Source organism: Tateyamaria algicola, from assembly GCF_047715485.1.
Lineage (GTDB): Bacteria > Pseudomonadota > Alphaproteobacteria > Rhodobacterales > Rhodobacteraceae > Tateyamaria.
Map to the genome: position 1 here is coordinate 724025 of NZ_CP180422.1, position 456886 is coordinate 1180910.

Here is a 456886-nt window from a genome sequence, read left to right on the forward strand (position 1 = left end):
GTGGCATCGCGGTGGTGGGCCCGCTGGCAAACTGCCTACCCTGCGTCTGGCCAATCTGGTGGGGCTCAAACACCCGCTCTCGGTCGATACCTATGTCGAACAGACCCTTGCGGGGGCCAAAGGCATCCTGATCCGCCTGATCGGGGGGGTGCCTTACTGGTCCTACGGGTTGCAACAGGTGCTGGCGCTGGCGCAGGAAAAGGGCATCGCGCTGGCCGTCTTGCCTGCGGACGGGCGGGTCGATACCCGGCTGGACGAGATGTCGACCCTGCCCGTCTCGACCCTGCGCCGCCTCGCACATCTTTGTGACACGGGCGGCACTGTTGCGGCCCAGGCCGCGTTGGCGCAGATGGCACTGGCCTCGGGCCTCTATGCAGGGCCGGTGCGCGGGGCCAAGACGTTGCCAACGGTCGGCGCCTGGACGCCAGAGGACGGCGTGTGCTGCCCCCTGATCATGGGTGCCGATACCGCCCCGCTGGTGATCGTGACCTTCTACCGCGCCTACCTCTCCGCCGCCGACCTGTCGCCCATCGAGGCGCTGTTTGGCGCTCTGCGCGCGCGTGGGTTCCGCGTTCTGGGCCTCTTTGCCCCGTCGCTCAAGGCACCGGATGCAGCCCTTTGGATGGCACGCCAGATCGCGCACCTCGCGCCCGCCGCCATCGTCAACGCCACCGCCTTTTCCGGCAAGGGCAGTACAGGCACATCGCCGCTGGATGCGGGCAATGTGCCCGTATTTCAAGTCGCGCTGGCCACCTCGACCCGCGACGCATGGGCTGAGGCCGAACGCGGCCTGTCGCCCGCCGACCTCGCCATGCACGTGGTGCTGCCCGAGGTCGATGGCCGCCTGTTTGCCGGTGTGTCCTCGTTCAAAGAACCCCAGCCGCGCGATGAAAACCTGCAATTCGCACGCTACGCCCGCAGCGCCGATCTGGCGCGCACAAACGCCGTCGCGGACAAGGTGAAGGCCTGGGTCGACCTCGCCCATACCCCGGCACCGGACCGCACCCTCGCCCTCGTGCTCAGCACCTATCCGGGCAAGGATTGGAACATGGCCCATGCCGTCGGGCTGGATGCCATCGCCTCTGCCGAGGCCATCCTCGACGACCTCGCCCACGCAGACCATAGCGTCACGACCGACCCCGCCCCGCTGCAAGACGCACTTGCAACCCAGACGATCACCTGGCCACTCCAAGCCTACCAGGACGCGCTGGAAACCCTGCCGCAATCGCTGCGCGACGACCTCAGTGCCGCGTGGGGTGACCCGCGCGCAGACCTCCACTTTCCCGCCATTCGACGTGGCAATACCCTGATCGCCCTGCAACCCGAACGCGGCCACTTTGCCGCCCGCGATGACGACTATCACGACCTCAGCCGCACACCGCAACACGCCTATGTCGCCTTTTATCTCTGGCTCCGGACCCAGACACAGGCGCTGATCCATATCGGCGCGCATGGCACGCTGGAATGGCTGCCGGGCAAATCCGTGGCCCTGTCCGAAGACTGCTGGCCCGAGGCCCTGACGGGTGCGATGCCTGTCATCTACCCTTTCATCGTCAACGACCCGGGCGAGGCCGCGCAGGCCAAGCGGCGCATCGGGGCCGTGACCCTCGGCCACCTGCCGCCACCGATGAAGGCCAGTGACACGCCTGACCGTCTTGTGCGCCTCGAAACCCTGCTCGATGAATTCTCCAACGCCGACGGGCTTGATCCCAAACGCCGCGACCGCTTGCAGGACGATATCCGCGCCGAGGCGCAAGCGCTGGGGGTCGAGGACGATCTGGGCCTTGGCACCGCGACCTGCTCGGCCGAGGCGATCACCCGCATCGACCGCTTTGTTTGCGACATCAAGGAAAGCCAGTTCGGCGACGGCCTCCACATCTGGGGGCAGGATGCCGACAGCGAACGCACCGCGCTGATCGACGCGCTGGACGGCAAGCGCATCCCCGGCGGCCCCTCCGGCTCGCCCTATCGCGGGCGGCGCGACGTGCTGCCTACGGGCCGCAACTTGTTCACCACCGATCCGCGCTCAGTCCCCACCCGCGCGGCCTATGCGCAAGGCGTGAAGCTGGCCGAAGAACTCGTGCGCCGACACTTGCAAGACCACGGCGACTGGCCGCGTGGGTTGATCGTGGACCTCTGGGGCTCGGCCACCATGCGCACAGCGGGCGAGGAATTCGCCATGGCCCTGCACCTGCTGGGAGTAAAACCCGTCTGGGATCAGGGCTCCGAACGCGTGTCGGGCATCGAAGTGCTACCCATCACCGACCTCGACCGCCCGCGCATCGACGTGACCTTGCGCGTCTCGGGCCTGTTCCGCGACGTGTTCCCGACGCTCTCGGCCCTGTTCGGTCAAGCCGTCCGCGCGCTCGCAGCCCGCGACGAAGCCCCCGACTGGAACCCCTATGCAGGCCACGCCGCAACCGCGCGCGTCTATGGCCCCGCACCGGGCAGTTTCGGTGTCGGCATGGGTGCGGACCTTGAAACACTGACCGACGAAAGCCGCGCGGCGGCCGGTCAGGCCTGGCTCAGCGCCAGCGCCTATGCGCTCGACGGCACCACGGCGACACAGGACATGGATGGCATACGTGCCCGTGTGGCCGCAGCCGACAGCTTTGTGCACCTTCAGGACCTGCCAGAAACCGACATCCTGCTGGCCTCGGACTATGCCGCGCACGAGGCTGGTTTTGCTGCTGCGCAGGCGATCACGGGGGGCAGTGCCGCGCTCTATCATCTCGACGCCACGCAGCCCGACCGTCCCCGCGCACGGTCGCTGCCCGAGGAAATCGCCCGCGTCGTGCAAGCCCGCGCCGCCCAGCCGGACTGGCTGGCCGGCATGATGCGCCACGGGTTCCGGGGCGGGGCCGAGATTGCGGCGACCCTCGACCACATGGCCGCCTTCGCGCATCTCGCAGGCGTCGTCGGCCCGCATCTGTTTGACACCTATCACGAGGCCACATTGGGCGATCCGGAGGTCGCCGCCTTCCTTCAGGATGCCAATCCCGGGGCCTATCAAGCGATGCTGGACCAGTTTGCGGCACTGGATGCCGCCGGGCTTTGGCAAACGCGGCGCAATTCGATCCGTGCCGCCCTAGAGGCCGCGCAATGACCGGTCAGGTCAAGGGCTGGTGCCCCGGCGCCTACCGCCCGATGATGTCGGGCGACGGCCAGATCTTGCGGGTGCGGCCCCGGCTGGGGCGGCTGACGCGCGCGCAGATGCTGGGCCTGTGTGACATCTCGCAAACCCACGGCAACGGGATCATCGAACTCACAAGCCGCGCCAATCTGCAACTGCGCGGGATAAAAGAGGACCAGCACGAGGCCGTGCTCGCCGCCCTGCACACCCTCGACTTGCTCGATGAGACGCCCGACGCCGAGGCCAAGCGCAACATCGTCACGACCCCCATCTGGCAAGAAGGCGACCTCACCACACGGCTGCACGCAGTCATCCTCGCCGCCCTGCCAAACGTGCCCACACTGCCCGCCAAGATGGGCATCGTCATCGACACCGGGCCACGCCCGATCCTGACCGACACTTCCGCCGACTTCCGCTTTGAATGCAGCGACACGGGCGGATTGATACTGCGCGCCGACGGGGTGCGCGCTGGCAAAGACATCACCGAACAGGACGCCCCACAGGCCCTCATCGACCTTGCCAACTGGTTCATCGCCACGAACGGCCCCGCCGCCGGGCGTATGGCCAGGCACCTCAAAACCACGCCCCTGCCCGCCACGTGGCAGGACAGCCCCGCCGCCCCATCCGGGGATCGCATCAAACCGGGGCCTACAGTTGGTGGATACATCTACGGCGCGCCTTTCGGCAGCATCGAGGCCAAGGCGATGACCGCGCTTGTCCATGACAGCCAAGCCACGGCCTTGCGGGTCACCCCGTGGCGTACCTTCCTGCTGGAAGATGCCCAGCCCTGCGACGCGCACGGCTTTGTCACCGACGCGGACGATCCGCTCTTGCGCGTCCACGCCTGCCCCGGCGCGCCTGCCTGTGCGTCGGCAACCGTCGAAACCCGGCAAATCGCCCGCGATCTGGCGGCAAGATATCCCGGCACGCTCCACATCTCTGGATGCGCCAAAGGCTGCGCGCATCCGCGCGCTGCAGCCACCACGCTTGTGGGTCGCGACGGCACGTTCGACCTTGTGGAACAGGGCCATCCGTGGGATCAGCCGCGCCAGCGCGGGCTCTCCGCCCAAGACCTTTTGACGATCAAGGCCTGACCACATGCCCTATGAATACCAGACCGATGGCGCGGCCATTTACCTGCAATCCTTCGCCACCATCCGGGCCGAGGCGAACCTCTCCCGGTTCGATGCGGACGAAGAACAGGTGGCCGTGCGCATGATCCATGCGGCGGGCCTGGTCGGGCTTGAGGAAAACGTGCACTTTTCGCCCGGTTTTGTACAGATTGCCCGCACGGCATTGGAAAACGGCGCCCCCGTCCTGTGCGACGCGCGTATGGTCAGCGAGGGGATCACCCGGCACCGCATGCCTGCGGACAACGCTGTGATCTGCACCCTGCATGACGAGGGCGTGCGCGAGCTGGCGACCAAGATGGGCAACACCCGCTCTGCCGCTGCCCTCGAACTCTGGCGCCCCCACCTCGGAGGTGCGGTTGTCGCCATCGGGAACGCACCGACAGCACTGTTCCACCTGCTTAACATGCTCGAAGACCCCGACTGCCCCCGCCCCGCCGCCATCATCGGCTGCCCCGTCGGCTTTGTCGGCGCGGTCGAAAGCAAGGACGCCCTCTGGGCCGACCAGCCCGTGCCCTGCTGCATCGTGCAAGGCCGCCTTGGCGGCAGCGCCATCACCGTCGCCGCCGTCAACGCCATCGCGAGCCGGACAGAGTGAGCGCGGGCACGGTATACGGCGTCGGCCTTGGCCCCGGTGACCCCGACCTGCTGAGCGTGCGGGCCGACAGGCTGGTGCGCGGGGCCAAACATGTCGCGTTTTTCCGCAAGGCTGGGCGCGCAGGCCAGGCCCGCCAGATCGTAAACGGCATGCTGGCCGACAGCGCCATCGAATTCCCGATGGAATACCCCGTCACCACCGAAATCCCCCTCAGCGATCCGCGCTATAACGAGGTCCTCAGCAACTTTTACGCCGACTGCACCGACCATGTGCGTGACCTTGCAGAAGCGGGCGAAGACGTGATCGTGCTCTGCGAGGGTGATCCGTTCTTTTACGGGTCATTCATGCATCTCTACACGCGCCTCAAACCCCATGTCCCGGTCGAGGTCGTGCCCGCCATCACCGGCATGTCCGGCGCGTGGACGGCCACGGGGGCGCCGATCACATGGGGCGATGACATCCTGACCGTGCTGATGGGCACGCTGGATGAGGACACGCTGGCCGCCCGCATGAAAGACGCCGACGCGCTGGTGGTGATGAAGATCGGGCGCAATATCGACAAGGTCTGCCGCGCCCTGCACGCCGCGGGCAAATACGAAGACGCCTATTTGATCGAGTATGCCACCATGCCCAACCAGCAGGTGCAGAAACTCTGCGAGGCCGAGGGCAAGATCACCCCCTATTTCTCGATCATCGTGGTCCACGGACAGGGCCGCCGCCCATGACGGGTTGGGTGCGGATCGCGGGGCTTGGGCCCGGGGATGATGCGCTCATCACGCCCGAAGTGTCCGATGTGCTGGCCGAGGCCACGGATATCGTCGGCTACATTCCCTACGTCGCGCGCATCGCGGAACGGCCCGGCCTGACCCTGCATGCCAGCGATAACCGCGTCGAAATCGACCGCTCGCGCAATGCTTTGGAAATGGCCAGCGACGGGCGCAAGGTTGTCGTCGTCTCCTCCGGCGATCCCGGCGTGTTCGCCATGGCGGCGGCTGTGTTCGAGGCGGTGGAGGACGGGCCAGAGACATGGCGCAGCCTCGACATCTCGGTCCTGCCCGGTATCACCGCGATGCTCGCCGCCTCAGCCCGCTGCGGCGCGCCGCTGGGCCATGATTTCTGCGCCATCAACCTCTCCGACAACCTCAAACCGTGGGCCCTGATAGAAAAGCGCCTGCGCCTCGCGGCCGAGGGCGATTTTGCCATGGCCTTCTACAACCCCCGGTCCAAATCCCGGCCCGAAGGGTTCGTGCGCACGCTGAAGGTGTTGAAAGAGGCCTGCGGCGACAACCGCCCCGTCATCTTTGCCCGCAACGTCACCCGCCCGGATGAGGACATCCAGATCGTCCCGCTACAGGACACGACCCCCGACATGGCCGACATGCGCACCATGGTCATCGTCGGATCCTCCCGCACACGGATCATCCCACGCGACGGCGCACCCATCGTCTACACGCCAAGGTCGACCCCGGAATGACCCAGCCAGTCCATTACTTGCGCCGCGCCATGCGCCTCTTGCCGCTCCGGCAGGCTGGGCCGGTCGATCATCACGACCGGCAGGCCAAGGCTGCGCGCGGCGGCGATCTTGGCATAGGCCCCGGTGCCGCCTGCGTTCTTCGACACAACCAGATCAATGCGGTGGTCTTGCATCAGCGCACGGTCATCGGCCTCGGTGAACGGTCCACGCGATACCAGCACGTGGTGGTCAGGAAAGGGCGGCGGGTCTTTCGGCGGATCGACAAGGCGCAGCAGGTAGAAATGCTGCGGGTTCGGTGCGAATTCGGACAGATGCATGCGGCCCACGGCCAGCATGATGCGTTTAGCGGGTTGGTTCAGTGCCGCCACAGCACCGGCAATGTCGGGCACATGGGTCCAGTTGTCCCCTGCCTGTGCAGCCCAAGGCGCGCGGGTCAGCGCGACCAGCGGCACATCGGCCTCGGCACAGGCCGCGACCGCATTTCGGCTCATCTGCGCGGCAAAGGGGTGAGTAGCGTCGATCACATGGGTGATCTTCTCGGCCCTCAGATACGCAACGAGGCCCGCGATACCGCCAAAGCCTCCGATCCGCTGTGGCAAGGGCTGGCGCTTGGGCCGCTCGACCCGACCGGCAAAGCTGACAATACCTGCCAAACCGGCCTCGGCGGCAGCATTGGCAAAGGCCGTGGCCTCGGTCGTTCCGGCAAGGATCAGAAGGTTGGCGCGCATGTCTGACCCCTGGTTGACCATCATCGGCATCGGCGAAGACGGAGTTGCCGGGCTGAGCGCCGCAAGTCAAGCCGCACTCACTGAGGCGGAGGTCATCATGGGCCCCCAACGCCACCTCGATCTTGTGGTAAACACGGCATTAACCACAAGTGTCCCCGCGGGGACAGATCTCATCCCCTGGCCCGTGCCCTTCGCCGACGGCATCGCGATCCTTGCGTCGCTGCGGGGCAAACGGGTGGCCGTGCTGGCCTCGGGCGATCCGTTCTGGTTTGGCGCAGGCTCTGTCATTGCGCGCAGCTTTGGGCCAGGCGAATGGAGCGCGCTGCCCGGCCCCTCCTGCTTTTCTCTTGCAACGGCCCATCTCGGCTGGCCGATCGAGGACACTACCTGCCTTGCCCTGCACGCCGCCCCCATTGCGCGGCTGCGTGCCCACCTCGCCCCCGGCGCGCGGCTGATCACCACCCTGCGCGACGGCGCGGCGGTGCATGACCTGACCGCCTATCTGATCGCGCAAGGGTTCGGCGACAGCATGGTCACCGTTCTAGAACATCTCGGCGGCCCGCAAGAGCGGATCACGACCGCAGAGGCGAACGCCCACAGCGGCGCCTTTGACCATCCCGTCTGCGCCGCCCTTCACATCGCAGGCGACGGCCCTGTCCTCAGCGCCGCCTCTGGGCAGTCGGACGACACATTCGCCAGCGATGGGCAGATCACAAAACGCCCCATCCGCGCCATCACCCTGTCCACCCTCGCCCCCAAACCGGGCGAGCACCTGTGGGACGTGGGCGGGGGTTCCGGCTCCATCGCACTGGAATGGCTGTTGGCGCATCCCACCACCCGTGCCACCTGTATCGAGCCGCGCGCCGACCGTGCCGCGCGCATCCAATCCAACGCTGCCGCTTTGGGCGTCGAACACCGCGTGACCGTGATCGAAGGGGCCGCGCCCGACGCCCTGACGGGCCTGAAAATCCCCGACGCCATCTTTGTCGGCGGGGGCCTGAGCGACCCCGTTCTGACAGCCGTCACCGCCATCAACGCCCGCATCGTCGTGAACGCGGTCACGCTGGAGGGCGAGGCGCTACTGACCAAATTCTACGCCCAAATGGGGGGCGAGTTGATGCGTATCGCCCTGTCACAGGCCACCCCCCTTGGCCCCAAACGCGGCTGGACATCGGCCTATCCGGTTGTGCAATGGAGCCTCGCGCGATGATTGTTGCAGGCTTCGGCTTCACCACTGCCGCCAGTGCGGACAGCCTCACAAACGCGCTGGCCAAGACGGGCCATGCCGACCAGATCACGATGCTGGCCACCCCAGCAGACAAGGCCATGGCCGAGTGCATCCTGGCCCTGTCCAAAGACCACCGCCTCTTGATCAAGGCGATCTACCCGAGCAAATTGCAAGCCGCCCAGACCCAAACACACTCCGCCATCAGCCGCCTGCTGCGCCGCACCGGATCGGTGGCCGAAGCCGCCGCATTGGCCGCCGCAGGCCCCGGCGCCAAACTGATCGCGCCCCGCCACATCTCAGACGACCGCATGGCCACCTGCGCCATAGCACAAGGACCAGACACATGACCGTTCACTTCATCGGCGCAGGCCCCGGCGCGCCCGACCTGCTGACATTGCGCGGGCGCGACCTGATCGCCGCCTGCCCCGTCTGCCTCTATGCAGGCTCTCTGGTTCCCGAGGCGATCCTGGGCCACTGCCCACCCGATGCGCGGGTCGTGAACACGGCCGCCATGGACCTTGACGACATCATGGCCGAAATCACCGCCGCCCATGCCAAGGGGCACGACATCGCGCGCCTGCATTCGGGCGACCCGTCGGTCTGGTCTGCCATGGGTGAGCAGTTGCGCCGCCTCAAGCGCGAAAGCATCCCCTTTACCGTCACACCGGGCGTGCCGTCCTTTTCCGCCGCTGCGGCTGCCCTTGGCGCGGAACTGACCTTGCCGGGCATCGCCCAATCCGTGGTGCTGACCCGCACACCCGGACGCGCCTCTTCCATGCCCTCGTGCGAGACGCTGGCGAACTTTGCCGCCACGGGGGCCACGCTGGCCATCCACCTGAGCATCGGAAATTTGGACCAGGTGATCGCCGACCTGTCCCCCGCCTATGGGGCCGACTGCCCCGTCGCCGTGGTCTACCGCGCCAGCTGGCCCGATCAGCAGATCATTCACGCCACGCTCGACACGCTCAAGGACGCCATGCACGACGGCATCAGCCGCACCGCGCTGATCCTTGTCGGGCGCGCCATAGGGGCCGAGCATTTCGACGAAAGCTGCCTCTATTCAACGGATTACGACCGCCGTTACCGTCCCCAAACTGCAGACAGCCCCTGGGCAAGCTGGAGCCACGGCGATGATTAACCCCCCCGGCCTCCTCATCTCTGCCCCCGCCTCCGGAACAGGCAAGACCACGGTCATGCTAGGCCTTTTGCGCGCGCTGCGCGATGACGGGCTGGTGGTGCAGCCCTACAAATCCGGGCCCGACTACATCGACCCGGCCTTCCATCTGGCAGCTGCGGGCCGCCCCTCGTTCAACTTTGACACATGGGCGATGGATGGCGACCTGCTGGGCGGGATCGCGGCGCAACGCGACGGGGCCGACATCTGCGTGGCCGAAGGGTCCATGGGCCTGTTCGACGGGGTCGCAACACGCGGGCAGACGGGGTTCGGCTCCAGCGCGGAAACGGCGCAGAAAATGGGCTGGCCCGTCGTGCTGGTCATCGATGTGGGCGGACAGGCGCAATCGGCGGCGGCCACGGCACTGGGGTTCAAGTCTTACAACCCCGATCTGCCCTTTGCGGGCGTCATCCTGAACCGGGTGGCCAGCCCACGGCACGAGCGGCTCACACGGGTCGGCATGGACCAGGCGGGCATCAAGGTGCTCGGCTGCCTGCCCCGGCGCGGTGACCTGAAACTGCCCGAGCGGCATCTAGGCCTGATCCAGGCGGTCGAGCATACCGATCTGGAAGCGGCGATTGCGGGCTATGCCGCGTTCCTGCGCGAAAACGTCGATCTGGATGCACTGAAAGAGGCCGCGCGCGCAGGCGCACCCATGGCCGCGCACCCGCTGCCTACACCACCCGCCCAACGCATCGCGCTTGCCCGCGACGCGGCCTTTTCCTTTACCTATCCGCACCTTCTGACCGGCTGGCGGGCGGCGGGGGCGGACATCCTGCCCTTCTCGCCGCTGGCCGATGTGGCCCCATCGCCGGATGCCGATCTGGTCTGGTTGCCCGGCGGCTACCCCGAACTCCATGCGGGCGCATTGGCGGCAGCAACAACGTTCAAGACCGGTCTGCGCAAACACGCAGCCACCAAGCCAGTCCATGGCGAGTGCGGCGGCTATATGGCCCTGGGCGCAGGCCTGACGGACAAGGACGGGGTGCGTCACGAAATGGCGGGTCTGTTGGGCCTCGAAACCTCGTACGAAAAGCGCAAGTTCAACCTGGGTTACCGCCGGGCCGTACTTGCGCATCCGATGCCGGGCTTCGACTCAGGTGCCGCGCTGCGCGGGCACGAATTCCACTACTCCTCGATCCTCGCCCAACCGGACGCACCGCTGGCCGACGTGTTCGATGCGGACGGCAACCCGGCAGCCCAAAGCGGGTCGTGGCGCGGCAACGTGACGGGCACGTTCTTCCACCTCATCACCGGAGAGGTGGCATGACCGGTTTCGTCAGCTTTGTCGGCTCGGGCCCCGGCGATCCGGAACTGTTGACGCTGAAGGCGGTGGACCGGCTCAAGCGGGCGGATGCGGTACTGTTTGACGATCTGTCAGCGGGGCCAATCCTGACCCATGCGCGCAGCGGCGCAGACCTGGTGGGCGTGGGCAAACGCGCAGGCCGCCCATCGCCCAAACAGCACCATGTCAGCCAGTTGCTTGTGGATTATGCGCAAGAAGATCAACGGGTTGTGCGCCTGAAGTCCGGCGACGGCGGCACCTTTGGGCGGCTCGAGGAAGAGGTCGATGCGCTGAAAGCGGCGGGCATTTCTTACGAAATCATCCCGGGCGTCCCCTCGGCCTGCGCGGCGGCGGCGGCTGCAGGCATCCCGCTGACCCGACGCCTCACAGCGCGGCGGGTGCAATTCGTGACAGGTCATGACGTGCGCGGCGCCCTGCCCGAAGATCTGAACATGGCCGCCCTCGCCGATCCGCAGGCCACAACGGTCGTGTTCATGGGGCAGCGCACCTTTCCCGACATGGCCGCGATGCTGATTGAGGGCGGCCTGCCCCCCGACACGCCCGCGATGCTTGCCGAAGGGGTCAGCACACCGGCACAGGCCCTGCACCGGATGAGCATCGCAGACCTTGCCGCGAAACTTGCCGACTCCGTCAGTGATGCGCCCGCCCTGATCCTTTACGGTGCGCTGGCCGAGGGGTGACGCATGCATATTTGCCAGAACAATGAAGCACTGGCGCCCCGCTGACCTTCATTGTTCTTCAAATATGCAAAAACACATCCGCGCAAAGATCGCCCGTCGCGGTTCATCTGGCCTGTCAAATGCCGCATCCAGACTTGTCCGCCCGCAAAATCGGTGTAAACGTAACTGGACGATGGTGGCCCCGAGAGGGGTCTGAAAAGGGAACCGGGCGCAAATCCCGGACTGCCCCCGCAACTGTGACCGGAGAGCGGCCCGGCAATTACCACTGGCCTCATCAAGGCTGGGAAGGTTCGGCCCCGCAGCGACCCGCAAGTCAGGAGACCTGCCATCGCGAGTGAAACACGCCGGAGATCCGGCCAAAATGCCGCCGGGCGGGTGGCGAGGAGAGAAGAGACATGCATATCGAACCGGGCGTCGTGGATGGCGCGAAAATGGCCTTTGCTTACGGCACGGCCGCTGCTGCGGCGGGCTATTCGCTGAAACTGGCGGCGAATGATCTGAAATTCGCCAACATCCCGGCCTTTGCCGTGCGTGCCGTGCTGGCGACCCTTGGCACATTCGTGTTTTTCGAGGTCATGCCGCACTTCTCCGCCGGTATTTCCGAAGTGCACTTCATCCTCGGCACCACGCTTTTTCTGCTTCTGGGCGCGGGGGCTGCTGCCTTTGGACTGACCATGGGTCTGCTGCTTCAGGGCACGTTCTTTGCCCCGACCGATCTGCCCATGTTCGCCGTCAACATGACCACGCTGCTGTTCCCGCTGTTTGCGCTGCATGCGCTGGCCAAGCGGATCGTGCCGGATGCGCGTGCCTATGTGGACCTCGACTTTGCCCAGGTGCTGAAAATGTCCGCCGTCTACCAGGGGGGCATCATCGCCTGGGTCGCGTTCTGGGCCATCTATGGCCAGGGTGTCGGTGCGGAAAACATGCAGTCGGTGCTGGCCTTTGGCGGCGCTTACATGCTGGTCATCCTGATCGAGCCTGTCGCTGACCTGGCCGTGCTGGCCGCAGCCAAGGGCCTGCGCCGCTGGAAGGACAGCGACTTGTTCTCGCACCGTCTGTTCAACGCAGCCTGAGCGACATCGCATATCGACCCAAAGGGCTGCGCCACCGCGCGGCCCTTTTTCGTCAGAGGGCCCCATGATCCACCTGCACCTGATCGGCATCGGCACCGGCAACCCCGCGCACCTGACAGGTGAGGCGATTGCCGCGATCAAGGGGGCCGACCTGTTCCTGGTGCCCCACAAGGGGGCAGGCAAGTCAGACCTTGCAGATCTGCGCACGCAGATCATCGACACCGTGCGCGACGATGCACGCGTGGCCCTGTTCGACATGCCCGTGCGGGATGACAGCCTGCCTTATCTTGAACGGGTCGATGCCTGGCATGATGAGATCGCAGGCATCTGGGCGGCCACCATCGCGCAGCATCCCGAGGCACGACAGGTGGCGCTGCTGGTTTGGGGCGACCCGTCGCTTTATGACAGCACCTTGCGCATCGCTGCGCGCCTTGATCCTGCGCCGCGCCTGAGCGTCGTGGCGGGCATCACCTCCGTGCAGGCCCTGACTGCCGCCCATGCCATCCCGCTCAACACGCTGAACGCGCCCGTGACCATCTCGACCGGGCGGCGCCTGCGCGATCACGGCTGGCCTCTGGGATGCGAGACGCTGGTGGTCATGCTGGATGGCGACTGCACCTTTCGGGCGCTGGAGGGGGAGGCCTATGATATCTGGTGGGGCGCCTATCTGGGCATGCCCGAACAGATCCTCGCCTCTGGCCGGCTGTCAGAGGTCAGCGACCAAATCGTGGAACAGCGCGCCCGTGCCCGCGCGGCCCATGGCTGGATCATGGACACCTACCTGTTGCGGCGCATCGCGCGCTAGCATCCGCCTAAAAAACAGGCAGCGTGCGGACCCGCTCAGCGCCGTTTGAACGCAAGGCTGGCCCTTGGGCGCGCAGAATGCTCATATCAGCGCACCTGCTGCTGCCCTGGACGTCATGACTGCACATCTGCCCCTGACCACATTGCTGCCCGCGCAACCGCGTGCCATCGGCTCTGTTCGTGTGTCGACCAAGGCGCAGGGCACGCGCAGTGTCATTGACGGGCTTTACCAGAAGGGCGCGGCCAAGATCGTGTTTCCGCGCGCCGATATCGGGATGACGGGCGTGTTGCTGAACACCTCGGGCGGCGTTACGGGTGGCGATCGGTTCGACTACCGCGCCGAGGCCGGTCCGGGCACTCACCTGACCCTCACCACGCAAGCCTGCGAACGCGCCTATCGCGCGCAACCGGGTGAGGTGGGGCGGGTGTCGACCACGCTGTCGGTCGCCGAGGGTGCAACGCTGTGGTGGCTGCCGCAGGAAACGCTGATCTTTGATGGCTGCGCGCTGACCCGCAGTCTGACCTGCGATGTCGCGGACACGGCGCGCGCGCTGATCGTGGAGCCGATGTGCCTGGGCCGCATCGCCATGGGTGAGCGCGAGGTCACGGGCCATATGTCGGACCGGATCACCCTTACCCGCAACGGCGCGCCGCTGGTGCAGGATGCCTGGGCGCTGAGCGGTGACATGACGGCGCAGATGGGCCGTGCCGCGATCGGCGGCGGGGCCACGTCCATGGTCAGCCTGACCCTTGTTGATCCCGACGCCGAGGCGCATCTGGCCCCCATCCGCGCGTTGTTGCCTGACGCAGGCGGGGCAAGCCTGCTGGCACAGGACGTGCTGGTGCTGCGCCTGCTCGCCCCATCCGGCTATGGCTTGCGCCAACACCTTTTGCCCATTCTCGACCACCTGACAAACAGCCACCTGCCGCTGTGCTGGAGACTTTGACCCATGCAACTCACGCCCCGTGAAAAAGACAAATTGCTGATCTCGCTCGCCGCGGAGGTGGCGCGCAAGCGCCTTGCGCGGGGGTCAAGCTGAACCACCCAGAGGCGATTGCGCTGATCACCGACGCCGTGGTCGAAGGTGCGCGTGACGGCCATTCGGTGGCCCATATGATGGAGGCCGGTGCCCAGGTCATCACCCGCGATCAATGCATGGAGGGCGTGCCCGAGATGATCCACGACGTGCAGGTCGAGGCCACCTTTCCCGACGGGACCAAACTGGTCACCGTCCACAATCCCATCCGTTGAACATGCATATTTTTGGAACAATGAAGCAGGAGGGTGCGCAATGATCCCCGGAGAAATCATCACCGCCCCCGGCGACATCGAGTTGAACACCAACGCGACGGCGATCACGCTGCATGTGGCCAATACCGGCGACCGCCCTGTGCAGGTGGGCAGCCACTATCATTTCGGCGAAGCGAATAGCGCGCTGGACTTTGATCGCGACGCCGCGCGCGGCATGCGTCTGGACATCGCCGCCGGCACTGCCGTGCGGTTCGAGCCGGGACAGGAACGCGACGTGCAACTGATTCCCATGGGCGGCGCACGCCGCGTCTATGGGTTTAACCAGCAGGTGATGGGCGACCTTTGAGCAGGACAAACCGTCAACGGAGGAACTGACAATGTGTGATGCATGCGTGATGAACGCGGTGAAAGAGCGGATGCTCTCGCGCCGGGACTTTTTCAGGACAACAGCCGCGGTGGGCGCTGCGGCAACCGTGGGGATGACAGCCGCCCCGGCGGCGATGGCGGCAGGGCATGGCGGGGTCGTGGACATGACGCACAAGCTCAGCCCTGATTTCCCGACCTTCTTTGGCGTGCCCGGCATCTCGATGGAACAGCAGTTCAACTTTGCCGAACACGGGTTCAACCTGTTCAACCTTTCGATCAACGAACATACGGCCACCCATATCGACGCGCCGCTGCATTTTTCAGCCGATGGAACCTCGGTTGATGAGATCCCGGTCAGCGATCTGGTGATCCCGCTTTGTGTCGTGGATATCGCCGCGCGCGCGGCAGAGGATGCGGATGCGCAGGTGACGCCGGATGACCTGAAGGCGTGGATCGCCGCGAACGGAGAGATCCCGGACAAGGCCTGCATCGCCATGCATTCCGGCTGGGCGGCAAAATCCGGCGATGCGGGGGCCTATGTGGGCACGGACGCGGGGGACGTGAAACACTTCCCCGGCTTCCATATCGAGGCGACCCAGATGCTGCTGGAAGAGACCACCGCCGCCGCCATGGCCGTGGACACGCTGTCGCTGGATCACGGCCCCTCGCCCGATTTCGCCACGCATTACGCGTGGTTGCCTGCTGGACGTTACGGGATCGAGAACCTCGCCGGGCTTGATCAGGTGCCCGCATCCGGGGCCACGCTCGTCGTCGGCGCGCCCACCCATCCGGGCGGCACGGGCGGCCCGGCCCGCATCTTCGCGATGGTCTGATGGTGCGCATCTTGCCAATAAACACTGCGGTCAGCATGCCTGTGCTGGCCGTCGTCTGCGCTGTCGCGGTCCTTTGGCCACTGAGCGCACAAGCGCAGACACTCGATTGCACCAACCCCACGACGCAAGTGGAAATGACGGGCTGCGCCGCGCGCGCCTTTGAGGCCGCTGATGGCGATCTGAACCTCGCCTATGGCATTGCGATGGATCAGGCACGACGTCTTGACAGCTATAATGCCCAAGAGCCCTCGAACGAGGCACTGATGCGCGACGCGCAGCGCAAGTGGATCCCGTTTCGTGATGCCGCCTGTTCGGCTGAGTCCACGCTCGCCCGCGGCGGTTCCATGCAAAGCCAACTGTTTTTGATCTGTATGGAGCGTTTGACCCGCGCCCGTACAGAAGACCTGCGCCTTTACGGCGAAGTGAACTGACCGACAAGGATCACCTCATGCCCACATCCATCTCCCGCCGCGACTATGCTGCCATGTTCGGCCCCACCGTGGGCGACAAGGTGCGCCTGGCCGACACCGAACTGTTTGTCGAGGTCGAGCGTGACATGACCGCCGAAGCCGCAGGCCAGGCCTCGACCGGGGGAGTGGTGACAACGCCATGCTCTATGGCGAAGAGGTCAAGTTTGGCGGCGGCAAGGTGATCCGTGACGGCATGGGGCAAAGCCAGGTCACGCGGGCCGAGGGCGCGGTCGATACCGTCATCACCAACGCGCTGATTGTGGACTGGACGGGCATCTACAAGGCCGATGTGGGCCTGAAGGATGGGCGCATCGCCGCCGTGGGCAAGGCGGGCAACCCTGACACGCAACCGGGTGTGAACATCATCATCGGCCCCGGCACCGAGGCCATCGCGGGCGAGGGGCGTATTCTGACCGCTGGCGGGTTTGACAGCCACATCCATTTCATCTGCCCGCAACAGATCGAGGATGCGCTACATTCCGGCCTCACCACGATGCTGGGCGGCGGTACGGGCCCTGCGCACGGGACGCTCGCCACCACCGTGACGCCGGGGCCGTGGCACCTGGGGCGGATGTTGCAGGCGGCGGATGCGTTTCCCATGAACCTCGCCTTTGCGGGCAAAGGCAACGCGTCCTTGCCGGCCGCTTTGGAAGAGCAGGTCAAGGCGGGCGCTTGTGCGATGAAACTGCACGAGGATTGGGGCACCACGCCCGGTGCCATCGACTGCTGCCTGTCGGTAGCCGACGACATGGACGTGCAGGTGATGATCCACACCGACACGCTGAACGAATCCGGCTTTGTCGAGAACACCGTCGCCGCGATGAAGGGGCGGACCATCCACGCTTTCCACACCGAGGGCGCAGGCGGCGGGCATGCGCCGGACATCATAAAGATCTGCGGGGAAGAGCATGTGCTGCCCTCTTCCACCAACCCCACGCGGCCCTTTACGGTGAACACGCTCGAAGAGCACCTCGACATGCTCATGGTCTGCCACCACCTCGACAAGTCGATCCCGGAGGATGTGGCCTTTGCTGAGTCCAGAATTCGGCGCGAGACCATCGCCGCAGAGGACATCCTGCACGACATGGGCGCATTTTCGATCATCGCCTCCGACAGCCAGGCCATGGGCCGGGTGGGCGAGGTGCTGATCCGCACCTGGCAAACGGCGGACAAGATGAAGAAACAGCGCGGCGCGCTGTCGGAAGAAACCGGTGACAACGACAACGTGCGCGTGCGCCGCTATATCGCGAAATACACGATCAACCCCGCTATCGCGCACGGGATCGGGCACGAAATCGGGTCGATCAAGGTGGGCAAACGCGCCGACCTTGTGCTGTGGAACCCGGCCTTTTTCGGGGTAAAGCCGGAAATGGTCTTGCTGGGGGGCACCATCGCCTGTGCGCAGATGGGCGACCCCAACGCCTCGATCCCGACGCCGCAGCCGGTCTATTCGCGGCCCATGTTCGGGGCCTTTGGCCGCTCGGTCGAACGCTCTGCTGTCACCTTCGTCTCTGCCGCCGCGCAGGCCGAGGGGGTCGGTGCGTCCCTTGGCCTCGCCAAGGACACGCTGGCCGTGCAGAACACGCGCAACATCGGCAAGAAAGACCTCAAGCTGAACGACGCCACGCCGCATATCGAGGTTCATCCCGAAACCTATGAGGTGCGCGCGGACGGCGAATTGCTGACCTGCGAACCCGCCGAGGTGCTGCCGATGGCGCAGCGCTATTTCCTGTTTTGAAGGAGGTGCCTGTGGCGACTACCGCTCGATCACGTCGAAATCAACGCCGTCCGGCCCCGACCGCGCCGCGAGCGTTCGGCCAGAGGATGGCAGGATGCGCACATAAGTCGTCTCTTTCTGCACCTTGTACCGAGGGTCGCTGCGGATGTGATCCGGCAGGCGACTGGCATCAAAGCGTAGCGCCACTCGCGTCTCGATCCGCACTGCGGCGGTGGGTGCTGCGATCTGCACCATGCCCTGATCCGGCGCGACAAGAGACAACAGCGCGTTGCGCACCTCGGACTCGCGCGTCTTTAACCGGGCCTGCTGGGCGCGCAGATCAATCAGCTCTTCTGCAAGGGTTTCGGCGATCGAGGGGTAATGGTTCATACCCTCATCAGTGGTCACATATGGTGAACATCCGGTTAATGCAGGCTATGCGCCACGGGTATGCCAGCCTTGCGCAAATGGCCCTGCCGGGCGAGGCGTCACAGGCATACATGGGAGGTGAAACACAACCACAGGTGTCCCATGACCTTCCTCAAACGTATCGCTGCGTTTCTGAACCGCATCAGCATTCCGCACGGTGCCCTTGCCCAGACCCAGGCCGTCTATGCGCTGAGCGACGCAGAGCTGAAGGCGCGCGGCATGAAGCGGCGCGACGCGGCCCGGCAGATCATGACCAACAGCGACTGGTCCTGAGCGCGGGGGTGTCCCCATGCTGACGGCGCAACACTACCACGATCACACGCACGGCACCGCTGCCGATCACGTCTCACTGACCTACGAGGACCGCTTTCTGCGGCGCAAGGTGCTGACGCTTGCCTCGGGCGCGCAGCTGCTGGTGGACCTGCCGCAAACGACCTCGCTGGATCACGGCGGCGCGCTGATCACCACGGACAAGGCCGAGGTCAGGATCGAGGCCGCGCCTGAACCACTGCTGGAGGTCACAGGCAAGAGCCTGCACCGCATCGCCTGGCATATCGGCAACCGCCACACCCCCTGCCAGATCGAAGACACACGCCTGCTGATCCAGCGCGACCACGTGATGGCCGATATGCTGGCCAAGATCGGGGCAGAGGTGCGCGAGGTTACCGAGCCCTTCACCCCCGAAGGCGGTGCATATGGCCACGGGCGCACCCATGGGCACGACCACAGCCATTCCCACACATGAGCGCCGCACTGACCCTCATGCAATGGCTTTCGCCCGCCTTTCCGGTGGGCGCGTTTGCCTACAGCCACGGGCTGGAACAGGTGGTCGCCGATGGCACGGTGCATGACGCAGACAGCCTGCATGACTGGCTGGAGGCGCTGATCACGCATGGGTCGGGCCGCGCCGACGCGATCCTGCTGGCCGCCGCCCATGGCGCAGATGATCCGGCATTTGTGGACGCCACCGCGCGTGCCTTTGCCGCTGGCGCGGAACGGCTGAGGGAGACGGACCTGCAAGGGGGCGCATTTTGTGACACCGCCCGCGCGGTCTGGGGGCTGGACATCAACGGCCTCACCTACCCGGTCGCCGTAGGCACCGCTGCGCGCGCGATGGCGATACCCTTGCACGAGGCCCTGCCGCTCTACCTGCACGCCTTTGCCTCCAACCTCGTTTCGGTCGCGCAGCGCGCCCTGCCTCTGGGCCAGACTGATGGGCAAAGAGTTCTGGCACGGCTTGCCCTGACCCTGTCGGCCAGTGCAAAATCGGCGGCAAAGACCCCACTCGACGCCCTGACCTCCACCAGCTTTGCCGCAGACATTGCGGCCATGCGTCACGAAACCCTGCAACCAAGGATCTTTCGCACATGACCCAACTCAACGGCCCCCTGCGCATCGGAATCGGCGGACCTGTCGGCGCGGGCAAGACGACACTCACCGCCGCCTTGGCCGCCGCGCTCAAGGATCAGCACTCGATCGGCGTGATCACCAACGACATCTACACACAGGAAGACGCAGAAGAACTGATGCGCCGTCAAATCCTGCCCCAGGACCGGATCATTGGTGTGGAAACAGGCGGTTGCCCGCACACGGCGATCCGCGAGGATGCCTCGATCAACCTGGCGGCGGTGGCCGAGATGCGCGCGCGCCATCCAGATGTCGAGGCGATCCTGATCGAGAGCGGGGGCGACAACCTGTCGGCCACCTTCTCGCCCGAACTGGCTGACATCACGCTTTATGTCATCGACACGGCTGCGGGCGAGGAAATCCCGCGCAAGGGCGGGCCCGCAATCACCAAATCCGACCTGCTGATCATCAACAAGACCGATCTTGCCCCGCATGTGGGTGCCTCGCTGGAGGTGATGGAGCGGGACGCCAAGCGGATGCGCGGTACGCGCCCCTTTGTCTTTGCCGCGCTGCGCCATGGCAAGGGGGTTGATGACATCATCACCCACATCCGCGCGCTGTCGGGTCTGGGGCTGACCCCGGCCTGAACGCGCAACCCTCAAAGCGGGCGCTTGCGTCGCTCTGATGCAACTCGCTTCGCCCGGGGACATATGAACGGCGGCGCCGTAGTGTTCACTCTTCCTTGACGTAGGAGGAGGACAGCCATGAGCGCGACACGCACCGCCACCCGGGCCGGGGGACGCGCCAGCCGCCGTGCCGCGCGCGCAGCCCCCAATGTCGAGATGCTGCCGGGCCTCACCAACACCCTGCCCTGGTGCGAGATCATGGACGGCGCCCAGGTCGAACGGATCGACGCCGCCTCCATGGATATCTTGGAAAACGTGGGCGTGGTGTTTCGCGACGACATCGCGCTGGCCGACTGGAAAGTTGCCGGCGCGAAGGTCGTGGGCGACACGGTTTACCTCGACCGGGGTCTTGTGCGCGACCTGATTGCGACGATCCCCACCGATTTCACCTACCACGCGCGTGACCCGCTAAAGAACGTCCGGCTTGGCGGGCGGCACAGCATCTTTGTGCCCATGACCGGCGCGCCCTTCCTGCGCGATCTCGAGGACAAGCGGCGCAATCCGACGCTCGATGACCTCGCGATGTTCCACAAACTCAGCCACATGATGCCTGCCTTGCATTCCTCGGCCCATCACATCGTCGAACCCTACGATCATCCGATCAGCCACCGGCATCTGCGCATCACCTACAGTTCGATGAAACACTCGGACAAGACGTTCATGGGCATGACCACCAGCCCCAAGAACGCCGAAGACGTGATGGAGATGTGCGCCATTCTGTTTGGTGATGCGTTTATGGAGGAGCACCCGGTAACCACCGGCAATTGCAACGGAAATTCGCCCCTCGTATGGGATGAAACCATGCTGGGGGCGATGCGCGCCTTCTGTAGACGTAACCAGCCCGTGCTCTGCTCGCCCTTTGTACTCGGCGGGGCCAACACGCCTGCTTCGGTCGCCGCCTCCGTCGCGCAACTCAACGCCGAGGCGCTGAGCGCGCTCGCCTACACGCAAGTCATCCGGCGCGGCTGTCCGGCGATCTACGGGCACTACCTGTCGACCGTGTCGATGAAGTCGGGTGCGCCGATGGCGGGCACGCCCGAGATATCGATGATGAACTTCATGATCGGGCAAATGGCGCGGTTCTATGACGTGCCCTGGCGCACCTCGAACACGCTCGGTGGGGCCAAGACATTTGATGCCCAAGCCGGGTATGAGAGTGCGACGACCCTGTCCTCGGTCATGCATGCGGGGGCCAATTACATCTGGCATTCCGCAGGCTGGAACGAGGCGGGGATGCACTGTTCGGTCGCCAAATTCATCGTGGACGCAGAACAATGCGCGATGGGCTACCGCATGGCCGAAGGGGTGAAATGGGACGATTTCGACGCCGCCCTCGCCGCCGTCCCGGATGTTGGCCCGGGCGGGCACTACCTTGGCCATCAGCACACGCAGGACAACTTTCAGACTGCGTTTTTCATGCCCGAACTCTTCGACAACAACTCCATCGAGCAGTGGCAGGCCGAAGGATCGGTCGAGATCACCGAACGCGCTCTCGCGCACGCCGTTAAGCTGCTGCAAAGCTATGAAGAGCCAAAACTGGACGCGGCCAAAGATGAGGCCCTGCGCGACTACATCGCCCGGCGTGAAAAAGAGATCCCGGCAGCGGATGCGTTGAACCAGGATCACTGACCCTGTGGAGAAACCAGCGGTCTTGTGCAAAAGGCTGTCCAAAGGCCGCATATGCGCAAAGCTGTTAACCTTTCCTTAGGATAAGTTAACAGTCCATGACCGGAAATGGAGACTATTCGGCCCCTGCCCGCCACTCTTTCCAGCGCAGATAAGCATTGGCGCCCCATGTGGCAAAGGGCTGGGGCGGCAGGCGTTTCGGCGCGGCCTCGGCATCAAAATAGTCAGTGATATCAGATTGATGCCCGCAGGCCCGCTCTGCCGCGGCGATCCCCGTCAATGTCCCCCGCGCGGTGCCGAGGCCGTTCTGCACACAGGCGCTGAACAGCCCCGGCGCGACCTCGCGAGAGTGGGCCACACCGTTCAGGCTCAGACACAGATGACCGCCCCAGGCGAATTCCTGATCTACATTGCCAAGCTGCGGAAAACGCGCGCGGAACTTCTGGACGTGCAAACGCGCGGCACGGGTCAGATCACGCGCATGCGGTTTCATACCAGGCCGCACCACGGCCGCCGTGCGCGTGACGATCCGATTGCCCCCTTGAGCGGAGTCGATCCTGCGCATCGTGGTGCCCATCGGATCGGATGGCGTCACCCCCCAACGCGGCGCGCCGCCAAGTGCAGCCACCTGGTCACTGTCCAGTTCCGGCGTCATCGACGCAAAGAGGAACAGTTGCAGCAGCCGCCCCCTGGCGATGCCGAAACTCTCCAGATGTCCGTTCACCGCCGTGATTACCCGACCGGCTGTCACCTGCCCCTTGGGCGTACGTAACAGCCATCCCGTGCCAACAGATGCGAAAGACAGAACCGGCGAGTTTTCATAGACTTGTGCGCTGTGACTGATGCCCTTGGCCAGCCCACGAATGTACCCCGCGGGCTGCAACATCACCGTCCCCGGCGTGTAAAGGCCAGAGCGATAGTGCCGCGATCCGGTCAAATCCTGCATGTCCTGCGCATCGCGCCATTCGCAGGCTTCGCCCAGCGCATCGAGATGTTTGGCATAACTGCGATTGTGGGTATCCCCGGCCTCTGACGCTGCGCCGTTCACCTTGCCTGCACGATCAAAAAAGGCCGCTGGCACGCCGTAGTCCTCGACGGCTGTTCCCGCGAATTCAATGGCTTGGCGGTTCAGCCGGGTCAGGGTTCTGTCATCGCCCGCGCCTGCGTAATCCTCTGATGCCAGATCGTGCGGCAGATCGATCATGAAACCCGAATTGCGCCCCGCTGCCCCTTCGGCAATGCGCCCGGCCTCAAGCACCACAACACGCGCGCCGGGATCAAGTTGAAGCACCCGCCGCGCGGCCGAAAGGCCTGCGAACCCGGCTCCGATCACCGCCACATCGGCTGTGATTTTCTGTTCAAGCAGAGGATATTGCGGCGCGTTTCCGAGAATGCACGCCCAGGCCGCAGGCCCCCGATGCGAGGGCAAGGCCCGCGCGACGTATTTCACTCCACAGCCTCGTCCGCGTCATCGGCCAGGTCCAGCCAGATGGTCTTGAGCTGGGTGTACTGGTCATGCGCGTGCAGCCCATTGTCCCGCCCACCAAAACCCGACATTTTCATTCCGCCAAAGGGGGTTGCGATATCGCCCTCGCCGTAGCTGTTCACCGTCACCGTGCCCGCGCGCAACATCCGCGCACCGCGCAAGGCCCGTTTGGCATGCGCGGTGAAGATCGAGGCGCACAGGCCATAGGCCGTATCATTGGCGACACTGATCGCCTCGTCAAAGCTCGCCACCGGAATGACCGAAAGGATCGGGCCAAAAATTTCCTCTGTTGCCAGCGGGTTATCCGGCGTTGTTTCGATGACCGTAGGCTCCACAAAGGGGCCATTCGCCGTGCCCCCGATCAGGGCGGTCGCACCGTCGAGATAGCTGCACACTTTCGCAAGATGTGCCTCGCTCACCAGTGCGCCCTGGCGCGTTTCTGGGTCAAGCGGATCCCCGACAGGCAAGTGGCGCATGTGGTCCTTGATCCGGTCCAGCAGCGCGTCCTTTACGCCCTGATGCACGATCAACCGCGAAATCGCGGAACAGTTTTCGCCCATGTTCCAGAACGCGCCATTGACGATGTGTTGGGCCATACGGTCCAAATTCTCCGCATCGTCCATCACGATGCAAGGGTTCTTGCCACCCATCTCCAGCACGACTTCTTTGGCATTGGACTCAGCGGCATAGCCAAGGAACTTCATCCCCGTTTGGGTCGATCCGGTAAAGCTGACCATGTCGACATCCATGTGCCGCCCGATGGGCTCACCCACCTCGGGGCCGAGGCCGGTCACGATGTTCAACACTCCGCGCGGCACACCCGCCTCCATCGCCAATTCGCCCATGCGCAGGGCGGTCAGTGATGTTTCCTCCGCCGGTTTCAGTACCACGGAACAGCCCGCCGCCAGGGCCGGGCCGATCTTCCACGCGAGCATCAAGAGCGGGAAGTTCCAGGGCAGCACGAGGCCCACAACACCCACCGGTTCGCGCACCACAAGTGCCATGTGTTCATCCGAGGCGGGTGCAACGGAATCGTAAATTTTATCAATGGCTTCCGCGTGCCATTTGATGCATTGGATCGCTTCCGGGATGTCCACGGTTTCGCAGTCATAGATGGTCTTGCCGCTGTCGATACTCTCCAGCACAGCCAATTCGCGGGCGTCGCGCGTCATCAGCTTGCACAGGCGGATCAGCACATCCTTGCGCGCAGACGGGTGCAGGCGTGACCAGCGGCCATCATCGAACGCTTCGCGCGCCTTGCTTACCGCCACATCCACGTCTTCGGGGCCGCAGGCCGCAATCTGCGCGGTCACGTCTCCCGTCGCCGGGTTCACGCTGTCAAAGGTCTTGCCCGAGATCGCAGGGCGATAGCCGCCGTCGATAAAGGCGGTCGTGGCCGGGATCAGGTCAGCGGCAATGGCGCGATACTCTTGCGTGGTGAGCATGTCTTACCCCTCCTTTTCAATGGTTTGGATCGTGGTCTTCAACACCCGGATCACCTGTTCGAGGCCCCGTTTGTCATCCTTGTTCAGCGCCTTGAGCGGTGGGCGGATCGCCCCGGTGTCGATGCCCTGATGCGTCACCCCATACTTGATGCACTGCACGAACTTGCCCCCCTGTTCCAACACGCGCATCAGCGGCATCATCGCCGACATGATGCGCCGCCCCTTGTCAAAGTCACCCTCGACAACACAGGCGCGCCACAGCGCGATATGTTCCTCTGGCAGAAAGTTCGAGCCACCACAGACCCAGCTTTGCGCGCCCCAGGCAAAGAATTCGAGCGCCTGATCATCCATCCCGCAGGACATCTGGATATGCGGATAGTTGCGCGCCAATAGGTGTACACGGTTGATATCGCCCGAGCTTTCCTTGATCGCGCAGATGTTGCGCGACCGGCCCACCCGGTCGAGGAACTCTTCGCCCATGTTCACCCCCATGCGCCCCGGGTAGTTATAAAGTATCACCGGCAGATCGGCGGCGCGGTCGATGGCCAGGGTGTTCAGCGCATTCTCACGCTCTGTCGGCACCGCATAGGGCGGTGTGGCGATCAGCAGGGCGTCGGCGCCCATATCCTTGCCACCGGAGGCCAGCGCGAGGCTGTCGGCGGGCAACATTGCGCCCGTGCCCATGATCACGGGCACCCGGCCATTCACGATGCGCACTGTGTGGCGCGCCACCTCAAGCCGTTCCGCCACTGTCATGGCATAGTTCTCGCCGGTCGAGCCGCCCGAGATCACACCATATACGCCCGACGCGATCAGCCGCTCCAGAACAGCCTCCAGAGCCCCGAAATCGGGGCTGTAATCCGTGTTGAACGGGGTCACGACGGGGGTGTAAATCCCGCGAAAGGTCATTCTGGGCGTCATGCGCGCTGCTCCCTTGGTGTTGCGCCCAGCGGCACATCCAGCGCACCCGGCATCACGAATTTCTCGATCTCGTTGCGGGAAAGGTGCCAATGCGCGATGGCCAGCTCCCCGGCCTCTGTCGCATTGCGGGCCACAATTGCGTCGATGATCGCCTCGTGCTGATCCCGCGCCAGGGCAATGTTTTCCGCCTGCCCTGCGTCCTCGGGGGCATAGAACGTCATCGAGATGCGGGCATGATCCAGCAGCAACCGGTTGAAACTGGGGCTGAGGTAGAGATTGTCGGCCATGTCCCCCGTCACGCGGTGAAACTGGATGTTGGCCAGCGCGCGCTCTGCCGCGCTGTCCTGGCCCAGCGCAGCACAAAACGCGTCCTGGGCGGCGCGCAAAGCATTGATCTGATCGTCTGTGCGATGCGTGGCCGCCAGTTGCAGAACCGCGCTGTAGATCATGGGGGCGGCGATGAAAAAGGCGCGCAGCGACGTATGCGACATCTCGGATACCTGCGCACCACGGTTCTGGCGCAGGGTCACATAGCCCTCACCCGCAAGCTGGCGCAGCACCTCGCGCATGGGCGTGCGCGACAGTCCATATTCTGCGCCCAGACGCACCTCGTCCAGATCCGCGCCGGGCGTCAGCCGCAGGGTGAGGATGGCAGAGACCAAGGCAGAATAGGCGCTGTGTTTTGGTGACGATTCTGATTGCATACAAAATGTATACAAAAGGAGTGGACCTGCGTCTACAGTACTGGCAAAACAGTAAGGCGCACATTTCTGTGCGCCCTTTCTTTTTCTTTTCAGCGTGTTGTCAGAGGCGTTGCGTCGTAAGGCGCACCTTGGTGCGCCCCACCTTCAAACAAAATCGATGAACTTGTTCATTGGCATTTCCCGAATCCGCTGCCCCGTCGCGGCAAAGATCGCATTGGACAGCGCCGCCGCCGCTGGCGGCACCATGGGCTCACCCATGCCGCGCACATGCGGCCCGTTTTCAAGGCCCCGCACCTCGACCTCGGGGGTCTGATACATTCGCATCCCCTCGAAATCGTAGTAGTTCTGCTGATCCACCATGCCGTCCGAATAGGTGATTTCCGAATTCATCGCGTGCCCCAGCGCCCAGACAACGCCGCCCTGCACCATGTTCTCGAAATTGATGGGGTCGACCACCGTGCCGACCTCTGCCGCGACCCACACCTTGTCGATGCGGATGCCGCTGTCGGTGTTCGTCACCTCGATCACCTCTGCCGTGGGCACGCCGAAGGATAGGCAGAATCCGACGCCACGCCCCTTGTTCGCACCCAGCGGGCTGCCCCAGTTCGACATCTCGGCCACTGCCTCGAGCGTCTTGCGCGACGGGTCGTGCCAACACAGGCGCAGACGTTCTTCCATCGGGTCTGCCCCGGCGGCGTGGATCAACTCGTCGAGAAACACGTCGTGAAAGAACCCGTTGGTCGACGCCCCGACCGAGCGCCAGGACGAGATCGGGGCCAGCTCGGGCGCGCGGTAGCCTGACACGCGGTAGTGCGGGATCTGCATGGGCTGTTCCCACGCGCCCGCCACGATTTGCATGTCCGGCCCCGGCACTGGCAGGCCCTGCCGCCCCATTTGGCTGGCCACGACCGAGGGCATGGCAATACCCAGATCATAGGCCTCGACCTTGCCATCGCGCACCGTTCCACGCCCGCGCGCCATGGCGATCTGGCGGGTGTCGTTGTGGGTCGTGTCCTCTTCCCGGCTGTAGGTCAGCTTGACCGGTGTACCCTTGCGTTCCATTGCGATTTCAGTGGCTTCGCGCACAACCCGATCTTCGAGACGATGTCCGAAACTGCCCCCCATCATCAGCACGTGAACATGAACGTCCTCCGCATCCATGCCCGTGATCTTCGCCACATTGGTTTGGACAAAACGCGGGATTTGGGTGCCCGTCCATACGTCCACACGGTCGTCCGTCACGCGCACCGTAGTGCTGATTGGCTCGAGCGGCGCATGTGCGAGATAGGGCGCGCGATACTCCGCCTCGATCACCTTGCTGGCTGCATCGAGCACAGCCTCCACATCGCCGTCATCACGCCGTCGGCTGTCGCGCTGATCTGCGTTGAAACTGTCGGACAGGGTCTGCCAATGCGCCTCCATCTCGGGCGGATAGGGGGCAGGGCCCCAGTCGATCTCGATCGCATTGGCGGCCTGAATGGCGCGCCATGTGTTGTCGGCCACAACAGCAACGCCGTTGGTCACGGGCACAACCGCCTGCACGCCGCGCATCGTTTCCGCAGCGCTTGCGTCATAGCCGTTCATCCCCCCACCGCGCCGCGGGTTGGTGCGCACCGTCGCATGAACCATCCCCTCGATTTCAAAGTCGATGCCATAGCGCTGTGTACCCGTGGATTTTGGAACGATATCAACGCGTTCCATCGCCTTGCCGATCAGCCGCCAGGTGCCGGGATCGCGCAGCGTTACATCATTTACGGGCTCTATAGTCGCGGCAATCGGGGCCAATTCCATATAGCTGATCGTGCCGCCGCCGGGCAGCTCGACCCGTCCCTTCGCAGTGGTCAGGTCAGCCACATTCGCTCCGTTCTTTTGCGCGGCGGCCGCCTTCAGCGTCTCGCGCGCGACCGCCCCGGCAAGGCGCAGCTTTTCAAAGCTGTCGGGCACCGTTGTGGATCCGCCGGTGATCTGGAGGCCAAGGAATTTCAGCATCGCATCCATGACGCCGCGCGTGGATTGCGCAACAAAGCTGTCGTCGGTGGAGCGGAACGGCGCCGCCTCACTGCTCATCGCGGTATTGTAGTAGGCGGGGCTGGGCATGCCCGGATCGACCGTGATCTGGTCCAGGTCGACATCCAACTCCTCCGCAATCAGCGCAGCCTGCACCGAATAGGCCCCCTGCCCGCTGTCAGCCCTCGGCGTGATCAGGGTGATGCCGGTTGCGTCGATCTTGACATAGGGGGTCAGCGCCGCCTCGCCCTCACCCACCTGGTCCAGCAGCGGGTTCGAGACGGGGCGCTTGTACATGTAATAGCCAAAGGCGACGCCCCCGACCACGGCGGCAGAGCCAACCAGAAACGTGCGGCGGGCGATTTTTCCAATGCGGCTCATCGCTTACGCCTCCTGCAACTTGGTCGCGGCGGTTTTGACGGCCGCCCGGATGCGCGGGTAGGTGCCGCAACGGCAGAGGTTCCCGCTCATCGCGTCGTCAATATCGGTGTCGCTGGGATTGGGCGTGTCGGACAAGAGCGCGGCGGCCTGCATCATCTGCCCCGATTGGCAGTACCCGCACTGCGCGACCTGGTGTTCGATCCATGCCGCTTGCACCGCATGCAGGGTGTCAGGCGTGCCGAGCCCTTCGATCGTCGTCACTGGCCCGTCGACATCCGTGGCCAATATCTGGCAGGACCGCACCGCAACCCCGTCGATATGCACTGTGCAGGCCCCGCATTGCGCGACACCGCAGCCATACTTGACCCCCTTGATGTTCAACTCATCCCGAAGGATCCACAGCAGGGGCATGTCATCCTCGACATCCACCTCATGGTCCGTGCCGTTCACCGTCAGCTTCATGCCGTTCTCCGCCTCTCTTGGTCGCTTTCTAAAAAATAGGAGGAATGGCCGCAGTCTAAACCTGCAAATCACGCCAATGCGTAAACAGATCGCGCCAATTCCGCATTATGCCGGGCGCGCGTAGCGCACATAGGCAAAGCGACGTGCATCCGGCGCCCAGTTCGGGACGTTGATCGAGCCCTGGCCGCCGAAAAGGGTTGCAATGGTGCGGGCCGGGCCACCGGATTGCGGCATCAGCTTTAGCGCCACCTCTTCCCCGCGCGGATGGTCCAGAACGTGCGGGCCATAGGCGAGATAGAGAACATGTTGGCCGTCCGGCGAAGGATGCGGGAACCAGTTGACCTGACTGTCATCCGTCATCTGCTCCAGATCGGACCCATCGGGTCGAATGCGCCACAGATCCGGTGTGGTCCCGTGATGATCCGAGTTGAACCAGATCCACGCGCCATCGGGCGTGTAATCCGGCCCGTCCCGGTGTCCGGGTCCAAAGGTCAACTGCCGTTCGGTCCCGCCCGCAGCCGGAATGGTGAAAATCTGGAACACACCGTCCCGCATGGCAGTGTAGGCGAGCGTTGCCCCGTCGGGCGACCAGCCGTGCCAGTAGGACGGCACCTCGTCCGTGACCCGTATGGGCGCACCGCCCGTGATGGGCAGCGTGTAGATACAGGAAGTGCCACGCCCTGGGCTTTCGCTGACCACAAGCCTCGTGCCGTCCGGTGAAATCCCGTGATCGTTGTTCAGCGCCCTGAGTGGGCTGGTGTCTATCCAGGTGATCGCACCATCCGCCAGATCGAACCGAAACACCCGGCCACCGCCGTTCAACACCAGAAACGTGCCACAAGGCGACCAGTTCGGTGCCTCGATCAGATCGGGTGTTTCGTACACCACCTCTTCGGCGCCCGTTGCGATGTCATGCAGAACGATAAAGCTTTGTGCGCTCAAAACTCGACGACGGCCCGGATCGACTTGCCTTCGTGCATCAGATCAAAGCCGTGGTTAATCTCGTCCAACGTCAGCTTGTGGGTGATCATGGGGTCGATCTCGATCTTGCCGTCCATGTACCAGTCGACAATCTTGGGCACATCCGTGCGCCCCTTGGCCCCGCCAAAGGCCGTGCCGCGCCAGACCCGGCCCGTAACCAGCTGGAAGGGCCGCGTGGAAATCTCGGCCCCCGCAGGCGCCACGCCGATGATGATGGATTCACCCCAGCCCTTATGCGCCGCCTCAAGTGCCGTGCGCATCACATCCACATTGCCCGTGGCGTCAAAGGTGTAGTCGGCCCCGCCCCCGGTCAGTTCGACCAGATGGGCCACCATATCGCCCTCGACCTTGGAGGGGTTCACGAAATCGGTCATGCCGAAATGCTCGCCCATGGCGACCTTGTCGTCGTTGAGGTCCACACCCACGATCTGGTCACAGCCAGCCATCTTGAGGCCCTGAATAACATTGAGGCCAATGCCGCCCAGACCGAAAACGATACAGCGGCTGCCGATCTCGACCTTGGCGGTGTTGATGACCGCCCCGATGCCGGTGGTGACGCCGCAGCCGATATAGCAAATCTTGTCAAAGGGCGCGTCCTTGCGGACCTTGGCGAGCGCGATCTCGGGCACCACGGTGTGGTTGGCAAAGGTCGAACAGCCCATGTAGTGATGGATTGGTGTCCCATCGAGCATCGAAAACCGGGTAGAGCCATCCGGCAATAGCCCTTGCCCTTGGGTGCTGCGCACCTTCTGGCAAAGGTTGGTCTTGGGGTTGAGGCAGTATTCGCACTCTCGGCATTCCGGCGTGTAAAGCGGGATCACGTGATCGCCGACTTCCAGTGTGGTGACGCCCTCGCCCACTTCAATCACGACGCCCGCGCCTTCATGGCCCAGGATGGCCGGGAAAATCCCCTCGGGGTCCGCGCCGGAGCGGGTGAATTCATCCGTGTGGCACAGACCAGTCGCCTTGATCTCGACCAGAACCTCGCCCTTGCGCGGGCCATCAAGGTTGACCTCCATGATTTCCAGAGGTTTGCCAGCTTCGACAGCCACTGCGGCGCGTGTTTTCATCATGGTGCGATCTCCCTTTGAACTTGGCGCCATCAAGGCCAGCCAAGGGGCGTTCTGTCAATGGCAAGACACAGCGATTGCGGCAGACCGGCCCTCCGGGGGGATTTTTGGAACAGAGAAAGGGGTGAGTCCCGTCCTTCATTCTCTGTTCTTGGAAAATCCTCGGGGGGCGCCGAAGGCGTGGGGGCAGACAGCCCCCTCCCCGCGCGCCGCAGGCGTCGTCGGTCGCAGTGTCAGGCCCTTGCAAGGACAAAGTCGTGCACAACCTCAAAATAGGGACCGTCCATGCCCGCCTCGGCAATCCTGTCCGCATCTTCGATCAGGTCAAACTTGGCCATCAGGCTTTCCTTGACCCCGAACACGGCGTCCGAGTGGATGTATTCATCGTCCGGGTCAAAGATATGGGTGGTCAGCGTCTCGAACCCATCCGCCTCGAGGATGTAATGAAGATGTGCAGGCCGCCAGCAGTGCCGACCGAGTGCGTTCATCAACTGTCCGACGGGACCATCTTCGGGGATGGGATAGTTGCGCGGCTTGACCCCGCGAAAGAAATACGTGCCATCCGCGCCGGTGCGGAACACCCCGCGCAGGTTGAAATCAGGCTGGATGCCCTTTTGTTGCACGTCATAGAACCCTTCGTCATTGGCCTGCCACACGTCGATCTTGACCTGATCGATGGGCTCGCCATCGGTGTCGAGGATGCGCCCCTTGATCAACATCGGATCGCCCTTGCCGTCCAGGCAGATGTTCGACCCCATCGGCAGTTCGGGCGCATCCGGCAGGTGAAACGGACCCAGTACCGTCGACTCGGACGCGCCCGACGGTTTGCGATTGTTGATCGCATCGACCAGCATCGACACACCCAGCACATCCGAGAGAAGGATGAACTCTTGCCGCCAATCGGTGCAGGTGTGCCCGGTGCGGGTCAGGTACATGATGGTGTCGAACCACTCTTGCTGCGTCGGCTCGATCTCTTTGATGCAGGCGTGCATGTGGCGCACGATGGCCTCTATGCACTGTTCCAGCCGCGCGTTGTCGGTCTTGCTCCGCGCCGCGACCACTTGGGCCGAATTCTCTTCGGTGAAGTATCCGTCATGTATGGGGCTATGTGCAGTCATCGTGTATCCTCCTTGGCCAATATGGCCCTGAGCGCGGTGAGCAGGTCGGTGTGCGGATCGTCTGTCATCCCTTCGCTGCGCCAGGCGACGTGGTGATCGGGGCGCACGAGCACGCAGCCCGCATCGCCCACTTCGCGCGCGCGCGCCCAGTCGCCGGTGTGATCCACGAGGGGTTGGCGCGGGCCGATGACATGGGCCGACAGGGTGATCCCCAGCGACTTGGCGGCAGCTTCGGCGGCCTTTGCCCAGGCCCGCCCGCTCAGCCCCGTGATGAGGGCAAAGCCGCCTTTGGTCAGGTCGAGCGTGGAAAGTTTCGCACCGTGTCCGTCGAACAGCCAGACATGGGGCAGCCGGGCCCCCGGCCACGTGGTGGGTTGATAGTGCAACTCGTGATCGAGATCGAAGGCCGGTTCGATTTGCCCGTCCGTGACCACCGCATCCGAACAGTAGCGCTGGTTCATCTCGACCCCGTGGGCGTCAAATTCATACTTCTTGAAGGCAATCGCCTCGCGCAGGGCTGCGCGCTGCGCCTCGGCGTCCGGCGTGGCATCGCAGCGCTTGTCCATATTGGCCTGCATCACGTCCGGGTCCGTATGCCCGATCAGCCCGAGCGCTTCGAAGATCGGGCCGAATTCCCCAATGGACTGGTTCGCCCGTGTGACGATCTGTTTCGCAATCGGCGCCCTTTCCGCGTTGTAGGTGTCGAGCAGCCCCTCGCCCGCCTGCCCCTTCAGAACGGCGGCCAGTTTCCAGGCGAGGTTGAAGGCGTCCTGAATGGACGTGTTCGATCCCAGCCCGTTCGAGGGCGGGTGGCGGTGCGCGGCATCGCCCATGATGAACACGCGCCCCTTGGACATCTGGGTCGCGTAGGCGTCGTTCACCGTCCAATAGCTGATGCCCTGCATGTCGATCTCGAGGTCCGGATCGCCCACGAGGTCGCGGATGATCTTCTTGGCCTCGTCGTCATTCAGCTCTGGCCGCTCTCCTTCGATGTCGTAGCCCCAGATCGCCAGCCATTCGTTCCAGGGCCGTACCATGCGCACCACGCCCATGCCGATGCCGCCCACGTTCGAGCCCGGCTGCATCACCCAATAGAGCACTGAGGGGCGGTGCGCGACGTGCCGACTGAGGTCGGCCTTGAACAGCAGGTTGATCGACCCGGCCACGCCCATCTTGCCCTCGATGGGCAGACCGGTGTTTTCAGTCACAGCAGAATTGCCGCCATCCGCCCCCACCAGGTATTTCGAGCGGACGGTGAATGTCTTGTTTGTCAGCCGGTCGAGGACGGTCGTCGTGACGCCGTCGCCATCCGCCTCGTGGCTCTGGTATTCGCAGGACATGCGGGCTTGCGTGCCGCGCGCGCATGCCGTCTTGAACAGAAGCGGCTCCATGAAGGTCTGTGGCAGATCGTTCATCTTGCTGGGTGAACTGAGTTCATGTTCCGCCCGGCTGAGCGGATGTGTGCCCCAGGTCTGGATGCGGCCCAGTTCCTCGCCCGTCAGGCTTTCGCAGAACACGTTCGATCCCATCAGGTCCTGCTCGGTGGCGTGCATGTAGGCCTCGGCCTCGACCTCCGGCCCCAGATCGCGCAGCACTTCCATCGTGCGCTGATTGGTGATGTGGGCGCGTGGGCTGTTGGCCAGCCAGCGATAGCGGTTCACCGCCATGTTCTCGATCCCGTAGGTCGACAGCAGCGCGGCGGTGGCCGAACCTGCCGGGCCAGTCCCGATGATCAGGACGTCTGTTGTGATATCTGCCATGGTCTTCCTCCTCCAGGGATCGTGTCAGTGCTGCGGCGGGGCGCCCTCCCAAGCGGCCTGCAACAGGTGTCTTATGCCGTCCCGCGTGATGGGCGCGGGGTTGGGATAGGGGTTTTGCGTGGCCAGATCGGCGACATGGTCCAACTGGTCCGCAGTCACACCCAGATCGCTTAAGGCCAGCGGAGCATTCAGTGCGCGGGCAAAGCGGTGGAGCGCGGTGCCGGGGCTGTCGCCCCCAAAGATGTCGGTGACCTTGGCCAAGCGGTCAGGGACCGACGGAGCGTTGTAGCCAATCGCGTGGGGCAGGATGATCGCGTGGGTGTCAGCATGCGGCAGGTTCAGCGTGCCGCCCAGCGTGTGGCACAGCTTGTGATGCAGGGCCATGCCGACCATGCCCAGAACCGCGCCGCAAGCATAAGCCCCCCGCAGCGTGTCCTCGCGCGCCTGCACGTCCGTCGGTGTGGCAATGACGGCGGGCAGGCTGCGCGCAAAGGCCCCCATGCCGTCCACGGCCAGTGTGTCAGAGGCGGCACTGCGGTTCGTGGCATATAGCGCCTCGGCGGCATGCGCGATGGCGTTGAGGCCCGAGGTCACGGTCATCGCAAGCGGCAGGGATGTGACGAGTTCAGGATCATAGAGGATCACCTCGGGCAGCACGGCGGGATCGGTCAAAGTGGTTTTCACGCCATCCCTTGTCTCGCCAAGGATCGGCGTGGCCTCGGACCCCGCATAGGTGGTCGGTATCACGATCTGGGGCACGTCCGTACGCAGGGCGATTGCCTTGCCCAAACCCGTGGTCGACCCGCCACCGATCGCCACAACGCAGTCGGCGCGCACCTCGCGCAGATACGCCGTCGCCTCCTCGCTCACCTCGACAGGTGTGTGCATGGTGGCACGGGCAAAGACACCCGCCGCCGCATCGCCCAGCGCTTCGGCGAGCGCCATGGCGGCGTCTGACTGCTGCGGTGTGGACAGGATCAGCGCGCGGGTGCAGCCCAGGCGCGCGACCTCATCCCCCACCCTATTACGCATGCCCGCGCCAAACAGGACACGGACATCAGGCGCAGCGATGGAGGCAGAAGAGTTCATATTTGCGACCCTACTCTGCGCGTTTTCACAAGTTGATGTGAATTTTGGACATCTATATAGCTTGAGGTTATGCAAATTGATCCCAATCACCTGATCATATTGGCAGCCGTGGTGGATGCAGGCGGATTGACCCAAGGCGCGCGCGCCTTGGGCAAGTCGCAGCCTTCGCTGTCGCGCTCCCTTTCCGCGCTCGAGGCGCGGCTGGGCCTGCCGCTGTTTGAAAAGGGGCGGCGGCCACTGGTTGCCACCGAATTGGGCGCGTCCCTTGCCGCCCAAGGGCGCATCATCCGGGCGGCAGGGGCGGAGGCGGCAGCGCAGGCCGACCTCTACAAAGGGGGCAAGACAGGCGCTGTGCGTGTCGCAGGCACACCGGTTTTCATGGACGCCGTCATCGCTGCGATGATCGCCGGGTTCCAGCAAGCCAATCCCAACGTGCGCGTCGATCAAAGCTATGGCTACGCGGATGCGCTGATCCGCGATGTGCAATCGGGGGCGCTTGATCTGGCGCTGTGCCCGCTGCCGCCCAACGCGGTGCCCGAGGGGTTGGCGTTCGAGGAGATCCTGCAAGGGCGCAACGTGATCGCCTGCCGTATCGGTCACCCCCTTGTGCGAAAGAAGACGCTGCGCCTGAGTGACATTGCGCCCTACCCGTGGATCGCCCCGCCCAGCGACAGCCCACTCTATCACGACCTCAAGGCGATCCTGCGCGAGATCGAGGTGGACGATTTCAAGGTCAGCTTTTCTGGGGGCTCCATCAGCTCGGTCCGCACGGTGCTGGAGGGGTCGGACAGCCTGACCATTCTGCCCTATTCCGTCCTGTTCATGATGCGGCATCTGAAGTCTGTCACAGCCCTCGACATCCGCATCCGGCACGCGCCGCGCAACCTTGGTATCCTCAGCGCAACCGACCGGGAAAACCCACCGGCAGTGCGCCGGTTTCATCGACATCTTGGGGTTGAATTCAAGGCTTTGGCCCGCTCGATCACCCATGCGCAACAGGCTTCTGTCTGGCGCCATTGATTCGGTACGGGCCCGTTTCAGCGCGCCGGATTGTTCCGAAACCCAGTACAATTCCTGTCGGATGCACGCACCCGTTGCGCTCGGTGGGACAGTCACCCGGAGGTCAGGAAAATATGACTTGCCACAGCCCCATGCGGGGCAGACAGTCTATGCATTAACCAAGTAAGAATTTCGTCACGCCCAACCTGGGGGAAGTGTTTTGGGTGCTTTTGGACAGAAAATTTCTGCGCTTGTGCGTTTCACATGCGTGTTGGTGCTGAGCCTGAGCGCCACACAGACAGTAGCACAATCGCGCGATCTGGACGCCCCGCTCGAGACTGTTGTCTTTGGCGACAACGATACACTGCGCGGCATCGTCGGCCAGTACCTCGACGATCCCGATCTGTGGCCTTACGTGCTGGAACTGAACGCGATCAGCACCCCCGCCGCCGTTGTGCCGGGCACCGAATTGAAACTGCCGGTCAAACAGGTGCGCGCGGCCGATGCCGCGCTGGCCGAGTCGCTTGAGGCGATCCAGAAGGCCAACGCCGAAGGCGCGCAGGTCTTTGCCCCGCGCGAGATTGGAGAGGCCCTCGAAACCCGCGAAGCTGCTGTTGAGCGGCGCGAGGTCGGTGCCTGGGTCGAGGTCGTTGATCTGTCGGACATCGCCACGCTGCTTGCGCAAGAAGCGCTCGAAATCTCGATCGCGCAACGTGACCGCGCGGCCGAGGCGGTGGTGTCGGACGTACAGGGCAATGTCGAAGGCCGCGCGCCGGAAGAGCCGCGCTGGAGCGGGCGCGGGCTGAACGACATCCTTGTCGAGTTCGAGCGTGTGCGCACGCTGTCAGACAGCACCACGCAGGTGACGTTCCGCGATCTCAGCCGGTTGCGCCTGAACGCCAACTCGAACGCAACGATCCAGCGCATGCGATCCGATCCGCTGACCGGTACAGAGGTGACCAAGGTCAGCCTCGTGAACGGCGATTTCTATGCCCTGCTGAACCAGTTGTCCGAAAAGACTGCATTCGAAGTCGACGTGCCAGGGGTCGAGACGACGACCAATTCCGGTGATTTCTGGATCAAGAACGATGCCACCGGCGCGCGTTTCGTGAATTACGACACGCCCGCGCTCGAAATCACGGATGGTGGAGAGACCATCGAGGTGCGCGAAAACGAGGGCCTTGTCCTCACCTCCAGCGGGGCCGAGCGAGCCGAGGTGCTGGATGCACCCAGCCTTGTGTCACCGGGCCTTGGCGCGATCCTTTACGATGGATTTGCGCCGCTGGGCTGGAGCGCGTTTGACGGGGCCGAGGCCTATTGGGTCGAAGTCGCGATTGATCCCGGGTTCAACCAGATGCAGGTGTCGGAATGGGGCGTGCGCGGCACCGCCTTTGACACAGCGCCCCTGCCCCCGCGCACCTATCACTGGCGCGTGGCCGCGCTTGACCGGCTGGGTCTACCCGGACAGTGGAGCGTGCCGCAATCCTTCACCCTGCGCGTGGACAAAACCCCACCCTTCCTGACCCTGCTCGCCCCTGGTGATGGAGAGATCGTCACCCGCCCGCAGATCGAGGTTTTCGGCGCGTCCGAGCCCGAGGCCGACGTGCAGTTGAACGGCGAAGCGGTGCCGCTTGGATCGGACGGCAGCTTTATCCTCGAAACGACATTGCAGCCCGGCCCCAACATTCTGACCCTGCGCGCGGTGGACCGCGCGGGCAATGAAAGCCAGACGGCGCAAACCGTGATCTACCGCGCGGCGGCACAGGTGGATATCAGCCTCTCACCGTCCTTGCCCCGCGTCGGTGACGCGCTGGCCACTCGTTCGGATGAATTGTCGGTCTTTGCCGCCTCGACCGCCGCAGAAGGTGCCGATGTGCTGGTGCAAAGCGGTGGCACCGAAGTGCTGCGCACCCGTGTCGGCCCCGCCGGCGCCCTCAGTTTCTCCGTACCCGCAGAAGATACGCCCAAGGGCTATACAATTGCCGTGCTCGGCCCCACGGGGCTGATCGAGGGCCGTCTGGATTTCGACGCAGTGCGCGATCAGGTGGCCCCGGTGACCACGCTCGACTTGCCCCCGCCCAAGGCGACGGATCAGGACCAGATCACGCTGTCAGGGGATGCGGGCGATGCCGCGCAACTGACCATCAACGGGGCAGAGGTGTCTCTGGATAGTGGGCGGTTCACCATATCCCTCAGCCTTGTGCCGGGCCAGAACCTGTTTGACCTCGTGGCCACGGACGGGGTCGGCAATGTCGCCGCATCCCGCCTGCAAACGCTCTATGACATCGACCCGCCACAGGTGCAGTCGGTCGATGTGGGGCGGCCCAACGGGGCAAACGGGCCGATCGAAATCACCGTTGTGGCACAGGACGAAAGCGGGCTGCGGCAAGCGGCCTCCTACCTGCTGCAAGTAGGGGCAGAGGAACGCGAAGGGTTCCTGCGCTGTGATGCGGCCACGGGGGTGTGCCGCGCATCGCTACCGGCCGAGCCGGGTGCGCTGCAACTGATCGAAGTTGTGATCGAAGACTACGCCGGGAACGCTGCGTTCCGGTGACTGGGTGGGACGGTGTGCATCTACGCGCGCCGAACCTTGGAGGAAGACGAATGATGGGGACTGCCATGCCTGATCTGGGCCGTGTTTTGGGGCGTCTACTGGCGGTACTTAGTTTTGTCGTGGCGCTGCCCGCGGCGGCACAGTCCGTGGATGAGGGGCTGATCGTCGTCTACGGCGCGCAGGCCCCCACCCGCGAAGGTGACGTGGACCGACGCGAGCAGATCTTCTTTTCCATCCCCGCCGACACGCCCGGACGCGTCTTTGTTCGCCTCTATGACCCCGAGATTTTCGGGCAGGACGATTTCACCTATGGCGGCCCTGCAGACTCGGTCACAACATTCCGCGTTTACGGGTTCGAAGGGGCCTTTAGCGAGGTCGAGCGCCCCGTCATGGTCGAAGACCGCGCGCGCGCAGACCGTGCGCGCCCCGCGTTCCCGGCCACCGGTCCCGGTCGCGGCATTCTTGAGCGTACTTACGACAACGACCGCTCCAGCAATGGGCGCTGGGTGACGCTGGGTGCCGTGCGCGCGGCACAGGGCGAAATGATTGGGGACCGCGCCTATTTCCGCCTCGATGTCGAGGGCACACGCGGCAATGACGGCAACGGCTTTTCCGTCAATGTCAGCCGGGCAAGAGACCGCGACCGCGCGCCCGAAGGGCTAGAGGTGTTCTCGTATCAACCCACGATCCGCTGGACCTCTTCCGGTACGGCCACCCGTGTCCAGTTCCCGGGCACGCAAGGGCCCTACACGGTCCAGAGCTTTGATGCTGCGAACGGCGATATCGCCATTGTCACGGACTATGCAGACCTGCCGGTGCGCGTGTCGGGCCAGGATTTCTGGACAGTCGACAGCGCCGACACCGATGATACCAACCTCGCCCTCAGCCTCGCGCAAGGGTTCGAGACACCCAATGACGTGACCGTCGCCGTGTTTGACGGCAGTGGCGCGGCAATGCCGCTGAGCATGCCGCCCCGCCGCACGCTCGACCCGGCCCGCCCCACCGCCGTGGGCACCGGCCGTCCGCTGGCGAACTGCCAGTCGGTCGCCTTTGATGCGAGCCGGTCGCTGGGCCGCGAGCCACTGTCCTACATCTGGGAATTCGGTGACGGCAGCAGGTCGACCGAGCCGGTGATCGCGCATCTCTACAGCCAGCCCGGGCGCTACACCGCAATCCTGAAAGTGCTGGAAGACGGTGGCCGCCCCGGCGCCGGTGCGTCCGTCGAAGTGCCTGTGCATGTGCGCGCTGCGCCAGTGGCCAAGCCCGGTGATCCGATTGTCGTGGCCCCGGGCGAAGTGATCCCTTTTGACGGCACGGCGTCCGAACCCTCCGACAGCCCGATCACCCGCTATGTCTGGTCCTTCGGCGATGGCGAACAGGTCGAGGGGCCGCTGGCGCAAAAGGCCTATGACACGCCCGGCGCCTATCGCGTCGTGCTGCGCGCGAGCGACGACAGCCTGCATCCTTGCAACTTTGGTGTGGCCACCCGCGAGGTGACGGTCAACTTTTCCCCCGTGGCCGAGGCGGGCACAGACCAGACGGCCGAAGTCGGCCAGACCATCAGCCTGAATGGCAGCGCCAGCTATGACGTGGATGGCACCGTGTCGGCCTATGCCTGGGACATGGGCGACGGCACAGTGCTGGACGGCGCGAATGTGCAGCACGCCTATGCCGAGCCGGGCCGCTACACCGTCGCGCTGACCGTCACGGATGACAGCGGTGTTGTGAATGAACGGGCGACGGATACGCTTTCCATCGACATCAACGCGCCCCCAGAACCCGCCATCGCGATCCCCCCGCGCCCGGTGTCCGTCAGCGAGGCAGCCCAGCTTGATGGCTCGGGCTCGGTCGACCGGGACGGCGCGATCCTGTCCTATCTTTGGGAATTCGGCGACGGTGCCATGGGGGAGGGAGAGACCGTCAGCTATGCCTGGACCGCGCCCGGCGTCTACACTGTGGCGCTGACCGTGACGGATAACAGCGGCACCGCCTCTGCCGTACAGCGCATCACCCGCGAGATCGTGATCGATGCCGCCCCCATTGCCAATGCCGGGCCAGACCAGTTTGTCACCGCCTCGGACGTGCAGTTTGACGGCACGGGTTCCGTCGATCCCGATGGCTCGATTTCAAGCTATGAATGGAGCTTTGGCGACGGTGGCACGGCGACAGGTCCGCGCCCTGTGCACGCCTTTGCCCGTCCCGGCATCTACGAGGTTGCGCTTGTCGTGCGCGATGCCAGCGGTGCGCCGCTGAACACCAACCGCGACACCATGCTGGTGACGGTCAACGCCACCCCCATCGCCGATGCAGGCCCCCCGCAGGTCGTGGCACCGGGCGAGGAATTCGTGCTGAGCGCACGTGCATCCCTCGACCCGGACGGGTCCATCGGGGCCTATGAATGGGTTCTGCCCGGCGGCGACACCATGGCACAAGAGCGCATCGGCTATTCCATTGCCGAGCCTGGCACCTACCGCATCGCGCTGAGCGTGTTCGACAGCTTCCGTGGCGGCCCGGCACGTGACGACGACGACGTTCTGATCACCGTCAATGCCCAACCCGTGGCCGAGGCCGGAGCAGACCTGCTGGTCGCGCCCGGCGATCCGGTCGTGCTGGATGGCACCAAGAGCTATGACACGGACGGCCAGATCGTCAGCTACCTCTGGGATTTCGCCGATGGCTACGCGGCACAAACCACACCGCAGGTCACCCGCACCTACGACACGCCCGGCACATGGGCGGTGCAGCTCGTGGTGACGGACGAGGCTGGAGTGGCCAACTCCACCGCGACGGACGACATGAGTGTGCGCGTCAACGCAGCGCCCGTGGCCGAAGCAGGCCCAAACATTGAAACGGATGTGTTGCAGGTGACGTTGGATGCCTCGGCCTCGGCGGACGCAGATGGGGATGCGCTGGTCTATACGTGGGACATGGGCGACGGGTCGGCCATCCGCATGGGCCGGACAGTGACGCATGTCTATCCGCGCTCGGGCAAGTTCCCGGTCACGCTGCGGGTCGATGATGGAACGGGCCTGTCCAATGCAACGGCGATTGATGCCACCACCGTGGTGGTCAACGCCCGCCCCCTCGCGGATGCGGGCGGCAACCGCGATGTGTGCTCGGGCGAGTCGATCCTGTTTGACGCCTCCGACAGCGTGGACCCGGATGGCGGCCTGCTGCTTTACTCGTGGGATTTTGGCGATGGCACGGTATCTGATCTGATCAACCCGACCAAGATCTATGAGAACCCCGGCGCCTACCCCGTGACCCTGCGCGTGCGCAACGGCAAGGGGACCGAGTGGGGCAGCGATGTGGATCGCATCGCCGTGCTGGTGCGCGAAGGGCCGATTGCCGATGCAGGCGCCGACATGACGGTCTACACGAACCAGCCCGTGCGCTTTGACGGGTCGGGATCGACCGATGCGGACGGCGCGGTCAACGCGTTCAGCTGGACCATGGGCGATGGCGGAACCGCCAGTGGTGAGCGGCCTGAATACCGCTTCAAGACACCCGGCACCTACCCCGTCACCCTGACCATTCAGGGCGAAGCGGTGGGCGATTGCAGCCCGCTCGACACCGACACGGCCAGTATCGAAGTGCTGCCCGCGCCTGAACAGGTGATTGTCGCCGGCGACCGCGCTGCCGCCGGCCTGCCCGCCCCGTTCGAGGCGCAAGTCAACGATCTGGGCGACGCAACGGTGACTGGTCACACGTGGACCTTCTCGGATGGCGGCACGGCAACAGGTGACAAGGTCGAACATGTCTTTGCCGAACCGGGTGTGTATTTCGCCACTCTGGTGACGCGGCTTGAAGGACTGGCATCGGGCCTTGAGCAGGTCGAAACGCGGCGTAAGGTGATCGTGAACGAAGCGCCGATGGCGGGCCTTGCCGGACCTGACAAGGTCGCCGCTGGCGCCGCAGCCGTGTTTGATGCGTCTTCCTCGGTTGACGGAGACGGTGCCTTGACCGGCTTTGCCTGGGACTTTGGCGATGGCACGACCGCGACCGGCGTGGCCGTGGCACATACCTATAACGCGCCGGGCACTTACACACTACGTCTAACAGTGATGGACGATGCCGGTGTCGGCAACTCTGCCACCACGCTAGACCGCGAGATTACGGTCAACCCGGCCCCATCAGTGGGCCTGTCGGTGGCCAGCCAGATGTGCACCGGCGTTGCATCGCCATGGTCTGTCGACGTGGAAGAGAGCACCAGTGTGGAGTGGTCGTTTGGCGACGGCGCAACGGCAACGGGCGCGTCCGTCAGCCACGCCTTTGCCTCCCCCGGCCTCTACCCGGTGACGGTCGCCCTTGACGACGGCAAGGGGCTGCTCAACAGCCGCCGCAGCGAAGAAGTCTATGTGCGCGTCAACGCCACACCGACCGCCATCGCAGGCCCGGACAAGATCGTGAACCCCGGCGTGCCGGTTCTGTTTGACGGATCGGCCTCGGGCGATCTGGACGGGACGCTGACCAATTTCACGTGGACGTTCAGCGACGGTGTCACGTTGGAAGGCGCGCAGGTCGAACGCAGCTTTGACACCAGCGGCCCGGTAAGTGTGGAGTTGAGTGCGCGCGATGACAGCGGATCGGACTGTGCCGTGGGCACGGACACACTCGCGGTCTTGGTCAATTCAAGTCCGGTGATCGATGCAGGCCCTGATCTGGAAGTGCCCGTTGGCGCCGCCCATGACGTTGTCGTCTTTGACGCAAGTGGCGCGCGCGACGGCGATGGCCACGGCCTCGCGATCGAGTGGGACTTTGGCGACGGCGTGACGGCCTCGGGGGCCATTGTGCGCCATGCCTTCACCACGCCCGGCACCTATACGGTGACGGTCACTGCCCGAGACACCACCGGATTGGCCAGCGGGACAAGCACCGATACCGCCACGATTACGGCAGTGCCGCGCGGCAATTAACGCGCGGCATTACCGCCATATCACTAGGCAAATGAATCAGGTAGTGTGGGGCGTATGTGGTTCCCCTTGCGTCTCAAATTCTTTGTGTTTGCCACGCTTCTGGCGGTGGTCCCACTGGCTATCGTGGGCCAGAACCTCACGCGCCTCAGCCGGGACGAGTTGAAATCCGCGGCCAACGAGGATCTGACAACCGTTGCCGCACAGCTTCAGGGCCAGTTCGACACCACCTATCAAGGGCGCTGGCTGTCCCCCCTGATGGTGATACGCAATGGTATCGACAGTGATGAACTGGACGTGCCGCAAAAGGTGTCGCTGCTGACGCTGGGCCTGCAAGAGCTGCCGGACGTGCTGTCGCTGCAACTGGCGGTGCAGGGATCAAACCTGCCGATCATGGCAACGGATCAGGCATTTTCGCAGCGTCTCGACGGGCTTGGGATCGACCCGATCCAGATGCTGACCGTGCCTGCCGATCTGTTGGCCAATATCGAGGGCACCGGGCAATACGGCCGCCCCCTGATCTCTCGGCTGGAGGAGACCGGCAGCTGGATCGCAACGCTTGCCCTGCCGCTCAACACCAAGATCGCAGGGCGTCAGGTCACCCTCGCCGCGCGGATCGAACTGTCGAGCCTGTCGCGGCTTGTCCAGCGTCACCCGTTTTCGCAACGGGGCGACATCACGGTGATCGACCAGGCCGGGCGGACCGTGCTGGGCGACACCCAGGAATTGGTGACTGAACGCGACATCGTGCAATCCGCCTTGCCGCTCATCGTGGCCGGGGCGCGGGCCAATGCCCTGCAATCCTATACGCGACCCGACGGGACGGATGTGCTGGGCGCCTATGCCTTTCCAGACTGGTTCCCATGGGCCGTCGTGACCGAATTGACCGAGGAAAGCGCCTATGCGGTGGTGAATGCCATAACCCGCCAGATCCTGATCATCGGCGCCTTGGGCTTTGCACTGGCCAGCGTCGGTGCGCTGATCTTTGCGCGCCGCCTGACGCGCCCTATCCTCCAGATCGGAGAAGTGGTGGAACAGGTCGGCGCGGGGGACTTCGCAGCACGGGTCGAGGATGTGAAATCGCGCGACGAGTTGGGACAACTGTCCGTGCGCGTGAACAGGATGATCGCGGAACTGGGCGAGCGGCTGGAATTGATGAAATTCGTCAGCCACGGCACCATGTCGGCCATCCAAAGCGCGGATGAAGGCATGTCGCGCGGCGGCATCCGCAAGAAGGTGTCGGTGATCTTTACCGACATTCGCGGCTATACCGAGTTTTCCGAACGGGTCGCGCCAGAGGTCGTGATCGAGGCGCTGAACGAGTATTTCGAGGTGCAGAACCGCATCGTGGTCGAGCACAAGGGCGACGTGGACAAATTCATCGGTGACGCCCTTGTGGCCGTGTTCGAGGGCGACGAGATGGAGCGGCGCGCCGTCGCCTGTTCGGTCCAGATCATCGAAGCGATGCAGGAACTGCTCGAGAAGTTTCCCGACTACAACCTGCATGTGGGCATCGGGGTCGCCTCGGGCGAGGTGGTGATGGGCGCGATGGGGGCCGCGAGCCGGATGGACTACACCGTGTTGGGCTCGACCGTGAACCTGTCAGCGCGGCTGTGTTCCAAGGCCGATCCCGGCCAGGTCCTTATTGATGCCGCCACCCGCGAGGCGGGGGAAGGGATGGACGGCGTGGCCTTTGAAACGCTCGAGGCCATTGCGCTGAAAGGCTATGCTGACCCGGTGCCGACCTTTGGCGCCCTCAGCGCACGGCGTGCGGCAGCCGAATGATGCCTAGGGCAGAACCGCCCACACCATGACGAGATAGGTCCACTGGTGCAGCGCCTGATCGATCCCGAATGCGCGCCAATACCCGGCCTGATCCGGCCCGTGCCCGGTATGGTCCGACCACCGCCCCTTGCCCCAGTCGATGTGGAAATGCACCGCCCATTCAACCAGGGCGACAACACCTGCCAGCGCAACGGGAACCCCCACCAGCACCATGGCGATCAGGGATCCGACACTGTGCAGCCCGGCATGCTGCACCCGCCCCATGTGCAGATAGACCGACCGATCCCGTAGCATGCGCGGAGTCTGTAGGTAGAAATCCGCGAACAAGTGTTTGAACTGCAACAGGAACAGCAGCGTCAGAGCGAAGGTGACAGGATCAGCCAAGGGTGGTCCTTTGGTTTTGGTCTGGAACCATCCTAGGCGGCCAATTCGTTTGCTGCAATGCACGAGCGCACAGCCCTTGCGCCAACGCGCATCCCCCAACCCATTGATTTGTTGCGAATGCCCTTGCTAGATTGCCCACGGGCGGCTGCCCACCATTGAACCTGGACCATTCCCATAGAACGCTCCCTCTTTGCCTTTATCTGGAAATACTCCAAACGCGACCAGCTGATCCTGCTTGTGGTGACACTGTCGCTGTTTCCGTTGCTCTATCTGACGCTGGAACTGCCCAAGCAGATCATCAACGACGCCATCGGCTCGGGGTCGACCACGATCGAGGCTTACGGCTACGAATTCGACCAGATCACCTATCTGATGATGCTCTGTGGCGCCTTCCTGCTCGCGGTGCTGGCCCACGGCATCATGAAGATGCGGATCAACACGATGAAGGGTGTGCTGGCCGAACGCCTGCTGCGCCGTTTCCGCTATACGCTGATCGCGCGCATCCTGCGCTTTCCTCAACCCTATTTCGAACGGACGAGCCAGGGCGAGCTGGTCAGCATGGTAACCGCTGAAAGCGAACCCATGGGCGGGTTGATGGGCGACGCCGTGGCGCAGCCCGTGCTGCAAGCGGGCCAGATGCTGACGATCCTGGGGTTTCTGTTCTTCCAGTCCGTGGCCTTTGGCCTTGCCGCGATTGCACTGATCCCGCTGCAGGCCTGGCTGATCCCCAAACTGCAACGCCAGATCAACCAGTTGAACAAGAAACGCGTCGTGCAGGTGCGTGCATTGGCGGCCGAGATCGGCGAAGGCGCGGCAGGGGCAGGCACCTTGCGCGTCAATGGAGGCTGGCGGTACCGGATGGCGATGATCGGGGACAGGCTGGGGCAACTCTTTGCGATCCGCTTCCAGATCTACCAAAAAGTTCTTTATGAAGTTCCTCAACAACTTCATCACGCAACTGACCCCGTTCTTTTTCTTTTCCATTGGCGGCTATCTGGTGATCCAGGGCGATGTGACCATCGGCGCCCTGGTGGCCGCACTGGCCGCCTACAAGGACCTGTCGAGCCCGTGGAAAGAGCTGCTGGCCTACTACAATCAGACCGCCGACATGTCGCTGCGCTGGGACACGATCACCGAACGGTTCGCCCCCGATGGCATGATCGACGAAGACCTGTTTTACGGCCCCGCCCCCGACGCGCCGCGCCTGACCGGGGACATCGCGCTGGATCAGGTCACCGTGCGTGACGGCGACGGCAATCCAGTGCTCGAGGACATCACCGTCACCATCCCGGCGGGTTCCGTCGTGGGCATCACCGCTGGCAATGACGAAGACCGCCGCGCATTGGCCGAGGTGCTGACGCGCGAGACCCTTCCGACCAGCGGCACCGTCACCCTGTCTGGGCACGAGATCAAGGACTTGCACCAAACCACCATCGCCAAGCGCATTGGCCACGCCAATTCGCGCCCCATCCTGTTTCGTGGCAGTTACGGGCAGAACGTGATGATGCCGATGCGGCTGGCCCCCGTCGCACCGGGCGAAGAGACCGATTTTTTCCGCGAGGCCGTGCGCGCCGGGAACAGCCACGACATGATCAAGGCGCGCTGGCTGGACCCCTCTGTCGCAGGCGTCAGGGATCGCGATGAATTGCGCGCGTGGTGGTACACCCTGATCGAGGGCTCGGGCAGTGGCGAGGTGCTGACCCGGCGCACCATGGATCAAACCTATGACGCCGAGGCCCATCCCAAACTGACGGAAGCGCTGATCGCGCTGCGCCCCAAGATCGCCGAGGCGGTCGAACAGGCGGGGCTGTCGCGCTTTGTCCACCGCTTTGACCCCGAAGCATACAACCCGTCCCTGCCCATTGCGGAAAACCTGCTGTTCGCCACCCCGCGTGAAACCATCACGCCCGACATGATCGAGGCCAAGCTCGAGTTTCTGCGCCTGTTGCACGAATTGAAACTCGCCTCTGGGCTGGAGACGCTGGCGCGCAACATCATCGAAATGCTGCGCCAGATCTTTGGCGCGACGGGCACCGACCACCCCCTGTTCCGCAAGGTGGGGCTCGAGGTCGAAGTGTACGAGGCCGCGCTGGACCTGGTGACGCGCAAGCCTGCGGGCTCCGAGATCACGGATGGCGAATTGGCCCTGCTGCTCAGCGTGCCCGCCAGCGTCACCGCAGAACAAGTCGGCCCGTCCTTTCCCGATGCGGTCAAGGATCGCGTCCTCGAAATGCGCCGCGATCATGCGGTGATGCTGCGCGAGCAGATGGATGACCTGTTTGTCCCGATTACGCCGGACGGATATGTCTACGGCCTCAGCGTTCTGGAAAACGCGCTGTATGGCAAAGTGTCCGACAGCGCCGGGACGCGGGGCGAGGAATTGCGCCGCATCGTCGGGCAAGTGCTGGCGGAAGAAGGCATCAGCCCGCTGGTGCTGGAACTGGTCTTTGACGTGCCGATTGCGCTGGGTGGGGCGAACCTGCCAGCGCTTTTTGCCGAGCCGCTGTCGATCAGCCGGGCCACCATCAAGCGGCCCGATATCCTGATCCTCGACAAGGTCATGGCCAGCTATGACGCCGAGGTGCAAGAGGCGCTGCTGACCAATCTGCGCACGCTGCTGCCGGATGCCACGCTCATCTTCCTCAACGACGGGTTCGAAGATGAAGAGGCGTTCGATATGCATATCGAAGTACAGCAGGGCCGCCTTGTCGGTGCTGAAGGGGCGCGCGCCGAAGCAGACAGCGAAGTGGGCGCAGACCTCGCGCGCAAGGTCGATGCGCTCAGCCGCACGCCGCTGTTTTCCGGGCTCAAGCGCAAGCAGTTGCGCCTGCTGGCCTTTGGTGCGCGCTGGTACAAGGCGGCGCCGGGCGAATACGTGTTCCACAAGAATGACGACCCGACGGACGGGGCCTACATGATCATCGACGGCGAGGCGGACCTGCTGCTGCCGGTGGAAAGCGGTGATGACACCTTGATCGCGACCGTCGGTGCCGGTTCGCTGGTCGGTGAGTTGGGCTTGATCCGCAGCGAGCCGCGCGCGCTCGACATGCGGGCCAAATCGGATCTGTCCTGCCTGCGTATCGGCGAAGAAGAGTTCATGGCCGTTGTCGAAAACGACGCGGCCACGGCCTTCCGGCTGCTGCAGGTTGTTGCGGGTTACGTCAAAACCTGACCCATTTGTCGCGCAGATGGCGGATTTCGCGCATATCTGCTGGACCCTTCGGAGGAGTTTTGGCATTCCGGTTGAAAGGCCGTGCGCTGCGCGCGGCGGAGTGCTGCACGATGTTAAGAAACGCCTGTTGGGTACTGGCAGTCACACTGGCCGCAATATGCGGTGCAGGATCGGCCATGGCTCTGGAAGTTACCGTGCAGGCCCCCGACGCCCTGCGTGACGATCTGCGCAACGCCTCCCTGTCCGCAACCCTCGCCGACGCCGAGGATGAAACACCCCGACCTATCGACGTGCTCAGCGCCGCGCAGGCCGATTACGGGCGTCTGATCGCATTCCTTTACGATCAGGGCTATTTCGGGCCGTCCATCAGCATCCTTCTGGACGGGCGCGAGGCGGCGGCGATGTCGCCCATCGCAGCGCCGCAGGCCATTTCATCCGTCGTTCTGATCGTTGATCCGGGCCGCGTGTTCACCTTTGGCGATCTGTCCATCACACCGGGCGCGCCCGAGACCGAAGCCACACCCGGCTTCTCACGCGGGCAAACCGCGCGTGTCTCGACCTTGCGCGCGGCCACCGCTGCCGAGATCGAAGGTTGGCGGCAAGCAGGCCATGCCAAGGCGAACGTCTCGGGCCAAAGCATCACGGCCAACCACCCCGAGGCCACGCTCAACGCCGCCGTGTCCCTCGACCCCGGTCCGCGCCTGTCTCTTGGGCGTTTGACGATCAGCGGCGACAGCGCCGTGCGCGAAAAACGGATCCGCGAAATCGCGGGCTGGCCCAGTGGCGAGGTTTTTGACCCCGACACGCTGGACAAGGTACAAAACCGCCTGCGCCGCACCGGCACCTTTGCCGCAGCCACACTGACCGAGGCGGATACGGCCAATCCCGACGGCACGCTGGATGTGACTGCCACGATCAGCGACCAACTGCCTCGCCGCTACAGCTTTGGCGCGGAATACGGCACGCTGGACGGGCTGAGTGTCAGCGCCCTCTGGCTGCATCGCAACATCTTTGGCGGTGCCGAGCGCCTGCGCATCGAGGCCGAGATTTCCGGCGTGGGCGGCGATACGGACGGCGTTGATTTCCTGCTGGGTGCGCGCCTGTCCCGCCCGGCCACATGGCGCACCGATCTCGAGGCTTACCTGCTGGGCGAGATCGAGCAGCGCGACGACCCCAACCTGTTTTCGCGCACTGCGACACTGGAACTGGGCACCACCTATTTTGCCTCAGAAGACCGCGAGTATTCGTATGGTGTCGGCATCCAGACAGCCGAGACCCGCGACGATCTGGGCGAACGCGACTACACCATCCTCACGTTCCCTTTCACGGCCACCTTTGATCGCCGCGACGATCCACTGAACGCCACATCGGGCTATTATGCGCAGGCCGCGCTGACCCCGTTCGTGGCGATTGACGGCACCGACAGCGGCGTGGTCTCGACCCTCGATCTGCGCACCTACCGCCAATTGGGTGAGCGAGTCACACTGGCGTTTCGCGGTCTGCTGGGCTCGGTCGCGGGCCCCACACTTGAAAACGCACCCGCCGATTACCTGTTCTTTTCGGGCGGCAGCGGCACCGTGCGCGGGCAGGACTACCAATCCCTTGGCGTGGACCTCAGCCCGAGCGTCACCATTGGCGGGCGTTCATTCCTGGGACTGTCGAGCGAGGTGCGGGTCAAGACGGGCGAGCGGCTGTCTGTCGTCGCGTTCTACGATGCAGGCTATATCGGGCCAGAAAGCTTTATCGACGGTTCTGGCGAATGGCACACAGGCTACGGCGCGGGCATCCGCTATGACACCGGCATCGGCCCGATCCGCTTTGACATGGCGCTGCCCGGTTCCGGCCCCGGTGACAGTTCCGGGGTGGAAATCTACATCGGCATTGGGCAGGCGTTCTAGATGCGGTGTGTGCTCGCCCTCCTCTGCCTGATCTGGCCTTTCGCGCTTGCCGCGCAAGACGCGGACGAGGATCGCGGGTTCCTGATCGGCCTGCTGGAAAGCAGCCTGGGCGGTGAGGGCCGGACCGTGCGCATCGACGGCTTTGCCGGGGTACTGTCCAGCACCGCGACAATCGAGCAGATCACCGTGGCCGATACCGAAGGCGTGTGGCTGACGCTTGAGAACGTGGCCATCAACTGGAACCGCAGCGCCCTGTTTCGCGGCGCAATCGACATATCCGAACTGAGTGCGGCGCGGGTCGACCTGCCGCGCCTGCCCGTGGTCGCGCCCAACGCGGCGCCCGCGCCCGAGGCCACACCCTTTGCCCTGCCCGACCTGCCCGCATCCCTGCAAATCGGGCAGATGCGGATTGACCGCGTGTCCTTGGGCGCCCCTGTTCTGGGCGAGGCTGCGGCCTTTGCCTTGTCCGGCGCGGCGAGCCTTGCGGGGGGTGCGGGTGACGCAACCCTGCAGGCGCAGCGGCTGGATGGGCAAGCGGCCAGCTTTGACGTGCTTGCCCGCTATGCCAACGACACGCGTGCGCTGACGCTCGACCTCGATCTGCAAGAGGCGGCGGGCGGCCTGATCTCGGGCCTTTTGAATGTCCCCGACAGACCTAGCGTCGATCTCAAGATCACGGGCGACGGGGTGCTCAGCGATTTTGCCGCTCAGCTGGATTTACGCACCGATGACACCCCGCGCCTCGCAGGCGCCCTACAATTGCAAAGCGAGGCCGACGGGCCGATGGCCTTTGACGTGGACCTGGGCGGAGATGTGACTGCGCTGTTCCTACCGCAATATGCCGACTTTTTCGGACCGGATGTGCAGCTGACGGCGGCAGGCAACCAGGATGGCAACGGCGCGCTGACACTGGACACCTTTGATCTGCGCACCCGCGTTCTGCAACTGGCCGGTCAGGCCGCACTCAACCCTGATGGGTGGCCCACCCTGCTGGATGTGACCGGCGAGATTGAGGATCCCACGGGCACGTCCGTCCTTTTGCCCGTCAGCGGTGATGACACCCGGATCGACCGGGCTGATTTGTCGGTGCAATTTGATGCCAGCGACGGCGACGCCTTGACGGCACGTGTCGATGTCCGGGGACTGGACCGCGTGGATGCGCAGGCGGACGCCCTGGTGATGCAACTGAATGGCACGCTGTCGGGCGATGTGAATGCCATCGGGTCCGTGGAGACGCGCATCGCGCTGGCCGCCACCGGCCTTGGCCTGAGCGATCCGGCCCTTGCCCGCGCCGTCGGCACAGTCGTGCGGGGCAACCTGTCGGTGACCTATACCGAAGCCATGCCGCTGCGCCTTGGCGACATGGCTCTAACGGGTGCAGATTGGGCGGTGCGTGGCGATGCCACGATCGACAGCTTCTCCGACGCTTTCAGAACAGAGTTCGATGTCGCGCTGGACACGCCCGACCTTACCGCCTTTGCTGATCTTGCCGGTCTGGATTTGACGGGGGCCGGCACCCTGTCTGCAACGGGCAATGCGGCTCTGGGTGGGTTCTTTGACGTCGCCGTGGCGGGGGAAACCCGCGATCTTGCCATCGGCATTGCCCAGGCCGACGCGCTTCTTACCGGGGCGACGACCCTCGATATGGCCGCGCGCCGGGACGAGACGGGCACCTATCTCGACCGGCTGATGCTGGAAAACGAGGCCCTATCCGCAGATGTCACGGCCACGCTTCAAACCGGTGCAAGCACCGCGCGCTATGCGCTGCGGCTGGACGATGCGGGCCGGGTCACCGATGCAGTGTCCGGCCCCCTCACCATCGACGGCACGGCACAGCAATCAGGTGATGTGTGGGATGTCGCCGCCGCGCTTGCGGGCCCCTTGGCGGCTTCGGCGGATGTCGAGGCCACGATCGCACCCGCCCGGACCGAGATTGACCTGAAAGCGGCCCTGCCGGACATCGCCCAGCTTGTCCCGCAAGTGCAAGGCAGCGCGCTGGTGACGGCCAATGCGGTGCAACAGGACGGCGTGTGGGATTTCACCAGCGACACAAAAGGCCCCTATTCCAGCACGGCCACCATATCGGGACGTTTCGCGGACAACACGCTCAGCGCCGACTACTCCGTGGCCCTGCCCAACATCGCCCCGCTTGCGCCCGGGGTCAGCGGGCCCATCGCACTCGACGGCAATGTGCAACAAATGGCTGACGGGTGGGAGTTCGGCACGGAGTTCACCGGCCCCTATACCAGCGCAGGCACAGTGTCGGGGGCGTACAAGGCGGCCAAACTCACCGCCGCCTTTGACGTGGGTCTGCCCAATGTCGCACCGCTCGCCCCCGGTATCACCGGCCCGCTTGCGCTGAACGGCACGGTGCGCCAGACCGATGCGGGTTGGGCGGTCGATACGGATATCGAAGGGCCTTATCGCAGCACCGGCACCCTCAGCGGCACCTATGCACCCGACAATCTGTCGGCACGCTATGCGCTGCAACTGCCCAACGTGGGCGCGCTGGTGCCGCAACTGAACGGTGCAGCCTCGGTCACCGGCACGGCACAACAGGTGCCGCGCGGTTTCGACATCGCCGCTGACCTCACCGGCCCCGCCGGGACAACGGCGCGGGTCGCAGGCCTTGTTGGCAGTGACGGGCAGTTGGCACTGGACGCAAACGGTCAGGCGCAACTGGGCCTCGCCAACCCATTCATCGAGCCGCGCAATATCGCAGGCGTCGCCAATTTCGATCTGACGGTGGACGGGCCGCCCGCCCTGTCCTCGGTCAACGGGCAGATCACCACGCAAGGCACCCGGCTGGCCGCACCCAACCTGCCGCTGTCCTTCGACGACATCTCGGGCGCGGTCCGGCTGAACGGAGGGCAGGCGGTGATCGACATCACCGCAGGCGTGACCGAAGGCGGCGCAATCGACATCGATGGCCCCATCACGCTCAGCGGCGGGTATCCCGCCCAGATCGATGTGGGCCTGAACGCGGTGACAGTGACGGATGGCGCGATCTACACCAGCACGCTCGACGGGGATGTGTCCTTGCGCGGCGCACTGACCGGGGGCGCGCGGATCGCAGGCACGGTCAATGTGGGCGAGACCAATGTGCAGATCCCGGCCAGCGGCATATCGACCTTTGGCAGTATCCCCGACATCACTCATATCGGTGCCACCCGCCCCGTAATGCGCACACGCGACCGCGCAGGATTGACCGCAAGCACGGAAAGCACGGGCAACGGCGTGGCCTTCCCTCTCGACATCACGATCAACGCGCCCTCGCGCATCTTTGTGCGCGGCCGTGGCCTTGATGCCGAGCTGGGCGGATCGCTGCGCCTGACCGGTACGAGTGCCGACACGATCTCGACCGGGCAATTCGATCTGATCCGCGGGCGGCTCGACATCCTGGCCAAGCGGTTCGATCTGGACGAGGGGATTGTGCGGCTGCAGGGCCGCTTTGATCCCTATCTGCGCTTCGTCGTCGCCACGACCACGACAACCGGCACCGCACGGATCGTTGTGGACGGACCGGCAGATGACCCGCAAGTCACGTTCGAAGCCACTCCCGAAGCGCCCCAGGACCAGGTGTTGGCACAAATCTTCTTTGGGCGCGACATCTCGCAGCTGTCAGCCTTTCAGGCGCTGCAACTGGCCAGCGCAGTGGCCAGTCTGGCTGGTGCGGGCGGCGAAGGGATCGTGTCGCGCCTGCGCGGGTCCTTCAACCTCGACGATCTGGACGTGACCACGGATACCGACGGCAACACAGCGGTGCGCGCGGGCAAATACATCTCGGAAAACATCTATACCGACGTCACCGTCGGCGGCGCGGACGGACCCGAGGTGTCGCTGAACATTGACCTGACTCCGAATGTGACCGTGCGCGGCAGCGTGGGCGCGGACAGCAATACAGGCCTCGGCATCTTTATCGAGAAAGACTACTAGCCAGCAGCGCCCGCCCCGGCTTGCCGCCCGAAGACGGCACCCGAGGTCAGGCCTGACCCGCCGGGATAGCCGTTGTAGAACACACCGCCCACCAGCTCTCCGCATGCGTAAAGGCCGGGCATCTCGGCCCCGTTGGTATCCAGCACCGCCCCGTTGTCCGACACCTTCAACCCGCCATAGGTGAACGTGATGCCGCCCGTGACTGGATAGGCGCGAAACGGCCCCTGATCGAGGCGCTGCGCCCAGTTCGATTTGGCCAGCGGCAGGCCGCGGGTGCCCTTACCGTCCAACACAGTCGGATCAAAGGGCATCTCTGCATCCACGGCTGCATTGTAAACGGCCAACGTCTCGGCAGCCGCCGCCGCATCCACCCCATCCAGCATCGGTATCAACGCCTCCAGCGTCTCCGCCTCGACAAAATGCGCGTCGTGAAAATGGTACTCGCCATAGAGCAGATCAAACACCTTGGAATCAAAGACCTGCCAGGCAAAATGCCCGGGCTGTTCCAGCACCGCGCGCCCGAACTGGGCATAGGTGTAGTTGCGGAAATTGATCCCCTCGTCCACGAACCTCTCGCCCCGGGCATTGAGCATCACACCGAGGAAGTAACAGATCTTGCGGTAATTCTTGCGCTCGCCATGGGGGATGTCGAGGTTGCCGAAATTGGCCATGTGCAAATCCATCGGCGTGGCGTGGCACCCCTCGAACAGGCCATAGTCCTGTGCTCCCGCCTCGAGCGCCATGACCAGCCCGTCGCCGGTGTTCATGGGCGTGCCGCGCACCTTTGCCTTGACCCAATCGGGGCCGATGTAACGGGCGCGCAAGGCTTCGCTCGCCTCGAACCCTCCGCTGGCAAGGATGACCGCATCCGCCTCGTGAGGCACATCGCCGACCAGCACGCCTGTTACACGGTCCCCGTCGCGGATCAGCCCGGTCACGGCGCTGTTGTAGCGGATCGTGCCGCCCAGCCGTTTAAAGGCCGCCAATTCCATGTCGAACAGGCCCACGCCCTCATTCTCTGCCGCCAGCGTCAGCCCACCCCAAAACACGTGCCGCCCATCCTTTTCAAAGCTCTGGCGGCTGTAGATCGGCTCGAATTTCACGTCATGGCTGGCCAGCCATCGCATCGTTTCACCCGATCGGCCCACCAGCTTCACCTGCTCGGGCGACAGCGCCCGACCGTCGTTGAAGCCCAGCAGATCGTCGCTGAATTTCTGCGTGGTGTAGCTGCCGAAATCCGTGTTGGGCAGGCGCGCATCCGTCGGATCGCGCAGCAGCGGCATCAGGTCAGCACCCCCGTCATAGGCAAAGCGCATGGCCCCCGCGGTATACTTGGTGTTGCCGCCCGCAAGGCTCTCATCCCCTTTTTCGAGCATCAAGACCTGCGCGCCCGCCTCGAGCGCCGCAATGCCCGCGCAAAGTGCGGCATTTCCTGATCCAACTACGATAACGGTCTTTGACATGAGTACTCTCCTTGGGTACGGTCGCACTTGTATCCAAGCGGATACAAATTGCAAGAGGGCAGTATGACCACCCCAGACATGAGCCAAGGCGAAGCCGCCTATGCCCAACTGCTGAGCGCCATCCGCGCTGGTGAATTTTCCCCTGGCGACCGCCTGCGCGAAACGGATGTGGCCACACGGCTGAACCTCTCGCGCACGCCGGTGCGCGAGGCGCTGCGCAGGCTCGAGGCTGATGGCATCGTCGAACACCGCCCGCGTCTGGGCGCCGTGATCCGCCAGTTGAGCCATGGCGAGTTGGTCGAGCTCTACGAGATGCGGATTGTGCTGGAACGCACCGCCGCGCAGATGGCTGCAAAACACGCGGCCGCCGCCGAAGTGGACGCGCTACGCGATCTGAACGCGGCCATTGCGGCCAGCGCCTCGGCACAGGCCGCCGCCCTCAACCAGGACTTTCACCGGGGCATCTACCTGGCCACGCGCAACCGCTTCCTGCTCGATAGCGCGCGTGCACTCAACAATGCGCTGATGCTGATGGGGCCAACAACGCTGGACGATGCAGCCCGGATCGCAACGGTCACCGCACAGCACACCGATATCCTTGACGCGATCGAGGCAGGCGATGCTGACGCCGCAGGTGAGGCCGCAGAGGCGCATTTGCAAACCTCGCTGCGCCACCGCCTCAAGGTGCTGGGCCGGTGATGCGCATCCTGATGACCTTTGCCATCGCGGGGCTGGGCGTGGCACTGTTCCATCTGCTCGCCCTGCCCTTGCCCTGGCTACTTGGCCCCATCTTTGCCTGCCTCATCAGCGCTTTGGTCGGGGTGCGGATGCAAAGCATCAAGCTGGTGAACGAGGCGATGCGCACCGTGCTGGGCGTGGCCGTGGGTGCCACCTTCACACCCGTTTTGCTGATGTCGATGGTGGGGATGTGGCCCACGCTGCTGATGATCCCACTCATGATCGTGGTGATCGGCCTGATCGGGGTGCCCTATTTCCAGCGCATCTGGGGCTTTGATTTCGCAACCAGCTACTACTCCACCATGCCCGGCGGCTTGCAGGACATGCTGGTGTTCGGAGAGGAGGCAGGCGGCAACCCCCGCTCGCTGTCCCTGATCCACGCCACGCGCGTACTTGTGATCGTCGTCGCCCTGCCCTTCATCCTGCAAGGTCTGTGGGATGCTGACCTGTCCAACCCGCCCGGTGCGCCTGCCACCAGCATCCCGCCGCTGCAACTCGCGCTGATGGTCGTCTGCGCCATCGTCGGCTGGCAGGGGGCCAAGCGCATCGGCATGTTCGGCGCGTCGATCCTCGGCCCCCTGATCATCGCCGCCGCCTGCGCGCTGGGGGGCTGCTGCTGCACCGCCCCCCGGTCGAGGGGATCTGGGCGGCGCAGTTCTTTATTGGGATGACCGTGGGCACCAAGTACACCGGCATCACCATGACAGAAGTCCGCCGCGATCTGGCGGCGGGCCTTGGGTTCTGCGGTATCCTGATCGTGCTGACCCTGATCTTTGTCGAGGCGGTCTATATGATGGGCCTTGCCCCGGGGATGGAAGCACTTTTGGCCTTTGCCCCCGGCGGGCAGGCCGAACTGACCATCCTCGCGCTGATCGTCGGGGCCGACATGGCCTTTGTGATCGCGCATCATGTGTTGCGGATTTTCGTGGTGATACTCGGAGCGCCGCTGTTTGCGCGCCTGTTCAACGCACCTCGGGGTTGATCATGTGGATCGGATCGCCGCTGGCATAGGCGTTGATCTGGTCGAAGATGTCCGAGAATTGCAGATCGAACTCATCCTCGGTGACATAGCCGATATGGGGTGTAGCCAGCACATTGGGATGGGTCGCCAGAACGTGGCCGGTATCCACCATCGGTTCGGCGTCGAAGACATCAACAGCGGCATGGATGCGCCCGCGCGCAATCTCATCCTCCAGCACACCCGGCGCAATCAGGCCCGAGCGCGAGGTGTTGACCAGCAGACTGCGCGGTTGCATCGCGCCCAGATCATTCGGCGTGATGATGCCGCGCGTCTCGGGTTTCAGCCGAACATGCAGGCTGACAATGTCCGAGGTGGCAAAGAACGCGGCGCGGCTGTCCGCCACACGTGCGCCATCCGCCTTGGCCCGCGCCCGCCCTGCCTCGGACGCCCACCATTGCACATTCATGCCAATGGCTTGGGCATATTGGGCAACAGCACCCGCAATCCGGCCATAGCCATAGAGGCCCAGCGTGCGGCCCCGCAACGTGCGGCCCACACCCATCTGCCATTTGCCCGCCTTCAGCGATGCCGCCTGCTGCGGGATCTGGCGATAGTGCGCAAGGATCAGGGCCAGCGTCATCTCGGCGGCTGCATAGGACGGCGCGCCGCCGTGCATGTTCGAACAGAGCAGCACACCGTTGCGGGTGCAGGCCTCGACATCAATATGAGGATAGACGCTGCGCTGGCTGATCAGTTTCAGGCCCGGCAGGCGGTCCAGCAGGTCCGCGCCAATCCGGGTGCGCTCTCGAAACAGCACCAGACACTCGGCATCCGCCACGCGGGCCGCCAGCTTTGCCGGGTCGGGTTCGTGATCCGTCCACACCGTCACATCATGGCCCGCCAGTTTTGCAAAACAGGGCAGGCCGCGCAGCGTATCGAACCAGTCGTCGAGAATGTGTACCTTCACCGGCTTTCAATCCGGCTGTCTGGTGTGGGCATCCGCGGGGTCGGCACAAAGACGGACGCGTCAAGCTGGCCAAGCGCCTCGGTCACGCGCTGGCGTTCGGCCAGCAGATGGTTGAACTGCGCATCACAGCCCGAAATGGGGGTCGGATAGCTGCGGATTTCCTGCGCCAGCAACCATTGCGCCGAGGCCAATTCAGCCCGTGCCACGGTGATGCAGTCAGCATAGGTATCTTCCATATTGGCCTCCATACTCAATTGTATACCACGGTATACCAATTTGAGTGACTGGGATCAAGCCATGATGCGTTCCGCAATGTCCACCATCAGCGCATGTTCCTGCTCGGCCGTAAGGTCCAGATCGTTCTTGCCGTCGATCTCGAGGAAGGCGTGGCCATGCACGAACATGTGCAGCATGTGCGCACGGCGCGCGATCTCCATGTCTGGGGTGCCCTCTGGCATCACCAGCCTTACCTCGCGGCGCACGACATCCGCGCACGCGTCGCCCCGCGCCTTGATCTCGTCGTCCTTCTCATGCCCCTTGGTCAGGCCGAACATCAGCCGGAACACGCCGGGCTCTGCCCGCGCAAACTCGGAATACTGCGTGCCCAGCGCCACGATGGGCCCCAGACGCGTGCCCCGCGCGGCCAGCGCAACCTCGTCCATCTGGTCCCGCATCCGGTCGATTCCGGCCAGCGCCACGGCGCGCACAATTTCGTTGCGGTCGTGAAAATGCTTGTAGGGCGCGGCAGAACTCACGCCCGCGCGGCGCGCCGCTTCGGAAATCGAAAACCCGTCCGCGCCCTTCTCTTCCACAAGAATGCGAACAGTTTCAATAAGATGCGCCCTTAAATCACCGTGGTGATACTGCGCACGTGCAGCTGTCATGTCGTCCTGCTCCAACTTTTTTTGCTCTGCCACCTTGTCAAAGTAAGTGGCTATTACATATCACTCTCAACAAGTAAGCGCCACTCACTTAGAGTCAAGGAGCCGCACCATGGCACATGATCGATCCGAAGATACACCCAAAGCGCCGCTATGGAAGCGCGCGGTGCGCGGATTTGTGACCCTGACCGGAACTGCCTCGGTGATTGCGCTCGCTGCGGGGGCCATATGGCTGGGCAGTGCCACGCTGGCCACGCGCGCCGCCGCCGTGGATGCCCCGCCCGCAGCGCCGGTGGCCTCCATCGCCGCGCTGCGTGTTGCACCCACGGACACCATGACTGTCACCCGCCAGTTCCACGGCCAGGTCGAAGCGGCCCAGACCGTGTCCCTGAGTTTCGAGCAGGGTGGCCGCCTCAACATCCTTACAGTGGATGAAGGCGACCAGGTCGAGGCCGGGCAGGTCATTGCCCGCCTCGACACCCGTATCCTCACCGCAGACCGCGCCCGCCTCGTCGCCTCGCGCGACGCCCTTGTGGCCCAGGCCGAACTGTCGCGCCGCACCACCGTGCGCCAGACCGAATTGCGCGAACGTGGCTTTGCCTCGGATCAGGCGGTGGACAACACGGCCCTCGGCCTTGCCGCGCTCGAGGCGCAGATCGCCGAGGTGGACGCGGCCATCACCCAAGTCGACATTCGCCTCTCGCAAACCGAACTTGTCGCCCCCTTCACCGGCCGGATCGGCGCGCGCCATGTCGATCCGGGCGCGATCCTTGCCGTGGGCACCCCTGTACTCGACATCCGCGAAGACACAGCGCCCCTGTTCCGTGTCGGCATTGACCCGAAATTGGGCCGCTCCGTCGCCGACCAACCGGCCATCATTACCGTGGACGGCATCGCATATGACGCCCGCTTCGTCGGCTTCCGCCCCGATCTGGATGCACAGACCCGCACCCGCACCGCCCTGTTTGAAATCGACACGACCGATCCCGTCTACCTCGCCTCCGGCACGCTGACCCTGAACACCGCCCTTGACCAGCAAGGCTATGCCGTACCGCTGCGCGCACTGCGCGACGGGGTGCGCGGACTGTGGACAGTCATGGTGCTTGAACCGGACGAGGGTGACATACACACCGCCCGTGCCGCCGCTGTCGAAGTGTTGCAGATCGAAGGCAACACCGCCTTTGTGCGCGGCACCCTGCAAGGCGAAGCGATGATCGTGCCCGACGGCACCCATCGCCTTGTGCCCGGTGACCGTGTTCAGATCGCAGGGGACAAGTGATGGAAACCCTCACCTTCCGCCAGCCCCGCATCGTTGCGCTTGCCTTGCTGGTCATCATCGCCGCTGGCCTGTCCTCGCTCCTCGCCATCGGGCGGCAGGAAGACCCCACCATCACCAACCTTTTTGGCACTGTCACCACCGTCGTGCCCGGTGCAGACCCTGCAAGGGTCGAGGCACTGGTGACCCAACCGATCGAAGACATCCTGCGCGAAGTCGCAGAAGTCGACGTGATCGAAAGCACCTCGTCCACCGGCATTTCCATCGTGTCGGTCGAACTGGGTGTCACGGTCGCGGACACACGGATCGAAGAGGTCTGGGCCGAGATCCGCGATGACCTTGCCGAACTCGCCCCCACCCTGCCCGCCGATGCGCTGGAACCGGAATTCGACACCGATGGCGGCAGCGCCTTTGCCGCCATCGCGGCCTTTTCGGCGGAACCGGGCGTGCCCACCACGATCCTTGGCCGCTATGCTCGCGACCTGGCGCAGGACTTGCGCAATATCCCCGGCACCGAACTGGTCGAGGTCTTTGGCGCGCCCGAAGACGAAGTGCTGGTCACGCTCGATCCCGTGGCAACCGCCTCCCTGGGCCTGACCGCCTCCGACGTCTCGCGCGCCATCGCCGCTGCGGACGCCAAGGGGCCAGCGGGCCGCGTGCGCCCTGCGGGGTCTGATTTGTTGATCTCAGTCTCGGGCGAGGTCGAGGCACTGGATCGGCTGGGCGAAATCGTGATCCGGCGGTCTGACACCGGGGCTGTCACGTACCTGTCGCAAGTGGCCGAGATCACGCGTGGGCCGCAGATGCCACAATCCGAACTGGCGATCTACAACGGCAAGCCCAGCGTGCTGCTGGCGGCCAAGCTGGAATCCGGGCTGCAAGTCGATGTGTGGGCCGGTTTCGTGCGCGCCGAGATCGAGAGCTATCAGGACACGGTGCCCATGGGAGTCGCCCTAGACCTGACGTTTGATCAAAGCGGCTACACCGCCGACCGCCTCAAGGAAGTGGCGACCAACATGGCCATTGGTGTCAGCCTGGTCGTGGGCGTGCTGCTGCTCACGCTTGGCCTGCGCTCTGCCATGATCGTGGCGCTGATCCTGCCGGTGGTAACCCTCGCCACCCTGTTCACTATGAATTTCATCGGGCTCGCCATTCACCAGATGTCGGTGACTGGCCTGATCGTGGCCCTTGGCCTGCTGGTCGATGCGGGCATCGTGATGACGGACGAGGTCGGGCAACGGCTCGAAAAAGGGGTCAGCCGGATCAAGGCCGCTGGCCAGTCGGTGAAACGGCTCTTTGCGCCTCTGCTTGCCTCGACCGTCACAACCGCGCTGTCCTTCACACCGCTGATCCTGCTGCCCGGGCCTGCAGGCGACTTTGTCGGCTCAATTGCCATCGCCGTGGTGATCATGCTCGGCTGGTCCTTCGTCGTGGCCATCACGCTCACCCCGGCCATCGCGGGCCGCCTGCTGCCCGCCAACGGCACACGGGGCGGCATCAAGGGGGGCGCGTTGGGGCGTGCCTTCGCAGCCTCCCTGCGATGGTCGGTCAACAACCCGGTCCGCTCAATCGCCCTTGCGCTTGTCCTTCCCCTCATGGGGTTCCTGTCCATGCCAACACTCACGGCACAATTCTTTCCCGGCGTGGACCGCGACCAATTCTATATCGAGGTGGACCTCGCCCCCGGAGCCGGTATTGCCGATACAGCGGATGTGGTGGACAGGCTGAACGCACGACTGACGTCAGATGACCGGATCACGCAGGTGATGTGGACGGTGGGGCGCTCGGGCCCGGCCTTTTACTACAACATCGTCGGCGCGCGGGACAACGCGCCTGGTCACGCGCAGGCGCTGCTGACAACCACCTCACCGGAGGCGACCGAAGAGATCCTGCGCGATCTGCAACGCACGCTCGCCACGACAGCCCCCGAGGCGCAGATCCTCGTGCGCGGGCTGGTCCAGGGCCCGCCGGTCAACGCCCCGGTCGAGCTGCGCTTTGTCGGCAACGATCTGGAAAACCTGCGCGAGATCGGGGATGAGGCGCGCCGCATCGTGGCCGAGGTGGACAGCGTGTTGATTGCGCGCAGCACCATCGGCGGCGGCGCCCCCAAGGCCGTGGTCAGCGTGAACGAAGCACAGGCGCAACTGCTTGGCCTCGATCTCGGCCAGATCGCCGGGCAACTTCAGGCAGGGCTTGAGGGCGTCACGGGTGGTTCCATGGTCGAAGGGGACGAGGAACTGCCGATCCGTGTGCGCCTCGGCGATGCCACGCGCGGCTCGCTTCAGGCCATCCGCGACCTGCCGATCCTGCGCCCGGATGCCGAACAACTGACCGCCTCGGGGCGTTGGCCCGCCCTGCCCCTGTCAGCCGTGTCCACCATCGCGCTGGAACCGGCGGCATCCTCCATCACCCGGCGCAACGGTGAGCGGGTGAATACGGTGCAGGCCTTTATCCTGCGCGACGTGTTGCCCGAAGAGGCCCTGGTCGAGGTGCAAAGTGCGCTGGATGCGGCAGGCTTTGCCGTGCCCGAGGGTGTGAAACTGGAACTCGGTGGCGACAGCGATGCGCGCAACGACACGCTGTCGGACCTGCTTGCCTCGCTTGGTCTGATCGTCACCCTGTCGATTGCCGCCATCGCGCTGACCTTCAACTCCTTCCGCCTGACGGCTGTGGTACTGGTCGTTTCTGGCCTCTCCGCCGGGCTCAGCATTCTGGCGCTGGCGGTGTTCCAGTATCCGTTCGGGATCAATGCGATCATCGGTGTCATCGGTTCTATCGGGGTGTCGATCAACGCGGCGATCATCATCCTGACCGGCCTGCAAGAGGATGACCTGGCCGCCAGCGGCGACAAAGAGGCGATGGTCGATGTGGTCATGGGCTCCAGCCGTCACATCGTGTCGACGACGATCACGACCTTCGGAGGCTTCCTGCCGCTGATCCTCGCCGGGGGCGGGTTCTGGCCTCCCTTCGCGATGTCTGTCGCGGGCGGCGTGCTTCTGTCCACCGTGGTGTCGTTCTACTTCACCCCGCCGGTCTTTGCTCTGATCCACCGGGTGCGCCGTCGCACACCCGAAATGGTGGCGCAGGAGGACGCGGGTGATGCACCATTCGTGCTGCACCCGCCCTACCAGCAAGCCGCCGAATAGGCGCCTGCCACAAAATGTTGCGTCGCTGTGCCCTGTCACGGCGACGCCCTCTCCTACCTGCTTGCCAATTCGTCCGCAGTGCCCAACACTCGCCAGCAGAAAAACATAGGGGAGATTTCCATGAAACTCACGTCAGTCCTATCCGCCGCGCTGCTGCTGTCCAGCACCGCCATCGTCAGCGCCGAAACGCTGAAATGGGCCCGCGCGGGCGACGCGCTCACGCTCGACCCGCATTCCCAGAACGAAGGGCCCTCGCACACGATTCGCCACCAGATGTACGAGCCTTTGATCATCCGCGACACGACAGGCACGTTTGAACCGGCGCTTGCGACCGAATGGGCACCCAAAACAGATGACCCGAACGTCTGGGTCTTCAAACTGCGCGAAGGCGTCAAATTCCACGACGGTGCCGACTTCACGGCCGAAGACGTGGTGTTCAGCTTTGAGCGCGCCAAACAGCCCAATTCGGACATGAAAGAGCTGATCGGCTCGATCACCGAAGTGCGCGCGGTCGATGACTACACCATCGAAATGGTCACCGACGGCCCGAACCCGATCCTGCCCTCGAACCTCACCAACCTGTTCATCATGGACAAGGACTGGACCGAGGCGAACAACACCGTGAACGTGCAGGATTTCGAGGGCGGCGAGATCACATTCGCCACCACCAATGCCAACGGCACGGGCCCGTATGTTCTGCAAGTGCGCGAGCCTGACGTGAAAACCGTCATGGCGCGCAACGACAGCTACTGGGGCATCGATCAATTCCCGATGGAAGTGACCGAAATCGTCTACACCCCCATCCAGAACGCCGCCACGCGCGTTGCGGCCCTGTTGTCGGGTGAGGTGAATTTCCTTCAGGACATGCCGGTGCAAGACCTTGGCCGCGTGGACGCCGCTGACGGTCTGACCGTCAAGCAGGCGCCGCAAAACCGGGTCATCTTCTTCGGGATGAACCAGGGCGCCGATGACATCGAGGCGGACAATGTGGACGGCAAGAACCCCCTTGCCGATGTGCGCGTGCGTCAGGCAATGTCCAAGGCGATCAACCGCGACGCCATCCGCCAGGTTGTAATGCGCGGCCAGTCCGAACCGGCTGGCATGATCGCGCCGCCCTTCGTGAACGGCTGGACGGCCGAGATGGACGCCGAATCCTCCACCGATCTCGATGCCGCCAAGGCTCTGCTGGCCGAGGCAGGCTACGCCGATGGCTTCTCGATCCGTCTCGACTGCCCGAATGATCGCTACATCAACGACGAAGCCATCTGTCAGGCGGCCGTGGGTATGCTGGGCCAGATCGGCATCACCGTGAACCTTGACGCCAAGCCCAAGGCGCAGCACTTCCCGCTGATCACTGACGGCAAGACCGACTTCTACATGCTGGGCTGGGGTGTTCCGACCTACGATTCCGAATACATCTTCAACTTCCTCGTCCACGGGCGGGAAAGCGAGATCGGCACGTGGAACGGCACCGGTTTTGACAACGACGATCTGGACGCCAAGATCAAATCGCTGGCCTCCAACACAGATCTGGAGGTGCGTAACACCGACATCGCCGACATCTGGCGCGTGGTGCAGGACGAGGCGCTTTACATCCCCATCCACCACCAGGTGCTGAACTGGGGCATGGCCGAAGGTGTCGGGATCGAAGTCGACCCCGAGGACCAACCCAAGGTCAAATACATCACCATGAACTGATCCGGTCGGGGGCTGCTTACTTGCGGCCCCCTGCCCGTTTTCCCCGAATGCGCGCCGGGGTGTTGCCCGTTTTTCACCGCGTTTATTGAAACCGCATCAAGGACCAAACCATATGATCCGCGCTTTCCTTCTGGCCAGCACCTTGCTGGCAACCCCCGCCATCGCCAACGAATTCAAATGGGCCGAAACCACGGACCCGCAAACCATGGATCCGCACGCGGTCAACTCTGCGCCGGTGCTCGGCTTTCTCAACAACGTCTATGAGGGGCTTGTGCGCCGGGGCAAGGACATGGCCATCGAACCGGCCCTTGCCACCGCGTGGGAACCCATCGGTGCGGGCGAAGGCTGGCGGTTCACCTTGCGCCAGGGCGTGACGTTCCACGGCGGCGAAGCGTTCAACGCCGACGACGTGATCTTTTCCTATCAACGCGCCAGCGACGAGGCCTCTGACACCCGCAGCTGGTTCGCGCCCGTCTCGGATGTGATCAAGGTTGACGACTACACCGTCGACATCATGACATCCGCGCCCAACCCGATCTTTCCCGACAGCATCGCCAACTGGATGATCATGGACAGCGGCTGGGCCGAGGCTAACGGCACCGCCCTGCCCGATAAGGAAAGCGGCAACTACGCCACGCTGAACACCAATGGCACCGGCGCCTTCATGGTCACAACCCGCGAACCAGGTCTGCGTACCGTGCTGGAACCGTTCGAGGGCTGGTGGGACACGGCGACGCATAACATCACCAGCGCCGAACTGACGCCGATCCAGAACCCAGCTACAGCTGTTGCAGCGCTGTTGTCGGGCGATGTCGATCTGATTAACCCCGTCCCGATCCAGGACGCAGCGCGGCTGGCCGGCAATGACAGCGTCAAGGTGATCCAGGGGATCGAGGCGCGGGTGATCATGCTCGGCTTCCCGCATGAAGCCGACGCGCTGAAATACTCGAACGAGACCACGGACGCGAACCCGTTTGCCGACGCCCGTGTGCGCAAGGCTGTCGCCCACGCCGTCAACGTACCCGCGGTTCTGCAAACCATCATGCGCGGCAATGCCGAACCCGCGAGCCAGTTGGTCAGCCCCGCCATGCGCGGCTACTCCGCCGCGCTGGCCGACCGCCCGGCTTACGATCCTGAGGCCGCCAAGACTCTGTTGGCGGAGGCAGGGTACGGCGACGGGTTCTCCTTCGGCCTGAAATGCCCCAACGACCGCTACCTGAATGACGAAGCCGTCTGTCAGGCCGTCACGGGCATGCTGGCCCAGGTCGGGATCACCGCAGTACTCGACGCGATGCCGGTCCAGAACTACTGGCCCGAATTGCGCGCGGACAATTACGACATGTACCTGTTGGGTTGGTCGCCGGGCACGTTCGATGCCGAACATCCGATCCGCTTCCTCGCCTCGACCCCGAACGAGGAGAAAAAGCTGGGCAGTTGGAACTTTGGCGGCTTTTCGAATGCCCGCGTCGATGAACTCCTGCCCATGATCCAGTCCGAAATTGACGACACCAAGCGTCAGGCGATGCTGGATGAGGTCACAAAGATCCTGCAGGACGAGGTCGCCTACGTGCCCATGTACGTCCAGCCACTGGTTTGGGGGGCCAAGGCCAATGTGGACCTGACACAACGCCCCGACAACTTCTTCATCCTGCGCTGGGTGACAGTGAACTAGACCTGCGCAGCACAACAAAGCCGGGGCCGCTACTCATCAGGCGGCCCCGACCGCAGCGCGACCACTTGCACAGCAATCAAACAAAACGATTGATCACGTTTTCCAGACGTTCCTGCCTGCCGGACCTCGGGCGCGGATTGATAGCACGCTCCCGCGTCAGGGTTTCGATCGCAGACAAGTCCGAATTCAAAACCGTTTTGCCAAAGTCGGTGTCCCAACCCGCATATCGCGCGTCCCGCATCTCCTCCAACGTACCATTTTCCAGCAGGGCAGCGGCCGCTTTGAACCCCGCCGCACAGGTGTCCATCCCACCGATGTGGGCCAGGATCAGATCCTCGGGATCCAGCGATTGCCGCCGTAACTTTGCATCGAAATTCGTACCACCCGTGGTGAATCCACCAGCCTTCAGCACCTCGTAATAGGCCAGCGCCACCTCGGGCACGTTGTTGGGGAACTGATCGGTGTCCCAGCCCGACTGGTAGTCGTTGCGGTTCATGTCGATCGAGCCGAAAATGCCCAACGCGCGCGCCATGGCCAACTCGTGCTCGAAACTGTGCCCGGCCAGGATCGCATGGCCCTGCTCGATATTGACCTGCACTTCGCCTTCCAGACCGAATTCCTTGAGGAAACCATAGACCGTGGCGACGTCATAGTCGTATTGGTGCTTGGTCGGTTCCTGCGGCTTGGGCTCGATCAGGATCGCACCCTTGAAACCGGTCTTGTACTTATACTCGACAACCATCTGAAGCATCCGACCCGCCTGCTGGCGTTCACGCGCCAAGTCGGTGTTCAGAAGGGTTTCATAGCCCTCGCGCCCGCCCCAGAGCACATAGTTTTCACCGCCCAGTTTGATCGTGGCATCCATGCAGGTTTTGATCGTGGCCGCGGAAAAGGCAAATACCTCCGGGTCCGGGTTGGTCGCCGCCCCGGCCATGAACCGGCGGTGCGAAAACAGGTTGGCCGTGCCCCAAAGCAGTTTGACCCCGGTTGCCTCCATCTTTGCCGCGAAATAGTCGACCATTTCCTCAAGATTGCGGGTGTTTTCAGCAAAATCCCGGCCTTCCGGGCGCACATCCGCGTCGTGAAAGCAAAAGAACGGCATGCCAAGCCTTTGAAACATGTCAAAGGCGACGTCCGCCTTTTGCCTGGCCAGCGCCATCGTGTCCCCGAACCACGGGCGCTCAAAGGTTTGCCCGCCAAACGGATCACCGCCGGGCCAGGCAAAAGAGTGCCAGTAGGCCGCGGAAAAGCGCAGGTGATCCTTCAGCGTTTTGCCCATCACCACCAGATCCGGGTCATAATGGCGAAAGGCAAACTCGTTGTCTGTTTCCGGTCCTTCAAAGGCGATGGGCGGGATATCCTTGAAAAAGTCTGGCACGTACGGCTCCTTTTGTCTTTCTGACAGCGGCTCAGCGCTGCCTGAGCAGGGTTTTCAGGGGGGTATCCGGGTCAGCCAGCGCGGTGGGGTCGGTTGCGATCCCCGCTTGCATGAGCTTTTGGATGATCTTGATGTCGCGGCCCACCGCATTGCCGGGGGCAAAGCCCGCAGCGCACGTGATGTGCCCATCCGCCCCCGTTTCAATCGAAAGGATCCCGCCCTCCGGCAAGGGGCGCTGGATTCTGTTGCCCACCACCCGCCTGCAAGCCGACAACTTGTACAGAGTGGTCGAACTGATCGGACCAGAACCAGGGCGGCGCGGCCCCGTCAGGCGTCACACCCGCCATGGCCTGCCCCGCGCGACGCCCCTGATCACCCGCCACTTGCCAGGATTCAAACCGAACCCGCCGCCCTGCCGCAACAGGCACGCTGCAACAGTCACCGGCGGCAAAGATATCGGGGTCTTGCGTGGCAAAACGGTCGTTGACGGCGATGCCATTGTCCACATGCAGGCCAGCCCCTGCGGCGAGGTGGGTATTGGGCACCGACCCGATGCCAACGATCACATGTTCTGCCCGCACGCTGTGCCCATTGGACAGACGCGCAACAGTGTCCTCGATCGCCGTGATGGCAGTGGCCGTATGGATCGTGACGCCACATGCGCCGTGCAGATCATGCACCCGTTGCGAGATTTCCGGCGGCAGGGCACGGGCCAATATCCGGTCCTGCGCCTCGATCACATGGACAAAGGCCTTGCGCGCGGCAAGGGTCGCAGCAAGCTCGAGCCCGATGAAACCACCACCGACAATCAGCACATCCGCCCCGTCGCCTATCTGCCTTGCCAGAGCCTGCGCATCGGACAGGCTACGCAAATAGTGTGGAGTTACTGCGGCCAGCGCCCCGGGCGGCAAGTGTCGCGGGGCGGCTCCGGTGGCAAGCAGGAGTTTCGCGTAAGGCAAAGTTGCATCCGCACCAAACATCACTTTTCGTGCCGCGCGGTCGAGGGCGGTGACACGCGTGCCGCGCCGCAGGTCGACGTCATTGTCGCCGTACCAACCCTCCGGAAGTATCGGCTGCACACGCGGCTCCGCCCCCTCCCACTTGGACAAGGGCGGGCGTTCATAGGGCCATTCCGGGTCATCGCCAATCAAGGTGATCTGACCGTCATACCCTGCCTCACGCGCCGCATGGGCCGCGCTGACACCGCAATATCCGGCTCCGACAATGACGATCCCTGCCATCAGCTCCGGCCCGAAAGTGCCCGGAAATCACCAGACGGCACGGGAAAGGGCTCCTCAGGTTGCTTTTGCGTGGCCGCAATCGCGGCCTCACTGCGCGCGATGGCATCCGCGTCCGCCAGAACCTTGAACGTGACGCTGTAGGTGCGGCGGTCCCCATGGTCGAGCCAGATCATCTCGCCCCGCTCGCGGGCAAACCCGTTGCCCAGCACATGGTGGGTCGCGGGTTCGATGCCAAAGGCATAGCCGCCCGATTGCAGGTGCTGCCATTCATAGGTGCAGGGCAGTTCGGATTTGCGCGTTGTCACCTCCAGCCCCAGGGGCAAGGCGTCGTTGATCAGGGCGATGGCGACATTGCCCGCCGCATCGGCCTTCATCTCGTGCTGCCAGACCTGTTCGCGGAAGGTATCGGCGGGTCTTGATGGCCGGGCATAGCCGACCCCCTGATCCTGATAGGTGTCGACATGGGCAGCCCAGACAACATCCTCGATCGGGGCCACATAACGCGCGCCCTCGGCAAGAACCGGGTGGCCGACGTTGATGTGATAGCACAGCATATGCGGGGTGCGGTTGAACCCGCGATTGCGCACCTCGTCACTGAGGTGAATGTCGTTGGTGCCGACCTCGATTTCGATGCGGCGGGTCAGTTCCAGGTCTTCGGCAAAGACGGCGGATTGGCGGACAACCCCCTCGGCCCAGAGGAAACAGCGGTCACCCTCCCACCGCTCACCATAGCCAGTCAGGCGCGCGGGGAGCATGCCAACGCGCCCGTGGATGCCGTAAGACGCTGTGGGGCGTCCGGGATAGTTGTACTCCGGTACCTCTGCCTCGCATGCACCGAGGATATGATCCAGCCCGCAGGTCATCAGAAGGCCCGAGAACGAGCGCATGAAACCCAGACCGCCTTCGCCCTCGGCGTCGTGCAGGGCCGGGTTGCGGAACCCAGCAGCAGAATGCCAGCCAATCGCCATGCCATTATACTCGCAACTGCCAATGTCCATGCAGCGATCCACCATGAGGGTAAAGCGCAGGCCGGTGCCGGTTCGAAACTCCAGCACCCGTTGGCCTGCCTCTGCCCCATCACACAGTGTCATCTTCCGCACACCAGCAAATTGCGACAGATCGCCGGACAGGGCGGCAACCTCGCGTCGGGTCATGTCTTGGCCATAGAGCCTCACGAGGCGGCATCCAGTTGCGACATGAACTGGTCCAACTCGGCCGGGTCCATCTTCACGATGTGGCGGTCCTCCGGGTAGGCGAGGCTATCCACATCTGCCTTGAATTCGCCAAAGGCCGCGATCCGTTCGTCCTGAAGCCGTGCGTATTCGACGTTGAAGTCGCGATAGACCTTGCCATGGCGGGGCATTTTGCCCTGCGTCTGGCCCAGAATGTCATCGGCAAAAAGGTATTGCGCATCGCACCCCGTGCCCGCCCCCATGGAGATCAGGAACAACGAGGTGCGCTTGCAGATCTCTTCGGCAACTTCGACCGGGACAACCTCGATTTCGGCCCCAAAGGCACCGGCGGCTTCGTATTTGCGCACCGCCTCCATGATCTCCATCGCCGACTGGGCGGTCTTGCCCACGGCCTTGAAACCGCCGGTCCATGTGGCGCGCGAGGGGATCAGACCCACATGGCCAATCACCGGGATCGCCTCGTCCGCCATCTTCTTGACCGTGCCGAACCCCGCGCTGCAATAGACCGCGTCGGCGCCCGCGCGATACATCTGGAACGACCAGCGCAGAAAATCATCCGGGGCCCCGATCTCGTAAAAATTGTCACCCGGCATGGAAAACAGGCTGGGGGCGGCGTCGCGGTATTCGGGGTCCAGCATCAGATCCGGCGGGATCGAGACGATGTCGATGCCCGCTCGCTCTGCCGCCTCTGCCTCTTGCAGGGTCAGCACGCGCAGCATGGACAGTTGGCGCGTGCCACGGATCGCGCGCAGGTCGGCAATGGTGGGTCTGGTACGGGGCATCGGGGTCACTCGCTCAGTTGGATTTGGACCTGACCATCGACAACGCGCACCGGATAGATGCCCAGATGATCGCAGGCAGGCAGGCGCGTGGCCTTGCCGGTGGTGTAGTTGAACTGGCCATTGTGCTTGGGGCACTCGATCGTGTGATCCATCACAAGCCCATCGGCCAGATGGACCTGTTCGTGGGTGCATAGCCCGTCGGTGGCAAAGAACTCGCCCTTGGGGGAGTGGTAAATGGCAAAGCTGCGCGCACCGTGGTCAAAGCGGATAACATCCTCTTCCTCGATGTCATCGGTGGCGCATACATCAATCCAGTCAGACATCAGGGCCTCTCAAATCTCGTGAAGGTCTTCGCGGTAGGGTTTCGCGGTGGGCGGCAGTGCGCGGCGGACATAGTAATCCTCGTTGCGCAACTGGCGCAGAAAGGCGGGGATCATCTCGGCATAGCCGTGCCAGATAGATGGGTTGGCTGCGGGCAGATCGTGTTTGATCAGCTCGTGCAGTTGCGGCAATGCGTGGAACGGCACCATCGGGAACATGTGGTGTTCGACGTGGTAATTCATGTTCCAGTAGATGAAGCGGCTGACCGGGTTCATCAGCACGGTGCGCGAATTCAGGCGGTGGTCGGTGACGTTGTCTGCCAGCCCGCCATGCTGCAACAGCCCGGTCATCAGCATGTGCCAGCAGCCATACATGCGCGGTCCGCCAATCAGGACCAGGGGCAGCCAGGAGCCCATGCCGATGGCCACAACAATCGTCGCCGCATAGATCAGGATATGCACGCGAGCGGCGGCGACAGCCTTGCCATGCTCGGCCTCGGGCACAAAACTCAACTCGTGTTCCTGCAACACGCCGCCCGCATTCAGCAACAGCGCCTTTAGCGAATACCAGACGTCAAAGATGCCAACGAAATTCAGCACGACCTTGAGCAGATCCGGCGGGCGCATCACGGCAATCTCGGCATCCCGGCCCACGATCACCGTGTCGGTGTGGTGGCGTGCATGGCTCCACCGCCAGGTCACCGGATTACGCATCACAAGGAAGCTGGCGAACTGGTAGACGGCATCGTTCATCCACGCCGTCTTGAACGCGGTGCCATGGCCGCATTCGTGCCAGCGCGCGTCACAGGCCGATCCATAAAGCACGCCGTAGACCAGCACAAAGGGCAAGACCCACCAAGACCCCCACAGGGCGACAACAGCCAAACCCGACACCACCAACAGGCCAAGCCAGATCACCGTGTCGCGGATCGCGGGCCCATCGCTGCGCTTCATCAGCGCCTTCATCGCCTTGCGGTCCACATCCGTGTGATACCAGTCGGCCGAGGCAAGTCCGCGCGCAAAAGCCTCCTGCGCGTTCTCGTCAGACAGTCGGTAGTCGCGTGGCGGAATGTCGGTTGTCGCAGTGGTCACATTCGGCTCCCGTTCTGAAGGGGTGAAGGGTGCCCGGACCCGCCAAGGCCCGGGCGACAGGGGTTACAGGCCGTTCTCGGACAGTTTCTGATCCAGAAACGCCTTGGCGCGCGGCACGTCGCTTTCGTCCAGATGCTCGATGATCATCGAGATGTTGGGGTGTTTCTTGGCCAGCCGCTGCAGGTACAGATCGTAGTTCAGCACACCCAGACCGGGGGCAGGCAATTCGATGGCCCCCACACCGCGGAACGTGTGGCTTTCAGCCGCCTCATCGTCGCCGATATCGGCATGTTTTTCGGCACCATCATCTTCGGCGCGCGTCACGTCCTTGGCATGGGCCAGATAGATCTTGTCGGACAAGGCATCAAAGACGTGGTTCAGCGTGGCATCCATCTTGTCGATGTTGTGGTCCTCGAAATAGTTCGTGGGATCCATGATCAGACCCAGACCGGGGTGATCGACCTCTGCAAACATGCGCAGGGTTTCCTCGACCGATCCGACGACGTTGTTCACATAGGTTTCCAGCAGGAACACCGCCCCGTGATCATAGGCGTATTGCGCCAGTTCCGCGATGACGGTGCGGCAATCGTCCCAGCCTTCTTCAGTCTTGTTCTTGGGGTGGTGGACCCAGTCACTTTCGGTGTCGAACGTACCCGTTTCCGAACAGACAAAGGGTGATCCGAGGTACTGCGCATGGCGCAGGATTTCCTTGAAGCGGTCCAGCAGAACCTTGCGCTTGTCGAGGTCCGGATTGATGATGTTGGTATAGCAAGAGATGGCCGAGACCGGCAGGTGGTGGCGGCGAAACGTCTCGCGCACCTGAATACACTTGTCCTTGGTGATCTGGCCATCAGAGACGTCCAAGTCCTTGAAATGCATATCCAGCTGGACGCAGTTGAAGTCATGCGCCCGGATCACCCTGGCGGTTTCTTCCAGCGTGTAGGGGAAGTACCCCGAGAATATCCCTGTCTGCATCATTGGTCCGTTCCTCCCGTTCAGTGTTTGATGTCGTTCATGTGCACGGTTTTCCCGTGTTCGATGGATTGATAGGCGGCCTCGACCAGCGCCATGGTGCGCACGTTGTCGACCACGTTCAGGGCCGGTTCCGTCCCGGTCTCGACTGCGTATTGCAGCTGCTCCATCACGCCGATGAAAGCGTGTGGAAACCACATCGAGTCCCAGTCCGGCGTAACCCACTTGCCGCCCGTGTGGCTGGCGCTGGCATAACTGAGGGTGGACGGCGTGCCCGTCGGCCAGCCGATGCTGCCCTTGGCCACCCCCTTGGTGCCCTCCACGCGCCAAGTGATGGTCTGATCGTCCTCGAACCCCTCTTCGCGCGGCCCGGCCCAGACGTCCTCAAGCGACAGTGCCAGCACGCCAGAGGCGAAGCGCAACGTGGTGGCGACGATACCATCCTGATGCGCAAAGCTGGTGCGCGGGTCCTGTCGGGTGACAGAGGTGACTTCGGCCACCTCCCCGAACAGGAAGCGCAAGGCATCCAGATGGTGCACACTCATGTTGGCCAGTGTCAGGCGGTCATAGTCTTCCAGAAACCCCTGCCAATGGGGGATGGCGTTCATGTTGATCTGGGCAAAAACCGGATCGCCCAGCGCGCCCTGATCCAAAAGCTGCTTGAGCACCTGCATGGATTGGTCAAACCGCATGTTCTGATTGACCGACAGGATCTTGCCTGCGGCCGCCGCCTCATCGCGCAGGGCAATCGCCTCGTCCAGTGTGAGCGCCAGCGGCTTTTGCGCGAGGATCGCCTTGACGTTTGAGGCGGCAAGCGCGGCGCGGATCAGTGCAGGCTGCTGGTCCGGGGGATAGGCGATGTCGACGATCTCGACATCCGTGTCGGCAATGAGGGCTTCGGGCGTGTCATGCACCATCGGGATCGACCAGCGGGTCGCAACCTCTGCGGCGCGGGATTTGGTGCGCGACGCTATGGCCACAACCTCAAACCCGGCCTCGGCATAGGCCGCAAGGTGGCATTCGGCCATGATCATCCCGGCGCCGATGCAGCCGATCCTGAACTCTTTCACCCGGATGTCCGGGTCGGGCTTCAGCTCAAGTTGTGTCATCTTCACTCGCCTTTCTTCATGCCGCAGGCAGGGCATTGCCCTGCGCATCGAAACAGTGCAGCCCACCGGCATCGACGCTCAATTCCACGGGCGCGCCGATCTCGTGGTCGGGTTGACCGCGCAGCGCCGCTTTCCACGAAACCCCTGCGGCCTCCACAGATAGCACAGTCGTGGCGCCCAATGGCTCAATCGCCGTGACCCGTCCGGGCCCGTCCTTGCGCGCCACTTTCAGATTCTCGGGCCGGATGCCCACCGTCTTGGTGCCGCGCCCAATGCCCGGCGCTTTGGACAGCGCGCCGACCGCATCCGCAGTGTCGGCCATGTTCATCGCAGGCGCGCCCAGCATCGAGGCCACATAGGCGCTGTTGGGCGCGTCATAGAGGTCATGGGGCGCCCCGATCTGGCGCACACGGCCTGTCTCAAGGATCAGCATCTGATCCGAGACGGACATCGCCTCTTCCTGATCGTGGGTCACATAGATCAGCGTCTTGGCCATGTCCTGCTGCATCCGGCGCAATTCGACCCGCGTTTCCTCGCGCAGGCGTGCATCCAGCGCCGAAATGGGATCGTCCATCAGATAAGCGACGGGATCGCGCACCAGCGCGCGGGCAATCGCCACACGCTGCCGCTCGCCACCCGACAATTGGGCGGGCGGTTTGTGCAGGATGTGGGCCATGTGCAGCTTGTCCGTCACCTCGGCGACACGCGCCTTGATCGTGGCTTCGTCAATCTTGCGCTCCACCAGCGGAAACCGCACATTTTCCAGCGCTGTCATATGCGGGAACAGGGCGAGGTTCTGGAACACCATCGCCACATTCCGATCCGGCGGGCTGACATCGCGCATAGGCCGACCGTCAAAGAAAATCTCGCCGCTGTCTGGCGTCTCGAGCCCGAGGATCAGCTTCAGGATCGTGGATTTGCCGGACAGGGGCGGCCCAAAGAAGCAGAAGAACGCGTTGTCCGGCACTTCAAAGCTGACCTGATCGACCGCCAGCACATCGCCATAGGATTTCGACACGTTTTCAAAGCGGATAGAGGCCATCAGTGCGCCCTCGCCTTCAGCGCCTGCCCGGTCACCGGGTCAAACAAGCGCACGCCCTCTTCGGGCACGGCAAACGTCCATGCCTTGCGCGCCACCGGGGGCGCAACATCTGCGGGCAGGACAGCCTTGGCGGCGATCCCGTCATGTTCCAGATGTACGATGGTGCGCGCCCCGATCCGTTCCACCAGACCCACGCGCATGGTCAGCCCCGTGTTCGCAGCACTCACCTGCTCCGGGCGAAACCCGATCTGGACGTCCGGGCCGTTCAAATCGCACGCGGCGGCCTGCAATGCGGACGGCAATGCAACCGACCCGATACCCGGCACCTCGACAGACACCGCATCGCCCGTTTGAACCAAACGCCCACCAAGGATGTTCATCCCCGGCGCACCAATGAACCGGGCCACGAACGTGTCGGCAGGATTGTTGTAGATGTCGAGCGGCGTGCCGACCTGCAACAGCTTGCCATGATCCATTACTGCAATCCGATCGGCCATTGTCATGGCCTCCAACTGGTCATGGGTCACATAAACCATGGTCTGCCCAAACTGGCCTTGAAGGCTTTTCAACTCTGACCGCATGACGGCACGAAAGGCCGCATCGACATTGGACAACGGTTCATCCAGCAGAAAGATCGCGGGTTCCAGAATGGCGGAACGGCCAATGGCGAGGCGTTGCAGGATATTGACCGACAGGCCCGCCGCCGTGCGGTCCAGCATCGTCTCGAGTTGCAGCAACTCGGCAAAGGCCTTTACCCGCTTGGTGATCTCTGCCCCCGGAACACCCTGCGCGCGCAGACCGTAGGCGAGGTTCTCGCGCACCGACATATGGGTGAAGATCGCATAATTCTGAAAGACGAACCCGACGCCGCGCTTGGCCATGGGCACGTCGACCACATCATGCCCGTTGAACCGGATGGCACCAGAGGACGGGCTCAACATGCCTGCGATCATGTTCATCGTCGTGGATTTGCCACACCCCGACGGGCCCAGCAGCGCCATGAACTCACCATTTGCAATGGTCAGGTTCATGTCCGCAAGCGCAGTAAAATCGCCAAAGGTCTTGCCGAGGTTTTCCAGTGCAATCTCGCTCATGTCTTTTGCCCCCGCTGCATCCGCTTGATGGCAAAGACAGACACGACCGACAGCACGATCAGGATGGCCAGCGCGATGGCCGCGACATAGCTCCAGATCAGCTCCTGTTGTGTGACCTTGTAGATGTAGACAGAGATCGTTTCGGTGGCGACGCCGGGGCCGCCGCCGGTCATGATGAACAGCGTGTCGAATATCTTGAAAATCTCGATCACGCGGATCGCGAGCGCGATGATGATGATCGACTTCATCCGGGGCAGGACGATGGTAAAGAACCGCCGCCACCAGGATGCGCCCAGCAGGATCGCCGCCATCTGCTGATCCTGCGGCACACTGATCATGCCGGCCAGCAGGATCAGGAACATCAGGGGAGTCCACTGCCAGATGTCAGCCACCATGACAGCGATCAGGGCAAGGTCAGGATCAGACAGCCACGCAATGCGCACAGGGTCACTGGTGAACAGCGACAACAGGTCATTCACCGGGCCGCCCGACTGGAACAGCATGAAAAACATGTACCCAGCCACCGCAGGCACGACCATCATGGGCACCAGCAGCGTAGAATAAAGCACCCGCTTGCCACGAAAATCATCGACAAACAGAACCGCCAGACCCAGGCCCAACAGGAACTGAACAGGCACGCAGACCGCCATCACGAACAGCGTCCGCCACAAGGCACCCCAGAACCGGCTGTCCGCCATCAGGTCTGCATAGTTCAGCAGGCCAATCCACAGCTCATGCGCACGCCACCAGGGAATGCCATCCAGCGGTGACCAGTCGGTCAGCGAGATGTAGACCTGCATCAGGATGGGAAACAGCGCGATGAACAGCACCAGAAGCTGCGCAGGCAGCGTCAGCCACAGGCCAAGGCGCGCACCGGTCTTTGAGGTGGCCCGCGCCTCTTCGGCGACAGGTGCGATGGTCGAAACGTTGGTCATTCTTTCAACGCTCCGAATGTCAGGCCGCGCACCAAGTGTTTCTGGATCGCGATGCCCATGATGATCGGGGGAACGGCTGCAATCACGCCCAGTGCGGCCTTGGCCCCATAAAGCTGCCCGGTCATCGAAGAGGACAGCGAGGCCATGTAGACCGGGATCGTTGCCCAGTCGCGCGTCGTCAGCAGCAGCGCAATCAGGTAATCCGACCAATTCAGGATAAAGACAAAGAGCGCAGAAGACGCCAGCGCAGGGCGCATCATCGGCAGCGTGATCCGCACGAAAACGCGCCAGCGGGTGCAGCCCTCGACCAGAGCGGCATCCTCGATCTCGCGCGGCATATCATCGAAAAACGTCTTCATCAGCCAGAAGGCAAAGGGCAGCGTCACGATGCCATAGATCAGCGACAGCCCGAACCAGTTATCGATCAGACCCAAAAACGACCACATGATCATCACCGGGATCATCACCGCCATCGGCGGGAACAGCCGCAACTGGATCAGCGCCAAAGGCAGATTGCCGCCATGACCAAAGCGTGACAGGCCATAGGCCGCCGCCGTGCCCGCCGTCATTGCAATCAGCGTGCCAAACGTCGCCGTCAGCAACGATGCAAAGATCGGACGCCCCGCCGTGCGTTCCAGCGCCACAATCAGATCGGTCGAGGATTGGCCGAAAATGAACCGAAAGTTGTCCAGCGTCGGATTGCGCGGCCACCATGTCAGATCGGCACCGGCGGCGGACCACTCGGCAATCGGCTTGAACGCCATGGAGATCATCCAAAGCGTCGGCACGAGCGAAATCGCGACGATGCCCAGGATCACGGCATATCTGAAAATCTCGAAAGGGATCGCGCGTTGCATCAGTCATCCATCGGTAGAGAGGCAGGTGGGAAGAGGCTGTTGGGAGACTATGCCTCTTCCCTCAAGCAGGTGGTCAGACCGGATCAACCAGATCCGGCCAGGCCGCCTTGTTGGCGCGGACGGCTTCGACCAGCTTGTCTTCGCCAACACGCCGCGCGATGCGCTTCCATTGCCGTTCGGTGTTGGCCATGGCGTCCTCGGGCGACATCGAGCCGGTCAACGCTGCTGTCAGGTTTTCGTCCAGCGCGTTGTGGAAGGCCGTCGCACCCGGATAGTTGATGGTCGGCACTGTCCGGCGCACCGACTCCCGCACCACATCCATGTGGTAATCATGATAGGTCTGGCGCACCAAGGGGTCCGAGAAGTTGGCAAGCTGGAACGGGTCAAAGAAACCGCCCGGATTGGCCGTCATCCACGAATAGATGCGTGACGAGCCCAACCATTGCAGGAACAGGTAACACAGCTCTGGATGCTCAGACTGGGTCGAGACGGATGCCGACAGGTTGAACCACAACACGGTCCGGCTGATGCGCCCATCTGCATGGTCCCGTCCAGGCGGCAGGTGCGACCCGATCTTGCCGGTCACACTCGACCCGTCATTTCCCGGATTGTCGAGGAATTTCGGCAGGTTGGAAAACGCGCAGGTCATCGCGGCGCCACCCGTGGCGAAGTTGCCGTATTGCTCGGGCCACCCCCAGGAAATCGCATCAGCCGAGTGATGCGACAGCGATGCGACATATTCCATGGTCGCCTGCACCCCCTGCTCCGAATTGATCAGCGCGGTGCCGTCATCGGCAAACAGGAACTGGTTGGGCGAGGCCATGGTGACATAGCGCTGATACCAGTTGGTATATCCCCACCCCTGATTGCGCAGGTCAGTACAACCGATCAGCCCGTCATCAGGGCGGTGGAAAAAGGCCGCGATCTCATCATGCTCTTTCCACGTCTTGGGCGGGGCAAGGGCGTACCCGTGCTTGTCCGCAAAGGCCGCTTGTTCGGCCACGTCTCCAAACAGGTCCGTCCGGTGGTTCCATGTCTGGAAATCGCCATCCAGGCAGACCCCGTAGATCGACCCGCGATAGCCGTTCAGCAGGCTCACACCCTGTTCGCCGCCCACATAGCCACGCTCGGGCATGTCCCATTCGGGTTTATGGGTTTCGACGTATTCGTCCAGGTTGACGATTCCGCCGGACTCCGCCAGATCACCCAACCGGTTCCACTCGACGGCGTAGATATCGAACCCGCCACCCTTGGTGGAAATGTCCTGCATAACCTTGGTGAATTCCTGACCGTTGGGCACACCAACGATGTCCAGGGTGATGCCGGTCTCCTGCTCCCACAATTCCTTGATCGACGGCGCACCGGCCGGGAAGGGCTGCGTGATCTGACCGATGGAGCCGTCCGACAGGCCCAGAACGATACGCTCGGGCGCAGAGCCTGCGTCTTTCATCGCACGCACCGCGTCGATGGCGCGGCCTTCGGGGGTGTCTGGCCCATACTGATAGCGTTCCGCACCGTCAAAACCCGTGGGTCCCCCCATCATACCTTCGGCAAGGCCCGTGGCCGCCCGCGCACGCTCGGGCCGCAGATAAAGCGGCGTTGCAACCGCCAAGGCAGCAGCACCGGTTGATGACGCCAAAAACGACCGTCGTGACAGTTTGGATTGATGTGGCATTTTCCCTCCCAGGGGATCTGAATGTCCCCGCTGAGAGCAGACTTGATTGGAAATGATCCCATCGCAAACATCATTGACCATCATTTTCCACCATTTTCCTTCGCTTTGGCTGCAAGCGCTCTATTTTTGCGGGAAATATCTTTCCTTTCGCCAAAATGATGCTTTTTGATGGGGGAATGACGGACTAAGGCGAGGCACCTCGATGAAAGTCACTTTGGCAGAGATCGCACAAGAGGCCGGTGTATCAGTCACCACGGTCGACCGCGTCCTGAACGAGCGGACCGGCGTGCGCGCGCGCACCCGAAACATCGTGCTGGACATCGCGCGGCGGCGTGGCTGGTTTGGCCCGGTTGAGGACGAAGCGGCCATTCGCATGGATTTCGTTCTGCCTGCGGGCAGCAATTCGTTCATGGGCTTGCTGCATCAATACCTGCTCGAAGAGGCGCGCAACTACGGCGGCATCCAACCCATGGTGCATGTCGTTGACGGGCTGGACCCCGACCACATGGCCCTGCGCCTGAACTCACTGGCGGGCAAAACCGACGCGGTGGGGCTGGTGACCCTCGATCACCCCTCGGTGCGCGCAGCCATTGAAAACCTGTCGGACAACGGGGTGCCCGTGGCCTCGCTGGTGTCTGACCTGCCGTCCTTGCAAAAGGCGGGGTATATCGGGATCGACAACCGGTCTGCCGGTCGGCTGGCAGGGTTGCTGATGGGGCGGTTCCTGCACCCGGACAAGTCCCACAACGTGGTGATCGTGATCGGCTCGCTCAGCTATCGCGGACACGAGGAACGCGAGATGGGGTTCAAATCCATCCTCGCCCAGGACTTCCGCAACCTCACCATCTCGGAAATCGTCGAGGTCAGCGATGACCGCGACCGTGCCTATGCCGAAATGCGCCGCATCCTTGCCGCCAGTCCCCCATCTGCCATCTACAGCGTCGGCTCCGGCAACCAGGGGATCGGGCAAGCCCTGAACGAGGCAGGCATTCACCGCGATACAGTTTTTATCGCTCATGACCTGACGGGCGCGACAAAACGGATGCTGCTGGATGGAACAGTGGACGCGGTGATCGACCAGAACCCCAGGGTCGAAGCGCGCGAGGTGGTCAAACTGCTCGCCTCTGCGGTGCGCGGCGCGGCAGAGCCGCAATACCTGCCCCGTCTGCAAGTGGTCTTTGCCGAAAACATCCCGGCCCTGTAACTGCGCGTTCTGCACCACCAAACAGCATCCAGGGGCTGGCAGGCACGGGGGCGCCGCTGCGCATATCCGCAGCGCGCCCGGCAGCAAAACATCCTCCGCACTGCTTTCCGCTTGACGCTCCCGGCGCGACGTTATCTGCTTTGGCAATGCTCGCATACATCATCCAACGCGTCGGCCAGTCCGCCCTCGTCCTTCTGGTCGTGGGGCTGGTGGCATTTTCCATGTTCCGCTTTGTCGGTGACCCCATCGACAACATGCTGGGGCAGGAACGCACCCAGGCCGACATCGAACGGCTGCGCGAAGTCCTCGGCCTCGATCAGCCCTTTGTGGTGCAGTACTACAAGTTCCTGGGCGGCGCCGTGCAGGGCAATTTCGGCGTATCCTACCGGCAGGGGCGGCCCGTGTCGGACATCCTCCTCGAACGGGCTCCGGCGACTTTGGAACTGGCTGCGGTCAGCGGTTTTCTCGCCATCTCCATCGGGATCGGTCTGGGCGTGTTCACCGCGATCCGGCGCAACGGATTGGGGGCCAACGTGATCATGTCAGCCTCTTTGATCGGGGTATCATTACCCACCTTCCTGATCGGTATCCTGTTGATTTACCTATTTTCTGTGGAACTGGGCTGGCTGCCCAGTTTCGGACGGGGGAGACCGTCAAGATCGGCAACTGGTCCACCGGGTTCCTCACGGAATCCGGGCTCAAGGCGCTGATCCTGCCGTCGATCACGCTCGGTCTCTACCAGATGACGCTGATCATGCGGCTGGTGCGCTCCGAGATGCTCGAGGTGCTGCGGCAGGACTACATCCGCTTTGCCCGCGCCCGTGGCCTGCGCGAACGGGCCGTCAACTTTCGCCATGCGCTGAAAAATACGCTGGTCCCCGTGATCACCGTCACCGGGTTGCAGTTGGGAAGCATCATCGCCTTTGCCATCATCACGGAAACGGTGTTCCAGTGGCCGGGTGTGGGGTTGTTGTTCATCAACGCTATCCAATTTGTCGATATCCCGGTCATGGCCGCGTATCTCATGCTGATTTCGGTCATGTTCGTGGGCATCAACCTGATCGTTGACCTGCTCTATTTCGCCATCGACCCGCGCCTGCGCGCGGACCGGACCGGAGGGCACTGAGATGGTCGACACACCCCTACCCGACACACCCGTCAAAGACCCCTCGCGCCTCTCCCTCGCGCTGCAATCGGACTTCATCTACCAGTTCAAACGCTCACCCGTCGCGGTGGTCAGTTTCGCGGTCACGCTGGTCCTGGTCCTGTCGGCCATCTTTGCGCCGCTGATCGCGCCCTACAACCCGTTTGATCCCGCCTCGCTCAACCTGATGAACGGGTTTTCGGCACCCATGACGCCCAACGCGTTCACGGGTGACACGTTCTGGCTGGGCACCGACGATCAGGGGCGCGACGTGTTTTCCACGATCCTCTATGGCATGCGGATTTCGCTGTTCGTGGGGGCGGCTGCCGTGGCCTTTGCCATGGTGCTCGGCATCACGCTGGGCCTACTCGCGGGCTATGTGGGTGGCTGGACAGAGACAATCATCATGCGTATCGCCGACGTGCAACTGACCTTTCCCGCGATCCTCGTGGCCATGCTGATCTTTGGCGTGGCCAAGGGCATCACACCCGTCGAATATCGCGATCAGATGGCCATCTGGGTGCTGATCCTGGCCATTGGACTGTCCGATTGGGTGCAGTTCGCCCGTGTCGTGCGCGGGGCAACACTGGTGGAGAAGAACAAGGAATATGTCGCGGCCGCCAAGCTGATCGGGCGCACGGGCCCCGCCATCATGGTGCGTCACATCCTGCCCAACGTGCTGTCGCCCGTCCTCGTGATCGCCACGATCTCGCTCGCCCTCGCAATCATTGCCGAGGCGACACTGTCCTTCCTGGGCGTCGGCGCACCGCCCACCCAACCCTCGCTCGGCACCCTTATCCGCATCGGCCAGGGCTTCCTCTTTTCCGGCGAGTGGTGGATCCTGCTGTTCCCCGCCGTCACGCTGTTGACACTGGCGCTGAGTGTGAACCTGCTGGGCGACTGGCTGCGCGACGCACTGAACCCGAGGCTGCGGTGATGCAAACAGAATACTCTTACGAATTCATGGTTTCGCGAAACGACCCATTTGGTTTTGCTTTAAGAACTCGCAAGAACTTGGACGCAATTCTTCACGCGCACAAACGTGGCGAAGATGTTCACCCTGTGACGCAAGTAGTCAGTTCGCTGGTTGGCATAGTCGTTTTTCCATGGAACCACGACCCTATTGGGGAGCACATCAAAGATCGACGGCTTGCCGATGTTTTCCCTAATAGTGAATTTAAGCTAACAGTCGATTTGGGAAAGATTAACACCATAGGGCAGCTTTGGCGCACCATCAGAAACGCTGTGAGCCATCGTCGTGTTGTATTTAGCAATGACTCGCGAGAATTGAACGAGGTTGAGGTCACATTCTTTGATGGTCATTGGAATAGGCAGCAAAAAACGCTCGACGAGCGGGTTCGGATCCGGCTCACCGGGGATCAGTTGTTGATTTTTTGCTATGCGATCCTTGAACTAATCGACGAGTATAAGTAGTTGACCTCCCCCATCCTCTCCATCCAGAACCTCACCGTCGACATCCCCACCCGGCACGGCATCCTGCGGCCTGTCAACGGCGTCTCGTATGACATCGCTGCCGGTGAAATCCTCGGCGTTGTGGGCGAAAGCGGCGCGGGCAAGTCCATGGCCGGGAATGCCGTCATCGGCCTGCTGAACACGCCCGCCCATATCTCGGCCGGGGAAATCCATCTCAACGGCACGCGCATCGACCACCTCAAGGGCGACCAGATGCGCCGCCTGCGGGGCAAGGAGATCGGGATGGTCTTTCAGGACCCCCTCACCTCGCTCAACCCGTTGCTGAAGATCGGGGACCAGCTGACCGAGACGATGCTGGCGCATCTCGACATCTCGACATCCCAGGCCCGCAAACGCGCCATCGCCGCGCTGGAGGAAGTCGGCATTCCCGGGGCGTCCCAACGGGTCGACAGCTATCCGCACGAATTCTCGGGCGGCATGCGCCAGCGGGTCGTGATTGCGCTGGCGCTCTGCGCCGAACCCTCGCTGATCATCGCGGATGAACCGACCACTGCGCTGGATGTGTCGGTACAGGCGCAGATCATCGCACTGCTCAAGAAACTCTGCCGCGAACGGGGCACCGCCGTCATGCTGATCACCCACGACATGGGTGTGATTGCCGAGGCTGCGGACCGCGTCGCGGTGATGTATGCAGGCCAACTGGCCGAGCTAGGCCCCGTGCGCGAGGTGCTGGCCGCCCCCATTCATCCCTATACCGACGGGCTCATGGGCTCGACCCCACTTGCCTCGCGCGGCAAGGACCGGCTGCACCAGATCCCCGGCGCGATGCCCCGGCTTGACGCCCTGCCACATGGCTGCGCCTTTCACCCGCGCTGCCCCCACACCCAGGCGGATTGCAAACAGGATCCCGGCCCCCGGATCGAGGATGGCGCAGGGCGCGCCGCCTGTTTCCACCCGATCAAACGTGACGAGGTGGCCTGATGGCTCTGGTCTCCATCCGCAATCTCACCCGCATCTTCGACGTCTCCAAACCCTGGCTGAACCGGCTTGTCGAACGCAAACCGCGCGCGCTGCTTACGGCCGTCTCGGACGTGTCTTTCGAGATCGAGGAAAAGACGGTCTATGCGCTGGTGGGCGAATCCGGTTCGGGCAAATCCACCATCGGCAAGATGCTGGTGGGGTTGCTGACCCCAAGCGAGGGCGCCGTGGAAATCCGCGGCATTGATCTGGCCCGTGAAAAAGACGCCGACAAGATCGAAAGCATCCGCTCGGACATCCAGATGATCTTTCAGGACCCTTACGCCTCGCTCAACCCGCGCTGGCGGGTGCGCGACATCATCGCCGAACCCGTGGCCGCGCGCGGCGGCGACACCAAGGGGCTGGCCGAGAAACTACTGGAACAGGTTGGCCTGTCGGCCCGGGATGCAGGCAAGTTCCCGCACGAGTTTTCGGGCGGGCAGCGCCAGCGGATCTGCATCGCCCGCGCGCTCGCCTCCGAGCCAAAGCTGATCGTGTGCGACGAACCCACCAGCGCGCTCGATGTGTCGGTGCAGGCGCAGGTGCTGAACCTGATGAGCGACCTCAAGGACGATCTGGGCCTCACCTACCTCTTCATCAGCCACGATCTGACCGTGGTGCAGCACATGGCCGACCGGATCGGCGTGCTCTATCTCGGGCGGTTGGTGGAAGAGGCCGATCCAGACACCCTGTTTGACGATCCCAAACACCCCTACACGCAAATGCTGTTGGCCGCCGCACCCAAACTGGACGCCTTCGGGCGCGAGGTCGCCCCGCCCACCGGCGAAATCCCGGATCCGATCAACCCGCCGCCGGGCTGTGCCTACAATCCGCGCTGCCCGCTGGCGCAGGACATCTGCCGCACCCAGCGCCCAGAACTGCGCGCGTCCGGCAGCGCTCGGGTCGCATGCCATATGGTGGACTAGCGAGGCCGGGGCGCAGGCTCAGCGGGCCATTTTCAACGACAGAACCCAGGCCAGCAGCGTCAAGGCGATCAGCACCGCGACGGACAGCGCCCACCCCTGCGCCTGAAACACTTGGCCAATGACGTAGGCGCCTGACATCCCGCCGACATAGTAGCTCGCCAGATAGAGGCCATTGGCCGCCGCATGATCATGGGTCGCCGTGCGCCCCACATATCCCGTCGCTACCGACTGGGCAAAGAACAGGCCCGCCCCTACCATCGCCAGCCCTGCCAGGAACAGCACCAGCGACGGCGTGAGCAGCAGCAAAAGGCCCAGCACCGACACCGCAATCGCGCCGTGAAAACTGGCCCGCGCCCCATATCTTCTGACCGAGGCCGCGGCCATGGGTGTCGTCAGGATCGCAGGGACAAAGACGAAATAGACAAAACCGATATACATCTGTGGCAAGGCAAAGGGCGCCTCGGACAGAATGAAATTGGCATAGGTGAAGGTCGCGACGAAGACGAACAGCAGTATGAACCCGATCCCGATCATCGCCACCAGCCTGGGGTTGGTCAGATGGTCGCGCCACGCCTCCACCACCGATCCCGCTTCCTGTGTCGGGGCGTCGCGCAGCCGGTCCTGGCCTCCGATGTAAAGATAGGCGGCAAGGGCACCGGCGAGGTTCAGGATCGCAAAGCCGTAAAAGCTCTCTGCCAGTCCCAGATTGTCAGCCAGCCCCGAGGCCAGCAGCCGCCCGAACAGGTTCGAGGCGACGTTGCCCGTGATATAGGCCGCCATCGCGCCCGCCACAGCCGTCATCGAACACTCTTCGCTCAGATAGGTCAGCGTGAGGGTAAAGGCGGCGGACATGAACACCCCTTGCGCAATGCGCAGCAGGGTAAAGGTGGTCAGGTCGGGTTGTTGTGCCAGCAGCATCGTGGGGATGCTCAGCATCGCAAGGCACATCCAGATGCCCCGCTTGCGATCAATCCGGCGGGCAAAGATCGCCACGATCAGGCTGGCCAGCGCCATCCCGATGGTCGAGGCGTTGACGGCAAATCCCATGGCGGCGGGCGACACAGCGTAGGTCTGCACCAGCGTCGGCAACAGCGCCTGAGAACCGAAAAGGTCAATCAGCGTGAGAAAGGCGATCAGCGCGATCATGCTCGAGCGGCGGATCACCATCCGCCTGTCCTCGGGCGCCTTTTCCGCCAGTTCCGGGGCCATTCCCGTCATTGTGGCAGCCGGGTCAGCTATGGACGTCATTGCGTCACCTGCATTTTCCATAACCGGCCCGCCAACACAGATGGCACTGCAGCAGGTCTTGCCATCATGTTCCGCAGTGCCATGCGCCTAGCTCTCTCGGCTTTTCAGCTCGACGTCCTTGCCCTTGTGCGGCGCGCCGAAGTCGTCAAACATCGCACGCAGATCCAGCGTGCTTTCCACTTCGATCTTGTCAAAATTTGCGTCCAGCCAGCGGTCTGCATGTTCGCGCCCCAGGTCGCGCAGATGGATCAGGAACGCCCATTCCGAGTTCAACTTCGATGACGCGTCCATCGCCAGCATGTCGTCACAACCGTCGATCATGTGCATATTCATGGTGCGGTACTCGTTGTTGGACAGCGCCCCGTCCTCGATCAGGCGATGGACCAGATCAATGGTGCGCAGATCACGCAAGAGCGAGGCGTTGAACGTGATCTCGTTCACCCGGTTCTGGATGTCGCGCGCGCGGCGTGGCGTGCCGGGCCGCAAGAGCGGGTTGATCTGCACGATCACGATATCCGACGAGGGCGAGTGATCGATGAAGGGGAACAGCACCGGGTTTCCCATGTACCCACCATCCCAATAGGGCACGCCGTCGATCTCGACCGCCTTGAACATGTTTGGCAGGCAGGCCGAGGCCATGACCACATCCAGCGTCACCTCGTGGCGCTGAAACACGCGGGCGCGCCCCGTCTCGACATTGGTGGCCGAGATGAAGAGGCCCATGTCCGGGCAGTTCGCCACCTTGTCGAAGTCGATGAATTCTTCGACCACGTCGCGCAGCGGGTTGATGCCCAGCGGGTTCAGATCATAGGGCGAGGCCATGCGGCTCATCAGATCCATCATCGCGTAGCCCGGATTAAGGTCCAGCGACCAGGACCCCGTCAGCTTTTCATACGGCGTGCGTTTGATCGGGCTGCCCTGCCCCGCGATGCTGACGGCCTTCCAGAAATCCTCGAGCGCCTGACGCGCGCCTGCGGCACCGGCGTCATACATCCCTTGGGTCGCGACCACCGCGTTCATGGCCCCCGCCGAGGTGCCGCTGATCCCTTCGATCCACAGCCGGTCCTCTTCGAACATGCGATCCAGCACACCCCAGGTGAACGCACCGTGCGAACCGCCCCCCTGCAGGGCAAGGTTGATGGATTTCTCGTGCCGCTTGGCGCGGCCGTTATCTCTGGACATGTTTACGTCCTCCTGTTGAACCGTGCGGTCCGGTCATCACTGGGCAACCCAGCCGCCATCGACGGGCAGCGCCGTGCCCGTCATCGAGGCCGCGCCGTCCGAAGCAAGGAAGACGCAGAGCGCGCCCAACTGTTCCACCGTCACGAATTCCTTGGTCGGTTGGGCGGCCAGCAGCACGTCGCGCTTGACCTCTTCCTCGGTGATGCCGCGCGCCTTGGCAGTGTCGGGGATTTGCCCTTCGACCAAGGGCGTCAGCACATAACCGGGGCAGACCGCGTTGACGGTCACACCGTCCTCCGCCGCCTCGAGGGCAACAGTCTTGGTCAGCCCCACGATCCCGTGCTTGGCCGTCACATAGGCGGATTTAAAGGGCGATGCGACAAGCCCATGGGCCGAGGCCACGTTGATGATCCGCCCCCATTTGCGCGCCTTCATGCCCGGCAACGCCGCGCGGATGGTGTGAAAGGCCGAAGACATGTTGATCGCGATGATCGCGTCCCACTTGTCCAGCGGAAACTCTTCGACCGGGGCGACGTGTTGGATGCCTGCATTGTTGACGAGGACATCGACCGCGCCGAACTGGGCCTCGGTCTCGGCCACAAGGTCCGCGATCTGATCGGGCTTGGTCATGTCCGCGCCGTGATAGGCGACGCGGCCTGCGGCTTTTGCATCAAGTGTGGCGCGGGTCGCCTCGATCTCGTCCGCATCGCCAAAACCGTTCAGCATGATGTTGAAGCCCTCGGCGGCAAAGGCTTCGGCAATGCCGAGCCCGATGCCGCTGGTGGACCCTGTGATGATGGCGGTACGTGTCATGGTCTTGCCCTTTGTGAATGCTGCAGTGCGGAAACTGCCTGTTGACCATCACATAGGGGACAAATGAAACAGGACCAAATCACGTTTCAGCCCCATCGCCGCGACGTGAGAAAATGGGGCGCGTGTTACAGTCTGGCGGCCTCGAACCAGCCGATTGCCTGATTTTCAGGCAATCATCCGGTCATTTCAGGTCGCGGGCAGATCGTGGATCGGCCCCACATCGAGCCTGTGGATATGGCCCGCCATCGCGGGTTCGAAATACTGGCGCACCAGCGGGTCATGCCCCGGCACGATCAGCCTTGGCGCGCTGGCCAGCCTGCGCAGCGTGGTGAACCCATCCAGCATGTCCTGCAAATCCACGACGATGGGAAAGGGTTTGGCGGCCACGAAATTCTCGTAGAAATGCGCGGCATCCGAGGCCAGCACCATCCACCCCGCCTGTGTGCGCACCCGCACCGCCTGCAAGCCGCGCGAATGCCCCCCGATACAGTGCACGGTGATCCCATCGGCAATCTGGCCATCGCCGTCGTGAAAGATGACCTTGCCCGAGTACAGCCGTTTGATCGCCTCGCACACATGGCCCGCCGTGAAGGGCATGCGCAGCGTATCGTGGCACATGCAGGGGCCGGTGGCATAGGCCATCTCGGCCGCTTGGAGGTGCAGCGTGGCATTCGGAAACAGGTGCAACCCGCCCGCGTGATCATAGTGGAGATGGGTGACGATGATTTCGGTGATGTCGTCGGGCGTCAGATCAAAGGGCTTCAGCGCCTCGACCGGATCAAGCCGGATGGGGCGGTCGCGCGATGTGGCCTCGTCCATATCATAGCCGGTATCGACTAGGATGACCCGCCCCGCCCCCCGGATCAGCCACATGAAGTAGTCCATCGCGTGCGGCGCGTCGTGGTTGTCGTCAAAGATGAAGCTGTCAGCGCGTGTGCGTGCGTTCCGTTCGGCGTATTTGATCGCGTAGACTTCCCAGTCTGTGGAGGGCGTGCTCATCTGTGGACAGCCTCGAATGTGCGCAGCGTCTTGCTGGCGACCAGATCCGCGATTCTAGGGCCTGTTTCGAGGTAGTGCGGCGTCTGCTGATGCGCCTCGAATGCGGCGAGGTCGTCATAGAGTTCGTAGAGGAAGACGGTGTTCGGCTCACCCGGATCGGTGCACACGTCGAACTGTTGGCATCCCGGTTCGTCATAGAGAGAGCGGCGCGCATTTCGGATGATGTGGGACAGGAAGCGGTCCATGTGGCCCGGTTTGATGTCGAACACGACGGTGACGGCATATGGCATCTATCTGGTCTTTCCTTTGGCCCCGAGCGTATGCACAGGGGGAATTTACATGTGTATGCGTTAATGTATACATAAAGACATACGATAAGCGAGTCGCTTTCACGCATCCTAAGGCCAAAGGGGTCCAAGCCAATGAAAACAACCTTCGATATTGCCGTGTTTCAGGGCGACGGCATCGGGCCAGAGATCATGTCACCTACTGTTGGGTTGCTCGAGGTCTTGGCGGCGGGTGCGGATTACACGCTGAACTTTGTCGACGCCCCCGCGGGCGCAGCCCATTACGCCACAACCGGAGAGAGCTTCCCCCTGCCTCGATGGAGACGGCGCGGGCTGCGGATGCGATCCTGTTGTCGGCGATGGGCCTGCCGGATGTGCGTTACCCCGACGGGACCGAGATTTCGCCGCAGATCGATCTGCGCAAGGCCCTGACCCTGTTTGCAGGCGTGCGCCCTGTCACCATCCGTCCCGGTCAGCCGACACCGCTGGCGCTGAAAGGTGGCGAGACAGTCGATTTCGTGTTGATCCGGGAAAGCACCGAGGGGCTCTTTCACACGCAGGGGCGCGGTGAGGTCACGCGGGACGAGGCGCGCGAGACGCTGCTGATCACCCGCGCGATTTCCGAGCCACTGTTCAAGTTCGCCTTTGATCTGGCGCAGTCGCGCAAGGCGGCGGGGCGCGGTCCGGGCAAGGTGACCTGTGTCGACAAGGCCAACGTGTTCCGCGCCTTTGCCTTTTTCCGCGAGATGTTCGATGCCGAGGCGGCCAAGCATCCGGAGATCGAGGCCAACCACGCCTATGTCGACGCCACGGCTCTATGGATGGTGGAAAAGCCATGGGCATTCGACGTGATGGTGACCGAGAACATGTTCGGCGACATCCTGTCCGATCTGGGCGCGGGGTTGATGGGTGGTCTTGGCCTCGCCCCGTCGGCGGATATCGGGCAGGACCATGCGGTGTTTCAGCCCTGCCACGGGTCGGCCCCCGACATTGCAGGCCAAGGGGTGGCGAACCCCATGGCGATGATCCTGTCGGCGGCGATGATGCTGGAATGGCTGGGCGGGCGGCATGATGTGCCCGCGATGGTGGCCGATGGCGCGCGGCTGCGCGACGCGGTCGAGACCGTGGTGGCCGAGGCGCGCGTCGTGACCCGCGATCTGGGCGGCACGGCGGGCACGGCGGATGTGGCGACGGCGGTGCGCGAGGCGCTGGCATGACCATCCGCGTGGCATGTGTCGGAGCGGGCTATTTCAGCCAGTTCCACTATGGCAGCTGGGCCCGCATGGACGGTGTGCAGGTGGTGGGTGCCTGCGACCTTGATCGCGCCCGCGCCGAGGCGACAGGCGCCCCGGCCTTCGACGATCTGGCGGAACTGCTGATCGAGGCGCAGCCAGACCTGCTCGACATCATCCTGCCCCCGGCTGCCCACGCACCCACGATCCGCGCGGCCCTCACGGCAGGGATCAAGTGGATTATCTGCCAAAAGCCGTTTTGCACCGACATCGACGAGGCCCGCGCCATCGTGGCCGAGGCCGATGCGGCGGGTGCCCGGTTGATCGTACACGAGAATTTCCGCTTTCAGCCGTGGTATCGCGCGATCAAGGCCGAACTCGACGCTGGTACCATCGGCACGGTGCTGAACGCCACCTTTCGCCTGCGTCCCGGCGACGGGCAAGGGCCGCGCGCCTACCTGGATCGCCAACCCTATTTCCAGCAGATGGAGCGGTTTCTGATCCACGAGACGGCTGTGCATTGGGTGGACACGTTCCAGTTCCTCTTTGGTCCGGCCAGCGCGGTCTATGCCGATCTGCGCCGTATCAACCCGGCGATTGCGGGCGAGGATGCCGGGCATGTGATCTTTGATCACGGGCCGGTACGGGCGCTGTTTGACGGCAATCGCCATCTCGATCACGTGGCCGACAACCTGCGCCGCACCATGGGCGAGGCGCAGATCGAGGGAACCGCGGGCGTGTTGACCCTGCTGGGTGACGGATCGGTGTGGCGGCGCGCGTTTGGCGCAACGGACAGCCACGCGGTCTTGGCACCCGACACATGGGAGGGATTCGGCGGTGACTGCGTGCATGCCCTGCAATCCCACGTGATTGGCGCGATGCGCGAAGGCACCCCTTTGGAAAACGAAGCGCGTGATTACCTACAGGTGATTGCGGTGAAGGATGCCATTTACGCCTCGGCCGATACGGGGCGCAAAACATCGCTGGAAGGGGCGGAGTGATGGGGGCCATGACGAATGTGGAACGGGCGATGACCGCCCTGCGTCAAATGATCTTTTCGGGCGAACTGCCCCCCGGCTCGGACCATATGGAGACCGAACTGGCCGAAAAGCTGAACATGTCGCGCACGCCCCTGCGCGAGGCCGCGCTGATGTTGCAGGCCCAAGGGTTGGTCGAGTTGCGCCCCCGGCGCGGCATCCGCATCAGCCCCGTCTCTGCCCAGGACATGAGCGATATCTACGACATCCTGACCGAGTTGGAGAGCCTGGCGGCCGCCCGCGCGGCAGAGGCGGGGTATTCCGCCTCAGACCTCGAAACACTGGCCAAGGCCATCGCGGATATGGATGCCGCCCTCGCGGACGAGGATCTGCGCGCCTGGGCCGAGGCCGATGACAGGTTTCACCGCGAACTGGTGCGGCTGGGGCGCAATGCGCGCCTGTCGATGATCGTGTCGGTCATGCGGGATCAGGTGCGCCGCGCCCGCGCGACGACCCTATTCATGCGCCCGAAACCGGCGCAATCAAACGCGGATCACCGCACCGTTTATCAGGCGATTGCCGATGGCGATGCCAGAACCGCGCATGACACGCACCACACCCACCGGCGCGCGGCGCGCGACATGCTGGTGGCGTTGCTGGAAAAACATCAGTTTCACGGGTTGTGAGGGCGCCGCCTCAAGCGGAATGCAGCTCGGTCAGTTCCTGCGCGCCGCGACGCAAGGCGGGCAGGTAGTCCATCAATTGCGTCAGCGTGCGACGCTGCATGGGCGCGTGGGCCGACAGGGTGGCAAGCAGTTTTCCCTGCCCATCCCAGATTGGCACGGCAAGTGCGGTCATGCCGGCCATGAACTCTTCGTCATCGGTAGAATAGCCGCGCTGGCGGATCGCCTCGAGCTCTTGCTTGATGGTATCGATGTCGGTCAGCGTGGACTCGGTCGGCCTTTCCAGCGGGCGTGATGTCAACACGGCGCGCAGCACATGCGGGCGCAGGGTCGACAGGTACATCTTGCCCGAAGCGGTGCAGTGGAACGGCACCTGCGTGCCGATGGGCAGTTGGATGCGCAGCGGCCACTCGGTCTCGACCCGATCGAGATAGGTCATCCCTTCGCGGTCGGCCGTGGCAAGGTTGCAGGTCTCTCCGATCTCTTCGGCGACGCCGCGCAGGATGGTCAGGCGGGCCGTGCGCAAGTGTTCGGAGGACATGGTAGAGACAGCCAGGGCCCGCAGTCGCGGGCCCGGGCCATAGGATCGACCGTCAAGGTCGCGTTGCAAGAACCCCTCGGCCTCGGCTGTTTGCAGCAGCCGGTGGACCGTGGGTTTCGGCAGCCCAAGCGCGTCGATCAGATCGGTCGGCTTGACCGCCACCCCGCGCCGAGCCACTTCTTCCATCACGACCAGCAGGCGCAGGTTCGTGGGGATTTGGTGTTCCTTGCGAGGGCGGTGGTCGTCAGGCATTTTTCGCTTACTGGGTTGGTAACAGTGACAGAGCCAATTCAGGTGTGAGCGCCACAAGAATCCATACAGCGATCAGCGATCCCAAGTACATGGTGGAATAGCGCAACAGCCGGAAATATGGAACGCCCGTCACGCCAGACGCAACGTAAAGGTTAAGACCATAAGGCGGTGTGATGAAACCAATCGATGCACCAACCAGGAAGATCACCGCGAAATGGATCGGGTCAACGCCCACCGATGCAGCAATCGGGGCCAGGATCGGCGCCATGATGATTGTGACCGGAAGACTTTCGAGGATCATGCCCGCGACAAAGACCATGGCCATCGCCGTGAACAGAACGGGGTAGTAGCCCCCCATGCTGGTCACCAGACCACCAATCGTTTCTTGTGCGCCCAGCAGCGACAGGATCTGTTGCATCACCACCGACACCGCGATCAGCGGCGCGAGAATGCCGGTGATCTGGGCCGAGCGGACGACGATCGACGGGATTTCCTGAATGGTGAAGCCGTTGACCACGAACATGGACGATACAGGCTTTTCATCAATCGGCAGGTCTGCGTCTGATCCCATGATCTTGTTGATGGGGAAACAGATGACTCCGACGATGATGCCGAACCCGACGGTCACGCCCGCCGCTTCGGTGGGCGAGAACTTGCCCGTGTAGATGCCCCACAGCACGAGGCCAATGGCGAAGAAGCCGAGCCAGGCGCCGATAGCGGTCTTGATCACGCGGCTAATGCTGAGGTTGGTCAGGATGCCCCACTTGTTCACCGTGCAGACCACGAAACAGACCAGCATCATCGCGACAACCATCAGGACGCCGGGGATAATACCGGCGAGGAACAACTGCCCCACCTCGAGGTTCATCAGGAAGCCGTAGACAATGAAGATGATCGAGGGCGGGATGATGATCCCGACCGTACCGCCCGCAGCCGCAGTCGCAGCCGAGAAGCGTTCGTCATACCCACCTTTGACCATTTCAGGGTGCAGCATCGAACCGATCGTGGCCGTCGTGGCCGAGTTCGAGCCCGAGATCGCGGCAAACAGACCGCAAGCCCCGATGGAAGCCATGGCCAGACCACCGCGCAGCCAGCCCAGACAGGCATAGGCGTAATCCGACAGGCGTTTGGCAATCCCTGATTTGTTGATCAGGTCACCCGTGAGGATAAAGAGCGGCATGGCCAGCAGCGCAAAGCCGTCCTTGAACACGTTCAACATTTCGGAGCCGGTATTGTCCAGCGTGAGGTCGAGCACGAAGCTACAGCCGACCACCCAATAGAAGATGATCAGGATAACCGGCGTGCCCATCATGAACAGGAACGTCACGCCCAGAGAAATTATTGTAATCCACGAACCGTCAGACATTACACGTCCCCCCCGATCACGGCTTGTTTGATCAACGGCTCGCCGCTGCGGTAATTTGCGATGTCCTCAAGCGCGTTGCCGACGACGCGGCCGGCCAACATGATGAAGCACACGGGCATGGTTACGATGAACCACCAGCGCATCACGTTGTCGGTGCCCAGAACAATGGCGAAGTTGTCATAGGTGTTCACAGTCACCCGCGACGTCGTTGTGACGACGATGATCGCAAAGATCATCCAAAGCAGGTTGTCGAACATCAAAAGGAAGAACTGCCCCTTGGGGCCCATGTTGCTGCGGAATTCGGAAAAGCTGAGATGTGTGCGCAGCTTGACGTTAAAGGAGCAGCCGTACCACGCCATGATCATGAACAGGAGCGGCGGAATGGTCGTGGACCACGGCACCTGGTTGGAAAAGACAAAGCGCTGGATCACGCCGACAAAGATGATCGTTGCCATGATGATATAGGCATAGACCACGATCGAGCGTTCCAGGTTCCGGTCAATCCACGGCACGGCCTTGTAAAGGTAGTGCACCAGAAAAGCGCCGATGATCGTGATCGGTCCGAACACGAACCACGCGGCATCCGATCTGTAGGCTTGTACGACTTTAAAGTTGATGTCGCCGCTCAACGTCGATGTGACGATGGTCGACATATCCGCCCAGATAGACATCTGGCGCCCCTCCCTTTGATTCTAGTATTGCCAACTATGACGCAGTTGCGCGCTCTGTGACAAAAAAAGCCGACCCCGGAGTGCGGGGTCGGCTCTTGTCGTTCAGCCGGAAGTTAAGCTTTCCACCAGCGGCGGGGCTCAACGTTCTCAGGCAGCGTGTTGCCGTCGATTGTACGGACCTCGTCGTAGATTTCCTGGTACGTGTCGAGACCACCGGACCAGCCGTTGATGCGCTCGCGCCACTGTTCCCACAGCTGTGGTTGGAACTCGGGCGAACACATTTCCTCGGCCTTCTTGATCTCGGCGTCAGACAGGAACGCGTTGCGCACGTTGTTTTGCGCAAAGATCGTGCCAGGCAGCTGTGGGTCGGACAGACCAACGGTCTTGACCAGCGCGGCCTCGTTGGCGGCCTGCACGTGGGTTTGTGCCCAGTACGAGGATTCCATGACCGCGTCCTGCAGCTCGCCGCTCAGACCGTCGAACACCGAAGCGTTCATGGCCGTGTGCTCTGTGCCGCAGAAGAAGTTCAGGTGAACCGACTGGGACACAACGGGCGACATGTTGGCATATGCCACGGCCGAGGCCCATGTTTCTGCACCATCGATCAGGCCCTGCTTCAGACCGTCGAGGGTTTCTTCCCAAGCGACCGGAACCGGGTTCAGATTCAGGGCGGTCATTGCGATCCGGCCCAGCTGAGTGCCCGTGACGCGGTTTTTCGTGCCGAACAGTTGCTCGACCGATGTGACGGTTTCGCGATCTTCCCATGCCAGACCCAACTGGATCCCGCGCAGTTCAGCGTGGCTGAACAGGAATTTCAGGCCGTGACGCTTCTCATAGGGCTCGCGCAGCAGCGCTTGCGACTTGGGCGAGTAGAGGAAGTGGTACTGGTCGGCACGGTTACGGAACATGTAGGCATAGTCCAGAACGTTCAGGTAAGGCGCACCGCCCGCCGAGTTCTGTGTGGACGCCGCATAGATGTCGACGATGCCTTGCTGTGCTTTCTCGACGCAGGACACCTGGCCACAGATCTGGTTGTCGCCGATGAATTCGACGCGGATTTCGCCGTCTGTCCGGCTTTCCAGATCGCGGGCAAATTCCAGAGCGCCAGCGCGCTCGATCAACAGGTTACGTGCGTTGAAACCAGCCGCGCCGAACTTCAGCGTGTGCTTGGCTTCCTTGGCAAAGCGCTTTTCATAAGTCGACTCAGCTGCCGAGGCGAGGTTCGCAAGGCTCATGGCCCCACCGAAACCGCCAGCCGCCAGAAGCGTCGAGCTCATGCCGTAACGGCCTGCCACTTTGAACAAATCGCGGCGGGAAATGCCGTTGATCTTGTCACTAATTCCCATGCTATCCTCCCTGATGCATATTTATTGAGACGTTTTATCTCAGAAAAGGCTAGCGCAGGCTGAGCAATCTGCATAGTCTTTTTTTAAAGAAAAGCGAGGGAGGGTGTGCTTTTGGAAGCGGATTACATCATTGTAGGGGCCGGATCGTCCGGTTGCGTCATCGCGAATCGCCTCAGCGCCGACCCATCGAAAAAGGTGATTCTCTTGGAAGCGGGTGGTCGCGACCTTAACCCATGGATCCACATTCCGGTTGGATATTTCAAAACGATCCACAATCCGAAGGTCGATTGGTGTTACAAGACCGAGCCCGATCCGGGCCTGAATGGCCGCTCGATCGAATGGCCGCGCGGCAAGGTTTTGGGCGGCTCGTCCTCGCTGAACGGGTTGCTTTATGTTCGGGGCCAGCCGCAGGATTATGACCGCTGGGCCCAAATGGGCAATCGCGGGTGGGCCTGGGACGACGTGCTGCCCCTGTTCAAACGGTCCGAAAAGAATGAGCGCGGCGCGGATGAGTTTCACGGCGATCAGGGCAACCTGTCGGTGTCCAACATGCGCATCCAGCGCCCGATCACCGATGCCTGGGTGGCTGCCGCGCAGGCCGCAGGCTATCCGTTCAACCCCGATTACAACGGCGCCGAACAGGAAGGTGTCGGTTTCTTTCAGCTGACCGCGCGCAACGGGCGGCGCTGTTCGTCTGCCGTGGCCTTCCTGAACCCGGTCAAAAGCCGCGAGAACCTGCAGATCGTGACCCATGCGCAGGTCGACAAGGTCGAGATCACGGACAAGCGCGCCACCGGCGTCACCTATCGCGACCGCAATGGCACCGCGCACACGGTTACGGCCCGGCAGGAGGTCATCCTGTCTGGCGGTGCGATCAATTCGCCCCAATTGCTGATGCTGTCCGGCATCGGTGAGGCGGCACAGTTGCAGGAACACGGCATCGACGTGATTGCCGACCTGCCCGGCGTGGGCAAGAACATGCAGGACCACCTGCAGGCCCGCCTTGTCTACAAATGCAACGAGCCGACGCTGAATGACGAGGTCAGAAGCCTGTTTGGTCAGGCCAAGATCGGCCTCAAATACCTGATGTTCAGGGCCGGTCCGATGACCATGGCCGCCAGCCTCGCAACCGGGTTCATGAAGACCCGCGACGATCTGGAAACGCCCGACATCCAGTTCCACGTCCAACCGCTGTCGGCAGAGAACCCCGGCAAGGGGGCAGATCCGTTTTCCGCCTTTACCATGTCGGTGTGCCAGCTACGCCCTGAATCCAAAGGGGAAATTCGCCTGACAAGTGCGGATGGGCGCAAGTATCCCAAGATCATCCCGAACTATCTGAGCACCGAAACCGACTGCCGCACAGTGGTTGAAGGTGTGAAGATCGCGCGCAAGATCGCGCGTTGTGCGCCGCTGACCTCAAAAATTTCGGAGGAGTATCGCCCGCACGCCGACCTGCCGATGGATGACTATGATGCGACGCTGGACTGGGCGCGCAACAACACGGCCTCGATCTATCACCCCACGGGCACCTGCAAGATGGGTCAGGACAAGACGGCTGTGGTTGACGAAAACCTGCGGGTGCATGGCATCGCAGGGCTGCGTGTGGCGGACTGTTCCATCATGCCGGAAATCGTGAGCGGCAACACAAACGCGCCTGCGATCATGATCGGTGAAAAGGCATCTGACCTGATCCTGTCATCCGCCTAGCCACTGCGCCAACAGGGGGCAGGCTCGTGCAGGGTCTGAAGCTCTTGCACGGGCGTATCGCCCATCCGGGCGATCAAAAGCCGCGCCAGTTCGCTTCCCGTGGCCACAAGGTCTTCGCTGACCGTGTCGATATCCGGGTAAAGTGTTGGCAGGATCTGTGTGGTCTGCCGACAGATCAGGCTATAGTCGCGCCCCTGCACCATACCGGTGTCGGCCATGCCGCCCATCAAGGCCAGCGTCGCCAGTTCGTTGTTCGAAATGATGGCGTCGAACCGTTCGGGCCGAGCGGCAAGCGCCTGACCAAAGCTGCGGGCGGTGTCGGTCGAGATCAGGATGCCGGTTTCGGTCGCCACCTCGCCGGTCAGGCCATGGGCCGCCAAAGTACGGTGAAAGCCCCCCACGATCTTGGAGAAGTTGGTGGTCGCGTCATCCTCGGCCACCAGCACAAAGCGTTTGCGCCCCTTGGCCAGCAACCGTTCGACCGCCATTTCGACAAAGCGTTCGGCGTGAAAGTCGTGAAAGGCATGGTCGGCATAGAATTCTGTCCGCCCATGCGAGACGAACGGGAAATTCGCGTCGATCAGCATCTGCACACGCGGGTCGCGCGCGCTGGTGTGGGTCAGGATCACGCCATCCGCTGTCCGGTTCTGCAGCACGTAGCGCACCGATTCCTCGGGCGTGGCGCCCTGCAGATCGGGGATGACGTTCAGGTGGTACTTGGTGCCTGACAGGTGCACCCCGATCCCCTCGATCAGCTGGCGGGTATAGTCGATGGTGTTCTTGGCCGGGGACAGGACCAGGGTCAGCACATTGGTCTGCCCCGTACGTAGGCGTACGCCTGCACGATTGGGGACATAGCCCACCTGCTCGGCCGCACGCGCGATCTTGTCCCGCGTTTCCTTCTTCAGCCGACTGCCATCGCGCAGTGACAGCGACACCGTCGACAGGCTAAGCCCTGTCAGCTCGGCAATCGTCTTGAGCGTTGGCGGTTTGCGGTCTTGGTCGGCCATGGCGGCAACTCAGAACATCTGGGGCGGAAACTGTCAAAATATCTGATCAGGCTTTGGGGTATCAGGCAACTGCGAATCGCGTTGCATCGTTGCGATTTGTAAACTCGCAGCTTCGCCGCAACGCGGCAAAACCATGATATTTGTAGAGTTTTTCAGGAAATTTACCGTGAAAGAATTTTGTTGCATCGTTGCAATTACAGGCGCACGATAAAGATACATCCGGCAACACCCTACTGTGGCGACCGGACAAAAAGAGTTTCAAAGGGAGGAGAAACTTATGACCCCGACCCATGGCCTGACAGGCCGTCTGCTGCTTGGCTCCGCACTTGGTCTTGTGCTGGGCGCGAGCGCTGCCCTTGCCGATGACATCCGTTTCTGGACCACGGAAGAGCAGCCCGAGCGACTGGCGAAACAGCAGGAGCTGGCCGCAGAGTTTGCCAAAGCGACCGGCAACAACGTCGAAGTGATCCCCGTATCCGAGAACGATCTGGGCACCCGCACCACGGCGGCCTTTGCCGCGGGCGATCTGCCTGACGTGATCTATCACACGCTGCAATACGCCCTGCCCTGGGCCGAGGCCGGCATTCTGGACACAGAGGCCGCCACCGAAGTTGTCGAGAACCTGGGCCGCGACACGTTTGCAGCCGGTCCGCTGGCGATGGCGGATTACGAGGGCGATGTGGCCTCGGTTCCCGTCGATGGCTGGACACAGATGATCGTCTACCGCGCCGATCTGTTCGAGGAAAAGGGTCTGGCCGCGCCAAACACCTACGCCAACGTGCAAGCCGCACTGGACGCCCTGCACAACCCGCCGGAAATGTATGGCTTTGTTGCCGCGACCAAGGTGGACGAGAATTTCATGTCCCAGGTGCTGGAGCACGTGTTCCTATCCAACGGCGTCTCACCTGTTGGCCCGGACGGGTTCCAGCCGCTGGATGTCGCGGCCACGACCGAAGTGCTGGATTTCTACAAGGCCATCGCCAAGGCGTCGCCTCCGGGAGAGTTGTACTGGAAGCAATCGCGCGAAATCTATTTCGCGGGCGATGCGGCCATGATCATCTGGTCGCCCTTCATCCTGGATGAACTGGCCGGTTTGCGCGATAGTGCAGCACCGACCATCAATGATGACCCGACCACGAAGGAACTGGCGGCCAAGACAGGCATCGTGACCAACTTTGCTGGCCCCTCGAACCCCGGCGGCGCGGCATGGGGTGATGTCCGGTACTTTGGCATCACGTCGGACGCAGATACCGAAACGGCGCAGGCCTTTGTCGAGTATTCGATGAATGACGGCTACATGCAGACGCTGTCCATTGCGGCCGAGGGCAAGTTCCCCGTGCGCACGGGCACTGCGGATGAGCCCGGCAAATTCTCGGCCGCGTGGTCGGAAATCCCCGTGGGTGTGGACCGCAAGGCCCCGATGAAGGACCTCTATTCCGCAGAGATGCTGGACGAGATCGTCGGCGGCCTGAAAGTAGCCCAGCGTTGGGGCGTGGCCGAGGGGCAGCTGTCGCTCGCCTCGAAAATGATCAACAGCCAGGCGATCAACCGCATCGTGCGTCAGTACATCGATGATGAAATCGACGCCGCTGCTGCCGTGGCCGCGATGAACGACGAATTGTCGGCCATCAACTAAGAGCCTCCCAAAGGCACTTGGGGGGCGGGTTCGCCTGCCCCCTCACCTTTCCCCATTTTCTGAGCATCGGAACACCGCATGACGGCCCCGACACCTCCGACCACACGCGGCGCGCTTGAGCGACGCGAGGCGCGGCTCGCATGGAGCTTGCTTTTGCCCACGATTGCGATCGTGAGCCTCGTGATCATCCTGCCGCTTCTGTCGATCTTCTGGATCAGTTTCAAACCTGTGGGCCTGGCCGATCTGCGCCCCGTTGCCCCGGTGATCCGCGAAAGCCTGCGCAGCAGCGGGGACGATTTCCGCATCGAGTACCGCGTGCGCAATTCGTCCCAGCAAAAGGAAATTCGAGGGCTGAGCTTTTCCGACACGCTGCCTGCAGGCGTGACCCTGTCAGAAGTACCAGAGATGTGCACGCTAGTGGGCGCCGCGCTGTCCTGCGACTTTGGCGATGTGCCCGGCGGGTTCAACGAACGCTTGCGCATTCCGGTGGTGCTGGACGGCGATCCGGACGCGTTGGAGGAGATCGTCGAAGGATCAGAGCCCGCGGCCACGGGCAGCGGTGACAACATCCTGACCAATGCCGAATTCACGCTCGAAAACTTTGCCCGTATCTTTGACAGCAAGGAATTCCTGTCGGTGCTGTGGGCCACGTTGTTTTACACAGTGGTTGGTACGGTGGGCGCGCTGGTTGTAGGCCTGTTTGCCGCGCTGCTGCTGAACAAGGACTTCGCGGGCAAGGGTGTGTTGCGCGGCCTTTACCTGTTTCCTTACGTCTCGCCCATCATCGCAGTGGCCTTTACCTGGGTCACACTGCTTGATCCGTTTTCCGGCTCGCTCAACGCGCTGCTCATTCAGATGGGCGTGGTCGAGAGCCCGATCAATTTCTTTGGCCAACGCCCCCTGGCCCTGATCATGGTGACGGTGTTCGAGATCTGGCGCTATTTCCCCCTGTCCTTCCTGTTCATTCTGGCCCGCATGCAATCCATCGACACGGACATGTATGAAGCGGCGGATATGGATGGGGCCTCGCCCTTCCAGAAGTTCTGGTATCTGAGCCTTCCGATGCTGCTGGGCATCCTGTCGGTGCTGTTCCTGCTGCGGTTCATCTGGACGTTTAACAAGTTCGACGACATTTTCCTGCTGACCGGCGGCAATGCGGGCACGCGCACATTGACGGTGAACGTGTACGAACAGGCCTTTGCCATCTCGAACATCGGCGCTGGCGCGGCGGTGGCGGTGGTGATCTTTGCCACATTGCTCGTCTTCTCGGTGTTTTTCTTCAAATACATCAGCCAGGAGGAAGGGCTGTGAGGGAGGTCGCAAAACAAGTTTGTGTCGCGCCAGAGGCGCGCATGGGTCGTGCGCCTGCGGCGGGCGTCGTCAAGGGGCTCCGCCCCTCGGCCTGCGGCCTCACCCCGGCATATTGTCAGAACAATGAAGGGAGCGTGTCATGAGCATTCTGCGACAAGGCGCTGTGACAAGCGCGCTGATCGGCCTGTTCTGGGCGTTCATCATTGCGATCACGGTCTCGGTCACACTGTCTTTTGCCTCGGGCCTCGGGTTCCGCCCTGGCGCGCTCGGTTGCCTGATCCTTGGGATTGGGGGTGGGCTGGCGGTGGTCCATGTGCGCGATGCGCGGCTGGTGCTGGGTGGCTTTGTGCTGGCGGCCCTGATGTTGATGTTCACCCCGCTTGCCCCGCTGCAATTTGGTGAGGCAGTGCCGCTGAGGTGGCAGATGGCCGCGGCCGTCCTGTTCGGCGTCTTTACCGTGTGGCCACTGGTGCGGATGCTGGTCGAGGCCCATCCCGGTGCGCTGAGCCGTCATGCGTTCGAGGATGCGGTGATCAAGTTCCTGACCGGCTTTGGCTACATCGTGTTCACCGCCGCCGTGCTGATCCCGTTTTACGTGATGGTGATGACAAGCCTGAAATCGCAGCAGGCGCTGCTGAAGAACCCGCTGGATTTCTCGATCGAGTTGAGCCGGGGGTGGGACTTGTTCCGCAGCTATGTTGAGCTGTTCGGTCAGTTCAACTTTGGCAGCTATCTGTGGACCAGTTTCTACGTCTCGGTGCTGACCGTTTTCATCACCCTTTTGTTCAGCGTGCCGGGCGCCTATGCGGTGGCGCGCTTGCGGTTCAAGGGGCGGGCGGCGTTTTCGCGCTCGATCCTGTTGATCTACATGGTGCCGATGATCGTGCTGGCCCTACCGATCTACATCGCCTTTTCCATGACCGGCCTGCGCAACACCATTCCGGGTCTATTGATGATCTATCCGGTCACCACGATCCCCGTGGCCCTTTACATGTTGCAGGGTTACTTCCGAGGCCTGCCGGGTGAGGTCGAAGAGGCCGGGCTGATGGACGGGCTGACCCGGTTGCAGGTGATCTGGAAGATCACCCTGCCCCTGTCCCTGCCCGCGATGGTGTCGGTGTCGCTTTATGTCTTCATGATTGCCTGGAACGAGTTCCTGCTCGCCTTCATGCTGCTGGACGATCCATCGAAATTCACGCTGACGCGCGGCGTCGCGATGCTGAACTCCTCTGAAATTCCACGCCAGCACCTGATGGCGGGTGCCGTGATTGCCACTGTGCCGATTATGGCCCTGTTCCTCGGGCTTGAGCGTTTCATGACGAAAGGGCTGACCGCCGGGTCGGTAAAAGGATGATGCGAGATATGACATCCACAGACATGCGCGACGAAGAGGCGCGCGCCATTTTGCAGCGCAATGACAAGGGGGCCTACACCATCCCGACCTCGGGCCTTTATCCCTATCAGTGGAACTGGGACAGCGCCTTTGCGGCCCTTGGCTTTGCCGAGTTTGACCTCGACCGCGCCTGGCGCGAGATCGAGACGTTGATGTCGGGCCAGTGGGACAACGGTATGGTGCCCCACATTCTTTTCCATGCGCCGGATGAGGGGTATTTTCCGAACCATGACGTCTGGCAGGGCACAGGGCCAATCCCGTCCTCTGGCATCAGCCAACCGCCTGTGGCAGCGACAATGGCCCGTATGGTGCTGGCCAAAGACACCGATTTCGGGTCCAGCCGGATTGCCGCGCTCTACCCCGCACTTGTCGCCTGGCATCGCTGGTTCATGGACTGGCGGCTCGATCAGGGGGCGGTGTGCATCACCCACCCGTGGGAGGCCGGGCGTGACAATGCCCCGGATTGGGACGACGCCATGGCTGCCATCACGCCGGAGGGCGTGGGCGCGTACACACGCCGGGATACCACCCATGTGGACGGATCCATGCGCCCGACGAAATACGACTATGACCGCTACATCTGGCTGGTGCAGCGCGGCGCGCGTCTGGGTTGGGATGAGGCGGCGATGCTCAAGGACACGCCGTTCCGCGTGGCCGACCCCACGATGACCTTTACCCTGCTGCGAGCCACGCGTGACCTGATGGCAATGGGCCACACCCTGGGCGAGGATGTGAGTGAGTTGGTGGGCTGGATCAAGACCCTGGAGGCCGGGGCGCAGACCTTGTGGAACGCGGCCCTTGGCTGTTTTGACAGCCGCGACGTGGTCGGGAAAACCTGGGCCGGGGCGGTGTCGAACGCGTCGTTCCTATGCTGGTATGCGGGCATTGATCACCCCGACATGCGCACCCGTTTGGACGAGGTGATGGCACAGGCAAAATACGGTGTGCCCTCGCTTGCGCTCAGCGATCCGCGCTTTGACGGCAAGCGGTATTGGCGCGGGCCGGTCTGGGGCGTGATGAACCTGATGATCAGCACGGGCCTCAGCGAGATGGGCCTGCCCCAGGGCGCGGCGCTGCGCCAAACCACAGCGGACCTGATCGCCGATCACGGCTTTGCCGAGTATTTCGACCCGCGCGACGGGGCGCCTGCGGGCGGCAGTTCTTTCACCTGGACGGCGGCCATCTGGCTTGGCTGGGCGTCCCCGAATACCCGAGGAGCCTGATCATGGGCGCGATTACCCTCAACGCAGTCGAGAAATGGTACGGCGACGTGCAAGTCATCAAGGGCGTCGACCTCGAAATCAACAAGGGTGAATTCGTCGTCTTTGTCGGTCCGTCGGGCTGCGGCAAGTCCACGCTGTTGCGCATGATCGGCGGGTTGGAAGACATCAGTCGCGGATCGCTGGACATTGATGGCACGGACGTAACCGACCAGCCCCCCAGCAAGCGGGGCCTGTCCATGGTGTTCCAGTCCTACGCGCTTTATCCGCACATGTCGGTGCGCGACAACATGGGCTTTTCGCTCAAGACCGCAGGCGCGCCCGCGGCCGAGATCAAGACCAAGGTGGATGCCGCAGCGGACACGCTGAAGCTGGATCAATACCTCGAACGTCGCCCAAAGGACCTGTCGGGCGGGCAACGCCAGCGCGTCGCCATTGGCCGCTCGATCGTGCGCGATCCCACGGCGTTCCTGTTTGACGAGCCTCTGTCAAACCTCGACGCCGCCCTGCGGGTCGAAATGCGCTATGAGATTTCCAAGCTGCACCAGGCCCTGTCGGCCACGATGATCTACGTCACCCATGATCAGGTCGAGGCGATGACATTGGCCGATCGCATCGTGGTGCTGGATGCGGGCCGCATCATCCAGGTCGGCACGCCGCGCGAGCTATACAACAACCCGGGCAATGTGTTCGTAGCGCAGTTCATAGGCAGCCCCAAGATGAACGTTTTTGCCTGTTCGGCGGCGGGCGACACCTACACCGTCGCAGGCGCGCGCAGCGGACCTTACCGCGCCTCGGCCCAAGGTGCCGTGCAGATGGGCATCCGGCCCGAGCATATCGACACAGGTGCTGCGGGGGCTGGCCAGTGCGATGGCACGGTGGACGTGGTCGAATACCTCGGTGCGGACACGTTCGTGCTGTTTGATTGCGGGGATGCGGGCAAGATCAACGTGCGCATATCAGGCGATGCGCAATTGTCGGTTGGTGACGTTCTGGGCCTCAGCTTTGATCCCGAGCGCACGCATTTCTTTGATGCGGATGGGAATGCCATTCCGGCCTAGTCGTCCCACGTCACATCGAATGTGGTGACCACCGCCTGCACCTGCTCTGCGCTGAGGCCGCGGGGCGACATGCCCCGCGTCATCAGGGCCAGGCGCGCGGTGTCTTCCAGCTCTTCTATGGCGTTGCAGGCCGCCTCGACATCCTTGCCCGCCACGACAGGCCCGTGATTGGCCAGCATCACCGCAGACCGCTTGCCCGCGAGGCCCCGCACCGCCGCGCCCATCGCCGGATCGCCCGGCAGAAAGAAGGGCAGCAGCGTGACCTTGCCCAGTTTCATGATGCCATAGGGCGTGAGCGGCGGCAGGAAGTTGTCCGCATCCGCGCCGGGCAGCATCGACAGCGCCACGGAATGGCATGAGTGCAGATGCACGACCGCTCCGGCACTGCTGCGCGTGTCATAGAATGCGCTGTGCAGGGGCATTTCCTTGGTCGGTTTGTCGCCTGCAACGTGTTGGCCTTGCGCATCGAACAGGCTGAGGCGCTCCGGATCGAGACGCCCGAAACTGGTGCCTGTGGGCGAAACGAGCAGGCCGCCATCGTCCGTGCGGGCCGAGATGTTGCCGGTGCTTCCGTGGGTCAGGCCCCGGTCGAACAGGGACTTGGCCAGCAGGCATATCTGTTCGCGCAATGCGCTGTCGCTGCTCATGAACCTGCCAACACTCTGTTTGCCTTTTCAAAGAAGTCTTGTGCGCCGAAGTTCCCGGATTTCAGGGCGACGACCAGATCGTCACCGGCGCGCAATGCCGGCACACCCGGGTCAATCTCTGGCCCGATGTCGAGCGTGTCGAGGCCCAGCCCCTCGACAACCGCGCCCGACGTCTCGCCCCCTGCCGTGATGATCCGCGTCGCGCCGCCATCCCGCACGGCCCGCGCCACATCGGCAAAGAACCCCTCGAGCGCTGTGGCCGAGCGTTCGCGCCCAAAGGCGTCTTGCACCGCGCGTACATCATCTGGGTCGGCGGAGCTGTAGGCGAGCGGAATGCCGTCCTGCGCCAGCAGCCACGCAGCCAGTTCGCCCGCACTGAGCCGCCCCTCGATCACATCCGCCGCCACAATCTCACGCGCCGGATGGCGGGCGGCGTGATGCGTAACCTGCTGCCGCGTCGCGATGGAACAGGAGCCCGACAAAACCACGGCCTTGCCACCCTGCCCCCGCCACGGCACATCACCTGCAACGCAGCCGAAATTGGCGGGCAGACCCAGCGCCACACCGGACCCGCCAGTGATCAGGGGCAGGTTGTGCGCGGCCGCCCCGATGGCCGTCAAATCCGCATCACGGATTGCATCGACCACGATCAGACGATGGCCTGCTTCGTGCTCTGCCTCCAACGCCTGCGCAATCGCATCCGCACCGTCAAAGACGGCTGCTGCCCCCACATGACCCACCGCATGTCGCGTTTGCGGCGCGAGCCAGCGGCGCAGGTCCGGGTCGGTCATCGGTGTGAGCGGGTGGTTCTGCATGCCGCTCTCGCTCAGCAACGTGTCATTCACGAACAGATGGCCCTGGTAGACCGACCGCCCGGTGCCCGGAAACGCGGGGCAGACGATCACCTTGTGCGCATCCAGCGCCTCCGCCAATGCATCCGCAACCGGGCCGATGTTGCCCTCTGGCGTGCTGTCGAAGGTCGAGCAGTATTTGAAGAATATCTGAGTGCAGCCCTGCGCCTGCAACCACTCCAGCACCTCCAGCGATTTCGCCACGGCGTCGGCCACGGGGATCGAGCGGGATTTGAGCGCGACCACACCGGCCTCGACCGATGGATGGGCAGGGCCGTCCGGCACGCCTGTGTACTGCGTCGTGCGCATGCCGCCCTTGGCCAGCGTATTGGCCAGATCGCTGGAGCCTGTGAAATCGTCCCCGATACATCCCAGTTTCATTGTTGTGTTTCCGCCCTGTCCTGTCTTTTGCACACGAAATCACCGCGCCCCTGCACACGCAAGCCCGCAGCCGAATTTCGAGATTTCAGAGCAGGTTGCCCGGTGTCGCCACATCGTGGCGTGCCAGCCGCAGCATATGCCAGGCCAAAACGAGGTTGCTGGACAGAACGGGCACGCCGAGCGCGTCCTGCAAGGGTGCAATGACATCGAGCGTGCGCAGGTTGGTGCAGGACAGGAACAGCCCCTGCACATCCGCGCCCGCCATCACACCCATCGCCGCATCACGGATCGAGGCCGCGTGGATATGGGCCACTGCCGCCTCGCTCGCCTCGTCAAAGCTGCCGAAGGCAGGGGTCGCGATGCCTGCCGTGTCCAGCACCGCGCGCAGCCGGTCCGACACCGACGCCACATAGGGCGACAGGATGGCAATGCGCGACAGGCCCAATGCGGCGCAGGCCGCTGTCAGCGCGGATACAGGTTCTGTCACCGCTTTGGCCTCGGCACCGGCCTGCACTTGCGCCGCAATCGCTCCGGCCCCGATCTGCGCCGTACCCGAGGTGCAGCCATAGCCGATCACATCGAACCCGTGCCCAACCGGGAACAGGCGGGCCGCGTTGCTCAAATGCGCCTCCATCTCGGCCAGACTGTCCGAGGTGACGTCGAGGCCTGAGGGCACGCGCGACACAAGCAGGCTCACATCAACGGGCATGAGGCGGCGGAAATCGTCCTCGACCGTGCGGTCGGCCTGCAGGGCGATCAGCCCCAGCTTGGCGCGGGTATCTGTCAGGCGCGTGTAGGGATAAGCCATGTCAGATCACCGGAAATGTGCGTGGTGCAGGCGTGGATAGATAGGCCGCGCCGGTTTCAGTCACCACGATGTTTTCCTCATGCACCAGCGTGCGGCCCGGCCCCAGTTCCAAGCCGGGTTCAAGCGTCAACACCATGCCCGGTTCCAGCACGGTCTGGTCTGCGGGGATCAGAGAGGGCCATTCGGTCAACTGCATACCCAGCCCATGCCCATAACGCCCCGCATCTGACCCACCTGCCCCACCGGTTAACACGGCATCCATGGCGTGAAACAGATCGCAGGCTCGCGCGCCGGGGCGCACAGCCTCAAACCCCGCATTACAGGCCTCGATCACCCGCGCATAGGCATCTGCGACGTCAGCCGACGGCGCACCCACGGACCAGTTGCGATCAAAGTCGCTGAAATAGCCGTCGCGCACGACACCAGTGTCCAGCATCAGCACATCGCCCATCGCCAAAGGCGCATTCGTTGCGGGCGCGATGATATCGCCATATCCGCCCGGGCCTGCCCCACCGGCAAGGTAGGACACCCAGTCGGCCCCTTCCTCGAGGCACAGCATCTGGAACTTGCGGAACACGTCCGACAGCGGCGCACCGGCCCGCGCAATCTCGGGCACGCGGGCAAAGGCGGCATCGGCAATCGCGCAGGCCGCCCGGATCTTGGCAATCTCGGCCTCGGACTTGATCAGCCGCAATCGCCGCGTGATCCCGGCGTCCCCGACAAACTGCCGTTCTGCCAGCGCCGCGCCCAGAGCCTGCCAGCTGTCGCGCGGCATGTGCACATGGCTCTCCATCCCGCTGGGCACACCGATCCGGCCGCCCTTGGGCACCGTTTCGGCCAGCGCATCGGCCACGAGCGACACGCCGTCATCGGTGTAGTCCGGGCTGCGCCATGTGCGGATGTCGCGCAGCCATGTGGCTGACATCAGTGGCGCGCCGATAGAGGGAATCACGGCAATCGGGTCACCCGAGACAGGCACGATCAGGAACCACGGGCGCGTTGGGCTTTCCCAGAACCGGGTCAGAAAGCCGGTGAAGTAGCGCAGTTCGGCTTCGGTCGTCAGCAGAAGGGCATCAAGATCGGCCTGCGCCATCATCTCTTGGGCGCGATCCAGACGGGCGCGGTATTCGGCCTCTGGAAACCCTTCGCCCATCACTCCGGCCCTTCGGACAGAATGGCCAGCACACGCGCATCCGATCCAAGGCCCAACTGCCCCCGCGCTGCGATCAGCCCGGCAAGGCCCGCAGCCCCGGACGGGGTCGAGTACAGCCCATGCGCGGCGACTGTGTCGGCACCTGCTTGCCCTTCCTCCTCGGACACGGTGACAAAGTCATTCGCATCGCGTGCGAGGCCTTTGAGCGCGATCAGCGAGGGCACTTTGCAATCGAGCCGCCCCATGGCCGACACCGGGCCTGTGGTCTCTACTGGTCCACCCGCCTCGATCGAGGCGATCAGTGCGGGGGCCAGTTCAGGTTCAACCACGATGATGCGCAGGTCATCGCCCCAGTGGGCCCGCGCAATCGCGGCCGCCGCACCGGCAAGGCCACCGACACCGGCCTGCAGGAACAGATGTGTCGGGGGTGCGGGGATTTGATCGAACACCTCGGCCATCAGGGCCAGATACCCCTCCATCAGCCGATGCGGGCGCTCGGCGTAGCCCGCCCAGGAACTGTCCGACAGCAATTCTGCATTCTGTGCATCAGCATGGGCCATAGCGGCGGCCATGCTTGCCTCGTAATCGGCACCTGCGCGCATTACCTCTGCCCCGATGCCGCGCAGCCGTTCGGCAAAGGCTTCGGGCACCGTGTTTGCCAGAAAGATCACGGCGCGCGCGCCAAAGGCCGCAGCGCCTGCCGCCACGGACAGCCCGTGATTGCCCGCACTTGCGGTGACATAGGTGGTGCCGCGCGCTTTTCCCTGCTCAGCATCACAGGCGATCACATAGGCCGCGCCCAGCGCTTTGAAGCTGCCAAGCCCCATGCGCGCCCGCTCGTCCTTTATATGGAGCACCGCAATACCACAGTCCTCCGCCAAGGCAGACGCATCGACCAGCGGTGATACGCCCGCCGTCGGGCAGCGCGCAAGCAAGCCCAGTGGCGCCTGCGCATCCACGCTTGGAAATGGCATGTCATCCAGCGCGGCATGTGTCAGCCCCGTACCGCGATAGGGGTTTGCAACACACCTCAAAACACGATCTGCGCTTTGATCGCCTGGCTGCGGTCTGCCGCCATCTCGAAGGCCGCACCCGCCTGATCCAGCGCAAAGCTGTGCGTGACCAGCGGTGTCACGTCGATCTGGCCGCCCTGCATCATCGCCACGGCGGTAAAGAACTCCTCGTGAAAGCGGAACGATCCTTTGAAGCTGATCTCCTTGGCTGTCATGGCCTGCACGGGCAGCGTCATGTCACCGCCCAGCCCCAATTGGACCAGCGTCGCGCCGGGACGCAGGGCCGGAATGGCTGCGGCGAGGGCGGGCGCCGCGCCACTACATTCAAAATGTACGTCGAAATGCCCCTTGTCAGCGGCATATGCCTCGAGCCCATCCGGCGTTTCGGCCATATTGATTGTGCGGTCGGCCCCGACCTTGCGCGCCATGTCCAGCGTAAAGGGCGCGATGTCGGTCGCCACAACCTCAACCGCACCGGCGGCGCGCGCGACAAGCACGCAAAGCTGCCCGATGGGGCCGCATCCTGTTACCAGCACCCGCTTGCCCATCAGATCCCCGGCCTGACGCGCGGCGTGCAGGCAGACCGACAACGGCTCAGCCACGGCGGCCTCGGCTGCGCTCAGCCCATCAGCGGGGGCGCATTGGGCGGCGTCGGCCACGATGTATTCGCGAAAGGCGCCCTGAATATGCGGGAACGGCATGGCCGACCCGTAAAAGCGCATGTTGAGGCAGTGTTGCGGCGATCCCTCGTGACAGAACTTGCACGCATGGCAGGGGCGCGAGGGTGAAATGGCCACCAGCTGATCAACTGACAGGCCGTCAACACCCGCGCCGACCTCGACCACATGGCCCGCCACCTCGTGGCCCAGGATCATCGGTTCGCGCAGGCGCACCGTGCCGAACCCGCCGTGCTGGTAGTAATGCAGGTCGGAGCCGCAGATACCGCCCGCCGCCATTCTGACCAGAACCTGGCCCGGGCCCGGCACCGGCATCTCGCGTTCTTCGACCCGCAAATCCTTTGCGGCGTGGACAACGATGGCTTTCATTTGCGGACCCCTTCCCTAATGCTGATAGTGCCACCATGCGCCCCCAAACGGTGGGGCACAAGCCGTGTTGACCCCGCTTTGAGGCGGACTTACGTTACCGGTATCGTAAAATCGCTTTTGAAAGGCCCTCCACGACATGAGTACATCCCTTTTTTCGCTTGCAGGCACCCGCGCCCTGATCACCGGATCATCCCAAGGAATCGGTCTGGCCCTCGCCGCAGGCATGGGCGCCGCCGGGGCGGAGATTGTGCTCAATGGTCGGGATACCTCCAAACTCGAGGCGGCAGCGGCGGCGCTGACGGCCAAGGGGATCACAACCCATGCGCTGGCCTTTGACGCCACCGACCATGACGGCGTGCGCGCCGCCGTGGACGGGTTCGAGGCCAAGACCGGCCCCATCGACATTCTGATCAACAACGCCGGGATGCAGCACCGGACCGAGCTGGAAAATTTCCCCGCCGACGCGTTCGAGAGGCTGCTGCAAACCAACGTGGCCAGTGTGTTTCACGTCGGCCAGGCCTGCGCGCGCCACATGATCGGGCGCGGAGCGGGCAAGATCATCAACATTGCCTCGGTGCAGACCGCGCTGGCCCGTCCAGGCATCGCGCCCTACACCGCGACCAAGGGGGCCGTGGCGAACCTGACCAAAGGCATGGCCACTGACTGGGCCAAGCATGGGCTGCAATGCAACGCCATCGCGCCGGGTTACTTCGACACGCCGCTGAACGCGGCCCTTGTCGCCGATCCCGAGTTCTCCGCGTGGTTGGAAAAGCGGACGCCGGCAGGGCGCTGGGGTCAGGTCGAAGAGTTGGTGGGGGCGGCCGTCTTCCTGTCCTCTGCCGCGTCGAGCTTTGTAAACGGTCACACGCTTTATGTGGACGGCGGCATCACCGCGTCACTGTAATCTCACAGCCTGCGGCGCAGGAACGCATCAATGGCACGGCGCAGATGCAGCGGATTGTCCGTGTGCAGCATGTGCCCGCCTGACACTTGCACCAGTTCTGCATCCGGGATCCGCAAGGCTGCCAGTTGCGCGCCCCGGTGAGTGGCCCGGTTCTGGCGCCCGACAACGATCAGGGTCGGCACGCTAATGCCCTCAAGCAGCGGGCGCCCGTCATAGGTTGCCGCCGCCTCCATCGCTGCCATCAGGCCTGGTCGATCGTGTTGCGCCAACTGCCGTTGCAATTCGCACCGGGTCGCAGGGGACTGCCCCATCACCGACAGTTTCCTGAGCCATGCGAGGGGCGCCATGTGCATCATGGACCTGGCGATCACCGCCGACATGCGCCCCAAGCGGGTATCACGCACGGTCGGCACCGCTTCGACCAGGACGAGGGCCGCGACCCGCTCACGGGCCAGGTGGGCCAGTTCAAGCGCGACCATACCGCCGAGTGAATGCCCGATGAGCACGGCCTGATCCGGCACATGCGGCAACAGCGCGCGCGCGAACCCTTCGACACGCGGGGGGTCGATGGCCGGTGCGCGCCCATGTCCGGGCAGATCGGGGGTCTGCGCAAGGGGCAACTGTTGTGTCATGCCCCGCCATGTGGAGCCGGACAGTCCGGCCCCATGCAGCCACAGGCTGGGCCGTCGCTCAAGCGGGGAGGTCGGCTCGGACCGGCTGAGCGCGGCCACCGGGATGCCTTCGCATGGGACATGTTTCATTGTTCATCTTCTCAATGGTTACCACGATGGTGCTGGGCCACATGTTCAGGTTGCCACAGCACGTACATACTAGCGCGAAACGATCCCGATATCGTCCGACTGCACCCTCCATCTGTCCTGCCCTATCCGTCCAGACAGTTTCCCGCCTATGGCCGCGTTGAGACACCTGCGCTTTCGCATTATATCGCCGCTGTGGTCGCGATCCATTTTGATCGGCGTCGAAGCCGGCCGCAGAGAGGTGCGTTATGGTCATCGATCCCGATTTGTTTTTTGCAGCGACACAAGTGGCAGGTATTTCCATTGCCTGCTTGGCGGCCCTGTTGGCGCTGTCTCAACGGGGCGCGCGCCCGTTGAAGGCAACGCTGGTTCTGTTCTTTGTCGCTTTGGCGTTGAGCGAGGCGGAATCGGTGGCCGAGATCGTCATGCACGAGATGCCCCAGACCTTTGGCGACACGCTGCGCGCATTCAGTTTTGCCTGTAACTTCTTTGTTGCCCCGCTTTTTCTGTTTCACGTTCGTTTTCTCACCGGTGCCAGCCGCGCCTCGTCCCACCGGTACGGGCTGCATGCGCATTTTGCGCTGCCGATGCTCGCCATCGCGGTTTCGCTGTGGTTTCTCGCCCTGCCAGAGGATTTGCGCGCGCAGATGAATGAGGGTGTGCAATTCGAGGTGTTGCCGATTGGAGCACAGGCGGTTGTCCTGTCCCTGATCGCGCTCGAGTTCCTGATTTACATCCAATGGCTGGTCTACGTGGTCTGGGTCTTTCGCCAGCAAGTGCGCCACCTCGCCCGGCTCAAGCAGCATTTCGCCAGCACTGACGGGCTGGAGATGCGCTGGGTCACAGTGCTGAGTTCTGTTCTTGGACTGTACTCGCTCCTCAGCCTTGCGGGCTTCGTGCTCTCCATCATGGGGTTGGAAGATCCCATCGGGCGCGAGCTTGATAGTTCGCTTGTGCTGGTCCTGGTGATCCTGCTGGCATTGTGGGGTCTGCGCCCCTCGGTCGGATTCGAAGAGGCCTCGCGCACGATCGCCAATTCGGACGAGGGACGCGCATCGAAATATGAAAAAAGTGCCCTCGCCCTCGATCAGGCCGACCGCATTGCGCGCAAACTGGTCGCCGCGATGAGCCGGGATCGGCTCTACCGTGATCCGACCCTGACGCTGGCTTCGCTGTCCAAACATGTTGGTGTGTCGACAAACTATGTGTCCCAGACACTGAACGAGCATCTGGGCCAGTCGTTTTTTGATTTCGTCAATGGCTGGCGCGTGCAGGAAGCCATCCCGCTGGTCGAGCAAAGCGACCAGACCGTGCTGTCCATCGCATACGAGGTCGGGTTCAACTCGCGATCGTCTTTCTACACCGCGTTTCGCAAAAAGACCGGGCTGACCCCGTCCGCCTTCAAGGCCAAACAAGCCGTGTCGCGGTCGGTTCAATTGTGAGTGCGGTCAGCGGTCCGCCACGCGCCGCTTTCGCATCCATAATCCGTCCGTCCCGATAGGAACGGGCGACATCAGTGCCACGCCGCCGCATTCCGCCGCCAGTCTTTCGTTCGAAAAAGGGAGAGTCAGAGTGGTTTTTGAAAAAGGCATTATCGAAACGGCCATGCCAGCGGCACAGATCGGTGCCGCGCTGTTGGCGCTTGGCGGATGTGGTGAGACTACACCGCATCATTACAGGACCGACGCACCGATAGAATACCGCTATAGCCAGCCCGGCCAATACGCCGAACGGCGCATCGAGCTGTCAGCGCTGGAGGGGCAGACCCAGTACGCCGTGTACCTGCCCGACGATGCGGGCGGCCCGCATCCCGTCGTCATCTGGCAAAACGGGACCGGTGTGGACATCGATACATATGATGCCATCGCGCGGCATCTGGCGTCCTGGGGTGTCATTGTCCTTGGGCATTATGACGGGCAGATGGGATCGGGTCAGGCGGCGATCACCTCTTTGCGCCACGCGCAGCAATGGACGGATGCGCCGGGCCATCCGCTTCATGCGCGGCTGGATATGGACCGGGTGGCCATGGCCGGGTCGTCGCAAGGTGCTGTGGGCACGATCAACGCCCACACCCGCTTTGCCGCGGGGCGCGCGCTGCGCACAATTGCGATCCACGGCACACCGTCCAGACAGGCCATCGACTTTTTCCGGCTGGACCTCGATTATGATGCCAGTGCCATCACGGCGCCCGTCTTTATCATGACGGGCACCGAGGACAGCTTTATCTCGCCCGTCAGCCTGAACCGGGCGATCTATGACGGCCTGCCCAAAGCCACCCCCGGCGTGCTGGGCGTATCCACCAACGCCGACCACATCGAGTTTGCCAATGATGCGGGGCGGATGCGCGGTTACCTCACCGCATGGCTGGCCTTCCACCTGCTCGGGGATCACAGCGCCGCGCAGGCCTTTGTCGGGCCTGCTGAAATCACCACAAACCCGGATTGGAGCATGGCCCATGTTGCATATTGAACCCCGCAGACCGAAACAGCAGGCCCTTCTCGGCCAATACCGTCTGCGCCGCAAAATCCCGCCGCGGGTCTATGCGTTTCTGATCATCGGCATCGCCTTGATCATCATGGGTCGCTGGATGCAGGCCGCTGCCGACACGCCAGACCTGTCGGACATGGTGGCGCAATCGGGCATCGACCCGATGGCCTCGACCCTGCTGATCACGCGGCTGTCCGACGGACAGGTCTGGGCCAGCAACAAGCCCCGGTCGACGCAGCGCTTTTCCCCTGCGTCGACCTCAAAATCCCGCACACGCTGGTGGCATTGGAAACGGGCACTGCGCAGGCCGACACCCTGTTCAAATGGGAGGGGCAGCCGACATGGAACGAGGATTGGAAGCGCGATCACACATTGCAGAGTGCCTTTCGCAACTCGGTCGTGTGGATTTACCAGGACATCGTGCAGCAGGTCGGCGCACCCGGAATGGAGGCGTGGCTGCAACGCCTCGACTACGGCAATGCCACAACGGGTGGCCCGGACACTCTGACCACCTACTGGCTGAATGATACGCTGCAAATCTCGGCCGTGGAACAAGTCGACTTCCTGACGCGGCTGGTCGAGCAGCGCCTGCCGATATCGCCCGAAACCTATGCCGCTGCGGATGATATCATGCTTGCAGACACGGGCGAGGGCTGGGAATTGCGGGCCAAGACCGGGTGGCGCCACGGCAGGGACATCATGGATATCGGCTGGTATGTGGGCTGGGTCGCATGCGGCGATGATCACTACGTCTTTGCGCTGAACATGGACATGCCCGATTCCTCGTTTCGGGACTTTCGGCAATCGACGGCAATGTCCGTTCTGACCGACATTGGCGCATTCAATTGCAATTAGGCGCGCCCACACTGTCCTGACCTGATGGGCGAGACGACAGCGCACGCGCGAGGGGCCAGATCGAGGGAAACACACGGAGACCTCGCATGCACAAATGGCCCTTCCTCATCTGCTTCTGCCTCGGCGCCACACTGGCGCGCGCCGAGGATACCACACAGCTCGATGGCATCTGGATGACCGATGGATATGGCACATTGGCCGAGATCGCGGACGGGCACGTACAGCTTTATCAGATTGCAGGCGACATCTGCCTGCCCGAGCATGAAGCGCCCCAGCCGCTGGCCACCATGTTGCCCGGCATGACGTTTGATGTGGCCACTGACGGGCAGTCGCTGACCGCGCATTTCCCGATGGACCCTTACAGGATAAGGGCGACCCGGATTGCGGCCCTGCCCGATGCCTGTTTGCGCCCCCCGCCCGATACCCCCTCGGCAATTTCGAGGCCTTCGCCGCCTTCTTCGCGCATAACTATGCGTTCTTTCATCTCTATGATGTGGATTGGGCCAAGCGCGTGAATGACGCGCGCCAAGAGGTTCGTCCGGACATGGATGATGCCGACCTGTTTGCCCTCATGTCCCGGATGATCACCCCCCTGCGCGATGGGCATGTCGGGATGTTTGCCGAGATCGATGGCAACGACCGGTGGTTTGCTCCCCATCGCGGGCGCACGAACACGCATATCCGCGCTCAGGCCGAGGCGGCGGGCAAAGATCCCTTTGTCACGCTGGAAACCTTTCGCCAGGACCTTTGGTTCAACAGTATCGCGAACGGCATCCTGGGCGGAGAGGGGCACCTGGCTGGCAACCAGCGCGTCCAGTACGGCATGGCCGCCGATACTGTCGGATACCTCGCGCTTGCCACATTGGGCGGGTTCGGACCCCAAGACGCGAACCCCCATGAACAGCTTGCGGCCACCCAGGCCATTCTCGAAGAGGTCATGTGGTACTTCAAAACTGCCGGAGCCAAGACGCTTATCCTCGACCTGAGCCTGAATCTGGGCGGCAATGACTTCACTGCGCGCGAGGTTGCCAGTCGCTTTGCCGTCGGGCCGACCCACGGATACACGAAATTCGCATCCGACGCAGAAACGCCCAATGACGCGCATGTCGTCGTTTTGCCCAGCACCGGCAAACGGTTTTCCGGCGAGGTCTATGTGCTGACCAGCAACGTGACCATCAGCGCCGGAGAGATCCTGACATTGACCCTGCGCGCCATGCCGCAGGTCCGCCATGTCGGAGAACGGTCGCGCGGCGCATTTTCTTCGGTACTTGCCAAGACATTGCCGAACGGATGGCAACTGTTGCTGTCGAACGAGACCTACCTGGATGCGGATGGCACCCATTGGGAAGGGCGCGGCATCAAACCCCATCTGGAGATGCTGGTCTTTTCCGATCTCGCGCCCATCGAAAGCCATGCACAAACTGTCGAAGCGCTGATCAGCGCGTTGGACTAGCAGGGGCCATGACAGGCGCCTTTAGGATCATGTTTATCTGATGTGAGGTTCAAGAATGTGGAAATTGACTGAGTGGGTGCATCGCGCAGGCCGGTGCCTGATCCTTGGGGCCGCCGTGCTGGTCGCGAGTGATGCCACCGCCCAATCACAGGGCAGCGCTGGCACTGTGCGCCAGATCGCCTTCAGCTTTGATGATGCACCGCGCAAGGACGGCCCAGTCTTTGGCGGAATGACGCGCACCAACGTATTGATCGCGGCCCTTGCCAAAGCCAAGGTCGAGGGCGCCGCCTTTTACGTGCTGACGGGCAGTATCACCAAAACACCCTCCGGCGCGGACAGGCTGCGCGCCTATGTGGAGGCAGGGCATGTTCTGGCCAACCACTCCGACAGCCATCCCAGGCTGCGCGAGACCACTCCAGATGCCTACCTGCAAGACATCGACTTGGCGGCGACACGGCTTGGGGCCTTCGATGGTGTTCTGCCCCTCTTTCGCTATCCCTATCTGGATGAGGGCGACACGCCAGCCAAACGGCGCGCGGTCAAGGACGGGCTTGCCGCGCGCGGCCTCGCCAACGGGTACGTGACCATTGACACCTATGACTGGTACATGCAGGCCCTGCTGGACGAGGCGATCGCCGCCGGTCATCCCGTCGATTTCGAAGCGCTCGGCGCGGTCTATGTCGAGGTGATGATGGAAGGGATCGCATTCTATGACGCACTGGCCAGCGACACCCTGGGGCGAGCGCCGCGCCACGTTCTGTTGCTGCACGAAAACGATCTGGCGGCCCTCTACGTGGATGATCTGGCGGTGGCGTTGCGCGCCGAAGGTTGGGAGATCGTGCCGACACAAACCGCCTATGCCGACCCAATCGCGCAGGTCGTGCCCGAGACGGAATTCAATGGTCAGGGTCGCGTGGCCGCCATTGCTCATGCACGCGGCACCCCTCCGCGCCACCTCGTCTCGCGAGTCGAGGACGTCGACTATCTCAGAACCCTGTTCGAGGCACGCGGCTTGCTCCCCTCGACCAAACGCAAGGACGATCCCTGAGCTCGTTTCCAATCCGACATCACACCACCCATTCAAACGCGTACCCCGCCACAAGTGAGCCGAGCACGGCCAGCGCAAGGTAGAGCACGAAGGGGCGCGCCTTGAGCACCGGGGCAATCGCCAAGGCCCCCCAGATGCTGACAACACCGCCCGAAACCAGAAAGGCCATGGCTGCGCCCGCGGACATGCCATTGTCGATCAACCCCCGCGCCAAGGGCAGCGCAGCATAGCCGTCGATATAGGCAGGTGCCCCCACGAATACGGCTGCAGGAATGGCCCACCACTGGTCCTCGCCCACATAGGCGGCCAGCGAACCGGGCGTGAGCGTCGCATTCAGTGCGTATTCGGCGGCAAAGGCGGGGATCAGGCAGATCAGGATCAGGCGGGTGGTGGCGCGAAACTGTTTGGCAAAGGCGGCACGGCGCTCAGCAGTCCGCCACACCCAAGGGTCAAACGACCGCTCTGCCCCGCATCGTGCGGCGCTGAGTTGGCGGGCCAGCCGATTGTCCCGCAGCGCATTCAGCGCCCAGGGCCTGCGCGAGAACAGCGCCGTGATGGCCCCACCAAAGACGCCAAGGCCAAAGGCCGCCAGCGTCTTGCCGATTGCAAAGCTGACGCCAAGCGTCGCCGCGGTCGTGGCCAGCATCGCCGGATCGGTGATCGGAGAGGAGAGCCAGAACGCCATGATCGGCGCCAGGGGGACGCCCGCCGTCAACAGGCCCGCCATCAACGGCAATACCGTAACACCACAGACCGGCGTGACCGCCCCGATGAGGGATGCCACAAGCACCGTGCGCAGCGTGCGCCCCTCGAAGGCACCAGCAATGCGCGTGTCCGCCCCGCTCGCGATGATCCACGCGGCCAGAACGATTCCGGGAATGACGATGGGGGCAACCGTGACCAGACCCCGAGCCACAAATCCCGCTGCCTCAATGGCGTGCTGGGGCCACATCCACGCGATCCCTGCCAGGGCGGCGACCATGATCACCAGAAGGGGTTTCAGCCTCGATTTCTTTTCCATAAGTGCATGGTCTGTCATGGCGCGCTCCTTTGACCTTGCAATCTAGGGATCTGCAAAACATAAATGAAACGCATAGTTTTAATGTCTCGTATCGAAAAATCGAATGGATTATCTCGACAGCGACCTCCTGCGCACTTTCGTGGCCGTGGCCCAAGCGGGCAGCGTGACCGAGGGTGCGGCCCGCATCCATCGGTCACAATCTGCGGCCAGTATCCAGATCAAGCGGCTCGAAGCCACGCTTGGCCAGCCGGTCTTTGACAGGCACGGGCGCGGCGTGGTGCTGAGTGAGGCGGGGCGCAATTTGATGCCTGTCGCGCAAGAGGTCATCGCACGCCTTGATGCGGCTTTGCGGGATATCTCGCAAAACCCGGTCGAAGGGACGTTGCGGCTGGGCATCCCGGACGATCATGGCAGCGCAAAACTGGCCCAGATCACCGCCGCCTTTGCCCGTCAGCATCCGCAGGTGAACCTCGAGGTGACTTGCGCGCTCAGCGCCCGCTTTCCGGAGGACCTTGCCAAGGGGCATCTCGACCTCGCGGTCTATGAGGTGGACACGCCCAAACCGGATGAGGAGTTGCTGGCCGAAGATCCGACCTGCTGGGTGTCTTCCGCCCATCATGATTTCACAGACCGCACCCCGTTGCCCGTGGCCCTGTTCGATCACGCCTGCTGGTGGCGCGATGCCGCGCTGACATCGCTTGAGGCGCGCGCCAAACCCTACCGCGTGGTCTATTCCAGCCAGAGCGTGGCTGGTGTGCTTGCCGCTGTCGAGGCCGGGATCGCCATTGGCCTGCTGGGACGATCCTCGCTCCATCCGGGTCTGAGCGTGGCCGCAGCACAATACGGGCTGGGGCCAACACCCACATCCAAGCTGGTTATGGCCGGGCATGACGCCCAGGATGACAGACCGCGCGCCGCGATGAAGGCCGCCATTCGCACCGCGTTTCTGAACGAAGGCTAGACGGCGGAACAAGCCCCGTCGCTGCCAACCCGAACGGTGGCAATGCCGACAAAACCGGCCCCCATCGGCAAGAATTCGCAGAAAATTATTGACACAACCATAGGTTAGACGCGAGCGTCTGGGTGTGAACTGGGGCTGCCGCAACCCGCCCGATTTCGGGGTGAAGAGCGGCAGATACGACATTGTAAAAAATGCTTAGGGAGGCACATTTGAACCCGCAAGAAAACTGGCGCCACGTCTGTGAGGCGACCAAGGAATTCGATCTGAACCCGGCCGAAAGCCTCATGGTGTTTGCCATGAATGCAGGTGTCTACGGAAACCGCGAAAAGCTGCTGGAACGGCTCAAAGGGGATCTGCAAGCGGCCATTTCGGTCGAACTCGCAACGATCCCGATCTACCTCTACACCTACTACTCCATTGATCGCACAGTGAATTCCGGGCGGGACCTGACCGATACCTCGCGTTTTGCCAATGAGGCGGGCGCCGTGATCATGTCGGTCGCGGTCGAAGAGATGCTGCACATGTCGCTCTCCAGCAACATCTACTTTGCACTGACGGGCGCGCCGCCCCAGCTTTATATGGCTGCGCCGGCGACCTACCCGACCATGCTGCCCCACCACAATCCCGTCGGCCCGCCCGGCCCCAATGGCGGCGTCGATACGCATATCCCGCTCAAGGGTCTCAGCTTTGAACAGCTCTGGCATTTCCTCCAGATCGAATACCCACAGGGACCGATCAACCTGGCAATGGACGTGGTCGAAATGTTCGACCCCGATCTGCGCTGGATGGAAACGCTGCATCCCGAACAGGTGACCGAGGATCTGGGCCGCCTGTTGCACGGGCTAGGCTGGCCGTCGGATGAAAACTGGCACTCCATCGGCCAGTTCTATTCCTTTATCCGCTGCATGATCGCATGCGCCCATGTGCACGAGGAAGATTTCCAGACCGGTCTGGCTGCACGGCAAATCCAGCCCATGAACTATTCGCCCAACAACGTCGACACGATCTACCCCAAGGAAAAGTTCAACAAGAAGGCCCCTGCCCCCGCCGGTGACGGCACTGCGATCGAAACCAAGTCAAACCTGCCCCACGCGGCAGAGGTGACCGTCTACACCGATGAACCCGACAGCCACGCAGGCAGCCAGGAGGGCGACTGGGAAGAAGACAACGAATTGATCACGGTCGCCAGCAAGGCCCAGGCGATGATCGCGCTGCACACGATTTGCGAACAGGGCGAAGGGTACAAGGACGCCTTTGGCGCCGAAAGCAATATCGACGATCCAGACAAGGCTGAGGGCGGTGACGGCCCGGCAGGCACGCGCAATTACGAGCCCGAGGAAAGCCATTTCTTCAAGTTCCTGCGTCTGCAGGCCCAGTTTGTCGAATACGACCAGCACAAGGAACAGCTGCCCGCATGGATGGCCGATGAAGTCGCGAAGATGGAGCTGGAAGAGCGGCTGGGCGATCAATACGCCAAGCGCAGTGCCGACAGCCTGATCTCGGGCGGGATGATCTACGACTTTCCCACCAGCCCGGTCAGCGCGCAGTATCCGCCCGCCTATGCGGCCCTCAACGACTTCAACAGCGGGCTGTTCCAGTACATGCTGGTGCTGTCCGAAACGATCTATCTGGTCAAACCCGAGATGATCGGCCCCAACAACAAGGTCAGCAGCCAGCAGCAGTTCTTCAATATCGCTCTGCACCGTTCGATGATCTGGATCATGGACAAGTGGATCCAGTTGATGCGTGAACTCGACCCGGTGTCGAGCGGACCGCACGAGGGCAGGACGCTTGGGCCGACCTTCGAGAACCTGAGCCTTGGCACGCGCGAAGGCGCGTTCGAAGCCCTGGTTGCCCTTGGGGACCGCGCCATCGCAGCCTCCAAAGAGCTGGATGCAATCCATCAGGCCCGGGTGAAGGACCTGGTCACGAAGGCCGTCAGCCTGATGGGCACGGATGGCACCAGCCCGATGCACCTGCCGAACGTGAAAAACCACTGGAACGGCAACACACCCATCAACCCCAGCCCCGACGCGGGCAGCATGGCCGCGGAATGAGACAGGGAGAGAACAGATGAGACAAGCAAGACACAAGAACCGCAAACCCAAAGTCCCTGCATTCAACATCCCCGATTTCAAACGTGTGCCCGTGCCCGGAGAAGAGTTGCACGCCTGTATGGGGCTGAACAAATGTGCGGGTCAGGACCGCTATGGCATGGACGGCGCGCCGGGGTTCGAGGCGAATTCCTGCGCCGGTCAGGGCTATTGCGCGACAACGGCCATGCACAGCTGCCACACCAACAACGACTGCGCCAATCAGGGGGGCTGCGGGCTATATGGTTCGGAATCCGAACTGACGCGTCCGGGCCAGAACGACTGCCGCTCGATGGGCTCCTGTGCGACGCCGATCAACGCCGAACGGTTCATCACCACAGGCGGCCTGCGCGGCACCAGCGTGTGGGCGCGGGCGCGCAAGGTCTTTGCCGAAGCGTATGAGGCCGAGGGCGGCAAGACCGGGCCGCAACCCGAGACCTTCCCCCACGGCCCCACGGCCGAGTGGATCAACACGACCCCCGAGGGCGGCTCTTGCAGTTCCTATGCGGCCTGCGGGTCCAGTGGCATGTCGGGTGGCGGTAGCTGCGGATGACGCAGCCTGCCCCCGTCGAGGACATCGCGCATCTGCCCCGGCTCGGCCTTGGGCTGGGGCTGCGCAACGTGCATTTCGACCACATCCTGCGCCACAGGCCGGATGTCGACTGGTTCGAGGCGATCTCTGAAAACTTCATGGATTCCGGTGGGCGCCCGCGCCACGTGATCCGGAAAGTGGCCAAACACTACCCCATCGTGCTGCATGGTGTGTCACTGTCCATCGGCAGCACGGATCCGCTGAACATGGACTACCTCGCGCGGCTCAAGGCGCTGGCCGCCGAGGTGCAGCCGCAATGGGTCTCGGACCACCTGTGCTGGACGGGGGTGATGGGCCTGAACTCGCACGATCTGCTGCCTGTGCCGCTGAGCGAGGCGACGCTGGCCCATATCGTGCCCCGCATCCACAAGGTGCAAGAGGTGCTGGGGCGGCCCCTCATCCTCGAAAACCCGTCGACCTATGTAGGCTTCAAGGACAGCACGATATCCGAGCCCGAGTTTCTCCGCGCGCTGGCGGATCAGACCGGATGCGGCCTGCTGCTGGACGTCAACAACGTCTACGTGACGTGTTACAACGCCGACACCGACCCAAACGCCTATCTTGATGCGTTCCCCTGGGACAAGGTCGTGCAGATGCATCTGGCCGGGCACACCGATTGCGGCACGCATATCATCGACACGCACGACCAGCCTGTGCGCCCCGAAGTCTGGGCGCTATATGCGACCGCCTGGAAACGCAGCGGCGGGGCCTCGACCCTGCTGGAATGGGATGGCAACATCCCCAGCTTCGACGCCTGCCACGCCGAACTGCTCAAGGCGCGCAGCTATATGGGTGGCGGAGCCTTTCAGGCGGTACTGGCCGCGGCGCAGCCCGTGCAGGATGCCTCTGTCTCCAACCCGGTCAGCTTTCTCGTGCCGCAGGTCATGGAAACGACGACACCTCTCGATCAGGGTTGAACCATGTCCGAACCGCTGCCCGATCTGCAAAAGTGGATGTATGACGCTCTGTTGCACCCCGAACATGCGCAGCCCGACCAGGCCGATGCACGCCTGACGCCCAATCCGCGCCTGTCGGCTGCCGGGTCACTGGCGATCTATCAACAAAGCTACCGATTGCGCATTGCCGCCTGCATGCGCGAACAGTTCCCGGCCCTGTGTCACGCGCTTGGGGCCGAACTGTTCAACGACTTTGTTGCCGAGTATGTCCGCGAGGCGCCGCCGGAAAGCTATACGCTCTACGATCTCGGTCGGCGCTTTGCCGACTTTCTGGAGGCCAACCGCCCGGACCGCGACGGCGCACGGGAAAGCTGGATCGACTTTATCGTCGACCTCACCCGTTTCGAGCGCGCGGTGTTCGTCTCGTTTGATGGCCCCGGCGCAGAGGACATGCCGCGCGCGACCAAGGACACGCCAGACAGCGATTTGCGCGCAAACCCCAGCCTGTCGGTGGGCACATACCGCTTTCCGGTCGCGCCGTACTACCTGTCGGTGCGTGAAAACAAATCTCCCGGCCCACCACAGCCGTTGACGACCCATGTGGCCGTGTTGCGCAAGGACTTCAGCTCTTTGATTGTGCCGCTGGAAGGTGGCGAATGCAGCTTTCTGGCTGCGATGCTGGACACCGGCACCGTCGCAGGCACCGGCATGGACATGCCGTGGAAAGACACACCCGAAGTGAAAGACAAATGGCTGAGGGCCGGGTTTTTCGTTCCAGCCGACGCTTCATAACAGGGACGTAGAGGGCGCCCCCGTACGCGGGGGGAGGCACACGTGAAACGCCCTCAGATCAGGCGAATTCAGCGCCGGATCACAGTGGGAATGCCAAGGAAGCGGGACAGCGAAAACCCACCGCCCTCAGGCATCTGCACCTTCTTGGAATCCTTGAGCACCAGCGGCAGGATGAAATCCGCCATGCGGGCATGGCGCGGGAACATCGACCCTGTGTACGGCTTGCGACGGCTGATCAGCGAGATTGGAAAGTTCGCCATCCGCGCATGGCGCGGGAAGGCTGAGGCATCATAGGGCTTGCGATTGCTGAGCAGCGAAATCGGGAAATTCGCCATGCGCGGCCCGTCCGGGATGATCGAATTGTCGCTCTTGCCGTTGATGAGATGCGGGAACGGCCAGTTCGCCATGCGGGTGTGGCGCCCGATCACAGTGCCTGTATAGGGTTTGCGGCGGCTGATCAGCGGGATGGGGAAGTTCGCCATCCGGGCATGGGGTTTGATCGCGGACCCCGTATAGGGCTTGCGCCGACTGATCAGAGGAATGGGAAAATTCGCCATCCGCGCGTGAGGCTTGATGGCCGAGCCCGTGTAGGGCTTGCGCCAACTGATCAACGGGATGGGGAAATCCGCCATGCGCGCATGCGGGTCGAACAGCATCTCGGAAAATGGTTTGCGGCGGCTGATCAGCGGGATCGGCCAGTCGGCCATGTGGAAATTGGTGGCATAGGGATCACGGCGCCGGGTCATCATGTGCGGGTGATCGCGCATGACGCTCAGTGTCGGGCGCTTTTCATCCGGGACCGTGACCTCTTCGACCAGCCCGCCCATATCCACGGCACCCATTTCGGCGGTGACGTCGCGCGTGGTCTGGGCCACGCTCAGCGGTTTGTGGCCCGCCATCACCAGCAACACAGCACCGCCATCGGCCATGCGGGCCTCGTAGGCCTTGGCTGTGTCCGCCGCGACCTGCGCATCCAGTAGCGCGTCGAGCAAACCGTCAGCCGTGTCGTAAAACCGAATGATCCGCACGGAGAACCGTCTGCGGTACAAAAGCTCTTGTCTCACCGCAAGCGCCTGCTCTGCGCTGTCGAAATACCGCGTGATTACCTGTGTCATGGTGCCTCCACCGGATGGATTGCTGCACCGCCAGTCGTGGCGTGTACTGCTTTGGCTGCGGCGTGCCGCAATGGTCTGACCAAAGGATGGCCAGGACGAAAATTGCGCACATGTCTCCACAGCCCTGTCGATTCTTCGACCCGGCCGATGCCCTAGGGTGTCAATTTTGCCCTCTTGTTTCAAGTCAAAACCGCGCAGCACCTGCCGGGTCAGCCTGCCTACCCGTGCCATGACACCCACAAATGCATGCCCGCAGCCCTGATCCGCCGGCAGCGGGCAACGTGAATGACCCAACGCCAAACGGCCAAAGCCTTGTGACAGGCAGGCGGGCTATGTAAGTTCGCCCGAAATCAAAACACCCTCAAAGGGGCGCGCATCTTGCCATTCACTCCTGCCATCACCGGAACGGGCGTCTTCACACCCGAACTCTCCATCTCAAACGCCGAACTGGTTGTCGCCTTCAACGCCTATGCCGACCGTTATAATGCAGAACACGCCGAGGCGATTGCCGCAGGCGAGGTCGCAGCCAAGGCGCACTCGTCCGAAGAGTTCATCCTCAAGGCATCGGGCATCGAACGGCGCTACGTGATGGACAAGGACGGCGTGCTGGACCCGGCCGTCATGCACCCCCTGCTGCGTCAGCGCAGCGATGACGAGCCGTCGATCATGGCAGAGATGGCACTGGATGCCGCGCAAAAGGCGCTGACGGCGGCAGGCAAGACGGCAGCGGATGTGGGGGCGGTGATCTGTGCGGCTTCGAACCTCGAACGCGCCTATCCGGCTGTGGCCATCGAAATTCAGGACCTGTTGGGCGTGAACGGCTTTGCCTTTGACATGAATGTCGCCTGCTCGTCCGCCACGTTTGGCATTCAGGCAGCCGCCGACATGGTGCGCTCCGGCTCCATCACATCAGCGTTGGTCGTGAACCCGGAAATCTGTTCGGCCCACCTGGAATGGCGCGACCGCGACTGCCATTTCATCTTTGGCGATGTGGCCACGGCCACACTGATCGAACGGGCCGAGGATGCCACAGGCCCCTATTTCGAGATCAAATCGACCCGCTGCGCAACCGAGTTTTCCAACAACATCCGCAACAACAACGGCTTTCTGCGCCGCTCGCGCCCCGACGGCGTCAAGGACCGGCGCGACATGCAATTCATGCAAAACGGGCGCAAGGTGTTCAAGGAAGTGCTGCCCATGGTCAGCCAGCACATCGCCGGGCATATGGCGGATGAAGGGGTCGGTGCCGATCAGCTCAAGCGCCTTTGGCTGCATCAGGCGAACAAGTCGATGAACGATTTCATCGGGAAAAAGGTTCTGGGCCGCGACCCTGCGCCGGGCGAACAGCCCAACATCCTGCAGGACTATGCCAACACGTCTTCTGCCGGTTCGATCATCGCCTTTTCAAAGTATTCCAGCGATCTGGATGCGGGTGATCTGGGCATCATCTGCTCGTTCGGGGCAGGCTATTCCGTGGGTTCGGTGATCGTTGAACGCAAGGGCTGAGGCGGGGCCAGAGGCGTGTCGAGCCCGGCTGCGGCGTCGCTGTCGGCGTTGATGATCACGGACGCGGCGCGCATGTGGTCCAGTTTGCTCTGACCCTCCTGCGCGGTTTGCGTCAGCACCGCGTCCATCTGGGCATATGACGTTTCGAACAATTCGCGCCCGCGTTTCCAATTCATGAAGCTCATGCCGCGCAGCACCGAGATGTTCAGCAGAACGTCACTGCCCACGTCAATCTGGCGCAGCAGTTTGCGCGCATTCACCACCATCGCCCGCGCCAGCACTGCAAAGGCCGAAGGATAGCGCGGCACACCCTTCTTGGGCTTGCTCAGCAATGTGGCCACGGCCTGGGCACGGGTCGGCAGGTCTTCGTACTTGGCGCGCACGGTCCATGGCTTGCCCGGCATGAAGTTCAGCACGACGTTCGGCCCCGGCTTAGCATCGCGCATCGCCCCCAACGGCACGTTGTCGATCAACCCACCGTCGATCAGCACCTCGCCATCGTCTCGCACGAACGGGGGAAACACCCCCGGGATCGCGGTCGAGGCGCGAATGGCCTGCCACAGCGGACCGTGGCGGATCACCGTGACATCATTGTGGGTCAGGCTGGTCGACACGGCAAAGAAGTTGATCAGCAAATCTTCGGCGTCATAGGCGCCGTAGTGCTTCTTGAACGCGGCATCGAGGCGGTGATGATCCAGCAGCGAATGGCGGGGCACAGTGAGGCGCGACATGGCCTTGGAGCGGATGAAGATATCCTCGCACTGCTCCATGATATCATCGGGTTTCAATCCAATGGCGAGCGCTGCGGCCATGGCCGACCCAACACTGGTGCCGCCCACGAAATCGAAACTGTACCCACGGGCCTGCACGGCCTTGAGCACGCCCAGATGCGCCGTCCCGTATGATCCGCCCCCGCACAGAACCAGGCCTACGGCCTGCCCCCGGATAAAGCGGCCCAGCCGGGCGAAATCCTCGCCCCTGTCCAGTGCGAGATGGTGGTGCAGGCCCACGGGTCGGTCTGCAAGCCACCGGGCTGTGTCGCTGGTGGTGTCGGTGTAGTGCGGGCGGTGCAAGACCAGATGCAGATGCGCTGGCAGGGTCGCCGCATAGATGCGCTTTTCAAGGTCGGACGGAGCGTCCTCGGGGCTGAACGCATCACCACGGGGCACCACGACCATGACCGTATCACAGTTGTTGGCCGTAACGTCGCACCAGACCGGATGGGCTGCCGGGTCCGGGCAGATCAACACGAGGTTGCCGCGCGTGGCCTCCTGCCCGTCCAGCCAGCGTGCCAGGCTGCGCCGATCGGCATGAGCATCTGCGGGGCACGCATCAGGGTCGAGGACATGCCAGCCTTCCACATCGTCAAAGGCGGCGCGCAGACCCACCACGAACGCAGAGTCCAGCACGCGGCCTGCCCCCGGGAACACGCCACAGACCTGCCCGGCCGTGGGGCGCAGGCCCGGGCTGGCCGGGATGGTGCGGGCCAGACGCCGCGACACCGCCGCAAGAATACCATTGGCTAGCGCCGGGGTGCGGGCCGCCAGCGTATCGTAGGCCTCGCGGCTCAGACACATGACAGAACTGTCACGGGCGGCCACAACGGTCGCCGTGCGGGTGCCTCCGGCGAAAAAGGCCAGTTCGCCAATCGGCTCGCCCATGGAAATCTCGGCAATCGCGCGTCCTGCGGACAGGACCATGAACCGGCCCTTCAACACGATAAACAGGGTGTCAGCGGCCTCGCCTTCTGCGATCAGAACTTCGCCACGGGTCACATCGCGATAGGCCGCCACCTGGGCCATCTGATCCAAAATACCGGGGTCCAATTCACTGAACCCGTCAATGTCATGCAACAGCTCAACCAGCTCTGTGCGCCTCAAATCGTCTTTCACAAATACGGTCCTCTTAATGGGTCCAAGTTTGCAACGGCAGAGGCGGTCCAAGCAACCCATCGTGACGCAGGGTCAATAGCGTTTGGGCGGTGCAACGCGCCGTGGGCCGGCGGGTGGGCGCCTTTTTGCGCATGGCGCAAAAACAGACCCGCGCGGCGGCGCTAGCCGTCCTTTTTCGACACACGTTCGTGCACGGCATCCACACTCTCGTAGCGCTCCGAATACCGGTCGACGAGGTACGCGTTGCGGCCCCGCACCATCCAGGTGAACTTCACCAACTCTTCCATCACATCCACGACCCGGCGGTAGAACGGACCGTCCGGCAAACGACCATCCTGAAATTCCAGCCACGCCTTGGCGATGCTGGACTGGTTGGGGATGGTCACCATGCGCATCCAGCGGCCCAGAATACGCATCTGGTTGACCGCGTTGAAACTTTGCGAGCCGCCCGACACCTGCATGACGGCCAGGGTCTTGCCCTGGGTCGGGCGAATACCGCCTTTCAGCGACAGGGGCAGCCAGTCAATCTGGCTTTTCATCAGGCCGGTCATGGCGCCGTGGCGCTCGGGGCTGGACCAGACCATGCCTTCGGCCCAGACCGACATCTCGCGCAACTCGACCACCTTGGGGTGTTCGGCCTCGTCACCATCCACCTGCGGCAACCCGCGCGGATCGTAAATGCGCGGCTCGCAGCCCAGGTGAATGAGGATGCGCGCAGCCTCTTCGACAGCGCGGCGGGAATAGCTCGCCTCGCGCAGCGACCCGTAAAGCAGCAGGATGCGGGGGGATGGCCCGGATCATCCGGGGCACGCAAGGCATCAACATCGATCCGGGGCAAGGCCGCCTGCACAATGGCAGGCAGATCGTTCGGATCCGGAAGCGGTCTAGCCACTTTCTTCTTCCAGGTGCAGCTTCATGTCGATCAGGACCTGTTGCAGCATGCTGGTCTCGCGCAGCAGGCGCTTGGCCTCGTTCACGGTGATCACACCGTCTTCGATCGACTGCTGGTACTCGCTCATCAACATGGCAAAGCGCTGGCTCAGCGCGATCACATCGCTGTTGACCCCACCGGGCCGGTCCGCGTTCGGGCGACGGTCGTCGTGACTGAGGGTGATGCCCTGCAATTCGGCAAGCGCGCTTGTCACATGCGGGTAGCGCGCCTCTTTCTCGAGCGCCACAACCGCGTCAATCGGCATGAACCGGTCGCTATGCTCGTCATTGTCCGAATAGTACCGGCCCAGCGTCGCCTTGGACTTGCCCGTCAACGCACATGCTGGCTCGATACCGACATCCTTTACCAAAGCCTCTGTATGCTTCTTCAAATAGCTGCCCATTCCGGCCATGCGCTTTTTCCTCTTACTCGAACACGCCCGATTCAACTCCAAGTGAGGGGAACCGGCACCGCCTTTTCCCATTAATGGTCTGGAAACAAAATGTCATTTGTTAATCGTCCCATCGGTTTTCGGGACGTAACGAGTACCCGATGTCCCCAGCATCGGGTCCGGGTGGGGTCCACCTCGACACTTTCGCCGCTTGGGGAGCGGCGGGCCGGGCAACCGGCAGCAAGTGAGGTGGATCCGTCGGAGGTCACGAGTAAAGGGGCAGGCACCATCCCCAATGCGAGCCTCAGGGCTCAACTGCCTGCCCTCGTATTGCAGTACCGAAACGGTCCGGGGATCCAAAGATGCGCCATTGAAGCGCACAGGATCACCGGGCCCGCCCGCAATACCCCTCCGCTGCAAAGGTGCCGCAGCGATACCTTGCCCAGCGCGGGTGTGCGCAGTATTCAGCGCGCCATGGCCAAGCTCTACTTTCACTTTTCGACCATGAACGCGGGCAAGTCGACCGTGCTCTTGCAGGCGGCGCACAACTACCGCGAACGGGGGATGGAGCCCTATTTGCTGACTGCACGCCTAGATCATCGTGCGGGTGCAGGGCGTATCGCCTCTCGCATTGGCATCGGGGCCGAGGCGGACACATTCGAGCCGACCGACGATTTGTTCGCCAAGCTCTCGGCACGCAAAGCCGCAGGCCCAGTCGCCTGCGTGTTCGTGGACGAAGCGCAGTTTCTGTCCGAGGCGCAGGTCTGGGACCTTGCCCGCGCCGTGGATGACCTGGATCTGCCGGTCATGTGCTACGGGCTGCGCGTCGATTTCCGGGGCAAGCTGTTTCCCGGCTCTGCTGCCCTTTTGGCCCTTGCAGACGAAATGCGCGAAGTGCGCACGATCTGCCATTGCGGCAAGAAGGCAACGATGGTGATCCGCCAGGATGCGGACGGCCATGCCATGGCAGATGGGGCGCAAGTCCAGATCGGCGGAAACGAGACTTACGTGTCGCTCTGCCGCCGCCACTGGCGCGCGGCGATGGAGGCTGGCTAGGGCGCAGGACACCTGCGCCTTACGAGGCAAGCCACCGGTCCCGCATGCTCCACACCGCCGAGCAGCCCCGACAAGATAGGCGGATCGCCATCCGCCTTACCTCACACCGGGTTGGGCAAAGCCGCGCCGTCGCAAAAAGCGCGGATGTTGTCGACAGCCATCAGGCCCATATCGGTGCGCACTTCAAGCGCGGCGGTGCCCAGATGTGGCAGCAAGGTCACGGTGTCCAGAGCACTCAGCGCCGAAGGCACCAGCGGTTCGTGTTCGTAGACATCGAGCCCTGCCCCACCGATCTGCCGCCCCTCGAGCGCTTTGATCAGCGCGGCCTCGTCCACCACATCGCCGCGCGAGATATTGACCAGATGTGCGTGCGGCTGCATCGCGGCCAGGACATCTGCACCGATCAGGTGTCTGGTCTCTCCACCCCCAGGGACGGCGGCGACGAGGAAATCGACCTTGCTGGCGAGGCTGAGCAGATCAGGCGCGCGCGTGGCCGGAAAGGCCAGGTCCTTGGCTGAGCGGTTGAAATAGGACACTTCCATCCCGAAACCGAAATGGCAGCGTTGCGCGATGGCCTGACCGATACGCCCCATGCCCACGATGCCGACATGCTTGCCGCTCATGTGCAGGCCCAGCATCTGGGTCGGGTGCCAGCCAGGCCATGCGCCCGCGCGCACCATGCGTTCGCCTTCGGCGGCGCGGCGGGCCGACATCAGCATCAGCATCACACCGATATCCGCCGTCGCATCCGTCACGGCGCCGGGCGTGTTGGTGACGGCAATTCCCGCACCTTTGGCGGCAGCAACGTCGATGTGGTTGTACCCCACCCCGAAATTCGCAAGCAACGTGCAGCGCGGGGTCGGCACATCGGCAAAAACGGCAGACGAAAACTGATCGCCCAGCGTGGGCAGCACGATATCATAGTCGCGCAGCGCCGCGCGCAACTCGGCATCGGTGAGCGGCAGGGTTTCCTGGCGCACGACAACCTTGTCACAGATCGCACGCGCCGCATCAACCACCACATCAGGCAGCGGCCTGGTTATCCACACACGGGTCAATGCAGTCGCCCCCGTCCGGTACATCCTTGTCAGGGGTCGCAAGCACAATCGCGCCATCTGCATCCGGGAAACCCAGCACCAGCACCTCGGACATGAACGGCCCGATCTGGCGCGGGGGAAAGTTCACCACTGCCATGACCTGACGCCCGACAAGACTGTCGGGATCATAATGCACCGTTACCTGAGCCGAGGTCTTCTTCTCCCCCAGCTCGGGGCCGAAATCGACCCACATCTTGATAGCGGGTTTGCGCGCCTCGGGAAAGGGTTCGGCCCGCACCACGCGGCCCACGCGCACGTCGACCTTCAGAAAATCATCAAACTCGATCTCAGCCACCGGACAGCTCCTTTGATCGTTGGGTCGCCGCGGCGACGGCACGGGGCAGCAATGCGGGAAAACCGGAGGCCTCGTCCATCAAAACCTCAAGCGCGGCCTGTGTCGTGCCATTGGGGCTGGTCACGTTGACGCGCAGCTGGGCCGGGTCGTCCTCTGCCTCTAGGGCCAGCGCACCGGCGCCTGCCACCGTGGCCTTGGCCAATTGCAGGGCCAGCGCCTCGGGCAGGCCTTGGGCTAAACCGCCCGCTGCCAAAGTCTCGATCAGGTGGAACACATATGCCGGGCCAGAGCCACTGACGCCAGTCACCGCATCCATCTGCGCCTCGCTTTCCAAGCGGACGACATCACCGACCGCTGACAGCAAATCCTCTGCCTCGGCCAAGGCCGCCTGCCCTGCAGCGTTGGCGCAGATGGCGGTGATCCCCCGCCCGATGGCCGCAGGGGTGTTGGGCATGGCGCGGATGACGGGGCTATTCGCGCCAAACGCGTCCTCGAACGCGGAAATGGGGGTGCCCGCCGCAACGGAGACAAACACCGTATCGCCGCCCCCAAGTGCTGCAAGGCTAGGCAATGCCGCGCCCATCATCTGTGGCTTTACGGCAATCAGAACGATGGCGGGTGAGGCAGGCAAGTCCGCATTCACATGTACGCCCGTGCCTTGAACCCAGGGCGACGGATGCGGGTCCAGAACCCAGACCGCGCTTGCGGGCAACCCACGTTGCAACCAGCCGGCCAACATGGCGCTGCCCATTTTACCACAACCCAAAAGCACGAGGCCCCGGGCTGCGATCCGTGTGTCTTTCATAGTGTCCCCCTGATCTCTCAAGGGGCGAGGTTACGCGCGGCCATAGGCCTCTGCAATGGCGACCTGCAACGCTTCTTTCGGCGTGCGATCCCCCCAGACCAGAAGTTGCAGCGCGGGGTAGTACCGCTCGGCGCTCATCACCGCCGCACCGATCATCGTGTCGATCTGGTCCGGCGACGCCATCTGCCCGCCACTGAGGACGAGGCCATAGCGGTAGACCATCAGCTTTTGCTCTTCCCAATAGGTGAAGGACCCGGCCCAGCACTGATCGTTGACGTGGTTCAAAAGCTCATAGAGCTGGGGCAGTTTCTCTTCGGGGGGCTCCATCTCGAAGGTGCAGACCATGCGCAAGGTCTCGTCATAGCCGGACCATGCGAGGGTCAGCGAGTAGGTCCGCCACTGGCCTTCGACCGCCATTGCGATCTGATCATCAGCGATGCGGTCGAAGTCCCATTCGTGGTGTTCGGCCAGATGCTCAACGATATCAATGGGATGAATGTCTTCTTCCAGGTACTGCTCGGAAAGTGCCATGGTGCCACCTCTTATTCGCTTGTAGCGAAAGGGGCTGGCAGCGCCCCAAGCGCTAGGTGCCTGCTCTAGAAACCGGGGCTAACCCCCGTGCTTCTACAATATATGGTGACGGGGCATACCTCGTCTGGCAACCCTTTATTTGGGGATAACCTCAATAAGTTGGGGACAAGATCGCTGTAGACGCAAAATGCAGGCAGATCGGTATGGATGGTCTGCGGCGTTGAATGACTGACCAACCGGCGTTCTTTGCCCGCCCCTGTCAAGCGTCCACTGCACCATCGGTGCCCATGCTGAATGGGCGCGTTTCGTGCCCCGACGGGACATTGCGGGAGTATCCCGGCGAGTACATCAAGGGCGGCAATACAGGCGCAGACTCAAACGGGCATCCAGAAATCTAGATGCCCGTCGCGTCAGTTCTGCGTAAGCGTCGTCAGGCGAACACGCGCCCTACCCTATCCGCATTTCGAAAATCCACAGGACGCGCAGGTCATGCAGCCCTCGATCATCCGCATCTCGTAGCTGCCACAGGACGAACAGGCCTTGCCGCGCGGAGTATCCATGCCCACGACCTCGGCCTGCGGATCGGTCTTGAGCCCCATCCCCTCGCCCTCGATGAACCCGATGGCCACCATGTGCTGTTCAATCACGCCGCCGATGGCCGCAAGGATCGAGGGGATGTATTTGCCCCCCATCCAGGCACCGCCACGCGGGTCAAACACCGCCTTCAACTCTTCCACCACGAAAGACACATCACCCCCGCGCCGGAACACGGCCGAGATCATGCGCGTCAGCGCCACGGTCCAGGCGAAATGCTCCATGTTCTTGGAGTTGATAAACACCTCGAACGGGCGGCGATGCCCGCCGATCACCAGATCATTGATAGTGATGTAAAGCGCATGTTCACTGTCAGGCCACTTCACCTTGTAGGTGTTGCCATCTAGGGCCGAGGGGCGATCCAGCGGCTCGGCCATATAGATCACGTCGCCATGGGGCTGCATCGGTTCATCGTCACCGTCCGCCATCACGGGCGCTTCAGCGGGCTTGTCCTCGGCCACGGTCAGCACCGACCCGGTCACGGCATTAGGCCGATAGGTCGTGCAGCCTTTACAGCCTGTGTCCCACGCCTCCATGTACACGTCCTTGAAGTCATCAAAGCTGATATCTTCGGGGCAGTTGATGGTCTTGGAAATGGACGAATCCACCCACTTCTGTGCCGCCGCCTGCATCTTGACGTGATCCAGCGGGGCCAGCGTCTGGGCGTTCACGAAGTAGTCGGGCAGTTCCGCATCGCCCTTGAGATCGCGCCACATCTGCACGGCATAATCCACCACCTCTTCCTCAGTGCGCGAGCCGTCCTTTTGCAGCACCTTGCGGGTATAGGCGTAGGCGAACACAGGCTCGATGCCGCTCGACACGTTCCCGGCATATAGCGAAATCGTCCCGGTCGGTGCGATCGAGGTCAGCAAAGCGTTGCGGATGCCGTGTTCGGCAATGGCGTCGCGCACGTCTGCATCCATGGCCTGCATCGTGCCTGACTGCAGAAAAGCCTCCGCATCAAAGAGCGGAAATGCGCCCTTTTCGCGTGCCAATTGCACCGACGCCAGGTACGCGGCGCGGGCAATCGCTTTCAACCAGTGCTCCGTCTGACGCGCCGCTTCGTCCGAGCCATAGCGCAGGCCCAGCATCAACAGCGCATCCGCCAGCCCCGTGACCCCGAGGCCAATGCGCCGCTTGGCCGCCGCCTCGCGCGCCTGCGCCTCCAGCGGAAACTTCGACGCATCCACCACGTTGTCCATCATGCGCACAGCCGTCGCGACCAGCTCCGCCAGCGCGTCGCCATCCAGTTCCGCCGCCTCTTCAAACGGGGAGGTCACCAGCCGCGCGAGGTTGATCGAGCCCAGCAGACAGGCGCCGTAAGGCGGCAGGGGTTGCTCGCCACAGGGGTTGGTCGCGGCAATCGTCTCGCAGTAATTCAGGTTGTTGGCCGCATTGATCCGGTCGATGAAAATCACCCCCGGTTCGGCATAGTCATAGGTCGACTTCATGATGCCGTCCCACAACGCGCGGGCTTGCACGGTCTTGTAGACATGCCCGTCAAAAACCAGTTCCCACGGGCCGTCCGCCTTGACCGCTTCCATGAACGCGTCGGTGATCAGGACGGACACGTTGAACATCCGCAAGCGTGCCGCGTCCGACTTGGCGGTGATGAAATCCTCGATATCCGGATGATCGCAGCGCATCGTCGCCATCATCGCGCCCCGCCGCGAACCTGCGGACATGATCGTGCGGCACATCGCGTCCCACACGTCCATAAAGCTAAGCGGCCCGGAGGCATCGGCCGCCACACCCTTCACCCCTGCGCCCTTGGGCCGGATGGTCGAGAAATCATAGCCGATCCCGCCGCCCTGCTGCATGGTCAGCGCGGCCTCTTTCAGCATCTCGAAAATGCCGCCCATGCTGTCGGGGATCGTGCCCATGACAAAGCAGTTGAACAGCGTGACCGACCGCGCCGTACCCGCACCGGCCGTGATGCGGCCCGCAGGTAGGAATTTGAAATCCTCGAGGGCCGCGTAAAACGTGTCTTCCCAAGCGCTCGGGTCGTCTTCGACCTGCGCCAGATCGCGCGCAATCCGGCGCCAACTGTCCTCGACAGTGACGTCAATGGGCGTCCCGTCCGCTTCCTTGAAGCGGTACTTCATGTCCCAGATCTGTTCGGCAATCGGCGCGGCAAAGCGTGTCATCAAAGCATCCCCTCGGCGGGCCCCGATTCTGTCGGGTCCCTTGGCAGGCAACCAAGGTACCATTTCTGACGCAAACCACAACAGATAGATGAACTAATAACACCCACCACCAGATGTAGGGGATGCACAACCACAACAGGTTGCCCTCCTGCGGATTTAAGCTACAATATTTGGTAGTGGCAAAGGGTGAGTCTGTGGATAACTACATCAACCTGATCAAACTCTCGGTAGGCAGCGAAACCTATGACGACATCGTCGCATGGCAATCGACCAAACGTGCCCAGACACCGGATGGCCTGCCCCGGCACGTCACCCGCATGTGGCCCAAACGCGAGGCTGAAATCCTTAACGGCGGTTCCATCTATTGGGTGATCAAGGGCGTGCTGACCTGCCGCCAACGCATCCTGCGTCTCGACGAGTACATCGGCGACGACGGCATCCGCCGCTGCGCCATCGTGTCCGACCCCGATCTGATCCGGGTGCAGGGCGCACTCAAGCGCCCCTTCCAGGGTTGGCGCTACCTAAAACCCGAAGACGCACCGCCCGACCTGCCCAAAGGGCGCGAGCGCGAGGAACCGCTCCCGGTCGAGCTCAACCGCGCGCTTGCGGAAATCGGCGTGCTGTGACGCAACCTGCTCAGCGGCCTTCCACCTGGCGCGCATATTCCTCGACATCGAACCACCCGCGAGACGCCTGAACCTTGCCATCGGCGTTGAGATCCCACTCTTCCCAGCCCTTGACCTCGAGCCGACGGCCCGTGCCCGCATCATGGCCGGTAAACGTCCAGACATAGATGGCATGATCCCCCGCACCGCGAACGTGATCGCAGCGCAGCGACAAGTCCGGCACATCCGCATGGAACCCGGCCGCCATCTCGGCCACCTTTGCCCGGCCGGACCACGGTTCGCCACGGTTGATCACAATCTCGCCGTCCTCGGCAAAAAACGACGCCACGGCCTCCGGCGATTTCGAATTCCACGCCTCGGTGTAGTCCAAAGCCATTTTGACAAGCGTATCAGATGCTCGCATGAAAATTTCTCCGTTTAAAATGCACGGAGACGGTGCGGTATCCGCCCTGCGCTGTCCATGGCAAAACCGTGAATGCAAGGGCGTTGACACAATTTACATACGGTAGCGCCTGGAGAGCGTGCAGCGCGTCACCTTGGTGGTCCCATTCCGTACGGCGCCGACAAGGCGTGCGGGACCAGATTCACCTATCCCAGCTGGGCCAAAAGCGCGCGCAACACCACCCGATCATCGTCATCCAGCGCAGCCGCCCGGCTGCGCCACAGCGTCGCCTGAGAGGCCAGGATCAGTCCGTCCGACAGCACCTTGAGATGGTTGGCGCGCAGGGTCTCACCGCTTGACGTGATGTCGGCAATCGCCTCCGCCGTCTCGTTGGCCACAGTGCCCTCGGTCGCGCCCTGGCTGTCCACCAAGGCATAGTCCGCAACGCCCGCCTCGCGCAGGAACTCACGCACCAACCTATGATATTTCGTTGCAATCCGCAGCCGGAAGCCATGGCGCGCCCGGAACGCCGCCGCAGCCGCCTCCAGATCATCGGTCAAGTCCACATCGACCCAGCCCGCAGGCACGGCCAGCACCAGATCCGCGTGGCCAAAGCCCATCTCCTCGACCGGCTCCACCTGTTGTTCCCACAACGGCAGCTTGTCCTGCACAAGGTCCGTGCCCGTCACGCCCAAATGGATGCGTCCGGCGGCCAGTTCGCGCGGGATTTCCCCCGCCGACAGCAGCACCAGCGACACGCCTTCGATACCTTCGACGGCGCCCGCATATTCACGATCCGACCCCGTGCGCAGCAATGTCACGCCCCGTTTGGCGAACCAGTCGAATGTCTTTTCCATCAGCCGCCCCTTGGACGGCACACCCAGCTTGATGCTCATGTCGCGGCCTCCAGTTCGGCCATCAGGCCGGGGCGCAGGACCGCCCCGACCGCCGGGATTTCCGCACCCGCGCCCAGACGCCGGGTCAACGCATCATAGCGCCCGCCAGTCGCGACGGGCGGCAGGTCGGGGCGGGATTCTGCATAGAATCCAAAGACAAAGCCGTCGTAATACTCCATCGAGGTGCGCCCATAGCTCGCCTCGAATTCGAGTGCGTCGACATCCACATCGCGCGCTGCGAGGGCCTCGGCCCGCGCGCCAACACGTGCAACGGCCGATTTGATGGCTGGCAGATCAACTGACAGATCGCGGAGCTGTTGCAGTGCAAAAGGCAATGTCTCGCGTACCGCCAGCAGCGCGTCGAGCCCGTCCATCTCTGCCCCGCTGATCGGGGGTTCCTGTGCATCAGCGCGCAGGGCCGCGATGCGCGCCTCGATCTCGACCCGCGTGCGCAACCCGGTCAGCGGCACGTCCTGCGGTGGTACAGACGTCAGCAAAGCGGCACGGCTTTCGGGCACGGGTGTGCGCCCGGCAAACCGGTCGAGCAAGGCGCGAAACCGGCGCGGGCGCCAGATGTGACGGCGCAGGGCGGCCTTGCGCGCCTCACTTGTGCGCAACCCCTCGACAGCGGCCATCAAAACGCCAATGTCACCCGTCGCAGCGCGCAGATGCAGTGGTGCAACCGCCTGGGATATCAGGGAAAACACCTCGGCATCCGCCCCGGCGGGGTCGGCGCGGTCAAAGACTTCATAGCCGACCTGAATATACTCGTTGGCGCGATCCGGATTGTCGTCCTGACGGCGAAACACCTCGCCCGCATAGGTGTAACGCGCAGGCTCTGCCCCATCGGCCATGTGCATCTGCACCACCGGCACGGTGAAATCGGGGCGCAGCATCTGTTCGCCCAGCATGGCGTCATGGGTCACATAGGCGCGCCCGCGAATGTCCTCGCCGTACAGGTCCAGCAACAGCTCGGCCGATTGCAGGATCGGGGGTTCCACCACCCGCGCACCCGCAGCGGCAAACCGGTCGCGCAAGGCCAGCGCCCGGGTGCGTGTATCGGTCATTTTCCCAATATCTCCAGCACCTTGGCGAGCATCTGATCGCGAGGCACTTCGAACTGGCTGGGGCGGTCTTTCCACTCTTCGTGGGTGGCTGTTTCCGCGATCTTGGCCCCCAGAACGAGGTCCTTGATCTGCACCACGCCGCGCTCTTTTTCGTCCCCACCTTCGATGATGGCGACCGGGCTGCCGCGCTTGTCGGCGTATTTCAATTGGTTGCCGAAATTCTTTGGATTGCCCAGATACACCTCGGCCCGGATACCGGCCTCGCGCAGTTCGGCGACCATGGCCTGATAGTCGGCCATGCGGTCCCGATCCATGACGGTGACAACAACGGGGCCATCCGGTTCATCGCCCGTGCGCCCCGTGGCGCATAAGGCGGCCAGCAGTCGGTCCACACCGATAGAGACACCCGTTGCCGGCACTTCCTGCCCGGTAAAGCGCTTGACGAGATCGTCATAGCGCCCGCCCCCGGCAACCGAGCCAAACTGCACCGTCTGACCCTTGTCGTTCTGGACGTCAAAGGTCAGTTCAGCCTCGTAGACCGGACCGGTATAGTAGCCGAGGCCTCGGACAACGGACGGGTCAATCTCGATCCGGTCCGGGCCGTAGCCACTGGCACTCAGCAACGCCGCAATCTCTTCCAATTCGTCGACGCCCTTAGTCCCGATGTCCGAGCCGTCAACCAGGTCCCGCAAACGCGCTACGGTGGCACCGCCGGTGTCCCGCTTGGCTTCCATAAAACCCATGACGACATCAGCCTGAGCGTCGCCCAGACCGGCCCCCTTGGTAAAGTCACCACTTTCGTCCTTGCGCCCTTCGCCAAGCAGCGCGCGCACGCCCTCCGGCCCAAGCCGATCCAGCTTGTCGATGGCGCGCAGCACGATGCCGCGTTCGGCCTCCTTGTCGTCACCGGCAAGGCCCGCAACCTCCATCACCCCGTTCAGAACCTTGCGGTTGTTGATGCGGATCACATAGTCGCCGCGCGGGATGCCGACGGCCTCGAGCGTGTCGGACAGCATCGCACAAATTTCGGCATCCGCAGCCATGGAGGCCGTGCCAACCGTATCGGCATCGCACTGATAGAATTGGCGAAACCGGCCCGGTCCAGGCTTTTCATTGCGCCAGACGGGCCCCATCGTGTAACGGCGATAGGGGTTCGGCAGGTCGTTGCGGTGCTGTGCGTAGACGCGGGCCAAGGGCGCCGTCATGTCATAGCGCAGCGCCAGCCAGTCGCCGTCTTCCTCCTGCCAGGCAAACACACCCTCGTTCGGGCGGTCCACGTCCGGCAGGAACTTGCCCAGAGCCTCGACCGTCTCGACCGCGCTGCTTTCCAGCGGATCAAACCCGTAGCGATGATAGACCCCTGCAATCTGTTGCAGCATTGCTGTGCGTTCGGTCACATCCTTGCCGAAGTAGTCGGCAAAGCCCTTGGGCGTCTGGGCCTTGGGGCGGGGGGTCTTCTTGGGCTTGGCCATGGTGCCACTCCGGTTGGGGTCGCGGGCGCAATATCGCAGGCTGGGTAAGGGGGCAAGGTGCGGCTGCCTTGCACTGCGTGCTCATTTGCCCCACATGGACGTTATGAACACCCGGATCGAAACCCTGGAAGAACAAGTCGCGCATCTGACCCGCACGGTCGAGGACCTGTCCGATATCGTCGCGCGCCAGGAACGCGAGTTGGCCCTGCTGACCCGCCGTGCCCAGATGTTGATGGAGCGTGAGGCCGAACGCGAAAGCCAGGGCGGTGGAGTTGTGGTCGTGGGGGACGAACGGCCACCGCACTACTGATTTCAGAACCCTTGCCCGGCTGTACATTTGGGAGCCTCCGGCGGGGATTTTTTCCGAACAGAGAAGATGGGGAGGTCCGGCTCTTGACCCGCGCAGGACCAAGAGCCTTCTCCGTTCACGCCGGTTCGCATCCCTGCTCCCGGCGCAACCTCACTCAAGCGCATTAACCTTAATGCCGGGTAAACCGGTCCGACTTCTCTGTTCGGAAAAATCCCCGCCGGAGGCTCCTGCCATCGCAAGCAGACCAATCGGTCAGGGAGTTTTCAATGCCGCCGCCAATACAGCCCCGTCGTGCAACAAAAGATCCGCCCAGCGCGCGTTCTCACCAAAATTCTCGTAAACACTGACAAAGGCGGTCGTCTTTTCCAGCCGTGAAATCCGCGAGCCGCAAGGCTTGTTTCGCCCAACGTTGCAGACCTTGGTCTTCACCTTTTCGTAGGCCTTGTCGGTGGTGGAATAGGGGTATTCCGTTGCGGGCAGTCCATAACGCAACTGCTCGTGAAACTCAGGGGTACCGAACAGCGCGAGTGATGCGGTGAATTGGCGTGGGCACTTGTCGCTGAACCCGGTGACGTAAAACGTGCGCGGCGCGGCGCTGTCAGGGGCTGAATCGTACAAGTTGTATCCCGTCCCCTTGCGAGCTGCCCGTTCGACCAGCGTGGCCAACACCCGCGGGTTCGCATCGCAGACCCGCGCGATTTCGCCAAAGGGCAGGATGGTGCCTACAGCGACATCGCGCGCATCCGGCCCGTTGCGCGGTGCGGTGCGGTTGGTACCAAAAATGCCGCGGCGCTTGGTGGGTTCAACCAATGGCGTCGGGTCTTCGACGCCTGTGCCTTGCGGATCTAGTGACGTCACTTGATCATCTGCTGCGCCGTCTGCGGGCAAAGACGCAGGTGTGGCAACCGGTTCGGTTTCCAGCTTTTCCGACGCCGCTGCGCGACGCAGCCATCCGACCAGGCCACCGCGCGCGGGTGCCTCTGCTGGCACTGTTTCGACCGAGGCGGTGTCGACAGCCGGGGATACAGACGCATCGCCAGTTTCGACGGCATCCAAATCCTGTTGCGCGGCTGTGGCTTCTACGGTTGCAAGGTCTGTCGGCGCAATGAGGGGATCAACCGCATCCTCGGTCGCGTCTCGTCTACGAAACAGGCCGGACAGGATGCTATCCTGACGCGCCAGTTCTTCTTCGCTTGGCAAGGCCGCACTGGTCGCTGCATCGGGCAAAACCGCGCCTTCGGACACCCGTTCAACATCACCCAAGGGATCGCCGCAGCCCGCAAGCATCCCAACCAGCGCCAATGCTGTGGCCCAAGCCCGTGTCATATTGAAAACATCCTCCCGCGCACAGACCTAGCCCGTACACGCCCGCGCGTCCAGCCAACCGGCATGGGCACGCCTACATCTCCTGCACTTCGACGACACCCGACAGCGACTTGATCGCGCCCTTGATCTGCGGGGTCACGGGGAATTCCGCACCCAAATCCATCTCGACCTCGCCGGGCAGGCTGTCATCCATCAGGCACACGGTGATCGGCCCGCGCCCGGCCCCCTTGGCCGCCTGAACCGCGCCCTCAAGAACACTCGCGACCGAGGCCAGCGCGCTTGGGGCCTCGACAAAGATGCGCAGCCCCATGCCACCCACATCCGCCACGACTGTGTCGATGGGCGCAACTGACCGGCCGAGCAGTTTCAACTGTTCGGACTCCATCGTCGCCTCGACCGTCACGATGACCTTGGCGCCGACTTCCAGCGTATCTTGCGCCTTTTCAAGGCTTTCCGAGAACAGCGTGACCTCGTAAGCGCCACTCGTGTCTGACATCTGGCAAAATGCAAACCGGTTGCCGCGAGCGGATTTGCGGATTTGCAGGCCCGACACGACGCCTGCCAGTTTCGCGACAAGCGGTTGGCCCTCGGCCTTGGCTGTGACCTCGTCCAGCGTGATCACGCCCTTGCGTTTCAACGGCCCCATATAGTCATCCAGCGGGTGGCCAGAGAGGTAGAAGCCGACGGCCTTGTGCTCTTCGCCCAACCGCTCGGCGGGCAGCCAGTCATCGACGGGCATCATGCGCGGCTCGGGCAGGTCATCGCCCGCCTCGCCGAACAGAGACACCTGATTGCTGGCCTTCTGATCGAAAATCGCCGCCGAATAGGCCGACAGCGCGTCCAGCGCGTCAAACACACGGCGGCGGTTGGGATCAAGCTGATCAAAGGCCCCGGCCCGCGCAAGCATCTCCAACGGGCGTTTACCCACCCGTTTCAGGTCAACCCGGCGGGCAAAGTCGAACAGCGTGGAAAAGGGTTTGTCGCCCCGCCCCTCGACGACCAGCCGCATCGCCTCCACGCCGACATTCTTGAGCGCGCCCAGCGCATAGACGAGCGCTTGATCCACAACTTTGAACGTCGCATCCGACCGGTTCACGCAGGGCGGCACCCACGGCAGGTCCAGCGCCTTGCGCACTTCCTCGAAATAGACGCCCAGCTTGTCCGTGAGATGAATATCGCAGTTCATGACCCCGGCCATGAACTCCACCGGATGGTTCGCCTTCAGCCAGGCCGTCTGGTAGCTGACGACGGCATAGGCGGCGGCGTGGGATTTGTTGAAGCCGTAGTTGGCGAACTTGTCCAGCAGGTTCCAGACCTCGGTCGCCTTCTCCTTGTCCACGCCATTCTCAGCCGACCCTTTTAGGAACTTCGGTCGCTCGGCATCCATCGCCTCCTGAATCTTTTTACCCATCGCGCGGCGCAACAGGTCGGCGCCGCCAAGGCTATAGCCCGCCATCTCCTGCGCGATCTGCATCACCTGCTCCTGGTAGACGATGATGCCTTGGGTTTCGTCCAGGATATGGTCGATGGTCGGGTGCAACTGCTCGCGCTCGCTCAGCCCGTTCTTGACCTCGCAGAACTTGGGAATGTTCTCCATCGGGCCCGGACGGTAGAGCGCCACAAGGGCGATGATGTCCTCGATACAGTCCGGCTTCATCCGCTTGAGGGCGTCGATCATGCCCGAGCTTTCCACCTGGAACACCGCCACCGTCTTGCCCGCCGCATAAAGCTTGTAGGACGGCTCGTCATCCAGCGGGATGCCCCCGATGTCGTTCTCCATACCTTCGGCGGGCTGGTACAACTCGGTGCCATCGGCGGCGATATGCAAGGGGCGACCCGTACCCAAGATCTGATCCACAGCGTTCTGGATCACTGTCAGGGTTTTCAGGCCCAGAAAGTCGAACTTGACCAGCCCCGCCTGCTCCACCCATTTCATGTTGAACTGCGTGGCAGGCATGTCCGAACGCGGGTCTTGATAGAGCGGCACCAGCGCGTCCAGCGGTCGGTCACCGATCACCACACCGGCGGCGTGGGTCGAGGCATTCCTGAGCAGCCCCTCGACCTGCTGGCCGTATTCCAGCAGGCGCGCGACCACCTCTTCGTTGCGCGCCTCTTCGCGCAGGCGCGGCTCGTCTGCCAGCGCTTTTTCGATGGACACGGGCTTGACCCCCTCCACCGGGATCAGCTTGGACAGCCGGTCCACCTGCCCGTAAGGCATCTGCAAAACGCGCCCGATGTCACGCACGGCCGCCTTGGACAAAAGTGCGCCAAAGGTGATGATCTGCCCCACCTTGTCGCGCCCGTATTTCTGCTGCACATAGCGGATCACTTCCTCGCGCCGGTCCATGCAAAAGTCGATGTCGAAGTCCGGCATCGACACCCGTTCCGGGTTCAAAAACCGCTCGAACAGCAGGGCATAGCGCAGCGGGTCAAGGTCGGTCACCGTCAGCGCATAGGCCACCAGCGAACCCGCACCGGAGCCCCGACCGGGGCCCACGGGAATGCCCTCATCCTTGGCCCATTTGATGAAATCGGCAACGATGAGGAAATAGCCGGGAAAGCCCATGCCCTCGATGATATCCAGTTCGAAATCGAGGCGTTTCTGGTACTCCTCGACACTTGCCGCGTGGGGGATCACCTTGAGGCGCTCGACCAGACCCTCATTGGCCTGGCGGCGCAACTCCTCTACCTCATCGTCGGCAAATTTTGGCAGGATCGGGTCACGCCGATAGGCCATGAAGGCGCAGCGCCGCGCGATTTCTACCGTGTTTTCAATCGCCTCGGGCAGGTCGGCGAACAGGGTCACCATCTCGGCCTGCGATTTGAAGTAGTGCTGGGCGGTCAGACGGCGCCGCGGCTCCTGCTGGTCGACATAGGCACCGTCGGCGATGCAGATCAGCGCATCGTGGCTCTCGTACATCTCCGGCTTGGGAAAGTAGACATCGTTGGTTGCCACCAAGGGGAGATCCATCGCATAGGCCATCTCGACAAGACCACGCTCGGTCAGCCGCTCGGCTTCAGGCTGGCCGCCTTCGCCGGGGTGGCGCTGCAACTCGACATAAAGGCGATCGCCGAACATCTCGGCCAACTGCCCCATCAGCGCCTCGGCGGCAGGCCGTTGGGAGGCTTGCAACAACATGCCCACAGGCCCGTCGGGCCCGCCCGTCAGGCAGATCAGATCGCTCGAATGCCCCGCCAGTTCGGCCACCGTCACATGGGGCAGTTCCGACCCCTCGCGCAGGTAAAGGCACGAGTTCAGCTTCATTAGGTTCTCATAGCCCGCCTCGGACTGGGCCAGCAGCACCACAGGCGCCGGATCGCGGGGCCGCTCACCGGGTCGGGGCGTGATGTATTGCAGATCGACCTGGCAGCCGATAATGGGCTGCAGCCCCGCGCCCGCCATGCCCACGGAAAACTCGAGCGCGGCAAACATGTTGTTGGTGTCCGTCAGCGCAATCGCGGGCATGCCTGCCCCGCGCACCAGATCGGGCAGCTTTTTCAGGCGCATGGCCCCTTCCAGCAGCGAATATTCGGAGTGGGTGCGCAGGTGAATGAATCGGGGGGCGTCGGTCATGGCAGTCAGACTAGGGCCAGCCTGCCCCCATATCCAGTGGTGCCGCAAAGTTATGCACACAAAATCGGCACATATGCGCAGAGACCGATCGCCCTTGCCAACAGCACGCGACCCCGCATAGCCTATCCGCTGATCCGCCCAGGGCCCCCTCTACGCCGCATCGAGGGGGCACCGCACAAAAAGGGCTCTGGTACCGCGGCAGGTCACACCCATGCGCACGCGTTTTTTCCTGAACGGAAAGCCCGTCACCGCCGACACGTCCCCAACAACCACCCTGCTCGACTGGCTGCGCGACAGCCAACAGCTCACCGGCACCAAGGAAGGCTGCAACGAAGGCGATTGCGGCGCGTGCTCGGTCATGGTCACGGACGAAAGCGGGGCGCGCGCCCTCAACGCCTGCATCCTGTTCATGCCCCAGCTTGAGGGCAAGGCGATCCGCACCGTCGAAGGGATCGCCGCACCCGACGGCACCCTGCACCCGGTGCAGGAGGCAATGATCAAACATCACGGCTCGCAATGCGGGTTCTGCACGCCGGGCTTCATCACCACGATGGCAACGGCGCACCTTAACGGCGAGGCGGATCACGATACGCAACTGGCGGGCAACCTGTGCCGCTGCACCGGCTACGCGCCGATCATCCGCGCGGCTACCGAGGCCGAACGCGCGCCAGTGCCCGATCACATGCACGACGCACCGCTTCTTCTGACCGAAAACACCACGGGGAAGCCGCAGGCGGGGGCAGAGCCCCCAACCACGCCAGAAACCCTCGCCACATGGATGGATCAGAACCCGGGCGGCACCATGATCGCAGGGGCCACGGATGTGGGCCTCTGGGTGACCAAGGATTTCCGCGATCTCGGCCCCGTCGCCTTCCTCAACCGCATCCCCGATCTTGCGGGCGTTACAATCGGCGATGACGAAATCCGCGTCGGCGCCGCCACCACGCTCACCGATCTGCAAACGGCCATCGCGCCGCACCACCCAGCCTTTGCCGAACTGATCCGGCGCTACGGCTCGGTCCAGGTGCGCAACGCCGCCACCATCGGCGGCAACATCGCCAACGGCTCGCCCATCGGCGACGGATCCCCTGCGCTCATCGCCCTTGGCGCCACGCTGCACTTGCGCAGCGTGAACGGCCCGCGCAGCCTGCCCTTGCAGGACTTCTTCATCGACTACGGCAAGCAGGACCGCGCAGAGAATGAATTTGTCGAGGCGATCACCATCCCACGCCAGCCGGATCACCTGCGCTGTTACAAACTGTCCAAACGGTTTGATCAGGACATTTCCGCCGTGTGCGGCTGCCTCTGGATCGCAACCAAAGCTGGCAAAGTGACCGAGGCCCGCCTCGCCTTTGGCGGCATGGCCGGCACGCCCAAACGCGCAGGCTGGGCCGAGGCCGCCCTGCTGGGTGAAGCCTGGAGCGAAACGACCGTCGCCGCCGCCATGACAGCGCTTGCGCAGGATTTCACCCCGCTGTCTGACATGCGCGCCTCTGCCCGTTACCGGATGGAGGCGGCACAAAACATGTTGTTGCGCGCCTGGCTCGAGGATCAGGGACAGGACACAAATGTGCTGGAGGTGCGGGCATGAGCTTCTCGTCCCCCCTGCCCCACGACGCCGCGCACCTGCACGTCACAGGCGCTGCGCGTTACGTAGACGACATGCCGACACCCACTGGCACGCTGCATCTGGCCTTCGGGCTCAGCCCCAAGGCGTGTGGAGAGATCACCGACCTCGACCTGTCGGCTGTGCGCGCCGCTCCTGATGTGGTGGCTGTGCTGACGGCCGAAGATCTGCCCTTCGACAACGACGTTTCGCCCTCGGCCCATGACGAACCGCTGCTGGCCACGGGCACCGTGCACTATGTTGGCCAACCCATCTTTGCTGTGATCGCGCGCAGCCATCTGGCTGCCCGCCACGCCGCACGTCTGGCCGACATTACGATTGTCGAAACCACTCCGATTCTCACCATCGACGAGGCCTTGGCCGCTGATGCCAGGTTCGAGGACGGCCCGCGCATCTATGCCCGAGGCGATGCCGCCGAGGCGCTGACGCAAGCGCCGAAAACCCTCACCGGGTCGCTGCATATCGGCGGGCAGGAACACTTTTACCTCGAGGGGCAAGCCGCCCTGGCCCTACCGGGCGAAGATGGCGACATGCACGTCATCTCCTCGACCCAGCACCCGACCGAAATTCAGCACAAAGTGGCCGAGGCCATCGGCCTGCCCATGCACGCCGTCCGGGTCGAAACCCGACGCATGGGCGGCGGGTTCGGCGGCAAGGAAAGCCAGGGCAACGCGCTGGCCGTGGCCTGCGCCATCGCCGCGCGCCTCACCGGGCGCCCCTGCAAGATGCGCTATGACCGCGACGACGACATGACCGTCACGGGCAAGCGGCACGATTTTCGCATTGAATATGACGTCGGCTTTGACGATCTGGGCGTGATCACCGCGCTGGACGTGCGCCAGTACACCCGCTGCGGCTGGGCGATGGACCTGTCCCTGCCTGTGGCCGACCGCGCCATGCTGCATGCTGACAACGCCTATTGGCTGCCCAACATCCGTATCGAAAGCCACCGTTTGCGCACCAACACGCAATCCGCCACCGCCTTTCGCGGCTTTGGTGGCCCCCAGGGCATGTTGGGGATGGAGCGGATCGTGGATCACGTCGCTGCTCACCTTGGGCTGGATCCGCTGGTTGTGCGCCAAAGGAATTTTTATGCCTCCGGCGGGCATATTTCCGGAACAATGAAGCCGCAGACAACGCCCTATGGGCAGGAGGTGGATGATTTCATCGGCGACGCGCTTGTGGAACAGTTGCGTGCCACGTCTGACTATGACTCGCGGCGGGCGGCGGTGGCCGATTGGAATGCCGCAAACCCGGTGCTGAAGAAGGGGATCGCGCTGACGCCCGTGAAGTTTGGCATCTCATTTACCCTGACGCACCTCAATCAGGCGGGTGCACTGGTGCATGTCTATTCCGATGGTTCGATCCACCTTAACCACGGCGGCACCGAGATGGGGCAAGGGCTGTTCCAGAAGGTCGCGCAAGTGGCCGCCAGCCGCTTTGGCGTGCCCATGGGCGCGGTGCGCATCACCGCCACCGACACCGCCAAAGTGCCCAACACCTCCGCCACCGCTGCCTCGTCCGGCAGTGATCTGAATGGCATGGCGGTCAAGGCCGCTTGTGATGCCATTCGTGACCGGATGGCCGCGCATCTGGCCCAATTGCACCAATGCCGACCCGATGCAGTCGTGTTTGCCGATGGTCGCGTGCAGGCGGGAGAGGCCGAGTACAGCTTTGCCGAGGTCGCCGCCCTCACCCATCAGTCCCGCATCAGCCTGTCCGCGACCGGGTTCTACAAGACGCCCGACATCAAGTGGGATCGGATCAAGGGACAAGGCCGTCCGTTCTTTTACTTTGCCTATGGTGCAGCCGTGAGCGAGGTGGTGATCGACACGTTGACGGGGGAAAACCGCATCCTGCGCACGGATATCCTCCATGATGCAGGCGCCTCACTGAATCCGGCCATCGACATCGGGCAGGTCGAAGGGGGCTATGTGCAGGGCGCGGGCTGGCTCACGACCGAGGAACTGGTCTGGGACGACGCGGGCCGTTTGCGCACCCATGCGCCCTCGACCTACAAGATCCCCGCCTGCGCCGACCGGCCCGACATCTTCAACGTCGCCCTTTGGGAGGGCGAGAACCGGGCCGACACGATCTACAAGTCCAAAGCGGTGGGCGAGCCGCCCCTGATGCTGGGCATCTCGGCTTTCCTTGCGCTCAGCGATGCGGTGGCGGCTTGCGGGGCGCACTACCCCGACCTGCATGCGCCCGCCACGCCCGAACAGGTACTGGCGGCGATCCACAGGGCGCGCCGCGATGTTTGACCGGGACGCCCTGATCGCGGCCTGCACCGCCCATGGCCGCGTGGTGCGGGTGGTGGTGACGGCCGTCCATGGATCAGCCCCGCGCGAAGTCGGGGCCTCCATGTGCGTCTGGGCCGAGGGGCAATCGGGCACCATCGGTGGTGGCGCGCTGGAATATGAATTGAGCTTGCAGGCTCGCACCCTCACGCAAGACGGCCGCTCGCGTCATGCGCTTGGCCCCGATCTTGGCCAATGCTGCGGCGGCGCGGTCGAGGTGCTGAGCGAGGTCTATGACCTGCAACGCGCCACCGCCCTGCCCAAGGATGTGATCGCCCGTGGTCCCGGTTCGATGCCTCTGTCGGTCAAACGGTTAACGCAAGTGGCGCGCAGCCAGGGGCAAATGCCCGCACCCCAAATGCTGGATGGATGGATGATCGAGGCGGTCAACACCCCAGCCCGCAATCTGTGGATCTGGGGCGCGGGCCATGTAGGGCGCGCGCTGGTGGATGTACTGCACCCGATCCCGCACTTCCGATTGACCTGGATCGACACTGGCCCCGCGCGTTTTCCCGATACGGTGCCGGACGGCGTGACCGCCGTGCCTGCCGCTGATCCGGCCACGCTTGCCCCGCATGCGCCTCCGGATGCAGATCACCTGATCCTCACCTACTCCCATGCGCTCGACCTTGGGCTTTGCCACGCGCTGCTGTCGCGTGGCTTTGCCTCTTGCGGCTTGATCGGGTCGGCCACGAAATGGGCGCGGTTTCGCAAACGCCTGTCTATGTTGGGCCATTCGGACGCGCAAATTGCGCGCATCACCTGCCCGATTGGAGACCCCAGCCTTGGAAAACAGCCACATATGATTGCGATTGGGGTGGCGCATCGGCTAGCACTGTCAGCGCGACCCAACGACAGGCCACTGGAGAACCACGCGTGACGCCCCCCTGCTTGCCCTGCGCGGCCTGACCAAAGCCTATCCCGGTGTCGTCGCAAACGACTCCGTATCGTTGGAGATTGCGCCCGGCGAAATCCATGCACTGCTTGGCGAGAACGGCGCAGGGAAATCGACGCTGGTCAAGATGATCTATGGGCTCGTCAAACCGGATGCGGGGAGCATGCAGATGCACGGGGGCGATTTTGCGCCCACGGACCCGCGCGCTGCACGCAGCGCAGGTGTGGGCATGGTGTTCCAGCACTTTTCCCTGTTCGACGCGCTGAGTGTTGCCGAAAACATCGCGCTCGGCATGGAGACCCCGCCCCCCATGCGCACGCTCGCCGCGCGGATCCGCGAAGTTTCAGAAACATACGGCCTGCCCTTGTCGCCCGACCGTACTGTCGGGGACCTGTCGGCAGGCGAACGGCAACGGGTCGAGATCATCCGCTGCCTGTTGCAGGACCCCAAGCTGCTGATCATGGACGAACCGACCAGCGTGCTGACCCCGCAAGAGGTCGATATCCTGTTTCAGACCTTGCGCAAACTCAGCGCAGACGGGACCGCGATCCTTTACATCTCGCACAAGCTCGAGGAAATCCGCGCGCTTTGTGATGCCGCAACCATCCTGCGCGGTGGCAAGGTGGTGGGTGACTGTGTGCCCCGCGACACCTCGGCGCGCGAAATGGCCGAGATGATGGTGGGCAGCACGCTGACCTCGCCCAAGGCGACAAGCCACAACACGGGCGACGTGAAACTGGCGGTGACCGGTCTGTCGGCCGCCTCACCCTCGGCCTTCGGCATGGCGCTCAAGGACATCTCGTTCGAGGTGCAGGCGGGTGAAGTGCTGGGGATCGGTGGCGTCGCGGGCAACGGGCAAGACGAATTGCTGGCCGTGCTGTCGGGCGAATTGCCCTGCGCGCCTCGTATGGTGGCCTTTAACGGGCGCGATCTGTGCGGGGTCGGGCCAGAAGCGCGGCGGGGGTTCGGCGTGTTGTCGGCCCCGGAAGAACGGCTGGGCCACGCCGCCGCCCCCAACATGTCGCTGACCGAAAACGCCATGCTGACCGGCGCCGCGCGTGAAGGGCTGGTGACGCGCGGCATGCTCGACTGGACCAAAACGCGCAGCTTTGCCGAGCGGATCATCGAAGGGTTCGACGTGCGCACACCTGGCCCGGAGAACGCAGCACGGTCACTGTCGGGCGGCAACCTGCAGAAGTTCGTGATCGGGCGCGAGGTGTTGCAACGCCCCGAAGTACTGGTTGTGAACCAGCCCACTTGGGGCGTCGATGCCGCCGCTGCCGCCGCCATCCGGCAGGCGCTGTTGGATCTGGCCGCCCAAGGAACGGCGGTTGTGGTGATCAGCCAGGATCTGGACGAGTTGATGGAAATTTCCGACCGGTTTGCGGCGCTGAACGAAGGGCGGCTGAGCCCGCCGCGTCCCGCGCAAGGGTTGGACGTGGAACAGATCGGTTTGATGCTGGGGGGTGCCCATGGGATCGAGGTTGCGCATGTGTGAGATTGCGGGCGCCTCCGGCGGCGGTTTATCTGGCGAAATGAAGCAGGGTGGAGTGCAATGATCCGCATAGAGGCGCGTCCACAACCCTCGGCCGTGATGGCCTATGCCACGCCGGTGCTGGCTGTCGTGCTGACCATGATCTTTGGCGGCGTGCTGTTTGCCGTGCTGGGCAAAGACCCGTTTCAGGCGATTGCAACGATTTTCTGGGAGCCGATCTTTGGTGAGTTCGCCTTCTTTTATCGCCCGCAACTGCTGATCAAGGGCGCGCCGCTGGTGCTGATCGCCATTGGTCTGGCGCTTGGGTTCAAGGCGGGCATCTGGAACATCGGGGCCGAGGGGCAGTACATCGTCGGTGCGATCTGTGGCGCCGGTGCAGGGCTTGCGTTTTACCCGACTGAGAGTGTTTTGATCTTTCCGCTGATGGTGCTGGCGGGGGCCCTGGGCGGTTGGGCCTGGGCGATGATCCCAGCGGTTTTGAAAGTGAAGTTCGGGACCAACGAAATCCTTGTCAGCCTGATGCTGGTCTATGTGGCCGAACAGCTTCTGGCTTCCATGTCATTGGGATTGCTCAAGAACCCGGAAGGCTTTGGCTTTCCCGGCTCGCGCAACCTGCAACAGTACCCTTCGGCCCATAACGCCGAGATCATCGCAGGCACGGGCATGCATTGGGGGGTCGTCGCCGCCCTGATCGCGGTGATCTTTGCCTATGTGCTGCTGACGCGGCACCGGCTGGGCTTTGCCATTCGGGTGACAGGCGAGGCCCCGCGCGCCGCGCGCTTTGGCGGGGTCAATCCAGGGCGACTGGTGCTGTTCTGCCTTGGCGTGTCGGGCCTGCTGGCCGGGCTGGCAGGCATGTTCGAAGTGGCAGGCCCGGCGGGTCAGATCAGCATCGATTTCAACGTCGGCTACGGGTTTACTGCGATCATCGTCGCCTTTCTGGGCCGCCTGAACCCGCTGGGGATCGTGGCGGCGGGACTGCTGATGGCGCTGACCTATATCGGCGGGGACATTGCGCAATCCCAACTGGGTCTGCCCGCAGCGGCGATACAGGTGTTTCAGGGGATGCTGTTGTTCTTTCTGCTGGCGCTGGATGTGCTCACGAATTACCGCGTGCGGTTTGGTACGGCGGAGGTGGCGTGATGCGATGGGTGGTCCTGATCATCGCTCTTGCGGCACACCCTGCATTGGCGAGTTCATGGTCCTGTGATGGTGCTCTTTCGACCAAAGATCGCGTTCTGGGAGTGTCTGATACAGAGTTTGATCTGTTGTTGGCGCCGTCTGGACATTTCCGCGCAACCGGCCCCGGCAAGCACGGAGCATTTGGCGACTGGGGATGGACGGGTCATTGGACAAAAGATGACGGCCAGATCGCCATGATCGGCACGGTGCGATCGACTTACGATGATCCGATCCTTGTAAAACCAGGCCGGGTCCAGGACGAGGTGCGGGCCTTTTCTTCCATCTTCCAAGATGAAGTCATCCTTCTCAATTTGAAAAGGCGCACGTACCCGGACAAGCTCGTTCGATGCTTGCGCGGAAAACTGTAATGGACCTCTCTGCCATCAACCCCATCCTTCTGATCGCCGCCATGATCGCGGCGGCCACACCCATCCTGCTGGCCGCGATCGGAGAGCTTGTCGTCGAACGCGCGGGCGTACTGAACCTCGGGGTCGAGGGGATGATGATCACCGGCGCGGTCTGCGGCTTCATCATCACGGTCAATACCGGCTCGCCCACTGTCGGCTTTATCGCCGCTGCCGCCGGGGGTGCGGTGTTGAGCCTGCTGTTTGCCTTTCTCACGCAAGTGGCGCTGGCCAATCAGGTGGCATCGGGCCTGGCCCTGACGCTGTTTGGCTTGGGCCTATCAGCCCTCATGGGCCAAAGCTATGTCGGGATCAAACCGCCCCGGACCGAGGCGACACCGCTGGGGCCATTGGCGGACATTCCCGTCATCGGGCCCATTGTCTTTGGCCATGACCTGATCGTCTACCTGGGCCTCGCCATCGTGGCGGCAACATGGGCCACGCTGAAATTCACGCGCGCCGGGCTGGTCCTGCGCGCGGTGGGGGAAAACCACGATGCCGCCCACGCGCTCGGGTACAAGGTCAAGCGCATCCGCACCCTTGCCATCATGTTCGGTGGGGCCTGCGCCGGCCTTGGCGGGGCCTATATCAGCCTCGTGCGCGTGCCCCAATGGACCGAAGGGATGACAGCCGGTGTCGGCTGGATCGCCCTCGCCCTCGTGGTCTTTGCCAGCTGGAAGCCGTGGCGCGTGCTGCTGGGTGCCTATCTTTTTGGCGGGATCACCCAGCTGCAGTTGAACCTGCAAGGGGCAGGCGTTGCCATTCCTGTCGAGTATTTGGCAATGTCACCCTATATCGTGACAATCATCGTTCTGGTGATTCTGTCTGCGGACAAATCCCGCGCTCCCGGCTCACTGGGGCGCACATTCCACGCCTCGGGATAAGAGGCGCACCTAAATGGGGAGAAACCTGAAATGAAACTAACAACACTGCTGGCCAGTGCGGCGATGGTGCTGGGCCTGGGCGGCGCGGCGCTGGCCGATGGCCATGAAAAGACCAAGGTCGGCTTTGTCTATGTCGGACCCGTGGGCGACGGCGGCTGGACATACGAACACGACCAGGGCCGCCTCGCGGTCGAAGAAGAATTCGGCGATGCCGTCGAAACCGTCTTTGTCGAAAACGTGGCCGAAGGCCCGGACAGCGAACGCGTGATGACGCAGATGGCGCTGGACGGCGCGGACCTGATCTTTACCACCTCCTTTGGCTACATGGACCCGACTAACAATGTTGCGGCCAAGTTCCCGGATGTGAAATTCGAACACGCGACCGGCTACAAGCGCCTGCACCCCAACGTGTCTACCTATTCGGCCCGTTTTTACGAAGGGCGCGCTATCCAGGGCCACATCGCGGGCAAAATGACGGAATCCAACATCATCGGCTACATCGGGTCGTTCCCGATCCCCGAAGTGATCCGTGGCATCAACTCGGCCTATATCCACGCCTCGCGCGTGAACCCCGATGTCGAGTTCAAAGTGATCTGGGTCTACACTTGGTTTGATCCGGCCAAAGAGGCGGACGCAGCCAAGGTTCTGATCGAACAGGGCGCGGATGTCGTGCTGCAACACACCGATTCCACCGCACCGCAAGCGGCGGCACAGGAAGCGGGTGGCGTGATCACCTTCGGTCAGGCCTCCGACATGGGCCAGTACGCCCCCTTCCCGCGCGTCTCGTCCATCATTGACGACTGGGCGCCCTACTACATCGCGCGCACCAAGGCCGTCATGGACGGCACATGGGAGAGCAAGGACACGTGGGACGGCATCGGCGCTGGCATGGTCGGTATCGGTGAGATCTCCGACGCGGTTCCGGAAGACGTGAAAGCAGAGGCGCTGGCCATGAAAGCCGCCCTTGCTGATGGCTCCTATCACGCCTTCACCGGCCCGCTGAACAAGCAGGACGGAACGCCCTTCCTCGCCGAAGGTGAGACGGCAGATGACGGCACTCTGGCTGGCATGAACTTCTATGTCGAAGGGATTGAAGGCGAAATTCCGAACTGATCGGATCGCCTTGTTCACATGACCTCAAAGGCCCCGTCTCGGCGGGGCCTTTCCTATTCCGGGGGTGTGCCTTTCACGTGTCCCTTATGCGGGATAGGTCAGCGCCATGTGCATCTTTTGCCAGATCATCGCGGGCGAGGCCGAGGCGAGTTTTGTCCATCAGGACAAGCTCTGCGTCGCCTTCATGAACCTGCGCCCGATCAATCCGGGCGAGTTCATGGTGATTCCGCGCGCCCATATCGACCATTTCACCGACCTGTCCGATGACCTTGCCGCCCACATCATGCTGGTGGCGCAACGGTTGGGGCGGCACATGCAGGCCACCTTGTCACCCCGGCGGGTCGGTTATGTGGTTCACGGCTTTGGCGTACCCCACGCACATCTGAACGTCGTGCCGCTGATGCATTCCAACGACATCATCTCCGGCAAGCATGTCCAGGTCCACGACACAGGGTTCGAGGTGACGCTTGCTGGCCTGGCTGCGCCTAACCGGGCAGAGCTGGACGCAATGGCCGCGCGCCTGCGCCTGCCTTAGCCCGGAAATATCTGGGCCATCTGGCTGTCGAAGTGGGCCCAGGTCATTGTGGCCTTGTTGCCTGCATAGCCGTGATAGTGCGACTTGCCCGTGTCATTGGGTAGCCCAGCCCATATCTTGGCCAGGTTGTTCATGAACGTATGGCGCGGCATCTCGCCCGCGACAAAGCGATAAAGCCCAGCCTCGGCCAAAAGCACATCCGCCAGCCGATCCTGCAAGCGGGGCGTGAACCGCGCCGTCGGGGGCACGTCGAGCCGTGCGACCAGCCTGCGCAGCGTGGGCGGGATAAACTGGTAACGCCCGATGGCGTGGGGCTGTCCCGGAGTGTCGTCGATCCAGTCGTAGATCTCTTGCAAGGTAAGCGATGTAGGCGGACCATCCGGGAGGATATCGGCCCCGTATTGCACCGCATCATAGCCTTTGCTGCCAGCCTCTGCCTGCGCAATGAGGCTGCGCAAGGCAGCCACCGGACCAACACGCGGCCCCGCGATTGCGGAACGCGGGCTGGGCTGGGCAAACAGGCTCTTGCCGGACGTGCCGGAAAACAGGCTGGGTGAACTGCGAGCGACCAGCGGGGTTTGCGTGCCAGCCCCGCCCAACAGGCTGGCGCGCTTGAGCATCGGCAACGCCTCTGCCCAAAGGGGTGCCACCGCCCCGCCCCACATCATGACGCAGGCCAACAGGCCCCACATCCAGCGCATCGCAACCTCATTCTGAAATCATCGCGTGGCGGCAGGGATGCCCCATATGCGTTGACAGAAGGTTGCGACGACACGCCCTTCACAAGACGCTTTCGCTAAAATGCGATCTATTCCGACGCGGGCAAGGCCGCCCTTCGCGCCTTCAAAAAGGCAACCAGCGGCGGTTCGGCGGCCAGTGACATGGCCTTGTCATAGGCCGTGTGCGCATCCGCCGCCGCGCCCAGTTCCGACAACATCTCGGCCCGCGCCGCCCACAGGGCCTGCATCTGCACTCCGACATCCGGCTCAACCCGTTCGAGCGCGTCCAGTCCGGCCTGCGCCCCATGTACACGGGCGGTCACGACGGCCTGCGCCACCAACGCCCCGGCCGATGGGGCCGAACCGATCAGCGCATGATAGAGGCGGTTCAACGCATCCCAATCGGTCGCGCCCCTGTCCTTGCGCGCCATGTGCACTTGCTGGATCGCCGCCTCGATCTGGAACCGTCCCGGAGCGCCCATCGCATAGGCGCGGGCCAGTTGCCGGTCACCATAGGCGCGTAGATCGTCATCCCACAGCGTCACATCCTGCAGATAGGTCGGCACCAGGACATCATCGACGACCCGCGCAGCGCTGCGGGCATGACCAAAGGCAATCAGGGCGGCCAGCCCACGCGCCTCGGGCTCTTGCGGCAACAGGCGCACCAAGAGGTCGGCAAGGTACATTGCCTCATCCCCCACCCCATCCGATGGGGCGACCCAGTCTACCGTATGCGCGCCATAGATGGCCTCCATCATCGCAACTGACCGGTCTGCCAGTGCCTCGGGCCCCGGCAGGGCAAAGGGGATGCGCGCATCGCGTACCTTGGCCTTGGCGCGGCCCAGCCGCTTGATCAGGGCCGCGGGCGAGACCATGAACAGGCGTGCAATTTCGCGGGCCTCGATCCCCAAAACCGTCTGCAACATCAATGGCGTGTGCAGATCGCGCGCGATTGCCGGGTGGGCGCAAACCATCAACAATTCCAGTCGCTGGTCAGGCAATGCCGCCACGTCTTCCTTTGGGGCCGCCATGTCTGGCACCTCCTCATCCGTGTGAAAGCGCGCCACATGGCGCTGGCGGTCGGTCATGCGGTTGCGCGCGACCGTCAACAACCACGCATCCGGGTTGTCCGGCACACCGCGCGCGGGCCAGTCCGTAAGCGCCTTGGTAAAGGCGTCGGCCAGCGCGTCCTCGGCAAGGCCGATGTCGCCGGTCCGGGCCGCGAGAAAGGCCAGCAACCGGCCATAACTGTCCCGCGCGACCCTTTCGGCTGCGCGGGACGCCGCGCTCATTCCCCGCCCATGGCCGTGGGGCGGATTTCGACCTTGCCCGTCTTGGCCGCAGGACATTTTTCAGCCCAGGCCATGGCGGCATCCAGATCAGGCACATCAATCACGAAGTAGCCGCCAAGCGTCTCTTTCGTCTCGGCAAAGGGACCGTCCTGCACCTGCCGCGTGCCGCCCTTGAGGGTCAGCGTCGTGGCCGTCATCACAGGCTGCAACCAGTCGGTGTCGACAAATACCCCCGCCTCGTGCAGCGCGCCGATATAGGCGCCGTAAACCTCTTTCTCCGCCGCCCAGTCGTCCTCGGTCATATGGGCCAGATCCGCCGGATCGGTATAAAGCAAAAACGTATAACGCATTTCGAAATTCCTTTCTTCAAATCGCTGCGGCGAGGTTACCCAGGCCCTGTTCAAAAGTCTTGCCGATCATGCCGTCCATGAACAGCCCCATCACACGGCCCACGGGGTTGAATCCCATGTCCATATCCATGCTCCAGGTCACAACGACCCGGCCATCGCCTGGGATCACAGCAATGGTCTGCACCGGTTTGCCCATGGGGCCCATATCGATGTCATAGCGCACCGCCTGCGCGCTCACCTCGGCCACCACCTGCGTGCCCTTGCCGTCCTTGCCGTCAAAGGCAAAGCCCGAACCCACCCCGGCTTCGGGGCCAAAGGGGTCAATCTTGAGCGCTGGATCGGCACTCAGATAGGGGTTGAAGCGTTGGTAGCCGGTGTTGGATGCGGCCAGCGCAATCACCTGCTCCGCATCGCCGGGCAGCGTCGCCTGACGCTCTACATGCACGTGACGGGGCAACAGCAGGCTGCCTGCGGCCGCAAGGGCCAGGACGCCCGCGCCGCCGCCCAATATGGTCCAGATTGTCATGATCTTCTCTCCTCATAGTGACGAAAGCATCATCGCTTTCACCTCCATGACGAACGAGGACCGGGCCAATGGACATTTGAGTGAGATTTTTTTCGAAAAAAGTTCGCGGCAGTGAAAATCAAAGATGTTTGTCGAACATCTCCCACACTGGCAACAGCCCTTTGGCCTGATCCACGCTGGCTTTCAGAAGCCCCCGCTCACGCCAGTCGCCGGGCATCGGAGCACTCACCGCCAGTGCCTTGCGTTTCAGCAAATCGGCATGGGGATGGTCCGCATCGTAAGGCTTGGGTACCCGTTTTAACGGCTCAGGGCCCCAATCACTCAGATCTGCGCCAATGTCGCTTGCCGCCCCGTCCAGCGCCCCTTGCAGCCCATCGCCCCACTTGTCCACAAAGGCGCGATAACGCGTCAGGTTCTCGCCCTGCAGGCCCATGACCCCCATGCCCATGATGAAGTAATCCGGCGCCAGCCCCCAGAACCACGAGGGTGCGAGCGCATCCTTGTCCGCTGGCGACCACATCACGTGCAGATGGGTGTTCAGCGGCGTCTTGTCCTTGGAAAACCGCACATCGCGGTAGATGCGGAACACTTTGGGTGTGTGCGGTTTGCCGGTCAGGCGGGCCAAATCCTCGGCCATCAAATCGGCGAAGAAACCCGCAGGGGCGGCAATCGCTTGCTTGTAGTGAGCCTTGTGCGGTTCAAACCACTCTTTGGAATTGTTGGCCGCCAGTTTGATGAAAAAGGTCAGCGCCTCATCCACCATCTGCTCAAATCCATCCGCCATAACGCCACCCTTTCCGCCATACAGGAAGCAATCATATCATGGCCCCGGACCACGGCCAGAGGGCATTTGCCTGTCGGCAACAACCCCCAGCGTACGGGGGGCCATTAATCGTTGCGCGCACGCGCCCCTCATGGCACGACTTTGCCCATGATCACATCTCCAGACGGCACCCCGCTTTCGCCCCTGACCTTCGGCACCATGCAGTTCGGCGGTAACGCCGATGCGCAGGCCAGCCGCGCCATGTTCGACGCTGCACGCGGCGCCGGGATCACCCATTTCGACACGGCTTTCGTCTATACCGGCGGGGCCTCGGAAACCCTCCTGGGGCAAATGGTGCAGGCCGAGCGTGACAGCCTGATCATCGCGACCAAAGCCGCCTATGAGGGCGGATCGGGTCGCGACAACATCCTCACCGGCTTCGCCACCTCTCAACAGCGCCTGCAACTCGACATGGTCGACATCCTCTACCTGCACCGCTTTGACGACGACACGTCCTTGCAGGAAACCTTTGACGCGCTGGCCACCCTCAAACACGAGGGGCGGATCAAGCATATCGGCGTGTCCAACTTTGCCGCTTGGCAGGTCATGAAGGCGCAGGCCGTCGCTGCCAGTTTCGAGGTGCAGATCGACATCGTTCAGCCCATGCACAGCCTCGTCAAACGCCAATCCGAGGTCGAGATTTTCCCGATGTGTGTCGATCAGGGGATTGAAATCGCACCCTATTCCCCGCTCGGCGGCGGTCTGTTGACCGGTAAGTATGTGGATGGCGGCACAGGCCGGCTGGTCGATGACGAACGCTATGCAGCGCGCTACAATGTCAACTGGATGCACGCGGCGGCGGCAAAATTGTCTGCCTTGGCGGCTGATCTGAGCACCAATCCTGCAACACTTGCAGTGGCTTGGGCGATGGCGCACCCGGCCCGCCCCCGGCCCATCATCTCCGCCCGCTCGGCCGAACAACTCGCCCCCTCATTGGCTGCGCTGGACTTCAACATGACGGCGGACCTCTACGATCAGATCACTGCGTTCAGTGTAACACCGCCCCCTGCCACGGACCGGATCGAAGAGGCATGAGCGACATCATCGTGATCGGCGGGGGCATCGCAGGTGTCTCTGCCGCTGCACGGCTGTCCGCCCACGCCGACGTGACCCTGATCGAGGCCGAAGACAGCCTGGGCTATCATGCGTCGGGCCGTTCGGCTGCGCTGTTCGAGGAAAACTACGGCTGCGCGTCCGTCGTCGCCCTGAACCGCGCAAGCGCTGCGTTTCACCGCCCTTACCTGAGCCCGCGTGGTTTCCTGCTGGTGGGGCGTGCGGGCGAGGATGACGCGTTTGAGGCCGACCTTGCGGCCCTGAAAACCAGCGAGATTTCGGTGGAGGAGGCGCGCACCCACGTGCCGATCCTGAATGGTCGGATCACCCGCGCCGCCTATCATGACGGGGCGCGCGACATCGATACGGACCGCATGATCCAGGATTTCGCAAAGACCTTGCGCGCAAACGATGGCACGATCATCACTGGCGCAAAGGTCACGCAGATCACACCGGGACAGACCTGGACCGTGCATTGCGGCAATGATGTGCTAACCGCCACGACACTGATCAACGCCGCCGGGGCCTGGGCCGATCAAGTAGCTGAAATGGCGGGGATAAAACCTGTCGGGATCACCGCCTGCCGCCGCTCCATGGCCCGCATCCCCGCCCCCGGCGGCCACGATGTCAGCACCTGGCCGATCTTCTTCGGGGTCGGCGAAACGTGGTATGCCAAGCCGGATGCGGGCAAATTGCTGGTCTCTCCTGCGGACGAAGACCCGGTGCCGCCCCAGGACGCATGGGCCGACGACATGGTGCTGGCAGAAGGGATCGACCGCTACAGCCAGCACGTCACCGAACCGGTCACACGGGTCGAAGCCACCTGGGCGGGCCTGCGCAGCTTTTCCCCCGACCGCACGCTTGTCCTTGGGGCTGACCCGGCGAACGCCCAATTCATCTGGTGTGCGGGGCAAGGCGGCTATGGCTTTTCCACCGCGCCCGCCGCCAGTCAGCTCGTCGCCGATCTGACCCTCGGCCACGCTCCGGAAATCGACGCGTGCACCATCAAATCCCTGTCGCCAGCCCGCTTTTAAGGCGCTAGGCTGAGACCATGTTCAAACGTATTTTAGCCGCCTTTCTCCTCCTCGCTGCCTGTGGATCTGCCCCTGCCCCGTTCACCGGGCCCATGATCATCGGCGATACGGACCCGGTTCGATTTTCCGGCCGCCAGCCAAGCACATATCCGGTGCGCGGCATGGATGCGGCCCGTTTCCAGACCTCGGTCGATTGGGACCGCGCCAAAGCCGTCGGCATCGAATTCGCCTTCCTCAAGGCGACCGAGGGGGGCGATCTGCTCGACATCAAGTTCAAGGATCACTGGCGTGGCGCAGGCCGGGCAGGCATCAAACGCGGCGCCTACCATTTCTACTATTTCTGCACGACACCGGAGGTGCAGGCGCAGTTCTTCATCAACACTGTTCCACGTACCTCAGGCACCCTGCCCCCGGTCCTCGACATGGAATGGAACCCGTTCTCGCCCACCTGCCAGCGCCGCCCCGACGGTGCAACGGTGCGCGATGAAATGCGCCGCTGGATGGCGCTGGTCGAGGCGCATTTTGGCCAGCGCCCGATCATCTACACCACCCCGCGGTTTTACCGCGAAAACGGGCTAAGCGCTTTCAAAGGAGTGGATTTCTGGCTGCGCACCACGGCCAAGACCCCGGCAGAGGCTTTCCCCGGTCAACCCTGGCGCTTTTGGCAATACACCGCCACAGGCACGCTGCCCAACACGCCGGGCGCGGTGGACATCAACGCTTTCAACGGCTCGCGCGAGGCGTGGGACAGCTGGGTGGAACGGCGCCGCATCCGGTAGGGCGGGGTTTTACCCCGCCGCCGCCTTACCCATCTTTGCGAATGGTTTCGTTCCTCGGATCATAGGGGCTGTCCACGACAACCTCGCAGTCCCACAACTGGTCAAACATCTTGACCTTAAGCTTGGTCCCCGGCTCCGCAAGATCTGGCGTCACATACCCCATCCCAATGGACTTACCAAAGGCCACGGAATAGCCGCCCGAGGTCAGGCGCCCCACCCGCGTCTCGCCATCGTATAGCACCTCGCGCCCCCACGGATCTGCATCGTCCGGCCCGTCGATCAGCAGTGTCACGCATTTTGACCGCACGCCAATTGCCTCCATCGCCGCCTTGCCGTGGAAGTCCTTGGACAAGTCGACAAAGCGCGGCAAATCCGCTTCCAGCGGCGTCGCATCCCGGCCCAGTTCGGTGCCAAACGCGCGATAAGACTTCTCCTGCCGCAACCAGTTCTGCGCCCGTGCGCCAACCAGCTTCATCCCGTGCGGCTCGCCTGCCTTGACCAGCTGATCCCACAGGTAATTCTGCATCTCGATGGGGTGGTGCAGCTCCCAACCCAGTTCGCCCGTATAGGCCACGCGGATGGCTTTCACCGGGCACATCCCCAACTCGATATCGCGCGCACTCAACCAGGGGAAGCGCTTGTTCGACAGCGCCGTTTCCGGGTCCGCATCCTTGATCAACGTCTTCAGAACGTCGCGCGATTTCGGCCCGGCAATGGCAAAGACACCCCATTGGGTTGTCACCTCCTGTTCGTTGATACGGCCAAATTCCGGCTCCATATCCTCGATCGCCTTGTAGAGGTAATCCTGATCATAGGCCGTCCAAGCCCCTGCAGAGACAAGGTAATAGTCGTTTTCGCCATTGCGCACGATGGTGTATTCGGTGCGCGTCGTACCTGCTGCCGTCAGCGCATAGGTCAGGTTAATCCGACCCACTTTCGGCAACTTGTTGGTGGTGAACCAATCCAGAAACGCCGTCGCTCCGGGCCCGGTAATCCGATGCTTGGTAAAGGCTGTCGCATCGATCAGACCCACGCCCTCGCGGATCGCCTTGGCCTCATCACGCGCGTACTGCCACCACGCCCCGCGCCGGAACGACCGGCTGTCATGGTCGAAATTCTCAGGCGCATCCAAGGGCCCGTAGTAATTGGGCCGTTCCCACCCGTTCACGAACCCGAATTGCGCCCCCTTGGCCGCCTGCCGGTCATAGGCGGGCGAGGTGCGCAAGGGGCGGCAGGCGGGCCGCTCCTCGTCCGGGTGGTGCAGGATATAGACGTGGTCGTAGCATTCCTCGTTCTTGCGCGCCGCAAACTCGGTTGTCATCCAGGCCCCGTAGCGCTTGGGATCAAGCGAGGCCATGTCGATCTCGGCCTCTCCTTCCACCATCATCTGCGCAAGATAATAGCCCGTGCCGCCGGCGGCGGTGATGCCAAATGAAAAGCCCTCGGCCAGCCACATATTGCGCAAACCCGGCGCAGGCCCCACCAGCGGATTGCCATCGGGCGTGTAACAGATCGGCCCGTTGAAATCGTCCTTCAGGCCGCTTTCTTCACAGGACGGGACACGGTGGATCATCGCCATGTACTGCTCTTCGATCCGCTCAAGGTCCAGCTGAAACAGATCGGCCCGGAAACTGTCCGGCACCCCGTATTCAAAGCGCGCCGGCGCCCGTTTTTCATAGACACCCAAAATCCAGCCACCGCGTTCCTCACGCACATAGGATTGCGCATCGGCATCACGGATCACGGGATGTTCCACATTGCCCTCTTCCCGGAACTTCACCAGTTCCGGGTCCTGTTCCATGACGATGAACTGGTGCTCGACAGGAATGGCGGGCATCTTGATGCCCAGCATCTGGGCCGTGCGCTGCGCATGGTTGCCAGAGGCCGTCACCACATGTTCGGCAGTGATCACGATCTGCTCGTCCGAGGGCACCAGGTTGCCGCCTTTCTCGACCATCTTGGTGGCCGTGACCTCCCACGCGTCGCCATTCCAGTGAAATGCATCCGCCTGCCACTTGCGCTCGATCATCACGCCGCGCTGGCGCGCGCCCTTGGCCATCGCCATGGTGACGTCAGCCGGGTTAATGTAGCCATCAGTCTGGTGGTAAAGCGCGCCTTTCAGATCCTCGGTCCGGATCAGCGGCCACTTCGCCTTGATCTGCTCCGGTGTCATGAATTCGTAAGGCACGCCGCATGTCTCGGCGGTCGAGGCATATAGCATATACTCGTCCATGCGCGCGTCCGTCTGTGCCATGCGCAGGTTGCCGACCACGGCAAAGCCTGCATTCAGGCCAGTCTCTTCTTCAAGCGTCTTGTAGAACTTGATCGAGTAGTCGTGGATGTGGGTGGTGGCATAGGACATGTTGAAATAGGGCAGCAAACCCGCCGCATGCCAGGTCGAGCCTGAGGTCAACTCGTCCCGCTCCAGCAGCATCACATCGTCCCAGCCTGCCCGAGCCAGATGATAAGCAATCGAAGTGCCAACGGCACCGCCCCCGACAACCAAAGCTTTGACTTGCGTTTTCATGTCCCGACTCCCGATGGCATGGTCCCAGACGTTCTAGGAAAAGTGCGCGCCCCCCGCGCCAACAAGCCGACCGGTCACGGTGAAAAAACGACGCACGCCACCTGTCCCTTGTTCTCTGTTCCAAAAAATCCTGGGGGGAGGCGCAGCCGGGGGCAAGCCCCCTAAAAAATAGTGTCGCGCAAGCGGCCTTTGGATCACGGCAAACGGGTGAAGGTCGCCTGCCCGATGGGCGCCAAACCCTCCGGCGTCAGAAAATCGGGATGGGTCAGCAACCGCACGGATTCACGCGGCTGTGTGTCGATGTTTGCCCCTTGGTAATCCACGCCACTGTCCGCCCCCGCATCCCAGGGCCAAAGCGGCACGCGCACCTCGTCTCGCCATGTTTCACCCTCCTGCAACGCCACACCGCTAACCCCGGAAAACCAATCCGGGCTTGGGGCCAGCATGGTCGCGAACGACACGCGGCTCAGCTTTTCGTCCACGCTCAGATCAAAGGAAAAGGTGCCGACACCGTCCTCGATCCCCGGCAAGACAACTGGCGTGCCAGCACGGCCGCGCCGCCGGGCCTCGGCCAATTCGGCCTCCAGCACCGACACGCGCCCATTCGTCGCCACCAGCGCCAAGCCGCTGGAGGCGGTGGCCCCGTCAGCAAAAAGGTCGTAGCGGGATGAATGGGCAAAAGCGATCAACCGCGACCAATGCGGGTTCAGCGCCGGATCGTCAGCTTGCCACTCAAACGATATGTCCACGCGGTAACGCGCCTCGCTTTGCGCAGAGGCCACAGTCGCTGCCAACACGCCAAACAGCAGACTGATCACTAGCAGACGCATCAGATCAGCCTTTGCCGGGGCTGAAAATCTTGCCCGGATTCATGATGCCCAGCGGGTCCAGCGCACCCTTGATCGCAGCCATGTATTCGGTCGCCGCCCCCAGTTCCTTGATCAGATACGGCATCTTGCCCTGCCCGATCCCATGCTCACCCGTGCAGGTGCCATCCATGCGGATCGCCTCATCCGCGAGATAGGCAGTGAATTCTTCGGCCCGCGCGATCTCGTCCGCGTTATCCATGTCGATCAGCACCAGCGAATGGAAATTCCCATCCCCCACATGACCCACAATCGGGGCCAGCAGGTCCAGCTCTGCCGCCTTGGCCTGCGCGCCCGTCACCGCCTCGGCCAGCCGCGAGATGGGCACGCACACGTCCGTTGAAATCCCCTGCGCACCGGGGCGCAATTGCAGTGTCGCCCAATAGAGATCGTGGCGCGCCTTCCACAGCTTGTTGCGCTCTTCCGCCGTGGCGGTGGTGGCGAAGTCCGTGCCGCCCACATCCTCGGCAATCGCGCCGAACATCTCCGCTTGCTCGCGCACGCCGTTGTCCGAGCCGTGGAATTCCAACAGCAACAGCGGCGTCTCGGGCAGGTCCAGGCCTGCATAGTCGTTGGCCGCACGCACGTTCAGCTCGTCCATCAACTCGATCCGGGCGACAGGAATGCCGTACTGGATCGTCGTCATCACCGCCTGGCAGGCCGCGTCGATGGACGGGAAGGACATGCGCGCCGCCGAAATGGCCTCGGGAATGCCCTGCAGTTTCAACGTGATCTCGGTGATGAGGCCCAGCGTCCCTTCCGATCCGATCAACAGCCGAGTCAGATCGTAGCCGGCACTAGTCTTCTTGGCCCGTTGCGCCGTGCGGATCACGCGCCCATCCGGCATCACCGCCTCAAGCGCGAGCACGTTGTCCTTCATCGTGCCGTAGCGCACTGCGTTTGTGCCAGATGCGCGGGTCGAGGCCATGCCGCCCAACGACGCATTCGCACCGGGATCAATCGGGAAAAACAGGCCGCGGTCGCGCAGGTAGGTGTTCAATTGCTCGCGCGTGACACCCGGTTGTACCACGCAATCGAGGTCTTCAGCATTGACGGCGATGATCTGATCCATCTGGCTCAGATCGACCGAGATCCCACCCGCAGGCGCATTCACATGCCCCTCAAGCGAGGTGCCCGTGCCAAAGGGGATAACAGGCACGCAGTGTGTCGCGCACACTTTGACGATATCGGACACCTCTTGGGTCGAGGTTGGAAAGACAACCGCATCGGGCGCTTGCGCCTTGATCCAGGTGGTCGTGTGCGCATGCTGGTCGCGCATGGCCTGACCGGTGTGGAACCTGTCGCCAAACTGCTGTTTCAGCACGCCAAGCGCGGTGGCAATGCCATCCTCGTTGCGTGGCAGATCAATGGCTTGCGCCATGGCGGTCTCCTCCCTCTGTTGCGCCTGGGCCTAGTCGCCCAGCGCAATCCCTTCGCGGCGCGGGTCGGCCCCGCCTTGCAAGTCATCCCCGATGGCAATTGCGTGCAGGCCGGAATTCAGTCCGCGCACGTTCACCTCATATCCCATCCCCTCGAGTGCGGGCGCCAGGTCGGCGGCGGTTGTGCCCTCTTCAACATCGAATGAGCCGAACCGATTGACGGCATGAGGCAGGCTGACGGCCTGTTGCACGTCCATGCCCCAATCGAGATGGGCAATGATCGCCTTGGCCGTGTAGCCGATGATCCGGCTGCCACCGGGGCTGCCGATGGCCAGCACCGGCGCGCCGTCCTTCATCACGATGGTCGGCGACATGGAGGACCGGGGCCGTTTGCCCGGCGCGAGCGCATTCGCGATCGGCACCCCGTCGCTGTGCGTGCGGAAGCTGAAGTCGGTCAACTCGTTGTTCAGCAGGAACCCGTGTACCATCAGCCGCGAGCCAAAGGCGTTTTCGATGGTCGTCGTCATCGAGGCCACATTGCCATAGCTGTCCACGATCGAGATATGCGAGGTCGAGGGCAGTTCGAGGCTTTGATCATCCGCCCAGTTCAGGCTGTGATCGAATGCGGGCGTGCCCGGCCCGACCTCTTCAAGCGCTGCATCGCCATCCAGCAATTGCGCACGGTCCGCGAGGTAGGCGGGATCGACCAACCCCGCCGTGGGCATGGGGACATAGTCGCTGTCGGCCATGTAACGCCCGCGATCTGCAAAGGCGAGGCGCGAGGCATCGCCGATCAACCGCCAGCTTTCGGGGTTGTCGGCACCGAGCGCGCCCAGATCATAGCTGTCGAGCATGCCCAATATCTGCCCCACGGTCAGCGCACCGGACGAGGGTGGACCCATCCCGCAAACCTCATGCGCGCGGTAGGTGGCACAGACGGCTGGCCGTTCCTTTACATGGTACACCGCCAGGTCCAGTTGCGACAGCACGCCGGGATTGAAGGACAGCGCCTGCACCGTCGCCTGAATGTCCTGCGCAATCTTGCCGGTATAGAACACCTCTGATCCATCAGCCGCGATGGCGCGCAGCGTGTCTGCATAGGCCGGGTTCTTCAGCGTGGTGCCCGCCGCGAGCGGCGTGCCGCCCGGCATGAAGTAATCTGCCGTGATCGGGTAACTCGCCAGACGCTCGGTATCCCTTTCTACCAGCCCGGCCAGACGGGGCGACACGGCAAAGCCGTTATCCGCCAGATCAATGGCCGCATCGAACAGCCCGCCCCAGGGCTGGCGCCCCCAACGCTTGTGCGCCTCGTCGAGCAGTGCCGGTGTACCGGGTGTGCCTACAGATCGCCCGCCCACCACAGCATCGAAAAAGCCCATCGGCTCGCCATCTTCCTTCTGGAACAGCCGGGGCGTGGCATCCAGCGGCGCAGTCTCGCGACCATCCAGCGTTGTCAGCGACTGGCTTGCGGCATCGTACCAGACCAGAAAGGCACCACCGCCCAAGCCGGACGATTGCGGCTCGACCAGACCGAGCACGGTTTGCACGGCCACCAGCGCATCGGCCGCAGTGCCCCCCGCGGCCAGAACATCGACACCGGCCTGCACGGCCAGCGGGTTGGCTGCTGCAACCATGAAGGTTTGGGCGGAAACCGGCGTGCCTGCATCCTTGGACGCCTGGGCCGCCGCGACCCGTTCGGAGGTGGCAAAGGCCGCTCCCTCGGTCGCCCCCTCGGGTTGCACCGCGTCCGCGGTCTGCTGGGCCAGGGCGGCCCCCGCAATCAGAGAAAAGGCAACAGTCAGACAAAAGCGCATTGGTCTCTCCTTGTTGGGCAGTTCGGTTCAGAATGTGCGCGCATCACAGCATGGACGGCACCACTTGGTCGGGCGGGCGGTGCCCGTCATCGAAGGTCTTGATGTTGATAATGACTTTCTCGCCCATCTCGATCCGGCTTTCGCGGGTGGCCGAACCCATATGCGGCAGCAGCACAACATTGGACAATTCACGCAGACGAGGGTTCACCTCGGTTCCCTGCTCGTAGACATCGAGGCCCGCACCGGCGATGTCGCCTGCGCGCAGCATACGGGTCAGGGCATTTTCATCGATCACTTCGCCGCGGGACGTGTTCACGATCACCGCGTCGGGCTTCATCAGTTTGAGCCTGCGGGCGTTCATCAAGTGGAAGGTCGATGGCGTGTGGGGGCAGTTGATGCTCAGCACATCCATGCGCGCCACCATCTGATCCAGGCTTTCCCACCAGGTCGCTTCGAGGTCCTGTTCGATCTCGGGGCGCAAGCGGCGGCGATTGTGGTAGTGTACCTGCATGCCAAAGGCGGCCGCCCGGCGCGCCACGGCCTGCCCGATCCGGCCCATGCCCAGGATGCCCAGGCGTTTTCCCGCCACCCGGCCGCCCAGAAAGGCCGTAGGCGCCCATCCGTCCCAATTGCCTGACTGCATCGCGGCGAGACCTTCGGGGATGCGGCGCGTCACGGCCAGTATCAGCCCCATTGCCATATCGGCAGTGTCATCTGTCAGAACGCCGGGTGTATTGGACACCAGAATGCCCCGCTGGCGCGCTGTCGAGACGTCGATATTGTCAACGCCAGCACCGTAATTGGCGATCAGCTTCAGGCGGTCGCCCGCCTGCCCGATCATGGCCGCATCCACCGTATCCGTGATCGTCGGCACCAGCACATCGGCGGTTTTCATGGCCTCGACAATCTCGGTCCGGTCCATCGCCTCATCGCTGTCACGCAGGCGCACATCGAACAGCTCGCTCAGCCGTGTTTCAACCTCAGGGGGCAACCGTCGCGTAACAACAACACTTAAACGATCCTTTGGCATTTTTGCCCTCCCCGCGCTTGGCCTCTTCGCCATTTAAGGGCATGGTGGCGGATGTGAGCACGAGGCACAAGAACCTCGGCCATATCAAGAGGCGAGAGATGAGCAGAACGACCCCAATATCGGTGGCCCTGCGGCTGATGATGTCAGTATTTTTGGCGCTGAGCGTGGCGGCACCCGTTGTGGCGCGCGACACCGGCCCGGTCACCAATCTGCCCTTGCCCCGCTTCGTGTCGCTCAAGGCGGCAGAGGGGAACGTGCGGCGCGGCCCATCCCTCACGCATCGCATCGACTGGGTGTTCCAGCGCCGCGACATGCCGCTGCGCATCACCGCAGAACACGGGCACTGGCGCCGGGTCGAAGACCGCGATGGTCTGGGTGGCTGGGTGCATTATTCGCTGTTGTCTGGCACGCGCACCGTTCTGGTGGAACAGGACATGCTGACCCTGCGCACACGCCCCGAACCGGATGCGCCCGTCACCGCCGCTTTGGAAGTCGGCGTAATCGCGCGCCTCGGCAAATGCGAGCCGGAGTGGTGCCGCGTCAGCTCGGCCGGGTACAGGGGCTGGGCGCCCAAGGCACGCTTGTGGGGCGTCACCATGGACGAGACGCGCGACTAGTCCTGCGTCGCGATCACCCGGATTTCCACCACGGCACCGACCCGGCGCAAGCCTGCAACCTCCACCGCTGTCCATGCCGGGTAAGGATCGGACAGGCGCGCCAGCCTGACCGCATCGAACACGTCAAAGTGTCCGCGCAGACCAACGTGATAGCTGGTCATTTCTACGATGGAGTCGAGCCCCATCCCCGCTTCGGCCAGCACAGCAGCGATCTTGTCGAAACAGGCCTGAAACTGGGCCTCGTCCCCCACGGGCATAGCGCCATCGGCTGCCGACCCCGTGACACCCGTCAGAAAGACGTGTCCATCGGACAGAATGCCCGGCGACATGCCCGCGCGGGCGCAGGCGTCTTTCAGCGCGGGTGGGATCAGCGCGCGTTTGGGCATGGGCGTGTTTTCCGATGGCTGGGTGCGGTTCCAGCCTAGCATTTCCGGCAGCGCTGGCTAGTCTGGGCAGGTATTGAACGGATCTATTGGGCCAAAGTCATGCACGCCATCACCTATTCCGCCTTCGGCCCCGCCTCGGATGTCCTGAAACTGCAAGAGGTCACAACGCCAGAGCCAGCCGCCGGTGAGGTGCGCGTGCGCCTCGTCTATTCCGGCGTCAATCCATCCGACGTCAAGGCGCGCGCGGGCACCCGCCCCGGCGTGACCAAGCCGCCATTTGACCTGATCGTGCCCCATAGCGACGGCGCAGGCGTGATCGAGGCCGTGGGCACTGGTGTCACGACAGATCACATCGGCACACGGGTGTGGATCTGGAACGGTCAGTGGCAACGCCCCTTCGGCACGGCAGCCACGCATATCTGCCTGCCCGCGGACCAAGCCGTGCCATTGCCGGACGACGTGTCCTTTGAAACCGGGGCGATCCTGGGCATTCCGGGGCTGACAGCAGCGCACGCGGTGTTCGGTGGCGGGGATATTGCCGGCAAGAGCGTTCTGATCCAGGGCGGCGCAGGCACGGTCGGTTTGCTGGCCGTCCAATTGGCAAAGTGGGGCGGCGCCCATGTCATCGCAACCGCGCGCGGGGATGGCATCCTGGCTGCCAAGGAGGCAGGCGCCGACGTGGTTCTGGACTACACGCAAACCGATCTGCCCCAAGCCATCCTGAGCGCCAATTCCGGTGTACCCGTTGACCGCATTGTCGAGGTCGAATTTGGTGTGAACGTCGCAACGGACGCCGAAGTGATTGCGCCCAACGGCACAATCGCGGCCTATGGATCGGCCAAGGACATGGCCCCGACTCTGCCCTTTGGCCCCTTGCTGTTCAAAGCGGTGACCGTTGACATCGTGCTGATCTACCTTCTGCCTCCTTCCGAACGACAGGCCGCCATCGCGCGTTTGCACGCAGCCTTGGGCGAAGGCGCCTTGGCCTGCCCTGTTGCCGAAATCTATCCATTGGCCGACACGGCAAAGGCACAAGAAGCGGTCGAGGCCGGCAACCGCGCCGGTGCCATTCTGGTTGACGTGCAGGCATGATCCGCGCGGCCCTGATCCTGTTGCTGCTCAGCATTGCGCCACTGAGCGCGCAAACCACTGACCAGCCCCAAAGCACGATCGCGGTCGAAGACAGCGCAACTCAGGACGCGGCCATCGCCGTGCGCATCCGCGACATCCTGGGTGAACTGGAAGGGTTTGACGGCGTCACCGTCTCGGTCTCCTCCGGGATCGTGACACTGCGCGGCACCACCGTGGACGCGACAACCGCGACGCGGCTGAATGACCTTGTGGGCCGCATCGAAGGCGTCGTGGCCATCGAAAACAACGTGACCGAAACCACGGATGTGGTGGCCCGTTTGAACCCGGCGGTTGAACGGTTCCAGGCCCGCATTGCCCAAGGCATCGCCCTTTTGCCGCTGGTGGCTGTGGCCCTTGCCGTTTTTGCGCTGGTGCTGCTGATCGGTGTCCTGTTGGCGCGCCTGCGCTACCCATGGGACCGGATCGCGCCCAACGCCTTCATCGCCAATATCTACCGCCAGATCGTGCGCATGGTCTTTTTTGTCAGCGGGCTAGTCATTGCGCTCGACATTCTGGGGGCCACGGCGCTGCTGGGCACGATCCTCGGGGCGGCTGGCATCGTCGGTCTGGCCATCGGGTTCGCGGTCCGCGATACGGTCGAGAATTTCATCGCCTCGATCATGCTGTCCATTCGCCAACCCTTTCGCCCCAACGACATTGTCGAAATCGAGGGCGATGTGGGCCGTGTCATCCGCCTGACCAGCCGCGCGACCATCCTGCTGAGTTTTGATGGCAACCACATTCGCATTCCCAACGCGACCGTGTTCAAAAGCCGGATCGTGAACTTTTCGACCAATCACGAGCGGCGCTTTGACTTTGAAATCGGCGTGGCATCCGATGCCGAACTGGCCTCTGTCCGGCACCTGGCAGAAACGGCCGTCTCCGACCTTCCGTTCGTATTGCAGGAACCTGCGCCAATGACGTGGATCGAACGGATCGGCGACGGGGCCGTGTTCCTGACCGTGACCGGCTGGATCGATCAGCGCGAAACATCGTTGGTGCGCGCCAAGGGCGAAGCCTTGCGGCTGGTCAAAGCGTCCGTCGAAGCCGCGGGCATCGAAGTGCCAGACACCACCTACCGCATCCAGATGATCGGCGGCGCGCCTGTTGGGCCTGTCGCACCATCCGCAACGCCCGCGCCTGTGGAAAAACCGATCCCGGCACCGGTGCCTGCCATGGATGTCGAAGACACATCCGAAGCCGCGCTGGACAAGCTGGTCGAAGCCGAGCGCAACGATCCCGAAGCCCCTGATTTGCTCACCGACGATGCACCGAAGGAATGACAGGTTTTTGGAGCTAAGGGGCTTGCGTGTGCCGCGCGAGCAGATTAATTAGCGCGACACGTTGGGATGTAGCCAAGTGGTAAGGCAACTGTTTTTGGTACAGTGTACCGTAGGTTCGAATCCTACCATCCCAGCCAACCACTCCCCCTGTGACATCCGGCATGAATCGCGACTTGTCCGGCGAGATTTGCAACTTTTGTCGGGTAAGAACGCAACTTCCACCATATTTGCCGTTTTCAATGGTCGGCTGACAGCTTAGTTGGCTGGTTTGTTAGTATGCAAAAACTGCGGCGTTGCGCGAGCTCTGAAGGCATGGGATTCGGCATCCAAGGCGGATTGCCGACGTACGCTGCAGGTGCGAACAAAACGGTACTCGTTAAGCAAAGCGGGCATTCACGATCCGGATGTGCAATTGTAAAAGCTGATCAACGAAAAGAAATTGAATGCGCTCCCAAAGGAAAGTGCGAAAGGTACCGAAGTCACCTCATCAGCTATGACAATTTGAATGAGACTCTCGAAGAATAGCTAACGTCCAGCGCGGCGAACCCAATTGAGTGTGACCATGGCGCAGCACTTCTCCTTCAGTACTGAGCGAATGCAACACGCGGGTTCGGGGAGAGAAGCGAAACTCGCTTACCGGACCGCCGGAAAAGCAATTGAATCATACCTGTAGGAGTGCTCAAGCGTACAGGGTCAATTCAAGGCTTTAAGAGACCCCCGCAGCATCAGCGAGCTTTCCAACTGTGTGGACAGACCGTCGGAATTCTGTTCGACCATTCGTACGAGCTCAGCTGCAGCGCGGCGTCCCATCTCGCGGTGTGGGACGTGTACGGTGGTCAGTGCCGGTGTAAGAATGCGAGCCAATTCAATGTCATCGAACCCGGTTATTGAAATGTCGTCAGGAACCGACAAACCCCGTTCGCGTGCGCGGCGCATCGCACCTGCGGCCAGAACATCGTTTCCGCACATCACGACTGTTGGACGTGTCTGACCTTCCATCAAATGATCAAAGGCCAATGCCCCATTTTCGATGTCGTACGGCGTTTCGATGATGGGGATATTTTCCGGGTCCAGGCCGTTTTCCACTAAAGCATCGATGATCCCCTGTCGGCGGCCTTCGGCGCGGTCGTTCCCCTCGACGATGCCGGATATGACAGCGATGTTCCTGTGCCCCATTGAAATCACCTTTTCTGCCAGGGCTTGCATTGAGCGGCGATTGTCAAAACCAATACAGGCCGGCTTTGCACCGGGCAGGAACGCCCAGGCAAGCAAGGCTGGAATCGCACGTTGGCGCAGGTAGTCGTATATATCTGCATTGCGGGCGTATCCGATCAGCAACAATCCATCCGCGCCCCGCGCCACAAGTGCGCGCACTTGCTCGGCCTCGATCTCGGGTTTGTACGCTGTACTGGACACAAGCAGTGTGTAGCCACGTGCGTGTAACTCTTCCTGAAAGGCCTGCAATCCGCGTGCGAAAATTGCATTTTCCATGGTCGGGATAATTGCCCCAATCGTAAATGTACGCTTGGCGGCCATGACCCGCGCGCCGAAATTTGGCGTGTATCCAAGTTCTTCCACCGCACGCATCACCTTGGTGCGGGTCCGTTCTACAACCCGTTCGGGCGTGTTCAGACAACGCGATACCGTAGCCGTCGACACGCCCGATTTTTTGGCGACGTCGTCAAGTGTTGGAACGGTTCGAGTAGTGGGCATGATCCAGCCTGTCTGAGTTTCAGCTTTCTTGAACGCAATCTTTCGAAAAGTCAAAGCATTCGCCCAAAATGTAAGCGCTTGCACGAATCAAATGTAAGCGCTTACAATGGCGACCAGAACAATAATCATTTCGGACCCCCCTCATGTTCCTTATCGCCTCCCTGATCGTCTTTGTCGTGTACTTCGCCAACGTCGCTCTAGGAGCTTATGCCTCAAGTGCATTTCTGGGGGATGTCGGCGAAATGCTGGTTCTGTTTGCCGCGTCGATCCTATTCGTCGTCGCCATTCTTCAAAAAGAAGCTGACCGAAACAACAAAACCGGCAGTTAAGGGCTTTCTGGGAGGAAACCAAATGAACGAAGACCGCAAGGATATTGCGTCGGCTGAGCGCCGTAATTTTCTGAAATTGACAGCGACGGGCGGATTTACAGCTGCCATGGTCGCTGGGGCCGGTGGGGTGCTTTGGTCATCCGAAGCCGCTGCACAAAGCGCAAGTGAAGAACGTGCCCGTGAAGCCGCGGCCGAACACATCATGGTTTTGGCCACTGCCTACCCTGTCGGCGCGTCGCGCGGCTATCCGATCATGCAACTGGACCTCAAAGAGAACATCCAGAACGCGACCAATGGCAAAGTCTATGTCAAGCTCGCCCCCGGCGGCCAACTCGGCGCTGGTGGCGCACTTGTTCAGGCCGTTCAGGGCGGCACGATCCAGGCAGCGCAGCACTCTCTGTCCAACTTTGCACCCTTCGCGTCCACTGTTGACCTGATCAACATGCCTTACCTGTGCGGCTCGAACCAACGTTTCACCAACCTCGTAAATTCCGATTTCTGGAAAACAGCCGTGGAGCCCAAAGTCGAGGAAAACGGCTTCAAAGCGCTATTCTATGTCAACATCGACCCGCGCGTCGTCGCTGTGCGCAAAGGCGGCGCTGGCGCTGTGATCACACCGTCCGACCTGGAAGGCGTAAAGTTCCGTGTGCCCGGCTCCAAAATGCTGCAACAGTACTACCGCATGGTTGGTGCCAACCCAACGCCAGTAGCATGGGGCGAGACGCCTTCGGCCATCAAACAGGGGGTCGCAGATGCGCTTGACCCGTCCGTTGGCGCGCTCGAAGTCTTTGGCTTCAAGGATATCCTGAGCCACGTGACCTTCACGCAAGCGGTACCTGACAGCCAAGTCTATTCCTGCAACCTCGAATGGTTCAACTCGATGCCAGCCGACGTACAGGAAGGCATCATGTGGGGCTCGGAGATGACTGCGCACCAGAACCTGGCTAAAGTGCCTTCGGCCCGCGCCTATGCGATGGCTGAACTGGTCAAAGCAGGTGTAGAGTTCCACTCGCTGACCGAAGATCAGCTGGCCGAATGGAAAGCCGCGGGCGGCTACCAGCGTTCCGAATGGGACGAGTTCAAAGTGGAGCTCGCCGGTTCCATGGAGAACTTTGCCAAGATGGAAGAAGCCGCAGGCACACAAGGCAAGTACTACGTGCACGACGCGTAAGCTTCCCAGTCGGGCGCGCCACGCGCGCCCGACATTCCCTTTCCGCCACAGAATTAGAAAAACGCCGAGGCGTGGTTGTTCTGTTCGGCTAGTCAGCAGGTTCCGACATGCATTTATTGCGCCGAATTGATCGCGACGCCGAGCGCTGGTTGCTTTTGGTCTTTTACGTGATGCTGGTCATCACAATGGCCATCGAAGTGCTGCGCCGCGAAATATTCTCATTCTCCTCGATCTGGGGAGAAGAGATTGTCCGTTACTCATTCATCTATCTTGCATGGATAGGGGCCGCGGCCGCCGTCAAGGAACGGGCGCACATCCGCATCGACGTGATCATGCACTATCTCAGCCCCCGTCCCAAGGCGCTGCTCTATATCTTTGGCGATCTGGTGATGCTCGGCGTCGCCGTCATTGCGCTCTACTGGTCTTACGAGGCCGTTCACGTCTCTGCCAAGTTCGGCTCGGTCACGGACGGTCTGCGTGTTTCCAAGGTTTGGTTCCTGATGGCTGTGCCCATCGGCTTTGGCCTGATCGTCTTTCGACTGATCCAATCCATGATCCGCGATTTCCACAGTCTTCGGACGGGCAAGCCCGTGTTCGAAGGCGACACGCTGTTTGAAGAAGGTTGACTTTGATGCTTTGGCAAACCTTTGAACAAACGGTCGAGCTTGGCTGGGACTTCTACCTTCCGGTCATCATTTTTGTGGCCCTCATTGCGATGGCCGTGCCAGTCTGGGCAGCTATTGGCACATCCGCGATTTTGATGCTGGTCATGTCGGGTGATCTGCCTCTGAGCCTTGTGGGCGAAAAACTGTTTACCGGTATCGACGCCTTTGCGCTCACTGCCATCCCTCTCTTTATCCTGACGGGCGACGTACTGGTCCGCACCGGGCTCAGTCGAAAGTTTCTGGATGTGGCCGAAGCGCTGACGTGCTTTACCAAGGGTGGATTTGGTTCTGCCACAGTTCTTGTCTGCGGCATGTTCGCCGCGATCTCCGGCTCTGATGCTGCGGGTGCGGCTGCGGTCGGGCGCATGACTATCGCGCGTCTGGTCGAGTCGGGATATCCTCGGCCCTACGCTTGCGCATTGGTTGCCGCGGGTGCGTGTACCGGTATCCTAATCCCGCCCTCGATCGCCTACATCATCATCGGCCTTGTGCTGGGTATATCCGCCTCGACCTTGTTCCTGGCGGCGCTCATCCCCGGGCTTTGCATCCTGATCTCGATCCTGATCACCAACCTGATCGTGAACCGCATTTATTCCTATGAAGGGGGCGGTCAGATGACGTTCAGCGATTGGCTGGGCAATCTGGGTCGGTCGCTAAAGTCAGGTTGGTATGCGTTCATCGTGCCCGGTATCATCTTCTATGGTATCTTTTCAGGCCGTCTGACACCGACCGAAGCGGGTGCAACCGCCGTTGTGGTGACCATCCTGATGGGCTTTATTCTGCGCACACTTAGCTTTGCGGATTTTCCAGCGATGCTGGTCAGTTCGGCCAAAGTGAATGGGGTTATCCTCCCCATCATCGCCTTTTCAGCACCCTTGGCCGAAGCGCTGGCAATCATGGGCGTCCCGCAGGGATTTGTGACCGCTGTGACGGGTCTCACGGATGAACCGTGGCTTTTGATCCTGCTGATGATCGGAATCCTGATCGCGGCGGGCTGCGTGATGGAAACCACGCCGAACATCGTGATCCTGGCGCCGATCCTCAAGCCGCTGGCGGATAACATCGGCATGAACGAGATCCAGTTCTGCATCATGATGATCACCGCTTTGGGTGTTGGCTTTATTACGCCGCCCCTTGGGCTCAACCTTTTTGTGGTGTCGGGCATCACTGGAGAATCTATTCTCAAGATTGCTGTCCGCGCTGTTCCCTTCGTTCTGTGCATGTTCTTCGTCGTGCTGCTGATTGCCTATGTGCCAGCGCTGTCGACGACGTTCCTTCCTGAAATCTACCAGTAGGATCCCAAACGAATGACTCGCGAATACCTCAAGAAAGCGTCTCTGACGGCCAAATCCGATGCTTCGGAAGTCCATGAGACGGTCAAGACCATCCTTGCCGATATAGAGGCAGGTGGGGACGCAAAGGCCATGGAGTATGCCGCCAAGTTCGACCGCTACGAGGGCAATGTCATGTTGACGGCGGAAGAAATCGAAGCGGCTGCAGCACTTGTTCCAGACAAGCTGAAGGCCGACATTCAGTTCGCCCACGATAACGTCAAACGCTTTGCCGAGGCGCAAAAAGGCACGGTTTCCAACGTCGAAGTCGAGATCGTGCCCGGTATGGTCGCAGGCCAAAAGGCGATCCCGGTGGATGCTGCGGGCTGTTATGTGCCAGGCGGGCGCTACAGTCATATCGCTTCCGCCATCATGACGGTGACCACCGCCAAAGTGGCTGGGTGTGGTCACATCACCGCATGTTCGCCGCCCCGTCCCGGTGTCGGTGTGGCGCCTGCTATCATCTACGCGGCGAACTTGTGCGGCGCGGACAAGATCATGGCCTTGGGCGGTGTTCAGGGCGTTGCTGCGATGACCTTTGGTCTCTTCGGCTTGCCAAAGGCCAATATTCTTGTTGGCCCGGGCAACCAGTTCGTGGCCGAAGCCAAGCGCATCCTGTTTGGTCGCGTGGGCATCGACATGATTGCTGGCCCAACAGACAGTCTGGTTCTGGCAGACAAAACCGCGGACGCGCATATCGTTGCCACCGATTTGGTGAGCCAAGCCGAGCACGGCTATAACTCACCCGTTTGGTTGGTCACGGACGACCGCGCGCTTGCCGAAAAAGTGATGGATCTCGTCCCCGGCCTGATCGATGACCTGCCGGATGTGAACCGTGAAAATGCCTTTGCCGCGTGGCGCGACTATGCCGAGGTTATCCTGTGCGATGATCGGGAAGAAATGGCCGCCTGTTCAGATGACTATGCCCCCGAGCACCTGACGGTACAGGCTGAAGACCTCGATTGGTGGCTGGAACGGTTGACCTGCTATGGCTCGCTCTTCCTTGGGGAAGAAACGACCGTGTCTTACGGGGACAAAGCGACAGGAACCAACCACGTTTTGCCGACATCCGGAGCAGCCAATTACACCGGTGGGTTGTCTGTCCACAAATACATGAAGATCGTCACCTGGCAGCGCGCAACCCGTGACGGTGCAAAGCAAGTGGCAGAGGCCACCGCCCGTATCTCTCGCCTCGAAGGGATGGAAGGGCACGCCCGCGCCGCTGACGTGCGGCTGGCCAAGTACTTCCCGCATGAAGAGTTTGATCTGACGGCAAATGGCTGATCCACGCGATATCTTCGACCTAACGGGTCGGGTTGCTTGCGTGACCGGGGCCAGTTCTGGCCTCGGACGACGAGCGGCGATCACTCTGGCTGCAGCCGGCGCACGAGTCGTTGGCGTGGCTCGGCGTGCAGAGGCGCTCGCCAGTCTCAAGGAAGAAATCGGGGCACAAGCGGCAGCCGTTGTAATCGATGTTGCGGACCGCGATGCGATCCCAACGCTGGCTGAAGCTGTCGCAGCCCCGTTCGGCAGCCCTGATATCCTGATCCATGCCGCCGGGATCAACACACGCCAAGCGGCGGATGATGTCACGGTCGATGGCTGGGACAAGACCGTCGCTGTGAACATTTCTGCACCGTTTTTCCTGAGCCAAGCCCTTGTGCCTGCCATGAAGGCCAAAGGTTGGGGCCGGATCGTGAACTTTGCTTCGCTACAAACGACACGGGCTTTCCCGGGCGGCATCGCTTACGGCACCACAAAAGCAGGTATTGCGCAGTTGACCCGGGCCATGGCCGAGGCGTGGTCAGCCCACGGCATCACCGCCAATGCCATTGGCCCAGGTTTCTTCCCGACCGAGCTAACAGACGCTGTGTTTTCGGACCCTGAGCGTGCCAAACGCAACGCGGCGCAAACCTGCATTGGTCGCAACGGGCGGCTTGAGGATATGGATGGCCCAATTCTGTTCCTGTGCTCGGACGCATCTGCCTATGTCACGGGCCAGACTCTGATGGTCGACGGAGGGTTCACAGCAAAATGAAGGCCCTGGTGTATGAAGGCGTGGAAACGCTGGGTGTTCGAGATGTACCCGTGCCCGTAGTGCACGATGGCCAGTCACTGGTCCGCATCGCGGCCTCGGGCATTTGTGGCTCTGACATGCATGCCTATCTGGGTCATGATGCACGCAGGCCTGCGCCGCTGATCCTCGGCCATGAGGCTGCCGGCGTCATCGAAGGGGGTCCACGGCATGGAACCCGAGTAGCGATAAATCCGCTTGTCAGTTGTGGCACCTGTCCAGCCTGTAGCGCGAGGCGTGAAAATCTCTGCCCAGAGCGTATGATCATTTCCATGCCCCCACGCGAGGGGGCCTTTGCTCAATATGTGGCTATGCACGACGACAATCTGGTTACGGTGCCGGAACATGTCCCGCTTGAAAAAGCGGCATTGGCCGAGCCGTTGGCCGTCAGCTGGCATTCGGTGCGCTTGGGCCTCAAGGCGATGGATCTTGACCTTGGACAAACAGCGCTGGTGATCGGGGGTGGCGCAATTGGATTGGCAGCCGCTTTGGCGCTCAAGGCGCACGGTATCCACGACGTGACCATCGCCGAACCCAACGATACGCGGCGCGACTATTTGATCGAGCGCTGCGGACAATGTGCGGTGGCGTCAGGTACGGGTCGTCATGCCATTGTCGTCGATGCTGTTGGTTACGCCGCCACACGCGCCATCGCATCAGAGCGGTGCCGCCCCGGCGGCGTGATTGTCCACATCGGGCTGGGTGAAGACTTGGGTGGCCTCGATATCCGACGCATGACCTTGCAGGAAATCACCTTCATAGGCACCTACACCTATACACCCCAGGATTTTCGCGACACCTGCACTGCGATCTTTGACGGATCGCTTGGCCCCCTCGACTGGACTGAACAGCGCAGCCTAACGGACGGCCCTCAAGCCTTTGCAGCCCTGCGCGCTGGCACTGTGGCCGCACCCAAGATCATCCTGGACCCGTGGGCATAACAATGGAAACAACCCGTTTGGAGACGCGCAATGTACACTAAAATCCTCGTTCCGATGGCCCTGGATCACGGCGTTTCGACCCAGACGCTTGGGATTGCGAACGCCTTGCGTTCCACCGGTGGAGAGATCATTGCCTTGCATGTTCATGAAGCCCCACAAGGGTCCGTGAGCGCCTATCTCGATGAAGCAACTGTTGCTGCCGGTTTTGAAAGAGCCCGCGCCGCTCTGACGGAAAAGCTGTCAGGCCATACAGATGTGACACCCGTCATCGTGAAAGGGCATTCCTCTCGAACGATCATCGACTATGCCCTGTCCCATGGCATCGACTGCATCGTGATGGGATCGCACAAGCCGGACCTGTCAGACTATTTCCTTGGTTCAACCGCCTCACGCGTCGTGCGTCATGCTGGTTGCGCCGTTCACGTACATCGCGCGTCTTCCTGAGACGGCACACCTCCCAATCCGAGAAAGGTCCCCACACGACATGAACATAGACAAGAAGATCACGGATGATCTGGTCGCCAACGACATTTCGTTCGTGACCACCGTGCCCTGCAAACAGCTTGCCGGGGTCATTGACGAGATCGACGCGCGTGACGAGATTTTTCACATTCCTTCCAACAAGGAAGACGAAGGCATGGGCCTGTGTGCGGGCGCCCATATGGGCGGCAAACGCCCCGCCATCATCATGCAGAACACGGCCATTGGCGTTACCATCAACACGCTGGCCACGTTGATCCAGTATTACCGGATGCCGCTGCCCATGCTGATTTCCTACCGTGGAGAGTTGCGTGAACCCGTGGCCTGTCAGGTGGAAATGGCGGTGCACACCAAGGCGCTGCTGAACCAGATGAACATTCCCACCTACCACTTCCACAAACAGTCGGATGTGGAAGAGCTGGATATGATCCTGAAATACACCTTCATGTGCAACAAACCGGTCGCGATCCTGACCGATGCCAACTTTTGGGGAGGCTACGGCGACCAATGATCCGTTCTGAAATCCTGAGAGACATTGCACCGATCCTGCGGGATCAACTGGTTGTCTGTAACATCGGTCTGCCCAGCCAAGAGCTGCACATGATCGACGACCAGCCCACGAACTTCTACATGCTGGGCACGATGGGCCTGTCGTCTTCCATCGGCCTCGGTCTGGCGCTGGCGCAGGACAAGACTGTGATCTCCATTGATGGCGATGGGTCGGTTCTGACCAATCTCGGCACCTTGCCGACCATCGCCAACAACGTGGCCGACAACTACATCCTGATGATCATCGACAACGGATCGTACGGGTCGACCGGCGATCAGCCGACCTATGCGGGCAAGAAAACCGCGCTGGAAAAGGTCGCAGCGGCCTGTGGCTGCGAGAATGTTGTGACCTGCCAGGACGTCGACACCGGCAAGGTGCTGCAGGCGGCCATCGACAGCAAGCAGATGACGATCATCGTGGTGAAATGCGACAGCGGCAACATCAAGTTGCCGGTCATCACCATGGATCCGGTTGTGATCAAGGACAGGTTCATGAAAGCTGTCGCAAGCTGATGAGCCGCGCTGCGCGTATTCATTCCAGCGAAGATGCGCGGCGCCTGGCCAAGTCCCGTCTGCCGTGGATGGTGTTTGACTATATCGATGGGGCCGCCGGGCGCGAGATGGGGGCTGCACGCAATCGTGCGGCCCTTGATGGCATCTGCCTTGAGCCGCGCATTCTGCGGAATGTGAGTAATCGTACCTTGGATATGCCGCTGTTTGGCAAAACCGCCAAACGCCCCTTTGGGATCGCACCGATGGGCATGTGCAACCTATCCGGCCCGGGCGCAGACTTGATGCTGGCGCGATTGGCCGGACGCGACTGTGTGCCGGTTGGCGTGTCGACTGTCGCCTCAACTCCGCTGGAAAAGATGATTGAGGTCGCCGAAGGCAACGCGTGGTTCCAGCTTTACTTCAGCGGTGACGGGACCGGATCCTTCAAACTGGCCAAACGTGCGCAGCATGCGGGATACCAAACCCTTGTCCTGACTGTCGATGTGCCCGAAGTTGGCCGAAGACCACGAGAATTGCGCCATGGCTTCACGATGCCGTTCCGTATCGGGCCACGCCAGTTTCTGGATTTTGCGCTACATCCGCGCTGGTCCCTGACCTCTCTGGTTGCAGGGCGTCCGCAGATGGCCAATTTTGAGATGAACGGTTTTGACTTTGATCGAACCGAGAGCCGTGCCAAGGCGGATTGGGACACTCTCAAAGGCCTACGCGATCTGTGGCAGGGACAACTCGTCGTCAAAGGGGTCACCAACACCGATGACGCTCTACAACTCAAGGCCGAGGGTGTAGATGCCATTCAAGTCTCCAATCATGGCGCGCGTCAGCTTGAAAGCGCACCCGCGCCGATCCACGCGCTTGCGAGAATCCGGGCAGCCGTCGGTCCAGAGTATCCGCTGTTTTATGACAGCGGACTGCGTAATGGCGAAGATGCTTTGAAAGCTTTTGAACAGGGTGCAAACTTTGCCTTCTTTGGCCGTATTCTGCAATTTGCCATCGCCGCAGCTGGCGAAGAAGGTTTGCACAGACTGTGGGATATTCTCACTGCGGAGTTGTCGAGCGCCATGGCACAAACAGGGGGAGACAGTTTGGTTTGATAGCCTATAGAACGCCAGATTTGTCTCAGACTTGCGAGACCCAAAAGAAGAAACTTGGTTGTCTTCTCTATCGCTTAAGAAGACTATAACCGATCCAGACTGAATGAAGTGGACTGGCAATTCTGGTTCCCTCTTTCGATGCTTTTTCCTCAATAGATGGTTGGCAACCGCTTTATGACGCGCGCTTTGTCCCGCCGACTGCGAGTTAGGTCACCTCCAGATTTCGCATGCGCCGCGAATGGCCGGTATGCGGGCTGCGACCACAGAATCGCGAAGGTAAGACGAAGGTCGGCAAAGGGCCGCTTTCGAGCGACGTGAGGGGAGAGAAAGCACTAACATAGGTCGGTTCTTATGAAATATCGCATAAGGATAATTTTGTTAATTAGTTAAGTATAGCAGACGTTCTTAGGACAACATTTGAGGTCTTAAGTGTGGAGCTTTGCTGCCGTTCACCTGAGGCAACTCAATGACCGCTTTGTATTGGTCCATCCTAGCGAAAGCCATCTTTCATGAGGGCGTCCAGCATCGGACAGGCCGAAGTTCCGACATCGCAATTCGAGGACAGGCTAAGAAGCGCTTCTCGGAGGCGTGTTAAGTTGTCGATCTTGGCGTTGATGTCATCCAAATGACTTTCGGCCAAGGTCTTCACTTCACCGCAATTGCGATCATCCTGATCCGTCAGCGGCAGGAAGGTCTGGATGATGGAGATTGGGAAACCCAAGTCTCGACAGCGCCGCACAAACCTCAATTTCGCAATTTCGTCAGATGAATAGAGCCTACGCCCTCCTGCCGAGCGCTCTGGCTTTGGAACAATGGCTGCACGCTCATAATAGCGGATCGTTTCGATGTTCACGCCGCTTTGTTCTGATGCCTTGCCGATGGTGAACATTCTGCTTGCTTCTGTAGTCACTACAGGAAGTAAAACTGCGGAATGGACGTGAACGCAAATCAACAAACGGCGACTGAACCCAATGTGGCTACGCGGCTGGTTATGCCTCTCGTGGCACTACTCGCATTGCTGTCAGCCACATGCTGCGCGTTGCCAATGGGACTGTCTATCATCGGTCTTGGTGGCACATGGCTCACTGTGCTTGGGCCTTTCATAGCGTATCGGGGTTTCATCCTTGTCGTTGTCGGCATCGCGCTCGTATGGGCGTGGTATCGGGTGATCTGGCCCAGAGCATGCACTAGGCGTAGGCGATCCGCTATCGTCTGGGCATCCCTCGCCACCACAGCCTTCTTGGTTGCGCTGTCATCCCCATACTGGGAAGCCTCAGCGCAACGGTTCATGTGGGATTTGTGGAGATCGACCCGATGAAGAACAAACTACTCGCACTGGGAGTGGGCGGAACGATCCTCGCAATCCTTTGCTGTTTCACGCCGTTGCTGCCGATTGTGCTCACAGCACTGGGGCTGACTGGCCTGCTTGGCATTCTCTACAGCGACGCTGTTTTGCTGCCGATCCTGGCAGGTTTTCTCATACTGACAGGGTACGCACTATGGCGACAGAAGCAACAAAAGTAGTCTTGGAATCCACGCTGACCTGTCCGTCATGCGGGCATGTCGAGACGGAAACCATGCCCACCGACGCCTGCCAGTGGTTCTATGAATGCAAGTCCTGTCAAACGGTCCTGAAGCCGCTCGAAGGCGACTGTTGCGTGTACTGTTCATACGCAACGGTGCCTTGTCCCCCGATCCAAGAAGGCAATTCGTGCTGCGTATAGCGAGGTCTGGTTGTCTTTCGATTTGGGATGGCCAATGCCCGCTATGCGACTTCTAGTGTTCCCGTTTGCACAAGTTGTGGTCGGCCAATGATGCCAGCACATAGCAGTCTTCCGATACACCTTCACCGTCGCAGCCTTTCGATATTCGGCTAAGTTCCTTTTCTAACGTCTTGAGACGTTTGATTTTTGCGCGGACGTCTTCGAGTTGAGATGTGGCAATGTCCGTTGCAGCCTCGCACGACCGGTCCGGGTGCTCTTGCAGTTCGATCAATGACGAGATCGCTTCAATCGAGAACCCAAGGTCACGGGCGTGTCGGATAAAACTAAGCCGCTCCAAACCAGCTTTGTTGTAGCGCCTTTGATTGCCAGGCGTGCGCTCAGCCTCGGGCAGTAGCCCCATTTCCTCGTAATACCGGATGGTCGGAACCTTGACCTTTGTGCGCTTCGAAAGCTCGCCGATGGAAAACATAAAGATACCTCTTGAACCTCTAGTCACTAGAGACATTACACTATGAGCAAGCAAAGATGAAAGAGGATTCCCATGGCTGGTTGTTGCGGACATGACGCCAAGTTTGATGGCGTTTCAAATGATTACAAAAGGCGGCTATGGATCGTCATTGCGCTCAACGCAACAATGTTCGTTGTCGAGATGACAGCAGGGCATCTGGCCAAGTCTCAAGCACTGCAAGCCGACGCCCTCGACTTTGCGGGCGATGCGCTGACCTATGGCATTTCGCTTGTAGTCATCGGGGCCTCGCTCCGCGCGCGAACGAATGCGGCTCTGTTCAAAGGCATCAGCCTTCTTCTGATGGGTCTTTGGGTGTTCGGATCAACGGTCTATCGCGTCTTCTATGTTGGCGTCCCCACGGCTGAGATCATGGGTATCGTCGGCTTTCTTGCGCTGCTCACCAATCTGGCAAGCGTATTGCTGTTGGTTCGTTACAAAGACGGTGATGCCAATGTCCGGTCGGTCTGGTTGTGTTCGCGCAATGATGCGATTGGGAATGTGGCAGTGATGTTTGCAGCGCTTGGTGTGTGGGGCACCGCAACTGGTTGGCCTGATCTTTTTGTCGCAACCATCATGGCCGGATTATTCCTGTCCTCGGCCTTCCAGATCGTGCGCCAAGCTTTGGCGGAGCGGCAGGGCATCACCGACCATCAGCATGTGGAAGCATGATGCAGACGGTCTTGATCATCGTCGGCCTAGTGATCGCGGCAAGCACCCTAGCTGCGATCCTTTGGTCCATCGCACACCCTGAGCGCCGCCTTTGGCCGCCAAAGCGCTACACCAAGGCGACCCCCACCTTGGTTTGGATTCCGACATTCACGCTATTCGGTATCCTGATCGTCCTCGGGTTCATGGATTGGGGAGGCCTGCCAATTCCAACCTGGCTGCGGTTCGGAGTTGGCATTCCGCTGATCGTTGTGGGCAACGTCATCGTGTGGTCAGAAGTCGCGCAGTTCGGAATAGCCCAGACTGGCGGCGCGAAAAGGTCGCTTAGAACCGGCGGGATGTATCGCTATTCCCGCAATCCACAGTACGTTGCAGACATTGCGATGATTGTTGGCTGGATCGTGCTTTGTGCGTCGTCCGGAGCAGCGTTAGTCGGTTTCGCGGGAATAACCGTCCTGAAGGCCGCGCCATTCGCCGAGGAGCCATGGCTCAAGGAGCATTACGGTTCCGAATTTGAGGACTACAGGGCAACGGTCCGACGGTTCTTGTAGGCCAACGACCAAGTGCAAAGGCAGACCTTCGCCATGGTGCGGCATCTAGGACGGTCGGGCTAATTTTGTTGAAAAAGTCGATGTTTCCGGATCGCTGGAGCGGGCTACTGCATTGAATTATCTTAGATGTCTGATGCACGCCCGCCTAGTTAGCCGGTGGCAGGCACCTTCGGCTTGAGTTTGGCCAGTTTCCGGAGGTTTTGGGCGGTGGCTGCGAGGGTGAACTCGTCCTGAACGCCGCATGGCCCTCGCAATCGGAGCCGCCCCAAACTGAGAATGCGTTTGAGGTGGGCGAAGAGCATCTCGACTTTCTTGCGGCGCGCCTGTGCCTTTGGATTGAACTACGAGGCCGTGCATTGGCGGGCAAATTCCCGGACCTCTTCGAACCGCTCGCGGGTGACCGAACGTGCATCAACTTTCGGACAGCACTTCTTTTTCGCAGGGCAAATACTGCAAACCATTTTGCTGGCGCGGTATTTGCGACGCCCTGTTCGCGGCCGCTTGTTGCGTGGGTCCTTGTGGTATTGCCGGATGCGCTTCAGCTCCTTCCCTTCGGGACAAAGATACCTGTCATTTTGGGTATCCCAGGTGAAATCTGAGCGCGACCACGTTCCATCCTGACGTTTGGATTTGTCGAAGACAGGGATGAACGGCAGGATTTGTCGATCCAACGCGAGCCAGGCGAGGTTCTCTGCGGAGCCGTAGGCGGTGTCGGCAGCAACCCAGTCCGGCTTCAACCTGAACCGTTCGCTGGTCCGGTCTATCATGCGGCGTGATACGCCCACTTCCGCTGTTTTGACAGACCGGCTGGCCTCTACATCGACGATGATCCCGTGATCTGTGTCGATCAGGTATTTGTCCGAATGGGCAAAGAACGCAGCACCTTTCCGGGCTGCCGTCCATTGGCTTGCGGGGTCGACATGGGCTGTGAACTTTGGCTTCACCCCGCTGGCGGCCCCAAACGCGTCATCGTCGAGCACATCTAGATACTCGCACACTGCGCGGGGAGCATCTGCAGGATTAATCTCCCGAGCCTCCCGGTCTTCCGGATTGCTTAAGTTCTGCTTTTGAACGTCGGCACTGATCAAGCTGGCATCGACGGCGAAGCCATGACCACCAACCAACCCTTCCGCCATGCAACGCGCGACAGTCGACTCAAACACATGGCGAAACAAATCGCTCTCGCGGAAGCGACCGTGGCGATTCTTTGAAAATGTCGAATTGTCCGGGATGCGATCCGTCAGGTCGAGACGGCAAAACCAGCGGTATGCCAGATTGAGGTGCACCTCTTCACAGAGCCGCCGTTCCGACCGGATGCCGAAGCGATACCCGACCAGCAGCATTCGGATCAGCAGTTCAGGATCGACTGATGGGCGACCCGTGTGGCTGTAGAAATCCGAAAGGTGTGTCCGGATGCTGCTTGGGTCGACGAACCGATCAATCGACCGCAGTAGGTGGTCCTGCGGAACGTGCCCCTCCAGCGAGAACTCGTAGAACAAGGCCGCTTGCGTCTCTTGCCTCGGTCCCATCATCGCAAACCCTCCCGCTCGCTGAGAGAATTGAATCAGTCGATGGAGACCCAATCAAGGAAGAGTTTTTCAACGGAATCAGCTCTCTCGTTGAATCCGCCGCACTGTGCCGGAACGGCGGCTTTATCGAAAACGCTTAGCGTGTCATTTCGCCCCGTCCCGCAAAGGCCCCCTACACCTCAACCCAAATGTAGCGTTTAACCATCATGGCCTAACTCAGCTGTAAGTCCGCTCAGACTAACGTGCATAGCGTGTCAGACTGAAGTCGGAACAATCTTGCGACCAAGGCAAGTGTTGCATCTTCTTCTATTCCTTATGGTCATCTAAAGCTGAACAACGACAAGGGGACCCTCATGCGGTATAAACTCTTTTCCTTCATGATTGTTCTTTGTTTGATATCGACTTCTGCAAGCGCGAATTCGCAAGGCAACAGTGATGGAAAGCCCGCCGCCGTCATCTGCGTTGGAGTCACAGATCGCAAGAGTGAAGGCCAATTTGAATTGGTATGCCACATCCAAGAACAAGAATGGCACGACACACGAAGTGATGGTGACGATAAGGATCAAGTGCCTATCGCTACGTTGGACAAGACGTACAATTCCGAAGTTCTCGGATGCGATGAACCTGGAGACGTTATCGAACAAGGCTTCTGCCTTGATTAATGGGCATCGCCAAGTGCGAACGTGTGACAAAGTAAACCCACCATGTGTCTCTACTAGGAAGAACACTGATCGCAAACGGCAAGACGTGAAGTCCCCTCAAGCTCCTATTTCCCTACAAGCTTAGAGGCACGTCGAGATCTGCTGACGCGGTGACTTAGAATGCCATGAATTCTTACATCACGAGATTTTTCTTCGTTTGAACACGGTACAAACTCAGACGAAAGTCCCTTTCCGTCCTGACTGCGGCAGATAGAGTATCTTCATGAAGGCAAGCTCTGCGTCGCAAATTTGGAAACGTCTGTCGCTGCCTGGTCAATTCATATTGGCCGGGGGCGCTGTAATGTTGATTGCAATGATCGCCGTAGGGTCATGGGTGTCTCACAGAATTGAGCAGGCTGCAGTGCAGAACTTCGCGATTACTGCCGCAAACTATGTTGAGAGTTTTATTTCCCCTGTCACGCAAGACCTGGCAGATGGGACAGAACTCTCAGATCCCGCACAGCAAGCGATGATAGAGATCTTCTCCAGTACAGCCTTAAGCGATCGAATTGTATCCTACAAAATCTGGAAAAAGGGTGGCTTGATCGTCCATGCTTCGGATCCGTCGCTTGCGGGACAACAGTTTGAACCCTCCGATGACCTGCGTGCGGCATGGCAAGGTGAGGTTTCAGCGTCTTTCGAGGATCTGAATGATCCCGAAGACGAATCTGAAGCTTCCCTTGGGGTGCCATTGTTGGAGGTTTACAGCCCTATCCACGAGGTGTTTAGCGGCGAGATCATCGCCGTGGCCGAATTCTACGAACGCGCGGACGCCTTGCAGGTCGAACTGGCAAACGCTCAACGCACGACTTGGATGGTAGTAGGCTCGGCCTTTGCGCTTAGCGGACTGCTCCTGATTGGAATCGTCAGGGCGGGTGGGCGTACAATTGAGTTGCAGCGCACTGAGTTAAAGGCGCAGCTGGCAGCCTCTGAAAAACTTGCGGTGCAAAACGACACTCTGCGAAAGCGCGCCATTACAGCAAACCAGCGCGCAACGGCGCAGACCGAGCAGACGATCAGACGCGTTGGATCCGACCTGCATGATGGACCTGCGCAACATCTTTCCTTTGCCGCGCTGCGCTTGGATTCTGCTCTTGGAAAAGGGTCAGCACCTGACACCCGAAAAGAAATCCGTTCCTCTCTAGACAAAGCCTTGGAGGAAATCCGCGCCATATCGCGGGGCCTTGCCCTGCCCGAGCTTGAAGAGCTTGATGTGGCAGGGCTTGTCCGCCGTGCAGTGACAGAGCGCGAAACCCAATCAGGCCTGAGCGTCGACCTGAGGTTCGAAGGATCAGAACCCAAAACGCTGAGCTATGCTGAAAAACTCTGCATATACCGTTTTCTTCAGGAAGGGCTGTCCAACGCTTTAAGGCATGGGAAGGCCGAAACCGCTGTCGTCACCGTTATCGGCGCGCCTGAGTGTGTCAGGATCGTCATCCAAGACGCTGGCGAAGGGTTTGACGTCGATAATCCGGTCCCACTCGACGAAAGTGGGGGGCAGGGTCTGATTGGGTTGAAAGACCGGGCTGAGAGCATTGGCGGAACATTGAATATCGAAAGCAGCATCGGCAAAGGCACCGTCCTCGCCCTTGAGATAGCAACCGAGGAATTATCATGACCATCACAATGATCGTAGCGGATGACCATCCGATTTTTAGGGATGGGTTGGTTCAAAGCCTGTCGGAGACCGGAGAGTTTGATGTTGTCGGCACCGGCGCAACGGCCCAGGAAGCTGTTGCAATGGCTAGAAAGCACAAGCCGGATCTGGCGCTCTTGGATTTGTCGATGCCGGGGAACGGGATCACGGCAGCGAAAGAAATCGTCGCTGAGAAACTCGCAAGTCAAGTAGCGATGCTGACGGTGTCAGAAGATGATACTGATGTGACCAACGCCTTACAAGTGGGCGCGATTGGGTATGTTGTCAAAGGTGTTTCCGCAGAAGAGCTAAGGCGGGTTCTGAAAGGGATCGCAATAGGCGAAGCACATGTGTCCCCCGGTCTTGCAGCGCAGGTTCTGAAGATCATGCAGGCACCAAAAGCGAATACGCACAATCCGATTGACGATCTCACCAAGCGGGAAGAAGAAATTTTGCAATTGGTCGCTACGGGGCAAAGCAACCGAGAAGTAGCTGATGCGCTGAAGCTTCAGGAAAAGACGGTGAAACACTACATGACCGTTATCCTCAGCAAACTTCACGCCCGCAACAGGGTCGAGGCCGCCTTGATCGCCCATGACGCCTGGAACAAATGAGCTGCTGAATGAATCTGCTCTATTTGTTTCGGAACCTGTTCAGCCGGTTCCGATCTATTTGCGTTGCGCGACGTGACGTGACGGTCCTGCCATACTGATCAGTCAACTTGTATCGGCCAGAGGATATCTCCTCGCGCCAACCATTTGCATACAAGATCTGGACGTTGTTTCCACGATAAATGGCCTTGACCGCACGTGATTTCACGCCGGACGGTGCGGTCTCAACTTTCGCCCCTTGTCCACCGACTAGGGCACGCACGCGCGCCAGATCGCTGCTTTGCGCACGCCTTCGTTCCAGAACACGCCCGTTGCGGTCTGAACGCACATATTGGCCGTTTTGGATTTCTTCGCGGCTGCCGTCGCTATAAAAGATGCGCGCACCATTCCCAAGCTTCTGTGCTTTTACCGCCCGTGAAGCTTTACGTTCACCTTCGCCGTCGTCTCCATCATCTCCGCTCTCGCCATCATCCCCATCGTCCCCGCTCTCACCGTCGTCTCCATCATCCCCGCTCTCGCCGTCGTCCCCATCATCCCCGCTGTCTCCATCGTCACCGTCTCCGTCGCTGCCATCATCTCCGCCTTCGCCACCGCCGCCATCATCTCCGCCTTCGCCACCGCCGCCATCGTCACCGCCTTCACCATCATCCCCGCCGTCCCCATCACTTCCGGAACCGCTCTCGGCATGGGCGAGGGAGGCAACAAGTGTGAGCTTGCCCGCAAAATCAGTTTCCAAACGATATGGAAAGATCGCGAAGACCGATGTCATCAAAAGGATTTTTGTCGTCGCTAGCGGCTTCATCGCCTCACATCACTCAATTCGATTGACGTCGATTATAAGGCTGGAAAAACGTTTTCCAATGGACTTTGGTCCCAGCAAGATCACAACCAGTTGCAGGTCAGGCTCCGTCCGCCAAAGGCTCTGACGGACTCCCTATTTTCGGAAGGTTGCATTGAACGCAACCGTTACGCGATCTTCGTCCATTTCGTTGGGATAAACCCAGTGCAACAGATAAGATGGAAACAGGATAATCTCACCTGCCGCAGGCCTGATCCGGCGCTTTAGGCGAAACGCGCTGGTCTGCAGTATTTCCCAATGAGGCAGATCAACGCGCGGGGCGACAAATTCGATCATGCCAGAGTCCCCTTCATCCGTGTCGGGCTGAGAGACATAGTAGACCCCCGACCAATGCGCGCCTGGGTGCGTGTGTGGGGCGTTGTAGCCATTCAAAGGATTGACGTTCATCCAGCCGAACAACTTCAGCTTTAGCTCTTCAGGGTCAACTTTTTTGGTCATTTTCCGAGTGGCACTGAGCACAGCCATTTCGGCAGCCACGCGCAATTCAACGATGCAATCAGCGTCCCGCGAAAACAGGTTACCGGCGGAATGCCAACCACGCCTATTTGACTTCGTGACACCCTCATCTTCGCGCCGCATGGCTGCCCCTTCTTTCAGGAGTTCCGCGCTGAGCGCCTCGTGATTGGCCACGTCATATCGAAAAAGTGGAGAAGAGAAGAGTTTCTCAAATTTGGTTTCTGATATCATGTTGTTTCTTGATGCTTGGAGTTTTGCTGGGTTGCCTTAATGCTGATGTAAATGGGCAGGCAAACGCAAGCTTGGTCTGGCTGGCCTCTTGGTGAAACCAGCCAGCTCTTTTCACCTCGCACTGGCGCTTGTCGGTTCCGCGCTAGTCGTCACTCTCGCCCCCTTCACCACCGTCATCACCTTCGCCGCTTTCTCCATCATCATCGCTTTCGCCGGAGCCGTCACTCTCTCCGCCATCATCACTTTCGCCGGAGTCGTCGCTTTCGCCGCTGTCATCATCACTTTCGTTGTGACCGCCGCTGTTGCTTTCGCTGTCGTCACCTTCTTCGTCATCGCTTTCGTTGTAGCCGCCGCTGTTGGATTCGCCGTCATCGCGTTCGCCATCATCGCTTTCATTGCTATCGCGCGATGATCCTGCTTCGGCGAGGCTCACCCGGCCATCGTTGTTGCGGTCAGAACGGCCCAGAACGCTATCTGCACCACTTGCTCCGAATGCAGACGAGAGTTCATCACGGCTCAGCGAGCCGTCGTTGTTGGCGTCAATCTGTCCAAAGCTCTGTCCCGCACCGAAGGCTGGGGCAGAAAACACGAGGCAGAGAGACGTTGAGAGAAGTAATTTTGAGCGTGCCATGTTCATTCTCCTGAGTTGATTGGTGCTGCGACTATTGCGTTCAATCGCGCGCGTAACATCGGCTGATCGTCTAGGAGTTTTGGCTCAATGGTCTGACGGGATTTCAGACTAAGGTCTTTGGCCGTCCGCAGGTCCTTAAAAGGCAAGGGGATGGAAGGAAGCAGGATGTAGGATTGGCAACCCACATTGCCAATCCACATGTTGAGCCAACTATTCAGCTGCAAAGCAGTAAAACAGTCCTGCACCACCTGTCCCCGTCAGCGCCTCCTGACTGCACCCTCGGGAACCATGTGCTGAATTCCAAGATGTATTGCCGCCACCATGACGGTCATGATGCCCGACCTGCGCGCTCCCCTCGCCGGAGTTGGTCCAGTTGCTGCAGGTGTGATCACCCTCAGCCCAGGGAAAATACACCATGCCATCCGACATGGACCCAGTCAGGATGTCATGTTCATTCGGGCTGTCCCCGACACCGTTGATCTTATTCCCATTTTCATCGACGGCCATCCGTTTGATGATGTTCGGGCTCAAGTGCAATTCATCAAGATCGCTGGCCACCAGCTCCCCATTTGCGTTGTACCAGGGTCCCTTGCCAATGCGGTATCGGGCGGACACACCGCGTTTTCCTTCCTCTTCTGTACTGAGGTAGGCGCGCCAGGTCCGTCCGGTGTTGCCAGCTGCGGTCGCGAGTGCATCACAATGCGCATCCGCCCCATCAAGCCCCCCAAGGCCGGCCCCTTTGCCCAATCCCACGCTGGTTACAAAAAAACCCATCGCATGGTCCTGAGCCTGCGCCACACCAATGTGACTGGCAAAGGCCAAAGGTATCAAGACCGCAGTTCGTAATCCAATCATTGTGTCATCGTTCCGATTGCGCGTATCGACGCCGCCATAAGAACGCACTCAAGAACCGCATCGAAAAGCATGGGACGCCGATTGTACCAGCATACGCTTGCGATCCCATTGGGATTACCGACTTTGGTCCTTGAAAGCCGCGCATCCCCCAAAGAAACACTGTGGGACGCGCGGACTTGTAAGGCGCTCTCAGGCTGCAAGCTCACGCTTTGTTGGCTTGGCGACCAAGTTCGTCCCTTCCACCATGTGAAGTCGGCGCATGGTGGGCATGAACCTGTTCCAGCGGCTTACCTCTCCCAGGGCTGCCATTCCGATACAGTACTTTGAGCACTTCTTGGTTTGGCGGGCATGCATGCGACGCAGGGCCTTATCCGCGAACCCACGACCCAAGGCGGACTTTGTTTCAACGATAAAGACATCGCTTGTGGTATCAAGCGTTTGATCCGGCGTGGCAAAGTGCAGCTTGGCATCAATGGTCATGCGTTCGCCGCCGGACTTGGCAACCAATGTGATCCGCTGATACCGGACATCCAGCGCGGGGCCCAGATCATAGTCAAAGGGCTTGTCATACTGGCTGGTATATGTCTCGCGCGCAAATTCGAAAGCCTCCGGCGTCAGCATCTCCATCGCATCCGGATCATAAGGCAAGCGGTGCTTTTCCGTCATGCCACGTTTGCCTTTGACCTTCACCTCAAGAAAGCAGAGATCCGCATCCGCATACCGCCGTACCCGCACCTTGAACCCTTTGCGCAGCCCCTGATGGTGTTCGTAATACGCGCTCCGTTGAGGATCATCATAGTACCGGGTGTCATAGGTGAAGGCGCGCCGATGTTCGATTTCAAGGATGTCGAACTCTTCCAGAAGCTCTGGCAGGACCTTTTCCAGCATCCAACGGTCAATTACGTATTTGTTATCGATCCGCGACAGCATTTCCGCTTTCTGATTGAGCTGGTCCAGACTGATCGGGTCAAAGCCGTCGGTCAGCCATGCAAGGTCCATGTTTGGAATAGTATAGGTCATCAGGGTGCCTTTCAGTTGCGGTAAAAGATGTTGATACGGGCCATGTCGTTCACGTAGTTCAGTTCAATGATCTGAAAGGTCATCACGTCGACGCCCAGCCGTTTGCACAAAAGCCGGCGGGTTTTTTCGGTATCGGAAAGAATGTCGGGATCAATCGCATCCAGCGTCACTTTCGCGCCATGTGCGGACTTCATCATGTTCGGGTGATCAAGCGCCCAGGCTGCGGCAATCACAAAGCTCACGATGCAAAGCACAAACACCAGCCCGGTCCCCAGGACCGAACAGATCACGGCGATGGCAATGGCACCAAAGAAGTAGGCTATTTCGATCTTTTCGATCTGTTCAGATCTCAGACTGAACAAGGCCAGAATGGCAAACAGGCCGAAGCCTGCCGCAAGGGAGAACTGAACGCTGGACAGGATCGTCAGCACGGCGAATGCAAAAATGTTGAACATCGACGCCGTGGTCGCAAGTTCCCGGTCACGGTAGCGACGATAATACATCCCAAAGACAAGGAGCGACATCGCACCAGTATTGATCGCAAACCGCGCGATGAGTTCCCAGATGGGGTCAGAAAAATTCAGCATTCAGCATTCCAGTTATGATATGAAGTGACGCCATCAGTGGAGCGGCTGTCACAAAACTGAAATGAAACTGTCACATTGGGGGTGATGCTGCTTTGGGCCTCGGTCCCGTGTTGTGATGGACTTTGGTCAAGATGTCTTTTCGACCATAGTCTGATGGCAGCGCTCAATTTGGTCTGAGCACGATTGTCCTTGGACTATGCTGGAATGAAGTTGCCAATGACCTTTTTCGCAAACTGTAGCGAGACCTGCGTCAGCCATAATCACAAGCCGTTCGAATACGATCTGGGCCACAGTCTGAGGCAGCGTCACCACATGGATTGGCGGACCAGTTTCAATCACCCGTTCAATCGTCGGTCATCCTGTTGGGGACCGTCAATCTGGCTGACTCAATCGCTCAGCCATATCCAGATAGTGTCTTGCCGAACAGCGACGATCAACCAGATCCGCACCTTTCTTATGGAACAGGGCATCACCGCGCGCAAAGGTCTACGCGCACTGAAGAACTCGTTCGAGACGATCCTGGAAGAGCGCCAGGGCGAGATATCACCGCGGATGCGTTCGATCCTGATCGGCCTTTAAGGCGACTGGATGTGGATGGATGATCGGATCGACAAGGTGTCGCAGGAGATCGAAGAGATCAGTCGAACCGAAGAGAACTGCGTCAACGTCATGACGGTGCCAGGCATTGGCCCGATGATTTCTACGGCGATGGTTGCCGCAATCGGAGAAGGAAAGGCCTTTGATCGCGGCCGTGACTTCGCGGCATGGGTCGGCCAGGTGCCCCGGCAATTCAGCGCCGGGGGACGAACGGTCCTCGGGCGCATCTACAAGCGCGGCAGCAGGTATCTGAGGATGCTGTTCGTTCAGGCCGCCAAGATCATCATGATGCGACCGCTTCGTTGGCCGGATTTCAGCTTCGGTGATTGGCTGACGCGAGCTTCAGAGCGTATGCATCGAAACAAGGCCGCTGTCGCGCTGGCGAACAAGCTCGCACGCATGGCCCGGAGTACTCTGAGACACAAAACGGCGTTCGACGCCCCGAGAGATGAGGTTGCCATCGGCGTCTGAGCCGAAGCGACCCAAAGGAGTTCGCGACAGATCGAAAGCATGGAACGGAAAAACTACGCCCCCAGAATCTGACGGCCCAAATAGTCGACAATGACTTGTCCGGTAATGAGATCACGGAGCGAACGTAACCCCAACAAGGCCACGACCCGCGCGTCGATCAGTAGACCGTATACATATGAGCGACTTCCGAGAGCATGCGAAGAAACCAATTGCGAACAGCAGCCGGTACATGCATTCGGGCCGTTCGCGTCAGTCCAGATCGACATTGGCAGATTTCCAGAACTCCTTAGGAGGAGCCACCGGCCGCGCCTGCAAGCCTGCGGGCAGCTACGCGCAGCTTACCGGCTAACCGGCGGAAGACGATTTGATAAGGCATCAAATGACACCTATCATCACAGGCCATAACCTTGAGATCATGGCTCGCTGGAAAGCACGCGCACGACTATGACATTCAACGATCTGCTGATATCGGCGGGCATCAGACCAGCCGAGGTCTGCGTCATTCGCCACCGTACGTCGGATCGAGGTAAGGACTTCGCGACCCTGCATGATCTGTGGCGACACCACCCCAAAGGCTTTGAGCGATACTGGGCGACGCAGGAGGCCGGGCGGCCAATCTTCCGTAACGCAAAATCTGGGCTGCCTTTGTAAATCCAAAGCCGGACGAAACCGTGTTCGGCGGACTCTTTGATGCGACGCTTACAGAAACAAAAAGGGCAGACTGGCTTTGCGACTACCGGGGGGACGTCCCGGGTCAAGGCAAGCCAGTCGACATCTTCGCGACCAGGTTGCGCCCTGAGCTATCTGATCAGGTGGGGGTTCTGCGCGTGGACTGGCCGACAGAGAATGTACGAAGCTGGGCGCGCTATGCGGAAAAGATGGCGCTGCCAGTCTCGACCAGACAACCGGCCGCGAAGACCGGAATGTTGGCTGGAGAAGCGCTGATCGAAGGACTATCCGACCTAGGTTTCTCCAGAACGCACGAAACTAAGAAACTTTTGCAGCTGCGTCGCGGTGAACTCGTCGTTTATGTAAAGCGAGAGACCAGGACCCGGCCTCTGGTGATCCATCCGCACTACATTGAACTTGCCCCGGAGTTAAGCGCTCTTGGCGGCGTCGCATTACCCGATCCGGTAAGGACTTACATCAACAGTAACCTGCGCGCATTTCCGGCGTACAATGCCGATCAGCGCGCCAGCGAAGGGCGGCACGGCTTTGCCATTGGGATCGATGCAAGCTGCCTTGCAGAGCTGGTACACCTGCTGAAACAAGGGACGACGATCTCAGCTCCGGACGGGAACGTGCGTGTTGTGTCGCCAGAGGACGATCCGCTCACCGAGCGCGAGCGACTACAGGCCGCAAGGATCGGACAGGGTGAGTTTCGCGATGCGCTGTTGATTTCATGGCAGAATGCGTGTCCGGTTACAGGCGTCGATCATATCGCGCTGCTTCGAGCCTCACATATCAAGCCGTGGCGCGATGCGTCCAATGCGGAACGGCTTAATCCCTTTAACGGACTTCTGCTGTGCGCCCACATCGACGCACTGTTCGACCGCAATCTGATTGCATTCGACGACGATGGTCTGATCAGGATCTCGTCTTTAGTATCAACCGACAATCGTGCCAGGCTGGGGCTTGATCCGGGTTTCCGAATATCTGGTCTGGACGCGCGACACTTATTTTTTCTCGCACATCATCGCAGTCGGTTTCAGGAGTAGACCGAAACAAGGAGCCGCCTGAGACCGACACTCATCGCGTGCAAAGGATCATCAATCACCGAACCTTGCCAGCCGCAGAAACCCTGCGACGTCCAGAATCCAGTCGCGCTGCTTCTCGTGATATGTTTCGTGCAATGGCCTTGGCAGCACAAGACGGAGCTTCTGAGCCTGCATCTCGGCAGTCTGCGCGCGCGATATGGCCGGTTCGAGAGTGAGCAGGTGTTTTTCTCCGATACGGTCAGCCTTAGCCAGAACCTGACGCCAGCGGTCATTGCAGGTCGTTTTCACGGCCAGCATAACCAGCTGATCATCCGGCCATGACGGGTTGGCGTATTCGTCTTCACCGGGGAATAAGAAAGGGGTGCATCCCCTTGACGCAAGTTATTCAATTCTGCCGCTGTTGGACGGTGACGCGACACCGCACAGCCAACCGGAACGCAATCAGCCCCCAAGGCCAGTTGGGCCTTGGGGGCTGATGTGAGGGTGCGGTACCCGCCCGGATCTAGGGACGGGCGCCGGGGATGTTACAGGACGAAGTCATCGACCGTGATCCCTGTGCCGACAATGTAGACCTGCCCATCGGCAACGCCGTCGCCGTCCACATCCATCGAGGCGATTGTCACATCCACACCGAATTGGTTGATGTCGTTCAGGATCAATTCGCCCGCATTGCCGGTAAAGCTGGTGCCGACATGGGTGAAGGCCTGATTGCCGTCGGTGGTTGCATCCGCATCAATGAGGAACAGGTTGATCCGGTCGCCCTCGGCACCCGAGAAGTCGCGCACCTCGTCCCGGTTGAACCGGCCAACGCCCGTGTCGTCGATGCTGCTGAAGACAAAGTTGTCGGCACCTGCGCCACCGGTCAGGAAGTCTGTGCCGCCACCTCCGTCGATACGGTCGTCGCCTTCCTGTCCCAGCAGCTGGTCAACATCATCGCCCCCAAAGAGGCTGTCTTCGCCATCGCCGCCCAGCAGGGTGTCGCGCCCGTCAAGGCCATGCAGACGGTCATTGCCAAGCGATCCTTCGAGACGGTTGCCCTTGGCATTGGAGCCAAAGATGATGTCGTCATGGCCCGAGCCAAAGACGTTCTCGATGCTCACCAGCACGTCGTCACCCCCACCGCCAGAGGCGCTTTCGCTTTCCAGCGTGACAAAGACACCCGATGACAGACCGACATAAAGCGCCGTATCTGAGCCACCATTGCCGTTCAGTGTGTCATCGCCCAGCCCGCCAATCAGCGTGTCAGAGTTCGAACCACCATTTAGGATATCATTGCCGTCCTCGCCCTGCAGCCGGTCGGACCCCGACCCGCCAAAGAGAACGTCATCGCCATCATCGCCCAGCACCCGGTCGTTGCCGTCACCGCCATTGACCGTGTCGTTGCCCGCACCGCCATCGAGGGTATCGTTGCCGTCCCCACCGAACAGGTTGTTGTTCGCACCATCACCGGTCAGATCATCGTCAAAGTCCGAGCCTGTGACGGCCTCCACATCCGTGAAGGTCGATCCAGCCGCCAAACCGGTATTGTCAGTCGCGTCCGACAGGTTGACTGTCACGGCGTCGCTTGCCTCCGCAAAGGTGACCGTGTCAAAGCCAAGCCCACCGTTGATCTGCTGGCCCGCAGCTGACGCCTTGATCAGATCATCACCGGCAAAGCCGAAGATGCGCGTCGCATCCGCACCTGCAGAGATGGTTTCAGCCTTGTTCGTGCCCAGAATGGCAAGATTATCAATCACGGAACTGACGGCAACGGTCCCGTCGTCAAAGCCCAGCGATTCAACGCTGTTGGTGGTGTCTACCCCCTCCGACTCCGCGCCAGTCCGAAGATCGCCGATGCGCACCTGGCCCGTGTCCGAGCGGCCAACGACAAAGTTCGCGGCGTCACCCGCAAAGAATGCGGTATCACCCTGCGACCCACCGCTGATGGTGTCATCGCCTGCCCCCCAAACAAGTTGTCCGAGTTGAACCCACCGATGATCCTGTCATCGCCGCCCAGGCCACGGATTGTGACCTTGTTGTTGTTGGACGACAGGAAATCTCCGAATTCAGAGCCGGTGATGTGCTCAACCTGAGAGATAACATCCCCTTCGGCGTGGCCGCCCGAAACCGTCGCGGACGATCCTGCCAGCGAGACCGACACCGCAGCATCAGAGTCGCTGTAATCCAGCATGTCCTGATTGCCGCCGCCGCCAATGATGACATCTGCACCGGCGCCGCCCCGGAAGGTTTCATTTTTGGATGTTCCCGTCAGCGTGTCATTTCCCTCGCCGCCGTCCAGAATGTTCAACGCCCCACCACTGTTGATGCTGTCGTCGCCGATGCCGCCGCTCAGGGTATCGCCAGTGCCACGTCCGACAATCCGATCGTTACCCGCGCCACCTTCGATAAAGTTTTTGCTGCTGGATGTGCCGATCAGCGTGTCATCAAAGTCGCTGCCGGTGATGTTTTCAAAGTTCCTGAACTGGATTGTCCCGACCGCGTTTGTCTGCAAATCAACCGTGACAGCCGCGCCGGCTTGCGAAAAGTCCAACTCGTCAACGCCATCGCCCCCATTGAGGTCGAGGATGGCCTGATCGGCAACATCGCCAATGATGCGGGCGGTATCGTCGCCCCCGCCAAAGTTGACGTCGATCACTTCGGTTTCGCGGATATCCAGCGAAAACAGTCCGTTAACCGCCTGATCGTTCAGGCGAACGCGGGCGAAATCAACGCCGTTTGCACCGGTCTTGAACTCGGCCTCATCGTCGTTTTGCAGGTCATCATTTTCCAGATCGGTGTTGAAATTGATCTGCACCGTGTCGGTTCCGTCGCCGCCGTTAAACAGATCGGACCCGTCCCCGTTGTTCCAGACGATCAGATCTTCGCCCAAACCGCCAAAGACCTCGTCGTCGCCCTTGCCGCCGATCAACGTGTCGTTGCCGCCAAGACCGTTCAGCGTGTCGTTGCCGCCCAGCCCTTCGATCTGGTTGTCCTCGTCATCGCCGGTCAGGTCGTCATCGCTGGTGTCTGAGCCGATGACATTTTCGACATTCACGATGCTTTGGACACCTGCACCTCCGCCAACTGTGTACGTCTCGTTCAACAGGTTCACCGTGACGAAGTTGAAAAGATAGTCGCTCATATCCAGCGTATCGGTGTTATCGCCGCCATCTATCTCGTCGATGAAGTCGAAGCTACGCACGATGATCCGATCATCCCCGCTGCCACCTTTGATCGTATCTAAGCCGTTGCCCCCCAACAGCGTGTCATCGCCGCTGCCACCGTTTATCAGATCATCGCCTAAGCCACCGGAAAGTTCATCGAGTCCACTGCCACCGTTGATCGTATCATTTCCTGCGTCCCCGTCGATGATATCGCCTATCACCGTGCCATTGATGCTTTCGTCGGCACCCGTCAGAACGATATCAAGCCCTTGTGTGCCAATTATGGTCACATTGACCACGCCCGCATTGAGGAAGGACACCGCGACAAGGCCATCGCTCAGAATGGTTGCGGACGGAGAGCTGACGCTGATGCCGTTGGCCACTGAAGAGCTTTGCCCAATTGGGTCACCATTGGCGTCAAAGCGTTGCACGATGAGGGTGTTTCCACCTGTTTTCTCGTCAAAAAAGACAAGGAAACCACCGTCTTCCAAGGCGGCGATTTCCGGGGTTTCGTGCTGATTACTGCTGTTCGGAGCGGAGATCGCGCCCGTTCTTTCAGACCCGTCCGCATTGAAGACCTGAAACAGGACATCTGTGTCGGCGCCATCTGCTTCGTAGGCCACGACAAATCCGCCGTCGACCAGGCCGGTCACCCGCACCTCGGAGACTGCGCTGCCTGCAGGTGCGGTTGCGGTGGGCGATGCAACAACTGTGCCGTCCGGCGCCACGAGGAAGATACTCACGTCGCCATCGCCTGTCGCGCCAGCCCCGTTCGGATCAACAACGACAACCCGGTTTCCGTTTGCCAGGATGATCGAGTCGACCGCCGAGTCTGCCGTTGCCTCGATCGCGGTACTGGTGGTGGCGCTGAATTGGCCGCCCGAGATACTGCGATGTTCCTGAAGCGATGACACGCCGGATACGGTTTCGATGAAGTGGAGCGCCACATCGCTCGCGCTGTTACCGCTGAGCACTGGGTCAAATACTGAACCGGTCGAAGAAAAGGTTTCGGATACGGTGCCATTGGCCGTGGCCGTGCCGTTCGCCACGTCAAAAGACGACACTTCGATATCACCCGACGTGGTTTCGTGCGCCAGAACAAGTTGGCCATCCTCGATCGCAAGAACGTCGAAGTCTCCCCCTGCACTGCCTGCAACAAGCACGCCTTCGTCGCCGATGGAATTGCCTACTCTATCAAACTGTTGAAAGCGGATGTCACCGTTGGCGAGACGATAGACAACAACAAAGGAACCATCAGAAAGCTCAACCGTACGGTGATTGGTGTCGGGTGCATCGCCTGTGCTTGCTTGCTGTTGGGTGATGACGATGGTGGGTCGGTTAACAGTTGTCATTTCAATCTCTCCAGTTGCAAAATTTTTCCGCGTTTGTGCGGCTTTCACAGGGTTAGTCGCGGCAACCGGCTGGACGGTTAAATGTTTGTTAAAAAATCTTGTACTGGCTTGTTTTTATGTAGATAAATGACGTGACTTCACGGCAATGCGCGGCCAATCGCTCACGTTTGGCGCCGCCTTGCAACACCATTGGCACGGTGTCACAGTCTGGTCGTTTGGCGGACACACAACCAAGGATCCCAAGGGCAGTTTACATGAGCGACGACACCGACTTGCTCAAGCGCATTGCTACTGGCGACAAGGGCGCGATGCGTGTGTTTTTCGAACGCTACCAGGCGCCGCTTTTTGCGTTCCTGCGCAGTCGGGGTGCCGATGCCCAGGCGGCCGACGATGCCGTACAGGACGCGATGCTGGATGTGTGGCGCACGGCTGGTCAGTTTCGCGGCAATGCCAGCCTCAAGACGTGGCTGTTCACCATTGCCCGCAACAAGATGATTGACCGCCAGCGCAAATCGGCGCGGCTGAGCGTGGTCGAAGAAGTGCCCGAAACCGTTGACGATGCCCTGAATGCCGAGGCGCTGTTGATCGCATCTCAGGATGCCGAGCGCGTGCGCGCGTGTCTGGCCGGGCTGAAACCGAACCATCTGACCGCCATGCGCCTCGCCTTTTACGAAGAGCTGACCTATGCCGAGATCGGCGAGATCGAGGGCAGCCCGGAAGGCACGATCAAGGCGCGTGTCCACTATGCAAAGCGTTTGTTGCTGCGCTGCCTCAGTGGGCCCTGAGCGGGGTCAGTCGACCAGCACTTCGTCCACAAGGTCTGCCCGCGCACGAAGGGCGGCGAACGCCCGATCCCGTGCTGCCACGTCGGCAAAGGTCAATCGGAATATCCCCATGGCGCCCGGCCCGTCCGCGACAGAGGCGTCCACCTCGGCCAGAATGGCGGCGATATCCCCGATTGATGCCTCGGGCGCAAACACGATCTGCAACGCAGCGCTGTCCTGATCGGTGGACGCAGGAGTGTAGGACTCGGCGTCCTGTTGAAACAGGGCCGGTGCCGCAAACTGCCAGCCGATCACTGCGGCGATGGCCACGCAGGCCGCTTGCAGCAGCGACAGGCGCAGGGGCCGGTTGGTGTTGGCCGGGGGGTGCTCGCTTGCGGCGATTGCGCTGGACAGCCGCGCCCACCCCTCTGCGGGCATGTCCGATGCCCCCTCTGCCAGGACACCTTGTGCCGCGCGCAGGGCTGCAATTTCTGCCGCAAGTTCAGGCGATTTGGCGATCTCGTCCTCAAACGCGTCACGATCTGCGTCAGACATGCGGCCCTGAAGATAGGCAAGTACCTTGTCATCCTGATCCATTGTAATGTCTCCTCGTGATGCATGTCGCAAGCCGACCGTGCGGCCAACTTTTTTGGCTGTCAGGCCTTAGTCGGGTGCCACGCCAAGAAAGTTGAAAAAAGATTCAACCATTTCCGTGTGGTCGCGACTAAGGCAAGAGAGAGACAAGAGGTCAAGATGACGAAACCCTACTTCCCCCGTCGGACACGCCTTGCAAATGGCTGTCGTTCCATTGCCCTGGCCCTGTTCATCAGCGGATGCGGGGTGGCGCCAAACCTTGGCAATTCGCAGTCCGGCACAGCAGCCGACCTGGCCGAGATGGGGCGGGTCTATGCGTTGGTGCCCAATGAACGCGATGCCGATGCATTGCGCAGCGCGGCAATGGATTTGAATTATACGGTGACGGCAGAGGTGGACCTGCCCGCGCTTGATCTGATCATGGTGCCGATTGACCTGCCCGATGGCGTATCCGGGGCGCAAGCCATCGAAGCGTTGGAAGCGGACGTGCCTACCTCAACCGTCGGCGTGAACCACGCCTACCGTTTACAAAGCAGTGCCTCACCCGCTGCGCGGCGCAATTATGCAACGGCGATGCTGGATTGGCCGGCATCGGGATGTATGGCGAAGACCTCGTTGGGTCTGATTGACGGAGGCGTTGATACCCGCGCGCCTGCCCTGCGCGATGCGCGGGTTGTGCAACAGCAGTTCGGCAATGGCAGCCGGTCAGCGATGCGCCACGGGACAGAAGTGGCCAGCGTTCTGGCGGATCCTGCCCGCCTGCGCGGGGTCGAATTGTACAGCGCAAATGTCATCTCGTCCGGACCGGGCGGTGGGGATATGGCCGGTGCGGCCAGCATCGTGCAGGCGCTGGACTGGCTCGCCGGTCAGGACGTGCGTATCGTCAACATCTCGCTGGCTGGCCCTTTCAACAAGCTGCTGGCGCAAGCGGTCGAGGCCGCCTCTGACACGGGCATGGTCATGGTGGCAGCGGCAGGAAATGACAGGCGTATCGCACCCCTCCAGTATCCCGCTGCTCTGCCTTCGGTCGTAGCAGTGACCGCTGTCGATGCACAGGGCGAGGTGATGGAGACCGCGGTGCGCGGCAGCCATATCGACTTTGCCGCGCCGGGCGTGGACATTTTTGTCACCTCTTCGTTCGGTCAACGCTATGTCACCGGCACATCGATGGCGGCCCCCTTTGTCACTATGCGATTTGCGACGAACGGCGACATGCGCCGCGAGGCGTTGATTGCCGATGCCATCGACCTTGGCCCCTCCGGCAAAGATGAGGTGTTCGGCCATGGACTTGTTCAGGCCAGCGGTGCCTGCGCCAAACCCATCGCCGACATCCCAAGCAACTGAGCGTCAGCGGGCCCTAGAACTTGGTGATGGAGTTTCCGCCGTCAGCGATCATTGCCGTCCCCGTAACGAAGGAGGATGCGTCGGACAGAAGGAAGAGCGCAACCTGTGCAATCTCCTCAGGGATCGCCATCCGTTTGAGGGCGTGCAGGTTGCGCACAACCTCGTGGAACGCAGGATCCGTGCCCGCCATCGGGGTCAGTGTCCCGCCCGGCAACAGGGTGTTGGCGCGCAGCCCCTCCGCCCCATGTTCCGCCGCAAGCACCTGCGCCAGACCGACAAGGCCAGCCTTTGCCGCCGCGTAGGCCCCCATGCCCGGCAGGCCGACCGTGTGCCCGACAAAGGACGAGGTGAACAGGATTGATCCTCCGCCCCCCTCGATCAGTGCGGGAACCTGGTGTTTTGCGGCAAGGAAGGCCGAGGTCAGGTTGGTCGCCAGCACCTCTTGCCACGTCTCAGCCGTCATGTCGGGTATGGCGCTCATCGCGCCGGTGATCCCGGCATTGTTGAACGCGCCATGCAATCCACCAAACCGCTCCTGTGCCAAGGCGACGAGGGCCTGGGCATAGCCCTCGTCCGCGACGTCGCCTGCCAGCACCGCCGCTTGACCGCCCGCCTCTGCGATCTCGGCCGCGTGTCTTTCCAGCAGGTCGCCGCGACGCGCGCCCAGGATGACATTGGCGCCTTCGCGGGCAAACAGCCGCGCTGCCGCCTCGCCTATGCCGCTGCTGGCTCCGGTGATGATGATTGTTTTGTTCGTCAGGCGCATATGTCTCTCCTTGGCTGCGTTCCAAGGGCAGTTAGACACAGAGGTTTTGCCGCTCGACCCGGATGTTGCGCCTAGTTGGTCCCTGCCCTGTCATGCCGCCACAAAGCGCAAGAAACGGGTCTGGTGAGGGGCCGCAACAGTACGATTGCCAAGCCTACGTACGAAAATTCTGCCTTCTTGCGAACGTAGGCTTGCTGAATACGTTGCCGGTTGGGTCGTGGAAACGCTTGCATATGCGGGCGAAAAACTGCGGTCCCGCGCAATCAGCAGAAAAAGAGACCACTCATGTTACTTGAAGGAAAAACCGCGCTGGTGTTCGGCGCTGGTGGCTATCTTGGCCGCCGTGTCGTCGCCCGCTTTGAAGAGGAAGGGGCCAATGTCTTTGCCTCTTCAAAGCACGCACATGACGATATGGCCAACCTGGCCGTCATCGACGCAACCGATAGCGCCGCCGTTGACGCCTATGTGGACGAGGTCGCTGAAAAAGCCGGTTCAATCGACATCGTCGTCAACTTGTGCGGCGTCGCACCGGATCGCTGCAACCACGGCAAAGCGGCAAGCGAGGTGTCACTGGAGCAATTCCTTATGCCCTTCGCAGTGGACACCGCGGCGCAGTTCATTACCGCAAAGTCGGCGTTTCGCCACATGTCGAAACAGGCCAGCGGTGTCATCATCCTGAACACGTCCACATTGGCCAAGGTCGGCGCGCCGTGGTCGGCCGCGTTGACTGCATCCCACGCCGCGACCGAAGGGGTGATGCGATCCCTTGCCCATGAATACGGGCCCGCTGGCGTACGCGTCCTTGGGGTACGCTCCGAGGCGATGCCGGATTCGCCCACCATCGCCTACACGTTTTCGACCATGGGCGCGCAGATGGGGATGGGATTTGACGATATGAAAGAGTTCGTCGAACAGAACAAGACCGCGCTCAAAAAGCTGCCTCAGGCCAGGGACACGGCAGCAGTCATTGCTTTTGCGGCCTCGGACATGGCCGGGTTCATGGCCGGTACGATGCTGAACAATTCAGCGGGGCACATCGTGGACTAGACCATTTGGGCAGACGGTTTCAGTCGTCTGCCCGAAGCCACCAATTGTGCATTGCGTGGAACATCTCTTCGAGGTCGAGGGCCCTCTGGGTGGCCGTGTATTCCACCTTCGGCGGAACCTCGGCATAAATCTTGCGAGTGACCAGCCCGTCACTCTCCAGCGCGCGCAGCTGATTGGTCAGCATTGTCTGCGTCACACCGGGGATCATCCGCCGCAACTGGTTGAACCGCTTGGTGCCTTTGAAAATCAGGATCTGGAGAATAATCAGCTTCCACTTGCCGCCAATCAGTTTCGCGATGTCCGGCATCGGGCACAGATCGGCCAGTTCGGGGTGCTGTTCCAACGCCTCGGCTTCGGATGTCGTCGCCATGGTGCGCCTTTCGATTCCAGTATCATTTTTAGGACTATACACGAAAATTCTGCCTTCTTGCATGGAAATACCACTGCCGTATCTCTGATCACAGGCGCCACGGAATGCGCCCCACCACACCAGTTTTGCGGAGACATGACATGACCAAAATCCAGACACGCGCCTTTGCCGGGGCCTTTGTCATCACGGCTTGCATTGCTGTGCTTTGGCACGTCGTTCTGTTTCAACAGCAATTCCTGAACCTCGGTGTCTTCACCCGCATGGATGATCCGCTCTACCTCTATGGCGCGATGGCTTGGATGCTTGAGGCGCTGGCCATTGTCCTGATCTATTTCCGCACGGACTGGCAGAACGCATCCATGTTCGACGCACTAAAGGTGGCCTGGATCATGGGCCTGTTCGCGGCCGCATCCGCTCTGTTCGGGATTGCCGCCAAGGTCAGAATAGATGACCTGCCCCTGTGGTTCCTGCTGAGCGGTGGGTTCATCATTGTGCACACTACATTGCTGGGAATTTGGCTGGGTACGGTGACGCGCAACGCCTGAGGCGAAGCGCGTCGCCCTTCAGGCGCCCGCGATCAGGACCTTTTGCGCAGCACACGCCGCCGTGCGATGTGTGAATGCGGCGCGATAGGCGGCGTCGAGATAAAGATCGAGAAACGCCTGTTGGTTCGGATAGGCCCCGATCGCCACAAGGTCCCAGTCTTCTTGTGCACCGATCAACACAGCTTCGAACGGGGCGACCAGCAGGAAAGACCCGCCCACCCGCTCCATCGTCGGGATACTGACGGCGGCATAGGCGTCGAACGCCTCGCGCCCCGAACACGCAGGCCCCCCGGCCGCGTAATGGGCTGTTTCGCGAAACTTGAAAAAGTTGATCAGGGTGACAGGCTGATCCGGGTCGCGTGTAAAGATCTGCGTCCATTGGTCCGGACGCGGCGTGGCACCGTCTACTCCATCGCCGTAGAATGCGGTGAGTTGGTTTATTGCTGAATCTGACGTCATGGCACATCTCTTTCTTTGATTGTGTTGAGGTACGGACCGCATGTCATGGCCGGGCGTGCACTCTGCGGCACCCGGACAGGATCACACTCCGATAAAATGTCTGGATTACTTCAGGCGTGCGGCTTGCCCGTCCCGGTGTCGAGGTAGGTCTTGAGGCTGTCGACAAAGAACATGTCCCAGCCCGCCGCACAGATGTCGAAACACAGCAAGTCCTGCGTCAGCCCGTCATGCACAAAGTGGATGTTTGTTCCGGTATCCGTTTCCTGCATCGACCAGATCGCGCGGGTGCCCAGCCATTCCGTCTCGATCTCCCTTGGCATGCCTTCATGCAGGTGCAGGGCCTCGACACATTCCCATTCCACGCGGTCTTGGGCCAGCGCCGTGGCCTTGAATGTCCAATAACCTCGTCGCCCGGTAAAGCCGAACCTAGCCACGTCACCGACCTGTTCAAACTTGCCTGCATCACTGGTCCACCACTGGGCAACGCCCGTGGTCAGCGCAGCATAGACCTCTGCACCAGAGGCTGTTGTCTTGATCGTGCGTTCATAGCTGTCTTGTGTCATGTCGTTTCCTCTTTCGCGTCTTGGCGGTCCGGTGCGGTGGCGCGACCAACGCCAGTGGTTCAACTGATCACGCGGGCATTCGTGCTGTTCAGCTTTCTCATGTTGCTGGCACCTTTGATGTCGCATTCCGCGTGGTTCGAAATCGAAGTAGGACCATCCGAATTTTGGGACAAGAAGGCAGCTTTTTCGGCCATAGTACGGTTTCTGATACCGTCCCGGACCGCCAAGATCCGGTATCAATATGCGTACCTGGTTTTAGATTTCTGCCTTCTTGTACAATTATTTAGGCGCGTTAGCTCTCTTGCGACACAAGAGGGAGAAGCACATGAAACTCACACTTACGACCACCAGCGGCTCACCACGTGGATGGCGCATTTTGCTGGGTCTGGCCTTCAAGGGGCTGACCACAGATGTCGTCGAACTGAAGCTGTCCGAGAACGCGCATAAGACAGAACCGTTCATCTCGCTCAATCCGCGCGGCAAGATTCCTGTCCTGCAAGGCGATGGTGTAGTGATCCGGGATTCGATGGCCAGTCTGGCGTGGCTGGATCGGGCGTTTCCGGATGTCCCGCTGTTTGGGGCCAATGCAAATGAGGCCGCAATCATATGGCAAACCACGATGGAATGCCGAGAATACCTGCGGCAGGCCACGGCGGATTTCTTGGTACCGGTGTTCTTTGACGGCGCGTCGCTGGAAGACAAGGGCACACCCGCCTGGGACACGCTGACGGCCGCGGCCGAGACGATGCAAAAAGAGATGCGGTTTCTCGACACGCTACTGGGCGACGGGCGGGCGTTTCTTGCGGGCCAGACACCCAGCGCCGCGGATGCCGTTGCCTGGCCCGAAGTCCGGCTGGTACAGCGCGCCTGCGAAACCAGGCCCGCCCTGATGGCCGAGCTTGGCTTTGTCGAGCTGGCAAACGAGCTTGTTCGTCTTGAAGCGTGGAAGTCCCGCGTTTTTGCGCGCCCCGGTGTCGAGGCCACGATGCCGTCCCATTGGGCCAAACCCAGTTAGCCGCCACTTGATGCAAAATCCATCGCCTCCGGGTCTGGCTCAACGCGGTGACGACATTCCTGTTCGCCTCAGTCGCGCCAGACCGGGTTTGTCCATGCCCGCCGCCCGGCGGCATCAATCACCGTCAGGCGCATCCATTCACATTTGGCAAAGCGGTCCAGAGCCATTGATCCGCGCGTCATGCTTTGCCCGTGCACCGCGGCAGAGGCCGCCCCCTTGCCCTGCACGATGATTGTGACGATGGCAGAGCTTTCGACGCTCACCTTGTCATCGGACCACTCGACATTGTGGATAAGCGGCCCGGTTGTGGCATACATGTGGCCCGCTTTCAGGGCATCGAGCAGGGCTGTGGGCGTGTTCTCCTCGGCCTTGACCATGGTCCAACCGCCAAAGTGGTCCGGTTCGTAAAAATGGGCGTCATCCGTCGCACAAAGGGTCAGGCGCCGCCCCTCTTCGAGCAGGCGATCGAGGTGCCAGAACCCCTCGGCCCGATCCGCCGCGATCTGGCAGCCATGATTGTATATCTCGACCGCGTGCGCCGCATCGATGCTGCGCGCATCCGCGAGGCTGAGGCCACCCCATTCCGGATGCGCCACGGCCACAAAAGCCCCCGCATCCCGCGCGCGGCGCGCGATTTCCGGGCCTGTTTCTTGCCCATCCACAGGATGAAACTCCGGTGAATGAGACGGCGCAAAGTCAGGTGGCAGCCCCACCGCAAGAATATGCCACAACTCTCCATTCTCCATCGCACCGGAATGCAACTCGGCTCCGAGAATGGTGGTAAAGGCGTCATCGCGGTACGGGGTCGTATCGACGACGGGATAGTCAAACGGCCCCACAAAGTGATCCGTCAACGCGATGAAATCATAGCCTTCCGCCTTGTAGCGGCGGCAGACTTCGGCAGGGTCCAACACACCGTCAGACCGGGTGGAATGCGTGTGCAGATTGCCGCGCCAAAAGCGGCCAGGAGCGGAAAAGGCGGGATCGTGCATGGCATGCTCCATCAAGGATGTGGTTTGCAGTTCGTCGGGAAAAGCCTGCGAGGTTTCGCGTACGGCTTCAACCATTTCGGACAATCAAATCAGTGCAATGACACAAGAATTGCGGGCAACGATATTGAACTCCGTGTCAGCCACCGTGCTTTTCCAGAAACGCGACGGCGCTCAACTGCCGAAAATCCTCCAACCCGGTGCGCAGACGGGCATGGTCCCAATCCCACCAGGCCAACGCCATCAGCCGCTCCGCCACCTCGGGGGGCTGGCGGTCGCGCAATTTGACGGCAGGGGTGCCCGCGACAATTGTGTAGGGGGCGACATCCTTGGTCACGACGGCCCCTGCCGCGACCACGGCCCCATCGCCAACGCGCACCTCGGGTTTGATCATCGCGCCGTGCCCAATCCACGTGTCGTGCCCGATGCTGGCGCGGCGGGACAGCCGGTGGGCAAAGAACGCGGCATCGTTTTCCACATCGTCCCAATAGTCGCCTGAGCGATAGAGGAAGTGGTGGCAACTGGCGGTATCAAGGGGGTGATCCGTCGCGCCAATCCGCACGAAACTCGCGATGCTGGAGAATTTGCCGATGGTTGCATTGGCAATGTCCACGTAGCGGTCGCAATAGGCGTAATCGCCAAACACGGAGTGGGCGATCCGCGACCCCTTTCCAATTTCGACATAGCGCCCAAGGCGGACGTCGCTCAATTCGACATCCGGGTGCAGGAACGGCGTTTCGGACAGGCGCGCCATCAGTGTTTGTCTTCGCTGCGCCCGATCAGCTTGCCGCGCAGCCAACCCGAGAACCAGTCCATCGCCATGACCATGAGCACCACCAGCACGATGTAGTAAGCGACTTCTTCCCAGTCTTTCTGGGTCTGCATTGCTTGCGTCAGCAGCAGTCCGATCCCGCCCCCGGTGATAGCCCCGATAATGGTGGCCGAGCGGGTGTTGGATTCCAGGAAATAGAGGATTTGCGCCAGCAGCACGGGCACGATTTGCGGGATCACGCCAAAGCGATAGCGCTGCATCGGCTTCGCCCCTGTCGATGAGACACCTTCGATCTGCTTTTCATCCACGTTCTCCAGCGCTTCGGAGAATATCTTGCCAAACGTGCCCGTGTCGGTGATCAGGATCGCCAGCGCACCTGTCAGGGGCCCGGGTCCAAAGGCACGGGCCAGAACGATGGTCCAGATCAGCCCATCCACGCCGCGCACGAAATCGAACAGGCGGCGCATGGCAAAACGGATGGCGGCAAAGGGCGCAAAATTGCGCGCGGCCATGAAGGCCAGTGGCAAGGCGATGATCGCGCCGCCAAAGGTGCCGAGGAAGGCCATCAGGATCGTCTCGCCAATGGCCCAGATCACGTCGGCGTGGCGCCACATGCCATTGCCCCAAAAGTCTTCCCAGGCGCCGGTAAGGTTCGACCGTTCGGGATCGATCCGTTCGCCTATGAAAATCTCGGCCATGGACTTGCCGTGATAGGGCGAGGTCAGCGTGTAGAAGAACAATTCCCACCCGCCCTCATACCGGAACACTTCGGTCTTTGAGCGGGTCATCGTCACGCGGCCATTGTCGGTTGTGATAGTGACGCGGCGGGGGCTGGCGTTGATCCAATCGGGGGGTGTCACCCAGGTTGGTTTCGATCTTGCCGTCAACCAGCGCCGCCTCGATCACGCCGAAATCGGGCACGTCGATCAATGTCCGGTTGCCCGGCAACAGGGTCACCGTCGCACCGTCCCCCAGATCGACGCTCAAACCATCGTCGGGGCCAGTCACCCAGTCGGGCCGCGTGCCGTCCGGATAGCGCCCCTTGCGCTCGCCCTCGATGGCGTAATCCATCTCACCGCTGCTATGGGACCGCGTTACATGGGTCTTGTAGGACCAACTATCTGACGCAAGCGTCACCGCATTGTCCCACTTGGCCCGCTGCGCAAGCCCCATCACATCGAAGGCGAAGAACACGTAGACCAGATAGGCAAGGATCACCGCAGGCGCGGCAAAGCCGACCAGCTTCTTGCGGGCAAAGACCGCATCTGCATCAGACTTGAGTACCGCCAGATCGCTCATGCCCGCGCCCCCTTGGTCAGCCGGTCACGGTAGCGCGAGGACACCTGGTCAAAGATCACGATTGTGGCGAAGAGCAGGATGAAAATTGCCGCCGCCTCATCAAAACGGCCCGGCCCCCAGGCCATCGAATTGCGCAGCTCATACCCAATGCCGCCCGCGCCGACAAAGCCCAGGATGGCCGAGGCGCGAATGTTGATCTCGAACCGCAGCAACGTGTAGCTGAGGTAGTTGGGTGCAATCTGCGGGATCACCCCCAGAAACATCTGCTGCGACCAGGTCGCGCCGGTGGATTTCAACCCGTCCACGGGCTTGAGGTCAGCGTTCTCTGCCACCTCGGAAAACATCTTTCCCAGGGCACCGGCCGTGTGGATCGCGATGGCAATCATTGCAGGCACCGGTCCGCCCCCAAGGACAAAGATCAGCACAAGCGCGATCACAATCTCGGGCACGGCGCGCATGAAATCCATGAACCGGCGAAACAGGGGAATAGCGCGCGGCCACAGCGCCAGTCCGCGCGTGGACAAAAGCGACAGGATCAGTCCGGCCAAGGCCCCGATCAGGGTGGACACGGCCGCGATGTTGATCGTTTCGACCAGCGCGGGCAGGTATTTGACCAACAGCCCCGGCAGATCGGCGCGTTTCTCCCACGCCTCTGACAACACGTCGGCAGGGTAGTCGCCAATGTTGTGCAGCCCGTCCCAGAACCCACCGGCATTGCGGCCATCCGCGATGTTGAAACCGCTGACCATCAGCAGGATGAACACCGCAAGGGTCAACCCGCCGTAGAGGCGGCGACGGTTCACAAGGGCCATGTAATTGGCCTCAATTTGCGCAGTTGCGTCGCTCATCAGGAAGTCTCGATTCGTAAAAAGGGCCGCCCGAAGGCGACCCCGATAGTGCTGAAATCAGTTGCTGATCTTGGCCTTGCGGGCCTCGATCACAGACGTGTACGTGTCATGCGTTACCGGCTGGAAACCCAGCGTTTCGCCTGCGGCAACCGCATAGGCGCAGTCTGTGTCTTTCTCATGAAGGGTGTCGACCAGCGCGGTCATTTTCGCCTTCACCTCGTCCGGCAGCGCCTTGCGCAGCACGATGGGACCTTCGGGGATGACCTTGGATTTCCAGATCTGCGTCAGCTCGTTCATGTCGACCAGACCGGCATCCACAGCCTTGCGCAGCGCGCCCGAGTTATAGCCGTCTTCCCAATCGCCCTGCCCGTCAGCCCAGGTCACGCCCGCGTCGATGTCGCCGTTGAACACGGCGACAATCGTCTGTTCGTGACCGCCGGTGAATTTCACTTCACCAAAGTAGTCACCGGAGTCCATCGACGCGCCGGTCGCCTCTGGGATCTCGATGGATGGGATCAGGTAGCCCGATGTCGAGTTCGGATCACCAAAACCGAACACCTTGCCCTGCATGTCGTCCAGCGAGGTGATGCCGGATTCGGTGCGCGCAAAGCCGATGGAGTGGTAACCGATGGAGCCATCGAGGTTCACCTTGACCAGCACAGGCTCCACCGCTTCGGTGTCTTGCAGATACGTGGCCGCATAGGCAGAGGCCCCCAGCCACGCCATGTCGATGGTGCCGCCCAGCAGGCCCTGGATCACGCCGTTATAGTCTGCGGGCGCAAACAGCTTGACCTCAACGCCCAGCGCATCCTCGGTATAGCCTTGCAGGCAGGAATAGGAATTCAGGCGGTCCTGCGCGTTTTCGCCGCCAAGGATGCCGATGCGGAATTCCGTGATCTCCTGGGCAAATGCTGCGCCGCTCAGCGCTGTTGTGGTGGCCAGTGCCAGGGCAAAGGTCTTGTTCATGGGTCGTCTCCGTCTGTTGGACAAGGGTAGAAAATGCTCAGGCCGGAACGCGTGCTGCGGTTCCGGCCTGATTGAGGGTCTCGATTTCGGTGGACGTCGCCGCCTCCGAAAAATCTGCGCCTGCGCCATAGATGTCGCGCGCGACACCGGTGGTCAGTTGCTCGGGCGTGCCGTCAAATACGATGCGCCCGTCGCGCATCCCGATCACCCGGTCGCAATAGCGCCGCGCGGTATCGAGTGTGTGCAGGTTGCAGATCACGGTGCGCCCATCCTCGTCGTGGATGCGGCGCAAGGCCTCCATCACGATCTGGGCGTTCATGGGGTCGAGCGAGGCGATGGGTTCGTCCGCCAGAATGATATCAGGATCCTGCATCAGGCCACGGGCAATGGCGACGCGCTGTTGCTGGCCGCCCGACAGGGCCTCGGCCCGTTTGGCCGCCTGTTCCGCGATGCCCAGACGGTCCAGGATTTCGATGGCACGGTGGATGTCGGATTGCGGATAAAGGTTGAACATCGTGGCAAAGGTCGAGCGACGGTTGAGCGTGCCATGCAGCACGTTGCTGACCACATCCATGCGGGGCACCAGGTTGAATTGCTGAAAGATCATCGCGCACCGCGACTGCCATGCGCGGCGTTTGGCACCTTTCAGATGGGTCACATCCTCACCCTTGTAGGTGATGCTGCCATCGCTCGCTTCGGCCAGACGGTTCATCATGCGCAGCAGGGTGGATTTGCCCGCGCCAGACCGCCCGATGATGCCGATCATTGCAGGCTTGTCCGCGGTAAAGCTTGCGCGATCCACGGCGATCTTGTCGCCAAAGCGCTTCGTCAACTGCTCAATCGCCAGCATTATGTATCCCCAAGTTCACTTGGGAGCAGCTACCCCTCGGCCATGTCTGGAACGTGACGGTTTTGAAACGGGATGGTTACACGCGTGCAAAACTTTTGTGACGGCCTGTGGGCAATCTGCGGTCGTACAAACAAAAAAAACGGCACCCGAAGGTGCCGCCTTTGATCTCTTGAGTAGATTGAGGCGTTAGCCCTTGCCTTTCCATGGCACCAGCAGCCGTTCGGCCCACCGCATCAGCATGTCGATGCCGAAACCGATGATGCCGATCAGGATGATCCCCATGATCACGATGTCGGTGTTCTGGAACTTGGAGGCGACCATGATCATCATGCCGGCCCCCTGCTCGGCGGCGACCAGTTCGGCCGCAACAACCGTGCCCCAACACACACCCATCGCCACTCGCGCACCGGTAAAGATTTCCGGCAGCGAGTTGGGGACGATCACGTGGCGCATGATCTGCGCCTTGCTGGCGCCCAACGAATAGGCCGCGTGTACCTTGGAGATTTTCACGCCAGACACGCCCGAGCGGGCCGCAATCGCCATGATCCACAAGGCCGCGAGGAACAGCAGGATGATCTTGCCGGTCTCACCGATCCCCGCCCAGATGATCACCAGCGGGATCAGGGCCAGTGGTGGCACAGGGCGCATGAATTCCACGATCGGGTCAAACCAGCCACGGAACCAGTTGCTGAGGCCCATCGCATAGCCCAGCGGAATGCCCACCAGCGCACCAAAGAAGAACCCGACGACAACACGGAACAGCGAGTAACCAAGGTGTTCCCACAAGGTGGAGCCGCGGAAGCCCTCGCTCGCGATTTCGCCGACGCGCTTGACCACAGCCTCGGGTGAGGGCAGCCAAATCGGTTCCATCTGCCAGCCCTTGTCGGGTTGGATGTTGGGTGTGCCCTTGTCCGAGATGGTGACTGTGCCCCAGCCGATATCGACGGTATCGCCGGGCTGCACTTTGGACCCGTTGATCTCGATGATCTCGGCCCCGTCCGCCCGGCCCAACTCGTCATTACGATCCACACGCAACAGGCCAGACCGCCACATGCCGATGGCCACGCTGTCATCCTTGGCCCAACCGTCGCCTTCGGGAACCTCGGGCGCATCCATCGGCGTGCTGATCGGGTGCACCAGCACCGTCACTGTCGCGCTATCACGCTCGTTGCCCGCCTGTGCCGTGTACTCAAACGTGCCCTCGCCCTCGAACGGGCCTGGGGCGTGCAGAAAGCTCGGCAACAGGGACGAGCCTGTGAACATCCCCCAGAGCAGGAAAATGGTGAGGATCGAGATGACACTTGCGGCCCGGTTGGGCGTCACCGCGCTTTCATCACCGAATGTCACTGTCTTGAGCGAACCGTAATCGCTGCGTGCAGCACCCGCGGCGATGGCTCGGACGACAAAGAATGCAACCACGAAAATCGCGACGTAAATCAGAAACGGGATCATGTCGCGTCCTCCGTCCGGCCCATAATTTCTTCTTCCATATCCCAGATCATGCCCAGGATTTCCTCGCGCCGCTCAGCGAACTCGGGATGCTTTTTCACCTCGCGCAGGTCCTGCCCGACGCCCATCTCGGCGAATGGCAGGCGGTATTCCTTGTGAATGCGACCGGGGCGCGGGGCCATGACCAGCAAACGCTCGCCCAGCAACAAGGCCTCTTCAACCGAGTGGGTGATCAGGATGATCGTCTTGCCCGTCTCTTTCCACAGTTTCAGCACAAGGGACTGCATCTTTTCGCGGGTCAGCGCATCCAGCGCGCCCAGCGGTTCGTCCATGAGGATGACGTCGGGGTCGTTGGCAAGGCATCGGGCCAAGGCCACACGCTGCTGCATGCCGCCTGACAGCTCATACACCGCCTTTTCCTTGAAGTCCTGCAAGCCGACCACGTCCAGCAGGTGATCCACGATCTCTGCCTTGTCGGTCTTGGGCGTGCCCTTCATCGACGGGCCAAAGCCCACATTCTCGCGCACGCTCATCCACTCGAAAAGCGCACCTTGCTGGAACACCATCCCGCGTTCGGCATCGGGGCCGTTGATGTCGTGACCGTTGAGGATCATCTTGCCATCGGTCGGGGCCAGAAAGCCCGCAACGATATTCAGCAATGTTGTCTTGCCGCAGCCCGACGGGCCCAGCACACTCAGCAACTCACCTGCCTTGAGGTCGAGCGAGACGTCTTGCAACGCCTGTACTGCCCCCCGTCGGGCAGGTCAAAGCGCATAGAAATACTTTGAATTGAAAGTCCGGACATCGGTTCCCACCTGTCGCTTAGGTGCAAGTGCACTCTGTAGGGCGGGGTTCACCCCACCTCGGTATGAAAAAGGGCCCGTGCGCGATCAGCACACGAGCCCAATTCCGTTGGTCTTACTGGACCGCAGCCAGCGGTGCTGTGTTCACAGTACCTTCGTAGCTTTCCAGCGCGCTGTCGATCGAGCCCGCGTTCACGAACACATCGGCCACACCTTTCATAAAGGCAGGGGCCGTACCGCCCAGCCATGCTTCGCTCAGCTGCTCTTCAACCGTCGGGAACTTGAAGGTCGCCAGCGTGGCCGCTGTCGCATCTTCGTCCATACCCGCGTCCTTGGCGATAACAGGCAGCATTTTCGCCTGGTTGGCTTCGTCCGCCCACATCGCGTTTGCCGCCGCTGTCACGGACAGGAACTGGCTCAGCAACTCGCCTTCTTCGGCGATGAAGTTGGCAGGCGCCGTTGTGGCGTCAAACACCAGAATGCCCAGCGCTTCCTTTTCGGCGCCGGTCAGCAGCACGTTGCCGGATTCCTTCATGCGACGCAGCGCACCGCCCCAACCGCATGCCATGTCGACCGAACCCTGTGCCAGGGCGGCCGCACCTTCGGCGGGTGCCATGTCAACCACGTCCAGCGACGCAAGATCGACGCCAAAGTGGTTCATCTGGCTCAGGAAACCGTAGTGCGCGGCGGTGCCCAGTGGCACGGCCACTTTCTTGCCAGCCAGCTCGCCTGCGGACTCCTTGTCGATTTCCAGGCCCGAGGACACGACGCAGTTGTCGTTCTCGGAATAGGAGACGGCCACGTCAACGATCTGGATGTCCTGACCGGCAGAGGCGGCAACGACGAAAGGCGGAACACCCTGGCTGACCGAGATCTGAACGTCGCCCGACGCCATGGCTGCGGACATCGCCGTGCCTGTGTCAAAGCTCACCCAGTTGATCTTGGTGCCACCCATGGCTTCTTCGTACATGCCTGTTTCTTTGGCAAACTGGAACGGCATCGGCCATTCCAGGAAATAGGCAACCGTGATTTCGCCACCGTGGCCTGCCGCGACTGCGCCCTGCGCGCCTGCCAGCATTGCGGTGGCTGCAACGGCACCCATCAGCTTGGATTTAAAGGTCATCTTGTTACTCCCGTGTTTCATGCAGGCGTTTGTGCTGCACGTTTTGGATAGGTTCGGGCGGTGATCCGCCTCTCGTGGCTGCACAGTGCGCAGCGCTGGCGTGATCCGAGCCCATAATTTGCGCAGGATCAACGTTTAATCAGACAAACCGTCATAATACTGTCGTCCTGAACTGAAGCTTTGGAAAAGCCAAAACTGTGCCAGAGGCTTGAAAACAAGGCGATTTGCGCGAATTTCGCTCGGCAGCAGGCCGTCGCCTTGCAGCAACTGGCTTTACTTACGCCCCCAAACTGGCCCTACTGTTGTGACTAGATTCTCAGCGATTGTGCGCGGCAGCGGGCGAAGTACGCCTATATTTCATTGGCTATCCCACTCATCGAAAGGTTTTGAGACATGGACGGAACGTTCAACGAAAACGACATCAGCCGGGTGGTCGAAGCAGATCGCGCAAATGTTTGGCACCATCTTGTGCAACACCAGCCCTTTTTCACCGGCGCTGACCCGAAAATTATCGTCGAAGGCAAGGGCCTGCGCGTGTGGGACCAGAAAGGCATCGAACATATCGACGCCGTGTCCGGTGGCGTCTGGACAGTGAATGTCGGCTATGGCCGCGAAACCATGGGCGATGCGGTGCGCGACGCAATCGTGAAGATGAACTTTTTCGGCGGCACCGTCGGCTCCATTCCCGGCGCGCTCTTTGCTGAAAAGCTGCTGACAAAGATGCCCGGCCTCGACCGCATCTACTATGCCAACTCGGGCTCTGAGGCGAACGAGAAGGCCTTCAAGATGGTCCGCCAGATCGCGCACAAGCGCTACGGCGGCAAAAAGCACAAGATCCTCTATCGCGACCGCGACTATCACGGCACCACCATCGCCTGCCTGTCAGCGGGTGGCCAGGACGAGCGCAACGCGCAATACGGCCCCTACACGCCGGGCTTTGTCCGCGTCCCGCACTGCCTCGAGTACCGCAAGCACGAACAGGACGGTGCGCCCGATCAGAACTATGGCGAATGGGCGGCCAACCAGATCGAAGAGATCATTCTGCGCGAAGGCCCCGATACCGTTGGCGCGCTCTGCCTTGAGCCCGTGACTGCGGGTGGTGGTGTGATCGAAGCCCCCGATGGCTACTGGCCGCGCGTTGCCGAGATCTGCAAGAAATACGACATCCTGCTTCACATCGACGAGGTTGTCTGCGGTGTGGGCCGTACTGGAACATGGTTCGGCTATCAGCACTATGGCATCCAGCCCGACATGGTCACGATGGCCAAGGGTGTTGCGTCGGGCTACGCGGCCATCTCTTGCCTTGCGACCACAAACGAGGTCTTTGACATGTTCAAGGACGATACCAGCGATCACCTCAACTATTTCCGCGACATCTCGACCTTTGGCGGCTGCACGGCGGGCCCGGCGGCGGCGCTGGAAAACATGCGGATCATCGAGGACGAAGACCTGCTGGGCAACACGACAGCCATGGGCGACTACATGCTGGACCAACTGCGCGCCCTTCAGGACAAGCACGAAGTGATCGGCGATGTCCGCGGCAAGGGCCTGTTCCTCGGCGCCGAACTGGTCGCGGATCGCGACAGCCGCGACCCTGCTGACGAAAAGAAGGTGCAGGCGGTCGTGGGCCACAGCATGAAACAGGCCGTCATAATCGGTGCCACCAACCGGTCGCTGCCGGGCAAGAACAACACGTTGTGCTTCTCACCGGCCCTGATCGCGACCAAGGACGACATCAACCAGATCGTCCACGCCGTGGACGTGGCGTTGACGGACGTCTTCGGCTGATCAACGCAGCTTTGTTACTACCAAAAAGCCCCGGGCATCGCTCGGGGCTTTTTTCGTTGAAGAGTTGTGTGGGCCGGGATTCAGAACGCGACCTTCGGTGCGAAAGGCCATACCGCCTCAGTAAAACGTTGCTCTATGAAATGGTGCCCAGGGGCGGAATCGAACCACCGACACGAGGATTTTCAATCCTTTCCTGTAGAACTTCACAGTGGAACATAGACGCACACATATTATTGATTTATATTGAAAAATATCCAACCAGTTAAACATAGAGACTCATACAAGAACACCCAAACCCGTGCATTTTTTGAGCCTATACGGAGCCTAAGAGTGCCTAGAATAGCCCTCTCTGATCGCACCCTGAAGACGCTCACGCCACCGACCTCCGGCCAAACCACATACTGGGACGAAGGATTAGGCAATTTTGGCGTTCGCATCTCTCAAGGTGGAGCCAAAAGCTTTGTGGTCGTATACGGTCCGAACCGCACCCGCAAGACGCTGGGACGCTACCCCATCATCAGCCTCAAGCAAGCACGTGAGAAAGCAAAGGAACTGCTGGCCGAAGTAACCCTTGGTATCGACAAGCAGCGCTCCATCAGTTGGAAGCAAGCACGTGAACGGTTCCTGCTGGACTGTGAACGCAAGAACAAACGGAACACTGTTGCCTACTATCGCAAGCGGCTGGATACCCACTTCAAGTTCGGCCAACGAAACTTGTCAGACATCAGCAAGCAGGACGTGCTCCAGCGAATTCGTCGTATTAAGACGTCTGCCAGCGAACAGCATCATGCGTTCGTTGCTGCGCGCACGATTTTCAATTGGGCAATTCGCGAAGACCTCTTAGCGTCCAGTCCATTAAATGGAGTGAGAGGATTCAAACCGGCACAGGCACGTGAACGCGTGCTCAACGACAATGAGCTACTAGCCGTCTGGACCGAAGCGACGCAAGCCCCCTACCCGTACGGTGCTATCGTAATGGTATTGATCCTCACAGGACTGCGCCGGAACGAAGCTGCTCAATTGGAGTGGACGTTTATCAATGAGACTGCGGAAGCAATCACAATACCCGCTCACATAACCAAGAACGGACGTGTTCACACAATTCCTCTTGGCAAGACCTTGCTGCAGGTCATTTCCGATCTACCACGCATCAATCGGTTTCTCTTCCCCTCAGCCCATGAAAAAGGAACAGTTTTCAACGGTTGGGGGAAATCCAAGGCGAGACTTGATTCAACTTTAGAAAATGTCGAGCCATATACTCTTCATGACCTACGGCGCACATTTGCCACGACACACGCGAAAATTGGTACCCCCGTCCATGTCACTGAAAAACTACTCAATCACGTATCCGGAACGATCAGTGGCGTGGCAGCGATATACAATCGGCACACGTACCTAGAAGAGATGAAAGTCGCGGCGACCGCTTATGAAGAATATCTCAAGTGCCTATTTGACTCTTGACAGATTCTGTTTTGCGACTCGCGATTGGATTCGACAGATTGCGCTTTTCAGTTAGATTCCAAGTATATGAACAAAACAAACATCGTAGACGTTGTTATGAAAGAGTGGCTGATGGCGGAAGAAGCTCAGCCCGTCGTAGCTGAGGTTTTGCAGTACGACGACGAAGAAGAAAGCAGAAGCGCGCTCGATATTATTGCTGATGAGTGCTATTGGCGAGACCCGAACGACACCCGGTATGACGCAAACCGCTGTCGTTTTCCATTTGCGTCAGAAGAAGAGGTAGCACGCGTTCGCGCCTCCATATCTGCAGACTGCGAGATTGGTGATTTCTTGAAAGAAGAGGTCTAACCGCGTAGCCTGCACCCCTCTCGGGAGACTTGTCGAAACCTGAGGGCATCGCGTTGCTCTCCAATCATGGAGACTTCGTGATGAGGATACTTTCAAAACGTCAGGTGAAAGAGCTTGTTTTGTACTCACCCCAACACATAGCCCGGCTGGAGAAGGCAGGCCAGTTCCCCAAACGGGTAACGCTGGGCCCGAACCGGGTGGGTTGGGTTGAGAGTGAAGTGCTGGATTGGCTTGAAGATCGCCTGAAGCGTCGATGAAGACCTAAACGACACTCCTGGTTACAGGAGCTGGGTGGCCGGGGTTGCAAACCTGGCCACCCGACCCTTTGTCCGGCCGTTTCAGCCAGATGTTTCAAGTAGTCCCAATCGACGTTGACTTAGAACCTCCAGGAACTGGCCAAGGCCTTTCCTTCACCGCAGCAAACACTGAACGCCCAAGCAAAAGGGCGCTAGAACGCATTTCACACCTCACTTTCTGCACGCGCAACATATTGTTTTTCCACGGAAAAGGGCGGAAAGCAGAAGTTCGCTGCGGCCGTGAGATTTCCAGCGGGACCATCTATAGCGGACATTGGCTCCGTCTGAGCCAATACGCTAAGCTAAGCTAAGCTACTTAGATGGTCCGGGTGCGTCCTTCAAAGCGCGAGACGTGGGATCAACACTCATAGCTATTAACTATCATATTTGTCGTGCATCCGCCTGACATCACGCTCTATACAAGGGAAGAGCAGCAAAAAGCAGTTTTGAGGCAGATGGACTATAACGGTTACACAGAGCAAGATACGCTCGACACGCTCATTATGCCGTTTCTATCGAATAGCTACGGATTTCCAAAGCCCGATAGCTTAGATTATCAAGCGCAGCACACCCTACCAACATCAGAGGGGGCATTCGGAAGATATGATGGCCTGTATCTCTCTGAAGGTTACCCGTATGTGGTTCTTGAGGCAAAGCGCTACAGCCATGACTTGTTAGTTGAAGATCAAGCGCAAGCCATCGGGTATGCCACTTCCAAATTCTTCGACAAACCGGTGCCGTTTGTTGTTTTATCGAATGGTCGCGAACACCAGTTCTTCAAGAAAACTGACACGATTGATCCAAAAACGGGGAAGTCCAGCTATGTACCAATCCCACCGACCGATTGGGAAAAAATCCGCGAAGAAACACCCGGCGAAGTCCGGCAACTTCTAACAGAAAACCAGCTTCTCGAAACTTTGCGAACGTTCAAACAAAAGACCTACGATGATATTTCTGGCCTGTTTTTCGACCCAGCCAAAAACAAGCTTGATCCAGAGAGACACCCACTTGGAAAATCGCTTCTCAGCATCGTTAAACAGCGCCGTACCTTCATTGGGGACACCACTTCAAAAAGCGCCTCAAAGGACGCAAAGCTCCAACAATCGTTTCGACAGGCAATCCAAGGGATAGCGCTGCATTTTACGATCAAAATCCTGTTCATTAAGTTAATTGAGGACCTGTCGCGAGGCGCTGGAAGTCAACGGGTCATTCACACATTGTTCCCTCAAAAGTCGTATGACCAAGTTGGAGGGCTGTTTGGATACAAGGTACTGAACGCCTTGAACCATAGCGATCATAGCAAAGCCCTACGGCTCTATGTGACAGCAGAACACTATTACCGGAACATGGCACAAGACCTGGCCAAAGTGACGTGGCAGGACATCTTTCGTTACGGTTTCAACGTCCAGATGGGACAGTATGGCCAACTTTTCCGGGCAGAAGATTATGACCGCTTCCTCCCTGAGGAAGGCACGCTTGAGGAAATCCGCAATCGATTGATCGAGATCGATATTCGAACGGCGGTTATCTACGGCTCGAAAACCAAACGAAAAAACGTTGTGGGGGACATCTATGAACGACTGATCGATGATGAGCTTCGCTCTGGTCTGGGGGCTATTTACACCCCTGATGTGACGATGCTTTTCATGATCGATCTTGGTCAGAAATATCTCAAAACCATGCGCGGCAAGAAAATTGTCGAGCCAGCGTGCGGTTCCGGTCATTTTTATCGAGAACTTTATCGGCGCTACGTTGAAGAGGTTTATGCAGCTTCAGATGCGGCGAATGTGGCTCGCAATCCTGCCGACGCACACGCTGAGGCTCTACAACACATCTATGGTCGCGACATCGACCCATTTGCTGTTCAGCTAACGTTGCTCTCAACTTTCTTGGAGCAGCTTAAAGACAACGTTGGCGCAGGAACCAAAGACAAGAGATGGCTTGCTGACCAATCGGTTGATACTCAAAATTCGCTCGACCCAATCACCGTCGATCCAGACGCAGATTTTGGCATGGAACTGACAAGTGATCTGACCGCGCGCCGCAGTCTTAGAGCAAGCGCCAAACGCGCATTAGACCCTGACTTGGTAATCGGGAACCCGCCATATGGTGTTCAGGTCATCAAGGGCGCTCGCTATGACACGCTGTATGATCTTCGCAGCAAGGATTCCTATGGTTACTTCATAGTGAACGCGCTGGAGCGTCTGAAGCCCGGTAAACGGCTAATTTTCATTGTTAGTTCGTCATTCTTGACGATCGGAAGCCACCACAAACTGCGTCAAGCAATCCTCAAAGATGCCAAGATTATCCGCGTGATCAAACTCCATCGATCAACGTTCCCCGGAATCGATATTTTCCCGGCAATCATTGAACTGGAACGTTGCGTTGACGTGAAAGAACGGAACGACAACCACTACCAGTTTTATGATCTTTGGCGGCTTCATCCTGAAAAGAACAAGGAAGATCTGAAAGCCGCCTACTCGCATATTTTGGAAGACCTTTCCGCTGACAAGCCCTTCCCATTTGAGCCGGCAATCGCGAACCGATACACTGTTCGTCAGGGCATTCTGGGCAAGTACCATCACACACCCATATTCGAGGGTCTGGCGAGCTTCTATGAGTTCATGTCCCGTGATGTTGCAAAGGCGGTTGAAATTACCCTGACCGCTGAAGACGGCGCAAAGAAAAAAGTAGAGGCGCAAGTCGTGCGCGACAGGCATGTCGTCAAACTAGAGCAAATCGCTGAAATCAAAATTGGCCTTCAGTCCGGCAACAACCCGAAATTCTACCGAACTGCGCCGGGGGTACATGGCGGTGCAGCAAAGGGCGGCTATCAAGAGGTCGTGCCACATCAAATCGTGCAAGAAAGCGCTCTTCTTGCTCTGACACCGGGAGAAAAAGAAAACGGCCTGAGTGTAGATGACAAGTCAAACGATGCTTATTTCGTACCGCTCGACAAAGCGGGTGCTTCCGACATTGAAGGTGGTCTTTTACCGCTCTTTTGGAGGCCGCATGAGTTTTTTATCGATTGGTCTAGTAGCGCGGTTTCCGAGATGAAAGCCCTGCACGGTAAGGGCGGTGTCTTTAGGAACCCGCAGTTCTATTTCCAAAAAGGTATCAGCTACTCCACCACCGGGATATACAGCCCAACGTTTAGATTGGGTCATGGGGCTGTTTTTGATCAAAAAAGCTCCTGCATTTTCTGCGATTTATTAGACAGCAAAGTCTTGCTTGGAATTCTATGTTCAACGGTCATTCGTTATTTCGGAAAAAGCTTTATAAACCATGGTGTTGACGCCCAAGTCGGCGAGCTGCCTATAGTCCTTCCTACAAAGGAACAAGCTGGGGCGATTAGCAAGATCGTTGACGAAATCACCAAACATCAAATGGCGGATCACAGCTTCGACTATCGCCCGTTGCTGGCAAAGCTCGATGAGGTGGTCAACGACCTATATGGCCTGAAACCAAACGAACGAACAGAAATCCGGACTTGGTATCATCGGCACTACCCTAACCTGTTTGGGCAAGAGGTAGGCAGTTAAGCGGCAGATTTTGCGTTTTTTTGAATGGCCGTTTTGGTGTGCTGCGTTGCCGAATGATGGGATCGGCCAACGGCAGCAAAGGGCCGTCCGCGGAGTTCTGTCTTAGCCATTGGCTTCCAATGCTGCACAGCTTCCGATGGCAGCTCTGAGCGCCATGGCAATCATCCTCTCTATGCTGCGTGCGCGCAGCGCGACGCCGACCTCGATTGAATGGCTCCGAACATCGCTCGGCAGCGAGAACAGCGGCCATTTGTCCATGGCAAAGCTAGGAGTTAAATCGCCAAGTTTTTGTCGCGAGAAAACCGTGTGTGACGCGATCACCTTTCCTCCCTTGCAATCGTCTGTGCCGCCAAGGTGAGCTTGAACGCCCGCACACAGTTTCATCACAATGTCGTAGCTTTGGGAGATCATTTTGCGTGAGTGACGAAATTCAATCGAAACTTACATCAAGAGGTTCCCCGAATCAAAGGATTGCGTAACCTGTGGTGGTATCATTGTTTCAGAAAGGACTTTGCGATGCCGTTCGATCATACTGCTACTATAAACTTTTTGTGGCTGGAACTTACCAATACCTGCAATCTTGAGTGTACACACTGCTACGCTGGTTCTTCGCCGACTGAAGTTGATGATGCCCCTCTTTCATTTGTGGAGTATGAGAGAATCCTGGACGATGCCGCGGTTGGCGGATGCAACTCTGTTCAGTTTATAGGCGGCGAGCCAACACTGAACCGCCTCTTGCCCGATCTAATTGAAGCGGCCCGAATTAAAGGTTTCAATTTCATTGAAGTTTATACGAACCTAGTACGCTTAACGGACACACAGATTGAGCATTACAAGCGTAACGGTGTTCGGTTGGCCACGTCTGTGTATGGCAAAGATGCCCTAACTCACGATCTGGTGACAACGTATAGCGGAAGCTTTGTGCGCACAATCAGCAATATCAAGAAGGCTCTAAAAGCTGGTCTTGATGTGCGTGCGTCGGTGATTAGGATGGAGTCAAATTTTGATAAAGCGTCAGACACAGTAGAGTGGCTCAAGTCAATTGGCGTTGAAAATGTTGGATTGGACGATGCAAGAGCCTTTGGCCGAGCCCAGGCAAAAAAACCTTGCGATATGGGAGAGCTGTGTGGCGAATGCGCTGGAGGCACCATCTGCGTCGATCCAAATGGTAAAGTCTCTCCATGCATCATGTCCAAGGCCTGGTCCATCGGCAATGTTAGAGAAGACTCTTTTGCAAAGATAGCCGCATCCAAAGCTCTCAAGACACTTCGCGCTGAGATCAAACAGAGCGTTAAAATCCGGATGGGTGGGTGCCAACCGTCGAACAAAAATCCTTGTGGTCCGGATAGCGGCAACTGCAGTCCTTGCAGCCCCAACGGTAACTGCGGTCCGAATTCTTGCGCTCCAAAATAAAGGCAACCTAGTCGAGGGCAGGCACGCGCCGCGCGCCAGCCCGCACGGCGTTTCTAACGGTATCCTTGCTTCCATGGTACGCATGAAAAGTGAGCTTCTTTGCGCCTGCGTTAACGGCGGCTTCAAACGCCGCCATTTTGAGTACAGGCGTTGCCCAAGTGTTCCGCGAAGTCTTACGCACGATTAGGGCAAAAAGTAAAATACAGTCGGTGTCATCAGGCGGAAGGAAAATCGCGGTGCCTACCACATTCGAGTTATGGATCAAGACAATGGAAGTATCCAAACAGTATTTGATGCCACGAAAATCCCCGCTGCGAAGTCGCTCCCCAAATGTTTCGGCGGAATCGTCAAACATATCTGAATGTAGAGAATACACATCATGTTCAAGAACGAGCGATAGCCTGCGAGTGCAGAAGTCGTCAGGCAGTTTGTGGCGCTCCCGTAACTTGCGAACCACACGGACTGCGTCGTTGCATAGGGAACTCAGACTTGCTTCATATGCTTGACCCAAACGAGGTTCTCCGGATTGCAAAAGATGCGAAGGCAGCACTCGATACGCATGGTTTCTTTGAGTTGCCGCGCCAGTTGCGTCCGGATCAAGTAGCTTTCATCAACAGACGACTTAGTGCAATACACTGGCGGAGAACACCCCTTAGCGAAACAAACAAGAGCCAGTATTGGTTGGAAGCTGCCTTGCAAAGCGAGCAGGAGGTAAGGCAAACGATCCTATCGAGATCAGCTTCTGAGATCGTTGAGCACCTCAAAGCATCGCCAAGACATCTGGCTTTCTGGGCTAATTGCTATGGGGAAGGCAAGTTCATTCCTCGACACACAGACAATGACGGCGGAATTCAGATGTTGACCGGCATAGAGCTCACGCAGGACTGTGCCGGAGGGGAGATTATGTTTCACCACAAAGGCACCCATACTGTACTGGTTAGGCCGGGCCATCAAATTATTTTCGATGCTTGCAAATCAGCCCATGAAACAAGGCCCTTGGTTAGCCAGACTACCCAGACTTGCCGGAGAGTTGTTTGCCTGACTAGATTTTACTTTTTAATTTTGTCATAGTGACATGCATTAGCCAGTCATCGAGTAATACATGAGTAGAGCAAACGATTTTTGACCATGGGGATTCTCGTAGGCGGACATAACGATGCTTTCGTGAGCTACGCTCATGATGACAATACTTCAGCAAATAAAATTGTGGATCACTTTTGTATGCATCTTACAAGCCTCCTACGGGTTGAAGCAAGAAGACGCGGGTATGGTGATCACTCGGACGTTCGCATTTTCAAGATGTCACCGGCCTCGCAAGAAATGGTGGAATCTCGAATGAGCTTAGAAAAGAAGTATTACGCTCCGAATTTCTAATTATATTTGTCGGTCAGTCGTACCCAAGCTCTTATTGGTGCGGGCAAGAGTTGAAGGTGTTCACAGAAAGATTTGGCAACGACCGGACGGAATCGATCGAAAGGACCTTTATTGCCGTAATTGAGCCCGAGGCTGGAGCGATTTCTTAGAGTCACCAGATCCAGCCATTACTCGAGATTTCTTTGACAAGGATACCGGCGAAACGTTTGAGCACATTGTCGTGTTTCGCGGCAAGGGAGAGGTCGGACCGCTCTTCCACCGGGAAGTGAAAGAAATCGCAAAGGCAATTGTCGAAAGAGCGGGCGGCATCGTTTAGGGGATGAAGATGGTACTGCATGCATATCTGAGCTACGCCGTCGCAGATACAAATGCCGCGTCAGCATTGAAGCAATCAGCGGATTTGTTTAAAGACGATTTAGAATTCACCGACCATACGATGGTCACGTCGAGCTCACCAATCACAGAGACGGTCGTTGGCTTTATTGGGCGATTGTATATTTGACAAACCCGGCTGGCGCGAATTAGCCTAAAGGCGGTCTCACCACCACACATCCTATCTCGGTTCGTTCTCTGAAAAAGGGCGGATAACTATCCGGGAAAGTGAGGTGATTGCCTTATGGCTAAGAAGTGCGGTTGCAAAACCAAACCGACTGGTCGGAAGACGGTGAAAGTGTCTACACACAAACGCCGCCCTCCGCGCAAGAACTGCAAGTAGCAGTGATTGAGTAAGAAGGTGGTGAGGCCGCTATCGCTTAGCCGTCATCGCCATCTGTGCCTATAGATTCAGATGATGAATCCTCTGTCAACTTCGGCTTTGTGCCAGACTTCACCAGCTTGCCCAGCTTCTCGTCAAAGCGCGCCTCGTCGTCGTCCGCTTCTAGTTCGCGGGCGGCTTCTTTGAAGCGTTCAAGTTGGGTTTTGTCTTTGCTCATGGATCTTTCCCAAAGAGTGATGTTTGAGCAAGTTCGGGAGGCAAGTCTAAGTCCCATGTGTGCTTGACGGTAAGGCCAAGCATTTGAGCAAACGTGGATTGATTGTCATCGTCCGTGTAAAAAATTTCCGCTCCATTTACTTTTGCGATAACTGCAATCTGACGATCAAACTTCACCTCATTCCATCCAGCTTTTACGCCCGACTTCTTGTCGCCAGATGCGATTGCCTTTCTTGTTGCGTCAGCAAGGTCTACAGCGCAGCGCGCATCAAATGGTGCTAAATCAAATACAGCAGAACGGTTTATCTCACCTACTGTTCTTTCGATATCTGGAACGGCGCATAGCAGCTCTGCAAAGCAAGGGGTTGGTATCAAGACGGAGTCCCCGCGCTTGCTGTGGTCGTCCACTAGGGCCTCAACCCGTTCTGCGCAAAACTCGACAGGCTTTCCAGTGGCTGGGTTTGGCGTCGGTTTCGCATCTGGCTTCAAAATCAGCGAGAGGAATGTGTTATCAAAAGCGATAATCACTGCGTATATCCGTTTTTCTCTTCGAGAGTTCGAATATCACCTAGCACATCATCGGGCCAACTGACGTCAATGGACCTCAAGCGGTCAACAGCCTCTCGGAGGTTCTCTCGCTTGATCGGCGCAAAGTCCGCAATGGAAAATTCATCAATATCCCACGCGCCACTTTCGTTCCTTGTCCACGTTCCGCGACCGCTTACTTTCACCTCTTCAAACAGAAAGTCCCTCAGTGCTTTGGCAATGTCACGAGTCGTGGTGCAAAACACAACGCCGTAGTTCTCCGTGCTGATCCGTATTTTCGCATCACCTTTTGTGCCAGCGATGTGGTAGAGTTCACCCGTAAAGGAAGCCGCATCCCTAATTCGTAGTACGACGCTGTCATCCTGACGTTTTCCTGGAAAGCTTATGACATTCCGGTTTTGGGAATCGAAGAATGTGCCGCTTGTTCCGTCTTCCCTGAGCATTGCATTAATGGCGCTTTGCGCTCGAACGGCGGCCTTGGGCGCAGTGCCTTCATTTATGGCCATCAAGCGCTTTACGAGTGTCGCCTCATAATTCCTATCAATAGCAAAAGCGCTGCCATGACTGCTCTCAACCAGATCAACTAGATGCAGATTGTCCGCGACGCCTAACATCTTCTTGATTTCAAGATAATACTCCACCAGACGCCCAAAAGGCATACTCTTGGGTGTGAAGTCATCAATCTTGAAAGTGTAAGTTGTTGTGTCGCTCATCCGCTGCGCCTCCGGCGCAGATTCTACGCGCCCAATGAGTCCCGGTAAAGCACTCGTTTGCCTACCACGGCGTTAAGCGCGATGTGGGCGCGCTCAACGTCGTTGATGCCGTTGGCTTCGCGATGGTTGTAACGAAAATCAAACTCCGCCGCATAGCGGTGCAAGTGCTGCTTGCCACAGTGTTGATACACGCCCTTCATGCCGCGCTTGAAGATGCTGTAAAAGCCTTCCACGGTGTTCGTGTGCATCTCGCGATCTTCGAGGTTCACGTACTCGCCCGCGCTGTGATTGGTCCAGCCGTGAGCGTCAAACACCTTGCCTGCGCCAATGCCCTGATACTGACGAGCTTCGTCCGTCATGACATACGCCTCACGTGCGATGTTCTCTTGCAGGATCGGAACCAGCGTGGACTTCTTGAGATCGTCCACAACGATGCTTTTGGCGCGCTTGGTTTCGCGGTCCACCAGTGTCAGCACCTTCATCTTGTGAGAGCCGCCACGGGCGTTCTTTGCCTTCGTGACACCCGGCTCTTTACCAATGAACGTCTCGTCCACCTCAACCACGCCACCACCGTTGCCAAAGCCCGCCAACGCGCCGTCACGCATACATTCGCGGATACGGTGGGTTAGGAACCATGCGGTCTTGTAGGTGACCTCTAGGACGCGGTGTAGCTGGTGGCTGCTGATACCCTTCTTGCTGGACACCATCAGGTGAATGGCTTGCAGCCACTTGAACATCTCAATGTGGCTTTCCTCAAAGATCGTACCCTTGCGCACAGTAAACTGCTTGCGACACTCGCGGCACTTCCACAGGCCGTGACGCTCTTTGCCCTCGGGGTTCTTCTTGCTGGGCTTGGTGCGCACGCCCGTCAGACGATAAGCGCTATCGACCACGCCGCAGTGAGGGCAGACCGGGCCATCGGGCCAGATGATGCTTTCAACGTGCGCGAACGCAGCGGCTTCATCGTACATGTATGGCTTGGACAGAACGGACATGGTGTTTCCCTCAACTTCTTGATGTTGATATGGGAATCCGCTATGGGTTTGTCAAGTATACAATCGCCCTTTATTGAAAGATCGAACATAGTGTTCTGTTTGGTGAGCGACGAGTTTCGATCTTCTAAATGGTGTTTAGAGGAGCTGAAATTGGCCGACTCCCTTGGGAAGTATATAGTCCCGCTTTTGATCAACAGTGGAAAGCTCCCAAACAGATTCGCACACCTCAACCCAGTTGTCTTAAGTAGGCCCGAAGCGTTCTCAGAAATGCTAAAATTGCACATTCAAACCCTGCGAGATCACGTGAACGCCATGCAGACTGTTCGATCGTGACGGTTGGTTCGTCGGAGCGCGACCAAGTCGGTAGCTTGCATCTGAGTTCAGACGTCGGCTCGATTTTTTTGAAGGAGTTATTTAACCCAGTAGTAGCAAGTGTGTGGTCTCTCGCCGCAAATATTCTGAGCCAATGAATGATGGGTTTGGCATAACGATGCGTAAGGCAGTTTGGCCTAGCCAACCGTGGGTTCGACGCTCCCGCGATTGTGCCGCCGGAGCGAAAGCTCAATTCACTAATCGGGCGTTTTGGTCAAGTTCATTTCATCGTTTGATTTCCGTCTTGTAGAGATCGCAGTCTCTCATCCGGGTCACACTTCTCTCCGCAGTCACTGATGACCCGGTTCGGTTGGGCCGCTGCATGCATGTGTCGGATTGGACGTGGAGCGCCCCGCTTAGTCTCGCGCTTCCAAGTTGCGCAGTGAGCTTTTTCGGCGTCATCCACAGACCTCGTCCGGTGAGGGACGATCCGGTCATTGGTTTTTGGTTGGGTCAAATCATGCGATGCCCTCCACTTTTCCATGACGGAACTCGGTGTTGTCAGCCTACATGCGATGCATGATGACGGCCAGTTTCCTCGCAACGGCGACGACAGCGCGACGACGGCCTTTTCGGCGCATTAGACGTAGGCCCCAGCTCTTGATATCGGAACTCGCGACAGAGCGCATCATCATGGCATTGGCTGCGGCATACAGGGTGGCACGTATGTCGCTGTCGCCAGCCTTCGAGATACGACTAGGATTGTCCGTCTCTCCAGACCGGTATCGTCGAGGTGTTAACCCAAAATGTGCTGCCACTGTTCGAGAACTGGTGAACCGCGCTGGATCATCGACTGCCGCGCGGAATGTCAGGGCGGCTATTGGGCCGACACCAGGGATCGACATAAAGCGCAGGCAGGCCTCATCATGACTGGCTGCTTGCTTCACGCGGCGATCCAGTTCTCGGTAGGTTCTGTAAAGCACCGCGCGCGCATCAAGGAGCGGGAGAAGCGCGTGTGATAGATCTGGATATGCTTCTATCAATGGTTTGACCCGTTCGTCGAAAGACCCCTGATCAACACGAGACGGCAATCGCAGGCCGAACACTCTGAACAAACCACGGACTTGGTTGGCCAGGTCGATGCATTTCTTTTGAACAGCCTTGCGGCTGCTCAGGAGCGCTCTTAACGCGTGAGCTTTGCGGCTCTTGATGAAGACTTTGCCGTACCAACCGGATCGCAGCACCTGTGCAATCCCGCGCGCATCCGTTTTGTCGGTCTTGTTGCGCATCGCCGACAGAGCCGCATTCACTTGCCTCGCTTCCATGCAGACAACGTCAAGACCAGCCGTTTGAAGTCCATAATTCAGGTGTTGGCTCATCACACCGGACTCGAAACCCAACCCGATACTGACCAGCGGGAACATCACGCAGGCAGACCAAGATATCCTCAATCTCACATGCCACTGAGCGCTCAAAGATGAGTCTGCCATCAGCGTCAATCACGCAAACGGCAACCGACCGCAACGACACATCCAAACCCACATAGTAATCCATTTCGTTCTCCTCAAATTGCAGAAGTTACCTGCAACTCTATCAAGAACCTGACCCATCAACCTGGTCAGCCCGATTACCCATACTTTGTCCGCGCTGCGGCCAACTCAGCACGTCGAATGAATGTCCGGTTTGGGCCGCCAGCGCCATCGATGTCACCTGTAGCAGATGACCGCGGTAAGCCCGGATTGACCAGTTACGCCAACGCCAAAGACGTCCGGCTGCGCTGCTAAGTAGGCCTTGGGGCCAATCGTCTTGCTTGGTAGAGTTCCCTCTAACGTTATAGGCGCATTAGTCGAACTAGAGTGCCGCCAAACAATGGAGGTGTTGATGGCGCCAGATTTGATCGAATTGTCCGCGCAAGATCAAGAAGTTCTAAAAATTCTAATTGAACGCGGTTCGTATATGAACACCTACTGGAACTTCTATATCGCCGTAGCCTCGGCGGTTGTCGGCATCATGGCTTCCGGTAAAGAGTTTGCATCCAGTCCTGTTCTAAAGACGATTCTGGTTTTGGCTTTCAGCGGCTTTGCAGTCTCAAATTACAGCGCTCTAATGTCGTTGGTTGAGAAAAGGCTGGCGCTATCGAGCATTCTTTCACCCGATTTTCCCGACGACTTGAAAGATAGTCTTGAGCCACAAGACGCTATCATTTATCGCGCTTTCCATCTTACAATGGTCCTCATAGTGGTTTGCTGCATTCTGGTTGTGCCTTGGCATCGTTTCAAAAGAGCGATACAGGACTCCGTCAGCTAGTGGCGGATGGCTATGAAGGCTTTAGGCTGACACCCGTTAACCGCGCAGTACCGTCGGATGAAGGCTCAGAGCCCAATCTGCGAATTCCCTCTTTTCGCTGCGAGCGTACGCCGCACGAAAGTCGCTCCAGGTGCTCGGTCTTCAGTGCTGCAAGCTAAAGAGATAGCTGCAGTTCGTTAATCATGCGGCGAAGTTTTTTAGGCGAATTTACAGTTCCCTGGACAAAGCAGCCGCATAGTGGAGGTGAAGATGACCGCGTACAGGCTAAGCAAGGCCTTGACCCGAGTCTGTGAAGTAACTGACGCACTGATCGACCGCCGGTCGTTTTTTATCCGTCAGAGAAAGCGGGACACAAATTCTGTCAAGTTTTTGAAGAGAGTGCTCCTTCAAAAACCCAACAGTGCTTCGCCAAACGAAGCAATCTAGAAAAAGCTATCCATATTAACCGCTTCTTGGAAGCTCAAAGCGAAAATTATTTGATACTCAGTAAGTTGATCGAGCCGCTGCGTCAAAATGACTATCGCGAGTGGCTGGCTTAGAAGCTGAGGCGGGCAGAAACTGCGCATTTGGGTTGAAAGCACGCCGTTACGTGTCATTATTTTGTTGATTAGAATCAATTTTTTCATCACTGTGACAATCATAGACTTTTACATCAACAATTCAGCTTCAACTTTTGTATTTTTTAAGGCCAAAATGACCATCATTGATCAATCATACCTTCGTGGAAAAGTTCGTGATAAACCTATCAGCGGAGAACTCGAAGCACTTTTGGTGGCTGCTGGCAAGGCCGCCGGAATTGATGCAATCTTTGTCACTTCTGGAGGACAACCTGGGTCGCACGGGCGGTCCATAGGATCAAGCAGGCATAACGAAGGTAGAGCCGCAGACCTTTTCTTAGTGGTTGCCGGTGTGAAACAAGAATTTGGTGACGACGAAGCTCCCGAAACGATTACGAAATTTGTGACCGCATGTGCAGCCCGCGGCGCAATAGGAATGGGTGCAGGCGTTTCTTACATGGGACCGCATACTCTGCATATTGGCTTCGGTAAAACCATTCGGGATACCACAAGGGTTGTTTGGGGAGCAGACGGAAGAAGCAGTAATGCTCCGCAGTGGTTAAAAGGTGCAGCCGCAGAAGGCTGGAACGCCCCTCCAGATTGGGTTTTCGATCTAGAGGGCGACGAAGAAGAAGACTTGGAAACGATTGATGTTGAAGTGGAGGAGATCCACAACACGTTTGAAGCTCCAGACAAATTTGACGAGAAAGTTATCGAAGCGGCAATTGCTACTCAAAGCAAGTGGAATGTTCCAGCTTCTGTGACGCTCGCGCAATGGGCTCTTGAAAGTGCGTACGGTGAAAGTATGCCAACGGGTTCGAACAATCCATTTGGGATTAAAGCGCGCTCGGGTGAGGCGCACGTTGTAGCATGGACGACGGAAGTAGTTCATGGCAAATCACAAAGAGTTCAGGCAAAATTTCGTGCATTTCCAAACATGGAAGCTGCGTTCGACAGGCACGGCAGGTTGCTTGGCACGTCTAGCTATTACTCACGTGCACGCAAATTTGCAAGTGATCCAGATAAATTTGCTGATGCTTTGACGGGAGTCTACGCTACTGATCCAATGTATGGAGCAAAGCTGAAATCGATTATGCGTTCCAACAATCTTTATAAATTCAATTTTTTACCTGAAAATGCTTTTAGCATCGAAAATGCCGGTCGGGAGCCCGCAATGACAGATTTTCTTCACCAAGGTAATTTGAACAAAGCCGCAGTTGAGACTTTGCAAAGGCAGTTGACCTCTCTGGGATACAAGCTTGGAGCTATCGACGGTATCTTCGGACCGCTAACAACTGCAGCTCTTCTGTCGTTTCAAAACGATAACAACCTTCCCACGACTGGGGTTTTTGACACGTCTAGCCAAGAAGTAATGAATGAAGGAAAGACACGCCGTTTTGGGAAGGAACGAGAAGCTGCCACCGAAGAAGTATTGGCTCTAAGCGGTTCAAGAACGATGCGTAATGCACGTCGTGGTCGTTTGCTTAGTTGGATTTTGGGCGGCTTCGGAGCGTTTGGCCTCGGCAATAGTGCAATCGTGAACGCGCAAGACACAAACGCGGCAATGAGCACAACCGTTGCACAAGATTTGGTGAGTTTCCTTTCGCAAGTGCAGCAAATCTCTGATACGCCAACTGCTACAGTCATATCTAGATTGAGGGACCAGGCGACTACGCTTACCACGGAGTTAAACGGTAATAACTTACCTTCTGAGATTGCTGGCTTGGTTGCAAGCGTCAAAGCTAACCTTCCAGCAAGTGTTTTATCGAGTAATCCGGAACTCGGGTCCTTACTTGATGCTTTGTCGAACACTGCAACATCCCTGCCCGGTGAGTTGCGGACTGTTTTGGACGTGTTGCCCGGTTTGTTTGCCAATGACACGGTAATGCAAACGATCACTTACGCACTTTCGACAGCAGGTTCCAGTATCCTACCAGGCTTTGGCGGATCATTGGGAGTGTTGGCCGCGGGACTTCTGGGGCGACATTTCTCGAACCGTATCGCGCAGGCGCGCATGGAGGATCACAAATCCGGGGGTAACTTAAATGCACTACTATAGATGCGTTTCACGCAATGACTCACCTAGGGTGAGTAGTGAAAGATGAAGCACTGCTATGAATACGTTGAGTAATTGACATGATTTAATCGAAATGACTAGTTGTGTCATTTCTGAGGTGTAGGATCGCCTTTTTTGCGATGATGGACGCGACCCAAAAAGTACCTCAAATTGTGCTTCTATTAGTGGTTCTGATACTAGCAATGTGTTTAGTGTTCTTTCCTGCTCTTTTGGAAAGCGTGCAGAGAACGTATTTCTAACTCTCAAGAGTTACAATATCGACCTAAAAATTGGGCCGGATGGGCCGTCGGTCTCTTATACCGAAAGAGAGGTACAAGACGCACTTAAAACCGAAAGGGAGTTAGATGCCCTCTCGGCGGAGGTTGCATGTCTTTCGAACCAGACTTGCACTTTTGAACAACAAAAGGAGCTAACCTCTTTTCTTGGGTTGATTGATGAGCCTGGGACCGAAAGCCTAATCAACGCGCAACCCAACGACGATGAAACACTTCAAGATATTTGGATCGTGATCTTTGGCGCGGACAAAACAACTTCTGCAGCCAGCTTTGAGATTGAAAAGGCTCGACAGTTAAATTTTGAACTAGATTTGGTTTTTGTCGATGGCTGGTACCGTTCTGTGGCAAAGTTCGATACCGAGGCTGACGCTGAAATGGCAAAACCGATTACTCAAATGAGCATGAATAGGCCCGGTGCTTATGTTCGGCTGCTAACCAGATGATGCAGCGATCATACACGAGATCGAAGGAAATCCCAGCTATATTGAGTGTGATGCGAACCGGAACTAACAGCGGCGGGCATTCCGCGGTTTCTTGCCACCCTAAAACTGTGCCAACGTCGGCTTAGGGGCCGGGGAGAGACCTTGAAGCTCGAAGCGGCGGATGTGAGTTCCGAGCCCATTGTACCCGATGCTGCGCCAAGTACGAATGGCCGGAATGCTGGATGATCCAACCTATACACTTCTTTCGGAGCGCAGCTTCGACATAATAAAGTCGTCCCAATAATCTGCTCCAAGCCGTGCTGTTTGTCTAGCTTCGCCTTCCAAAATGAAGCCAGCTTTTATGTATGCTGAAACTGCAGGTTGGTTGAACGTAAACACACGAAGTTCCAGTCTATTTATCTCTGAGCGTTGAAACGCAGAGTCTTCAGCGTGCCGTATTATCTTCCTGGCGAGGCCTCGCCCACGGTGTAGCGGATGGAGCAAAACCCGACCTAAGCTAGCTTGTCCGCTACGAAAGTTGTAAGCGAGCTGGAATGTCCCGACAAACCGTCCGTCACAGTCACCCAAAGCCCAGCATTCGCGGCTAGGTTTCTTCCCCCTGTGTTCAGCGATTAGTGCATTGATTGCCCCGACTCGTAACGGAAAATCAAAGTAAGGGCCGCCCCAAGAAAGCACATCTCGCTCATGCGGAAGCCACGACACCAGCTCGGCCGCATCCGTTGGTCGTAATTTTCTTTTTATCAAGGTCATTCTTAAAAAGTATCGTGGACCCAAGATGTAAGGAAGCTGCTATTGGAGTTGCAGCTTAGAAAGCCCGTTTTGTCCGCCGAGCAGCCGAACGCACCCCAAATCGAAGGTTTCCTTAAGGCTGGCACCGGACCATCGTCCGGATCGGAGATTTGGCGCTAGCAAGTCGCAACTCGATAGGCACCTTTCCACTTTGCTATTTATTACCGGTCATGGCGGCGTGCCTTGCGCACCGAAGATGCCTTTGAAAGGCTGGGCTTCGCATAGCATGATCAAGTGTATATCGATCATGGGTCACCTGGCAATAAAGCAGGTGGATCGGACATTGAGCTGGGGCTCAAGCATCTCTCCGAAGGCATCAACACCGCAACGACAGTCGGCAAACCATTCAGAAGAAATAGTAAGCAGCTCGAAATCCGCGGAAATATTTAGCAGCAAGTCTTCCAAAACAGGATCAGTACCGGATAAAATCGTTGTTGTAGCCGAACAGGGTGTGCAAAAGTCAAACCACTGATTGATAAACATGGAACTTAACTATGCGCAGTTTCTTTTTTGCTGGTGCACTTTTCTTGACGGCTCATCCAGCGGTTGCCCAGGGGCAAGATACTCAACTTGATGCAAATATCATTGGGAGCCCTGATTTCAAAACTACAGGAGCAGAGATTCAACGTTTTTTTGAAATCACACCAAACCAACCCAACAGCCCAGCAGTGATTGAGTCACAGCCTTGGGTGAGACAGCTAGAAGCTTACCAGCAGGGTGTCGACGCGCTAAATAGCGGGCAAGAAATAAACGCTGAAGCCCTATGGAGGAATATAGCGGAGGAAGCCCAGTCGAGCAATGACACCAGTACCGTTATGGATCAGTTACTCCTGGACGGAGCGCGTCAGAGTTCCACTGATCCAAACTCTATTCTGTTTTTGCCCCAGTTCCAGGCCGAATTTGAACCTCCCGTCAGCGTTACCATAGACGACGTCAAAACGGCCCAAGAGATTCAAGAACTTGCGCCAAAGGTCCTTTTGGACGGCGCCGTTTTTGGAAAAGACTTCTTAGCTGATAAGGTCGACCAACAGACCTTAGATCAATGGTGGCGCAATTCTTCGCAACCCATTGATTTAGAACAGTTGGGCTTATCTCAGCCGTCGGCCTCTCTGGACACCTACCTGCTTTCTGATGACGGATTTACTGTCAACGGTATTATTACGCAGCCATCTGGAGTTCCACTTAGTGCTGAACAGAAAGCTCGCCTTGCAAACTCGAAGACATGGCGAAAGAGCCTTTCGAGATGGGGTGAGACGATATACTCGAGTGTTCAGGACGCGTTTGCGGTTACGGTTGAAACAGTCTGCAAGAGTGCCTTTAAACCTAAGAACTTCTCCGTTGAGTTGAGTGGTTCAGGAAACTTACTATTGGCAGAATTGGGTGTTTCAATTTCTGCTGAATTTGAGACTGACTCAGTCTGTGTCCCATTTTCATAGATACCCTTTCGCCCGGTATTTTAGCTGCGTTTCCAGTCACATCATCAGATGAGACTTGGTTTACAAAAAATAGTTCTTGTCTGCTGACAGACATCGGAGCAAAAAACGCATTTAAGGTCTGCTTCAGGCTTTCGGTGTCGATCGCTCGAGCGTGCCGTATCACAACGTGCACCCTGACGATGTCAATCTGCGCAAGGCGACAAAAACTATTGCAGCTGCACATCATCGATTCGGATGAGCAAATTCAGCACCCTAAACTACTACGATGCGTCGAGACTAGTTGTGAGTGTAATCTTGCCTCTGTTGTTGCCGTAGAAGTGCCAAGCATCGTTCGCGTAGCAGTAGAGGTAACCACTTTTTCTGGTGTAATACTTGCTGCCATATCGCCTATCAAGAAGGTCTCATGTGTTGGGGGCAATGGGTCTCGTTCTTTTGCAACTTCTTCGCGGTCTGCATGTATCCCATTCGCAACCACACCAATCAAGGCAAACCACAGCCACTGATCCTGCCTCCTTGCTAGAATAGCCTCACTTGTTTTAGCCTCGTCACCACCGGTCAAAACTCGCTTAAGACGCCCCACTGCAGAGCTGAGCAGATGCCCGGGGGACGTCCAGCGTGTTTGAAATCCCGTTGGGCTGCTTTTGTACTGCTTGTCCAGCCATTCGCCGTTGGCGGTAAACTTGTAGGTTTTCGCAGATTCAAGAAATATCCCAGTTTGAGCCCACTGCTCCTTAGATGTAACCAGCCTGACGACTTCCATGCCTTCAGTGATCGTCGTTGTTGGCCAATAGTTCGATTGGGAAACCGGAGGCTTAGCAGCTCTTTTTCTTGCAGCCTCATGAACACATGGATCAGTCAACAGATTCGGTACTGCTCGTGGCTGTGTACGCAAATAGCTAAAACCGCCTTGGACAGAGTCGTGAAGCACACCTCTATTATCGGGGTTAATTTGGTCTCGGAATCTGCCTGAAATTCAAACCCGCATTCCATCGCAGCATCGATCATCCAATTAGGGGTAACATCGCCGAGGCCCCGTTCGGCATACGAGCCTCCAACATCACCATGCACGCCGGGAAACCAAAGTTGTTCAACGTCGCGGTTGCTTTCGGTGTTGGTCCATAACGTCGGAGTAAATGAAAGTCTCCGTTCATCCATCGCCAAAGCATGGCGTGCTGTATCAACTTTGTTACCCAATACCGTATCGTGAAACTGATACTTTCTTCGGCTAAACATGCGCCGTGTGAAGTTGAAGTCGGGTGGAATTCCCAGGGCACCAACAGTATCGAAGACACCCAAGAATCTGATCCTAACATCAGCGCTCCGGCTAACATTTTCTGATGGTCCATCTTTGCGTTGGCGGTAGTCTCTGTAGAGCCCAGAGACGTGGGACCACCTCTGTTCCTCGGAATAACGTGAGCCCGTGAACTTAAAGATACCAAACTTACCGATTAAGCCAGCGAGGCTCCTGACAGTATATGCACCTCGGCTGAATCCTATCAGTGCAATTTCATCTGGCTCGTCATGATCAAAGTGATCGCAAAGCCACTTATAAGGGCTTTTGATATCGTCATCGATTCCATACCAAGGCTCCACCAGAAAGTTGTCGCAAGAGTCCACCAGACGTCCCAACACCTGAGCGATAATACTTTCGTTGGTTCTCATTTTCGGAGACGGCGGTATGAAACTTGTACACATTGGTCGGCGCTGGCGTATCTCCGTCAAGATTGTTTGGCGTGTTCCACGTACCATCGCAGCAAACGACTAAACGCATTTAGACACCCTGAAATTTTCTTAAACTATAAAAAGCAGATTGATGGAGGTGGATTGGTGAGTCAAGCCGCACTCAATATTGCAGCACAACGTTAACCCGATGTGTCTTGGTCCCCGAGAACTGTGCCAAAGATGGCTTAGTTTTGGAGGTGGGATTGATGGCACGGAAACGGCACTCAGACGAAGATGTATTGAAACTGCTACGCGAGATTGAGCTGAAGCTGTCTGGTGGTAGCGATGTTGCATCGGCCTGTCGCAGCGCCGGCATAAGTGACGCAACCTATTGCAATTGGCGCAGGCGTTTCGGCGGCATAGGACTATCACAGTTGTCTGAGATGAAGAGCCTCGAGAAGGAAAACGCGCGACTGAAGAATATCGTTGCCGAACTCGAACTGGACAAGCTGATCTTGAAGGAAAGCCTGAACCGCCTAACGCCCAGGGCCTGACCACAGAGGAGCTTCGTCAGGCCATCACTCACACGCGCCAGAAGCTCGCAACGTCTGAGCGGCGAACGTGCCGGGTGATCGGATTGGCGCGGAGCTCCCTGCAGTATCGACCAGCCCCGAGAGATGACGATGCACTGCGCTTGGCAATCATCCGACTGGCGAAGCAGTACAGCCGGTATGGCTAGACACCAGTCAGGCCCACAAACCCATTCGTGTCGATACCCATGAGCCTGAGAAGGCCTCCAACCGCTAAAAGGACAAGAGCACCAAAAGAGCCGCCGCCCAAAGCTGCAAAGCCGACCAGTTCTTTCCAATCAACGTTCCACGATGCGGTTTCGGACAACTTAGTTCGTTCATCGTCGTTTAATGCTCGGCGTTCGGTATTCAAGTACAGTGCGCTAGTCACCTTGCTGCGAATTGATCGGAGTTCAATCGCTATTCCCGCCATCCGATTGTCAGCGCATTCCGGCAGAACTATGACCTTTTTGACATTCCCTTCCACCCCTTTTACGGGAGAGTAGCCGACATAGATGCAAGCAGCGGCATTAAGCACTTTGGGGCTCCAAGCCGCCTTGCGGCGGTGCGGCCGGTGAATCTTTGTCCATGGCGTGCTTCGCCCGCCCATTTGGCTGTTCCACATGACCGGTGTCAGCTGTAAGGAAGACAGTCAAAGGACCGAATAGTTTTCATTGGCTTCTGCGAGCGCAAGAAGTTGCAACAACGTGTAGACTGAGGATGCGCTAGGAGACGAAGCGTCACAATACTACTGTCCAAATAGGAGACCATGAAATTATGGACACGTTTCTCAACGGTGTTGCGGCCCAGTTTTATCGAGGGATTGGATCTAAAACACAGTTCATTGGACCATTTTCAAAGATGAACTTCTTTATTGGCGCCAACAATTCTGGAAAATCAATTGTATTGGATCTTATTGCAACAAGACTAAAGCCTGAAAAGGCAAGAAGCCGGACTCCGCTGCGCTCAGATGAGCGGTATATAGGCGGTGAAATAGGTGATTTCCAATTGGGACTCGGAAACCCAGCAAAAGACCTTTTTGATAAATTTATGCTTGATCGTCAGCTTAATTCTCCAGAAAAGGAAATTTTGGAAAAAGTTGCCAAAAAAATCTCTAATATGATTTTTTGGAAGAAACGGGATGAGTTAAAACTGCTGCCCGGAGAATGGCTTGACACTGCAACCCATTGGTTAGACACAGATGACTGGAATAAGTTATCTAGGAGATTCAGATTTGTGTCCGGTAACTCCAAAAATTACATGGCTGAAAGTGTTTTCCTCCTCATCGTTCAGCATCACTTCCCCACCGAATTTCCTGATGTTCACCTAATACCTGCAAAAAGGCAGCTCGGCCCAACAGGCGAGAATTTTGAAGATAACTCTGGTCGAGGATTGATCGATGAGCTTGCCAAATTGCAGGCTCCAAGCTTCGACAAACAGGAAGATCGCAAAAAGTTCGAAGTAATAAATTCATTTGTACGCGATATTACCGGAAAGCAAAATGTCCGTTTAGAAGTCCCCTCAGAAAGAGAGCATTTGGTAATCCATATGGATAACAAAGTCCTACCGCTGGCAGCGCTTGGAACGGGAATTCATGAAGTTGTGCTCATAGCGGCATTTAGCACCATTCATGACGGATCTATCATTTGTATTGAGGAACCGGAAATCCACTTGCATCCAATACTTCAGCGCAAACTGATCCGCTATCTAACGGAAAAAACCTCTAGCCAGTACTTTATCGCGACACATTCTGCGGCCTTTATCGACACGCCAAATTCCTCTATATTTCACGTATCCAACGATGGAACACAAACTTATGTGAAGCCGGTGTTAACCAAACACGAGCAGCGGGGAATCCTGGACGATCTCGGCTACCAGGCTTCTGATCTTTTGCAATCCAATGCCGTGGTATGGGTTGAGGGACCATCGGACCGGATCTACTTGAAGCATTGGATACACGCCGTTGATCCACAACTTGTCGAAGGGCTTCACTACAACATCATGTTTTATGGTGGCGCGCTGTTGCGCCACCTAACAGCTAGCGACGAAGCGCTCAGCGATTTCATCAAACTACGTGACCTGAACCGCCACATGGCGATCCTCATCGACAGCGATAAGTCCAAAGAGAGTGACGCGCTGAAAAGTCACGCTCAACGGCTCGTAGACGAAATGAACAAAGGCTCGGGTATTGCCTGGGTAACCGCAGGGCGCGAAGTCGAAAACTATGTGGATGGCGAGACGCTACAGAGTGCATTGAAAGCGCTTCATCCAAAGCTGTATGCGAAGGCTGGAAGCACAGGACAGTTCGACCACGCGTTTTACTTCTACAAAGAACTCCCGAATGAGTCTGGTTCGACAACCATCCATAAAGGAGGTGATAAAGTCAGGGCGGCAAACGTTGTCGTCGAAGAACCTGCAAACCTCGACATTCTGGATCTTAGGGAACGGATCACAGAACTAGTTGCGTACATCAAGCTCGCAAATGGCCTTATAGATGGCAACGAATGACGTATGTTGCGCACGCTTAAGTTGAGTTACCGCCAAACAACCAAATTAGGTATGGAGTACTTTTTGCCCACAGTCGTTGGTCGGGGAGCAATTTGCCCTAAGGTATTGCACATGGCGGAAGTTCATCCGACGCGTCGTTAGGTTTCGGTTCACTGAGAACTGGGCGGGATGTTGTGATCTGCTGCTGATGCTCTATGGGCTCGCTACTGACATTCGCTGTGTTTGACGCCAAGGGCACCTCGCAGCGCTAAACCGGACATTACCATGTCGGTCAGACTACACATACAAGGGCCTTTATGCGCCATTTTCACGTTGATACATTCTCGCTGCCATGCAGGCGGGAATGCCTTGCTTCAGCTCTTCTAACCCAGCGCGGTGACGGTTTCTCAGTTTTTTCGCTCCCGCAGGCGCAGGGTGTATGGCCCTTTAGATGCGTCCTGAACAAAACGCGCAAATACGAGGCCACAAGGCCGTCGTCGCATGGAAGTTGAAGCAGATCAGCGTAACTTTCCCAACCCCCTGTTTTCCATGCGATCTTTTGCCAAAGGGCTATTCGCCAGTGATCTCAAAGTGAGACTGGCTCAAGAAGTATTCATGCATTGGACCAGTTAGAAAGGCCGCAAAATGATGATCGGGAGAATTCAGCTGCCATTCTTCCCAGACACATAGGCAACAGTCGCAGTATTTAGGGAAAATATGCCTATCTATGTCCTTGTGAATGCGCTCAGCAGTCTCAAAAATGATGGGTTCATGAGACGGATGTTCTGGCGCCACGCCACCCCTGACTTCGTAGAAGTCAAAAGGTTCGGACGGCCCTGAAACGACAAAACGTCCTTCAAGAATAATAGAGGCGTCTGTCGTTGATACATCGAGTTTCGATTGGTGAGTAGCTACCGCACGTTCGATCTCTGCGAGCAATGGTGTAGGGGTCGTCACTTGGCCCAAGGTTTGCTACCAGCACCGCTGGACTGGCGAAACGCGACCGCTTCAGCCAAGCGGGACGACTTCTCACCTTCAGATAGCGCCGCAGCAGCTTGAGAAGCAATGGAGGGTGCCGCAAGTCCGCTGCCTGCGCCAACGGTGCTTTATCTTCTCTAGCGGCGCGGATGCAATGTTTGCCGCGCTCTTGGCCTCGTCAATCAAGCGTTGAATGCGATCTGTGTCCTGGTCGTCTGAGACTTGCTGGCTGTTGGCGTAGACCGGGGTGCATTTGGAACGGTAAGAGATCACCCGAATAGTTTCTCGGAATGCTTCATCGTCAAGGCCTTCAGTAGCCACGAAGGCCGCTATGAAAAGCGCGCTGGCGAGCAAACCACCAAGAAACTCACGGCTCAACCGGCTGGCATGTGTCTTGGAATAAAATTTGCCTAGGCGTATTATTTGGCAGAGCTGATAGCTAACCGAAAATGAGAGAAGAACAAAGCATGTACACTCTTTTGCGATGGAGATTCCTTTCATCTTTCATCCCTGCTGCTGATTGTTGTGGCGGCGGCGGTTTATGCTGACGATCTGCCAAAAAGGCATGGCTACTCTGTTGCTGATGCAATACTTGCACGCACGCTGTCAGCAATACTTTTGGCGGTCTTTAGCATCACCGCCCGGTGTGTTGCGCGCAAGATTGTTTCTTGGTAAAAAGACTTGTCAGTTCGGGTACTTTAAGTAGTTCCGCCTTCCTCGGAGAGCTCTCTTGCAACAGATCAGAATGTGAGAGACAATGGTTCAAGAACTTATCTTAAAAAGGCATGAACGTTGTGAAAACCCCGTCACTAATAAAAAGTGTTTATCTGTTGTTTGGACTGCTCACTCTTGCAGGATGCGGGGTAGGCTGTTCACCTAGTACTTGCTCAACAGGTCAGGCCGCCATCGAACAACTAACTCCAATAGCTCAGTCAATTCAGAAGGATTTAAATAGTGGGGGATCGCCACCAGAAAATCTGGCCGTTTTCGCCAATGGCATACTTTCGGAGGAAGTAGAGCTTCGGCCTGCTACATCTACCAAAACCGCTAGCTATTTGTTGTTCTTGTCTAATGAGGAAAAACCTGTTGGTGTGACTTATACAGTGACGAACGACAACCCTGATTTGTCGTTTGGATATACTAGCAGATGGGGGCTTGATACATGTTTTTGGGATTTGAAAGAATCGGATTGGGTTTGCTTTAGGAGAAGATAATCTCATGACTAACGTTAGAGCGCTTACAATCGGCGAAATAGGAATGCTTTCTACAGTATATGGAGACTCACTCGATTATTCTGCTGTGCGCGTTAGAGATGGTGGCTCACGCAATGACAGTGGGTTTACCCCATTCAATACAATCAACATCGGGCGAAATATCTATAGAGAAGACTTTTCCCAGACGAATAGCCTCGCTTTGCAAGGTTTTTTTGTTCACGAGAGCGCCCATGCTTTACAAACCCAGAATGGTAGAATAGCGCTTCTCAACGGAATTGGGCCACAAATAACAGCTGTATTAGTTGGCCGCAGAGAAGTCTACGACTACAATGATAAATTAAACGGAAGCGTTCCATTTGAAGACTGGAATATTGAGGAACAAGCATCCTTCTTTGAAGACCTTTACAAGCAGCAGGTAGCAACAGCTAATGATACTCCGCTCACTTTTGACCCTTTTGGTAACCGTGTCATACCGAGCCTTGAAACACTCCAATCGGTAGACACGTCCGTCTACATTGATCAAGTTGTCAGCACGGGTTCCATACTTGCGCCCGCCTCGTCCCTCAGGCCCGTTGCACGACCGGACGACCAGTGCTTTCTTCACGATTCCACTGTTCAAATGTGGCCGCTTGATCCGTCGATCAAACCGCGCCCGGATGGCAGTTACGACGAAGATCTGGTTCAATCCAATGTCTGGTACAAGCGGCAAGACCAAATGCAAGTCGGTGATGTGGTCGTGTCCTACGACAAGCTGGGGCGGTTGCAACCTGGCGACGTCACGCGCACCATGACCAACATTGCCACGCATATCCTGGATTTCTGGGGCACAGGCGTGACCCCCGGCCATGCCTATAACTGCGCAGATGGCCCGCTCAAAGGTAGCTTTGCGCCGATCATGGACATCTTGCGCATGGATGGCGCGCTCATGCGCATTGGCGGCACGATGTTCCGCGCAGCTACCAACTGCGATGTAGGCTCCATTGGCGACCGGATGATCCACGCCGAAGCAAACATGCAAAATCCAGATGGCTCATGGACACCCAAGAAGCGCGGCCAAATCCGCTTTGGCACACGCATCTCAACGCCGGATGGCAAGAAGAGCATTTCCGTCATGGAAATCGCAGAGCGTCAGGGCTGGGGCCTCTCCGACGATGGCTACATGGTCGGCAAGATCGAAGGCGCAGACGGCACTATTCAGGAGGGCAAATTTCCGTTCCCGTATACCGATGGCGCAGAACTGCCAAAGCCCGAAGATTACATCCTCACCCGCTCGCAAGTGACGCTAGGGGAAATCTACCTAGCGAATGAGTGGGAACAGATCGGCACAAGGATGCCCGCACCGGATAGCATGGCAAGTTTCAATCCCAACAGCGCGATGAAGCGGACAAAGCCCAAGCCGAATATCCCACCCGCCTTTGCTGATCGCACCGACGCGCCCAGGGTAAAAAACAGAGCACAACATCCCGCACATGCGGCGGCGTCACCATCCGCGCCCGGTATGAACCGCAAGCAGCGCAAGGCGATAGAAGCCGGAGCGCGAGAATTGACGAAGCGCAAAGTTATTCTCTAAGGGCAGTATTTGTTCGTGTTATTGGGTACGCAAAACAAAGGCAGCGCCGATGCACGGCATGCTGACAAGCCAAGTTTGGTTTTTGCTGAACTAAAAAATGCAGATGCTATGGAACAGATTGTCTTCCTTGCGCAGCGCGCGCACGAGGAAAGTCGATTTTCGCACATCACCTTCGCTCCACAAAAGGTCCAAGCGATTGCAGATCGCGCCCTCTCCGATCCAAAGAGACACGGTATCATGGTGGCCTGGTTTGGTGAAAAGCCTGTAGGAGCCGTGTACTGCTCGGTCGGCGAATACTACATCGGTACTGGCTCACTAATAACGACGATTCACAATATCAACGTGTTGAAGGAAGTACGTTATGGCCTGCGTGGTGGCCGCGTGGCACTCGGCTTGCTGCGTGGAGTGGAGACATGGTCACTGGCGAGGTCATCAACAGAGGTTTTGTTCCATTCAACCTCGGGTGTTGGTTTGGAAAGAACACATAAGCTCATCAAGCGGCTTGGATATCGATTCATTGGGGGAAGTTATGCAAAAGACGTTAATTGAAACGGAGTCGCAAGTTACCGAGCAAGCCCTCGCGGCAGCCCATGAAATCGAGAAAGATTTAAGGGAGGTGCTTTTGCAGTTTTGCGAGCCAGAAAGTGAGTTGTTTCAGGACACGACGCTCGAGGCTCCGTCACGTTTTGATTCTCTCAGTGCGCCAAGAGTTGGTTGGCGGACTTACAATTTTGAGGTCGCAGAACATCACACTTACATCGCGGATGGCGTAAGAGTTCATAATGACTCCTACGAAGCCCCAAATGGTGGGTATATTTCTGATGATAGAAGTACCTTTCTTACTCCAGATGGTGCTGGTACGGTAACTCTTCATGGCGGCCGTGAGTTTGTTATCGGTGACGATGGTAACGTTGTACAAACTGCTCAAGGCTTAGTGCGCACTTTTGACCCAAAAACCGGCACATATTCCTGGTCCGTTCCATATATTGATGGCGTTGCCACGCTGCTATCGATCCGTGCCGAAGATGAAAACCGCCCCGCCAGCGATATGGATGGAGACGGTATCGCGGATTGGCGCGATGAAGATTTCACAAATGTAGGCCATTGGGGTGGAGATCGAGACGGTGACGGCATAGCTAACTGGCGCGATACAGATGATGGTGTTGGATTGCGAGACCAGCAAAGAGGCGATAGCAGCAGTTCTGGAGGTAATAGCAAACCGATCATCCTCGATATGGATGGAGACGGGATTGAAATTGAAGTCAACAGCACAGTTTCATTCGATATGGACGCTGATGGCTACTTGGAAAGCACGGCTTGGGTCAGCCCGGATGACGCCTTTCTTGTAATTGATTTGAATGCTGACGGCTCTCGCGGTGCCGGTGATGGCCAAATCAATATGACCCAGGAACTCGTATTTACGGAGTGGTTGCCAACGGGCGGTGTGACTGATCTCCAAGCTCTTGCAATGTTTGATACGTTGGCAGAACTGGGTGGCAACGCAGACGGTGTTCTTTCATCAGCAGATACCATTTGGACTGAGTTGCGGGTCTGGCAAGACGCTAACTCGAACGGCATTGCCGATGATGGAGAACTGAAAACACTGGATGAATTGGGTTTTACCCAAATCAATCTCATTTATGACGACGGTACGGCTTACGACGACAACAGCAACGATGTTTCGGTTTTTGGTAGTACCCTGCTGGGAACGGCTTCATTTTCTCGAAACGGCAACGTCGTTGCAGGCGGCGTCGGTGATGTAGCGCTAAATTACGCAACGCAGGGCTGGCGTCGGGTCTATACGGAAGGCGATGACGTCCCGGAAGATGAGCGGGACTACCGCATTGAATTTGAGGCCGGCGCAACCTTCCAGTACGCCGTGTTGGGCGCTTCGAGCGCCGCTCACATCAACCTGGTCACCGCATGGCTCGACGGGGCGACGGGTGATGACCGGGCCAATTCGCTGAACGCTACAGGTCATATGCTGGCTGTTCAGATTGCAGGTGGTGCGGGCGATGACGTCATCACCGGTGGGCAGCTTGATGACATGCTGTCTGGCGACGATGGCGCAGATGAGTTGCGCGGTGGTGCGGGCAACGACGTTATCTTCTTTGATGCAGATGATGCGGAATTTGGAGTTGTGCTGGGCGGCGCTGACTTTGACACAGCCATCTTTGTCGATGACGCGGGCATTGAGTTTGACCTAATCGCCCATGAGTTCGAAGCCTTCTATGGCGGAGGCGGTGACGATACGATTTACGCAACATCTGCTGTTGAGGCCGTGGCCGTCTATGGTGGCGGTGGTGACGACAGTATCCGCACTGGGGCCGGCAGCGACGTCTTGTCAGGCGATGACGGCAGGGACACGCTGATCGCGGGCCATGGGGATGACGCTTTGCTTGGCGGCGGCAGTCGGGACAACCTGTACGGACAACACGGCGATGATGTCATCTATGCCGGGTCCGGCAACGACTATGCCAGCGGGGGCTTTGGAGACGACCTACTCTTTGGCGGTGACGGCGATGATGATTTGTTTGGGGCCGGTGGTGATGATCAGCTCAACGGGGGTGCGGGCAATGATGAGCTGTTCGGCGGCTCTGGCGATGATCGGCTGACCGGCAATGATGGCGATGATGCGCTGCAGGGCGACCACGGCGACGACTACATTCTTGGCGGCGACGGGGCGGATACGATCCATGACGGCAATGGCGATGATTACGTTGATGGTGGTGATGGGGATGATCTGTTCATCGACGGCCAGGGCGATGACGTCTTTGACGGTGGTGATGGGGACGATACGTTTGAGCTGACCACCTATGGCGGCAACAACGTGGTCCGCGGTGGTCTTGGGTCCGATACGCTGGTGCTGAATGGTAGCGCGGATCAGTGGTCCTGGGAGTATGTACAGGGAACCGCGGGGACGACGCCGTTTGGGGCGCAAACGCAGGGCATTGGCCAATACCTGTTCTGGTCGGGCGATACATATGTACAGGTGCAGGACGTTGAGACGGTGACGTTCAGCGGGAGTAACAGTTCTGCCTACTGGTCGCATCTGAACAATCAAACTGCTGCTCAGTTCTCCCTATCTGTGATTGCCAGCCACGGCAATTTGATTGCTGCAATCGGAAACGATTGGAACACTGGCGAGGATTGGTGGTTGGCACATGGTCAGGGGGAGATGGCAAATGTCGACTTTAATGCCCTGCAGTACCTTGCTGCCTATGACGATATTTACAACGCGTTTGGTATCGACCTTGTTAGAGCGACGCAGCATTATATTGAGTTCGGATACAACGAAGGCCGCAGCAAAGGTGGCTTTGATGCGGAGCAGTATCTGCGCAACTATGCGGATGTCCGCGCGGCTTTTGGTGCCGATCTGTCTGCGGCGACAATCCACTACATCCGGAACGGCCGCGATGCAGGACGCACGGATGCCGCCTTGACCACAGCTATGACTGACTCGGAATGGGATACATACCTTGCCTCGCACGCCGGTGCGTCGAGCACAGTGTCCTTGGCACATGTCGATAGCACAGTCGACAATAGTGAGAGCTTCTATTGGGCACGCCATCTCGAAGTGACAGATCCAAACGCGACAATCTTCGGGGCACACACTGCAAACGACTCCATTGATGGCGGCAATGGGAACGATCGCATCACAACCGATGTCTACTTCGAATGGTATCAGGCCTATGTGGCGACAATTGGCGGGCATGACACGGTGAACGGTGGCAGCGGTGCCGACACCATCTGGGGTGGCGCAGGCTTGGATGTGCTGAATGGTGGTGATGGCGGCGATGTTCTCTATGGCGGGAACAGTGACGACAGTCTCGAGGGCGGTGACGGATCCGACGTTCTGGTCGGAGAAACCGGTCATGACACGCTGATTGGTGGTGACGGGTCCGACCTTCTCTATGGCGGTGACCACGATGACAGTCTCGTCGGTGGCGCGGGCGGCGATGCCCTACGCGGCGGGTCCGGGGCAGACACCTTGGATGGTGGTGATGGTGCTGATCTGCTGGAAGGTGGCGATGATCATGACACGCTGATTGGTGGGTCTGGCGCTGACCGGCTGGATGGTGGCGCCGGTGATGACAGCCTCAAAGGTGGCAATGGTGACGATCTTCTGATCGGGTTCAATGGCCTCGACACGTTGTTTGGAGAAGCTGGCGATGACAGGCTTTATGGCGGCGCCAGCGACGACAGTTTGGTCGGAGGCAGCGGCAATGACTTGCTTAGCGGCGAAGAAGGTGACGATACACTGGAAGGTGGTAGCGGCATCGACAATCTGTTTGGCGGTGACGGCAATGACACGCTTGATGGAGGCATAAGCCACGACGTTCTGGAAGGCGCGGCTGGAGACGACTCTCTGATTGGCGGTGACGGCAATGACATCCTGAACGGTGGCGCCGGAGCCGACACGCTTGACGGCGGGCTTGGCGTAGATGCTGTCAGCTATGCAGACGCAGCTGAAGCTGTCACCTTCGCAATCGACAATTGGCACGTGGTCATAGCCACGGGTGAAGCCGTGGGTGACGTGTTCACCAGTATCGAACAAGGCTATGGGTCCGCCTGGAACGACCGGATCTACGGCTCCAATGGCCACAACGTGTTGTGGGGTGGTGATGGAGACGACCGGGTCTACGGGCGTGCTGGCAACGATGACCTGTTCGGCGGTGTCGGTAACGACACTCTGAACGGCCACGAGGGGATTGATCGACTGACTGGCGGTGACGGCAACGACATCCTGATCGGCGGCGAAGGTGCCGACCAATTGATTGGTGGCGAAGGCATTGATCGGGCCCAGTACAGTGATGCAATCACCGGCCTTGTCGCAGATTTGCAGATCGCAACCCTGAACACAGGCGAAGCTGATGGTGACAGGTTTGACAGTATCGAGAATTTGTTCGGTTCGGGCCACGACGATGACCTGCGCGGGGACGCAAACGCCAATACGATCTGGGGTGCCAACGGTGCGGATGTCATGCATGGTCGCGACGGAAGCGACGTTCTGATTGGGGGCAATGGCGACGATGTCCTCTACGGCGGAAACGGTGCTGACGTGCTCGACGGCGGCGCAGGCATCGACCGTGTGCAATACTACGGATCAGATGCTGCAATGACGGTCGATCTGGCGCATGCGCATCTCAACACCGGCGCGGCCTCCGGCGACACCTTCATCGATATTGAAAACCTGCACGCAGGTGGCGGCAGTGACGATCTGCGTGGCGATGCTGGAGACAACGTGATCTGGGCTGGGAACGGTAACGATCAGATCTGGGGCCGTGCGGGAGCGGACACACTCTATGGCCAGTCCGGTGCGGACACCTTCAACTTCAAGCTCGGCTACGAAGCGGACACGATTGGTGACTTTGAAGATGATGTTGACACGATTGTGCTGCGCGACTTTGGTTTGACAGACGCGCAAGACGCTCTCAGCCATGCAAACCAGGTGGGCAGTGACGTGGTGTTCGACTTCGGCAATGGCGACACGCTGACTGTGAAGAACACGCTGCTTGGAGCGTTGGAGGATGATCTCATCGTCATTTGATTGGCTGGGCAAGTTAAGGATCGGCGCACTCATATGGGTAGCGCCGATCTAACTGGTGGTTTGAATAACAAACCCGATCACCGCGCGGGCTGGTCCTTCCGATAGATCTAAAGCTGACATGGGCGTAAGTTGCAGCGAATTGGCGCTTTTCCGCCCTGCGGTTGCCTAACTGGCCAAATCCAATGTCCGGTTTGTGCTGGCTCCGGACATCGGTTTTTCGAAAGTTTGCCCTTGATAGTCGATGGGCTTGATACCTCAAAGGAATTGTAAGACAGTCTCAGGCTGACAATTGCACGCCGAAGATCAAGGCCCGAAGGTCCAAGACCATTATGAAGCAAATTTCACGCGCACTAGACCTTGCTGTAGCGCCTACTTGCTCTTAGGTCATCTTCCGCCCGTAAAAGGCGAAGCAATACCCGCTATGCTATCTTCGCCTTGAGACATCTCCACATTTGCTCTAGCGCGGACTAATCAAGAAAAGGGACAAACCATGAAAGATATCGATTGGGACGCGCTTTCGCTGGACGATCTGAAGAACATTCAAAAGAAGGCGGCCAAGGCCATCGAAGGCTTTGAGACGCGCAAGCGCAAGGAAGCACTGGCAGCCGTAGAAGCCAAGGCGGCGGAGATGGGCTTCAGCCTAAGCGAGTTGACTGGCGGCACAAAAACCAAAAGCACAAAATCAGCACCCAAGTACTGTCATCCCGAAAATCCGGCTAAAACCTGGACTGGCAAAGGTCGCCAACCTAATTGGATCAAAGAAGCACTTGCGAATGGCAAAACGCTTGAAGACCTGTTGATCCTTAAGTGAAGTCAAAAAAGAGGCGCGTCGCCCAGTGCGCCTCTTTCCCACTTGTAGAGTGACACAATACTCTCGTCCGGACGATGCATGAATTGCGCAACATCTTCATTGTCCGGCGGCTGATCTTCCCTGAACATTCGGTCACTGGCGAAGATCGTTCCTGAACCGTAGCAAACGCGCGTGACCTGACAACGGTGGCGTTTGGGGTCAGTTCAGACATATACCTTTGGCGCTGCCAACACGCTGTTTGCTCGAAGAAAACGGCAGGAAGCCAATGGGGGAATGGCTCCTGCTCAAACCGGAGTCGCGATGCGCGACATTGCAGGTGTCAAAATCTGCATGCGAGAGGAGCCAACCCAATATTATCACCACAATCGGCGCGGTCTGGCAAAGAGCATTTTTTTGGACTATGGGCTCACCGCCACCGAGTAGGTAGTGTTCAACAAGTCCCTGCGGCGGGCGCAATTCCTGCAGTTCATTGCCGAAAAGCTAGGGCCCCGTCTGTACATCTTGGAGGCTTACAGCAGAGCACATCGTCGGGCCCGTGAAATGACTGTCTAGGTCACAACGTTCGTTTGATCGTTAGGTTCGGCGTCATGGTTGCGGGTTTTGGAAATAGAAACGGCCAGCCAATTTCTTGGCTGGCCGTTGCTCGTAGTGTGTCCCGCGTCATCCGTTACTCAAACCAGCCTTTTTTGAGAGAGCACTTCACCTTCTTGTGGTGCGGCTGATCGGTGAATTCTCGGAACGCATAAGCCGGAATGCTTGAGTATTCTTTCCCGGCTTGCACAACGACGCTTCCGACATTCTTCCATCCTTGTTTGATATCCAAAAATGACGTCTTGGTTTTTCTCTTGGGCATTTGCATCTCCTTGTTTGTGCCATGACACTGTTTCAGAATGAGAATATGTCGTAAAAGGTTCGTATTTTCAGTTATTTGCCGCGATGTGCAGTTATGATTGAGTATGTTTGTCTCATCACAAGATGTTTCAATGTCACGACACCGGGATCACACGATGATCCGCTCCAGTGCGGGAATGACAGTCTCCCAATTCGGAAAACCGGGGACACATACCGCCGTCACATGATTCCCGCTCTCGGCACCCAACAGATCCACAAACTGGCGTTCGCGTGCGTAACTCATGAAGACAGACACGACCAAAAGGCCAGATTTCAGTCCGAAATGGCGTTGGTGCAACTTGTGGCGCAAAACTTCTGCATATTGGCGCACTGACCGCTGCAGTGACTTTCGCGCGGCTTGCGAACGTACCGGTTCCGTGCCGCGATCAACCTCAAGCGCAAATACACGGTAGCCATCGGAATACTTTAGGGCGAATAGCTGATCCGGGATGAGCGTGCCCCGCTCGAGCGGAATAGCCATACCGACATCATTGATGGCAAGAAGCCGTGCTGCGGGAATATATTCCAGGCCCGCCCGTGTTGCGCTGATTTCAATGGCGCTGGAAACGCTGGCGACCCAAAACCCGTGCCACCAGTGTCCGGTAGGGCGGGCGTGACGCTCCAGCACATGGTGATACGCGAGATACTCGTATCCCTTGGCGGATAGGTCATACACATGTGCGTTGAAATTGGCTTTGGCAATTTGTTCCTGTTGCTTCGGCCGGACAAGGTATCCGGCGTCTGTCAGCGCCTGCAAACGTCGTAAAGACGTATCTTTGCAGCGGTGGGTGTCTTGGGTCAGCTTAAACAGGAACGCGCTGCTTTGCGGGCCATGGCGGTCAATATGCGCCATCCAACGAAGCTCACGAACGGTAGGCAGAAGATCGGGAGACACTTTGGCTTTGGATCGGGTCATGCCCCGGACCATACGCCTGGTCAAAGCTCCGGCGATGGCTCCCACGGGTCTTCATCGTCTTTTTTCGGAGGGATGATTTCCGGTTCCTCCAGTTCCGGTTCGCCTTGGTCAGCCTTGGGTACCCATGGTTCAGCATAAGCTTCGCGGCTGTGTTGCACGATGGCCTCACGTTCTTCCTTTGTCGTCTTCGGATACTTCTCCAAAACGAAAAACGGGAAGGCAATCGGCACTGCTCGATTGGTGAGCCCGCGCAAAAAGGTGGCAAACGTGCCTTTCGGTTGGCTCTGGATCATCTCGGCATCAGCGCTCATTTGACTCGCCAGCGCACGCGCGTCTTTCGCCGATACACCGCCGGCCAATTTGATTGACGTGTTCGCTTCCATCGCGTCCGGTAATCCAGACGATAGTTGACCCAAAAACTGATGAGCCATGGTGAGACCGACTCGATACTTGCGCGCTTGGCTCAAGATGATTCCGATATTGGCATCAAAATAGTCCTGTGCTTCGTCGATGTAGATATGGGTAGCCAGCCGATCCCATTCTGGGATGGTGGCGCGCTCTTGGGCCGCTTGAGTGATCAGCGCGATAAAGAATCGCCCAAAGATCTCTGTTCCTTCTTCCTTAAGAAGCGACTTTGACGTGTTGATTAGGATCAGCTTGCCCGCGTTGAGCTCACTGAACATGTCGAACTTGGATTGCGGGTTTGAGAACATCCGTTCGAAGGTCTGGTTTTCGAGCACGCCATAAAGGCGACGCAACACTTGCGTTTTCGTGCCGTTAAACTCTTTGCTATCGAATTCGGTCTCGAAAAAGCGCCGCGGTGTCCCTTCCAGCCGAGAGATGTACTCGCCGTACTTTTCTGTGCCGCCGGGTTCCAGCAAATCTCGCAATGTATGTATGGTCGCGTCTGGAATGTGGAACATCAGCCGCGTCACGTAGCGAAATACGACACTTTGTTTGGATGTCATTCCAGCTGATAGCAGAGTGCCCAGGACGTAGTCGTAGAGCTCAATAATCGAATTGGTCAGCCGCTCTTGTTCCAGCGACGTGTAGCTGCTCAAGCGATCGACACCTACGGAGAACAGGTTCAGACATACCGGGAATTTGATATCTTCCGGATCAATCAAGACGATCTGTTCGGGCGGCAAATGGCGTGCGGCCAGAAGAGTGCGGATCAGATCACCCTGGCTGTCAATGACGACCACCGATTTCCGACGCTCGGCTACATCTGGCAAGTCTTTTGCGATCAGATATTGCAAGGTTTGGGTCTTGCCGTGCCCGCTACCCGCAACGACATGCATATGTTCAAACCGCAGATCATCTGGGATTTCGAACGGGGTTTTAAGGCCAAACAGGTCTTTTAACGTGGTCCCTTTGAGGTACGTCTCAACCGCGTCGTCGCCTTTGTAGTCGGCGGGGAAGACTGGGTTGACACGATGTGTTTGACGCAGGTTGTTGTCCAACTGATCGCGCAGCGCTTTGAAGTGATTGTACCCCGTATCCTGAAATAACGGGCTGATGATTTGTGCGATTGTTGGTCCAAGCGGCGTAAGAAACTGCGTAACCGGCACCAGCACATCGCCGTCCATCGGTGGGGCTGCACGCGCGATTGGCGACAGCGCTTGGCTGATAACATTGAGCGCAGATAAGAGCATTTGCCGGTCGTTCCGAGCCTGCCCCTGTCGAGCCACTAGGTCACGGTACCGCCCGCCTTCGACCGTGTTGCAAAGTTCGGGCGGGGGTGGAATGTCGAGCGACAGCCCTTCGCCGTCAAAAAGCGCCACGCCAAACTCAAGAAGCTGCGATCGAAGCACATCTGGCATATTGCGAACCCAATGCTTGGCCAAGGCTGCTTCGATTTCCGCTTCGTCTAACGAGACCTGACCCGCCAACGCATGGTGATAGAGCCGCAGTGTTTCTTCGCGCGCCAGCCGTTCCAACCGTGCTGGACTTTCAAGCCAGAGACGCACTCCGACATATACTGCGATGCCAAGCAGAAACATCGGTGTGACGACAACGGCCAGAAAGACAAGACCGACGAGAATGATCGATGCACCTACCAGACTGCTGAAAAGATGTTCGAAATTTCGATCCATCAGTACTCAACCACGAATTCGTCCGCGAGCTCCGCGTTGTCGCCAATCCAGTCTTTGAGCTGTCGCAGAGCGTCCAGCAGTCTTTCCTCGTATAGCTTTCCAGCAGATGGATGAGCCGTGAGAAAGTGATCGATTTTGCCGTTCGTCAGGTCGCCGACGAGGAGTTCAAACTTGTCATCGCGATCATCAACCTTTGCCGTGGCCGGGCGTCGATCCACGAGTTTGGTTTTCAAAAGGTGTCGTTGCCGCAGAATTTGCAACTCTTCATGTGAAAACAGAACAGTGCAGGAAACTTGCGTATAGGGCGTCTTGAACAACAAACCCTTTCGAACTGTCTCATGCTTCAATTTGATACGCATACATCGACTTTCATTATCTGTCGGCCGGTGGACCTCGGGCGTGCATGGGCGAGTGGGTCCAGGGGACCTTCATCTGTCCAAAAGACAGATGAAGTCGCGGTGGCGATTTAAAAGAATTGTTCCGCTATGTTCCGCAGTAGCTGCCCCTGATCCACAAACACCACCCCCATGCGGGTTGGGGGTATGTATGAGGGTCAAGTCGCCTCAGTTTCGGCGAGCAATTTGCGGACGTGCGCTTCCGCATCAACTCGATACGCAAAAGACTCGTTGCGAACGCAATACTGTCCATTTCGAAATGAGATATGGTCTTCCACTGTGGCCAGTGGAACTTCCGGCGTATTCTCTAACAAGGGCTGATTTTCCTTTGTGAGAGATGTCTGCACTTGATCAACTTTAGCTAACGCAAGATCTGCATCCTGAGACGTTGCCGCGTAGGAGACCTCAGATTCACCAGCGTCTTCTTGCGCTGGTTCTTGATCTTGTTGTGGTGCTGGTGAAACCCGATAACCCTCGCGCGTCGGACGAGTTTGCACCAGAGCTTGCCGTGACAATTCGAGTTGCTCACGAGCCACCTGCAGGGATTGCTGGGCGTATTCTGCGCTATCTACGCTGGCACGACCAAGTTGCGCCATAATCAGTCCAAACAGCCCGCCCATACCAACTGTTAGGCCAACGGCTATGACTGCAATGACGGCGATAATACCTATGTTACCACCCGCATCACTGGTACTCATGAATAACGCGCCAATGACACATAACACGCCGAGACCAATCACCGATTTGCTGAAGAATTCCATAAAGCTGTAAAGACCGCGTGCGGCTTCATATGAACGCATAATTTACCCCTCTCCCAATAAGGGAATGCTGCCAGTTGACGCTATTCGGAGTCAATTGATTTGTAGCAAGAACGTGACTGTCAAAAAGGGTGGTCCATGTCGAACCTAGTGTTAATTCAGTGACTGTTCGTATCATCTATTTCGGAATCTTGCCGCGTTCGCTGGCCCATGTCAGCAGCCAAAGCCATACCCAAATTGGGGGAATTGACACATCTGGAAATGCAAGGGGCCTATAGTCCTCGGTCCCAGGTGGGAAATCACCAGCGGTCAGCAACGCACTACCCCTCCCCATCATTACCACCAACGGCCAACTCTTCTTCAATTTTACTTCTGCGAGCATGTATTCCATCCAAGTAACTTAGTGCCACGAGCGAGACGCCAAGCGAAACAAACATAGGCTCGGCGCGCTCAAGCGCAGGCCAAAGCATCCAAACGGTAAGGATGAACCCGCAAACAATTCCCATGGCCAATTCGAAAGCCGTCACTGTCGAAGCTCCAAGGCTTGGCCCAGCAGATTTGGCACCTAAAAAAGCCACCCTAAATAAGTCCACAGCGTGCAAAATAGGAGCGAAAAAAATTGATACGGCAAAGCCAAAAGCCTCAAGCAACCCATCTGACCAAAGGGCCTGGAAGGCCAAGTATCCGAGACACAATGCCAAGAATGCTCCAACGGTAACAACAGTACTCAATGTCCAGCCTCCTTTTTGACCATCTTTGCCAACAGCCGTCGCAGCGGAGCAAAGGTCAAAACCTTATTCCCTCCGCGATTGAAAGACTTGTTATCAAGACGCATCAGCCATGCTCCTTTTTGTTGCCAAAATCTTACCTTACGAGCCGCCCTCCCCCAAGGTCGGTTCGAGCCCAAACTCACCGATGCTGCACTGTGCGCGAATATCCGATCCTTGAGCGACAGCCAAAAAAACTTGGCAAAATCAACCAAGTAATTGCCAAGCGTTTGTGGCTGAGAATAATTCAATTATCTCGGTTGCATCTCTGGGAGTGACAAAACGACCGTTTCTATGGGGATAAACACCGACTGCATGAACGCCAAAGGGGTGCCAAACGGCAAGAGCCACGGGTGTGACAGGGCGGGGCGGTTAAACACTAAGCTAGCGGACGCTAACTTTGGTCTTTGTTGAGCCTCTCAGCATGCTCAGAAACCATAAAGTACCAGCTTGCCTGTTTTTTTGCTGGGCGGTTCAGAACACTGTTTGCAGCAGTTTCGATTGGCTTCTGTAAAACACTCCCAAATATGGGAAACATACCAATCGGCGATGATAAGAAGGAGATCATCTTCGATTTTCGTGCTTCCCTTTCCTGAAGCTTGATTATCTCTCCCAGCTTTCGAATGACAAAGCTCTCGTCGATTTCATCTTCCTCGATTATCGCCCTGTTAATCGTTTCCCGAAGGCTCGAAATTCTCTTGTCGCGTGCCATTTCCAGTATATTTTCCATGGGCCATTCCCTGACGTCAGGAAACGCAAACTTAAACAACCTTTTTATCCCTTCCGAATGGGCACTTCCTTCGTATTCACCACTACTCAATACCACCTTTCGTTCATAGAAGGGCACAATATCTGACCAATCAAAAACCGCCGCATCCAAAGCCTCACATAACAGGAGGTTGGTGTTCATATACTCAATATAGGGCTTGATCCGTTCAACAAGAGTTGCGAGCAGAGCGCCTCTATCGGCCGCTTCACGAACCAGATCAAATCTCAATATCCCAGGTTCCGCTGACTTCAATCTTTTAGTGGAAGCGATAAACGCTTTGTCGGACATAACGATATGCATGTTCATCGACAAAAACATCATTGCTTCGTCCAAATTCTTGGGGTCGTCACGAAGCTTGCTAACCCCGATTTGCTGAATTTCGTCTTCGAACAAGTTCAAATGCGCAATCCATTCAGTCAATGACTCTGAGAACGCATCCTCATATTCCCAGGCGCGCTTGAGGTCCTTGGTCATGATCTGTTCAAGAAGATCAGCGCGCTCTGAGATGATGGATGAATAGTCAACGGCTTGCACAATCCCCTCTTGTTTTAGGTCATGCAATATGGCCGCATATCGGCTGAACTGAGCGCTCTCCGTCCTATTTAAGCGGTCTAGAGTATCAGCATCTACAATTAGTTCAGAAGATAGTAGGATAGCAGAAAAGTCAGGAACAAAGTCCCTGTGTTTAGTCGAAAATACGGCGGGAGGCATACGGGAAAAGTAGTCGTTTGTCAGACTTACCGATCGCCTGCCGCTTATCCCAAAGGAAGACAAGAATGTTCTCATGGCAAACCCTCGAACAAGAAATTTCGGACAATTGTAAGCCTATTGCCAAGATAACTAGCGGTACCAGAAATGTCGATGGACCCAAGCGCGATGTACAACGTTTCTACTGAAGCGGATTGTAGGTGATTTTCCAAGCTTGTTTAGGAATTCCTCTGCTGGCGATCTGAAACCGACGACCCCCAAATGCCCACCAAGCCGAACAATTCGGAAAATCCGGCCACATTACTTGTGCGAAAGTTCTACCGGCCACGGGCGATGTGTAAGATTCGCTGACTTCGAAGCTGCGATAGGTCAAAACTCAAGGGTTTTCATCGCCGGCGAAAACTACCCGTATTTTTTGGTGCCGCCTCTTTCTGAAAGCTGGCGTTAGCGCAGCCGCAGCGAATGCTCACTAGGTCCGCTGTCCGCTCGATCAGTTCGTTCCGCGCAAGGTCTGCTTCGGGGCTGGGATCACAAGCTTATCTCAACTGCTCCTCTCGCCCGCGCAGCAAGCCCACTAGCTCGCCCGATGCCCTACTTCTGTTCTTTCGCGGCCAAGACCAATTGGGCTCCGCTTTGTTCTGCAGAGTGTTCCGCAAACGCTGCAGCCTAATGTCCTTTCTGGATTTCTGGAGTGGTGCAAATCGACGGTAAATCTCGTTCTCCAGACCGTCGCAACACAGATGGCCGTAAGTTCGACTGACAGTGTCGGTGTTTGAGTGGCCGAGCTGTTTCGCAATCATTGCGAGCGGCGTACCTGCTTGTAACAGTTGGCTTGCATATGTGTGCCGAAGCCCATGAAACACGAAACTCTCCGGCAATCCTGCCCGTCTCACGGCTTCCTTGAACAAGTGCTTATGGCAGCCAGACCAAGACCGTCCTGACGCCATTCTAAAAACCAGATCCTCATCATCCAATGTTTCGACTTGGTCCAAAAAGAACGTCATGCCTTCGTTTGGCAGTATGACGTAGCGTCCCCGATAGCTTTTCATGGGAGCCACGTAGATGCCAAATACATGGCCTCCAACGTCTCGCACTTTCAGGCGGGCGAGCTCAGATACTCGACAGCCGGAGTAATGCGCGCCTTGAACCAATAGTGCCAGATCTGGCCTACACCACCGCACGACAGCGATTACAGCGGCCATTGCTGCTTGGTGCAGCAACGGCGGCAATGCACCGCTTTCTGCAATACAGATAAGTGCAATTGGTGGCAGCGAAACGGCACCCTAAAAGCTCTCCCGTGCCCGATCCGGATGTTCTTGTTTTCATTTCGAAGACGATGCCGAATTTACTGCGATGCAGCTCCAAACGTTACTTGTTGTTGGGACGGTTATGCCGTCAACCTTCGTTGAGCGAAATTCAAACATCAAAAGAAGGAAACAAACACGTTAGCCGTTATTCAATACTATGCTGCTTTAGCATACCGCTGTCTACACGAGCAGTCACTCCAATGCGCCAAAGCTGACAGTTTTGCTTTCACTGCCCGAGCGCTTCTGATGCGGCGGAGAAACGTTTCCACCCAGGCACTGTCGCGAAAGGATCGACGTCTTTCCACTTAGGGTGAAAGCTCGGGTCAGATTGCAGGCGTGGGAGAGCGCCCAAAAGATCTTCAGTGAAGTTTCGAACACGGTCATAACGGGAGCTGCTGGACTTCCAATTGTATGCTGCGAGGACTGCGCCCACGGCAATGCTTTCAATTGAAACTCCTTCCCGAACCAAGTTCGGGTAGTCGGACGAGGTCAACACGGTCGAAATGTATCCCCTGTCTTCGAGCTGGCGATCGATCTCAACCGGTAGCAATTTAACACCGTCTCCCAAGGTAATCTCGCTAAAGTATGAAGCTGGCTTGCCAACGACAAAAACCGCGCCGGCAAGATCACCCGAGCGGACGCCACTCACCGCCTCGGAGTTCGACATGTTTAGCGGGATCGGTGCGATGCCGAAGCTACCGAAGACCTGTGTAGACGTCAGAAACGTACCACTTCCTGCGCCTCCCATGCTGACCCGTTGGCCGTCCAAATCCTTGATTGAGAGGATATCTTCGCGCACAAGGAAGTGGATTTCTTCATTATACAATTTCATAACGTAATTGATTTTCGATCCGATATCACTGACGCCTTCAACGCCATTTTGTCGATACCACTCCAAAACATCAGATTGCACGATGGCGAGGTCCACACCGCGCAGAAACAGCAGGTCGTCCACATTCTTGATTGAGCCACGCCCCAATTGTGCAATAACGCGAAGACGACCTTCTTGGTCTAGGGCGTCGGCCATGTCTTGTGCAAACCGACTGTATGTGCCACGCACTGACCCGGCCATGATCCCAACAGTATCGCGGTTTGCTGATGCGCTCCCCTGAGCGGTTACAGACGATGGTTGAAGCGCTGCCCCAATAAAAATTGCGATGGCAAGGATGGCTGATTGGAGTACTGTCATTTTGTTTCCCTTTAGTCTAATCGAATTTGAAGCGTTCAAGCGCGTCCTGGAATGTTTGGTCGGAGCCTGTTTCCGCAGAGCTTCCGCCGTCTGGCGTAGTCTGAGTCTGAGGCGACTGTGTCGATTGCTGCTGTCGCTGAGCGCTGTCTGGAGTCTCAGAGGGCGTTTGGTTGCCATCCACCCCGTAAAGGAGTGTGTCGAGCGTCAGGTCAGCTTGAAAGTCGAAAGGCTTTCCTTGAGCGGCTGCGGTCTCTTTGCGAACGATCCTGGGTGCCTCTTTCACCGGCTGCTTTTGCAAGTTGCCTAGCTTCGATGCCGCTTCGGTACGTCCGCTCGCGTCCAGTGCATCCAAGAACCCGTCCAGCGTCACGTTATGTCCACCTCGCAGCAACGTCCGTTGCGCCAGTAGAGACTCCTCCAAGAGTTCTTTTTCGTCTTCAACGGTTTCGATGAGCGCCTTGTACATGCTGGCGGCCCTTTGCTTGCGCCGGTTAAGCTGCGCAACATGCGAAGCAATCATGTACGACGCGCGATTGAATCCAACCGTTTCCACAATTGCAATGGCGTCGACAAGGTCGATGAATGGCCGCCTTTGCTGAGAAAATCTGGTAAGAGTGTGCGATGCTAACCTCTCGCTGAAACGAGGGATCGCCGCTGTGCGCCCTTCGGGCAGCGTCTTTGCAACGTCATTTGCCGCCTCCAAAACGCGGTCGAATTTGTCTGAGCCGATGTCTATACGCGACTGCTGTTCGGCGATCATCAAGATAGCTCTGATAACGGTATTCCCACTTACGTCTTTCTTCTCGGAATCACTGAGAATTTGCCGAGCTGTGTCAAGAAGCTCTGCTTGCTCGCCAGGATTCAGTATCCCGAAATCGGCGGAGTCGAGTATCGCGTCGATATAGTGATCGTCGTGCGCGTCCCAGATTCCCCGGACTGATGCAGGAACGGTCCGGGCAAGCTCCAATCGCTTTCGAAGAGTCTGATTTGCGACATCGTTCTGACCTACCGAGCGGTAGAGCATCTCAAGTTGGCTGTATGTGTTCGTCAGCTCGCACATGCACTCAGCATTTGATGGATCTAACTTAAGGACGTGTTCGCGCAAGGCAGCCGAGGATTCAAGGACCGCTAGCACAGTTTCGGAGCTGTTTGTATTGAGGTGCTCCCAGTAGGTACGGACGTAAGCAGTCAAAAGCTTAGAAAGGTTCAGCTTTTCAGCGGAGGACGTGCTTACGTCCAATCCCACCAGATCCGCTTTTGACTCCTGCGCAGCCACCACGAAAACGCGAAATTCGTCTGGGTCTCTAAGATTGAACCGCGTATCAACAAAGGCCTCCATCGTGCGGTTGGCCGCTTGGTCGAATATTACCTTCTCCTCGAACGAATTCAGACCAAGTGTACCGACCTTTTCCTCAAACCTGTCGATCTCAATCGCGATGTCTTGGAAGGCTGCTACGCTGCGGTCGCCGCGGGTGCGACGTGCGACGATTGTTTCGTTGATCTCAAATAACGCGCGCCAGAGTTCCGCACGTGCCTCGGCTGCTGCCGTAGCCTCTTGCGCTTCGCGGCGAAGTATCCTCTCTTCGTTCGTCTCGAATTTCGCTAAGCGTTCTTTTTCTAGCGCTGTCTTGGCCTCTTCGAGTGCCAACTCTGTTTCTCTTTTAGCTTTTACCGCTCTTGCTTCAGAAACTTCCGCTGCCTCACGCGACTGAATTGCTTCAGCAGTTTTAGCCGCTGCAATGTTTGTTTGGAGTTTTTCAGCTTCTAGAGCTAGTTGTGTTTTCTCCTGTTCCTCTTGAAGTTGTGCAAACAACGTATCTCGCTCTAGGCGAAGTCGACGCTCTACTTCTGCCGCCACTTCGGCTCTTTCTGCAGTCGCTTCGGCTATGGCAGTCTCAGTTTCCGCAATGTTAGCTCGCCCTACCTGGTATGCCAGGTTTACGCAAAGCACGGCTAAAGAAGCTGCAACCACCAGCCCTGTTTGCCGCAAACGAGTGCTGCGTTTCTTCTCGGCTCGCAACTTTGCGTCGTCCTGCGCAATGCTCGCGTCAATAAATTCTTTGTCAGATTTGGTTAGATCGCTTGAGTGCTCTTCGTAATAAGCCCGAGCTTTGGCCAGGTTCAGACCCAACAACAGAGCGCTATCTCGGTCGCGTTCAGGCGCTTCTTCCCAAGCAAGACGATCCTCCTCAAGATGCCCTTTCCAAATCAAGAAGTCTCTACGATCATCAATCCATTCCGCGAGTTTAGCCCATGACGACAACAGCGCTTCGTGCGCAACAGACACAGTGGGCGTGCCGTCGATATCCTCGCCCATCGACAACAAGCGCCACCGCTCACCAGCGAGCTTTGTCGCGAGGTTCCACTCTGCCTCTGGGCACTCTGCCCGGCGCGCCCGGCGGCGAACTGCGCGCCCGCCCTTGGGCACATGGCACAAGCGCAGAGTAAAAAGATCCCTTAGGGTCGGCTCACTGCTTGGATGCTCGGCAATGAACCGATCCGCTTGCTTGGTCAGTGGACTGCTGATGTCAACAATATCGGTCGGAAGCCGCAGGATCGGATCGTTCCGATCACTGTTCCGCATGCTTTCCCAAGCTTCCCGCATGAGGAACGACAGCATGGGCAGGGCGCCTTCCTCCTGAGCTGCAATCTCTGCGATTTTGCTGATCAGCAGCGGTTGTTCAAAAGTAACCCCCAGGACTTCGGCAGGCCTCATGAGCATCGCCGTGATCCCCGCGTGGTCCAGCGGAGGCACATCGATGCGGTGCGTCAGAGGGAACAAGTGGGCATCAGCCTGTAAGGCGCCATAGAAATCGGAACGCAAGCTAGCCAAAACGACCAGATCGTCCCGCGGCAGGGCTTCTGCCAGAAAGCGCGCGACGAGACGCGCTTCTTCAGGCCGTGCGCGCAGGTAAAGCTCCTCCGCCTGATCCATGTACAGAACGATACGCTCTGGCGCGGAATCCCGGTGCAGCCGCGCCAGTTCCGACTTGGTTGCCTCGATTAGATCGCCAATGCCGGTTTCGCCCGACTTGCGCGACAGAAGCGGCAACCACCGAATTACCTCGGCCTCCACCTCTGCTGGTGAACTTGCGTATGCCTGGACACAGGCCGCGACAAACGACTTGAGCGGCGCATCACCTGGCGAAAAAGACAGCGTCAGCCATCGGTTGCTGTGCGACAAGGCGCCCGGCCAAGGCGCAGTTGATTGTTCATCATTCCAGCCGCATGCCCTCAGCGCTCCATACACGCCTGAAAATACCACTGAGGATTTGCCGACACCAGAGTTTCCGACCAACGTGATGAGCTTTTGGGGATGCTCGATGATGCCTGAAAGCACTCTCGCGGTCAGCTCCTCGCGTCCAAAGAAGAACGCCGCATCCTGCGCCTCCATCGCCTCTAGACCACGGTATGGGTTTGTTGCCCGCCAGGCACTTTTGGGCGAGCCCTGTTGTGGATCATGTTCAATCGCAGCCAGCAGGTTTGGCACGACGGTCAACACGTCTTTCCCGTCGCACATAAGCGCATGGAACTGTTGCAGAAACGGCAATCCCGGCGCCCTGTTCCCCAAGACAATCGGAAGAATGCGCAGATTCTGATTGGCACTATGGAGGTCCACAGCAGCGCGATACTCAATTTGTTGCCAGTACCCGACTTCGTCACCTATTAGGAGTACGACAATTGAGCTACATTCGAGCTTCGCCTGCAGCCGGTCCATCCAAAACGCACCGGCATGGTTCCTTTTAGGCGCGAAATAGACCTCTCCGTCAAAGCCTGAATTAGTCAGTTCATTATGCAGTGTTACCGCTTGGTCGTAATTCTGTGACGAATAACTGAGAAAAATTGTCATTTTTTCTTCCCAAAACGATAAAGCTAGAGGTTAGATAAGGCTTTCGTCACAACCCATGTCATGAGAGGTTAACACCGAAAATCAGTAGATCAAGGCGGTTTCGCTGAGTGGCTTTTCGTTATGGTAACCGCTCTCTTGACTGTCGACGAAGAGCGTCTTCGGTTCACTCTGCACATTGAATGCAATAGGTTTCGCAATCTCAAAGAGCTGAGATGCTTCTAGAAGGCCCATTGCAGCTCATGATTGCAGCCGTTTGGCGATCAAACCGGACCACAAGTTGATCACAGTTGCGCCCTTGTCTTTCGCGCGGGCGACAACATCCGACGTCCCGCCCGGCGGGCCATCGACACCGTCCCAAACTGCCAAGACGAGCGTGCAGGTGGAAGCCAGATAGGCCGCAAGGGCCACGTAGTCCAGTCTCACGCGCTCTGCTCCGGTCTCTACCACTTTCGCGCTCCTGATCAATCGGTCGTACGCAGCGAGATCCACGCGTCCTACGCCAGGCACCTTTTCCAAATGCTCCCTCCACAAGGGCTCGGGTAGAGCCAGCGCTGCCTCAAGTTGCCAATTTGAAGGCCGGACGGTTGCGGCAGTGAGGTCAGTACCTTCGGCCATACCGGTCACAAGCGTAACCGGGCCATCTGAACCGGGCAAGGCTACCATCGCATTCCGTAGTAGATCCGCCAGGCGTTCCGCCTCAGCCTCCGGATCGATCCGGTTCCATCTATGGCCAGCCACTGCGACACGCATAACTAATATCCTTCGAAGAACCCGCCGACGCACGTTTTGAGTTGGCCCGGCAGTTAGTCGCACCTTATTGTCTCTATAGGCAGAGTGCGAGGGGCAGATGCATAGTTACACCCGACGGCAAAACGAAAGACAGGGGAGTGGTAGTTCTTTTCGACGCTGGCTGAGCAATTGGGGCTGGTACCTGTTGATTTTGGTAATTTGGTTGACCGGCGTGATTGGCTTCCAAAAGTTTGAGGGAATTGGTGTATCGGAATCGCTATATCGATCTATGCAATTGTTCGTTGGTGAATTTCACGAGCCCAAAAATCTAGGTGACGAAGTTGTAGTAAACGGATGGCTCCATTTCGCGCGAATTGCAGCTCCACTCGCCACAATCGCGACTGTAGTCAACGCATTTTCCAGCATCATAGATCTTTGGTTCCGTCGATTCCGGCAGATCACGCGACCTAACCGGCGTGATGTGGTACTCGGCCTCGGATCTGTCGGACATGCTCTGATCCGTCACCTGGTTTCAGAAGGACGGTTGGTAACAGCCGTTGATCAGAAGATCGATGCGTCGGATCGCGCTCTCGCCGACGATGTTGGCCTCTTGATGATTGAAGGCGACTTGAGCGAGCGCCGCGTTCTGGAAATGGCTTACCTCCACAAGGCGCAGAACGTCTATGTCGCTTGCGGTAGCGATGAGGCGAATATCGAAATAGGTGCCCTCGCGGCTTCCGTTCTCAACAATTCACAAAGACGAATTAGCGGACCTGGCACCGTCCCATCCGATGATCCCGACACAAAACTCAATGTGCATCTGTCATCCACGCGCCTCGTTGCCGATCTCGGGGACGCTCGAGACCTCGGCTTCGTTCGCGGGAAGGATTTCACACCTTTCAGCCTCAAGACCGGCATTGCACGGGACTTGATGGTGCAGGCGCGTTTCGTTCAGCGTGCAGAGGACTTGGGGCAGTCCTGTGTGCACATCGTGCTCTGTGGTCTAGGAGATCATGGCGAAGCGCTGCTTATTGAGTGTCTTCTGACCGCTTATGCCGCCAACTTGGATGCGCCACACATCACCGTTTTCGACAAGGAAGCTGAGCACGCAAAACAACATTTCACAGCAGGCTACGCAACACTTATAGACGAGAGCCTGCCCGAAGATGTACGGCCAGCAATACGATTTGTGGCCAAGGATCTTCAAACGCTCGACATGGAGAACGACGCAGACTTGAAAGCCCTGGAATTGCATGAGACACCACCCACTGCATACGTCTTCGCGTGCGGCAATGATCTTGTGAACCTCAGCGCTGGTCTGCGCCTAGAAATGGCTATGCAGCGCCTGCGCCGTCGGGCAGTCCCTATTCATATTCGCTTGTGGGATCGCGTAATCGGGCCTGGTGACCTCGCAGAGGAGGACCAGGCGTCCCTCTTGCGGACCTTCGGAAATGCGCGGCAGACGGCGGCACGACTTCTGGCGGAAGCACCTGCAACTGAAGCATTGGCGCGCGACCTGCATAATACCTACCTTGCCCCGCGGTGCGAGGGAGAAAGCGTCACAGCTGCTCAGGCCCGAATGAACAAGGATTGGGCAGAATTGCCGGAACACGTACGCCGATCCAATTTCCGGGTCGCGCGACAGGCCGCCACCAAACTCATGGCCCTTGGTCTGCAATGGCGCGGCATGGACAGCGGAATATTGCCGCGACTCTCTGAGCAAACACGGGCCGAAATTGCGGCCGCCAAGACCGCACTTGATTGGTCGGCCCAATCGAGCACGGGACTAGAGGCCCGGTTGTTCGCGAGTGCGCGCGCAGAGCATGCGCGATGGATGATCGACCGCGCGATTGAGGGCTTCCGGCAAGGGCCTCACATCGAAGGGACGGACCATGAGGCTCAGCGCGACAACGAACGACGCTGGCACAATCTTATGAAACCTTTTGGCCAGTTGCGGGATGCCGAGAAACCAAGCGACCTCGCGCTTCTACAGACATTGTTGGATCGCCATGTGGATTCAGAAGCACCCTTGGCGCACTGGCGCAAAGTCACACAAGTGTCGCTCGACGCGCCGAAGCATATCAAAGGCGAGGTTCTTGCCGACGCAACAGAACTGGAGGTGACAATAGCAGCGTCGTCCAAACCTGCCCAAATCGAGGCACTGGCAACTCTGGAACAAGTTGTTATGGACTGGAGAAGAGGCAATCAAGCATGCCGCCTCCATTTGCGGCTAGGCACCCCGATCCGCGAATTACAGACCGCCTTTGGTGCCCGCAGTTCTTCGATCTTGCCTGAACTTCGCAATATGCTTGCCCAAGTGGCTAATGAGGGACTGATCTTAGATATAACTCGTTTAGAATCAAGATAACCAGCGGTCAGAGACTTTTCCGGGGTGGCCGTATCCTTAGGCGGCATAGGATAAAGTACACTTCGCCCTGCAACCAAGCTATCGGCCTTTTTCAATCAACTATGGAGCCTCGAAGGAAAATGTAGTCGGTCGTGATCTGCGCGTACTCCGTGCGGCAAAACTCCTCAGGCTCAAGAGTGTCAACCGCTGTCATTGTAACAACGGACTGAAGCCAGAGGCATTGACTATAACGAACTGTAGCGTTCGGCCTAAAACCTGAATCATCCATCACTTGTTCGGTTAGCGTCGTTGCGAGGGAGGCGCTCTTGCGCCGCCCCGTGGGGGCAGAACGGCGCAGCGCAACAGGAGTTGTTGAGCAGGTACTCTGATCTGGGTGGTTTGACTCAGGTTTCGGACCTGACGATATAACTCGTCAAATCTCGGCACAACAAGATTGGGTTCTCCCCGCACGGTTCATCATAATATCACGTCTGAATAGTCGGAGCGGTTCTCGGCGAAGTAGCGGTTTCGGTGCACGTTACTTTGACGTCCGTGTTCGACTGGTTCGGTTGCAAATTATCCAAAGCAGCGTTAGGCCTACTACAGTCGCAAAGGGATGCTACATGAGCAGATTTCAGATGACCAAAGTCCGATTTGTTCGCATCTTACCTGTCCAACCTGCCTGCGGCGAAAGTGTGGTGGCGGTTTGGGGAAAATCGACCCGCGCGAACGACCGCAGCGACGGCATGGGCTGCACTGCAACAAAAGATGTGTTGCGGGCGCGAGAGGATGCTGCGGCAGCGAAGGGTCTAAAACTGAATGACGTGTGTGGATGTATATGGACCCCGCCTTATTGCAACGGTCTGTTTGGTTTGGTTCAGGATCACGATTGCTGACGTATATCCGGCTTCTGTGAGCGGCTCGATACTTCTTCACCGCGAGCCCCGATGGATTTCCGCGTGCTTCCCCCTCATTGGCTCCAAGGCATCAGCGTAGCTGCGCCGATCCACACACCAGGTTCAAGAAGCAACGGTTCGTGTCGTTTTCACCATCCCATGCCAAGCTGCTGCAATATTCGAGTAGTTAGTTTGGTCTCTAAGCCTCTTCTTATCCGGTGAACGCCGGTTGGTACCCAGTGCGACCTGACAAGACGGCCCAGACGATCCTGGCGTTCTTGTTGGCGAGGGCGACAGCGACCACATTGGGGTGCCGCCGATCGCGCATTTGTTCGATCCACAAGCTTCTCGCGTCTGTTTTCCCAGCTGCTTTGCGAAGAACTGCACGAGCCCCATGTATCAACAGAGTGCGTAAGTATCGGTCCCCGCGTTTGCTGATCCCAAAGAGACGGGACTTACCACCGCTGGATCGCTGTTTGGGTACGAGCCCAAGCCAAGCCGCAAATTGCCGTCCGTTCTTGAAGCACGTCCGGTCACCAACAGCGGCAACCAGCGCTGTAGCGGTTATCGGCCCTATCCCCTCAATCTTGCCGATACGTTGGCACATCTCGTTGGACCGATAGAGGTCTCGGATGCGCTTTGTGTAAGCTGCAATGCGCTGATCCAATTCATTGAGTTCTTCGTGCACGTCAAAGACCAATTCGACGAGCATCTCGCCCAGCATGTGATCAACACCGTCGGCGATCTGCGACAATGTACGCCGGATCCTTGAGATGTCTCGGGCGACGACGAGGCCATGCTCAGCCAACAGCCCCCGGATTTGGTTCACCAACCTGGTTCGACCTGCCACCAATCTTTGACGGATACGATGAACGGCCTGGATCTCAAGCTGTTCCGCGGATTTGACCGGTACAAAGCGCATCGATGGTCGCCCGATGGCTTCGCAGATCGCTTCAGCATCGTTCCGGTCGTTCTTGTTGGATTTGACGTAGGGTGTCACAAACTGCGGTGAGATCAGACGAACTTCATGACCAAGATCCGCGAAGACCTTTGCCCAGTAGTGCGATCCACTACAGGCCTCCATTCCAACTGTGCAGGGCGGCAAATCAGCGAAGAACTGGGTGACAACATCGCGTCTAAGCGTCTTTTTCAGAACCGTTTCGTCCTTTGCATCCACGCCGTGGACCTCGAAGACGGACTTTGCCAAATCCAAACCAATCCGCACAATCTCCATGATATGTCTCCTTGCTTTGCAACTACGCAATCGTCGCCTCTCGAGGGCGGCGGGGTCCATACCATTGGCTCCTGCATTGCAAGCGATTTCTGTGATTGCGATGGTCTGTCAGTACAGTCGTGTGTCCGGCCTGTTTGTGTGGCGGTTGCCACTGGCCATGATGAGTTCCGCAAGCAAGGTTCCTATCGGCTAAACGACCTCGGGGGCCGCGACATTCATCGGAGTGTCCTTACTCTTGGTTGACTTCGTTTCGCATCATCACATCAAACGTCTTGCATCTCTGGGCAGGATCAAGCGATCGCCTGCCGGTATTCCTCTCCCTTGGTCAAGATTGCCCAGATGATCCGAGCGGATTTGTTTGCCATGGCGACGGTGGCGAGCCTGAAGGGCTTTTGGTCGAGCAATTTGGCGGTCCAGATGTCAGCCTTCTCCGGCTTGTTTCTTGCCATGAGCGCCCGTGATGTCATCCCGACAATCAGCAGTTTTCGGATGTATCTGTCGCCCTTCTTTGTGATCCGCCCAAGGCGCTCTCGGCCGCCGCTAGATTTGTTCAACGGAGTGAGACCTAGCCACGCGGCAAAGTCACGACCAGTCTCGAATTGTTTTGCATCGCCAATGGTAGCAACGACAGCCGAGGCTGTGATTGGTCCGATCCCTGGCATGCGCATCAGACGCCGAGCATCTGCGTCCAATCATGCGTGCTGTTCGATCAGTTTCGTCAACCCGTCGATCCGAGCATTGAGGCCGTTCAGCTGATGGCACATCACGCCGAGAATTCCGTCCGCGATCTCTGGCATTTCCAACTGTTCTTCGGCGCCATGCTCTCTGGCAAACTTAGACACAGCCTCGATGCCCGTCGGTAGGATGTGGCCAAATTCGCGAAGGATACTGCGGATCATGTTGACGACCTGGGTGCGCTGTCTAATCACCAGATCTCGAGCGCGGTGTATGGCAAGAACGGCCTGCTGGTCTTCGGACTTGATCTCGACAAAGCGCATAGTTGGTCGGCGCACCGCTTCACAGATTGCCTCGGCATCGGCTGCGTCCGTTTTGCCGCGCTTTACATAGGGTTTGACATAAGCGGCTGGCATCAGGCGAACATCGTGGCCGAGCTTGCTCAGCTCGCGCCCCCAGTGATGGGATGAACCGCAAGCCTCCATACCGACCACACATCGCGGTAATGTCTCAAAGAACGAGATCAGCTTTGCACGTTTGATCTTCTTGTTGATGATCTTGCGTCCGGTGGCTGAAATACAGTGCACCTGAAAAACGTCCTTGGCCAAATCCAGGCCCACAGTCTTTACTGTCATTGGGTGGCTCCTTTCCTAGCAGTCGATAACAACTGCACTTTGGCACGTTCGATGCCGGTGGAGCAGGAGCCATCCACCTCATCCGCAAAGTCCGCATAGCCGACATCGGAAACGCTGAGAGCGAGGTCTGCTTTATGGGTTGCTGTGGTCGCACCGCTGCTACTCAAAGCCGTCCCACATCCAGTCAGAAACGAAGAGCTGATCTGGGCCCAACAGGGTCGCATAAATGGCAGTGGTCTTCATTGACGCATGCCCCATCCATTTCTGTAGCATATGCGCTGGAACGCCGGTCATTGTGGCACGGGCGGCATAGCCGTGACGTAACCCTTTTGGGCAGGCTTTGGGTCCTGAAATCTCTGCGCGACGCATCACGTCTTTCACCCAACGATACGCTGTGATGCGTGGCACCGGACCCATTCCAACTGGCCAAAGCCAATGGTCCGGCTCACGTAGTTCGAAACAAAACTCACTGACAAGCGCCTGTGGCATTGGCACTTCGCGGACCTCGCTTTTGTCGCGTTTCTTGAGGCTGCGCTCGGACAAAATACGCGCATCAAACTGGAGGTCTTCACCTCTGAGGTAACGCGCTTCAGAAATACGAACGCCGGTGTACGCAAGTGTCAGGCAAAAGCGACGAATAGGCGTTGGCATGCGTTCGGCAGCCGCGACGAAGCGCTGTAACTCATGTGAGTTGAGGTACAGTCGCTCGTTTCGCGCGCTGTATAGACGCATACCGCTTGGTTGATGTGACATAATTTTCGAGCTGGTCCGCCAGTTTGCGATTGATACAGAATTGGCAACTCTGGGTCAGGTGCCCAGAAACCGTTTGTATTCAAGCCGCTGCAGGCATCGCGCGGTTATTGTTTTGTGCCTTACAGCTTTCTTGTTGGCTGCTAAGACGTTGCTAACAAACAGATTGTACATAATTGCCAATTTTGTATCACGTCGCGCCCTGTGGATAACCGCGCCATTTGGGGGACTGACTGTCCATGAAATTCATAGCTGTTATCGCCAACATCCTGGTGCCTGGAGTTGGCTCTTTCTTTGTTGGTAAGGCGGGAGCCGGGATCGCTCAGCTGTTGATCTGGTCCCTGGGCCTGATGATCACACTGGGCACTTTTGGCATAGGTGTCTTCATTGGTGCACCCATGATGGGCGCAGCATGGATCTGGGCCATCATCACTGCCACCAGTGAACCGACCACAGTGACCATCATCGACAAGCGCGAGGGTTGATCTTGCTCCGTGCATTTGTGTCGATCGTTCTGGCAGCCAGCTTGTCCGGCTGCGCTGCTGCGACCATTCCACTTACGCTCATGGCCTCAACCGAGCTGACGAGCAATGCGACCTCCAGTGCTGAGGAAATCCCAAGCATGAATTGTCGGCAGCTGCGGAAACGATGGAACCAAATCTCAAACCCATTGGCTCGTGCAAACCCGGCCCGAGCAATTGCCGCTGAGCGCAGTCTCGTGCGCCGGTATGCGGCACAGCGTGGATGCCCAGTGTCATGACAACCAAGGCATAGCAGTTCGAACGACGTTATCCGATCAAACCAGTTTTTAAAGGAGTGCCGAGATGCGCATTCGAAGAATAGTCTTAAGTGTGGCCATTGTCGGTCTACTGGCAGGGTGCAATGCGGATGCCCTCAATCAGTCTGTTAACAATCTCGTTCAGAGTGTGGGAAGCATTGGTGGCGCTTCAAGTTGCCAGTCACGCGCCGCGCAACAGGCGTATGACGCAGGACGCACGCCAGCCCAAGCCACGGCAGACATCCGACGCAAGTGTGGCAGCCTGTAGTCTGTGAAAACACGGAGGCGTACCACTCTTTCCGCACTCGGGGATACAGATTGATGATGACCCAGTATCAGATTTAGTTCTTGGCGATGGGACCAGATTGCTTAGCAAAGGAAAACCGCCTCTCAACAGAGGCGGTTTTTTTGATTACTGGTCTTTCGGAGGTCCGGTCAAAGCCGCTTCCGCCAGAGCAACGGCGTCAAAGAGTAAATAGCCACGTGGGGTATTCTCATAGAAATGTGGTCTGCGTTTCGGCAGATATCCCCGGAGTGCCGGATGGCGTTCAGCGAGCGCAACAGCGCGTTCAAATCTCGACGGATAAGCCCGGGGAATGGGTGCCGAGATGTCAAGCACTTCATGCTCAGCGGCTTCGCTGGCCAATGCCTCAATCAGGACTTGAGTGCCGAGGCGTTTCATACATCCCTTCGCAACAGACTCCGTCACAACCACGTCAGGATTGTATCCCGCAATCAAGTTGCGCAAGAAGGCCTGCATGTCTTCCGCTTTGCGCGCTAGACGTTCTGTGGTGCCCCAATCATGTACCATGCCGTCCTGCAGCAAAATGTACCCCGCGCGTCCTGAACTCACCACTACGGCCAGAACACTAGGCTTCATACGCAAGCGCTTCGGTTAGTCGCCTTTCAAGCCGCTTGATCGAGCTGGGCCGATTGAATGTGTCGGATGAGCTGGCCTCTATCACTGGCAAGCTGTTTACCTGTTTCAGAATGACATGCTGGCGCTCCGTCATAAGCGTGCCAAAGAACGCCTCGAAGCTATGAGCGTAAACAATGGAAAGGTCGACGATCTGTTCCAGACTCGGTCGTCGCTTGCCTTGTTCAAGCTCAGATATCAGTGGCTGATTGGCCGAGATCAGATGAGCCACATCTGATTGGGTAAAGCCGGATTTTCTGCGTTCTGTTCGCAGATCCAGCGCAAATTGAGTGCGCATAAAACATTGAATTAAACTTGTACCCGGCCAGTCTAGTGTGTCCCGACAAGCGAACAAAGCGACCAGGGTATCTCTTACAAGGATAAAAACAGAACATGCGGCCAACCCAGCTAGACATGGCGCGGCCTCATAATCCTACCGTGTCTTCCATGAAAACTGTCTGAGCCGAGGCTGAAGCCTTCATTAGGTATTCTTCAACCACACATAACGCGCCACAATGGCTGTCCGCGCCGAGCCGGCCCCCTCAAAAGGGCCGGGGCTGGCGTACGCCACGCAGCGCTGATTTGTGCTGCATGCTCAGAAAAGCCAAGTATCAAAAAGCCACGATGGTCCAACCAGTGTTGACGGATAGTAGCGCAGTTTCTGACATTAAATCCGAGCTGCGCCAGCGAAAACGCCGCCCGACTACCGGACGGCGTATTGATATTGATGATAGCGCTTAGAATAATGACAGTTGACGGCTTTCGTCGAGGTATCTTCGCCAACGTTCAGTGTCAGCCGCTTCATCAAGCCAGTGCAGAACCAAATCCTTCACTCTCTGATCCGAAGCGTCATCGGCCGACGGAACGAAGATAGACCGGTAGCCTGTCTCCGTAAGCGGCAACACGTCTGGCGACCGCAGTTCGATATGCCAGTGATCCGAGCCAAGCCAGTTGGATTGATATGACACTTCAACCCGACGTTCGTGCCAAACCAACTCTAACGTCTCGTATGCACGCTCCATCAGTACTCGCTCGCCAGCATGATGGTGAGCACTCTGAACGAGAGGTTTTCGTTGGCCGGGTTTTCTGATCCCGCACTGAGCGTTTCGTCGGCGAAGTAGTCGAGCTTGAAGAATACCTTCTGGCCCGCAACATCAATGGCACCGAAGTCATGTTCACCCCAAGGATCATTGTCCTCGGTAAAGTCCGTGAAGCCACGAACCGCAGCAATTGCCGACAGTGCAAATTCAGCCCCTTCGGCCTGAGTTCCTTGTGTCACCAAAATAGTGCCACGACCCTGGCCCTTGGTGCGAAACACGTCATTGAGTTCCCGAATACGTAGATGTCGCGGTTGCGTTTGTTCAGTCCATTCAAGTTTGGTGGATGCTTCACAGTTGTGACAGAACGCGTCGTCGAATGTGCTTTCGAGCTCCCACAAGCCACTGGCCGGGTTGAAACACGCCCAAGCGTCCAGGACCACCCTTTCCGAACGGCACGTTTGGCAGTGCGGTACGCTATTGATTTTTTCCTGATTGCCCATTGTCTATCTCCTCTTGCTGGGGCGATCCCGAACCCTTCGTTCGAAACCGCCCGACAAGAGGCGACAGAGAAAAGATCGTCTGATTGGATGGTCACATGACGATGGGTCTACACAAACCGACCAGCTTATCGGGCTGAACTATAGTCCGGCCTCTTTGCGCATGCTGGTCATTGCCGCAGACTGCACAGATGTTGCCGTATCCCGTGCTCGGTCTCGCGCATCAACGCTATGGAAATCCTGCACCGTTTGGGATCACACCCGCCGATCGACGGTTCCACCTATATTGCCTGGGCCAGTCAGGAACCGGCAAATCAACCATGCTGAAGAACTTGGTCTGGCAAGAGACCAAGTTTGGCGAAGGTCTTTGTCTTATCGATCCTCATGGGGATCTGGCGCTCGATGTGCATCAGCATATCCGACGTCCGCATCTCTATTGGGACGTATCCAATCCAAACTGTCCGCTTGGGTATAACCCACTCCAGCGCGTTGACGCGCCGTTTCGACCGCTGGTCGCCTCCGGCTTTATTGATGCACTCAAGAAACAATGGCCCGACGCCTGGGGTGCGCGGATGGAGCATTTGCTAAGGCACGCTTTGCTGGCTTTGCTTGAACAGCCGTCTGCAGATTTGCGCGATCTAATGCGCCTCTTCGTCTACAAAGGCTTTCGCAAACAGGTCACGGCAAACCTAACCGATCCGCAGGTCAGCTTTTTCTGGAAGCATGAGTTTCCCGCTCTGAACTACCAAACAAGCGCTGACGGCGTTGCTCCGATTTCAAACAAACTTGGAGCCTTTCTCGCTCATCCAACCGTCAGGACTGCATTATGCGAGCCACAGGAACCGTTGCGGTTTCGCCGTCTCATGGACGACGGACAAATTCTCATCATTAATCTGGCGAAGGGGCGTCTGGGAACCGACGTCGCCAATGTGCTCGGCGGGTTGCTGACATCCAGCGTTCTCAACGCCGCCTTCACGCGTCACAACATCGCCGAAGACCAGCGGCGCCCATTCGCGCTGCATATCGACGAATTCCACAATCTCACGACACGTAGCTTTACGGACATGCTCTCCGAGGCACGCAAATACGCCTTGTCCGTTACACTGGCTCACCAGCACCTCTCCCAGATCGATACTGCCACCCGAGATGCCATACTGGGCAATGTCGGCTCACTGGTGCTGTTCCGCATTGGCGCGCAAGACGCGCCGTACTTTTCTCAGATTTTGGATCCCTTCAGCTCCGCCGACCTGCAAAACCAGCCGAACCACCGGGCAACCGTATGGATGATGCAGAAAGGGCAACGTCTCCGACCCTTCACTGCGCACATGCTGCCGCCGTATCACATGGAGACATAGTGTGGTCGCTAGGTCGGTTGCGGCAAATTCGTATACTCAGCTTTATGACACATGACGAACGTCTCGAAGGGCACCTTGAGCTATGCAAACAAGTATACGAACGCATGAAACGCGAGGGGACTTGGCCGTGGCCGGATTCGCCAAATTCTGACGATATGCTAGAGTCCGAGGACAAATCGAATATCGCATGAAACCGTGTTTTGGATACATCCGAGTGTCCACCAAGGAGCAAGCTGACGGTGCCTCACTCGTCGCACAAAAGGATGCAATCACGGCCTTTGCGAGTCAGAACAATCTCATCATCACCAAGTGGTTTGAAGAGCAAGAAACAGCCTCTAAAGCCGGACGACCGCTGTTTGAAGATATGCGCCAGCAGTTGTTGCGCGGTCTAGCCGAGGGCGTGGTGATCCACCGTATCGACCGCTCTTCCCGCAACTATACCGACTGGGCGCATATCGATCAACTCTCTCAACAAGGCATCAAGGTATTTTTCGCCGCCGACGGACTTGATTTTGAGAGCACCGGCGGACGGTTGATGGCCGACATACAAATGGTATTGGCCGCACACTATTCAAGGAACCTAAGCTTCGAAGTGAAGAAAGGCCTGTATGGCCGTATCAAACAAGGTCATTATCCCTTCAAAGCGCCGCTTGGGTACCTTGATAACGGCGAGGGTCAACTCAAAACGATTGATCCGATCAAGGGACCGTTGGTGGGACTGGCCTTTGACTTGTATTGCTCTGGAGAATACTCAATCACGAGCCTCACCACAGAGATGGCCGGGCGTGGCCTCACCGGCTGGCGCGGCAAACCCGTGGTGCGGCGCAATATCGAATCTATGCTGCGAAACCCGTTCTATATCGGCAAGATGCTAATCTGCGATCGGCTGTATGACGCGGCGCATAAGCCACTGATCACTGCTTCGCAGTTTCAACGCGTGAAAGAGGTGAAAGCAGGTCGCAATACCAAGAAATCTACGAAGCACATGATGATGTATCGGTCCCTTGTGACCTGTTACGATTGCCACAAGGTACTGACCGGCGAACGGCAAAAAGCCCACACATATTATCGCTGTCATACGCCCGGGTGTCCGAGCCGCTCCATCCGCGAAGACCGCCTTACCAAACAACTTGAGAAGCGTCTGAAGACGTTAGAGATTAGCTCTGACGACAAGGAGCATCTGCACGAACAGCTGCGGATCTGGCTACAAAACTCAGCCTCCTGCGCCCTACACTCTTCGATGAAGTTGCGGATTGCTGATGCTTACTCACGCCTGGATCGGTTAACCGACCTGTTGGTTGAGGGCACCTTGTCCAAGGCAGACTACGAAACCCGGAAACAGAACACAGAGTTTGAATTGGCGCAGCTACGCGAGGAAGAAAAGAGGCACTCCAATTATACAAAATGCGTCTCTGATCTCGATGCACTTCTAGAACGCGCCTGTGACCTGGCTAAGCTCTTCGCAGAAGCCAACGTCGCAGAGCGACGCGAACTTCTCAAAAACTGCGCCGACACCATCGCTGTCAGGCAAGGCGTTGTGAGACTGTCCGCTGCCCCGTGGATCACGGAGATGACAAAGATGCTCAAAGACGGCGACTATCAACCTTCGGCCGATATGTTTGGCGTTTCCAAACCCAACCGACTACGTGCGGAAAACATGGACTAGGTGAGATAGAGTTCGAACCGCAAAATAGCGTTGCAGCAGGCCCCAGATCGGGGTTTTTCTGTTTTCCGTGACCATACTCCCAAAACACGAGTTCGAACCGTGAACCAACCTTATTTTGCAACCTACATTGCAGTTATCCACAGGAACCGTCCCTCAATGCGGGCTTAGCCGAGTCAGTTTTCGAAAAATTATGACCTCTGATTATTAGCTATGGTTACTTCAGAACATCAGCAATGACACCATCCAGCACAGGGAAGCGTCGTCCTGCATCCCATGCAGCTTTCATGGCCGCTGCAATATATATCGGGTTCTTCTTGGAGCTCTTGAGATGCCCTACTGCATCACACCCCGCTTGATTGAAAACAGCAGTGTCAGCTCCATAATCGTCGTCTAAAACACCTTCAATGGTATCGAACCAGAGTGACAAGTTTGGCTTAAGAACATGTGCGGTTGGCATTGCTCCTAACGCTGGGTGTCCAGCCAGCGCAAATATCGCATCGTTGTCCCTAATATGTGCAGCATGATACTTAGCATCACTTGCCGCATCACCATCGAAGATGACGTGATATGGAATATTGAATTCCTGTGCGATCAGCAACATAAGAGCAAGTGAGCTTTTGCCTTCACAAACGACAATCGCTGTTCCCGATTTTTGGAAGTCAGGCTTTTTTCTGACAATCGTAGGAAGGTCTCCAAACATGCCTGATCAGAAATGCCCTCTACGAGTACAACTTTGTCGGCAAAGAAGACCTCATTGAATTTTGGTTGTGTTTGAATGGCCAGTTTGGTGCGAGCCTGATCCTCATCCCTCAGAGGCTTGGCGAAGGCCGCGTTATACTTGGTCAAAATCGATGAAAAGGATGACTTGGTGGCTTTGGCCTCGCCGGTTCCATTGCGGAACATTTTAATGCCTTCATAGTGTTCGACATCAATGAAATATGGGCTGTGAGTTGTAACGAGCACTTGAGCATCCCCCAAAGAGAGTTCCATGAGAATAGCTGCTAAGTGGCGCGCCTGAGGAGGGTGTTGGTAGAGCTCTGGCTCTTCACATCCTAAAACAAGCGTAGGGCTGACCTCGCTATCAACAGCCATAAGCTCCTGAAGAATTATCAGTAGAAATGCTCTTTGAAGGCCGTGCCCAAACTTGTCTACTTCACCTTCAAAACCACGATCCTTCAAAAGTACCTGAGCTACCGGGTCTTGCACAGCTACAGACTTATCGTCTCGCTTCCAGTCAAGGCTCAGACCCGTATCAGCAGTGACAGCCGCTTGAAGCCGTTCCGAAAGGCTGTCCTGTAGCGCATCTAGGTGAGTCTTCTGCCCAGCAAGCAGTTTTTTGTATTCTTCTAGCGCCTCGTTTCGGATTTTCTCCAGGTCTGTTTCGTAGTCCATACCCGAACGGATTGTGTGCTGTATCAGCTTACCTAGGTGCGAGTTCTTTGCTTCTTCAGACTCTGTTGATGCCTCCTTAACTGCGGGAACATAGACCCAGCATATATGGCGTTGGAACTTATGAGCCCCCTTGCTAACTCCGAAAAATTCAGCGCCGCTAATCGTTAGTTCCTTCTTTTCTTCGGGAAGCGCTTCTTCGTATGCCGTCAAGGCCTCGGTTCTTCCTGCATCATTTGTTGCGCTCTCGATGTCTTCAAACCGTTCACGCAGTTCCTTAAAGATCTTGCCGCGGTCCGTGGCGTTCTTAGCCTCAAAGAACGATTTAAATGGCTCGAAGACTAGTCGCTCTCCTCTGACGGTCTTTTTAACAGATCCATCATCACCCATCGTGACCTCCGCCTGTACAACAAGCTGATCAGCACGGACGTAATGCTTAAACTCTTCCTTTGCTTCATCGCTCAAATCATCGAAAATGACCCTAATAATAATAGGCTCTTTGAGGTTCCTATTATGAAAGTCATCCTCCGAGAAGGAAGTAATCTCCCCGAAGAAGAGGTTGAGCGCATTCAATACAGTTGACTTCCCAGATCCATTTGGCCCAACAAATGTGTTGAACGAAGTACAATCGATCGTCTCGTTCTTTATGGATCTGAAGTTCGTAATGGCGATAGACTTAATTTTCATACCAGAATACCTTTGTATTTGCTTTTCAGCATACAGCTTTTTAATTGATCAGCCAACGACTTGCTACCTCAGCGCACTACGAGATTTTTGTCTGAAAATTCTCCAATGGCAAAAAATGGCTTGGATGGCTTGTCGGTAATCTTCATATCCTATGCAAAAATCATTCATCGCATACACCCGCGTCTCAACCACTCGCCAAGGGACAGAAGGTGTATCACTTCATGAGCAACGGCGGGCTATCAAATCCTATGCCGCAAAGCACAGATTGAACATCTCAGCGTGGTACGTAGAACAGTCCAGTGCCGCTAAACAGGGTCGGCCAGTCTTCGATCAAGTCATGGAAGAGCTTTGTGTTGGTGATGTTGGTTTGATCCTCCACAAAATCGATCGTGGTGCACGCAACCTGCGTGACTGGGCATCTATCGGCGAAGCTATCGATTTGGGTGTTGATGTGCGGTTCGCTCATGATGACCTAGATATGAGCACGCGCGGTGGCCGTTTAGCTGCAGACATCCAAGCTGTCATTGCCGCCGACTACATCCGCAACCTGCGGGAAGAAGTGAAGAAAGGGATCGAAGGCCGGTTGCGACAGGGTCTCTATCCCCTGCCCGCCCCGCGGGGCTATGTGGATCGCGGTAGCGGCCGGGCGAAACAGCCAGATCCAATCATCGCTCCCCTAATCATTGCAGCCTTCGAGCGGTATGCGACGGGCAATTATACATACAAGAGTCTGGCGAGTGAACTCGCGCTCCTCGGGCTCACCAACCGGCATGGTCGACCTTTGAAACCTGATGCTATCGCACATGTGCTAGCCAATCCGTTCTATATTGGCTGCATTAAGTTGAGCGGCCAGGTGTATCGAGGTGTTCATCAACCGTTGATTGATGAGGAGCTCTTCAATCGAGTTCAAGTGGTACGCCGACAGCGCTCTACTCCAAAGCAGCGCACACACCGTTTCCGTTACCAACGACGACTACGTTGCAATACCTGCCAACGGTTCCTGACGGGTGAACGGCAAAAGCAACATGTGTATTACCGGTGTCACCATTGCCCTGGTGTTTCTGTGCGAGAGGATCGGGTAGCCTCAGCACCTTCCACCACAAAGTTCCAGATACTGGACGCACCGAAGGATCTATTGCCGTATGCAAAGTTCGAAAAGTATACACCCTTGACTGTCGTGACCCTGCCTTGAACCGCAACGGCAAAATTAGCGTTGTATAACAAGCGGATATATCATGGCAGCTAGACAAACAGCCATTTTTGATGCGGCGGGCTTATCCGAGCTATTTCTCGAACAAATATTTCGATCAGAAATAGAATCATGACTAGTCAAATTTCTTATTTCATGACGCGGGCTTATCCAAGTCAATGATCAACAAACTATCGGACTAAGACTTCGCCTAATTCATAGACCTTAGGCATTGTTCAGGGCGCCGGTATTTCTGAATCAAACTTTCTACATTCCACCAGACCAGGATATCGCCTAACTCTAAGCCGCTAAACTAGATGTGCAGTGTACTAGGCAACACGACAGATGCTTTAGTCGGACGAGCGCATCCGTCCGCAGGAGATGAGCCTCGCGCCTGCATAAGCTAGCCAAGTCCAACAAGTGCAAAGAAAATGCTTTCGTTATTGCAACCGAAGGAAGTAACATGTGCTCCAAGAAATGGCTGGAATCCAAGAATACAGCGAGAACAATCGAAGGTTGGGGGAAAAAGTGGCTATTGAAACGTACACGTTGGACGAAATATATTTTTCAACGGCATTTGTTTTTCATGAAAAGAATGAGCGACGCTCACTTGAAGCCACATTTTCTCACTTAGTTGAGCACTGCAGCAACCTCATTAAGCATCATCACCGACGGGACGCTGATAACTCTTTCGACGCGCTTATCAAATGCTTCTCTTGGTTTCTACCATTGCTCGCAAAAGCTAGAGTTAGTAGCGCGGAAAGAGTAATATTCCGGAAATTTCCAGGAGTTTGCTATTATTGCGCAGAAAGCCCGCATCAAGGAGACAGATGCAAGGAAAATAGTGGCCTGAAGCCAGAAGATCGGGTGTCGCTTCTGCAAGGAATCTACTCGGATGGATGGGATTCGCGACCAAGAACGATGAACGGTTGGCAAGCCATGTTTCAAACAATTTACCCAAAAGGCTTGGGCACGATCGAATACTCATGTGTCAAGCTAACCGAAGAACTGGGCGAGATGGCAGAAGCCATTAGAGTTTTCGACCACAGCCCGAGTTACTTGCTTAGTGAAGCAGCTGACATTTTTTCACACTTGTTTGGTATTGCCAGCGAAATTCAAGCTGTGGCAAAACAGATCAATAGTGAGAAATGCCTAAATTTGGATTTATTCGAACAACTCTATCCCGGACAGTGCAGACGCTGCAGATCGACTGTTTGCATCTGTCCCCATCTGCCACGAGAAACTGTTGGTAGGATATCTAGAGAGATCCCAATTATCGATACGGAACCACTATTCATGAGCTTCTTTGATATACTGGAAAATGGTAGGTCTGTTGCCCGAAGAGTTAGGCAATCGCGCGGAGCTGAGCACTAAACTTTCGAACTAGTCGAACTTCTCCCATGTTCAGTAGATTTCCTAATTATTGTGCATCCACTCTCTCGGCCGGTTGACACCATTTTGACTGGAATGTTTGTGTGGCTTTCAATCCATTTCACGTATCTCTTTGCATCAGGCTTTAGCGCATCCCAATCGCTTGCACCAGCGCAGTCTTCAAAAAGATAGTCCAAGCATGTAATCGCAATTCCAGAAGCGCCGTTTGCCCATACAGCTCGTTTAATTAGGTCAATGTTCAAGTGACCCGCCCGACGACGGTTATTACTAATAGTTGAGAAACCGCCGCCAAACTCTCTTATCCCGAGCCTATCCATAAGACTTAAGTCTATCTCATCGCTCAGGAATCCCGGGTGATTTCGCGTCTCAAATGTCTTGACGGCGAGTATGACTTCCAAATCTCGAACCGGCCCTACTCCGATCTCAGATAGAATTGCAGATGATGTGCAGTCCCGGCTAGAACAATATGGATAGTCACCATGATAGTTTGAAAGACCATAGCCTTGATGACCTTCAACAAGTATATCTACTCCATTGCAATGGGCCTTTCGCAAAGCGCTGCTAACGTCACCAATTGGAAAATCTATACTATCGATTGAGCCAGCGAGTGTTAGTTGCCTCAACGCTCTATCCGCAGTTGCATACCCGGTGCCAGTCAACGTGGAGCCAATCGCTTGATACCTTAGATCTTCCCGTTGGCGCTCAATAATTTCATCCGATACTATTCCAGCCCGTGAGTCGATTAGTATTCGTTTCTTCTCAATGCGCCAATCTTCTACCTCCTTCTCAAGCGTCGGCAAATGAATAAGAGAACCTGCACCGAAATATATCAATTCACGCCCGCCAACCGACACCGACGTTGGCAACATTCTGAAACGATATGTTCCGCGTGAGTCCACAACGGTGTGCGAAGAATTTATTCCGCCGCTCCTACAAACAATGCTTGGGCCTATCGAAGCAGCAAGTGCCGCTGAAATCTTTCCCTTCCCTTCCCCTCCATATTGACTGCCGACTACAATAAAAAACATATCTAGATCCTACCATAGTTGTTCGCCACGGATTTTAGACTTTCTATTACGGCACGAATGCAGTCATCCCTGCGCCTCTTCTTCTCCACCGGCTTAGAATGCTCCGTACTTCGACCATCAAAAAAGACCATCAACTGGGCTGACGCCATCCAAGCATTTTCAAGCGCTGCCACAACCGGCGAAACCTCCTCCACAGAGACCTTATTCCCTTTTCCATTCGTTAGGTAAAAGTCTTCCTGGGGACCAGCCTTGAAGGATGAATTAAGCTGTACGAAAATACGTACGCCTTTCTTATTGAGATGCTCTGTGGCAGCTTCTTCAATTTCCTTGGCAAATAGATATTTACTCAAACTCCTACTCACACCGTTCTTAATTTGGTAATTTTCGTGCAGTACTTTAAGTAGTCTATTGGCTCGCTCAGTTTCACTAAGAATTCCATATTGATCCAATGCCTTTCGCTTTACATTTATCGTAGGCATCGTCGGGTCCTGTTTTTTGATTGCCACCATTAGTCGCTCTGAAATCACGTCTTTTGATAGCTCTACAATTTCATCATTAAGGAATACAGCCTTACAAAAATCAACGTACTCATCTGGCCTCTTCCATAAGGTCTTAAGTGCGATACTGTTTCTGTTAAGGACAACGTCGCAGTAAAGCGCCAGGAGCCTCTCATCATCTCCCGCTGCCGTTCCGCGATCAGAAACTCGATCAAACACCGTCCAGAGCAATTCCAGAAAGAATCCATCAGTAAAATACTTGTAGGTTGATAAATCGTCAGTACTCGCAAACTTACGAAGTCGATCGGCAGCCTCATTGATCTCCGGAGATAGATCTTTGGATGTTAGCAGCAAATAAACAAATCTTTGCATGCACAGATTTCGTCTGGAAACGTCGTGATGGAAAATCGCCCATCTGTACAAATGGAAGCGTGCCGTAAAAAATGTTTCCAACGACGAAAGCGAACGCGTAGTTAGCACGGCCATCGCCTTTTGGTTGAGATCGCCCGGCACGCAAACCAGCATAATACTGTCAAGTATGCGACCAAGATCGTACGTTGTTGCGGTCATACCTGTGGAATCTATATCCCGCCTCACGTAGTCGAGTCGATCTGCATCCATGTCGCCAGCCAAGAAGGACTTCTTTAGCTCATAGAACCGAGTTCCTTCGCTGTGAGACTCCAAGATTGATTTACAAATTTGAAAGCAAGCCGCTGTGAATGCTGGATACTCTTTTCTAATGCCAGTAGCGTACAGCGGTTTCTCTAGCAGTTCCGAAAATATCTTCTCGGACAGCTCCTCACCCACCTTCTCGTGGTCCTTGTAAGTGTTCGCCATCGATGCCTGCAAACCATACTCTACTATATGGCTGAAAGGTGGATGTCCTACATCGTGCAACAAAGCTGCTAATCGCATTCCTTGCAGGAATACCAAAACTTCAATTAGTTCGTTATGGGCGGCCTCATAAACCCGATCGGTCGAAAGAACAGCAGGTAGTTCCGCATAAATTGTTTCTCTACGCAGCAGAGTGGATAGCTGAGGAGGGGCGAGTTCTGCCAGAAGGGCGTCGTACAAACTCGGATCACCATCTGTCGGATGAGTTGAGCCGATTAGCTCCTTTTGTTCTTTTGTATAGGGAATAGATCCAAGTTCTTCTCGCACTTCAAGGGCGAGGTGCTCAATTGGCTCTTGTTCACTCGTGTTTCGAAGTGCGTTCACGACCATCATACCTGCTACATGCATGACCCCCAGCGAATGCGGGTGTCGCTGCATATGCGCAGTAGGATAAGTCAGGAAAGTAAAGCTATTCTGATGAATGTAGTGGAGTCGCAAAAAAAGAGGATGCCTTGATACATTTGCCTCAATGCTACTTAAGTCAATGTATTCATAGATGGAATCTCGTGTACGTTTTGTTAGAAATACTTCAGTGGACATTACCAACCCTAGCCAAGAGACAGAAAACCTCGTGCCAAGTTAAGCTAAAGAAGTATCAAGACAAGGCTTTTGACATGCCCCTAGCAGAAGCCTTGCCGGTCGGCGTCTTCTCGGATCAATAAGTCTTGAGTCTACATTTAGCCTTTCCGCCATCTGGTCGGGTTAGGAAATACTTTGACGAGCAATTCGGCATTCATTCGAGCCTATGAAGAGCCTAACAAAAGGTCTTAACCGCTAAGTCTTTGATTTTATGGTGCCCGGGGGCGGAATCGAACCACCGACACGAGGATTTTCAATCCACTGCTCTACCCCTGAGCTACCCGGGCACGAGATGAAGGACACGCCTTCTGGGGTGGACGCGTGATAGGACGAAGTCCGAACGCTGTCCATAGGAAAACACAACAAAAAATCGCGCACACCCGCGCACCCCTGCCTCAATGCGCGACGGGCGGGTCTTCGTCGGGAATGTCCTGGTCTTCTTCGCGTTGCGATGCCACCGAATAGGCGCCGTTCATCCACCGCGCGAGGTCGATATCCGAGCAGCGGCGCGAACAGAATGGGCGGTAGGCCTTGACCGTTTCGTTCTGGCAGATCGGGCAGCTCATGCCAGCACCTCCGACAACGGAAGACGGGCGCGTTTGCGCTGCAGCTCGTAATGGCCAAGCGGGGTCCATCCCGCCAGCACCGTGTCCACATCGTCGCTGCGAAAGGCTGCCCGCAGGGACGCTTCGAAGGTGCGCCTCTCCTTCTTGGGCATAGGCGCCAGATCGACCGTGATCTGCCCGCCAAGGCCCCGCACACGCAAAGCGGCAGGCAACGCGCGCGCGCACGCGATATTGGCGCGCAAACCAGCGGCAAAGGAACCGTCGGCGCCCGTGTTCACATCCACCGCCACCAGGGCGCGCGTGGCCTCGACAAAGAGTGACGCGCCACCGCCAAGGGTCACCTGCGCGCCCTTTGCGGCATCCAGCGCGTCGAGCACACCATGGCGGTCAAAACAGCCCGCGTCCGTCACCACGTCTGCAGGGGCGATCCAGTCGCGCCAGGCCAGCACATGCGGCCCATCACCCTGCGCCAAGACCTCGATGCCGGTGCCCTCATCCGCCATCACCTGCATGGCCAGATCGCGCATGGCCGCGATATCCTCGGCCACGTCGTCGGGGTCGGCTTCGGCGGCGGCTGAGCGGAGGATCAGGCCCATCTCGTTGCCGTCCATCCCCTCATGCGCAAGCACCTTGAGCGCATCGCGTACGTCGTCATCGCGAATGCTGCGCGACAGGTTCAGGCCGGGCGCCTCTGGCGTTACAATGGCATAGCGGCTCTTGAACAGCAGCTTGTGGGTGACGGGAATGGCCTTGCCCGGTTCGGCGTAGCCGGTGACTTGCACCAGCAGGGTTTCGCCCGCACTGATGCCCTTGACGCCGCGCAGATAGGCGGCGCCATCCGGTGTCTTCAGAAACACACCGCCCTGCCCGGCCACGGGCCGGTCGGTGACAGCACGATAGATTGTGCCAGGGCGTGGCACGTCGCCGTCGATCAGCAGATCGTCGAGCACCCCGTCCACCATCAAGGCAGCGGCTTCGCGCCCCTCGATATGGTCCAGCAGTATCTGTCGACCCTTCATGCCTGCACCTCATCTTGCTGGCCCGATGCCCACACGGTCATCCCGGCCGCCTGCAACAGCCCGACCGTCTCGGCCAATGGCAATCCGACAATCCCGGTGAACGAACCCGAAATCCACGGGATCAGCGCACCCGCAGGCCCCTGAATGCCGTAGCCGCCCGCCTTGCCCTGCCAATCGCCTGTCGCAAGGTAGCCTGCGATCTCGGCCTCTGACAGCGCTTTCATGCGCACGGTGCTGACCACATCCTTTTCCCAGATGCGGGCACCCTTGCGCACGGCAACGGCGGTAATGACACGGTGTCGTCGCCCGGACATCAGGCGCAGGAATGCGGCGGCCTCATCCGCATCCGCAGGCTTGCCCAGAATGCGGCGGCCCAGCGCAACCGTGGTATCGGCGCACAGCACGACGTCATCGGCCTCTGCCGCGACGGCGGCGACCTTTTCACGCGCGATCCGGGTGCAATAGGCGCGGGGCAGTTCGCCCTTTGCCGGGTCTTCGTCGATTTCGGGCGGGCGCACGGCATCGGGCACAATGCCCAATTGCCCGAGCAGCTCCATGCGTCTCGGGCTGCCTGATCCCAGCACAAATGCCATTAATCAGAGTTACTTGAAGCGGTAGTTGATCCGACCCTTGGTCAAATCATAGGGGGTCATCTCGACCTGCACCTTGTCGCCTGCCAGAACGCGGATGCGGTTCTTGCGCATTTTACCTGCCGTATGTGCGATGATCTCATGGCCATTCTCTAGCTCGACCCGAAACGTCGCATTCGGCAGGAGTTCCTTTACGACACCGGGAAATTCGAGCGTATCTTCCTTGGCCATGGTCTCTCCTAAATTACACAGCCCGCCAATCGTGCGGACGCGCCACTAAATGCGCTTCTCGCAGCTATAATTCAAGGGCAAATCAAGCCAGCGACGTGACTGTGACCCGTTCGGCACGCGGCACGCTGTGATCCCAGTCGCGCCGGTTCAACACACCGCCATCGCGGCGCACGTCGGACACGCTGGCAAGGTCAACGTCGCCGTAGACCCATCCCGGCGCATTCAGCTCCCCCAGCGCGATGATCCCGTTGTCGGGAAAGCCGCGGTCAGGGGGGCCAAAAATCCCCCCGCCCCGACAGAGACATCCACCGCCTCCGACCACTCCGCACTGCCCACGACCGAGGACATCACTGTCACGCACTGGTTTTCCAGCGCGCGGGCCTGCGCCCCGATGCGGACACGGGAATAGCCGGTCAGCGCCTCGGTGACGGAAGGCATGAGGATGATGTCGGCCTCGGCCAGGGCGCGGCCCAACAGGGGGAATTCGCTGTCGTAACAGATCAGAATGCCAATCTTGCCCAGGCGTGTGTCAAACAACTGCAACGGCCCACCCGGCACCACGTCCCAGACCTCGGCCTCGAACCGGGTCATGACCTGTTTGTCCTGTACCCCCATCGCCCCGCTTGGGGCAAACAGCCGGGCGCGGTTGACGGGGCGGGTCACCCCCTGCGGCAAGGCATCGGTTGCAGGGGCAGAGGCGGCCAGAATATGCACCCCGAACTGCGCAGCGAGGTGGCGGTGCAGCGCGTCTGCCTCGGGCAGGCGTTCCGCCACGGCGTGCAGGGACGCCTCAAGATCACCTGCAACCTCCAGCCCCGCCAGTGTGGCCAGTTCCATCGCGCCGTATTCAGGAAAGACAAGCAGTTGCGCGCCATGCGATGCGGCCTCGTCAACCCAGGCTGTCAGCTTGTCCTCATAGGCCGCCCAATCGGGCAGCACGTCCAGCGGGTATGCAGCGGTGGCAATTCTCATTGGGCCAGTCTGCCCGACAGACCACGCGTGATGCAAGGGCGCTCTAACATCGAAAAACCCGAAGACAGAGAGGCAGAAAACCCGATTTTCATTGACGCCAAGGCGCCGTAGTTTCAAGTATTACAAAAGTAAGGAAGGATCTTCCATGCTCAGCAAAGGCGTCACATTGCGCGGTCTCGAAGTGTTCGAGGCACTCGCGGCGACCGGCTCGGTCGCGCAGGCGGCGACCGTCACCGGCCTCAGCCAGCCTGCCGTCAGCCAGCAATTGCGCAACCTCGAAACCGCGCTGGCCACTGACCTGATCGACCATGGCAAACGCCCCATGCGGCTGACACCTGCGGGCCACAGCTTTCTCATCCGGGCCGAGGCGGCACTGTCGCAACTGCGCCTTGCCCAGTCCGAACTGACAGTGATGGACCTCGCCCATCTCTCTGCCCTCAGCATCGGCGTGATCGACGATTTCGAGAATGACCTGACGCCCCGGCTGGTCACCATCCTCGCTGACAGCCTGACGCGCTGCAAATTCACGCTGGCCACAGCGCCCAGCCACGAAATCCTGCAAGCCATCGCGGACAAGCGGTTGCACATCGCGATCTCGGCCAGTGACGGCACAATGCGAGACGGCGTACTTGAATACCCGCTCGCGCGCGATCCGTTCATCCTTGTCGCGCCCAAAGGGGTGGTCAAGGATTCCGACCCTTTGCCGATGCTGCGCGATCTGCCGTTTTTGCGATACGAGCGTGACCAGTTGATCTCGCGTCAGATCGAGGCGCATCTGGCCCGCCAAAAGCTCGACCTCGCCGACCGGTTTGAAATCGGCAGCCACCTTGCGTTGATGGCCATGGTGGCGCGGCGGATCGGGTGGACGGTGACGACGCCGCTGGGCTTTATGCGGGCCGGGCGCTTTCACGATCAGGTCGAGGCGTTTCCTTTGCCCTTTAAACCGTTCTCGCGCACCATATCGCTTTATGCGTCGGCGGATTGGGCCGGGAATGTGCCTACGGATGTGGCCAATACGATGCGACGCCTGATCCTGACCCACATGATCGATCCGGCCCTGACGCAGCTTCCATGGCTCACTGGCGAATTGCGCCTGCTCGACAGCTAGCGGCGGCGCAAACGGTTCAGACGCGCCCCACCGCGCAACATCTCCCAATGCGCGCGCAGGCTGGGCATGAACAAGAGCACAAAGCCGAATGTGACGAAAACCAGGATCATCGCCGGAATCCACAACACTGCGCAGATCAGGCCAATGCCTCCCGCCACCTGCAAGGCGCGGCTTTCGGGCAGCACCCGCAGCAAGGCCAGGTGCAACAGCTTGCCCCCGTCCAGGGGCTGTACAGGGATCAGGTTCAGCACGAACAGCATCAGGTTTAGATTGGCCGTAAACCACAGCCAGGATGCAAATTCGATGCGCCCTGCAAAGGCCGCCAAAGGGGGCGCCAGCGGATCGCTCGGCACACTGGCCCACAGCGCCTCGGCCCCAAGGGACAGAACAGCCCAGAGGGCCAGGTTCACCAGCGGCCCCATTGCGACAATCAACTCGGACGCGCGCGCGCCAGCAGCGGCGTGCTGGCAATAGCCACCGCCGCCATGCAGCACCACGCGGTCCACGCGCACGCCCTGCACCAGCGCACCCCAGGCATGGCCGAATTCGTGCAAGAGGATCGAAGACACCAGAATGGCCGCGATGATCGCAGCCTCGATCAGCGCAGGGGCGCCGGCACCGGCATTGACGCCGACAATCACACAGATCAGGAACAGGATGGATGGCGCAATCTCGACCTCAACATCCCAAGGGCCCCGAAAACGAAAGATAGCGGTCTCGGTGTGCATCATGTGGTCTTGCCTTGCGCGTGGAGTGTTGGTCTGGTGGTGGCGTAACGGGAAAACAAAGCAAGATTATGGCACATCCTTCGATCGTTATCCTGACCGGCGCAGGAATTTCCGCTGAAAGCGGGCTTGGCACCTTTCGTGACGAAGGCGGGCTATGGGCCCAGCACCGGATCGAGGATGTGGCCACGCCCGAAGGGTTTGCGCGCAACCCGCAACTGGTCGTCGATTTCTACAACGCGCGGCGCGCCCAGGCGGCAGAGGCGGTGCCGAATGCAGGGCATGCCGCCCTCGCGCGGTTGCAGGCGGAACATCCCGGCGATGTGCTGCTGGTCACGCAAAACGTGGATGATCTGCACGAAAAGGCGGGCAGCCCGGATGTCCTGCACATGCACGGCGCGCTCAACTCCGCCCTGTGTGGGGCCTGCGAACAACGTTGGCCCGCCCCGCTCGAGATGCATGTGGGCGAGGCCTGTCCGCAGTGTGATGCCCCCACGGCCCGCCCGGATATCGTCTGGTTCGGCGAAATCCCCTACCAGATGGAGCGGATCGAACAGGCCCTGCTGAACGCGGATATCTTTGCCGCCATCGGCACATCAGGCAATGTTTACCCAGCGGCCGGTTTCGTACAGATGGCTGCCCATGTGGGCGCAAAGACAGTCGAGATGAACCTCGACCCGTCCGAAACCGTCGCGCTGTTCGAGGAAACCCGCCCCGGCAAAGCGTCGGAAACGGTGCCCGAGTGGGTCGCCAGTATTCTGGGCAGCTAGGGCGGAGGACACCTCCGCCTTACGGGGGCGCACCGGTTGAGAGGTAAGGTGGACCTTGGTCCACCCAGCCCGGCCGACCTTCTGGCGGAGCAAGCTCCGCCTTACATCAGCCGGTGTTGCGTAAGGCGGAGGTGTCCTCCGCCCCGGCTCAGTTCGAATGCCCGCCGTGTGCGCCTGGTTGAGGCTGACGCGCATTGTCGACGGGAATGGTCACAACAACCTCGCCCGCCTCTTCGAACACCAGCGTCACCTCGATCTCGGCATCCTGCTCAAGCGGCCCGGTCAGCCCCATCAGCATGACATGGTCGCCCCCGCGCATCATGTGGTGCGTGGCACCGGCGGGCAGGTCGATCCCGCCTTCGATCTCGGTCATCTGCATGACGCCATCACTGACTTCGATATGGGTGTGCAACTCCACCCGTTTCGCAACATCCGTGCGCGCGCCAATCAGGCGGTCATCCGTGTCCGACGTGTTGTGCAGCAACATGAACGCCGCCCCGGATTTGGCCGCAGGGCTGGCCGCACGGGCATAGGGGTCCATGACCATGATGCCATCGGCAAAGGCGGGCATGGCAAGAAGGGTTGCGGCGGCGACGGCCGCAAAGCGTGAACGATAGGACATAACAGTCCCCTTTTCTTGATCTGATCGTATGTGATTGAAAAATTCAGGTCGGTCAGATCAAACCGGGGGTGCGCGGGCCAGAGCACGGGCGTAGCGCCCCTGTGCCACAGCACTGTCGCTCTGCCAGAGCGCAGGCGCGGCCATAGCAGGCCCCTCACCTAGGACAAAGGCATACGGTGCGGGCGCGACGAACGCGCTAAGTGCACAGTCCGGACACAGGTGTGGGGCGGATGTCGGCTGCCCCTCATTGTCCACATAGACAACCATCGCCTGCGCGCCGATGCAGATGACCATCTGGTCTACGGCCCGTTCTGCCCCGCGCGCCATACCCGCACTGTGGCTTGTCACCACCAGCAAAAGGCTCAGCATCAGGGAAAGGACCATGCGCGTCATGGCCCTACCTGTAGCGCGAGGGGCGCCGGGCCTCAACTGCGGCAAAAGGCACCGCGTGTCTCAGCGACAGATGCCTCCGGCGGGGATTTTTTTAGAACAGAGAAGACGAAGTGGAGCCTGCGCACGTTAAGGCGCCGCGAAGCGCTTGCATTTGCAGAGCACACATAAAACAACCCCGCCTGCGTGGTCGCGGGCGGGGCCAAATCGTTACACTTACCTTGGGATCAGGCTGTGGCAGCCTGCGCCTTGGCGATCTCTTTTTTCACCTTCATGGCGCGGTCCGACAGTTCCACGTCCTTGGCTTTCGCCAGGTACGCGTCCAGACCACCCCGGTGATCAACCGAACGCAGGGCGGCGGCTGAAATGCGCAGCTTGACGCCACGGCCCAGAGTCTCGGACTGCAGGGTCACATCATTCAGGTTCGGCAGGAAACGCCGACGGGTTCTGTTCTTCGCGTGGCTGACATTGTTGCCAACCATCGGGCCTTTACCGGTCAATTCGCATACGCGCGACATGGGCTCATCCTCTTGATCACTCTGCCGCTCCGTGCCGGGCTTGCGGCCCTGAAACGACATGAGGCACCGCGCACCGGCGGCACCATCGAATTTCGTTCGGTGGCTTTAGGGGGAATCGGGGGCCGGGTCAACCCGAACCCTACCCCAAATGCGCCAACATCTGCGCCGCCGCCGCACCCGGCTCGAGCGTGCCTTCGGCGACCTCTGTGCCAAGGGCCGCCATCCGCGCCCGCGCCTCTGCCGTTTCCAGTTGCGCCAAAAGGCCCGCGCGCACGTCCTGCTCGAACCAATAGCGCGCCTGCGCGGCCCGCGTCGCCTCGAAAAACCCGGCCGCGCGGCGCCACTCCACCAGCGCCTGCATGTCGGCCCAGGACGCCTCCAGCCCCTCTTCGGCCAGGGCTGAGACCATCATCGCCTTGGGATACCCTTCGGGGTCCTGCGCCCGCTTGCGCAACAGGCGCAAGGCCCCGGCATAATCCGCACAGGTGCGTGTGGCCGCAGGTTTCAGATCACCATCGGCCTTGTTCACAAGGATCATGTCGGCCATCTCCATGATGCCGCGCTTGACACCCTGCAACTCGTCCCCGCCCGCCGGGGCCAGCAGCAACAGGAACAGATCCGCCATTTGCGCCACCACCGTCTCGGACTGACCCACGCCCACCGTCTCGATCAGCACCACGTCAAAGCCCGCGCCCTCGCACAGGGCCACCGCCTCACGCGTGCGGCGCGCTACGCCGCCCAGATGGGTCTGGCTGGGCGAGGGGCGGATAAAGGCGTTGGGCTCGCGGCTGAGCAGATCCATCCGCGTCTTGTCGCCCAGGATCGACCCGCCAGAGCGGGCCGAGGACGGATCAACCGCCAGCACCGCCACGCGCAGGCCTGCGCGCACCAGCATCATCCCGAACGCCTCGATAAAGGTCGACTTGCCCACGCCGGGCGTGCCCGACAAACCGATGCGCAGGGCCTGCCGGTCGCGCGGCAAGGCTCCCAGCACCTCCCCGGCAAGAACACGGTGATCCTCGCGCGCACTCTCCACCAACGTGATGCCGCGCGCCAGCGCCCGCCGCTCTCCGGCTGCAATCCGTTCCGCCAGATCGATGGTGTCCATGCGCTGCTCCCTCTCGCCGGACGTTTCTGGGAAAGGCGCGCGCAAATGTCCAGTGTTGGCGCGCCCGCGCACATGGGCCATAACGCGCGCCATGACGGCCTCCTTACCCATCGACGCGATCCTGCCCGACCTCATGGACACGCTGCGCAGCCATGGCCGCGCTGTGCTGCAAGCGCCCCCCGGCGCGGGCAAGACCACACGTGTACCGCTGGCGATGCGCGACGAGGGGCTGACAGAGGGCAAGATCCTCATGCTCGAACCCCGCCGCCTCGCCGCACGCGCCGCCGCTGACCGCATGGCCGCCACGCTGGGGGAAAAGACGGGTCAAACCGTCGGCTACCGCATCCGGGGCGACAGCAAGACCAGCGCCGAGACAAAGATCGAAGTCGTCACCGAAGGCATCCTGACCCGCATGTTGCAGGACGCACCAGACCTGCCCGGCATCGGCGCGGTGCTGTTTGACGAATTCCACGAACGCTCGCTCAATGCTGAACTGGGCCTCGCCCTCTGCATTGAGGTGGCCGAGGCGCTGCGCGACGACCTGATCCTGCTGGCCATGTCCGCGACGCTCGATGCCGCCCCGGTGGCGCAAGTGATGGGTGCCCCCATCCTCACCTCTGAAGGGCAAAGTTTCGAGGTGACACCGCACTGGCTGCCCAAACCGCTGCCCAAAACCACCCGGTTCGAAAACGCCATGGCCGACCTGATCCTCCACGCACTGGGCAAGGCCGAGGGGTCGCTGCTTGCCTTCCTGCCCGGAGAGGGCGAAATCAGGCGCACCCAGGCCCTCATCGAAAACCAACTGCCCCAGGGCACCACCGTCCACCCGCTCTTTGGCGCGATGGACTTCAAGGCGCAGCGGGCCGCCATCACGCCGTCCGATCACCGCAAAGTGGTGCTGGCGACGTCCATTGCCGAAACCTCGCTGACCATCCCCGACATCCGCATCGTGGTCGATGGCGGCAAATCCCGGCGCGCGCGGTTCGATGCGTCCTCTGGCATGTCGCGGCTGATCACCGAACGGGTCACACGGGCCGAAGCCACCCAACGCGCAGGCCGCGCAGGCCGCGTGGCACCGGGGGCCGCTTACAAACTCTGGACACGAGGCGAGGATGGCGCACTCGCCGCCTTCCCACCGCCGGAGATCGAGGCAGGAGACCTCGCAAGTTTCGCCCTCGAACTGAAGCTATGGGGCGGAGGCGAGGACACGTTGCGCTTTGTCACCCCACCCCATGCCGGGCGGCTGGCCGAGGCGCGCAGACTACTCCAGATGCTGGGCGCGCTGGATGACAACCACCGGATCACCGCTCACGGGCGCGCGCTGGCCAAACACCCGCTGCACCCGCGCCTTGCCCACATGCTGGAAACCGCAGGGGCGCAGGCCGCCACGCTCGCCGCCCTGCTGGCCGAACGCGACCCGCTGCGCAATCGGGGCACCGACCTCACCCTGCGGATGCGCGCCATCCGTGATCCAAACGCCTTTCCCGATGCCCATCGCGGCGCCATCGCCCGGATCAAGGACGAGGCCAAGCGGCTGGCGCGCAGCAGGACGCAAACGCCCAAAATGGAGCTGGGCGCCATGGCTGCCCTCGCCTATCCCGACCGGATCGGGCTGCGCCGTGCAGGCGATGCGCCGCGCTATGTGCTGTCGGGCGGCAAGGGCGCGATCCTGCCACAGGGAGATGCCCTGTCAGGCCACCGCCTGATCGTGGCAACAGACGTCGACGGCGACCCGCGCGAGGCGCGGATAAGGCAGGCCGTTCCGCTGGATGAAAGCACGCTCGAAACGCTCTTCGCCCCCCAGATCACATGGCAAAACATCTGCATCTGGTCCAAGCGGGATCGCGCAGTGCAGGCCCGCCAGCAACGCCGCTTCGGCGCGCTCATCCTCGATGACCAGCTCTGGTCCGACGCGCCCGAAGCGGACATCGCCCGCGCCATGTGCGACGGCATCCGCGAACTCGGCCTCAAACCCTCGCGCGGTGCGGCAGGGCTGATGGCCCGCGCCGCCCTGATGGGCGGCGACTTCCCCGACATCAGCGAACAAACCCTCATGGCCACGCTCGAAAACTGGCTGCTGCCCTACCTCACCGGCATCCGCACCGCCGCAGACTGGAAAGGGTTCGACATCCTGCCCGCCCTGCAATCCCACCTCGGCTGGGACAACATGACCCGGCTCGACAGCGCCGTTCCCGGCCACTTCACCACACCGCTGGGGCGCAAGATCGCCATCGACTATGACGCCGCAACGCCAGGCATCCAGGTCCGCCTGCAAGAGATGTTCGGCGTCACACGCCACCCCCATGTGGGCCGAACCGCCCTGCAAGTCACCCTGCTCTCCCCCGCCCAGCGCCCGATCCAGATCACCTCGGACCTGCCCCGCTTCTGGGCCACAAGCTACGAGGACGTGCGCAAGGACATGCGCGGCCAATACCCCAAACACCCCTGGCCCGAAGACCCGACACAGGCCGACCCGACCTTACGCGCCAAACCGCGCAAGTGACCCAAGGCCCTAGTCTTCTTCTGACCAGAAATACCATGGGGGAGTCCGAAGGACGGGGGCAAAGCCCCCTAAAAATCGTGTCGCCGCAAGGCGTCCTTCAGGTCACGCCCAAGGCCCGTGATGCTGGCCCTCTTGATCGACACGCTCGAACCCGTGTGCGCCGAACCGGTCACGCAGCCCTTGGATCATGTCCGCCGTCCCGCGCCCTTTGGCCATGCTGTCATGCCAGGCCAATGCGGCCGACAGCGCAGGCATCGGCTGTCCGGCAAGGCTCGCCGCCGCCACGACCCGGCGCAGGCCCGGCAGCGCCTCTTCCAACAAGGCCACCATCGAGGGCGCAAGGATCATATGGCCCTGCGGCAGCGCGCCCCGAAATGCGTCGGCAAACTGATCCAGCAGGGCCGAGCGGATGATGCACCCCGCCCGCCAGATCTCTGCAATCCGCGCCATGTCCAGCGACCAGTCAAACGCGTCCGAGGCAGCAGTCATCACCCTGAATCCCTGAGCATGCGACAAAATCCGGCCTGCCAGCATCGCGGCTTCCAGATCACCCTCGCTTGGCAACGCGTATTCCTGCGCCCCCGGCGACAAGGCTGCCTCTGCCGCAACCCGCGCCTCCTTCTCTGACGACCAGCCCCGCGCGCCCACCGCCGCTTCGATGGCCGAGGCCGACTGGCCCAGCTTCAACGCCTCGATCACAGTCCAACGCCCCGTGCCCTTCTGCCCGGCAGCATCGCGGATCACATCAATCATGGGTTTGCCCGTCTCCGGATCCACAGCGCCCAGCACATCAGCAGCAATCTCGATCAGGTAAGAACTCAACCGCCCCGTTTTCCAGCGCTCGAACATTGCACCGATCTGCGCGGGGGCAAGGCCAGCCAGATCGCGCTTCACCCCATAAACCTCTGCAATCATTTGCATATCCGCGTATTCGATCCCGTTATGCACGGTCTTGACGAAATGCCCGGCCCCGTCCGGGCCCACATGGGCCACGCAAGGATCGCCCTCGAACTTCGCCGCAATGGCTTCGGCCATCGGGCGGAACTGCGACCAGGCATGGTCCGATCCGCCCACCATCATCGAGGGGCCGTGGCGCGCACCCTCCTCACCACCAGATACACCCATGCCCACAAAGTGCACACCGGTCCCGTCCAGCGCGTCGTTGCGCGCGCGAGTGGCATTGAAATCCGCATTGCCCCCATCAATAACCGTATCGCCTTCGGCCAAGAGCGGGCGCACGGCATCAATCATCGCATCCATCGGCTTGCCCGAGGGGATCATGAACAGGATCGTGCGCGGCGCTTGGATTGCAGCAACGAAATCAGAGAGTTCCGCGTGCCCACTTACAGCACCGTCCAACCCGTCCGCCTCTTTCAGAAAGGGGTCGATCCACTCCGGCTCGCGGTTCGACACCGCCACGGCAAAGCCCCGCTCGGCCAGGTTCAACGCCAGCGCACTGCCCATCGTGCCCAGCCCGTATACTCCGATATCTGCGCCCATTCACTGCCCTTCCCCATGGTGATGAGGCCGACCATAGGTGAGGGAGGGCGCGGTGCAAGCCTATTGCCGGATTTCGTCCGGGCGCAGGCCGGGAGGCCCCTCACCCGCCGCCTCAGCGGTACGGATCAGGCTGCGCATCCGGGCATTCAGCGGGGCCTGCCGCCCGTGACGGCTGGCAAGCTCCAGAATGGCGCCTTGTAAGGCGTCGATCTCGGTCTTGCGCCCCTGTTTCAGATCATCCCACATAGACGAACGCGCCTGCGCATCGATGGTCAGCATTTGCGCCGCGATGACACGGAACAGGGGTGTGGGCAGGCGCAGGATATGAGGGATCAGGTGGGGCGGCGCGGCGGTTGTCTTGGCCGGGGCAATCCCGGCGGTCTTCAGCACCCGCAGCCCCTCGGCCATCTGGTCGGCCATCAGGCGGCGCCAGCGACGGTCGTGCAGCTGCTCAAGCAAGGGCATGTCCGACAAGGCATTGATCGCATTTCCCAAATTGATCAGCAACTTACCCCATTGCACCGCCTCTATATTGTCGACCTGCACCCAGTTCAGATGCGGGCAGGACAAATCAGGCAGCGGCCCGGCCTCGATCAGAATGTCGCCGGATGTGGCGCGGTGGTACTGCGCAGGCCCGCCCGGCACCACATTGAAAGGCACCACGCCCGCCCGCACATCCGCTTGGGGCAAGGCCGCACGCAGGGCGACCGCATTGGCCACCCCGTTCTGTAGGCTGATCACCTGTGCCTGCGGCGCATGCGTGGCGATCTGACGAGCCATGGCGTTCGTGTCGCCCGACTTCACGCAGACCAACACAAGGTCCGCACCGCTCAAGGCCGCCTCTGCATCCTCGATCATGGCAGGCGCTGCCAGATGCACGTCCAGCCCGTCGAAATCCGTCAGGCGCAGCCCATCCGCAGCGCAGGCCGCCGCTACGCGGGGTCGCGCCAGAAACCGCACATCATGCCCCGCATCCGCCAGCAGTCCGCCAACGAAACAGCCGATGCTGCCCGCCCCGGCCACGGTGATGCGCGGGGGGCTCATACCCCGAGGCACCAGCGCATGATGGCCTTTTGCGCGTGCAGCCGGTTCTCGGCCTCGTCAAAGATCACCGAATGCGGCCCGTCCATCACGGCCGAGGTCGCCTCGTCATCGCGGTGGGCGGGCAGGCAGTGCATGAACAGGCTGTCCTCTTTGGCCTTGTCCATAAGCGCATCGTTCACCTGATAGCCGCGCAACTGGTTGTGCCGCCGCTCGCGCGCGGATTGGGGATCGTGCATGGACACCCACGTGTCCGTGACGACCAGGTCAGCGCCCTCGACGGCGATGTCGGGATTGCGCTCGGTCGTATAAAGCCCGTCCAACGCCCGTTCGGGATCAAGGGGTTCGGGGCCGGTAAAGACCAGATCGAATTCAAACTGTTTGGCGGCGTGGGCAAAACTCGCGAACACATTGTTGCCGTCGCCTGACCACACAACCTTCTTTCCTTTGATGGGGCCGCGATGTTCCTCGAAGGTCATCACATCCGCCATGATCTGGCAGGGATGGGTGCGGTTGGTCAGCCCGTTGATCACTGGTACGCTGGCATATTCCGCCATCTCGAGCAGCGTCGCCTCTTCGAAGGTGCGGATCATGATCAGATCGACATAGCGCGACAGGACGCGGGCCGTGTCGGCAATTGTCTCGCCGTGGCCCAGCTGCATGTCGTTGCCCGACAACACCATCGTCTGCCCGCCCATCTGGCGCACGCCCACGTCAAAGGACACGCGTGTCCGGGTCGACGGCTTTTCAAAGATCAGCGCGACCATGTGCCCGGCCAGCGGTGCGTCGTCATCCGGCGTGCCCTTTGGGCGGCCTGCGCGCGCCTGTTTCATGGATTGCGCGTCATCGATGATCTGGCGCAGATCGGTCTGGGATGTCGTGTGGATGTCAAGAAAGTGTGTCATTTCAGGTGTCTCTTTGTCGGAGAGACCCGGGGGCGCTGCCCCCGGACCCCCGGGATTTTTCTGGAACAGAGAAGGATCAGGCGGCGAGGCTTGCCGCGGCCTTGTCGAGGCGGTCGATGGCCTGGCCGATCTCTTCATCGGTGATGGTGAGGGGCGGCAGCAACCGGATCGTGTTGTCGGCGGCAGGCACGGTGATCACCTCATTGGCATAGCCTGCATTGACCACGTCCACGTTGGTGACCTTGCATTTGATGCCCATCATCAGACCCGACCCGCGTACAAAGTCGAACACATCCGGGTGGGCGGCAATCAACCCTTCGAGCTTTTGGCGCAGGGTGCCCGCCTTGCGGTTCACATCCGCCAGGAAGTCGGGCGTGTTCACCGTGTCGAGCACGGCGCAGCCCACAGCGCAGCCCAGCGGGTTGCCGCCATAGGTCGAGCCATGCGTGCCTGCGGTCATCCCACTTGCCGCCTCTTCACTGGCCAGCACGGCCCCGAGGGGGAAGCCGCCGCCAATGCCCTTGGCCACCATCATGATGTCGGGTTCGATCCCTGCCCATTCGTGGGCAAAAAGCTTGCCCGTGCGGCCCACACCACACTGCACCTCGTCGAGGATCAGCAGGATGCCCTTTTCGTCACACAGATCGCGCAGGCCCTTGAGGCATTGATCGGGCACGGGGATGATCCCGCCCTCGCCCTGCACGGGTTCGATCAGGATGGCGGCGGTTGTCTCTGTGATGGCCGGTTCAATTGCGTCATGATCGCCAAACGCGAGGTGGGTAAAGCCGGGCAGAAGCGGGCCAAAGCCCTTGGTCATCTTTTCTGAGCCTGCCGCCGCGATCCCGGCTGAGGACCGGCCATGGAAACTACCGGAGAAGGTGATGATATCGACCTTTTCGGGATGCCCTTTCTCGTACCAGTACTTGCGCGCCATCTTGACCGCCAGCTCGCACGCCTCGGTGCCTGAATTGGTGAAAAACACCGTGTCAGCAAAGGTGGCATCCACCAGTTTGTCCGCCAGCGCCTGCTGCTGCGGGATGTGGTAGAGGTTGGAGGTGTGCCAGAGCGCGCCCGCCTGATCCGTCAACGCCTGCGTCAGGGCCGGATGGGCATGGCCCAATGCGTTCACCGCAATGCCCGCGCCCAGATCCAGAAAACGTCGCCCATCCGCCTCGATCAACCAGGTGCCTTCGCCTTTGACAAAGGTCAAAGGCGCGCGGGAATAGGTGGGCAGAACGGAAGCGATCATCAGGATCATCCTTTGGAAAAAGCCGAAAGCATCAATGAGCATGAGGCGCCCGGCGGGGTCAACAGATTTGAGGGGTGGTGGATGCGCCGGGATCAACCGCGCGCAAGGGATCAGTGGCAGCCTTAGCTGCGGCGCAAGGGTCGTCGGAGATGCATGCCGGTGATCATGTGCGCACCCTTAGATCAACATGCGCGCCATGACCAGACGAAATGCGCTTGCACCTCTCTCGGTTGAGGCGCACTGCTGCGCCCATGTACACGGCCAAAGCACATAACCCCGCCCTTGCGGCCATGCTGATCGCTGTTGCAACGGCCTTCATCGCGGCCACGACCCTGTTTGCCAAGGCGCTTGGCACGGATAGTTTCGGGCCACCGCTGCATCCGTTTCAGATCAGCTTTGGGCGCTTTCTCTTTGCCTTTCTGGCTCTTGGCACGGCGGCGGCGCTGTTCCGGCCCCGCTTTCAACGCCCGCATATCGGCCTGCATCTGGCGCGCACCATATCAGGCTGGGCTGGTGTGACGCTGATGTTTGCCAGTGTGGCCTACATTCCACTGGCCGATGCAACGGCGATTTCCTTCCTCAACCCGGTCTTCGGCATGATCCTCGCCATTCCGCTGCTGGGTGAAAAGGTGGGCAAATGGCGCTGGCTGGCCGCGGCCATCGCTTTTGTCGGGGCGATGATCCTGCTGCGCCCGACCCCGGCCAGTTTCCAGCCCGCCGCGCTGCTGGCACTTGGCGCAGCGCTGGTCATGGGGTTCGAGTTGAACATCATCAAGAAACTCACCGGGCGCGAGGGGCCGTTTTCCATCCTTGTGATCAACAACGCGCTTGGGGTCTGTATCTCGGGCCTCGCCGTGATCTGGGTCTGGCAGATGCCCACGCCCGCGCAATGGGGGCTGATGGCGGCCATTGGTTGTGCGATGGCAGTGGCCCAGGCTTGCTTTGTCAATGCGATGGCGCGTGCCGATGCCAGCTTTGTCGCGCCGTTCAGTTACGGCACGCTGATCTTTGCCGCGCTGTACGATGTGCTGTTTTACAATGTGATCCCGGATCGGGTCACGATCCTTGGCGCTTGTATCATCATCGCGGGTGCGCTTTTGCTGGCCTGGCGCGAAGGGCGCAGGACACGTGCAGAACCCGGCGAACATGCCTTGTAACTTTGGCCCGGCCCATTAGTATAGAGCGCTGACACGAAATTCAGGGCGGCCCCGTTGGGAGGCCGCTTTTTAGCTACGAAAGCTTGCCCATGTCCTGGACCGACGAACGCGTTGAACTGCTGAAAAAGATGTGGGGCGAGGGCCAGTCGGCCAGCCAGATCGCCAAGGAACTGGGGGGCGTGACCCGCAATGCCGTGATCGGCAAGGTCCATCGCCTGGGCCTGTCCAACCGCGCAGGCAGCGGCGCATCCGCCGCCACACCCAAGACCGAGGCCAAGGCGAAACCCGCCCCCAAAGCCAAGGCAGAGCCGAAGCCCCAGCCCAAGACGGAACCGGCGATCAAGCCTGTGCCCGCCTCGGAAGCCAAGCCGAACCTGCCCGCCCGCAAGCAGATCATTCCCGCAGGCCAACCCCTGCCACCCCAACCTTCGGCGAATGAAATCAGCCCGGAGGCCCTGGCCAAGGTCAACGAGGTCGAGAAGAAGGCGAAAAAGATCAGCCTGATGGAGTTGACCGAGCGCACCTGCAAGTGGCCCGTGGGCGACCCGGCGACGGACAATTTCTGGTTCTGTGGTCTGCCGGTGCAACAGGGCAAACCCTATTGCGAGGCGCATGTGGGCGTGGCGTTCCAGCCGATGTCCTCGCGCCGCGACCGCCGCCGTTGATCTGATTGACGCTGCACGACACGATTTTTTAGGGGGCGCTGCCCCGCCCTTGCGGGCGCCCCCTTGGTATGTCCGGTCAGAAGAAACACTGGTGCTGTTGAAACACATCACCACGCAGGTGTGAGTTGTGCGCGAGCGCGGCCCATGACAGGAAGGCGCGGTGTTTTGTAACCGTCGTGAAAGCCTTGCCCATGAGAGACCTGCCGCCCGCCCCGCCCCGCGCTGCCGATGTTCTGGCCGCGCGCCTTTATGATGCCGGGTGCCGTCTGGCCTTTGGCATGCCGGGCGGCGAGGTTCTGACGCTTGTCGATGCGCTTGAGCGCGCGGGCATCCGATTTGTCCTGTGCAAGCACGAGAATGCCGCCGCCTTCATGGCCGAAGGCGCCTGGCACCGCACCGGCGCGCCCGGCATTCTGGTCGCTACGGTTGGTCCCGGTGCGCTCAATGGCGTGAACGCCGTCGCCAATGCCCATCAGGACCGCGTGCCGCTGATCGTTCTGGCGGGCTGTGTGGATGCTCACGAGGCGCAGACCTACACCCATCAGGTTCTCGATCAGACTCAGGTGTTTCGCCCCATCACCAAGGCCACCTTTACGATGGACGCAGGCGCCGCCCATGTGATCGCGGACAAGGCCGTGGGCATCGCGCTGGAGGGCCGTCCCGGCCCGGTGCATATCGATGTGCCGATTTCGGTGGCTGACACGCCCATCGCGCCCGAGGTGCCTGCACGCCGGTCTTTTGCCGCGCCGCTGATCCCTGCGCCGGACACGCTGAACGACATGCGCGCCGCACTGGCCCGGGCCGAGCGTCCGATCCTGATTGTCGGCGTCGATGCGCTGAACCAGGGCTTTGACACCCGCCGCGCGGACATCTCGGACACGCTGTGTGGCTTTGTCGAAACCTTCAACGTACCCGTCATCACCACCTACAAGGCCAAGGGCGTGCTGCCCGAGGATCATGCGCTGGCGCTGGGTGGCGCGGGCCTGTCGCCCAAGGCGGACGGGATCCTCCTCCCGCTGGTCCAGCGCGCGGACCTGATCATCGGCCTTGGCTATGATCCGATCGAGATGCGCACCGGGTGGCGCGATTTCTACTTTCCCGGCATCCAGACCATGATCGACATCACGGCCGAGCCGAACCACCACTACATGCACCAGGCCACCACCAATGTGGTGGGCGATTGCGCAGCCACTCTCACCGCGATGTCCGACGGGGTTACCCCGCGCGACACATGGACCGGGGGCGAGGTCACAGCGGCCAAAACGGCGCTGGCCGCAGCTTTTCCGCGCGATGACGACTGGGGCCCTGCCGCCGTGATTGACACATGCCGCACCACCCTGCCCCGCGACACGCTGGCCACAGCCGACAGCGGCGCGCACCGCATTCTGCTGAGCCAGATGTGGGAATGCTACGCCCCGCGCGGCCTCATGCAATCCTCGGCCCTGTGCACCATGGGCTGCGCCATTCCGCTCGCCATGGGCGCGCAGGTGGCCGAGCCCGCGCGCACGGTCGTCAGTTTTTCAGGCGATGCGGGGTTCCTCATGGTCGCGGGCGAATTGTCGACCGCCGCCGAACTCGGCCTCACGACCATCTTTGTCGTCTTTGTCGACGCTTCCCTCGCCCTGATCGAGCTGAAACAGCGCCAGCGTCAACTGACCAATGCCGGTGTGGATTTCGCCCATCACGACTTTGCCGCCATGGGCCGCGCCTTTGGCGGTGCCGGGCATACGGTGACCTCGCGCGCCGAATTGCAGGCAGCGCTGGAGGCGGCGCAAACGGCGGACACCTTCACCGTGATCGCCGCTGTGATCGAGCGGGGGGCCTATGACGGACGCATCTGAAACACCGGGCGCGCTCGACGGGCTCTTTGTCCTCGACCTCAGCCGCATTCTGGCCGGGCCGACCGCAACGCAGATGCTTGGCGATCTCGGCGCCACCGTGATCAAGGTCGAAAACCCCAAGACAGGCGGCGACGACACGCGCGGATGGGGGCCGAACTATGCACGCGACCGCGACGGCCAGCCGACGGACCTGTCGGCCTATTTCATGTCCGCCAACCGCAACAAACAGTCCATCGCCGTCGATATCTCGACCGATGAGGGGCAGGACATCGTCCGCCAACTGGCCGCGCGGGCCGATGTGATCATCGAGAATTACAAACCCGACGGGCTAGTCAAGTACGGGCTCGATCACGCCACGATGCGCACCGCCCACCCATCGCTTGTCTACTGCTCGATCTCGGGCTTTGGGCAGACGGGGCCAAACCGCGATCAGCCGGGATATGACCTCATGGCGCAGGGCTATGGCGGGATCATGTCGCTGACGGGCGATCCCGATGGGGCCCCGATGAAGGTGGGCGTGGGCATCGCGGATGTGATGTGCGGGATGTACGCGACCATCGGCATCCTCGCCGCCCTGCGGCACCGGGACCAAACGGGTGAAGGGCAGCACATCGATCTGTCACTGGTGGATGCGCAAATGGCATGGCTGATCAACGAGGGCTGCAACTTCCTGACCTCTGGCCAGGTGCCCGAACGCCGCGGCAATGCCCACCCCAACATCGTGCCCTACGACGCGTTCGAGACACACGACGGCCACGTACTGGTCGCCGTGGGCAATGACGCGCAATTCGCGCGTTTCTGTGATGCCATCGGCGCATCCGGGCTGGCGGATGACGTGCGCTACACCACCAACCTGGGCCGTATCCAGAACCGCGACACACTCATCCCAGAGTTGCGCCCGCGTCTTGCGGCCCTCAGCAAGGACGACGTGCTGACACGGCTGAAAGCGGTCAAAGTGCCCTGTGGGCCAATCCATGATGTTGCCGAGGCGCTGGGGTCGGATCAGGCGCAGGCGCGCGGTACGGTGGTCGAGGTTGCGCGGGACGATGTGGCCGACGGACACGTCCGGCTACTGGCGAATCCACTGAAATTTTCCGCAACTCCAGTGCAGTATCGCCGCCCTCCGCCCCGGTTTGGGCAGGATACCGAGGCCGTTCTTGCAACATTGGCGTCTCAAAAATCGCAAGACCCTGCCGAATAATCCAAGCGCTTTGGCTGGATTCCGCCGCGTTTGCGCGGTCGTGCTGACATTTTGTTCACAGAACGCCCCATTGCCCTTCACGGTTGCGTGTGGCGCGTCCGCAAACTGTCGCAAACGGGCTTAGATGCGGTAGACCCAATGCAACACGAATTCGGTAAGAGGTACCGCACCCATGATGCACGATATTTGCCAAGCCCCGGTCAGCCTGGACGACCCAGGGCACCTCGCCGAATGGAACGGGATGATCCGCGCCTTCATGGCGCACGGGACGGCCACGCCGACCCATCTGGGGGCCGTACTGGCGGGCAATCCGCACTTTGCCATGGGCTTTGCCGCCAAGGGGCTGTTTTCCCTGATGATGGGGCGCAAGGAACTGAACGCCGTGGCACGCGAGGCCGGGCAGGCCGCTGTCGCGGCGCTGGCTGCATCCGGTGGCAGCACCCGCGAACGGCTTTGGGTGCGCGCGCTTGGCGAATGGCTTGATGGGCGCCCGTCCGGGGCCATTGCCGCGATGGAACGGATCCTTGCCGATCACCCCACAGACACCCTGTCGGCCAAAGTCAGCCACGCCATCCGATTTATCCTCGGAGACGGCGTGGGCATGCGCGGTTCGATCGAAAATGTGCTCGAGGCGCACAAGGGCCACGCGCTCGAGGGCTATGTGCACGGCTGTCACGCCTTCACCCTCGAAGAAACGGGCGAGTATGATGCCGCCGAAGCTGCAGGCCTTCATGGTCTGGAACTGGCAAGCGACGATGCCTGGGGCCTGCACGCCGTAGCCCACGTCTATGACATGACCGCACGCCCCGATCACGGCATCTCGCTGATCGAAAACAACGTCTCTGCCTGGGATCACTGCAACAACTTCCGCTACCACGTGTGGTGGCACAAGGCGCTTCTGCATCTGGACCGGGGCGAGAATGACATCGTTCTGGCGCTGTACGATCAGCAAATTCGCGCCGACAAGACCGACGATTACCGCGACATGGCCAATGCCACCTCGCTGCTCATGCGGCTCGAGCTGGAAGGCACCCATGTGGGCGACCGCTGGGCCGAACTGGCCGACTTTGCCCAGAACCGGACCGATGATGGCTGCCTCGTCTTTGCCGACCTGCACTACCAACTCGCATTGGGTGCCGCAGGGCGCAGCGATGCACAGAACGCGATGACGCAGCGCTTTGCCGTGGACGCAACGCGGCAAGGCGAAATGCCAGCCCGCGTGGCTGATCCGGGCAAGGCGGCGCTGGCTGGCCTCAACGCCTTTGCCGAAGGTCAGTATGACATCGCCTTCCAGAACCTCGCCGCAGCCCGGCCCGGCATGCAGACCATTGGGGGCAGTCACGCCCAGCGCGATGTGTTCGAGCGGATGACGATTGATGCCGGTCTGCGCGCCGGCATGGTCGACGCCACAGAGGCCCTGATCGAAGACCGCATTGCGCGCCGCGCAGGCGCTGTTGATCGGTTCTCCGCCACCCGGCTGGCGAGCATCGGCGAAGCTCGGCGCATCCCTGCGCAATAAAGCACGCGATTTGCCCGTGCGCCCGCGCACGGGCCTGACTCTTTGAGCAAAGAAGACTAGACAGCGGCCATGACCTTCGCCGACCCCACTCAAACCTCAGCAGCCCCCGCTGCCGCAGCCGCTGCCAACCCGGCGCGGGTGCGTGATATCCGTCTGGATTTCTTCCGGGGACTGGCGATGTTCATCATCCTGTTCGCCCACACGCCCGGCAACTTCCTGACTGCATGGATTCCGGCGCGGTTCGGGTTTTCGGATGCCACCGAAATCTTCGTGTTCTGCTCGGGCATGGCCTCGGCCATCGCCTTTGGGGCGACCTTTGACCGGGCGGGTTGGCTACTTGGCACGGCGCGCGTCATCTACCGCATCTGGCAGGTCTACTGGGCCCATATCGGGCTGTTCTTTGCCACTGCCGCGATGCTCGCCTACCTGACCAACCTCGACGGAACGACACGCAATTACTGGGGGCAGCTGAACCTCTGGATGCTGTTTGTCGAGGGCGAACACTGGACGAATCCCGACATCCTGTTCCGCTTCATGACGCTGCAATGGGTGCCCAACCTGTTCGACATCCTGCCGATGTACATGGTGATCCTCGCGATGATGCCGATCGTGATCGTGCTGGGGCGCATCCACTTCGGCCTTCTGGCCGCGGCCAGCCTGACGCTCTGGTTCTTCGGGCAGCGCAGCTTCATGGAGACGCTCGGCCTGCCCTATCTCAACTTCACGGCCGAGCCATGGGTGGGCAATGACGACTGGCAGCGGCGCTGGTTTCTCAACCCGTTCGGCTGGCAACTCGTGTTCTTCACCGGCTTCGCCTTCATGCGCGGCTGGATCCCCAAACCACCCGTCACACCCCTGCTGATCGGTATCGCCACCTTCTTCGTGCTGGCAAACCTGCCGCTGTCCAGTATCGGCGTGCGCGAGTTCGGCTTTGACTGGGCGCGCGAGTGGCGGGCGGATAACCGCCAGTGGATCTCGAAAACAGACTTCGGGCTGCTGCGCTATGTCCAGTTCCTGTCGCTCGCCTACCTGTCCTGGGTGATCGCCGGGGACAAGGGAGACCGTATCCGCGCAGGGGTTAGCACGCTTGGCCGTGCCTGGGGCGGCATCCTCAAGGTGATCCTCAAAGTCGGCCAACAATCGCTTGCGGTCTTCGTGGTTTCGATCTTCGTGGCACGTTTCAACGGCTTTGCCATGGACATGCTGGGCCGCGACACCGGAACCGTTCTGGCCGTCAACGCGTTTGGGTGCGGATGTCTGATCCTGACCGCCTATCTTGCCGGGTGGTTCAAAACGACGCCATGGAAACCAAAGGTGACCCGCTGATGTTGCGCCGAGAATTCCTTGCCAGTCTGGCAGCCCTTGCTGCCGCCCCCCGCACCTCGTGGGCCCAAGAGGCGGGCGAGCCCGGTCTGCAACTGGGTGCGCCCACCGCGTTCAGCCCAAGCGATGTGGTCGAGATGGCGCGCGAGATGGCGACGCGCGACTACACGCCCCGTCCGCTCATCCCCGAGGCATGGCGCAACCTGTCCTATGACCAGTACCGCAAGATCTGGTTCGACAGCCGCAACGCACTTTGGGAAGGGTCCGACGCCGCCCAGCGCATCGACGTCTTCCCGCCCGGGCTCTACTTCCCCCGGGCGATCAAGACCTACGTGGTCGAGGGCGACGAGGCGCGCCCGCTCATGTTCGACATGAACGTCTTTGACACCACCGACAAGTTTCCCGACGTGCCCATCGACGATACGCTCGGCTATTCCGGCCTGCGCCTGCGGGCCGAACTGCGCCAGCCCGGCATCTACGAAGAATACGCCGTCTTCCAGGGTGCAAGCTATTTCCGTGGCATCGGCACGGGCGACATCTACGGTCTGTCCGCACGCGGCCTCGCACTGAAAACCGGCGACCCGATGGGCGAGGAGTTTCCCGACTTTACCCAGTTCTGGCTGGAACGGCCCGCACAGGGTGCGGCCACCATCGTGCTGCACGCCCTGCTCGACAGCCCGTCGTGCACCGGCGCCTACCGGTTCGAGATCACGCCCGGCCAACCCCTCGCCATGCAGGTCGAGGCCGAGATTTTCGCGCGCAACCCGCTGACACATGTGGGCATCGCGCCGCTGACGTCCATGTTCCTGTTCGATGATACGGATCGCCAGCGGTTCAACGATTTCCGCCCCGCCGTGCACGACAATGACGGGCTGATGATCCACAACGGCGCAGGCGAAGTGATCTGGCGACCGCTGGCCAACCCGCTCACCCTGCAGATCAGCGCGTTCGGGGACAACAACCCGCGCGGCTTCGGCCTGATGCAACGCGCGCGCAACTTCCAGGATTTCAACGACCTCGAGGCGCTGTATCACCGCCGCCCCGGTCTCTGGGTCACCCCGGGCGAAGGCTGGGGGCGCGGCTCTGTCCAACTGGTGGAAATCCCGGCAGACCGCGAAATCTACGACAATATCGTCGCCTATTGGCGCCCCTCAGCCGATATCGAACCGGGCACCTCGCACCGCATCACCTACCGCCTCGACTGGGGACAAGACCCTGCGCCCAAGGCGGCCATGCCCCTGCGCGTGCTGAACACCGCCGCCGGGGGCCGCCCCGAGGGCGGGCGCATCTTTGCCATCGACTTCGAGGATGCCGAGCATGTGCCTGACGACCTCTCGCGCATCGACCGCCTGGTGCGATCCAGCGCGGGCGATGTGACCGAGGGGATCATTCAGCGCAACCCCGCCACGGGCGGTCCGCGCCTTGCCTTCACCTTCATGCCGGGCGATGCGCCGTGGGCCGAGTTCCGCGCCCAACTGCGGCTGGACGGCGAGGCGCTGAGCGAAGTGTGGCTCTATCGGTGGACGCGCACATGACAACCGCAATGCCCCCCGCGCGCCCCTGGCGATGCCTGCGCAGGATTTCGGGTCGGCGCCGCAGGTCGTGGACATGGCCGCCGACCGGCGTGACCCGCTGTGGCGGATCGCCGTCTTTGTCCCCGCGCTGGCCATCACGGCCCTGATGGTCTGGGGCCTGCACGATCTGTTCCAGACTGCGGGCATGACCGTGTTCGAATACGCGCTGCTCACGCTCATTGGGCTGACCTTTGTCTGGGTCACGCTGGCGGTCTCCACCGTCGCCGTCGGCCTCGCCGGACGGCTGGAACCCGAACAAAAGACCACACCGGGTGCACCCATCGACGTGGCCCTGCTGGTCCCGGTCTATAACGAAACGCCCTGGGATGTGTTCGGCAATGCCGCCGCCATGCTGGACGACCTCACCCGGCAAACCGGCGGGCACCGCTATACGCTCTTCGTGCTCAGCGATACGCAGGATGACACCATCGCCGCGCAGGAATGGCAGGCGTTTCAATCCCTGCGCGCCAGCGCCCCCTTCCCCGTCCACTACCGCCGCCGCGCGGCCAATACCGACAAGAAGGTCGGCAACCTGGTCGACTGGATCACTGGCTGGGGCGCGGATTACGAGGCGATGCTGGTGCTTGATGCCGACAGCCTGATGACGGGCCGCGCCATCGACAGACTCGCCAGCGAACTCGCCGCCGATCCGCAAAGCGGCCTGATCCAGAGCTTTCCGCAACTGATCGGTGCCGACACCGTCTTTGCCCGCATGCAGCAGTTTTCCAACGTCGCCTATGGCTGGCTCTTGGCCGAAGGACTGGCCCACTGGGCGCGGACCGAGGGCAACTATTGGGGGCACAACGCGATCATCCGCACACGCGCCTTTGCCTCCTCCGCCGGTCTGCCACATCTGCGCAGCCTCTCGGGCCGACGCGACCTGATCCTGAGCCATGATTTTGTCGAGGCATCGCTCTTGCGCCGCGCAGGCTGGCGGGTCCGTTTCCTGCCCCGCATCTCGGGCAGTTTCGAGGAAACACCCGGCACCCTGATCGACTACACGATCCGCGACCAGCGCTGGTGCCGGGGCAACCTGCAACACCTGCGCCTGCTGACGACACGCGGCCTGCACCCGGTCAGCCGCTTCCACCTGTTCCAGGGCGCGGCGGCGTACCTGATGTCACCGGCGTGGTTCGTCCTCTTGATCTTCTGGGCGCTCCTGGGTCGGGACGCCGAAACCAACGTGATCTCGTACTTCAACGAGGCGAACCCGCTGTTCCCCAACTGGCCACCCGCCATGACCCATATCGACAGCGCGATGTTCCTCGTGGTGATGTACGCGATGCTGCTGACGCCCAAGATCACCAGTGCGGCGATCATCGGCATGCACCACAAGGCCGTGCGACTGTTTGGCGGTCGTTGGGCCTTTGCCCGCGCGGTCCTGCTGGAACTGGCGCTGTCCGTCGCTTACGCGCCGATCATGATGATCCAGCAAACCCGCGCCGTGCTACGCGGCCTGACGGGGCAGGGCAACGGCTGGCAGCCGCAGAAACGTGATGCGCAAGCCTATCCGCTGCGCACCCTGTTCAAGTTCCATTGGGTCGAAACCCTGCTTGGCGTGATGCTTTTTGCCGGTCTGGCGGCGGGCCTTGTGTCCTGGTGGCTGCTGCCGATCATGATAAGCCTGCTCCTGGCCGTGCCACTCTCGGCGCTGAGTGCCAGCACGACCACGGCCCTCAGGCTCGACAACCCGCTCACCTTGCGCGAGCCCACAATCGTGAGCGACGCCCGCACCGCCCGCGCCCAGCTGCGCGCGCAGATCGATCCGCCCAAGATCGCGGCAGAATAAAGCGCCCGCGCCAGGGTCACACGCAACAGTCAAAGCTGAAAAACACGGCCCGCAGCCCGCGCCAAATCAAACATGGCGTGCGCGCGGCAGCGCGCTCCGTTTGGCAACAGCTACGCGGGCGACCACGACATGATCGGTAACCCTCGCTTCAGCCAGCCCGGCCCAGCGCCAGACCCCAACATGCCCTCGGGTACATCGATGATCGTGGTGAAACCTGCGGCGTTCAGCACCTGGCTCATCCGGCGCGAGCGTACCCCGCGCGCGCAGATCAGCGCCACGGCAGCATCCGTGCGCCCGCCCGTATGGGTCAGCAGCGCCTCCGTGAAATCGTCCCGGCGCATGTCGATGGGCACTGCCCCCTCGCCTAGGCCCGTGCGCTCCCACTCATCGGGGCGGCGAATGTCGACCAGCAGGATCTCCCCGGACAGCGCCGCGCTGTGCGCATCCGGCGTGCTCAACGTGCCCTCGATCCCCGCCTCGGCCGAGATGTTGAACCAGCGCGCGGCAAACACCGTGCCCCCCACCAGCAGCGCCGCGCCCCCAAGGCCAAAGGCCCGGCGCGACATACGCGCAGGGCCCCCGGTCGACCCATCCGGGCCGATGTCTTTCCTGTCCGTGTTCATCTCAGCCGTTTGGCGCCTCGCTTGTGAACTGGGGAATCGTGCGATCTGAAGCGGGATCCGCGTCCAGCGACACCCAGTTGGTCTCTGACAGGGTCAGGTTGCCGGGAATGTCTTCTTCCCAGAAACCGACCACGTTCTTTGTGATGTTCAGATACAGCTTGTCATCAATGATGCGCCACAGGTTGGGGTTGGCCGGGACCTTGCCGCCCTTGGCCACGCCATAGGCGCAATGCCCGTCATACTGCGGTGCGTATTTCGCGGGGTCAGCTACAAACGCATCCCGGTTCGCTTCGGTGGCAAAGGCGAATGTCGCGCCATTGTATTCGGCGGTGATGGATGCGTTGCCCGGCACACCGGCGGGCTGGGACTGACCCACAGGCGCCTGCGGCAGATCGAAATAGGCCACCACGTCATAGCCGGACACGGCAAAGCCGGTCTCGTCCACATATTGATCGCCCGCAAAGGCGGCAGTCGTCAGGGTCAAAACGCTCGCAGCGGCGGCAAGGGTGAGGGTAAAGCGGTTCATCATCGCAGCGGTATCCTTTGGGCAAAGCTTCAGGGGTCAAACTCACTCCGCAACATCGCCTGCTGCGGATGATCCAAGAATAGGGGGCCGCTGTCCAGCATGGCAGCCCGCCTCGCGCCAAAGTGAGCGCGCGCCAGAGCGCGTGATGAGGCCGCTCAGCGCAGGCGCGGCGGGCGGTCCGGGTCCGAGCCGGGCGCAGACACCTCGGGGGCCTTGGTCGGGGCCGGTTGGGGCAGATCAAAGCGCAAACCAACCCGCGCCAGCCGCTCGGTCACGGGGTCATTTGCATCGAAAAACCCGACATCCATCGCCCCCGCCTCGATCCCGGAAAAGGTCAGCGCCTCGGACGCGGCCCGCGCCAACGCGTCCTGCGCCCCCGGCACCGCACCGACAATGCCCAGCAAATGCCCGCGCTGGCCCGACGTATCCGTCGTGCCCACCAGATAGGCCATCTGCGCCAGCCCCGTGGCAGTGGCCAGCTTTGTATCAAGTGCCGTAATCAACGCATCCGGCAGGCCCGCCGGGGCCGACACCTCGGCCAGGCGCGCCTCGACCTCGTCCGGGCCATGGCCCAGGGTTTGCGCCAACCACGCCACACCCTCCGCATCCAGCAGGAACGCCGAGGGCGCAACATCGAGGTTCAGACCCAGACCCAAGCGTTGTTCGGCCAGCAAGCCCGCGATGACGCGCCCGGACAGCGCGGCATAGGGGGCCTCAGCCCCGACAAAGGCGGCCAGCCGTTCCTCGCGGTCAAACACCAGCACAATCGGCCCCGACCCGGGGTCAAACACCTGCGGTGTGACCGCATCGCCCACCGCTTCGCCTTCCAGCAGCAGGAACAGTTCCGCATCACCCAGACGTTCGAAAAACCGCAGGCGCGCCGCGTCATCCTCGGGTGCTGCCGCCATCGCGCCATGCGCAATATCCAAAGCCGTCTCTGTCACGCCAACACCTCTTGCACGCGGGCCCGCAGCACGGGGAGCAACTCTGCCTCGAACCACGGGTTTTTCTTCAGCCACCCGGTATTGCGCCACGAGGGGTGAGGCAAGGGAAAGGCGCGCGGCGCATGCGCGCGCCAGCCAAGCACCGTGTCGGTCAAATTGGTCCTGGTGCCCAGATGCCAGGATTGGGCATAGCCGCCGATCAGCAAAACAAGGGGCACATCGCCCACATGCCCCATAACATCCGCGCGCCACGTCTTGGCGCAAACCTTGGGCGGCGGGCGGTCCGACCCCTTGGCGTCATAACCCGGAAAACAAAAGGCCATGGGCACAATCGCCAGCTTGTCCTGATCATAGAACGTGGCCTCGTCGATCCCCATCCAGTCGCGCAGGCGATCCCCGGACGGGTCGGTAAAGGGCCGCCCGCTCTCATGCACCCGCGCGCCCGGGGCCTGCCCGGCCACCAGAATACGCGCGCCGGGGCGAAACCACACAACCGGGCGCGGGCTGTGCCCCGTCTCGGTCGCAGCAAAACGGTCAGTGCAGATGGTGCAGGCGCGGATGTCAGATACCAATGTCATGGGCAAAGCAGCTATGGCGTTTTGCCGGGAAGGACAATCATTTCGAATATTATCGAAATAAAACTTGCGCGATTCCGATCACTTCGATATTTCTAGAATCATGAAAATGAAAAGCCCCCAACCCCTCGACCTCACCCGCGCCGCTGCGGCTTTTGCCGCGCTCGGCTCTGAACAACGGCTGTCGGTCCTGCGCACGCTGGTGCGCGCCGGGCCAGACGGGCTCAGCATCGGCGAACTCGGAGACCGCACAGGCGTCACCGGATCGACACTGACCCATCACATGAAAATTCTGGCGACCGCAGGGTTGGTTACACAGGCCCGTCAGGGCCGTTCGATCATCTGCGCCGCCGTCGCCTTTGACGAGGTCGAAAGCCTCTCGAACTTCCTGCTCACTGAATGCTGCGCCGACAGTGCGCACCCGGACAAGGATCACACCCATGGCTGACACGACAACTTCTGCGCCCTCACCCAGCTGGCTGGCGCGGCTCGACCGCGTGTGGCTGGCCGTCGGGGCCATCATCCTGCTGGTTGCCCTGCTCGACTTTGCACGGGTGGACGATGTGGTGATCTTTGCGGGCAAGGCCCTGGCCGGCACCCTGCCCTTCATCACCTTCGCGGTGCTGGCGATCGCCTATCTCAAGGCCACAGGCGCCGAAAACCTGCTGGCCAAGGCGTTCGAGGGGAACCCGGCGCGCATGATCATCATGGCCGCGCTTCTCGGTGGCCTCTCCCCCTTCTGCTCTTGCGAGGTGATCCCCTTCATCGCCGCCCTGCTCGCCGTGGGCGCGCCGCTGGGGGCCGTGATGGCCTTCTGGCTCGCCTCGCCCCTGATGGACCCGGCCATGTTCGCGATCACCACGGGCGCCATCAGCCTCGACTTTGCGCTGGCCAAGACGGCAGCAGCCGTGGCCCTGGGCATGTTCGGCGGCTTTGGGACGTTGCTGCTGGCAGGCACACCCGTCTTCACCAATCCTTTGCGTGAAAAGCCTGCGGTGGGGGGCTGTTGCGGGGTCAAGGCACCGTTCTCGGCCAAGCCCGTCTGGGCATTCTGGAGCGACAGCGACCGCGTGAAAATCTTCCGCTCCGCAGGCCTCGACAACGCGGTCTTCCTGCTGAAATGGCTGACGCTGGCCTATGTGATCGAAGGGCTGATGGTCTATTACATGCCCGCCGACCTGATCGCGAACATCCTTGGTGGCACCGGTCTGGGCACCATCCTGCTGGGTGCGCTCGTGGGCATGCCCGCCTACCTCAACGGTTACGCAGCGGCCCCGCTGATCGGCGATCTGCTGGATCAGGGAATGGCGAACGGCGCCGCGATGTCCTTCATGATCGCGGGCGGCGTCAGCTCGATCCCCGCCGCCATCGCGGTCTGGGCGCTGGTGAAACCGCGCGTCTTTGCCGCTTACCTGGGCTTTGCGCTTACCGGTTCGGTACTGGCCGGGATCGCGTGGCAGGTGATCGCCTGAAAAAAACGGGGCCGCGCACGCAAAACTGAAGGCTGCGTGAGGTTTCGCGCCAGCGCACCCCGCCAGACGCCCGCAAACCCAAACGCACACACCCGAAACGCCCCGCTCACGACACCGTGGACGGGGCGTTTGCGCTGTTTATTATGCCGCAACAGTGCCCCGCCACTCCTGTACATTTGTTTCAAATTTGGACATAATGTCGCCTAAGTCGGTGATTAGACCGTTAACACACCTCTGGTAAGGAGGGTTTCGGTTCCCCACCTCCATGGCAGGGGCAGAGCAGCACACCGCGGAGCAACGGGGATGCTAGAGTTTGAAAACGTATCCAAGTCCTTCTGGACGGGCACACAGCGCAAGGTGATCCTTGACCGTGTGTCCTTCCGGGTGGAACTCGGCCACTCCTTCGGGGTGCTGGCCCCCAACGGGACGGGCAAAACGACGCTGATCAACATGATGGCGGGCCTGGAAAAACCGGATGAGGGCGAAATCCGGCGGATGTGCAACATCTCGTTCCCGCTGGGCTTCATGGGCGGGGTGATCCCCAAGATCTCGGCCCACGAAAACAGCCGCTATATCGCCCGGCTCTACGGGCTTGATCCCGACTATGTCGAGAGCTTCTGCCGCTGGCTCTGCAACCTGGGCGAATATTTCGACCAGCCCATCGGCACCTATTCCTCGGGCATGCGGGCGCGCTTTTCCTTTGCGCTGATGCTCGCGCTCGACTTTGACATTTATCTGATCGACGAGGGGATGCCATCCTCGACAGACGTCGATTTCAACCGCAAAGCGGGGGAGGTGTTGCAGGAACGGCTGCGCACCACCACCATCATCATCGTGTCACACCAGGCGCAAACGCTCGAGAAATTTGCGCGCTCTGCGGCTGTCCTGCTGGACGGCAAACTGCATATGTTCGACACCTTGGAAGAGGCAAAACGGCTCTATGACTACGAAACCCAAGGCTAGAAAATTCCGCATCAAACGCACCGCACCTGCCCTGGGCAGTGCCGCCGCCGCCCAAGACGCGCGCGCGGAGAGCGACGCCGCTGCGGAACAGCCCAGCCCGCAACCCCAACCCGCGCCACAGGCCCCCGCCGCAACGGGCGAGGTTGCCTCGGCCAGCCAGGTGGCCAGCGAAAACTCGATCGACGCGATCCGCAAGGAAGGTCTGACAGGTCGCCAGTTGCGCATGGCCCGCCGGGTCGCGCAAAAACACAACCTGCCCGCCACCTCCGACTTCGACGCGGTGCGCCTGCTGCGCGCGCAAGGAATCGACCCGTTCCAACGCTCCAACATGCTGGAACTTGTGGTGCCGCAGGCCGGTGCCGAACCCCATGAGGGCGGCGCGCCAGACGCTTTCGCCAATCTGCCCGCCACCGCAGGCGGGGCCGGAGCGGCGCAACAGGGCAAGGTGCAACTGCCCCAGACCATCCCGGCCAAGAAACAGCAACTGCCCTCGACCGAGGTCAGCCCCGCCGACCGCCGCGCCCAGGAAATCCAGAACATCCAGCGCGATATCGGGCGGCGTCGGCGCAAGAAAATGGGGCTGCTGTTGGTGCGGCTTGCCTTTTTCGTGGCGCTGCCGACCTTCCTTGCGGGTTATTACTATTACGTCATCGCAACGCCGATGTATGCGACCAAATCCGAATTCCTGATCATCCAGAACGAGGGGTCGGGCGGCGCCGGGCCCCTGGGTGGGCTGCTGCCGACGCAATTCGCGACCAACTCCGACAGTATCGCGGTACAGGGCTTCCTCCAGTCAAAGGACGCCATGTTGCGGCTGGACCAGGACGTGGGATTCAAATCGCACTTTACCCAGGACTGGATCGACCCGATCCAACGGCTCAGCGAAGATCCCAGCAATGAAGAGGCCTACAAAGCCTACAAGAAGAACGTCAAAATCGGCTATGATCCGACCGAGGGCATGATCCGGATGGAGGTGGCGGCCGCCGATCCGCAAATCTCTGCGGACTTCTCGCGCCAACTGATCAACTATGCCGAAGACCGGGTGAACAACCTTTCGGCGCAGAAACGCGACGACCAGATGTCGGACGCCCGCGAAGGGTTCGAACGGGCCGAGGCCGAGCGGCGCAATGCGCAAGAAGACCTCGTGCGACTCCAGATCGAAGGGGCCACGCTCGACCCCGAAGGCGTGATCGCGTCCTTGCGCACCCAGATCGGGCAGCTTGAAACCCAGATCATCGAAAAGCGGATCGAATTGTCGAGCCTGCTGAACAACGCTCGCCCCAACCAGTCCCGCGTGGACGGCGCACGCGGCACATTGCAAATCCTCGAGGAACAGTTGGCGCTGCTCAATGCCAAGATGACGGATGTCTCGCAGGGCGAAAACTCCCTGGCCGAACTGGCCGCCCGCATCCAGATTGCGCAGGCCGACCTCGCCGCGCGCGACATGATGATGCAATCGGCCTTGCAACAGATGGAACAGGCCCGGGTCGAGGCGTCGCGCCAGGTGCGTTACCTCACCGTGGCCGTTGAACCCATCGCCAGCCAGGAACCGTCCTATCCCCGCGCATTCGAAAACACGATCTTGGCATTCCTCGTCTTTGCAGGCATCTACCTGATGATCTCGCTCACCGCGTCGATCCTGCGCGAACAGGTAACCAGCTAAGATGAAACACGTCCCAATCGCCAACCTCTCGGTCGGCAATGACCAGCCCCTCACGATCATAGCGGGCCCATGCCAGCTGGAATCGGCGGACCACGCCCAGATGGTCGCGGGCGTGATGAAAGAGGCCTGCGCCGCCGTCGGCGCGCAGTACATTTTCAAGTCGTCCTTTGACAAGGCCAACCGCACCTCGGCAGACGCCTCGCGCGGGCTGGGGATGGACAAGGGGCTGGCAGTACTGTCCGACCTGCGCAAGGCGCTCGATGTGCCCGTGCTGACAGATGTGCACAAGGAAAGCCAATGCGCCCCCGCGGCCGAGGCTGTCGACGTGCTGCAAATCCCCGCCTATCTCTGCCGCCAGACCGATCTGCTGATCGCGGCAGGTGAATCCGGCGCGGTGATCAACGTGAAAAAGGGGCAATTCCTTGCCCCTTGGGACATGGCCAATGTCGCGGCCAAGATCGCAAGCACCGGCAACGACAAGATCATGCTGACCGAACGCGGCGCCTCCTTTGGGTACAACACGCTGGTCACCGACATGCGGTCCCTGCCGCAGATGGCGCAGACCGGTTATCCCGTGATCATGGATGCCACGCATTCGGTGCAGCAACCCGGCGGGCTTGGCGGCTCTTCGGGCGGACAGCGCGAACTGGCCCCGGTCATGGCGCGCGCGGCTGCCGCGATCGGCGTTGCCGGCATCTTCATGGAGACGCATCAGGATCCCGATACGGCCCCCTGCGATGGGCCCAACATGATCTACCTCGATCAGATGCCCGCCCTCGTGGCCATGCTGATGCAGCTCGACACATTGGCCAAGGCCAATCCGATCACTCTGTAAGACCCGGCCCACATGCGCACACCAACCCCCACCGTGACACCGAACACGTGGGCGTTCATGCGCGATCCGATGATCGCGGCCTCGGGTTTTCGTGAATATGACTGCCGCTGGAAGTATCCCGAACAGATCAACCTGCCGGGGGTGACCGCGCTGGGTCTGGGTTTGGGTGCCCAGATGCACCGGCGCGGGATCAAGCCGGTGATCGCAGTGGGCAACGACTACCGCGACTATTCGCTGGCAGTCAAAAATGCGCTGATCCTGGGGCTGATACAGGCGGGCATCCAGGTGCGCGATATCGGCCCGGCGCTGTCGCCCATGGCCTATTTCAGCCAGTTCCACCTCGATGCGCCCGCCGTCGCCATGGTCACCGCCAGCCACAATCCAAACGGCTGGACCGGGGTCAAGATGGGCTTTGACCGCCCCCTCACCCACGGCCCCAACGAGATGAGCGAGCTGCGCGAGATCGTGCTGTCGGGCCGGGGCGAGGCGCGTCCGCGCGGCGGCTATACCTTTGTCCCCGGCGTGCAAGAGGCCTATCTCGACGATCTCGTCGGCGATTTCCGATTGTCCCGTCCGCTCAAAGTGGTGTGCGCCACCGGCAATGGCACGGCCGGGGCCTTCGCCCCGCACCTGCTCGAACGGATCGGGGCCGAGGTGATCCACCGCCACACCGCGCTCGACTACACCTTTCCCAACTACAACCCCAACCCCGAAGCGATGGAGATGCTGCACGACATGGCCGACGCCGTGCGTGCCTCGGGCGCGGATTTCGCGCTGGGGTTCGACGGGGACGGCGACCGCTGCGGCGTGGTTGATGACAGGGGGGTCGAGATTTTCTCGGACAAGGTCGGCGTCATCCTCGCCCGCGACCTGATCAAACAGCACCCCGGCGCGACCTTCGTGGCGGATGTGAAATCCACCGGCCTTTTCGCCTCCGACCCCGAACTGCTGAGGCACGGGGCCAAGGTCGACTACTGGAAAACCGGGCACAGCCACATGAAACGGCGGGTCAAGGACCTGGGCGCGCTGGCAGGGTTCGAGAAATCGGGCCACTACTTCCTCAACACTCCCGTCGGGCGGGGCTATGACTGCGGGATGCGGATCGCGGTCGAACTGTGCAAGCTGATGGACCGCAACCCGGATGCCCGGATGTCCGACCTCTATGCCGCGCTGCCCACCACATACGCCACGCCCACCATGGCGCCCTATTGCGCGGATGACGAAAAATACGACACGCTCGCGCGGATCGTGGCCAGGCTGCAGGCGATGGCCGAGGCGGGCCAGACCATCGCCGGGCGCGCCATCGAACAGATCATCACGGTCAACGGCGCGCGCGTCCAGCTTGCGGGCGGGGGCTGGGGCCTCGTGCGCGCCTCGTCCAACACCCCCAACCTCGTCGTGGTGTGCGAAAGCCCGCAGTCGGACGCCGAAATGCGCGCCATTTTCAAAGATCTGGACGCCGTCATTCGCACCGAACCCGGCGTCGGCGACTACGACCAAACCCTGTAAAACCATACGCCCCGGACTGGCCAGACACTCGCACGCTTGTTTTTGAACATCCTTCAACGTAGGATTGAACGCACTTTAGCGACCGATTTTAGCTGGATAATTCATGATACGACGATTTGCCCCCCTCCTCCTTCTGGTTGGACTTCTCTGCGCATGCTCATACGGCGCCGCTGAATTTCAGGCCTACAGACAGGCCTTTGAAATCCAGTATATCGAAGGGGAAAAGGTGCTCGACCAGGTGGGCAGCGCCGAACGCAAACTGGTCGCCCAGCAATTCAGCCGCAAACCCGGCATCCGCGACTTCGACCCGGACGAGGCGCGCTATTACCTCAAGGTCGGCGATCCGCCCCTCACCGGCGCCATCCGCGCCGGCCTCACCGCGCTCAAGGATTACAACGACGCGCTCTCGGGCCTCGTCACGGGCGAGGCAGCGGCAGCCGTGCGCGGCGAACTCACCTCGGCCAACACCGCCCTCAAGACCTCGCTCAGCGCCCTGGGGGGCGCGGCAGGCGTCAATGTCGCGCTGGTCGAAACACTGGCCGGGGGCATCGGCAAGGTCATCCCGATCCTCGAACTGCTCGAACAGGCCCAGAACCGCGCCGATTTCCGCGAACAACTGGTCAAAGCACACCCCGACATGAAGGCGCTGCTGCTGACCCTGCGCAAGGGGACGCCGCAGATGTTCGAGGTCGTGCAGCTTGGCTATACCAAGATCGGCGGGCTGGGCGGCGGTGACGGGGTCAGCGGCGACAACCGCGTCCGGCTCGAAGAATTCCGCGCCCTGTTGGCCGGTTGGGTCATCCTGCTCGATCAATCCATCATTGCCATGGACCAGGCCGTCGTGGCCGTCGCCACCCAGTCCAACGGCCCAGATTTGACGTCCCTTATTGCCGCATCCGTCGAAATCGAAATCCTCGCGGAGGCGATCAAGACAGCACGAAATTAAGTCCAATCCATTTTTCAAAGGGAGGTGATCCATGGATCGGGATCAATTGAAACAACAGCTTATGACCATGCGGCGGTCTCTCGAAGCACCGTGGGCAGCCGCCAAGGCCGCAGGCGACACCGCCGAAATGCAGCGGCTCGAAGGGATCGCGGCGGAAATCGACGAATTGCGCATCGACCTGGCCCTGATGGGGCTGGCCGAACTCGCCGCCGAAGTGACCAGCATCCGGGCCAAGATCGACGGCCACGCCGCCAATCTCGACAACCTGCAGGGCGGCGCACTGTCCCAGATCAAACAGGCGATCGAGGATATCTTTGCCCAAACCTCGGAAGAGGCGGTATCGGCCCCGCCCGTGGCCAGCCCCACGGTCGACACCCCTGTCGTCGCGGCCCCCATCGTCGACGCACCGGCGCCAGCAGCCCCCGCACCGGCAGCCCCCGCCGACCCCGCACCGGCCCCTGCCCCCGTCATTGTCGCCCCACCCACGACATCCGGCCAGTTGATCCTGACCGACGCGCACATGATCGCGCTTTGGCGCCGCTCGCTCTTTCCCATCGACAACACCCGGCTCACCGTCTTTGGCCTGCGCGGGTGCCGCCCGGTGGACTTTGCAGGCACGGGCCTTGCCGCGGGCCATGAAATCGTGATGACGCCCGTGGATTACCGCGTGATGAAATGCGCCGTCGGCCATTGGAAACCCGGCGAGGGGCTCGCGCTGTTCCCCGGCTCGACCGTGCCTTACGGTCCCGTCGTCTCGTCCAAAGTGTCCAACAACGGCGTCGGCGTGAACCAGATGGGGCGCGGGCGCTACAGCCGCTACGTGGCGGGCTGGCACAAGCGCAGCGAGGGCGCGGGCGGCCACTGGGCCCTGCGCCAGGAATGCGCGATCACGATCCAGCGCACCGGCAACGATTCCGATTTCGACCTGTCCGACCGGTGGGAGGTCGGGCGCATCGCGGGCGACAACATCCACTGCGCCTTTCACATGGGCGTCGATGGCAACCCGGCTGATGCCAAATTCTCCTCCGCCGGATGCCAGACCATCGCAGGCACCGTCAAAAAGGGCGTGCCGGGATCCGAGGTTGGCCCCTACAAAGGCTTCATCGCGCCCTTTGCCGACCGCCTCGGCATGCAAAAGGAAACGCAATACGTCCTCTTTGACGCCGAAGAGGCGCAGATGATGATCCGCACCCACTGCGCGGGCAAAACGGTTCTGCTCCGCTTTGGATCGTTTGGCCCGTTGGTCGAGGATTTGCAAAAGGCACTGAACCGCAATGGCGCGCATCTGACGGTCGATGGCGATTTTGGCCCCGGCACCTTCCAGGCCGTGATTGATTTCCAGACCCGCGTGTTCGGCACCGAAGCCGACGATGGCGTCGTGGGCCCCGGCACGGCGGGCAAACTGGGGATGACCCTGCCGCCGTTTGACTTTGATGACGCGATCAATGGCGGCCCGGGCCACGCAGGCCCTTCAGGCCCGCCAGCCGGCGCCGACACGCCCGGCACCATGTTCCCCAGTGATCCCCCGGCGGCCGCCTCGGGTGAGGCCATCGCCTTTGGCGCGATCACGCGCGACAAGCACGGGCAGGCCTTCAACGACAAGGTCATCGCCATCTCGACACGGCTCAAATGCGATCCCAACCACCTGATGGCGGTGATGGCCTTTGAAACGGGCGAGAAATTTACGCCCGACGTCAAGAACGCGGCTGGCAGCGGCGCGACCGGCTTGATCCAGTTCATGCCCGCCACCGCGCGCGGTCTTGGCACCACCACGGCCAAGCTGGCGCAGATGACGGCCGTCGACCAGCTCGACTTTGTCGAGGCGCATTTCAAGAGCGTTGTGGGCAGTCGCGCGATGCCATCGCTGTCGGATGTCTACATGGCCGTTCTGCTGCCCGTCGCCGTGGGCAAGCTCGACAGCCACGTGCTGTTTCGCGAAGGCACGCGGGCCTATGATCAGAACCGTGGGCTCGACAAGAACCGAAATGGCCGCATCACCAAGGCCGAAGCCGCGGGCAAGGTGCAGGACAAGCTGGAACTGGGCATGAAAACCGGTCGCTTCGGCTAGCGATTTCGGGCGGTTGCCGCGACCGCCCGCCTTCACGGGCAGCATGGCGCGTGCGTGGTTAAAATCACGTCACCGCACCGTGCGATCCGGCAGGGGGTTGATTCGGCACGACAATCGCAAAACCGTCAAAAAGGCGTAACCGCACCGAACACGCTGTCCCCGCGGGGACAGATCAGTCAAACAGGCTGCGCAGCTTGTCTTTGACCTTGTCCTCGACCTTCTGTTTGGCCGCGTCCTCAAGGTCCTGGCCGGTGTCCACGACCCCCAGTTCCTCGGCCACCTTTTCGCGCACGGCTGCCTTGGCTTTGGCTTCGGCCTTGGCCTTCTCCTCTTCGATTTTCTTGTCGAGGTTCAGGTCGATCGCGGCATCGAGGTCCGGCTGGATACGCGGGTTGGCCCAAGGGCCGCGAATGCGGACCGGAATGGCGATTTCATTGCCTTCCCCGCCCCGCAGGGCGACGGGGGTAAAGGTGTAGTCGATGGTTTGTTCGCCCAAGCCCACCTGTCCGTTCCCGCGCGCCTCGTAGTTGGAAAGTTTCAGTAGCAGATCCTCGTTGCGCAGCACACCCTGCGCGATGGTCCACGACCCGCCAAGGCTGTCGAACACGGTTGTCCCGCCTCCGACCTGACCCGAGCGCATGAGCCGGTCAAGGTCGATGCCCAGGATGGTGCCCTGCCCAAAGTTGATGGCCCCCTTGCCCGACAGGGATTTCATGATCGCATCCACGCTTTGTCCCACCCCGAGAAAGGACATCTGCGCATTGGCGGCACCGGTCAGCCGCTCGATCCCTGCGGCATCCGTCAGCAGCGCCTGCATGTCGATGCCGCCCACGTTCATGTTGCCCCCGACCGACAGGCCCGAGCGGTTGTTCATCACGAACTCGCCCGTCACCGTGCCGCCATAGGCCGCAACCTCGCGCAGCTCAAAGACCATGCGGCTGTTGTCGTTGCGCAAAAGCGTGCGGGTCTGGCCCAGCTTGAATTGCCCAAGGTCGATGGAGGAAGCGGTCAGTGCGATTTGCCCGTTGAAAGCCGCAAGCCCACTGGCATCAATCCGGTCCGTGGGCCAGCCGCTGCCCGCCGGGGCGGCGGTGCCACCGCCGGTGCTGCTGCCCCCACCGGCACTGCTGCTGTCGCCTGTGGCGCTGCGCAGATCCAGCGCGCCTGCGTTCAGCTGCGCGTTGACTTCGGGCGTGCCGTTCAGGCTGATGTCAGCGGCACCGCTCAGCGCGTTGCCCCCAAGATCGGCGCGCAACTCGCGCAGGGACAGGCGGCGGTTCGCGGTCAGTGTCAGCTCGGTCTGCATGTCCACGGATTGACCCAAGCCCGATGGCAAGCCCGGTTTGGGCAGGGCGAGCGCGGCCATGAAATCATCCGTGCTGGGCATGTCGAGCGCCAGTTGCCCTGCCACGTCCCCCGCCGTGCTGCCCCGCCCCTTGAGCGAGGCCGAGCCACCCCCGGCGGTGATGGTCACGTCGATGGGTTGCACCTGCCCGGTGATGAACCCTGCAAACCCGCCAATCGTGGCGCGCACATCAACCGGTGTCCCCGCGGGGCGCAGCGTGGCCTTGATGTCGGCGGCCCCCAGACGTTCAGGCCAATCGAGCGACAGATCGACACCGGAATAGGACACCAGATCCGCCCCTTCGGCGTCATAGATCAGGGTGGCGTCCGTTACCTGCAATTTCTGAATAATCACTTCCTGCGGCGTACGCTCGGCGGGGGCGGTCTCGGTTTCGATCTGGGCTTCGCCGCTGGCATCGGTAAAGACCCAGCTTGCCCGCCCATCCGCGCGGCTTTCCAGACGGATTGTGGGGCGGGTCGCCTCGATATTGGTGATGCGGATTTCACCCGAGAGCAGCGCCATCGCATCCACGCCAATCGCCGCATTCTCGGCCGTGAGCATGGGGCCCTGCTCGGACCAGTCGGCATTGCCGACCTCCAGCCCGTCCGCCCGCACGCCCAGCACCGGCCACAGCGTCATCGACACGCCCGTGATCGACACATCGCGCCCCGTCGCCTTGCGGATCTGATCGGCGGCGATGGCCCCGATCCGGTCAGCAGGCAGAAAGAACACCGACACCACCGCCACAAGGACGAGGACAAGGACGAATCCGATAAGGCGGGTGATCCATTTCATGACAACTGCTCCGTTCTGGCGACGTGTTGATATCAGCCTAACGCAGCGCAAGGGCTGACCCCAACCCTTTTCCCGCGCGCAGAGTTCACATATGAGGCAGGTCATGAGCACAAACCCGCCCGACCTGCGCCCCGACCTCGCCCCCAGCGCGCAGATGCGCGACATTGCCCGCCCCGGCCAGCCGACCATCGGCATGGTCAGCCTGGGCTGCCCCAAGGCGCTGGTGGACAGCGAACGCATCCTCACGCGCCTGCGCGCCGAAGGCTACGGCATCTCTCCCGATTACAGCGGTGCGGATGCGGTGATCGTGAACACCTGCGGGTTTCTGGACAGCGCCAAGGCCGAGAGCCTGGAGGCGATTGGCGAGGCATTGGACGAAAACGGCAAGGTCATCGTCACGGGCTGTCTGGGGGCAGAGCCGGAATACATCACCGGCGCGCATCCCAAGGTGCTGGCCGTCACCGGGCCCCATCAATACGAACAGGTGCTGGATGCCGTGCACAGTGCGGTGCCGCCCGACCCCGATCCGTTCATCGACCTGCTGCCCGCCAGCGGGGTCAGCCTGACGCCCCGGCATTTCAGTTACCTCAAGATTTCAGAGGGCTGTAACCACAAGTGCAAGTTCTGCATCATCCCCGATATGCGCGGACGGCTGGCAAGTCGCCCGGCCCATGCGGTGATGCGCGAGGCCGAGAAACTGGTCGATGCGGGTGTGCGCGAGTTGTTGGTGATCAGCCAGGACACGTCGGCCTATGGCGTGGACATCAAACATGCCGAAGACCGCGGCCACCGCGCCCATATCACCGACCTGGCGCGCGACCTGGGGTCGCTCGGGGCGTGGGTGCGGTTGCACTATGTCTACCCTTATCCACATGTGCGCGACCTTATTCCGTTGATGGCAGAGGGCTTGGTCTTGCCATATCTCGACATTCCCTTCCAACATGCCCACACCGACACGTTGCGCCGCATGGCGCGCCCCGCAGCGGCAGAACGCACGCTGGACCGGATTGCCGAGTGGCGCGACATCTGCCCCGAGATCACTTTGCGCTCGACCTTTATCGTCGGCTATCCGGGCGAGACTGAGGCCGAATTCCAGACCCTGCTGGACTGGATGGACGAGGCGCAACTGGATCGCGTCGGCTGCTTTCAATACGAAAACGTGGAAGGTGCGCGGTCGAACGCCCTGCCCGATCACGTTGCCCCCGAGATCAAGCAAGAGCGGTGGGAGCGGTTCATGGAGAAGGCGGCGGCGATTTCCGAGGCCAAGCTGGCGGCCAAGGTGGGCCGGCGCATGGAAGTGATCGTGGACGAGGTCGACGGCGAGGCCGCCACCTGCCGGACCATGGCCGATGCGCCCGAGATCGACGGGAACCTGTTCATCGACGAGGGGTTCGCCGCATTGACGCCCGGCGATATCGTGACGGTCGAGGTGGACGAGGCGGGCGAATACGACCTGTGGGGGCGGCTGGTCTAGCCCTGTCTGGCAATTGGCTGCCATGCCGCTAGGTCTTGGGGGGCTTACCCAAGGAAAGGACCCCCGAGGCATGGCCACCCCCAAGATCGCGCAGAAAGCGCCCTATCCCGTCGATGTCGAGGCCGGAAAGACCTATTTCTGGTGTTCCTGCGGCCAATCCGCCAACCAGCCGTTTTGCGATGGGTCGCACAAGGAGACCGATTTCAACCCGGTGAAGTTCACGGCCGAGGCAGACAAGAAAGTGTTCTTTTGCGGCTGCAAGGCGAGTGACAAGGCGCCCTTGTGTGATGGATCGCACAACGCGCTTTAGCGGCGGGACTTGTAAAATTTGATGGATGTTCTATATTTGTTCTCATATCGGAGAACGGAGCGTTTCCCATGTCCTATCATGCGCATCAGCCCGGATTGTTTGACCCCGCCCAAGGCGCGCTGCCCATCGAGGCGGTTGAGCCGGCCACGGACAAGCAGATTGCCTATGCGCGCAGTCTGGCAGCAAAGTCGGGGGCAAAGCTGCCCAGTGCGCTGTTGCGTGACAAGGCAGCGCTGTCGGCCTGGATCGACCGGGCCAAGGGCGCGGTGCCCGTCAGCAGGTTTTCCGCCTATCCCAGTGCCAAGCAGGTGCAGTTTGCCGAACGCATTGCCCGCCTCAAGCGGCGCGAGATCCCGGCGGAGTGTTTCAAGGACAAGGTGATGATGTCGCGCTGGATCGACGGGAACAAACCGCGCTGAGCTGCGGCGCTTTGCCTCTTTGGGGCGCAGCGCGTTGGCTTATGTTTGCGTCATGAGTGATGACACCCGCGTTCTGTACAATGCCGACTGTCCGGTCTGCAATTTCGAGATTTCCCATTACGCCGCCTATAGCGGGCGCGAGGGTCTGGCGATCCGGTTCGAGGATCTGAACCAGGCCGAGATGGCCGATTGGGGGCTGAGCCGGGATGCGGCGGCGCGGCGTTTATACGTGCTGAAGGATGGTGAGATGTTTTCGGGCATTCCCGCCTTTATCGTGCTCTGGCGCGACATGCCGCGCTATCGCTGGCTGGCGCGTCTGGTGTCAGTGCCAGGTGTGCATTGGGCGGCGTGCAAGATCTATGATCACGTTCTGGCGCCGGTGATCTATCGCTGGCATCTTCGGCGGCTTCGCGCCACGTCAACACAAATGTGACACTTATCGGCCTAGACTGCCGGTGTGACTGACGGCAGGCTGAGCGACATGCCCTATCCCTACTCCTTACGTGAAACACTGGCCGATGCGTCGGTTCATCTGATTGGCCTGACGGCGGGTATTGCGGCGGGCGTGGTGCTGATCGTCTATGTGGCGCAGACCCATGCGGCCCCGCAGATCGCGGCGACCAGCATCTATGCGGGGATGCTGTTTTTTTCGCTCATCGCCTCGGCACTTTATCACCTGTTGCCGTGGGATCGGGCGCGCCCGGTCTTTCTGCGCATTGATCACGCGGCCATTTACCTCAAGATTGCAGGGACTTACACGCCGATTGCGGTGTTGATCGGGTCGGCCTTTGCCTATGTGGTGCTGGCTGGCGTGTGGATCGTGGCGCTGGTAGGGGCGGTGGCCAAGCTGACCTACTGGGCGGCGGATGCGCCGGGGTCGCTGCCGGTCTATCTGGGCATGGGATGGGCCAGCGTCTTGCTGATCTGGCCCATGTGGCAGACGCTGCCGCCCTTGGCCGTGGGCCTCGTTGTGGGCGGCGGGCTGCTGTATACCGCCGGAACGGTGGTCTACCGCTATCCCGACATGCGCTACCAGAACGCGGTCTGGCACGTGTTCGTGCTGGCGGCCTCGACCTGCTTTTTTGCGGCTGTGTCGGTGGCGCTATCCGCCTGAATGTGCGGCCAGGGCCGAGAACGCGCGGGCGTTGCGGCAATAGTGCGGCGCGGCCGAGACGGCGCCGACCTGTTCGGCCAGCCAGCGTTCGCAATTCTCGGTCTGGGTACAGCCCGTGCAACGCAGCACCATCTCGGAAATGTCGCCAGGGGTGATATCGCCGCGCAGCGCGACCTCTTCCAGATCGAGGCCGCGGGCCTCGGCCATGCGATCCACAAGGGCGGCGTGACGTTTGAAACGGGCAGTGTCGGTCATCTGTCGGAGTCCTTTCCTGTTGGAACGAGGGCTTGGCCCCAGCGTTCCGCAATCGGCCGCGCGCTGCCTTGATCCAGATCAAAGCGCGTCGAGATAGGCCCGCACGCAAGTCTGGACGTGGCGAAACCGGTCGCCGCCCAGATGTTTGCCACCGTACCAGCGGGTCACCACTACCAGATGATCGCGCAGGCCCTCACGTTCGAGCATGCGCAGGATCACCATGCCCGCGCCCGCCTCGCCGTCATCACCCTTGATCGGTCCGCCCGAGATCAGGTCCGCGCCCCAGGTATTGTGGGTCGCCTTGGCATAGGCCCGGTCACGTTTGAGATCGGCCAGGGCCGCATCAATGGCCGCGCGGTCCGTCACCACACAGCCCGATACGGCGTACTTTGACCCCCGGTCCAACAGGATGCGCCCCAGTTGCTTCAAGGTCAGGTATCCCCCACCCGACAGAACGGCGCGCCCATGCTAGGACGTATGTACTTTGATTTAAGACCGCATTTTTGCATCGGATTTGTCCCAATGTCTTTTCTAACGACCGTGCCTGCGCACGTGCTGGAGGCCATCGGCGTCATCGGATTTTGCCTTTACGTCATGAACTACGCACTTTTGACGTTTCATCGGCTCAACAGCAACTCGCGGCTTTACTTTGCGATCAATATCATCGCGGCATCCTGCGTGCTGATCGGCCTGGCCGCCAGCTTCAACCTCGCCGCCGCGCTGATCCAGATTTTCTGGGTCGCCATGTCGATCATCGGCCTTGTGTTGCGACTGCGGGGATCGGGCCTGCGCCCCGTCTAGAGGCCCTCTGCCGTGCGGCGCACGGTTTCGATCCGCTGCGCATTGGGCGGGTGCGTGCCAAGGAAGCGGTCGCCGGGATCGGGAATACGGTTGAAGAATTCCGACCCTCTCACCGGATCATAGCCCGCGCGCGCGGTGATCACGGTGCCCAGGGCATCTGCCTCAAGCTCGAAATCTTTGGAATAGGTACGTGCGCCCACCTGTGCCCCGATGCGCTGTGCGGATTCGATAGCACCCGGATCGCCGCCGGTCAGCGTGGCCAGACCGCCGAAAATCACCGCCCCTGCGGCTGCGTTTTCGCGTTGGCGCGCGATGTGGCCGCGCACGTGGTGCGCCGCCTCGTGCCCCATCACAAAGGCGATTTCGTCGGCGTTGCGCGCCTCTTCCAACAGGGCGATCGTGAACACCAGCACCGGGCGTTGGGTTTCGTCCAGGGTCTGAAACGCGTTGGCGGGTTGGCCGGGGCGGTCATCCACGAGGATCTTGAAGTCGCAATTCACTCCGTTCGTGCGCGCACGGCATTCGCGTTCGGCCACCGGTTCGACCCGGCCCACGACCTGCACAAAGGCGCGTTCGGCCTGCGCGCGGGTGCGCAATTCGTCCGGGACGTTCTGCACGGATGCGGGGGCGACTGTCGATGTCGGCGCAGATGTGATCACTGCCTCATCACAGGCGGCCGCAAAAAACAGCAGTGCCAGGGCAGCCATCCAACGGGTCATGTGTGCATATCCTTCTTACTCTCGATTGCGGCGCAACCTATCACGCAAATGGGGGGCTTCCAGCCCTGATCAAGCGGTTGTGTCCCCCCTTTGCAAGTCGCTGCCGATGCCATAGCGTGCCCTCATGTTTACGATTGAGCATGAATTCGACGCGACCGTGATCACACTGGTCGATGATGGCGCCGCCCCCCTGCAGGAAGACGTGGTCGTCAACAGCTTTGCCGAGGTGATCACCGTCGAACAGTTCGATCCGCGTACGGATCGTATGGTCAAGATCACGCTGTCGCCCGAACAGGTGCAGGATCTGGCCGCCGCACTGGACCTGCCCGAAGGGGTTTACAAGTTGCAGCGTGGCAGCACCCCATAAAGGTCTGGACCGATGACCTGGCTCTGCTAGCTTGGCCCGATTGAGGGAGGGCAGACTATGGCCATCGGCACACATATCCGTACGTTCTATGAGGGCGCGTGGCATGATGCGGACATCGCGATCATGCGCGCGGCAGATCACGGCAGCTGGGTCGGCTCGACCGTGTTTGACGGCGCGCGCTATTTTGACGGCCACGCCCCCGACCTCGAGGCGCATTGCGCCCGTGTGAACCGATCCGCCGAAGCGTTGATGATCACCCCCACCATGGCCACCGACGACATCGTCGCCGCCGTGCGCGAGGGGCTGGCCGCCTATGGGCCGGGCGAGGCGGTCTATATCCGGCCAATGTATTGGGGGCTGGATGGCGATCCCTCGGGCATCGTGCCCCAGGCCGGGACGACCGGCTTTGCCATATGCCTCGAGGCGGTGCCGATGGCCGCACAGGGTGCGTCGACCACGCTGGGCCGCACCCGGTTTCGCCGCCCGGTGATCGAGGACAATGTGGTCAATGCCAAGGCGGGCTGCCTGTATCCCAACAACGCCCGCATGCTGGCCGAGGTGCGCCGCCGGGGGTTCGGCAACGCGCTGGTGGCCGATGCCATGGGCAACGTGGCCGAAAGCGCGACCGCCAACGTGTTCATGGTCAAGGATGGCGTTGTGTTCACCCCCATTCCCAACGGCACCTTTCTAGCCGGCATCACCCGCGCCCGCCACATGGCGAACATGCGCGCCGACGGGATGGACGTGGTCGAGACCGTGTTGTCGTTTGAGGATTTTGAAAGCGCCGACGAGGTGTTCCTGTCGGGCAACATGATGAAGGTCACGCCTGTGACGGGATTTGAGGACACCGCTTACGAAATTGGCCCGGTGACCGCCCGCGTGCGCGAGATGTATTGGGATTGGGCCGCGACGACCTGACCGCCTGCATGTCTGTGGCGCCACCATCCGGCTTGCACGGGGCGGGCCCATGCGCCATGTTCGCCTCAAAGAGGAGACATCATGCGTAAATTTCTGGTGGTGCTGGATGATAGCCGTGAGTGTCTGAATGCAATGCGTTTTGCGGCGATGCGCGCCGCGCATACGGGTGGCGGCGTGGCGATCTTGTCGGTGATCCCGCCGGATGAGTTCAATCACTGGATTGGTGTGGGTGCGGTGATGCGTGAAGAGGCGCGCGAACGGATTCACGCGCATTTCGAGGTGTTTGCCAAGTGGATGCGCGACAAGCAGGGGGTGGACCCCGAGCTGGTGATCCGCGAGGGGCAGCCTGTGGACGAGATCATCGCGCAAGTGCATGACGACGCCGAGATCGGCGTTCTGGTCCTGGGTGCCGGCACGGACAAGAAGGGCCCCGGCCCCCTTGTCACGCAAATGTCGCGCAGTGCGGGCAGCCTGCCCATCCCCATCACCATCGTGCCCGGCGATCTGAGCAAGGAAAAGCTGGAAGCCATCACCTGACCCTGCAAGGTCACGCGATTGCGCGCAGGTCCTCCACCGCAGGGGGCAAGGCGTGGAACCGTGCGATCGGGTGGACCAGGGGGCCGTAGGCCTCGGCCGCCGGTGCCGCGCGCAGTGCGGGCATCAGGTGCAGCAGGTCTTGCACCGCATCATGGCCCAGCGACAAGAGGCCCCAGGCGCCGGGATAGAAGCTCTCGCTTGCCAGTCCCCCTTCGGCGATGATCAAGTCGTGGCTTTCCAGCAGCAGGTGCACATATGTCACCGACTGGACCCCCTGCGCCACACGGACACACCCGCCCCGTATCCGGGCCAGGTGGCCCGCCCGCACCAGCACGCAGGCCCTGTTTCCGTCCCGTTGGCCCAGCGCCAGCGCGTGTTGCCGCGACACGCGCAGCGCGCGGTCATTGCCGAACGTGCCCGCAGCGATGTGGATGGGGCGCAGCAGCGGGTTGGTCGCCAGTTCGCGCGCGCCCACCTCGCGGTGGCCCGTCCAGACCACGGGGCGCAGCCCGTTGTCCCGCGTCTGGACCAGGTCGCCCGCACGGATCTGTTCGACCGGGATCGCCCCGCGCGCGGTGGCGATGCGCGTTCCGGTGGTGAAACAGGGGATGCCCGCCGCGTTCAACTGCTGGACCGAGGACATCTGCGCGGGCGACACCCCTTGCAGCACCAGTGTCTCGCCCGAGGGAAAGGTCAGCAGGGCATTGCCGCTGCCGTCATCCGTCACCACGACGTCAAAGGCGTTGATCGGGCGCCCATCGGGTGTGCGCAGGTCGGAGACGTCTATCTGGTCATTGTACTGCCCGTTCGCATCATCATCGTCGGTGTCAAAATCTGTGACGACCATATGGCCATCTTCGGTCTGGACGACGGTATCCTCGCCATAGCCGGTCTTGACAGTGTCGGTACCTGTGCCACCGCTGATCGTATCATCGCCCGAACCAGCGTCGATCGAATCGTCGCCTGACCCGCCCTCGATACTGTCGTCACCCGATCCGCCCTTGATCGTATCATCATCAGCGCCGCCATCGATCGTGTCGTTCCCGTCGCCGCCGTCGATGCTGTCAGAACCGGCATCGCCGCTCAGGCTGTCGTTTCCTTTGTCCCCCTTGATCGTGTCATCGCCGCTGCCGCCGGAAATCGTGTCATCGCCCTCGCCCCCTTCGAGCTTGTCGTTACCGGAGCCGCCGCTGATCGAGTCATTGCCGCCATCGCCCTTGATGTCGTCATTGCCTGACCCGCCCGAAAGCGTGTCGTTTCCGTCGCCGCCCCTGATATTGTCGTTGCCGCCACCACCGGAGGCCCGGTCGTTCCCACCACCGGACTCGATCTTGTCATCATCGTCGCCGGTTCTGTGATCGTCTGCATAGTCACCGCCTTTGTAGTCGTTCTGATCATCCGGATCGTCTGTGGGTGCCACAAGGCTGTCATAGCGCGGCGCGTTGCCTGCGGTGACATCGTTGGGGCCGGAATAGGCATAGGCTGTGCCCGGTGTGATCGGCCCATCCGCCACCCATCCGGAATGCACACCGTTGCTTTCGACCTTGTAGAGCGTGACGGTGTTGCCCGCCCCGTCTGTCAGCGTCCAGCTTTCCTCGAGGTAGACTTCGCCTTCTGTCAGCTGGTTGCCATTGGCATCGTACTTCTTGGCATATTGGTCGCCATCGCCCACTTCGTCATTGGCATTGTCGCCATTGAACAGGACGCCGCCATCGGACTCCTCAATCTCGTAAACGAGCGCGTCCTCGCTCGCATCGAAATCGGGATCGAGAGCCAGTTGTCCATCAGGCGTGATATAAAAGGCGTTCTGGGCGTAACCCCCAACTGTGTAATTTGCCATACCAAGGCGTCCTTGTACTTGCTTCGGCTTCTGCCTTAGCGCCCAAGACACAATGGGGAGTTAAATGGACAACTTTAGCTTTATGGTCGCAAAACCGGCCGCCCGCACAGTTTAGAACGGTTCCAAACCTTGACACTTTTGCCCCGCACCCGCATATCCAACAGTAACCCTCAGGAGATGCGCCGATGTTCATCCAGACCGAATCGACCCCGAATCCCGCCACGCTGAAATTCCTGCCCGGCCAGACCGTGCTGGAGGTTGGCACCGCAGACTTCCCCACCGCCGATGCGGCAAGCAAGTCACCGTTGGCGCAGCGCGTGTTTTCGGTGGAGGGTGTGACTGGCGTGTTTTTCGGCACGGATTTCGTCACCGTGACCAAGGCCGATGCGGTCGATTGGGACCATATCAAGCCCGCCCTGCTGGGTGCGATCATGGAGCATTTCCAGTCTGGTCAGCCGGTGATGGATGACGGCCATGCACCCGCATCCGGCCACGCAGAGCATGACGGCGAAGACGGTGTTGTCGTTGGCCAGATCAAGGAACTGCTGGACAGCCGCGTGCGCCCCGCCGTGGCGCAGGACGGTGGTGACATCACGTTCCACGGGTTTGACCGCGGCGTGGTCTACCTGCACATGCAGGGTGCCTGCGCAGGCTGCCCATCCTCTACGCTGACCCTGAAAATGGGCATCGAGAACCTGCTGCGCCACTACATTCCCGAAGTGACCGAGGTGCGCCCTGTCGCCGTCTGACACGGCCGCGTTTACGGCGCGCTGCTATTGCGGCGCGTCGCGTATGTCCTTTTCCTCTGCCCCGCACACCGTTGCCTATTGCCATTGTCGCGACTGCCGACGCTGGACGGGCGCGCCTGTCGCCGCCTTTGTCGCCTTTGACCGCGCCGCCCTGCCCGATCTGGGTGCGCCGCAGGTCCATGGGCCGGGGGTGGAGCGCTGGAATTGTCCGGGCTGCGGGTCGCCGCTGGCCGCGTGGTTCCCCTATTTGCCGGATCAGGTCTATGTCCCGATTGGCGTGATGGATCAGGCCGACGTCCTGCCCCCTGCGCTGCACAGCCATGCCGACAGCGCCCTGCCCTGGCTGCATATCGACGATACCGCCCCCCGCGAGAGCGGATCGGCGCGCGACGCGCTGTCGGAGTCCGCCCCTTGAGCGATGCCCCCCTGATCCTGGCCCTCGACACCTCCGCCGCCCATTGTGCGGCGGCCCTTGTGCGCGGTGATCAGGTGCTTGCATCGGTCGGAGAAGAGATGGCGCGCGGGCAGGCGGAACGTTTGATGGACCTTTTGGAAGAGGTTCTATCGGGTCAGGGCCATGTTTGGGGCGACCTGTCTGCGCTGGCCGTGGGCACCGGGCCGGGCAATTTTACCGGCATCCGTATTGGAGTGTCCGCGACGCGCGGCCTGGCCCTTGGCCTTGGCATTCCGGCCTATGGTGTTACCGGGTTCGAGGCCCGCGCGCGGCTTGCGCCCGAAGGCACCACCGTGGCCATTCCTGCGCCGCGCGACATGGCTTTTGTCTCGGACGGTGCTGGCCCGCGCCTTGTCCCGATAGCGGATGTGGCGCATCCGGCCCCCGCACCGCACCCAGCCGCGCTGGCGGAGGCGATTGCCGGTCATGCCGCGTATCTGTGGCTCGCACAGCCCACGGCCCCGGCCCCGTTCTATGTGCGGGCGCCGGATGCGGCCCCGGCGCGGGATCGCGCACCCACCTTGCTGCCATGACACCCGAGGCCCTTGCGGACCTGCACGGCGCCGCCTTTGTCCAGGGCCGCCCCTGGTCCGCATCCGAATTTCGCGATTTGCTCGACGGGCCGCACTGCCGCCTGACCTGCACCTCTCATGGCTTTGCCCTGTGGCGGGCCATTGCGGGCGAGGCCGAGTTGCTGACCATCGCGGTGCGCCCCGACCAGCAGGGGCGCGGTGTCGGAACGGCCCTGATGCGCGATTGGATGGCGGCGGCGGCGCAGCATGCCGACACTGCCTTTCTTGAGGTGGCGGCGGACAACCTGCCGGCCTGTGCCCTGTATACCCGTCATGGATTCGAGATCGTGGCCCGCCGACCCGGATATTACCGACGCGGCGAGGCCCGTGCGGATGCGCTTGTGATGCGCGCGCCCCTGCCTTTCCCGGCTTGCGGTGAGTCCGCAGGGTGATGCCACGCCCGGTGCGGATGGCTGGCGCACGCCCCCGCCCAAGCCTTCAGCTTCCCCCGAGGTCAAGGCCTGTATCCCTTGGCCAAATGGTCAAAAAGCGGTTGACCCCACCGTGCCCCTGCGGCCTAATCCCGTATGATCACTGCGATCCCGGGCATGTGTAGCCCTGCGGCCACTGCCCCAACCATGATAACTGGGAGATACGACACAATGACCCTGATGCAGAAATTCTTTGGCGCAACGGCTGCGCTGGCCCTGTCTGCGGGTGCGGCACTGGCCGATCCTGCGCTGATCTTTGATCTGGGCGGCAAGTTCGACAAATCCTTCAACGAAGCGGCCTTTAACGGCGCGCAACGCTGGGCCAACGAAACGGGCGGCACCTTCCGCGAGATCGAACTGCAATCGGAAGCCCAACGCGAGCAGGCCCTGCGCCGCTTTGCCGAGGCCGGGTCCAACCCCATCGTCATGGCCGGGTTCGCCTTTGCCGACGCGCTGGGTCAGGTGGCAGCCGACTATCCCGACACCAAGTTCACCATCATCGACATGGTTGTGGATGCGCCCAACGTCCGTTCGGTCGTGTTCAACGAGCATGAAGGGTCCTACCTTGTGGGCATGATGGCGGCGATGGCGTCGGAGTCCAGCACAGTCGGCTTTATCGGCGGCATGGACATCCCGCTGATCCGCAAGTTTGCCTGCGGCTACGCGCAGGGCGTCAAGGCCGTGAACGAGGACGCGACTGTCGTGGCCAACATGACCGGCACGACACCTTCGGCCTGGAATGACCCGGTGAAGGGGTCCGAGCTGACCAAGGCGCAGATTTCCCAAGGCGCTGACGTGGTCTATGCGGCTGCGGGTGGTACGGGCGTGGGCGTTCTGCAGACCGCTGCCGACGAGGGTATCCTGTCGATCGGTGTGGACAGCAACCAGAACTACCTGCACTCGGGCAAGGTCCTGACCTCGATGATGAAGCGCGTGGACAACGCGGTGTTCCAGGCCTTTACAGATGGCACAGACATGGAAACCGGGTTCCAGGTGATGGGTCTGGCCAATGGCGGGGTCGGCTATGCGCTGGATGAGCACAACGCCGAGCTGGTGACAGACGCGATGCGCAACGCGGTGGACGATGCGTCCAACAAGATCGCAAGCGGTGAGTTGGCGGTACATGACTACATGTCCGATGACAGCTGCCCCGTGCTGAACTTCTAAGCCAGCCCTTACAAGCATCGGGCCGTGCCGCATCCACTGCGGCGCGGCCCTTTTTCAAAGCCGGGAACTTGACCACATGACCGCCCCCCATCCCGCCATCGAACTCAAAGGCATTTCCAAGGCCTTCGGCCCCGTTCAGGCCAACAAGGACATCTCGATCCGGGTCATGCCCGGCACCATCCACGGGATCATCGGCGAAAATGGCGCGGGCAAATCCACGCTGATGTCCATCCTCTACGGCTTTTACAAGGCCGACGCGGGCGAAGTGTTCATCAGCGGCAACAAGACCGAAATCCCCGACAGCCAGGCCGCCATCGCGGCTGGCATCGGCATGGTGTTCCAGCACTTCAAACTGGTCGAAAACTTTACCGTCCTCGAAAACATCATCCTTGGCGCGGAAGATGGCGGCCTGCTCCGCCCGTCGCTGGCCAAGGCCCGCAAATCGCTGCTGGACCTGGAAAAGGAATACGACCTCAAGGTCGATCCGGACGCCATCATCGAAGAGATCGGCGTGGGCATGCAGCAGCGTGTCGAAATCCTCAAGGCCCTGTATCGACAGGCAAATATCCTGATCCTGGACGAGCCCACCGGCGTGCTGACCCCGGCCGAGGCCGACCAGCTGTTCCGCATCCTTGGCCGCCTCAAGGAAGAGGGCAAGACGATCATCCTGATCACCCACAAGCTGCGCGAGATCATGGATATCACCGACACTGTCAGCGTGATGCGCCGGGGCGAGATGACGGCCACGGTGAAGACCGCCGAGACGAGCCCCGAAGAACTGGCCGAGCTGATGGTGGGCCGCAAGGTGCTGTTGCGCGTGGACAAGGCCACCGCCACCCCCGGTGACGTCGTGCTGGATGTGCAGAACCTGCGCGTGGTTGACGATCAGGGGGTCGAGCGGCTGCGCGGCATCGATTTGCAGGTGCGCGCGGGCGAAATCCTGGGCATCGCGGGCGTGGCGGGCAACGGGCAATCCGAATTGCTCGAGGTGCTGGGCGGGTATGCCGATGGCACGGGCGCGATCACCCTGAACGGACAGCCTATTGATCTGACGGGAAAATACTCCGACGGCCGATCGCGCCGCGCCAATGGCATCGCCCATGTGCCCGAAGACCGGCAGCGCGAAGGGCTGATCATGGACTTTGCCGCCTGGGAAAACACAGCCTTTGGCTACCACCGCGATCCCGCCTACCAAAAGGGTCTGCTCAGCGACAATGCGGCGATCAAGGCCGAGACCCAGGCCAAGATGGACAGGTTTGACGTGCGCCCGCCGCATCCGCATCTGGCGGCCAAGAACTTTTCGGGCGGGAACCAGCAAAAGATCGTGCTGGCCCGCGAAATCGAGCGCAATCCCGACCTGTTGCTGGTCGGCCAGCCCACGCGCGGTGTGGACATCGGGGCCATCGAATTCATCCACCAGCAGATCGTCGCGCTGCGCGATCAGGGCAAGGCGATCCTGCTTGTGTCCGTGGAGCTGGAAGAAATCCTGGGCCTTGCGGATCGTGTGGCCGTCATGTTTGACGGTCAGATCATGGGTGAGCGCCTGACGGCGGAAACAGACGAAAAAGAATTGGGGCTGCTGATGGCAGGCATCACGGATACAAGCGTGCCGCATTCCATGGCCGAGATCGAAGCCAACCTCGCCGCCGCCCATGGCGACCCGCACAAGGAGATCTGAGCGATGGATGTCATGCCCAAATGGGCCGAGGTCACCCTTGTCCCCCTCATCTCTCTCATCCTTGCGGCGATCCTGTCGGCGCTGGTGATCCTCGCCATCGGCGAGGACCCGGTAGAGGCGGTGAACCTGATGGTCACCGGCGCGCTCGGCTCGACCTATGGCTGGGGCTATACGCTCTATTACGCGACGAATTTCATGTTCACCGGCCTCGCCGTGGCGGTCGCGTTCCATGCAGGCCTGTTCAACATCGGCGGCGAAGGTCAGGCGATGCTGGGCGGCCTTGGCGTCGCGCTGGTCTGCCTGTTCATCCCCTGGCCGCACTGGTCCATCGCCATCCTCGCCGCCGTTGTGGGTTCGGCCCTGTTTGGCGCGCTTTGGGCCGCGATCCCGGCCTATTTGCAGGCCAAGCGCGGCAGTCACATCGTGATCACCACGATCATGTTCAACTTTATCGCTGCAGCCGTGCTGAACTATACGCTGGTCAACGTGCTGCGCCCGGCGGGGTCGATGGATCCGGCGACGGAGCGTTTCCCCGAGGCCGTGCACCTGCCCACGCTGCATGAATTGCTGGCCCCGTTCGGCATCGCCTTTTCCAAGGCGGCCCCGGCCAATGTGTCGCTGGTGATTGCGATGATCGCCTGTGTGCTGGTCTGGCTGCTGATCTGGCGCACGCCGCTGGGTCTGGAAATCCGGTCTTATGGCAAATCGCACCGCGCGGCGAACTATGCAGGCATTGGTGCTGTGCGCATCACCATGGTGGCCATGCTGATTTCCGGTGGCCTCGCCGGCATGATGGCCATCAACAACGTGATGGGCGAGGCCGAGCGTCTGGTGCTGAACGCGGTCGAGGGGGCCGGGTTCATTGGGATCGCCGTGGCCCTGATGGGGCGCAGCCATCCCTTTGGCGTTTTCCTCGCTGCGATCCTGTTCGGGTTTCTCTATCAGGGCGGGGCCGAGCTGGCGCTGTGGACGTCGATCCCCCGTGAATTGATCGTGGTCATTCAGGCGCTGGTAATCCTGTTCACCGGCGCACTCGACAACATGGTGCGCATGCCACTGGAGCGCATATTCCTCGCGATTCGTCGTGGAGGTGCGGCATGAATTTTCTCGCGCTCTTTGATCTGTCGGTTCTGGATTCGACTGTGCGCCTGGCAACGCCGCTGTTGCTGGCGTGCCTTGCGGGGCTGTTTTCCGAACGCGGTGGCATTTTCGACATCGGCCTTGAGGGCAAGATGCTGGCTGCAGCCTTCTTTTCGGCCGCGCTGGCGGCGATGACCGGGTCGGTCTGGCTGGGCCTGCTGGCGGGTATTGGCGCGTCGCTGGCCCTGTCGGCCGTGCATGGCCTCGCCTCGATCACCTTCCGGGGCAACCAGTTGATTTCCGGGGTCGCCATCAACTTTCTTGCGGCGGGCATGACCGTGCTGATCGCGCAGGACTGGTTCCAACAGGGCGGGCGCACCCCGTCCCTGATCGGGGGTGGACGGTTCGAACCAATCACCCTGCCCTTCGCCGAAGCGCTGAGAGGTGTGCCTGTTCTTGGTCCTGTCTATGCCGAGCTGATCTCGGGCCATTCGATCCTTGTCTACGTGGCGCTGCTGGCGGTGCCGGGCACGTGGTGGCTGCTGTTCCGCACCCGCTTTGGCCTGCGCCTGCGGGCGGTAGGTGAGAACCCGGCGGCGGTGGATACGGCGGGCGTGTCGGTTGTGGGCCTGCGCTTTGCCGCCGTGGGCATCTGCGGCATCCTGTGCGGGATTGCAGGGGCCTACCTTGCCACGGGTTTGCAGGCCGGCTTTGTCAAGGACATGACCGCGGGGCGTGGGTTCATCGCGCTGGCGGCGCTGATCTTTGCCAAGTGGCGGCCCTGGCATGCGCTTTGGGCGACGCTGCTGTTCGGTTACTTGCAGGCCATCGCGCTGCGGCCCGACATCATCGAGGGGGCCCTTGGCTTCAAGGTGCAGGTGCAACTGCTGGATGCGCTGCCCTACATCCTGACCGTGGTGATTCTGGCCGGGTTCGTGGGCAAGGCGATCCCGCCGCGTGCAGGCGGCGAACCCTATGTGAAAGAGCGATAGGCCTGCGCGGGTCACAAGGGTGGGTCGTAAGGCGTATACTGATGCGCCGCCCCGCCCTCTCCGCTCAGCGCACACAACGCCGTCTCCGCCCTCTTGCACATGTAAGGCGCACCTGTGGTGCGCCCCCGTTTAGGTCCAGATTCCTTGCAAACACCAAACCAGTTTGCTGCGCGGCGGCATGACACCTTGATTTCGCCTCGCGTCCCGTCCTAACAGGGCACATGCAAATCTACCTGCCCATCGCCGAGGTATCGGTCAACGCGTTCCTGCTTTTGGGCTTGGGCGGCATGGTGGGCATCCTGTCGGGCATGTTTGGTGTCGGTGGCGGGTTTCTCATGACGCCGCTGCTGTTTTTCATCGGCATTCCACCCGCCGTGGCCGTCGCCACCGAGGCCAACCAGATCGTTGCCTCCTCCTTTTCCGGGGTGCTCGCGCATTTCAGGCGCAAGACGGTGGACCTCAGGATGGGGGTCGTGCTGCTGATCGGCGGCCTTGTGGGGGCCGCGCTTGGCGTAGTTTTGTTCAACTATCTCAAGGCGTTGGGCCAGGTCGATCTGCTGGTCAAGCTGTGCTATGTCGTGTTCCTTGGTGTCATCGGCGGGCTGATGTTCATCGAAAGCCTGAACGCGATCCGCAAGACGGCCAAGGGCGGCGCCGTGCCCAAGCGCAAGAAACACAACTGGATTCACAAGCTGCCGTTCAAGATGCGCTTTCGTGTGTCGGGCCTCTATATCTCGGTCATCCCGCCGCTGCTGGTCGGCCTGTGCGTCGGCGTATTGGCGGCGATCATGGGTGTGGGGGGCGGCTTTATCATGGTGCCTGCCATGATCTACCTTCTGGGCATGCCCACCAAGGTTGTCGTCGGCACATCCCTGTTCCAGATCATCTTTGTCACCGCCTTCACCACGATGCTGCACGCCACCACGAACTACACTGTCGATGTGGTTCTGGCCGTCCTGCTGCTGGTGGGCGGTGTTGTGGGCGCGCAGATCGGCACCCGTATCGGGGTCAAGATGAAAGCCGAACAGCTGCGTATCCTTCTGGCCATGATGGTTCTGCTGGTCTGCGGCAAGCTGGCCTTTGACCTTCTGGTGATGCCATCCGAGTTGTACTCGGTCGGCGCAACAGGGGGGCACTGATGCGCTGGCTCCTGGCCCTTCTGTTCCTCGCCCTGCCCGTTGCAGCGGCCGAAGAGGTCGTGCTGGGGTTGAGCCAGAACGAAGTGGCGATCACCACGAATTTCAATGGCTCTGAGATCTTTGTCTTTGGGGCCGTCAAACGCGAAGCGCCCATGCCCGAAGGCGAATTGGGTGTCGTCGTCACGATCACCGGCCCGCCCACCCCTGTGACCGTCCGCAAGAAAGAGCGGCGGTTCGGCATCTGGGTCAATACCGACGAGGTCGAGATCACGGCCACCCCCAGCTATTACGCGGTTGCAACAAGTGGTGCACTGGAAGACGTGCTGAGCATCCGCGAGAACCTGCGCTACCAGGTGTCGGTGCCCAGCATGATCCAGTCGGTCACTGCGCCGGATTCTATCCTCGACGTCAGTTCTTATGTCGCGGCCCTGATCCGCATTCGCGAGAATGCAGGCGCCTATCAGACGCTGGAAGGGAAGGTTGTCGTGGATGCGGACACGCTGTTCCGCACCCGGATCCGCCTGCCCGCCGCCCTGACCGAGGGCGATTACCAGACACGCATCTTTCTCACCCGGGATGGCACTGTGGTTGCGCAATACGAAACCTCGATCGACGTGCGCAAGGTCGGGTTGGAACGCTGGCTGTTCAGCCTGAGCCGCAACCAGCCGTTTCTTTATGGGCTGATGTCGCTGGCGATTGCGATTGCCGCCGGCTGGGGCGCGTCGGCGGCGTTCTCGCTGCTGCGCAACTAGCCACGGGGTCGCGACGCGCGCGCAAGGTCGGCCCCACGCATGACCCACGATAGTGTCAGTCAAAACCTGTGATCAGATGTCCGGCTCTGATGCGTCCAGCGTCAGGGGGGCCGCCGGGGTGCTGCGCAGGTCGTCGATTGTCAGGGGCCCAGTCGGTTTCGACAGGCGGTTGCGCACCACCCAGATCAGCCGTTCCTGCGCCCGCGTGATCGCCACATAGGCCAGACGTTTCCACAAGGGTTGCCCGGCCTCTGAGCGCCCCATGCGCGCCGCCGCGTAGAGGTCGGGCGCGAACACCTGCACGGTATCCCACTGGCTGCCTTGCGCCTTGTGGATGGTTACCGCTGCCCCGTGGAGAAATGTCGCGCCCATCCGGGCAGCAAAGGGGATAAAGGGCTCTTCCTCGTCCGGTTTTTCTATCTTCACAATGGAGGCGGCCGAAACTTGCGGGTCTTCGGCCCCCATCACATGCAGGCGGGAAAAACCGGGTTTGCGCCCCTCGCCCAGATAGATCACCTGCGCGCCCTTGATCAGCCCGCGCGCCTCGAGGTCGAGACGTTTCTTGCGGTGCTTGAGGGGGAGTTCGAGCCCGTCGCAGATCAGCGGCTCTCCTTCGAGCAGGGCGGTTTCCGGGGCACCATGCACGGCGCGGAAGGCGTTGATCAGCCGGATGCGGGTCGCGTTGCGCCAGACCAGCACGGGGCTGCGCGCCATCAGATCCACCTCGACCCGCTGGCCCCAGACGACGCGGTCGTCCTTGGCCGCGGCCTCTTCCACCATCTTTTCGAAACGGTAGAAATCGACATCCGGATCGGCCAGAGCGTGCGCGAGATCAAGGATCGGGTTGTCAGCGGCCTGTCGGTGGATGCGGCCCAGGTTGATCACCCGTTTCTCGGGCAGCTTTTCGAACACCATGGTGCCGGACTGATTGACCGGCGCCAGCTGGGCCGGATCGCCAAACAGCAAGAGCGTGGGAAAGATTTCCTGGAGGTCGTTGAACTGCTTGTCATCCAGCATCGAAGATTCATCGATGAAGCCGACATCAAGCGGTTCCTCGCGCCGTTTCCAGCCCGTGATGAAGTCGGACCCGCGCAGGCCTGCCGCCGCCAATGCGCCAGGGATGGATTTGTTGGATTGGTAGAAGGTGTAGGCACGGTCGAGCGCTTGATCGGTCAGTCCCTCGACTTCGGGGCGGTCGCCATTGCCTGCCAGCCATTCGGCGATGCGTTCGTATTCCGGGTCATAGACGGGGGTATAGAGGATTCGGTGGATCGTGGTGGCCGGCACGCCGCGAAAGCGCAGCACGCTGGCGGCCTTGTTCGTAGGCGCAAGGATGGCAAGGGTGCGTTTGTCGCGTTTCTTGCGCGGCTCGTGATCGCCCGAGACGATGTCGACGCCTGCCCTTTCCAGCGCCTTGTAAAGCTCGGCCAGCAGCAACGTCTTGCCCGACCCGGCCTTGCCCGTGATGGCCATGACCGATGAGGCGGTCGATTTTGGCGGCATCAACAGCGCATCGTCGAGGTCAATCCCGGCGCTGCGCAGCATGTCGGTCACAGCGTCATATGCGCTGGCTTGATCGTCGGAAAGGGCGAGCGTCGTGGTCATGGCGCGACCCTATAGGCGGGCCGCGCCACGGGCCAGCGCGATCCGCGCTGCACCGCAAAATGTTGGCGTGCGTTCAGGCGGTGCGAGCGAAGGCGGGCGTGTTTTCACTGCCGAAGGCGCGGTCGAACCACTGGCGCGAACGTTCCAGCGGTACGCCTGCGCGATCAGCCACCTTTTCGGCGGCGCTGGGGTCGAAATGCCAAAGCCCGACGCTGATCTGATCGCGGCCCGTGCCTGCGCTGCCCAGCACTTCGGGGGAAGAACCGATCATACGGTAGATGCGCACCATGCGCGCGTCAAAGACGCCGACGAAATGTTCAACGCCAAAGTTCTGCATGATCTCGCCCCCGCCCAGCATCAGGGCCGCAGCGACATGAGCACCTGCACCGCGCGTCAGGCAGAAACGGGTGCATTCCCAGATCAGCGGGCTGGTGATCGGGCCGGACATGAGGTCGCCAAAGTGCTCGTTCACCATGGTGCGCCCGGTGGTGGGCAAGAACCGCATGGAACCGCCATGGCTGCCATCGGGTTCTTCCCAGATCACGTAGAGCGGGTTCAGATCGTCATACTGGTCACGTTCGTGCCCCTTGTCATCCACGGTCACATCCCAGCCGAGGCGGGCTTTGAACTGGTCCGCGCGGTCGCAAAACATGGTGTTGGCAAGTTTGGGATGATCGGCAAGATCGGAGGCATAAAGGTAACGCAGCATGAAAGTACTCCTTGTCAGACCTGGATTGCTTTGAAGCAGGTATGACTGAAATACTACCGATACGTGCGTTAACGTCTATTCATACACGCGTACGCTGAGGGTCGTCGTCGAGCAACGGGGGGTATCACACGACGATCAGCCCGCGACTCATGGCGCGCGCGACGGCGTGGGTGGTGTTCATCGCGCCCAGTTTGAAACGGGCGCTTTCGATGTAGACGCGCAAGGTATGCTCGGAGATCGACAGGGTATCGGCAACCTGGGCGCGGCTGTATCCCATGGCCAGCAAGGTCATCGCGTCGACCTCGCGCGGGCTGAGGGATTGGGATTGTTCCGGTGTGCGGTCGGGTTCGAACTCCAGTGCCTTTTCGTTAAAGAAGTGGGCGATCAGGATCAGGTCGCGGCGGTGCGCGTCTGTCCATTCTGCCCAGGTGTCGTCGTCGCATGAGTGGCTGACCGTAAAGAGTGCGAACTGCCCGTTCGGGCCGCGGATGGGCACCGAGAATCCCTGGTTCCCGACACCGTGTGCAATGGCTTCGGCCTGAAAGGCGCGGGCGGCCTTGCTCGACCAGTCGAGGCGTTTCCAGTCCACAGGATGGAAGCGCTGGAAACACCCCAGGATGACAGGATCGACGCGCAGATAATTCTGCTCGAGATATCGTTCCCGCCACGTGTCCGAATAGGTTCCGCAGCCGTACTGATCCCCGGCCGAGTCGACCCAGTGGTACACCACGTGATCGACATTGTAGTGACTGCAGAGCGCTTCGGAGGCCGCCTGAAGGGCAGCGAGCCCCTCAGCCTTTTCCAACTCCTCCAAAATAGGCTCCAACGGCTGCCTCGCCGTGGTGACGCTGACCATCATTCGCTTCCTTCATCGCGGCGATCTCGGCCATGGCGACGATTGCAGTGTCATCCAGCTGTTCCGCAAGGGCGGGCATGCTGTTGGCACGGGCAAACGTCTTGAGGTCCGTAAGAACGTCCAGTATCCAGTCACTTCTCATGCTCAGACTCTCTTCCAAGTGGTTAATGAAACGTTAACACAACTATAGCATGCGTTAACTCGTCGCGAAAATTCACGTATTTCTACTCCCCAGAAATAGCGAGGGCGTGGTTTCTAAGCCTTTGATGGTATTGGGGCACCCCCAGAACGCAGAAACGCCCGCGCCACCTGAGGGTGATCTCGCGGGCGTTTCGCACTCATCCAGAGCGTGTGAAGCTTAACGGCGCGCCTCCAGCGCGTCTTCCAATGTGCGCAGACCCGTCTTGGGTGCCTGCACCAGCACCGACATGTTGCCGGGCTTGTGCTCGTTGCGCAGCATCTTCATGTGCGCCGCGGGCAGATCATCCCAGCTGAACACTTCGGACATGCAGGGATCAAGGCGACGCTCGACCATCAGGTGGTTGGCGGCCGAGGCCTGTTGCAGGTGGGCAAAGTGGCTGCCTTGCAGACGTTTCTGGTGCATCCACATGTACCGGACGTCAAAGGTGCAGTTGAAACCCGTAGTGCCCGCACAGATCACGACCATGCCGCCCTTTTTGCAGACAAAGGTCGAGACGGGGAATGTGCTTTCGCCGGGGTGTTCGAACACCATGTCGACATTGTTGCCCTTGCCGGTGATGTCCCAGATGGCCTTGCCGAATTTACGCGCCTCTTTGAACCAGTCGGCATATTCGGGCGTGTTGACCGTGGGCAGTTGGCCCCAGCAGTTGAAATCCTTGCGGTTGATCACGCCCTTGGCGCCCAGGTCCATGACAAAGTCGCGCTTGCTTTCGTCCGAGATCACGCCGATGGCATTTGCCCCTGCGGTGTTGATCAACTGAATGGCGTAAGAGCCCAGACCGCCCGAGGCACCCCAGACCAGAACGTTTTGACCCGGTTTCAGATCGTGGGGTTCGTGGCCGAACAGCATGCGGTAGGCGGTGGCCAGCGTGAGCGTGTAGCACGCGCTTTCTTCCCAGGTCAGGTGCTTGGGGCGCGGCATAAGCTGCTGCGCCTGCACATTGGTGAACTGGGCAAAGGACCCGTCAGGCGTTTCATAGCCCCAGATGCGCTGGCTGGGCGAATACATCGGGTCGCCGCCATTGCAGTGTTCGTCGTCACCATCGTCCTGGTTACAGTGGATCACGACCTCGTCGCCGACTTTCCAGCGTTTCACCTTGTCGCCAACGGCCCAGACAAAGCCCGACGCATCCGAGCCCGCGATGTGGAACGGTTGGCCATGCCCGTCAAAGGGGCTGATCGGCTGACCCAGCGAGGCCCACACGCCATTGTAGTTCACACCCGCCGCCATCACGAGGACAAGCACCTCGTGGCTGTCGAGCTTGGGCACATCGACGACCTCAAGCTGCATGGCCGTGTCGGGTTCGCCGTGACGTTCGCGCCGGATCGCCCAGGCGTACATCTGTTTGGGCACGTAACCCATCGGGGGCATTTCGCCCATTTCATAGAGGTCTTTTTCAGGTGCGTCATAGGACGCGGTGCCAGTGTCGAGTGCCATGTCAGCCTCCGTGTTGGGGATATCTGTGCCGCAGCGCAGAATCACGATGTCTCAGGGCTGAATATGGGGCGCAGCGCAACAATGCAACATCAGTTGCGTTGTTTTTGTAATTTTATGACTTTGCGCGCGCAGCATCGCCGATGGCCGGATCAGAAGACATGGCGAGTGAATTGGCGTAGAATTGCGCAAGCAATCGTTCGTCCTCGACCAGGGACCATGTGTCGCCCGCCTGCTCGATCACGCCACGCGCCTGCATCAGAGTGCGCGCGCGGTTGATATAGCCGGGAAAACTGTCGCGCGACACGGCAGGTTTGCTGCCTTGCACGCGGGCAAAGACCTCGGCCGCTGCGTCCTGTAATTCAGTCTGCGTGAGCGGCTGGTCGGCGTTCAAGAGGACATGCGCAAGCAGCGGCACTGCGACGACGGGCATCACATCCTCAATCCGTTGCTTCAGTTCTGCGGCCAGATCCTCGATCGAGTCCTGCGCGTGCTGCGCCCGCAAGGACAGAGGTTCGCCAAAGGACACGCCCGCAATGCCAAAGCGGGTGTAGCGCCCCCGGATGCGCTGCCAGACATTCTTGAGGATAAAGCCCATGATCACCGAGATGCGCGCCCCGAACCGCCGGTCGCCGCGTTGGTCGGCGGCAATCAGCACCCGGTCTTCGAGCACGCGGTCGTAGTTGATTGCCACGGGGACAAAGACAACATCGCGTCCTTCGGGGTCGAACCCATCGACCACATAGGACAACAGCCCCATCTTGAGCGGCATCAGCTTGCCATTCACCGTCAGCCCACCCTCGGGAAAGATCGCCTGGGTCACGCCGCCTTGGGTGGCTAGCTGGACATAGCGCGACAGGACCTTGCGATAGAGTTGGCCGCGCGACCTGCGCCTGATGAAATAGGCCCCCATGGATTTGATCAGCCGGCTGAGCGGCCAGACCCGCGCCCATTCCCCCACCGCGTAGCTGAGGGCCGAGGCCTGGGCGGCGAGATAGGTCACGAGCACGTAGTCCATGTTGCTGCGGTGGTTCATGACAAAGATGACCGTCGCATCGGGGCTGACACTTTGCAGCCGCTCGTCGTTGCCGAGGCCCGTGCGCACATCATAAAGCGCATTGGCCAGCCAGCGCGCGGCGCGAGTGCCAAAGCTGAAATAGGCGAATGCAGAAAAGCTGGGCACGATTTCGCGGGCATATCGGCGGGCCTTTTCAAAGGCCACGTTCTCGGGCACGTCATTTTCCTGCGCGTGCTGAACGATGGCCGCTGTCACCTCGGGGTCATAGATCAGCCGCTGGATCATGTCATAGCGCCGCGCCAGCTTGAACGGCTCGATGGGCCGCGTCAGCCGTTCGTTCAGCTGTGCCACTGCCCGCTCCAACCGGCGGCGAAAGAACCAGCGGACCGAGGGAAACAGGAAGTGCGACGCGAACGTGACAGCTGCAAACAGCAGGATCAGCACGAAGAGCCAAAGGGGGATTTCCACGGATTGCATCATTGCCGCGACCCTCGCAGGCGTATGGGTCGCGGTAAAGAGGTGATGAGGCTGGCACATCCCGGCGCCATCACCGAAACTGGGCGCCATGTATGAGGGCGATTCATTTTACACTCTGACAGCTTGGGGCCAGATCGGGCTGGCTTGCGTGTCGGTCCTTTTTGCCTGCGTGGCGCTGGGTATGACACGGGTTATGACCTGGGCGAAACCGATCTATCTGAAAGTCCCCATTTGGATTGTGCTGTTCATCACCTTTGTCTGGGCTTCGCCGCAAGGGTATTACACCTATTACCGCATGATTTTCGACGGATTGCCCGCCCAATCTGTGCTGGGGCCCCTGCCCCCGCCGCAGGAATTACTGGGCTTGCTGACCTTTACGGGCAAGGCCACGCTGTCGGCCCACAGCGTGGGTTTGCTGGGCTGGGCAATGCTGGCCGTCGCCGTTTGGCCGCAGCGCAGAAAATGCCGCGATGCGGCGAATTGACAGCGCCACAAAGTTACCTGTAAACCACACCAAACGTAATTTTGTTGCTTGCCCGATTCATGCCCTGCGCCGGAGATTGCTATGACCCAAGCCCCGACCAAAGACCGCCCCTGGCTGATCCGCACCTATGCCGGACACTCTACCGCCGCTGCGTCGAACGCGCTTTACCGCGCGAACCTGGCAAAGGGTCAGACCGGCCTGTCCGTCGCCTTCGATCTGCCGACACAAACCGGATATGACAGCGATCATGTTTTGGCGCGCGGTGAGGTAGGTAAAGTCGGCGTTCCGGTCTCGCATCTTGGTGACATGCGCACGTTGTTCGCGGATATCCCGCTGGAAAAGATGAACACATCGATGACCATCAACGCAACGGCACCTTGGTTGCTTGCGCTCTATATCGCTGTGGCCGAGGAACAGGGGGCGGATGTGTCCGCCTTGCAAGGCACTGTCCAGAATGATCTGATCAAGGAATACCTGAGCCGTGGCACCTATATCTGCCCGCCCGAACCGTCCCTGAGGATGATCGCGGATGTGGCGGAATACTGTTATTCGAATGTGCCGAAATGGAACCCGATGAACGTGTGTTCCTATCACCTGCAAGAGGCGGGCGCGACGCCCGAGCAGGAGCTGGCCTTTGCCCTCGCCACCGGCACGGCTGTTCTGGATGCGCTGAAACCGCGTATTGCGCCCGAGGACTTTCCGGCTGTCGTGGGCCGCATTTCATTTTTTGTGAATGCAGGCATTCGGTTCGTGACCGAGATGTGCAAGATGCGCGCCTTTGTCGATCTGTGGGACGAAATTTGCGAAACCCGCTACGGCGTCACCGATCCGAAGTACCGCCGTTTCCGTTATGGCGTGCAGGTCAATTCGCTGGGGCTGACCGAACAACAGCCAGAAAACAACGTATATCGCATTCTCATCGAAATGCTGGCCGTGACCTTGTCGAAAAAGGCGCGCGCGCGGGCCGTCCAATTGCCCGCCTGGAACGAGGCGCTGGGTCTGCCCCGCCCCTGGGATCAGCAATGGTCGATGCGGATGCAGCAGATCATGGCCTATGAAACGGACCTTTTGGAATTCGACGATCTGTTTGATGGCAACCCCGCCGTTGACGCCAAAGTCGAAGCCCTGAAGGCTGGCGCGCGTCACGAATTGGAGCAATTGGACGCCATGGGCGGTGCGATTGCGGCGATTGATTACATGAAATCGCAATTGGTGGGGTCCAATGCCGAACGACTGGGCCGTATTGAGCGCGGCGAAACGGTTGTTGTCGGCGTGAACAAGTACCAGGCGGGTGAACCCTCGCCCCTGATGACCGGCGATGGCGGGATCATGGTCGTGGACCCTGCGGTCGAGCAGGAGCAAATCAACCGTTTGACGGAGTGGCGCGCCGCGCGTGATGCGGACGCGGTGACTGCGGCCCTGGCAGATCTGCGCGCGGCGGCAGCGGCGGGTGAGAATGTCATGCCTGCCTCGATCGCTTGCGCGCGGGTGGGTGTCACAACGGGCGAATGGGCGGCCCAGATGCGTGCCGTGCATGGTGAATATCGCGGGCCCACCGGTGTGTCGGCCTCGCAATCCAACATGACCGAAGGCCTGGACGAGTTGCGCGACGCGGTCACAGCCGTCAGCGACAAGCTGGGGCGGCGTCTGAAGTTTCTCGTTGGGAAACCGGGGCTTGATGGCCATTCCAATGGCGCCGAACAGATTGCCGTGCGCGCGCGGGACTGTGGGATGGACATCGCCTATGAAGGTATCCGCCTGACGCCAGAAGAGATCGTGCGTGCCGCGTCCGAGGACGAAGCGCATGTGGTGGGTCTGTCAATCCTGTCGGGCAGCCACATCCCCCTTGTCGAGGACCTGATGCGCCGCATGCAGGCCGAAGGCTTGGGCCATGTGCCCGTCATCGTGGGCGGCATTATCCCCGACGACGATGCAGACCGCCTGCGGGGCATGGGTGTGGCGCGTGTCTACACACCCAAAGATTTCGAATTGAACACCATCATGGCGGATATCGTGACACTGGCCGATCCAAAGGCTGTGGCGGCAGAATAGCCTTTCGACCGGGTTTCCGATTGCCCCTTATCGGCTTTTAGGATCGGCAATTGCGGCTGCGTCGGCCAATTTGGTGCGTGGCTGGTTTGACCGGGCAATGTGGTTGAGCAATAGCCCAAAGGGCATTGTGGCATTACAGCCGCACCTTCAATTTGCGCGATAATCCTTTTCGACCACCGGGCGAAGAAATCTCGCATGACGAGCAAGGAAGCGCCGTTGACACAAAAGGCAACAGCCGGGCCATTGATTTCTCAGACATATTCGCAAATACGTCCGCATGGAACTTTAGAATTGGGAGGCCGTCATGGCATTCAAACTCAACAAAATGAGCCGCGCGGAATTGGAAGATCTGCGCGCCGAGGTGGACAAAGCCATCATCGATTTGCGTAAAACAGAGAAGAAAGAGGCCCTGGCAGCGGCTCAGAAAGCCGCAGCAGAATTCGGGTATTCGCTGGAAGAGTTGACGTCGAAAAAGGGCGCACGTGGTGCGTCCAAAGGCACAAGCGCCGATCCCAAATACATGAACCCGGAAAACCCGAGCCAGACCTGGACAGGCAAAGGGCGTCAGCCCAATTGGTTCAAGGACGCATTGGCAAACGGCAAAAAAGCCGACGATTTGCTGATCTGATTTCGGGCGATACGGGGGCGCTCACACCCCCTCGTATCGCCTGCGCCTTTTGCGCTATCGTGATCCGACTCACATCTGAACGGAGCGTTTCATGACAGTTCATATTGGCGCAAAGCCCGGGCAAATTGCAGATACCGTGCTGATGCCCGGCGACCCTTATCGAGCGAAATGGGCCGCCCAGACGTTTCTGGAGGGCGCTGAGTTGGTCAATGAGGTGCGCGGCATGCTGGGCTTTACCGGCATGTGGCGCGGCCACCGCGTGACCATTCAGGGATCGGGCATGGGGATGCCGTCGCTGTCGATTTATGCAAACGAATTGATGACGGAATATGGCGCGCAAACGCTGATCCGGATCGGATCCTGCGGTGGAATGCAGCCCCATGTCGGCATCCGCGATGTGATTATCGCAATGACGGCAAGCACCATTACCTCCCCCTCTTCCGGCATTTTCCGCGAGCTGAACTACGCGCCTTGCGCCGATTACGGGTTGCTGTCTGCTGCTGTCACAGCGGCGCAGAACAAGGGCACGAAAACGCATGTTGGGGGGATCTATTCCTCGGACGTGTTTTATGCAGAACGTGCCGATCTGGACGAACAGATGGTGCGCCATGGCATTCTGGGTGTCGAGATGGAGGCCGCCGAGTTGTACACGCTGGCCGCCCGGCATGGGCGCCGCGCACTGGCGGTTTTGACCGTATCGGATCACTTGCAAACGGGAGAAGCACTACCCTCGGAGGACCGCGAAAAGACCTTTGGCGACATGGTCGAGATCGCGCTGGAAGCGGCGTTTTCTGGCTGACGTCTGTGGGTTGCTGCCCTGTGCGGCCTATTGCGAAAGTGCGGCAGAGTTCCGTTACCCTTTTGCACCTTGATAAACGGTCGTTCTTGTCGGGCGTGCGGGCGCCTCCGGCGGGCATATTTGCGGGAACAATGAAATCCTGATCAGCGTCCGTGGCTGCGGTCGTAGCCGTTGGGGGGTGGGCTGGTCCATCCGTCGAGCGCACCCGGGGGCGGGGCGAATACTTCGATCTTGAGCGGGTGGCACGGTGCCGTGTCCGAGGAATGTTCCGAACTGCAGTCCCCCCGGGGCAGGCGCTGAGCGCGCCGAGCAGGTCGATTTCTGCAAAAAAATCGATGTGATCACCGGGCCGGACCGGCGATGCCTTCATGAAGTATTGGCCGGTGTCGCGGGTGAACCCGGTGCACATGAAGACGTTGAGCACGTCATGCACATGCGGTTCCGCTTCGGCCAAGGACAGGCCGTTGTGATCGGCCAAAGCACGAGTGAGGTTCGAGTGGCAGCAGTGGTGGTAGTGCCCGCCTTGCAGCAGGTTGCCGGTATAGGGATCGCAACGCGTGCCGATCACGTCGTGGACCGAGCCGCCGTATTCGTCGATCCCGTACCAGACCAGCGTGTCGTGGATCACGGTGGCTATGGGGCGCAGGTTGGGAAAACTGCTCCACATCCGCTCGCCCGTGGTGATGTGGGTGCCGTGCAGGGCGCGGGTCTTGCCCGAGTAGAACCGTTCGGTGAGGTCATTTGCATTCCAGAGGTTGAGGTCGCCCACCTGCGGCCCCTCGACCGAAGAGATGCGAAAGACGTGGCCAGCGGGGACCTCAAAGGTGGCGGCCTCACGCGGAGGGGCCAGCACCTCGGACTGTTTGATCATGTGGTTGCGCAGGGCGATGTAGCGCGCCATGTCCGGTTGCGGCAGCGTGTCGGGCGGATAGCAGATCACCGGCTGAACGGCGCGGCGCGCATCCGCATCTGGGGGTGCCTGGGTCATGACTGGCCTTCCTTTTCATGGCGGCGACGCCATTGGCGGGCATAAAGCGACTCTTCGCTGTGTTTGCGGGTGTGGGCGGTTTCGCGTGCCACCGCTTCTTCTGCGGTTTCGGCCCGGATGGACGCGGCGCGCAACTGGGCCGCGCGTTCAAAGGGCACCACCTGCACCATCGGTGTGCCTGCGGGCAGGCGGATCACCTTGCGCTGGGTGGTCCACAGAAAAGGGACGTTCACCGGCACATCAAGCGCGTCGCAATCCACCGTGCCGTTGAAGGCGCTGAAAGGCAGTTCGAAATGGTTGATGGGGTGGAAAAAACTGGCGGACCAGCCCGCCGGCAACACAACACGCCATGGGTTGATAAACTTGAGCGGTTGCGCGCCCTCGAACGGGGGGAACTGCGCGCCGATCTGGTCGGGGTGATGCGTGGCCATGGGCACCAGCGGCGCGTCGGGGGACCAGGCAAAGCGGATGCCGCCGGTAGCCGGGTCCAGCTCGGTCCAGAGGTCGACGGGCGTCGGGATGATCCAGCCCTGCGCCATCACATCCGCCACCGGCAGGCAGGCGCGCACCGTCAGACCGGGCAGCCCGTGGGCATCTTTCATGCCCATCTCGCGATCCAGATCGCGGAACCATTCCGGCAGGAATCTGGCCGCAGGGGCCGGTTCGGGGATTTTGCCGATCAGATCGGGCGGACAGAGAAACTCGATATCGGCCATGGACAGTCCTTGGGATCACGTGCGCCCACTCTGCGCGGGGCCGACTGTGGTGACAAGAGAGGCATGCACCGCGCGACAGGCATACATAAAAAAGCCCCGCCAAAGCGGGGCCTTTTGATCTGACGTCATGGTCGTGTTCAGACGGTGCGGTCGACCATCATCTTCTTGATGTTCGCGATCGCCTCGGCGGGGTTCAAACCCTTTGGGCACGTCTTGGCGCAGTTCATGATCGTATGACAGCGATAAAGCTTGAACGGGTCCTCAAGATCATCGAGCCGTTCGCCAGTTGCCTCATCCCGGCTGTCGATGATCCAGCGATAGGCGTGCAACAACGCGGCTGGCCCGAGGTAGCGGTCGCCATTCCACCAGTAACTGGGGCAGGAGGTCGAGCAGGACGCGCACATCACGCATTCATAGAGCCCATCAAGCTTCTTGCGGTCTTCGATGGACTGGCGCCATTCCTTGGCCGGGCGGTTTGTCTTGGTTTCCAGCCATGGCATGATGGAGGCGTGCTGGGCGTAGAAATGGGTGAGGTCGGGGATCAGGTCCTTGACGACGGGCATGTGTGGCAGGGGGTAGATTTTCACGTCGCCCTTCACCTCGTCCATGCCGTAGATGCAGGCCAGCGTGTTGATCCCGTCGATGTTCATGGCACACGATCCACAAATCCCTTCGCGGCAAGAGCGGCGGAAGGTGAGCGTCGGGTCGATCTCGTTCTTGATCTTGATCAGCGCGTCCAGGATCATCGGGCCGCAGGTGTCCATATCGACAAAGTAGGTGTCGACCTGGGGGTTTTTGCCGTCATCGGGGTTCCAGCGATAGATCTGGAACTTGCGCACGTTCTTGGCACCCTCGGGCTTGGGCCAGGTCTTGCCCGTCTGGATGCGGGAATTCTTGGGAAGCGTCAGTTGGACCATTTAAGGTTCTCCTTTCACAGCGAGAGGGCGGCGGTGCCGGCCCTCACAACGCACTGTTGTGTTTCGGGGCGCTCGAGCACGGTGCGCACCAGTGTTGCGGTTGTGTCTGAAACGCCGATCACGGCGTCCTTGGCGAATTCGCCGATTTCTCGGGCCGTTGCATTGTCGATGATGCAGTCGGTGAAGGGGGTGATCGCCTCTTTCGGCACTGAGGGGAAGCGGGTGGCGATGGTTTCGGTCACAGCCGCTTTGGCGCCGCGCCGGGCGACGTCATCCACGGCCTCGGTGGCCTGATCGCAGGCGGTCAGCGCAACGAGGGCGGCAAAGGCAAGAACGCGCATCATGGGAGGGTCACCTGTGCTTGGGCGGTGGTCAACAGACCGGTGAGCCGGTCGGCATCCATCGGAAAGGTTTTCGTGAGCCGAGTCATGAACCGATCATCCCGCGCGGCGGTCCACAGCAGCATCTGGTATTCGTGATCTTCGGCCATTTGGGCGGCGCGTTGCGAGGTCGCCAGATCGTCTGTTTGCGCATCCTGCCCCTGAAAGGACGACCCGCCCCCATAGCGCTGTACCCGCCCAAGGCTGAGGTCATCGCCCGGCAGGTCCAGCCGCGCGAGGGCCGCCTTGCGATAGGTTTCGTCGTCTTTCCAGTCGTCATAGCACAGCGGCACCATGTCGGCCCGGTCGAGCACATCGAGCATGTCGCCATAGGTGCACAACGACTTGCTCATGATCCGCGCACGGTCCAGCGGGCCATAACCTTCATTGCCCTGGATCTTGCGCAGCAGCGAAGCGGACCAATGCAGGAAATTGCGGTAGATGATCACGCAGGTTTCGGGCGCACTATAGAGCCGTTTGCGGTTTTCCGGGGGTGTGCGGTCTTCGAACGACACGACGGCAAAGGGGGCCGGCCCCGCCGCCCGTAACTTGCGGGGCACACCGCGCAATTCTACCTCGGCCCCGTTTTCAAACACGGTGATGCCGCGCGAGGACTGCACAGGATCCGTTTGAGGGCGGCAATCGTTCAGAAATATCCCGTTGCCGCCGGATGCATTGCGCATGATCCAGTCGATCAGCGCGTGATTGCCCGACCGGCGCATCCCATAGACGCGCAGCACCCGCCCGGGGGCGAATGCTGGAGCCTCTTGGGTGCGCAGGGCCTGGGCCATACGGGCTTAGTAGACCCGCGCCTTGGGCGCGATTTTCTTGAGGTCGATGCCGCCATCATTGTGGCTGGTGAGCGGTTGCAGGTGCACGCCGCGGAACCCGAGGCTCGCCTGATTGCCTTTGAACCAGACCAGCGAGTGCTTGCGCCAGTTCTCGTCGTCGCGGTCGGGATAATCCTCGTGCGCGTGGGCGCCCCGGCTTTCCTTGCGCGCAGCGGCGGCCGTGATCGTGGCCACGGCGTTGGGCATGAGGTTGGTCAGCTCGAGCGTTTCCATCAGGTCGGAATTCCAGACCAGCGAAGTATCGGTGACTTGCAGGTCGCTTTGTTTTTCTGCGACCGACTTCATCTTTTCCTCGCCCTCGGCCAGCGTCTTGTCGGTACGGAAAACCGCGGCGTCCTGCTGCATCGTCTTCTGCATCTCGAGACGCAGTTCCGCCGTTGGAACGTGGCCCTTGGCATAGCGCAATCCGTCAAAGCGGCTGAACGCAGCCTCGACCGAGCGTTGGTTGGGCGTGGGCACGGGCGCGTCGGCATCCACGACTTCCTTGGCCCGGATGGCGGCGGCACGGCCAAACACCACAAGGTCGATGAGAGAGTTCGAGCCGAGGCGGTTGGCCCCGTGCACGGATGCACAGCCCGCCTCGCCCACGGCCATCAGGCCGGGTGAGACGTTGTCGGGGTTGTCGGCGGTCGGTGCCAGCACTTCGCCCCAATAGTTCGTGGGGATACCGCCCATGTTATAGTGCACGGTGGGCAGGACGGGGATCGGTTCCTTGGTCAGGTCGACGCCTGCGAAGATGCGCGCGCTTTCCGAGATGCCGGGCAGGCGCAGGTCCAGCGTTTCCTTGGGCAGGTGGTTGAGGTGCAGGTGGATGTGATCCCCCTGCTCGCCCACACCGCGCCCTTCGCGGATTTCCATGGTCATGCAGCGCGAAACCACGTCGCGGCTGGCCAGATCCTTGTAAGTCGGCGCATAGCGTTCCATGAACCGCTCGCCTTCGGAATTGGTGAGGTAGCCGCCCTCGCCCCGCGCGCCTTCGGTGATGAGGCAGCCAGCACCGTAGATACCGGTGGGGTGGAATTGCACGAATTCCATGTCCTGCAAGGGCAGACCGGCCCGCGCCGTCATGCCGCCACCGTCGCCGGTGCATGTGTGGGCGGATGTGGCGGAGAAATAGGCCCGGCCATAGCCGCCAGTTGCCAGCACCACCATCTTGGCGGAAAACAGGTGCATTGTGCCGTCATCGAGTTTCCAGCAGAGCACGCCCTGGCACACGCCGTCATCGGACATGATCAGGTCGATGGCGAAATATTCGATGTAGAATTCCGCGTTGTTCTTGAGCGACTGGCCGTAGAGCGTGTGCAGGATCGCGTGGCCGGTCCGGTCGGCGGCGGCACAGGTGCGTTGCACCGGGGGGCCTTCACCAAATTCGGTGGTGTGGCCGCCAAAGGGGCGTTGGTAGATCTTGCCCTCTTCGGTGCGCGAAAACGGCACGCCGTAATGTTCGAGTTCGTAGACCGCCTTGGGCGCTTCGCGGGCGAGGTATTCCATCGCGTCCGTGTCGCCCAGCCAGTCCGAGCCCTTGACCGTGTCATACATGTGCCACTGCCAGTTGTCGGGCCCCATGTTGGAGAGGCTGGCCGCGATGCCACCCTGCGCCGCAACAGTGTGCGAGCGGGTCGGGAACACCTTGGTCACGCACGCGGTGCGCAGGCCCTGTTCGGCCATGCCCAGCGTTGCGCGCAGTCCGGCACCACCGGCCCCGACGACCACGACGTCATATTCATGCGTCTCGTAATCATATGCAGCCATCTTGGCCTCCTATATCAAAGCGGCGTGTTTCAAGCGCGCTTTCGTCATTCAAAGCGCCAGGCGCGCGATGGCAAAAATGCCCGTCGCGGCGGCGGCGTAGCTGAGGCAGATCATCGCGAGGATGAGCACCTTTTGCATGGTTCCGTGCACGTAGTCCTCGATCAGCACCTGAACACCGTCCTTGAAGTGCATGAACGTCACGCCAATGGCCAGCGCCGCCACGATGGCCGGGAACGGGCGGGCGAAATAGGCGGTGACCTCGGCATGGGGTTCACCCAGCATGGGGCCAAAGGTGAAGACAAACAGCGGGATCAGGATCAACAGCGCAAAGCTGCTGACTTTCATGGCCCAGAAATGGGCTGTCCCGGTCTTGGCAGAGCCGAGGCCCATGGCGCGCTTGCGGTCGGTAAGATAACGCATCGGTCGCCTCCTTAAATCACGATCAGGGTCAGGACGGTCAGGACGACAGAGCCGATCAGCACGGCCCAGCCCATCTTTTCCGCCGTTTCGAGGTCCAGGCCGATGCCATTGTCCCAGATCAGGTGCCGGACGCCCGCAAGCGTGTGATACCACAGCCCAAGCAGCGACAGCGACATGATGAGGTCACCGAAAAAGCTGGTCAGCACCCCGTCGGCCACCGCGAAATACTCAGGCGATGTGGACGCGGCCAGCAGCCACCAAACCACCAACAGGGCCGACAGCAGCAGCGCATTGCCCGTGATCCGCGTCAGGATCGACGTCATCGACGTCAGCTGCGGGCGGTAGATCGACAGATGTGGCGATAGCGGGCGATTGCCCCGATTGACGTCGGCCATTCAAGCGTCCTTTTTGTTCCCTAGATACTTGATAGCGAATTCTGACCGTGAGTCACGCGTTGCACGTTCACATTTGACGCGGTTTTTTGGCGCATCCGGGTATTTTCTCCATTTTGTGATCACGCGGTAAATGGGCGTGATCACAGCTGTGCATCATTCCGCCTGCCTTGTGACCTGTTTGGTGGTTTCACGCTGCAATTTTCGTTTAATTTGTTCGGGATAGTCTTCGAGATCCATTCGCTGTGACCACGAACGCCCCCGGCCCCGTAATCAGGTTTTCAAAGAAGTAACCAGTCAGGTCGGTCTGATCGGTTTCGATGGCAAGCGCGTTGACGGTGATATCAGCCTCGTTCATCGCGGCCCGCTGGCTCGATGGTTCCACCCCTTCGTTCGACACGCCATCACCCGACACGTCCACGACGCGGCGCGTGCAATGGGCCATGTCGGCCAGCGCCGCGCGCGACACCGCGAGCGCCTCGCCAATGGCAGTCGAGTAGTTGCGCCAGATGCGTTCATCCCCCTCGATCCGGTCAGCGAGCGCCAGCACGTCGTCATAGCTGCGGATATCTGTCCAGGGCACGGTCTGGCGTTGCCGCGAGGCGCCAGTCCACTGGATCAGGGCGACTTGCGCGCGCTGGTCGACCAGTGCGTCGGCCACGATCCCGTCGCGCAGCGCAGCCGCCAGCCCGTCCATCTGAACCCGGTATTCGTGCGTGTCGACCGACCCGGACACATCCACCGCCAGCAACAGGGCAAGGTCGCAGGCGCGGGCAGGGCCCGACAGGAACAAGGAAAGGGCGATGTTGCGGATCATGAGGTGAGCCTAGCGCGGGATTTGCGCGGGCGCACCTCACTTCGGCATGTGAGCTAGTTCAACATGTCAAAGAGAGCGCGCAGGTGATCCTCAAATTCGACGCACATGATGATTTCGACGGTGCCGGGATCATAGAACGCGTTGGCTTCGCCACAGCTTTCGACCCGCACGGTGACCGGTTCGGGCAGGTTGAAGTCACCGTTGAGCGCATCCACTTCGCCCCCGATCACAGCCGCGGTCAACCCGTCAAACCCGCCCGCATCAAAGCGCAGCGTCGCCCCCTGCCCGGCAATCTCGTCCAGGGCCGGGCCCCAACTGTCCTGCGCCAGTGCGAATTCCTCGGGGCAGGTCAAGGCGCGATCCTCGGGCAAGCCCAGATCGATGGCGAAGTCTTCGCGCGCGTCGGGGTTGGCGCCGTAAAACAGGCACACCGTGTTGTAGAACCGCTGTTCATCTGGCCCGTGCACATCCCAATAGGCGATATCATCGGCAAAATTGGCCTCGCCCAGAAAACCAAAGGCAGTGTCATAAGCGAGGGCCTGTGCGGCCTCTTCCTCATAGAATGCGTCGATCATCAGGATCGAGGCGACATCGGCCGCGTCTTCTTCTTGCCCGAACACAGGCAGACCCAGCACATCGATCAGCGCGTGGCCGAATTCGTGGTAGAAAATACCCAGCAGGTTCGCCTCGACAAAAGCCTCGCGCTGTTCATCGGCGAGGGCCGCGCCGGTCATCAGCCATAAACACAGCAGGTATCGCATCGTACTTCCCTCTCAGGGACGGTGGGTGGGGCGTCGTCCGCATGGACGCGCGTCACCCGTCCTCCTGTCACATGGGCATCAAAGCCCAGTAATCGAGGTCCAACAAGACATCGGGCAGGTATTTGCCATCCTCGCCGCGCAAGGCGAACGGTGCGCCGCCCTTGGTCGCCACCAGCCGCAGCCGGATCGCGCCGACACCTGGGGCCGCTGTTTCGGCCTTGTCCAACACCTCGGACCATGCCCGGATCGTGTCGCCTGACAAGCAGGGATTGGCATGTGCGCCAGCATTCAGCCCTACCACCATCTGCGCATTGGCAAGCCCGTTGAAGGACAGCGCCCGCGCCATCGAGATCACGTGCCCGCCATAGATCAGCCGCGTGCCGTCAGGCCGGGCAGACGTGTCGAAATGCACCTTGGCCGTGTTCTGCCAAAGCCGGGTGGCCATCATGTGCTCGGCCTCTTCCACCGTCACGCCGTCCACATGGTCGATCTGTTCGCCGATCTCGTAATCGCCCCAGCGATGCGGCTCGCCCGCCAGATCGAAATCATAGTTCTCAAAGGTCAATCCTGTGGGCACGGCCAGCCGGTCGGCCGGCACAACCTTGTCCAGATCCGGTACAACCGCCTCGGGCGCCGGTGCATCCACATCCCCTTTGCGCACCATCACCCAGCGCACGTATTCCAGCACCGCATCACCATGCTGGTTGCGACCCGTCGTGCGGACCCAGACCACGCCGGATTTGCCGTTCGAGTTCTGCTTGACCCCGATCACCTCTGACGTCGATGTCAGCGTGTCGCCGGGCCAGACCGGCGCCAGCCAGCGCCCCTCGGCATAGCCAAGGTTCGCCACGGCGTTCAGCGACACGTCGGGGACGGTTTTGCCAAAGACGGTGTGAAACGCGATCATGTCGTCCAGCGGTGACGCCGCCAATCCGCAGGCCTGTGCAAAACTGTCCGAAGAATAGAGCGCATGGCGCGCCGGATAGAGCGCTGTGTAAAGCGCCCGCTCGCCCCCTGACAGGGTGCGCGGCACGGCATGGGTCAGCACGTCGCCGACGCTGTAATCCTCAAAAAAGCGGCCTGTATTGGTCTTGGCGTTGGTCGTCACAGTCACTGCGCCCCCAGTTTGATGTCGGAATGGTAATCGCCGGGCACGTCCTTGGTCACCGCCTGCCCGCAGCGCATGACGCCTGCGGCGTGGTCCCATGTCTGGGTGGGGCTGCCGTGCAACTCCCACCCCTTGTTCAACGCTTCGGTCACCTTGTGGCAAAAGGCAGACGTGTCCTCTTCGGACAGAAAACGGTAGAGTTTCATGTGATTACACCGGGAAGGGCCAGACACCCAGCCAGTTGTGGACCCAGCCGATCACACCCAGCAGGATCACCGAACCGACAAGAAACATCGCGTCCTTTGCAATGGTGCCGCCGGTGTTCGGGATCCAGCCTGGGTCTGCCGCATTGATGATGCGCGGCGTCAGGATGGCCCAGATCAGCAATCCGCCGAACAGGATGAGCGAGGCGAGGTCGCCGTTTACCAGCAAGTGGGCAACAGCCCAGATGCCAAAGCCCGTCAGCATCGGGTGGCGCATCCCCTGCAACAGCTTGCCCCGTTTGGGGGCCGGGCTGAGCATGTAGATCGCGATCAGCATCAGCAGGTTGTTGAGGTGGATCAGAAAACCGGGCGGGTTCCAGACCGGGACAAAGTCAGTGCCGCGATAGCCGATCACCATCAGCACAATCGACACGCCGATGGCGGCCGCAACCGCGCCCTTGCCCGCATCCCCCAGCGTTGCACGCCGCGCCGGTGCAATCCGTTTGAAAAGGTGCGCGCCCCACCACAGGGCAACCCCCGCAAGCAATATGATCCAGTACATCCTCTATCCCTCGATCATGGCCGCGATCGCCTCGGCCTTGGCCAGGGTTTCGCGCGCGGTCACGATGTGCAGATTCTCGACGATACGTCCATCGACGACGGCCACGCCCTGCCCCGACGCTTCGACCTCTTCAAAGGCCGCGATCTGGCGGCGGGCAAGGTCGATGTCATCCTCTGACGGGGAAAAGGCCGCGTTGGTGATGGCAACCTGCGCGGGGTGGATCAGCGTCTTGCCGTCAAAGCCCATGTCGCGCCCTTGCGCGCATTCGACCTCGAGCCCTTCATCGTCCTTGAACGCATTATAGACGCCGTCGATGATTGCGCATCCGTGCGCCTTGGCCGCCAGCACGCAAAGGCCGAGACCGGTTTGCAGCGGCAGGCGGTCGGGACGGAAGCGCGTTTGCAACTCTTTCGCCAGATCGTTGGTGCCCATGACCATGCCGGTGAGGTTGGGGTGCGCCGCGATGGCGGCCGCATTCAGCATGCCCAGCGGCGTTTCCATCATCGCCCACAGCGGTATGTCGCCTGTGATCGCGGCAAGTGCGTCGAGGTCACCGGGTGTGGACACCTTGGGCAGCAGGATCGCGTCCGCGCCCATGTCCTTGGCCGCCTTGGCATCCTCGGCGCCCCACGCGGTGTCGAGCCCGTTGATACGGATCACTTTCATCCGCGCCCCGTATCCGCCGGTGGCCAGCGCCTCGGCCAGCGTGGCGCGCGCGGTCTCTTTCTCGTCCACCGACACCGCGTCTTCGAGGTCAAAGATGATGGCATCCACCGGCAGACCCCGCGCCTTGTCCAGTGCGCGCGGCTTGGAACCGGGAATGTAAAGAACGGAACGCAGCGGGCGGGCAACGGCCATGAGTGACTCCTCCAAGACATAAAGTTGCGCGGAAAGGGGCATTTTTTGCCAGATAGTTCAAGCGCATTTTCGCCGCAGCGCAGAAAAAACCACGCATGCCACGGCTACAATTCAAATTGAGCAGATCACCGTACGGCGCGTTAACCATTATTTCAGTCCCCCGGCGCAGGCTGTGTGCATTCCGAACCTTCCGGGAGGGCCGTTTCAGCTGGGCCGCTGAACAGTTTGCGGAAAGAAGGGGCGGAGCAAGACATGAACCGGGGCTGCCCGGTCATCGCCGGAATTCCGGCAGGGCCAGATGACCAGAGGTGACGCCTTCCTTTGTGAAAGGCTGAACGTGATGACACGGAATTGGATCTTGAAGACGATGGGCGCTCTGGTCGCGGCCAGTGCAGTGATGACAACAGCCGCCAGTGCGCAACAGACCCGCAATTGCGGGCCGCGCGAGTTGGTGGTGAGCCGGTTGGCCGAAGGATATGGCGAGACGCGCCAATCCATGGGGCTGGGCGCGAACAACGCGGTGATCGAGGTGTTTGCCTCTGACGAGTCGGGCACATGGACGATCACGGTCACAACGCCCAACGGGATGACGTGCCTTGTTGCAAGCGGTCAGGCGTTCGAGGAACTGGCCGAGGCGCTGCCCGCCAAGGGCAACGACGCCTGAGACTAAGCACCAAGTGAGAACAGTAAGGCGCACCCTGGGTGCGCCTTTTGTCGTTTCAGCGACGCGCAGGAGAGCACGTGTCGTAAGGCGCACCTCGGTGCGCCGCCCCTCAGGTCAGCCCGTCCCAGATCAGTTTCGATCCCGTCATCACAAGCAAGACATAGGTCAGCAGAAAAAACGCCCGCTCCGGCACCATGTGATGCGCCCGCACCCCCAACCAGGCACCCAGAAAGGCAAAGGGCGCCAGCGCGATATTGGCAACAAAGGTTTGTGCCGTGAACATACCCAGAAAGGCGTAAGGCACGAATTTGAAGATGTTGATCGCGGTAAAGATCAGCACGGTGTTGGCCTGGTACTCGGTCTTGCCCGGCCTCAGCGACAAGAGATAAACCGCCGCCGGGGGGCCACCCGCATGGCTGACAAAGCTGGTGAACCCCGCGACGCAACCCGTCACCGCCCCGACCCACTGCGGCAAGGCGCGTTCGGCCAGCCGGATCCAGCCGCGCGCCCGGCCCACCTGCCAGATCACGAAGGCTATCGAAATCACTCCGATCAGCACCCGGAACACATCCGCATCCGTGCGGGCAAACAGCAGCGCACCCAGCGCGACTCCGGGCAAGCCGCCCGCGATCATCAACGCCGACACCCGCCAATCCCATTTGCCCCAATAGGGTTTCAGGGTGGCCGCATCCATCATCATCAACAGCGGCAGGATCACCCCCAGCGCCAGCCCCGGTTCCAGCACCAGCGCCAGAATCGATGCCGAGGCAAAGGAGGCGCCCGACCCGAACCCGCCCTTGGAAATCCCGGCAAAGACCACGGCCGGAGCCGCGAGGGCAAAAAACCAGATATCCAGCTGCAACATCGCCCTCTGTCCCAAAAAATACCGCGTTCCCTGTCCTTTAGCGCGCCTTTCACCGGCCTGCCAGCGCTGACGCCGCACTGTGCCGCGGTGCAGCGCACTTGCACGAACGGCCCATGCGCGCTAGGCACCGCGCCAGCTAAAACCCCAAAGTGCGGAGAACCTCACCCATGGCCAGACCCAAGATTGCCCTGATCGGCGCCGGTCAGATCGGCGGCACGCTTGCCCACCTCGCAGCTATCAAAGAGCTGGGCGACGTGGTCCTGTTCGACATTTCCGAAGGCATCCCCGAGGGCAAAGCCCTCGACATCGCGGAATCCGGCCCCTCCGAGGCCTTTGATGCCAATATGAGCGGCACGCAGTCCTATGAAGACATCGCGGGCGCGGATGTCTGCATCGTCACCGCCGGTGTCCCCCGCAAGCCGGGCATGAGCCGGGACGATCTGCTGGGCATCAACCTCAAGGTCATGAAATCCGTCGGCGAAGGCATCCGCGATCACGCGCCGAACGCCTTTGTCATCTGCATCACCAACCCGCTGGATGCGATGGTCTGGGCCTTGCGCGAATTCTCGGGCCTGCCCCATGAAAAAGTCTGCGGCATGGCCGGTGTGCTCGACAGCGCCCGGTTCCGCCACTTCCTCGCCGAAGAGTTCGGCGTGTCCATGCGCGATGTCACCGCCTTTGTGCTGGGTGGCCACGGCGACACGATGGTGCCGCTGACGCGCTATTCCACCGTCGCGGGCATTCCCTTGCCCGATCTGGTCAAGATGGGCTGGACCACGCAGGAAAAGCTGGACGCCATCGTGCAGCGCACCCGTGATGGTGGCGCCGAAATCGTTGGCCTGCTGAAGACCGGATCGGCCTTCTATGCCCCCGCGACCTCCGCCATCGAAATGGCCGAAGCCTTCCTGAAAGACCAAAAGCGCGTCCTGCCTTGTGCGGCCTATGTCGACGGCGCCCTCGGCCTCAAGGGCATGTATGTAGGCGTGCCTACCGTGATTGGCGCAGGCGGTGTCGAAAAGGTCATCGACATCCAGATGACCAAGGACGAGCAGACGATGTTCGACAATTCGGTCAATGCCGTCAAAGGTCTGGTCGATGCGTGCAAAGGCATTGATGACAGCCTGAGCTAAGCCAACCACTGGCGAAAAATATGGGCCGGATGCCGTCGCGTCCGGCCTTTTTTGTGTCTATATGACTGCCATGCCCCAGTCGCGCCCCATCGAACGCAAACTGACGACCATCCTCGCCGCGGATGCTGCCAACTATTCGGGCCGCATGCATATGGACGAGGAAGGCACTGTTCGGGCCCTGCGCGCGGCGCGGGATGTGATCGACAGCGCCATTTCCGAGGCGCAAGGGCGCATCGCCAACACCTCTGGTGATGGGCTGATCGCAGAATTTCCGTCCGTCGTGGGGGCCGTGCGCTGCGCCGTCCGCATTCAGGCGACATTGAACGAGCGTGACGATCTGCTGCCCTTTCGACTTGGCGTGCATCTGGACGACGTGATCGTCGAGGGCGAAGACCTGCTGGGCGACGGTGTGAACCTCGCCGCCCGCCTGCAGGAGATGGCGGATGTGGGTGGTGTGCTGATTTCCCAGCGTGTTTACGATCATGTGCGCGGCAAGATTTCACATATCGAACTGCGCCCGATGGGCCCGACCACCCCCAAACATCTCGGCGACGAGGTCGGCCTTTATGCGGTGGTGGCCGATGGGCTGACCGCCCCCCGCCTGCTCGACAATCTTGGCCCCAAGGTAGATGTGGCCCCCGCACCGCTTGAACCCGAAGCCGTGCCCGATCCTGATCCTGTGCCCGCGGAAGCGCCCGAAGAGATGTCGGACATGCGCGCCAAATTCATCAAGGACCGCTGGCGGATTGGCGGCGGAATCGTCGGATTGGCCGTGTTGGACGTTGTGGCCAGCACCCCGGCGGTCGTGACAACCGTGCCTACCGTCATTTTGATCGTTGTGCTGTATCGCAAGTGGCGCAAGCTGCGGCGGTTCGAAAAGGGCGAGGCCGTTTCCTAACCGACAGGCGGCATGACCTCTTCCAGCCATGGATTGCGGGCGATCAGGTCGGCGTCAAACGCCTTTGGCGACACATCGGGCAAATCAGCGCCCAGAACGCCCTGCGGATCAAACGGGATGTCGTGGACCAGATCATAGGTTTGCAATTGCGCGCGCCGCTCTGGTGTCAGGGCGAACAGCTCTGCATGTGCGGCCATGGCCGCCTCCCACGTGTCGCTGCGCGCAACCATCCAATCGATCTGGGCCGCGCGATGGGGTTGCAGGATGCTCGATTGCACATCGGGCGGCGTCATTCGGTATCGAATGAACTTCAGCGCCCAGTGCAGAGGCGTCAGCCCGTCAAAGTGCAGCAGCCGCGCCGAGGTCGAGACCGTTTTGGGCGCCCGCCGCCAGCGATCGGACCCCTGCACCATCGCATTGTGCACACCAAGTCGCAGGCCTTGGCGGACCGGCACACCGCTTTTGCCCGCACCGTGAGAATACTGGCCGCGCTTCATGAACCCCGCAAAGGCACCATAGGCCTGTTGCGCCTCATGTTCCGGCAAATCGGCGGAGGCGCGAAATGCTCCGTCAAAAAGGTGTCGTTGCCCCTGCGCTTCGGGAAACAGGCGTTCCAGCACGGGCAGGTTCAGCTCGGTATCACCCGTTGTCATGGATGCCAGCTCGGCACGCAGATCGGTATCCTGCCAGATGAATTCATCCGCATCGATGTGAAACAGCCAATCGGTCTCACACACCGCCTGCGCTGCGCCCGCATTGATCGTCTGGCGGCGCATCTGGGACAATGGACGCCCCTTTCGCGGGCGGTGCCCTGTCCAATACCGGTCATCACATAGCTGCACGCGGCACCCGTGAATCCCGCTAAGGTCTGCGGCTACCGGATCGTCAGGATCATCGAGATAGACAAAGACGACAGCTGCCCCCGTCGCGAGATGCCAGCGCACATTCGTCACAACCAGTGCAGCCGGTTCGCAGGCCGTCATGACCACGCCCCATGTCGGCGCGTCCCCGCTTGCCCCCTTATCCCGTTGCCCTGCCAGCATTTGATTCCTTTTTCTCTGCGCACCCAACTTTTGTGATCACAGCAAAAATAGTGTGATCACAAATGTCGCTTTTCACCCCCGAAAACCCGTGCTGCGACATAATTCCCGTTTACGCAGCGTTCAGGGTTGGTCGTATAGGGCCAACATTGATGCATCTATACGGGACCGACCAGCCATGAACATCCATGAATACCAGGCCAAAGCCCTTTTGCGCAGCTACGGGGCTCCGGTCTCGGACGGGCGCGTCGTTTTGCGGGCCGAAGACGCCAAGACCGCAGCAGGTGCATTGGACGGCCCTCTTTGGGTGGTCAAGGCGCAGATCCACGCCGGTGGGCGCGGCAAGGGCAAATTCAAGGAAGCGGATGCCGGTGACAAGGGCGGCGTGCGCCTGACCAAGTCGGTCGAGGAAGCTGCCGAGGAAGCCAAGAAGATGCTGGGCCGCACTTTGGTCACACACCAGACCGGCCCCGTGGGCAAGCAAGTCAACCGCATCTACATCGAAGACGGTTCGGGCATCGAAACCGAACTCTACCTCGCCCTGCTGGTGGATCGTCAGACCAGCCGCATCAGCTTTGTCTGCTCGACCGAGGGCGGCATGGACATCGAGGAGGTCGCCGCCGCGACCCCCGAAAAGATCCTGAGCTTCTCTGTCGATCCGGCCACCGGGTACCAAGCCTATCACGGCCGCCGCATCGCCTTTGCGCTTGGCCTCGAGGGCAAGCAGATCAAGCAATGCGTGGGCCTTATGGGTCTGCTCTACAAAGCCTTCGAAGAGAAGGACATGGAGATGCTCGAGATCAACCCGCTGATCGTGACCGACAGCGGCGATCTGAAGGTGCTCGATGCCAAGGTGTCGTTTGACGGCAACGCGATCTACCGCCACGCCGACGTGAACGAACTGCGCGACGAGACCGAGGAAGACCCCAAGGAACTCGCCGCCTCCAAATACGATCTGAACTACATCGCGCTGGATGGTGAGATCGGGTGCATGGTGAACGGCGCGGGTCTGGCCATGGCGACCATGGACATCATCAAGCTTTACGGCGCCGAGCCTGCCAACTTCCTCGACGTGGGCGGCGGTGCGACCAAGGAGAAGGTGACCGAGGCGTTCAAGATCATCACCTCGGATCCCAACGTCAAAGGCATCCTTGTGAACATCTTTGGCGGCATCATGCGCTGCGATGTGATCGCCGAAGGGGTGGTGGCCGCCGTCAAAGAGGTCGGCCTGCAAGTGCCGCTCGTTGTCCGGCTCGAAGGCACGAATGTGCAGCAGGGCAAGGACATCATCAACAACTCGGACGTCGACGTGATTGCCGCCGATGACCTGAAGGATGGTGCCCAGAAGATCGTGAAAGCGGTCAAAGGCTAAGCAGGTGCGGGCGTGTGTCGCGATCCTGGCCGTTTGCGGCCTGAGCGCCTGTCAGACAGGTGTGCCAGGCGAGCAATCGGTCGCCGCATCGCCGCCGCAGGCGATACCGGTGTGCGCCCAGGCCGGCCCCGGATCGCGCACCGTCACCGTGCCCTTTGCCACGGATGTTGTGCGCAAGGCCTGTGTCGATACACGCCCGACCTTTGCGGGCACACCAGCCGCGCTGTCTCAATTCGGGGACTTCGTGCAGAACGCGCAAACGAAAACCTATTACAATCAGCGCTATGACCTTTCGGTCAAACTGATCTCGGGGCAGTGTTCGGTCGTCATGGGCGGGAATTTTGACCTGCAGGACCGGAACGCCATCGCTGGTGGTGCAAGCCAGTCTGGATTGGTGTCCGCCGGATTGCCGCGCCAGCTCGACGGGCGCACCTATCTTTCTTTTTCAGTTGCAGGTGTTTGAATGAAGACGTGGATTTTAGCAGTTGGAATGGTCGCCGTTTTGGCGGCTTGTGCAGACAATCGGCACACCATCACTCCGGCCACGATTGATTTGCCCCCCGTCGGTCTGGGCGCGCAAGCCGTCTGGCTTGAAGAACGCGGCGGCGTTGCGCCCCGCATCACGCGCGCAGCCGACGTTCCGACATCGCAAATCCGCTCGACCGTGTCTGGCGCGCGCGCTGCGACCCCTGTCACGCAAACCGCGCCTGCACGCCCCACACCGACAAGCACCGTCGCACTGGCCGCTCAGGCCTTTGCCGACGCCTGCGTTGCGTCACTGCCCAGCATGGCCGGGGTAGAGCAGCGTCTGGCCGCCGTCAGCCGTCGCGACTTTGGCGTGTCCCCGGACGAGGCGGCGCGCGGCTACTTCCTGACCGGCCAGCAGCCAGGCAACATCTTCATGACCGTGGCGCTTGGCGTCGGGCGCCAGAACGTCAAGCAATGCTCGATTTCCGTGCGCCGCGAGGACCCAGCCACCGTCGCGCAAACCCTTGTGAACACGGTGACGGATGCAGGCTTTGCCCTGACCCCCGTGGCCGATCCAAAGGTGCAACAGGCCTGGGCCATTTCCGGCGCGCCAGCGGGTACCATTCTGAAAACCACATCGCGCCGCAACGCATTGGGTCAACAACTGACCGGGGTGTGGATCACATGGCGGTAACAGCGCGCCCCTGCCTTACCCTGACCAGCGCACTGGCGCTGTCCGCGTGTGTCACCGCTGCGCCGGTCGTGGGCGCATTTGTCGCAACAGGCGCACAAGCGCATCCGGCCATCGAGGCGTTTACGTCCGTATGTTTCAAGGCGGGCCAAACTGCCGCACAGGCGCGCGCCAATATGGAAGGCGTGGCGGGCAAGCCGCTGCCCTTTGATCTCACCTTTTGGGACAAGACGCTGGAGCCTGCGCCCGGCACCGAGGATCACGCCGAACGCAAATGCGAAGTCGAATTCGACGGCGATCACACGATCGAAGCCGTGCGCGCCGTCAAGGCGAAGATGGCGGCGCCACCCGTCTTTGGCACACCGATCCCGACCCCAGCCCCCTATGCCATGCGCGGAGACACCGTGTTCCTTGAGGGCCGCCAATTGCTGCGCGGACGCGTGGCCGTGGTCGAAATCGGCGCGCGCATGGATGGCACCCGCACCGTGATCTATGTGGATCGCCTGCCCGCGGACATGGGGCACACCAATGACTGAACTGCGCCCCTGCCCCAGCTGTGAAAGCCCCGATGCGACCAAATGGGAGGCCTACAGCCAGGACCATTGGCATGTCGCGCGCTGCCTGGGGTGCGATCTGACCTACCTGCGCAATCCCGTGCCTTACACGGCGCTGGAAGAGGACTTTGCCTGGGAAAAGACCTACAGAGCGAAAAAGACCAAGACTGGCGGATCGACCGCGCTGAGCCCCGCGATCCGCAACGCCCGCAAAAAGCTGCGCCTGACCCACAAGGGCAAGCAGAACCGCATGGGCGTGTGGTTCAACAACGGCAAGGTGCTGGATATCGGGTGCGGCAACCTGATGAACGTGCCCGAACCGATGATCCCCTTTGGCATCGAGTTGAGCCGCGCGCTGCATGAATTTGCCGATGAACAGATGCGCGCGCGGGGTGGATACTGCGTGCACGGTGCAGGGGCCGAGGCGATCTGGGGCTTTGAGCCGGACACGTTCGACGGTGTCATCATGCATTCCTATCTGGAGCATGAGATCGACCTGATGGGCGTCCTGCGGGGCGTCTGGCGTGCCTTGAAACCCGGCGGCGCGGCCTTTGTGCGGGTGCCCAATTTCGGCTCGATCAACCGCCGCGTCATCGGCCCGAAATGGTGCGGGTTCCGCTATCCCGATCACGTCAGCTATTTCACCCTCGACACGCTGCGCACAGCCGCCGAGCGTGCCGGTTTCACCACCGAACTGATCAACCGCGTGGGCCTGCCGGTCGACGACAACATCAAGGTGCTGCTGCACAAACCGGTGGCCCAACCATGACAAACACATATCGACACTCACACGACATCCCCGAAGGAGACGCCCCAAATGGCCGTACTTATTGACGAAAACACCAAGGTGATCTGCCAGGGCCTCACCGGCTCGCAAGGTACGTTTCACACTGAACAGGCCATCGCGTACGGCACCAAGATGGTCGGTGGCGTGACACCGGGCAAAGGCGGCATGACCCATCTGGACCTGCCCGTTTTCAACTCGGTCCACGAGGCGATGGATGTAACCGAGGCGAACGCATCTGTCATCTACGTCCCGCCCCCTTTGCCGCCGACTCGATCCTCGAGGCGATTGACGCCGAAATGCCGCTGATCGTGTGTATCACCGAAGGCATCCCGGTGCTGGACATGATGAAAGTGCAGCGCGCGCTGGAGGGGTCCAAATCCCGCCTGATCGGCCCCAACTGCCCCGGTGTCATTACACCCGACGCCTGCAAGATCGGCATCATGCCCGGCCACATTCACAAGCGCGGGAGCGTGGGTGTTGTGAGCCGCTCGGGCACCCTTACTTACGAGGCTGTGAAACAGACAACGGATATGGGCCTGGGCCAGTCAAGCGCCGTGGGTATCGGCGGCGACCCCATCAAGGGGACCGAGCATATCGACGTGCTCGAGATGTTCCTGGCCGATGACGAGACGGAAAGCATCATCATGATCGGTGAGATTGGTGGCTCTGCCGAAGAAGACGCCGCCCAGTTCCTGGCCGACGAGAAAAAGGCTGGCCGCTGGAAGCCGACTGCTGGTTTCATCGCGGGCCGCACCGCCCCTCCCGGCCGTCGCATGGGCCACGCAGGCGCGATTGTCGCGGGCGGCAAAGGCGGCGCCGAGGACAAGATCGAAGCCATGCGCGCCGCAGGCATCGTAGTCGCCGACAGCCCGGCAACGCTGGGTGAGGCCGTGATGGAGGCGATCAAGGGCTGAATGTATGCTTCGCCGTCAATAAGCGTTCAGAAACGCACCCATCCATGGGTGCGTGTACCGTTCCTCTTTTGTTTGTTTGGAGTGAACGCTTTCTGGCGAACGGGAGAGCTAATGTTGTCTATGGCTTTGCCTCACAGAAAGTGCGGACCATGCGTGTAGTGTCTGAACACAAAAAATACTGGGACTGGCCACTGTTTGCGTTTTCTCGCCGGTCCTTCTTTCTGTTGAAGTCGCGACTGTTGCTCAAATGGGTCGAGAGCATCTCAACCCCACGCTCACCCAGAGCGCGATTGATCAGAACCAAGTACTATAAGCAAAGAAGCTCATTTGGTCATTGGCGCGCGAGTGACATGCCTTTCCCCGCTACGCACAACCAACTCCAATCGCTAAAACTCTCCATCGCTCAAGGCAAAAAGTACAGGTTCAACTCTCATCAATTCGTCCGCTCGTCAGAAAGTGAAATTGCGATCGACGACACCGAGGGCAGTTGGTTGTTGCTGACACCGATAGCCTTCGAAGAAGCCTGCCAAGCGATTGATACTCTGTTGAACCGCCCCGCCCACGCCTACAATGAGGTGCCCCAATGACCGACCAATCCCCGAACGACCAGTTCCATGCCTCGTCCTTCATGCAGGGACACAATGCGGAATACCTCGAACAGATGTACGCCCGCTATGCCAATGATCCCAGCGCAGTAGATGAAAGCTGGCAGGCGTTCTTCAAGGCGATGGGCGATGACGAGGTGTCCGTCAAACGCGAGGCCGAGGGGCCAAGCTGGGCGCGCACAGACTGGCCGCCGCAGCCCGGGGATGATCTGACCGCCGCCCTGACGGGCGAGTGGGCCCCCGAGCCGGAAGTCAAAGGGGCGCGCGACAAGATCAAGACCAAGGCCGCCGAACAGGGCGTGGAAGTTAGCGACGACCAGATCAAGCGCGCCGTGCTCGACAGTATCCGCGCCCTGATGATCATCCGCGCCTACCGCATCCGGGGTCATCTGGTCGCTGATCTCGACCCGCTGGGCATGCGCGATCAGACTCCGCATCCCGAGCTCGACCCAAAATCCTACGGCTTTACCGAGGCCGACATGGATCGCCCGATTTTCATCGACAAGGTGCTGGGCCTCGACGTCGCGTCGATGCGCGAGATCGTGGCCATTGTGAAGCGGACCTATTGCGGCACCTTCGCCCTGCAATACATGCACATTTCCGACCCCGAAGAGGCCGGTTGGCTCAAGGAACGGATCGAAGGGCTGGGCAAGGAAATCCAGTTCACCCGCGAAGGGCGCAAGGCGATCCTGAACAAGATGGTCGAGGCTGAAGGGTTCGAAAAGTTCCTGCATGTCAAGTACATGGGCACCAAGCGTTTCGGTCTGGATGGCGGCGAAAGCCTGATCCCGGCGATGGAGCAGATCATCAAGCGCGGCGGCGCGCTGGGTGTGAAAGAGATCGTGATCGGCATGCCGCATCGGGGCCGCCTGTCGGTGCTCGCCAACGTGATGGCCAAACCTTACAAGGCGATTTTCAACGAATTCCAGGGCGGCAGCTTCAAGCCCGAGGATGTCGACGGCTCGGGCGACGTGAAGTACCACCTTGGCGCATCCAGCGACCGGGAATTTGACGGCAACACTGTTCACCTCAGCCTGACGGCCAACCCCAGCCACCTCGAGGCCGTGAACCCCGTAGTTTTGGGCAAGGCACGGGCCAAGCAGGACCAGTTGAAGGATCACGACCGCACATCCGTCATGCCCATCCTGCTGCACGGCGATGCCGCCTTTGCCGGGCAAGGCGTCGTGGCCGAGTGTTTCGCCCTGTCGGGCCTGCGTGGTCACCGGGCGGGCGGCACGATGCACATCGTGGTCAACAACCAGATCGGGTTCACCACCGCCCCGCACTTTTCGCGCTCGTCACCTTATCCCACCGACAATGCGCTGGTGGTCGAGGCCCCGATCTTCCACGTGAACGGGGACGACCCCGAGGCGGTGGTGCACGCCGCCAAGGTCGCCACCGAATTCCGCCAGAAGTTCCGCAAGGACGTGGTCATCGACATCTTCTGCTACCGCCGTTTTGGTCACAACGAGGGCGACGAGCCCATGTTTACCAACCCGGTGATGTACAAGCGCATCAAAAAGCACAAAACTACCCTCACGCTGTATACCGAACGTCTGGTGCGCGACGGGCTGATCCCCGAGGGCGAGATCGAGGACATGAAGGCCGCCTTCCAGGCCCAGATGAATGACGAGTTCGAGGCGGGCAAGGATTACAAGCCGAACAAGGCCGACTGGCTGGACGGTAAGTGGTCTCACCTCGACAAGAACAAGGAAGACTACCAACGCGGCAAGACGGCCATCGCGCCCGAAACGCTGGCCGACATCGGCAAGGCGCTGTCGAGCGTGCCCGAGGGCTTTCCGCTGCACAAGACCGTCGGGCGCCTGCTGGACACCAAGAAGGCGATGTTTGACAGCGGCGAAGGGTTTGACTGGGCCACGGGCGAGGCAATCGCCTTTGGCTCGCTTCTGACCGAAGGCTTCCCCGTGCGGCTGGCCGGTCAGGACAGCACACGCGGCACGTTCAGCCAGCGCCACTCCGGTCTGATCAACCAGGACACGGAAGAGCGGTATTATCCTCTGAACGCGGTCCGCCCGGGCCAGGCGCAATACGAAGTCATCGACTCGATGCTGTCGGAATATGCGGTTCTGGGTTTCGAATATGGCTACAGCTTGGCCGAACCAAACGCGCTGACCCTGTGGGAGGCGCAGTTTGGTGACTTTGCCAACGGCGCGCAGATCATGTTCGACCAGTTCATCTCGTCGGGCGAAAGCAAGTGGTTGCGCATGTCCGGCCTTGTCGTCCTGCTGCCCCACGGGTTCGAAGGGCAAGGCCCCGAACACTCGTCCGCGCGGCTGGAACGGTTCCTGCAAATGTGTGGCCAGGACAACTGGATCGTCGCCAACTGCACGACACCGGCCAACTATTTCCACATCCTGCGCCGCCAGATCCACCGCGACTTCCGCAAGCCGCTGATCCTGATGACGCCCAAATCGCTGCTGCGTCACAAGCTGGCCGTCAGCAAGGCAGACGAGTTCACCAACGGCTCGTCCTTCCACCGCGTGCTGTGGGACGACGCGCAACTGGGCAACTCGGACAACACGCTTGCCCCCGATGACAAGATCAAGCGCGTGGTGATGTGTTCCGGCAAGGTCTATTACGACCTGCTCGAGGAGCGCGACTCCCGCGGCCTTGATGACGTCTATCTGATGCGGATCGAACAGTACTATCCCTTCCCCGCGATCAGCCTTGTCAAGGAACTGGAGCGGTTCAAGGGGGCCGAGATGGTTTGGTGTCAGGAAGAGCCCAAGAACCAGGGCGCCTGGACCTTCATCGAACCCAACATCGAATGGGTCCTGAGCCGTATCAAAGCCAAACACACCCGGCCCCAATATGTGGGCCGCGCCACCTCTGCCTCGCCCGCGACGGGTCTGGCGAGCCAGCACAAAGCACAACAAGCCGCTCTCGTCGACGAAGCGCTGACCATCAAAGGATAACATCATGACCACCGAAGTCCGCGTGCCCACACTGGGCGAAAGCGTCACCGAAGCCACCGTCGCCACCTGGTTCAAGAAACCCGGTGACACGGTCGCGGTGGACGAGATGCTGTGCGAATTGGAGACCGACAAAGTGACGGTCGAAGTGCCCTCTCCTGTCGCTGGAACGCTGGGCGACATTGTCGCCGCAGAGGGCGAGACGGTCGGGGTCGATGCGTTGCTGGCCACCATCGCCGAAGGGGATGCCGGATCAGCCGCCGCGCCCAAGGGCAAGGAAGCCGCCGAAGACCCCAAGGCCGCATCGGCGGCGGCACGCACCGCGACCGACGAAGATGCCGGTGGATCGATCGACGTCATGGTGCCCACGCTCGGTGAAAGCGTGACTGAGGCGACAGTCAGCACCTGGTTCAAGGCCGTTGGCGACAGCGTCGCGCAAGACGAGATGCTGTGCGAATTGGAAACCGACAAGGTCAGCGTCGAGGTGCCCGCCCCCGCCGCTGGCGTGTTGGCCGAGATCACAGCGCCTGAGGGCACGACGGTCGATGCCTCCGCCAAACTGGCGGTGATCTCATCCTCAGGTGCCGCACCAGCCGCCGTCGAGGGCAGCGCAGAGCCGACAAGCAACTACCAGACCCCGCCCGCCGGTCAGGGTGCCGCGCGCAACGATGTCGAAGACGCGCCCGCCGCCAAGAAAGCGATGGCCGAGGCTGGGATCAGCCGCGATCAGGTGACAGGCTCGGGCCGCGATGGTCGCGTGATGAAGGACGATGTGGCCAAGGCCGTCGCCGCAGCCGCAAGCACGCCAGCGCCCGCCGCTGTTGCCCCACGCGCGCCCGTCGCCGCCAATGACGAGGCGCGCGAGGAACGGGTCAAGATGACCCGGCTGCGCCAGACCATCGCGCGCCGTCTCAAGGACAGCCAGAACACCGCCGCCATGCTCACCACCTATAACGAGGTGGACATGACCGAGGTCATGGCCCTGCGCAACGAGTACAAGGACCTGTTCCTGAAGAAGCACGGGGTCAAGTTGGGCTTCATGTCCTTCTTTACAAAGGCGTGCTGCCACGCGCTGAAGGAGGTGCCCGAGGTCAATGCCGAGATCGACGGCACCGACATCGTCTACAAGAACTTCGTCCACATGGGCATCGCTGCAGGCACGCCCACGGGCCTCGTTGTGCCGGTGATCCGCGACGCGGACGCGATGTCCTTCCACGCCATCGAACAGGCCATCGCCGAAAAAGGCGCGCGTGCTCGCGACGGCAAACTGTCCATGGCTGAAATGCAGGGCGGCACGTTCACGATCTCGAACGGAGGCGTCTACGGCTCACTCATGTCCTCGCCTATCCTGAACCCGCCGCAGTCCGGTATCCTGGGCATGCACAAGATCCAGGACCGCCCCATGGCGATTGGCGGTCAGGTGGTGATCCGCCCGATGATGTATCTGGCGCTGTCCTATGACCACCGGATCGTGGACGGCAAAGGAGCGGTGACGTTCCTTGTGCGGGTGAAAGAAGCACTGGAGGATCCGCGGCGGTTGTTGATGGATTTGTGATGGCGCAGCAGCGGCGGGCTGAACCTGCCTCTTTAGAAACGAGAGTGAAAATGAAACATCTCATTTGCTGGGAAGGTATGCTGGCTCACGGATCGGTATCAAGCAGGGTAGTAGTCTGACGTGGACATTCTAGGAGGATTGACGGCAGCACGGTTAGCGCTCGATTTGGCCAAAGACATTCGCGAGATCGACAAATCTGTAGACGAAGCCTCATTCAAAATGAAACTCGCGGAATTGATGTCTGCCCTTGCCGATGCGCAAGTCGCGTTGGCAGATGCAAAAATAGAAGTCTCCGAACTCAGAGCCGAAATTGCAGGGATGCAAGCAGGCGAGTCATGCCCAAAATGCCGCACCGGTAGGCTATCGGTTGTTTCTGTTGATCAATCACAGCATCAGGTTGGTTATGAGTTTCACGTTAGTAAATGCGATGAAGAAGCATGCGGATATGCCAACAAAAGAACCTTTTCTACAGCTGAGCGAAAGTATGTCTGATGACCCCAGAACTCATCTACCTCACCTACGCCACACTCCTCCTGATCGCCCACGTCCTGATCCAGGCCACCCTGTCCGACCTCTCCAAAGGCATCGGCTGGGCACTTGGCTCGCAAGACGAGAAACGTGAGCAAAATGCTATCGCCGCCCGCGTCGAACGGGCGCTCGCCAACTACCTCGCCTACTTCCCAGCCTTCGCCGCCATTGCCCTCGCCCTGACGGTCACCAATCTGAACACCGAAACAACCGCTATTGGCGCTGCTATCTGGTTCTGGGCCCGCGTCGCCTATGTCCCGGCATATGCCTCTGGCATCCCGCTTGTCCGTTCGGTTGCGTGGATCGTTTCGATGGTCGGCCTTGTGATGATGGTGCTGGGCATGTTTGGCACGCCCCCCGACCCCGTTCTGTTGCAGCCAGCCGACGGATGACCCTGACAGACGCATATCAACGCGCCATCGCCGCACGCCGCGCCTTTGCCCTGCCCGGCTATCCGACGCTGGCGCAGGCGGGCTTTGATGGCGACTATGTCTCGCCCATCCAGATGACGTCCGGCAACCTGACGGGGCCACTGCTGATCTCCAAAGACTGGCTCGACGCACCTTCGGCCGCCAGCAACCGGGCAGAGCTGCGCCGCACCGGTTACCTGGCCGGCATTCCCTACAACAAGGTCATCGACAAGGTTCTGGCGCTGCTGAACCTGACCCGGGCCGATATCTACATCACCCCGATCTTTCACCTGCTGACGGCCACGCGCTCGTCCACCATCCCGATCTCCCATGCGCGCGCCAGTTTCGATGCAGTCGGGCGGCACGAGCTGATGGGGCGACGCCCCGTGGCCCTTGGGACAGACAGTGCGCGGGTTCTCAGCCACTTTGGCGTCGACCATGTGTCCGCCCCACACCCGTCCGCCCGGATTGGCAGCTATGACCGGCGCGCGGACCTGATTGCACAGGCGGTGCGCGCCGCATGACCCCCGAACTCACCGCCCTCACCCTCGCGGCCCTTTTGCAAACGGCACAGTTCTACCTGATGGCCGTGCCGACAAACATCGAACTGCCGCAGGGCAAGACCCTGTCACCACGCGACCGGGACCGATTGGGCGGCGACATCGAGGATCAGGTATCGGCCAAAACCGCGCGCCTGATCCGCGCCTGGAACAACCATTTCGAAAGCCTTGCGTTGTTCACCATCGCGTGCGTCGTGATCACCCTGTCGGATCAGTCTACCCCGTTCACCGCCACCTGCGCCTACCTCTACCTTGGCGCGCGCATCGCCTATATCCCGGCCTACTATTTCGGCCTGACCCCCTGGCGGTCGCTGATCTGGTTTACCGGCTTTACCGCCACCACATGCATGCTGATCGCAGCGCTCTTATGACCTTCTTCTGACCGTAAATACCACGGGGGAGGCGCGGATGCGCCGGGGGCAGCGCCCCCACCCCGGCCAACAACAAAGGACCAAACCCATGGCTTCTTACGACGTTATCATCATCGGCTCGGGCCCCGGCGGCTATGTTTGCGCCATCCGCTGCGCCCAGCGCGGGCTCAAGACAGCCATCGTCGAGGGTCGCGAGACGTTGGGCGGCACCTGCCTGAACGTGGGCTGCATCCCCAGCAAGGCGCTGCTGCACGCCTCGCACATGCTGCACGAGGCCGAACACAACTTTGCCGCCATGGGGCTCAAGGGCAAATCGCCCTCTGTCGATTGGAAACAGATGCTGTCCTACAAGGAAGACACGATCGGTCAGAACACCAAAGGTGTCGAATTCCTGATGAAGAAGAACAAGGTCGACTGGCTGAAGGGCTGGGGCAGCATCCCCGCGGCGGGCAAGGTCGTGGTTGGCGACGACGTGCATGAGGCCAAGAGCATCATCATCGCTTCCGGCTCCGAAGCCGCAAGCCTGCCGGGCGTCGAGGTCGACGAGAAGGTCGTTGTGACTTCCACCGGTGCGCTGGAACTGGGCAAGGTGCCCAAGAAGATGGTGGTGATCGGCGCAGGTGTGATCGGGCTCGAACTGGGCTCGGTCTACAAACGGCTTGGCGCAGAGGTCGAAGTGATCGAGTTCCTCGACGCCATCACCCCCGGAATGGACGCCGAAGTACAGCGCCAGTTCCAAAAGATACTGGCCAAGCAGGGCCTGTCCTTTACCCTCGGCGCCGCCGTGCAAAAGGTCGAGGCGACCAAAACCAAGGCCAAGGTGACCTACAAACTGCGCAAGGACGACAGCGAACACGTGGTGGACGCAGACATCGTGCTGGTTGCGACCGGGCGTAAACCCTTTACCGACGGGCTTGGCCTTGATGGTTTGGGCGTCGAGCTGACCCAGCGCGGCCAGGTCAAGGTTGATGCGCATTGGCAGACGAATGTGCCCGGCATCTACGCAATCGGCGACGTGATCGAAGGGCCGATGCTGGCGCACAAAGCCGAAGACGAGGGCATGGCCGTCGCCGACACCATCGCGGGCAAACATGGGCACGTGAACTATGGCGTGATCCCCGGCGTTATCTACACCCACCCCGAGGTCGCAAACGTGGGCGCGACCGAGGAGATGCTGAAAGAGGCCGGGCACAAGTACAAGGCGGGCAAGTTCAGCTTCATGGGCAATGGCCGGGCCAAGGCGAACTTTGCCGCCGATGGCTTTGTCAAAATCCTCGCTGATGCCGAAACGGATCGTATCCTGGGCGCGCACATCATTGGCCCTGCGGCAGGTGATCTGATCCACGAGGTCTGCGTTGCGATGGAATTCGGGGCGTCGGCCGAGGACCTGGCCCTGACATGCCATGCCCACCCCACCTATTCCGAGGCTGTGCGCGAGGCCGCGCTGGCCTGCGGTTTGGGGCCAATCCACAGCTAAATCCACCTTGCGCGTCCCGCGAGGGGCGCGCCGACTGCCCATGCGGCAGCGTCTTGCCTATCCCGCGCGATTGGGGCGGAACTTTCCCGCCGATATTCTGGTTTCCTCTGAACAAGGGCGTTCTGGCCAATTCCTTTTGGCCTGCAAACCGCCTTTTCTAAGGACACCAAGGGCCACGTGGTCCCACCACCTTCACAATCGCAAAGGACATGACATGGATCGTCGCAGCACATTGAAACTTCTGGGGGGCGGTGCCGCCCTTGTGACCCTGGCCGCCTGTGCCCAACCGCAAGGCGATGACATCGTCGATATCGCCGCCGCGAACCCGAACTTCTCAACGCTTGTTGCCGCCATACAGGCCGCCGGGCTTGAAGACACCCTCAGGGGCGATGGCCCGTTCACCGTGTTTGCGCCGACCAACGATGCGTTTGCAGCCTTGCCTGCCGGTACGCTCGACACGCTACTGCTGCCTGAAAACCAGGATCAGCTCGCCAGCATTCTGACCTACCACGTGGTGCCGGGGCTGATCACGGCAGGCGACGTGCTGGGGACACGCCAGACCGTGACAACCGTACAGGGCGGGACGTTGGACGTGAACGGTGAAGTCGGGAAATTCGGCACAGGCGTCAAGGTGAACGATGCCAATGTCATTCAGGCCGACATCTTTGCCACTAACGGCATCATCCACGCCATCGACCAGGTGCTGCTGCCCTGATCAGCGCCAAACGGTGCGGCCCGGAAAATGACATCATTTTCCGGGCCGTTTTCTGAATTCAGAAAACGTTCACCACATGGTGCGGGCGGCGCGCTCGGGCCATGCGGTGTCGTAGGCCACACCGCCCTCATCACCGCCAGACGCCTCTGCAAGTATCTCACCCACCGTGGGCAAACCGTCAGCGTCATTGCGTGACCACAGCCCCGCCCGGATCACCGCCCGCGCGCATTGGGTATAGACCTCGCCAATCCGGATCACGATCACCGTTGCAGGGTGCCTGCCACGCTGCTCGAACTGCTCTCGCAGGGCGATGTCAGCCGTCAGCCGTGCCGCCCCGTTCACCCGCACAACCGTGTTGGAACCGGGCACCATGAACATCAGCGACACCCGTCCGTCCTCGACAATGTTGCGCAAGGAATCGAGCCTCTGATTGCCGCGCCAATCGGGCATGGCCAGCGTCTTGGGATCAAGCTGCATCACGACAGGGCCATCATCGCCCCGCGGACTGCCATCGGTGCCATCCGGCCCAACCGTGGTCAGAACGACAAAGCGCGAGGCCGAGATCCACTTGGCATACAGCGGCGTGAGGTGGTCCGCCACCTTGCGCAGCGACGCCGCGCCCGGCGTCCCATACAGCGCCTCCAGCGCCGGGATATCGTCAATGAAGTCCATCTGGCTCAAAACCTCCTGCCCGCATCAACGCATCCGAGCGCTCTTCCACCACCTGCTCGAGATGGGTCAGGAACGCCGTGCGCTCCATCCCCGGTTCGATCACCGGCAGGAATTCCACGACAGCCACCCCCGGCTTGCGCCACATGCCCTTGCGTGGCCAGAACACACCGACATTGATGGCCACGGGCACGCAAGGATACCCAAGCTGTTCATACAGCACGCCGGTCCCCACCTTGTACGGGGCCTTGACGCCCGGTGCCACGCGCGTGCCTTGGGAGTAGATGATCAGCTGGCCAGGATCAGTGCGCCCGGCCTCGACATCGGCCACCATCTTGGCGATGGCCGCACCACGCTTGCCCCGTTCCACCGCGACACAATCGAGACGCCGGGCATACAGCCCGATGATCGGCGTCCACAGGATTTCCCGCTTCATGATGAACTTGGCCTTAGGCAAGGCGGTAAAGATCATCATGATATCCAGAAAAGACTGATGCTTGGCCGCGATCAGCACTTCGCCCTCGGGCACCTCACCGCGCACCTCTGCCTCGATGCCGACCATCCAGCGCATCGACCAGAACACGTAGCGGCTGTAGGCCTTGCAGCAGGCGCGCGCACCCTCCTTGGAGGCCAGCGCATAGGGCGCATAGACAACCCCGTAAACCAGCATCATCACATACATCTGGATGATGAACAGGTAAGAGCGCACGGATTGCATCATGACAACGTCCTCAGGGCGCGGCTGGCCGCATAGGCCGTCGCGAAAAGAGCGACAAGGGCCGAAATGATGGGCAACAGCAGTGGCACGAGCCACCCCGCCCCTTGAAAGCCGATTCCGGTCAGAAATCCGGGTGCATCCCCGCCCGCAGGCAACAGCCAGACAGCCACCAACCCCAGTGCAACGCCCACCGCCGAACCGACGAGGGCGCGCAAGGTGAACCGCCGCACAAAGGCCTGGGCGATGTAGCTGTCTGTGGCGCCGACCAGGCGCAGTACGGCCACGACCTGCGCATTCGCCGCAAGTGCCGCATTGGCCGCCAGGGTGACCATCGCGGCGACGGCGCTGAGGATCAACAACGCCGCTGTCCAGCCCAGAAACCGCAACCGATTGGCGGCAGAGACCAGAGGCGCGCGCCAGCGCCCATGATCATCCAGCACCGCGCCCGGCACTTCTGCTGCCAGACGCAGGCGCAGGCCTGTTGCGTCAAACCCTTGCTGTGCGGCCACAATCTCGATCAGGCGCGGCACGGGCAATGTATCCAGCGGCAAGTCCTGCCCGAACCATGGCGCCAGAAGCGCCTGCTGTTCGGCATCCGTCAGCGCACGGGCCGAGACGATGCCTGGCGTTGTCGACAGCACCTCCAGCGCGGCTGTGGTTTGCAGCGCGCGCTGATCCTCGGGGGCCACGATACGGATGGTCGCCGTGCGTGCTAATTCGTCCCCCCAGCGCTGCGCCAACCGCCCGCTTGCCAGCGACAGGGCCAGCGCAAACACAGCCAGAAACGCCATCGCACCCGAAGCGAAGAGGGTCAGTTGCGCGGTAAATCCCGTGGGTGGGACAACACGGTCAGCGTGACGGTCACCCGCCATCATCGCACGCAGGGTCGCAAGGTCGAACTTCACAAATCCGCCCCCGCCAGTTGGACCCGCCGGTTGGAAATCCGCAGCACCCGCGCCTGTACCTGCGCCTTGGCGGCCCGGATGAGGCTCAGGTCATGCGTGGCGATCAACACTGTCTTGCCCATGCGGTTCAATTCGACCAGCAGGGTCAGCAGGCGTTGGGACATCTCCCAATCGATGTTGCCCGTCGGCTCATCCGCCAAAACGACGTCCGGCGACATGATGACCGCCCGGGCCAGCGCCGCGCGCTGGCGTTCGCCGCCCGACAACTCAGGAGGCACAGCCTCGGCCCGGTTGGTCAGACCGACCCAGTTCATCAACTCGCCCAGATCGGGCCCTGCAGCCTCGGCATGGCGCCCGGACACGGTGAGCGGCAGCGCGATATTGTCTGATACGGACAGGTGATCGAGGAACTGCACATCCTGATGCACAACGCCAATCTTGCGCCGGATCATGGCCACATCATCACGTTCCAGCGCCCGCACATCCGTCTGAAACAGACGCACATGGCCCGCCGTTGGCAAGAGGGCGCCGTAACAGAGCTTGAGCAGCGTGGTCTTTCCGGCCCCCGACGGACCCGTCAGAAAGTGGAATGACCCGGGCGCCAGCTTGACGGAGATATCCGACAACAGCTCGCCCCCGCCGTAACTATAGGCCACGTTTTCCAGATCGATCATGCCTGCCCTGCCCCTTGGACCTGTTGTGCCTCAGCATCATGCAGGTTTCAATGTGAATGCCGTCACTGCGACCGAGCGATTATGACTTTTCTGCACAGCGCCTACAACATATGGTAAAGAACAAGAACGAGGCAGGACCATAGATGCGGCTGATTTGTCCCAATTGCGACGCGCAATACGAGGTTGTGGATGATGTCATCCCGGCCGAAGGGCGGGATGTGCAATGCTCCAATTGCGGTCAGACATGGTTCCAGCACCATCGCGACCACACCCCTGACGAGGCAGAGGCCGCTGATCTGCCCGAAGATCTGGCCGAGCCCGACGACACCCCCGCCGAAGACGAAGAACGCGCAGACGCCCCCGAGCCGCAGCGTCGCGAGCTTGATCCATCCGTCGCGGACATCCTGCGCCAAGAAGCCGAGATCGAAAACCAGGCGCGCAGCCAGGCCGCCGAAGCACTGGAAAGCCAGCCTGATCTGGGTCTGGACAGCAGCGAAAGCGATTCCGAACGCCGCGCCCGCGAGGCCCGCGAACGCATGGCCCGCATGCGCGGTGAAGACCCTGGCCCCAGCCGGGTGTCCGAGGCTGCGGCGACGGCCGCTGCCATCGGGTCACGCCGCGATCTGCTGCCCGATATCGAGGAAATCAATTCTACCCTGCGATCCACATCTGATCGGCAGGCCGGCACCACCTCTGACGTGAGTGAACCCCAGGACGCGCCGGTGGCGCGCAAGCAGTCCGGGTTCCGGCGCGGGTTCATGTTGATGGTGCTTTTGGCGCTGATCCTTGGCGCAATCTACGTCTTTGCCCCGCAAATCGCCCAGGCGGTGCCGCAGGTCGATCCGTATCTCAGCGCTTATGTGGCCCAGGTCGACAGCGCGCGCGGGTGGTTGGACGGGCAGGTCACGGCCATTCTCACGGCACTCGACAGCGCTGCGCAAAACGGCGAGTAGCCTTTAGAACCGATCCAGCAGGCGTTTGAGATAGTCCAACTCGACATCGGGGCGTTCCCCGTCACCAGAGCGGCGGCGGATTTCGTCCAGAAGGTCACGGGCGCGGCGATACACGTCTTCGCCCTGCAACAGCCCCTCTTCGGTGCCGACCGATCCGTTTGATCCCGGATCACGGCCCAGTGGATCACGCGCATCGGCGCGGCGGTCGGATTCGGACATACCCTGGCCCTGCTGGCCGTTCTGCGCCTCTTGCTGCATCGCCTCACCCAGCGCGCGCATACCTTCGCGCAGCGCTTCCATGGCCTGGGACTGGTTGTCGATCGCCTCGGCAAAGTCGCGTTGACGCAGGGCCTCTTCGGCCCCGTCCATGGCGCGCCCGGCCCGGTCCAGCGCGTCGCGGGCCGCGTCGCCTTCGGGCGTGCCGGCACCCGGCAGATTGCCCTGCTGGCGGTTCAATTCATTGCGCAGGGCTTGCTGGCGGTCGGCAAGCGATCCCTCGCCCTGTCCATCCTGACCCTGCTGTTCGCCTTCACCGCCTTGCTGGCCGTCACCCTGCTCGCCCTGACCTTCACCGCCCTGGCTGTGCTGATTGCCACGGCCCTGGCCGCCATCGCGGCCCTCATTGCCCTGGTTCTCGCCTGCCTGAGCGTTCGGATTGAACTGTTCCTGCAAGTCGCGGAACGCCTGATCACTGAGGCCTTGCTGTTCGCGCAACGTCTCGGCCAGACCTTCCATCGCCTGCTCACCCGGCGACTGCCCACCTTGGCCTTCGCCCTGGGTCACGCGCATGTTTTCCAGCATTTCCTGCAGTTCCTGCAGCGCCTGCTCGGCTTCGGCCATGCGGCCCTGTTCCATCAATTCCTGAATCCGGTCCATCATGCGTTGCAGGTCGTCCTGGCTCATCTGCATCTGGTTCTGATTGCTGGACTGACGATTTTCCTCGTTGGCCTCGTTGTCGAGTTCGGCCTGACGCGACAGCTGGCGCATGTAGTCGTCAGTGGCGCGCCGTAATTCGCGCATCAGCTCTTCGATCTCGGATTGGCTGGCCCCGTCGCGCATGGCCTGGTTCAGGCGTTCCTTGGCCCGGCGCAACCGTTCCAGCGCGTCTGACAAATCGCCCTCTTCGATCCCGAGGGCGAGATCCCAAAGGTCGCGCGCCACGTCTTCCTGCTGCTCGTCCGTCAGCCCATAGCTGGCCAAGGTCTCGAGCTTGTCGATGGCGCGGCGCAGGCGCATCTGGTCGACTTCCTTGCGAAAGACGTCATCGGGGCGGTGCGCGACGGCGCGCAGGATCTGACTAACGCGCCCTGCGTTCTCTTTCGACCACAGCAGATCGCGGCGCTGTTCGATCACAGCCGCCGCCAGCGGGTCAAAGAAGCGACGCCCGGGCAAGGTGATCGCGCGCGGTTCGGTTTCGGATTGTTGTTCGGCGGCATCGAGCACGCTCAGCACCACCGTCACGGGCAGGTTCGCCCATGGATGTTCCGAGAAATCCTCGATCAACATTTCCTCGAACTGTGTGCGGTTGCCGGCGATGGGCATCGGCAGTGACACAGTCAATTCCGGGCGCGGCTCTGGTGCGATCGCCAGACCGTGACGGCGGTCGACCGCATCGAGGTTCAGCGATATGCGCGCCTCGCCCGCTTCGACCCCGTAGTCGTCACTGGCCTGGAAGGGCAAGGACATCTCGCCCAGTGCATCCGAGTCAGGTTCGTTCAGGATGGCCACGCTTGGCGCCTCGTCAGGCAGCACTGCCACCGCCCATGTGCGCCCACCGGGGCCGTTGATTGCAATCTCGCCCGATTGGACAACGGTAAAATCCTGCTCGGACGCAGAGGCTGGTGGCAGGTCGCCCAAGCGACCGGACACGGTTTCCGCAACGGTCAGCGCGCCGACCTCGCCATAAAGGCGCAGGGTGATCAGGCTGCCCGCAGGTACGCTCAACGTGCCTTCGGGGATGTCGTTCAAATAGATGGTGGGGCGCCCGGTGTAGCGCGGGCTTTCTGCCCAGCCTTCCCAGACAGGGCCCGTTGCCAATCCATCGCCTGCGCCCGGGCCCATGTCGGCCACCGACCCAACCCGCCAGATCGAACCGAAAATCAGCGCCACCGCAAAGACCAGCACCGCCACATAACGCAGCGCATAAGGATCGCGCCGCGCGATGCGCAGATCGGCAGGCACAGGCTGTGCCGCCTCGGCCCGCGCGGCCATGCGCGCCTGGTGCGCGCGCCACACGGCGGATGAGGCCGCATCGCCGTCACCGACAACCTGCGTGTCCATCAGCGCCTGAATGGGGCGACCGGGCAATGTCTCGTCAAGCCGAACAAGGGCCGCAGCACGCGTGGGCAGGCGAAACTTGGCAAAGGCATAGATCAGGGCGGCAATGCCACCAAGGGCGGCCACCACGACGCCAGCCCAGACGAGTTCCACAACGACGCTGTCTTGCAGGCCCAGCATGAGAACGGCCAAGACGGCCAAAACGATGGTGACCAAGGGCCAGGTCGCCTGCCAGAGGCTTTCGGCGAACATGCCTGCGCGCGTCCAGAACAGCGGCCAGCGCAATGCGTTCAGCCCACGCCGCACGTCATGTCTGGAGAAACTGGCCATAAACTCGCGTCCCTATCGGCGGCGCGGCGCACCATAGCACCCTATGCCTGTCACGGCCCCGAACGTATCAGAGCCATTCTGGGATGGTATCTCGATTTATGATTTCGTCAAAGGTCGGACGTGGGCGGATCACCGCGTATTGATCGCCATGCACCAAAACTTCGGGAATTAATGGGCGTGTATTGTACTCACTGCTCATTACCGCGCCATATGCACCCGCTGACCGGAAGGCGACAAGGTCACCGGCAGCCAAGGGCGGCATCAAACGCTGCTTGGCAAACGTATCACCAGATTCGCAAACCGGACCGACAATGTCGTAAGGTGTCTGCTCGGCACCCGGTGCGGGTTCGATCACCGGGACGATGTCGTGATGGGCCTCGTACATGGCGGGGCGGATAAGGTCGTTCATCGCGCCGTCGAGGATCAGGAAATCGCGCCCCTCGCCGGATTTGACATAGATGACCTCGCTCACCATGCAGCCCGCGTTGCCCGCGATCAGGCGGCCCGGCTCGATCTCGATCTCGCAGCCCAGATGGCCCACCGTCCGCTCGATCAGTTTGCCGTAGTCGATGGGCAGCGGCGGTGCCTCGTTGCTGCGGGCGTAAGGGATGCCCAAGCCGCCGCCCAGATCGAGGCGGCAAATGTTGTGGCCCTCGCTGCGCAGCATTTCGGTCAGTTCGGCCACTTTCTGATAGGCCAGCTCGAACGGGGCCAGATCGGTCAGTTGCGAGCCGATATGGACGTCGATCCCGATCACCTCGAGATTTTCGAGGGAGGCCGCCAGCGCATAGACCTCGCGGGCGCGTGCAATCGGGATGCCGAACTTGTTTTCGGATTTGCCGGTCGCGATCTTGGCATGGGTCTTGGCGTCCACATCCGGGTTCACACGGATGGTGATGGGGGCCATCACGCCCACCTCGCCCGCAACACGGTTCAGCACCTCCATCTCGGGCTCGGATTCGACGTTGAACTGGCGGATGCCACCGGTCAGGGCCAGACGGATTTCATCTGCTGTCTTGCCCACGCCCGAGAACACGATCCGCTCGCCCGGGACACCGGCAGCCTTGGCGCGCAGGTATTCCCCGCCCGACACGACATCCATGCCCGCGCCCGCATTGGCCAAAGTCTTGAGGATCGCCTGATTGCTGGCCGCCTTCATCGCGTAGCAGACCAGGTGGTCCATGCCCGCCAGCGCCTCGTCAAACAGGGTGAAGTGGCGCAGCAAGGTCGCGGTGGAATAGACGTAAAACGGCGTGCCGACAGTCGCCGCGATATCGGCGATGGCCACGTCTTCGGCGAACAAGGCGCCATTTTTGTACAGAAAATGATCCATGGCCCGCCCTTAGCGTTCGGCGGGCCGCAGATCAATCAGCATTGTCGCGCGGTGTCTTAGCGCCGCTTTTTCATCGCCGCCTGTTGCTTGGCCACCTGTTTTTTCTGCCGCTCGACGACGCGCTGCCAGATCGGGGCGAGGTCGGGGTTCTGCAACCCGCGATGCGTGGCCAGCTGGTAGAGCATATGCGCCGGATTATCGTTGCATTCCAGAATCTTGGGGCCGTCATCGGTCACTGCGATATCAAAACCGCATACTCCGAATTCAGGGAAGACGTTGTGCGCCTCCTGCGCGATGCGCAGCGTCTCGGCCCAGAAGGGAAGCGTGGTGCCCACAACGGGGCGGCGCGAGACGGGATGATCTGTCAATTCTTCGGCATTGGGGCCGGTGCCCCGGATACAGGATTGCACCGTGCCGGTTTCAAGATCGACATAGGCCAACAGGCTGCCGTCCTGCCAGAAGTTGTCGGACATGGCCGTCGGCGCCGGCATCTTCCACACCGCGTAGGCGGGCTTGGGCCCCGATGCGTCGTTACAGGTCACGACACGGACGCAGCCGACCGCAGGACCGGCGATCTCGGCCATCTCGCGGTGCGGGTCCAGCGCGGATTGGAACAGGAAACCGCCGGGATAGCTGGTCATCACCTCTTGGGCGAAGTCATCCACACCGCGGGCGGCCCCATTGGCCATGCGCAGCGTGTCGCTATCAATGCTGTCGATGCGCACCGATCCTTCGGACAATGAGCCGTGATGCGGCTTGCCGAACAGCGGATAGACCGCGTCATCGCGCAGAAACGCCGCAATGGCTGCCGCATCACGCAATGTGGGCAGCGCGCCAGCCGCGCGGTAACCACTGACCAGGGCCTGCGTGCGCGCGGTGCCGATGCCCAGTTGCGCCAGCAATTGCGTGTAAAGAAGCTTGTTGCCCACAAAAGACCGGGTTGGCACGGCCACTGGCGGGTTCATCAGCGTGTTCAATGCGTTGGTGCCGCCCTGGCCCAGGAACATCCGCTTCTCAGCCTTGCTGAGGTCCGGGTCATACAAACGCAGGCTGTAATATTCGTTCGAGCCGAGTTTCTGTGCCCCGCCCCGCATCGAGAAAATCTCGCGCATCTGGCGCATAGGGTGCACACCATGCTGCTGCATCACTTGCGCAATAACGGACGCTGCCGGTTTCTTGGGCGCATCGGGCCCTTCAAGAAGAACGCCACCAGGCGCGTCGATATTCGTGTCTGTCATTGCGTTGCCCCGCTATCATGCCAGTTTCTGCTCTGACGCGAAGGTAGTGGGCAAAAATGGCAACAATTGGGCGCAATTGTTTCCGTTTTGGCTCAAGTCTTAGGTAACCGGACGCGAGCGCAGGAACAGGTACAGCGGCAAGCCACAGCTTACCCCGATGCAGAAGGTTGCAGGGATCGCAATCAGCGCCAGCCAGTTGCGGCGCACCGCCACTTCAGAGACGATCCAGATGGTCAGGGCAAGGGCGGCGATGGTCAGATCCCAGACAAGACCGCTGGTGGCATTGTTCACATGCCACGCATCCACCATCGCCATGATGTCATAGCTGTTTTCGTTGAACCACCGGATGAAATACGTCATCGGGTGCACGGCACCCCAGATCGCGAGGCCAAGATAGATCAAGCGGACCGGGGCCATGGATCAAAAGACCCCGACGCCGACCGACAGGGGCCCTTTTGACAAGCCGACGGTGCCGCCTGTGTGAATGCCGCCCGATCCGATTCCGACGTTCAGGTTGGCCTCGGGCCGCACGGGTTCACCATCGACACCGCAGGCGGCGACCGCCAGCAGGCTGAGCAAGCAAAGGGCGCGGATCATGACAACATCTCCTTCCAGCGGGCAATCTGGGCGCGGACCTGCACAGGTGCCGTCCCACCATAAGATGTACGCGATGCGACCGAGTTTTCCACGCCCAAAACGTCAAACACCTCTGCAGTGATGCCGTCATGCGCCGATTTCATCTGTTCCAGCGTCAGATCGGGCAGATCGCAGCCCTGCGCCTCGGCCATGGCGACCAGCGATCCGGTGATGTGATGGGCGTCGCGAAACGGCAGGCCCAGCACACGCACCAGCCAGTCGGCCAGGTCGGTCGCGGTCGAGAATCCCGACCCCGCCGCCGCCGCAAGACTGTCGCGGTTGGCCGTCATGTCGCGCACCATCCCGTCCATCGCCGCCAGCGCCAGCATCCAGTTGTCGGCGGCGTCAAAGACCTGTTCCTTGTCTTCCTGCATGTCCTTGGAATAGGTCAGCGGCAGCCCTTTCATCACCATCATCAGCCCGGTGTTGGCCCCAAAGATGCGGCCCACCTTGGCCCGGATCAACTCGGCCGCGTCCGGGTTCTTTTTCTGCGGCATGATGCTTGATCCGGTCGAGAACCGATCCGACAGGGTGACAAAGCGGAACTGGGCCGAGGACCAGATCACCAGTTCTTCGGCAAAGCGCGACAGATGCATCGCGCAGATGCTGGCCGTGCCCAGGAATTCGAGCGCAAAGTCCCGGTCGCTCACCGCATCGAGGCTGTTGGCGGCCGGGCGATCAAAGCCCAGCGCCTCTGCCGTCATCTGCCGATCAATCGGGAAACTCGTCCCCGCCAAAGCAGCCGCACCAAGGGGCGACTCGTTCATCCGGGCACGTGCGTCGCGCACGCGGCTCAGGTCGCGCCCAAACATCTCGACATAGGCCATCATGTGATGGCCCCAGGTCACGGGCTGGGCGGTCTGCAAATGGGTAAATCCGGGCATGACCCAGTCCGCCCCCACCTCTGCCTGATCCAGCAACGCACCGATCAGCGAGATCAGTGCACCCTCGGCTGCATCGAACTGATCGCGCACCCACAATTTGAAATCCGTCGCCACCTGATCGTTGCGCGACCGCCCCGTATGCAGCCGCCCGGCAGGTTCGCCAATCACATCCTTCAGCCGCGCCTCGACATTCATGTGAATATCCTCGAGCGCGGTGGAAAATGCGAACGTTCCGCCTTCGATCTCTGACAACACCGTGAGCAGGCCTTCCCGAATGGCCGCGACATCCTTATCACTCAGGATGCCGGTGGCGCCCAACATGGCGGCATGGGCGCGCGAGCCTGCAATGTCCTGGGACGCCATGCGCTGGTCAAAACCGATCGAGGCATTGATCGCCTCCATGATCGCATCTGGCCCGGCGGCAAAGCGTCCGCCCCACATTTGGTTTGACTGGGCGTTTGCGGATTTATCGGTCATGGCTTTGCCAACCTCGAGGATAGAAGATGAAAAGACTTGTTGCTGCCGCCCTCTACATGGCCCTGACCTTGGGTGCAATTCCCGGCCACGCCGATACGTCCGCTGCTGCGGCCCTGCGCGAGGGCGATATGCGCAAGCTGATCTTTCACGACACCCCCGAGGCCGTGTCGACCGCAGCCTTTGATCTGGAAGACGGGGCGGGCAATGGCACGCTTGCCGATTACGAGGGCAAGTATGTGCTGTTGAACTTCTGGGCCACGTGGTGTGCACCCTGTCGCCACGAGATGCCCATGCTCTCTGCGCTTCAGGCCGAGTTTGGCGGGGATGATTTCGAGGTGGTGACCATTGCCACGGGGCGCAATTCGCCCGCAGGGATCACGAAGTTCTTTGCCGATACAGGCATCGACAACCTGCCCCGTCACCAAGACCCGAAACAGAAGCTGGCGGCGCAAATGGGCGTCTTCGGCCTGCCGATCACGGTCATCATCGACCCGGAGGGGCGTGAGATCGCGCGCCTGCGCGGCGATGCGGACTGGATCAGCGACAGCGCCAAGGCGATCATTGCCGAATTGATCACACCAAGCGGCAGCTGATCCGGATTGCAGCGTGCGCGCATCTGCGGCTATTGCCAAAAACCCGTACACGAGTCACGGGGTATCCCTCGGCGCCCCTACTGCATTGACGCCACGCCAATCTTGACGTCAACGCCCCTGCCCGGCTGAAATGCGAGCCGAGGGAGGACGGGACACGTGCCGCTGCACATCCTGCTGATATTGGTGGTCGGAGGCATTGCAGGCATTGCCCTGGCGTTGCACCTGTTGGGGCTGTCCAAGGCCGCGCCTTTCACGCCGGACACCGCGCGCGCTGCGTGGCTGCGCAACCGGCCCGATGACACGATCCTTGATTTGCATGTGACCCAAGACGGCTTTGCCGCCCGGGTTCTGACCGATCAGGGGCGCGGCGTGTTGTGGCATATGGGGGTCGACAGCTGCGCCCGTCTGCTTGACGGCTCCGAAACGCTCCACGCGCGCGGCAACGCCACGACACTGCACCTCAATGACTATTCCGCCCCCCGCATACGCCTGACCCTCAGCCCGGCGGAACAGGACGATTGGGCCAACTGGATGATCGAAACATGATGAGCGACCTGACCTATCCCGACATTGTGCAACTGGCCGTGCCGTTTTTTATCGCCGCCATCGCGATCGAGCTTGCCTGGATCGTCATCAAGGGGCGCGGCGGGCGCTACGAGACGCGCGATGCGGTCACGTCGCTGATCATGGGCGCGGGCAATGTCGCCTCGGGCATCGTTCTGGGATTTGTGGCCTGGGGGTTCTTCATGTGGCTCTGGACCCTGACGCCGCTTGATCTGGGCGCCAGTGTCTGGGTGGTGCTGGCCTGTTTCGTGCTGGACGATCTGCGCTATTACTGGGTGCACCGGTTCGGGCACCGCATCCGCTGGGTCTGGGCGAGCCACGTCAATCACCACTCGTCCCAGCACTACAATCTGACCACCGCCTTGCGCCAGACATGGACGGGAACCTTTACCTTCATGATGGTGGTGCGGGCACCGCTCATCCTGCTGGGCTTTCATCCGGCGATGGTATTGTTCGTGGGCGGGCTGAACCTGATCTACCAGTTCTGGATTCACACAGAGGCGATCGGGCGGATGCCGCGCTGGGTCGAGGCGGTGATGAACACACCCTCGCATCACCGTGTGCATCACGGGCGCAATGCGCGGTATCTCGATGCGAACTATGCCGGGGTGTTCATCATCTGGGACAAGCTGTTTGGCACCTTCGTGCCCGAGCTTGAGGCGGAAAAGCCTGACTATGGCCTGGTTCAGAACATCGGCACCTTCAATCCGATCCGCGTGGCCTTTCACGAATGGATCGGCATTGCACAGGATGTGACGCAAAGGGGGATCACATGGCGGGACAGGCTGATGTACGCCTTTGCCCCACCAGGGTGGAGCCATGATGGCGCACGCGACACGTCCGAGCAGATCAAGGCCAAGCATCTGGCCCGCACGCCAACAGACAAGGGCACGCGTGGATTTTCCTGAGCCCGACGGCAACAGCACGCGCGACGGCGTTTTCCGACTTCGGAAAACGGGCCGGAATATTACTTAATATTCCGCCACCGCCTCAGGCCGCGTGGTTCAGGATTGCCGCCTCGCTCGCACTCAGATTGCGGCGCGCATAGGTGCCGTAGGTGTGTGCGTCGAATTCCAGATCGGGCAAACGGGCAAGCAGACGGGCCCGGTCGTCAACGGCCAGCGTGGACAGCGCTGCGTTTGCGGGATGGAAGCTCTCTGTTTCCACCCCGTTTGCGCGCAGCACTTCGTGACGCGGCAACAACAGGTGCACATATGTGACGTGCCGCACTTTCAGATCGACACGGATATTGGTTCCGTTGATCAGGTCCTTGGCCGCCACCAGCACCTCGGGCGTGTTGAAGAGGTCGCGGGCCACGTCGCCCTTGATCAGCATGCGATGTTCGGGCGACACCAAGAGTTCCTGGTCCGGGCGTTCGACGCCAAGGGCGCCAGCGGCGATACGCACAGGGCGCAGGCGCGGCATGGCAAACAGGCGCGCACCCGTCATCCTGCGGCTGCCGACCCACAGGATCTCCTGCGCGCCGCTGTCCTTGGTCGCCACCTTGTCACCCTCGCGCAGATCCTCGATCAGGCGCGGGCCATCGGGCGTGTCGATCCTTGTTCCCGGGGTAAAGCAGATCACGCCACCCGACCCCGCGCCCATGTCGTCGCCACGGGCCGTGTTCAGCGTGTGATGCACCACCCAAAGGTCCGCATTGCGCGGCGGGATATCATCGAGGAACATCAAGAGCGCCGGTGTCCGCGGCCCCACTTCGATCACGGTGACGGTGTAGCTTTTGGCCCCGTCCGTCACGACAAAACTGCTGTCCGTCAGCAGCGCCTCGTCATCTGTAGTCTGCACCGTCTTGGGCGTGTCATTGAGTGCTGCGCCCACCAGACGATGCACCATGCGCGCAGCCCTGCGCCGCATCGCCTCTGTTCCGTCTGCCCTGTCCAGACGCAATACATCCTGCGGACCATCCACACGCACGGCGTCCCCACGCCAAGCCCATGCTGCACCCACAGCCAATGACTGCAAAGGTGCGGCCTCGAGACCGTCCACTTCTGTTTGCGACCAGGAGATGACAAACGTGCCACGAAAGCCCGTCTTCATTGCCTGTATGCCTGCCTTGTCTTTTTTTATTACGAATAGGTTAACAAAGCCGCGAGTCTGTGGGAAGTCCAAATTTGTGTCAGATTCCAGCGTGTTGCAGTGAGTAGTTCACGCAAAGCGCTGTGCAGTTGACGTAAATCAACCACACGTAAAGCGTGAAACAGGTTTCGCAGCCCCCGGCGCGCTTGGGCCTGCTGCCCTCAGGGAGCGTGCTAGAACGGCACCCGAATGCGGACGGACCCCACGAATTGACCCTCGCCTTGCCCTTCGAATTCTTCACCCAGATAGGTGAGGCCGTAGAACCCCGAGATGCCTGTCTCACCTTGCCATGACACACCCGCGCGCATCCTGCTGCGTGTATCTTGGGCGATCACGCCGCTTTCTTCCGGCAGAAATGCACTGTCGCTGACAGCGGCCACGTCAGCCCCAAACACGAAACTGTGCCCCGTCCAGTCGCCCAGAATGGTGCGGTAGCGGTGCCCGCTCACACTGTCGCGCACCAGCAATTCGCCTTGCCCCAGCTGCCCCACTGTGAAGTCCAGCCCGGCACGCAGCAACGTCTCGTTACCGGCGCGCGCCTCCATGAACGGTCGCACGGATGACCGTGCACCGGTGGCAAAGCTTTGCCCCATCTCGAACACGAGCGTTGGATTGATCGCATTGCCGATCTGCGCAGATTTCACCGCATCCGACGGACGCACGATGTTGAACGCGTCATGAAAGGTGTCCTGAAACTCGTCCAGTTTGGTCTGCGGGCCGACAAAGACCAGATCACCGCCCAGCGCAAACTCGGTCTGGCCGCGCTGGAAATGGGTGTGTAGCCCAACGGAAATGGCCCCGGCATAGGGGCGATCGCCCGCGGCCGGGTTGCGGATGTCGTCGGGCGCAAGGATTTCCGCCCCGGAGCGCAGTTCGAGCAATTGGCCGAACCCTGCCGGCGCGGTGCCCGTCCACTCCGGCCCCCACACCCGTGACGCCTGCAGGCCACCCGTGCGCCACCGGTCTTGCCCATCCCCGATAATGTCGTTCGTGATCAGGCGCCCATATCCCAAGCGCTTGCGCTCTTGCGCATCAGCGATTGAAGAGAGGCACGACACAGCGACCAGGGCCGCCAGAAAAACGCGAAGCATCAGGACATCCTGATTAAAATGTGCCCCCCGGGCCTGATCTGGTTACTGTCCTCGCGCCGCTTTGCCTAGTGCGCAATGGCCACAGTTGTCCAAACTTGCGCGCACACTGTGCTGACTTTGCGTCACCTTGCGATCCGCGCCGGGGTGGTTACCTGCCTCGAAACCCCGCGAGAAACGGATCGCGCACAGCACCGGGACATACGCTTTCGATCTCGGTCAGGATATCGCTGACAGGCAGCTTGGACACAGCGTGCAGCGCCGCCTTGTAGGGTGGCAGATTTGTGCATTCCAACAGCAGATGTGTGTGCGCCCCCAGTTGCTGCGCCTTGAGCAAGGCGACCAATTCCGCTTCGGCCCGTGCCGTGTCCAGTGTCGCCTGGTTATGCTCGATCACCTGCCGCAGATGCATCGACCCGGGCAAACCCACAACGCCGCAAGCATAAGCGCCGTGCGCACCGAGGTGGATTAGCCGCAACCGCGCGGCATCAAAGGTCAGGATCAGCACCTGACCCGGTGCAGCCGTCACGCGCAACCGGTCCAGCGCAGTCAAAGCCGAGCTGATAAAGGGTTTCGGGGTCAGTTCCGCCAGATGGTCCTGCCAATAGGACAGGAACCCGCAGGATGTCACGATCACGTCGCCCTGCGCCGCGCGCACCGCTCTTTCGAACGGGACGATGTCGATCAGATCGGGCCTGTCGCTGACGACATGCCCCACCGTCGCGCCCGGAATGCGGATGATGTCGACAGCGCCCACATAGGTTTCAGGGCATCCCACATCCCCCGGAATACGCGGAAATTCCGTGTCGAGTTGCAGGACAGTGACGCGCGGGGCCATGGCACCTATTGCCGGATGTTCTCGGGCAGCCACGTGGCAAGGCCCGGAAAGGCCACAAGGATCACCACCATCAGCAGCATCAGGCCCACCATCGGGATCGCCGTTTTGGAGATATAGCCGATGTCGTGCCGCGTCATGCCTTGCAGCACGAACAGGTTGAACCCGATGGGTGGCGTGACTTGCGCCATTTCCACCACCACAACGATGAAGATGCCGAACCAGATCACGTCGATCCCCGCCTGCCGGATCATCGGCTCGACAATGGCCATGGTCAGCACGACCGAAGAAATGCCGTCCAGAAACATGCCAAGGATCACGTAAAACACCGTCAGCGCGGCAATCAGCGTGATGGGCGACAGGTTCATCTGGTCGATCCACGCCGCCAGTGCCCGTGGCAATCCGGTAAAGCCCATGGACAGTGACAGGAACGCGGCCCCCATCAGGATCAGCGCGATCATGGCCGAGGTGCGGGTCGCCCCCATCAGGCTTTCAAAAAAGGCAGACATCGTCAGAGACCGCTGGAAGGCTGCGAGGGTGAGCGAGCCAAGCACACCCACCGCCGCCGCCTCGGTCGCCGTGGCCCAACCGAAGTACATCGAACCGATCACGGCAAAGACCAGCAACAAGACAGGCAGCAGAAACCGGCTCTCGGAAAACATCTCGCCCACGCTCATCGACGGCTCTGGCGGCGGGCGCTGGTCGGGGCGGAAATAGTGCCAGGCCACGATGTAGGACATGAACAGCCCCGCCAGCACGAGGCCGGGAATGATACCGGCCATGAACAGCTTGATGATGCTTTCGTTGATCGACACGCCATAGACGATCAGCGTGAGCGACGGCGGGATCATCAGGCCCAGCGTTGCCGCGCCCGCCAACGTACCCACGATCATGTATTCGGGATAGTCGCGCTTGCGCAGCTCGGGGATCGACATCTTGCCCACGGTCGTCAGCGTGGCGGCGGACGAGCCCGAGACAGCGGCAAATATGGTGCAGCCCGCAATGTTGGTGTGCAGCAACCCGCCCGGCAGAAAGCGCATCCAGGGGGCAAGACCGCGGAACATGTCCTGGGACAGGCGCGTGCGATAGAGTATTTCGCCCATCCAGATGAACAGCGGCAGTGCGGTCAGCGTCCAGCTGCTGGCCCCCGTCCAGATCGTGGTGATCATCGCATCGCCTGCGGGGCGGGTGGTAAACAGTTCCATCCCCACCCAGGCGACACCCATCAGCGCAAGACCGATCCAGATGGACGACCCCAGCAGCGTGAACAGAACGAACAGGAAAACGACTGTGGCATAGGCTTCGGTCATTCCACGGACTCCGACACGATGGGATTCACGCCGGTGACAAGCATGCGGTACAGCGTGTCCCACAGGGCCACCGCCAACAGGACGGTGCCAATCGACATCGCCAGTTGCGGGATCCAGACCGGCGTATAGATCAGCTTGTCCGTACTGTCGGCCATGGCCTGCCCCCACTCTCCAACCGCGCGGGATGGCAAGCTGAGCAGGGTCACGACCCATTCAGGGATCTGATCCTGCCCCTGGGTCCGGTCGTTGAGCATTTCGGAGAACACGTTGGCCTTGATCGCATAGCGCGCGAAATAGGTGGCGATCACCGCGCCGCCAAAGACGGCAAAGACGTCGAGCCACCGTTTCAGGAAAGCCGTTGAATTGAGGATAATCGACACCCGGATATGCGCCCCCCGGGTCATCGCGTGGCTGAGTGCGAAAAAGGACGTGGCCGCCATGGCATAGCCTGCGAACTCGGTCGTGCCGGGCAAAGCCACACTGGTCCAGCGCGCGATCATGCCCGCCACGATCAGGCCAAGGATCGTCACCATGAAACAGGCCGCAATGATGCCGCTGGCCACATAAATACCATCCAGGGCGCGCCAGATCGGGCGCAACACCCGCTCAATGCGCGGGCCAGCCACAAGGCACAGGACGGCAAACAGGCTGGGCAGAACAAACAGCCAGACCCAAAGCGGCAGACCCATGACGGGCGACCAATCGCGCATATCGAAATCTCGATTGATAAGGAGAAAGGGGCCAGCCCCGCATCACAGGGCTGGCCCAAAGAGCAACGCCCTTAGTTGGCGTTATAAGCGTCCAGAATGGCCTGACCGTCAGCGCCTGCGGTTTCCAGCCATTCGGCTGTCATCTTGGCACCGATGGCTTCCAGTTCGGCGAGGAAATCGGGGCCTGCGTCTTCGACGGTCATGCCGTTCTTGGCCAGTTCCTCGAAGTAGAAGTCAGACAGTTCCGCCGACTTGGCCGCACAGCTGGCGGCGGTTTCGTCCGCAGCCTTCTGAATACCGGCCTTGGTGTCTGCGTCCAGACCGTCCCACACCTGGGTGTTCACCATCACATAGTTGCGCGGCAGCCAGGCGTTGACCTTGTAGTAATGGCTCAGATGCTCCCACACCTTGCGGTCATATCCGGTCGATCCGGACGAGATGAAGGCAGAGGCGACGCCGGTGGCGAGCGCCTGGCTCAGCTCTGCCGCTTCGATCTGGACGGGGATCATTCCCAGCTCTTCGGCGAAGGTGGCGGTGGCCGAGTTATACGAGCGGAACTTGATGCCTTGGGTGTCGGCGGAAGAGGCGACTTCCTTGTTGAAGTAGAACCCCTGACCGGGCCACGGGCAGGTGTAGAGCGCAACAAGGTTCAGGTCCGCCAGTCGGGCGTTGACCGTATCCTTGGCTGCGGCCCACAGCTTGGCGTTGTCCTCGTAGCTGGTGGCGATGAAGGGCAGGTTGTCCCAGCCCAGCAGCGGGGCCTCGTTTGCGTGGGCGGACATGAACCGCTCGCCAATCGGCACCTGGCCGGTTTGAATGGCGCGTTTGATGTCACCGCCGCCAAACAGCGATCCGCCTGCGTGGACGGTAATGTCGATGGCACCATCGGTATATTCGCGCACCTTGTCGGCAAAGATCACGCCGTGCTCGGAATGAAAGTTTGTCGCCGCGTAGGCCATCGGCATGTCCCAGGACTGCGCATGCCCGTCGGCCAGGGCCACCCCGGCAAACGCAACGCCAACAGCCGTCGCGCACGTCGTTTTCAAAATTGTTTTCATGGATACTCTCCCAGTGTGCGGCCTCTAGCGGGCGGCGTATTTCATCGGATCAAACGGTGCCAAATCTGCGTTCGGCTTTTTGTTCTCGATCAGATCCGCGATGATCCGACCCGTTTTGGGACCACCTGTCAAGCCAACGTGCTGGTGCCCAAAGGCAGAATAGCTGCGCCCGCCCGGATCATTGGCACCGATGAGCGGCAGGCTGTCAGCCGGGGCCGGACGGTGCCCCATCCACTCGACCACGTGATCATAGGTGACGTTCGGCAAAAGCTGCGCAATCTGCCTGCGCAGAAACGCGAACGGTGCCCGGCTCGGGCCGTTCCTGAGGCCACCGAATTCGATGACACCCGCCGCGCGCAACCGCCCGTCCATCGGCGTTATGACAAACTTGCCACTGGCCACCATCATGGGCGATTTCGGCATGTGCGACGGGTTCACCAGTTCGATGTGATAGCCCCGCTCGCTCTCGAACGGAACCTTGACCCCCAGCTTGTGCGCAATCGCCTTGGACCATGGCCCCATGGCAAAGACGATGCGATCCGCGCGCAGCACGCCATCCTTTGTGTGCAGCGCGTCAATGGCACCATCGACCACGTCCACATCCGTGATGTCGGTGATGTGCAGGGTGCCGCCCTGCTCGACGAAGTGATCGGCAAGGGCCTGCACATAGCGGCCCGGATCGGAAATGCGGCCATGGTTCTTGCAGCGCACAACGGTTTCGAAAACGCCGTCATAAAGCGGGTCATGCGCAACATAGGTCGCACCGTCCAAAACGTCGTACTCATATCCCAATGCGTCCCGTTTGCCCCAGGAATAGGCATCCGCCTCGAAGGCCGCTCTGGTTGCATAGCCAAAGCAGTAGTCTTCGGCGCCGATGTAACGCTCGGCGCCTGTGCCCTTGGCGAGGGCGCGATGCTGCTCGACCGTGTCGTGCAGCAACATCGACATGGCTGTGCCATAGCGATCCACATGCGCGTCATTGGCGTGCGGCAGGTAGCGCATGAGAAAGGGGAGGAGTTTGGGCAGGTAGGACCAGCGCAGGAACAGCGGCGCGTTCGGGCTGAAAATCATGCCCGGCACGCGGGGCAGCAGACCCGGTGCAGTCACCGGAATGACAGCCCCTGCCGCCAACACACCCGCATTGCCGTGGCTTGTCCCCGCCGCAGGGCCCGCACGGTCCACCAGAGTGACGTCGTGACCCGCACGTTGCAGCCAGATGGCGCACGACACCCCGACGATCCCAGCGCCTGCGACGATGATCTGCATCTTTGTTGTCCCCAATGCGGTTGGCCAATGCCTCAGGTCACGGCCCGCACACTCCGCCCTGCACGCACGTAGTGTAGGCCCAGCACCAGAACAGCCGCAATAGTTGCAGGCACATAGACCTGCGCCGGGCCTGCCAGCACAACGGCGGCGAGAGCAAGGCGCGCCACGATCTCGACCCAGGTCAGGCGCACCCGGTCGAAAGCCGCCAGGGCGCTGGCCAGCAGATAAAGCGCCAGCACGATCCGCCCAAGCAGGATCGACGTTGCCCCCCAATCGACCGTGCCGTCATAGCCCGGCAGATAGGTGATCTGCCCGGCCTGGGACGACGGGTCAATCATCGCATCCTCGATGATCAGGATTTCGGGGTACATGGCAAAGACGAAAGGAATGACAAACATCACGATGCCCGACCGCACGGCAGAAAAGCCGGTCGCCATCGGCTCGGCCCGCGTGATCGTCGCCGCGGCAAAGGCCGCAATCGCAACCGGCGGCGTGATCGAGGACGCAACCGCGAAGTAGAAGATGAACATATGCGCGGCAAAGATCGAGATGCCCAAGCCCGCCAAGACCGGCCCCATCAAAAGGGCCACGTTGATGTAGGCAGGCACCGCAGGCATCCCCATCCCCAGAAGAACGGCCAGCAACATGGTCAGGAACAGCGCCATGAACTGGAACACGACCGACCCGTCCCCACCAAGGCTGAGGCTTTGCAACCATTGCAGCACGTCCAGCGAGATAAAGAAGGGCAGCCCCGTGAACTTGAGACAGAAGTCGATGATCGAGACGGCAAGGAACATGAGGTACAGCGTGGAAATCAGGATGCCTGCATCCGACAGCGCATCAAGAATGCGGCGGGGCCGCGCGCGCATTTCGGGGTCAAGGAACAACAGGCCAATCAGCAGCATGACGGCATACCACCCGGCGCTGCCCACATCACCGGCAGCATTTTGCACCAGCTTGAGATACCAGGACAGCGACTGGATCTGGCAAGTGCCGTCCGCAAACACACGCTCGGCACCAAACAGGCCGCCAAACAACCCGCAGCCGATGCTTTCCTTGGAACTGAGCAGCACAAACAGGATCAGCAGGATCGGGCCAAAGATCATGGCAAGGTTCAGATAGTCCTGCCGTTCAAAACGCATGTCATCCGTCAACTCTCCGATCGCTTCGATCTTTTGCTTGCGGGCCTGAAACACGACCGACAGGAATAGGCAGAGGAAATAGGCAAGTGCCGGGATCATGGCCGCAACGATCACCTGGCCGTAAGGAACAGCCGTCAGCGCAGCGAGGACAAAGGCTGCAACGCCCATGACCGGGGGCATGATCGACCCGCCGGAGGAGGCCGCCGCCTCGACCCCGCCCGCAAAGACCTTGGAAAATCCGCGCCGCAGCATCATCGGGATGGTCAGCACGCCGGTCGACAAGACATTGACCACCGGCCCGCCCGAGATCGTGCCGAACATGGCCGAGGATACGATGGCCGCGTGGGCCGGACCACCGCGTAAGTTGCGCGTCCAGCGAAAGGCCAGTTTGATCAGCGATTTGCCCCCGGCAGAGACACCAAAGAGCGAGCCAAGGATGAGGTAGGGGAAAATCTCGTTCAGGATGATGTCCATGAACCGGCCCAAAAGGCCGCTCGCATTGTTGGTCAGCACATCATGCAGGCGCGGATAGCCATCGACCAGTTGGCGCGGCTCACCCCCCAGCTTGGTCACCAGATATTTGTCGATGCCCTCGGTGCCAAAGTAGTACCAGACCATGACGGTGGCGATGGTGTAGCCCGCAATCAGGATCGCGACGAGGACAAGGGGCAGGCCCCAGACTTTGACGTTATAGGCCAGAAACACGAGGATCGCCGTGGCAAGGATGGCCACGAGCCAGCCTCCGACCGAGTTGATGCATTTGGGATCATCCACGGTGCTCGGCTCGGGCAGGCCGAACAGGGCGGCGTTTTCCTTTTCGATCTCGAGCATCTCGGCGATGATGCGGGCGCGATCCCCGGTGATCTGATCGACAAGGCAGACAGACTCGATCTCGTTCATGTAGGTGAACGCCACCGTCACGGCCATCACCACGAGGGCCACGTCCATGAACAGACCGAAAGACCGCCGCGCCCCGCTCTTGCCCCGCCATGCGCGCCACATCGAATGATGCAGCGCAACCGTCAGCATCATCGCGGCAAAGTAGATGGGGTAGTAATATTCGAACGGAAACTTGCGAATGATCAGCCAATCGATGCCCGTCACATTGCGTACGAACAGGTCGATGCCCGGGATACCCGGCATGGCGTTCAAAAGGCCCACGATCACCATGCCAAGGGCCAGCCAATACACGATTTTCTGGGCGCGATCCTTGGCTGTTATGTCTTCGTCTTCGCTCATCTGCGCCCCCCGCCCCGGCCTGTTCAGGCCCTGACTGGTGCAGGGCCCGAAAGGTGTTTGTTAACGATTACGGCTTGGCGCAGTCGGGCACGGTATACCCGGCCTCTTCCCACGCAGCGACGGCACCGGGATGATACTTCAGCGGATTGGGGCCGCACATGCCGGTCACCACCGCATCAATCCCCCCGAACGAAACGTTTCGTGCAAATGGTGCCTTGGCCATCAGCGTGTCGAGATTGGCGAGATAGGCCGCTGTCAACGACTTGGCCAAGTCGAAGTCCATCGAGGCCTGCACGACTTCGCCACCCGCCGTCGCGGGCGAGCGGAACGTGTCATCCTCGGACACAACCGTGATGCCGTCGGGCGGTGTATACCCGGTCAAATCAAAGACAAACGGCACGGTGCCCGGGCTCTTGAGGTATTTCTGCATGGCCTCGCCTTCGAAAATCTCGCGCGGGACAGAATGCAGGGTCATCTCGCCACTGGCGGAGGCCTGGATCATGCGGCTGTCGGGAAAGTAGATCGGCAACACGACCGCATCGCCGGACCCATCGGTGATCGTCTTGACGATCTGGCCCCAGTTGGCCTGCACGCCGGTATAGCCGCTGCCATCGTCAAGGCCCGTCGCGATCTTGATCAGCGCGCGTGCATTGGACAGCGCCCCACCGCGCGGCGGGCCGTTCACAACGTTCTTGCCCTCAAGATCGCCCCAGCCTTTCACGGGTGAGCTGTTATAGTGATACAGGCTCATGCCGCCGAAGTTGTAGGTGTAGAGCACCTGCACATTCGCGATCAGCTCGGCGCCCTTTTCGGGCCCCAACTTGCCATACGGGCCCGCACCTTTGGACAACAGAAAGGGCAGGATGAACGGCACGGCCGTCATATCGGATTTGCCTTCGGCAACGTTCTGCAATGAATTGGTCAGGGTCTGGCTGTCCAGCACCTGGAAATCCGCGACACCCGCGGCAGAGGCGACTTCGCCCAGCGTCGTGGTCGACAGATAGGGCGCACCACCGGGTGCGGCGGTTTCCGCCGTGATACTGACTTGCGCCAGGCCCGGCGATGCCGCCAACAGCGCGGCTGTCACAATTGTAGCGATCCGTTTCATTTTCTTCCTCCCATGAAATAGAACGGACTAGCGGGCAGATACTCCCTCGTTTTGAAAGGGAATACCGACGATGGCCCTGCGGATTTCTTTGGTCATCAAAGCGTGCGCCACGATGGTGTTTTCCGTCTTGTTCCAGTCCCGGTTCTCGGCGCCAGATATCCTCGCGCTCATTTTTTGGTAGCAGATGGTTTTCAATGCGCATAGCGCGCAGTGGGAAAATCGACACCTTGTATCGCATGGCAATACGAAACTCAGACGCCCTGCCGAAAATCCCTCGGGGTCTGCCGGAACGCCGATCGAAAGGCGCGTGTCATGGCGCTGGCGTTTTCATATCCGCACCGTCCGGCAATCTCTGAAATCGGGTAATCCGTGTCACGCAAAAGCTGGCAGGCATGGTTCAAACGCAAGCGCAGATACACGGATTGGGGTGTCGCCTGAAGCGCCGTGCGCATCCGCGCCTCTAGCGTCTTTTGCGTGCATCCAAGGCTGCGCGCGAGCGCCGGGATGCTCAGCGGATGTTCCAGATTGGCCTGCATCATCTCGACAGCGCGGGCGGCTGTTTTGCCCGTCACCAGCGGCATCCGACCGGCATGCGGTACAGTTTCATTCGTCATGAACAGTTGCGCCACGTCCATCGCCAAGAGCGGGCCATGGGCCTTTGCAATCAGTTGAGACACCAGATCGAACGCCGCCATGGCACCCGAACAGGTGATGCGATCACCCTCCATGACAAACCGTTCGCGCACGGCAAGGACGTCGGGAAACGCTTCGGCAAAGGCGGTCAGCTCGTCCCAGTGGATCGTGGCCCTGCGCCCCTCGAGCAGCCCGGCGCGCGCCAAAAGCCAGCTGCCCGTGTCGAACCCGGCGAGCGTTTGGTACTGGCCTGCCGCCCGGCGCAGCGGTCGGATGACGTCCCAGCGATCCAGCGACCGCACGCCGTAGGACGGCATGACGCACAGCATGTCACCTCTGCCCGGCCCAAGGGCGGCGATCGGGGTCACCTCCATCCCGCTGGAACTGGCAACGGGCTGCCCATCCAGCGTCAAAAAGCGCCAGTGATAAAGGCTCTGGCCTGACAGCATGTTGGCCGCGCGCAACGGCTCGACCGTGTTGGCAAGGCAGTGGTTGGAAAACCGGTCAAACAACAGAATGTCGATGCGCTGCGGATGCGGCATGATTTTATCCTAACCTTGCATGGTTCACAGCTAACTCTGCACAGCATGCCGACACAAGCTGCGCTTTGCTTTGCGCCAGCACGATGCAAGGAATTCCGCGATGCAGTTTGGCCTGACCGGCGAACAGGAGATGATCGTCTCGACCGTTCGCAGCTTTGTCGAGAACGAGATCTATCCGCACGAAGCCGAGGTCGAGCGGACGGGCCATGTGCCCCAAGAGCTCGGGGAAGAGATCAAGCGCAAGGTCATTGATCTGGGGTTTTATGCCTGCAACTTCCCGGAGGAGGTGGGCGGCGCGGGCCTCAGCCACCTCGATTTCACGCTTGTCGAACGCGAGCTTGGCCGCGGCTCGATGGCGCTGACCCACTTTTTCGGGCGTCCGCAGAACATCCTGATGGCCTGCAACGGTGAACAGCGCGAACGCTACCTGTTGCCCGCCGTGCGCGGCGAACGGATGGACGCATTGGCCATGACCGAACCGGATGCGGGATCGGACGTGCGGGGCATGAAGTGCAGTGCGGTGCGCGATGGGGGCGATTGGGTCATCAACGGATCCAAGCATTTCATCTCGGGCGCAGATCACGCGGATTTCTTTATCGTGTTCATCGCGACGGGTGTCGATGATACCCCCAAAGGCCCCAAGAAACGGATCACCACCTTTCTGGTGGATCGCGGCACGCCGGGGTTCGAGGTGCGCGCGGGCTACAACTCGGTCAGCCACAAAGGGTACAAGAACTGCATTCTCGACTTTGACGATTGCCGTTTGCCGGATGCGCAGGTTCTGGGCGAGGTCGATGGCGGTTTCGCCGTGATGAACGAATGGCTTTATGCCACTCGGTTGACCGTCGCTGCCTTTTCCGTCGGTCGCGCGCGGCGCTGTTTCGACTACGCCCTGAACTACGCGGCCGAGCGCAAGCAGTTCGGCCAGCCCATCGGCAAGTTCCAGGGCGTCGGGTTTCAGATCGCGGACATGATCACCGAGATCGACGCCGCCGACTGGCTGACACTGGCCGCAGCCTGGCGTTTGGATCAGGCACTGCCCGCAAACCGTGAAATTGCGTCGGCCAAGCTCTATGCCTCGGAAACGCTGGCGCGGGTGACGGATGCCACCCTGCAAATCTATGGCGGGATGGGGCTGATGGACGACTTTCCCATCGAACGGTTCTGGCGCGATGCGCGGGTCGAACGGATCTGGGACGGCACCAGCGAAATCCAGCGCCACATCATCTCCCGCGATCTGCTGCGCCCTCTGGGGGCCTGACCCGTGCAGAGTTTGGAGCGGTTGTTCAGGCCGCGCAGCATCGCGGTGATCGGGGGCGGCGCGTGGTGCAACGCCGTCATCCAACAGTGCGAAGCGATGGGGTTTGATGGCGCCATCTGGCCCGTCCACCCCAAGGCCGCACTGGTGGCCGGGCATGGCGCTTTTCCCTCGATCGACGATCTGCCTGCGCCGCCGGACGCTGTCTTCATCGGCGTCAACCGCCACGCGACTGTCGACATCGTGGAACACCTGTCAGCGATTGGCGCGGGCGGGGCCGTCTGCTTTGCCTCCGGCTTTTCCGAGGCGGTGGCCGAAGACGTGACAGGCCAGGATCTACAGTCTCGCCTCGTCGCCGCTGCGGGCGACATGCCGATCCTGGGGCCGAACTGCTATGGCTTTATCAACGCGCTGGACGGCGCGCTGTTGTGGCCCGACCAGCACGGGTGCACATCCGTGGATCGCGGTGTCGCGATCCTGACGCAAAGTTCGAACATCGCCATCAACCTCACCATGCAGCAACGCGCCCTGCCCATCGCCTATACGGTCACGTGTGGAAACATGGCGCAGACCAGCCAGGCCCGGATCGCCATGTCGCTTCTGGAGGACCCGCGCGTCACAGCCATCGGGCTGCACATCGAGGGCTTTGGCGATCTGCGGGAATGGGAGGCGTTGGCGGCAAAAGCCCACGCCAAGGGTATCCCGCTGATCGCCCTCAAGGTCGGTGCATCGGATCAGGCGAAACAGGCGACGATCTCGCACACGGCCTCCCTTGCAGGCAGCGATGCGGGCGCGCAGGCCCTGCTTGAACGGCTTGGCATTCCCCGGCTGCGCACGCTGCCTGATTTCCTTGAGACATTGAAGCTGTTGCATTGCCATGGCCCGCTGCGGGGCACCCGGATCGCGTCGATCAGTTGCTCGGGGGCGAGGCCAGCCTGATGGCCGATATGGCGCTTGAGACGGCGTTGACCTTTCCTGCGCTGCGCCCAGAGCAGATCACGCAGTTGCGCGCGGCGCTTGGCCCGATCGTCGCGCTTGGCAATCCGCTGGATTACCACACCTACATCTGGCGCGATGCCGACACGATGGCACGTGCCTGGGCCGGGATGACAGGTGCGGATATCGACATGACCTTTTCAATTGTCGACTACCCTGTGACGGATGCATCGGACTGGGCGTGCGCAACGCAAGCCGCCTTACGCGTACATGCCGACACGCAGCGCCCCTTTGCAGTTGTGGCGACACTGTCGGAACTGATGCCGCAAGGCACGGCGGACACGCTGATGGCGGGTGGCGTGATCCCCTTCTACGGCTTGCGCGAGGCGCTGGCCGCCACCCAAGCCGCCGCGCAGATTACCCCGCCCCACGCGGCTGCGCTGTGTCTGCCGGGCACAGCCGCGCCAACCCAAACCTTGACCGAGGCAGAAGCGAAGGATGCGCTGGCTGCCCTTGGCCTGGACGTGCCACGACACATCACCACCACGGTGTCCGACGTTGAAGCGGCGGCGGCGCAACTCGCAGGCCCGCTCGCCATCAAGGGCGTTGGCCTCGCGCACAAGACCGAGGCGGGGGCGGTCCATTTGAGTGTGCCTGCATCGCAAGCTGCAGATATCGCCCGCAAGATCGGCACGGACCACATCCTGATCGAAGAGATGGTGACAGGCGGCGTTGCGGAATTGCTGATCGGTGTCACCCGCGACCCGGCGCACGGCTTTGTCCTCACGCTCGGCGCGGGCGGGGTGATGACCGAGTTGATAGAAGACACCGTGTCGCTGCTACTGCCGGTGAACGAGGCGGAGGTTGCACCAGCCTTGGCCCGCCTGAAAACGGCACCCGTGCTGCATGGGTTCCGTGGCAAACCCGCAGCGGACATGGCGAAGATCACAAAGGCCGTGATGGCGATACAAGCCTACGTTCTTGCACATGCCGATACCCTGAGCGAGGTTGAAATCAACCCGCTAATCTGCACAGCCGACCGCGCCGTTGCGGTGGACGCCCTGATACGAAAGGCCTGAGTCATGAGCCCCATCAAAACCCGCCGCGAGGGCGCCATCCTCGAGGTGACGCTGGACCGGCCCAAGGCCAATTCCATTGATCTGGCCACCTCGAGGATCATGGGCGAGACGTTTCTGGCCTTTCGCGATGACCCTGACCTGCGTGTCGCGATCATCACCGGGGGCGGGGAAAAGTTCTTTTGCCCCGGCTGGGATCTGAAGGCGGCGGCGGATGGCGATGCGGTGGATGGCGACTATGGCGTCGGGGGCTTTGGGGGCCTCCAGGAAATGCGCGACATGAACAAGCCGGTGATTGCCGCCGTCAACGGCATCGCCTGTGGCGGTGGGCTTGAACTGGCGCTGAGCGCGGACATGATACTTGCGGCAGACCACGCCAGTTTTGCCCTGCCCGAAATCCATTCGGGAACCGTGGCCGATGCGGCCTCGGTCAAATTGCCCAAGCGCATCCCCTATCACATCGCGATGGAACTGTTGCTGACAGGCCGCTGGTTCGACGCCGCAGAGGCGCATCGCTGGGGCCTTGTGAACGAAGTTGTCCCCGCGGGGACACTTATGGACAGGGCCTGGGAGCTTGCCCGCCTCCTCGCCTCTGGCCCGCCGCTGGTCTATGCGGCGATCAAGGAAATCGTGCGCGACGCCGAGGACGCCAAGTTTCAGGACGCGATGAACCGGATCACCAAAAGCCAGTTGGCGACGGTCGAACGGCTCTACCGCTCTGAGGATCAACTTGAAGGGGCGCGCGCCTTTGCGGAAAAGCGCGATCCTGTGTGGAAGGGGCGCTAGGCCCTGCGCCGTGACGCGAGCACGATCACCAGCACCGACATCGCCATGAAGACGGCGGCAATCGGGTTGGTCAGCAGGAAAAACGGATCGCCACCCGTGGCCGAAAACGCCTGACGGGCGCTGTCTTCCAGCTTGGCCCCCAGAATGAAGGCAATCACAAAAGGCAAGGGCGACATGTCGATCAGGCGCATCCCAAAGCCGAGGATCCCAAAGGCGATGGTGAACCACACCGCCTCCATCCGCGTTTCCTGCACGTAGATCGCTGTCAGCGTCAGCACCAGGACCACAGGCAGCAGGCGCTGCTTGGGCACGCGCACAAGAAAACCCATCGACCGCATGAACACGCCGCCCACGGTCCAGTTCAAGAAGTTCGCCACGAACATGCAGGTAAAGAGGCCAAAGGCCATTACCAGTTCGGGGTTCACCTCACTGACGGTGAACTTGAACACGGACGGGCCGGGGTTGAAGCCGCCGATGCTTTCGGCGGCGAGGATCAGAAACACGGCTGCGGTATTGCCCGGAATGCCCAGCGACAAGACCGGGATCAGGTTGGCCCCCGAGACGGAGGAATTCGCCGCCTCGGTCGCCGCGACCCCTTCGGGCACGCCCTGACCAAAGGCCAACGCATCCGGCGCGCGCCGCCGATCATGGCGCGCCTTGGCGGTGGTATAGCCGATGGTGGCAGCAAGGGTTGAGCCGATCCCGGGCAGCGCGCCAATCACCGTCCCGACCGCTGCCGAGCGCATGATGGTCGGGAAGAGTTGCCTGATATCCGCGCGAGAAAGCGCGCCTGACGCAGGTGGCTGCGGGATGTCTGGTGCGCCCTTGGTCAAGCGGTCCACATAGACTTGGGCCATCTGGTGAAACACCGCGCCCAGGATCAGGACACCCAGGATCGCCGCCCCGATCGGGAACCCCCGGTTCAGGGTCTCGGTGCCGAGCGACAGGCGTGGATAGAAATCTTCGCCCGTCCCGACATAGACGGCGAGCAGCCCAAGGCCCGTGCTGACCAGACCCTTGCCCGGCGATCCCCCCACCACCGCAGCGATGAAAGACAGCGACAGGATCAGCAGGGCGGTCTTTTCCGGCAGGTCCAGATAGGATTCCACCAGCAACGCCAGAAATGGCGCACACAGGATCAACACGATATCGGAAAACGTATCCCCCGTGACCGAGGCGAAATGTGCGACGCGCAGCGCCTTTTTCGCCTCGCCCCGCTGCGCCATCGGATAGCCGTCAAGCGTGGTCATGTAGCTGTCAGGCGTGCCGGGCGTGTTGAACAGGATCGCAGGCACCGCCCCGCCGACTGTGGCCCCTTTCATGATCCCGATCAGGAACCCCATGACCGGCAGCAACGCATCCGGCGTGAAGCCGAAGGCCGAAATCAGGATGGGCAGCGATATCGCCATCGCGATAGGCCCGCCCAGGCCCGGTGTCGCCCCCACGACGATGCCCATCACAAAGCCACCCGCGACCATGGTCAGCGTGATGGATATGCCGATACCGATCAGGCTGAACGCCTCCGGCCCCTGAAACACCGCCAGGATGCCCATCCAGACGTAGTCGAGCGGCTCCATCAATAATCACCGTTTGGCGGCAGCAGCAGATCATCAAAGGGCAGATCGAAAAGTGCGATCATGGCGAGAACGGCACCGATCCCGATCAGGATCGCACGGCCCGTTACGCGCCGCTCGGCCAGTGAAATCATACCACTGATCGCGAGGACCCCGCCCAGACCAAAGCCGATGAATTTCCACGGAAACGTGTCGCGCATCAGGCGATACTCCAGCGGCTCGCCCCGCAGGGACAGTGCCAGCGGACCAGCATAGAGCATGACCAGAAACCCCAGGACGAGGACGGCGAGCATGGCGGCGGCGAACCCGAGGGTGGTGCCCAAAGGATCACCCGTCTGCCCTGCCCGGCCTGGCCCAAGGATCAGACCCATCCCCCCCAGCAGGATGAACGTGGCCGCCAGTGTCGGGGCCAGCGCATCGCCAATCTCGACCCGGCGACGCACCTGTTCGATCAGCCCTGTATCGGTATCAAGCGGGATCCAAACCCCGATGCACAGCACCGCAAAGATCACGCAGATCAGGCCAAGCGTTCTGGTGCCGGTCGGGGTCATCGTGCGCTTTCGAATGGGATGCGCCGGGCAGCGCCTGCCCTGCCCCGCACGCCAGTTCCCCTTACTCGGACGCTGCGTCGAGCAATGCGCCCGCAGCCTCGTAATCGGCTGCCATTTGGGCGGCAAGCGCGTCACCCGCCACAATGGACGGGCCGCCGAATGCCTTGGCGATCAGCGCACCTGCACCCGTTTCAGGGTCCGAGATGATGTCGGCAATGGCGGTGGCCATGGCCTCTTGCGCCTCGGCAGGCATGCCTGCGGGCCCTGCAAACAGGAACTGGCCGTCCGAATTGAAGGCAACGCCAAGGTCCGCAAAGGTCGGCGCATCGGGCGTCTGGTTCAGCGGTACGGACAAGGCCGAGGCGAGGTTGACCAGATCACCGGATGCCACGCCGTTGGCCTGAATCCCGGCCATGAACCCCAAATCAAGGTCGCCCGCGTTCACGCCATCCATGACGGCCTTGCCGCCGCGCACCTCCACGATGTTGAACTCAACGCCCTGCGCCTTGCCCAGCAGATAGGCGAGGTCCGCAAGGCGCGGGCTCATCACGCCAAAGCGCAGCGCTTCGCCACCCTTGGCGGCGGCGACCGCATCATCGATGCTCGACCAGCCCTTGGAACTGAGAGAAACAACGCCCATCTGGAACCCGGCCGTCGTTGAGATTCCGGTGAAGTCCGCCGGGCTCATGCCCGCATTTGCGGCGGCCATGTTGTAGCCGAAGGTTTCGGTCACGGCCATGCCGATCACCGTGCCATCAGCCGCCGAGTCCTTGAGCGCAGCGGCAAGGTTCAACCCGCCCTTGCCCGTCACCTGTTCGGGTATGATCTGCCAGCCATGGCGCTTTTCCAGTTCTTCCGCGATCAGACGCGCCTGCGTGTCGGCGCCACCACCGGCGCGAAAACCGATCATCATCTTGATCGGCCCGGGTGGGGTCCAGTCGGATGCCAGCGCGACAGTGGAAACAAGCGCAACCGCCACAGCGCCTGCAAGCGTTCTAATGAATGTGGTCATGGTATGGGTCCTCCGTGATCCAACGTGCATGCGCGCCTGGCTGAACGGCAAGTCGAGTTGGTTGATAGGTCAACAAAATCGTATCGGGCATGTATGTCAAGATATAGCGCACTTGCGTCCGCGCGCCGATACCTAAGGTTGCGCGCCCGTGTTCCACGGCCTACTCGCTCAGCCCGTGATCAACGGGCAGGCCGCTTGGGACAGAGTTCGGCACGCCCAGACGCCCGGCTTTGGCGCTCTCTCCGGTCAGTGCATCAAGGAAGGACACAAGGGCGTCGATCCCTGCGTTGCTCATCAGGTTGCGCTGCAGGGACACCGCCGCTTTCTGGCGCGCAATCTCGCGGCTGTCCTGCCAGACCATGAAATCGGCCTGGGCCAGCCAGGGCACGTCTGGCAGCGCCGCCATGTCCGGTGTCCACATCTCGAACCCCCGCAACGGGTCAAGGTGGTGGCGCACAATCCCTTCAAGCGTCGGGTAGGCGCCGTTGTGCCCATAGGGCCCAGTCAGGGCCACGTTGCGCAGCATCGGCGTGCGGAACGCATATGCGTCCTCGAGCGCGTCGCTTTCGCCCATGTGGCCGACATCCCGCACCATGGGATCGAACCGCCGGGTGCGGCCCGGGCCGAAGGGCGGCAGGCCGATGGCGTGAAACCCCTGATCCGACAGGAGGGGCCCGGCATGACAGGTGCTGCACCCGCCATTGCCGTAGAACAGCGCCATTCCCGCCTTTTGCATCGGGGTCATCGCGGTGGCGTCACCGGCCAGATAGGCGTCAAAGGGACTGTCAAAACTGGTCCATTCCCAGATCATGAAAGCGCTCAGCGCGTTGGCGATATCGGCAATGGTGATGTCTTCGGCCCGCGTGATGTGGTCAAACGCGCCCGCAAATCCTTCGGCATAGGCGGGGATGTGGCGCACGCGATCCGTCAGGATCGGCCAGGCGTAATCCATCCGGTTGTGCACGGCCCCCGCGACCTCGTTCTCTTTCGGGTTCCCGGCCATTTCGAATTGGGCAACGAGGGGAAAGATCGCTTGGGCTGCCAGCAGGTTGTCGAGCCCCTCTGGCAACCACTCCTCCGCTGGCGAGTTGAAGCCGTTTTCATAGGTGTCAGCAGCACTTAGACGTCCATCATGGAACATTACGTGCAGGTCTTTTGCGCCGAGATTCCAAAGGCCTGGCGCGTTGCGCGGGATGCGCTTGCGAATGCGGTCGTCGCCCGTACCGGCCATCCGCTGCGGGCCAAGGCCCTGCCCGCCCTCGCCGATGCCGAGGCTGAGACCATCGCCGGTACCGAGGTCGGGATGGTGGCACGTCGAACAGGCGATATTGCGGTTGCCCGACAGGATGCGGTCATAGAACAGCAATTGGCCCAGTTTGGCTTGCGCGGGATCGGGTTGGATGAAATCATCTGCGACCAAAGGGCGTGGCAGCCCATCGGCCAAGGCCGGAGACGCAGCGAGGAGGATCACATGCGCAAACTGGCGGTAGCCCTTGTTTTTATGGCCTTTCCGGCGTGGGCGGAAATCGAGGAAGCGCGCGATCTGATGGAGGCCGGGGAGTACGAGGCGGCCTATACCGCGCTGTGGCCAGCGGCGCGATCCGGCAATGCGGATGCCGAAGAACTGATCGGGGTCATGTACGCCATGGGCCTCGGTGTGCCGCGCGACGACGAGCGGGCGTTCGAGTGGTATCTGCGCAGTTCCATGAAGGGACATCCGGGCGCGCAATCCGGTGTCGGCTGGTACTACGAGGTCGGGCGCGGCATGCCTGCCCCGGACCTTGTGCGCGCCTACATGTGGTACACGCTGAGCGCCATCGGCGGCGACCCGGATGCGGCGATTTCGCTGGAAGAGGTGGTCAAGAAGATGACGCAGGAAGAGATCAATCGGGCGCATATTCTGGTCGCTGATTACAAGGTGTGGATGTATCCGTTTCGCTGAGTTTGGCAGCTTGGGAGGCCGTTGGAAAGCCTTTGCACCGTACGGTCGGGTTAAGGGGGCGTGCGGTGGTTAAGATCGCGTAAAACGTACAGTTTCCGGGGCGATATGTACGGTTTGGATTGGGTGAAATCGCGAGATTCCGGTGGTTTTTGCGAAAGTGTGCAGTTTGAAGGGCAAACAGTACATTTCCGGTTCGGGATGTGCGTTCATCCTTTGTTTGGATTTGGAGCGCGTTAACGTTTGAGATTGCGAGGTAACTCTTGGTTAACTGTCATTGAGACAGGCGGCGTGTGATCCGATCAAGCCCGTTTCGGAACGCCGAGAGGCACTGATGTAGACAACGGACATGTCTCAGTTTGCAGCGAAGGTCGGGTTTGGAGCCAAATAGACGCCAAAGTGTCGTCACGGTTTAGCCGAAATTAGAGTTCAACAGAACGACTATGGAAAACAACAACGAACCAAACGGCGACCCAGATGGAGCAAAGCTAAAGGCATGGCTTGCAGCCAAGCGCGACGAAACGAAGGCTGATATCCAGTCAGAAACCTTCAAGATGTTTGACTGGATCCTCAAAGACTTAGCATTCAAGGTGCGCGCCGGTTTGGTTAGCGCGATTTTCGGTGCAGGCATCGGAGCTGCGACTTTCGCATTTCTCGGGGTTGATTGGACGCTCGGTCTAATTCCGGGAGCGGCAATACTTGGTTTTCTAGGATTTGGTTTTGCAATCGGTCCGTTTCGCCGCTGATCGCAAATGGCAGCTCTGCCCCGCACTGCGGACACTCGAAAAGTGAGAAAAAGGCCGCCCCTTTCGAGGCGGCCTTTCCTGTTGCATGGGCCTTTCAGCCTGACGCAGTTTAGTTCAGGTCGGCATCCCGCGCGGCGTTCACGTCCGCTTCGGCCGCTGCAACAGCCGTGGTCAGCGCGTCAAAGATTTCGGGGCCGCGGGCCACGTTGTCTTTGAACCAGTCATAGACCGGCGTTGCCGCTTCGGCGAAGGCCGCCTTTTGTGCGGGTGTCGGCACGTAGAGGTCACCGCCGCCGGCGACGAAATCCTCATAGGCCTGGATCGACTTGCGCTTGGGCGAGGCGAACGTCGCCTGTTGCAGCGCATAGAAGCCGTCGACCACGACGCGGCGCATGTCTTCGGGCATCGCCATGAAGTTCTGGTTGCTCATCCACCAGAGCGCACCCATGTAGGCGTGCCCGTCGAGCGTGACATATTGCAGGCCCGCATCGGGGAATTTCATGCCCATGATGTCGGTGATGCCGTTTTTCGAACCTTCAACAACGCCGGTCTGGAACGAGGTGAACAGTTCGGGCCACGGGATCGGGGTTGGGGAGGCGCCCAGCGCCTTGACCAGTTCCTGGGGCAGGTCCGCGACCACGGTGCGGATTTTCAGGCCGTCCATGTCGCCCGGTTCGGCCACGCGGCGCTTGGTGTTGGCAAAGTTGCGCCAGCCGCCGGTGTTGCCGATGGTCATCAGACGGATCGCGTCACCGGAGTCTTCCAGCGCCATGTCGCGCATGGTGCGGGTGAAGTCACCCGACAGCACGTGTTCGGCGATGCGGTCGTCGGCCATCAGGTAGGGAAGGTCGAGCACCTGCACGTAAGGGAAGATGCCGGAGGCCCCGCCGGAGGTGGAGATGTAGACATCAATGCTGCCGTCAGCCACGCCTTGCAGGCATTCCGCGCCGTTCGAGCAAAGCTGTGTGCCGATGAAGAGTTCCACGGCGATGGCGCCGTTGCTGGCCGCCTCGACATAGTTCTTGAACACGACGAGGCCGTCATAATCTTCGTCATTGGTGTTGGAGTTGGCGGTGGCGCGGATCGTGTAGTCCTGCGCAGACGCCATCATGGCCGAACCCGCGACAAGCGCGGCGGCCGTGAGGGTTTTCAGGGTCGTTTTGAGCATTGTGGTAAGTCCTCCCGTTAAGCTCTTGGATCAGTTTGCAAACCCCGTCAGGCGGGGAATGGTCATGGAAATTGCGGGCACGTAGGTGATCAGGAAGATCACCGCGATTTCGACCGCGAGGAAAGGCAGGATGGCCTTGGCGATGGTTTCGACCTTTTCCTTGCTCACCGCCGCGGCGACGAACAGCACAAGCCCCATGGGCGGCGTTGCCAGCCCCACGGTCAGGTTCACTGACATTATGATGGCAAAGTGGATCGAGTCGACGCCCAGATCGGTGAAGATCGGCGCGAGGATCGGGCCAAGGATGATGATCGCGGGCCCTGCGTCGAGGAACATGCCGACGATGAACAGCAGCAGGTTGATCAGGAACAGCAGGATCAGCGGGTTTTCCGACAGCGTCAGGATGTAGTCGGCGAGGATCTGCGGTGCGTAAGACAGCGACACGACGGTCTTGAACGCCATGGCCGCGCCGACCAGCAGAAGGACGACTGCGGATGTCAGTCCTGCGCGGCTGAGGATGTCGGGCAGGTCCTTGAGCGACATGGTGCGCAGGACAAAGAATGCGACGAACAGGGCGTAGGCCACGGCGACGGCAGCCGCCTCGGTCGGGGTGAAGACCCCCCCGAGGATGCCGCCGAGGATCAGCACGGGCGTTTGCAGCGGCACGATGGCGCGTTTGCAGATGGTGCGGAATTCGCTGCTCACCTGCGTGCGCAGCGCCAGCATCAGCGCATGGGCCACCGCGACGGAGGCGAGGAACGTGACCCACGTCATGAGCCCGGATGTGTCGGGCAGCGGGGCGATGACCCAGATCAGCAAGCCGATGTTGAGCCGGACGAGCGCAAAGCTGACCCATCTTTCCAAGGCGCCGAGTTCCACCCCGTCGAATTCCACCCGCTTGGCGGCCGGCAAGTCGTATTTGTCCGCTGTGACGCGGATCATCACCATCAGGCCGACGCCGACCATGATGCCGGGCACGATGCCCGCGAGGAACAACGCGGCGACGGATTCCCCCATCACATAGGCGTAGATGATCATGATGCCCGAGGGCGGGATGATCGGGCCGATGACGGAACTGGCGGCGGTGATGGCGGCGGCGAAGCGGCGGGTGTAGCCTTCCTTCTCCATCGCGGGGATCAGCATGGAGCCGAGTGCGGAGGTGTCAGCCACGGCAGACCCCGACAGGCCCGCAAAGAGGATCGAGGACAGCACGTTGACCTGCGCGAGGCCGCCGCGCAGGTGGCCCATCAGTGCCTGGGAGAACTGGACAAGGCGGATGGTGATCCCGCCCTTGTTCATCAACTCGCCCGCCAGCATGAAGAACGGGATGGCCATCAACGGAAAGCTGTCCATGCCGTTGTAGACATTGCGGTAAAGCAGCGTGATGTCCTTTTCCTGCCCGTTCATCCAGAGCAAGAGGCCGGGTGCGGCGAGCAGGCCGAAGAAGACCGGCAAACCGATCAGAAGGAACAGCAAGAATAGCGGCAGGAACCATATCAGCATTATTCGGCTCCTTGCATGTCGGGAATATCGAGGTCGGGCAGACGATCACCGCCGCCCATCATCTGGATCAGGCTGCGCAGGATCAGTTCGACATTGACGGCGAGCAGCAGGATCACACCGACAAACAGCGACAGCATCATCCAGCTGCGCGGCACGCGGAACCAGCCGTCGAAGGTGGGTAGGTAGAGGGACGCGGTGGCGAAGCGCCCGCCAAAGCCGGTGACTTCCTTGAACCCGATCTGCACGGCCATGATCAGGATCATGATCGAGATCAGCAGCAGGATCAGGGCCAGCACCGCCGCAACGCGCTTGGACAGGAACCCCGAGATCATGTCGAGCGCCACGAACCCGCCGCGCCGGAACGCCGTGGGGGCCATGAGCCCCGTCATCCACAGCATGCAGAAGCGGGCGGCCTCGTCCGGCCAGGGCAGCGCGTTGTTGAAAAGGTAACGGGCCACCACCTGGATCAGGATGGCGGCCACCATGAAGGCGATGGCAACGATGCCGACACCGCGCCCAATTTTGAGCACGAGTGCATTCACCCAAGCGAGCGGTGCAAGCACCGTCAGCAACAAGCCCATGAAGGGCCCTCCCTTTGTCGGTCGCCCGGCAGTTTGTTCCGCCGTGGCCCATTTTCCGCTTTCACCCCGCGGGCGGGTCGTTTTTCGCGTCCTTAGGACGAGATGGAGCCGAAGTTGCCCCCGTAGAATGTGAGCGGCTGGCCGTCGCGCATTTCGGTGCGCTGGACCTGGCCCACGACAATGACGTGGTCACCCGCATCATGTGCGGCCACCCTGCGACATTCAAACCGCGCAAGGCAATGATCAATCAGCGGAACGCCATCCGCGTTCAGCGTGTGCGGCAAGTCATTCAGGGCATGCGCGTTGCGCGCCACCTGCGTGCAGAGGTCCTGCTGTTCGGCGGCCAGCACGTGGATCGCGTAGTGATCGGCGGCGTCGAAATAGGGAAAGCGCCGCGCGGTGCGGTCCACCGACCACAGCACAAGGGCCGGGTCGAGCGACACGGAGGAAAAGCTGTTGGCGACGATCCCGATGGGGCCGTCCACGCTGGGGGCCGTGATCACCGTGATCCCGGTGGCGAACTTGCCAAACGCGTCGCGCAACTGGCGGCTGCTGTTTGCGTCCGGGGAAAAGACTGTGGGTTGGTTCGGGCTTTGCATCGTCATCAGGCCACCTCGTGTCCAAGGGCCGCCTCGTAAAGGCGGAACCATGTGGGGCGGTCGAGCGTAACGCGCGTGGCGTCGCTGATCCGCTTGATCCGGTCCAGGTTGTTGGTGCCCATCACGGGCAGGATGCCAGCGGGGTGCGCCAGCAGGAAGGCAACGGCGACAGCGGCGCGGTCAACGCCGTTCTCGCCCGCAATCTCGTCCAGCGCGGCACCAAGTGTTTCGCTGCCCGCCATCAGCGCGCCACCACCCAGGGGCGACCATGCCATGATGTGATGGCCGTGGCGCTGGTGGAAGGCCAGATCGCCATTGGTGAACGGGTTGATCTCGCCCAGCGAGATTTCGATCTGGTTGGTGACCAGCGGTGTTTTCATCCCCGATTGCAGCAGTTCGAAGTCATAGGGGCGGAAGTTCGACACGCCGACATTGCCGACCTTGCCGGAGGTCACCAGATCATCCAGTGCAGCACCGGTTTCGTGGTGATCCATAAACGGGTCGGGGCGGTGGATCAGCAGCAGGTCGATATGCTCGATCCCCATATCGGCAAGCGAGTGGTTCACCGAGGCCTCGATATGCGCGCGGGAGGTGTCGTAATACTTGCCCGGTGCGTTTGCGTGCCGCCCGGCTGGGGCGACGATGTCGCACTTGGTCACGATCTCCATCTTGGCGCGCAAGCCTGTATCGGCCTTGAGCGCGGTGCCAAAGATCGCTTCGGCCGTGTAGCCGCCATAGATGTCGGCCTGATCGAAGGTGGTGATGCCCTGATCGAGGCAGGCGTGGATCTTGGCCTGGATATGGGCGACGGATGTGTCGGGATCATCGCCCAGGCGCCACATGCCATAGACCAGGCGCGACAGTTCGAGGGAATTTGATAGTTGGACGCGGTCCATTAGCGGCGCTCTCCTGCGGCAAGGGGTGTTGCGGGGGCGCTTGTGGGCACCCGACCATAAGCATGGGGCAGCGAGCAGGTTTTCAAGTGCGGCATGACGCGCGCGCCGAAATGTTTTGCCTCTTCCAGATGGGGGTAGCCCGAGAAGATGAAGGCCCGGATGCCCATTTTCTGGTAGTCTTCGATCTTGGACATGACCTGATCGGTGGAGCCGACCAGCGCAGCACCGCAGCCCGAACGCGCCCGGCCCACGCCGGTCCAGAGGTTGGGTTCGACATAGCCGAACTTGTCCGCCAGTTCGCGCGCCTTGGCCTGGTGGGCGACGCCCAGCGAGGTGGAATCGAGTGCGCGGTCACGGATGAGTTGGCCGTATTCATCATCGAGTTTGGAGACGATGTAGTCGGCGTATTCGCGGGCCTCTGCCTCGGTGTCGCGCACGATCATGTGCACGCGCAGGCCGTAATCGAGGGTGCGCTTGTATTTCTCGGCCACCGCATTCACGTCGCGCATCCGGCCCGCAAGGTTTTCCTGTGGCTCGGGCCACATGAGGTAGACGTCGCAGTGCTGACCGCAGAGTTCGAGGGCGGACGGGCTGTAGCCGCCGAAATAGAGCAACGGGCCGCCGGTCTGGTAGGGGCGCACGGGGTCGGTGGTGAGACCTTTGAAGCTGTAAACCTCGCCCTCGTAATTGATTTCGTCCCGCGTCCAGGCCTGTTTCAGGATTTCGACCACTTCGCGCGAACGCTGGTAGCGGTAGTCGCTGTCCGCTTTCTCTCCGGGGAAGTCGGAGGAGATGATGTTGACCGTCAGCCGCCCCTCGAGCATGTGATCGAGCGTCGAAATGGTGCGCGCCAGCATGATCGGCTGCACCTCGCCGCAGCGCACCGCGGCCAGCAGGTTGATCTTGGACGTGATGGGCGCGCAACCGGCGACAAAGGACAGCGTGTCCTGCCCGACCTGATAAGAGGACGGGCACAGGATGTTGCGAAAGCCCTGTGCCTCGGCCTCTTTCACGATGTCGGAACAATGCGCCCAGGATGAGCGCAGATCCCCATCGGGCACACCGAGGAACTGATAGTCATCCGAGCAGAGCGCCGAGAACCACGACACTTCTGCCGCATCGAGGTCTGGGGATGTGATGGGGACGACTGTCATCTCTTGGTCTTTCATCGGCTTCGAATTGACACTTGCGTAACATTGTCATTGATGTAGATCAATGGTGTATCAATTTTCAAATTCAACATCTGCTGACCCTTGTGACCACGCCTCGCCAATCCCCCCAGTCCCTGCCGATCTATGTGCAGATCGCCGAGTTGCTGACCCGCGATATCGTGGCTGGCCGGTTGATTGATGGTGAACGCCTGCCGCCCGAGCGGGACATGGCGGGCGAGCTGGGCGTGAGCGTCGGCACCTTGCGCAAAGCGCTGCGGGATATGGGTGAAAAGGGGCTGGTGGAAAGCGTTCAGGGCTCGGGCAACTACATCCGGGCGGGCGGGGACACCGGGACCGTCTATGCAATGTTCCGCCTCGAGTTGCTCGAGGGCGGCGGCCTGCCCCGCGCCGAGGTGCTGAGTGTCGATCTGATGGACAAGCCCGCCGATCTGCCCGCTTTTGGCACGGCGGCGCGGGGTACGCGTATCCGTCGTCTGCGCTCGCTCAATGAAACAATCATGGGCGTGGAAGAAATCTGGCTGGATGCCGACGCGGGAATCGTGGATCAGGCGACCATGTCCGAATCGCTTTATGCCACCTACCGCAAGGATCTGGGCCTCTGGATTCAGAGGGCCGAGGACCGCGTGTCGCTGGGCCCTGTCCCGCCCTGGGCGCCGGACGCCTATGCGCCGCGCCCCGGCCAGACCGTCGGCTATATCGAGCGCCTGAGCTGGGCGGACCGACCCGAGCCAATCGAATTTTCGCGCACCTGGTTTGATCCAGACCGCGCGGTCTATGTGCAACGACTGAAATAAGGAACGCCGGATATGGCACAACAGGTACGCTATGGCATCATCGGATGCGGCATGATGGGACAGGAACACATGCGCAATATCGCGCTGTTGCCCGACGCCAGCGTTGCAGCCTTTTTCGAACCTGATGCGGATATGGCGGCCAGCGCGCAAGCCACCTGTCCGGAGGCGAAGGCCGTTGGCAGCGTTCAGGAGTTGCTGGCGGTGGGCGACATTGATTGCCTGCTGATCGTCAGCCCGAACTATTGCCACGTTGCCCAGATGGAAGAGATCGCGGCCACGCGCCCCCTGCCCCTGCTTGTGGAAAAGCCGCTGTTCACGGACCCTGCCGATGCTGCGAAACTGGCCGCCTTCCGCGAAAGCTACCCCGCGCCGATCTGGGTGGCGATGGAATATCGCTATATGCCCGTCATCGCCAATTTCCTGGAACGCGCCAGCCAAGTCACCGGCGGGATCAAGCAATTGTCGGTGCGCGAGCACCGCTTTCCCTTTCTGGAAAAGGTCGGGGATTGGAACCGGTTCAACCGCTATACCGGCGGCACCTTTGTCGAGAAATGCTGCCATTTCTTCGACCTCATGCGCTTTGCCCTTCAGGCGGACCCGGTGCGCGTCATGGCCTCGGCCGCGCAGGCGGTGAACCATCTGGACGAAACCTATGATGGCGAGACGCCGGACATTATCGACAGCGGCTATGTGATCGTGGATTTCGACAATGGCAGCCGGGCGATGCTGGAGTTGTGCATGTTCGCCGAAGGCAGCGCCTATCAGGAAGAGCTGTCTGCCGTCGGCCCCACCGGCAAGATCGAGGCCTTTGTGCCCGGCCCGGGCCGGTTCTGGCCGCAACACCTTGGGCCTGCCCCGGTGGCCAAGCTGGTCACCAGCCCGCGCCATCCGCAGGGGCCGGTCACCCACGACATCCCCGTCGATCCGACCCTGCTGGATGCGGGCGATCACAACGGATCGACGTTCTTTCAGCACCAACGCTTTGTCGCCCTGGTGCGCGGTGCGGGGGCTGCGCCCGAGGTGTCGCTGAACGACGGATGGGCGGCCGTGGCGATGGGTTTGGCGGCGCAGGAATCGGCACAGACCGGTCAGGCCGTCGACCCGCGCAAGTGGATGTAACACCCGGTTCTGGCGATGCGCCTAAACGTTCATGATCGGTCTGTAATGGGCATGATCTTGCGCGCCTGAAGGGCTGCCAACGGCGTCTCGCTGATGAAGTTGCGATCCGAGTCGCAGACGTCCGCCTGTCGTGGTGCGACAGCCCGTCGGAATGAGATTTTCGCTTGAGCGGATCGCGCGGCGAACGCAGGCGGCGCGACTATGCACACGCCTTTATCCCATTAATAATGTTTATTTCCAAATATTTAGACCGATACTGCCCAGCTAGATCCCACCCAATCTGACACCGGGACAATTATCTTGACAGGTCACCCAATTCTACAAATGCTAGGATTACGTTACCGGTAACCTAGCACCCGGTAGCAACAAGGGGGGACAGATTTTCCAACATGAGCCGCGCGCCGCGGCACGTTTTCCAGACCGGTTCACGGTCTCCAGTTCTGCGCTGAATTTTGAACACATGCATCGACACGACCACTGAGGAGCACCGCGATGTCCGACCCCGCCCCGATCATTGAAATGCACGGAATCACGAAACGGTTCGGCGGTGTCACGGCCCTGCGCAACGTGGACCTGGCCGCCTACCCGGGCGAGGTGCTGGCCATCGTCGGCGACAACGGCGCGGGCAAATCCACACTGATCAAGGTGCTGACCGGCGTCTACCAACCGACCGAGGGGCACATCACCTTTGACGGCGCGCCCCTGACCATGTCGAGCCATGCGGATGCGATCAGCAACGGCATCGACGCGGTCTATCAGAACCTCGCCATCGCCGATCACCTTACCCCGGCGCAGAACCTGTTTCTGGGCTCGGAACTGACCAAGAAGGTGATGGGCATCCCCATGCTCGACAACCGCGCGATGACCGAACAGGCCAAGGCGGTGTTGAAGGATCGGCTGGGTGTGCAGCTGAAAAGCATGGACGTGATGACCGAAAGCCTGTCGGGCGGGCAGCGTCAGGCCGTCGCGATTGCGCGCGCCGTGCGCCACGACGATCTGCGCGTGCTGGTGATGGACGAACCGACCGCCGCGCTTGGCCCACAGGAAACCGCCCGCACGCTGAAGCTGATACAGGTCCTCAAGGAACAGGGCCTTGCCGTGATCGTCATCAGCCATGCGCTGGATGACGTGTTCGAAATCTCGGACCGCATCCACGTGATGCGCCGCGGCGAATGCGCGGGCGTTGTGCGCACCGCAGACACCACCAGCCAGGAAGTCCTCGGCCTGATCACAGGCGCCAACCTCGCAACAGGAGGTGCCGCAGCATGAGCACCGCAACAGCCCCCCAAAGTTTCGCCGCACGGATCGAGCCCTATATGGGCATCCTTGGCCCCATGGTCATGATCGCGATGATTGCCCTGTTCATGGGCGCGGTCGAACCGGCCCGCTATTTCCGCATGTCCAACATCAACCAAATCCTGCTGGATGCGGCCCTCTACATGCCCATGGCGATGGCCATGACCTTTGTCATCACGCAGCGCGGAATCGACCTGTCCATCGGCTCGGTCGCCGCGTTGTCGGCCATCATGATGGCCTTTCTGATGAAGCAATATGACTTCCCCGCCTGGGTTGCCGTCCTGCTGTGCCTGCTGCTGGGCGCGGGCATGGGCCTGATCAACGGGCTGGTCATCACCGTGTTCCGGGTGCCCGACCTGATTGGCACGCTGGCGATGGACCTTGTCTATCGCGGCTTTGCCCTGGTGCTGGCCAAGGGCCTTGTCCTGGCCCGCTTTCCCGATCTGATCACCGAGATCGGGCGCGGCCAGACCCTGCAGTTTCTGCCCACACCGGTTGTCATTGGCCTGCTGACGCTGATCGCGGGATACATCCTGCTGCGTGCCACGCATTTCGGGCGCTACACCATTGCCATCGGGTCGAACCCCGAAGCCTCGGAGATGACGGGTATCAGCGTCGACCGCCACCGCATCTATGCCTATGTGCTGATGGGCACGATGGCGGCACTGGCCGGGCTGATGCTGACGGGCAAGCTGAATGCGGTGCAGGCCACATCGGCCCCCTATTTCAACCTGCACGTCATTGCGGCGGTCGTCGTCGGCGGCACGTCCCTGTTCGGCGGGCGCGCCTCGATGATCGGATCGCTGGCCGGTGTTCTGCTGCTGTCGATGATGATCAACGCGCTTGTGACCCTGCGGATCGAGTTCTTCTGGCAGTCCGTCGCCTCGGGCGTCGTCATCATCCTGTCGGTCGCGATCTACACCTGGCTGCAAAAGAAGGACCGCGATGGCAGCGGCGGCGTTGCCGCGATCCTGGCCAATCCGGATCACCGCAAGACCGGCGTGCTGGCCCTGGTTCTGGGTGTCGCGATCCTGGCGTTGCTCGCCCTTGGCGCGGCCATCGGTGGCCCTGCCACCCCCTGAATAACAACAAGAACGACCGGGGGCCTGCCCCTTCATCACCATGGGAGGTATTATGATGAAAACCAATTTGTTCAAAGCAACCTGCGCAGCGGCCTTGCTGACCAGCGGCATGGCCTTTGCCGACGGGCACCTGCCCCTCAAGACACTGCCCGATGACGGCGAGCGGGACTATTGGGTGCCCGAGCAGGTCAATGTGGACGGCACGCTGGACGCGCTGCAAGCGGTGGTCGGCGCCGAGGCGGTGCCGTTCAAGGGCACGCTCGACAACCCGATCCAGATCGCGCTGATCTACCCCTCGGCGGACACGTCCGACTTTTGGGCGCGCAACTATCTGGCGCTGATCAAGCGGCTCGACCAGTTGGGCATCGCTTATGAGACCACGGAATTCGCCTCGCGCCAGATCGAGCATTCGCTGCAGTCGACCTATGCCAGCCAGGTGGATCAGGACGGCGATCTGTATGACTTTGTCATCTTCGGCCCGTCGGAACTGGCCACGCAAGCCGACAATATCGACAAGCTGGCGGGCAACGAGGATCTGACGACCTTTGTCTGGGCCTTCCACACGCCGCTGACCTATCTGGAAAACCAGCCCGCGAACTGGTTCGACTTTTCCTCGGCCTTCGGTGCGCTGAAGATGTGCGATTACATGCTGGAACGTCTGGGCAATGACGTGACCTATGCGATGAACCGCGGCATTCCCGGCATCACCGACAACCAGCGGTCGGGCGATTTCAAGGATTGCGTGGCCGAGAAAGGCAACTGGAACGCCGTCTATGAACACTACGGCGAGTACCAGCGCGAAGGCGGCTTTGAGGGCACTAGCCTGATCCTGCAGGCCTATCCCGAGGCCAAGATCATCCACAACGCCAACACGGCCATGGCCATGGGGTCGGTCGAGGCGCAAGTCGCGGTTGGGGCGGAAAAGGACATCTTCTCGACCGGATGGGGCGGCACGGGCCTGGAGCTTGACGCCATCCGCCGGGGTGAGTTGGACGCAACCCCGATGCGCATGGGGGATGATGTGGGCGCGGCCACGGCCGAAGCCATCAAGTACCACCTCGAAGAGCGCGCATCCGAACTGCCCTTTGTCTTCCTGGGCCGGATCACCATCGCCCACGACGAAATGTCGGTCGAAGAAATCGACGCGCTGGAACAGGAAGCGTTCCGCTTTTCCGGCGTTGGCGCGCTCGACCGCTAAGGCCATATAGAGCAATGAGATTACGGGCGGCGCGGGGTTTCCTGCGCCGCTTTTTTATCGCGCGAGCGCCGCTTTGAACGCGTGCCAGGATGCCTTGGGCGTCCGCTCGAGCGTCTCGAAATCGACGTGGACCATGCCAAAGCGTTTCTCGTATCCCAGCGCCCATTCGTAATTGTCCATCAGCGACCAGGCCATGTAGCCCTTGAGCGGCACGCCTTTGGCGATCGCGTCGCGGACCGCCTGAAGGTGGCTGTTGAAATAGGCGATGCGGGCATCATCCTGCACCACCCCATTCACCAGCGTATCGGCATTGGCCATGCCGTTTTCCGTCACATAGAGCGGCAAGTCGCCGGTGTATTCGGACGCTATGCGCACAAGGAAATCGTGCAGGCCCTGGGGGTAGACCTCCCAGCCCATCTGGGTCTTTTCCAGTGGCCCCTCGACCGCGTGGTGGTGCGGCCACGGCCCGTCATTGGGGGCCATGATCGAACGGGTGTAATAGTTAATCCCGGCCCAATCGAGCGGTGCAGTGATTGTCGGGAAATCATCCTGCCAGCCATCCGGAAGGTGATCGCCCAGCGCGGCGACAATCCGGTCCGGGTACTGCCCCTTGAACGCGCCCGAGACGTAGAAGTGGTTGTAATAGTCATCATAAAGTGCCGCCGCCTCTGCCGCTGCGGCGCTGTCATCGGCGGGCGTGGCCCATTCCATGTTGAACACGGCCCCGATGTTTTGCACGCCCATGCCGCGCATTCGTTCGACCGCTGTTCCGTGGGCCAGCAGCACATGGTGCATGGCCCGCGCCGTGGCGCGAATGTCGCGCAGACCGGGCGCGTGCGCGCCGATGAAATGGGACAAGAAGGCAACGCACCAGAATTCGTTGATCGTGGCGACGGAATACATCCGGTCCCCGATGCGGCCCATGATCGCCTCGGCAAAATCGGCCAACCATCCGGCGATGTCGCGGTTGCGCCACCCGCCCTTGTCGGCCAGCGCGCTTGGCAGTTCCCAGTGATAGAGCGTGGCGCAGGGTTTCAGCCCGCGTTCCAACATTGCGTCCGTCAAACGGTCATAAAAATCAAGACCTTCGGGGTTCACCGTCCGCCCGTCCGGCATCACCCGCGCCCAGCTTGTCGAAAAACGGTAGGCGTCGAAACCTGCGGCCTTGAGCAGATCGAGATCAGCCTCGTATCGGTGGTAATGGTCGCAGGCCACTGCGCCGTCTTCGGCCCGCACCACGTTGCCCGGTGTTGCGGCAAAATCATCCCACATCGCGCGCCCGGCCCCGCCAAAGCGGTGCCCTTCGATCTGATACGCAGAGGTGGCGGCCCCAAAGAGGAACCCTTGGGGAAAATCGGAGCGGGAATGGGTGAACATGGTCAGTCCTTGCACTGTCCTGTCGAGGTGCCGACGACGAATTCGGCTTCCCACAGGGTGTGGATATGGGGGGCATTGGGGGTCTGAATGCGCTGGATCAGCATCTTGGCCAGCGCCGCCCCCGCCGCGCGTACCGACGACTGCATTGCGGTGAATACGGGCACGTCCGTGCCATTGCCGAAATAGCTGAGGCAATCGTCAAAGGTGGCGATGGACACGTCGCGCCCGGGCCGCAGCCCGCGTTCGTCAAGCGCGCGCCGTACACCGGCGGCACAGATGATGGACGCCGCGAGGAAAGCCGTCGCCGCACCGGGTCGGTCCAGCATCTTCACCGCGTTGCGATAGCCATACTCTTCGGTCATTTCACCGGTCGACAGCAGGGTCGTGTCGATCTCGAGGCCCGCATCCTGCATCGCGCTTTCGTATCCCTCACGGCGGCGTATGGCGAAGTCGAGCGTTTCCTGCCCGTTGATCAGGCCAATGCGGCGATGCCCCAGCGATATCAGGTGATCGGTCGCGCCCCGAAAGGCGTTCCGGTTGTTCACGTCCAGCCAGGAATAGGGAACGGACGATTCGGTTGACCGGCCATGGACCACGAAGGGCAGCCCGATCTCGGTCAGCAGCGGCAGGCGGGGATCATTCTTGCGCGGCGCATGCACCACCAGCCCGTCCACGGCGCCGCGTGCCTTGAGGTTGCGATAGGTCTCGGCCTCGTCCTTTTGGCCCACCCGGGTCACCATCATGTCATAGCCGTGTGCGGCATAGGTTTCACCGGCCCCTGCCATGAAATCCCCAAAGATCGGGTTCACCATCTCACCCGAATCATTCACCGAAATCACGTGGCCAATACAGCGGCTGTGACCGGTCGCGAGGCCTTGGGCACGTGTATTGGGGCTGTAGTTGTGCGCCGCGGCCGCGGCCACCACGCGGGCGCGCGTGGCCTCGGATACCTCCGGGTAACCGTTCAATGCACGGCTGACCGTTGTCTGGCTCAGGCCAAGCAGATTCGAGAGTTCCTTGAGATTCACGGGCGTTCCGGTCCAAAGCGCTTTAGTTTTGGAGACGCTATCGAATGCGGGCACCTTCGTCAAAACCTTCGGACATTCCGCTGACCCGTGTTAAAATAATCCACGCACAAACACGCACAGCGTTTGACAGCCGGATTTTTTTCAGCAACGTTCAGCGCATTCCAAAGCGCTTTGACAAATCGGCAGGGCGCTTATGACCGGTTCCAACACCGCTCACTTGGACACCTATGGGAGGACGACCAAAATGAACAAGACACTTCTGGCCAGTGCCGCAGCACTGGCTATCACGGCTGGCACGGCACATGCCGACGGCCACCTGACTTTCGCCCCCGGCGAAGGCCCCTTTAGCTGGGACAGCTATAACGCCTGGGCCGAAGGTGCGCCCGACCTCAGCGGTCAGACCGTCACGGTCTTTGGCCCCTGGCTGACACCCGAAGATGGCTACCTGAACAACGCGCTGGCTTATTTCGAGGAAGCCACAGGCGCCGACGTGATCTACACCGGGTCCGACAGCTTTGAGCAGCAGATCGTCATCGACGCCGAAGCGGGCTCTGCCCCCAACATCGCCGTCTTCCCACAGCCCGGTCTGGCTGCCGTCATGGCGGGCAAGGGCCAACTGCACCCGCTGCCCGATGGCAGCGCCGGTTGGGTTGCCGACAACTATGCTGCGGGTCAGTCCTGGGTTGATCTGGGCACCTATGCGGATGCCGATGGCAACGACCAGATGTACGGCTTTTTCTACAACGTGAACGTCAAGTCGCTGGTCTGGTACAACCCCGAGAATTTCGAGGATGCAGGCTATGAAGTGCCTGAGACCATGGAAGACCTCAAGGCGCTGACAGACCAGATCGTTGCCGATGGCGACACGCCCTGGTGCATCGGTCTGGGATCCGGCGCGGCCACGGGCTGGCCAGCAACCGACTGGGTCGAAGACATGATGCTGCGCACGGTTGATCCTGCCGTGTACGACCAGTGGACCACCAACGAAATCCCGTTCAACGACGAGCGTGTCGTTGCGGCGATCGAGGAATTCGGCTGGTTTGCACGCAATGACGACCGCGTTTCGGGCGGTGCGGGTGCAGTGGCCTCGACCGACTTCCGCGACAGCCCCAAGGGCCTCTTCACCTCGCCGCCACAGTGCTACATGCACCGTCAGGCGTCGTTCGTGCCGGCCTTCTTCCCCGAGGATGTTGAATTCGGTGTCGACACCAACTTCTTCTACTTCCCCTCCTATGCTTCCAAGGATCTCGGCAACCCGGTTCTGGGCGGTGGCACGCTGATGGCAATCACCGATCCGTCCGAAGGTGCAAACGCGCTGATGGAGTACTTCCAGCTGCCGCTGAGCCACGAGATCATGATGGCGCAGACGGGCTTCCTTACGCCCCACAAGGGCGTCAACACCGAAGCCTACAAGGATGACACGCTGCGCGCGCTGGGTGACGTTCTGCTGGGGGCGACCACGTTCCGCTTTGACGGGTCTGACCTGATGCCCGGTGGTGTTGGTGCAGGCACGTTCTGGACTGGCATGGTGGACTACACCGGTGGCAAGGACGCTGCCGAGGTGGCCTCTGCCATTCAGGACAGCTGGGACGCGCTGAAGTAATCGACCCACTCACGACAATGACCAGTCCGCGGCTGTCGCGGGCTGGTCCAAGACCACACGGCCAAGAAGACCAAAAGGTCTCGGCTCAGGGAGGTGACCCATGAACCCCGCACTTCAAGGCTTGCTTACGATCATCGTCGGTGTCGGTGGCTGTATCGGCTATTTCTACCTGTCCAACCAGTTTCTGGACAAGGTTCTGTACCCCGCACGCGGCCCAAACGCCGGTCAGAACATCAACCGCGCCAACATGGTGCGCCCCTGGCTGTTCCTGTTCCCGGCCCTCTTTGCTCTTGGCCTCTACCTCGCCTACCCCGTGTTTGAAACGCTGCGCCTTTCCCTGACGGATCGTGACCTTGGCGGTGCATTCGTGGGTCTGGCCAACTACCAACAGATGTTTTCCGAGCCGAAGTTCTGGGAAGCCATGCGCAACAACATGCTGTGGCTGATCGTGGTGCCCGCTGCCGCGACCGCATTCGGCCTGCTGGCCGCGCAGTTGACCGACCGGATCAAATGGGGCGCTTTCGCCAAATCCCTGATCTTCATGCCTATGGCGATCTCATTTGTCGGCGCGGCCGTGATCTTCAAGCTGGTTTATGACACTCGCCCCGTGGATCAGAACCAGATCGGCATCCTGAATGCGGTCTGGCTCCAGTTCAACGGCGGTATCAGCTCGTTCCTGTTTCTCAAGGCACTGCCTGCCGTGATCCTCGTCAGCTTTGCCGGGATCGTGGCCTATGTGGGCTGGATTTTCGTGCGCCCAATCGCGGAAAGCCGTGAACATGGTGGCGGCGCCGGATTCGTGCCGCTGCGCCTGCTGGTGGCGGGCGCGTCGCTTTACCTCGTCTATCTCTCGATCAGTTCGCTTGTCGGCGTGTTCACCTTTGCCTACCCCTATGGTCAACCGCAAACCTGGCTGACGATCCCCTTCTGGAACAGCTTTTTCCTGATGGTCGTGCTGATCTGGATCCAGACCGGTTTTGCCATGGTGATCCTGTCGGCGGCCCTGCGCGGTATTCCCGAGGAAACCATTGAGGCGGCCATCGTTGATGGCGCGGGCCCCTTGCAAATCTTCTTCAAGATCAAGGTGCCGCAGATCATGGGCACCATCGTGGTGGTCTGGACGACCATCACCCTGGTCGTGCTCAAGGTCTTTGACATCGTGTTCGCCATGTCCAACGGACAGTGGGAGACGCAGGTTCTGGCCAACTACATGTACGACAAACTGTTCCGCGCCGACGAATGGGGCGTGGGATCGGCATCGGCGATCATCATCATGCTGCTCGTCTCGCCCATCCTGATCTGGAACGTCTACAACGCCCGCAAGGAGATGAAATAATGGACAATATTGCAGGTTCCAAATCATCCCTTGGCTGGGTGGTCCAAATCTCGGTCGTGCTGCTGGTCGCGCTGTGGATCTTCCCCACAGTTGGCTTGCTGGTCTCGTCTTTCCGCACGGCGGATCAGATCTCGACCTCGGGCTGGTGGGCGGCGCTGTTCCCATCCGAACAGACCGAGCGTTTCCGCGTCGCTGACCCCGATGACAACCGTATCGCGCGTGGCGATCTGTTCGTGGTCGAGGGCAACTTCTTTGAGGAGAACAACAGCAGTGGCGAGATCACCAGCTGGGGCACGTCGTCCCGCGCGGTGAATGCCTATCAGGCAGGCGAAATTGCCGATCTGGGCGATGGCGAGACGATCACCATCAACCCCGACAGCAGCTATGTCTGGTCGGGCACCGATGAACAGATCAGCGGGCGTGGTCAACGCGTGTTCGTGACGGCCGTGTCGCCGCCCGAATTCACGCTCGACAACTACAACACCATCCTGTTCTCGGGCACGGCGGGTGACAACATGACCAAGGCGTTTTTCAACACGCTGACCGTCACGATCCCGGCCACCGTGATCCCCATCGTGGTCGCCGCCTTTGCAGCCTATGCGCTGGCATGGATGGATTTCCCGGGCCGCGCGCTGCTGATCGCCTGCATCGTGGGCTTGCTCGTGGTGCCGCTGCAACTGGCGCTGATCCCTCTCTTGTCCCTGCATGTGGGCATCGGGATCGGCAAGGGATACCTCGGCACATGGCTGGCCCATACCGGGTTCGGGTTACCGCTCGCGATATATCTCTTACGCAATTACATGGTTGGCCTGCCCAAGGACATCATTGAAAACGCCAAGGTGGACGGGGCGACAGACTTCCAGATCTTTACCAAGATCATCCTCCCACTGTCGTTCCCGGCCTTGGCGTCCTTTGCCATCTTCCAGTTCCTGTGGACGTGGAATGATCTTCTGGTGGCCAAGGTGTTCCTGATCGACAGCACGGGCCAAACCACCGTGATGACCGACCAGATCGTGAACCTGCTGGGCACACGGGGCGGCAACTGGGAAATCCTGGCGACAGCGGCATTTGTGTCGATTGCGGTGCCGCTGCTCGTCTTCTTTGCAATGCAGAAATACCTCGTGCGCGGCCTGTTGGCCGGCTCGGTGAAATAGGGCTGATAGATGAACAAACAGGCGGATTTCGACATGGTGCGCACTCTTGTGGCCGACAAGGACTGGTGGCGCGGGGCGGTGATCTATCAGATCTACCCCCGCAGCTTTCAGGACAGCAATGGGGACGGGATTGGTGATCTGAACGGGATCACCTCGCGCCTGCCCTATGTCGCGTCGCTGGGTGTCGATGCCATCTGGATTTCGCCGTTCTTCACGTCACCGATGAAGGATTTCGGCTATGACGTGTCGGACTATTGCGGGATCGACCCGATGTTCGGCACCATGTCGGATTTCGACGCCATGGTCGAAACAGCCCACGCGCTCGGCCTGCGGGTGATGATCGACCTCGTGCTGTCGCACACCTCGGATCAGCACCCCTGGTTCAAGGAAAGCCGCGCAAGCCGCGACAATGACAAGGCCGACTGGTTCGTCTGGTCCGACCCGCGCGATGACGGCACGCCGCCCAACAACTGGCTGTCGATCTTTGGCGGGTCTGCCTGGCAATGGGATGGACGGCGCGAGCAGTACTACCTGCACAATTTCCTCGTGGAACAGCCCGACCTCAATTTCCACTGTCCCGCCGTGCAGGATGCGCTGCTGGACGTGGTGCGGTTCTGGCTGGATCGCGGTGTGGACGGCTTCCGCCTCGACACGATCAACTTCTATGTCCACGACAAGCAACTGCGCAGCAACCCGGCCCTGCCCAAGGATCAGCGCGACGCGACCATCGCGCCCAGCGTGAACCCCTATAACCACCAACTGCACCTCTATTCCAAGAACCAGCCGGAAAACCTCGACTTCCTCGAGCGGTTCCGCGGTGTTCTTGAAGAATACGATGCCGCCGCTGCGGTGGGCGAGGTCGGCGATGCCCAGATGGGCCTCGAGATCATGGGCGAGTACACGACCGGCGATGATCGCATCCACATGTGCTACAGCTTTGAATTGCTGTCGGCCACGATGCCCACCGCCGCCCGCTTTGAGAAGGTGATGGGCGATGTGGACCGGTTGGTCAGCGATGGCTGGGCTTGCTGGGCGTTTTCCAACCACGACGTCCAACGCCACATGACCCGGTGGAACCTGTCGGATGCTGCGGCGCGCGCGCTGTCCACGCTGATGATGTGCCTGCGCGGCTCGACCTGCATCTACCAGGGCGAGGAATTGGGCCTGCCCGAGGCGGACGTGGCGTTCGAAGACCTCCAAGACCCCTACGGGATCGAATTCTGGCCCGAGTTCAAGGGCCGCGACGGGTGCCGCACACCGATGGTGTGGGAACCGTCCAACCGCGATGCGGGGTTCACCACCGGTGCGCCCTGGCTGCCCGTCAGCCCGGATCACCTGCACAGCTCGGTCGCCAGCCAGGAAAGCGATCCGACCTCGCTGCTCAACCACTACCGCAAGGCCATTGCGCTCAGAAACACGCACAAAGCGCTGCAAAAAGGCGACCATGATGCGGTCAAGGCGACGGGTGACGTGGTCTACTTCACCCGGATGCATGAGGATCAGTCGATCTTTTGTGCGGTCAACCTCAGCGACACACCCACAACACACCCGATGCCCGAGGGCACATGGGTGACGATCGCGGCGGAACTGGGCAGCAACGCGCCCGGCGCGGACGGCAAACTGCATTTGGGACCATGGCAAGTCGCCCTGGCGCTCAAGACATAAACGGAAACAAGCAGCGTCCGATCCAGCGGGCGCATTTTGGGAGGGAACAACCATGGCCGATCTGAAACTGACGGATGTTGCCAAGACCTATGGCGGCACGGTTGATGTGCTCAAGAACATCAACCTCGACATCGAAAAGGGCGAGTTGATCGTCTTTGTCGGGCCATCCGGCTGCGGCAAGTCGACCTTGCTGCGCATGATTGCGGGGCTGGAAAAGATTTCGGGCGGGACGCTGGAAATCGACGGCACTGTCGTCAATGACGTACCCCCGGCCCAGCGCGGCATCGCGATGGTGTTCCAATCCTACGCGCTTTACCCGCACATGACGGTGCGCGACAACATGACCTTTGCCCTCAAGCTGGCCAAGAAGTCGCCCGAAGAAATCAACGCCGCCGTCGACAAGGCCGCGCGTATCCTGCAACTGGAACCCTATCTGGACCGTCTGCCCAAGGCGCTGTCAGGTGGCCAGCGTCAGCGGGTGGCCATTGGTCGTTCCATCGTGCGCGATCCAAAGGTGTACCTGTTCGACGAACCGCTTTCGAACCTCGATGCGGCCCTGCGTGTCGCCACGCGGATCGAGATTGCGCAGCTGAAGGAATCCATGCCCGACAGCACGATGATCTACGTCACCCACGACCAGGTCGAAGCGATGACACTGGCCAGCCGCATCGTCGTGCTGGCCAACAAGGGCATCGCGCAGGTCGGCACACCGCTGGAACTGTACGAGCGTCCCCAGAACGAATTCGTCGCCCAGTTCATCGGCTCTCCGGCCATGAACCTGTTGCCGGGCGAGATCGTGGAAACAGGCGCGCAGACCAAGGTGAAGATGGCCAACGGCTCGGTCATCGCCTCTGATGTGCCCACCACGGATGCCGACAAGGGCCTCAAGGTCAATGTTGGCGTGCGTCCCGAAGACATGGTGGCTACTGACGGCGATGCGATCTTTGAAGGGGTTGTGGATTTCACCGAAGCCCTGGGCGAGGTCACGATCCTCTATTTCCACGCGGATGGAGACGCTGCCCCGGTGCTGGCCAAGATGGCGGGCATTGTTCAGGGCCTGCGGGGCACCACGGTCAAGGTCACTGCGGACCCGGGCAAAGTGCAACTCTTTTCCAACGGCGAGTCGCTCTACTATCGTTAAGGTAACACCGTTCAGCCGTGATCGAACAACGCGGCTGAACGATCCAGCAGCAATTGGCTGATGATCGGCCCAGCCGCTGCACCGACGCCCCGCGCATTGCCCCCGATCTGCCCCTCGACCGTGACAGGGCGGATCAAGCCGCGCATGTCCTTCGTCTCTAGCCGAGCGCGCGTCATTTCCACCAGACGCGCGCGCACGGGCAAGGGCATGGCCCCATCCACCACCACCGCTTCGAAATCAATGACCGCGCAGGCCGAAACGGTCGCCAGCGCCAGCGCATCGGACGTCTGTTCCAGCCAGGGCACGACGAACCGTTCCAGATGCGTCCAGTCTTGCGGTTGGTGCCAGAGCTGGCGGGGGTCCTCGCCCGCCTCGATCAAGCGCAACTCGAGCGTCCAGATGGAGGCCAGATCGATCAGGTGACCCGGCTTGCCGGACAAGTCCGCGACCGGCAACGTCCCGAAGGCGCCCGCATTGCGCTGGTTGCCCTCGAAAACCGCGTGATCCAGCACGACGCCGCCCCCGACAAAGGCCCCCAGGAAGAAATAGACGTAGTCACGGTATTCACGCCCGATGCCAAAGATATGCTCGGCCCGGCACGCCGCCGTGGCGTCATTGACCATCTGCACAGGCAGGTCGGTGATCTTGGTCGCCTCTTCGACCATGTCCGCGTCTTTCCAGGCGGCAAACTCTTCTGCCGGGGCGCCCAGCAATTCATGCCAGTTCCACAGCTCGAACGGGGCGGCGACACCCATGCCACACAGGCGGGTGCGGATATCTTCCGGCATCTCGCCCAACAGGGTTTCGTATCCAGACCGCAGAAACGCGAACACGTTGCTGGGCAGCGGATAATCATAGGTCTCGCGCAGTTGATGCCGCACCTGCCCCAGCGCATCCAGCACAACCAGGTCGGCACTGCGCCGCCCGATCTTGAGACCGATGGAAAACACACCGTCCGGGTTCAGCGCATAGGGCACCGACGGCTTGCCAACCTTGCCCTTGACCGGCGCGCCCTTGGCCAGCAACCCATCCTGTTCCAGCTTGCGCAGGATCACCGAGGCCGTCTGCGGCGACAGCCCCGTCCGGCGCGCCAGATCACTGCCGGGCAAGCCGCCGTTGCGCTGAAGGATCGACAACAGCAAACGTTCGTTATAGGCGCGCACGCCCGTCTGATTGATCCCCCCGGACAGGCGGCGCACGTGGTCCATCGACATGAGACCGTCTCCTCTGGCCCATATCTTTACGCGCGCTAATTAATAAATCAAGTTTACTTATTAATTGACACGATTACAGAATCACGGTTCCCTAGCGTCAGTCGAACCTTGGGTTTTGACCCGGCTTGACGATAACTCTGGGAGGATATCATGAAGAAACTGCTTCTCGGCACAGCCTGTGCCTTTACTGCCACGGCTGGTGCGGCTTTTGCGGATGGCCACTCTATTTCGGCCTGCCTGATTACAAAAACAGATACAAACCCCTTCTTTGTCAAAATGCGCGAGGGCGCGACCGCCAAGGCGGAAGAGCTTGGGATTTCCCTGAACTCCTATGCGGGCAAGGTCGACGGGGACCACGAAACACAAGTGCAGGCCATCGAAACCTGCATCGCCAATGGTGCCAAGGGCATCCTGCTGACCGCATCCGACACGGCCTCTATCGTGCCGGTGGTGCAGCAGGCGCGTGATGCGGGGCTGCTGGTCATCGCGCTCGACACGCCGCTCGAGCCTATCGATTCCGCTGACATGACCTTTGCCACCGACAACTTCCTCGCTGGTGAGCTGATCGGCAAATGGGCTGCGGCGACGCTGGGCGACGCTGCTGCGGATGCCAAGATCGGCATGCTCGATTTGGCGATCAGCCAGCCCACCGTCGGCGTGCTGCGCGACCAGGGGTTCCTCACCGGTTTTGGCATCGACGTCAAAGACCCCAACAAGTGGGGGGATGAAGATGACGCGCGCATCGTTGGCAACGACGTCACCGCCGGCAACGAGGAAGGCGGGCGCCGCGCGATGGAGAACCTGCTGGCCAAAGACCCGTTCATCAACGTCGTCTACACCATCAACGAACCTGCCGCTGCTGGTGCCTATGAGGCCCTGAAGGCGATTGGCCGTGAAAACGACGTGCTTATCGTATCCGTCGATGGCGGCTGCCCCGGTGTGCAGAACGTGGCCGATGGCGTGATCGGTGCCACCTCGCAGCAATATCCGCTGCTGATGGCGTCACTCGGGATCGAGGCGATTGCCCAGTGGGCGAAGGACGGCACCAAACCTGCGGCCACGGATGGCAAGGATTTCTTTGACACCGGCGTTTCGCTGGTCACGGATCAGCCTGCCGAAGGGGTCGAAAGCATCTCGGTCGCCGAAGGCACGGAACGCTGCTGGGGGTAAATCCCTGCACCCCGGCTCTGCCGGGACAAACGCTCCGGTGGAGCGTTTGAGGGATTTACGGGCGGAGTCCCGGGTGTCGCAACTCGGGTCTCACACTCCCTGAGCATTCCAAGCTATGATCGGGGCGGGCCCGTCGTCCGCCCCCTTTTGTTGCCCCGACCAAGGAAACGCAGATGTCACAGCAAGACAATTACGAAGCGGCCGCCACCACTGCCGACGCCTCTGTCGCCGAATTCGAGGACACGCGGCGCGGGTTGGTCGGGCGCATGCAGCATACGTTGCATCAGACACCGTCGCTCGTGCCACTCATCGTCCTTGTCTTTTCCATCGCGCTCTTCGGCATATTGCTGGGTTCGCGCTTTTTCTCTCCCTTCGCCCTCACGCTGATCCTGCAACAGGTGCAGATCGTGGGTGTGCTCGCAGCGGCGCAGACGCTGATCATCCTGACGGCGGGCATTGACCTGAGTGTCGGGGCTATCGCCGTGCTGTGCACCGTTGTCATGGGCAAGGCCTCGTTCACATACGGCATCCCGCCCGCCATTTCTGTCGCCATCGGCCTCGCCGTCGGCACGACCCTCGGCGCGATCAGCGGCTGGCTGGTCAGCCGGATGAAGCTGCCCCCCTTCATCGTGACGCTGGGGATGTGGCAGATCGTGCTGGCGGCCAATTATCTCTACTCCGCCAACGAAACCATCCGCTCGCAGGACATCGTGGCCGAAGCGCCCTTCCTGCAATTCCTCGGCACCAAGCTGCAATTTGGCGGCGCCACGTTTACGCTGGGCGTCGTTCTGATGATCCTGCTTTTTGTCGGGCTCGCCTACGCGCTCCGCTCGACCGCGTGGGGGCGGCATGTCTATGCGGTGGGCGATGATCCGGAGGCTGCCGAGCTGTCCGGCGTCGATGTGCACAAGACCTACATGTCCGTCTACATGGCCGCCGGGTTCATCTGCGCGCTGGCAGGCTGGGTCATGGTGGGGCGGTTCGGCTCCATCTCGCCCTCGGCCACCACGGGCGTCATCGGCAACATCCAGGCCATCACCGCCGTTGTGATCGGGGGCATCTCGCTCTTTGGCGGGCGCGGCTCCATCGCCGGGGCGCTGTTCGGCGCGCTGATCGTGGGCGTGTTCGAACTGGGCCTGCGCATGGCCGGAGCCGACCCACAATGGACCTTCATGTTGATCGGCATGCTGATCATTGCCGCTGTGGCCGTGGATCAATGGATCCGGAAAGTGAGCGCATAATGGAACCGATCCTCAAAGCCCGCGGGCTGGTGAAACGCTATGGCAAGGTCACAGCCCTCGACCACGCCGATTTTGACCTGATGCCTGGCGAAATCCTCGCCGTCATCGGTGACAACGGGGCTGGCAAATCATCAATGATCAAGGCCGTATCGGGGGCGGTCATCCCGGATGAGGGCACTGTCTGGCTGGAAGGGCGCGAGATCAGGTTCCGCACCCCGATCGAGGCGCGGGCCGAGGGGATCGAGACGGTTTATCAGCAACTGGCCATGTCCCCCGCCCTGTCGATTGCAGACAACATGTTCATGGGGCGCGAAATCCGCAAACCGGGGATCATGGGCAAACTGCTGCGCCAGCTCGACAAACCGGCGATGGAGGCATTCGCACGAGAAAAGCTGAATGAGCTGGGCCTCGCCACGATCCAGAACATCAACCAGGCGGTCGAAAGCCTCTCGGGCGGGCAACGTCAGGGTGTGGCCGTGGCCCGTGCTGCCGCCTTCGGCTCCAAGGTGGTGATCCTGGACGAACCCACCGCCGCGCTGGGGGTCAAGGAAAGCCGCAAGGTGCTTGACCTCATCCAGGACGTGCGCAGCCGGGGCATCCCGATCATCCTGATCAGCCACAACATGCCCCACGTCTTTGAAATCGCCGACCGCATCCACGTGCACCGGCTGGGCCGCAGGCTGTGCGTCATCGATCCCAAGGATCATTCGATGTCGGACGCGGTCGCCTACATGACCGGTGCCGCCACGCCGGAGATGGCGGCCTGACATGACCCTCGACCAGATCTGCGCGCAGATCCTCGACCGCCCCCCGACCACGCACCGCCGATTGGTGGCTGTCGCGGGCCCACCTGCCAGCGGGAAAAGTACATTGGCCGATGTGATCGCCGCACGCCTGACCGCGCGGGGCGATGTGGCGACTGTGGTGCCCATGGACGGTTTTCACCTCGATGACAGGCTGCTGCACGCGGACGGAACACAGAACCGCAAAGGGGCGCCGAACACATTTGACGCGGATGGTTTTGTGCGCACGATCAAGGCGCTGCAATCCCCCGACCCGGTCGTCTTTCCCGTATTTGACCGAACGCGCGAGATCGCGATCGCAGGCGCGGGCCGTGTGCCTGCGGACTGTAAAACCGTGGTGGTCGAGGGCAATTACCTGCTGCTCGACACCGCGCCATGGAACCAGTTGCGGAACCACTGGACCTTTTCCATCGCCCTCCATCCCCCGATGGAGGTGCTGGTGGACCGGCTCAGGGCCCGCTGGGCCGAACATGGCAAACCAAATGCGCAAGCATGGATTGACACCAACGACGTGCCGAATATCACGACAGTATTGACCAAGTCGGCCCCCGCCGACGTCACATGGACGGAGACACCCACATGATCCTCTGCGCGGGCGAGGCCCTCATCGACATGATCCCGAATGCCGACGGGGCCTATACCCCCCATGTGGGCGGCGCGGTGCTCAACACCGCCGTTGCACTGGGGCGGCTGGGCGAGGATGTGGGGCTGATCACGGGCCTGTCCTCGGACCCGTTCGGCGCGATGATCGAGGCGCACCTGACCTCCAGCCACGTCGTCACCGGTGCCGCCGTGCGCAGTGCGCGCAACACCACGCTGGCCTTTGTCCATCTCGATGAGGGCAACGCCACCTACACTTTCTACGACGAAGACACGGCCACTCGCGCGATCCAGCCCGCCGACATGCCTGCCATCCCCGATGGAACCGAGGCACTGTTCTTTGGCGGCATCAGCCTGTGCAACCCGCCGGTCGCTGACAGCCTGCTTGATCTCGCCCTGGCGCAACCTGCCGACCGGCTGGTGATGGCCGACCCGAATATCCGCCCCAGTTTCGTCTCTGATCAGGACGGCTACCGCGCACGGCTGACCGCCCTGATCGCGCGCGCGGACATCGTGAAACTGTCGGATGACGATATTGGCTGGCTTGTGCCCGAGGGCGATCTGGCGACCAAGGCCCGCGCTGTCCTCGATATGGGCCCGCGCATGTTGCTGCTCACCGAAGGGGGCGACGGCGCCACCGCGCATCTCAAGAACGGCACTGCCGTGCGGGTCGCGGCACAAAAGGCTGAAGTTGTCGACACGGTCGGCGCAGGTGACACGTTCAACGCCGGATGCCTTGCCGCGCTGCGCCGCGCGGATGCCCTCAGCCCCGCCGCCATCGACACGCTGGGCGAAGACACCCTGACCGATATGCTCACCCTGGCCGCGCGTGCCGCCGCCATCACCGTATCCCGCGCCGGGGCCAATCCGCCCTGGGCCACAGACCTGGATTGACCGCCATGAAACGTTCCCGTGTGAATGACATCCT

425 protein-coding genes, 2 tRNA genes, 14 pseudogenes and 1 riboswitch (2 of these 442 cut by a window edge) are annotated in these 456886 nt (G+C 60.7%); of the genes and pseudogenes, 219 read left to right on the forward strand and 222 right to left on the reverse strand.

All coding sequences use genetic code 11. From position 1 onward, the window contains the following. The 5 genes in view from cobN to cobJ are tightly spaced (at most 4 nt apart) and all read left to right on the forward strand, a layout consistent with a single transcriptional unit that may run on beyond the window. Positions 1-3106: the 3' portion of a cobaltochelatase subunit CobN gene (cobN, locus tag ACMHLQ_RS06000; protein ID WP_415403882.1), read on the forward strand. Its footprint begins 128 nt before the window's first position; 3106 of the gene's 3234 nt are visible here — the last part of the coding sequence; its start codon lies off the left edge, out of view; the stop codon is at positions 3104-3106. After that, complete coding sequence (gene cobG / locus ACMHLQ_RS06005) at positions 3103-4227, forward strand: precorrin-3B synthase (RefSeq protein ID WP_415403883.1); 1125 nt, start codon at positions 3103-3105, stop codon at positions 4225-4227. The genes cobN and cobG overlap by 4 nt, the downstream gene beginning before the upstream one ends. A gap of 4 nt (positions 4228-4231) precedes the next feature. Further along, entirely contained in the window at positions 4232-4861 is a 630-nt protein-coding gene (locus tag ACMHLQ_RS06010) for a precorrin-8X methylmutase (RefSeq protein WP_415403884.1), read from the forward strand. Continuing rightward, positions 4858-5586 (forward strand): precorrin-2 C(20)-methyltransferase, encoded by a 729-nt coding sequence (locus ACMHLQ_RS06015; protein ID WP_415403885.1) that lies wholly within the window; start codon positions 4858-4860, stop codon positions 5584-5586. The genes ACMHLQ_RS06010 and ACMHLQ_RS06015 overlap by 4 nt, the downstream gene beginning before the upstream one ends. Then, the gene (gene cobJ / locus ACMHLQ_RS06020; RefSeq protein WP_415403886.1) at positions 5583-6335 is read left to right on the forward strand and encodes a precorrin-3B C(17)-methyltransferase; all 753 of its coding nucleotides are present in this window, start codon (positions 5583-5585) and stop codon (positions 6333-6335) included. The genes ACMHLQ_RS06015 and cobJ overlap by 4 nt, the downstream gene beginning before the upstream one ends. On the opposite strand, the gene ACMHLQ_RS06025 is transcribed toward cobJ, so the two are convergent. Next, positions 6308-7063 carry a cobalt-precorrin-6A reductase gene (locus ACMHLQ_RS06025; protein WP_415403887.1) on the reverse strand — a complete coding sequence of 252 codons (756 nt, stop codon included), beginning with the start codon at positions 7061-7063 and terminating at the stop codon, positions 6308-6310. The genes cobJ and ACMHLQ_RS06025 overlap by 28 nt on opposite strands. Here ACMHLQ_RS06025 and cbiE point away from each other — a divergent pair. The 13 genes and pseudogenes from cbiE (at position 7062) to ureC (ending at position 17987) form a co-directional block, all read left to right on the forward strand. After that, the gene (gene cbiE / locus ACMHLQ_RS06030) at positions 7062-8273 is read left to right on the forward strand and encodes a precorrin-6y C5,15-methyltransferase (decarboxylating) subunit CbiE (RefSeq protein WP_415403888.1); all 1212 of its coding nucleotides are present in this window, start codon (positions 7062-7064) and stop codon (positions 8271-8273) included. The two genes, ACMHLQ_RS06025 and cbiE, sit on opposite strands and share 2 nt — an antisense overlap. After that, a complete protein-coding gene (locus ACMHLQ_RS06035; RefSeq protein WP_415403889.1) occupies positions 8270-8638 on the forward strand; it encodes a cobalamin biosynthesis protein in 369 nt (122 codons plus the stop codon). Before cbiE ends, ACMHLQ_RS06035 begins: the two co-directional genes overlap by 4 nt. Beyond that, positions 8635-9429 (forward strand): precorrin-4 C(11)-methyltransferase, encoded by a 795-nt coding sequence (gene cobM, locus ACMHLQ_RS06040; RefSeq protein WP_415403890.1) that lies wholly within the window; start codon positions 8635-8637, stop codon positions 9427-9429. The genes ACMHLQ_RS06035 and cobM overlap by 4 nt, the downstream gene beginning before the upstream one ends. Further along, positions 9422-10735 carry a cobyrinate a,c-diamide synthase gene (locus tag ACMHLQ_RS06045; protein WP_415403891.1) on the forward strand — a complete coding sequence of 438 codons (1314 nt, stop codon included), beginning with the start codon at positions 9422-9424 and terminating at the stop codon, positions 10733-10735. Before cobM ends, ACMHLQ_RS06045 begins: the two co-directional genes overlap by 8 nt. After that, positions 10732-11451, forward strand: a complete 720-nt coding sequence (cobA, locus tag ACMHLQ_RS06050; RefSeq protein WP_415403892.1) for a uroporphyrinogen-III C-methyltransferase — start codon at positions 10732-10734, stop codon at positions 11449-11451. Before ACMHLQ_RS06045 ends, cobA begins: the two co-directional genes overlap by 4 nt. Positions 11452-11607: 156 nt before the next feature. Next, positions 11608-11796, forward strand: a riboswitch (cobalamin riboswitch). A gap of 50 nt (positions 11797-11846) precedes the next feature. Then, positions 11847-12524: an energy-coupling factor ABC transporter permease gene (locus ACMHLQ_RS06055; protein WP_415403893.1), complete on the forward strand. Its 678-nt coding sequence runs from the start codon at positions 11847-11849 to the stop codon at positions 12522-12524. Positions 12525-12588: 64 nt separating this feature from the next. Continuing rightward, positions 12589-13329 carry a precorrin-6A synthase (deacetylating) gene (gene cobF, locus ACMHLQ_RS06060; protein ID WP_415403894.1) on the forward strand — a complete coding sequence of 247 codons (741 nt, stop codon included), beginning with the start codon at positions 12589-12591 and terminating at the stop codon, positions 13327-13329. Positions 13330-13444: 115 nt separating this feature from the next. Further along, on the forward strand, positions 13445-14275 hold the full coding sequence (locus tag ACMHLQ_RS06065; protein WP_415403895.1) for an urease accessory protein UreD: 831 nt from the start codon (positions 13445-13447) through the stop codon (positions 14273-14275). Between the two features lie 3 nt (positions 14276-14278). Then, a pseudogene (locus ACMHLQ_RS06070) lies at positions 14279-14580 on the forward strand (urease subunit gamma). Between the two features lie 40 nt (positions 14581-14620). Then, entirely contained in the window at positions 14621-14926 is a 306-nt protein-coding gene (locus ACMHLQ_RS06075; RefSeq protein WP_415403896.1) for an urease subunit beta, read from the forward strand. 31 nt (positions 14927-14957) lie between these two features. Then, the gene (locus tag ACMHLQ_RS06080; protein ID WP_415403897.1) at positions 14958-15779 is read left to right on the forward strand and encodes a cyclase family protein; all 822 of its coding nucleotides are present in this window, start codon (positions 14958-14960) and stop codon (positions 15777-15779) included. Positions 15780-15814: 35 nt separating this feature from the next. Beyond that, the gene (locus tag ACMHLQ_RS06085; RefSeq protein WP_415403898.1) at positions 15815-16210 is read left to right on the forward strand and encodes a lysozyme inhibitor LprI family protein; all 396 of its coding nucleotides are present in this window, start codon (positions 15815-15817) and stop codon (positions 16208-16210) included. A 17-nt stretch (positions 16211-16227) separates the two neighbouring features. Continuing rightward, positions 16228-17987 (forward strand): annotated as a pseudogene (gene ureC / locus ACMHLQ_RS06090) (urease subunit alpha). An 18-nt stretch (positions 17988-18005) separates the two neighbouring features. Here the strand turns inward: ureC and ACMHLQ_RS06095 are convergent. Beyond that, positions 18006-18356 (reverse strand): hypothetical protein, encoded by a 351-nt coding sequence (locus ACMHLQ_RS06095; protein ID WP_415403899.1) that lies wholly within the window; start codon positions 18354-18356, stop codon positions 18006-18008. 141 nt (positions 18357-18497) lie between these two features. Between ACMHLQ_RS06095 and ACMHLQ_RS06100 the strand changes: the two genes are divergently transcribed. The 5 genes from ACMHLQ_RS06100 to ACMHLQ_RS06120 all read left to right on the forward strand — a co-directional run bounded on the left by ACMHLQ_RS06100 (position 18498) and on the right by ACMHLQ_RS06120 (position 22057). Continuing rightward, on the forward strand, positions 18498-18668 hold the full coding sequence (locus ACMHLQ_RS06100) for a hypothetical protein (RefSeq protein ID WP_415403900.1): 171 nt from the start codon (positions 18498-18500) through the stop codon (positions 18666-18668). 16 nt (positions 18669-18684) lie between these two features. Next, entirely contained in the window at positions 18685-19140 is a 456-nt protein-coding gene (gene ureE, locus ACMHLQ_RS06105; RefSeq protein ID WP_415403901.1) for an urease accessory protein UreE, read from the forward strand. After that, a complete protein-coding gene (locus ACMHLQ_RS06110) occupies positions 19137-19766 on the forward strand; it encodes an urease accessory protein UreF (RefSeq protein ID WP_415403902.1) in 630 nt (209 codons plus the stop codon). The genes ureE and ACMHLQ_RS06110 overlap by 4 nt, the downstream gene beginning before the upstream one ends. Continuing rightward, complete coding sequence (gene ureG / locus ACMHLQ_RS06115; protein WP_415403903.1) at positions 19763-20389, forward strand: urease accessory protein UreG; 627 nt, start codon at positions 19763-19765, stop codon at positions 20387-20389. Before ACMHLQ_RS06110 ends, ureG begins: the two co-directional genes overlap by 4 nt. Before the next feature lie 117 nt (positions 20390-20506). Next, on the forward strand, positions 20507-22057 hold the full coding sequence (locus ACMHLQ_RS06120; RefSeq protein WP_415403904.1) for a trimethylamine methyltransferase family protein: 1551 nt from the start codon (positions 20507-20509) through the stop codon (positions 22055-22057). A 112-nt stretch (positions 22058-22169) separates the two neighbouring features. Here the strand turns inward: ACMHLQ_RS06120 and ACMHLQ_RS06125 are convergent, their stop codons facing one another. The 11 genes from ACMHLQ_RS06125 to ACMHLQ_RS06175 form a co-directional block, all read right to left on the reverse strand. Continuing rightward, positions 22170-23504: an NAD(P)/FAD-dependent oxidoreductase gene (locus ACMHLQ_RS06125; protein ID WP_415403905.1), complete on the reverse strand. Its 1335-nt coding sequence runs from the start codon at positions 23502-23504 to the stop codon at positions 22170-22172. After that, positions 23501-24985: an aldehyde dehydrogenase gene (locus tag ACMHLQ_RS06130; RefSeq protein WP_415403906.1), complete on the reverse strand. Its 1485-nt coding sequence runs from the start codon at positions 24983-24985 to the stop codon at positions 23501-23503. The genes ACMHLQ_RS06125 and ACMHLQ_RS06130 overlap by 4 nt, the downstream gene beginning before the upstream one ends. A 3-nt stretch (positions 24986-24988) precedes the next feature. Then, on the reverse strand, positions 24989-25906 hold the full coding sequence (locus ACMHLQ_RS06135) for a dihydrodipicolinate synthase family protein (RefSeq protein WP_415403907.1): 918 nt from the start codon (positions 25904-25906) through the stop codon (positions 24989-24991). Beyond that, complete coding sequence (locus ACMHLQ_RS06140) at positions 25903-26610, reverse strand: GntR family transcriptional regulator (RefSeq protein ID WP_415403908.1); 708 nt, start codon at positions 26608-26610, stop codon at positions 25903-25905. The genes ACMHLQ_RS06135 and ACMHLQ_RS06140 overlap by 4 nt, the downstream gene beginning before the upstream one ends. Before the next feature lie 144 nt (positions 26611-26754). Next, positions 26755-28998, reverse strand: coding sequence for a molybdopterin cofactor-binding domain-containing protein (locus ACMHLQ_RS06145; RefSeq protein ID WP_415403909.1), 2244 nt, complete (start codon positions 28996-28998; stop codon positions 26755-26757). Between the two features lie 3 nt (positions 28999-29001). Continuing rightward, a complete protein-coding gene (locus tag ACMHLQ_RS06150) occupies positions 29002-29460 on the reverse strand; it encodes a (2Fe-2S)-binding protein (RefSeq protein ID WP_415403910.1) in 459 nt (152 codons plus the stop codon). 105 nt (positions 29461-29565) lie between these two features. Continuing rightward, positions 29566-30402: a TolB family protein gene (locus ACMHLQ_RS06155; protein ID WP_415403911.1), complete on the reverse strand. Its 837-nt coding sequence runs from the start codon at positions 30400-30402 to the stop codon at positions 29566-29568. Next, positions 30399-31511: an S-(hydroxymethyl)glutathione dehydrogenase/class III alcohol dehydrogenase gene (locus tag ACMHLQ_RS06160; protein WP_415405237.1), complete on the reverse strand. Its 1113-nt coding sequence runs from the start codon at positions 31509-31511 to the stop codon at positions 30399-30401. Before ACMHLQ_RS06160 ends, ACMHLQ_RS06155 begins: the two co-directional genes overlap by 4 nt. 233 nt (positions 31512-31744) lie before the next feature. Continuing rightward, positions 31745-32629: an intradiol ring-cleavage dioxygenase gene (locus tag ACMHLQ_RS06165; RefSeq protein ID WP_415403912.1), complete on the reverse strand. Its 885-nt coding sequence runs from the start codon at positions 32627-32629 to the stop codon at positions 31745-31747. After that, on the reverse strand, positions 32626-34389 hold the full coding sequence (locus tag ACMHLQ_RS06170; protein WP_415403913.1) for an FAD-dependent oxidoreductase: 1764 nt from the start codon (positions 34387-34389) through the stop codon (positions 32626-32628). Before ACMHLQ_RS06170 ends, ACMHLQ_RS06165 begins: the two co-directional genes overlap by 4 nt. 24 nt (positions 34390-34413) lie before the next feature. After that, positions 34414-35478 carry a maleylacetate reductase gene (locus tag ACMHLQ_RS06175; RefSeq protein WP_415403914.1) on the reverse strand — a complete coding sequence of 355 codons (1065 nt, stop codon included), beginning with the start codon at positions 35476-35478 and terminating at the stop codon, positions 34414-34416. A 69-nt stretch (positions 35479-35547) separates the two neighbouring features. On the opposite strand from ACMHLQ_RS06175, the gene ACMHLQ_RS06180 reads away from it, so the two are divergent. The 4 genes from ACMHLQ_RS06180 (at position 35548) to ACMHLQ_RS06195 (ending at position 45729) form a co-directional block, all read left to right on the forward strand. Next, positions 35548-36498 carry a LysR family transcriptional regulator gene (locus ACMHLQ_RS06180; RefSeq protein WP_415403915.1) on the forward strand — a complete coding sequence of 317 codons (951 nt, stop codon included), beginning with the start codon at positions 35548-35550 and terminating at the stop codon, positions 36496-36498. A 232-nt stretch (positions 36499-36730) separates the two neighbouring features. Beyond that, positions 36731-39031, forward strand: a complete 2301-nt coding sequence (locus ACMHLQ_RS06185) for a FecR domain-containing protein (protein ID WP_415403916.1) — start codon at positions 36731-36733, stop codon at positions 39029-39031. A 50-nt stretch (positions 39032-39081) separates the two neighbouring features. Continuing rightward, positions 39082-43947 (forward strand): PKD domain-containing protein, encoded by a 4866-nt coding sequence (locus ACMHLQ_RS06190; protein ID WP_415403917.1) that lies wholly within the window; start codon positions 39082-39084, stop codon positions 43945-43947. A gap of 66 nt (positions 43948-44013) precedes the next feature. Next, positions 44014-45729, forward strand: coding sequence for an adenylate/guanylate cyclase domain-containing protein (locus ACMHLQ_RS06195; protein WP_415403918.1), 1716 nt, complete (start codon positions 44014-44016; stop codon positions 45727-45729). A 3-nt stretch (positions 45730-45732) separates the two neighbouring features. On the opposite strand, the gene ACMHLQ_RS06200 is transcribed toward ACMHLQ_RS06195, so the two are convergent. Next, positions 45733-46113, reverse strand: coding sequence for a DUF3307 domain-containing protein (locus tag ACMHLQ_RS06200; protein WP_415403919.1), 381 nt, complete (start codon positions 46111-46113; stop codon positions 45733-45735). A 240-nt stretch (positions 46114-46353) separates the two neighbouring features. Between ACMHLQ_RS06200 and ACMHLQ_RS06205 the strand changes: the two genes are divergently transcribed. Both ACMHLQ_RS06205 and ACMHLQ_RS06210 read left to right on the forward strand, forming a co-directional pair. Further along, complete coding sequence (locus ACMHLQ_RS06205; RefSeq protein ID WP_415403920.1) at positions 46354-47358, forward strand: ABC transporter transmembrane domain-containing protein; 1005 nt, start codon at positions 46354-46356, stop codon at positions 47356-47358. A 1669-nt stretch (positions 47359-49027) separates the two neighbouring features. Further along, positions 49028-49285 (forward strand): cyclic nucleotide-binding domain-containing protein, encoded by a 258-nt coding sequence (locus tag ACMHLQ_RS06210; RefSeq protein ID WP_415405238.1) that lies wholly within the window; start codon positions 49028-49030, stop codon positions 49283-49285. Here ACMHLQ_RS06210 and ACMHLQ_RS06215 read toward each other — a convergent pair. After that, complete coding sequence (locus ACMHLQ_RS06215) at positions 49275-49463, reverse strand: hypothetical protein (RefSeq protein ID WP_415403921.1); 189 nt, start codon at positions 49461-49463, stop codon at positions 49275-49277. The two genes, ACMHLQ_RS06210 and ACMHLQ_RS06215, sit on opposite strands and share 11 nt — an antisense overlap. Between ACMHLQ_RS06215 and ACMHLQ_RS06220 the strand changes: the two genes are divergently transcribed. Next, positions 49462-51183 carry an autotransporter assembly complex protein TamA gene (locus ACMHLQ_RS06220; protein ID WP_415403922.1) on the forward strand — a complete coding sequence of 574 codons (1722 nt, stop codon included), beginning with the start codon at positions 49462-49464 and terminating at the stop codon, positions 51181-51183. The genes ACMHLQ_RS06215 and ACMHLQ_RS06220 overlap by 2 nt on opposite strands. Continuing rightward, entirely contained in the window at positions 51184-55119 is a 3936-nt protein-coding gene (locus tag ACMHLQ_RS06225; RefSeq protein WP_415403923.1) for a translocation/assembly module TamB domain-containing protein, read from the forward strand. On the opposite strand, the gene tcuA is transcribed toward ACMHLQ_RS06225, so the two are convergent. Then, positions 55116-56582, reverse strand: a complete 1467-nt coding sequence (gene tcuA, locus ACMHLQ_RS06230; protein ID WP_415403924.1) for an FAD-dependent tricarballylate dehydrogenase TcuA — start codon at positions 56580-56582, stop codon at positions 55116-55118. The genes ACMHLQ_RS06225 and tcuA overlap by 4 nt on opposite strands. Before the next feature lie 63 nt (positions 56583-56645). Between tcuA and ACMHLQ_RS06235 the strand changes: the two genes are divergently transcribed. Next, complete coding sequence (locus ACMHLQ_RS06235; RefSeq protein ID WP_415403925.1) at positions 56646-57281, forward strand: GntR family transcriptional regulator; 636 nt, start codon at positions 56646-56648, stop codon at positions 57279-57281. Positions 57282-57409: 128 nt separating this feature from the next. Further along, positions 57410-58302 (forward strand): annotated as a pseudogene (locus tag ACMHLQ_RS06240) (AbrB family transcriptional regulator). On the opposite strand, the gene ACMHLQ_RS06245 reads toward ACMHLQ_RS06240, so the two are convergent. Genes ACMHLQ_RS06245 through ACMHLQ_RS06255 form a run of 3 tightly spaced genes read right to left on the reverse strand, consistent with a single transcriptional unit; the run spans position 58283 to position 60165 of the window. Further along, positions 58283-59248: a D-2-hydroxyacid dehydrogenase family protein gene (locus ACMHLQ_RS06245; RefSeq protein WP_415403926.1), complete on the reverse strand. Its 966-nt coding sequence runs from the start codon at positions 59246-59248 to the stop codon at positions 58283-58285. The pseudogene ACMHLQ_RS06240 and the gene ACMHLQ_RS06245 overlap by 20 nt on opposite strands. Beyond that, positions 59245-59484: a hypothetical protein gene (locus ACMHLQ_RS06250; RefSeq protein WP_415403927.1), complete on the reverse strand. Its 240-nt coding sequence runs from the start codon at positions 59482-59484 to the stop codon at positions 59245-59247. Before ACMHLQ_RS06250 ends, ACMHLQ_RS06245 begins: the two co-directional genes overlap by 4 nt. A gap of 54 nt (positions 59485-59538) precedes the next feature. Next, positions 59539-60165 carry a TetR/AcrR family transcriptional regulator gene (locus tag ACMHLQ_RS06255; protein WP_415403928.1) on the reverse strand — a complete coding sequence of 209 codons (627 nt, stop codon included), beginning with the start codon at positions 60163-60165 and terminating at the stop codon, positions 59539-59541. Positions 60166-60241: 76 nt separating this feature from the next. Here ACMHLQ_RS06255 and ACMHLQ_RS06260 point away from each other — a divergent pair, with 76 nt between their 5' ends. The 4 genes from ACMHLQ_RS06260 (at position 60242) to ACMHLQ_RS06275 (ending at position 67921) form a co-directional block, all read left to right on the forward strand. Continuing rightward, positions 60242-61408: an efflux RND transporter periplasmic adaptor subunit gene (locus ACMHLQ_RS06260; RefSeq protein ID WP_415403929.1), complete on the forward strand. Its 1167-nt coding sequence runs from the start codon at positions 60242-60244 to the stop codon at positions 61406-61408. Further along, complete coding sequence (locus ACMHLQ_RS06265; RefSeq protein WP_415403930.1) at positions 61408-64551, forward strand: efflux RND transporter permease subunit; 3144 nt, start codon at positions 61408-61410, stop codon at positions 64549-64551. The genes ACMHLQ_RS06260 and ACMHLQ_RS06265 overlap by 1 nt, the downstream gene beginning before the upstream one ends. A 120-nt stretch (positions 64552-64671) precedes the next feature. Continuing rightward, positions 64672-66249 (forward strand): ABC transporter substrate-binding protein, encoded by a 1578-nt coding sequence (locus tag ACMHLQ_RS06270; protein WP_415403931.1) that lies wholly within the window; start codon positions 64672-64674, stop codon positions 66247-66249. Positions 66250-66361: 112 nt separating this feature from the next. Continuing rightward, positions 66362-67921 carry an ABC transporter substrate-binding protein gene (locus ACMHLQ_RS06275; protein ID WP_415403932.1) on the forward strand — a complete coding sequence of 520 codons (1560 nt, stop codon included), beginning with the start codon at positions 66362-66364 and terminating at the stop codon, positions 67919-67921. Positions 67922-67997: 76 nt separating this feature from the next. On the opposite strand, the gene xylA is transcribed toward ACMHLQ_RS06275, so the two are convergent. The 14 genes from xylA to ACMHLQ_RS06345 all read right to left on the reverse strand — a co-directional run bounded on the left by xylA (position 67998) and on the right by ACMHLQ_RS06345 (position 81575). Continuing rightward, positions 67998-69299, reverse strand: coding sequence for a xylose isomerase (gene xylA / locus ACMHLQ_RS06280; protein WP_415403933.1), 1302 nt, complete (start codon positions 69297-69299; stop codon positions 67998-68000). A 31-nt stretch (positions 69300-69330) separates the two neighbouring features. Further along, a complete protein-coding gene (locus ACMHLQ_RS06285) occupies positions 69331-69552 on the reverse strand; it encodes a hypothetical protein (RefSeq protein ID WP_415403934.1) in 222 nt (73 codons plus the stop codon). After that, a complete protein-coding gene (locus ACMHLQ_RS06290; protein ID WP_415403935.1) occupies positions 69500-70540 on the reverse strand; it encodes an NAD(P)/FAD-dependent oxidoreductase in 1041 nt (346 codons plus the stop codon). Before ACMHLQ_RS06290 ends, ACMHLQ_RS06285 begins: the two co-directional genes overlap by 53 nt. Further along, positions 70540-71694, reverse strand: a complete 1155-nt coding sequence (locus ACMHLQ_RS06295; RefSeq protein ID WP_415403936.1) for an aldose 1-epimerase family protein — start codon at positions 71692-71694, stop codon at positions 70540-70542. The genes ACMHLQ_RS06290 and ACMHLQ_RS06295 overlap by 1 nt, the downstream gene beginning before the upstream one ends. A gap of 17 nt (positions 71695-71711) precedes the next feature. Next, on the reverse strand, positions 71712-72515 hold the full coding sequence (locus tag ACMHLQ_RS06300; RefSeq protein ID WP_415403937.1) for a 3-methyl-2-oxobutanoate hydroxymethyltransferase: 804 nt from the start codon (positions 72513-72515) through the stop codon (positions 71712-71714). Positions 72516-72520: 5 nt separating this feature from the next. Beyond that, positions 72521-72838: a MocE family 2Fe-2S type ferredoxin gene (locus ACMHLQ_RS06305; protein ID WP_415403938.1), complete on the reverse strand. Its 318-nt coding sequence runs from the start codon at positions 72836-72838 to the stop codon at positions 72521-72523. Between the two features lie 9 nt (positions 72839-72847). Beyond that, positions 72848-73927: a fatty acid desaturase family protein gene (locus tag ACMHLQ_RS06310; RefSeq protein ID WP_415403939.1), complete on the reverse strand. Its 1080-nt coding sequence runs from the start codon at positions 73925-73927 to the stop codon at positions 72848-72850. A gap of 63 nt (positions 73928-73990) precedes the next feature. After that, positions 73991-74905: a sugar phosphate isomerase/epimerase family protein gene (locus ACMHLQ_RS06315; protein ID WP_415403940.1), complete on the reverse strand. Its 915-nt coding sequence runs from the start codon at positions 74903-74905 to the stop codon at positions 73991-73993. A gap of 17 nt (positions 74906-74922) precedes the next feature. Then, complete coding sequence (locus ACMHLQ_RS06320) at positions 74923-76008, reverse strand: Gfo/Idh/MocA family protein (protein ID WP_415403941.1); 1086 nt, start codon at positions 76006-76008, stop codon at positions 74923-74925. A 16-nt stretch (positions 76009-76024) separates the two neighbouring features. Beyond that, the gene (locus tag ACMHLQ_RS06325; protein ID WP_415403942.1) at positions 76025-77050 is read right to left on the reverse strand and encodes an ABC transporter ATP-binding protein; all 1026 of its coding nucleotides are present in this window, start codon (positions 77048-77050) and stop codon (positions 76025-76027) included. Next, positions 77050-78144, reverse strand: coding sequence for an ABC transporter ATP-binding protein (locus ACMHLQ_RS06330; RefSeq protein WP_415403943.1), 1095 nt, complete (start codon positions 78142-78144; stop codon positions 77050-77052). Before ACMHLQ_RS06330 ends, ACMHLQ_RS06325 begins: the two co-directional genes overlap by 1 nt. After that, entirely contained in the window at positions 78141-79079 is a 939-nt protein-coding gene (locus ACMHLQ_RS06335; protein WP_415403944.1) for a carbohydrate ABC transporter permease, read from the reverse strand. The genes ACMHLQ_RS06330 and ACMHLQ_RS06335 overlap by 4 nt, the downstream gene beginning before the upstream one ends. Beyond that, entirely contained in the window at positions 79076-79936 is an 861-nt protein-coding gene (locus ACMHLQ_RS06340; RefSeq protein WP_415403945.1) for a carbohydrate ABC transporter permease, read from the reverse strand. The genes ACMHLQ_RS06335 and ACMHLQ_RS06340 overlap by 4 nt, the downstream gene beginning before the upstream one ends. A gap of 73 nt (positions 79937-80009) precedes the next feature. Next, the gene (locus ACMHLQ_RS06345) at positions 80010-81575 is read right to left on the reverse strand and encodes an extracellular solute-binding protein (RefSeq protein WP_415403946.1); all 1566 of its coding nucleotides are present in this window, start codon (positions 81573-81575) and stop codon (positions 80010-80012) included. Positions 81576-81813: 238 nt separating this feature from the next. Here ACMHLQ_RS06345 and ACMHLQ_RS06350 point away from each other — a divergent pair, with 238 nt between their 5' ends. From ACMHLQ_RS06350 to ACMHLQ_RS06380, 7 genes and pseudogenes are all read left to right on the forward strand, one after another. After that, a complete protein-coding gene (locus tag ACMHLQ_RS06350; protein ID WP_415403947.1) occupies positions 81814-82815 on the forward strand; it encodes a LacI family DNA-binding transcriptional regulator in 1002 nt (333 codons plus the stop codon). 146 nt (positions 82816-82961) lie between these two features. Beyond that, positions 82962-83204 (forward strand): annotated as a pseudogene (locus ACMHLQ_RS06355) (ABC transporter permease); the annotation flags it as partial. A 353-nt stretch (positions 83205-83557) separates the two neighbouring features. Then, complete coding sequence (locus ACMHLQ_RS06360; protein ID WP_415403948.1) at positions 83558-83941, forward strand: ABC transporter permease; 384 nt, start codon at positions 83558-83560, stop codon at positions 83939-83941. Between the two features lies 1 nt (position 83942). Next, positions 83943-84896 (forward strand): ABC transporter permease, encoded by a 954-nt coding sequence (locus tag ACMHLQ_RS06365; RefSeq protein WP_415403949.1) that lies wholly within the window; start codon positions 83943-83945, stop codon positions 84894-84896. After that, positions 84896-85393: a HEPN family nuclease gene (locus tag ACMHLQ_RS06370; protein WP_415403950.1), complete on the forward strand. Its 498-nt coding sequence runs from the start codon at positions 84896-84898 to the stop codon at positions 85391-85393. Before ACMHLQ_RS06365 ends, ACMHLQ_RS06370 begins: the two co-directional genes overlap by 1 nt. Beyond that, entirely contained in the window at positions 85394-86374 is a 981-nt protein-coding gene (locus tag ACMHLQ_RS06375) for an ABC transporter ATP-binding protein (RefSeq protein WP_415403951.1), read from the forward strand. After that, a complete protein-coding gene (locus tag ACMHLQ_RS06380) occupies positions 86374-87336 on the forward strand; it encodes an ABC transporter ATP-binding protein (protein WP_415403952.1) in 963 nt (320 codons plus the stop codon). The genes ACMHLQ_RS06375 and ACMHLQ_RS06380 overlap by 1 nt, the downstream gene beginning before the upstream one ends. Positions 87337-87354: 18 nt before the next feature. Here the strand turns inward: ACMHLQ_RS06380 and ACMHLQ_RS06385 are convergent, their stop codons facing one another. From ACMHLQ_RS06385 to ACMHLQ_RS06405, 5 genes are all read right to left on the reverse strand, one after another. Then, positions 87355-88554: an MFS transporter gene (locus ACMHLQ_RS06385; RefSeq protein WP_415403953.1), complete on the reverse strand. Its 1200-nt coding sequence runs from the start codon at positions 88552-88554 to the stop codon at positions 87355-87357. Between the two features lie 117 nt (positions 88555-88671). Continuing rightward, on the reverse strand, positions 88672-89766 hold the full coding sequence (locus ACMHLQ_RS06390; RefSeq protein ID WP_415403954.1) for a patatin-like phospholipase family protein: 1095 nt from the start codon (positions 89764-89766) through the stop codon (positions 88672-88674). Positions 89767-89802: 36 nt separating this feature from the next. Next, on the reverse strand, positions 89803-90579 hold the full coding sequence (locus ACMHLQ_RS06395; protein ID WP_415403955.1) for a 3-hydroxybutyrate dehydrogenase: 777 nt from the start codon (positions 90577-90579) through the stop codon (positions 89803-89805). 186 nt (positions 90580-90765) lie between these two features. Then, positions 90766-91578, reverse strand: a complete 813-nt coding sequence (locus ACMHLQ_RS06400; protein ID WP_415403956.1) for an N-acyl homoserine lactonase family protein — start codon at positions 91576-91578, stop codon at positions 90766-90768. Continuing rightward, positions 91575-91868 (reverse strand): putative quinol monooxygenase, encoded by a 294-nt coding sequence (locus ACMHLQ_RS06405; RefSeq protein ID WP_415403957.1) that lies wholly within the window; start codon positions 91866-91868, stop codon positions 91575-91577. The genes ACMHLQ_RS06400 and ACMHLQ_RS06405 overlap by 4 nt, the downstream gene beginning before the upstream one ends. 314 nt (positions 91869-92182) lie before the next feature. Between ACMHLQ_RS06405 and ACMHLQ_RS06410 the strand changes: the two genes are divergently transcribed. Genes ACMHLQ_RS06410 through ACMHLQ_RS06420 form a run of 3 tightly spaced genes read left to right on the forward strand, consistent with a single transcriptional unit; the run spans position 92183 to position 94760 of the window. Further along, entirely contained in the window at positions 92183-93082 is a 900-nt protein-coding gene (locus ACMHLQ_RS06410; protein WP_415403958.1) for an isocitrate/isopropylmalate dehydrogenase family protein, read from the forward strand. Next, positions 93079-94098 (forward strand): Gfo/Idh/MocA family protein, encoded by a 1020-nt coding sequence (locus ACMHLQ_RS06415; RefSeq protein ID WP_415403959.1) that lies wholly within the window; start codon positions 93079-93081, stop codon positions 94096-94098. Before ACMHLQ_RS06410 ends, ACMHLQ_RS06415 begins: the two co-directional genes overlap by 4 nt. Continuing rightward, positions 94098-94760, forward strand: a complete 663-nt coding sequence (locus ACMHLQ_RS06420) for a GntR family transcriptional regulator (RefSeq protein WP_415403960.1) — start codon at positions 94098-94100, stop codon at positions 94758-94760. The genes ACMHLQ_RS06415 and ACMHLQ_RS06420 overlap by 1 nt, the downstream gene beginning before the upstream one ends. A gap of 10 nt (positions 94761-94770) precedes the next feature. Here ACMHLQ_RS06420 and ACMHLQ_RS06425 read toward each other — a convergent pair whose 3' ends face one another. The 4 genes from ACMHLQ_RS06425 to ACMHLQ_RS06440 form a co-directional block, all read right to left on the reverse strand. Next, positions 94771-95550, reverse strand: coding sequence for an IclR family transcriptional regulator (locus tag ACMHLQ_RS06425; protein ID WP_415403961.1), 780 nt, complete (start codon positions 95548-95550; stop codon positions 94771-94773). A gap of 7 nt (positions 95551-95557) precedes the next feature. After that, positions 95558-96916: a TRAP transporter large permease gene (locus ACMHLQ_RS06430; RefSeq protein WP_415403962.1), complete on the reverse strand. Its 1359-nt coding sequence runs from the start codon at positions 96914-96916 to the stop codon at positions 95558-95560. Then, entirely contained in the window at positions 96916-97587 is a 672-nt protein-coding gene (locus ACMHLQ_RS06435) for a TRAP transporter small permease (RefSeq protein WP_415403963.1), read from the reverse strand. Before ACMHLQ_RS06435 ends, ACMHLQ_RS06430 begins: the two co-directional genes overlap by 1 nt. A 113-nt stretch (positions 97588-97700) precedes the next feature. Beyond that, a complete protein-coding gene (locus ACMHLQ_RS06440; RefSeq protein WP_415403964.1) occupies positions 97701-98933 on the reverse strand; it encodes a TRAP transporter substrate-binding protein in 1233 nt (410 codons plus the stop codon). 111 nt (positions 98934-99044) lie between these two features. Here ACMHLQ_RS06440 and ACMHLQ_RS06445 point away from each other — a divergent pair, with 111 nt between their 5' ends. Next, complete coding sequence (locus ACMHLQ_RS06445) at positions 99045-100640, forward strand: GMC family oxidoreductase (RefSeq protein ID WP_415405239.1); 1596 nt, start codon at positions 99045-99047, stop codon at positions 100638-100640. Here ACMHLQ_RS06445 and ACMHLQ_RS06450 read toward each other — a convergent pair. Continuing rightward, positions 100637-101650: a LacI family transcriptional regulator gene (locus tag ACMHLQ_RS06450; RefSeq protein ID WP_415403965.1), complete on the reverse strand. Its 1014-nt coding sequence runs from the start codon at positions 101648-101650 to the stop codon at positions 100637-100639. The genes ACMHLQ_RS06445 and ACMHLQ_RS06450 overlap by 4 nt on opposite strands. Positions 101651-101683: 33 nt before the next feature. Further along, a complete protein-coding gene (locus ACMHLQ_RS06455) occupies positions 101684-101869 on the reverse strand; it encodes a hypothetical protein (protein WP_415403966.1) in 186 nt (61 codons plus the stop codon). 58 nt (positions 101870-101927) lie between these two features. On the opposite strand from ACMHLQ_RS06455, the gene ACMHLQ_RS06460 reads away from it, so the two are divergent. The 5 genes from ACMHLQ_RS06460 to ACMHLQ_RS06480 all read left to right on the forward strand — a co-directional run bounded on the left by ACMHLQ_RS06460 (position 101928) and on the right by ACMHLQ_RS06480 (position 108271). Beyond that, positions 101928-103286: an ABC transporter substrate-binding protein gene (locus tag ACMHLQ_RS06460; RefSeq protein WP_415403967.1), complete on the forward strand. Its 1359-nt coding sequence runs from the start codon at positions 101928-101930 to the stop codon at positions 103284-103286. Between the two features lie 78 nt (positions 103287-103364). Next, a complete protein-coding gene (locus tag ACMHLQ_RS06465; protein WP_415403968.1) occupies positions 103365-104597 on the forward strand; it encodes a carbohydrate ABC transporter permease in 1233 nt (410 codons plus the stop codon). Positions 104598-104736: 139 nt separating this feature from the next. Further along, on the forward strand, positions 104737-105951 hold the full coding sequence (locus ACMHLQ_RS06470; protein ID WP_415403969.1) for a carbohydrate ABC transporter permease: 1215 nt from the start codon (positions 104737-104739) through the stop codon (positions 105949-105951). Between the two features lie 8 nt (positions 105952-105959). Continuing rightward, positions 105960-107213: an MGH1-like glycoside hydrolase domain-containing protein gene (locus tag ACMHLQ_RS06475; RefSeq protein WP_415403970.1), complete on the forward strand. Its 1254-nt coding sequence runs from the start codon at positions 105960-105962 to the stop codon at positions 107211-107213. Between the two features lie 2 nt (positions 107214-107215). Then, the gene (locus tag ACMHLQ_RS06480) at positions 107216-108271 is read left to right on the forward strand and encodes an ABC transporter ATP-binding protein (protein ID WP_415403971.1); all 1056 of its coding nucleotides are present in this window, start codon (positions 107216-107218) and stop codon (positions 108269-108271) included. Here the strand turns inward: ACMHLQ_RS06480 and ACMHLQ_RS06485 are convergent. The 6 genes from ACMHLQ_RS06485 to ACMHLQ_RS06510 form a co-directional block, all read right to left on the reverse strand. Next, on the reverse strand, positions 108268-108918 hold the full coding sequence (locus tag ACMHLQ_RS06485; RefSeq protein WP_415403972.1) for an aldolase: 651 nt from the start codon (positions 108916-108918) through the stop codon (positions 108268-108270). The two genes, ACMHLQ_RS06480 and ACMHLQ_RS06485, sit on opposite strands and share 4 nt — an antisense overlap. After that, the gene (otnK, locus tag ACMHLQ_RS06490; protein ID WP_415403973.1) at positions 108915-110150 is read right to left on the reverse strand and encodes a 3-oxo-tetronate kinase; all 1236 of its coding nucleotides are present in this window, start codon (positions 110148-110150) and stop codon (positions 108915-108917) included. The genes ACMHLQ_RS06485 and otnK overlap by 4 nt, the downstream gene beginning before the upstream one ends. Before the next feature lie 85 nt (positions 110151-110235). Beyond that, a complete protein-coding gene (locus tag ACMHLQ_RS06495) occupies positions 110236-110958 on the reverse strand; it encodes an Asp/Glu racemase (protein ID WP_415403974.1) in 723 nt (240 codons plus the stop codon). A 1-nt stretch (position 110959) separates the two neighbouring features. Then, positions 110960-112111: a M24 family metallopeptidase gene (locus ACMHLQ_RS06500; RefSeq protein WP_415403975.1), complete on the reverse strand. Its 1152-nt coding sequence runs from the start codon at positions 112109-112111 to the stop codon at positions 110960-110962. Further along, positions 112111-113085: a pyridoxal-phosphate dependent enzyme gene (locus tag ACMHLQ_RS06505; RefSeq protein WP_415403976.1), complete on the reverse strand. Its 975-nt coding sequence runs from the start codon at positions 113083-113085 to the stop codon at positions 112111-112113. The genes ACMHLQ_RS06500 and ACMHLQ_RS06505 overlap by 1 nt, the downstream gene beginning before the upstream one ends. 56 nt (positions 113086-113141) lie before the next feature. Continuing rightward, positions 113142-114170: an L-idonate 5-dehydrogenase gene (locus ACMHLQ_RS06510; protein WP_415403977.1), complete on the reverse strand. Its 1029-nt coding sequence runs from the start codon at positions 114168-114170 to the stop codon at positions 113142-113144. Between the two features lie 136 nt (positions 114171-114306). Here ACMHLQ_RS06510 and ACMHLQ_RS06515 point away from each other — a divergent pair, with 136 nt between their 5' ends. Continuing rightward, a complete protein-coding gene (locus tag ACMHLQ_RS06515) occupies positions 114307-115074 on the forward strand; it encodes an SDR family oxidoreductase (RefSeq protein WP_415403978.1) in 768 nt (255 codons plus the stop codon). A gap of 2 nt (positions 115075-115076) precedes the next feature. Here ACMHLQ_RS06515 and ACMHLQ_RS06520 read toward each other — a convergent pair whose 3' ends face one another. After that, entirely contained in the window at positions 115077-115835 is a 759-nt protein-coding gene (locus ACMHLQ_RS06520; RefSeq protein ID WP_415403979.1) for an alpha/beta fold hydrolase, read from the reverse strand. A gap of 245 nt (positions 115836-116080) precedes the next feature. Here ACMHLQ_RS06520 and ACMHLQ_RS06525 point away from each other — a divergent pair, with 245 nt between their 5' ends. Both ACMHLQ_RS06525 and ACMHLQ_RS06530 read left to right on the forward strand, forming a co-directional pair. Next, positions 116081-117274 carry a helix-turn-helix domain-containing protein gene (locus tag ACMHLQ_RS06525; RefSeq protein ID WP_415403980.1) on the forward strand — a complete coding sequence of 398 codons (1194 nt, stop codon included), beginning with the start codon at positions 116081-116083 and terminating at the stop codon, positions 117272-117274. Between the two features lie 130 nt (positions 117275-117404). After that, positions 117405-118301: a hypothetical protein gene (locus ACMHLQ_RS06530; protein WP_415403981.1), complete on the forward strand. Its 897-nt coding sequence runs from the start codon at positions 117405-117407 to the stop codon at positions 118299-118301. Between the two features lie 69 nt (positions 118302-118370). Here the strand turns inward: ACMHLQ_RS06530 and ACMHLQ_RS06535 are convergent, their stop codons facing one another. Continuing rightward, complete coding sequence (locus ACMHLQ_RS06535; protein ID WP_415403982.1) at positions 118371-118592, reverse strand: hypothetical protein; 222 nt, start codon at positions 118590-118592, stop codon at positions 118371-118373. 6 nt (positions 118593-118598) lie between these two features. Between ACMHLQ_RS06535 and ACMHLQ_RS06540 the strand changes: the two genes are divergently transcribed. The 4 genes from ACMHLQ_RS06540 (at position 118599) to ACMHLQ_RS06555 (ending at position 121675) form a co-directional block, all read left to right on the forward strand. Then, the gene (locus ACMHLQ_RS06540; protein WP_415403983.1) at positions 118599-119174 is read left to right on the forward strand and encodes a penicillin-binding transpeptidase domain-containing protein; all 576 of its coding nucleotides are present in this window, start codon (positions 118599-118601) and stop codon (positions 119172-119174) included. A gap of 86 nt (positions 119175-119260) precedes the next feature. Further along, on the forward strand, positions 119261-119689 hold the full coding sequence (locus ACMHLQ_RS06545; protein ID WP_415403984.1) for a hypothetical protein: 429 nt from the start codon (positions 119261-119263) through the stop codon (positions 119687-119689). A gap of 29 nt (positions 119690-119718) precedes the next feature. Further along, positions 119719-120627 carry a S41 family peptidase gene (locus tag ACMHLQ_RS06550; protein ID WP_415403985.1) on the forward strand — a complete coding sequence of 303 codons (909 nt, stop codon included), beginning with the start codon at positions 119719-119721 and terminating at the stop codon, positions 120625-120627. Between the two features lie 55 nt (positions 120628-120682). Next, positions 120683-121675 carry a polysaccharide deacetylase family protein gene (locus ACMHLQ_RS06555; protein ID WP_415403986.1) on the forward strand — a complete coding sequence of 331 codons (993 nt, stop codon included), beginning with the start codon at positions 120683-120685 and terminating at the stop codon, positions 121673-121675. 19 nt (positions 121676-121694) lie between these two features. Here the strand turns inward: ACMHLQ_RS06555 and ACMHLQ_RS06560 are convergent, their stop codons facing one another. Then, on the reverse strand, positions 121695-122714 hold the full coding sequence (locus ACMHLQ_RS06560; RefSeq protein ID WP_415403987.1) for a permease: 1020 nt from the start codon (positions 122712-122714) through the stop codon (positions 121695-121697). Positions 122715-122799: 85 nt separating this feature from the next. Here ACMHLQ_RS06560 and ACMHLQ_RS06565 point away from each other — a divergent pair, with 85 nt between their 5' ends. The 5 genes from ACMHLQ_RS06565 (at position 122800) to ACMHLQ_RS06585 (ending at position 128030) form a co-directional block, all read left to right on the forward strand. Beyond that, the gene (locus ACMHLQ_RS06565) at positions 122800-123657 is read left to right on the forward strand and encodes a LysR family transcriptional regulator (RefSeq protein WP_415403988.1); all 858 of its coding nucleotides are present in this window, start codon (positions 122800-122802) and stop codon (positions 123655-123657) included. A 209-nt stretch (positions 123658-123866) separates the two neighbouring features. Continuing rightward, positions 123867-125714, forward strand: a complete 1848-nt coding sequence (locus tag ACMHLQ_RS06570) for a ferritin-like domain-containing protein (RefSeq protein WP_415403989.1) — start codon at positions 123867-123869, stop codon at positions 125712-125714. A gap of 16 nt (positions 125715-125730) precedes the next feature. Then, the gene (locus ACMHLQ_RS06575) at positions 125731-126303 is read left to right on the forward strand and encodes a hypothetical protein (protein ID WP_415403990.1); all 573 of its coding nucleotides are present in this window, start codon (positions 125731-125733) and stop codon (positions 126301-126303) included. Then, complete coding sequence (locus tag ACMHLQ_RS06580) at positions 126300-127259, forward strand: DUF692 domain-containing protein (RefSeq protein WP_415403991.1); 960 nt, start codon at positions 126300-126302, stop codon at positions 127257-127259. Before ACMHLQ_RS06575 ends, ACMHLQ_RS06580 begins: the two co-directional genes overlap by 4 nt. A gap of 3 nt (positions 127260-127262) precedes the next feature. Continuing rightward, a complete protein-coding gene (locus ACMHLQ_RS06585; protein ID WP_415403992.1) occupies positions 127263-128030 on the forward strand; it encodes a putative DNA-binding domain-containing protein in 768 nt (255 codons plus the stop codon). A gap of 68 nt (positions 128031-128098) precedes the next feature. Here the strand turns inward: ACMHLQ_RS06585 and ACMHLQ_RS06590 are convergent, their stop codons facing one another. Beyond that, the gene (locus ACMHLQ_RS06590; RefSeq protein WP_415403993.1) at positions 128099-129145 is read right to left on the reverse strand and encodes a PucR family transcriptional regulator; all 1047 of its coding nucleotides are present in this window, start codon (positions 129143-129145) and stop codon (positions 128099-128101) included. A 378-nt stretch (positions 129146-129523) separates the two neighbouring features. On the opposite strand from ACMHLQ_RS06590, the gene ACMHLQ_RS06595 reads away from it, so the two are divergent. Further along, a complete protein-coding gene (locus ACMHLQ_RS06595; RefSeq protein WP_415403994.1) occupies positions 129524-130651 on the forward strand; it encodes a beta-ketoacyl-ACP synthase III in 1128 nt (375 codons plus the stop codon). On the opposite strand, the gene ACMHLQ_RS06600 is transcribed toward ACMHLQ_RS06595, so the two are convergent. The 3 genes and pseudogenes from ACMHLQ_RS06600 to ACMHLQ_RS06610 all read right to left on the reverse strand — a co-directional run bounded on the left by ACMHLQ_RS06600 (position 130612) and on the right by ACMHLQ_RS06610 (position 133886). Further along, complete coding sequence (locus tag ACMHLQ_RS06600) at positions 130612-132543, reverse strand: patatin-like phospholipase family protein (RefSeq protein WP_415403995.1); 1932 nt, start codon at positions 132541-132543, stop codon at positions 130612-130614. The two genes, ACMHLQ_RS06595 and ACMHLQ_RS06600, sit on opposite strands and share 40 nt — an antisense overlap. A 161-nt stretch (positions 132544-132704) precedes the next feature. Continuing rightward, a pseudogene (arsH, locus tag ACMHLQ_RS06605) lies at positions 132705-133435 on the reverse strand (arsenical resistance protein ArsH). Continuing rightward, on the reverse strand, positions 133428-133886 hold the full coding sequence (locus ACMHLQ_RS06610; RefSeq protein WP_415403996.1) for a hypothetical protein: 459 nt from the start codon (positions 133884-133886) through the stop codon (positions 133428-133430). Before ACMHLQ_RS06610 ends, arsH begins: the two are co-directional and overlap by 8 nt. Before the next feature lie 453 nt (positions 133887-134339). On the opposite strand from ACMHLQ_RS06610, the gene ACMHLQ_RS06615 reads away from it, so the two are divergent. Continuing rightward, the gene (locus ACMHLQ_RS06615) at positions 134340-134921 is read left to right on the forward strand and encodes a thymidine kinase (RefSeq protein WP_415403997.1); all 582 of its coding nucleotides are present in this window, start codon (positions 134340-134342) and stop codon (positions 134919-134921) included. Positions 134922-135022: 101 nt separating this feature from the next. Here ACMHLQ_RS06615 and ACMHLQ_RS06620 read toward each other — a convergent pair whose 3' ends face one another. The 5 genes from ACMHLQ_RS06620 to ACMHLQ_RS06640 form a co-directional block, all read right to left on the reverse strand. Next, entirely contained in the window at positions 135023-136003 is a 981-nt protein-coding gene (locus tag ACMHLQ_RS06620; RefSeq protein WP_415403998.1) for a 2-hydroxyacid dehydrogenase, read from the reverse strand. Next, positions 135945-136313, reverse strand: a complete 369-nt coding sequence (locus tag ACMHLQ_RS06625; protein ID WP_415403999.1) for a tRNA-binding protein — start codon at positions 136311-136313, stop codon at positions 135945-135947. The genes ACMHLQ_RS06620 and ACMHLQ_RS06625 overlap by 59 nt, the downstream gene beginning before the upstream one ends. Then, positions 136306-137118 (reverse strand): pyrroline-5-carboxylate reductase, encoded by an 813-nt coding sequence (proC, locus tag ACMHLQ_RS06630; protein WP_415404000.1) that lies wholly within the window; start codon positions 137116-137118, stop codon positions 136306-136308. Before proC ends, ACMHLQ_RS06625 begins: the two co-directional genes overlap by 8 nt. 30 nt (positions 137119-137148) lie before the next feature. Further along, complete coding sequence (locus tag ACMHLQ_RS06635) at positions 137149-137649, reverse strand: YbjN domain-containing protein (RefSeq protein WP_415404001.1); 501 nt, start codon at positions 137647-137649, stop codon at positions 137149-137151. A 452-nt stretch (positions 137650-138101) separates the two neighbouring features. After that, the gene (locus tag ACMHLQ_RS06640; RefSeq protein ID WP_415404002.1) at positions 138102-140390 is read right to left on the reverse strand and encodes an adenosylcobalamin-dependent ribonucleoside-diphosphate reductase; all 2289 of its coding nucleotides are present in this window, start codon (positions 140388-140390) and stop codon (positions 138102-138104) included. A 194-nt stretch (positions 140391-140584) separates the two neighbouring features. Here ACMHLQ_RS06640 and ACMHLQ_RS06645 point away from each other — a divergent pair, with 194 nt between their 5' ends. Continuing rightward, positions 140585-141016, forward strand: coding sequence for a DUF1489 family protein (locus ACMHLQ_RS06645; protein ID WP_415404003.1), 432 nt, complete (start codon positions 140585-140587; stop codon positions 141014-141016). Between the two features lie 10 nt (positions 141017-141026). Here ACMHLQ_RS06645 and ACMHLQ_RS06650 read toward each other — a convergent pair whose 3' ends face one another. The 4 genes from ACMHLQ_RS06650 to hisS all read right to left on the reverse strand — a co-directional run bounded on the left by ACMHLQ_RS06650 (position 141027) and on the right by hisS (position 144833). Beyond that, a complete protein-coding gene (locus ACMHLQ_RS06650; protein WP_415404004.1) occupies positions 141027-141392 on the reverse strand; it encodes an ester cyclase in 366 nt (121 codons plus the stop codon). A gap of 212 nt (positions 141393-141604) precedes the next feature. Next, positions 141605-142294 carry an ATP phosphoribosyltransferase gene (gene hisG, locus ACMHLQ_RS06655; RefSeq protein WP_415404005.1) on the reverse strand — a complete coding sequence of 230 codons (690 nt, stop codon included), beginning with the start codon at positions 142292-142294 and terminating at the stop codon, positions 141605-141607. Continuing rightward, positions 142291-143361: an ATP phosphoribosyltransferase regulatory subunit gene (locus tag ACMHLQ_RS06660; protein ID WP_415404006.1), complete on the reverse strand. Its 1071-nt coding sequence runs from the start codon at positions 143359-143361 to the stop codon at positions 142291-142293. The genes hisG and ACMHLQ_RS06660 overlap by 4 nt, the downstream gene beginning before the upstream one ends. After that, the gene (gene hisS / locus ACMHLQ_RS06665) at positions 143358-144833 is read right to left on the reverse strand and encodes a histidine--tRNA ligase (RefSeq protein WP_415404007.1); all 1476 of its coding nucleotides are present in this window, start codon (positions 144831-144833) and stop codon (positions 143358-143360) included. Before hisS ends, ACMHLQ_RS06660 begins: the two co-directional genes overlap by 4 nt. Positions 144834-144927: 94 nt before the next feature. On the opposite strand from hisS, the gene ACMHLQ_RS06670 reads away from it, so the two are divergent. After that, complete coding sequence (locus ACMHLQ_RS06670) at positions 144928-145143, forward strand: SlyX family protein (protein ID WP_415404008.1); 216 nt, start codon at positions 144928-144930, stop codon at positions 145141-145143. 252 nt (positions 145144-145395) lie between these two features. Here ACMHLQ_RS06670 and ACMHLQ_RS06675 read toward each other — a convergent pair whose 3' ends face one another. Then, entirely contained in the window at positions 145396-146469 is a 1074-nt protein-coding gene (locus tag ACMHLQ_RS06675) for a hypothetical protein (protein WP_415404009.1), read from the reverse strand. A gap of 73 nt (positions 146470-146542) precedes the next feature. Beyond that, on the reverse strand, positions 146543-150043 hold the full coding sequence (gene dnaE / locus ACMHLQ_RS06680; RefSeq protein ID WP_415404010.1) for a DNA polymerase III subunit alpha: 3501 nt from the start codon (positions 150041-150043) through the stop codon (positions 146543-146545). A 211-nt stretch (positions 150044-150254) separates the two neighbouring features. Between dnaE and xdhA the strand changes: the two genes are divergently transcribed. From xdhA to ACMHLQ_RS06725, 9 genes are all read left to right on the forward strand, one after another. Further along, the gene (gene xdhA / locus ACMHLQ_RS06685) at positions 150255-151634 is read left to right on the forward strand and encodes a xanthine dehydrogenase small subunit (RefSeq protein WP_415404011.1); all 1380 of its coding nucleotides are present in this window, start codon (positions 150255-150257) and stop codon (positions 151632-151634) included. Continuing rightward, entirely contained in the window at positions 151631-153934 is a 2304-nt protein-coding gene (gene xdhB, locus ACMHLQ_RS06690; protein WP_415404012.1) for a xanthine dehydrogenase molybdopterin binding subunit, read from the forward strand. Before xdhA ends, xdhB begins: the two co-directional genes overlap by 4 nt. After that, entirely contained in the window at positions 153927-154850 is a 924-nt protein-coding gene (gene xdhC / locus ACMHLQ_RS06695; RefSeq protein ID WP_415404013.1) for a xanthine dehydrogenase accessory protein XdhC, read from the forward strand. The genes xdhB and xdhC overlap by 8 nt, the downstream gene beginning before the upstream one ends. Positions 154851-154857: 7 nt before the next feature. After that, entirely contained in the window at positions 154858-156363 is a 1506-nt protein-coding gene (locus ACMHLQ_RS06700) for an ABC transporter ATP-binding protein (protein ID WP_415405241.1), read from the forward strand. A 57-nt stretch (positions 156364-156420) separates the two neighbouring features. Further along, positions 156421-157503 (forward strand): ABC transporter permease, encoded by a 1083-nt coding sequence (locus ACMHLQ_RS06705; RefSeq protein WP_415404014.1) that lies wholly within the window; start codon positions 156421-156423, stop codon positions 157501-157503. Continuing rightward, entirely contained in the window at positions 157503-157910 is a 408-nt protein-coding gene (locus ACMHLQ_RS06710) for a hypothetical protein (protein WP_415404015.1), read from the forward strand. The genes ACMHLQ_RS06705 and ACMHLQ_RS06710 overlap by 1 nt, the downstream gene beginning before the upstream one ends. Then, entirely contained in the window at positions 157910-158830 is a 921-nt protein-coding gene (locus ACMHLQ_RS06715) for an ABC transporter permease (protein WP_415404016.1), read from the forward strand. Before ACMHLQ_RS06710 ends, ACMHLQ_RS06715 begins: the two co-directional genes overlap by 1 nt. 30 nt (positions 158831-158860) lie before the next feature. Then, a complete protein-coding gene (locus ACMHLQ_RS06720) occupies positions 158861-159943 on the forward strand; it encodes a BMP family ABC transporter substrate-binding protein (RefSeq protein WP_415404017.1) in 1083 nt (360 codons plus the stop codon). A gap of 106 nt (positions 159944-160049) precedes the next feature. Next, positions 160050-160478 (forward strand): HIT family protein, encoded by a 429-nt coding sequence (locus ACMHLQ_RS06725; RefSeq protein ID WP_415404018.1) that lies wholly within the window; start codon positions 160050-160052, stop codon positions 160476-160478. On the opposite strand, the gene ACMHLQ_RS06730 is transcribed toward ACMHLQ_RS06725, so the two are convergent. The 5 genes from ACMHLQ_RS06730 to ACMHLQ_RS06750 form a co-directional block, all read right to left on the reverse strand. Beyond that, positions 160475-161179, reverse strand: coding sequence for a hypothetical protein (locus ACMHLQ_RS06730; RefSeq protein WP_415404019.1), 705 nt, complete (start codon positions 161177-161179; stop codon positions 160475-160477). The two genes, ACMHLQ_RS06725 and ACMHLQ_RS06730, sit on opposite strands and share 4 nt — an antisense overlap. A 107-nt stretch (positions 161180-161286) precedes the next feature. Further along, the gene (locus ACMHLQ_RS06735; RefSeq protein WP_415404020.1) at positions 161287-162489 is read right to left on the reverse strand and encodes an RNA polymerase sigma factor; all 1203 of its coding nucleotides are present in this window, start codon (positions 162487-162489) and stop codon (positions 161287-161289) included. Then, positions 162486-162839, reverse strand: coding sequence for a YciI family protein (locus ACMHLQ_RS06740; protein WP_415404021.1), 354 nt, complete (start codon positions 162837-162839; stop codon positions 162486-162488). The genes ACMHLQ_RS06735 and ACMHLQ_RS06740 overlap by 4 nt, the downstream gene beginning before the upstream one ends. A 16-nt stretch (positions 162840-162855) precedes the next feature. Further along, on the reverse strand, positions 162856-163365 hold the full coding sequence (locus ACMHLQ_RS06745) for an SRPBCC family protein (RefSeq protein WP_415404022.1): 510 nt from the start codon (positions 163363-163365) through the stop codon (positions 162856-162858). A 118-nt stretch (positions 163366-163483) separates the two neighbouring features. Further along, positions 163484-164149, reverse strand: coding sequence for a TIGR02453 family protein (locus tag ACMHLQ_RS06750; RefSeq protein WP_415404023.1), 666 nt, complete (start codon positions 164147-164149; stop codon positions 163484-163486). A 147-nt stretch (positions 164150-164296) separates the two neighbouring features. On the opposite strand from ACMHLQ_RS06750, the gene ACMHLQ_RS06755 reads away from it, so the two are divergent. Genes ACMHLQ_RS06755 through ACMHLQ_RS06765 form a run of 3 tightly spaced genes read left to right on the forward strand, consistent with a single transcriptional unit; the run spans position 164297 to position 167054 of the window. Continuing rightward, positions 164297-165223: an aldo/keto reductase gene (locus ACMHLQ_RS06755; protein ID WP_415404024.1), complete on the forward strand. Its 927-nt coding sequence runs from the start codon at positions 164297-164299 to the stop codon at positions 165221-165223. Further along, complete coding sequence (locus ACMHLQ_RS06760) at positions 165220-166275, forward strand: NAD(P)/FAD-dependent oxidoreductase (RefSeq protein WP_415404025.1); 1056 nt, start codon at positions 165220-165222, stop codon at positions 166273-166275. Before ACMHLQ_RS06755 ends, ACMHLQ_RS06760 begins: the two co-directional genes overlap by 4 nt. Before the next feature lie 17 nt (positions 166276-166292). Beyond that, positions 166293-167054 carry a glycoside hydrolase family 25 protein gene (locus tag ACMHLQ_RS06765; RefSeq protein WP_415404026.1) on the forward strand — a complete coding sequence of 254 codons (762 nt, stop codon included), beginning with the start codon at positions 166293-166295 and terminating at the stop codon, positions 167052-167054. Between the two features lie 25 nt (positions 167055-167079). On the opposite strand, the gene ACMHLQ_RS06770 is transcribed toward ACMHLQ_RS06765, so the two are convergent. The 5 genes from ACMHLQ_RS06770 to ACMHLQ_RS06790 all read right to left on the reverse strand — a co-directional run bounded on the left by ACMHLQ_RS06770 (position 167080) and on the right by ACMHLQ_RS06790 (position 174670). Further along, positions 167080-169581: a GcvT family protein gene (locus tag ACMHLQ_RS06770; RefSeq protein ID WP_415404027.1), complete on the reverse strand. Its 2502-nt coding sequence runs from the start codon at positions 169579-169581 to the stop codon at positions 167080-167082. 194 nt (positions 169582-169775) lie between these two features. Further along, on the reverse strand, positions 169776-170411 hold the full coding sequence (locus tag ACMHLQ_RS06775; protein WP_415404028.1) for a spondin domain-containing protein: 636 nt from the start codon (positions 170409-170411) through the stop codon (positions 169776-169778). Positions 170412-170415: 4 nt separating this feature from the next. Beyond that, entirely contained in the window at positions 170416-171828 is a 1413-nt protein-coding gene (locus tag ACMHLQ_RS06780; RefSeq protein WP_415404029.1) for an FAD-binding oxidoreductase, read from the reverse strand. 30 nt (positions 171829-171858) lie between these two features. Next, positions 171859-173640, reverse strand: coding sequence for a gamma-glutamyltransferase (ggt, locus tag ACMHLQ_RS06785; RefSeq protein ID WP_415404030.1), 1782 nt, complete (start codon positions 173638-173640; stop codon positions 171859-171861). A gap of 43 nt (positions 173641-173683) precedes the next feature. Continuing rightward, complete coding sequence (locus tag ACMHLQ_RS06790) at positions 173684-174670, reverse strand: 2-hydroxyacid dehydrogenase (RefSeq protein ID WP_415404031.1); 987 nt, start codon at positions 174668-174670, stop codon at positions 173684-173686. 137 nt (positions 174671-174807) lie between these two features. Here ACMHLQ_RS06790 and ACMHLQ_RS06795 point away from each other — a divergent pair, with 137 nt between their 5' ends. After that, entirely contained in the window at positions 174808-175287 is a 480-nt protein-coding gene (locus ACMHLQ_RS06795) for an SH3 domain-containing protein (protein ID WP_415405242.1), read from the forward strand. Here the strand turns inward: ACMHLQ_RS06795 and ACMHLQ_RS06800 are convergent. Continuing rightward, entirely contained in the window at positions 175284-175715 is a 432-nt protein-coding gene (locus ACMHLQ_RS06800; RefSeq protein WP_415404032.1) for a RidA family protein, read from the reverse strand. The two genes, ACMHLQ_RS06795 and ACMHLQ_RS06800, sit on opposite strands and share 4 nt — an antisense overlap. A gap of 57 nt (positions 175716-175772) precedes the next feature. On the opposite strand from ACMHLQ_RS06800, the gene ACMHLQ_RS06805 reads away from it, so the two are divergent. The 3 genes from ACMHLQ_RS06805 to ACMHLQ_RS06815 all read left to right on the forward strand — a co-directional run bounded on the left by ACMHLQ_RS06805 (position 175773) and on the right by ACMHLQ_RS06815 (position 178224). Then, on the forward strand, positions 175773-176765 hold the full coding sequence (locus ACMHLQ_RS06805; RefSeq protein WP_415404033.1) for an NADPH:quinone reductase: 993 nt from the start codon (positions 175773-175775) through the stop codon (positions 176763-176765). Continuing rightward, positions 176762-178087, forward strand: coding sequence for a mechanosensitive ion channel domain-containing protein (locus ACMHLQ_RS06810; RefSeq protein WP_415404034.1), 1326 nt, complete (start codon positions 176762-176764; stop codon positions 178085-178087). The genes ACMHLQ_RS06805 and ACMHLQ_RS06810 overlap by 4 nt, the downstream gene beginning before the upstream one ends. Positions 178088-178149: 62 nt before the next feature. Beyond that, positions 178150-178224: transfer RNA gene (locus ACMHLQ_RS06815), tRNA-Gln, on the forward strand. Positions 178225-178780: 556 nt separating this feature from the next. Here the strand turns inward: ACMHLQ_RS06815 and ACMHLQ_RS06820 are convergent. After that, the gene (locus tag ACMHLQ_RS06820) at positions 178781-179800 is read right to left on the reverse strand and encodes a LacI family DNA-binding transcriptional regulator (RefSeq protein WP_415404035.1); all 1020 of its coding nucleotides are present in this window, start codon (positions 179798-179800) and stop codon (positions 178781-178783) included. Positions 179801-179943: 143 nt separating this feature from the next. Between ACMHLQ_RS06820 and ACMHLQ_RS06825 the strand changes: the two genes are divergently transcribed. From ACMHLQ_RS06825 to ACMHLQ_RS06875, 11 genes are all read left to right on the forward strand, one after another. Further along, positions 179944-180129, forward strand: a complete 186-nt coding sequence (locus ACMHLQ_RS06825) for a hypothetical protein (RefSeq protein ID WP_415404036.1) — start codon at positions 179944-179946, stop codon at positions 180127-180129. A gap of 22 nt (positions 180130-180151) precedes the next feature. Continuing rightward, complete coding sequence (locus ACMHLQ_RS06830) at positions 180152-181300, forward strand: TRAP transporter substrate-binding protein (RefSeq protein WP_415404037.1); 1149 nt, start codon at positions 180152-180154, stop codon at positions 181298-181300. A 107-nt stretch (positions 181301-181407) separates the two neighbouring features. Beyond that, positions 181408-181926: a TRAP transporter small permease gene (locus tag ACMHLQ_RS06835; RefSeq protein WP_415404038.1), complete on the forward strand. Its 519-nt coding sequence runs from the start codon at positions 181408-181410 to the stop codon at positions 181924-181926. Between the two features lie 5 nt (positions 181927-181931). After that, the gene (locus ACMHLQ_RS06840) at positions 181932-183260 is read left to right on the forward strand and encodes a TRAP transporter large permease (RefSeq protein WP_415404039.1); all 1329 of its coding nucleotides are present in this window, start codon (positions 181932-181934) and stop codon (positions 183258-183260) included. A gap of 12 nt (positions 183261-183272) precedes the next feature. Beyond that, positions 183273-184580, forward strand: a complete 1308-nt coding sequence (gene hisD, locus ACMHLQ_RS06845; protein WP_415404040.1) for a histidinol dehydrogenase — start codon at positions 183273-183275, stop codon at positions 184578-184580. Beyond that, the gene (locus ACMHLQ_RS06850; protein WP_415404041.1) at positions 184573-185334 is read left to right on the forward strand and encodes an SDR family NAD(P)-dependent oxidoreductase; all 762 of its coding nucleotides are present in this window, start codon (positions 184573-184575) and stop codon (positions 185332-185334) included. The genes hisD and ACMHLQ_RS06850 overlap by 8 nt, the downstream gene beginning before the upstream one ends. Next, complete coding sequence (locus ACMHLQ_RS06855; protein WP_415404042.1) at positions 185331-186311, forward strand: alcohol dehydrogenase catalytic domain-containing protein; 981 nt, start codon at positions 185331-185333, stop codon at positions 186309-186311. Before ACMHLQ_RS06850 ends, ACMHLQ_RS06855 begins: the two co-directional genes overlap by 4 nt. Before the next feature lie 30 nt (positions 186312-186341). After that, positions 186342-186755: a universal stress protein gene (locus ACMHLQ_RS06860; RefSeq protein WP_415404043.1), complete on the forward strand. Its 414-nt coding sequence runs from the start codon at positions 186342-186344 to the stop codon at positions 186753-186755. Positions 186756-186795: 40 nt separating this feature from the next. Continuing rightward, entirely contained in the window at positions 186796-187302 is a 507-nt protein-coding gene (gene comD, locus ACMHLQ_RS06865; protein ID WP_415402967.1) for a sulfopyruvate decarboxylase subunit alpha, read from the forward strand. Then, positions 187299-187853 carry a sulfopyruvate decarboxylase subunit beta gene (comE, locus tag ACMHLQ_RS06870; RefSeq protein ID WP_415404044.1) on the forward strand — a complete coding sequence of 185 codons (555 nt, stop codon included), beginning with the start codon at positions 187299-187301 and terminating at the stop codon, positions 187851-187853. Before comD ends, comE begins: the two co-directional genes overlap by 4 nt. After that, positions 187853-188944, forward strand: coding sequence for an alpha-hydroxy acid oxidase (locus ACMHLQ_RS06875; RefSeq protein WP_415404045.1), 1092 nt, complete (start codon positions 187853-187855; stop codon positions 188942-188944). Before comE ends, ACMHLQ_RS06875 begins: the two co-directional genes overlap by 1 nt. 490 nt (positions 188945-189434) lie before the next feature. Here ACMHLQ_RS06875 and ACMHLQ_RS06880 read toward each other — a convergent pair whose 3' ends face one another. Beyond that, positions 189435-189833, reverse strand: a complete 399-nt coding sequence (locus ACMHLQ_RS06880; RefSeq protein ID WP_415404046.1) for a MerR family transcriptional regulator — start codon at positions 189831-189833, stop codon at positions 189435-189437. 410 nt (positions 189834-190243) lie between these two features. Between ACMHLQ_RS06880 and merF the strand changes: the two genes are divergently transcribed. Both merF and ACMHLQ_RS06890 read left to right on the forward strand, forming a co-directional pair. Further along, positions 190244-190468 (forward strand): mercury resistance system transport protein MerF, encoded by a 225-nt coding sequence (merF, locus tag ACMHLQ_RS06885; protein WP_415404047.1) that lies wholly within the window; start codon positions 190244-190246, stop codon positions 190466-190468. Further along, positions 190444-190668 carry a GDCCVxC domain-containing (seleno)protein gene (locus tag ACMHLQ_RS06890; RefSeq protein WP_415404048.1) on the forward strand — a complete coding sequence of 75 codons (225 nt, stop codon included), beginning with the start codon at positions 190444-190446 and terminating at the stop codon, positions 190666-190668. Before merF ends, ACMHLQ_RS06890 begins: the two co-directional genes overlap by 25 nt. 52 nt (positions 190669-190720) lie before the next feature. Here ACMHLQ_RS06890 and ACMHLQ_RS06895 read toward each other — a convergent pair whose 3' ends face one another. Next, a complete protein-coding gene (locus ACMHLQ_RS06895) occupies positions 190721-191137 on the reverse strand; it encodes a MerR family transcriptional regulator (protein ID WP_415404049.1) in 417 nt (138 codons plus the stop codon). 72 nt (positions 191138-191209) lie between these two features. Here ACMHLQ_RS06895 and ACMHLQ_RS06900 point away from each other — a divergent pair, with 72 nt between their 5' ends. Then, the gene (locus ACMHLQ_RS06900) at positions 191210-191845 is read left to right on the forward strand and encodes a cation transporter (protein ID WP_415404050.1); all 636 of its coding nucleotides are present in this window, start codon (positions 191210-191212) and stop codon (positions 191843-191845) included. After that, positions 191842-192393 (forward strand): methyltransferase family protein, encoded by a 552-nt coding sequence (locus ACMHLQ_RS06905; protein WP_415404051.1) that lies wholly within the window; start codon positions 191842-191844, stop codon positions 192391-192393. Before ACMHLQ_RS06900 ends, ACMHLQ_RS06905 begins: the two co-directional genes overlap by 4 nt. 149 nt (positions 192394-192542) lie before the next feature. Here ACMHLQ_RS06905 and ACMHLQ_RS06910 read toward each other — a convergent pair. Beyond that, positions 192543-193925: pseudogene (locus tag ACMHLQ_RS06910) on the reverse strand (transposase). Positions 193926-194275: 350 nt separating this feature from the next. On the opposite strand from ACMHLQ_RS06910, the gene ACMHLQ_RS06915 reads away from it, so the two are divergent. The 3 genes from ACMHLQ_RS06915 to ACMHLQ_RS06925 all read left to right on the forward strand — a co-directional run bounded on the left by ACMHLQ_RS06915 (position 194276) and on the right by ACMHLQ_RS06925 (position 196873). Then, the gene (locus ACMHLQ_RS06915; protein WP_415404052.1) at positions 194276-194584 is read left to right on the forward strand and encodes a hypothetical protein; all 309 of its coding nucleotides are present in this window, start codon (positions 194276-194278) and stop codon (positions 194582-194584) included. Between the two features lie 340 nt (positions 194585-194924). Beyond that, positions 194925-196241: a sensor histidine kinase gene (locus ACMHLQ_RS06920; RefSeq protein ID WP_415404053.1), complete on the forward strand. Its 1317-nt coding sequence runs from the start codon at positions 194925-194927 to the stop codon at positions 196239-196241. After that, positions 196238-196873 (forward strand): response regulator, encoded by a 636-nt coding sequence (locus ACMHLQ_RS06925; RefSeq protein WP_415404054.1) that lies wholly within the window; start codon positions 196238-196240, stop codon positions 196871-196873. The genes ACMHLQ_RS06920 and ACMHLQ_RS06925 overlap by 4 nt, the downstream gene beginning before the upstream one ends. A gap of 19 nt (positions 196874-196892) precedes the next feature. Here ACMHLQ_RS06925 and ACMHLQ_RS06930 read toward each other — a convergent pair whose 3' ends face one another. The 6 genes from ACMHLQ_RS06930 to ACMHLQ_RS06955 form a co-directional block, all read right to left on the reverse strand. Beyond that, positions 196893-197672 carry a hypothetical protein gene (locus tag ACMHLQ_RS06930; RefSeq protein WP_415404055.1) on the reverse strand — a complete coding sequence of 260 codons (780 nt, stop codon included), beginning with the start codon at positions 197670-197672 and terminating at the stop codon, positions 196893-196895. A 132-nt stretch (positions 197673-197804) separates the two neighbouring features. Further along, positions 197805-198416, reverse strand: coding sequence for a TIGR02466 family protein (locus ACMHLQ_RS06935; protein WP_415404056.1), 612 nt, complete (start codon positions 198414-198416; stop codon positions 197805-197807). 142 nt (positions 198417-198558) lie between these two features. Continuing rightward, entirely contained in the window at positions 198559-199047 is a 489-nt protein-coding gene (locus ACMHLQ_RS06940; RefSeq protein WP_415404057.1) for a hypothetical protein, read from the reverse strand. A gap of 210 nt (positions 199048-199257) precedes the next feature. Next, positions 199258-199902, reverse strand: a complete 645-nt coding sequence (locus ACMHLQ_RS06945; RefSeq protein ID WP_415404058.1) for a hypothetical protein — start codon at positions 199900-199902, stop codon at positions 199258-199260. Between the two features lie 189 nt (positions 199903-200091). Beyond that, positions 200092-200922, reverse strand: coding sequence for a polyphosphate polymerase domain-containing protein (locus tag ACMHLQ_RS06950; RefSeq protein WP_415404059.1), 831 nt, complete (start codon positions 200920-200922; stop codon positions 200092-200094). 11 nt (positions 200923-200933) lie between these two features. Beyond that, positions 200934-201509 (reverse strand): DUF4956 domain-containing protein, encoded by a 576-nt coding sequence (locus ACMHLQ_RS06955; protein WP_415404060.1) that lies wholly within the window; start codon positions 201507-201509, stop codon positions 200934-200936. A gap of 405 nt (positions 201510-201914) precedes the next feature. Between ACMHLQ_RS06955 and ACMHLQ_RS06960 the strand changes: the two are divergent. Next, positions 201915-202577 (forward strand): annotated as a pseudogene (locus ACMHLQ_RS06960) (IS110 family transposase); the annotation flags it as partial. Between the two features lie 671 nt (positions 202578-203248). Continuing rightward, positions 203249-204295 (forward strand): HNH endonuclease, encoded by a 1047-nt coding sequence (locus ACMHLQ_RS06965; RefSeq protein WP_415404061.1) that lies wholly within the window; start codon positions 203249-203251, stop codon positions 204293-204295. A 51-nt stretch (positions 204296-204346) separates the two neighbouring features. Here the strand turns inward: ACMHLQ_RS06965 and ACMHLQ_RS06970 are convergent, their stop codons facing one another. The 3 genes from ACMHLQ_RS06970 to ACMHLQ_RS06980 form a co-directional block, all read right to left on the reverse strand. Continuing rightward, the gene (locus ACMHLQ_RS06970) at positions 204347-204598 is read right to left on the reverse strand and encodes a type II restriction endonuclease (RefSeq protein WP_415405243.1); all 252 of its coding nucleotides are present in this window, start codon (positions 204596-204598) and stop codon (positions 204347-204349) included. Positions 204599-204819: 221 nt separating this feature from the next. After that, on the reverse strand, positions 204820-206031 hold the full coding sequence (locus tag ACMHLQ_RS06975; protein WP_415404062.1) for a calcium-binding protein: 1212 nt from the start codon (positions 206029-206031) through the stop codon (positions 204820-204822). A 59-nt stretch (positions 206032-206090) separates the two neighbouring features. Next, positions 206091-208790 (reverse strand): beta strand repeat-containing protein, encoded by a 2700-nt coding sequence (locus ACMHLQ_RS06980; protein WP_415404063.1) that lies wholly within the window; start codon positions 208788-208790, stop codon positions 206091-206093. Positions 208791-209044: 254 nt separating this feature from the next. Between ACMHLQ_RS06980 and ACMHLQ_RS06985 the strand changes: the two genes are divergently transcribed. Beyond that, the gene (locus tag ACMHLQ_RS06985; RefSeq protein ID WP_415404064.1) at positions 209045-209575 is read left to right on the forward strand and encodes an RNA polymerase sigma factor; all 531 of its coding nucleotides are present in this window, start codon (positions 209045-209047) and stop codon (positions 209573-209575) included. A 6-nt stretch (positions 209576-209581) separates the two neighbouring features. On the opposite strand, the gene ACMHLQ_RS06990 is transcribed toward ACMHLQ_RS06985, so the two are convergent. Continuing rightward, positions 209582-210151: a hypothetical protein gene (locus ACMHLQ_RS06990; RefSeq protein WP_415404065.1), complete on the reverse strand. Its 570-nt coding sequence runs from the start codon at positions 210149-210151 to the stop codon at positions 209582-209584. Positions 210152-210307: 156 nt separating this feature from the next. Between ACMHLQ_RS06990 and ACMHLQ_RS06995 the strand changes: the two genes are divergently transcribed. Beyond that, complete coding sequence (locus ACMHLQ_RS06995) at positions 210308-211492, forward strand: S8 family serine peptidase (protein WP_415404066.1); 1185 nt, start codon at positions 210308-210310, stop codon at positions 211490-211492. Positions 211493-211505: 13 nt separating this feature from the next. Here the strand turns inward: ACMHLQ_RS06995 and ACMHLQ_RS07000 are convergent, their stop codons facing one another. Beyond that, positions 211506-212258 carry an SDR family oxidoreductase gene (locus ACMHLQ_RS07000; protein WP_415404067.1) on the reverse strand — a complete coding sequence of 251 codons (753 nt, stop codon included), beginning with the start codon at positions 212256-212258 and terminating at the stop codon, positions 211506-211508. A gap of 285 nt (positions 212259-212543) precedes the next feature. Here ACMHLQ_RS07000 and ACMHLQ_RS07005 point away from each other — a divergent pair, with 285 nt between their 5' ends. Then, a complete protein-coding gene (locus ACMHLQ_RS07005) occupies positions 212544-213305 on the forward strand; it encodes an SDR family NAD(P)-dependent oxidoreductase (protein WP_415404068.1) in 762 nt (253 codons plus the stop codon). Between the two features lie 19 nt (positions 213306-213324). Here the strand turns inward: ACMHLQ_RS07005 and ACMHLQ_RS07010 are convergent, their stop codons facing one another. After that, on the reverse strand, positions 213325-213675 hold the full coding sequence (locus ACMHLQ_RS07010) for a winged helix-turn-helix transcriptional regulator (protein ID WP_415404069.1): 351 nt from the start codon (positions 213673-213675) through the stop codon (positions 213325-213327). 140 nt (positions 213676-213815) lie between these two features. Between ACMHLQ_RS07010 and ACMHLQ_RS07015 the strand changes: the two genes are divergently transcribed. Further along, positions 213816-214220, forward strand: coding sequence for a hypothetical protein (locus ACMHLQ_RS07015; protein ID WP_415404070.1), 405 nt, complete (start codon positions 213816-213818; stop codon positions 214218-214220). 18 nt (positions 214221-214238) lie between these two features. Here ACMHLQ_RS07015 and ACMHLQ_RS07020 read toward each other — a convergent pair whose 3' ends face one another. After that, entirely contained in the window at positions 214239-214679 is a 441-nt protein-coding gene (locus tag ACMHLQ_RS07020; protein WP_415404071.1) for a DUF1330 domain-containing protein, read from the reverse strand. A 110-nt stretch (positions 214680-214789) separates the two neighbouring features. Beyond that, positions 214790-215242: an SRPBCC family protein gene (locus ACMHLQ_RS07025; protein ID WP_415404072.1), complete on the reverse strand. Its 453-nt coding sequence runs from the start codon at positions 215240-215242 to the stop codon at positions 214790-214792. A gap of 325 nt (positions 215243-215567) precedes the next feature. Here ACMHLQ_RS07025 and ACMHLQ_RS07030 point away from each other — a divergent pair, with 325 nt between their 5' ends. Further along, positions 215568-216257: a glutathione S-transferase family protein gene (locus tag ACMHLQ_RS07030; protein ID WP_415404073.1), complete on the forward strand. Its 690-nt coding sequence runs from the start codon at positions 215568-215570 to the stop codon at positions 216255-216257. A gap of 68 nt (positions 216258-216325) precedes the next feature. Here the strand turns inward: ACMHLQ_RS07030 and ACMHLQ_RS07035 are convergent, their stop codons facing one another. From ACMHLQ_RS07035 to ACMHLQ_RS07075, 9 genes and pseudogenes are all read right to left on the reverse strand, one after another. Beyond that, positions 216326-217249, reverse strand: coding sequence for a CehA/McbA family metallohydrolase (locus ACMHLQ_RS07035; RefSeq protein ID WP_415405244.1), 924 nt, complete (start codon positions 217247-217249; stop codon positions 216326-216328). A gap of 136 nt (positions 217250-217385) precedes the next feature. Then, positions 217386-218000 carry a chloramphenicol acetyltransferase gene (locus ACMHLQ_RS07040; RefSeq protein ID WP_415404074.1) on the reverse strand — a complete coding sequence of 205 codons (615 nt, stop codon included), beginning with the start codon at positions 217998-218000 and terminating at the stop codon, positions 217386-217388. Then, positions 218000-219317 (reverse strand): annotated as a pseudogene (phnE, locus tag ACMHLQ_RS07045) (phosphonate ABC transporter, permease protein PhnE). The gene ACMHLQ_RS07040 and the pseudogene phnE (ACMHLQ_RS07045) overlap by 1 nt, the downstream one beginning before the upstream one ends. Next, a complete protein-coding gene (gene phnE / locus ACMHLQ_RS07050) occupies positions 219314-220165 on the reverse strand; it encodes a phosphonate ABC transporter, permease protein PhnE (protein ID WP_415404075.1) in 852 nt (283 codons plus the stop codon). Before phnE (ACMHLQ_RS07050) ends, phnE (ACMHLQ_RS07045) begins: the two are co-directional and overlap by 4 nt. Before the next feature lie 57 nt (positions 220166-220222). Beyond that, positions 220223-221131, reverse strand: coding sequence for a phosphonate ABC transporter substrate-binding protein (gene phnD / locus ACMHLQ_RS07055; RefSeq protein ID WP_415404076.1), 909 nt, complete (start codon positions 221129-221131; stop codon positions 220223-220225). A gap of 37 nt (positions 221132-221168) precedes the next feature. Then, positions 221169-221981 carry a phosphonate ABC transporter ATP-binding protein gene (gene phnC / locus ACMHLQ_RS07060; protein ID WP_415404077.1) on the reverse strand — a complete coding sequence of 271 codons (813 nt, stop codon included), beginning with the start codon at positions 221979-221981 and terminating at the stop codon, positions 221169-221171. A 186-nt stretch (positions 221982-222167) separates the two neighbouring features. After that, the gene (locus ACMHLQ_RS07065; RefSeq protein WP_415404078.1) at positions 222168-223433 is read right to left on the reverse strand and encodes an ABC transporter permease; all 1266 of its coding nucleotides are present in this window, start codon (positions 223431-223433) and stop codon (positions 222168-222170) included. Continuing rightward, positions 223430-224235 (reverse strand): annotated as a pseudogene (locus ACMHLQ_RS07070) (taurine ABC transporter ATP-binding protein). Before ACMHLQ_RS07070 ends, ACMHLQ_RS07065 begins: the two are co-directional and overlap by 4 nt. Before the next feature lie 113 nt (positions 224236-224348). Beyond that, positions 224349-225356, reverse strand: coding sequence for an ABC transporter substrate-binding protein (locus ACMHLQ_RS07075; protein ID WP_415404079.1), 1008 nt, complete (start codon positions 225354-225356; stop codon positions 224349-224351). Positions 225357-225749: 393 nt separating this feature from the next. On the opposite strand from ACMHLQ_RS07075, the gene ACMHLQ_RS07080 reads away from it, so the two are divergent. From ACMHLQ_RS07080 to ACMHLQ_RS07100, 5 genes are all read left to right on the forward strand, one after another. Continuing rightward, entirely contained in the window at positions 225750-227144 is a 1395-nt protein-coding gene (locus ACMHLQ_RS07080) for an aspartate aminotransferase family protein (protein WP_415404080.1), read from the forward strand. 330 nt (positions 227145-227474) lie between these two features. Continuing rightward, positions 227475-228605 (forward strand): tyrosine-type recombinase/integrase, encoded by a 1131-nt coding sequence (locus ACMHLQ_RS07085; RefSeq protein WP_415404081.1) that lies wholly within the window; start codon positions 227475-227477, stop codon positions 228603-228605. A gap of 66 nt (positions 228606-228671) precedes the next feature. After that, positions 228672-228953 carry a hypothetical protein gene (locus tag ACMHLQ_RS07090; protein WP_415404082.1) on the forward strand — a complete coding sequence of 94 codons (282 nt, stop codon included), beginning with the start codon at positions 228672-228674 and terminating at the stop codon, positions 228951-228953. A 29-nt stretch (positions 228954-228982) separates the two neighbouring features. Then, the gene (locus ACMHLQ_RS07095; protein ID WP_415404083.1) at positions 228983-229210 is read left to right on the forward strand and encodes a helix-turn-helix transcriptional regulator; all 228 of its coding nucleotides are present in this window, start codon (positions 228983-228985) and stop codon (positions 229208-229210) included. Between the two features lie 431 nt (positions 229211-229641). Continuing rightward, positions 229642-232791 carry an Eco57I restriction-modification methylase domain-containing protein gene (locus tag ACMHLQ_RS07100; RefSeq protein ID WP_415404084.1) on the forward strand — a complete coding sequence of 1050 codons (3150 nt, stop codon included), beginning with the start codon at positions 229642-229644 and terminating at the stop codon, positions 232789-232791. A 102-nt stretch (positions 232792-232893) separates the two neighbouring features. Here ACMHLQ_RS07100 and ACMHLQ_RS07105 read toward each other — a convergent pair whose 3' ends face one another. Beyond that, the gene (locus tag ACMHLQ_RS07105; RefSeq protein WP_415404085.1) at positions 232894-233202 is read right to left on the reverse strand and encodes a hypothetical protein; all 309 of its coding nucleotides are present in this window, start codon (positions 233200-233202) and stop codon (positions 232894-232896) included. 105 nt (positions 233203-233307) lie between these two features. Here ACMHLQ_RS07105 and ACMHLQ_RS07110 point away from each other — a divergent pair, with 105 nt between their 5' ends. Beyond that, on the forward strand, positions 233308-234204 hold the full coding sequence (locus ACMHLQ_RS07110; RefSeq protein ID WP_415404086.1) for a radical SAM protein: 897 nt from the start codon (positions 233308-233310) through the stop codon (positions 234202-234204). A 7-nt stretch (positions 234205-234211) separates the two neighbouring features. Here the strand turns inward: ACMHLQ_RS07110 and ACMHLQ_RS07115 are convergent, their stop codons facing one another. The 6 genes from ACMHLQ_RS07115 to ACMHLQ_RS07140 form a co-directional block, all read right to left on the reverse strand. Then, entirely contained in the window at positions 234212-234559 is a 348-nt protein-coding gene (locus tag ACMHLQ_RS07115) for a hypothetical protein (RefSeq protein WP_415404087.1), read from the reverse strand. A 1771-nt stretch (positions 234560-236330) separates the two neighbouring features. Continuing rightward, positions 236331-236510: a hypothetical protein gene (locus ACMHLQ_RS07120; protein ID WP_415404088.1), complete on the reverse strand. Its 180-nt coding sequence runs from the start codon at positions 236508-236510 to the stop codon at positions 236331-236333. Then, positions 236507-237037: a hypothetical protein gene (locus tag ACMHLQ_RS07125; RefSeq protein WP_415404089.1), complete on the reverse strand. Its 531-nt coding sequence runs from the start codon at positions 237035-237037 to the stop codon at positions 236507-236509. Before ACMHLQ_RS07125 ends, ACMHLQ_RS07120 begins: the two co-directional genes overlap by 4 nt. Beyond that, entirely contained in the window at positions 237034-237768 is a 735-nt protein-coding gene (locus tag ACMHLQ_RS07130; RefSeq protein WP_415404090.1) for a hypothetical protein, read from the reverse strand. The genes ACMHLQ_RS07125 and ACMHLQ_RS07130 overlap by 4 nt, the downstream gene beginning before the upstream one ends. 23 nt (positions 237769-237791) lie before the next feature. Further along, complete coding sequence (locus ACMHLQ_RS07135; RefSeq protein ID WP_415404091.1) at positions 237792-238763, reverse strand: IS1595 family transposase; 972 nt, start codon at positions 238761-238763, stop codon at positions 237792-237794. Positions 238764-239641: 878 nt separating this feature from the next. Continuing rightward, entirely contained in the window at positions 239642-240499 is an 858-nt protein-coding gene (locus ACMHLQ_RS07140; RefSeq protein ID WP_415404092.1) for an IS110 family transposase, read from the reverse strand. 457 nt (positions 240500-240956) lie between these two features. Here ACMHLQ_RS07140 and ACMHLQ_RS07145 point away from each other — a divergent pair, with 457 nt between their 5' ends. The 3 genes from ACMHLQ_RS07145 (at position 240957) to ACMHLQ_RS07155 (ending at position 244734) form a co-directional block, all read left to right on the forward strand. Beyond that, on the forward strand, positions 240957-241382 hold the full coding sequence (locus ACMHLQ_RS07145) for a hypothetical protein (protein WP_415404093.1): 426 nt from the start codon (positions 240957-240959) through the stop codon (positions 241380-241382). Positions 241383-241982: 600 nt separating this feature from the next. Next, on the forward strand, positions 241983-243998 hold the full coding sequence (locus ACMHLQ_RS07150; protein WP_415404094.1) for a glucosaminidase domain-containing protein: 2016 nt from the start codon (positions 241983-241985) through the stop codon (positions 243996-243998). Positions 243999-244200: 202 nt separating this feature from the next. Continuing rightward, entirely contained in the window at positions 244201-244734 is a 534-nt protein-coding gene (locus ACMHLQ_RS07155) for a hypothetical protein (protein WP_415404095.1), read from the forward strand. Positions 244735-244965: 231 nt separating this feature from the next. On the opposite strand, the gene ACMHLQ_RS07160 is transcribed toward ACMHLQ_RS07155, so the two are convergent. Together ACMHLQ_RS07160 and ACMHLQ_RS07165 are read right to left on the reverse strand one after the other, a co-directional pair. Then, on the reverse strand, positions 244966-245484 hold the full coding sequence (locus tag ACMHLQ_RS07160) for a GNAT family N-acetyltransferase (RefSeq protein WP_415404096.1): 519 nt from the start codon (positions 245482-245484) through the stop codon (positions 244966-244968). Positions 245485-245775: 291 nt separating this feature from the next. Further along, entirely contained in the window at positions 245776-246006 is a 231-nt protein-coding gene (locus ACMHLQ_RS07165; protein WP_415404097.1) for a hypothetical protein, read from the reverse strand. Between the two features lie 11 nt (positions 246007-246017). Here ACMHLQ_RS07165 and ACMHLQ_RS07170 point away from each other — a divergent pair, with 11 nt between their 5' ends. Continuing rightward, positions 246018-246959, forward strand: a complete 942-nt coding sequence (locus tag ACMHLQ_RS07170; RefSeq protein ID WP_415404098.1) for a hypothetical protein — start codon at positions 246018-246020, stop codon at positions 246957-246959. A 244-nt stretch (positions 246960-247203) separates the two neighbouring features. Here ACMHLQ_RS07170 and ACMHLQ_RS07175 read toward each other — a convergent pair whose 3' ends face one another. From ACMHLQ_RS07175 to ACMHLQ_RS07185, 3 genes are read right to left on the reverse strand one after another with little or no spacing between them, the layout of a single operon-like run. Further along, positions 247204-247818: a hypothetical protein gene (locus ACMHLQ_RS07175; protein WP_415404099.1), complete on the reverse strand. Its 615-nt coding sequence runs from the start codon at positions 247816-247818 to the stop codon at positions 247204-247206. After that, on the reverse strand, positions 247815-248621 hold the full coding sequence (locus tag ACMHLQ_RS07180; RefSeq protein WP_415404100.1) for a DUF2235 domain-containing protein: 807 nt from the start codon (positions 248619-248621) through the stop codon (positions 247815-247817). The genes ACMHLQ_RS07175 and ACMHLQ_RS07180 overlap by 4 nt, the downstream gene beginning before the upstream one ends. Further along, positions 248527-248730: a phospholipase effector Tle1 domain-containing protein gene (locus tag ACMHLQ_RS07185; RefSeq protein ID WP_415404101.1), complete on the reverse strand. Its 204-nt coding sequence runs from the start codon at positions 248728-248730 to the stop codon at positions 248527-248529. Before ACMHLQ_RS07185 ends, ACMHLQ_RS07180 begins: the two co-directional genes overlap by 95 nt. 157 nt (positions 248731-248887) lie before the next feature. On the opposite strand from ACMHLQ_RS07185, the gene ACMHLQ_RS07190 reads away from it, so the two are divergent. Then, positions 248888-249175 carry a transposase gene (locus ACMHLQ_RS07190; RefSeq protein WP_415404102.1) on the forward strand — a complete coding sequence of 96 codons (288 nt, stop codon included), beginning with the start codon at positions 248888-248890 and terminating at the stop codon, positions 249173-249175. 181 nt (positions 249176-249356) lie between these two features. Here the strand turns inward: ACMHLQ_RS07190 and ACMHLQ_RS07195 are convergent, their stop codons facing one another. Then, positions 249357-249815 carry a hypothetical protein gene (locus ACMHLQ_RS07195; protein WP_415404103.1) on the reverse strand — a complete coding sequence of 153 codons (459 nt, stop codon included), beginning with the start codon at positions 249813-249815 and terminating at the stop codon, positions 249357-249359. 152 nt (positions 249816-249967) lie between these two features. Here ACMHLQ_RS07195 and ACMHLQ_RS07200 point away from each other — a divergent pair, with 152 nt between their 5' ends. Further along, positions 249968-251698 (forward strand): AAA family ATPase, encoded by a 1731-nt coding sequence (locus ACMHLQ_RS07200; RefSeq protein WP_415404104.1) that lies wholly within the window; start codon positions 249968-249970, stop codon positions 251696-251698. Between the two features lie 549 nt (positions 251699-252247). Here ACMHLQ_RS07200 and ACMHLQ_RS07205 read toward each other — a convergent pair. Then, the gene (locus ACMHLQ_RS07205) at positions 252248-252616 is read right to left on the reverse strand and encodes a hypothetical protein (protein ID WP_415404105.1); all 369 of its coding nucleotides are present in this window, start codon (positions 252614-252616) and stop codon (positions 252248-252250) included. Positions 252617-252712: 96 nt separating this feature from the next. Beyond that, entirely contained in the window at positions 252713-253156 is a 444-nt protein-coding gene (locus ACMHLQ_RS07210; protein ID WP_415404106.1) for a hypothetical protein, read from the reverse strand. A gap of 284 nt (positions 253157-253440) precedes the next feature. Between ACMHLQ_RS07210 and ACMHLQ_RS07215 the strand changes: the two genes are divergently transcribed. From ACMHLQ_RS07215 to ACMHLQ_RS07235, 5 genes are all read left to right on the forward strand, one after another. Further along, on the forward strand, positions 253441-253869 hold the full coding sequence (locus tag ACMHLQ_RS07215) for a hypothetical protein (RefSeq protein WP_415404107.1): 429 nt from the start codon (positions 253441-253443) through the stop codon (positions 253867-253869). A gap of 43 nt (positions 253870-253912) precedes the next feature. Next, positions 253913-255439, forward strand: a complete 1527-nt coding sequence (locus ACMHLQ_RS07220; RefSeq protein ID WP_415404108.1) for a hypothetical protein — start codon at positions 253913-253915, stop codon at positions 255437-255439. 9 nt (positions 255440-255448) lie between these two features. Then, positions 255449-255988, forward strand: a complete 540-nt coding sequence (locus tag ACMHLQ_RS07225; RefSeq protein ID WP_415404109.1) for a hypothetical protein — start codon at positions 255449-255451, stop codon at positions 255986-255988. Beyond that, entirely contained in the window at positions 255942-260990 is a 5049-nt protein-coding gene (locus ACMHLQ_RS07230) for a calcium-binding protein (RefSeq protein WP_415404110.1), read from the forward strand. Before ACMHLQ_RS07225 ends, ACMHLQ_RS07230 begins: the two co-directional genes overlap by 47 nt. A gap of 490 nt (positions 260991-261480) precedes the next feature. Continuing rightward, positions 261481-261801 (forward strand): H-NS family nucleoid-associated regulatory protein, encoded by a 321-nt coding sequence (locus ACMHLQ_RS07235; RefSeq protein ID WP_415404111.1) that lies wholly within the window; start codon positions 261481-261483, stop codon positions 261799-261801. A 667-nt stretch (positions 261802-262468) separates the two neighbouring features. On the opposite strand, the gene ACMHLQ_RS07240 is transcribed toward ACMHLQ_RS07235, so the two are convergent. The 12 genes from ACMHLQ_RS07240 to ACMHLQ_RS07295 all read right to left on the reverse strand — a co-directional run bounded on the left by ACMHLQ_RS07240 (position 262469) and on the right by ACMHLQ_RS07295 (position 275870). After that, positions 262469-262654: a hypothetical protein gene (locus ACMHLQ_RS07240; RefSeq protein WP_415404112.1), complete on the reverse strand. Its 186-nt coding sequence runs from the start codon at positions 262652-262654 to the stop codon at positions 262469-262471. Positions 262655-262801: 147 nt separating this feature from the next. Beyond that, positions 262802-263608 (reverse strand): replication-relaxation family protein, encoded by an 807-nt coding sequence (locus ACMHLQ_RS07245; protein WP_415404113.1) that lies wholly within the window; start codon positions 263606-263608, stop codon positions 262802-262804. 20 nt (positions 263609-263628) lie between these two features. Further along, complete coding sequence (locus tag ACMHLQ_RS07250) at positions 263629-265704, reverse strand: type IV secretory system conjugative DNA transfer family protein (RefSeq protein ID WP_415404114.1); 2076 nt, start codon at positions 265702-265704, stop codon at positions 263629-263631. Further along, positions 265704-266063 carry a hypothetical protein gene (locus ACMHLQ_RS07255; protein WP_415404115.1) on the reverse strand — a complete coding sequence of 120 codons (360 nt, stop codon included), beginning with the start codon at positions 266061-266063 and terminating at the stop codon, positions 265704-265706. The genes ACMHLQ_RS07250 and ACMHLQ_RS07255 overlap by 1 nt, the downstream gene beginning before the upstream one ends. Positions 266064-266257: 194 nt before the next feature. Then, on the reverse strand, positions 266258-266899 hold the full coding sequence (locus ACMHLQ_RS07260) for a hypothetical protein (protein ID WP_415404116.1): 642 nt from the start codon (positions 266897-266899) through the stop codon (positions 266258-266260). A 278-nt stretch (positions 266900-267177) separates the two neighbouring features. Next, positions 267178-267588, reverse strand: a complete 411-nt coding sequence (locus ACMHLQ_RS07265; RefSeq protein WP_415404117.1) for a hypothetical protein — start codon at positions 267586-267588, stop codon at positions 267178-267180. Then, the gene (locus tag ACMHLQ_RS07270; protein ID WP_415404118.1) at positions 267585-267839 is read right to left on the reverse strand and encodes a hypothetical protein; all 255 of its coding nucleotides are present in this window, start codon (positions 267837-267839) and stop codon (positions 267585-267587) included. Before ACMHLQ_RS07270 ends, ACMHLQ_RS07265 begins: the two co-directional genes overlap by 4 nt. 179 nt (positions 267840-268018) lie before the next feature. Continuing rightward, positions 268019-269179 carry a hypothetical protein gene (locus tag ACMHLQ_RS07275; protein WP_415404119.1) on the reverse strand — a complete coding sequence of 387 codons (1161 nt, stop codon included), beginning with the start codon at positions 269177-269179 and terminating at the stop codon, positions 268019-268021. A gap of 458 nt (positions 269180-269637) precedes the next feature. After that, on the reverse strand, positions 269638-270303 hold the full coding sequence (locus tag ACMHLQ_RS07280) for a tyrosine-type recombinase/integrase (RefSeq protein WP_415404120.1): 666 nt from the start codon (positions 270301-270303) through the stop codon (positions 269638-269640). 331 nt (positions 270304-270634) lie between these two features. Continuing rightward, positions 270635-271597, reverse strand: coding sequence for a TAXI family TRAP transporter solute-binding subunit (locus ACMHLQ_RS07285; protein WP_415404121.1), 963 nt, complete (start codon positions 271595-271597; stop codon positions 270635-270637). Positions 271598-271613: 16 nt separating this feature from the next. After that, positions 271614-275447, reverse strand: a complete 3834-nt coding sequence (locus ACMHLQ_RS07290) for a TIR domain-containing protein (RefSeq protein WP_415404122.1) — start codon at positions 275445-275447, stop codon at positions 271614-271616. Positions 275448-275684: 237 nt separating this feature from the next. After that, the gene (locus ACMHLQ_RS07295) at positions 275685-275870 is read right to left on the reverse strand and encodes a hypothetical protein (protein ID WP_415404123.1); all 186 of its coding nucleotides are present in this window, start codon (positions 275868-275870) and stop codon (positions 275685-275687) included. Between the two features lie 424 nt (positions 275871-276294). On the opposite strand from ACMHLQ_RS07295, the gene ACMHLQ_RS07300 reads away from it, so the two are divergent. Then, positions 276295-278544, forward strand: a complete 2250-nt coding sequence (locus ACMHLQ_RS07300; RefSeq protein WP_415404124.1) for an NAD-binding protein — start codon at positions 276295-276297, stop codon at positions 278542-278544. A 602-nt stretch (positions 278545-279146) separates the two neighbouring features. Further along, positions 279147-279419: a hypothetical protein gene (locus ACMHLQ_RS07305; protein ID WP_415404125.1), complete on the forward strand. Its 273-nt coding sequence runs from the start codon at positions 279147-279149 to the stop codon at positions 279417-279419. Positions 279420-279630: 211 nt separating this feature from the next. On the opposite strand, the gene ACMHLQ_RS07310 is transcribed toward ACMHLQ_RS07305, so the two are convergent. From ACMHLQ_RS07310 to ACMHLQ_RS07320, 3 genes and pseudogenes are all read right to left on the reverse strand, one after another. Next, positions 279631-280653, reverse strand: coding sequence for an IS110 family transposase (locus tag ACMHLQ_RS07310; protein ID WP_415404126.1), 1023 nt, complete (start codon positions 280651-280653; stop codon positions 279631-279633). 290 nt (positions 280654-280943) lie between these two features. Continuing rightward, positions 280944-281963 (reverse strand): annotated as a pseudogene (locus ACMHLQ_RS07315) (IS110 family transposase). Between the two features lie 159 nt (positions 281964-282122). Next, the gene (locus ACMHLQ_RS07320) at positions 282123-282716 is read right to left on the reverse strand and encodes a tyrosine-type recombinase/integrase (RefSeq protein ID WP_415404127.1); all 594 of its coding nucleotides are present in this window, start codon (positions 282714-282716) and stop codon (positions 282123-282125) included. 236 nt (positions 282717-282952) lie between these two features. On the opposite strand from ACMHLQ_RS07320, the gene ACMHLQ_RS07325 reads away from it, so the two are divergent. Next, positions 282953-283198, forward strand: coding sequence for a hypothetical protein (locus ACMHLQ_RS07325; protein ID WP_415404128.1), 246 nt, complete (start codon positions 282953-282955; stop codon positions 283196-283198). Positions 283199-283903: 705 nt separating this feature from the next. On the opposite strand, the gene ACMHLQ_RS07330 is transcribed toward ACMHLQ_RS07325, so the two are convergent. From ACMHLQ_RS07330 to ACMHLQ_RS07340, 3 genes are all read right to left on the reverse strand, one after another. Then, the gene (locus tag ACMHLQ_RS07330) at positions 283904-284317 is read right to left on the reverse strand and encodes a hypothetical protein (RefSeq protein WP_415404129.1); all 414 of its coding nucleotides are present in this window, start codon (positions 284315-284317) and stop codon (positions 283904-283906) included. A gap of 43 nt (positions 284318-284360) precedes the next feature. Beyond that, entirely contained in the window at positions 284361-284705 is a 345-nt protein-coding gene (locus tag ACMHLQ_RS07335; protein WP_415404130.1) for a helix-turn-helix domain-containing protein, read from the reverse strand. A 723-nt stretch (positions 284706-285428) separates the two neighbouring features. Further along, complete coding sequence (locus tag ACMHLQ_RS07340; RefSeq protein WP_415404131.1) at positions 285429-285947, reverse strand: DUF3768 domain-containing protein; 519 nt, start codon at positions 285945-285947, stop codon at positions 285429-285431. Positions 285948-286135: 188 nt separating this feature from the next. On the opposite strand from ACMHLQ_RS07340, the gene ACMHLQ_RS07345 reads away from it, so the two are divergent. Together ACMHLQ_RS07345 and ACMHLQ_RS07350 are read left to right on the forward strand one after the other, a co-directional pair. Continuing rightward, positions 286136-287299, forward strand: a complete 1164-nt coding sequence (locus tag ACMHLQ_RS07345) for a type IV secretory system conjugative DNA transfer family protein (RefSeq protein WP_415404132.1) — start codon at positions 286136-286138, stop codon at positions 287297-287299. Between the two features lie 187 nt (positions 287300-287486). Continuing rightward, positions 287487-288965 carry a recombinase family protein gene (locus ACMHLQ_RS07350; RefSeq protein WP_415404133.1) on the forward strand — a complete coding sequence of 493 codons (1479 nt, stop codon included), beginning with the start codon at positions 287487-287489 and terminating at the stop codon, positions 288963-288965. Positions 288966-289179: 214 nt separating this feature from the next. Here ACMHLQ_RS07350 and ACMHLQ_RS07355 read toward each other — a convergent pair whose 3' ends face one another. Both ACMHLQ_RS07355 and ACMHLQ_RS07360 read right to left on the reverse strand, forming a co-directional pair. Continuing rightward, on the reverse strand, positions 289180-289566 hold the full coding sequence (locus ACMHLQ_RS07355; RefSeq protein WP_415404134.1) for a hypothetical protein: 387 nt from the start codon (positions 289564-289566) through the stop codon (positions 289180-289182). Further along, entirely contained in the window at positions 289557-291041 is a 1485-nt protein-coding gene (locus tag ACMHLQ_RS07360; RefSeq protein ID WP_415404135.1) for an AAA family ATPase, read from the reverse strand. Before ACMHLQ_RS07360 ends, ACMHLQ_RS07355 begins: the two co-directional genes overlap by 10 nt. A gap of 151 nt (positions 291042-291192) precedes the next feature. On the opposite strand from ACMHLQ_RS07360, the gene ACMHLQ_RS07365 reads away from it, so the two are divergent. Together ACMHLQ_RS07365 and ACMHLQ_RS07370 are read left to right on the forward strand one after the other, a co-directional pair. Next, the gene (locus tag ACMHLQ_RS07365; RefSeq protein WP_415404136.1) at positions 291193-292233 is read left to right on the forward strand and encodes a recombinase family protein; all 1041 of its coding nucleotides are present in this window, start codon (positions 291193-291195) and stop codon (positions 292231-292233) included. Positions 292234-292695: 462 nt separating this feature from the next. Then, the gene (locus tag ACMHLQ_RS07370; RefSeq protein WP_415404137.1) at positions 292696-293604 is read left to right on the forward strand and encodes a hypothetical protein; all 909 of its coding nucleotides are present in this window, start codon (positions 292696-292698) and stop codon (positions 293602-293604) included. Here the strand turns inward: ACMHLQ_RS07370 and ACMHLQ_RS07375 are convergent. The 8 genes and pseudogenes from ACMHLQ_RS07375 to ACMHLQ_RS07410 form a co-directional block, all read right to left on the reverse strand. Next, on the reverse strand, positions 293601-294650 hold the full coding sequence (locus ACMHLQ_RS07375; RefSeq protein ID WP_415404138.1) for an adenylosuccinate synthetase: 1050 nt from the start codon (positions 294648-294650) through the stop codon (positions 293601-293603). The genes ACMHLQ_RS07370 and ACMHLQ_RS07375 overlap by 4 nt on opposite strands. Before the next feature lie 2 nt (positions 294651-294652). Further along, positions 294653-296581, reverse strand: coding sequence for an HD domain-containing protein (locus tag ACMHLQ_RS07380; RefSeq protein WP_415404139.1), 1929 nt, complete (start codon positions 296579-296581; stop codon positions 294653-294655). Between the two features lie 251 nt (positions 296582-296832). Next, positions 296833-296907: transfer RNA gene (locus ACMHLQ_RS07385), tRNA-Phe, on the reverse strand. A gap of 108 nt (positions 296908-297015) precedes the next feature. Next, on the reverse strand, positions 297016-297186 hold the full coding sequence (locus tag ACMHLQ_RS07390; RefSeq protein ID WP_415404140.1) for a DNA gyrase inhibitor YacG: 171 nt from the start codon (positions 297184-297186) through the stop codon (positions 297016-297018). Further along, positions 297183-298205, reverse strand: a complete 1023-nt coding sequence (locus tag ACMHLQ_RS07395; RefSeq protein WP_415404141.1) for a ribonuclease E/G — start codon at positions 298203-298205, stop codon at positions 297183-297185. The genes ACMHLQ_RS07390 and ACMHLQ_RS07395 overlap by 4 nt, the downstream gene beginning before the upstream one ends. Further along, positions 298202-298798 (reverse strand): Maf family protein, encoded by a 597-nt coding sequence (locus tag ACMHLQ_RS07400; protein ID WP_415404142.1) that lies wholly within the window; start codon positions 298796-298798, stop codon positions 298202-298204. Before ACMHLQ_RS07400 ends, ACMHLQ_RS07395 begins: the two co-directional genes overlap by 4 nt. Before the next feature lie 9 nt (positions 298799-298807). Further along, entirely contained in the window at positions 298808-299026 is a 219-nt protein-coding gene (gene infA / locus ACMHLQ_RS07405) for a translation initiation factor IF-1 (RefSeq protein ID WP_005978431.1), read from the reverse strand. An 82-nt stretch (positions 299027-299108) separates the two neighbouring features. After that, positions 299109-299998: pseudogene (locus tag ACMHLQ_RS07410) on the reverse strand (carbon-nitrogen hydrolase family protein). Positions 299999-300143: 145 nt separating this feature from the next. On the opposite strand from ACMHLQ_RS07410, the gene ACMHLQ_RS07415 reads away from it, so the two are divergent. After that, positions 300144-301106, forward strand: coding sequence for a LysR family transcriptional regulator (locus ACMHLQ_RS07415; RefSeq protein WP_415404143.1), 963 nt, complete (start codon positions 300144-300146; stop codon positions 301104-301106). Here ACMHLQ_RS07415 and ACMHLQ_RS07420 read toward each other — a convergent pair. Next, positions 301103-301837, reverse strand: a complete 735-nt coding sequence (locus ACMHLQ_RS07420; RefSeq protein ID WP_415404144.1) for a site-2 protease family protein — start codon at positions 301835-301837, stop codon at positions 301103-301105. The two genes, ACMHLQ_RS07415 and ACMHLQ_RS07420, sit on opposite strands and share 4 nt — an antisense overlap. Before the next feature lie 65 nt (positions 301838-301902). On the opposite strand from ACMHLQ_RS07420, the gene ACMHLQ_RS07425 reads away from it, so the two are divergent. After that, positions 301903-302601: an NAD-dependent deacylase gene (locus ACMHLQ_RS07425; RefSeq protein WP_415404145.1), complete on the forward strand. Its 699-nt coding sequence runs from the start codon at positions 301903-301905 to the stop codon at positions 302599-302601. A 148-nt stretch (positions 302602-302749) separates the two neighbouring features. Here the strand turns inward: ACMHLQ_RS07425 and ACMHLQ_RS07430 are convergent, their stop codons facing one another. The 4 genes from ACMHLQ_RS07430 to meaB all read right to left on the reverse strand — a co-directional run bounded on the left by ACMHLQ_RS07430 (position 302750) and on the right by meaB (position 305239). Continuing rightward, positions 302750-303223 carry a copper chaperone PCu(A)C gene (locus tag ACMHLQ_RS07430; RefSeq protein ID WP_415404146.1) on the reverse strand — a complete coding sequence of 158 codons (474 nt, stop codon included), beginning with the start codon at positions 303221-303223 and terminating at the stop codon, positions 302750-302752. Positions 303224-303280: 57 nt separating this feature from the next. Beyond that, positions 303281-303616: a hypothetical protein gene (locus ACMHLQ_RS07435; RefSeq protein ID WP_415404147.1), complete on the reverse strand. Its 336-nt coding sequence runs from the start codon at positions 303614-303616 to the stop codon at positions 303281-303283. A 224-nt stretch (positions 303617-303840) separates the two neighbouring features. After that, on the reverse strand, positions 303841-304131 hold the full coding sequence (gene rpmB, locus ACMHLQ_RS07440; protein ID WP_415405245.1) for a 50S ribosomal protein L28: 291 nt from the start codon (positions 304129-304131) through the stop codon (positions 303841-303843). A 139-nt stretch (positions 304132-304270) separates the two neighbouring features. Continuing rightward, positions 304271-305239, reverse strand: a complete 969-nt coding sequence (gene meaB, locus ACMHLQ_RS07445) for a methylmalonyl Co-A mutase-associated GTPase MeaB (RefSeq protein WP_415404148.1) — start codon at positions 305237-305239, stop codon at positions 304271-304273. Positions 305240-305330: 91 nt separating this feature from the next. Here meaB and hrpB point away from each other — a divergent pair, with 91 nt between their 5' ends. Then, complete coding sequence (hrpB, locus tag ACMHLQ_RS07450) at positions 305331-307742, forward strand: ATP-dependent helicase HrpB (RefSeq protein WP_415404149.1); 2412 nt, start codon at positions 305331-305333, stop codon at positions 307740-307742. A gap of 102 nt (positions 307743-307844) precedes the next feature. Here hrpB and gndA read toward each other — a convergent pair whose 3' ends face one another. The 4 genes from gndA to ACMHLQ_RS07470 form a co-directional block, all read right to left on the reverse strand. Further along, entirely contained in the window at positions 307845-309242 is a 1398-nt protein-coding gene (gene gndA / locus ACMHLQ_RS07455; RefSeq protein ID WP_415404150.1) for an NADP-dependent phosphogluconate dehydrogenase, read from the reverse strand. Positions 309243-309302: 60 nt separating this feature from the next. Then, positions 309303-310286, reverse strand: coding sequence for a 2-dehydropantoate 2-reductase (locus ACMHLQ_RS07460; RefSeq protein ID WP_415404151.1), 984 nt, complete (start codon positions 310284-310286; stop codon positions 309303-309305). Further along, the gene (argF, locus tag ACMHLQ_RS07465) at positions 310283-311188 is read right to left on the reverse strand and encodes an ornithine carbamoyltransferase (RefSeq protein ID WP_415404152.1); all 906 of its coding nucleotides are present in this window, start codon (positions 311186-311188) and stop codon (positions 310283-310285) included. Before argF ends, ACMHLQ_RS07460 begins: the two co-directional genes overlap by 4 nt. 76 nt (positions 311189-311264) lie before the next feature. After that, positions 311265-312437: an aspartate aminotransferase family protein gene (locus ACMHLQ_RS07470; RefSeq protein ID WP_415404153.1), complete on the reverse strand. Its 1173-nt coding sequence runs from the start codon at positions 312435-312437 to the stop codon at positions 311265-311267. A 251-nt stretch (positions 312438-312688) separates the two neighbouring features. Here ACMHLQ_RS07470 and ACMHLQ_RS07475 point away from each other — a divergent pair, with 251 nt between their 5' ends. From ACMHLQ_RS07475 to mdoH, 8 genes are all read left to right on the forward strand, one after another. Further along, positions 312689-313594 (forward strand): DMT family transporter, encoded by a 906-nt coding sequence (locus tag ACMHLQ_RS07475; RefSeq protein ID WP_415404154.1) that lies wholly within the window; start codon positions 312689-312691, stop codon positions 313592-313594. Between the two features lie 89 nt (positions 313595-313683). Further along, positions 313684-314259 carry a GcrA family cell cycle regulator gene (locus ACMHLQ_RS07480; RefSeq protein ID WP_415404155.1) on the forward strand — a complete coding sequence of 192 codons (576 nt, stop codon included), beginning with the start codon at positions 313684-313686 and terminating at the stop codon, positions 314257-314259. 191 nt (positions 314260-314450) lie between these two features. After that, positions 314451-316100 (forward strand): thiamine pyrophosphate-binding protein, encoded by a 1650-nt coding sequence (locus ACMHLQ_RS07485; protein ID WP_415404156.1) that lies wholly within the window; start codon positions 314451-314453, stop codon positions 316098-316100. Continuing rightward, the gene (locus ACMHLQ_RS07490) at positions 316084-317301 is read left to right on the forward strand and encodes a CaiB/BaiF CoA transferase family protein (RefSeq protein WP_415404157.1); all 1218 of its coding nucleotides are present in this window, start codon (positions 316084-316086) and stop codon (positions 317299-317301) included. Before ACMHLQ_RS07485 ends, ACMHLQ_RS07490 begins: the two co-directional genes overlap by 17 nt. A 172-nt stretch (positions 317302-317473) precedes the next feature. Next, complete coding sequence (locus tag ACMHLQ_RS07495; protein ID WP_415404158.1) at positions 317474-318820, forward strand: tetratricopeptide repeat protein; 1347 nt, start codon at positions 317474-317476, stop codon at positions 318818-318820. A 69-nt stretch (positions 318821-318889) separates the two neighbouring features. After that, positions 318890-320146 (forward strand): OpgC family protein, encoded by a 1257-nt coding sequence (locus ACMHLQ_RS07500; protein WP_415404159.1) that lies wholly within the window; start codon positions 318890-318892, stop codon positions 320144-320146. After that, on the forward strand, positions 320122-321678 hold the full coding sequence (locus ACMHLQ_RS07505) for a glucan biosynthesis protein (protein ID WP_415404160.1): 1557 nt from the start codon (positions 320122-320124) through the stop codon (positions 321676-321678). The genes ACMHLQ_RS07500 and ACMHLQ_RS07505 overlap by 25 nt, the downstream gene beginning before the upstream one ends. Before the next feature lie 31 nt (positions 321679-321709). After that, positions 321710-323506 carry a glucans biosynthesis glucosyltransferase MdoH gene (gene mdoH / locus ACMHLQ_RS07510; protein ID WP_415404161.1) on the forward strand — a complete coding sequence of 599 codons (1797 nt, stop codon included), beginning with the start codon at positions 321710-321712 and terminating at the stop codon, positions 323504-323506. A gap of 110 nt (positions 323507-323616) precedes the next feature. Here mdoH and ACMHLQ_RS07515 read toward each other — a convergent pair whose 3' ends face one another. From ACMHLQ_RS07515 to ACMHLQ_RS07530, 4 genes are all read right to left on the reverse strand, one after another. Then, positions 323617-324129: a rhodanese-like domain-containing protein gene (locus ACMHLQ_RS07515; protein ID WP_415404162.1), complete on the reverse strand. Its 513-nt coding sequence runs from the start codon at positions 324127-324129 to the stop codon at positions 323617-323619. A gap of 1 nt (position 324130) precedes the next feature. After that, positions 324131-324655, reverse strand: coding sequence for a YHS domain-containing (seleno)protein (locus tag ACMHLQ_RS07520; protein ID WP_415405246.1), 525 nt, complete (start codon positions 324653-324655; stop codon positions 324131-324133). Between the two features lie 155 nt (positions 324656-324810). Beyond that, entirely contained in the window at positions 324811-325599 is a 789-nt protein-coding gene (locus ACMHLQ_RS07525) for an SseB family protein (protein ID WP_415404163.1), read from the reverse strand. Beyond that, positions 325596-326177, reverse strand: a complete 582-nt coding sequence (locus ACMHLQ_RS07530) for a uracil-DNA glycosylase family protein (protein WP_415404164.1) — start codon at positions 326175-326177, stop codon at positions 325596-325598. The genes ACMHLQ_RS07525 and ACMHLQ_RS07530 overlap by 4 nt, the downstream gene beginning before the upstream one ends. Positions 326178-326277: 100 nt before the next feature. Between ACMHLQ_RS07530 and ACMHLQ_RS07535 the strand changes: the two genes are divergently transcribed. From ACMHLQ_RS07535 to ACMHLQ_RS07570, 8 genes are all read left to right on the forward strand, one after another. Then, positions 326278-326622: an ArsR/SmtB family transcription factor gene (locus tag ACMHLQ_RS07535; protein ID WP_415404165.1), complete on the forward strand. Its 345-nt coding sequence runs from the start codon at positions 326278-326280 to the stop codon at positions 326620-326622. After that, complete coding sequence (locus ACMHLQ_RS07540; RefSeq protein WP_415404166.1) at positions 326615-327646, forward strand: permease; 1032 nt, start codon at positions 326615-326617, stop codon at positions 327644-327646. The genes ACMHLQ_RS07535 and ACMHLQ_RS07540 overlap by 8 nt, the downstream gene beginning before the upstream one ends. A gap of 303 nt (positions 327647-327949) precedes the next feature. After that, positions 327950-328609, forward strand: coding sequence for an ABC transporter ATP-binding protein (locus tag ACMHLQ_RS07545; protein WP_415404167.1), 660 nt, complete (start codon positions 327950-327952; stop codon positions 328607-328609). Continuing rightward, positions 328587-330272: a capsule biosynthesis protein gene (locus ACMHLQ_RS07550; RefSeq protein ID WP_415404168.1), complete on the forward strand. Its 1686-nt coding sequence runs from the start codon at positions 328587-328589 to the stop codon at positions 330270-330272. The genes ACMHLQ_RS07545 and ACMHLQ_RS07550 overlap by 23 nt, the downstream gene beginning before the upstream one ends. A 1-nt stretch (position 330273) precedes the next feature. Continuing rightward, a complete protein-coding gene (gene kdsA / locus ACMHLQ_RS07555; protein ID WP_415404169.1) occupies positions 330274-331107 on the forward strand; it encodes a 3-deoxy-8-phosphooctulonate synthase in 834 nt (277 codons plus the stop codon). A 12-nt stretch (positions 331108-331119) separates the two neighbouring features. Further along, the gene (locus ACMHLQ_RS07560) at positions 331120-332616 is read left to right on the forward strand and encodes a phosphomannomutase/phosphoglucomutase (protein WP_415404170.1); all 1497 of its coding nucleotides are present in this window, start codon (positions 331120-331122) and stop codon (positions 332614-332616) included. Between the two features lie 103 nt (positions 332617-332719). Beyond that, positions 332720-333562, forward strand: a complete 843-nt coding sequence (locus tag ACMHLQ_RS07565; protein ID WP_415404171.1) for a hypothetical protein — start codon at positions 332720-332722, stop codon at positions 333560-333562. Positions 333563-333593: 31 nt separating this feature from the next. Further along, complete coding sequence (locus ACMHLQ_RS07570) at positions 333594-335630, forward strand: peptidoglycan-binding protein (protein WP_415404172.1); 2037 nt, start codon at positions 333594-333596, stop codon at positions 335628-335630. Positions 335631-335802: 172 nt separating this feature from the next. Here ACMHLQ_RS07570 and ACMHLQ_RS07575 read toward each other — a convergent pair whose 3' ends face one another. Continuing rightward, positions 335803-337770, reverse strand: a complete 1968-nt coding sequence (locus ACMHLQ_RS07575) for an AsmA family protein (RefSeq protein ID WP_415404173.1) — start codon at positions 337768-337770, stop codon at positions 335803-335805. A 103-nt stretch (positions 337771-337873) separates the two neighbouring features. Between ACMHLQ_RS07575 and rimO the strand changes: the two genes are divergently transcribed. The 5 genes from rimO to trhA all read left to right on the forward strand — a co-directional run bounded on the left by rimO (position 337874) and on the right by trhA (position 341087). Further along, positions 337874-339244: a 30S ribosomal protein S12 methylthiotransferase RimO gene (rimO, locus tag ACMHLQ_RS07580; protein WP_415404174.1), complete on the forward strand. Its 1371-nt coding sequence runs from the start codon at positions 337874-337876 to the stop codon at positions 339242-339244. 70 nt (positions 339245-339314) lie between these two features. After that, on the forward strand, positions 339315-339554 hold the full coding sequence (locus tag ACMHLQ_RS07585; protein ID WP_415404175.1) for a CDGSH iron-sulfur domain-containing protein: 240 nt from the start codon (positions 339315-339317) through the stop codon (positions 339552-339554). 68 nt (positions 339555-339622) lie between these two features. Next, positions 339623-339973, forward strand: coding sequence for a hypothetical protein (locus ACMHLQ_RS07590; protein WP_415404176.1), 351 nt, complete (start codon positions 339623-339625; stop codon positions 339971-339973). A 52-nt stretch (positions 339974-340025) separates the two neighbouring features. After that, a complete protein-coding gene (locus ACMHLQ_RS07595; protein WP_415404177.1) occupies positions 340026-340406 on the forward strand; it encodes a thiol-disulfide oxidoreductase DCC family protein in 381 nt (126 codons plus the stop codon). A gap of 24 nt (positions 340407-340430) precedes the next feature. Then, positions 340431-341087, forward strand: coding sequence for a PAQR family membrane homeostasis protein TrhA (trhA, locus tag ACMHLQ_RS07600; protein ID WP_415404178.1), 657 nt, complete (start codon positions 340431-340433; stop codon positions 341085-341087). Here the strand turns inward: trhA and ACMHLQ_RS07605 are convergent. Next, entirely contained in the window at positions 341076-341342 is a 267-nt protein-coding gene (locus ACMHLQ_RS07605) for a DUF6455 family protein (RefSeq protein ID WP_415404179.1), read from the reverse strand. The two genes, trhA and ACMHLQ_RS07605, sit on opposite strands and share 12 nt — an antisense overlap. A gap of 78 nt (positions 341343-341420) precedes the next feature. After that, entirely contained in the window at positions 341421-341771 is a 351-nt protein-coding gene (locus ACMHLQ_RS07610) for a YigZ family protein (RefSeq protein WP_415404180.1), read from the reverse strand. 93 nt (positions 341772-341864) lie between these two features. Here ACMHLQ_RS07610 and ACMHLQ_RS07615 point away from each other — a divergent pair, with 93 nt between their 5' ends. Beyond that, a complete protein-coding gene (locus ACMHLQ_RS07615; RefSeq protein ID WP_415404181.1) occupies positions 341865-342143 on the forward strand; it encodes a CBU_0592 family membrane protein in 279 nt (92 codons plus the stop codon). Here the strand turns inward: ACMHLQ_RS07615 and ACMHLQ_RS07620 are convergent. Beyond that, complete coding sequence (locus ACMHLQ_RS07620) at positions 342140-342862, reverse strand: M48 family metallopeptidase (protein WP_415404182.1); 723 nt, start codon at positions 342860-342862, stop codon at positions 342140-342142. The two genes, ACMHLQ_RS07615 and ACMHLQ_RS07620, sit on opposite strands and share 4 nt — an antisense overlap. Before the next feature lie 124 nt (positions 342863-342986). Here ACMHLQ_RS07620 and ACMHLQ_RS07625 point away from each other — a divergent pair, with 124 nt between their 5' ends. The 3 genes from ACMHLQ_RS07625 to ACMHLQ_RS07635 all read left to right on the forward strand — a co-directional run bounded on the left by ACMHLQ_RS07625 (position 342987) and on the right by ACMHLQ_RS07635 (position 344684). After that, positions 342987-343229: a hypothetical protein gene (locus tag ACMHLQ_RS07625; RefSeq protein ID WP_415404183.1), complete on the forward strand. Its 243-nt coding sequence runs from the start codon at positions 342987-342989 to the stop codon at positions 343227-343229. 57 nt (positions 343230-343286) lie between these two features. Next, positions 343287-344147 (forward strand): branched-chain amino acid aminotransferase, encoded by an 861-nt coding sequence (locus tag ACMHLQ_RS07630; RefSeq protein ID WP_415404184.1) that lies wholly within the window; start codon positions 343287-343289, stop codon positions 344145-344147. Between the two features lie 81 nt (positions 344148-344228). Beyond that, positions 344229-344684: a universal stress protein gene (locus ACMHLQ_RS07635; RefSeq protein ID WP_415404185.1), complete on the forward strand. Its 456-nt coding sequence runs from the start codon at positions 344229-344231 to the stop codon at positions 344682-344684. 10 nt (positions 344685-344694) lie between these two features. Here the strand turns inward: ACMHLQ_RS07635 and ACMHLQ_RS07640 are convergent, their stop codons facing one another. Further along, the gene (locus ACMHLQ_RS07640; RefSeq protein ID WP_415404186.1) at positions 344695-346524 is read right to left on the reverse strand and encodes a Hint domain-containing protein; all 1830 of its coding nucleotides are present in this window, start codon (positions 346522-346524) and stop codon (positions 344695-344697) included. 185 nt (positions 346525-346709) lie between these two features. Between ACMHLQ_RS07640 and ACMHLQ_RS07645 the strand changes: the two genes are divergently transcribed. The 10 genes from ACMHLQ_RS07645 to ACMHLQ_RS07690 all read left to right on the forward strand — a co-directional run bounded on the left by ACMHLQ_RS07645 (position 346710) and on the right by ACMHLQ_RS07690 (position 355538). Continuing rightward, entirely contained in the window at positions 346710-347273 is a 564-nt protein-coding gene (locus tag ACMHLQ_RS07645; RefSeq protein WP_415404187.1) for a NifU family protein, read from the forward strand. A 43-nt stretch (positions 347274-347316) separates the two neighbouring features. Next, on the forward strand, positions 347317-347688 hold the full coding sequence (locus ACMHLQ_RS07650) for a GFA family protein (protein WP_415404188.1): 372 nt from the start codon (positions 347317-347319) through the stop codon (positions 347686-347688). Then, the gene (gene tsaB / locus ACMHLQ_RS07655; RefSeq protein WP_415404189.1) at positions 347685-348260 is read left to right on the forward strand and encodes a tRNA (adenosine(37)-N6)-threonylcarbamoyltransferase complex dimerization subunit type 1 TsaB; all 576 of its coding nucleotides are present in this window, start codon (positions 347685-347687) and stop codon (positions 348258-348260) included. Before ACMHLQ_RS07650 ends, tsaB begins: the two co-directional genes overlap by 4 nt. After that, positions 348257-348691 (forward strand): GNAT family N-acetyltransferase, encoded by a 435-nt coding sequence (locus tag ACMHLQ_RS07660; RefSeq protein ID WP_415404190.1) that lies wholly within the window; start codon positions 348257-348259, stop codon positions 348689-348691. The genes tsaB and ACMHLQ_RS07660 overlap by 4 nt, the downstream gene beginning before the upstream one ends. Positions 348692-348901: 210 nt before the next feature. Then, positions 348902-349897, forward strand: coding sequence for a BMP family lipoprotein (locus ACMHLQ_RS07665; RefSeq protein WP_415404191.1), 996 nt, complete (start codon positions 348902-348904; stop codon positions 349895-349897). 76 nt (positions 349898-349973) lie between these two features. Then, positions 349974-351575: an ABC transporter ATP-binding protein gene (locus ACMHLQ_RS07670; protein ID WP_415404192.1), complete on the forward strand. Its 1602-nt coding sequence runs from the start codon at positions 349974-349976 to the stop codon at positions 351573-351575. A gap of 3 nt (positions 351576-351578) precedes the next feature. Continuing rightward, on the forward strand, positions 351579-352676 hold the full coding sequence (locus tag ACMHLQ_RS07675; RefSeq protein ID WP_415404193.1) for an ABC transporter permease: 1098 nt from the start codon (positions 351579-351581) through the stop codon (positions 352674-352676). Further along, positions 352673-353647, forward strand: coding sequence for an ABC transporter permease (locus ACMHLQ_RS07680; RefSeq protein WP_415404194.1), 975 nt, complete (start codon positions 352673-352675; stop codon positions 353645-353647). The genes ACMHLQ_RS07675 and ACMHLQ_RS07680 overlap by 4 nt, the downstream gene beginning before the upstream one ends. A gap of 221 nt (positions 353648-353868) precedes the next feature. Continuing rightward, positions 353869-354786 (forward strand): sulfite exporter TauE/SafE family protein, encoded by a 918-nt coding sequence (locus ACMHLQ_RS07685; RefSeq protein ID WP_415404195.1) that lies wholly within the window; start codon positions 353869-353871, stop codon positions 354784-354786. Further along, a complete protein-coding gene (locus ACMHLQ_RS07690; RefSeq protein WP_415404196.1) occupies positions 354786-355538 on the forward strand; it encodes a TIGR02186 family protein in 753 nt (250 codons plus the stop codon). The genes ACMHLQ_RS07685 and ACMHLQ_RS07690 overlap by 1 nt, the downstream gene beginning before the upstream one ends. Before the next feature lie 72 nt (positions 355539-355610). Here the strand turns inward: ACMHLQ_RS07690 and ACMHLQ_RS07695 are convergent, their stop codons facing one another. From ACMHLQ_RS07695 to ACMHLQ_RS07720, 6 genes are all read right to left on the reverse strand, one after another. Beyond that, on the reverse strand, positions 355611-357143 hold the full coding sequence (locus ACMHLQ_RS07695) for an ATP-dependent DNA helicase (protein WP_415404197.1): 1533 nt from the start codon (positions 357141-357143) through the stop codon (positions 355611-355613). Positions 357144-357216: 73 nt separating this feature from the next. Next, on the reverse strand, positions 357217-357852 hold the full coding sequence (locus ACMHLQ_RS07700) for an acyl-homoserine-lactone synthase (protein WP_415404198.1): 636 nt from the start codon (positions 357850-357852) through the stop codon (positions 357217-357219). A 124-nt stretch (positions 357853-357976) separates the two neighbouring features. Next, on the reverse strand, positions 357977-358708 hold the full coding sequence (locus ACMHLQ_RS07705; protein WP_415405247.1) for a helix-turn-helix transcriptional regulator: 732 nt from the start codon (positions 358706-358708) through the stop codon (positions 357977-357979). Next, positions 358644-358850 carry a hypothetical protein gene (locus tag ACMHLQ_RS07710; protein ID WP_415404199.1) on the reverse strand — a complete coding sequence of 69 codons (207 nt, stop codon included), beginning with the start codon at positions 358848-358850 and terminating at the stop codon, positions 358644-358646. Before ACMHLQ_RS07710 ends, ACMHLQ_RS07705 begins: the two co-directional genes overlap by 65 nt. Before the next feature lie 216 nt (positions 358851-359066). After that, positions 359067-360347: a crotonyl-CoA carboxylase/reductase gene (ccrA, locus tag ACMHLQ_RS07715; protein ID WP_415404200.1), complete on the reverse strand. Its 1281-nt coding sequence runs from the start codon at positions 360345-360347 to the stop codon at positions 359067-359069. Between the two features lie 112 nt (positions 360348-360459). Beyond that, on the reverse strand, positions 360460-361842 hold the full coding sequence (locus ACMHLQ_RS07720; protein WP_415405248.1) for a 1-acyl-sn-glycerol-3-phosphate acyltransferase: 1383 nt from the start codon (positions 361840-361842) through the stop codon (positions 360460-360462). A gap of 85 nt (positions 361843-361927) precedes the next feature. On the opposite strand from ACMHLQ_RS07720, the gene ACMHLQ_RS07725 reads away from it, so the two are divergent. The 4 genes from ACMHLQ_RS07725 (at position 361928) to deoD (ending at position 365802) form a co-directional block, all read left to right on the forward strand. After that, the gene (locus tag ACMHLQ_RS07725) at positions 361928-362323 is read left to right on the forward strand and encodes a hypothetical protein (protein ID WP_415404201.1); all 396 of its coding nucleotides are present in this window, start codon (positions 361928-361930) and stop codon (positions 362321-362323) included. Between the two features lie 81 nt (positions 362324-362404). Further along, positions 362405-364375 (forward strand): methylmalonyl-CoA mutase family protein, encoded by a 1971-nt coding sequence (locus ACMHLQ_RS07730; RefSeq protein ID WP_415404202.1) that lies wholly within the window; start codon positions 362405-362407, stop codon positions 364373-364375. Between the two features lie 304 nt (positions 364376-364679). After that, positions 364680-365003 carry an H-NS family nucleoid-associated regulatory protein gene (locus ACMHLQ_RS07735; RefSeq protein WP_415404203.1) on the forward strand — a complete coding sequence of 108 codons (324 nt, stop codon included), beginning with the start codon at positions 364680-364682 and terminating at the stop codon, positions 365001-365003. Between the two features lie 91 nt (positions 365004-365094). Next, entirely contained in the window at positions 365095-365802 is a 708-nt protein-coding gene (gene deoD / locus ACMHLQ_RS07740) for a purine-nucleoside phosphorylase (protein ID WP_415404204.1), read from the forward strand. Between the two features lie 143 nt (positions 365803-365945). Here deoD and ACMHLQ_RS07745 read toward each other — a convergent pair. The 14 genes and pseudogenes from ACMHLQ_RS07745 to ACMHLQ_RS07810 form a co-directional block, all read right to left on the reverse strand. Further along, a pseudogene (locus ACMHLQ_RS07745) lies at positions 365946-366790 on the reverse strand (urea carboxylase-associated family protein). Then, positions 366787-367506, reverse strand: a complete 720-nt coding sequence (locus ACMHLQ_RS07750) for a hypothetical protein (protein ID WP_415404205.1) — start codon at positions 367504-367506, stop codon at positions 366787-366789. Before ACMHLQ_RS07750 ends, ACMHLQ_RS07745 begins: the two are co-directional and overlap by 4 nt. A gap of 137 nt (positions 367507-367643) precedes the next feature. Further along, the gene (locus tag ACMHLQ_RS07755) at positions 367644-368423 is read right to left on the reverse strand and encodes a succinate dehydrogenase iron-sulfur subunit (RefSeq protein ID WP_415404206.1); all 780 of its coding nucleotides are present in this window, start codon (positions 368421-368423) and stop codon (positions 367644-367646) included. A gap of 14 nt (positions 368424-368437) precedes the next feature. Beyond that, positions 368438-368767, reverse strand: a complete 330-nt coding sequence (locus ACMHLQ_RS07760; RefSeq protein WP_415404207.1) for a hypothetical protein — start codon at positions 368765-368767, stop codon at positions 368438-368440. Continuing rightward, positions 368764-369594: a hypothetical protein gene (locus tag ACMHLQ_RS07765; protein ID WP_415404208.1), complete on the reverse strand. Its 831-nt coding sequence runs from the start codon at positions 369592-369594 to the stop codon at positions 368764-368766. Before ACMHLQ_RS07765 ends, ACMHLQ_RS07760 begins: the two co-directional genes overlap by 4 nt. Positions 369595-369600: 6 nt before the next feature. Next, the gene (gene sdhA, locus ACMHLQ_RS07770; RefSeq protein ID WP_415404209.1) at positions 369601-371406 is read right to left on the reverse strand and encodes a succinate dehydrogenase flavoprotein subunit; all 1806 of its coding nucleotides are present in this window, start codon (positions 371404-371406) and stop codon (positions 369601-369603) included. Between the two features lie 48 nt (positions 371407-371454). Further along, positions 371455-371826, reverse strand: a complete 372-nt coding sequence (gene sdhD / locus ACMHLQ_RS07775) for a succinate dehydrogenase, hydrophobic membrane anchor protein (RefSeq protein WP_415404210.1) — start codon at positions 371824-371826, stop codon at positions 371455-371457. Between the two features lie 11 nt (positions 371827-371837). Further along, on the reverse strand, positions 371838-372221 hold the full coding sequence (gene sdhC, locus ACMHLQ_RS07780; RefSeq protein WP_415404211.1) for a succinate dehydrogenase, cytochrome b556 subunit: 384 nt from the start codon (positions 372219-372221) through the stop codon (positions 371838-371840). Between the two features lie 205 nt (positions 372222-372426). Further along, positions 372427-373035, reverse strand: coding sequence for a DUF1194 domain-containing protein (locus ACMHLQ_RS07785; protein WP_415404212.1), 609 nt, complete (start codon positions 373033-373035; stop codon positions 372427-372429). Positions 373036-373088: 53 nt separating this feature from the next. Beyond that, a complete protein-coding gene (locus tag ACMHLQ_RS07790) occupies positions 373089-373796 on the reverse strand; it encodes a DUF4344 domain-containing metallopeptidase (RefSeq protein WP_415404213.1) in 708 nt (235 codons plus the stop codon). 67 nt (positions 373797-373863) lie between these two features. Beyond that, positions 373864-374910: a MaoC family dehydratase gene (locus tag ACMHLQ_RS07795; RefSeq protein WP_415404214.1), complete on the reverse strand. Its 1047-nt coding sequence runs from the start codon at positions 374908-374910 to the stop codon at positions 373864-373866. After that, positions 374907-375110: a DUF1737 domain-containing protein gene (locus ACMHLQ_RS07800; protein WP_415404215.1), complete on the reverse strand. Its 204-nt coding sequence runs from the start codon at positions 375108-375110 to the stop codon at positions 374907-374909. Before ACMHLQ_RS07800 ends, ACMHLQ_RS07795 begins: the two co-directional genes overlap by 4 nt. Positions 375111-375114: 4 nt before the next feature. Further along, positions 375115-375669: an NnrU family protein gene (locus ACMHLQ_RS07805; RefSeq protein WP_415404216.1), complete on the reverse strand. Its 555-nt coding sequence runs from the start codon at positions 375667-375669 to the stop codon at positions 375115-375117. 3 nt (positions 375670-375672) lie between these two features. Beyond that, entirely contained in the window at positions 375673-376527 is an 855-nt protein-coding gene (locus ACMHLQ_RS07810) for an HpcH/HpaI aldolase/citrate lyase family protein (RefSeq protein ID WP_415404217.1), read from the reverse strand. A gap of 340 nt (positions 376528-376867) precedes the next feature. Here ACMHLQ_RS07810 and ACMHLQ_RS07815 point away from each other — a divergent pair, with 340 nt between their 5' ends. After that, positions 376868-377191 (forward strand): hypothetical protein, encoded by a 324-nt coding sequence (locus ACMHLQ_RS07815; RefSeq protein WP_415404218.1) that lies wholly within the window; start codon positions 376868-376870, stop codon positions 377189-377191. Positions 377192-377300: 109 nt separating this feature from the next. On the opposite strand, the gene ACMHLQ_RS07820 is transcribed toward ACMHLQ_RS07815, so the two are convergent. Then, the gene (locus ACMHLQ_RS07820; protein ID WP_415404219.1) at positions 377301-378056 is read right to left on the reverse strand and encodes a sulfite exporter TauE/SafE family protein; all 756 of its coding nucleotides are present in this window, start codon (positions 378054-378056) and stop codon (positions 377301-377303) included. A 167-nt stretch (positions 378057-378223) separates the two neighbouring features. On the opposite strand from ACMHLQ_RS07820, the gene mdh reads away from it, so the two are divergent. Then, positions 378224-379186, forward strand: coding sequence for a malate dehydrogenase (gene mdh, locus ACMHLQ_RS07825; protein ID WP_415404220.1), 963 nt, complete (start codon positions 378224-378226; stop codon positions 379184-379186). A gap of 70 nt (positions 379187-379256) precedes the next feature. Next, the gene (locus tag ACMHLQ_RS07830) at positions 379257-380084 is read left to right on the forward strand and encodes a hypothetical protein (RefSeq protein ID WP_415404221.1); all 828 of its coding nucleotides are present in this window, start codon (positions 379257-379259) and stop codon (positions 380082-380084) included. Here the strand turns inward: ACMHLQ_RS07830 and ACMHLQ_RS07835 are convergent. Next, positions 380081-381127: a glycosyltransferase family 2 protein gene (locus tag ACMHLQ_RS07835; protein WP_415404222.1), complete on the reverse strand. Its 1047-nt coding sequence runs from the start codon at positions 381125-381127 to the stop codon at positions 380081-380083. The genes ACMHLQ_RS07830 and ACMHLQ_RS07835 overlap by 4 nt on opposite strands. 175 nt (positions 381128-381302) lie before the next feature. Here ACMHLQ_RS07835 and sucC point away from each other — a divergent pair, with 175 nt between their 5' ends. From sucC to ACMHLQ_RS07910, 15 genes and pseudogenes are all read left to right on the forward strand, one after another. Beyond that, positions 381303-382496, forward strand: coding sequence for an ADP-forming succinate--CoA ligase subunit beta (gene sucC / locus ACMHLQ_RS07840; protein WP_415404223.1), 1194 nt, complete (start codon positions 381303-381305; stop codon positions 382494-382496). Between the two features lie 4 nt (positions 382497-382500). Then, positions 382501-382959: a hypothetical protein gene (locus ACMHLQ_RS07845; RefSeq protein WP_415404224.1), complete on the forward strand. Its 459-nt coding sequence runs from the start codon at positions 382501-382503 to the stop codon at positions 382957-382959. Then, positions 382960-383658: a hypothetical protein gene (locus ACMHLQ_RS07850; protein WP_415404225.1), complete on the forward strand. Its 699-nt coding sequence runs from the start codon at positions 382960-382962 to the stop codon at positions 383656-383658. Then, positions 383649-384191, forward strand: coding sequence for a hypothetical protein (locus tag ACMHLQ_RS07855; protein WP_415404226.1), 543 nt, complete (start codon positions 383649-383651; stop codon positions 384189-384191). The genes ACMHLQ_RS07850 and ACMHLQ_RS07855 overlap by 10 nt, the downstream gene beginning before the upstream one ends. Beyond that, positions 384184-384978, forward strand: a complete 795-nt coding sequence (locus tag ACMHLQ_RS07860; RefSeq protein WP_415404227.1) for a class I SAM-dependent methyltransferase — start codon at positions 384184-384186, stop codon at positions 384976-384978. The genes ACMHLQ_RS07855 and ACMHLQ_RS07860 overlap by 8 nt, the downstream gene beginning before the upstream one ends. Before the next feature lie 48 nt (positions 384979-385026). Continuing rightward, positions 385027-385910: pseudogene (gene sucD / locus ACMHLQ_RS07865) on the forward strand (succinate--CoA ligase subunit alpha). 44 nt (positions 385911-385954) lie between these two features. Further along, complete coding sequence (locus tag ACMHLQ_RS07870; RefSeq protein WP_415404228.1) at positions 385955-386497, forward strand: hypothetical protein; 543 nt, start codon at positions 385955-385957, stop codon at positions 386495-386497. After that, complete coding sequence (locus tag ACMHLQ_RS07875) at positions 386494-389451, forward strand: 2-oxoglutarate dehydrogenase E1 component (RefSeq protein ID WP_415404229.1); 2958 nt, start codon at positions 386494-386496, stop codon at positions 389449-389451. The genes ACMHLQ_RS07870 and ACMHLQ_RS07875 overlap by 4 nt, the downstream gene beginning before the upstream one ends. 4 nt (positions 389452-389455) lie before the next feature. Continuing rightward, entirely contained in the window at positions 389456-391003 is a 1548-nt protein-coding gene (gene odhB / locus ACMHLQ_RS07880; protein ID WP_415404230.1) for a 2-oxoglutarate dehydrogenase complex dihydrolipoyllysine-residue succinyltransferase, read from the forward strand. 165 nt (positions 391004-391168) lie between these two features. Then, on the forward strand, positions 391169-391495 hold the full coding sequence (locus tag ACMHLQ_RS07885; RefSeq protein ID WP_415404231.1) for a hypothetical protein: 327 nt from the start codon (positions 391169-391171) through the stop codon (positions 391493-391495). Further along, a complete protein-coding gene (locus ACMHLQ_RS07890; RefSeq protein ID WP_415404232.1) occupies positions 391495-391923 on the forward strand; it encodes an MAPEG family protein in 429 nt (142 codons plus the stop codon). Before ACMHLQ_RS07885 ends, ACMHLQ_RS07890 begins: the two co-directional genes overlap by 1 nt. Then, positions 391920-392465, forward strand: a complete 546-nt coding sequence (locus ACMHLQ_RS07895; protein ID WP_415404233.1) for a hypothetical protein — start codon at positions 391920-391922, stop codon at positions 392463-392465. Before ACMHLQ_RS07890 ends, ACMHLQ_RS07895 begins: the two co-directional genes overlap by 4 nt. Further along, positions 392462-392872, forward strand: coding sequence for an MAPEG family protein (locus ACMHLQ_RS07900; protein ID WP_415404234.1), 411 nt, complete (start codon positions 392462-392464; stop codon positions 392870-392872). Before ACMHLQ_RS07895 ends, ACMHLQ_RS07900 begins: the two co-directional genes overlap by 4 nt. A gap of 88 nt (positions 392873-392960) precedes the next feature. Beyond that, complete coding sequence (gene lpdA / locus ACMHLQ_RS07905; protein WP_415404235.1) at positions 392961-394349, forward strand: dihydrolipoyl dehydrogenase; 1389 nt, start codon at positions 392961-392963, stop codon at positions 394347-394349. 214 nt (positions 394350-394563) lie between these two features. Beyond that, positions 394564-395064, forward strand: a complete 501-nt coding sequence (locus tag ACMHLQ_RS07910; RefSeq protein ID WP_415404236.1) for a fasciclin domain-containing protein — start codon at positions 394564-394566, stop codon at positions 395062-395064. Between the two features lie 69 nt (positions 395065-395133). Here the strand turns inward: ACMHLQ_RS07910 and ACMHLQ_RS07915 are convergent, their stop codons facing one another. From ACMHLQ_RS07915 to ACMHLQ_RS07930, 4 genes are read right to left on the reverse strand one after another with little or no spacing between them, the layout of a single operon-like run. Beyond that, the gene (locus ACMHLQ_RS07915; protein WP_415404237.1) at positions 395134-395736 is read right to left on the reverse strand and encodes a pyridoxamine 5'-phosphate oxidase family protein; all 603 of its coding nucleotides are present in this window, start codon (positions 395734-395736) and stop codon (positions 395134-395136) included. Further along, the gene (locus tag ACMHLQ_RS07920; RefSeq protein ID WP_415404238.1) at positions 395723-396454 is read right to left on the reverse strand and encodes a lysophospholipid acyltransferase family protein; all 732 of its coding nucleotides are present in this window, start codon (positions 396452-396454) and stop codon (positions 395723-395725) included. The genes ACMHLQ_RS07915 and ACMHLQ_RS07920 overlap by 14 nt, the downstream gene beginning before the upstream one ends. Continuing rightward, positions 396451-397326, reverse strand: coding sequence for a cell division protein FtsX (locus ACMHLQ_RS07925; RefSeq protein WP_415405249.1), 876 nt, complete (start codon positions 397324-397326; stop codon positions 396451-396453). Before ACMHLQ_RS07925 ends, ACMHLQ_RS07920 begins: the two co-directional genes overlap by 4 nt. Before the next feature lie 26 nt (positions 397327-397352). Then, positions 397353-398030 carry a cell division ATP-binding protein FtsE gene (locus ACMHLQ_RS07930; RefSeq protein WP_415404239.1) on the reverse strand — a complete coding sequence of 226 codons (678 nt, stop codon included), beginning with the start codon at positions 398028-398030 and terminating at the stop codon, positions 397353-397355. A gap of 143 nt (positions 398031-398173) precedes the next feature. Here ACMHLQ_RS07930 and ACMHLQ_RS07935 point away from each other — a divergent pair, with 143 nt between their 5' ends. Next, complete coding sequence (locus ACMHLQ_RS07935; protein ID WP_415404240.1) at positions 398174-398983, forward strand: zinc-ribbon domain-containing protein; 810 nt, start codon at positions 398174-398176, stop codon at positions 398981-398983. A 3-nt stretch (positions 398984-398986) separates the two neighbouring features. Here the strand turns inward: ACMHLQ_RS07935 and ACMHLQ_RS07940 are convergent, their stop codons facing one another. The 6 genes from ACMHLQ_RS07940 to argH all read right to left on the reverse strand — a co-directional run bounded on the left by ACMHLQ_RS07940 (position 398987) and on the right by argH (position 406158). After that, positions 398987-401590, reverse strand: a complete 2604-nt coding sequence (locus ACMHLQ_RS07940; RefSeq protein WP_415404241.1) for a TIGR02302 family protein — start codon at positions 401588-401590, stop codon at positions 398987-398989. A 67-nt stretch (positions 401591-401657) separates the two neighbouring features. Then, complete coding sequence (gene lysA / locus ACMHLQ_RS07945) at positions 401658-402923, reverse strand: diaminopimelate decarboxylase (RefSeq protein ID WP_415404242.1); 1266 nt, start codon at positions 402921-402923, stop codon at positions 401658-401660. 56 nt (positions 402924-402979) lie between these two features. Continuing rightward, the gene (locus ACMHLQ_RS07950; protein WP_415404243.1) at positions 402980-404161 is read right to left on the reverse strand and encodes a sugar-transfer associated ATP-grasp domain-containing protein; all 1182 of its coding nucleotides are present in this window, start codon (positions 404159-404161) and stop codon (positions 402980-402982) included. A 99-nt stretch (positions 404162-404260) separates the two neighbouring features. Continuing rightward, positions 404261-404578, reverse strand: coding sequence for a DUF2834 domain-containing protein (locus tag ACMHLQ_RS07955; RefSeq protein ID WP_415404244.1), 318 nt, complete (start codon positions 404576-404578; stop codon positions 404261-404263). 3 nt (positions 404579-404581) lie between these two features. Continuing rightward, complete coding sequence (locus ACMHLQ_RS07960) at positions 404582-404758, reverse strand: hypothetical protein (RefSeq protein ID WP_415404245.1); 177 nt, start codon at positions 404756-404758, stop codon at positions 404582-404584. Further along, entirely contained in the window at positions 404755-406158 is a 1404-nt protein-coding gene (gene argH / locus ACMHLQ_RS07965) for an argininosuccinate lyase (RefSeq protein ID WP_415404246.1), read from the reverse strand. The genes ACMHLQ_RS07960 and argH overlap by 4 nt, the downstream gene beginning before the upstream one ends. A gap of 26 nt (positions 406159-406184) precedes the next feature. On the opposite strand from argH, the gene ACMHLQ_RS07970 reads away from it, so the two are divergent. The 3 genes from ACMHLQ_RS07970 to ACMHLQ_RS07980 all read left to right on the forward strand — a co-directional run bounded on the left by ACMHLQ_RS07970 (position 406185) and on the right by ACMHLQ_RS07980 (position 408223). Then, a complete protein-coding gene (locus ACMHLQ_RS07970) occupies positions 406185-406751 on the forward strand; it encodes a TlpA disulfide reductase family protein (protein ID WP_415404247.1) in 567 nt (188 codons plus the stop codon). A 156-nt stretch (positions 406752-406907) separates the two neighbouring features. Beyond that, on the forward strand, positions 406908-407297 hold the full coding sequence (locus ACMHLQ_RS07975; RefSeq protein ID WP_415404248.1) for a hypothetical protein: 390 nt from the start codon (positions 406908-406910) through the stop codon (positions 407295-407297). Further along, positions 407294-408223 (forward strand): sterol desaturase family protein, encoded by a 930-nt coding sequence (locus ACMHLQ_RS07980; RefSeq protein WP_415405250.1) that lies wholly within the window; start codon positions 407294-407296, stop codon positions 408221-408223. The genes ACMHLQ_RS07975 and ACMHLQ_RS07980 overlap by 4 nt, the downstream gene beginning before the upstream one ends. 82 nt (positions 408224-408305) lie before the next feature. Here the strand turns inward: ACMHLQ_RS07980 and ACMHLQ_RS07985 are convergent, their stop codons facing one another. The 10 genes from ACMHLQ_RS07985 to ACMHLQ_RS08030 all read right to left on the reverse strand — a co-directional run bounded on the left by ACMHLQ_RS07985 (position 408306) and on the right by ACMHLQ_RS08030 (position 420340). Beyond that, a complete protein-coding gene (locus tag ACMHLQ_RS07985) occupies positions 408306-409370 on the reverse strand; it encodes a Hint domain-containing protein (protein WP_415404249.1) in 1065 nt (354 codons plus the stop codon). A gap of 212 nt (positions 409371-409582) precedes the next feature. Next, entirely contained in the window at positions 409583-410500 is a 918-nt protein-coding gene (locus tag ACMHLQ_RS07990; protein WP_415404250.1) for a lipid A-modifier LpxR family protein, read from the reverse strand. A gap of 148 nt (positions 410501-410648) precedes the next feature. Next, positions 410649-411335: a hypothetical protein gene (locus ACMHLQ_RS07995; RefSeq protein ID WP_415404251.1), complete on the reverse strand. Its 687-nt coding sequence runs from the start codon at positions 411333-411335 to the stop codon at positions 410649-410651. A 5-nt stretch (positions 411336-411340) separates the two neighbouring features. After that, the gene (locus ACMHLQ_RS08000; RefSeq protein WP_415404252.1) at positions 411341-412642 is read right to left on the reverse strand and encodes a TRAP transporter large permease; all 1302 of its coding nucleotides are present in this window, start codon (positions 412640-412642) and stop codon (positions 411341-411343) included. Beyond that, on the reverse strand, positions 412639-413352 hold the full coding sequence (locus tag ACMHLQ_RS08005) for a TRAP transporter small permease (RefSeq protein ID WP_415404253.1): 714 nt from the start codon (positions 413350-413352) through the stop codon (positions 412639-412641). Before ACMHLQ_RS08005 ends, ACMHLQ_RS08000 begins: the two co-directional genes overlap by 4 nt. 71 nt (positions 413353-413423) lie before the next feature. Further along, entirely contained in the window at positions 413424-414410 is a 987-nt protein-coding gene (locus ACMHLQ_RS08010; RefSeq protein ID WP_415404254.1) for a TRAP transporter substrate-binding protein, read from the reverse strand. Between the two features lie 24 nt (positions 414411-414434). Beyond that, on the reverse strand, positions 414435-415676 hold the full coding sequence (locus ACMHLQ_RS08015; protein ID WP_415404255.1) for an NAD(P)/FAD-dependent oxidoreductase: 1242 nt from the start codon (positions 415674-415676) through the stop codon (positions 414435-414437). 32 nt (positions 415677-415708) lie between these two features. Further along, positions 415709-418057 (reverse strand): TRAP transporter fused permease subunit, encoded by a 2349-nt coding sequence (locus tag ACMHLQ_RS08020; RefSeq protein WP_415404256.1) that lies wholly within the window; start codon positions 418055-418057, stop codon positions 415709-415711. Positions 418058-418124: 67 nt separating this feature from the next. Continuing rightward, complete coding sequence (locus ACMHLQ_RS08025; RefSeq protein ID WP_415404257.1) at positions 418125-419165, reverse strand: TAXI family TRAP transporter solute-binding subunit; 1041 nt, start codon at positions 419163-419165, stop codon at positions 418125-418127. Positions 419166-419416: 251 nt separating this feature from the next. Continuing rightward, positions 419417-420340: a GlxA family transcriptional regulator gene (locus ACMHLQ_RS08030; protein ID WP_415404258.1), complete on the reverse strand. Its 924-nt coding sequence runs from the start codon at positions 420338-420340 to the stop codon at positions 419417-419419. Between the two features lie 100 nt (positions 420341-420440). Between ACMHLQ_RS08030 and ACMHLQ_RS08035 the strand changes: the two genes are divergently transcribed. The 3 genes and pseudogenes from ACMHLQ_RS08035 (at position 420441) to ACMHLQ_RS08045 (ending at position 424396) form a co-directional block, all read left to right on the forward strand. Further along, positions 420441-421601, forward strand: a complete 1161-nt coding sequence (locus ACMHLQ_RS08035; protein ID WP_415404259.1) for an acyl-CoA dehydrogenase family protein — start codon at positions 420441-420443, stop codon at positions 421599-421601. A gap of 3 nt (positions 421602-421604) precedes the next feature. Then, a pseudogene (locus tag ACMHLQ_RS08040) lies at positions 421605-423613 on the forward strand (acetate--CoA ligase family protein). A gap of 3 nt (positions 423614-423616) precedes the next feature. Continuing rightward, positions 423617-424396 carry a carnitinyl-CoA dehydratase gene (locus ACMHLQ_RS08045; protein ID WP_415404260.1) on the forward strand — a complete coding sequence of 260 codons (780 nt, stop codon included), beginning with the start codon at positions 423617-423619 and terminating at the stop codon, positions 424394-424396. On the opposite strand, the gene ACMHLQ_RS08050 is transcribed toward ACMHLQ_RS08045, so the two are convergent. The 4 genes from ACMHLQ_RS08050 to ACMHLQ_RS08065 form a co-directional block, all read right to left on the reverse strand. Further along, positions 424393-425973, reverse strand: coding sequence for a tripartite tricarboxylate transporter permease (locus tag ACMHLQ_RS08050; RefSeq protein WP_415404261.1), 1581 nt, complete (start codon positions 425971-425973; stop codon positions 424393-424395). The two genes, ACMHLQ_RS08045 and ACMHLQ_RS08050, sit on opposite strands and share 4 nt — an antisense overlap. After that, positions 425973-426521, reverse strand: a complete 549-nt coding sequence (locus ACMHLQ_RS08055; RefSeq protein ID WP_415404262.1) for a hypothetical protein — start codon at positions 426519-426521, stop codon at positions 425973-425975. The genes ACMHLQ_RS08050 and ACMHLQ_RS08055 overlap by 1 nt, the downstream gene beginning before the upstream one ends. Positions 426522-426582: 61 nt before the next feature. Continuing rightward, entirely contained in the window at positions 426583-427533 is a 951-nt protein-coding gene (locus ACMHLQ_RS08060; protein ID WP_415404263.1) for a Bug family tripartite tricarboxylate transporter substrate binding protein, read from the reverse strand. Positions 427534-427693: 160 nt separating this feature from the next. Beyond that, positions 427694-429004: a cytochrome-c peroxidase gene (locus ACMHLQ_RS08065; protein ID WP_415404264.1), complete on the reverse strand. Its 1311-nt coding sequence runs from the start codon at positions 429002-429004 to the stop codon at positions 427694-427696. Between ACMHLQ_RS08065 and ACMHLQ_RS08070 the strand changes: the two genes are divergently transcribed. Further along, positions 429005-429475, forward strand: a complete 471-nt coding sequence (locus ACMHLQ_RS08070; RefSeq protein WP_415404265.1) for a tetratricopeptide repeat protein — start codon at positions 429005-429007, stop codon at positions 429473-429475. It abuts the gene before it with no gap. Between the two features lie 440 nt (positions 429476-429915). Continuing rightward, positions 429916-430218 carry a hypothetical protein gene (locus ACMHLQ_RS08075; RefSeq protein WP_415404266.1) on the forward strand — a complete coding sequence of 101 codons (303 nt, stop codon included), beginning with the start codon at positions 429916-429918 and terminating at the stop codon, positions 430216-430218. 109 nt (positions 430219-430327) lie between these two features. Here ACMHLQ_RS08075 and dctP read toward each other — a convergent pair whose 3' ends face one another. The 6 genes from dctP to ACMHLQ_RS08105 form a co-directional block, all read right to left on the reverse strand. Then, complete coding sequence (gene dctP, locus ACMHLQ_RS08080) at positions 430328-431386, reverse strand: TRAP transporter substrate-binding protein DctP (protein WP_415404267.1); 1059 nt, start codon at positions 431384-431386, stop codon at positions 430328-430330. Between the two features lie 30 nt (positions 431387-431416). Next, positions 431417-432889 (reverse strand): TRAP transporter large permease, encoded by a 1473-nt coding sequence (locus tag ACMHLQ_RS08085; RefSeq protein ID WP_415404268.1) that lies wholly within the window; start codon positions 432887-432889, stop codon positions 431417-431419. Further along, positions 432889-433470, reverse strand: a complete 582-nt coding sequence (locus ACMHLQ_RS08090) for a TRAP transporter small permease (protein WP_415404269.1) — start codon at positions 433468-433470, stop codon at positions 432889-432891. Before ACMHLQ_RS08090 ends, ACMHLQ_RS08085 begins: the two co-directional genes overlap by 1 nt. 92 nt (positions 433471-433562) lie before the next feature. Continuing rightward, positions 433563-434075, reverse strand: coding sequence for a flavin reductase family protein (locus tag ACMHLQ_RS08095; RefSeq protein ID WP_415404270.1), 513 nt, complete (start codon positions 434073-434075; stop codon positions 433563-433565). Then, on the reverse strand, positions 434075-434965 hold the full coding sequence (locus tag ACMHLQ_RS08100) for an aldo/keto reductase (protein ID WP_415404271.1): 891 nt from the start codon (positions 434963-434965) through the stop codon (positions 434075-434077). Before ACMHLQ_RS08100 ends, ACMHLQ_RS08095 begins: the two co-directional genes overlap by 1 nt. Continuing rightward, positions 434965-436119 carry an LLM class flavin-dependent oxidoreductase gene (locus ACMHLQ_RS08105; RefSeq protein ID WP_415405251.1) on the reverse strand — a complete coding sequence of 385 codons (1155 nt, stop codon included), beginning with the start codon at positions 436117-436119 and terminating at the stop codon, positions 434965-434967. Before ACMHLQ_RS08105 ends, ACMHLQ_RS08100 begins: the two co-directional genes overlap by 1 nt. A gap of 101 nt (positions 436120-436220) precedes the next feature. Between ACMHLQ_RS08105 and ACMHLQ_RS08110 the strand changes: the two genes are divergently transcribed. The 5 genes from ACMHLQ_RS08110 to ACMHLQ_RS08130 all read left to right on the forward strand — a co-directional run bounded on the left by ACMHLQ_RS08110 (position 436221) and on the right by ACMHLQ_RS08130 (position 441626). After that, positions 436221-436931: a GntR family transcriptional regulator gene (locus tag ACMHLQ_RS08110; protein ID WP_415404272.1), complete on the forward strand. Its 711-nt coding sequence runs from the start codon at positions 436221-436223 to the stop codon at positions 436929-436931. A gap of 12 nt (positions 436932-436943) precedes the next feature. Beyond that, positions 436944-438050 carry a Gfo/Idh/MocA family protein gene (locus ACMHLQ_RS08115; protein WP_415404273.1) on the forward strand — a complete coding sequence of 369 codons (1107 nt, stop codon included), beginning with the start codon at positions 436944-436946 and terminating at the stop codon, positions 438048-438050. 492 nt (positions 438051-438542) lie between these two features. Continuing rightward, positions 438543-439319: an ATP-binding cassette domain-containing protein gene (locus tag ACMHLQ_RS08120; protein WP_415404274.1), complete on the forward strand. Its 777-nt coding sequence runs from the start codon at positions 438543-438545 to the stop codon at positions 439317-439319. Continuing rightward, positions 439316-440428 (forward strand): ABC transporter permease, encoded by a 1113-nt coding sequence (locus tag ACMHLQ_RS08125; protein ID WP_415404275.1) that lies wholly within the window; start codon positions 439316-439318, stop codon positions 440426-440428. Before ACMHLQ_RS08120 ends, ACMHLQ_RS08125 begins: the two co-directional genes overlap by 4 nt. 55 nt (positions 440429-440483) lie before the next feature. Then, a complete protein-coding gene (locus ACMHLQ_RS08130; RefSeq protein WP_415404276.1) occupies positions 440484-441626 on the forward strand; it encodes a substrate-binding domain-containing protein in 1143 nt (380 codons plus the stop codon). Between the two features lie 54 nt (positions 441627-441680). Here the strand turns inward: ACMHLQ_RS08130 and ACMHLQ_RS08135 are convergent, their stop codons facing one another. Both ACMHLQ_RS08135 and ACMHLQ_RS08140 read right to left on the reverse strand, forming a co-directional pair. Beyond that, positions 441681-443003 (reverse strand): GH1 family beta-glucosidase, encoded by a 1323-nt coding sequence (locus ACMHLQ_RS08135; RefSeq protein ID WP_415404277.1) that lies wholly within the window; start codon positions 443001-443003, stop codon positions 441681-441683. Positions 443004-443005: 2 nt separating this feature from the next. Next, entirely contained in the window at positions 443006-444031 is a 1026-nt protein-coding gene (locus tag ACMHLQ_RS08140) for a substrate-binding domain-containing protein (RefSeq protein ID WP_415404278.1), read from the reverse strand. Between the two features lie 244 nt (positions 444032-444275). On the opposite strand from ACMHLQ_RS08140, the gene ACMHLQ_RS08145 reads away from it, so the two are divergent. The 5 genes from ACMHLQ_RS08145 (at position 444276) to ACMHLQ_RS08165 (ending at position 450930) form a co-directional block, all read left to right on the forward strand. Further along, positions 444276-445634 carry an ABC transporter substrate-binding protein gene (locus tag ACMHLQ_RS08145; RefSeq protein WP_415404279.1) on the forward strand — a complete coding sequence of 453 codons (1359 nt, stop codon included), beginning with the start codon at positions 444276-444278 and terminating at the stop codon, positions 445632-445634. Between the two features lie 100 nt (positions 445635-445734). Continuing rightward, positions 445735-446970: a carbohydrate ABC transporter permease gene (locus ACMHLQ_RS08150; RefSeq protein ID WP_415404280.1), complete on the forward strand. Its 1236-nt coding sequence runs from the start codon at positions 445735-445737 to the stop codon at positions 446968-446970. Further along, entirely contained in the window at positions 446970-448124 is a 1155-nt protein-coding gene (locus ACMHLQ_RS08155; RefSeq protein ID WP_415404281.1) for a carbohydrate ABC transporter permease, read from the forward strand. Before ACMHLQ_RS08150 ends, ACMHLQ_RS08155 begins: the two co-directional genes overlap by 1 nt. Positions 448125-448133: 9 nt before the next feature. After that, on the forward strand, positions 448134-449789 hold the full coding sequence (locus ACMHLQ_RS08160) for an alpha-amylase family glycosyl hydrolase (RefSeq protein ID WP_415404282.1): 1656 nt from the start codon (positions 448134-448136) through the stop codon (positions 449787-449789). Positions 449790-449841: 52 nt separating this feature from the next. Beyond that, entirely contained in the window at positions 449842-450930 is a 1089-nt protein-coding gene (locus tag ACMHLQ_RS08165) for an ABC transporter ATP-binding protein (RefSeq protein ID WP_415404283.1), read from the forward strand. Between the two features lie 11 nt (positions 450931-450941). Here the strand turns inward: ACMHLQ_RS08165 and ACMHLQ_RS08170 are convergent, their stop codons facing one another. Beyond that, positions 450942-452144, reverse strand: coding sequence for an ROK family transcriptional regulator (locus tag ACMHLQ_RS08170; protein WP_415404284.1), 1203 nt, complete (start codon positions 452142-452144; stop codon positions 450942-450944). Between the two features lie 150 nt (positions 452145-452294). On the opposite strand from ACMHLQ_RS08170, the gene ACMHLQ_RS08175 reads away from it, so the two are divergent. From ACMHLQ_RS08175 to ACMHLQ_RS08200, 6 genes are all read left to right on the forward strand, one after another. Further along, positions 452295-453314, forward strand: coding sequence for a sugar ABC transporter substrate-binding protein (locus ACMHLQ_RS08175; RefSeq protein ID WP_415404285.1), 1020 nt, complete (start codon positions 452295-452297; stop codon positions 453312-453314). 173 nt (positions 453315-453487) lie between these two features. Then, positions 453488-454555, forward strand: coding sequence for an ABC transporter permease (locus tag ACMHLQ_RS08180; protein ID WP_415404286.1), 1068 nt, complete (start codon positions 453488-453490; stop codon positions 454553-454555). Beyond that, complete coding sequence (locus tag ACMHLQ_RS08185; protein WP_415404287.1) at positions 454555-455322, forward strand: ATP-binding cassette domain-containing protein; 768 nt, start codon at positions 454555-454557, stop codon at positions 455320-455322. Before ACMHLQ_RS08180 ends, ACMHLQ_RS08185 begins: the two co-directional genes overlap by 1 nt. A 1-nt stretch (position 455323) precedes the next feature. Beyond that, positions 455324-455941: a nucleoside/nucleotide kinase family protein gene (locus ACMHLQ_RS08190; protein WP_415404288.1), complete on the forward strand. Its 618-nt coding sequence runs from the start codon at positions 455324-455326 to the stop codon at positions 455939-455941. Further along, entirely contained in the window at positions 455938-456852 is a 915-nt protein-coding gene (locus ACMHLQ_RS08195) for a carbohydrate kinase family protein (RefSeq protein WP_415405252.1), read from the forward strand. The genes ACMHLQ_RS08190 and ACMHLQ_RS08195 overlap by 4 nt, the downstream gene beginning before the upstream one ends. A 5-nt stretch (positions 456853-456857) precedes the next feature. Beyond that, positions 456858-456886 carry the beginning of a D-lyxose/D-mannose family sugar isomerase gene (locus ACMHLQ_RS08200; protein WP_415404289.1) on the forward strand. It continues 637 nt past the right edge of the window, so 29 of the gene's 666 nt are visible here — the first part of the coding sequence; its start codon is at positions 456858-456860; its stop codon lies off the right edge, out of view.

What these genes read in the sequence shown, in the direction of transcription:
- ACMHLQ_RS07010 (WP_415404069.1), bottom strand. Translation starts at nt 213,675, where the DNA reads ATGGCGACGACATCCGAAGCCGAGGCGTTGGAACAGCACCCCGAACTG.
- xdhB (WP_415404012.1), top strand. Translation starts at nt 151,631, where the DNA reads ATGAGCTTCTCGTCCCCCCTGCCCCACGACGCCGCGCACCTGCACGTC.
- ACMHLQ_RS06100 (WP_415403900.1), top strand. Translation starts at nt 18,498, where the DNA reads ATGACCTTCCTCAAACGTATCGCTGCGTTTCTGAACCGCATCAGCATT.
- ACMHLQ_RS06955 (WP_415404060.1), bottom strand. Translation starts at nt 201,509, where the DNA reads ATGCTGAATTTTTCTGACCCCATCTGGGAACTCATCGCGCGGTTTGCG.
- ACMHLQ_RS07505 (WP_415404160.1), top strand. Translation starts at nt 320,122, where the DNA reads ATGGAAACCAAAGGTGACCCGCTGATGTTGCGCCGAGAATTCCTTGCC.
- ACMHLQ_RS06935 (WP_415404056.1), bottom strand. Translation starts at nt 198,416, where the DNA reads ATGATATCAGAAACCAAATTTGAGAAACTCTTCTCTTCTCCACTTTTT.
- ACMHLQ_RS06725 (WP_415404018.1), top strand. Translation starts at nt 160,050, where the DNA reads ATGTGCATCTTTTGCCAGATCATCGCGGGCGAGGCCGAGGCGAGTTTT.
- ACMHLQ_RS07415 (WP_415404143.1), top strand. Translation starts at nt 300,144, where the DNA reads ATGCTCAGCAAAGGCGTCACATTGCGCGGTCTCGAAGTGTTCGAGGCA.
- ACMHLQ_RS08035 (WP_415404259.1), top strand. Translation starts at nt 420,441, where the DNA reads ATGCAGTTTGGCCTGACCGGCGAACAGGAGATGATCGTCTCGACCGTT.
- ACMHLQ_RS06440 (WP_415403964.1), bottom strand. Translation starts at nt 98,933, where the DNA reads ATGGGAATTAGTGACAAGATCAACGGCATTTCCCGCCGCGATTTGTTC.
- ACMHLQ_RS08025 (WP_415404257.1), bottom strand. Translation starts at nt 419,165, where the DNA reads ATGAAACGGATCGCTACAATTGTGACAGCCGCGCTGTTGGCGGCATCG.
- ACMHLQ_RS07485 (WP_415404156.1), top strand. Translation starts at nt 314,451, where the DNA reads ATGAGAGACCTGCCGCCCGCCCCGCCCCGCGCTGCCGATGTTCTGGCC.
- dnaE (WP_415404010.1), bottom strand. Translation starts at nt 150,043, where the DNA reads ATGACCGACGCCCCCCGATTCATTCACCTGCGCACCCACTCCGAATAT.
- ACMHLQ_RS08120 (WP_415404274.1), top strand. Translation starts at nt 438,543, where the DNA reads ATGTCCGACCCCGCCCCGATCATTGAAATGCACGGAATCACGAAACGG.
- ACMHLQ_RS08055 (WP_415404262.1), bottom strand. Translation starts at nt 426,521, where the DNA reads ATGACCCCGACCGGCACCAGAACGCTTGGCCTGATCTGCGTGATCTTT.
- ACMHLQ_RS07985 (WP_415404249.1), bottom strand. Translation starts at nt 409,370, where the DNA reads ATGAAGACGGGCTTTCGTGGCACGTTTGTCATCTCCTGGTCGCAAACA.
- ACMHLQ_RS06590 (WP_415403993.1), bottom strand. Translation starts at nt 129,145, where the DNA reads ATGACACAGGTAATCACGCGGTATTTCGACAGCGCAGAGCAGGCGCTT.
- ACMHLQ_RS07080 (WP_415404080.1), top strand. Translation starts at nt 225,750, where the DNA reads ATGGACGGAACGTTCAACGAAAACGACATCAGCCGGGTGGTCGAAGCA.
- ACMHLQ_RS07560 (WP_415404170.1), top strand. Translation starts at nt 331,120, where the DNA reads ATGCGCACACCAACCCCCACCGTGACACCGAACACGTGGGCGTTCATG.
- ACMHLQ_RS08175 (WP_415404285.1), top strand. Translation starts at nt 452,295, where the DNA reads ATGAAGAAACTGCTTCTCGGCACAGCCTGTGCCTTTACTGCCACGGCT.
- ACMHLQ_RS08030 (WP_415404258.1), bottom strand. Translation starts at nt 420,340, where the DNA reads ATGCCGCATCCGCAGCGCATCGACATTCTGTTGTTTGACCGGTTTTCC.
- ACMHLQ_RS06835 (WP_415404038.1), top strand. Translation starts at nt 181,408, where the DNA reads ATGCATTTATTGCGCCGAATTGATCGCGACGCCGAGCGCTGGTTGCTT.
- ACMHLQ_RS06295 (WP_415403936.1), bottom strand. Translation starts at nt 71,694, where the DNA reads ATGACCCGACGCGAGGTTGCCGCCCTGTCCGGCGATCTGTCGCAATTT.
- ACMHLQ_RS07950 (WP_415404243.1), bottom strand. Translation starts at nt 404,161, where the DNA reads ATGACAGACACGAATATCGACGCGCCTGGTGGCGTTCTTCTTGAAGGG.
- cobA (WP_415403892.1), top strand. Translation starts at nt 10,732, where the DNA reads ATGACCGGTTTCGTCAGCTTTGTCGGCTCGGGCCCCGGCGATCCGGAA.
- ACMHLQ_RS07705 (WP_415405247.1), bottom strand. Translation starts at nt 358,708, where the DNA reads ATGGTCAGCGTCACCACGGCGAGGCAGCCGTTGGAGCCTATTTTGGAG.
- ACMHLQ_RS06580 (WP_415403991.1), top strand. Translation starts at nt 126,300, where the DNA reads ATGACGCAGCCTGCCCCCGTCGAGGACATCGCGCATCTGCCCCGGCTC.
- ACMHLQ_RS07350 (WP_415404133.1), top strand. Translation starts at nt 287,487, where the DNA reads ATGAAACCGTGTTTTGGATACATCCGAGTGTCCACCAAGGAGCAAGCT.
- ACMHLQ_RS06325 (WP_415403942.1), bottom strand. Translation starts at nt 77,050, where the DNA reads ATGGCCTCTATCCGCTTTGAAAACGTGTCGAAATCCTATGGCGATGTG.
- ACMHLQ_RS07305 (WP_415404125.1), top strand. Translation starts at nt 279,147, where the DNA reads ATGAGCAGATTTCAGATGACCAAAGTCCGATTTGTTCGCATCTTACCT.
- ACMHLQ_RS07395 (WP_415404141.1), bottom strand. Translation starts at nt 298,205, where the DNA reads ATGAAGGGTCGACAGATACTGCTGGACCATATCGAGGGGCGCGAAGCC.
- phnC (WP_415404077.1), bottom strand. Translation starts at nt 221,981, where the DNA reads ATGCTGGCGATTGAGCAGTTGACGAAGCGCTTTGGCGACAAGATCGCC.
- ACMHLQ_RS07620 (WP_415404182.1), bottom strand. Translation starts at nt 342,862, where the DNA reads ATGACCCGTTGGATGGCTGCCCTGGCACTGCTGTTTTTTGCGGCCGCC.
- infA (WP_005978431.1), bottom strand. Translation starts at nt 299,026, where the DNA reads ATGGCCAAGGAAGATACGCTCGAATTTCCCGGTGTCGTAAAGGAACTC.
- ACMHLQ_RS07925 (WP_415405249.1), bottom strand. Translation starts at nt 397,326, where the DNA reads ATGATGGCGGGTGACCGTCACGCTGACCGTGTTGTCCCACCCACGGGA.
- ACMHLQ_RS06450 (WP_415403965.1), bottom strand. Translation starts at nt 101,650, where the DNA reads ATGGCCGACCAAGACCGCAAACCGCCAACGCTCAAGACGATTGCCGAG.
- ACMHLQ_RS07830 (WP_415404221.1), top strand. Translation starts at nt 379,257, where the DNA reads ATGCCCCAGTCGCGCCCCATCGAACGCAAACTGACGACCATCCTCGCC.
- deoD (WP_415404204.1), top strand. Translation starts at nt 365,095, where the DNA reads ATGACAGTTCATATTGGCGCAAAGCCCGGGCAAATTGCAGATACCGTG.
- ACMHLQ_RS07680 (WP_415404194.1), top strand. Translation starts at nt 352,673, where the DNA reads ATGAATTTTCTCGCGCTCTTTGATCTGTCGGTTCTGGATTCGACTGTG.
- ACMHLQ_RS07835 (WP_415404222.1), bottom strand. Translation starts at nt 381,127, where the DNA reads ATGCTGGCAGGGCAACGGGATAAGGGGGCAAGCGGGGACGCGCCGACA.
- ACMHLQ_RS07915 (WP_415404237.1), bottom strand. Translation starts at nt 395,736, where the DNA reads ATGGACTTCATTGACGATATCCCGGCGCTGGAGGCGCTGTATGGGACG.
- ACMHLQ_RS06320 (WP_415403941.1), bottom strand. Translation starts at nt 76,008, where the DNA reads ATGACACAACTTGAGCTGAAGCCCGACCCGGACATCCGGGTGAAAGAG.
- hrpB (WP_415404149.1), top strand. Translation starts at nt 305,331, where the DNA reads ATGACGGCCTCCTTACCCATCGACGCGATCCTGCCCGACCTCATGGAC.
- dctP (WP_415404267.1), bottom strand. Translation starts at nt 431,386, where the DNA reads ATGCTCAAAACGACCCTGAAAACCCTCACGGCCGCCGCGCTTGTCGCG.
- ACMHLQ_RS06220 (WP_415403922.1), top strand. Translation starts at nt 49,462, where the DNA reads ATGGCTCTGGAAGTTACCGTGCAGGCCCCCGACGCCCTGCGTGACGAT.
- ACMHLQ_RS07640 (WP_415404186.1), bottom strand. Translation starts at nt 346,524, where the DNA reads ATGGCAAATTACACAGTTGGGGGTTACGCCCAGAACGCCTTTTATATC.
- ACMHLQ_RS06780 (WP_415404029.1), bottom strand. Translation starts at nt 171,828, where the DNA reads ATGGCGCAAGCCATTGATCTGCCACGCAACGAGGATGGCATTGCCACC.
- lysA (WP_415404242.1), bottom strand. Translation starts at nt 402,923, where the DNA reads ATGGATCATTTTCTGTACAAAAATGGCGCCTTGTTCGCCGAAGACGTG.
- ACMHLQ_RS06950 (WP_415404059.1), bottom strand. Translation starts at nt 200,922, where the DNA reads ATGACCTATACTATTCCAAACATGGACCTTGCATGGCTGACCGACGGC.
- ACMHLQ_RS06405 (WP_415403957.1), bottom strand. Translation starts at nt 91,868, where the DNA reads ATGCCATATGCCGTCACCGTCGTGTTCGACATCAAACCGGGCCACATG.
- ACMHLQ_RS06765 (WP_415404026.1), top strand. Translation starts at nt 166,293, where the DNA reads ATGTTCAAACGTATTTTAGCCGCCTTTCTCCTCCTCGCTGCCTGTGGA.
- ACMHLQ_RS08005 (WP_415404253.1), bottom strand. Translation starts at nt 413,352, where the DNA reads ATGCGCGATTGGTCGCCCGTCATGGGTCTGCCGCTTTGGGTCTGGCTG.
- ACMHLQ_RS06215 (WP_415403921.1), bottom strand. Translation starts at nt 49,463, where the DNA reads ATGGCCGATCCTGCACCGCATATTGCGGCCAGTGTGACTGCCAGTACC.
- ACMHLQ_RS07730 (WP_415404202.1), top strand. Translation starts at nt 362,405, where the DNA reads ATGACCCAAGCCCCGACCAAAGACCGCCCCTGGCTGATCCGCACCTAT.
- odhB (WP_415404230.1), top strand. Translation starts at nt 389,456, where the DNA reads ATGACCACCGAAGTCCGCGTGCCCACACTGGGCGAAAGCGTCACCGAA.
- ACMHLQ_RS06390 (WP_415403954.1), bottom strand. Translation starts at nt 89,766, where the DNA reads ATGTCCAGAGATAACGGCCGCGCCAAGCGGCACGAGAAATCCATCAAC.
- ACMHLQ_RS06915 (WP_415404052.1), top strand. Translation starts at nt 194,276, where the DNA reads ATGCGGTATAAACTCTTTTCCTTCATGATTGTTCTTTGTTTGATATCG.
- tcuA (WP_415403924.1), bottom strand. Translation starts at nt 56,582, where the DNA reads ATGTCAAAGACCGTTATCGTAGTTGGATCAGGAAATGCCGCACTTTGC.
- ACMHLQ_RS06920 (WP_415404053.1), top strand. Translation starts at nt 194,925, where the DNA reads ATGTTGATTGCAATGATCGCCGTAGGGTCATGGGTGTCTCACAGAATT.
- ACMHLQ_RS06065 (WP_415403895.1), top strand. Translation starts at nt 13,445, where the DNA reads ATGACTGCACATCTGCCCCTGACCACATTGCTGCCCGCGCAACCGCGT.
- ACMHLQ_RS06160 (WP_415405237.1), bottom strand. Translation starts at nt 31,511, where the DNA reads ATGAAAACACGCGCCGCAGTGGCTGTCGAAGCTGGCAAACCTCTGGAA.
- comD (WP_415402967.1), top strand. Translation starts at nt 186,796, where the DNA reads ATGAACATAGACAAGAAGATCACGGATGATCTGGTCGCCAACGACATT.
- ACMHLQ_RS07615 (WP_415404181.1), top strand. Translation starts at nt 341,865, where the DNA reads ATGTCTTTTCTAACGACCGTGCCTGCGCACGTGCTGGAGGCCATCGGC.
- ACMHLQ_RS06360 (WP_415403948.1), top strand. Translation starts at nt 83,558, where the DNA reads ATGACGCTGATCATGCGGCTGGTGCGCTCCGAGATGCTCGAGGTGCTG.
- ACMHLQ_RS06335 (WP_415403944.1), bottom strand. Translation starts at nt 79,079, where the DNA reads ATGACCAACGTTTCGACCATCGCACCTGTCGCCGAAGAGGCGCGGGCC.
- ACMHLQ_RS08020 (WP_415404256.1), bottom strand. Translation starts at nt 418,057, where the DNA reads ATGAGCGAAGACGAAGACATAACAGCCAAGGATCGCGCCCAGAAAATC.
- ACMHLQ_RS07195 (WP_415404103.1), bottom strand. Translation starts at nt 249,815, where the DNA reads ATGTGGAACAGCCAAATGGGCGGGCGAAGCACGCCATGGACAAAGATT.
- ACMHLQ_RS07210 (WP_415404106.1), bottom strand. Translation starts at nt 253,156, where the DNA reads ATGAAAGGAATCTCCATCGCAAAAGAGTGTACATGCTTTGTTCTTCTC.
- ACMHLQ_RS06265 (WP_415403930.1), top strand. Translation starts at nt 61,408, where the DNA reads ATGGAAACCCTCACCTTCCGCCAGCCCCGCATCGTTGCGCTTGCCTTG.
- ACMHLQ_RS07355 (WP_415404134.1), bottom strand. Translation starts at nt 289,566, where the DNA reads ATGTTGCTGATCGCACAGGAATTCAATATTCCATATCACGTCATCTTC.
- ACMHLQ_RS07695 (WP_415404197.1), bottom strand. Translation starts at nt 357,143, where the DNA reads ATGACCACGACGCTCGCCCTTTCCGACGATCAAGCCAGCGCATATGAC.
- ACMHLQ_RS07400 (WP_415404142.1), bottom strand. Translation starts at nt 298,798, where the DNA reads ATGGCATTTGTGCTGGGATCAGGCAGCCCGAGACGCATGGAGCTGCTC.
- ACMHLQ_RS07430 (WP_415404146.1), bottom strand. Translation starts at nt 303,223, where the DNA reads ATGTCCTATCGTTCACGCTTTGCGGCCGTCGCCGCCGCAACCCTTCTT.
- ACMHLQ_RS06470 (WP_415403969.1), top strand. Translation starts at nt 104,737, where the DNA reads ATGAGCATTCTGCGACAAGGCGCTGTGACAAGCGCGCTGATCGGCCTG.
- sucC (WP_415404223.1), top strand. Translation starts at nt 381,303, where the DNA reads ATGAACATCCATGAATACCAGGCCAAAGCCCTTTTGCGCAGCTACGGG.
- ACMHLQ_RS06515 (WP_415403978.1), top strand. Translation starts at nt 114,307, where the DNA reads ATGAGTACATCCCTTTTTTCGCTTGCAGGCACCCGCGCCCTGATCACC.
- cobG (WP_415403883.1), top strand. Translation starts at nt 3,103, where the DNA reads ATGACCGGTCAGGTCAAGGGCTGGTGCCCCGGCGCCTACCGCCCGATG.
- ACMHLQ_RS06370 (WP_415403950.1), top strand. Translation starts at nt 84,896, where the DNA reads ATGCAAACAGAATACTCTTACGAATTCATGGTTTCGCGAAACGACCCA.
- meaB (WP_415404148.1), bottom strand. Translation starts at nt 305,239, where the DNA reads ATGGACACCATCGATCTGGCGGAACGGATTGCAGCCGGAGAGCGGCGG.
- ACMHLQ_RS07345 (WP_415404132.1), top strand. Translation starts at nt 286,136, where the DNA reads ATGTTGCCGTATCCCGTGCTCGGTCTCGCGCATCAACGCTATGGAAAT.
- ACMHLQ_RS06925 (WP_415404054.1), top strand. Translation starts at nt 196,238, where the DNA reads ATGACCATCACAATGATCGTAGCGGATGACCATCCGATTTTTAGGGAT.
- ACMHLQ_RS06895 (WP_415404049.1), bottom strand. Translation starts at nt 191,137, where the DNA reads ATGTTTTCCATCGGCGAGCTTTCGAAGCGCACAAAGGTCAAGGTTCCG.
- cobM (WP_415403890.1), top strand. Translation starts at nt 8,635, where the DNA reads ATGACCGTTCACTTCATCGGCGCAGGCCCCGGCGCGCCCGACCTGCTG.
- ACMHLQ_RS06825 (WP_415404036.1), top strand. Translation starts at nt 179,944, where the DNA reads ATGTTCCTTATCGCCTCCCTGATCGTCTTTGTCGTGTACTTCGCCAAC.
- ACMHLQ_RS06145 (WP_415403909.1), bottom strand. Translation starts at nt 28,998, where the DNA reads ATGAGCCGCATTGGAAAAATCGCCCGCCGCACGTTTCTGGTTGGCTCT.
- cobF (WP_415403894.1), top strand. Translation starts at nt 12,589, where the DNA reads ATGATCCACCTGCACCTGATCGGCATCGGCACCGGCAACCCCGCGCAC.
- ACMHLQ_RS06635 (WP_415404001.1), bottom strand. Translation starts at nt 137,649, where the DNA reads ATGGCACTTTCCGAGCAGTACCTGGAAGAAGACATTCATCCCATTGAT.
- ACMHLQ_RS07960 (WP_415404245.1), bottom strand. Translation starts at nt 404,758, where the DNA reads ATGATCCGCGCCCTTTGCTTGCTCAGCCTGCTGGCGGTCGCCGCCTGC.
- ACMHLQ_RS06545 (WP_415403984.1), top strand. Translation starts at nt 119,261, where the DNA reads ATGCACAAATGGCCCTTCCTCATCTGCTTCTGCCTCGGCGCCACACTG.
- ACMHLQ_RS07015 (WP_415404070.1), top strand. Translation starts at nt 213,816, where the DNA reads ATGACCAAAATCCAGACACGCGCCTTTGCCGGGGCCTTTGTCATCACG.
- ACMHLQ_RS07120 (WP_415404088.1), bottom strand. Translation starts at nt 236,510, where the DNA reads ATGAGCAAAGACAAAACCCAACTTGAACGCTTCAAAGAAGCCGCCCGC.
- ACMHLQ_RS06880 (WP_415404046.1), bottom strand. Translation starts at nt 189,833, where the DNA reads ATGTTCACCATCGGCAAGGCATCAGAACAAAGCGGCGTGAACATCGAA.
- ACMHLQ_RS06400 (WP_415403956.1), bottom strand. Translation starts at nt 91,578, where the DNA reads ATGAGCACGCCCTCCACAGACTGGGAAGTCTACGCGATCAAATACGCC.
- ACMHLQ_RS06525 (WP_415403980.1), top strand. Translation starts at nt 116,081, where the DNA reads ATGGTCATCGATCCCGATTTGTTTTTTGCAGCGACACAAGTGGCAGGT.
- ACMHLQ_RS07235 (WP_415404111.1), top strand. Translation starts at nt 261,481, where the DNA reads ATGAAAGATATCGATTGGGACGCGCTTTCGCTGGACGATCTGAAGAAC.
- ACMHLQ_RS07725 (WP_415404201.1), top strand. Translation starts at nt 361,928, where the DNA reads ATGTATGAGGGCGATTCATTTTACACTCTGACAGCTTGGGGCCAGATC.
- ACMHLQ_RS06640 (WP_415404002.1), bottom strand. Translation starts at nt 140,390, where the DNA reads ATGACACGCTTTGCCGCGCCGATTGCCGAACAGATCTGGGACATGAAG.
- ACMHLQ_RS08095 (WP_415404270.1), bottom strand. Translation starts at nt 434,075, where the DNA reads ATGACGATGCAAAGCCCGAACCAACCCACAGTCTTTTCCCCGGACGCA.
- ACMHLQ_RS06455 (WP_415403966.1), bottom strand. Translation starts at nt 101,869, where the DNA reads ATGTATCTTTATCGTGCGCCTGTAATTGCAACGATGCAACAAAATTCT.
- ACMHLQ_RS08010 (WP_415404254.1), bottom strand. Translation starts at nt 414,410, where the DNA reads ATGAAAACAATTTTGAAAACGACGTGCGCGACGGCTGTTGGCGTTGCG.
- hisD (WP_415404040.1), top strand. Translation starts at nt 183,273, where the DNA reads ATGACTCGCGAATACCTCAAGAAAGCGTCTCTGACGGCCAAATCCGAT.
- ACMHLQ_RS07595 (WP_415404177.1), top strand. Translation starts at nt 340,026, where the DNA reads ATGAGTGATGACACCCGCGTTCTGTACAATGCCGACTGTCCGGTCTGC.
- ACMHLQ_RS07285 (WP_415404121.1), bottom strand. Translation starts at nt 271,597, where the DNA reads ATGACAGTACTCCAATCAGCCATCCTTGCCATCGCAATTTTTATTGGG.
- ACMHLQ_RS07785 (WP_415404212.1), bottom strand. Translation starts at nt 373,035, where the DNA reads ATGATCCGCAACATCGCCCTTTCCTTGTTCCTGTCGGGCCCTGCCCGC.
- ACMHLQ_RS07460 (WP_415404151.1), bottom strand. Translation starts at nt 310,286, where the DNA reads ATGAGCCCCCCGCGCATCACCGTGGCCGGGGCGGGCAGCATCGGCTGT.
- ACMHLQ_RS06190 (WP_415403917.1), top strand. Translation starts at nt 39,082, where the DNA reads ATGATGGGGACTGCCATGCCTGATCTGGGCCGTGTTTTGGGGCGTCTA.
- ACMHLQ_RS07700 (WP_415404198.1), bottom strand. Translation starts at nt 357,852, where the DNA reads ATGCTGCGTTACCTTTATGCCTCCGATCTTGCCGATCATCCCAAACTT.
- ACMHLQ_RS06025 (WP_415403887.1), bottom strand. Translation starts at nt 7,063, where the DNA reads ATGCGCGCCAACCTTCTGATCCTTGCCGGAACGACCGAGGCCACGGCC.
- lpdA (WP_415404235.1), top strand. Translation starts at nt 392,961, where the DNA reads ATGGCTTCTTACGACGTTATCATCATCGGCTCGGGCCCCGGCGGCTAT.
- ACMHLQ_RS06140 (WP_415403908.1), bottom strand. Translation starts at nt 26,610, where the DNA reads ATGCAATCAGAATCGTCACCAAAACACAGCGCCTATTCTGCCTTGGTC.
- ACMHLQ_RS07135 (WP_415404091.1), bottom strand. Translation starts at nt 238,763, where the DNA reads ATGTCCGTTCTGTCCAAGCCATACATGTACGATGAAGCCGCTGCGTTC.
- ACMHLQ_RS07310 (WP_415404126.1), bottom strand. Translation starts at nt 280,653, where the DNA reads ATGGAGATTGTGCGGATTGGTTTGGATTTGGCAAAGTCCGTCTTCGAG.
- ACMHLQ_RS07895 (WP_415404233.1), top strand. Translation starts at nt 391,920, where the DNA reads ATGACCCTGACAGACGCATATCAACGCGCCATCGCCGCACGCCGCGCC.
- ACMHLQ_RS07720 (WP_415405248.1), bottom strand. Translation starts at nt 361,842, where the DNA reads ATGATGCAATCCGTGGAAATCCCCCTTTGGCTCTTCGTGCTGATCCTG.
- argH (WP_415404246.1), bottom strand. Translation starts at nt 406,158, where the DNA reads ATGACCGATAAATCCGCAAACGCCCAGTCAAACCAAATGTGGGGCGGA.
- ACMHLQ_RS06250 (WP_415403927.1), bottom strand. Translation starts at nt 59,484, where the DNA reads ATGGAAGATACCTATGCTGACTGCATCACCGTGGCACGGGCTGAATTG.
- mdh (WP_415404220.1), top strand. Translation starts at nt 378,224, where the DNA reads ATGGCCAGACCCAAGATTGCCCTGATCGGCGCCGGTCAGATCGGCGGC.
- ACMHLQ_RS06565 (WP_415403988.1), top strand. Translation starts at nt 122,800, where the DNA reads ATGGATTATCTCGACAGCGACCTCCTGCGCACTTTCGTGGCCGTGGCC.
- ACMHLQ_RS06675 (WP_415404009.1), bottom strand. Translation starts at nt 146,469, where the DNA reads ATGACACGGGCTTGGGCCACAGCATTGGCGCTGGTTGGGATGCTTGCG.
- ACMHLQ_RS08060 (WP_415404263.1), bottom strand. Translation starts at nt 427,533, where the DNA reads ATGACCACATTCATTAGAACGCTTGCAGGCGCTGTGGCGGTTGCGCTT.
- ACMHLQ_RS07790 (WP_415404213.1), bottom strand. Translation starts at nt 373,796, where the DNA reads ATGCGATACCTGCTGTGTTTATGGCTGATGACCGGCGCGGCCCTCGCC.
- ACMHLQ_RS06755 (WP_415404024.1), top strand. Translation starts at nt 164,297, where the DNA reads ATGATCACATCTCCAGACGGCACCCCGCTTTCGCCCCTGACCTTCGGC.
- ACMHLQ_RS06350 (WP_415403947.1), top strand. Translation starts at nt 81,814, where the DNA reads ATGAAAGTCACTTTGGCAGAGATCGCACAAGAGGCCGGTGTATCAGTC.
- ACMHLQ_RS07565 (WP_415404171.1), top strand. Translation starts at nt 332,720, where the DNA reads ATGATACGACGATTTGCCCCCCTCCTCCTTCTGGTTGGACTTCTCTGC.
- ACMHLQ_RS06300 (WP_415403937.1), bottom strand. Translation starts at nt 72,515, where the DNA reads ATGCCCCGTACCAGACCCACCATTGCCGACCTGCGCGCGATCCGTGGC.
- ACMHLQ_RS06235 (WP_415403925.1), top strand. Translation starts at nt 56,646, where the DNA reads ATGACCACCCCAGACATGAGCCAAGGCGAAGCCGCCTATGCCCAACTG.
- ACMHLQ_RS06365 (WP_415403949.1), top strand. Translation starts at nt 83,943, where the DNA reads ATGGTCGACACACCCCTACCCGACACACCCGTCAAAGACCCCTCGCGC.
- hisS (WP_415404007.1), bottom strand. Translation starts at nt 144,833, where the DNA reads ATGGCCAAGCCCAAGAAGACCCCCCGCCCCAAGGCCCAGACGCCCAAG.
- ACMHLQ_RS07420 (WP_415404144.1), bottom strand. Translation starts at nt 301,837, where the DNA reads ATGATGCACACCGAGACCGCTATCTTTCGTTTTCGGGGCCCTTGGGAT.
- ACMHLQ_RS07675 (WP_415404193.1), top strand. Translation starts at nt 351,579, where the DNA reads ATGGATGTCATGCCCAAATGGGCCGAGGTCACCCTTGTCCCCCTCATC.
- ACMHLQ_RS06495 (WP_415403974.1), bottom strand. Translation starts at nt 110,958, where the DNA reads ATGGCTTATCCCTACACGCGCCTGACAGATACCCGCGCCAAGCTGGGG.
- xdhA (WP_415404011.1), top strand. Translation starts at nt 150,255, where the DNA reads ATGCGCACGCGTTTTTTCCTGAACGGAAAGCCCGTCACCGCCGACACG.
- ACMHLQ_RS07955 (WP_415404244.1), bottom strand. Translation starts at nt 404,578, where the DNA reads ATGGCCCCGGTCCGCTTGATCTATCTTGGCCTCGCGATCTGGGGTGCC.
- ACMHLQ_RS07545 (WP_415404167.1), top strand. Translation starts at nt 327,950, where the DNA reads ATGCTAGAGTTTGAAAACGTATCCAAGTCCTTCTGGACGGGCACACAG.
- ACMHLQ_RS07930 (WP_415404239.1), bottom strand. Translation starts at nt 398,030, where the DNA reads ATGATCGATCTGGAAAACGTGGCCTATAGTTACGGCGGGGGCGAGCTG.
- ACMHLQ_RS07635 (WP_415404185.1), top strand. Translation starts at nt 344,229, where the DNA reads ATGCGTAAATTTCTGGTGGTGCTGGATGATAGCCGTGAGTGTCTGAAT.
- ACMHLQ_RS06550 (WP_415403985.1), top strand. Translation starts at nt 119,719, where the DNA reads ATGGATGATGCCGACCTGTTTGCCCTCATGTCCCGGATGATCACCCCC.
- ACMHLQ_RS07435 (WP_415404147.1), bottom strand. Translation starts at nt 303,616, where the DNA reads ATGACGCGCATGGTCCTTTCCCTGATGCTGAGCCTTTTGCTGGTGGTG.
- ACMHLQ_RS07590 (WP_415404176.1), top strand. Translation starts at nt 339,623, where the DNA reads ATGTCCTATCATGCGCATCAGCCCGGATTGTTTGACCCCGCCCAAGGC.
- ACMHLQ_RS07250 (WP_415404114.1), bottom strand. Translation starts at nt 265,704, where the DNA reads ATGGATCGAAATTTCGAACATCTTTTCAGCAGTCTGGTAGGTGCATCG.
- mdoH (WP_415404161.1), top strand. Translation starts at nt 321,710, where the DNA reads ATGCCTGCGCAGGATTTCGGGTCGGCGCCGCAGGTCGTGGACATGGCC.
- ACMHLQ_RS06465 (WP_415403968.1), top strand. Translation starts at nt 103,365, where the DNA reads ATGACGGCCCCGACACCTCCGACCACACGCGGCGCGCTTGAGCGACGC.
- ACMHLQ_RS06510 (WP_415403977.1), bottom strand. Translation starts at nt 114,170, where the DNA reads ATGAAAGCCATCGTTGTCCACGCCGCAAAGGATTTGCGGGTCGAAGAA.
- ACMHLQ_RS08135 (WP_415404277.1), bottom strand. Translation starts at nt 443,003, where the DNA reads ATGTTCACCCATTCCCGCTCCGATTTTCCCCAAGGGTTCCTCTTTGGG.
- ACMHLQ_RS08130 (WP_415404276.1), top strand. Translation starts at nt 440,484, where the DNA reads ATGAAAACCAATTTGTTCAAAGCAACCTGCGCAGCGGCCTTGCTGACC.
- ACMHLQ_RS07860 (WP_415404227.1), top strand. Translation starts at nt 384,184, where the DNA reads ATGACTGAACTGCGCCCCTGCCCCAGCTGTGAAAGCCCCGATGCGACC.
- ACMHLQ_RS06305 (WP_415403938.1), bottom strand. Translation starts at nt 72,838, where the DNA reads ATGTCTGACTGGATTGATGTATGCGCCACCGATGACATCGAGGAAGAG.
- ACMHLQ_RS06980 (WP_415404063.1), bottom strand. Translation starts at nt 208,790, where the DNA reads ATGACAACTGTTAACCGACCCACCATCGTCATCACCCAACAGCAAGCA.
- ACMHLQ_RS07755 (WP_415404206.1), bottom strand. Translation starts at nt 368,423, where the DNA reads ATGGTCCAACTGACGCTTCCCAAGAATTCCCGCATCCAGACGGGCAAG.
- ACMHLQ_RS07390 (WP_415404140.1), bottom strand. Translation starts at nt 297,186, where the DNA reads ATGAGCTGCCCGATCTGCCAGAACGAAACGGTCAAGGCCTACCGCCCA.
- ACMHLQ_RS07870 (WP_415404228.1), top strand. Translation starts at nt 385,955, where the DNA reads ATGGGTGCGTGTACCGTTCCTCTTTTGTTTGTTTGGAGTGAACGCTTT.
- ACMHLQ_RS06170 (WP_415403913.1), bottom strand. Translation starts at nt 34,389, where the DNA reads ATGGCAGATATCACAACAGACGTCCTGATCATCGGGACTGGCCCGGCA.
- ACMHLQ_RS06380 (WP_415403952.1), top strand. Translation starts at nt 86,374, where the DNA reads ATGGCTCTGGTCTCCATCCGCAATCTCACCCGCATCTTCGACGTCTCC.
- ACMHLQ_RS08045 (WP_415404260.1), top strand. Translation starts at nt 423,617, where the DNA reads ATGAGCCCCATCAAAACCCGCCGCGAGGGCGCCATCCTCGAGGTGACG.
- ACMHLQ_RS06270 (WP_415403931.1), top strand. Translation starts at nt 64,672, where the DNA reads ATGAAACTCACGTCAGTCCTATCCGCCGCGCTGCTGCTGTCCAGCACC.
- ACMHLQ_RS08100 (WP_415404271.1), bottom strand. Translation starts at nt 434,965, where the DNA reads ATGGACCGCGTCCAACTATCAAATTCCCTCGAACTGTCGCGCCTGGTC.
- ACMHLQ_RS08090 (WP_415404269.1), bottom strand. Translation starts at nt 433,470, where the DNA reads ATGGGCTTGTTGCTGACGGTGCTTGCACCGCTCGCTTGGGTGAATGCA.
- ACMHLQ_RS07130 (WP_415404090.1), bottom strand. Translation starts at nt 237,768, where the DNA reads ATGAGCGACACAACAACTTACACTTTCAAGATTGATGACTTCACACCC.
- ACMHLQ_RS06715 (WP_415404016.1), top strand. Translation starts at nt 157,910, where the DNA reads ATGGACCTCTCTGCCATCAACCCCATCCTTCTGATCGCCGCCATGATC.
- ACMHLQ_RS07855 (WP_415404226.1), top strand. Translation starts at nt 383,649, where the DNA reads ATGGCGGTAACAGCGCGCCCCTGCCTTACCCTGACCAGCGCACTGGCG.
- ACMHLQ_RS06710 (WP_415404015.1), top strand. Translation starts at nt 157,503, where the DNA reads ATGCGATGGGTGGTCCTGATCATCGCTCTTGCGGCACACCCTGCATTG.
- ACMHLQ_RS06130 (WP_415403906.1), bottom strand. Translation starts at nt 24,985, where the DNA reads ATGCTCACCACGCAAGAGTATCGCGCCATTGCCGCTGACCTGATCCCG.
- ACMHLQ_RS06860 (WP_415404043.1), top strand. Translation starts at nt 186,342, where the DNA reads ATGTACACTAAAATCCTCGTTCCGATGGCCCTGGATCACGGCGTTTCG.
- ACMHLQ_RS08190 (WP_415404288.1), top strand. Translation starts at nt 455,324, where the DNA reads ATGACCCTCGACCAGATCTGCGCGCAGATCCTCGACCGCCCCCCGACC.
- ggt (WP_415404030.1), bottom strand. Translation starts at nt 173,640, where the DNA reads ATGCGCTTTTGTCTGACTGTTGCCTTTTCTCTGATTGCGGGGGCCGCC.
- ACMHLQ_RS07170 (WP_415404098.1), top strand. Translation starts at nt 246,018, where the DNA reads ATGCGCAGTTTCTTTTTTGCTGGTGCACTTTTCTTGACGGCTCATCCA.
- ACMHLQ_RS06770 (WP_415404027.1), bottom strand. Translation starts at nt 169,581, where the DNA reads ATGAAAACGCAAGTCAAAGCTTTGGTTGTCGGGGGCGGTGCCGTTGGC.
- gndA (WP_415404150.1), bottom strand. Translation starts at nt 309,242, where the DNA reads ATGGGCGCAGATATCGGAGTATACGGGCTGGGCACGATGGGCAGTGCG.
- ACMHLQ_RS06420 (WP_415403960.1), top strand. Translation starts at nt 94,098, where the DNA reads ATGGGGGCCATGACGAATGTGGAACGGGCGATGACCGCCCTGCGTCAA.
- phnE (WP_415404075.1), bottom strand. Translation starts at nt 220,165, where the DNA reads ATGAGCGACGCAACTGCGCAAATTGAGGCCAATTACATGGCCCTTGTG.
- ACMHLQ_RS08085 (WP_415404268.1), bottom strand. Translation starts at nt 432,889, where the DNA reads ATGCTGATATGGTTCCTGCCGCTATTCTTGCTGTTCCTTCTGATCGGT.
- ACMHLQ_RS06500 (WP_415403975.1), bottom strand. Translation starts at nt 112,111, where the DNA reads ATGGGCGAAGGGTTTCCAGAGGCCGAATACCGCGCCCGTCTGGATCGC.
- ACMHLQ_RS07575 (WP_415404173.1), bottom strand. Translation starts at nt 337,770, where the DNA reads ATGAAATGGATCACCCGCCTTATCGGATTCGTCCTTGTCCTCGTCCTT.
- cobJ (WP_415403886.1), top strand. Translation starts at nt 5,583, where the DNA reads ATGACGGGTTGGGTGCGGATCGCGGGGCTTGGGCCCGGGGATGATGCG.
- ACMHLQ_RS06180 (WP_415403915.1), top strand. Translation starts at nt 35,548, where the DNA reads ATGCAAATTGATCCCAATCACCTGATCATATTGGCAGCCGTGGTGGAT.
- ACMHLQ_RS07145 (WP_415404093.1), top strand. Translation starts at nt 240,957, where the DNA reads ATGGCGCCAGATTTGATCGAATTGTCCGCGCAAGATCAAGAAGTTCTA.
- ACMHLQ_RS07820 (WP_415404219.1), bottom strand. Translation starts at nt 378,056, where the DNA reads ATGTTGCAGCTGGATATCTGGTTTTTTGCCCTCGCGGCTCCGGCCGTG.
- ACMHLQ_RS07180 (WP_415404100.1), bottom strand. Translation starts at nt 248,621, where the DNA reads ATGAGAACCAACGAAAGTATTATCGCTCAGGTGTTGGGACGTCTGGTG.
- ACMHLQ_RS07040 (WP_415404074.1), bottom strand. Translation starts at nt 218,000, where the DNA reads ATGGCGCGCCTGTCCGAAACGCCGTTCCTGCACCCGGATGTCGAATTG.
- ACMHLQ_RS06555 (WP_415403986.1), top strand. Translation starts at nt 120,683, where the DNA reads ATGTGGAAATTGACTGAGTGGGTGCATCGCGCAGGCCGGTGCCTGATC.
- ACMHLQ_RS07535 (WP_415404165.1), top strand. Translation starts at nt 326,278, where the DNA reads ATGAAAATGAAAAGCCCCCAACCCCTCGACCTCACCCGCGCCGCTGCG.
- ACMHLQ_RS07850 (WP_415404225.1), top strand. Translation starts at nt 382,960, where the DNA reads ATGAAGACGTGGATTTTAGCAGTTGGAATGGTCGCCGTTTTGGCGGCT.
- ACMHLQ_RS06560 (WP_415403987.1), bottom strand. Translation starts at nt 122,714, where the DNA reads ATGACAGACCATGCACTTATGGAAAAGAAATCGAGGCTGAAACCCCTT.
- ACMHLQ_RS07480 (WP_415404155.1), top strand. Translation starts at nt 313,684, where the DNA reads ATGTCCTGGACCGACGAACGCGTTGAACTGCTGAAAAAGATGTGGGGC.
- ACMHLQ_RS08075 (WP_415404266.1), top strand. Translation starts at nt 429,916, where the DNA reads ATGGAAAACAACAACGAACCAAACGGCGACCCAGATGGAGCAAAGCTA.
- ACMHLQ_RS06505 (WP_415403976.1), bottom strand. Translation starts at nt 113,085, where the DNA reads ATGCCATTTCCAAGCGTGGATGCGCAGGCGCCACTGGGCTTGCTTGCG.
- ACMHLQ_RS07875 (WP_415404229.1), top strand. Translation starts at nt 386,494, where the DNA reads ATGACCGACCAATCCCCGAACGACCAGTTCCATGCCTCGTCCTTCATG.
- ACMHLQ_RS06415 (WP_415403959.1), top strand. Translation starts at nt 93,079, where the DNA reads ATGACCATCCGCGTGGCATGTGTCGGAGCGGGCTATTTCAGCCAGTTC.
- rpmB (WP_415405245.1), bottom strand. Translation starts at nt 304,131, where the DNA reads ATGTCGCGCGTATGCGAATTGACCGGTAAAGGCCCGATGGTTGGCAAC.
- ACMHLQ_RS06985 (WP_415404064.1), top strand. Translation starts at nt 209,045, where the DNA reads ATGAGCGACGACACCGACTTGCTCAAGCGCATTGCTACTGGCGACAAG.
- ACMHLQ_RS07365 (WP_415404136.1), top strand. Translation starts at nt 291,193, where the DNA reads ATGCAAAAATCATTCATCGCATACACCCGCGTCTCAACCACTCGCCAA.
- ACMHLQ_RS07220 (WP_415404108.1), top strand. Translation starts at nt 253,913, where the DNA reads ATGCTTTCTACAGTATATGGAGACTCACTCGATTATTCTGCTGTGCGC.
- ACMHLQ_RS07660 (WP_415404190.1), top strand. Translation starts at nt 348,257, where the DNA reads ATGACACCCGAGGCCCTTGCGGACCTGCACGGCGCCGCCTTTGTCCAG.
- ACMHLQ_RS06650 (WP_415404004.1), bottom strand. Translation starts at nt 141,392, where the DNA reads ATGGCTTTGGACTACACCGAGGCGTGGAATTCGAAATCGCCGGAGGCC.
- ACMHLQ_RS06315 (WP_415403940.1), bottom strand. Translation starts at nt 74,905, where the DNA reads ATGATGCAGACAGGGATATTCTCGGGGTACTTCCCCTACACGCTGGAA.
- ACMHLQ_RS06745 (WP_415404022.1), bottom strand. Translation starts at nt 163,365, where the DNA reads ATGACAATCTGGACCATATTGGGCGGCGGCGCGGGCGTCCTGGCCCTT.
- ACMHLQ_RS07160 (WP_415404096.1), bottom strand. Translation starts at nt 245,484, where the DNA reads ATGACCTTGATAAAAAGAAAATTACGACCAACGGATGCGGCCGAGCTG.
- ACMHLQ_RS07805 (WP_415404216.1), bottom strand. Translation starts at nt 375,669, where the DNA reads ATGTACTGGATCATATTGCTTGCGGGGGTTGCCCTGTGGTGGGGCGCG.
- ACMHLQ_RS07815 (WP_415404218.1), top strand. Translation starts at nt 376,868, where the DNA reads ATGACACGGAATTGGATCTTGAAGACGATGGGCGCTCTGGTCGCGGCC.
- ACMHLQ_RS06705 (WP_415404014.1), top strand. Translation starts at nt 156,421, where the DNA reads ATGATCCGCATAGAGGCGCGTCCACAACCCTCGGCCGTGATGGCCTAT.
- ACMHLQ_RS07065 (WP_415404078.1), bottom strand. Translation starts at nt 223,433, where the DNA reads ATGATCCCGTTTCTGATTTACGTCGCGATTTTCGTGGTTGCATTCTTT.
- ACMHLQ_RS07920 (WP_415404238.1), bottom strand. Translation starts at nt 396,454, where the DNA reads ATGATGCAATCCGTGCGCTCTTACCTGTTCATCATCCAGATGTATGTG.
- ACMHLQ_RS06165 (WP_415403912.1), bottom strand. Translation starts at nt 32,629, where the DNA reads ATGACTGCACATAGCCCCATACATGACGGATACTTCACCGAAGAGAAT.
- ACMHLQ_RS06660 (WP_415404006.1), bottom strand. Translation starts at nt 143,361, where the DNA reads ATGACCGATACACGCACCCGGGCGCTGGCCTTGCGCGACCGGTTTGCC.
- ACMHLQ_RS06210 (WP_415405238.1), top strand. Translation starts at nt 49,028, where the DNA reads ATGATCATCGACGGCGAGGCGGACCTGCTGCTGCCGGTGGAAAGCGGT.
- ACMHLQ_RS07335 (WP_415404130.1), bottom strand. Translation starts at nt 284,705, where the DNA reads ATGCGCACTCAATTTGCGCTGGATCTGCGAACAGAACGCAGAAAATCC.
- ACMHLQ_RS06775 (WP_415404028.1), bottom strand. Translation starts at nt 170,411, where the DNA reads ATGCGTCTGCTAGTGATCAGTCTGCTGTTTGGCGTGTTGGCAGCGACT.
- ureG (WP_415403903.1), top strand. Translation starts at nt 19,763, where the DNA reads ATGACCCAACTCAACGGCCCCCTGCGCATCGGAATCGGCGGACCTGTC.
- ACMHLQ_RS06585 (WP_415403992.1), top strand. Translation starts at nt 127,263, where the DNA reads ATGTCCGAACCGCTGCCCGATCTGCAAAAGTGGATGTATGACGCTCTG.
- ACMHLQ_RS08160 (WP_415404282.1), top strand. Translation starts at nt 448,134, where the DNA reads ATGAACAAACAGGCGGATTTCGACATGGTGCGCACTCTTGTGGCCGAC.
- ACMHLQ_RS06085 (WP_415403898.1), top strand. Translation starts at nt 15,815, where the DNA reads ATGCCTGTGCTGGCCGTCGTCTGCGCTGTCGCGGTCCTTTGGCCACTG.
- ACMHLQ_RS06830 (WP_415404037.1), top strand. Translation starts at nt 180,152, where the DNA reads ATGAACGAAGACCGCAAGGATATTGCGTCGGCTGAGCGCCGTAATTTT.
- ACMHLQ_RS08145 (WP_415404279.1), top strand. Translation starts at nt 444,276, where the DNA reads ATGAACAAGACACTTCTGGCCAGTGCCGCAGCACTGGCTATCACGGCT.
- ACMHLQ_RS06055 (WP_415403893.1), top strand. Translation starts at nt 11,847, where the DNA reads ATGCATATCGAACCGGGCGTCGTGGATGGCGCGAAAATGGCCTTTGCT.
- ACMHLQ_RS07800 (WP_415404215.1), bottom strand. Translation starts at nt 375,110, where the DNA reads ATGAAACTCTACCGTTTTCTGTCCGAAGAGGACACGTCTGCCTTTTGC.
- otnK (WP_415403973.1), bottom strand. Translation starts at nt 110,150, where the DNA reads ATGAAACTGGGATGTATCGGGGACGATTTCACAGGCTCCAGCGATCTG.
- ACMHLQ_RS07190 (WP_415404102.1), top strand. Translation starts at nt 248,888, where the DNA reads ATGGCACGGAAACGGCACTCAGACGAAGATGTATTGAAACTGCTACGC.
- ACMHLQ_RS06435 (WP_415403963.1), bottom strand. Translation starts at nt 97,587, where the DNA reads ATGTCTATCTGGGCGGATATGTCGACCATCGTCACATCGACGTTGAGC.
- ACMHLQ_RS06045 (WP_415403891.1), top strand. Translation starts at nt 9,422, where the DNA reads ATGATTAACCCCCCCGGCCTCCTCATCTCTGCCCCCGCCTCCGGAACA.
- ACMHLQ_RS07215 (WP_415404107.1), top strand. Translation starts at nt 253,441, where the DNA reads ATGAACGTTGTGAAAACCCCGTCACTAATAAAAAGTGTTTATCTGTTG.
- ACMHLQ_RS07570 (WP_415404172.1), top strand. Translation starts at nt 333,594, where the DNA reads ATGGATCGGGATCAATTGAAACAACAGCTTATGACCATGCGGCGGTCT.
- comE (WP_415404044.1), top strand. Translation starts at nt 187,299, where the DNA reads ATGATCCGTTCTGAAATCCTGAGAGACATTGCACCGATCCTGCGGGAT.
- ACMHLQ_RS06795 (WP_415405242.1), top strand. Translation starts at nt 174,808, where the DNA reads ATGATGTCAGTATTTTTGGCGCTGAGCGTGGCGGCACCCGTTGTGGCG.
- ACMHLQ_RS07240 (WP_415404112.1), bottom strand. Translation starts at nt 262,654, where the DNA reads ATGCCCAAGAGAAAAACCAAGACGTCATTTTTGGATATCAAACAAGGA.
- ACMHLQ_RS07090 (WP_415404082.1), top strand. Translation starts at nt 228,672, where the DNA reads ATGAACAAAACAAACATCGTAGACGTTGTTATGAAAGAGTGGCTGATG.
- ACMHLQ_RS06930 (WP_415404055.1), bottom strand. Translation starts at nt 197,672, where the DNA reads ATGAAGCCGCTAGCGACGACAAAAATCCTTTTGATGACATCGGTCTTC.
- ACMHLQ_RS06905 (WP_415404051.1), top strand. Translation starts at nt 191,842, where the DNA reads ATGATGCAGACGGTCTTGATCATCGTCGGCCTAGTGATCGCGGCAAGC.
- ACMHLQ_RS06940 (WP_415404057.1), bottom strand. Translation starts at nt 199,047, where the DNA reads ATGGCACGCTCAAAATTACTTCTCTCAACGTCTCTCTGCCTCGTGTTT.
- ACMHLQ_RS07360 (WP_415404135.1), bottom strand. Translation starts at nt 291,041, where the DNA reads ATGAAAATTAAGTCTATCGCCATTACGAACTTCAGATCCATAAAGAAC.
- ACMHLQ_RS08000 (WP_415404252.1), bottom strand. Translation starts at nt 412,642, where the DNA reads ATGACCGAAGCCTATGCCACAGTCGTTTTCCTGTTCGTTCTGTTCACG.
- ACMHLQ_RS07105 (WP_415404085.1), bottom strand. Translation starts at nt 233,202, where the DNA reads ATGATCTCCCAAAGCTACGACATTGTGATGAAACTGTGTGCGGGCGTT.
- ccrA (WP_415404200.1), bottom strand. Translation starts at nt 360,347, where the DNA reads ATGGCACTCGACACTGGCACCGCGTCCTATGACGCACCTGAAAAAGAC.
- ACMHLQ_RS07900 (WP_415404234.1), top strand. Translation starts at nt 392,462, where the DNA reads ATGACCCCCGAACTCACCGCCCTCACCCTCGCGGCCCTTTTGCAAACG.
- ACMHLQ_RS07425 (WP_415404145.1), top strand. Translation starts at nt 301,903, where the DNA reads ATGGCACATCCTTCGATCGTTATCCTGACCGGCGCAGGAATTTCCGCT.
- ACMHLQ_RS06425 (WP_415403961.1), bottom strand. Translation starts at nt 95,550, where the DNA reads ATGCCTGACGACCACCGCCCTCGCAAGGAACACCAAATCCCCACGAAC.
- ACMHLQ_RS07810 (WP_415404217.1), bottom strand. Translation starts at nt 376,527, where the DNA reads ATGGCCGTTGCCCGCCCGCTGCGTTCCGTTCTTTACATTCCCGGTTCC.
- ACMHLQ_RS06890 (WP_415404048.1), top strand. Translation starts at nt 190,444, where the DNA reads ATGGCGACAGAAGCAACAAAAGTAGTCTTGGAATCCACGCTGACCTGT.
- ACMHLQ_RS06790 (WP_415404031.1), bottom strand. Translation starts at nt 174,670, where the DNA reads ATGCCAAAGGATCGTTTAAGTGTTGTTGTTACGCGACGGTTGCCCCCT.
- ACMHLQ_RS07495 (WP_415404158.1), top strand. Translation starts at nt 317,474, where the DNA reads ATGATGCACGATATTTGCCAAGCCCCGGTCAGCCTGGACGACCCAGGG.
- ACMHLQ_RS07520 (WP_415405246.1), bottom strand. Translation starts at nt 324,655, where the DNA reads ATGAACCGCTTTACCCTCACCCTTGCCGCCGCTGCGAGCGTTTTGACC.
- hisG (WP_415404005.1), bottom strand. Translation starts at nt 142,294, where the DNA reads ATGAGCATCAAGCTGGGTGTGCCGTCCAAGGGGCGGCTGATGGAAAAG.
- ACMHLQ_RS07320 (WP_415404127.1), bottom strand. Translation starts at nt 282,716, where the DNA reads ATGTCACATCAACCAAGCGGTATGCGTCTATACAGCGCGCGAAACGAG.
- ACMHLQ_RS08070 (WP_415404265.1), top strand. Translation starts at nt 429,005, where the DNA reads ATGCGCAAACTGGCGGTAGCCCTTGTTTTTATGGCCTTTCCGGCGTGG.
- kdsA (WP_415404169.1), top strand. Translation starts at nt 330,274, where the DNA reads ATGAAACACGTCCCAATCGCCAACCTCTCGGTCGGCAATGACCAGCCC.
- ACMHLQ_RS07115 (WP_415404087.1), bottom strand. Translation starts at nt 234,559, where the DNA reads ATGTTTGACGATTCCGCCGAAACATTTGGGGAGCGACTTCGCAGCGGG.
- ACMHLQ_RS07530 (WP_415404164.1), bottom strand. Translation starts at nt 326,177, where the DNA reads ATGACATTGGTATCTGACATCCGCGCCTGCACCATCTGCACTGACCGT.
- phnD (WP_415404076.1), bottom strand. Translation starts at nt 221,131, where the DNA reads ATGAACAAGACCTTTGCCCTGGCACTGGCCACCACAACAGCGCTGAGC.
- ACMHLQ_RS07970 (WP_415404247.1), top strand. Translation starts at nt 406,185, where the DNA reads ATGAAAAGACTTGTTGCTGCCGCCCTCTACATGGCCCTGACCTTGGGT.
- ACMHLQ_RS08150 (WP_415404280.1), top strand. Translation starts at nt 445,735, where the DNA reads ATGAACCCCGCACTTCAAGGCTTGCTTACGATCATCGTCGGTGTCGGT.
- ACMHLQ_RS06480 (WP_415403971.1), top strand. Translation starts at nt 107,216, where the DNA reads ATGGGCGCGATTACCCTCAACGCAGTCGAGAAATGGTACGGCGACGTG.
- ACMHLQ_RS07625 (WP_415404183.1), top strand. Translation starts at nt 342,987, where the DNA reads ATGTTTACGATTGAGCATGAATTCGACGCGACCGTGATCACACTGGTC.
- ACMHLQ_RS07325 (WP_415404128.1), top strand. Translation starts at nt 282,953, where the DNA reads ATGAAATTCATAGCTGTTATCGCCAACATCCTGGTGCCTGGAGTTGGC.
- ACMHLQ_RS06720 (WP_415404017.1), top strand. Translation starts at nt 158,861, where the DNA reads ATGAAACTAACAACACTGCTGGCCAGTGCGGCGATGGTGCTGGGCCTG.
- ACMHLQ_RS07490 (WP_415404157.1), top strand. Translation starts at nt 316,084, where the DNA reads ATGACGGACGCATCTGAAACACCGGGCGCGCTCGACGGGCTCTTTGTC.
- sdhC (WP_415404211.1), bottom strand. Translation starts at nt 372,221, where the DNA reads ATGGCCGACGTCAATCGGGGCAATCGCCCGCTATCGCCACATCTGTCG.
- cbiE (WP_415403888.1), top strand. Translation starts at nt 7,062, where the DNA reads ATGTCTGACCCCTGGTTGACCATCATCGGCATCGGCGAAGACGGAGTT.
- ACMHLQ_RS07995 (WP_415404251.1), bottom strand. Translation starts at nt 411,335, where the DNA reads ATGGCCCCGCGCGTCACTGTCCTGCAACTCGACACGGAATTTCCGCGT.
- ACMHLQ_RS07540 (WP_415404166.1), top strand. Translation starts at nt 326,615, where the DNA reads ATGGCTGACACGACAACTTCTGCGCCCTCACCCAGCTGGCTGGCGCGG.
- ACMHLQ_RS08115 (WP_415404273.1), top strand. Translation starts at nt 436,944, where the DNA reads ATGGCACAACAGGTACGCTATGGCATCATCGGATGCGGCATGATGGGA.
- ACMHLQ_RS06810 (WP_415404034.1), top strand. Translation starts at nt 176,762, where the DNA reads ATGATCCGCGCGGCCCTGATCCTGTTGCTGCTCAGCATTGCGCCACTG.
- ACMHLQ_RS08125 (WP_415404275.1), top strand. Translation starts at nt 439,316, where the DNA reads ATGAGCACCGCAACAGCCCCCCAAAGTTTCGCCGCACGGATCGAGCCC.
- ACMHLQ_RS06475 (WP_415403970.1), top strand. Translation starts at nt 105,960, where the DNA reads ATGACATCCACAGACATGCGCGACGAAGAGGCGCGCGCCATTTTGCAG.
- ACMHLQ_RS07890 (WP_415404232.1), top strand. Translation starts at nt 391,495, where the DNA reads ATGACCCCAGAACTCATCTACCTCACCTACGCCACACTCCTCCTGATC.
- ACMHLQ_RS06275 (WP_415403932.1), top strand. Translation starts at nt 66,362, where the DNA reads ATGATCCGCGCTTTCCTTCTGGCCAGCACCTTGCTGGCAACCCCCGCC.
- ACMHLQ_RS07475 (WP_415404154.1), top strand. Translation starts at nt 312,689, where the DNA reads ATGTACACGGCCAAAGCACATAACCCCGCCCTTGCGGCCATGCTGATC.
- ACMHLQ_RS06460 (WP_415403967.1), top strand. Translation starts at nt 101,928, where the DNA reads ATGACCCCGACCCATGGCCTGACAGGCCGTCTGCTGCTTGGCTCCGCA.
- ACMHLQ_RS08155 (WP_415404281.1), top strand. Translation starts at nt 446,970, where the DNA reads ATGGACAATATTGCAGGTTCCAAATCATCCCTTGGCTGGGTGGTCCAA.
- ACMHLQ_RS06760 (WP_415404025.1), top strand. Translation starts at nt 165,220, where the DNA reads ATGAGCGACATCATCGTGATCGGCGGGGGCATCGCAGGTGTCTCTGCC.
- ACMHLQ_RS06340 (WP_415403945.1), bottom strand. Translation starts at nt 79,936, where the DNA reads ATGCAACGCGCGATCCCTTTCGAGATTTTCAGATATGCCGTGATCCTG.
- ACMHLQ_RS06990 (WP_415404065.1), bottom strand. Translation starts at nt 210,151, where the DNA reads ATGGATCAGGATGACAAGGTACTTGCCTATCTTCAGGGCCGCATGTCT.
- sdhA (WP_415404209.1), bottom strand. Translation starts at nt 371,406, where the DNA reads ATGGCTGCATATGATTACGAGACGCATGAATATGACGTCGTGGTCGTC.
- ACMHLQ_RS06175 (WP_415403914.1), bottom strand. Translation starts at nt 35,478, where the DNA reads ATGAACTCTTCTGCCTCCATCGCTGCGCCTGATGTCCGTGTCCTGTTT.
- ACMHLQ_RS06855 (WP_415404042.1), top strand. Translation starts at nt 185,331, where the DNA reads ATGAAGGCCCTGGTGTATGAAGGCGTGGAAACGCTGGGTGTTCGAGAT.
- ACMHLQ_RS07075 (WP_415404079.1), bottom strand. Translation starts at nt 225,356, where the DNA reads ATGACCTTTAAATCCAAGCTGATGGGTGCCGTTGCAGCCACCGCAATG.
- ACMHLQ_RS06850 (WP_415404041.1), top strand. Translation starts at nt 184,573, where the DNA reads ATGGCTGATCCACGCGATATCTTCGACCTAACGGGTCGGGTTGCTTGC.
- ACMHLQ_RS06735 (WP_415404020.1), bottom strand. Translation starts at nt 162,489, where the DNA reads ATGAGCGCGGCGTCCCGCGCAGCCGAAAGGGTCGCGCGGGACAGTTAT.
- ACMHLQ_RS07030 (WP_415404073.1), top strand. Translation starts at nt 215,568, where the DNA reads ATGAAACTCACACTTACGACCACCAGCGGCTCACCACGTGGATGGCGC.
- ACMHLQ_RS07290 (WP_415404122.1), bottom strand. Translation starts at nt 275,447, where the DNA reads ATGACAATTTTTCTCAGTTATTCGTCACAGAATTACGACCAAGCGGTA.
- ACMHLQ_RS06900 (WP_415404050.1), top strand. Translation starts at nt 191,210, where the DNA reads ATGGCTGGTTGTTGCGGACATGACGCCAAGTTTGATGGCGTTTCAAAT.
- ACMHLQ_RS06075 (WP_415403896.1), top strand. Translation starts at nt 14,621, where the DNA reads ATGATCCCCGGAGAAATCATCACCGCCCCCGGCGACATCGAGTTGAAC.
- ACMHLQ_RS07200 (WP_415404104.1), top strand. Translation starts at nt 249,968, where the DNA reads ATGGACACGTTTCTCAACGGTGTTGCGGCCCAGTTTTATCGAGGGATT.
- ACMHLQ_RS07020 (WP_415404071.1), bottom strand. Translation starts at nt 214,679, where the DNA reads ATGACGTCAGATTCAGCAATAAACCAACTCACCGCATTCTACGGCGAT.
- ACMHLQ_RS07650 (WP_415404188.1), top strand. Translation starts at nt 347,317, where the DNA reads ATGTCCTTTTCCTCTGCCCCGCACACCGTTGCCTATTGCCATTGTCGC.
- ACMHLQ_RS06615 (WP_415403997.1), top strand. Translation starts at nt 134,340, where the DNA reads ATGGCCAAGCTCTACTTTCACTTTTCGACCATGAACGCGGGCAAGTCG.
- ACMHLQ_RS07935 (WP_415404240.1), top strand. Translation starts at nt 398,174, where the DNA reads ATGCGGCTGATTTGTCCCAATTGCGACGCGCAATACGAGGTTGTGGAT.
- ACMHLQ_RS07760 (WP_415404207.1), bottom strand. Translation starts at nt 368,767, where the DNA reads ATGATGCGCGTTCTTGCCTTTGCCGCCCTCGTTGCGCTGACCGCCTGC.
- ACMHLQ_RS06575 (WP_415403990.1), top strand. Translation starts at nt 125,731, where the DNA reads ATGAGACAAGCAAGACACAAGAACCGCAAACCCAAAGTCCCTGCATTC.
- ACMHLQ_RS06670 (WP_415404008.1), top strand. Translation starts at nt 144,928, where the DNA reads ATGGACGTTATGAACACCCGGATCGAAACCCTGGAAGAACAAGTCGCG.
- ACMHLQ_RS08185 (WP_415404287.1), top strand. Translation starts at nt 454,555, where the DNA reads ATGGAACCGATCCTCAAAGCCCGCGGGCTGGTGAAACGCTATGGCAAG.
- ACMHLQ_RS07630 (WP_415404184.1), top strand. Translation starts at nt 343,287, where the DNA reads ATGGCCATCGGCACACATATCCGTACGTTCTATGAGGGCGCGTGGCAT.
- ACMHLQ_RS07665 (WP_415404191.1), top strand. Translation starts at nt 348,902, where the DNA reads ATGACCCTGATGCAGAAATTCTTTGGCGCAACGGCTGCGCTGGCCCTG.
- ACMHLQ_RS07300 (WP_415404124.1), top strand. Translation starts at nt 276,295, where the DNA reads ATGCATAGTTACACCCGACGGCAAAACGAAAGACAGGGGAGTGGTAGT.
- ACMHLQ_RS06485 (WP_415403972.1), bottom strand. Translation starts at nt 108,918, where the DNA reads ATGAGCAGCGACAGCGCATTGCGCGAACAGATATGCCTGCTGGCCAAG.
- ACMHLQ_RS07710 (WP_415404199.1), bottom strand. Translation starts at nt 358,850, where the DNA reads ATGAGAAGTGACTGGATACTGGACGTTCTTACGGACCTCAAGACGTTT.
- ACMHLQ_RS06840 (WP_415404039.1), top strand. Translation starts at nt 181,932, where the DNA reads ATGCTTTGGCAAACCTTTGAACAAACGGTCGAGCTTGGCTGGGACTTC.
- ACMHLQ_RS07605 (WP_415404179.1), bottom strand. Translation starts at nt 341,342, where the DNA reads ATGACCGACACTGCCCGTTTCAAACGTCACGCCGCCCTTGTGGATCGC.
- ACMHLQ_RS07110 (WP_415404086.1), top strand. Translation starts at nt 233,308, where the DNA reads ATGCCGTTCGATCATACTGCTACTATAAACTTTTTGTGGCTGGAACTT.
- ACMHLQ_RS07750 (WP_415404205.1), bottom strand. Translation starts at nt 367,506, where the DNA reads ATGGCCGATATCGAGTTTCTCTGTCCGCCCGATCTGATCGGCAAAATC.
- ACMHLQ_RS07000 (WP_415404067.1), bottom strand. Translation starts at nt 212,258, where the DNA reads ATGCGCCTGACGAACAAAACAATCATCATCACCGGAGCCAGCAGCGGC.
- ACMHLQ_RS06010 (WP_415403884.1), top strand. Translation starts at nt 4,232, where the DNA reads ATGCCCTATGAATACCAGACCGATGGCGCGGCCATTTACCTGCAATCC.
- ACMHLQ_RS07515 (WP_415404162.1), bottom strand. Translation starts at nt 324,129, where the DNA reads ATGAACACGGACAGGAAAGACATCGGCCCGGATGGGTCGACCGGGGGC.
- ACMHLQ_RS06330 (WP_415403943.1), bottom strand. Translation starts at nt 78,144, where the DNA reads ATGAGCGAGATTGCACTGGAAAACCTCGGCAAGACCTTTGGCGATTTT.
- ACMHLQ_RS06110 (WP_415403902.1), top strand. Translation starts at nt 19,137, where the DNA reads ATGAGCGCCGCACTGACCCTCATGCAATGGCTTTCGCCCGCCTTTCCG.
- ACMHLQ_RS07255 (WP_415404115.1), bottom strand. Translation starts at nt 266,063, where the DNA reads ATGCGTATCAAATTGAAGCATGAGACAGTTCGAAAGGGTTTGTTGTTC.
- ACMHLQ_RS08180 (WP_415404286.1), top strand. Translation starts at nt 453,488, where the DNA reads ATGTCACAGCAAGACAATTACGAAGCGGCCGCCACCACTGCCGACGCC.
- ACMHLQ_RS08165 (WP_415404283.1), top strand. Translation starts at nt 449,842, where the DNA reads ATGGCCGATCTGAAACTGACGGATGTTGCCAAGACCTATGGCGGCACG.
- ACMHLQ_RS07550 (WP_415404168.1), top strand. Translation starts at nt 328,587, where the DNA reads ATGACTACGAAACCCAAGGCTAGAAAATTCCGCATCAAACGCACCGCA.
- ACMHLQ_RS07690 (WP_415404196.1), top strand. Translation starts at nt 354,786, where the DNA reads ATGCGCTGGCTCCTGGCCCTTCTGTTCCTCGCCCTGCCCGTTGCAGCG.
- ACMHLQ_RS06620 (WP_415403998.1), bottom strand. Translation starts at nt 136,003, where the DNA reads ATGTACCGGACGGGGGCGACTGCATTGACCCGTGTGTGGATAACCAGG.
- ACMHLQ_RS07340 (WP_415404131.1), bottom strand. Translation starts at nt 285,947, where the DNA reads ATGGGCAATCAGGAAAAAATCAATAGCGTACCGCACTGCCAAACGTGC.
- ureE (WP_415403901.1), top strand. Translation starts at nt 18,685, where the DNA reads ATGCTGACGGCGCAACACTACCACGATCACACGCACGGCACCGCTGCC.
- ACMHLQ_RS07500 (WP_415404159.1), top strand. Translation starts at nt 318,890, where the DNA reads ATGACCTTCGCCGACCCCACTCAAACCTCAGCAGCCCCCGCTGCCGCA.
- ACMHLQ_RS07940 (WP_415404241.1), bottom strand. Translation starts at nt 401,590, where the DNA reads ATGGCCAGTTTCTCCAGACATGACGTGCGGCGTGGGCTGAACGCATTG.
- ACMHLQ_RS06520 (WP_415403979.1), bottom strand. Translation starts at nt 115,835, where the DNA reads ATGAAACATGTCCCATGCGAAGGCATCCCGGTGGCCGCGCTCAGCCGG.
- ACMHLQ_RS06385 (WP_415403953.1), bottom strand. Translation starts at nt 88,554, where the DNA reads ATGACGGGAATGGCCCCGGAACTGGCGGAAAAGGCGCCCGAGGACAGG.
- ACMHLQ_RS06820 (WP_415404035.1), bottom strand. Translation starts at nt 179,800, where the DNA reads ATGCCCACTACTCGAACCGTTCCAACACTTGACGACGTCGCCAAAAAA.
- ACMHLQ_RS06995 (WP_415404066.1), top strand. Translation starts at nt 210,308, where the DNA reads ATGACGAAACCCTACTTCCCCCGTCGGACACGCCTTGCAAATGGCTGT.
- argF (WP_415404152.1), bottom strand. Translation starts at nt 311,188, where the DNA reads ATGACACACTTTCTTGACATCCACACGACATCCCAGACCGATCTGCGC.
- ACMHLQ_RS06800 (WP_415404032.1), bottom strand. Translation starts at nt 175,715, where the DNA reads ATGCTAGGCTGGAACCGCACCCAGCCATCGGAAAACACGCCCATGCCC.
- ACMHLQ_RS07035 (WP_415405244.1), bottom strand. Translation starts at nt 217,249, where the DNA reads ATGCACGATCCCGCCTTTTCCGCTCCTGGCCGCTTTTGGCGCGGCAAT.
- ACMHLQ_RS06430 (WP_415403962.1), bottom strand. Translation starts at nt 96,916, where the DNA reads ATGTCTGACGGTTCGTGGATTACAATAATTTCTCTGGGCGTGACGTTC.
- ACMHLQ_RS07990 (WP_415404250.1), bottom strand. Translation starts at nt 410,500, where the DNA reads ATGCTTCGCGTTTTTCTGGCGGCCCTGGTCGCTGTGTCGTGCCTCTCT.
- ACMHLQ_RS06120 (WP_415403904.1), top strand. Translation starts at nt 20,507, where the DNA reads ATGAGCGCGACACGCACCGCCACCCGGGCCGGGGGACGCGCCAGCCGC.
- xdhC (WP_415404013.1), top strand. Translation starts at nt 153,927, where the DNA reads ATGTTTGACCGGGACGCCCTGATCGCGGCCTGCACCGCCCATGGCCGC.
- ACMHLQ_RS07735 (WP_415404203.1), top strand. Translation starts at nt 364,680, where the DNA reads ATGGCATTCAAACTCAACAAAATGAGCCGCGCGGAATTGGAAGATCTG.
- ACMHLQ_RS07185 (WP_415404101.1), bottom strand. Translation starts at nt 248,730, where the DNA reads ATGCGTTTAGTCGTTTGCTGCGATGGTACGTGGAACACGCCAAACAAT.
- ACMHLQ_RS07165 (WP_415404097.1), bottom strand. Translation starts at nt 246,006, where the DNA reads ATGTTTATCAATCAGTGGTTTGACTTTTGCACACCCTGTTCGGCTACA.
- rimO (WP_415404174.1), top strand. Translation starts at nt 337,874, where the DNA reads ATGAGCACAAACCCGCCCGACCTGCGCCCCGACCTCGCCCCCAGCGCG.
- ACMHLQ_RS07245 (WP_415404113.1), bottom strand. Translation starts at nt 263,608, where the DNA reads ATGACCCGATCCAAAGCCAAAGTGTCTCCCGATCTTCTGCCTACCGTT.
- ACMHLQ_RS08105 (WP_415405251.1), bottom strand. Translation starts at nt 436,119, where the DNA reads ATGACAGTCGTCCCCATCACATCCCCAGACCTCGATGCGGCAGAAGTG.
- ACMHLQ_RS06135 (WP_415403907.1), bottom strand. Translation starts at nt 25,906, where the DNA reads ATGACGCCCAGAATGACCTTTCGCGGGATTTACACCCCCGTCGTGACC.
- ACMHLQ_RS06095 (WP_415403899.1), bottom strand. Translation starts at nt 18,356, where the DNA reads ATGAACCATTACCCCTCGATCGCCGAAACCCTTGCAGAAGAGCTGATT.
- ACMHLQ_RS07980 (WP_415405250.1), top strand. Translation starts at nt 407,294, where the DNA reads ATGATGAGCGACCTGACCTATCCCGACATTGTGCAACTGGCCGTGCCG.
- ACMHLQ_RS06750 (WP_415404023.1), bottom strand. Translation starts at nt 164,149, where the DNA reads ATGGCGGATGGATTTGAGCAGATGGTGGATGAGGCGCTGACCTTTTTC.
- ACMHLQ_RS07025 (WP_415404072.1), bottom strand. Translation starts at nt 215,242, where the DNA reads ATGACACAAGACAGCTATGAACGCACGATCAAGACAACAGCCTCTGGT.
- ACMHLQ_RS07670 (WP_415404192.1), top strand. Translation starts at nt 349,974, where the DNA reads ATGACCGCCCCCCATCCCGCCATCGAACTCAAAGGCATTTCCAAGGCC.
- ACMHLQ_RS07585 (WP_415404175.1), top strand. Translation starts at nt 339,315, where the DNA reads ATGGCCACCCCCAAGATCGCGCAGAAAGCGCCCTATCCCGTCGATGTC.
- ACMHLQ_RS06805 (WP_415404033.1), top strand. Translation starts at nt 175,773, where the DNA reads ATGCACGCCATCACCTATTCCGCCTTCGGCCCCGCCTCGGATGTCCTG.
- ACMHLQ_RS06730 (WP_415404019.1), bottom strand. Translation starts at nt 161,179, where the DNA reads ATGCGCTGGATGTGGGGCCTGTTGGCCTGCGTCATGATGTGGGGCGGG.
- ACMHLQ_RS06290 (WP_415403935.1), bottom strand. Translation starts at nt 70,540, where the DNA reads ATGGCAGGGATCGTCATTGTCGGAGCCGGATATTGCGGTGTCAGCGCG.
- sdhD (WP_415404210.1), bottom strand. Translation starts at nt 371,826, where the DNA reads ATGCGTTATCTTACCGACCGCAAGCGCGCCATGGGCCTCGGCTCTGCC.
- ACMHLQ_RS06875 (WP_415404045.1), top strand. Translation starts at nt 187,853, where the DNA reads ATGAGCCGCGCTGCGCGTATTCATTCCAGCGAAGATGCGCGGCGCCTG.
- ACMHLQ_RS06080 (WP_415403897.1), top strand. Translation starts at nt 14,958, where the DNA reads ATGTGTGATGCATGCGTGATGAACGCGGTGAAAGAGCGGATGCTCTCG.
- ACMHLQ_RS07260 (WP_415404116.1), bottom strand. Translation starts at nt 266,899, where the DNA reads ATGCGTTCATATGAAGCCGCACGCGGTCTTTACAGCTTTATGGAATTC.
- ACMHLQ_RS07005 (WP_415404068.1), top strand. Translation starts at nt 212,544, where the DNA reads ATGTTACTTGAAGGAAAAACCGCGCTGGTGTTCGGCGCTGGTGGCTAT.
- ACMHLQ_RS08050 (WP_415404261.1), bottom strand. Translation starts at nt 425,973, where the DNA reads ATGGAGCCGCTCGACTACGTCTGGATGGGCATCCTGGCGGTGTTTCAG.
- ACMHLQ_RS07375 (WP_415404138.1), bottom strand. Translation starts at nt 294,650, where the DNA reads ATGTTTTTTATTGTAGTCGGCAGTCAATATGGAGGGGAAGGGAAGGGA.
- ACMHLQ_RS06740 (WP_415404021.1), bottom strand. Translation starts at nt 162,839, where the DNA reads ATGCGTTATACGTTTTTGCTTTATACCGATCCGGCGGATCTGGCCCAT.
- ACMHLQ_RS06150 (WP_415403910.1), bottom strand. Translation starts at nt 29,460, where the DNA reads ATGAAGCTGACGGTGAACGGCACGGACCATGAGGTGGATGTCGAGGAT.
- ACMHLQ_RS07765 (WP_415404208.1), bottom strand. Translation starts at nt 369,594, where the DNA reads ATGGCCCAGGCCCTGCGCACCCAAGAGGCTCCAGCATTCGCCCCCGGG.
- ACMHLQ_RS07275 (WP_415404119.1), bottom strand. Translation starts at nt 269,179, where the DNA reads ATGAGAACATTCTTGTCTTCCTTTGGGATAAGCGGCAGGCGATCGGTA.
- ACMHLQ_RS07645 (WP_415404187.1), top strand. Translation starts at nt 346,710, where the DNA reads ATGTTCATCCAGACCGAATCGACCCCGAATCCCGCCACGCTGAAATTC.
- ACMHLQ_RS06610 (WP_415403996.1), bottom strand. Translation starts at nt 133,886, where the DNA reads ATGGCCGGAATGGGCAGCTATTTGAAGAAGCATACAGAGGCTTTGGTA.
- ACMHLQ_RS08170 (WP_415404284.1), bottom strand. Translation starts at nt 452,144, where the DNA reads ATGTCGATGGACCACGTGCGCCGCCTGTCCGGGGGGATCAATCAGACG.
- ACMHLQ_RS06260 (WP_415403929.1), top strand. Translation starts at nt 60,242, where the DNA reads ATGGCACATGATCGATCCGAAGATACACCCAAAGCGCCGCTATGGAAG.
- ACMHLQ_RS06410 (WP_415403958.1), top strand. Translation starts at nt 92,183, where the DNA reads ATGGAGACGGCGCGGGCTGCGGATGCGATCCTGTTGTCGGCGATGGGC.
- ACMHLQ_RS08015 (WP_415404255.1), bottom strand. Translation starts at nt 415,676, where the DNA reads ATGCAGATCATCGTCGCAGGCGCTGGGATCGTCGGGGTGTCGTGCGCC.
- ACMHLQ_RS07910 (WP_415404236.1), top strand. Translation starts at nt 394,564, where the DNA reads ATGGATCGTCGCAGCACATTGAAACTTCTGGGGGGCGGTGCCGCCCTT.
- ACMHLQ_RS07140 (WP_415404092.1), bottom strand. Translation starts at nt 240,499, where the DNA reads ATGTTCCCGCTGGTCAGTATCGGGTTGGGTTTCGAGTCCGGTGTGATG.
- ACMHLQ_RS07380 (WP_415404139.1), bottom strand. Translation starts at nt 296,581, where the DNA reads ATGTCCACTGAAGTATTTCTAACAAAACGTACACGAGATTCCATCTAT.
- ACMHLQ_RS06225 (WP_415403923.1), top strand. Translation starts at nt 51,184, where the DNA reads ATGCGGTGTGTGCTCGCCCTCCTCTGCCTGATCTGGCCTTTCGCGCTT.
- ACMHLQ_RS07685 (WP_415404195.1), top strand. Translation starts at nt 353,869, where the DNA reads ATGCAAATCTACCTGCCCATCGCCGAGGTATCGGTCAACGCGTTCCTG.
- ACMHLQ_RS06035 (WP_415403889.1), top strand. Translation starts at nt 8,270, where the DNA reads ATGATTGTTGCAGGCTTCGGCTTCACCACTGCCGCCAGTGCGGACAGC.
- ACMHLQ_RS08195 (WP_415405252.1), top strand. Translation starts at nt 455,938, where the DNA reads ATGATCCTCTGCGCGGGCGAGGCCCTCATCGACATGATCCCGAATGCC.
- ACMHLQ_RS06945 (WP_415404058.1), bottom strand. Translation starts at nt 199,902, where the DNA reads ATGATTGGATTACGAACTGCGGTCTTGATACCTTTGGCCTTTGCCAGT.
- ACMHLQ_RS07470 (WP_415404153.1), bottom strand. Translation starts at nt 312,437, where the DNA reads ATGATCGCTTCCGTTCTGCCCACCTATTCCCGCGCGCCTTTGACCTTT.
- ACMHLQ_RS06395 (WP_415403955.1), bottom strand. Translation starts at nt 90,579, where the DNA reads ATGACACGTACCGCCATCATCACAGGGTCCACCAGCGGCATCGGGCTC.
- proC (WP_415404000.1), bottom strand. Translation starts at nt 137,118, where the DNA reads ATGAAAGACACACGGATCGCAGCCCGGGGCCTCGTGCTTTTGGGTTGT.
- ACMHLQ_RS07280 (WP_415404120.1), bottom strand. Translation starts at nt 270,303, where the DNA reads ATGGCCGCTGTAATCGCTGTCGTGCGGTGGTGTAGGCCAGATCTGGCA.